The 461,373-nt window shown below is 51.2% G+C and carries 423 protein-coding genes, 8 tRNA genes, 4 pseudogenes and 1 riboswitch (2 of these 436 only partly in view); of the genes and pseudogenes, 179 read left to right on the top strand and 256 right to left on the bottom strand.

All coding sequences use genetic code 11. The features are described from left to right. The 6 genes from OGY15_RS09185 to trhP all read left to right on the top strand — a co-directional run. Positions 1-2,404 carry the 3' portion of an MdtB/MuxB family multidrug efflux RND transporter permease subunit gene (locus OGY15_RS09185; protein ID WP_210904581.1) on the top strand. The gene continues 719 nt to the left of window position 1, outside the view, so the window shows 2,404 of its 3,123 coding nt (coding positions 720-3,123); its start codon lies beyond the left edge, outside the window; it ends in the stop codon at positions 2,402-2,404. Further along, a complete protein-coding gene (gene mdtC / locus OGY15_RS09180; RefSeq protein WP_286538956.1) occupies positions 2,405-5,485 on the top strand; it encodes a multidrug efflux RND transporter permease subunit MdtC in 3,081 nt (1,026 codons plus the stop codon). Continuing rightward, positions 5,482-6,894 carry an MFS transporter gene (locus tag OGY15_RS09175; protein WP_187253374.1) on the top strand — a complete coding sequence of 471 codons (1,413 nt, stop codon included), beginning with the start codon at positions 5,482-5,484 and terminating at the stop codon, positions 6,892-6,894. The genes mdtC and OGY15_RS09175 overlap by 4 nt, the downstream gene beginning before the upstream one ends. Continuing rightward, positions 6,894-8,297 carry an envelope stress sensor histidine kinase BaeS gene (gene baeS / locus OGY15_RS09170; protein ID WP_187253375.1) on the top strand — a complete coding sequence of 468 codons (1,404 nt, stop codon included), beginning with the start codon at positions 6,894-6,896 and terminating at the stop codon, positions 8,295-8,297. Before OGY15_RS09175 ends, baeS begins: the two co-directional genes overlap by 1 nt. Next, positions 8,294-9,016, top strand: a complete 723-nt coding sequence (baeR, locus tag OGY15_RS09165; RefSeq protein WP_187258726.1) for an envelope stress response regulator BaeR — start codon at positions 8,294-8,296, stop codon at positions 9,014-9,016. The genes baeS and baeR overlap by 4 nt, the downstream gene beginning before the upstream one ends. 166 nt (positions 9,017-9,182) lie before the next feature. Continuing rightward, positions 9,183-10,544: a prephenate-dependent tRNA uridine(34) hydroxylase TrhP gene (trhP, locus tag OGY15_RS09160; RefSeq protein ID WP_151219777.1), complete on the top strand. Its 1,362-nt coding sequence runs from the start codon at positions 9,183-9,185 to the stop codon at positions 10,542-10,544. A 268-nt stretch (positions 10,545-10,812) separates the two neighbouring features. Here the strand turns inward: trhP and clpA are convergent, their stop codons facing one another. Together clpA and clpS are read right to left on the bottom strand one after the other, a co-directional pair. Beyond that, positions 10,813-13,089, bottom strand: a complete 2,277-nt coding sequence (gene clpA, locus OGY15_RS09155) for an ATP-dependent Clp protease ATP-binding subunit ClpA (protein ID WP_187253378.1) — start codon at positions 13,087-13,089, stop codon at positions 10,813-10,815. A 30-nt stretch (positions 13,090-13,119) separates the two neighbouring features. After that, a complete protein-coding gene (clpS, locus tag OGY15_RS09150) occupies positions 13,120-13,440 on the bottom strand; it encodes an ATP-dependent Clp protease adapter ClpS (protein ID WP_151219778.1) in 321 nt (106 codons plus the stop codon). A 323-nt stretch (positions 13,441-13,763) separates the two neighbouring features. On the opposite strand from clpS, the gene cspD reads away from it, so the two are divergent. After that, complete coding sequence (gene cspD, locus OGY15_RS09145; RefSeq protein ID WP_003036813.1) at positions 13,764-13,988, top strand: cold shock-like protein CspD; 225 nt, start codon at positions 13,764-13,766, stop codon at positions 13,986-13,988. A gap of 78 nt (positions 13,989-14,066) precedes the next feature. Here the strand turns inward: cspD and macB are convergent, their stop codons facing one another. Both macB and macA read right to left on the bottom strand, forming a co-directional pair. Further along, entirely contained in the window at positions 14,067-16,013 is a 1,947-nt protein-coding gene (gene macB, locus OGY15_RS09140; protein ID WP_151219779.1) for a macrolide ABC transporter ATP-binding protein/permease MacB, read from the bottom strand. Further along, on the bottom strand, positions 16,010-17,125 hold the full coding sequence (macA, locus tag OGY15_RS09135; protein ID WP_187253379.1) for a macrolide transporter subunit MacA: 1,116 nt from the start codon (positions 17,123-17,125) through the stop codon (positions 16,010-16,012). Before macA ends, macB begins: the two co-directional genes overlap by 4 nt. A 159-nt stretch (positions 17,126-17,284) precedes the next feature. On the opposite strand from macA, the gene OGY15_RS09130 reads away from it, so the two are divergent. Next, positions 17,285-18,232 carry a VirK/YbjX family protein gene (locus tag OGY15_RS09130; RefSeq protein ID WP_187253380.1) on the top strand — a complete coding sequence of 316 codons (948 nt, stop codon included), beginning with the start codon at positions 17,285-17,287 and terminating at the stop codon, positions 18,230-18,232. Here OGY15_RS09130 and OGY15_RS09125 read toward each other — a convergent pair. Continuing rightward, positions 18,229-19,887 carry an ATP-dependent endonuclease gene (locus OGY15_RS09125; protein ID WP_151224705.1) on the bottom strand — a complete coding sequence of 553 codons (1,659 nt, stop codon included), beginning with the start codon at positions 19,885-19,887 and terminating at the stop codon, positions 18,229-18,231. The genes OGY15_RS09130 and OGY15_RS09125 overlap by 4 nt on opposite strands. A gap of 369 nt (positions 19,888-20,256) precedes the next feature. Between OGY15_RS09125 and aqpZ the strand changes: the two genes are divergently transcribed. The 5 genes from aqpZ (at position 20,257) to OGY15_RS09100 (ending at position 26,604) form a co-directional block, all read left to right on the top strand. Further along, positions 20,257-20,952 (top strand): aquaporin Z, encoded by a 696-nt coding sequence (aqpZ, locus tag OGY15_RS09120; RefSeq protein WP_286538955.1) that lies wholly within the window; start codon positions 20,257-20,259, stop codon positions 20,950-20,952. A 144-nt stretch (positions 20,953-21,096) separates the two neighbouring features. Continuing rightward, on the top strand, positions 21,097-21,996 hold the full coding sequence (locus tag OGY15_RS09115; RefSeq protein WP_286538954.1) for a LysO family transporter: 900 nt from the start codon (positions 21,097-21,099) through the stop codon (positions 21,994-21,996). Positions 21,997-22,151: 155 nt separating this feature from the next. Beyond that, complete coding sequence (hcp, locus tag OGY15_RS09110; RefSeq protein WP_286538953.1) at positions 22,152-23,804, top strand: hydroxylamine reductase; 1,653 nt, start codon at positions 22,152-22,154, stop codon at positions 23,802-23,804. A 10-nt stretch (positions 23,805-23,814) separates the two neighbouring features. Beyond that, positions 23,815-24,783 (top strand): NADH oxidoreductase, encoded by a 969-nt coding sequence (gene hcr, locus OGY15_RS09105; RefSeq protein ID WP_187253383.1) that lies wholly within the window; start codon positions 23,815-23,817, stop codon positions 24,781-24,783. Between the two features lie 201 nt (positions 24,784-24,984). Next, positions 24,985-26,604, top strand: a complete 1,620-nt coding sequence (locus OGY15_RS09100) for an FAD-NAD(P)-binding protein (protein ID WP_286538952.1) — start codon at positions 24,985-24,987, stop codon at positions 26,602-26,604. A gap of 102 nt (positions 26,605-26,706) precedes the next feature. On the opposite strand, the pseudogene OGY15_RS09095 reads toward OGY15_RS09100, so the two are convergent. Further along, a pseudogene (locus OGY15_RS09095) lies at positions 26,707-26,880 on the bottom strand (DoxX family membrane protein); the annotation flags it as partial. Positions 26,881-27,033: 153 nt separating this feature from the next. Between OGY15_RS09095 and poxB the strand changes: the two are divergent. The 4 genes from poxB (at position 27,034) to OGY15_RS09075 (ending at position 32,461) form a co-directional block, all read left to right on the top strand. Continuing rightward, positions 27,034-28,752: a ubiquinone-dependent pyruvate dehydrogenase gene (poxB, locus tag OGY15_RS09090; RefSeq protein WP_151219788.1), complete on the top strand. Its 1,719-nt coding sequence runs from the start codon at positions 27,034-27,036 to the stop codon at positions 28,750-28,752. A gap of 155 nt (positions 28,753-28,907) precedes the next feature. After that, complete coding sequence (ltaE, locus tag OGY15_RS09085; protein WP_016150626.1) at positions 28,908-29,909, top strand: low-specificity L-threonine aldolase; 1,002 nt, start codon at positions 28,908-28,910, stop codon at positions 29,907-29,909. 10 nt (positions 29,910-29,919) lie between these two features. Continuing rightward, positions 29,920-31,350, top strand: coding sequence for an SDR family oxidoreductase (locus tag OGY15_RS09080; RefSeq protein ID WP_151219789.1), 1,431 nt, complete (start codon positions 29,920-29,922; stop codon positions 31,348-31,350). Between the two features lie 97 nt (positions 31,351-31,447). Then, complete coding sequence (locus tag OGY15_RS09075; protein ID WP_115643591.1) at positions 31,448-32,461, top strand: 3-beta-hydroxysteroid dehydrogenase; 1,014 nt, start codon at positions 31,448-31,450, stop codon at positions 32,459-32,461. On the opposite strand, the gene OGY15_RS09070 is transcribed toward OGY15_RS09075, so the two are convergent. Together OGY15_RS09070 and OGY15_RS09065 are read right to left on the bottom strand one after the other, a co-directional pair. After that, positions 32,458-33,288: an N-acetylmuramoyl-L-alanine amidase gene (locus OGY15_RS09070; RefSeq protein ID WP_187253388.1), complete on the bottom strand. Its 831-nt coding sequence runs from the start codon at positions 33,286-33,288 to the stop codon at positions 32,458-32,460. The genes OGY15_RS09075 and OGY15_RS09070 overlap by 4 nt on opposite strands. Next, entirely contained in the window at positions 33,285-33,608 is a 324-nt protein-coding gene (locus tag OGY15_RS09065) for a heavy metal-binding domain-containing protein (protein WP_001160725.1), read from the bottom strand. The genes OGY15_RS09070 and OGY15_RS09065 overlap by 4 nt, the downstream gene beginning before the upstream one ends. Before the next feature lie 126 nt (positions 33,609-33,734). Between OGY15_RS09065 and OGY15_RS09060 the strand changes: the two genes are divergently transcribed. The 7 genes from OGY15_RS09060 to yegS all read left to right on the top strand — a co-directional run bounded on the left by OGY15_RS09060 (position 33,735) and on the right by yegS (position 39,287). Beyond that, the gene (locus tag OGY15_RS09060; RefSeq protein WP_151219791.1) at positions 33,735-34,250 is read left to right on the top strand and encodes a lipoprotein; all 516 of its coding nucleotides are present in this window, start codon (positions 33,735-33,737) and stop codon (positions 34,248-34,250) included. Between the two features lie 226 nt (positions 34,251-34,476). Further along, entirely contained in the window at positions 34,477-35,205 is a 729-nt protein-coding gene (artP, locus tag OGY15_RS09055) for an arginine ABC transporter ATP-binding protein ArtP (protein ID WP_003027295.1), read from the top strand. Between the two features lie 16 nt (positions 35,206-35,221). After that, complete coding sequence (artI, locus tag OGY15_RS09050) at positions 35,222-35,953, top strand: arginine ABC transporter substrate-binding protein ArtI (protein WP_187253389.1); 732 nt, start codon at positions 35,222-35,224, stop codon at positions 35,951-35,953. Between the two features lie 6 nt (positions 35,954-35,959). Next, entirely contained in the window at positions 35,960-36,676 is a 717-nt protein-coding gene (gene artQ / locus OGY15_RS09045; RefSeq protein ID WP_016153668.1) for an arginine ABC transporter permease ArtQ, read from the top strand. Then, a complete protein-coding gene (artM, locus tag OGY15_RS09040) occupies positions 36,676-37,344 on the top strand; it encodes an arginine ABC transporter permease ArtM (protein WP_151219792.1) in 669 nt (222 codons plus the stop codon). The genes artQ and artM overlap by 1 nt, the downstream gene beginning before the upstream one ends. 180 nt (positions 37,345-37,524) lie before the next feature. Beyond that, positions 37,525-38,256: an arginine ABC transporter substrate-binding protein ArtJ gene (artJ, locus tag OGY15_RS09035; RefSeq protein WP_151219793.1), complete on the top strand. Its 732-nt coding sequence runs from the start codon at positions 37,525-37,527 to the stop codon at positions 38,254-38,256. Positions 38,257-38,387: 131 nt separating this feature from the next. Further along, positions 38,388-39,287, top strand: coding sequence for a lipid kinase YegS (gene yegS, locus OGY15_RS09030; RefSeq protein WP_151219794.1), 900 nt, complete (start codon positions 38,388-38,390; stop codon positions 39,285-39,287). Between the two features lie 22 nt (positions 39,288-39,309). Here yegS and fbaB read toward each other — a convergent pair whose 3' ends face one another. Next, positions 39,310-40,362 (bottom strand): class I fructose-bisphosphate aldolase, encoded by a 1,053-nt coding sequence (gene fbaB / locus OGY15_RS09025; RefSeq protein ID WP_016153672.1) that lies wholly within the window; start codon positions 40,360-40,362, stop codon positions 39,310-39,312. A gap of 252 nt (positions 40,363-40,614) precedes the next feature. On the opposite strand from fbaB, the gene OGY15_RS09020 reads away from it, so the two are divergent. From OGY15_RS09020 to OGY15_RS09010, 3 genes are read left to right on the top strand one after another with little or no spacing between them, the layout of a single operon-like run. Further along, positions 40,615-41,892 carry a nucleoside permease gene (locus OGY15_RS09020; RefSeq protein ID WP_187253390.1) on the top strand — a complete coding sequence of 426 codons (1,278 nt, stop codon included), beginning with the start codon at positions 40,615-40,617 and terminating at the stop codon, positions 41,890-41,892. Next, a complete protein-coding gene (locus OGY15_RS09015; RefSeq protein WP_252837756.1) occupies positions 41,889-42,893 on the top strand; it encodes an ADP-ribosylglycohydrolase family protein in 1,005 nt (334 codons plus the stop codon). Before OGY15_RS09020 ends, OGY15_RS09015 begins: the two co-directional genes overlap by 4 nt. Then, a complete protein-coding gene (locus OGY15_RS09010) occupies positions 42,890-43,855 on the top strand; it encodes a PfkB family carbohydrate kinase (RefSeq protein WP_151219796.1) in 966 nt (321 codons plus the stop codon). The genes OGY15_RS09015 and OGY15_RS09010 overlap by 4 nt, the downstream gene beginning before the upstream one ends. Here OGY15_RS09010 and OGY15_RS09005 read toward each other — a convergent pair. From OGY15_RS09005 to thiM, 3 genes are read right to left on the bottom strand one after another with little or no spacing between them, the layout of a single operon-like run. Further along, positions 43,829-44,575, bottom strand: coding sequence for a GntR family transcriptional regulator (locus OGY15_RS09005; protein WP_151219797.1), 747 nt, complete (start codon positions 44,573-44,575; stop codon positions 43,829-43,831). The genes OGY15_RS09010 and OGY15_RS09005 overlap by 27 nt on opposite strands. Before the next feature lie 40 nt (positions 44,576-44,615). After that, positions 44,616-45,416, bottom strand: a complete 801-nt coding sequence (gene thiD, locus OGY15_RS09000; RefSeq protein WP_187258714.1) for a bifunctional hydroxymethylpyrimidine kinase/phosphomethylpyrimidine kinase — start codon at positions 45,414-45,416, stop codon at positions 44,616-44,618. Continuing rightward, on the bottom strand, positions 45,413-46,201 hold the full coding sequence (gene thiM / locus OGY15_RS08995; RefSeq protein WP_286538951.1) for a hydroxyethylthiazole kinase: 789 nt from the start codon (positions 46,199-46,201) through the stop codon (positions 45,413-45,415). The genes thiD and thiM overlap by 4 nt, the downstream gene beginning before the upstream one ends. Positions 46,202-46,232: 31 nt before the next feature. Continuing rightward, positions 46,233-46,329: riboswitch (TPP riboswitch) on the bottom strand. 204 nt (positions 46,330-46,533) lie between these two features. Here thiM and OGY15_RS08990 point away from each other — a divergent pair. Further along, entirely contained in the window at positions 46,534-46,866 is a 333-nt protein-coding gene (locus tag OGY15_RS08990) for an RcnB family protein (protein ID WP_187253394.1), read from the top strand. A 55-nt stretch (positions 46,867-46,921) separates the two neighbouring features. Here OGY15_RS08990 and OGY15_RS08985 read toward each other — a convergent pair whose 3' ends face one another. The 6 genes from OGY15_RS08985 to apbC form a co-directional block, all read right to left on the bottom strand. After that, the gene (locus tag OGY15_RS08985) at positions 46,922-47,905 is read right to left on the bottom strand and encodes a fimbrial protein (protein ID WP_151219801.1); all 984 of its coding nucleotides are present in this window, start codon (positions 47,903-47,905) and stop codon (positions 46,922-46,924) included. Between the two features lie 11 nt (positions 47,906-47,916). After that, positions 47,917-50,406, bottom strand: a complete 2,490-nt coding sequence (locus OGY15_RS08980; protein WP_151219802.1) for a fimbrial biogenesis outer membrane usher protein — start codon at positions 50,404-50,406, stop codon at positions 47,917-47,919. 14 nt (positions 50,407-50,420) lie between these two features. Next, on the bottom strand, positions 50,421-51,101 hold the full coding sequence (locus OGY15_RS08975) for a fimbrial assembly chaperone (protein WP_286538950.1): 681 nt from the start codon (positions 51,099-51,101) through the stop codon (positions 50,421-50,423). 63 nt (positions 51,102-51,164) lie between these two features. Continuing rightward, complete coding sequence (gene yehD, locus OGY15_RS08970) at positions 51,165-51,695, bottom strand: fimbrial protein YehD (protein WP_151219803.1); 531 nt, start codon at positions 51,693-51,695, stop codon at positions 51,165-51,167. A gap of 282 nt (positions 51,696-51,977) precedes the next feature. Then, a complete protein-coding gene (locus tag OGY15_RS08965; RefSeq protein ID WP_151224717.1) occupies positions 51,978-52,253 on the bottom strand; it encodes a DUF2574 family protein in 276 nt (91 codons plus the stop codon). Positions 52,254-52,528: 275 nt separating this feature from the next. Then, complete coding sequence (gene apbC, locus OGY15_RS08960; RefSeq protein WP_048211189.1) at positions 52,529-53,638, bottom strand: iron-sulfur cluster carrier protein ApbC; 1,110 nt, start codon at positions 53,636-53,638, stop codon at positions 52,529-52,531. Positions 53,639-53,801: 163 nt separating this feature from the next. On the opposite strand from apbC, the gene metG reads away from it, so the two are divergent. Together metG and OGY15_RS08950 are read left to right on the top strand one after the other, a co-directional pair. Next, positions 53,802-55,835: a methionine--tRNA ligase gene (metG, locus tag OGY15_RS08955; RefSeq protein ID WP_286538949.1), complete on the top strand. Its 2,034-nt coding sequence runs from the start codon at positions 53,802-53,804 to the stop codon at positions 55,833-55,835. 162 nt (positions 55,836-55,997) lie between these two features. Next, positions 55,998-56,456 (top strand): YehR family lipoprotein, encoded by a 459-nt coding sequence (locus OGY15_RS08950; RefSeq protein WP_286538948.1) that lies wholly within the window; start codon positions 55,998-56,000, stop codon positions 56,454-56,456. A 42-nt stretch (positions 56,457-56,498) separates the two neighbouring features. On the opposite strand, the gene OGY15_RS08945 is transcribed toward OGY15_RS08950, so the two are convergent. From OGY15_RS08945 to OGY15_RS08935, 3 genes are read right to left on the bottom strand one after another with little or no spacing between them, the layout of a single operon-like run. Then, positions 56,499-56,969: a YehS family protein gene (locus OGY15_RS08945; protein ID WP_003027346.1), complete on the bottom strand. Its 471-nt coding sequence runs from the start codon at positions 56,967-56,969 to the stop codon at positions 56,499-56,501. Between the two features lie 46 nt (positions 56,970-57,015). Then, the gene (btsR, locus tag OGY15_RS08940; RefSeq protein WP_103770480.1) at positions 57,016-57,735 is read right to left on the bottom strand and encodes a two-component system response regulator BtsR; all 720 of its coding nucleotides are present in this window, start codon (positions 57,733-57,735) and stop codon (positions 57,016-57,018) included. Beyond that, positions 57,732-59,417: a sensor histidine kinase gene (locus OGY15_RS08935; protein ID WP_151219809.1), complete on the bottom strand. Its 1,686-nt coding sequence runs from the start codon at positions 59,415-59,417 to the stop codon at positions 57,732-57,734. Before OGY15_RS08935 ends, btsR begins: the two co-directional genes overlap by 4 nt. 225 nt (positions 59,418-59,642) lie before the next feature. Between OGY15_RS08935 and mlrA the strand changes: the two genes are divergently transcribed. Both mlrA and OGY15_RS08925 read left to right on the top strand, forming a co-directional pair. Beyond that, positions 59,643-60,374 (top strand): HTH-type transcriptional regulator MlrA, encoded by a 732-nt coding sequence (gene mlrA, locus OGY15_RS08930; protein ID WP_151219810.1) that lies wholly within the window; start codon positions 59,643-59,645, stop codon positions 60,372-60,374. 74 nt (positions 60,375-60,448) lie between these two features. Continuing rightward, the gene (locus OGY15_RS08925; protein WP_151219811.1) at positions 60,449-60,556 is read left to right on the top strand and encodes a protein YohO; all 108 of its coding nucleotides are present in this window, start codon (positions 60,449-60,451) and stop codon (positions 60,554-60,556) included. On the opposite strand, the gene OGY15_RS08920 is transcribed toward OGY15_RS08925, so the two are convergent. From OGY15_RS08920 to bglX, 5 genes are all read right to left on the bottom strand, one after another. After that, on the bottom strand, positions 60,537-61,268 hold the full coding sequence (locus tag OGY15_RS08920) for an ABC transporter permease (RefSeq protein WP_151219812.1): 732 nt from the start codon (positions 61,266-61,268) through the stop codon (positions 60,537-60,539). The two genes, OGY15_RS08925 and OGY15_RS08920, sit on opposite strands and share 20 nt — an antisense overlap. Further along, positions 61,252-62,199: an ABC transporter ATP-binding protein gene (locus tag OGY15_RS08915; RefSeq protein WP_252837761.1), complete on the bottom strand. Its 948-nt coding sequence runs from the start codon at positions 62,197-62,199 to the stop codon at positions 61,252-61,254. Before OGY15_RS08915 ends, OGY15_RS08920 begins: the two co-directional genes overlap by 17 nt. After that, positions 62,192-63,358, bottom strand: coding sequence for an ABC transporter permease (locus tag OGY15_RS08910; RefSeq protein ID WP_278237814.1), 1,167 nt, complete (start codon positions 63,356-63,358; stop codon positions 62,192-62,194). The genes OGY15_RS08915 and OGY15_RS08910 overlap by 8 nt, the downstream gene beginning before the upstream one ends. Before the next feature lie 15 nt (positions 63,359-63,373). Continuing rightward, positions 63,374-64,291 carry a glycine betaine ABC transporter substrate-binding protein OsmF gene (osmF, locus tag OGY15_RS08905; RefSeq protein ID WP_252837763.1) on the bottom strand — a complete coding sequence of 306 codons (918 nt, stop codon included), beginning with the start codon at positions 64,289-64,291 and terminating at the stop codon, positions 63,374-63,376. Between the two features lie 225 nt (positions 64,292-64,516). Next, positions 64,517-66,814 carry a beta-glucosidase BglX gene (gene bglX / locus OGY15_RS08900; protein WP_286538947.1) on the bottom strand — a complete coding sequence of 766 codons (2,298 nt, stop codon included), beginning with the start codon at positions 66,812-66,814 and terminating at the stop codon, positions 64,517-64,519. Positions 66,815-67,046: 232 nt separating this feature from the next. On the opposite strand from bglX, the gene dld reads away from it, so the two are divergent. Next, a complete protein-coding gene (gene dld / locus OGY15_RS08895; protein WP_286538946.1) occupies positions 67,047-68,756 on the top strand; it encodes a D-lactate dehydrogenase in 1,710 nt (569 codons plus the stop codon). A gap of 99 nt (positions 68,757-68,855) precedes the next feature. Here dld and pbpG read toward each other — a convergent pair whose 3' ends face one another. Both pbpG and OGY15_RS08885 read right to left on the bottom strand, forming a co-directional pair. Next, complete coding sequence (gene pbpG, locus OGY15_RS08890) at positions 68,856-69,803, bottom strand: D-alanyl-D-alanine endopeptidase (RefSeq protein ID WP_151219817.1); 948 nt, start codon at positions 69,801-69,803, stop codon at positions 68,856-68,858. A 180-nt stretch (positions 69,804-69,983) separates the two neighbouring features. Beyond that, on the bottom strand, positions 69,984-70,571 hold the full coding sequence (locus tag OGY15_RS08885; protein WP_151219818.1) for a Yip1 family protein: 588 nt from the start codon (positions 70,569-70,571) through the stop codon (positions 69,984-69,986). Between the two features lie 164 nt (positions 70,572-70,735). Here OGY15_RS08885 and OGY15_RS08880 point away from each other — a divergent pair, with 164 nt between their 5' ends. Next, a complete protein-coding gene (locus OGY15_RS08880) occupies positions 70,736-71,308 on the top strand; it encodes a DedA family protein (protein ID WP_151219819.1) in 573 nt (190 codons plus the stop codon). A gap of 24 nt (positions 71,309-71,332) precedes the next feature. Here OGY15_RS08880 and mdtQ read toward each other — a convergent pair whose 3' ends face one another. Continuing rightward, entirely contained in the window at positions 71,333-72,772 is a 1,440-nt protein-coding gene (mdtQ, locus tag OGY15_RS08875; RefSeq protein ID WP_286538945.1) for a multidrug resistance outer membrane protein MdtQ, read from the bottom strand. Between the two features lie 169 nt (positions 72,773-72,941). On the opposite strand from mdtQ, the gene OGY15_RS08870 reads away from it, so the two are divergent. Together OGY15_RS08870 and yohP are read left to right on the top strand one after the other, a co-directional pair. Further along, a complete protein-coding gene (locus OGY15_RS08870) occupies positions 72,942-73,676 on the top strand; it encodes a class I SAM-dependent methyltransferase (protein WP_151219820.1) in 735 nt (244 codons plus the stop codon). 66 nt (positions 73,677-73,742) lie between these two features. Continuing rightward, complete coding sequence (yohP, locus tag OGY15_RS24805) at positions 73,743-73,826, top strand: small membrane protein YohP (protein ID WP_087855921.1); 84 nt, start codon at positions 73,743-73,745, stop codon at positions 73,824-73,826. A gap of 33 nt (positions 73,827-73,859) precedes the next feature. On the opposite strand, the gene dusC is transcribed toward yohP, so the two are convergent. From dusC to mhbT, 6 genes are all read right to left on the bottom strand, one after another. After that, a complete protein-coding gene (gene dusC / locus OGY15_RS08865) occupies positions 73,860-74,810 on the bottom strand; it encodes a tRNA dihydrouridine(16) synthase DusC (protein ID WP_151219821.1) in 951 nt (316 codons plus the stop codon). Positions 74,811-74,871: 61 nt separating this feature from the next. Next, the gene (locus OGY15_RS08860; RefSeq protein WP_151219822.1) at positions 74,872-76,065 is read right to left on the bottom strand and encodes a 3-hydroxybenzoate 6-monooxygenase; all 1,194 of its coding nucleotides are present in this window, start codon (positions 76,063-76,065) and stop codon (positions 74,872-74,874) included. A 14-nt stretch (positions 76,066-76,079) separates the two neighbouring features. Continuing rightward, positions 76,080-76,724: a maleylacetoacetate isomerase gene (maiA, locus tag OGY15_RS08855; protein WP_187253407.1), complete on the bottom strand. Its 645-nt coding sequence runs from the start codon at positions 76,722-76,724 to the stop codon at positions 76,080-76,082. An 8-nt stretch (positions 76,725-76,732) separates the two neighbouring features. Further along, the gene (locus tag OGY15_RS08850; RefSeq protein ID WP_151219823.1) at positions 76,733-77,434 is read right to left on the bottom strand and encodes a fumarylacetoacetate hydrolase family protein; all 702 of its coding nucleotides are present in this window, start codon (positions 77,432-77,434) and stop codon (positions 76,733-76,735) included. Positions 77,435-77,449: 15 nt separating this feature from the next. Then, a complete protein-coding gene (gene gtdA / locus OGY15_RS08845; protein ID WP_151219824.1) occupies positions 77,450-78,487 on the bottom strand; it encodes a gentisate 1,2-dioxygenase in 1,038 nt (345 codons plus the stop codon). 11 nt (positions 78,488-78,498) lie between these two features. Continuing rightward, a complete protein-coding gene (mhbT, locus tag OGY15_RS08840) occupies positions 78,499-79,857 on the bottom strand; it encodes a 3-hydroxybenzoate transporter MhbT (RefSeq protein WP_286538944.1) in 1,359 nt (452 codons plus the stop codon). A 127-nt stretch (positions 79,858-79,984) separates the two neighbouring features. On the opposite strand from mhbT, the gene OGY15_RS08835 reads away from it, so the two are divergent. The 8 genes from OGY15_RS08835 (at position 79,985) to preA (ending at position 86,976) form a co-directional block, all read left to right on the top strand. Continuing rightward, the gene (locus tag OGY15_RS08835) at positions 79,985-80,893 is read left to right on the top strand and encodes a LysR substrate-binding domain-containing protein (protein ID WP_151219826.1); all 909 of its coding nucleotides are present in this window, start codon (positions 79,985-79,987) and stop codon (positions 80,891-80,893) included. Positions 80,894-81,024: 131 nt separating this feature from the next. After that, positions 81,025-81,423 carry a CidA/LrgA family protein gene (locus OGY15_RS08830; protein ID WP_016153711.1) on the top strand — a complete coding sequence of 133 codons (399 nt, stop codon included), beginning with the start codon at positions 81,025-81,027 and terminating at the stop codon, positions 81,421-81,423. Next, positions 81,420-82,115 carry a CidB/LrgB family autolysis modulator gene (locus tag OGY15_RS08825; protein ID WP_151219827.1) on the top strand — a complete coding sequence of 232 codons (696 nt, stop codon included), beginning with the start codon at positions 81,420-81,422 and terminating at the stop codon, positions 82,113-82,115. Before OGY15_RS08830 ends, OGY15_RS08825 begins: the two co-directional genes overlap by 4 nt. 148 nt (positions 82,116-82,263) lie before the next feature. Next, on the top strand, positions 82,264-83,148 hold the full coding sequence (cdd, locus tag OGY15_RS08820; RefSeq protein ID WP_187253409.1) for a cytidine deaminase: 885 nt from the start codon (positions 82,264-82,266) through the stop codon (positions 83,146-83,148). Positions 83,149-83,311: 163 nt separating this feature from the next. Next, a complete protein-coding gene (gene sanA, locus OGY15_RS08815) occupies positions 83,312-84,031 on the top strand; it encodes an outer membrane permeability protein SanA (RefSeq protein WP_286538943.1) in 720 nt (239 codons plus the stop codon). Between the two features lie 2 nt (positions 84,032-84,033). Next, the gene (locus OGY15_RS08810; protein WP_005129200.1) at positions 84,034-84,273 is read left to right on the top strand and encodes a DUF2542 family protein; all 240 of its coding nucleotides are present in this window, start codon (positions 84,034-84,036) and stop codon (positions 84,271-84,273) included. A gap of 232 nt (positions 84,274-84,505) precedes the next feature. Continuing rightward, the gene (locus OGY15_RS08805) at positions 84,506-85,747 is read left to right on the top strand and encodes an NAD(P)-dependent oxidoreductase (protein WP_210904564.1); all 1,242 of its coding nucleotides are present in this window, start codon (positions 84,506-84,508) and stop codon (positions 85,745-85,747) included. Further along, positions 85,741-86,976: an NAD-dependent dihydropyrimidine dehydrogenase subunit PreA gene (gene preA / locus OGY15_RS08800; RefSeq protein ID WP_210904563.1), complete on the top strand. Its 1,236-nt coding sequence runs from the start codon at positions 85,741-85,743 to the stop codon at positions 86,974-86,976. Before OGY15_RS08805 ends, preA begins: the two co-directional genes overlap by 7 nt. 57 nt (positions 86,977-87,033) lie before the next feature. Here the strand turns inward: preA and mglC are convergent, their stop codons facing one another. The 6 genes from mglC to folE form a co-directional block, all read right to left on the bottom strand. Continuing rightward, positions 87,034-88,044 (bottom strand): galactose/methyl galactoside ABC transporter permease MglC, encoded by a 1,011-nt coding sequence (gene mglC, locus OGY15_RS08795; RefSeq protein ID WP_003027393.1) that lies wholly within the window; start codon positions 88,042-88,044, stop codon positions 87,034-87,036. Positions 88,045-88,059: 15 nt separating this feature from the next. Beyond that, positions 88,060-89,580, bottom strand: a complete 1,521-nt coding sequence (gene mglA / locus OGY15_RS08790; RefSeq protein WP_005129207.1) for a galactose/methyl galactoside ABC transporter ATP-binding protein MglA — start codon at positions 89,578-89,580, stop codon at positions 88,060-88,062. A gap of 71 nt (positions 89,581-89,651) precedes the next feature. After that, positions 89,652-90,650 (bottom strand): galactose/glucose ABC transporter substrate-binding protein MglB, encoded by a 999-nt coding sequence (gene mglB, locus OGY15_RS08785; RefSeq protein ID WP_003027399.1) that lies wholly within the window; start codon positions 90,648-90,650, stop codon positions 89,652-89,654. A gap of 295 nt (positions 90,651-90,945) precedes the next feature. Then, on the bottom strand, positions 90,946-91,968 hold the full coding sequence (galS, locus tag OGY15_RS08780; protein ID WP_151219832.1) for an HTH-type transcriptional regulator GalS: 1,023 nt from the start codon (positions 91,966-91,968) through the stop codon (positions 90,946-90,948). A gap of 144 nt (positions 91,969-92,112) precedes the next feature. Then, entirely contained in the window at positions 92,113-93,270 is a 1,158-nt protein-coding gene (gene yeiB, locus OGY15_RS08775) for a DUF418 domain-containing protein YeiB (protein WP_151224729.1), read from the bottom strand. Positions 93,271-93,284: 14 nt separating this feature from the next. Next, the gene (folE, locus tag OGY15_RS08770) at positions 93,285-93,953 is read right to left on the bottom strand and encodes a GTP cyclohydrolase I FolE (protein WP_003027410.1); all 669 of its coding nucleotides are present in this window, start codon (positions 93,951-93,953) and stop codon (positions 93,285-93,287) included. A gap of 321 nt (positions 93,954-94,274) precedes the next feature. On the opposite strand from folE, the gene fghA reads away from it, so the two are divergent. Beyond that, a complete protein-coding gene (gene fghA, locus OGY15_RS08765; protein WP_151219834.1) occupies positions 94,275-95,111 on the top strand; it encodes an S-formylglutathione hydrolase in 837 nt (278 codons plus the stop codon). On the opposite strand, the gene OGY15_RS08760 is transcribed toward fghA, so the two are convergent. Beyond that, a complete protein-coding gene (locus OGY15_RS08760) occupies positions 95,112-95,501 on the bottom strand; it encodes a helix-turn-helix domain-containing protein (protein ID WP_151219835.1) in 390 nt (129 codons plus the stop codon). It lies immediately after the preceding gene. Continuing rightward, entirely contained in the window at positions 95,479-96,861 is a 1,383-nt protein-coding gene (locus OGY15_RS08755) for an L-serine ammonia-lyase (protein WP_151219836.1), read from the bottom strand. The genes OGY15_RS08760 and OGY15_RS08755 overlap by 23 nt, the downstream gene beginning before the upstream one ends. Before the next feature lie 215 nt (positions 96,862-97,076). Between OGY15_RS08755 and serB the strand changes: the two genes are divergently transcribed. The 3 genes from serB (at position 97,077) to OGY15_RS08740 (ending at position 101,642) form a co-directional block, all read left to right on the top strand. Next, the gene (gene serB / locus OGY15_RS08750) at positions 97,077-97,964 is read left to right on the top strand and encodes a phosphoserine phosphatase SerB (RefSeq protein WP_286538942.1); all 888 of its coding nucleotides are present in this window, start codon (positions 97,077-97,079) and stop codon (positions 97,962-97,964) included. A 30-nt stretch (positions 97,965-97,994) separates the two neighbouring features. Continuing rightward, complete coding sequence (locus OGY15_RS08745; RefSeq protein ID WP_286538941.1) at positions 97,995-99,317, top strand: MFS transporter; 1,323 nt, start codon at positions 97,995-97,997, stop codon at positions 99,315-99,317. 339 nt (positions 99,318-99,656) lie between these two features. After that, positions 99,657-101,642, top strand: coding sequence for a ligand-gated channel protein (locus OGY15_RS08740; protein ID WP_151219839.1), 1,986 nt, complete (start codon positions 99,657-99,659; stop codon positions 101,640-101,642). Between the two features lie 63 nt (positions 101,643-101,705). On the opposite strand, the gene lysP is transcribed toward OGY15_RS08740, so the two are convergent. Together lysP and yieE are read right to left on the bottom strand one after the other, a co-directional pair. Beyond that, the gene (lysP, locus tag OGY15_RS08735; RefSeq protein WP_003027419.1) at positions 101,706-103,175 is read right to left on the bottom strand and encodes a lysine-specific permease; all 1,470 of its coding nucleotides are present in this window, start codon (positions 103,173-103,175) and stop codon (positions 101,706-101,708) included. 195 nt (positions 103,176-103,370) lie between these two features. After that, positions 103,371-104,252: a DNA-binding transcriptional regulator YeiE gene (yieE, locus tag OGY15_RS08730; RefSeq protein ID WP_286538940.1), complete on the bottom strand. Its 882-nt coding sequence runs from the start codon at positions 104,250-104,252 to the stop codon at positions 103,371-103,373. 119 nt (positions 104,253-104,371) lie between these two features. Here yieE and OGY15_RS08725 point away from each other — a divergent pair, with 119 nt between their 5' ends. The 3 genes from OGY15_RS08725 to OGY15_RS08715 all read left to right on the top strand — a co-directional run bounded on the left by OGY15_RS08725 (position 104,372) and on the right by OGY15_RS08715 (position 107,435). Then, the gene (locus tag OGY15_RS08725) at positions 104,372-105,421 is read left to right on the top strand and encodes a YeiH family protein (RefSeq protein WP_151219841.1); all 1,050 of its coding nucleotides are present in this window, start codon (positions 104,372-104,374) and stop codon (positions 105,419-105,421) included. Positions 105,422-105,486: 65 nt separating this feature from the next. Then, complete coding sequence (nfo, locus tag OGY15_RS08720; RefSeq protein ID WP_151224731.1) at positions 105,487-106,344, top strand: deoxyribonuclease IV; 858 nt, start codon at positions 105,487-105,489, stop codon at positions 106,342-106,344. A gap of 2 nt (positions 106,345-106,346) precedes the next feature. After that, on the top strand, positions 106,347-107,435 hold the full coding sequence (locus OGY15_RS08715) for a sugar kinase (protein WP_151219843.1): 1,089 nt from the start codon (positions 106,347-106,349) through the stop codon (positions 107,433-107,435). 46 nt (positions 107,436-107,481) lie between these two features. Here OGY15_RS08715 and OGY15_RS08710 read toward each other — a convergent pair whose 3' ends face one another. From OGY15_RS08710 to hypT, 4 genes are all read right to left on the bottom strand, one after another. After that, positions 107,482-108,732 carry a NupC/NupG family nucleoside CNT transporter gene (locus OGY15_RS08710; protein WP_187258698.1) on the bottom strand — a complete coding sequence of 417 codons (1,251 nt, stop codon included), beginning with the start codon at positions 108,730-108,732 and terminating at the stop codon, positions 107,482-107,484. A 96-nt stretch (positions 108,733-108,828) separates the two neighbouring features. Further along, complete coding sequence (locus OGY15_RS08705; protein ID WP_187253415.1) at positions 108,829-109,764, bottom strand: pseudouridine-5'-phosphate glycosidase; 936 nt, start codon at positions 109,762-109,764, stop codon at positions 108,829-108,831. Further along, the gene (locus OGY15_RS08700; RefSeq protein WP_151224733.1) at positions 109,752-110,693 is read right to left on the bottom strand and encodes a pseudouridine kinase; all 942 of its coding nucleotides are present in this window, start codon (positions 110,691-110,693) and stop codon (positions 109,752-109,754) included. Before OGY15_RS08700 ends, OGY15_RS08705 begins: the two co-directional genes overlap by 13 nt. 301 nt (positions 110,694-110,994) lie before the next feature. Further along, positions 110,995-111,906 (bottom strand): hypochlorite stress DNA-binding transcriptional regulator HypT, encoded by a 912-nt coding sequence (gene hypT / locus OGY15_RS08695; protein WP_151219846.1) that lies wholly within the window; start codon positions 111,904-111,906, stop codon positions 110,995-110,997. A gap of 352 nt (positions 111,907-112,258) precedes the next feature. On the opposite strand from hypT, the gene cuyB reads away from it, so the two are divergent. Both cuyB and OGY15_RS08685 read left to right on the top strand, forming a co-directional pair. Then, complete coding sequence (cuyB, locus tag OGY15_RS08690) at positions 112,259-112,978, top strand: cysteate racemase (protein ID WP_187253416.1); 720 nt, start codon at positions 112,259-112,261, stop codon at positions 112,976-112,978. 76 nt (positions 112,979-113,054) lie between these two features. Beyond that, positions 113,055-114,353, top strand: a complete 1,299-nt coding sequence (locus OGY15_RS08685) for an anaerobic C4-dicarboxylate transporter (RefSeq protein WP_103770442.1) — start codon at positions 113,055-113,057, stop codon at positions 114,351-114,353. A gap of 82 nt (positions 114,354-114,435) precedes the next feature. Here OGY15_RS08685 and fruA read toward each other — a convergent pair whose 3' ends face one another. Genes fruA through fruB form a run of 3 tightly spaced genes read right to left on the bottom strand, consistent with a single transcriptional unit; the run spans position 114,436 to position 118,209 of the window. Next, positions 114,436-116,124 carry a PTS fructose transporter subunit IIBC gene (fruA, locus tag OGY15_RS08680; protein ID WP_151219849.1) on the bottom strand — a complete coding sequence of 563 codons (1,689 nt, stop codon included), beginning with the start codon at positions 116,122-116,124 and terminating at the stop codon, positions 114,436-114,438. Positions 116,125-116,140: 16 nt separating this feature from the next. After that, positions 116,141-117,079, bottom strand: a complete 939-nt coding sequence (gene fruK, locus OGY15_RS08675) for a 1-phosphofructokinase (RefSeq protein WP_151219850.1) — start codon at positions 117,077-117,079, stop codon at positions 116,141-116,143. Further along, positions 117,079-118,209 (bottom strand): fused PTS fructose transporter subunit IIA/HPr protein, encoded by a 1,131-nt coding sequence (gene fruB, locus OGY15_RS08670; RefSeq protein ID WP_151224734.1) that lies wholly within the window; start codon positions 118,207-118,209, stop codon positions 117,079-117,081. Before fruB ends, fruK begins: the two co-directional genes overlap by 1 nt. A gap of 368 nt (positions 118,210-118,577) precedes the next feature. Between fruB and setB the strand changes: the two genes are divergently transcribed. Beyond that, positions 118,578-119,759: a sugar efflux transporter SetB gene (gene setB, locus OGY15_RS08665; RefSeq protein ID WP_286538939.1), complete on the top strand. Its 1,182-nt coding sequence runs from the start codon at positions 118,578-118,580 to the stop codon at positions 119,757-119,759. On the opposite strand, the gene OGY15_RS08660 is transcribed toward setB, so the two are convergent. Further along, positions 119,756-120,010, bottom strand: coding sequence for a YkgJ family cysteine cluster protein (locus tag OGY15_RS08660; RefSeq protein WP_151219853.1), 255 nt, complete (start codon positions 120,008-120,010; stop codon positions 119,756-119,758). The genes setB and OGY15_RS08660 overlap by 4 nt on opposite strands. A gap of 158 nt (positions 120,011-120,168) precedes the next feature. Between OGY15_RS08660 and yeiP the strand changes: the two genes are divergently transcribed. Further along, a complete protein-coding gene (gene yeiP, locus OGY15_RS08655; protein ID WP_286538938.1) occupies positions 120,169-120,741 on the top strand; it encodes an elongation factor P-like protein YeiP in 573 nt (190 codons plus the stop codon). A gap of 54 nt (positions 120,742-120,795) precedes the next feature. Here the strand turns inward: yeiP and torD are convergent, their stop codons facing one another. The 3 genes from torD to torC are packed head-to-tail and all read right to left on the bottom strand — an operon-like array spanning position 120,796 to position 125,059. Next, positions 120,796-121,428 carry a molecular chaperone TorD gene (torD, locus tag OGY15_RS08650; protein ID WP_286538937.1) on the bottom strand — a complete coding sequence of 211 codons (633 nt, stop codon included), beginning with the start codon at positions 121,426-121,428 and terminating at the stop codon, positions 120,796-120,798. Beyond that, positions 121,418-123,916, bottom strand: coding sequence for a trimethylamine-N-oxide reductase TorA (torA, locus tag OGY15_RS08645; protein WP_286538936.1), 2,499 nt, complete (start codon positions 123,914-123,916; stop codon positions 121,418-121,420). Before torA ends, torD begins: the two co-directional genes overlap by 11 nt. 9 nt (positions 123,917-123,925) lie before the next feature. Next, positions 123,926-125,059 carry a pentaheme c-type cytochrome TorC gene (gene torC / locus OGY15_RS08640; protein ID WP_286538935.1) on the bottom strand — a complete coding sequence of 378 codons (1,134 nt, stop codon included), beginning with the start codon at positions 125,057-125,059 and terminating at the stop codon, positions 123,926-123,928. A gap of 164 nt (positions 125,060-125,223) precedes the next feature. On the opposite strand from torC, the gene pdxR reads away from it, so the two are divergent. Continuing rightward, positions 125,224-126,696, top strand: coding sequence for a MocR-like pyridoxine biosynthesis transcription factor PdxR (gene pdxR / locus OGY15_RS08635; protein WP_210904556.1), 1,473 nt, complete (start codon positions 125,224-125,226; stop codon positions 126,694-126,696). 45 nt (positions 126,697-126,741) lie between these two features. Here the strand turns inward: pdxR and uxuA are convergent, their stop codons facing one another. Next, the gene (gene uxuA, locus OGY15_RS08630) at positions 126,742-127,932 is read right to left on the bottom strand and encodes a mannonate dehydratase (RefSeq protein WP_187253422.1); all 1,191 of its coding nucleotides are present in this window, start codon (positions 127,930-127,932) and stop codon (positions 126,742-126,744) included. A 202-nt stretch (positions 127,933-128,134) separates the two neighbouring features. Between uxuA and OGY15_RS08625 the strand changes: the two genes are divergently transcribed. The 9 genes from OGY15_RS08625 (at position 128,135) to yejF (ending at position 139,795) form a co-directional block, all read left to right on the top strand. Further along, positions 128,135-129,601, top strand: a complete 1,467-nt coding sequence (locus OGY15_RS08625) for a mannitol dehydrogenase family protein (RefSeq protein WP_210904555.1) — start codon at positions 128,135-128,137, stop codon at positions 129,599-129,601. A gap of 119 nt (positions 129,602-129,720) precedes the next feature. Continuing rightward, positions 129,721-130,707, top strand: a complete 987-nt coding sequence (locus OGY15_RS08620; RefSeq protein WP_210904554.1) for a CobW family GTP-binding protein — start codon at positions 129,721-129,723, stop codon at positions 130,705-130,707. Positions 130,708-130,741: 34 nt separating this feature from the next. Beyond that, positions 130,742-131,455, top strand: a complete 714-nt coding sequence (locus OGY15_RS08615) for a phosphatase PAP2 family protein (protein WP_151219859.1) — start codon at positions 130,742-130,744, stop codon at positions 131,453-131,455. 413 nt (positions 131,456-131,868) lie between these two features. Next, complete coding sequence (gene mepS, locus OGY15_RS08610; RefSeq protein WP_003027474.1) at positions 131,869-132,438, top strand: bifunctional murein DD-endopeptidase/murein LD-carboxypeptidase; 570 nt, start codon at positions 131,869-131,871, stop codon at positions 132,436-132,438. A gap of 172 nt (positions 132,439-132,610) precedes the next feature. Next, a complete protein-coding gene (locus OGY15_RS08605) occupies positions 132,611-134,170 on the top strand; it encodes a cyclic di-GMP phosphodiesterase (RefSeq protein WP_286538934.1) in 1,560 nt (519 codons plus the stop codon). Positions 134,171-134,269: 99 nt separating this feature from the next. Next, positions 134,270-136,084 carry an extracellular solute-binding protein gene (locus OGY15_RS08600; protein ID WP_286538933.1) on the top strand — a complete coding sequence of 605 codons (1,815 nt, stop codon included), beginning with the start codon at positions 134,270-134,272 and terminating at the stop codon, positions 136,082-136,084. Next, positions 136,085-137,179, top strand: a complete 1,095-nt coding sequence (locus OGY15_RS08595) for a microcin C ABC transporter permease YejB (RefSeq protein ID WP_286538932.1) — start codon at positions 136,085-136,087, stop codon at positions 137,177-137,179. It abuts the gene before it with no gap. Beyond that, positions 137,179-138,204, top strand: a complete 1,026-nt coding sequence (locus tag OGY15_RS08590) for an ABC transporter permease (protein WP_151219862.1) — start codon at positions 137,179-137,181, stop codon at positions 138,202-138,204. Before OGY15_RS08595 ends, OGY15_RS08590 begins: the two co-directional genes overlap by 1 nt. 1 nt (position 138,205) lies before the next feature. Further along, positions 138,206-139,795 carry a microcin C ABC transporter ATP-binding protein YejF gene (yejF, locus tag OGY15_RS08585; protein WP_151219863.1) on the top strand — a complete coding sequence of 530 codons (1,590 nt, stop codon included), beginning with the start codon at positions 138,206-138,208 and terminating at the stop codon, positions 139,793-139,795. A gap of 3 nt (positions 139,796-139,798) precedes the next feature. Here the strand turns inward: yejF and OGY15_RS08580 are convergent, their stop codons facing one another. The 3 genes from OGY15_RS08580 to rsuA all read right to left on the bottom strand — a co-directional run bounded on the left by OGY15_RS08580 (position 139,799) and on the right by rsuA (position 142,390). Further along, on the bottom strand, positions 139,799-140,143 hold the full coding sequence (locus OGY15_RS08580) for a YejG family protein (RefSeq protein ID WP_087051313.1): 345 nt from the start codon (positions 140,141-140,143) through the stop codon (positions 139,799-139,801). A 333-nt stretch (positions 140,144-140,476) separates the two neighbouring features. After that, entirely contained in the window at positions 140,477-141,667 is a 1,191-nt protein-coding gene (locus OGY15_RS08575; RefSeq protein WP_151219864.1) for a Bcr/CflA family multidrug efflux MFS transporter, read from the bottom strand. A 15-nt stretch (positions 141,668-141,682) separates the two neighbouring features. After that, complete coding sequence (rsuA, locus tag OGY15_RS08570) at positions 141,683-142,390, bottom strand: 16S rRNA pseudouridine(516) synthase RsuA (RefSeq protein WP_151219865.1); 708 nt, start codon at positions 142,388-142,390, stop codon at positions 141,683-141,685. 150 nt (positions 142,391-142,540) lie between these two features. Between rsuA and radD the strand changes: the two genes are divergently transcribed. Both radD and rplY read left to right on the top strand, forming a co-directional pair. Next, complete coding sequence (gene radD / locus OGY15_RS08565; RefSeq protein WP_151219866.1) at positions 142,541-144,301, top strand: DNA repair helicase RadD; 1,761 nt, start codon at positions 142,541-142,543, stop codon at positions 144,299-144,301. A gap of 124 nt (positions 144,302-144,425) precedes the next feature. Next, positions 144,426-144,710 (top strand): 50S ribosomal protein L25, encoded by a 285-nt coding sequence (gene rplY, locus OGY15_RS08560; protein WP_006683755.1) that lies wholly within the window; start codon positions 144,426-144,428, stop codon positions 144,708-144,710. Between the two features lie 101 nt (positions 144,711-144,811). Here rplY and yejK read toward each other — a convergent pair whose 3' ends face one another. After that, complete coding sequence (gene yejK, locus OGY15_RS08555; RefSeq protein ID WP_151219867.1) at positions 144,812-145,819, bottom strand: nucleoid-associated protein YejK; 1,008 nt, start codon at positions 145,817-145,819, stop codon at positions 144,812-144,814. Positions 145,820-145,953: 134 nt separating this feature from the next. On the opposite strand from yejK, the gene OGY15_RS08550 reads away from it, so the two are divergent. The 4 genes from OGY15_RS08550 (at position 145,954) to narP (ending at position 148,969) form a co-directional block, all read left to right on the top strand. After that, on the top strand, positions 145,954-146,181 hold the full coding sequence (locus OGY15_RS08550) for a YejL family protein (protein ID WP_286538931.1): 228 nt from the start codon (positions 145,954-145,956) through the stop codon (positions 146,179-146,181). A gap of 31 nt (positions 146,182-146,212) precedes the next feature. Further along, positions 146,213-147,973: an LPS biosynthesis-modulating metalloenzyme YejM gene (gene yejM, locus OGY15_RS08545; RefSeq protein ID WP_151219868.1), complete on the top strand. Its 1,761-nt coding sequence runs from the start codon at positions 146,213-146,215 to the stop codon at positions 147,971-147,973. 74 nt (positions 147,974-148,047) lie between these two features. Further along, a tRNA-Pro gene (locus tag OGY15_RS08540) sits at positions 148,048-148,124 on the top strand. Positions 148,125-148,321: 197 nt separating this feature from the next. Then, entirely contained in the window at positions 148,322-148,969 is a 648-nt protein-coding gene (gene narP / locus OGY15_RS08535; protein ID WP_016153764.1) for a nitrate/nitrite response regulator protein NarP, read from the top strand. A gap of 101 nt (positions 148,970-149,070) precedes the next feature. Here narP and OGY15_RS08530 read toward each other — a convergent pair whose 3' ends face one another. The 15 genes from OGY15_RS08530 to napF all read right to left on the bottom strand — a co-directional run bounded on the left by OGY15_RS08530 (position 149,071) and on the right by napF (position 161,255). After that, complete coding sequence (locus tag OGY15_RS08530; RefSeq protein ID WP_151219869.1) at positions 149,071-150,120, bottom strand: cytochrome c-type biogenesis protein CcmH; 1,050 nt, start codon at positions 150,118-150,120, stop codon at positions 149,071-149,073. Beyond that, entirely contained in the window at positions 150,117-150,674 is a 558-nt protein-coding gene (dsbE, locus tag OGY15_RS08525) for a thiol:disulfide interchange protein DsbE (protein WP_151219870.1), read from the bottom strand. Before dsbE ends, OGY15_RS08530 begins: the two co-directional genes overlap by 4 nt. Continuing rightward, positions 150,671-152,626 (bottom strand): heme lyase CcmF/NrfE family subunit, encoded by a 1,956-nt coding sequence (locus OGY15_RS08520; RefSeq protein ID WP_187253428.1) that lies wholly within the window; start codon positions 152,624-152,626, stop codon positions 150,671-150,673. Before OGY15_RS08520 ends, dsbE begins: the two co-directional genes overlap by 4 nt. Further along, positions 152,623-153,102 (bottom strand): cytochrome c maturation protein CcmE, encoded by a 480-nt coding sequence (gene ccmE, locus OGY15_RS08515; RefSeq protein WP_016153767.1) that lies wholly within the window; start codon positions 153,100-153,102, stop codon positions 152,623-152,625. Before ccmE ends, OGY15_RS08520 begins: the two co-directional genes overlap by 4 nt. Continuing rightward, the gene (gene ccmD / locus OGY15_RS08510) at positions 153,099-153,311 is read right to left on the bottom strand and encodes a heme exporter protein CcmD (RefSeq protein WP_151219871.1); all 213 of its coding nucleotides are present in this window, start codon (positions 153,309-153,311) and stop codon (positions 153,099-153,101) included. The genes ccmE and ccmD overlap by 4 nt, the downstream gene beginning before the upstream one ends. Further along, positions 153,308-154,045, bottom strand: a complete 738-nt coding sequence (locus OGY15_RS08505) for a heme ABC transporter permease (RefSeq protein ID WP_151224740.1) — start codon at positions 154,043-154,045, stop codon at positions 153,308-153,310. The genes ccmD and OGY15_RS08505 overlap by 4 nt, the downstream gene beginning before the upstream one ends. 75 nt (positions 154,046-154,120) lie before the next feature. After that, complete coding sequence (ccmB, locus tag OGY15_RS08500; protein ID WP_151219873.1) at positions 154,121-154,780, bottom strand: heme exporter protein CcmB; 660 nt, start codon at positions 154,778-154,780, stop codon at positions 154,121-154,123. Beyond that, positions 154,777-155,397: a cytochrome c biogenesis heme-transporting ATPase CcmA gene (gene ccmA / locus OGY15_RS08495; protein WP_286538930.1), complete on the bottom strand. Its 621-nt coding sequence runs from the start codon at positions 155,395-155,397 to the stop codon at positions 154,777-154,779. The genes ccmB and ccmA overlap by 4 nt, the downstream gene beginning before the upstream one ends. 20 nt (positions 155,398-155,417) lie before the next feature. Continuing rightward, positions 155,418-156,020, bottom strand: a complete 603-nt coding sequence (gene napC, locus OGY15_RS08490) for a cytochrome c-type protein NapC (protein WP_003027548.1) — start codon at positions 156,018-156,020, stop codon at positions 155,418-155,420. Positions 156,021-156,029: 9 nt separating this feature from the next. Then, positions 156,030-156,479 (bottom strand): nitrate reductase cytochrome c-type subunit, encoded by a 450-nt coding sequence (napB, locus tag OGY15_RS08485; RefSeq protein WP_151219875.1) that lies wholly within the window; start codon positions 156,477-156,479, stop codon positions 156,030-156,032. Further along, entirely contained in the window at positions 156,476-157,339 is an 864-nt protein-coding gene (napH, locus tag OGY15_RS08480; RefSeq protein ID WP_151219876.1) for a quinol dehydrogenase ferredoxin subunit NapH, read from the bottom strand. Before napH ends, napB begins: the two co-directional genes overlap by 4 nt. After that, positions 157,326-158,021, bottom strand: coding sequence for a ferredoxin-type protein NapG (gene napG / locus OGY15_RS08475; protein WP_151219877.1), 696 nt, complete (start codon positions 158,019-158,021; stop codon positions 157,326-157,328). Before napG ends, napH begins: the two co-directional genes overlap by 14 nt. A gap of 6 nt (positions 158,022-158,027) precedes the next feature. Beyond that, positions 158,028-160,514: a nitrate reductase catalytic subunit NapA gene (napA, locus tag OGY15_RS08470; protein WP_151219878.1), complete on the bottom strand. Its 2,487-nt coding sequence runs from the start codon at positions 160,512-160,514 to the stop codon at positions 158,028-158,030. Then, positions 160,511-160,774 (bottom strand): chaperone NapD, encoded by a 264-nt coding sequence (napD, locus tag OGY15_RS08465; RefSeq protein WP_151219879.1) that lies wholly within the window; start codon positions 160,772-160,774, stop codon positions 160,511-160,513. Before napD ends, napA begins: the two co-directional genes overlap by 4 nt. Next, the gene (gene napF / locus OGY15_RS08460) at positions 160,764-161,255 is read right to left on the bottom strand and encodes a ferredoxin-type protein NapF (RefSeq protein WP_286538929.1); all 492 of its coding nucleotides are present in this window, start codon (positions 161,253-161,255) and stop codon (positions 160,764-160,766) included. Before napF ends, napD begins: the two co-directional genes overlap by 11 nt. A gap of 413 nt (positions 161,256-161,668) precedes the next feature. Here napF and eco point away from each other — a divergent pair, with 413 nt between their 5' ends. After that, entirely contained in the window at positions 161,669-162,166 is a 498-nt protein-coding gene (eco, locus tag OGY15_RS08455; RefSeq protein WP_286539097.1) for a serine protease inhibitor ecotin, read from the top strand. A gap of 47 nt (positions 162,167-162,213) precedes the next feature. Here eco and mqo read toward each other — a convergent pair whose 3' ends face one another. After that, positions 162,214-163,875, bottom strand: a complete 1,662-nt coding sequence (gene mqo, locus OGY15_RS08450) for a malate dehydrogenase (quinone) (RefSeq protein WP_151219881.1) — start codon at positions 163,873-163,875, stop codon at positions 162,214-162,216. Between the two features lie 276 nt (positions 163,876-164,151). Here mqo and OGY15_RS08445 point away from each other — a divergent pair, with 276 nt between their 5' ends. Then, a complete protein-coding gene (locus OGY15_RS08445; protein ID WP_286538928.1) occupies positions 164,152-165,399 on the top strand; it encodes a SulP family inorganic anion transporter in 1,248 nt (415 codons plus the stop codon). Here OGY15_RS08445 and mgtE read toward each other — a convergent pair. The 6 genes from mgtE to OGY15_RS08415 all read right to left on the bottom strand — a co-directional run bounded on the left by mgtE (position 165,362) and on the right by OGY15_RS08415 (position 172,700). Continuing rightward, complete coding sequence (gene mgtE / locus OGY15_RS08440; RefSeq protein ID WP_187253435.1) at positions 165,362-166,798, bottom strand: magnesium transporter; 1,437 nt, start codon at positions 166,796-166,798, stop codon at positions 165,362-165,364. The two genes, OGY15_RS08445 and mgtE, sit on opposite strands and share 38 nt — an antisense overlap. 105 nt (positions 166,799-166,903) lie before the next feature. Next, on the bottom strand, positions 166,904-168,547 hold the full coding sequence (locus tag OGY15_RS08435) for a multidrug ABC transporter permease/ATP-binding protein (protein ID WP_151224743.1): 1,644 nt from the start codon (positions 168,545-168,547) through the stop codon (positions 166,904-166,906). Positions 168,548-168,622: 75 nt separating this feature from the next. Continuing rightward, positions 168,623-169,273 carry a DNA oxidative demethylase AlkB gene (gene alkB / locus OGY15_RS08430; RefSeq protein ID WP_151219885.1) on the bottom strand — a complete coding sequence of 217 codons (651 nt, stop codon included), beginning with the start codon at positions 169,271-169,273 and terminating at the stop codon, positions 168,623-168,625. Then, a complete protein-coding gene (gene ada, locus OGY15_RS08425) occupies positions 169,273-170,337 on the bottom strand; it encodes a bifunctional DNA-binding transcriptional regulator/O6-methylguanine-DNA methyltransferase Ada (RefSeq protein ID WP_286538927.1) in 1,065 nt (354 codons plus the stop codon). Before ada ends, alkB begins: the two co-directional genes overlap by 1 nt. A gap of 79 nt (positions 170,338-170,416) precedes the next feature. Further along, on the bottom strand, positions 170,417-171,469 hold the full coding sequence (gene apbE / locus OGY15_RS08420; RefSeq protein ID WP_187253439.1) for an FAD:protein FMN transferase ApbE: 1,053 nt from the start codon (positions 171,467-171,469) through the stop codon (positions 170,417-170,419). A gap of 115 nt (positions 171,470-171,584) precedes the next feature. After that, positions 171,585-172,700, bottom strand: coding sequence for a porin OmpC (locus OGY15_RS08415; RefSeq protein WP_151219887.1), 1,116 nt, complete (start codon positions 172,698-172,700; stop codon positions 171,585-171,587). A 737-nt stretch (positions 172,701-173,437) separates the two neighbouring features. Between OGY15_RS08415 and rcsD the strand changes: the two genes are divergently transcribed. Both rcsD and rcsB read left to right on the top strand, forming a co-directional pair. Continuing rightward, the gene (gene rcsD / locus OGY15_RS08410) at positions 173,438-176,107 is read left to right on the top strand and encodes a phosphotransferase RcsD (RefSeq protein WP_286538926.1); all 2,670 of its coding nucleotides are present in this window, start codon (positions 173,438-173,440) and stop codon (positions 176,105-176,107) included. A 16-nt stretch (positions 176,108-176,123) separates the two neighbouring features. Next, positions 176,124-176,774, top strand: a complete 651-nt coding sequence (gene rcsB, locus OGY15_RS08405) for a response regulator transcription factor RcsB (protein ID WP_003027592.1) — start codon at positions 176,124-176,126, stop codon at positions 176,772-176,774. Between the two features lie 49 nt (positions 176,775-176,823). On the opposite strand, the gene rcsC is transcribed toward rcsB, so the two are convergent. Then, complete coding sequence (rcsC, locus tag OGY15_RS08400) at positions 176,824-179,670, bottom strand: two-component system sensor histidine kinase RcsC (protein WP_286538925.1); 2,847 nt, start codon at positions 179,668-179,670, stop codon at positions 176,824-176,826. Between the two features lie 168 nt (positions 179,671-179,838). On the opposite strand from rcsC, the gene atoS reads away from it, so the two are divergent. From atoS to OGY15_RS08370, 6 genes are all read left to right on the top strand, one after another. Then, on the top strand, positions 179,839-181,677 hold the full coding sequence (atoS, locus tag OGY15_RS08395) for a two-component system sensor histidine kinase AtoS (RefSeq protein WP_151219890.1): 1,839 nt from the start codon (positions 179,839-179,841) through the stop codon (positions 181,675-181,677). Further along, positions 181,674-183,059, top strand: a complete 1,386-nt coding sequence (gene atoC / locus OGY15_RS08390) for an acetoacetate metabolism transcriptional regulator AtoC (RefSeq protein ID WP_286538924.1) — start codon at positions 181,674-181,676, stop codon at positions 183,057-183,059. The genes atoS and atoC overlap by 4 nt, the downstream gene beginning before the upstream one ends. 198 nt (positions 183,060-183,257) lie before the next feature. Continuing rightward, entirely contained in the window at positions 183,258-183,917 is a 660-nt protein-coding gene (gene atoD, locus OGY15_RS08385; RefSeq protein WP_286538923.1) for an acetate CoA-transferase subunit alpha, read from the top strand. Between the two features lie 2 nt (positions 183,918-183,919). Further along, positions 183,920-184,570, top strand: a complete 651-nt coding sequence (locus OGY15_RS08380) for a 3-oxoacid CoA-transferase subunit B (protein ID WP_151219893.1) — start codon at positions 183,920-183,922, stop codon at positions 184,568-184,570. Then, entirely contained in the window at positions 184,567-185,889 is a 1,323-nt protein-coding gene (locus OGY15_RS08375) for a TIGR00366 family protein (RefSeq protein WP_187253443.1), read from the top strand. Before OGY15_RS08380 ends, OGY15_RS08375 begins: the two co-directional genes overlap by 4 nt. A gap of 30 nt (positions 185,890-185,919) precedes the next feature. After that, positions 185,920-187,104: an acetyl-CoA C-acetyltransferase gene (locus OGY15_RS08370; protein WP_286538922.1), complete on the top strand. Its 1,185-nt coding sequence runs from the start codon at positions 185,920-185,922 to the stop codon at positions 187,102-187,104. Between the two features lie 42 nt (positions 187,105-187,146). Here the strand turns inward: OGY15_RS08370 and gyrA are convergent, their stop codons facing one another. Further along, the gene (gene gyrA / locus OGY15_RS08365) at positions 187,147-189,783 is read right to left on the bottom strand and encodes a DNA topoisomerase (ATP-hydrolyzing) subunit A (protein ID WP_286538921.1); all 2,637 of its coding nucleotides are present in this window, start codon (positions 189,781-189,783) and stop codon (positions 187,147-187,149) included. 158 nt (positions 189,784-189,941) lie between these two features. Between gyrA and ubiG the strand changes: the two genes are divergently transcribed. From ubiG to yfaE, 4 genes are all read left to right on the top strand, one after another. Then, on the top strand, positions 189,942-190,670 hold the full coding sequence (ubiG, locus tag OGY15_RS08360) for a bifunctional 2-polyprenyl-6-hydroxyphenol methylase/3-demethylubiquinol 3-O-methyltransferase UbiG (RefSeq protein WP_151224749.1): 729 nt from the start codon (positions 189,942-189,944) through the stop codon (positions 190,668-190,670). 444 nt (positions 190,671-191,114) lie between these two features. Continuing rightward, the gene (gene nrdA / locus OGY15_RS08355; RefSeq protein ID WP_151219896.1) at positions 191,115-193,400 is read left to right on the top strand and encodes a class 1a ribonucleoside-diphosphate reductase subunit alpha; all 2,286 of its coding nucleotides are present in this window, start codon (positions 191,115-191,117) and stop codon (positions 193,398-193,400) included. 114 nt (positions 193,401-193,514) lie between these two features. Continuing rightward, positions 193,515-194,645, top strand: coding sequence for a class Ia ribonucleoside-diphosphate reductase subunit beta (gene nrdB / locus OGY15_RS08350; protein WP_151219897.1), 1,131 nt, complete (start codon positions 193,515-193,517; stop codon positions 194,643-194,645). After that, positions 194,645-194,899 (top strand): ferredoxin-like diferric-tyrosyl radical cofactor maintenance protein YfaE, encoded by a 255-nt coding sequence (gene yfaE, locus OGY15_RS08345; protein ID WP_016153800.1) that lies wholly within the window; start codon positions 194,645-194,647, stop codon positions 194,897-194,899. The genes nrdB and yfaE overlap by 1 nt, the downstream gene beginning before the upstream one ends. Positions 194,900-195,072: 173 nt before the next feature. Here the strand turns inward: yfaE and glpQ are convergent, their stop codons facing one another. Both glpQ and glpT read right to left on the bottom strand, forming a co-directional pair. Continuing rightward, positions 195,073-196,140, bottom strand: coding sequence for a glycerophosphodiester phosphodiesterase (gene glpQ, locus OGY15_RS08335; RefSeq protein ID WP_151219898.1), 1,068 nt, complete (start codon positions 196,138-196,140; stop codon positions 195,073-195,075). 3 nt (positions 196,141-196,143) lie between these two features. Further along, positions 196,144-197,502 carry a glycerol-3-phosphate transporter gene (gene glpT / locus OGY15_RS08330; RefSeq protein WP_151219899.1) on the bottom strand — a complete coding sequence of 453 codons (1,359 nt, stop codon included), beginning with the start codon at positions 197,500-197,502 and terminating at the stop codon, positions 196,144-196,146. A gap of 270 nt (positions 197,503-197,772) precedes the next feature. Between glpT and glpA the strand changes: the two genes are divergently transcribed. The 3 genes from glpA to glpC are packed head-to-tail and all read left to right on the top strand — an operon-like array spanning position 197,773 to position 201,837. Next, on the top strand, positions 197,773-199,401 hold the full coding sequence (gene glpA / locus OGY15_RS08325) for an anaerobic glycerol-3-phosphate dehydrogenase subunit A (protein ID WP_286538920.1): 1,629 nt from the start codon (positions 197,773-197,775) through the stop codon (positions 199,399-199,401). After that, on the top strand, positions 199,391-200,650 hold the full coding sequence (gene glpB / locus OGY15_RS08320; protein WP_286538919.1) for a glycerol-3-phosphate dehydrogenase subunit GlpB: 1,260 nt from the start codon (positions 199,391-199,393) through the stop codon (positions 200,648-200,650). Before glpA ends, glpB begins: the two co-directional genes overlap by 11 nt. After that, positions 200,647-201,837: an anaerobic glycerol-3-phosphate dehydrogenase subunit GlpC gene (gene glpC / locus OGY15_RS08315; RefSeq protein ID WP_151219902.1), complete on the top strand. Its 1,191-nt coding sequence runs from the start codon at positions 200,647-200,649 to the stop codon at positions 201,835-201,837. Before glpB ends, glpC begins: the two co-directional genes overlap by 4 nt. 43 nt (positions 201,838-201,880) lie before the next feature. Here glpC and yfaU read toward each other — a convergent pair whose 3' ends face one another. The 6 genes from yfaU to OGY15_RS08285 form a co-directional block, all read right to left on the bottom strand. Then, positions 201,881-202,684: a 2-keto-3-deoxy-L-rhamnonate aldolase gene (yfaU, locus tag OGY15_RS08310; RefSeq protein WP_187253447.1), complete on the bottom strand. Its 804-nt coding sequence runs from the start codon at positions 202,682-202,684 to the stop codon at positions 201,881-201,883. Between the two features lie 25 nt (positions 202,685-202,709). After that, a complete protein-coding gene (locus OGY15_RS08305; protein ID WP_187258673.1) occupies positions 202,710-203,999 on the bottom strand; it encodes an MFS transporter in 1,290 nt (429 codons plus the stop codon). Positions 204,000-204,055: 56 nt separating this feature from the next. Further along, complete coding sequence (gene rhmD, locus OGY15_RS08300; protein ID WP_210904541.1) at positions 204,056-205,261, bottom strand: L-rhamnonate dehydratase; 1,206 nt, start codon at positions 205,259-205,261, stop codon at positions 204,056-204,058. Positions 205,262-205,274: 13 nt separating this feature from the next. Then, positions 205,275-206,057, bottom strand: a complete 783-nt coding sequence (locus OGY15_RS08295; RefSeq protein ID WP_151219906.1) for an IclR family transcriptional regulator — start codon at positions 206,055-206,057, stop codon at positions 205,275-205,277. A 218-nt stretch (positions 206,058-206,275) separates the two neighbouring features. Beyond that, the gene (locus tag OGY15_RS08290) at positions 206,276-207,478 is read right to left on the bottom strand and encodes a nicotinamide mononucleotide deamidase-related protein YfaY (RefSeq protein WP_286538918.1); all 1,203 of its coding nucleotides are present in this window, start codon (positions 207,476-207,478) and stop codon (positions 206,276-206,278) included. Positions 207,479-207,557: 79 nt separating this feature from the next. Next, positions 207,558-208,100 (bottom strand): YfaZ family outer membrane protein, encoded by a 543-nt coding sequence (locus OGY15_RS08285; protein ID WP_151219908.1) that lies wholly within the window; start codon positions 208,098-208,100, stop codon positions 207,558-207,560. Positions 208,101-208,413: 313 nt separating this feature from the next. On the opposite strand from OGY15_RS08285, the gene nudI reads away from it, so the two are divergent. From nudI to arnF, 8 genes are all read left to right on the top strand, one after another. After that, entirely contained in the window at positions 208,414-208,839 is a 426-nt protein-coding gene (gene nudI / locus OGY15_RS08280) for a nucleoside triphosphatase NudI (protein ID WP_151219909.1), read from the top strand. Positions 208,840-209,123: 284 nt separating this feature from the next. After that, positions 209,124-210,263 carry a UDP-4-amino-4-deoxy-L-arabinose aminotransferase gene (gene arnB / locus OGY15_RS08275; protein WP_286538917.1) on the top strand — a complete coding sequence of 380 codons (1,140 nt, stop codon included), beginning with the start codon at positions 209,124-209,126 and terminating at the stop codon, positions 210,261-210,263. 2 nt (positions 210,264-210,265) lie between these two features. Then, on the top strand, positions 210,266-211,249 hold the full coding sequence (arnC, locus tag OGY15_RS08270) for an undecaprenyl-phosphate 4-deoxy-4-formamido-L-arabinose transferase (RefSeq protein WP_187253452.1): 984 nt from the start codon (positions 210,266-210,268) through the stop codon (positions 211,247-211,249). After that, positions 211,246-213,228, top strand: coding sequence for a bifunctional UDP-4-amino-4-deoxy-L-arabinose formyltransferase/UDP-glucuronic acid oxidase ArnA (gene arnA / locus OGY15_RS08265; protein ID WP_286538916.1), 1,983 nt, complete (start codon positions 211,246-211,248; stop codon positions 213,226-213,228). Before arnC ends, arnA begins: the two co-directional genes overlap by 4 nt. Further along, positions 213,225-214,127: a 4-deoxy-4-formamido-L-arabinose-phosphoundecaprenol deformylase gene (gene arnD, locus OGY15_RS08260; protein ID WP_151219911.1), complete on the top strand. Its 903-nt coding sequence runs from the start codon at positions 213,225-213,227 to the stop codon at positions 214,125-214,127. The genes arnA and arnD overlap by 4 nt, the downstream gene beginning before the upstream one ends. After that, on the top strand, positions 214,124-215,782 hold the full coding sequence (arnT, locus tag OGY15_RS08255) for a lipid IV(A) 4-amino-4-deoxy-L-arabinosyltransferase (protein WP_286538915.1): 1,659 nt from the start codon (positions 214,124-214,126) through the stop codon (positions 215,780-215,782). Before arnD ends, arnT begins: the two co-directional genes overlap by 4 nt. Then, entirely contained in the window at positions 215,779-216,114 is a 336-nt protein-coding gene (gene arnE / locus OGY15_RS08250) for a 4-amino-4-deoxy-L-arabinose-phosphoundecaprenol flippase subunit ArnE (RefSeq protein WP_151219913.1), read from the top strand. Before arnT ends, arnE begins: the two co-directional genes overlap by 4 nt. After that, positions 216,114-216,500 carry a 4-amino-4-deoxy-L-arabinose-phosphoundecaprenol flippase subunit ArnF gene (arnF, locus tag OGY15_RS08245; RefSeq protein ID WP_286538914.1) on the top strand — a complete coding sequence of 129 codons (387 nt, stop codon included), beginning with the start codon at positions 216,114-216,116 and terminating at the stop codon, positions 216,498-216,500. The genes arnE and arnF overlap by 1 nt, the downstream gene beginning before the upstream one ends. Here the strand turns inward: arnF and pmrD are convergent, their stop codons facing one another. The 9 genes from pmrD to OGY15_RS08200 all read right to left on the bottom strand — a co-directional run bounded on the left by pmrD (position 216,501) and on the right by OGY15_RS08200 (position 224,858). Beyond that, a complete protein-coding gene (pmrD, locus tag OGY15_RS08240) occupies positions 216,501-216,764 on the bottom strand; it encodes a signal transduction protein PmrD (RefSeq protein WP_151219915.1) in 264 nt (87 codons plus the stop codon). It lies immediately after the preceding gene. A gap of 95 nt (positions 216,765-216,859) precedes the next feature. Further along, positions 216,860-218,284, bottom strand: a complete 1,425-nt coding sequence (menE, locus tag OGY15_RS08235) for an o-succinylbenzoate--CoA ligase (protein ID WP_286538913.1) — start codon at positions 218,282-218,284, stop codon at positions 216,860-216,862. After that, the gene (menC, locus tag OGY15_RS08230; RefSeq protein WP_151224758.1) at positions 218,281-219,243 is read right to left on the bottom strand and encodes an o-succinylbenzoate synthase; all 963 of its coding nucleotides are present in this window, start codon (positions 219,241-219,243) and stop codon (positions 218,281-218,283) included. The genes menE and menC overlap by 4 nt, the downstream gene beginning before the upstream one ends. Then, entirely contained in the window at positions 219,243-220,100 is an 858-nt protein-coding gene (gene menB, locus OGY15_RS08225) for a 1,4-dihydroxy-2-naphthoyl-CoA synthase (RefSeq protein ID WP_003027671.1), read from the bottom strand. Before menB ends, menC begins: the two co-directional genes overlap by 1 nt. A gap of 14 nt (positions 220,101-220,114) precedes the next feature. Continuing rightward, positions 220,115-220,873 carry a 2-succinyl-6-hydroxy-2,4-cyclohexadiene-1-carboxylate synthase gene (menH, locus tag OGY15_RS08220; RefSeq protein ID WP_151219917.1) on the bottom strand — a complete coding sequence of 253 codons (759 nt, stop codon included), beginning with the start codon at positions 220,871-220,873 and terminating at the stop codon, positions 220,115-220,117. Continuing rightward, the gene (gene menD / locus OGY15_RS08215) at positions 220,870-222,540 is read right to left on the bottom strand and encodes a 2-succinyl-5-enolpyruvyl-6-hydroxy-3-cyclohexene-1-carboxylic-acid synthase (RefSeq protein ID WP_286538912.1); all 1,671 of its coding nucleotides are present in this window, start codon (positions 222,538-222,540) and stop codon (positions 220,870-220,872) included. Before menD ends, menH begins: the two co-directional genes overlap by 4 nt. Before the next feature lie 84 nt (positions 222,541-222,624). Beyond that, positions 222,625-223,923 (bottom strand): isochorismate synthase MenF, encoded by a 1,299-nt coding sequence (gene menF, locus OGY15_RS08210; protein ID WP_151219918.1) that lies wholly within the window; start codon positions 223,921-223,923, stop codon positions 222,625-222,627. Positions 223,924-224,027: 104 nt separating this feature from the next. Next, a complete protein-coding gene (gene elaB, locus OGY15_RS08205; RefSeq protein ID WP_003027683.1) occupies positions 224,028-224,333 on the bottom strand; it encodes a stress response protein ElaB in 306 nt (101 codons plus the stop codon). Between the two features lie 63 nt (positions 224,334-224,396). Continuing rightward, a complete protein-coding gene (locus OGY15_RS08200; protein WP_187253459.1) occupies positions 224,397-224,858 on the bottom strand; it encodes a GNAT family N-acetyltransferase in 462 nt (153 codons plus the stop codon). A gap of 67 nt (positions 224,859-224,925) precedes the next feature. On the opposite strand from OGY15_RS08200, the gene rbn reads away from it, so the two are divergent. Both rbn and OGY15_RS08190 read left to right on the top strand, forming a co-directional pair. Further along, positions 224,926-225,843, top strand: a complete 918-nt coding sequence (gene rbn, locus OGY15_RS08195) for a ribonuclease BN (protein ID WP_187258667.1) — start codon at positions 224,926-224,928, stop codon at positions 225,841-225,843. A gap of 64 nt (positions 225,844-225,907) precedes the next feature. Then, positions 225,908-226,912 (top strand): chemotaxis protein, encoded by a 1,005-nt coding sequence (locus OGY15_RS08190; RefSeq protein WP_151219921.1) that lies wholly within the window; start codon positions 225,908-225,910, stop codon positions 226,910-226,912. A gap of 59 nt (positions 226,913-226,971) precedes the next feature. On the opposite strand, the gene nuoN is transcribed toward OGY15_RS08190, so the two are convergent. From nuoN to lrhA, 14 genes are all read right to left on the bottom strand, one after another. After that, complete coding sequence (gene nuoN / locus OGY15_RS08185; RefSeq protein ID WP_048211072.1) at positions 226,972-228,429, bottom strand: NADH-quinone oxidoreductase subunit NuoN; 1,458 nt, start codon at positions 228,427-228,429, stop codon at positions 226,972-226,974. Between the two features lie 6 nt (positions 228,430-228,435). Further along, a complete protein-coding gene (nuoM, locus tag OGY15_RS08180; protein WP_003027692.1) occupies positions 228,436-229,965 on the bottom strand; it encodes an NADH-quinone oxidoreductase subunit M in 1,530 nt (509 codons plus the stop codon). A gap of 76 nt (positions 229,966-230,041) precedes the next feature. Further along, entirely contained in the window at positions 230,042-231,883 is a 1,842-nt protein-coding gene (nuoL, locus tag OGY15_RS08175) for an NADH-quinone oxidoreductase subunit L (protein ID WP_210904534.1), read from the bottom strand. Continuing rightward, complete coding sequence (gene nuoK / locus OGY15_RS08170; protein ID WP_000612644.1) at positions 231,880-232,182, bottom strand: NADH-quinone oxidoreductase subunit NuoK; 303 nt, start codon at positions 232,180-232,182, stop codon at positions 231,880-231,882. Before nuoK ends, nuoL begins: the two co-directional genes overlap by 4 nt. Further along, on the bottom strand, positions 232,179-232,733 hold the full coding sequence (gene nuoJ / locus OGY15_RS08165) for an NADH-quinone oxidoreductase subunit J (RefSeq protein ID WP_003028059.1): 555 nt from the start codon (positions 232,731-232,733) through the stop codon (positions 232,179-232,181). The genes nuoK and nuoJ overlap by 4 nt, the downstream gene beginning before the upstream one ends. Before the next feature lie 11 nt (positions 232,734-232,744). Further along, on the bottom strand, positions 232,745-233,287 hold the full coding sequence (nuoI, locus tag OGY15_RS08160) for an NADH-quinone oxidoreductase subunit NuoI (RefSeq protein WP_003028062.1): 543 nt from the start codon (positions 233,285-233,287) through the stop codon (positions 232,745-232,747). Positions 233,288-233,301: 14 nt separating this feature from the next. Beyond that, positions 233,302-234,279: an NADH-quinone oxidoreductase subunit NuoH gene (nuoH, locus tag OGY15_RS08155; RefSeq protein ID WP_003028063.1), complete on the bottom strand. Its 978-nt coding sequence runs from the start codon at positions 234,277-234,279 to the stop codon at positions 233,302-233,304. After that, a complete protein-coding gene (gene nuoG / locus OGY15_RS08150; protein WP_278237778.1) occupies positions 234,276-237,002 on the bottom strand; it encodes an NADH-quinone oxidoreductase subunit NuoG in 2,727 nt (908 codons plus the stop codon). The genes nuoH and nuoG overlap by 4 nt, the downstream gene beginning before the upstream one ends. Before the next feature lie 81 nt (positions 237,003-237,083). Further along, entirely contained in the window at positions 237,084-238,421 is a 1,338-nt protein-coding gene (nuoF, locus tag OGY15_RS08145) for an NADH-quinone oxidoreductase subunit NuoF (protein WP_187253461.1), read from the bottom strand. Further along, positions 238,418-238,918, bottom strand: a complete 501-nt coding sequence (nuoE, locus tag OGY15_RS08140; RefSeq protein ID WP_003028069.1) for an NADH-quinone oxidoreductase subunit NuoE — start codon at positions 238,916-238,918, stop codon at positions 238,418-238,420. Before nuoE ends, nuoF begins: the two co-directional genes overlap by 4 nt. Positions 238,919-238,920: 2 nt before the next feature. Further along, on the bottom strand, positions 238,921-240,723 hold the full coding sequence (gene nuoC / locus OGY15_RS08135; RefSeq protein WP_151219925.1) for an NADH-quinone oxidoreductase subunit C/D: 1,803 nt from the start codon (positions 240,721-240,723) through the stop codon (positions 238,921-238,923). Positions 240,724-240,808: 85 nt separating this feature from the next. Beyond that, a complete protein-coding gene (nuoB, locus tag OGY15_RS08130) occupies positions 240,809-241,471 on the bottom strand; it encodes an NADH-quinone oxidoreductase subunit NuoB (RefSeq protein WP_003028075.1) in 663 nt (220 codons plus the stop codon). A 15-nt stretch (positions 241,472-241,486) separates the two neighbouring features. Next, positions 241,487-241,930, bottom strand: coding sequence for an NADH-quinone oxidoreductase subunit NuoA (nuoA, locus tag OGY15_RS08125; RefSeq protein ID WP_003028077.1), 444 nt, complete (start codon positions 241,928-241,930; stop codon positions 241,487-241,489). A gap of 626 nt (positions 241,931-242,556) precedes the next feature. After that, positions 242,557-243,495 (bottom strand): transcriptional regulator LrhA, encoded by a 939-nt coding sequence (gene lrhA / locus OGY15_RS08120; RefSeq protein WP_151219927.1) that lies wholly within the window; start codon positions 243,493-243,495, stop codon positions 242,557-242,559. 928 nt (positions 243,496-244,423) lie between these two features. Here lrhA and alaA point away from each other — a divergent pair. Beyond that, entirely contained in the window at positions 244,424-245,641 is a 1,218-nt protein-coding gene (alaA, locus tag OGY15_RS08115; RefSeq protein WP_005129483.1) for an alanine transaminase AlaA, read from the top strand. A gap of 84 nt (positions 245,642-245,725) precedes the next feature. Beyond that, positions 245,726-246,325: a 5'-deoxynucleotidase gene (yfbR, locus tag OGY15_RS08110; RefSeq protein ID WP_151219928.1), complete on the top strand. Its 600-nt coding sequence runs from the start codon at positions 245,726-245,728 to the stop codon at positions 246,323-246,325. Positions 246,326-246,380: 55 nt separating this feature from the next. On the opposite strand, the gene OGY15_RS08105 is transcribed toward yfbR, so the two are convergent. The 4 genes from OGY15_RS08105 to yfbV all read right to left on the bottom strand — a co-directional run bounded on the left by OGY15_RS08105 (position 246,381) and on the right by yfbV (position 249,994). Next, positions 246,381-248,213: an SLC13 family permease gene (locus OGY15_RS08105; RefSeq protein ID WP_151219929.1), complete on the bottom strand. Its 1,833-nt coding sequence runs from the start codon at positions 248,211-248,213 to the stop codon at positions 246,381-246,383. A 77-nt stretch (positions 248,214-248,290) separates the two neighbouring features. Continuing rightward, positions 248,291-248,968, bottom strand: a complete 678-nt coding sequence (locus OGY15_RS08100) for a sugar phosphatase (RefSeq protein WP_151224804.1) — start codon at positions 248,966-248,968, stop codon at positions 248,291-248,293. Further along, positions 248,961-249,455 carry a YfbU family protein gene (locus tag OGY15_RS08095; protein WP_003028086.1) on the bottom strand — a complete coding sequence of 165 codons (495 nt, stop codon included), beginning with the start codon at positions 249,453-249,455 and terminating at the stop codon, positions 248,961-248,963. The genes OGY15_RS08100 and OGY15_RS08095 overlap by 8 nt, the downstream gene beginning before the upstream one ends. Positions 249,456-249,538: 83 nt before the next feature. Next, positions 249,539-249,994: a terminus macrodomain insulation protein YfbV gene (gene yfbV, locus OGY15_RS08090; protein ID WP_003028087.1), complete on the bottom strand. Its 456-nt coding sequence runs from the start codon at positions 249,992-249,994 to the stop codon at positions 249,539-249,541. Positions 249,995-250,333: 339 nt separating this feature from the next. Here yfbV and ackA point away from each other — a divergent pair, with 339 nt between their 5' ends. The 3 genes from ackA (at position 250,334) to yfcC (ending at position 255,474) form a co-directional block, all read left to right on the top strand. Beyond that, positions 250,334-251,536, top strand: coding sequence for an acetate kinase (gene ackA, locus OGY15_RS08085; protein WP_003028092.1), 1,203 nt, complete (start codon positions 250,334-250,336; stop codon positions 251,534-251,536). A 76-nt stretch (positions 251,537-251,612) separates the two neighbouring features. Further along, positions 251,613-253,754 (top strand): phosphate acetyltransferase, encoded by a 2,142-nt coding sequence (gene pta, locus OGY15_RS08080; protein WP_286538911.1) that lies wholly within the window; start codon positions 251,613-251,615, stop codon positions 253,752-253,754. Positions 253,755-253,953: 199 nt separating this feature from the next. Next, entirely contained in the window at positions 253,954-255,474 is a 1,521-nt protein-coding gene (yfcC, locus tag OGY15_RS08075) for a putative basic amino acid antiporter YfcC (RefSeq protein WP_286538910.1), read from the top strand. Between the two features lie 55 nt (positions 255,475-255,529). On the opposite strand, the gene yfcD is transcribed toward yfcC, so the two are convergent. From yfcD to yfcF, 3 genes are read right to left on the bottom strand one after another with little or no spacing between them, the layout of a single operon-like run. Beyond that, a complete protein-coding gene (gene yfcD, locus OGY15_RS08070) occupies positions 255,530-256,084 on the bottom strand; it encodes an NUDIX hydrolase YfcD (RefSeq protein WP_286538909.1) in 555 nt (184 codons plus the stop codon). A 56-nt stretch (positions 256,085-256,140) separates the two neighbouring features. Further along, positions 256,141-256,692: a phosphodiesterase gene (gene yfcE, locus OGY15_RS08065; RefSeq protein ID WP_151219931.1), complete on the bottom strand. Its 552-nt coding sequence runs from the start codon at positions 256,690-256,692 to the stop codon at positions 256,141-256,143. A gap of 55 nt (positions 256,693-256,747) precedes the next feature. Next, on the bottom strand, positions 256,748-257,392 hold the full coding sequence (gene yfcF, locus OGY15_RS08060) for a glutathione transferase (RefSeq protein ID WP_151224767.1): 645 nt from the start codon (positions 257,390-257,392) through the stop codon (positions 256,748-256,750). A gap of 134 nt (positions 257,393-257,526) precedes the next feature. Between yfcF and yfcG the strand changes: the two genes are divergently transcribed. From yfcG to OGY15_RS08040, 4 genes are all read left to right on the top strand, one after another. Beyond that, positions 257,527-258,162 (top strand): GSH-dependent disulfide bond oxidoreductase, encoded by a 636-nt coding sequence (gene yfcG / locus OGY15_RS08055; protein ID WP_286538908.1) that lies wholly within the window; start codon positions 257,527-257,529, stop codon positions 258,160-258,162. Positions 258,163-258,216: 54 nt separating this feature from the next. Beyond that, a complete protein-coding gene (gene folX / locus OGY15_RS08050; RefSeq protein ID WP_151219933.1) occupies positions 258,217-258,579 on the top strand; it encodes a dihydroneopterin triphosphate 2'-epimerase in 363 nt (120 codons plus the stop codon). 20 nt (positions 258,580-258,599) lie between these two features. Then, the gene (locus OGY15_RS08045) at positions 258,600-259,493 is read left to right on the top strand and encodes a TIGR01777 family oxidoreductase (RefSeq protein WP_151219934.1); all 894 of its coding nucleotides are present in this window, start codon (positions 258,600-258,602) and stop codon (positions 259,491-259,493) included. A gap of 71 nt (positions 259,494-259,564) precedes the next feature. Then, positions 259,565-260,080 carry a GNAT family N-acetyltransferase gene (locus OGY15_RS08040; RefSeq protein ID WP_151219935.1) on the top strand — a complete coding sequence of 172 codons (516 nt, stop codon included), beginning with the start codon at positions 259,565-259,567 and terminating at the stop codon, positions 260,078-260,080. Positions 260,081-260,114: 34 nt separating this feature from the next. On the opposite strand, the gene hisP is transcribed toward OGY15_RS08040, so the two are convergent. The 10 genes from hisP to dokD all read right to left on the bottom strand — a co-directional run bounded on the left by hisP (position 260,115) and on the right by dokD (position 270,696). Beyond that, positions 260,115-260,888 carry a histidine ABC transporter ATP-binding protein HisP gene (gene hisP / locus OGY15_RS08035; protein ID WP_061068225.1) on the bottom strand — a complete coding sequence of 258 codons (774 nt, stop codon included), beginning with the start codon at positions 260,886-260,888 and terminating at the stop codon, positions 260,115-260,117. 13 nt (positions 260,889-260,901) lie between these two features. Then, positions 260,902-261,609, bottom strand: a complete 708-nt coding sequence (gene hisM / locus OGY15_RS08030) for a histidine ABC transporter permease HisM (protein WP_003028116.1) — start codon at positions 261,607-261,609, stop codon at positions 260,902-260,904. After that, complete coding sequence (locus OGY15_RS08025) at positions 261,606-262,292, bottom strand: histidine ABC transporter permease HisQ (protein ID WP_016150709.1); 687 nt, start codon at positions 262,290-262,292, stop codon at positions 261,606-261,608. The genes hisM and OGY15_RS08025 overlap by 4 nt, the downstream gene beginning before the upstream one ends. 186 nt (positions 262,293-262,478) lie before the next feature. After that, a complete protein-coding gene (hisJ, locus tag OGY15_RS08020) occupies positions 262,479-263,261 on the bottom strand; it encodes a histidine ABC transporter substrate-binding protein HisJ (RefSeq protein ID WP_003028120.1) in 783 nt (260 codons plus the stop codon). 247 nt (positions 263,262-263,508) lie between these two features. Then, positions 263,509-264,291: a lysine/arginine/ornithine ABC transporter substrate-binding protein ArgT gene (gene argT, locus OGY15_RS08015; protein WP_187253466.1), complete on the bottom strand. Its 783-nt coding sequence runs from the start codon at positions 264,289-264,291 to the stop codon at positions 263,509-263,511. A gap of 287 nt (positions 264,292-264,578) precedes the next feature. After that, a complete protein-coding gene (locus OGY15_RS08010; RefSeq protein ID WP_151219936.1) occupies positions 264,579-265,148 on the bottom strand; it encodes a UbiX family flavin prenyltransferase in 570 nt (189 codons plus the stop codon). Further along, the gene (locus OGY15_RS08005; protein WP_210904528.1) at positions 265,145-266,611 is read right to left on the bottom strand and encodes an amino acid permease; all 1,467 of its coding nucleotides are present in this window, start codon (positions 266,609-266,611) and stop codon (positions 265,145-265,147) included. Before OGY15_RS08005 ends, OGY15_RS08010 begins: the two co-directional genes overlap by 4 nt. Positions 266,612-266,677: 66 nt before the next feature. Continuing rightward, on the bottom strand, positions 266,678-267,781 hold the full coding sequence (locus tag OGY15_RS08000) for an alanine/ornithine racemase family PLP-dependent enzyme (protein ID WP_151224770.1): 1,104 nt from the start codon (positions 267,779-267,781) through the stop codon (positions 266,678-266,680). 1 nt (position 267,782) lies between these two features. Further along, positions 267,783-269,204 carry an APC family permease gene (locus tag OGY15_RS07995; protein ID WP_151219937.1) on the bottom strand — a complete coding sequence of 474 codons (1,422 nt, stop codon included), beginning with the start codon at positions 269,202-269,204 and terminating at the stop codon, positions 267,783-267,785. A 94-nt stretch (positions 269,205-269,298) separates the two neighbouring features. Beyond that, on the bottom strand, positions 269,299-270,696 hold the full coding sequence (gene dokD, locus OGY15_RS07990; protein WP_187253468.1) for an ornithine/lysine decarboxylase DokD: 1,398 nt from the start codon (positions 270,694-270,696) through the stop codon (positions 269,299-269,301). A gap of 213 nt (positions 270,697-270,909) precedes the next feature. On the opposite strand from dokD, the gene OGY15_RS07985 reads away from it, so the two are divergent. After that, positions 270,910-272,337 (top strand): sigma-54 interaction domain-containing protein, encoded by a 1,428-nt coding sequence (locus tag OGY15_RS07985; protein WP_187253469.1) that lies wholly within the window; start codon positions 270,910-270,912, stop codon positions 272,335-272,337. 35 nt (positions 272,338-272,372) lie between these two features. Here the strand turns inward: OGY15_RS07985 and purF are convergent, their stop codons facing one another. The 9 genes from purF to pdxB form a co-directional block, all read right to left on the bottom strand. Further along, complete coding sequence (gene purF / locus OGY15_RS07980; RefSeq protein WP_005129677.1) at positions 272,373-273,890, bottom strand: amidophosphoribosyltransferase; 1,518 nt, start codon at positions 273,888-273,890, stop codon at positions 272,373-272,375. 33 nt (positions 273,891-273,923) lie between these two features. Further along, entirely contained in the window at positions 273,924-274,412 is a 489-nt protein-coding gene (gene cvpA, locus OGY15_RS07975; protein WP_005129678.1) for a colicin V production protein, read from the bottom strand. A gap of 220 nt (positions 274,413-274,632) precedes the next feature. Continuing rightward, positions 274,633-275,295 carry a cell division protein DedD gene (gene dedD / locus OGY15_RS07970; RefSeq protein ID WP_187253470.1) on the bottom strand — a complete coding sequence of 221 codons (663 nt, stop codon included), beginning with the start codon at positions 275,293-275,295 and terminating at the stop codon, positions 274,633-274,635. Beyond that, complete coding sequence (folC, locus tag OGY15_RS07965) at positions 275,285-276,553, bottom strand: bifunctional tetrahydrofolate synthase/dihydrofolate synthase (RefSeq protein ID WP_151219940.1); 1,269 nt, start codon at positions 276,551-276,553, stop codon at positions 275,285-275,287. Before folC ends, dedD begins: the two co-directional genes overlap by 11 nt. Before the next feature lie 192 nt (positions 276,554-276,745). Next, positions 276,746-277,660 (bottom strand): acetyl-CoA carboxylase, carboxyltransferase subunit beta, encoded by a 915-nt coding sequence (accD, locus tag OGY15_RS07960; protein WP_115601722.1) that lies wholly within the window; start codon positions 277,658-277,660, stop codon positions 276,746-276,748. A 149-nt stretch (positions 277,661-277,809) separates the two neighbouring features. Next, entirely contained in the window at positions 277,810-278,469 is a 660-nt protein-coding gene (locus tag OGY15_RS07955; protein ID WP_103770339.1) for a DedA family protein, read from the bottom strand. A 24-nt stretch (positions 278,470-278,493) separates the two neighbouring features. Next, a complete protein-coding gene (truA, locus tag OGY15_RS07950) occupies positions 278,494-279,306 on the bottom strand; it encodes a tRNA pseudouridine(38-40) synthase TruA (RefSeq protein ID WP_151219941.1) in 813 nt (270 codons plus the stop codon). Then, a complete protein-coding gene (locus OGY15_RS07945; RefSeq protein WP_187253472.1) occupies positions 279,306-280,319 on the bottom strand; it encodes an aspartate-semialdehyde dehydrogenase in 1,014 nt (337 codons plus the stop codon). Before OGY15_RS07945 ends, truA begins: the two co-directional genes overlap by 1 nt. Positions 280,320-280,386: 67 nt before the next feature. Then, positions 280,387-281,523 carry a 4-phosphoerythronate dehydrogenase PdxB gene (gene pdxB / locus OGY15_RS07940; RefSeq protein WP_187258656.1) on the bottom strand — a complete coding sequence of 379 codons (1,137 nt, stop codon included), beginning with the start codon at positions 281,521-281,523 and terminating at the stop codon, positions 280,387-280,389. A gap of 108 nt (positions 281,524-281,631) precedes the next feature. On the opposite strand from pdxB, the gene flk reads away from it, so the two are divergent. Next, positions 281,632-282,639, top strand: coding sequence for a flagella biosynthesis regulator Flk (gene flk / locus OGY15_RS07935; protein WP_286539093.1), 1,008 nt, complete (start codon positions 281,632-281,634; stop codon positions 282,637-282,639). On the opposite strand, the gene OGY15_RS07930 is transcribed toward flk, so the two are convergent. Together OGY15_RS07930 and fabB are read right to left on the bottom strand one after the other, a co-directional pair. Next, entirely contained in the window at positions 282,636-283,814 is a 1,179-nt protein-coding gene (locus OGY15_RS07930) for an MFS transporter (RefSeq protein ID WP_286538907.1), read from the bottom strand. The genes flk and OGY15_RS07930 overlap by 4 nt on opposite strands. Before the next feature lie 207 nt (positions 283,815-284,021). Continuing rightward, positions 284,022-285,242, bottom strand: a complete 1,221-nt coding sequence (gene fabB / locus OGY15_RS07925; protein ID WP_046670107.1) for a beta-ketoacyl-ACP synthase I — start codon at positions 285,240-285,242, stop codon at positions 284,022-284,024. Between the two features lie 159 nt (positions 285,243-285,401). On the opposite strand from fabB, the gene mnmC reads away from it, so the two are divergent. Beyond that, positions 285,402-287,402, top strand: coding sequence for a bifunctional tRNA (5-methylaminomethyl-2-thiouridine)(34)-methyltransferase MnmC2/FAD-dependent 5-carboxymethylaminomethyl-2-thiouridine(34) oxidoreductase MnmC1 (gene mnmC, locus OGY15_RS07920; RefSeq protein ID WP_278237772.1), 2,001 nt, complete (start codon positions 285,402-285,404; stop codon positions 287,400-287,402). A gap of 110 nt (positions 287,403-287,512) precedes the next feature. Here the strand turns inward: mnmC and OGY15_RS07915 are convergent, their stop codons facing one another. From OGY15_RS07915 to prmB, 6 genes are read right to left on the bottom strand one after another with little or no spacing between them, the layout of a single operon-like run. After that, complete coding sequence (locus OGY15_RS07915) at positions 287,513-287,791, bottom strand: YfcL family protein (RefSeq protein WP_252837793.1); 279 nt, start codon at positions 287,789-287,791, stop codon at positions 287,513-287,515. A gap of 32 nt (positions 287,792-287,823) precedes the next feature. Further along, positions 287,824-288,372 (bottom strand): elongation factor P hydroxylase, encoded by a 549-nt coding sequence (locus OGY15_RS07910; RefSeq protein WP_151219947.1) that lies wholly within the window; start codon positions 288,370-288,372, stop codon positions 287,824-287,826. Then, positions 288,372-289,181 carry a sulfite exporter TauE/SafE family protein gene (locus OGY15_RS07905; RefSeq protein ID WP_187253475.1) on the bottom strand — a complete coding sequence of 270 codons (810 nt, stop codon included), beginning with the start codon at positions 289,179-289,181 and terminating at the stop codon, positions 288,372-288,374. The genes OGY15_RS07910 and OGY15_RS07905 overlap by 1 nt, the downstream gene beginning before the upstream one ends. Further along, the gene (mepA, locus tag OGY15_RS07900; protein WP_151219948.1) at positions 289,181-290,005 is read right to left on the bottom strand and encodes a penicillin-insensitive murein endopeptidase; all 825 of its coding nucleotides are present in this window, start codon (positions 290,003-290,005) and stop codon (positions 289,181-289,183) included. The genes OGY15_RS07905 and mepA overlap by 1 nt, the downstream gene beginning before the upstream one ends. A 2-nt stretch (positions 290,006-290,007) precedes the next feature. Further along, positions 290,008-291,093, bottom strand: coding sequence for a chorismate synthase (gene aroC / locus OGY15_RS07895; RefSeq protein WP_043017081.1), 1,086 nt, complete (start codon positions 291,091-291,093; stop codon positions 290,008-290,010). A gap of 43 nt (positions 291,094-291,136) precedes the next feature. Beyond that, the gene (gene prmB, locus OGY15_RS07890) at positions 291,137-292,069 is read right to left on the bottom strand and encodes a 50S ribosomal protein L3 N(5)-glutamine methyltransferase (RefSeq protein WP_151219949.1); all 933 of its coding nucleotides are present in this window, start codon (positions 292,067-292,069) and stop codon (positions 291,137-291,139) included. A gap of 166 nt (positions 292,070-292,235) precedes the next feature. On the opposite strand from prmB, the gene smrB reads away from it, so the two are divergent. Beyond that, entirely contained in the window at positions 292,236-292,787 is a 552-nt protein-coding gene (smrB, locus tag OGY15_RS07885) for an endonuclease SmrB (protein WP_151219950.1), read from the top strand. 83 nt (positions 292,788-292,870) lie between these two features. On the opposite strand, the gene sixA is transcribed toward smrB, so the two are convergent. From sixA to OGY15_RS07865, 4 genes are all read right to left on the bottom strand, one after another. Continuing rightward, positions 292,871-293,356, bottom strand: a complete 486-nt coding sequence (sixA, locus tag OGY15_RS07880) for a phosphohistidine phosphatase SixA (RefSeq protein ID WP_286538906.1) — start codon at positions 293,354-293,356, stop codon at positions 292,871-292,873. Positions 293,357-293,564: 208 nt separating this feature from the next. Further along, positions 293,565-295,712, bottom strand: coding sequence for a fatty acid oxidation complex subunit alpha FadJ (gene fadJ, locus OGY15_RS07875; protein ID WP_286538905.1), 2,148 nt, complete (start codon positions 295,710-295,712; stop codon positions 293,565-293,567). Then, positions 295,712-297,022: an acetyl-CoA C-acyltransferase FadI gene (fadI, locus tag OGY15_RS07870; RefSeq protein WP_151219952.1), complete on the bottom strand. Its 1,311-nt coding sequence runs from the start codon at positions 297,020-297,022 to the stop codon at positions 295,712-295,714. The genes fadJ and fadI overlap by 1 nt, the downstream gene beginning before the upstream one ends. Positions 297,023-297,198: 176 nt before the next feature. Then, complete coding sequence (locus OGY15_RS07865) at positions 297,199-297,483, bottom strand: YfcZ/YiiS family protein (RefSeq protein ID WP_003834838.1); 285 nt, start codon at positions 297,481-297,483, stop codon at positions 297,199-297,201. Between the two features lie 371 nt (positions 297,484-297,854). Here OGY15_RS07865 and fadL point away from each other — a divergent pair, with 371 nt between their 5' ends. Further along, positions 297,855-299,135, top strand: a complete 1,281-nt coding sequence (gene fadL, locus OGY15_RS07860) for a long-chain fatty acid transporter FadL (protein WP_286538904.1) — start codon at positions 297,855-297,857, stop codon at positions 299,133-299,135. Between the two features lie 59 nt (positions 299,136-299,194). Here fadL and mlaA read toward each other — a convergent pair whose 3' ends face one another. Beyond that, positions 299,195-299,950 carry a phospholipid-binding lipoprotein MlaA gene (gene mlaA / locus OGY15_RS07855; RefSeq protein WP_151219954.1) on the bottom strand — a complete coding sequence of 252 codons (756 nt, stop codon included), beginning with the start codon at positions 299,948-299,950 and terminating at the stop codon, positions 299,195-299,197. A gap of 288 nt (positions 299,951-300,238) precedes the next feature. On the opposite strand from mlaA, the gene OGY15_RS07850 reads away from it, so the two are divergent. Continuing rightward, the gene (locus OGY15_RS07850) at positions 300,239-301,180 is read left to right on the top strand and encodes a formate/nitrite transporter family protein (RefSeq protein ID WP_286538903.1); all 942 of its coding nucleotides are present in this window, start codon (positions 300,239-300,241) and stop codon (positions 301,178-301,180) included. A gap of 75 nt (positions 301,181-301,255) precedes the next feature. After that, positions 301,256-301,327 (top strand) — tRNA-Arg (locus tag OGY15_RS07845). 44 nt (positions 301,328-301,371) lie between these two features. Here the strand turns inward: OGY15_RS07845 and OGY15_RS07840 are convergent. From OGY15_RS07840 to OGY15_RS07735, 22 genes are all read right to left on the bottom strand, one after another. Continuing rightward, positions 301,372-301,842, bottom strand: coding sequence for a transglycosylase SLT domain-containing protein (locus tag OGY15_RS07840; RefSeq protein ID WP_370608056.1), 471 nt, complete (start codon positions 301,840-301,842; stop codon positions 301,372-301,374). Between the two features lie 168 nt (positions 301,843-302,010). Then, complete coding sequence (locus tag OGY15_RS07835; RefSeq protein ID WP_187258651.1) at positions 302,011-302,709, bottom strand: CZB domain-containing protein; 699 nt, start codon at positions 302,707-302,709, stop codon at positions 302,011-302,013. A gap of 195 nt (positions 302,710-302,904) precedes the next feature. Then, positions 302,905-303,642, bottom strand: a complete 738-nt coding sequence (locus tag OGY15_RS07830; protein WP_286538902.1) for a CZB domain-containing protein — start codon at positions 303,640-303,642, stop codon at positions 302,905-302,907. A gap of 143 nt (positions 303,643-303,785) precedes the next feature. Beyond that, positions 303,786-305,624 (bottom strand): pilus assembly protein, encoded by a 1,839-nt coding sequence (locus tag OGY15_RS07825; protein WP_286538901.1) that lies wholly within the window; start codon positions 305,622-305,624, stop codon positions 303,786-303,788. Positions 305,625-305,641: 17 nt separating this feature from the next. Beyond that, positions 305,642-306,271, bottom strand: coding sequence for a tight adherence pilus pseudopilin TadF (tadF, locus tag OGY15_RS07820; RefSeq protein ID WP_278237767.1), 630 nt, complete (start codon positions 306,269-306,271; stop codon positions 305,642-305,644). Next, a complete protein-coding gene (locus OGY15_RS07815) occupies positions 306,246-306,728 on the bottom strand; it encodes a TadE/TadG family type IV pilus assembly protein (RefSeq protein WP_187258648.1) in 483 nt (160 codons plus the stop codon). The genes tadF and OGY15_RS07815 overlap by 26 nt, the downstream gene beginning before the upstream one ends. Positions 306,729-306,738: 10 nt before the next feature. Further along, positions 306,739-307,164 carry an A24 family peptidase gene (locus OGY15_RS07810; RefSeq protein WP_151219962.1) on the bottom strand — a complete coding sequence of 142 codons (426 nt, stop codon included), beginning with the start codon at positions 307,162-307,164 and terminating at the stop codon, positions 306,739-306,741. Further along, positions 307,161-307,619 (bottom strand): hypothetical protein, encoded by a 459-nt coding sequence (locus OGY15_RS07805; RefSeq protein WP_151219963.1) that lies wholly within the window; start codon positions 307,617-307,619, stop codon positions 307,161-307,163. The genes OGY15_RS07810 and OGY15_RS07805 overlap by 4 nt, the downstream gene beginning before the upstream one ends. Before the next feature lie 22 nt (positions 307,620-307,641). Further along, positions 307,642-308,193: a roadblock/LC7 domain-containing protein gene (locus tag OGY15_RS07800; protein WP_151224781.1), complete on the bottom strand. Its 552-nt coding sequence runs from the start codon at positions 308,191-308,193 to the stop codon at positions 307,642-307,644. A gap of 2 nt (positions 308,194-308,195) precedes the next feature. Next, positions 308,196-308,735 (bottom strand): GTP-binding protein, encoded by a 540-nt coding sequence (locus OGY15_RS07795; RefSeq protein WP_151224782.1) that lies wholly within the window; start codon positions 308,733-308,735, stop codon positions 308,196-308,198. 37 nt (positions 308,736-308,772) lie between these two features. Next, entirely contained in the window at positions 308,773-309,135 is a 363-nt protein-coding gene (locus OGY15_RS07790) for a hypothetical protein (RefSeq protein ID WP_151217495.1), read from the bottom strand. A 40-nt stretch (positions 309,136-309,175) separates the two neighbouring features. Beyond that, entirely contained in the window at positions 309,176-310,387 is a 1,212-nt protein-coding gene (locus OGY15_RS07785) for a tetratricopeptide repeat protein (protein ID WP_286538900.1), read from the bottom strand. Beyond that, positions 310,375-311,217 carry a type II secretion system F family protein gene (locus OGY15_RS07780; protein WP_210904520.1) on the bottom strand — a complete coding sequence of 281 codons (843 nt, stop codon included), beginning with the start codon at positions 311,215-311,217 and terminating at the stop codon, positions 310,375-310,377. Before OGY15_RS07780 ends, OGY15_RS07785 begins: the two co-directional genes overlap by 13 nt. A 19-nt stretch (positions 311,218-311,236) precedes the next feature. Beyond that, positions 311,237-312,094 carry a type II secretion system F family protein gene (locus OGY15_RS07775; RefSeq protein ID WP_286538899.1) on the bottom strand — a complete coding sequence of 286 codons (858 nt, stop codon included), beginning with the start codon at positions 312,092-312,094 and terminating at the stop codon, positions 311,237-311,239. A gap of 44 nt (positions 312,095-312,138) precedes the next feature. Next, positions 312,139-313,428 (bottom strand): TadA family conjugal transfer-associated ATPase, encoded by a 1,290-nt coding sequence (locus OGY15_RS07770; RefSeq protein WP_151224787.1) that lies wholly within the window; start codon positions 313,426-313,428, stop codon positions 312,139-312,141. A gap of 16 nt (positions 313,429-313,444) precedes the next feature. After that, entirely contained in the window at positions 313,445-314,593 is a 1,149-nt protein-coding gene (locus OGY15_RS07765) for a CpaE/TadZ family protein (protein ID WP_252837802.1), read from the bottom strand. Between the two features lie 11 nt (positions 314,594-314,604). Next, positions 314,605-316,035: a type II and III secretion system protein family protein gene (locus OGY15_RS07760; RefSeq protein WP_187253488.1), complete on the bottom strand. Its 1,431-nt coding sequence runs from the start codon at positions 316,033-316,035 to the stop codon at positions 314,605-314,607. 47 nt (positions 316,036-316,082) lie between these two features. Further along, positions 316,083-316,967, bottom strand: a complete 885-nt coding sequence (locus tag OGY15_RS07755; RefSeq protein WP_210904516.1) for a hypothetical protein — start codon at positions 316,965-316,967, stop codon at positions 316,083-316,085. Between the two features lie 96 nt (positions 316,968-317,063). Beyond that, positions 317,064-317,315 (bottom strand): Flp family type IVb pilin, encoded by a 252-nt coding sequence (locus OGY15_RS07750; RefSeq protein ID WP_151217512.1) that lies wholly within the window; start codon positions 317,313-317,315, stop codon positions 317,064-317,066. A 421-nt stretch (positions 317,316-317,736) separates the two neighbouring features. Further along, the gene (locus OGY15_RS07745; protein WP_187253491.1) at positions 317,737-318,033 is read right to left on the bottom strand and encodes a PapB/FocB family fimbrial expression transcriptional regulator; all 297 of its coding nucleotides are present in this window, start codon (positions 318,031-318,033) and stop codon (positions 317,737-317,739) included. A 56-nt stretch (positions 318,034-318,089) separates the two neighbouring features. After that, a complete protein-coding gene (locus tag OGY15_RS07740; protein WP_151217515.1) occupies positions 318,090-318,851 on the bottom strand; it encodes a response regulator in 762 nt (253 codons plus the stop codon). Between the two features lie 909 nt (positions 318,852-319,760). Further along, positions 319,761-320,390: an ECs1377 family protein gene (locus OGY15_RS07735; protein ID WP_286538898.1), complete on the bottom strand. Its 630-nt coding sequence runs from the start codon at positions 320,388-320,390 to the stop codon at positions 319,761-319,763. Between the two features lie 192 nt (positions 320,391-320,582). Between OGY15_RS07735 and OGY15_RS07730 the strand changes: the two are divergent. After that, positions 320,583-320,969, top strand: a pseudogene (locus tag OGY15_RS07730) (DUF1062 domain-containing protein); the annotation flags it as partial. A gap of 76 nt (positions 320,970-321,045) precedes the next feature. Here OGY15_RS07730 and OGY15_RS07725 read toward each other — a convergent pair. Continuing rightward, positions 321,046-322,944 (bottom strand): methyl-accepting chemotaxis protein, encoded by a 1,899-nt coding sequence (locus OGY15_RS07725; protein WP_286538897.1) that lies wholly within the window; start codon positions 322,942-322,944, stop codon positions 321,046-321,048. 519 nt (positions 322,945-323,463) lie between these two features. Here OGY15_RS07725 and OGY15_RS07720 point away from each other — a divergent pair. From OGY15_RS07720 to OGY15_RS07695, 6 genes are all read left to right on the top strand, one after another. After that, on the top strand, positions 323,464-323,718 hold the full coding sequence (locus OGY15_RS07720; RefSeq protein WP_151217521.1) for a YdgH/BhsA/McbA family protein: 255 nt from the start codon (positions 323,464-323,466) through the stop codon (positions 323,716-323,718). A 123-nt stretch (positions 323,719-323,841) separates the two neighbouring features. Then, complete coding sequence (locus tag OGY15_RS07715) at positions 323,842-324,435, top strand: Slp family lipoprotein (protein ID WP_151217523.1); 594 nt, start codon at positions 323,842-323,844, stop codon at positions 324,433-324,435. A gap of 530 nt (positions 324,436-324,965) precedes the next feature. Further along, positions 324,966-325,496, top strand: a complete 531-nt coding sequence (locus tag OGY15_RS07710; RefSeq protein ID WP_187253495.1) for a helix-turn-helix transcriptional regulator — start codon at positions 324,966-324,968, stop codon at positions 325,494-325,496. A 48-nt stretch (positions 325,497-325,544) separates the two neighbouring features. Continuing rightward, positions 325,545-325,934, top strand: coding sequence for a fluoride efflux transporter CrcB (gene crcB, locus OGY15_RS07705; RefSeq protein WP_088903225.1), 390 nt, complete (start codon positions 325,545-325,547; stop codon positions 325,932-325,934). Between the two features lie 36 nt (positions 325,935-325,970). Then, positions 325,971-327,125, top strand: coding sequence for an efflux RND transporter periplasmic adaptor subunit (locus OGY15_RS07700; RefSeq protein WP_353655350.1), 1,155 nt, complete (start codon positions 325,971-325,973; stop codon positions 327,123-327,125). 24 nt (positions 327,126-327,149) lie between these two features. Further along, a complete protein-coding gene (locus OGY15_RS07695) occupies positions 327,150-330,269 on the top strand; it encodes an efflux RND transporter permease subunit (RefSeq protein WP_286538896.1) in 3,120 nt (1,039 codons plus the stop codon). Positions 330,270-330,484: 215 nt separating this feature from the next. On the opposite strand, the gene OGY15_RS07690 is transcribed toward OGY15_RS07695, so the two are convergent. Beyond that, positions 330,485-331,054 carry an HdeD family acid-resistance protein gene (locus OGY15_RS07690; protein WP_187253498.1) on the bottom strand — a complete coding sequence of 190 codons (570 nt, stop codon included), beginning with the start codon at positions 331,052-331,054 and terminating at the stop codon, positions 330,485-330,487. 262 nt (positions 331,055-331,316) lie between these two features. Between OGY15_RS07690 and hdeA the strand changes: the two genes are divergently transcribed. The 12 genes from hdeA to OGY15_RS07630 all read left to right on the top strand — a co-directional run bounded on the left by hdeA (position 331,317) and on the right by OGY15_RS07630 (position 340,458). Further along, positions 331,317-331,631: an acid-activated periplasmic chaperone HdeA gene (hdeA, locus tag OGY15_RS07685; RefSeq protein WP_057102354.1), complete on the top strand. Its 315-nt coding sequence runs from the start codon at positions 331,317-331,319 to the stop codon at positions 331,629-331,631. Positions 331,632-331,740: 109 nt separating this feature from the next. Continuing rightward, entirely contained in the window at positions 331,741-332,031 is a 291-nt protein-coding gene (hdeB, locus tag OGY15_RS07680) for an acid-activated periplasmic chaperone HdeB (RefSeq protein ID WP_370619936.1), read from the top strand. Positions 332,032-332,126: 95 nt separating this feature from the next. Further along, positions 332,127-333,386: an ammonium transporter gene (locus OGY15_RS07675; RefSeq protein ID WP_151217531.1), complete on the top strand. Its 1,260-nt coding sequence runs from the start codon at positions 332,127-332,129 to the stop codon at positions 333,384-333,386. Between the two features lie 3 nt (positions 333,387-333,389). Next, positions 333,390-333,692, top strand: a complete 303-nt coding sequence (locus OGY15_RS07670; RefSeq protein WP_003845045.1) for an urease subunit gamma — start codon at positions 333,390-333,392, stop codon at positions 333,690-333,692. An 18-nt stretch (positions 333,693-333,710) separates the two neighbouring features. Continuing rightward, on the top strand, positions 333,711-334,139 hold the full coding sequence (locus OGY15_RS07665; RefSeq protein ID WP_151224796.1) for an urease subunit beta: 429 nt from the start codon (positions 333,711-333,713) through the stop codon (positions 334,137-334,139). 9 nt (positions 334,140-334,148) lie between these two features. Next, positions 334,149-335,867 carry an urease subunit alpha gene (locus OGY15_RS07660; protein WP_286538895.1) on the top strand — a complete coding sequence of 573 codons (1,719 nt, stop codon included), beginning with the start codon at positions 334,149-334,151 and terminating at the stop codon, positions 335,865-335,867. A gap of 13 nt (positions 335,868-335,880) precedes the next feature. Next, entirely contained in the window at positions 335,881-336,444 is a 564-nt protein-coding gene (locus tag OGY15_RS07655; RefSeq protein ID WP_151217538.1) for an urease accessory protein UreE, read from the top strand. Positions 336,445-336,463: 19 nt separating this feature from the next. Then, positions 336,464-337,165 carry an urease accessory protein UreF gene (locus OGY15_RS07650; protein WP_187253501.1) on the top strand — a complete coding sequence of 234 codons (702 nt, stop codon included), beginning with the start codon at positions 336,464-336,466 and terminating at the stop codon, positions 337,163-337,165. Between the two features lie 12 nt (positions 337,166-337,177). After that, complete coding sequence (ureG, locus tag OGY15_RS07645; RefSeq protein ID WP_151217540.1) at positions 337,178-337,837, top strand: urease accessory protein UreG; 660 nt, start codon at positions 337,178-337,180, stop codon at positions 337,835-337,837. Beyond that, positions 337,812-338,762 carry an urease accessory protein UreD gene (locus tag OGY15_RS07640; RefSeq protein WP_151217542.1) on the top strand — a complete coding sequence of 317 codons (951 nt, stop codon included), beginning with the start codon at positions 337,812-337,814 and terminating at the stop codon, positions 338,760-338,762. The genes ureG and OGY15_RS07640 overlap by 26 nt, the downstream gene beginning before the upstream one ends. Positions 338,763-338,796: 34 nt before the next feature. Next, positions 338,797-339,789 (top strand): urea transporter, encoded by a 993-nt coding sequence (yut, locus tag OGY15_RS07635; protein WP_286539090.1) that lies wholly within the window; start codon positions 338,797-338,799, stop codon positions 339,787-339,789. 18 nt (positions 339,790-339,807) lie between these two features. Then, the gene (locus OGY15_RS07630) at positions 339,808-340,458 is read left to right on the top strand and encodes an MgtC/SapB family protein (protein WP_151217543.1); all 651 of its coding nucleotides are present in this window, start codon (positions 339,808-339,810) and stop codon (positions 340,456-340,458) included. A 192-nt stretch (positions 340,459-340,650) separates the two neighbouring features. On the opposite strand, the gene OGY15_RS24670 is transcribed toward OGY15_RS07630, so the two are convergent. After that, positions 340,651-340,935, bottom strand: a complete 285-nt coding sequence (locus tag OGY15_RS24670) for a helix-turn-helix domain-containing protein (protein ID WP_353655349.1) — start codon at positions 340,933-340,935, stop codon at positions 340,651-340,653. Continuing rightward, complete coding sequence (locus OGY15_RS24800) at positions 340,913-341,179, bottom strand: hypothetical protein (RefSeq protein ID WP_502872284.1); 267 nt, start codon at positions 341,177-341,179, stop codon at positions 340,913-340,915. The genes OGY15_RS24670 and OGY15_RS24800 overlap by 23 nt, the downstream gene beginning before the upstream one ends. A gap of 112 nt (positions 341,180-341,291) precedes the next feature. On the opposite strand from OGY15_RS24800, the gene OGY15_RS07625 reads away from it, so the two are divergent. Together OGY15_RS07625 and OGY15_RS07620 are read left to right on the top strand one after the other, a co-directional pair. Then, a complete protein-coding gene (locus OGY15_RS07625) occupies positions 341,292-342,182 on the top strand; it encodes an AraC family transcriptional regulator (protein ID WP_187253505.1) in 891 nt (296 codons plus the stop codon). A 113-nt stretch (positions 342,183-342,295) separates the two neighbouring features. Then, positions 342,296-342,835: a DUF2058 domain-containing protein gene (locus OGY15_RS07620; protein ID WP_187253506.1), complete on the top strand. Its 540-nt coding sequence runs from the start codon at positions 342,296-342,298 to the stop codon at positions 342,833-342,835. 90 nt (positions 342,836-342,925) lie between these two features. Here the strand turns inward: OGY15_RS07620 and pgtA are convergent, their stop codons facing one another. Genes pgtA through pgtC form a run of 3 tightly spaced genes read right to left on the bottom strand, consistent with a single transcriptional unit; the run spans position 342,926 to position 347,368 of the window. Continuing rightward, positions 342,926-344,173 (bottom strand): two-component system response regulator PgtA, encoded by a 1,248-nt coding sequence (pgtA, locus tag OGY15_RS07615; protein WP_151224058.1) that lies wholly within the window; start codon positions 344,171-344,173, stop codon positions 342,926-342,928. Further along, entirely contained in the window at positions 344,163-346,157 is a 1,995-nt protein-coding gene (pgtB, locus tag OGY15_RS07610) for a two-component system sensor histidine kinase PgtB (protein WP_187258864.1), read from the bottom strand. The genes pgtA and pgtB overlap by 11 nt, the downstream gene beginning before the upstream one ends. Positions 346,158-346,168: 11 nt before the next feature. Beyond that, the gene (pgtC, locus tag OGY15_RS07605; RefSeq protein WP_286538894.1) at positions 346,169-347,368 is read right to left on the bottom strand and encodes a phosphoglycerate transport regulator PgtC; all 1,200 of its coding nucleotides are present in this window, start codon (positions 347,366-347,368) and stop codon (positions 346,169-346,171) included. 413 nt (positions 347,369-347,781) lie between these two features. On the opposite strand from pgtC, the gene pgtP reads away from it, so the two are divergent. Then, on the top strand, positions 347,782-349,173 hold the full coding sequence (gene pgtP / locus OGY15_RS07600) for a phosphoglycerate transporter PgtP (RefSeq protein WP_286538893.1): 1,392 nt from the start codon (positions 347,782-347,784) through the stop codon (positions 349,171-349,173). Between the two features lie 108 nt (positions 349,174-349,281). Here pgtP and OGY15_RS07595 read toward each other — a convergent pair whose 3' ends face one another. Beyond that, positions 349,282-349,524 (bottom strand): DUF2545 family protein, encoded by a 243-nt coding sequence (locus tag OGY15_RS07595; RefSeq protein ID WP_151217556.1) that lies wholly within the window; start codon positions 349,522-349,524, stop codon positions 349,282-349,284. Between the two features lie 437 nt (positions 349,525-349,961). Between OGY15_RS07595 and lpxP the strand changes: the two genes are divergently transcribed. Continuing rightward, a complete protein-coding gene (lpxP, locus tag OGY15_RS07590) occupies positions 349,962-350,882 on the top strand; it encodes a kdo(2)-lipid IV(A) palmitoleoyltransferase (protein WP_187253509.1) in 921 nt (306 codons plus the stop codon). A gap of 41 nt (positions 350,883-350,923) precedes the next feature. Here lpxP and OGY15_RS07585 read toward each other — a convergent pair whose 3' ends face one another. After that, on the bottom strand, positions 350,924-351,541 hold the full coding sequence (locus tag OGY15_RS07585) for a lysozyme inhibitor LprI family protein (RefSeq protein WP_151217558.1): 618 nt from the start codon (positions 351,539-351,541) through the stop codon (positions 350,924-350,926). 343 nt (positions 351,542-351,884) lie between these two features. On the opposite strand from OGY15_RS07585, the gene ypdK reads away from it, so the two are divergent. Further along, positions 351,885-351,956, top strand: a complete 72-nt coding sequence (gene ypdK, locus OGY15_RS07580) for a membrane protein YpdK (protein WP_010723117.1) — start codon at positions 351,885-351,887, stop codon at positions 351,954-351,956. A 65-nt stretch (positions 351,957-352,021) separates the two neighbouring features. Here ypdK and alaC read toward each other — a convergent pair whose 3' ends face one another. Continuing rightward, positions 352,022-353,260 carry an alanine transaminase gene (gene alaC, locus OGY15_RS07575; RefSeq protein ID WP_151217560.1) on the bottom strand — a complete coding sequence of 413 codons (1,239 nt, stop codon included), beginning with the start codon at positions 353,258-353,260 and terminating at the stop codon, positions 352,022-352,024. A gap of 387 nt (positions 353,261-353,647) precedes the next feature. On the opposite strand from alaC, the gene OGY15_RS07570 reads away from it, so the two are divergent. The 4 genes from OGY15_RS07570 to OGY15_RS07555 are packed head-to-tail and all read left to right on the top strand — an operon-like array spanning position 353,648 to position 357,212. Further along, entirely contained in the window at positions 353,648-355,345 is a 1,698-nt protein-coding gene (locus OGY15_RS07570) for a sensor histidine kinase (RefSeq protein ID WP_187258635.1), read from the top strand. Positions 355,346-355,359: 14 nt separating this feature from the next. Then, the gene (ypdB, locus tag OGY15_RS07565; protein WP_151217563.1) at positions 355,360-356,094 is read left to right on the top strand and encodes a two-component system response regulator YpdB; all 735 of its coding nucleotides are present in this window, start codon (positions 355,360-355,362) and stop codon (positions 356,092-356,094) included. 15 nt (positions 356,095-356,109) lie between these two features. After that, entirely contained in the window at positions 356,110-356,973 is an 864-nt protein-coding gene (locus OGY15_RS07560; protein ID WP_286538892.1) for an AraC family transcriptional regulator, read from the top strand. Positions 356,974-357,032: 59 nt separating this feature from the next. Beyond that, entirely contained in the window at positions 357,033-357,212 is a 180-nt protein-coding gene (locus OGY15_RS07555) for a hypothetical protein (RefSeq protein ID WP_151217566.1), read from the top strand. A gap of 43 nt (positions 357,213-357,255) precedes the next feature. Here the strand turns inward: OGY15_RS07555 and ptsP are convergent, their stop codons facing one another. From ptsP to glk, 6 genes are all read right to left on the bottom strand, one after another. Next, positions 357,256-359,751: a phosphoenolpyruvate--protein phosphotransferase gene (gene ptsP / locus OGY15_RS07550; RefSeq protein ID WP_286538891.1), complete on the bottom strand. Its 2,496-nt coding sequence runs from the start codon at positions 359,749-359,751 to the stop codon at positions 357,256-357,258. A 23-nt stretch (positions 359,752-359,774) separates the two neighbouring features. Beyond that, complete coding sequence (ypdE, locus tag OGY15_RS07545; protein ID WP_151217569.1) at positions 359,775-360,815, bottom strand: aminopeptidase; 1,041 nt, start codon at positions 360,813-360,815, stop codon at positions 359,775-359,777. Next, the gene (ypdF, locus tag OGY15_RS07540) at positions 360,815-361,900 is read right to left on the bottom strand and encodes an aminopeptidase (RefSeq protein ID WP_286538890.1); all 1,086 of its coding nucleotides are present in this window, start codon (positions 361,898-361,900) and stop codon (positions 360,815-360,817) included. The genes ypdE and ypdF overlap by 1 nt, the downstream gene beginning before the upstream one ends. A 17-nt stretch (positions 361,901-361,917) precedes the next feature. Beyond that, the gene (locus OGY15_RS07535) at positions 361,918-363,165 is read right to left on the bottom strand and encodes a PTS fructose transporter subunit IIC (protein ID WP_151217572.1); all 1,248 of its coding nucleotides are present in this window, start codon (positions 363,163-363,165) and stop codon (positions 361,918-361,920) included. Between the two features lie 20 nt (positions 363,166-363,185). Further along, positions 363,186-363,512, bottom strand: a complete 327-nt coding sequence (locus OGY15_RS07530) for a PTS fructose transporter subunit IIB (RefSeq protein ID WP_003028254.1) — start codon at positions 363,510-363,512, stop codon at positions 363,186-363,188. Between the two features lie 191 nt (positions 363,513-363,703). Then, positions 363,704-364,669 (bottom strand): glucokinase, encoded by a 966-nt coding sequence (gene glk / locus OGY15_RS07525; RefSeq protein WP_151217573.1) that lies wholly within the window; start codon positions 364,667-364,669, stop codon positions 363,704-363,706. Between the two features lie 204 nt (positions 364,670-364,873). Between glk and OGY15_RS07520 the strand changes: the two genes are divergently transcribed. After that, positions 364,874-366,109 carry an ion channel protein gene (locus OGY15_RS07520; RefSeq protein ID WP_286538889.1) on the top strand — a complete coding sequence of 412 codons (1,236 nt, stop codon included), beginning with the start codon at positions 364,874-364,876 and terminating at the stop codon, positions 366,107-366,109. Here the strand turns inward: OGY15_RS07520 and OGY15_RS07515 are convergent. Then, positions 366,110-367,761 (bottom strand): annotated as a pseudogene (locus OGY15_RS07515) (alpha-keto acid decarboxylase family protein). It abuts the gene before it with no gap. A 181-nt stretch (positions 367,762-367,942) separates the two neighbouring features. Between OGY15_RS07515 and mgrA the strand changes: the two are divergent. Together mgrA and ypeC are read left to right on the top strand one after the other, a co-directional pair. Then, complete coding sequence (gene mgrA, locus OGY15_RS07510; RefSeq protein WP_151217575.1) at positions 367,943-368,932, top strand: L-glyceraldehyde 3-phosphate reductase; 990 nt, start codon at positions 367,943-367,945, stop codon at positions 368,930-368,932. A 137-nt stretch (positions 368,933-369,069) separates the two neighbouring features. Continuing rightward, positions 369,070-369,396, top strand: a complete 327-nt coding sequence (gene ypeC / locus OGY15_RS07505; protein WP_137384261.1) for a DUF2502 domain-containing protein YpeC — start codon at positions 369,070-369,072, stop codon at positions 369,394-369,396. Between the two features lie 32 nt (positions 369,397-369,428). Here ypeC and OGY15_RS07500 read toward each other — a convergent pair whose 3' ends face one another. Further along, a complete protein-coding gene (locus tag OGY15_RS07500) occupies positions 369,429-370,739 on the bottom strand; it encodes an Nramp family divalent metal transporter (RefSeq protein WP_255587896.1) in 1,311 nt (436 codons plus the stop codon). A 272-nt stretch (positions 370,740-371,011) separates the two neighbouring features. Here OGY15_RS07500 and nupC point away from each other — a divergent pair, with 272 nt between their 5' ends. Continuing rightward, a complete protein-coding gene (gene nupC / locus OGY15_RS07495; protein ID WP_151217579.1) occupies positions 371,012-372,214 on the top strand; it encodes a nucleoside permease NupC in 1,203 nt (400 codons plus the stop codon). A 143-nt stretch (positions 372,215-372,357) separates the two neighbouring features. Here the strand turns inward: nupC and OGY15_RS07490 are convergent. Both OGY15_RS07490 and OGY15_RS07485 read right to left on the bottom strand, forming a co-directional pair. Continuing rightward, positions 372,358-372,433 (bottom strand) — tRNA-Ala (locus OGY15_RS07490). Between the two features lie 42 nt (positions 372,434-372,475). Beyond that, positions 372,476-372,551 (bottom strand) — tRNA-Ala (locus OGY15_RS07485). A 221-nt stretch (positions 372,552-372,772) separates the two neighbouring features. On the opposite strand from OGY15_RS07485, the gene OGY15_RS07480 reads away from it, so the two are divergent. Next, on the top strand, positions 372,773-373,135 hold the full coding sequence (locus OGY15_RS07480) for a YfeC-like transcriptional regulator (protein ID WP_006683575.1): 363 nt from the start codon (positions 372,773-372,775) through the stop codon (positions 373,133-373,135). Position 373,136: 1 nt separating this feature from the next. Beyond that, positions 373,137-373,529 (top strand): MerR family transcriptional regulator, encoded by a 393-nt coding sequence (locus OGY15_RS07475; protein ID WP_151217581.1) that lies wholly within the window; start codon positions 373,137-373,139, stop codon positions 373,527-373,529. Between the two features lie 58 nt (positions 373,530-373,587). Here OGY15_RS07475 and gltX read toward each other — a convergent pair whose 3' ends face one another. Continuing rightward, positions 373,588-375,003 (bottom strand): glutamate--tRNA ligase, encoded by a 1,416-nt coding sequence (gene gltX / locus OGY15_RS07470; RefSeq protein ID WP_286538888.1) that lies wholly within the window; start codon positions 375,001-375,003, stop codon positions 373,588-373,590. A gap of 258 nt (positions 375,004-375,261) precedes the next feature. Between gltX and OGY15_RS07465 the strand changes: the two genes are divergently transcribed. The 4 genes from OGY15_RS07465 (at position 375,262) to OGY15_RS07450 (ending at position 375,662) form a co-directional block, all read left to right on the top strand. Next, positions 375,262-375,337, top strand: a tRNA-Val gene (locus OGY15_RS07465). A gap of 46 nt (positions 375,338-375,383) precedes the next feature. Further along, a tRNA-Val gene (locus OGY15_RS07460) sits at positions 375,384-375,459 on the top strand. A 47-nt stretch (positions 375,460-375,506) separates the two neighbouring features. Beyond that, positions 375,507-375,582 (top strand) — tRNA-Val (locus OGY15_RS07455). 4 nt (positions 375,583-375,586) lie between these two features. Next, positions 375,587-375,662 (top strand) — tRNA-Lys (locus OGY15_RS07450). Between the two features lie 149 nt (positions 375,663-375,811). Here the strand turns inward: OGY15_RS07450 and OGY15_RS07445 are convergent. Genes OGY15_RS07445 through xapA form a run of 4 tightly spaced genes read right to left on the bottom strand, consistent with a single transcriptional unit; the run spans position 375,812 to position 379,110 of the window. Beyond that, entirely contained in the window at positions 375,812-376,696 is an 885-nt protein-coding gene (locus OGY15_RS07445) for a LysR family transcriptional regulator (protein WP_151224104.1), read from the bottom strand. Positions 376,697-376,747: 51 nt separating this feature from the next. Further along, positions 376,748-376,906, bottom strand: coding sequence for a XapX domain-containing protein (locus tag OGY15_RS07440; protein WP_003847305.1), 159 nt, complete (start codon positions 376,904-376,906; stop codon positions 376,748-376,750). A gap of 57 nt (positions 376,907-376,963) precedes the next feature. Then, positions 376,964-378,220: a nucleoside permease gene (locus tag OGY15_RS07435; protein ID WP_151217586.1), complete on the bottom strand. Its 1,257-nt coding sequence runs from the start codon at positions 378,218-378,220 to the stop codon at positions 376,964-376,966. Positions 378,221-378,276: 56 nt separating this feature from the next. Continuing rightward, a complete protein-coding gene (gene xapA / locus OGY15_RS07430; protein ID WP_151217587.1) occupies positions 378,277-379,110 on the bottom strand; it encodes a xanthosine phosphorylase in 834 nt (277 codons plus the stop codon). A gap of 253 nt (positions 379,111-379,363) precedes the next feature. Here xapA and OGY15_RS07425 point away from each other — a divergent pair, with 253 nt between their 5' ends. Then, positions 379,364-380,125, top strand: coding sequence for a nucleoside-specific channel-forming Tsx family protein (locus OGY15_RS07425; protein ID WP_151224063.1), 762 nt, complete (start codon positions 379,364-379,366; stop codon positions 380,123-380,125). 25 nt (positions 380,126-380,150) lie between these two features. On the opposite strand, the gene OGY15_RS07420 is transcribed toward OGY15_RS07425, so the two are convergent. Further along, on the bottom strand, positions 380,151-381,077 hold the full coding sequence (locus OGY15_RS07420; protein ID WP_151217589.1) for a LysR family transcriptional regulator: 927 nt from the start codon (positions 381,075-381,077) through the stop codon (positions 380,151-380,153). Between the two features lie 89 nt (positions 381,078-381,166). On the opposite strand from OGY15_RS07420, the gene OGY15_RS07415 reads away from it, so the two are divergent. After that, entirely contained in the window at positions 381,167-382,165 is a 999-nt protein-coding gene (locus OGY15_RS07415; protein ID WP_187253519.1) for a bile acid:sodium symporter family protein, read from the top strand. Here OGY15_RS07415 and OGY15_RS07410 read toward each other — a convergent pair. From OGY15_RS07410 to zipA, 3 genes are all read right to left on the bottom strand, one after another. Next, on the bottom strand, positions 382,162-382,380 hold the full coding sequence (locus OGY15_RS07410; RefSeq protein WP_003038102.1) for a DUF3820 family protein: 219 nt from the start codon (positions 382,378-382,380) through the stop codon (positions 382,162-382,164). The genes OGY15_RS07415 and OGY15_RS07410 overlap by 4 nt on opposite strands. A 1-nt stretch (position 382,381) precedes the next feature. After that, a complete protein-coding gene (gene ligA, locus OGY15_RS07405) occupies positions 382,382-384,397 on the bottom strand; it encodes an NAD-dependent DNA ligase LigA (protein WP_286538887.1) in 2,016 nt (671 codons plus the stop codon). Positions 384,398-384,468: 71 nt separating this feature from the next. Beyond that, positions 384,469-385,467, bottom strand: a complete 999-nt coding sequence (gene zipA, locus OGY15_RS07400; protein ID WP_151217595.1) for a cell division protein ZipA — start codon at positions 385,465-385,467, stop codon at positions 384,469-384,471. Between the two features lie 230 nt (positions 385,468-385,697). Between zipA and cysZ the strand changes: the two genes are divergently transcribed. From cysZ to crr, 5 genes are all read left to right on the top strand, one after another. Beyond that, a complete protein-coding gene (cysZ, locus tag OGY15_RS07395; protein ID WP_187253521.1) occupies positions 385,698-386,459 on the top strand; it encodes a sulfate transporter CysZ in 762 nt (253 codons plus the stop codon). Between the two features lie 163 nt (positions 386,460-386,622). Next, positions 386,623-387,594, top strand: coding sequence for a cysteine synthase A (cysK, locus tag OGY15_RS07390; protein WP_151217599.1), 972 nt, complete (start codon positions 386,623-386,625; stop codon positions 387,592-387,594). 383 nt (positions 387,595-387,977) lie between these two features. Further along, the gene (gene ptsH / locus OGY15_RS07385) at positions 387,978-388,235 is read left to right on the top strand and encodes a phosphocarrier protein Hpr (protein WP_003038086.1); all 258 of its coding nucleotides are present in this window, start codon (positions 387,978-387,980) and stop codon (positions 388,233-388,235) included. Positions 388,236-388,280: 45 nt separating this feature from the next. Continuing rightward, a complete protein-coding gene (gene ptsI, locus OGY15_RS07380) occupies positions 388,281-390,008 on the top strand; it encodes a phosphoenolpyruvate-protein phosphotransferase PtsI (RefSeq protein ID WP_003038080.1) in 1,728 nt (575 codons plus the stop codon). 40 nt (positions 390,009-390,048) lie between these two features. After that, complete coding sequence (gene crr, locus OGY15_RS07375; protein WP_000522253.1) at positions 390,049-390,558, top strand: PTS glucose transporter subunit IIA; 510 nt, start codon at positions 390,049-390,051, stop codon at positions 390,556-390,558. A 61-nt stretch (positions 390,559-390,619) separates the two neighbouring features. Here the strand turns inward: crr and OGY15_RS07370 are convergent, their stop codons facing one another. Further along, positions 390,620-390,859 carry a cytoplasmic protein gene (locus OGY15_RS07370; RefSeq protein ID WP_151217601.1) on the bottom strand — a complete coding sequence of 80 codons (240 nt, stop codon included), beginning with the start codon at positions 390,857-390,859 and terminating at the stop codon, positions 390,620-390,622. Then, entirely contained in the window at positions 390,856-391,722 is an 867-nt protein-coding gene (gene pdxK, locus OGY15_RS07365) for a pyridoxine/pyridoxal/pyridoxamine kinase (protein ID WP_210904500.1), read from the bottom strand. The genes OGY15_RS07370 and pdxK overlap by 4 nt, the downstream gene beginning before the upstream one ends. 82 nt (positions 391,723-391,804) lie before the next feature. On the opposite strand from pdxK, the gene ptsJ reads away from it, so the two are divergent. Then, positions 391,805-393,097, top strand: coding sequence for a MocR-like B6 salvage transcription factor PtsJ (ptsJ, locus tag OGY15_RS07360; RefSeq protein ID WP_286538886.1), 1,293 nt, complete (start codon positions 391,805-391,807; stop codon positions 393,095-393,097). Between the two features lie 13 nt (positions 393,098-393,110). Next, on the top strand, positions 393,111-393,845 hold the full coding sequence (locus OGY15_RS07355) for a type 1 glutamine amidotransferase (RefSeq protein WP_187253524.1): 735 nt from the start codon (positions 393,111-393,113) through the stop codon (positions 393,843-393,845). Positions 393,846-393,917: 72 nt separating this feature from the next. On the opposite strand, the gene cysM is transcribed toward OGY15_RS07355, so the two are convergent. From cysM to OGY15_RS07320, 7 genes are all read right to left on the bottom strand, one after another. Then, on the bottom strand, positions 393,918-394,829 hold the full coding sequence (gene cysM / locus OGY15_RS07350; RefSeq protein ID WP_151217608.1) for a cysteine synthase CysM: 912 nt from the start codon (positions 394,827-394,829) through the stop codon (positions 393,918-393,920). A gap of 67 nt (positions 394,830-394,896) precedes the next feature. After that, on the bottom strand, positions 394,897-395,994 hold the full coding sequence (cysA, locus tag OGY15_RS07345; protein WP_151217610.1) for a sulfate/thiosulfate ABC transporter ATP-binding protein CysA: 1,098 nt from the start codon (positions 395,992-395,994) through the stop codon (positions 394,897-394,899). Further along, positions 395,984-396,859, bottom strand: coding sequence for a sulfate/thiosulfate ABC transporter permease CysW (cysW, locus tag OGY15_RS07340; protein WP_086550289.1), 876 nt, complete (start codon positions 396,857-396,859; stop codon positions 395,984-395,986). Before cysW ends, cysA begins: the two co-directional genes overlap by 11 nt. Next, positions 396,859-397,692: a sulfate/thiosulfate ABC transporter permease CysT gene (gene cysT / locus OGY15_RS07335; protein WP_006683552.1), complete on the bottom strand. Its 834-nt coding sequence runs from the start codon at positions 397,690-397,692 to the stop codon at positions 396,859-396,861. The genes cysW and cysT overlap by 1 nt, the downstream gene beginning before the upstream one ends. Next, positions 397,693-398,709, bottom strand: coding sequence for a sulfate ABC transporter substrate-binding protein (cysP, locus tag OGY15_RS07330; protein ID WP_210904495.1), 1,017 nt, complete (start codon positions 398,707-398,709; stop codon positions 397,693-397,695). 157 nt (positions 398,710-398,866) lie between these two features. Then, complete coding sequence (ucpA, locus tag OGY15_RS07325) at positions 398,867-399,658, bottom strand: SDR family oxidoreductase UcpA (RefSeq protein ID WP_103771634.1); 792 nt, start codon at positions 399,656-399,658, stop codon at positions 398,867-398,869. 173 nt (positions 399,659-399,831) lie between these two features. Then, positions 399,832-400,488: a FadR/GntR family transcriptional regulator gene (locus OGY15_RS07320; RefSeq protein WP_151217613.1), complete on the bottom strand. Its 657-nt coding sequence runs from the start codon at positions 400,486-400,488 to the stop codon at positions 399,832-399,834. A 144-nt stretch (positions 400,489-400,632) separates the two neighbouring features. On the opposite strand from OGY15_RS07320, the gene OGY15_RS07315 reads away from it, so the two are divergent. Beyond that, entirely contained in the window at positions 400,633-401,949 is a 1,317-nt protein-coding gene (locus OGY15_RS07315) for an anaerobic C4-dicarboxylate transporter family protein (RefSeq protein ID WP_187253526.1), read from the top strand. A gap of 123 nt (positions 401,950-402,072) precedes the next feature. On the opposite strand, the gene OGY15_RS07310 is transcribed toward OGY15_RS07315, so the two are convergent. The 6 genes from OGY15_RS07310 to OGY15_RS07285 form a co-directional block, all read right to left on the bottom strand. Next, positions 402,073-403,389: an anaerobic C4-dicarboxylate transporter family protein gene (locus tag OGY15_RS07310; RefSeq protein WP_187258625.1), complete on the bottom strand. Its 1,317-nt coding sequence runs from the start codon at positions 403,387-403,389 to the stop codon at positions 402,073-402,075. Between the two features lie 62 nt (positions 403,390-403,451). Next, a complete protein-coding gene (argH, locus tag OGY15_RS07305; protein ID WP_187258624.1) occupies positions 403,452-404,828 on the bottom strand; it encodes an argininosuccinate lyase in 1,377 nt (458 codons plus the stop codon). A gap of 448 nt (positions 404,829-405,276) precedes the next feature. Continuing rightward, on the bottom strand, positions 405,277-406,176 hold the full coding sequence (gene yfeX, locus OGY15_RS07300) for a porphyrinogen peroxidase (protein WP_151217617.1): 900 nt from the start codon (positions 406,174-406,176) through the stop codon (positions 405,277-405,279). Positions 406,177-406,269: 93 nt separating this feature from the next. After that, on the bottom strand, positions 406,270-406,845 hold the full coding sequence (locus tag OGY15_RS07295; RefSeq protein ID WP_151217619.1) for an RpoE-regulated lipoprotein: 576 nt from the start codon (positions 406,843-406,845) through the stop codon (positions 406,270-406,272). A 59-nt stretch (positions 406,846-406,904) separates the two neighbouring features. Further along, on the bottom strand, positions 406,905-407,354 hold the full coding sequence (locus OGY15_RS07290) for a DUF2919 domain-containing protein (protein WP_187258623.1): 450 nt from the start codon (positions 407,352-407,354) through the stop codon (positions 406,905-406,907). Then, positions 407,341-407,766, bottom strand: coding sequence for a GNAT family acetyltransferase (locus OGY15_RS07285; protein ID WP_003038048.1), 426 nt, complete (start codon positions 407,764-407,766; stop codon positions 407,341-407,343). The genes OGY15_RS07290 and OGY15_RS07285 overlap by 14 nt, the downstream gene beginning before the upstream one ends. A 211-nt stretch (positions 407,767-407,977) precedes the next feature. Here OGY15_RS07285 and amiA point away from each other — a divergent pair, with 211 nt between their 5' ends. Both amiA and hemF read left to right on the top strand, forming a co-directional pair. Beyond that, the gene (amiA, locus tag OGY15_RS07280; RefSeq protein ID WP_005121924.1) at positions 407,978-408,847 is read left to right on the top strand and encodes an N-acetylmuramoyl-L-alanine amidase AmiA; all 870 of its coding nucleotides are present in this window, start codon (positions 407,978-407,980) and stop codon (positions 408,845-408,847) included. Between the two features lie 2 nt (positions 408,848-408,849). Further along, complete coding sequence (gene hemF / locus OGY15_RS07275; protein ID WP_286538885.1) at positions 408,850-409,749, top strand: oxygen-dependent coproporphyrinogen oxidase; 900 nt, start codon at positions 408,850-408,852, stop codon at positions 409,747-409,749. 88 nt (positions 409,750-409,837) lie between these two features. On the opposite strand, the gene eutR is transcribed toward hemF, so the two are convergent. From eutR to maeB, 18 genes are all read right to left on the bottom strand, one after another. Further along, positions 409,838-410,890: an HTH-type transcriptional regulator EutR gene (gene eutR, locus OGY15_RS07270; RefSeq protein ID WP_005121920.1), complete on the bottom strand. Its 1,053-nt coding sequence runs from the start codon at positions 410,888-410,890 to the stop codon at positions 409,838-409,840. Between the two features lie 48 nt (positions 410,891-410,938). Beyond that, the gene (gene eutK / locus OGY15_RS07265; protein WP_151217621.1) at positions 410,939-411,469 is read right to left on the bottom strand and encodes an ethanolamine utilization microcompartment protein EutK; all 531 of its coding nucleotides are present in this window, start codon (positions 411,467-411,469) and stop codon (positions 410,939-410,941) included. 11 nt (positions 411,470-411,480) lie between these two features. Further along, entirely contained in the window at positions 411,481-412,140 is a 660-nt protein-coding gene (gene eutL, locus OGY15_RS07260; protein WP_040233508.1) for an ethanolamine utilization microcompartment protein EutL, read from the bottom strand. A gap of 9 nt (positions 412,141-412,149) precedes the next feature. Next, the gene (eutC, locus tag OGY15_RS07255; protein WP_003038033.1) at positions 412,150-413,040 is read right to left on the bottom strand and encodes an ethanolamine ammonia-lyase subunit EutC; all 891 of its coding nucleotides are present in this window, start codon (positions 413,038-413,040) and stop codon (positions 412,150-412,152) included. A 20-nt stretch (positions 413,041-413,060) separates the two neighbouring features. Then, a complete protein-coding gene (eutB, locus tag OGY15_RS07250) occupies positions 413,061-414,422 on the bottom strand; it encodes an ethanolamine ammonia-lyase subunit alpha (protein ID WP_003038029.1) in 1,362 nt (453 codons plus the stop codon). An 11-nt stretch (positions 414,423-414,433) separates the two neighbouring features. Further along, a complete protein-coding gene (gene eutA / locus OGY15_RS07245) occupies positions 414,434-415,837 on the bottom strand; it encodes an ethanolamine ammonia-lyase reactivating factor EutA (RefSeq protein WP_151224069.1) in 1,404 nt (467 codons plus the stop codon). Beyond that, positions 415,834-417,066 carry an ethanolamine utilization protein EutH gene (gene eutH, locus OGY15_RS07240; protein WP_286538884.1) on the bottom strand — a complete coding sequence of 411 codons (1,233 nt, stop codon included), beginning with the start codon at positions 417,064-417,066 and terminating at the stop codon, positions 415,834-415,836. The genes eutA and eutH overlap by 4 nt, the downstream gene beginning before the upstream one ends. A 27-nt stretch (positions 417,067-417,093) precedes the next feature. Beyond that, positions 417,094-418,281, bottom strand: coding sequence for an ethanolamine utilization ethanol dehydrogenase EutG (gene eutG, locus OGY15_RS07235; protein ID WP_187253533.1), 1,188 nt, complete (start codon positions 418,279-418,281; stop codon positions 417,094-417,096). Continuing rightward, complete coding sequence (gene eutJ / locus OGY15_RS07230) at positions 418,271-419,110, bottom strand: ethanolamine utilization protein EutJ (RefSeq protein ID WP_151217623.1); 840 nt, start codon at positions 419,108-419,110, stop codon at positions 418,271-418,273. The genes eutG and eutJ overlap by 11 nt, the downstream gene beginning before the upstream one ends. A gap of 12 nt (positions 419,111-419,122) precedes the next feature. Further along, a complete protein-coding gene (locus OGY15_RS07225; RefSeq protein WP_005121910.1) occupies positions 419,123-420,526 on the bottom strand; it encodes an aldehyde dehydrogenase family protein in 1,404 nt (467 codons plus the stop codon). An 11-nt stretch (positions 420,527-420,537) separates the two neighbouring features. Further along, positions 420,538-420,825: an ethanolamine utilization microcompartment protein EutN gene (gene eutN / locus OGY15_RS07220; protein ID WP_005121909.1), complete on the bottom strand. Its 288-nt coding sequence runs from the start codon at positions 420,823-420,825 to the stop codon at positions 420,538-420,540. A 121-nt stretch (positions 420,826-420,946) separates the two neighbouring features. Next, on the bottom strand, positions 420,947-421,240 hold the full coding sequence (eutM, locus tag OGY15_RS07215) for an ethanolamine utilization microcompartment protein EutM (RefSeq protein WP_005121908.1): 294 nt from the start codon (positions 421,238-421,240) through the stop codon (positions 420,947-420,949). Between the two features lie 41 nt (positions 421,241-421,281). Next, on the bottom strand, positions 421,282-422,298 hold the full coding sequence (pta, locus tag OGY15_RS07210) for a phosphate acetyltransferase (RefSeq protein WP_286538883.1): 1,017 nt from the start codon (positions 422,296-422,298) through the stop codon (positions 421,282-421,284). Further along, a complete protein-coding gene (gene eutT / locus OGY15_RS07205; protein WP_005121906.1) occupies positions 422,295-423,098 on the bottom strand; it encodes an ethanolamine utilization cob(I)yrinic acid a,c-diamide adenosyltransferase EutT in 804 nt (267 codons plus the stop codon). Before eutT ends, pta (OGY15_RS07210) begins: the two co-directional genes overlap by 4 nt. 9 nt (positions 423,099-423,107) lie before the next feature. Beyond that, entirely contained in the window at positions 423,108-423,821 is a 714-nt protein-coding gene (eutQ, locus tag OGY15_RS07200) for an ethanolamine utilization acetate kinase EutQ (protein ID WP_151217624.1), read from the bottom strand. Beyond that, the gene (gene eutP, locus OGY15_RS07195) at positions 423,799-424,278 is read right to left on the bottom strand and encodes an ethanolamine utilization acetate kinase EutP (RefSeq protein WP_151217625.1); all 480 of its coding nucleotides are present in this window, start codon (positions 424,276-424,278) and stop codon (positions 423,799-423,801) included. The genes eutQ and eutP overlap by 23 nt, the downstream gene beginning before the upstream one ends. Positions 424,279-424,290: 12 nt before the next feature. Continuing rightward, positions 424,291-424,626, bottom strand: coding sequence for an ethanolamine utilization microcompartment protein EutS (eutS, locus tag OGY15_RS07190; protein ID WP_003037995.1), 336 nt, complete (start codon positions 424,624-424,626; stop codon positions 424,291-424,293). Between the two features lie 159 nt (positions 424,627-424,785). Continuing rightward, positions 424,786-427,065 (bottom strand): NADP-dependent oxaloacetate-decarboxylating malate dehydrogenase, encoded by a 2,280-nt coding sequence (gene maeB / locus OGY15_RS07185; RefSeq protein ID WP_286538882.1) that lies wholly within the window; start codon positions 427,063-427,065, stop codon positions 424,786-424,788. A 278-nt stretch (positions 427,066-427,343) separates the two neighbouring features. Here maeB and tkt point away from each other — a divergent pair, with 278 nt between their 5' ends. Beyond that, entirely contained in the window at positions 427,344-429,338 is a 1,995-nt protein-coding gene (gene tkt / locus OGY15_RS07180) for a transketolase (RefSeq protein WP_278238395.1), read from the top strand. Positions 429,339-429,434: 96 nt separating this feature from the next. On the opposite strand, the gene OGY15_RS07175 is transcribed toward tkt, so the two are convergent. Next, positions 429,435-430,157 (bottom strand): GntR family transcriptional regulator, encoded by a 723-nt coding sequence (locus tag OGY15_RS07175; RefSeq protein WP_151217627.1) that lies wholly within the window; start codon positions 430,155-430,157, stop codon positions 429,435-429,437. A gap of 199 nt (positions 430,158-430,356) precedes the next feature. Here OGY15_RS07175 and OGY15_RS07170 point away from each other — a divergent pair, with 199 nt between their 5' ends. The 5 genes and pseudogenes from OGY15_RS07170 (at position 430,357) to OGY15_RS07150 (ending at position 435,628) form a co-directional block, all read left to right on the top strand. Next, positions 430,357-430,665: a PTS sugar transporter subunit IIB gene (locus OGY15_RS07170; RefSeq protein ID WP_286538881.1), complete on the top strand. Its 309-nt coding sequence runs from the start codon at positions 430,357-430,359 to the stop codon at positions 430,663-430,665. A 99-nt stretch (positions 430,666-430,764) separates the two neighbouring features. Beyond that, positions 430,765-432,084: pseudogene (locus OGY15_RS07165) on the top strand (PTS sugar transporter subunit IIC). 35 nt (positions 432,085-432,119) lie between these two features. Further along, on the top strand, positions 432,120-432,431 hold the full coding sequence (locus tag OGY15_RS07160) for a PTS lactose/cellobiose transporter subunit IIA (protein WP_192464952.1): 312 nt from the start codon (positions 432,120-432,122) through the stop codon (positions 432,429-432,431). Positions 432,432-432,491: 60 nt separating this feature from the next. Next, positions 432,492-434,165 carry a carbohydrate porin gene (locus OGY15_RS07155; protein WP_286538880.1) on the top strand — a complete coding sequence of 558 codons (1,674 nt, stop codon included), beginning with the start codon at positions 432,492-432,494 and terminating at the stop codon, positions 434,163-434,165. 23 nt (positions 434,166-434,188) lie between these two features. Next, complete coding sequence (locus tag OGY15_RS07150; RefSeq protein ID WP_286538879.1) at positions 434,189-435,628, top strand: 6-phospho-beta-glucosidase; 1,440 nt, start codon at positions 434,189-434,191, stop codon at positions 435,626-435,628. A gap of 22 nt (positions 435,629-435,650) precedes the next feature. On the opposite strand, the gene OGY15_RS07145 is transcribed toward OGY15_RS07150, so the two are convergent. The 3 genes from OGY15_RS07145 to aegA all read right to left on the bottom strand — a co-directional run bounded on the left by OGY15_RS07145 (position 435,651) and on the right by aegA (position 439,439). Beyond that, positions 435,651-436,694 (bottom strand): DUF1176 domain-containing protein, encoded by a 1,044-nt coding sequence (locus OGY15_RS07145; protein WP_151217631.1) that lies wholly within the window; start codon positions 436,692-436,694, stop codon positions 435,651-435,653. Between the two features lie 122 nt (positions 436,695-436,816). After that, positions 436,817-437,392, bottom strand: coding sequence for a GDP-mannose pyrophosphatase NudK (gene nudK, locus OGY15_RS07140; RefSeq protein ID WP_151217632.1), 576 nt, complete (start codon positions 437,390-437,392; stop codon positions 436,817-436,819). A gap of 67 nt (positions 437,393-437,459) precedes the next feature. Continuing rightward, on the bottom strand, positions 437,460-439,439 hold the full coding sequence (aegA, locus tag OGY15_RS07135) for a formate-dependent uric acid utilization protein AegA (protein WP_151224072.1): 1,980 nt from the start codon (positions 439,437-439,439) through the stop codon (positions 437,460-437,462). A gap of 264 nt (positions 439,440-439,703) precedes the next feature. Between aegA and narQ the strand changes: the two genes are divergently transcribed. Next, positions 439,704-441,401, top strand: coding sequence for a nitrate/nitrite two-component system sensor histidine kinase NarQ (gene narQ, locus OGY15_RS07130; protein ID WP_151217634.1), 1,698 nt, complete (start codon positions 439,704-439,706; stop codon positions 441,399-441,401). A 172-nt stretch (positions 441,402-441,573) separates the two neighbouring features. Then, positions 441,574-444,687 (top strand): multidrug efflux RND transporter permease AcrD, encoded by a 3,114-nt coding sequence (acrD, locus tag OGY15_RS07125; protein WP_151217635.1) that lies wholly within the window; start codon positions 441,574-441,576, stop codon positions 444,685-444,687. A gap of 75 nt (positions 444,688-444,762) precedes the next feature. On the opposite strand, the gene ypfM is transcribed toward acrD, so the two are convergent. Next, the gene (gene ypfM, locus OGY15_RS07120) at positions 444,763-444,822 is read right to left on the bottom strand and encodes a protein YpfM (RefSeq protein WP_001386977.1); all 60 of its coding nucleotides are present in this window, start codon (positions 444,820-444,822) and stop codon (positions 444,763-444,765) included. A 387-nt stretch (positions 444,823-445,209) separates the two neighbouring features. Between ypfM and OGY15_RS07115 the strand changes: the two genes are divergently transcribed. From OGY15_RS07115 to OGY15_RS07105, 3 genes are read left to right on the top strand one after another with little or no spacing between them, the layout of a single operon-like run. Beyond that, on the top strand, positions 445,210-445,566 hold the full coding sequence (locus OGY15_RS07115; protein ID WP_286538878.1) for an ArsC family reductase: 357 nt from the start codon (positions 445,210-445,212) through the stop codon (positions 445,564-445,566). A gap of 3 nt (positions 445,567-445,569) precedes the next feature. Beyond that, positions 445,570-446,697: a succinyl-diaminopimelate desuccinylase gene (dapE, locus tag OGY15_RS07110; RefSeq protein WP_005121892.1), complete on the top strand. Its 1,128-nt coding sequence runs from the start codon at positions 445,570-445,572 to the stop codon at positions 446,695-446,697. 27 nt (positions 446,698-446,724) lie between these two features. Continuing rightward, positions 446,725-446,925, top strand: coding sequence for a membrane protein (locus OGY15_RS07105; RefSeq protein WP_003037974.1), 201 nt, complete (start codon positions 446,725-446,727; stop codon positions 446,923-446,925). 47 nt (positions 446,926-446,972) lie between these two features. On the opposite strand, the gene ypfH is transcribed toward OGY15_RS07105, so the two are convergent. The 6 genes from ypfH to dapA all read right to left on the bottom strand — a co-directional run bounded on the left by ypfH (position 446,973) and on the right by dapA (position 453,529). Beyond that, positions 446,973-447,671 (bottom strand): esterase, encoded by a 699-nt coding sequence (gene ypfH / locus OGY15_RS07100; protein ID WP_151217637.1) that lies wholly within the window; start codon positions 447,669-447,671, stop codon positions 446,973-446,975. A gap of 73 nt (positions 447,672-447,744) precedes the next feature. Then, the gene (locus tag OGY15_RS07095) at positions 447,745-449,760 is read right to left on the bottom strand and encodes a tRNA(Met) cytidine acetyltransferase TmcA (protein WP_286538877.1); all 2,016 of its coding nucleotides are present in this window, start codon (positions 449,758-449,760) and stop codon (positions 447,745-447,747) included. A gap of 15 nt (positions 449,761-449,775) precedes the next feature. Continuing rightward, entirely contained in the window at positions 449,776-450,642 is an 867-nt protein-coding gene (gene ypfJ, locus OGY15_RS07090) for a KPN_02809 family neutral zinc metallopeptidase (RefSeq protein ID WP_005121887.1), read from the bottom strand. 132 nt (positions 450,643-450,774) lie between these two features. Next, positions 450,775-451,488 (bottom strand): phosphoribosylaminoimidazolesuccinocarboxamide synthase, encoded by a 714-nt coding sequence (purC, locus tag OGY15_RS07085; RefSeq protein ID WP_003835086.1) that lies wholly within the window; start codon positions 451,486-451,488, stop codon positions 450,775-450,777. A gap of 111 nt (positions 451,489-451,599) precedes the next feature. Beyond that, positions 451,600-452,634, bottom strand: a complete 1,035-nt coding sequence (gene bamC, locus OGY15_RS07080; protein ID WP_151217639.1) for an outer membrane protein assembly factor BamC — start codon at positions 452,632-452,634, stop codon at positions 451,600-451,602. A gap of 16 nt (positions 452,635-452,650) precedes the next feature. After that, a complete protein-coding gene (gene dapA, locus OGY15_RS07075) occupies positions 452,651-453,529 on the bottom strand; it encodes a 4-hydroxy-tetrahydrodipicolinate synthase (RefSeq protein WP_006683510.1) in 879 nt (292 codons plus the stop codon). A 145-nt stretch (positions 453,530-453,674) separates the two neighbouring features. Between dapA and OGY15_RS07070 the strand changes: the two genes are divergently transcribed. Both OGY15_RS07070 and bcp read left to right on the top strand, forming a co-directional pair. Beyond that, on the top strand, positions 453,675-454,247 hold the full coding sequence (locus tag OGY15_RS07070) for a glycine cleavage system transcriptional repressor (protein ID WP_043017165.1): 573 nt from the start codon (positions 453,675-453,677) through the stop codon (positions 454,245-454,247). Further along, positions 454,247-454,717, top strand: coding sequence for a thioredoxin-dependent thiol peroxidase (gene bcp / locus OGY15_RS07065; RefSeq protein WP_286538876.1), 471 nt, complete (start codon positions 454,247-454,249; stop codon positions 454,715-454,717). The genes OGY15_RS07070 and bcp overlap by 1 nt, the downstream gene beginning before the upstream one ends. 86 nt (positions 454,718-454,803) lie before the next feature. Here bcp and iadA read toward each other — a convergent pair whose 3' ends face one another. The 4 genes from iadA to OGY15_RS07045 all read right to left on the bottom strand — a co-directional run bounded on the left by iadA (position 454,804) and on the right by OGY15_RS07045 (position 458,332). Beyond that, positions 454,804-455,967 (bottom strand): beta-aspartyl-peptidase, encoded by a 1,164-nt coding sequence (iadA, locus tag OGY15_RS07060; protein ID WP_151217642.1) that lies wholly within the window; start codon positions 455,965-455,967, stop codon positions 454,804-454,806. 11 nt (positions 455,968-455,978) lie between these two features. Beyond that, on the bottom strand, positions 455,979-456,440 hold the full coding sequence (locus OGY15_RS07055; protein WP_003037948.1) for a YjiG family protein: 462 nt from the start codon (positions 456,438-456,440) through the stop codon (positions 455,979-455,981). Position 456,441: 1 nt separating this feature from the next. Continuing rightward, complete coding sequence (locus OGY15_RS07050) at positions 456,442-457,101, bottom strand: nucleoside recognition domain-containing protein (RefSeq protein WP_286538875.1); 660 nt, start codon at positions 457,099-457,101, stop codon at positions 456,442-456,444. Between the two features lie 166 nt (positions 457,102-457,267). Then, a complete protein-coding gene (locus OGY15_RS07045; RefSeq protein ID WP_151217644.1) occupies positions 457,268-458,332 on the bottom strand; it encodes an AI-2E family transporter in 1,065 nt (354 codons plus the stop codon). A 226-nt stretch (positions 458,333-458,558) separates the two neighbouring features. Between OGY15_RS07045 and bepA the strand changes: the two genes are divergently transcribed. Next, entirely contained in the window at positions 458,559-460,022 is a 1,464-nt protein-coding gene (gene bepA / locus OGY15_RS07040) for a beta-barrel assembly-enhancing protease (protein ID WP_252837828.1), read from the top strand. A gap of 12 nt (positions 460,023-460,034) precedes the next feature. Next, a complete protein-coding gene (arsC, locus tag OGY15_RS07035; RefSeq protein ID WP_286538874.1) occupies positions 460,035-460,394 on the top strand; it encodes an arsenate reductase (glutaredoxin) in 360 nt (119 codons plus the stop codon). 34 nt (positions 460,395-460,428) lie between these two features. Here the strand turns inward: arsC and OGY15_RS07030 are convergent, their stop codons facing one another. After that, positions 460,429-461,130 carry a DnaA inactivator Hda gene (locus OGY15_RS07030; protein ID WP_211924219.1) on the bottom strand — a complete coding sequence of 234 codons (702 nt, stop codon included), beginning with the start codon at positions 461,128-461,130 and terminating at the stop codon, positions 460,429-460,431. 95 nt (positions 461,131-461,225) lie between these two features. Then, positions 461,226-461,373, bottom strand: the end of a protein-coding gene (gene uraA, locus OGY15_RS07025) for a uracil permease (RefSeq protein WP_003037932.1). 1,142 nt of this gene lie beyond the right edge of the window; only the last 148 of its 1,290 coding nucleotides appear in the window; the start codon falls outside the window, past its right edge; its stop codon occupies positions 461,226-461,228.

Genomic DNA, 461,373 nt, shown 5'->3' with positions numbered 1-461,373 from the left:
CAATGACCAGATGCAGTCCGCGGACGAATATCGTCAACTGATTGTGGCCTATAAAAATGGCGCGCCGGTGCGCCTGGGCGATGTCGCTACCGTCGAACAAGGGGCAGAAAATAGCTGGCTGGGCGCGTGGGCCAATAAGCAACAAGCGATTGTGATGAATGTGCAGCGCCAACCTGGGGCGAACATCATCTCCACGGCAGACAGTATCCGTCAAATGTTGCCGCAGCTCACCGAAAGTCTGCCCAAATCAGTCAATGTCAGCGTGCTTTCAGATCGTACAACCAATATTCGTGCCTCTGTTGCAGACACCCAGTTTGAGCTGATGCTGGCAATAGCACTGGTGGTGATGATTATCTACCTGTTTCTGCGCAATATTCCGGCGACGATTATTCCCGCCGTCGCCGTACCGCTATCGCTAGTCGGCACTTTCGCGGTGATGGTATTTCTTGATTTCTCCATCAACAACCTGACTTTAATGGCGCTCACCATCGCAACGGGCTTTGTGGTGGATGACGCTATCGTGGTTATTGAGAATATTTCACGCTACCTTGAAAAAGGCGAGAAACCGCTGACTGCCGCCCTGAAAGGTGCAGGCGAGATTGGTTTTACCATCATCTCGCTAACATTTTCGCTGATCGCCGTCCTGATTCCACTGTTGTTTATGGGTGATATCGTTGGCCGATTATTCCGTGAATTTGCCGTTACGCTGGCCGTGGCAATTCTGATTTCCGCCGTCGTCTCACTTACCCTCACGCCGATGATGTGCGCGCGTATGCTTAGTCAAGCCTCGTTGCGCAAGCAAAACCGCTTCTCCCGCGCCTCGGAGCGCATGTTCGATCGCGTCATTGCCGGGTACGGCCACTGGCTGGCAAAAGTACTAAACCACCCTTGGCTGACGCTGAGCGTGGCACTCGGCACGCTGGCACTGAGCGTCATGCTATGGGTTTTCATCCCAAAAGGTTTCTTCCCGATCCAGGACAACGGTATTATCCAGGGTACGCTACAGGCACCGCAGTCCAGTTCGTTTGCCAGCATGGCCCAGCGCCAGCAACAGGTTTCAGATGTCATCCTTAAAGATCCGGCGGTAGAGAGCCTGACCGCGTTTGTTGGCGTGGATGGTACGAATCCGGCATTAAACAGCGCGCGTTTGCAAATCAACCTTAAACCGCTGGATGAACGTGACGATCGCGTACAGAAAGTGATCGCCCGGTTACAGGACGCGGTTGACAGAGTCCCCGGCGTTGACCTCTACCTTCAGCCGACCCAGGACCTGACGATTGATACTCAGGTTAGCCGGACGCAATATCAGTTTACGCTGCAAGCAACTTCCCTGGATGCCCTCAGCACCTGGGTTCCACAACTGTTAGCAAAACTACAGCAGCTACCGCAACTGTCCGACGTCAGCAGCGACTGGCAGGATAAAGGACTGGTGGCGTATGTGAATGTCAATCGCGACAGCGCCAGCCGTTTAGGCATTAGCATGGCGGATGTCGATAATGCCCTGTATAACGCCTTCGGCCAGCGACTGATTTCAACCATTTACACCCAGGCCAACCAGTATCGCGTCGTGTTAGAACATGACACCAATAATACGCCAGGCATTGCCGCGCTGGACACTATCCGTCTGACCAGTAGTGACGGCGGCATGGTACCGCTCAGCGCGATCGCCAGCATTGAACAGCGTTTCGCCCCTCTGTCGATTAACCACCTCGATCAGTTCCCGGTCACCACCATCTCATTCAACGTGCCGGAAGATCATTCGCTGGGCGATGCGGTACAGGCAATTCTGGATGCAGAAAAAACGCTTAACCTGCCCGCGAATATTACCACCCAGTTCCAGGGCAGTACCCTCGCCTTCCAGGCCGCGTTGGGCAACACTATCTGGTTGATTGTGGCCGCGGTTGTGGCGATGTATATCGTGCTCGGCGTGTTGTACGAGAGCTTTATTCACCCGATTACCATTCTCTCCACGCTGCCTACAGCGGGTGTCGGAGCACTGCTGGCGTTAATGATTGCAGGCAGCGAACTGGACGTCATCGCGATCATCGGCATTATTTTGTTGATCGGTATCGTCAAGAAAAACGCCATCATGATGATCGACTTTGCCCTTGCTGCGGAGCGCGAACAGGGTATGGCGCCGCGCGATGCCATTTTCCAGGCGTGTTTACTGCGTTTTCGTCCAATCCTGATGACGACGCTGGCAGCGCTGCTCGGCGCGTTGCCGCTGATGTTAAGTACCGGTGTGGGCGCAGAGTTACGCCGCCCATTAGGGATTGGCATGGTTGGCGGGCTGCTGGTAAGTCAGGTGTTAACCCTGTTTACTACGCCGGTGATTTACCTGCTGTTTGACCGCCTGTCGCTGTACGTGAAAAACCGCTTCCCGCGCCAGGAAGAGGAAGCGTAAATGAAATTTTTCGCGCTTTTCATTCATCGTCCGGTGGCGACCATTCTCATTTCGGTGGCTATCACCCTGTGCGGTATTCTGGGTTTTCGACTGCTGCCGGTCGCTCCGCTGCCGCAGGTGGATTTTCCGGTGATAATGGTCAGCGCATCATTACCCGGTGCCTCCCCTGAAACAATGGCCTCCTCGGTCGCGACCCCGCTGGAGCGCTCGCTGGGGCGCATCGCAGGTGTGAACGAAATGACCTCAAGCAGTTCGCTTGGCAGTACGCGCATTATTCTCGAATTCAAATTCGACCGTGACATCAATGGTGCAGCGCGGGACGTTCAGGCCGCGATTAACGCGGCGCAAAGCCTGTTACCCAGCGGGATGCCAAGCCGACCAACGTACCGCAAAGCCAACCCTTCCGATGCGCCAATAATGATCCTGACGCTCACGTCAGACACTTACTCGCAGGGTGAACTGTACGATTTCGCATCGACCCAACTGGCACAAACCATCGCGCAAATCGACGGAGTGGGTGACGTGGACGTCGGCGGGAGTTCTCTGCCTGCCGTACGGGTCGGACTCAACCCGCAAGCGCTGTTTAACCAGGGGGTGTCACTGGACGACGTGCGTAGCGCGATCGACAACGCCAACGTGCGTAAGCCGCAGGGAGCAATCGAGAATGATACCCATCGCTGGCAGGTACAAACTAACGATGAGCTGAAAACCGCCGCCGAATACCAACCGATTATCATCCACTATAACAACGGCGCGGCGGTGCGGCTTGGTGACGTTGCGTCTGTAACCGACTCGGTACAGGACGTTCGTAACGCGGGGATGACCAACGCCAAACCCGCCATCCTGCTGATGATCCGCAAACTGCCGGAAGCCAATATTATTCAGACGGTAGACAGCATTCGCGCCAAATTACCGGAGTTACAAACACTAGTCCCGGCCGCCATCGACCTGCAAATTGCCCAGGACCGTTCGCCGACTATTCGCGCCTCACTGGAGGAAGTCGAACAGACGCTGATTATCTCTGTAGCACTGGTTATCCTGGTGGTCTTTGTTTTCCTGCGTTCCGGGCGCGCGACCCTGATCCCCGCAGTAGCGGTTCCGGTCTCGCTGATTGGTACCTTTGCCGCCATGTATCTGTGCGGATTCAGCCTGAATAACCTGTCGTTGATGGCGCTGACCATTGCGACGGGATTTGTCGTGGATGACGCCATCGTGGTACTGGAAAATATTGCTCGCCATCTGGAAGCGGGCATGAAGCCACTGCAGGCGGCATTACAGGGCACGCGCGAAGTGGGATTCACCGTGCTCTCTATGAGCCTGTCGCTGGTGGCGGTATTCCTGCCACTGCTGTTAATGGGGGGATTGCCTGGGCGCCTGCTGCGCGAATTTGCCGTCACGCTGTCGGTTGCCATCGGTATCTCGCTGCTGGTGTCACTCACATTAACGCCAATGATGTGCGGCTGGATGCTCAAATCCAGCGCCCCGCGTGAACAGTCGCGTAAACGGGGATTTGGTCGTGTGTTGGTAGCACTGCAGCAGAGTTACGGCACTTCGCTTAAATGGGTGTTGCGCCACACGCGAATGGTGGGTGTGGTGTTGCTCGGCACTATTGCGCTGAATATCTGGCTTTATATTTCCATTCCCAAAACCTTCTTCCCGGAGCAGGATACGGGCGTATTGATGGGAGGGATCCAGGCCGACCAGAGCATCTCTTTCCAGGCTATGCGCGGCAAACTGCAGGACTTTATGAAGATCATCCGCGACGACCCAGCAGTAAATAACGTCACTGGTTTTACAGGAGGTTCCCGGGTTAACAGTGGGATGATGTTTATTACCCTCAAGCCGCGCGATGAACGCCGCGAAACCGCTCAGCAGGTGATCGACCGCCTACGAGTGAAGTTGGCAAAAGAGCCGGGCGCGAATCTGTTTTTGATGGCAGTCCAGGATATTCGCGTCGGTGGACGCCAGGCCAACGCCAGCTATCAATACACATTGCTGTCCGACGATCTCGCAGCGCTTCGTGAGTGGGAACCGAAAATCCGTAAGGCGCTTGCCGCCCTGCCCCAACTGGCGGACGTCAATTCCGATCAGCAGGATAATGGTGCGGAGATGAACCTTTCCTACGATCGTGACACCATGTCGCGTCTGGGGATCGACGTCGCAGCCGCTAACAGCCTGTTGAACAACGCGTTTGGCCAACGGCAAATTTCGACTATTTATCAGCCGATGAACCAGTACAAAGTGGTGATGGAGGTCGATCGACGTTACACCCAGGACATTAGCGCGCTGGACAAAATGTTCGTCATCAACAATGACGGTAAGGCGATCCCGTTATCGTACTTTGCCAAATGGCAACCGGCGAATGCCCCGCTGTCGGTTAACCATCAGGGCTTATCTGCCGCCTCAACCGTGTCGTTTAACCTGCCGACAGGCTCTTCTTTATCTGAGGCGACAGAGGCCATCAACAGAACAATGACCCAACTCGGCGTTCCCTCCACGGTGCGCGGCAGCTTTGCCGGTACAGCACAAGTATTTCAGGACACCATGAAGTCACAGGTGATCCTGATCATCGCCGCTATCGCCACGGTCTACATCGTGCTGGGCATGTTGTATGAAAGCTATGTTCACCCTCTGACCATTCTCTCCACGCTACCTTCCGCTGGCGTTGGGGCTTTGCTGGCGCTGGAGCTGTTCAATGCCCCGTTCAGCCTAATCGCCCTGATAGGGATCATGCTATTAATTGGCATTGTGAAGAAAAACGCCATCATGATGGTCGATTTTGCGCTGGAAGCACAGAGAAACGGCAAGCTGCAGCCGGAGGAAGCCATTTTCCAGGCCTGCCTGTTGCGCTTTCGCCCAATCATGATGACCACGCTGGCAGCGTTGTTTGGCGCGCTGCCGCTGGTGTTATCCGCAGGAGATGGCTCTGAACTGCGCCAGCCGTTGGGGATAACCATAGTCGGCGGTCTGGTCGTGAGCCAACTCCTGACGCTGTATACCACGCCCGTGGTGTATCTCTTTTTCGACCGTCTGCGTCTGCGTTTTTCGCGTAAAAACAGCAAATCGGTAGCAGAGTTATGACAGAACTTCCCGACAGCACCCGCTGGCAGCTTTGGATTGTGGCATTCGGCTTTTTTATGCAATCGCTGGATACCACCATCGTTAATACCGCGCTTCCCTCGATGGCGGCAAGCCTCGGGGAAAGCCCGTTACATATGCATATGGTCATTGTGTCATATGTATTAACCGTTGCCGTCATGTTGCCCGCCAGCGGATGGCTGGCAGACAAAGTCGGCGTGCGTAATATCTTCTTCAGCGCCATCATTCTGTTTACACTTGGTTCGCTGTTTTGCGCCTGGTCGAGCACGCTCAACGAGCTGGTGATGGCACGCGTCTTACAAGGCGTTGGCGGTGCGATGATGGTGCCGGTCGGCAGGCTAACGGTGATGAAAATCGTCCCGCGCGAGCAATATATGGCGGCAATGACGTTTGTCACACTGCCCGGTCAGATTGGTCCATTACTGGGACCGGCATTAGGCGGTATTCTGGTTGAGTACGCCTCCTGGCACTGGATATTTTTGATTAACATTCCGGTAGGTATTGTCGGCGCGATAGCAACGTTGATGCTGATGCCCAACTACACCATGCAAACCCGACGCTTCGACCTCTCCGGATTCGCGATGCTGGCGGTCGGTATGGCAGTTCTGACGCTGGCGCTCGATGGTAGCAAAGGAACCGGCCTCTCCGGTATCACGCTGGCGGCGCTGGTTATCTGTGGGGTGTTGGCAATTACGCTGTATCTGAAACACGCTCATCGAAATCCCCGCGCGCTATTCAGCTTAAATTTGTTTCGCACATCGACCTTCTCACTAGGTCTGTTTGGTAGTTTTGCCGGACGCATCGGCAGCGGTATGCTGCCGTTTATGACGCCGGTGTTTTTACAGATTGGCCTCGGTTTTTCACCGTTTCATGCCGGGTTAATGATGATCCCGATGGTGCTGGGCAGTATGGGCATGAAGCGCATTGTGGTGCAGGTCGTTAACCGGTTTGGCTACCGTCGCGTACTGGTCGCTACTACGCTTGGCCTGTCGCTGGTCTGTGTGCTGTTGATGACCACCGCGCTACTCGGCTGGTATTACGCCCTGCCCTTCGTGCTGTTCTTACAGGGAATGGTCAACTCAACGCGCTTTTCATCCATGAACACCCTGACGCTAAAAGATCTGCCTGACGATCTCGCCAGCAGCGGCAACAGCCTGCTGTCGATGATCATGCAGCTGTCGATGAGTATCGGGGTAACTATCGCGGGTCTGCTGTTAGGCATGTTTGGCCAGCAACATATCACCGTTGACAGCAATAGTACGCATAACGTCTTTATGTATACCTGGCTGTGCATTGCACTCATTATTGCGCTGCCCGCTATCATTTTTTCCCGCGTGCCGAATGACACGCAAACCAACGCGGTGATTTCACGGCGCAAAAGGAGCACCTGATGAAGTTCTGGCGGCCCGGTATCACCGGCAAACTGTTTCTGGCGATTTTCGCCACCTGCATTGTGTTGCTGATCAGCATGCACTGGGCCGTACGCATAAGCTTCGAACGCGGTTTTATCGATTATATTAAGAACGGTAACGAACAGCGGCTGCAAATGCTCAGCGATGCGCTCGGCGAACAGTATGAGCAACATGGCAACTGGCGATTCTTGCGCAATAACGATCGGTTTGTTTTTCAGATCCTGCGTTCTTTTGAACACGACAATGACGATGATAAACCGGGTCCAGCCATGCCGCCACACGGCTGGCGTACGCAGTTTTGGGTTGTCGATCAAAATGCCCGCGTGCTGGTCGGCCCGCGGGCCCCGGTCCCCCGTGACGGTATGCGCCATCCCATCCGCGTTAACGGTAGCGAAGTGGGTGCCGTGATTGCCTCACCGGTGGAGCGCTTAACGCGTAATACGGATATCAATTTCGACAAGCAGCAAAGACGTTCCAGTTGGCTTATCGTCGCGCTCTCCACGATCCTGGCGGCGCTGGCAACGTTTACGCTGGCGCGCAGCCTGCTGGCACCGGTCAAACGGCTGGTGGAAGGCACACACAAACTGGCGGCTGGCGATTTCACCACTCGCGTTGCGCCGACCAGTACGGATGAGCTAGGTAAACTGGCGCTGGACTTTAACCAGCTCGCCAGTACGCTGGAAAAAAACCAGCAGATGCGCCGTGATTTTATGGCCGATATTTCTCACGAACTGCGCACGCCGTTGGCAGTATTGCGCGGTGAACTGGAGGCTATTCAGGATGGCGTACGCCAGTTTACGCCCGAGTCGGTGGCCTCTTTACAGGCTGAAGTCGGTACACTCACCAAGCTGGTTAACGATCTTCATCAGCTCTCCATGTCAGATGAGGGCGCTCTGGCCTATCAGAAAACATCGCTGGATCTTATCCCGTTACTGGAAGTGGCAAGCGGCGCATTTCGTGAACGCTTTGCCAGCCGTGGACTGACGATACAGCTTTCGCTCCCGGACAGTATGGCGGTTTTCGGTGACAGAGATCGTTTGATGCAGTTGTTCAACAATCTGCTGGAAAACAGCCTGCGCTACACCGACAGCGGCGGTGGACTGCACATCAGCGCCGAACAGCGTGAGCGTATGGTTTTATTAACCTTCGCTGATTCCGCTCCTGGCGTCAGTGACGACCAGTTGCAGAGGCTGTTCGAGCGATTTTATCGCACCGAAGGCTCGCGTAACCGCGCCAGCGGAGGTTCCGGACTGGGGCTGGCGATTTGCGTCAATATCGTACAGGCGCATAATGGTCTGATCCGCGCCGCCCATTCGCCTTTTGGCGGGGTTAGCATTACAGTAGAGTTTCCGCTGGAACGCGATTTACAGAGAGATGTATGACTGAGTTACCCATTGATGAAAACACGCCGCGTATTCTGATCGTGGAAGACGAGCCCAAGCTGGGGCAACTACTTATCGACTACCTGCGAGCGGCAGGCTACGCCCCTACGCTTATCAGCCACGGTGATTTGGTTCTGCCTTTTGTGCGGCAGACACCGCCCGATATGATCTTGTTAGATCTGATGCTGCCCGGTACCGACGGTCTGACTCTGTGTCGGGAGATTCGTCGTTTCTCGGAAATCCCCATCATGATGGTAACCGCCAAAATTGAAGAAATAGATCGCCTGTTGGGGCTGGAGATCGGTGCAGATGACTACATTTGCAAACCTTACAGCCCGCGCGAAGTTGTCGCTCGCGTGAAGACGATTCTGCGCCGTTGCAAACCGCAGCGCGAACTGCAACAAATGGATGCAGCCAGCCCGCTGATTGTCGATGAAGGTCGTTTTCAGGCGTCCTGGCGTGGGAAAATGCTCGACTTAACGCCCGCTGAATTCCGCTTACTCAAAACGCTGTCACATGAACCGGGAAAAGTCTTCTCCCGCGAACAGTTACTCAATCATCTCTACGACGATTACCGCGTGGTTACCGATCGCACTATCGACAGCCATATTAAGAACTTGCGACGCAAGCTGGAGTCGCTGGATGCGGAGCAGTCATTTATCCGCGCGGTCTATGGCGTAGGGTATCGTTGGGAAGCCGATGCGTGCCGAATTGTGTAATCAGAGATAGCCCAACCGATGTCAGATAAGGCGGAGCGACCACCAGGTACAATGACTTTACCTGCCCGCCCCTCAGCGCTACAATGCCCGCCCTTAATATGGGGGCACTCCCCTAACCGCCTCACCGAGTGTGGCGAGTCTGACCTGTCATCAGAACGAGAAAATTATGTTTAAACCGGAACTCCTTTCCCCGGCGGGAACGCTGAAAAACATGCGTTACGCTTTCGCCTATGGCGCAGACGCCGTGTATGCGGGCCAACCGCGTTATTCATTGCGCGTACGCAACAACGAATTCAACCACGAAAACCTGCAGCTCGGCATTAATGAAGCCCATGAACTGGGTAAAAAATTCTACGTGGTGGTGAACATTGCCCCCCACAACGCCAAGCTGAAAACCTTCATTCGTGATCTGAAACCGGTGGTGGAAATGGGGCCGGATGCCCTGATCATGTCAGACCCGGGGCTTATCATGCTGGTGCGCGAAAACTTCCCGGAGATGGACATTCACCTTTCAGTACAGGCTAACGCCGTAAACTGGGCAACGGTGAAGTTCTGGAAACAGATGGGGCTGACCCGCGTGATCCTCTCCCGCGAGCTATCGCTGGAAGAAATTGAAGAGATCCGCACCCAGGTGCCGGATATGGAGCTTGAGATCTTCGTGCACGGTGCGCTGTGCATGGCCTACTCCGGCCGTTGCCTGCTCTCTGGCTACATCAATAAGCGTGACCCGAACCAAGGCACCTGTACCAATGCCTGCCGCTGGGAATACAACGTGCAGGAAGGCAAAGAAGACGTGGTGGGCAATATCGTGCATAAATACGAGCCTATCCCGGTACAAAACGTTGAGCCGACGCTGGGGATTGGCGCGCCGACAGACAAAGTATTTATGATCGAAGAAGCCCAGCGTCCGGGTGAGTATATGACCGCGTTTGAAGACGAACACGGTACTTACATCATGAACTCGAAGGATTTGCGAGCTATTGCCCACGTTGAACGACTGACTCAAATGGGCGTGCATTCGCTGAAAATTGAAGGTCGCACCAAGTCCTATTACTACTGCGCGCGCACCGCACAGGTATATCGCAAAGCGATTGATGATGCCGCAGCCGGTAAACCGTTCGACCCGCAACTCCTGGAAACGCTGGAGGGTCTGGCACATCGTGGTTACACCGAAGGCTTCCTGCGCCGCCATACACATGACGACTATCAGAACTATGAATACGGCTTCTCCGTTTCCGAGCGCCAGCAGTTTGTCGGTGAATTCACTGGTGAACGTAAAGGTGAACTGGCGGCAGTACTGGTGAAAAACAAATTCACCGTCGGCGACAGCCTGGAGCTGATGACCCCACAAGGCAACATCAACTTTACTCTCGAGCAGATGGAAAACGCGAAAGGCGAAGCAATGCCGGTTGCACCGGGTGACGGCTACACCGTCTGGATGCCAGTACCGGAGGATATCGATCTGAATTATGCATTGTTGATGCGTAATTTTGCTGGTGAGTCCACACGCAACCCGCATGCTAAGTAGTTAATTACGGTTATTTTTCAGCGTACGGAAGATTCTTAGAAATCGATCACATACCGTTTCGTTCATTAAGGGTATTATCTCCTCCGCTGAAAAACATAACCCATAAATGCTAGCTGTACCAGGAACCACCTCCTTAGCCTGCGTAATCTCCCTTACGCAGGCTTATTTTTTGCCTGCCGTTTAAATTCTCCGAGTATCCCCAATTCAAATCACTACTTTCAGGCGAAAAAAAACCGGGCATTACGCCCGGCTCATCGGTGATTAGAAATTAATGTGCTGCTTCGGGCTTGTGCTTTTGTGCACTCTGGAAGCCATAGGTCAGCTCATTTTTCTCTTTATCCAGCGCAACGGTTACCTGACCGCCATCAACCAGCGAACCGAACAGCAATTCGTTAGCCAGTGGTTTTTTCAGGTTATCCTGGACCACACGCGTCATCGGACGTGCGCCCATTGCGCGGTCATAGCCCTTCTCAGCCAGCCAGTCTCGGGCTTCCTGACTCACTTCCAGAGAGACACCTTTCTGATCCAGCTGAACCTGAAGCTCGACGATAAACTTGTCAACAACCTGATGAATCACCTCAGTTGAGAGATGATCGAACCAGATAATGTTATCGAGACGGTTACGGAATTCCGGCGTAAACACTTTTTTGATTTCGCCCATCGCATCAGTACTGTTGTCCTGATGAATCAGCCCAATCGATTTACGCTCGGTTTCACGCACGCCTGCGTTAGTGGTCATGACCAGAACCACGTTGCGGAAATCCGCTTTACGCCCGTTATTGTCGGTCAGCGTACCGTTATCCATCACCTGCAACAGCAGATTAAAGACATCCGGGTGTGCTTTTTCAATCTCATCCAGCAGCAGTACCGCATGCGGATGCTTAATAACTGCATCTGTCAGCAAACCGCCCTGGTCGAAACCGACATAACCCGGAGGCGCACCAATCAGGCGGCTGACGGTGTGGCGCTCCATATACTCGGACATATCAAAACGCAGCAACTCAATGCCGAGTGCTTTGGACAGTTGTACCGTGACCTCCGTCTTACCGACGCCAGTCGGCCCGGCAAACAGGAACGACCCGACAGGTTTATGCTCGTGTCCCAGACCGGCACGGCTCATTTTGATCGCTTCCGTCAGTGCCTCAATGGCTTTGTCTTGTCCGAATACCAGCATTTTCAGGCGGTTGCCCAAAGTTTTCAGCGTATCACGATCGCTTTGCGAAACGCTCTTCTCCGGGATCCGCGCAATGCGGGCCACCACGGACTCGATATCCGCTACGTTGACGGTTTTCTTGCGTTTGCTAACCGGCACTAAACGCGCCCGCGCGCCCGCTTCGTCAATTACGTCAATTGCTTTATCCGGCAGATGACGATCGTTAATATATTTCACCGCCAGTTCGACCGCTGCACGCACCGCTTTGGCGGTGTAACGAACGTCATGGTGTGCTTCGTATTTCGGTTTCAGGCCGTTGATGATCTGCACGGTCTCTTCTACCGACGGCTCAGTGATATCGATTTTCTGGAAACGACGCGCTAACGCACGGTCCTTTTCAAAGATATTGCTGAACTCCTGATAGGTGGTTGAGCCTATCACGCGGATTTTGCCGCTGGAGAGCAACGGTTTGATCAGGTTAGCCGCATCCACCTGGCCGCCCGATGCCGCCCCCGCACCAATGATGGTGTGGATCTCATCAATAAACAGAATGCTGTTAGTATCCTGTTCCAGCTGTTTTAACAGCGCCTTAAAGCGTTTTTCAAAATCGCCGCGGTATTTGGTGCCTGCCAGCAGCGAACCGATATCCAGAGAGTAAAGGGTGCAATCAGCCATGACTTCTGGCACATCTCCCTGGACGATACGCCAGGCGAGACCTTCGGCAATGGCGGTTTTACCGACACCAGACTCTCCCACCAGCAACGGGTTGTTTTTTCTACGACGGCACAGGACCTGAATGGCGCGCTCCAGCTCTTTGTCCCGGCCAATGAGCGGATCAATTCCGCCCACACGGGCAAGCTGGTTAAGGTTAGTCGTGAAGTTCTCCATACGGTCCTCCCCGCCAGCTTGCTCTTCATTATTCGGCTGATTACCAGAGTCAGAAGACTGACTTGGTTCGTCTTTGCGCGTGCCATGAGAAATAAAATTCACCACATCAAGGCGACTCACTTCATGCTTACGCAGCAGATAAGCCGCCTGAGATTCCTGCTCGCTGAAGATGGCGACCAGCACATTCGCGCCAGTAACTTCATTGCGCCCGGAGGACTGAACATGGAAGACCGCACGTTGCAACACGCGCTGAAAACTCAACGTTGGCTGCGTGTCGCGCTCTTCTTCACTGGCAGGCAATACGGGTGTGGTTTGTTCAATGAAGGCTTCAAGTTCCTGACGGAGCGCCACCAGATCCACAGAACACGCTTCCAGCGCTTCGCGGGCCGACGGGTTACTGAGCAAAGCCAGTAACAAGTGCTCGACGGTCATAAACTCATGTCGGTGCTCGCGCGCTCTGGCGAAAGCCATGTTTAAACTGAGTTCCAGTTCTTGATTGAGCATAGGCACCTCCCCCAATATTTATGCCTGCATTCAGGCTTTTTCCAGCGTACACAGCAACGGATGCTCGTTCTCCCTCGCATACTTGTTCACCATCGCAACTTTGGTTTCAGCCACTTCGGCAGTGAATACGCCGCAAATCGCTTTACCTTGATAGTGAACTGCAAGCATCAGTTGCGTTGCACGTTCTACATCATAAGAAAAGAATTTTTGTAACACGTCAATAACAAACTCCATCGGAGTGTAATCATCATTGATTAATATCACTTTATACATAGATGGCGGTTTTAGCGCGTCACGCAATTTATCTTCCGCCAGCAGATCGAAATCCAGCCAGTCGTTCGTCTTACCCATGGTCAGTTGTCATCTTCAGTTACGGTTTCCGGCAGAAAATCTTGCCGCTGACCAGCAGCCTATGCGCACAATCAATCTACCTCAAGTATTAGATAACTATCATCTATTAGTGCCATTCGCGACATCTGTCACATAACCGACAATAGCGTTAACTGCTTCAAATTTTGATGCATTTTTACCCTATTCCGGCTGCCTGGCGCTTGACGCCCCGCCTGATTTCTCTAAATTGTAATTTCGAGAGTTGGCGAGGTTTTGAACAGCCCCCACTCCGCCACCGGTTCATTCCATCTTACTTATATAAGATTTACGAAGGATGTCGAAGTATGGAAACGGGTACTGTTAAGTGGTTCAACAACGCCAAAGGGTTTGGTTTCATCTGCCCCGAAGGCGGCGGCGAAGATATTTTCGCCCATTACTCCACCATTCAGATGGATGGTTACAGAACGCTAAAAGCCGGACAGTCTGTCCAGTTTGATGTCCACCAGGGGCCAAAAGGCAATCATGCCAGTGTCATCGTGCCTGTCATTGAAGCAGAAGCTGTCGCATAAATAACTCTTCTGTTTCATTGTGTACATCCTGCAGTCAAAATGCCAGCCCTTGCGGCTGGCATTTTTATCTCTGTGGCATTATTCCCGCGCCAGAGCATCTACTGGATCCAGCCGCGCGGCATTTCGCGCCGGAAGCCAGCCAAACAAAATCCCGGTCGCGGTCGAGCACAGGAACGCCGTCAACAAAGCTACGGGTGAGAAACCGATTTCCCAGCCGGGCAGGAATAGCTGAAGCGTAAAGGCGATCAGCATCGACAAGCTAATGCCCAACGCGCCGCCAACCAGACACACCAGCACCGCCTCAATTAAGAACTGTTGCAGCACGTCGCTGGCACGCGCGCCAACCGCCATACGAATGCCAATCTCGCGCGTTCGCTCGGTCACCGAAACCAGCATGATGTTCATCACGCCAATCCCACCGACGACCAGTGAAATCACAGCCACCAGTGTCAGGAAGAGTTGTAATGTACGTGTGGTCTTTTCGGCGGTTTTCAAGACACCGTCCATATTCCAGGTGAAGAAATCCTTTTTACCGTGACGCAACGTCAGCAGCCGGGTGAGCTGCTGCTCGGCCTGGGCACTATCATATCCATCCTTCACCCGCACGGTGATCGAGTTCAGCCACGACTGCCCCATAATTCGCCCGGACATAGTGCTGTAGGGCAGCCAGACCCGCAGGATCTTGCTGCTGCCGAACATCGACTGTTTCTCTTCTGCAACGCCAATGACCGTGGCCGGCATATTTCCCACCAGCACGACTTCGCCGACAACTTTCGCTTTATTGGGGAACAACTGGCGCCGGGTATTACTGTCGAGCACAACCACCTGAGCGCGCCCTGCCAGTTGCTCCGCGTTAAAAGTCGTTCCTTCGCTAAACGTCATGCCATAGACGTTGAAATAGTCGCCGCTAACGCCGTTCGCGCTGGCTGCCACGTCAATATTGCCATAACGGAGCCGCAGGTTCTTCGACACCGCTGGCGTAACCGAACTGACCCAGGGCTGTTTCTGTAATGCCGTTAAATCGTCATATTTCAGCGACTGTTGATATTGTGGATCGTCGTCGCCGAAATCTTTGCCAGGATAAATATCGATGGTGTTAGTGCCAATTGCGCGAATATCAGCCAGCACCAGTTGCTTCGCCGCATCGCCTACTACCACTATGGAGACCACGGAAGCAATACCGATGATGATGCCAAGCATGGTCAACAGCGTACGCATTTTATTCGCAGCCATTGCCAGCCAGGCCATGGTCAGCGCTTCACGAAAACCGCTGACAAACTGACTCCAGCCGGACGCCGTTTTCACTGGTGGTTCAGTTATATCGGCTCCGACAGCAGGCTTATGCGACGGTGGATTGCGCACAATTTCGCCGTCACGAATTTCAATGACGCGTTCGGCCTGTGCGGCAACCTGCGGATCGTGCGTGACGATAATCACCGTGTGCCCGCGATCGCGCAGCTGATGCAAAATCGCCATCACCTCTTCGCCAGAATGGCTATCCAGCGCGCCGGTAGGTTCGTCGGCGAGGATCACCTGCCCCCCGTTCATCAGCGCACGCGCAATACTGACTCGCTGCTGCTGTCCACCGGAAAGTTGAGAAGGCTGATAATCAACCCTGTCGCCCAGACCCAGTCGCTGGAGTAATTCCTGCGCACGCGCCAGACGCTGCTTACGTTCGGTGCCTGCGTAGACCGCAGGCACCTCAACGTTTTGCGCGGCGGTCAAATGTGACAGCAAATGATAACGCTGGAAGATAAACCCGAAATGCTCGCGACGCAGTTGCGCTAACGCATCGCTATCCAGCGTGGAGACATCGCGTCCTGCAACCCGATACGTACCGCTGGTGGGCTTGTCCAGACAGCCAAGAATGTTCATCAGCGTCGATTTGCCCGATCCCGATGCCCCGACAATCGCCACCATTTCCCCGGCCTGAATGCGCAAGGATACGTCCTTCAACACCTCGACCAGCCCTTCGCCGGACGGGTAGCTGCGGCGGATATTGCTTAGTTCAAGCAATGCCGTCATTTTGCAACTCCTGCGTTGCCCTCGCCGGTGATGACTTCATCCCCCTCTTCCAGCCCTTTCACGATCTCCACATCGGTGTCATTACGCGCACCGATAACCACTTCACGTTCGCGGGTTTCGCCATTACGCAGCAACCTGACGTTATAACGGTTATTACCAATAGGATCGCCCAGCGCCGACAGTGGGATCGTCAGAACATTTTTGATATCCGTGAGTTGAATATGAACCTGCGCAGTCATATCCAGACGCAGGATCCCTTTCGGGTTAGGAACTTCGAAGCGAGCATAGTAGAAGATCGCATCATTCACTTTCTCTGGCGTCGGAAGAACATCTTTGAGCGTACCTTCGTAGCGCGTCTGCGGATCGCCGAGGACGGTAAACCAGGCCTTTTGCCCGGCATGCAGATGAATCACATCCGCCTCGGAAACCTGCGCTTTCACCAGCATGGTGCTCATATCTGCCAGCGTCAAAATATTAGGCGCCTGTTGGGCGGCAATAACGGTTTGCCCCTGCAGAGTGGTAATTTGCGTTACTTCGCCAGCCATTGGCGCGACGATGCGGGTGTAGTCAAGGTTGGTTTTGGCGGTATCGAGAGAAGCCTGATTACGTTTAATCTGCGCGTCGATGGTACCGATTTGTGCCTGTTTCACCGCCATCTCGGTCGCTGCCGTATCGAGATCCTGCTGCGAGACCGCCTGGGTTTTTGCCAGCTGTTGCTGACGGGAAAGCGTCACCCGCGCCAGTTTCCACTCAGCTTCAGCCTGTAAACGCTGAGCACGTAATTCCATCAGCGTCGCTTCAACCTCTTTGATCTGGTTTTGCGCCTGTTCAGGATCGATAACACCGAGCAGCTGATCTTTTTTTACTTTATCACCGATCGCAACCGACAGCGTTTTTAACTGCCCACTGACCTGCGCCCCGACATCTACTTTACGCAACGCATCCAGTTTCCCGGTAGCCAGAACGCTTTGCTGCAGATCGCCCGGACGAACAATTAAGGTTTGATACTGAGGTAAAGGCGCATTGAGCGTTCTCCAAAGTGCAATTACTGCCACAATAATGATGATGGCGAAGAGAAAATAGCGCTTTTTGATTTTTCCCTTGAGCTTCATAAATGTCCTGGTTCCCCAATACGCCCACCAGAGTGGACTGATAAACATCAACACTAAATTAACAGGCGTTGAAAAGTGCAAAGAATAACAGAGTTATTGATGAATGGTTAAGATCCGCTGTGCTGAAATTAGTACTAAGGTATCAATCGGATTTTAATTATGAGTCAGCTAACTGAAGGCACTTTTCTTTCCACTAAACCCATTACCAGCTTTGGCCTTTTTTACCGGCTTAGTAGCGGTCATTTACGCCCCGCCCATTGCTGGGATAAAAGGAGCTTTCGTCGTAAGTTTATCTGGCGCTCATTGTTGATACCTCATCTTACTCAGGAATGGATGACAGAACTCGCCCAATGGCCGGATCTTGAAAACCTGCTATCCCGCCAACCCCGACTGCCGGTGCGTTTACATCGTCCTTACCTTGCCGCAAACTTCACCCGTAAAATGCGTTTAGACGCGGTGCGTTTTCATTATCATGTTATCCGCCACGCATTTTTACCCGCAGAATTTAACGCCTTATTAAGCAATGATGGCTTACAGCTGGCGCAAATTGAAGGCAAAGATGACGACGTATTTAACGTCACCATGATGATGTTGCCGGTACTGGATAAAGAGGGAGAAAGTACCATTCAGGTACAAAATGGCGACGGAGACGTACTGACTAAAATGACGTTTACGTTCTGCGAATATAATGGCAAAAGGACATTATTTATTGGCGGTGTGCAGGGCAATGCGCAACTTCCTCACGAAGCAATACAAAAAGCGACCAAGTCCTGTCACGGGATATTTCCAAAACGTATTGTGATGGAAGCCATTTGCCGGTTAGCAGAACGATTGAATATTGATAATGTTATGGCTGTCAGCAATGAACAGCATATCTTTCGCAGCCAACGCTACCACGATAAAAATAAGGTCATTCATTCCGACTACAACGCATTTTGGGAATCAGTTGGCGGCGAGTGCGACAATCTCGGTTACTACCATATTCCACGCACAATCGCGCGGAAAAGCGAGGCGGAAATTGCCAGTAAAAAACGCGCGGAATACCGCCGTCGCTATCAATTACTGGATGCAATACACGCCCAGCTATCCCAACTATTTCGCCACTAATCCGCTCTGCCGCGTGCCAGCCACAGCACGCGGGAAAACATTTTCCGCAGCAGCGTGGGCACCGCGTCAACGCCGCGCCTTCCGGCTTCCATCGCCACCTCAATGGCCAAATCCGGTTTTGATGAACGGTGAATCGCCTTCGAGATAATTTTGCGCATATTCATGGGCACGTTTTCCGGAATTTGCGCCACTCTGTGAAAGACGTCTGCAAACCCCTGGCGATACATAAAGTGTTCCATGTCCAGCGCGGGAAGCATGGTTAAATGATCGCGCTCTTCTTCTCTGTCGTTATTCAACAAACCGCGCACGGTAGCCGCATACTTTTTCCCGGCCTCATCACCGTCGACCAGCACATGCCACTCAATACCCATCCGACGGGCAAACTTCACCAGCGGCTTCAGGCCGGACTGGGCAAATTCAATAACTTTAATACCTTCCGCATCAAAATGGTGCCCGCACTGGCGAGCCAGTTCATTGATAACCCAGGTTTCCGTTTCACCTTCCACCAGCAGCCAACAGCGGGCAAACAATGACGATGCACGATTAAAACGAATATGAAAGGCAATACGCCGACCGTCTTCAGCGCTGATCCCACCCGGCCCCAGCCGCCAGGCGGCGACGCGAGAGGACTCACGCACCAGACGGACAACGTGTTCCACGGGCGTCAGGGACAGTAGTTCGCCGGAGTTAGTGGTTGCCACCCGCTGCAGAGGGAGTAGATTCAGCAGGTGCCAGGCGACCGACAGCATAATAGGATGTAAACGTGTTTCCGGGTCTTCAACCAGCAGTAAAGGCCGGGCGTCTTTATCCAGTCTCAGCGTTCCTTTAGCTTGCAACAGCGTTGAAAACAGTCCCAACAGGATCACCCGGTGTGTGCGTCCGCCAGGTTTATCAATCATACGGTTAATAATATCCAGATAGCGCCAGCTACGTTGTTCGTTATTGGAACGACGACGCATCAGCCGATAGCGTGCCTGGCCAGAACCCTGCTCAGAAAAGTAATGTTCCAGCAGTTGTACCATGGCCGATAGCCCCTGACGTATTTGCCCATCGGTCAGGTTTTGCGGTCGGGTAGCCAATTCGCGCGCCAGAAAATCCAGTTGCCGCGCTGTCACTTCGATTTCCGCTGAATCCGGCACCGTACCGTTGCGGATCCGTCGCATAAAACGGGCATCGCGCAAGCGCAATACCGGCATCAAACGTACGAGGTGTCGCGCCTGATCGTTAATATCGTCGAGGGTTAGCGGATGGCCCTCGCCGTCAAGAAAACTGCGTAACGTCAGAACACTACCGTCATCAGCACACTCACCTTCCAGACGATAGAAAATACGGTGATAGCCATCCTGGCACGGCGTCCAGCAGGCTTCCAGAGGACGATAGCGACGCACCCGATGACGGCCCGGCTGAGACTCACGAAACGTCAGGATAATATGCAAATGATGTTCCCGGCCCTGTATATCGCCCGGTGGGAACCAGAAATCTTCGCGGTCAAAGTGGTACAAATCAGTTTCCGGCGACAGCAACAAGGTTAAGGCATCCAGCAGACTGGACTTACCCCACGCGTTCTCACCAATCAGCACGTTGCTCTGCTCCAGCATCAGTGACAGACGGTTAATACCACGAAATCCAACAATCTCAACGCGTTCGAGAATCATATAGCCTCCGGAAATGCTAACTTTTTCCTTCAAGTTATCAGGAGTATAACGGCAAGCGGCGCTCAGGACACCCGATATCATCAGGAGGTTAATCGTAGGGCCCCATAATATAAGAATATTCTTCTTATGTTTTCCCTTGAATATTATTTCCGGACTCAATCATCGTCTTTTGTTAATTGAACTATGCTTCATTCATCCAATATTCAAAAAGGAATCACAACATATTGCCTTAAATCAAATTTTTTCATCAATTTAACTGGCGAAGGGGTGATGTTTTTTTCTAAAATATCCGCTCTTTCATCATCGTCCCTTTTAGCGATGAATTACCGGGCGAGAAACACGAACCCGGAACTTTTAATTGAGGTGGTTATGTTCAGGAAATTAGCAGCCGAATTCTTCGGTACGTTTTGGCTCGTCTTTGGTGGGTGCGGCAGTGCAGTTTTGGCAGCCGCATTCCCGGAGTTGGGTATTGGGTTTGTCGGTGTGGCATTGGCGTTTGGTCTGACCGTACTGACTATGGCATTCGCGTTAGGTCATATTTCTGGTGGACACTTTAACCCAGCGGTAACCTTCGGTTTATGGGCTGGCGGCCGATTCCCGGCAAAAGACGTTATTGGTTACGTTATTGCTCAGGTTGTTGGCGGTATTGTTGCCGCTGCGGCTCTGTATCTTATTGCCAGCGGTAAAGCGGGTTTTGATGCAACAACCAGTGGTTTTGCCTCGAACGGCTTTGGTGAACATTCTCCGGGCGGCTATTCCATGCTTTCTGCCGTAGTGATTGAAATTATTCTGACTGCTGGTTTCTTATTAGTGATCCACGGCGCGACCGATAAACATGCTCCGGCAGGTTTTGCCCCCATTGCAATTGGTCTGGCGTTAACCTTGATCCACTTGATCAGTATTCCGGTTACCAACACGTCGGTGAACCCGGCGCGTAGTACCGCTGTCGCCATCTTCCAGGGCGGCTGGGCATTACAACAATTGTGGTTCTTCTGGGTTATGCCGATTATCGGTGGGGCCCTCGGCGGTCTTATTTACCGCACTCTGCTGGAAAAACGCGATTAATCGCTAACAAAAAAGGCCTGGCGCAAGTCAGGTCTTTTTTATCCTCTCTATATTTCCTTTTATTTGCAACTTTACTCCCCTCTTTGCTTTGAGTAGTGTGTGCTGGCGCATTTCGTCTTACTTCTCAGCAAGGATCTGATTTTCATGTTTTCAGGGCTGTTAATCATTCTGGTTCCCCTTATTGTGGGCTACCTTATTCCGCTTCGGCACAGGGCTGCATTAAAACTCATCAATCGCCTGTTAAGCTGGATCGTTTACCTTATTCTCTTTTTTATGGGTATCAGTCTGGCGTTTCTGGATAATCTCGCCAGCAATCTGTTAGCCATTCTTCATTATTCTGCCGTCAGCGTGACGGTCATTTTGCTGTGTAATATTGCCGCACTGTTCTGGCTGGAGCGCTCGCTGCCCTGGCGACACAATCATAAGCAAGAAAAGCTACCTTCGCGAATCGCAATGGCGTTGGAGTCTCTCCAGCTGTGTGGCGTTGTCGTCGTGGGTTTCCTGCTCGGCCTCACCGGTATTTCCATTCTGCAGCACGCCACCGAAGCCAGCGAATATACGCTCATATTTTTACTGTTCCTCGTGGGTATTCAACTGCGCAACAGCGGCATGACCTTAAAGCAAATCGTGCTGAATCGCCGGGGGATGATTGTGGCGGTGGTCGTCGTTGCCAGTTCGATGTTGGCGGGGGTTATCAATGCGTTGATTCTCGACCTGCCGATGAAAACCGCGCTGGCGATGGCATCAGGTTTTGGTTGGTACTCCCTGTCCGGTATTGTGTTGACCGAATCGTTCGGACCGGTGATTGGTAGCGCCGCTTTCTTTAACGATCTGGGTCGAGAACTGATCGCTATTATGTTGATTCCAGGCCTGGTCGGTCGCAGCCGCTCTACCGCGTTAGGGCTATGTGGCGCGACATCAATGGATTTCACCCTGCCCGTATTACAACGTAGCGGCGGTCTGGAAATGGTTCCCGCAGCCATCGTTCACGGCTTTATCCTGAGTCTGTTAGTGCCTCTGTTGATGGCCTTTTTCTCCGCCTGATACACAGACAAATACCTCTCTGGCGGTAGTCAGCTACCGCCAAAATTGCGCTAAATCAATCTCCCTGCAAGTTGTAGCGGAAATCTCTTTTATCCCTGCGCGCACAGGCATAACCTAAAACATGTATATCAAATATAACTTTAAAAGGTGTGACCATGTTTTGTGTGCAATGTGAACAAACCATCCGTACTCCGGCAGGAAACGGCTGCTCTTACGCGCAGGGTATGTGCGGTAAAACGGCCGAAACCTCCGATTTGCAGGATCTGCTGATTGCTGCCCTACAAGGTCTGTCTGCATGGGCAGTTAAAGCACGTGAATACGGCATCATCGACCATGAGGTTGATAACTTTGCGCCGCGTGCATTCTTCTCCACGCTGACTAACGTAAACTTCGATTCCCCGCGTATTGTTGGCTACGCGCGTGAAGCCATCGCCATGCGTGAGGCGCTGAAAGCGCAATGCCTGAGCGTTGATGCCAGTGCGCACTGCGACAATCCAATGGCTGAGCTACAGCTGGCGAGCGATGATTTAGGCGACCTGCAACGTCAGGCGGCTGAATTTACCCCAAATAAAGATAAAGCAGCCATTGGCGAAAACATTCTCGGCCTGCGTCTGCTGTGCCTGTACGGCCTGAAAGGTGCCGCTGCCTATATGGAACATGCGCACGTTCTCGGCCAATACGACAATGCTATTTACGCGCAGTACCACAAAATCATGGCGTGGTTGGGTACCTGGCCTTCCGATATGAACGCTCTGCTGGAGTGCTCAATGGAAATCGGCCAGATGAACTTCAAAGTGATGAGCATCCTGGATGCTGGTGAAACCACGAAATATGGCCACCCGACCCCGACTCAGGTCAACGTTAAAGCAACCGAAGGTAAATGTATTCTGATCTCCGGCCACGACCTGAAAGATCTGTACAACCTGCTTGAGCAAACCGAAGGGACCGGCGTGAACGTCTATACCCACGGTGAAATGCTGCCGGCGCACGGCTACCCGGAACTGCGTAAGTTCAAACACCTGATCGGTAACTACGGCAGCGGCTGGCAGAATCAGCAGGTTGAATTCGCCCGCTTCCCAGGTCCAATCGTGATGACCTCTAACTGCATCATCGACCCAACCGTTGGCGCTTACGATGACCGTATCTGGACGCGTAGCATCGTCGGCTGGCCAGGTGTGAGCCACCTTGAGGGTGACGATTTCGGTCCGGTTATTGCTCAGGCGCAACAGATGGCTGGCTTCCCGTATAGCGAAATTCCGCACCTGATCACCGTTGGTTTCGGTCGCAAGACCCTGCTGGGTGCTGCTGATACGCTGATTGACCTGGTCAGCCGTGAAAAACTGCGTCATATCTTCCTGGTGGGCGGTTGTGACGGCGCACGCGGCGAACGTAACTACTTCACCGACTTCGCGACCAGCGTGCCAGATGACTGCCTAATCCTGACCCTGGCCTGTGGTAAATACCGTTTCAACAAACTGGATTTCGGTGATATTGAAGGTCTGCCACGTCTGGTGGATGCCGGTCAGTGTAACGATGCTTACTCTGCCATCATCCTGGCGGTAACCCTGGCTGAGAAACTGGGTTGTGGCGTGAACGATCTGCCGCTGTCTCTGGTGCTCTCCTGGTTCGAACAGAAAGCGATTGTTATTCTGCTGACCCTACTGTCGCTTGGCGTGAAAAATATCGTTACTGGCCCGACTGCACCTGGTTTCTTCACGCCAGACCTGCTGGCAGTGCTCAACGAGAAGTTTGGTCTGCGTTCCGTAACCACTGTTGAAGAAGACATGAAGCAACTGCTGAGCGCGTAAGGAGTAAAGAATGACAATGCCAACTCATCAGTGCCCATGGCGGATGCAGGTTCATCACATCCATCAGGAAACGCCGGATGTATGGACAATTTCGTTGCTGTGCCACGACTATTATCCGTACCGCGCCGGGCAGTATGCACTGGTCAGCGTACGTAATTCAGCGGACACGCTGCGTGCTTACACTCTTTCTTCGACGCCGGGCGTTAGCGAATATATTACGCTGACTATCCGCCGGATTGACGAGGGTGCAGGTTCACAGTGGCTGACCCGCGACGTGAAGCGCGGCGACTATATCTGGCTGTCCGATGCCATGGGTGAATTCACCTGTGAAGATAAAGCAGAAGACAAGTTCCTGATGCTGGCAGCCGGCTGCGGCGTTACGCCAATCATGTCAATGCGTCGCTGGTTGGCAAAATACCGCCCGCAGGTTGATGTGCAGGTGATCTTTAACGTTCGTTCGCCGCAGGATGTCATTTTTGCTGACGAATGGCGTGAATATCCGGTGACGATAGTCGCTGAAAACAACGCCACTCACGGCTTTGTTTCTGGTCGACTGACTACCGAACTGCTGCAAAGCGTGCCAGATCTGACTTCGCGTACGGTAATGACCTGCGGCCCGGCGCCGTATATGGATCTGGTCGAAAAAGAAGTGAAAGCGCTGGGCGTGACGCGCTTCTTTAAAGAGCAGTTCTTCACCCCAGTGGCAGAAGCTGCCACCAGTGGTCTGAAGTTCACCAAACTGCAGCCGGCGAAAGCGTTTTACGCGCCGGTGGGTAGCACGCTGCTGGAAGCACTGGAAAGCAATAAAGTCCCGGTTGTCGCTGCCTGTCGTGCGGGCGTTTGCGGCTGCTGCAAAACCAAAGTGGTTGACGGTAACTACACGGTCAGCAGCACCATGACGCTGACCGACGCGGAAATCGCTGAAGGGTATGTGCTGGCCTGCTCCTGTCATCCGCAGGGTGATTTAGTGCTGGCGTAATTCGCTGACCTCTGATGTACAAAAGGCTGCCAGGCTCAACCGGGTAGCCTTTTTTTTATGCTGACAGGCGCTGCAAAATTCCGATTTTTCCCCCGCTTCGACAAAATTTTTCCTTCATCCCACAATTTATCGACCACACTTACTCTGCACTGATTAAGCAATATTCCCGACTACCACGTCGAACTTTCTACAAGGACCCCCATGAAAAAAGTGGCCATCGTCGGCGTCGGTCCCACCGGAATCTATACGCTTCATGCCCTGGTGGAACGTGGTGAACCGCTGGAAATAGAGCTTTATGAGCAAGCTGAGGAAGCAGGCGTCGGCATGCCTTACAACAGCGACAACAACGCAGACTTCATGCTGGCAAATATAGCCAGCATTGAGATCCCACCGATTTATATCAGTTATCTGACGTGGCTACAGAATCAAAGTGATGACTATCTGGCGCAGTTTAGGATTGAACGGACGTCTCTGCATGAACGGCAATTTTTACCCCGCGTGATCCTCGGTGACTATTATCGCGATCGTTTATTCGCTATCGTCGAGAAAGCGCGAGGCTCAGGCTTCACGATTAGCATAAACGAATCAAGCGAAGTCACCGACCTGCGCGCAAACCCGAATGGCGTCTCGCTGTGGATCAATCATGCTTCACAGCCAGTCGAGGTGGATTTCGCCGCCATTGCCACCGGTCATCTGTGGCCTGAAACGGATGTACAGACGCGGAAGTTTTTCCCCTGTCCGTGGACCGGTCTGATGGATGTACAGATTAGCGCTTGCCGGGTGGGAATTCTTGGCACCTCGCTCAGCGCGATTGACGCGGCGATGGCCGTGGCCTGCCAACACGGAGCCTTCACTACCGGGGCTGATAACGCACTCCAGTTTATCTGTAAATCCGACAGCCAAAGCCTGAAGCTGACCCTGATGTCGCGCAGCGGCGTGCTGCCTGAAGCGGATTTTTACTGCCCTCTGCCCTATGAATCGTTGAATATCGCAACGCCAGAAGCAATTGAAGACGCCATTGCCCGTGGGCAAAAAGGATTACTGGACCGTATTTTCCGGATTATTGCGCAACAATTACAAGATGCCGCTCCACAGTGGAGTCGAGAGATAGCACTTGAGGAACTTAATGCCGATACATTCCCAGAGGCCTACTTTGCCGACAGGCTCGAGCACGATCCTTTTGAATGGGCGAAGCGCAACCTGATTGAAGTTGAACGCAACAAACAGGAACAGCGCACCGTTGCGTGGCGCTATACCCTGCTACGACTACACGAGGTTATCGAAGAGATCGTCCCACATCTTGATCCGCCTGATGAAAAACGCTTTAAGCGAGGACTGGCGCGCGTATTTATTGATAACTATGCGGCAATCCCTTCTGAATCAGTACGCCGACTGCTGGCGCTCCACGACGCCGGACTGATTGAGATCCTCACACTTGGTGCGGATTATGAGCGCACGAATGAACAGGAAATGACGGTAATTTATCACCACGGCCGACGCAGCGAATTTGATGTGTTTATTGACGCCCGAGGGCAGCGGGCATTGCAGAGCAAAGATATCCCTTTCCCAACGTTACGCGCTCAGTTGCTGGCCTGTGGCGATAAGATCCCGGATATCGGTGAAGATTACACGCTGCAAGCGCCAGAAAATGCCCGCAACCGCCTTGCCTTTGGCGGGTTGCCGTGGTTAATGCACGATCGTCCCTTTATTCAGGGTCTGGTGGTTAGCGCTGAGATAGGCGCCGCGATGGCAAAGGCACTGACGCAACGTGCGCAAAGGCGTCGGCACAATCTGTGGGACACTGGCGAGCTGGATGAGTAAATGGATTTAATGGCGAGGCGGGCAAAATGTTAACGCGTTGCTGCCTCAGTATTGACGCTCAGATAGCAAACTACCGCCAGGTCGAATTCCCGGCAATGGAAAAAAGCCCGGGAAACCTTTCGCTATCAGCATGCCGCTGATGCCATCAATACCCGCGAACAGTTTATGCAGCCCATGAAACAGCATCAGTCCACCGACAGCAAGGCGTAACAAAAACTTGCCAAAACCCGCATGATCCCGCATCCAGTTAACTGTATTTAATAGTTTTATAACCATTTGAATTTATTACTTGTTTCACTATGTGCAATTAACAAACTACAGTTAATACAGATTAAATGAAACCTGCCGGAAATAAGGGGTAATGAGAAGCATAACGATTATCTTCATCTAAACTTGTAACCGGTATCACATCAGAGGAGAAGGAAAACCATGAAACAAACGGTTGCCGCTTTTATTGCTAAAACACTCGAACAAGCTGGCGTAAAACGCATTTGGGGTGTAACGGGTGACTCACTCAATGGCCTTAGTGACAGCCTTAATCGTATGGGAACAATTGACTGGATGCCAACCCGTCATGAAGAGGTTGCGGCCTTCGCCGCGGGCGCTGAAGCACAGTTATCAGGCGAGCTGGCTGTCTGCGCAGGCTCGTGTGGACCCGGAAACTTGCACCTGATCAACGGCCTGTTTGATTGCCACCGCAACCACGTCCCGGTGCTGGCGATTGCCGCGCATATTCCATCCAGTGAAATAGGCAGCGGTTATTTTCAGGAGACCCACCCGCAAGAGTTGTTCCGTGAATGTAGCCACTATTGCGAGCTGGTGTCCAGCCCTGAGCAGATCCCCCAGGTGTTAGCTATAGCTATGCGTAAAGCGGTGCTCAACCGTGGCGTCTCCGTGGTGGTATTACCCGGCGACGTGGCGCTGAAGCCCGCCCCTGAAAGCGCCACCACGCACTGGTACCATGCGCCGCTCCCGGTAGTCACCCCGGAAGAGGAAGAGCTGAGAAAACTGGCGCAACTGCTGCGCTACTCCAGCAACATCGCCCTGATGTGCGGCAGCGGCTGCGCCGGTGCGCATAAAGAGTTGGTTGAGTTTGCGGCTAAGATCAAAGCCCCGATCGTGCACGCTCTGCGCGGGAAAGAGCATGTTGAGTACGACAACCCTTACGACGTGGGTATGACCGGGTTAATTGGCTTTTCATCCGGCTTCCATACCATGATGAATGCCGACACGCTGATTTTGCTCGGCACCCAGTTCCCCTATCGCCCGTTCTATCCCACCGACGCCAAGATTATTCAGATTGATATCAACCCTGCAAGCATTGGTGCGCACAGTAAAGTTGATATGGCGCTGGTAGGCGATATTAAATCCACCCTCCGCGCCCTGCTGCCTTTGGTGGAAGAAAAAACCGAGCGGCAGTTCCTGGATAAAGCGCTGGAACATTATCGCGAAGCACGCAAAGGGCTGGATGATTTAGCCAAACCCAGTGATAAAGCCATTCATCCGCAATATTTGGCACAACAAATCAGCCACTTCGCCGCTGACGACGCCATCTTCACTTGCGACGTGGGCACACCAACGGTTTGGGCGGCGCGCTATCTGAAAATGAACGGCAAACGCCGCCTGATCGGCTCCTTTAACCACGGGTCGATGGCCAATGCCATGCCGCAGGCACTCGGCGCACAAGCGACTGAACCGGGACGTCAGGTCATCGCCATGTGTGGTGACGGCGGCTTTAGCATGCTGATGGGCGATTTTCTGTCGGTGGTACAAATGAAATTGCCGGTGAAAATTATTGTCTTCAACAACAGCGTGCTGGGATTTGTAGCGATGGAGATGAAGGCTGGTGGTTATCTGACCGACGGCACCGAACTGCACGACACGAATTTCGCGCGGATTGCCGAGGCCTGTGGTATCACGGGCATTCGCGTGGAGAAATCTTCAGAGGTTGATGAGGCGCTGCAAAGGGCGATGTCAATTGACGGTCCGGTGCTGGTCGATGTGGTGGTGGCGAAAGAAGAGCTGGCGATCCCGCCGCAGATCAAGCTCGAACAAGCCAAAGGTTTTAGCCTGTATATGCTGCGCGCAATCATCAGCGGACGCGGTGATGAAGTGATCGAACTGGCGAAAACTAACTGGCTCAGGTAAAACATCCTTATTAAACCACACACAAAATCATTCATGATGCATCAAGGCGGCAAGCCCGAAAATCCCCAGGAGCATAGGAATACTATGTGACTGGGGTTTGAGGGTGCGGCCAACGGCGAGGCAGCTTGAAGGATGAAGTGTAATAAGGAGATACCATGATTGATTTACGCAGTGATACTGTCACCCGACCCAGTCGCGCCATGCTCGAAGAGATGATGGCCGCCCCGGTCGGGGACGACGTCTACGGTGATGACCCTACCGTCAATGCCCTCCAGCAATACGCAGCCGAGCTTTCTGGTAAAGAAGCCGCAATTTTCTTACCTACCGGCACTCAGGCGAACCTGGTGGCCCTGCTCAGCCATTGTCAGCGCGGCGAAGAGTATATCGCCGGTCAGGGCGCGCATAACTATCTCTACGAAGCGGGTGGCGCAGCGGTGCTCGGCAGCATTCAACCGCAACCCATCGATGCCGCGCCGGATGGCTCCCTGCCGCTGGACAAAGTGGCAGCAAAAATCAAAGCAGACGATATCCATTTTGCCCGCACCCGTCTGCTCAGTCTGGAAAACACACATAACGGCAAAGTGCTGCCGCGTGAGTATCTGAAAGAGGCCTGGGAATTCACCCGGGAGCGCAACCTTGCCCTGCACGTCGACGGCGCGCGTATTTTTAACGCCATCGTCGCCTATGGCTGTGAGCTTAAAGATGTCACACAATACTGCGACTCGTTCACCATTTGTCTTTCCAAAGGTCTGGGAACGCCGGTAGGCTCGCTGCTGGTCGGCAGCCACGAGTACATCAAGCGTGCCATTCGCTGGCGAAAAATGACCGGCGGCGGAATGCGCCAGGCTGGTATTCTGGCGGCGGCCGGGCTGTATGCGTTGAAAAATAACGTGGCGCGTTTGCAGGAAGACCATGACAACGCTGCCTGGATGGCTGAACAGCTGCGCGAAGCAGGTGCGGACGTCATGCGCCACGACACCAACATGCTGTTTGTTCGCGTTGGCGAAGAGCACGCTGCCGCGCTGGGCGAATACATGAAAGCACAAGGCGTGCTGATTAACGCCTCGCCGATTGTGCGCCTGGTGATGCATCTGGACGTATCGCGTGAACAACTTGCTGAAGTCGTCGCCCACTGGCGCGCTTTTTTAACCCAATAAGGAGATGGGCGTGCCGCAACGGATTTTGGTTCTTGGCGCCAGTGGCTACATTGGTCAGCATTTGGTACAGGCGCTCAGTCAGCAAGGGCATCAGGTGTTGGCTGCGGCACGTCGCATTGAACGACTGGAAAAGCAGCAACTGGCCAACGTCAGTTGCCATAAGGTCGATTTGAATTGGCCAGATAACCTCCCCCCGCTGCTGGCGGGTGTTGATACGGTTTATTACCTGGTCCATGGCATGGGTGAAGGCGGTGATTTTATCGCCCACGAACGTCAGGTGGCGATGAACGTCCGCGATGCACTGCGTAATACACCAATCAAACAGCTTATTTTCCTGAGCTCATTACAGGCTCCCCGGCATGAACAATCCGATCATCTGCGTGCGCGACAGATAACCGCAGATACTCTGCGTGAATCAGGCGTGCCAATGACGGAATTGCGTGCGGGCATTATCGTGGGGGCAGGTTCTGCTGCCTTTGAAGTGATGCGCGACATGGTCTACAATCTGCCGGTTCTCACTCCTCCACGTTGGGTGCGTTCGCGAACAACACCTATCGCGCTGGAGAATTTGATGTATTACCTGGTGGCGCTGTTGGATCATCCCACACAACATAACCGCGTACTCGAAGCCGCCGGACCGCAGGTGTTGAGCTATCAGGAACAGTTCGAACATTTTATGGCGGTCAGCGGAAAACATCGCCTGCTGATCCCCATTCCCTTTCCTACCCGCTGGATTTCGGTTTGGTTTTTAAACGTCATTACGTCGGTGCCGCCGACCACGGCAAAAGCACTGATCCAGGGCTTAAAACACGACCTGTTGGCCGATGACACCGAATTACGTGCGTTGATCCCGCAAAAGCTGATTGCCTTTGATGACGCAGTGCGCAGCACGTTGAAGGAAGAGGAAAAGCTGGTCAACTCCAGCGACTGGGGTTACGACGCGCAGGCGTTTGCCCGCTGGCGTCCTGAATATGGCTATTTCGCCAAACAGGCTGGCTTTAGCGTCGAAACCTCCGCCAGCAAAAAAGCGCTGTGGCAGGTCGTGAATCGACTTGGCGGCAAAGAAGGCTACTTCTTTGGCAATATTTTATGGAAAACGCGTGCGGCGTTAGATCTGTTGGTCGGCCATAAGCTCGCTAAAGGCCGACCGCAACACCCGCTGTTACAAGTTGGCGATACTGTCGATAGCTGGAAAGTTATCATTGTTGAACCCGAGAAACAGCTGACGCTGCTGTTTGGAATGAAAGCGCCAGGTTTGGGTCGCCTGAGCTTCACGCTGGAAGATAAAGGCGATCACCGACGCATTGATGTACGCGCCTGGTGGCATCCACACGGCATGCCAGGTCTCTTCTACTGGTTGTTGATGATTCCAGCCCATCTGTTTATTTTCAGAGGTATGGCGAAGCGTATTGCCAAACTTGCAGAACAAATCACAGACTAATGCGAAAAAGAGACTGTATTCTTTCATGTTTCCCATTGCATACAGACGTAATTCACGGAAGAATGCGCACGACGTTTTTTAAACACAGTGGATTGATATGAAGGTACTGGTTACCGGAGCCACCAGCGGCTTAGGCCGAAACGCGGTTGAGTTCTTATGTAGCAGAGGCGTCAGCGTCAGAGCGACCGGTCGCAACGAAGCGATGGGCAAGCTGCTGGAGAAAATGGGCGCAGAATTTGTGCATGCCGATTTGACCGAGCTGGTTTCCTCGCAGGCAAAAGTGATGCTTGCCGGCATTGACACGCTGTGGCACTGCTCCAGTTTTACCTCACCGTGGGGAACTCAGGAAGCCTTCGATCTGGCCAACGTCCGCGCAACTCGCCGGCTGGGCGAGTGGGCAGTGGCCTGGGGCGTTCGTAACTTCATTCATATCTCCTCGCCGTCGCTCTATTTTGATTATCACCACCATCGCGATATCAAAGAGGACTTTCGTCCCCACCGCTTCGCCAATGAATTTGCCCGCAGCAAAGCGGCTGGCGAAGACGTGATCGCGTTGCTGGCACAGGCCAACCCGCAGACCCGTTTTACGGTATTGCGTCCGCAAAGTCTGTTCGGACCTCACGATAAAGTATTCATTCCCCGTCTGGCCCATATGATGTACCACTATGGCAGCATCCTGTTGCCGCACGGCGGAAGTGCACTGGTGGATATGACCTACTACGAAAATGCGGTGCACGCGATGTGGCTGGCAAGTCAGCAAGCCTGCGATAAGCTGCCGTCAGGTCGCGCGTACAACATTACCAACGGCGAGCATCGCACTCTGCGCAGCATTGTGCAGAAGCTCATCGACGAGCTGAATATTGATTGTCGGATCCGCTCCGTTCCCTACCCGATGCTGGACATGATTGCCCGCAGCATGGAGCGTTTAGGCAATAAATCGGCAAAAGAGCCAAAACTGACGCATTACGGCGTCTCGAAGCTAAATTTTGATTTTACCCTGGATACTACCCGCGCTCAGGAAGAGTTGGGTTATCAGCCCATTGTGACGCTGGATGCAGGAATTGAACGTACCGCGGCCTGGTTACGTGACCACGGTAAGCTGCCGCGTTAGCCCTGCCCGTATTTCTCCAGTAACGCTTCGGCAATCGCCTGAGTTTCTGCATCCGCCACGCCGTTCCACAACGTCGGGCGGAAGTGCATCTGGAAGGCCATAATCACCCGCTGCTGTTCACGCGGCGTCATATCAGATTTTATCTCATAGCCGTAACGCGACAGCAGATCGAGCAAAGATTCGGTTGCTACCGGCGTGTGAGGCGCTCGCCCGGCAAGATAAAATGCCACACGCTGAGGGTCCGGCCACGCGCCAATGCCCTGTTCGGCCAGCACTTTCCATGGGAAAAGCGGTCCGGGATCGTCCTTTCGTTGCGGGGCGATGTCCGCATGGGCTACCACGTTCTGCGGTTTGATGTCGTAGCGGGCGATAATATCTTTCGCTAATGGGATCAGCGCCTGAATCTGCGCAGGCTCAAACGGCGCAAAATATTTTATCCCTGCCGATTTTTGCCAGCCGCGGTTTTCCAGCTCAATGCCAATTGAGGTATCGTTGATGCGCGTAGCGCCGCGCCAGAAGCTAATCCCCGCATGCCAGGCCAGATCTTGTTCGGGGACCAGTTGCCAGATGCGCGGTTTTCCGTGGTAGAGCGGCGGCACAGCCGGGATCAGATAGTGCGAACTGACGTTTTTATCCGTCAGCGTAGCCAGAGAAGAATCAAAATCATCCGCCGTGTAATGGATAACCAGCACTTTAATGCGCGGGTAAGCAGCCTGCGCCTGACGGCGGGTGTCTAACTGATACCCTTCTTTGTCGACAATGCCTTTTTCGCCAGCGCACCCCACCAGCAGCAGCGTAAATGCCAGTAGATACAGCAGACGCTTCATCGGCGGGTTTTCACCGCAGTGCCGCTGACGCTCACCATCAGCATACTGCCGTCTTTGCCCACGGTTTCGTAATCGATATCGATACCGACAACGGCATCAGCACCCAGCGCTTTAGCCTGTTCACCAAGCTCCTGAAAAGCAATTTCGCGCGCTTTTCGCAGCTCTTTTTCATACGCGCCGGAGCGACCGCCGACAATATCGCGGATGCCAGCAAAGAAATCGCGGAAGATATTCGCGCCTAGAATGGCTTCACCGGTAACAACACCGCAGTATTCCACGATGCTTTGCCCTTCCAGCGTAGGGGTAGTCGAAAACTGCATGTTTAATCTCCTTTTTGCGCTAAGAGCACGATCTCAAAAGCATTATCGAACCGATCCACTATCATTGAAAGGATATATTCTATCAACGTAGAACACTAATAGTAGAAAGCTAATAAGGAAATCATTATGCGCTACTCGAAACTCTCTCTGCTGGTCCCCTGTGCACTCCTTCTCAGCGCCTGTACTACCGTGACGCCGGTTTATAAAGATAACGGCGCACGTAGTGGTTCATGCGTAGAAGGTGGGCCAGACAGCGTGGCTCAACAATTCTATGATTACCGTATTCAGCATCGAAACAATGATCTTACCCCACTTCGTCCATACCTTAGTGACAACCTGGCTAAACTGCTGAACGATGCCAGTCGCGATAACGCGCATCGCGCTCTGTTTAACAGCGATCCGTTCTCCAGCCGCGCCACACTTCCGGACAGTGCCAGCGTCGCCAGCGCATCAACTATTCCGAATAGTGATGCACGCAACATCCCGCTACGCGTAGAACTTAAACAAGGCGATCAAAGCTGGCGTGATGAAGTGCTGATGATCCGTGAGGGCCAGTGCTGGGTCATTGATGATGTCCGCTATTTGGGCGGCAGCGTACACGCGCCAGCCGGGACGCTGCGCCAGTCTGTCGAAAACCGTTAATCGCCCCATTTACTCACCCAAATCATAACCCCCATTAATTGTCTGGCATTCTGCATAGAATGCCAGACAATTATTCTTGCCCGCTGGTAGCCCCGCTATTTTGTGCTATGTTTAGATAAGAATGCGGTTTGCATTTAACTTTTAACGCATAAATATTGCATAACTATTCTGTCAAAGGTAGTATCTGCGGCTTCAATAGCTATCAGACTGCCAGTATCGAGTGTCAATGAGTATTCAATTAAACGGCATTAACTGCTTCTACGGCGCACATCAGGCGCTGTTCGATATCACGCTGGATTGCCCTCAGGGTGAAACACTGGTGTTACTTGGCCCAAGTGGAGCCGGGAAAAGCTCGCTACTGCGCGTACTCAACCTGCTTGAGATGCCGCGCTCGGGCACGCTCTCTATTGCAGGTAACCGTTTCGACTTCACAAAAACCCCGTCAGATAAAGCCATTCGGGATCTGCGTCAAAACGTCGGCATGGTCTTTCAGCAATATAATCTTTGGCCGCATCTCACGGTGGTGCAGAACCTGATTGAAGCGCCCTGCCGCGTACTGGGTCTGACAAAAGAGCAAGCGATGGCGCGTGCCGAGAAACTGCTGGAACGTCTGCGCCTTAAGCCATACAGCGATCGCTATCCGCTGCATCTCTCCGGTGGTCAGCAACAGCGTGTCGCCATTGCCCGCGCGTTGATGATGGAACCGCAGGTGCTGCTGTTTGATGAGCCTACCGCAGCGCTTGATCCGGAAATTACCGCCCAAATCGTCAGCATCATTCGTGAACTGGCGGAAACCAATATTACTCAGGTGATCGTCACCCACGAAGTGGAAGTTGCTCGTAAAACGGCCAGCCGTGTGGTGTACATGGAAAACGGTCATATCGTCGAGTTTGGGGATGCGAGCTGCTTTGCCAACCCGCAAACCGAAGCGTTTAAAAACTATCTTTCTCACTAAGATTCGGGACAATACAATGAAAAAAGTTCTGATTGCCGCGCTAATCGCAAGTTTTAGCCTTTCCGCTACCGCAGCCCAAACCATTCGTTTCGCCACCGAAGCGTCTTATCCTCCGTTTGAATCGATCGATGCTAACAACAAGATCGTAGGGTTTGACGTTGATCTGGCGAATGCGCTGTGTAAAGAGATTGACGCTACCTGTACCTTCACCAATCAGGCCTTCGACAGCCTGATCCCGAGCCTGAAATTCCGCCGTTTTGACGCGGTAATGGCCGGCATGGACATCACGCCTGAACGTGAAAAACAGGTTTTGTTCACCACTCCGTATTACGACAACTCTGCGCTGTTTGTTGGCCAACAGGGTAAATACACCAGCATTGATCAGCTGAAAGGCAAAAAAGTTGGTGTTCAAAACGGTACTACGCACCAGAAATTCATCATGGATAAACATCCGGAAGTGACCACCGTGCCGTATGACAGCTACCAGAATGCCAAACTCGATCTGCAAAACGGGCGTATTGACGGCGTCTTTGGTGATACCGCTGTAGTGACTGAATGGCTGAAAGACAATCCAAAACTGGCCGCGGTTGGCGACAAAGTCACGGATAAAGATTACTTCGGCACCGGTCTGGGCATCGCTGTGCGCCAGGGCAATACCGAGCTGCAGCAGAAATTTAACGCTGCGCTGGAAAAAGTGAAAAAAGATGGGACTTACGAGACCATCTACAACAAATGGTTCCAGAAGTAATATTTGATGAATGAATTTTTTCCTTTAGCAAGCGCCGCCGGGATGACCGTCGGCCTTGCCGTTTGTGCGCTGATCATCGGCCTCGCGCTCGCCATGTTTTTTGCCGTCTGGGAGTCAGTAAAATGGCGCCCGGTGGCATGGACGGGTTCTGCCCTGGTCACCATCCTGCGCGGTCTGCCGGAAATTCTGGTGGTTCTGTTTATCTATTTCGGCTCCTCACAGCTGCTGCTGACGCTGGCCGATGGCTTTACGATCAATCTCGGTTTTGTACAAATCCCGGTGCAGATGCAGATCGAAAACTTCGACGTCAGTCCATTCCTGTGCGGTGTCATTGCACTGTCATTGCTGTATGCCGCTTACGCGTCGCAAACGCTGCGTGGCGCGCTCAAGGCCGTACCACTCGGGCAATGGGAGTCAGGTCAGGCGTTAGGTTTGTCTAAAGCTGCAATCTTCTTTCGTCTGGTGATGCCGCAGATGTGGCGTCACGCGCTGCCGGGACTGGGAAACCAGTGGCTGGTATTGCTGAAAGATACTGCGCTGGTCAGCCTTATCAGCGTCAACGATCTGATGCTGCAAACCAAGAGTATCGCCACGCGTACCCAGGAGCCATTTACCTGGTACATTGTGGCGGCGGCTATTTACCTGGTGATTACGCTGGTGAGTCAGTACATTCTCAAACGCATTGACCTGCGCGCGACACGTTTTGAGCGGAGACCGGGCTGATGCTTGAGTATTTACCTGAATTGTTAAAAGGGCTGCATACCAGTCTGACGCTGACGGTCGCCTCCATCGTAGTTGCTCTGGTGCTGGCGCTGATTTTCACTGTCATCCTGACGCTTAAGACGCCGATCGTGGTCTGGCTGGTTCGCGCCTATATCACGTTGTTTACCGGTACACCGCTGCTGGTGCAAATATTCCTGATCTACTACGGGCCAGGGCAGTTTCCGACGTTGCAGGAGTATCCGGTTCTATGGCATCTGCTCTCTGAACCGTGGCTGTGCGCTTTAATTGCCCTGTCGTTAAACAGTGCGGCCTATACCACCCAGCTGTTCTATGGCGCTATCCGTGCAATCCCGGAAGGCCAGTGGCAATCCTGCAGTGCGTTGGGGATGAGCAAGAAGGATACGCTGGCGATTCTGCTGCCGTACGCCTTTAAACGCGCCCTATCTTCGTATTCCAACGAAGTGGTGCTGGTGTTTAAAAGTACTTCACTGGCATACACCATCACGCTGATGGAAGTGATGGGCTATAGCCAGCTGCTGTACGGTCGTACTTATGACGTGATGGTTTTCGGCGCGGCTGGCGTGATTTATCTGATCGTTAACGGCTTGCTGACGCTGATGATGCGCTTAATTGAACGTAAAGCACTGGCGTTTGAACATCGTAATTAAGCGAAATAACTGCATAAACCTAAAAACACAAGACGGGCAAGTCTCACAACAGCCCGTCTTTTTTTACGCCAATAAAAATATTTAATCATTTTTATTGCATATAAATTCATTAAATGGCATTGTTAGTCCACGCCGCAGACACGGTAAATAATCATAAGATAGACAGACGGGAGTTCCACCATGAAAAAGTTAGTACTGGCTGCATTACTTGCTACTTTCGCCGCTGGCGCCTCAGCTGCTGATAAAATTAATTTCGGTGTATCAGCGACTTACCCGCCATTTGAGTCGCTGGACGCCAGCAATAAAATTGTCGGTTTTGACATCGACCTGGCAACGGCGCTGTGCAAACAAATGCAGGCTGACTGTACTTTCACCAATCACGCTTTCGACAGCCTGATTCCCGCGCTGAAATTTAAGAAATATGATGCGGTAATTTCCGGAATGGATATTACGCCTGAGCGTAGCAAGCAGGTTGCATTTACTCAGCCTTACTATGCCAACTCCGCGCTGGTGATTGCGAAAAAAGACACCTATAAAACCTTTGCCGACCTGAAAGGTAAACGCATCGGTATGGAAAACGGCACCACGCACCAGAAATACCTGCAGGACAAGCATCCTGAGGTGAAAACCGTGGCCTACGATAGCTATCAGAATGCGATTATCGACCTGAAAAATGGTCGTATTGATGGCGTATTTGGCGATACCGCCGTGGTTAACGAGTGGCTGAAAACCAATCCGCAGTTAGGCGTAGCCACTGACAAAGTGACCGACCCACAATACTTCGGAACAGGCCTTGGCATCGCGGTTCGCCCGGATAACAAAGCCCTGCTGGAAAAACTAAACAGCGCGCTGGCGGCCATCAAAGCGGACGGCACCTACCAGAAAATCAGCGATCAGTGGTTCCCCCAGTAACGTCTGTCCAATCTGAAAAGCCGCTCTCTGCGGCTTTTTTTATCTCTTTGCCTGCGCTTTCAGTCAGTTCTTACGCCATAAATGCATTCCTGGCATACACTTGTTAAAACGAAAAAAAGTGAGGCAAAAGGATGATAGCATTCCCTGCCAGTTTACTGATCCTCAATGGAAAAAGTGCTGATAATCTTCCCCTGCGTAACGCTATTACACAGTTGCGTGATGAGGGCGTGGAAATCCATGTTCGCGTTACCTGGGAAAAAGGTGACGCCCAACGCTACGTTGATGAAGCTCGTCAGTTGGGCGTTGAAACGGTGATTGCCGGCGGCGGCGACGGCACAATAAACGAAGTCTCGACGGCGCTTATCCAGTCGCAGGGCGGCAATATACCGGCGCTGGGTATTTTACCGTTGGGAACGGCAAATGACTTTGCCACCAGCGTAGGTATACCCGACGACATTGATAAGGCATTAAAGCTGGCTATCGCCGCAAATGCGACGGCGATCGATATGGTGCAGGTCAATGATAAAACCTGTTTTATCAACATGGCGACCGGCGGCTTCGGCACACGCATCACTACCGAGACACCAGAAAAACTCAAGGCTGCGTTGGGTGGCGTATCATACTTTATCCACGGATTAATGCGCATGGATACGCTCAAACCCGACGTCTGCGATATCCGTGGAGAAGATTTTCACTGGCAGGGTAAGGCGCTGGTGATTGGTATCGGTAATGGTCGTCAGGCTGGTGGTGGGCAACAGCTTTGCCCGACGGCGCTGATCAACGATGGTCTGCTGCAACTGCGCATTTTTACCGGCGAAGAACTGTTGCCAGGGCTACTTTCGGCGTTAACACAATCCGAAGACAACCCTAACATCATCGAGGGCGCATCATCATGGTTTGATATCCGCGCCCCACACGAAATTACCTTTAATCTCGATGGCGAACCGCTCAGCGGACAGGAGTTTCATATTGAAATCCTGCCCGCGGCGTTACGTTGCAGACTGCCGCCGGGTTGTCCACTGTTGCGCTAACACGACAACATCCCGGCTGGAATCAGGCGATAGTGACTTTGCTGTCCAGATAAACATCCTGCACGGCGTTAATCAGCTTAACGCCGTCGGCCATGGTTTTCTTGAATGCTTTGCGTCCAAGAATCAGCCCCATGCCGCCTGCTCGTTTGTTAATCACTGCCGTACGTACCGCATCACTGAGATCGGTTTCGCCGCCAGCCGCGCCGCCGGAGTTAATCAACCCGGCACGCCCCATATAGCAGTTCGCCAGTTGATAACGCACCAGGTCAATTGGGTTGTCGCTGGTCAGCTTACTGTAGACGCGATCGTCGGTGTAGCCAAAGTTAACCGCTTTATACCCGCCGTTGTTTTCCGCCATTTTCTGCTTAACAATATCCGCCCCAATAGTGGCCGCCAGATGGTTTGCCTGCCCGGTGAGATCGGCAGAAACATGGTAATCCACGCCGTCTTTCTTAAACGCTGAGTTACGCAGGTACGCCCACAGTACGGTGACCATCCCCAGCTCATGAGCACGCTCGAACGCGGCAGAAATCTCCTCAATCTGGCGACGGGACTCTTCTGAACCGAAATAGATGGTTGCCCCTACCGCTACCGCGCCCATATTGAACGCCTGTTCTACGCTGGCATACAGCGTCTGATCGAACGTATTAGGGTAGCTCAGCGTTTCGTTGTGGTTAATCTTCACGAGGAACGGAATGCGGTGCGCGTAGCGACGGGAAACAGAAGCCAGCACGCCATAGGTCGACGCCACACAGTTACACCCTGCTTCAATAGCCAGCTCCACAATATTCTTCGGATCAAAGTACAGCGGGTTAGCCGCAAATGATGCCCCAGCGGAGTGCTCCACGCCCTGGTCCACCGGTAGAATCGACAGATAACCTGTCCCGGCCAGTCGCCCCGTGTTATACAGCGTCTGCATATTACGCAGCACGGCTGGCGGACGGTTGTTATCCACCATCACGCGATCGACGTAATCATGTCCGGGCAGGTAAAGTTGGTCAGAAGGAATGGTCATACAACGATGCTGTAAAAGGTTGTCGGCGTCTTTGCCAAGCAACTGCGCAATATCAGTCATAGCTATGCTCCCGTAATTTCCGATTTGAAACCGGAATGTGGATTGTCCTGACCCGCTTTGTTGCGGGCAGCAATAAGCCTGGTACCGACTGCCCTTTTTTTCCATCTTTAGCGCACATTTCAGCAACTTCTGCTGGCTCGATTCAGGAGGAAATAATGTTAAGGCGGTCAAATTTAGACCACAAAGGTATTTTAAAGGTATTATAAAATGGTACTATCAATGCGTACCTTACCTGTCATGAAGGATTTAAAGATGAAAACTACAGTTAAGCTGTCGTTCATGATGTTTGTAGAGTGGTTTATCTGGGGCGCCTGGTTTGTACCGCTGTGGCTATGGCTGAGTAAAAGTGGCTTTAGCGCCGGGGAGATCGGCTGGTCTTACGCCTGTACCGCGATAGCCGCGATCCTGTCACCCATCCTGGTCGGCTCTGTCACTGACCGTTTTTTCTCCGCACAAAAAGTCCTTGCGGTGTTGATGTTCGTCGGCGCTGTTTTGATGTACTTCGCCGCACAACAAACCACCTTCGCCGGTTTTTTCCCGCTGTTACTTGCCTATTCGCTGACCTATATGCCGACGATTGCGCTGACCAACAGCATTGCTTTTGCCAACGTCCCGGACGTTGAACGTGATTTCCCGCGTATCCGCGTGATGGGCACCATTGGTTGGATTGCTTCAGGTTTAGCCTGCGGTTTCTTACCGCAAATGCTTGGCTATAGCGACATCTCACCCACCAATATTCCTCTGCTTATTACTGCCGGAAGCTCAGCACTGTTGGGCGTCTTTGCGTTCTTTTTGCCGGATACACCGCCGAAAAGCACCGGCAAAATGGATTTCAAAGTCATGTTGGGTCTGGATGCGCTGATCCTGCTGCGGGATAAGAACTTCCTCGTCTTTTTCTTTTGCTCTTTCCTGTTTGCGATGCCGCTGGCGTTCTATTACATCTTCGCCAACGGTTACCTGACGGAAGTCGGGATGAAAAACGCCACCGGTTGGATGACACTGGGCCAATTCTCTGAAATCTTCTTTATGCTGGCGCTGCCGTTTTTCACCAAACGCTTTGGCATTAAAAAGGTATTACTGCTTGGTCTTATTACTGCAGCTATCCGCTACGGATTTTTCGTTTACGGCGGCGCGGAAGAATATTTCACTTATGCCCTGCTATTTCTCGGCATTCTGCTTCATGGCGTCAGTTACGACTTCTACTATGTCACGGCCTACATCTATGTCGACAAAAAAGCGCCGGTACATATGCGCACCGCAGCGCAAGGGCTTATCACCCTCTGCTGTCAGGGATTCGGCAGCCTGCTCGGATACCGTCTGGGCGGCGTAATGATGGAAAAAATGTTTGCTTACAAGGAGCCAGTTAATGGTCTTACCTTTAACTGGGCCGGCATGTGGGGATTTGGCGCGATCATGATCGCCATTATTGCCGTGCTGTTTATGATTTTCTTTCGCGAATCAGATGGAGAAATCACCGCCATTACGGTGGATGATCGCGATGTAGCATTGAAACAAGGGGAAGTAAAATGAAAGCAGAACGTATTCTCGGAGCTCTTTATGGGCAGGCGTTAGGGGATGCGATGGGCATGCCATCGGAACTGTGGCCAAGAACCCGGGTTAAAGCCCATTTCGGTTGGATCGACAGTTTTTTGCCTGGTCCGGCTGAAAATAATGCCGCCTGCTACTTTAACCAGGCAGAGTTTACTGATGATACGTCTATGGCACTATGCCTGGCAGATGCCCTGCTTGAGTGCGATGGAGAGATTGTACCCGATGTTATTGGCCGCAATATTCTGGCCTGGGCAGAGCGTTTTGATGCCTTTAATAAAAACGTGCTCGGCCCGACCTCAAAAATTGCACTCAAAGCCATTCGCGACGGCAAACTTGTCGCCGAACTGGAGAATAATGGTGTGACCAACGGGGCGGCAATGCGCGTTTCACCGCTGGGTTGCCTGCTGCCCGCCCGCTGTCTTGATGCGTTTATTGATGATGTAGCATTGGCCTCCAGCCCGACGCATAAATCGGATCTGGCGGTGGCCGGTGCGGTCGTGGTCGCATGGGCGGTATCACGCGCCATTGATGGCGAAAAATGGTCAGAGATTGTCGACGCGCTGCCTGCCATTGCCCGGCATGCCCAGCAAAAAAGGATCACCACCTTTAGCGCCTCGCTCTCGGCACGCCTTGAGCTGGCACTGAAAATCGTCCGTAATGCCGACGGCATTGAGTCCGCCTGCGAGCAGCTGTATCAGGTGGTGGGAGCCGGAACCAGCACCATTGAATCCGTGCCTTGCGCCATCGCCATGGTCGAACTGGCGCAGACCGATCCCAACCGCTGCGCCATTCTGTGTGCGAATCTGGGGGGCGATACTGACACCATCGGGGCAATGGCAACCGCCATTTGTGGCGCGCTGCACGGCATAAACGCGATTAACCCGGCCCTGAAACATGAGCTCGATGCGGTAAATCAGCTGGACTTTATGCGCTACGCCAGCGGATTACTGCGACTGCGCGAGCAACGGGAGGCGCTATGAGCACCACGCGTCTGCAACAACTTCTCCCACAGTTACGCACACAGCGGCCGGTGACGGTGGTAGGCGCGGCGGTGATTGATGTCATTGCCGATGCGTATGCCCTTCCCTGGCGCGGATGTGACATTGAACTCAAACAGCAAGGGGTGAACGTTGGCGGCTGTGCGCTCAATATTGCCGTAGCGCTCAAACGTTTAGGTATCGACGCCAGTAATGCGTTACCGCTGGGTCAGGGGGTATGGGCCGATATTATCCGCAACCGGATGGCAAAAGAGGGACTGCAAAGTTTAATCGACAATGCTGAAGGCGATAACGGCTGGTGCCTGGCACTAGTGGAGCCTGATGGTGAACGTACCTTTATGTCCTTTAGCGGCGTTGAGAATCAATGGAATGCAGACTGGCTGGCGCAGCTTGATATCCCTCGCCACAGCCTGGTTTATCTTTCGGGCTATCAGTTAGCCTCTGGATGCGGTGAACTGCTGGTGCAGTGGCTGGAAGGTCTGGATGAAGTGATGCCATTTATCGATTTTGGACCACGTATAGGTGACATTTCCGAGGCCTTGATGACCCGCATTATGGCCTGCCGCCCGCTGGTATCACTTAATCGTCAGGAGGCGGAAATTGCCGCCGAGCGGTTTGCATTGAGTCAGGATGTAGAAGGTTTTGGCGCAGAGTGGGTACGACGTTTCGCCGCGCCGGTGGTGGTCCGTCACGATAAAGACGGTGCGTGGTATTTCAGCGCGCAGACATCCGGTTGCGTACCGGCATTTGCGACGACGGTTGTTGATACCATTGGTGCAGGTGACAGCCATGCTGGCGGCATGCTGGCCGGGCTGGCATCTGGCTGGACGCTGGCGGAAGCCGTACTGCTGGGTAACGCGGTAGCGTCCTGGGTAGTCGGGCATCGCGGCGGCGATTGCGCACCCTCGCGCGAGGCGCTACTCCTCGCACACAAAGACGTATAGATCGCTTCGACAGTAGCTGATGCTGTATTCAATGGGCCGTTGCTGTTGGTCAAGCGCTACCTGCTTGATCACCAGTACCGGCACTTTGCTGTCCATTTGGATATGTGCCTGAAACTCTGCGTCAGGCATTCGGGCGCTGACGCGTGAGCGCGTGCGCTGCGGGAAGATATGCTGGCTGCGAAAATAGTCATACAGTGAAACGCCGATGGCATCGACATCATGGATTAGATGGACAGGAACCCATGATTCTTCAATAGAAACCGCGTCTTCATCTACATAGCGAATGCGCTTGAGCAGAAAGACGTCACTCCCTACGGCAACCGCCAGATGCTGGGCCACCTCTTCCGGGCAGGGCACAATGCGCTTGTTGACCCACAACGTATCTGGTTTTTTACCGCGCAACACCACCTGCTGGGAAAAACCACGCGCCTCTTTGAGCGAATACTCGAAAATGTTGTTGATCTGTGTCCCATAACCACGGGCACGCGTCACTACGCCTTCTTCTTCCAGGGCCTGCATCGCCTTACGCACCGTAATTCGCGAAACGCCGGTCAACTGACTGAGATCGCGCTCGCCCGGCAGGATATTCCCATGCTCCAGAACCCCGCTGCGCACAGCGTTTTTCACCGTTTGGGCAAACTTCAGATACAGCGGTGTGTTATCAGCCGCTGAAATGCGCTCATTCAGTTGCGCGATAAGCTGGGTATGCGCTTGTTCCATTTATCTTTTCCTGCAGCCGTTTCTGCAGCCAGTATACCGATTACCACCACGCGTGGAAATGATGTACCGGACCTATTCCCTCGCCAACTTCCAGGGTGTCGGCTTGCGCCAGCGCAGCTGAAAGCCACAGCTTTGCCTCCTGTACTGTTTCTGCCCAGTTATCATGACGTGGGCGCAGCGCCGCCAGCGCCGCCGAGAGCGTACAACCGGTGCCATGAGTATTTTTGGTCATCACCCTTGGCGCGGTAAAACGCTGTTCACCCTCACGGGTAAAGAGCCAGTCCGGGCTTTGCACATCATCGAGATGTCCCCCTTTCATTAACACCGCCTCACAGCCCAGCGCCCGTAGCGCCCTTCCCTGCTCTAACATCTCCTGCTCAGTTTGCGCATGCGATGCCCCGAGAAGTGCCGCGGCTTCGGGTAAATTTGGTGTGATAATCGAGACCTGTGGCAGCAAACGGGTACGCAGCGTTTCTACCGCAGAAGGAGATAACAGCGGATCGCCGCTTTTCGCCAGCATCACCGTATCCAGCACCACATTTCGCACTCGATGACGACGCAAACGTTCGGCAACCGCTTCAACAATATCAGTCTCCGCCAGCATACCAATTTTGGTTGTGTCGATACGTACATCACTAAACACCGAGTCCAGTTGTGCAGCAACAAAGTCAGGTTCAATGCGATACACCGACTGCACCCCGCGCGTATTTTGTGCCACCAACGCGGTAATAACCGAGCAGCCGTAAGCGCCAAGCGCCGAGAAGGTTTTTAAATCGGCCTGAATACCTGCGCCACCGCTTGGATCGGTTCCTGCGATTGTTAATGCGTTAATCCGTTTCATGCTTGCTCCTGGGCGGTCAGGTTATAGAGGGCGTCGATAAATGCCGGAACAAAACTTCCCGGTCCGGTTGATTGTTCTGTAGCTATTTGTCCGGCCTGTTTCATCCAGCTGCAGGCTGAAGCGACGTTATCAAGTCTGTCACCACGCAAAGCACAACTGGCCGCAACAACCGCCGACAGCGCACATCCGGTACCCACCACTCGGGTCATCAACGGGTCACCGCCGTTCACGCAGACGGTACGCTGACCATCGGTAACGTAGTCAACTTCGCCGGTAACCACGACAACGGTCCCAACCTGACGTGCCAGCGCCTGCGCAGCCGGGAGGGCTACCGCTGGTGTATCAGTCGTGTCTACACCGCGCCCTCCACCGTTCATCCCCGCCAGCGCAAGGATTTCCGAGGCATTACCGCGAATAGCGGCGGGCTGTAGCGCCAGTAAATCCAGACAGAAGCGACGACGATACGCCAGTGCGCCTACGGCAACGGGATCGAGCGTCCAGGGAGTATTAGCCCGCAGCGCCTGTTCGACCGCCGCGCGCATGGCAATGGCGCGGCTCTCGGTCAGCGTACCCACGTTAATTAGCAGCGCACTGGCGATAGCCGCAAACTGGCTGGCTTCTTCAGGTTCGATCACCATCGCTGGTGATGCGCCAAGTGCGAGTAACGTATTGGCCGTAAAGCTTTGCACAACCTCGTTGGTCATACAGTGTGTGAGTGGGGAAAGCGTTCTAAATTGATGTAAGGTGTGGGCCGCAAGCGCGCGGCAGTGCAGGTCAGGCTGCATGGTTCAGCTCCTGCCCGCGCGAAGAAGGGACACGAGCAGTGTCAGACTTCCCTACGCTGGCATTATCCAGATCAGGTGGTACGGGTATTTCTCAGCCTTCACCAGGAAGGGCACCCCGAGTCGTTGAAACCGAAACATGTTACACCGGTTTCAGCGACAGGATACTGTCTGCACGCCATGTTGTAAATTGCGGGCCAACATTGCCGCATATCTGCACTTCATTTACACTTTTTACGAAATAACTGGAGTACTCACAAAATAGTGCTTGTCAGATATCCTGTAAGCCAGAAATGATACACGACTGATTTTGACGACCCGAATAAGTAGAGAGGATGGGTATGAAAAATAAAATGTTGCTGAGCGCACTTCTGCTTGCGAGCAGTGTCGTCTGGGCCGCACCGGCCACAAAAGCTGCCCCCACCGGAATTGATAAGTATGAGCTGAGCAGCTTTATTGCTGACTTCACCCATTTCAAACCCGGTGACAAGGTTCCACCACTGTATCTCACCGACGAATACACCATAAAGCAGTGGAATCTGCGCAACCTGCCCGCACCGACGGCAGGCACCCACTGGACCTACATGGGCGGCGCGTATGTGCTGGTCAATGATGCCGATGCTAAGATCATTAAAGCCTACGACGGCGAGATTTTTTATCATCGTTAATAGAATAAAAACACGTACTTTCAGCAAGAAAGTACGTGAAATAACCACCAATCAATCAGTCGTAAGATACCGCAAAGATCACTTTACTTTGTACCTCACCAGGCTGTAGTGATTCTCCTGTTACGCGAACATATTTCGCGGTGATGGGGAACGTGTAGCCACTTTTGATTTCAGTCAGTTTAGGTATTTTGTTCATCAGCGTATCCCCCAATTTCAACGGCGAGGTCGCACTGCCGTTGTAAATCTGGAAACCTACGCCCTTTGCACCACCCGTTAAAGTATTTATCAATATTGTCCCACTATCATTCCAGTCGCCACGCGCAACTTTAAAACTGACTGGATTGGTAGTGACGCCGTTGATACCTTCGCAACTCAGTGTGAGATCTGTAGAACCTGATTTAGTATTGTTTGCACTTAATATTTCTTTTAGCGTCGTATCCGGCATTTTTATCTCATATGTAGTTTTTGAGAAACGACAGGTTGTTGGTTTGTGCGTTACAGTGAAGTTCATATTCTGGGTAAAGGTTGAAGTATTCGACAACCGCTTTGTAGCCCAACAAAAAAGATAAGCTAACCAGTTTGCTGTGCAGTCATTTTCAGCAGTAATACTGACCGCTGAATCGCTCAAACTAAACGCATCGCCAGATACCGTCTGTTTTGCGGTACCTGAACTCAAATAACTTGCTGTAATGGTGAAATTCTTGGTATTTAGTGTTTCACCGGCACTTACAGTTGTTCGACCAATACTGACAGGAAAATCGTTACTCGTTAAATTAATACTAATTAATACCTTCTTACCGCTGCTCCCCTGGATAGCAACAATATAATCCTTGAGGGGTGTTGCATAATATAAACTATCGGTATTAGCAGTACATGTTATATTGCCACTGGCATTGAGATTTACTTTTGCTGTCGCCTTACCGGATGTCATATCCAGATTGATTGTCGATGTTCCCCCGTTTAATGACTGAAACGTACATCCCGCCTGTACCCCAAAGGATGACAATAGCAAAAATAGTAAATACAGATACTCTTTCATATTTCGCATCCTTATCGGCAAATATAGACTTCATTCTCATCAATCGCCTTATCGAAGGTAATCGTGCAGAATTGTCCCAGCTGTTTATTAACCGCGACGCGTACCGACGCAGGAATGTCGTTGGTGCGAATAAATAACCGACTGCCCTGGCCGACCAGACCAATGTTATTACCCGCACTATCTTCAACCTCATAGCCAAACGATAACGGAGAGCCGTCCGGACGCTGGGCAAGAAAATACCAGGGTTTACGCCTGTCAGTTTCATACTCCGCCAGTACAACCGCACCGCGATAAGGTACCGCACCTTTGCGGTTGCCAAGTAAGGCAACATCGCTGTGGCTGTCAGAAAGATCCAGCATCAGCATATTTTCGCGATACGGGGTCAGGCCGTCATAAACCGCGTAACCTTTGCTGTTCGTCGTTAAGTAACGCTGTCCCTGCACCGCCGCCCCCTGTAACCCCGGCGCTTTAACAATGGCGAAAGTATCGGAAAGCCGGGACGTCAGCGCCACACCGTCAGACCACACCACAACACCGCCCTGAATATTACCGCTGGCCTGTTGATACTTATTCGACTGGCTGTAGCTGCCGCCCACAGTCGCCATTGCCGCGCGCCAGACCATGCTACCGCCCGCCGTTGTCTCGTTCTCTTGTCGTTGGTGACTGAGGTTGGCGCCATAGCTGAATTGATCGCGATTACCCGCCACCCCGCTTAAGCTGGCGTTATTCGACTGATAACCATCATCATCAAACGTTGTTGAGTTAGAAACGAACAGATCGCGCCGAGGAGCGGAAATACCGTCCCCCCACGAAAACGGGATGGAAATGTACAGGTTAAAACGCTTATCCTCGTGATTATCCTGATCGTACGTTTGGCTAACGGCAAAGGTATAGCTAACTCGCTGCCACGTGTTCGAATAACTCAACTGATAATCTTTTCCCGTTCCACTACGTTGCCAGTAGTCACGCCACAAACCGCTGACGGCCAGAAATCCCCAATCAGCAGCCAGTGCCTGGTTGATGTTCAGAGAAAAACTGTTCTTACGGCCAAAGTCGTTCTGATAGTAGTCCGCAAGGTCATAAACATCATTTTCATCGCGGTGATAGTGATTTTTATTATTCGCCCACACGTAGTCATTAAAGCTACGATAATCCCGCGATGAATAACGATAAGCTGCCAGCGCAAACTGCGTGCTGGTCTGGGCGACATACTTGTTCCACGCAACCTGATAGCTCTGACCATCAAAAACATCACCATTATCCTGTTCGCTATGTGATCGCGTGGCATCTACCAATACCGAGCCAATAGGTGTATTCCAGCCGGTCCCGAGCACAAATGAAGAATAATTCTGCGACAGCATTGTACCGCCATAGACCGTTAGCAAATTGTTCATACCATACTGATAACTGCCCTGTAGGAAATCATACTGATTGCCAGCCCCCTCAATATGGCTACGCCCGGCAGCAAAATCATATTTTGATACGCCTGACTGCAGCATATTCGGCACAGATGAATAAGGCACCAGGTAATGGGATACTGAGCCGTCGGCCTCTTTCACGCTCACATCTAAATCCGCGCCGCCGCCAGCAAGTTGCAGATCATCAATAGCAAATGGGCCTGGTGGAACTTCTTTCTGATAAATAACAAAGCCGTTTTGTTCGATGGTTACCAACGCGTTGCTCTGGGCAATCCCATGTACTACTGGGGTAAAATTCTGTTTTGAGTTCGGTAACATTTGCATATCACGCCAGATACGCACACCGCGAAAACGTACCGCGTCAAAGATATCCGAACCGGTGTACATATCTCCGGTACGTAGCGTGCCAAGTATTTGCGGGATACCGCGCTCCATATATAACGTGTTACTTTTCCAATTACCGCTGTTCTCGTTGCCTTTTATATAGTTGGCATTTGAGTGCAACTGCCATCCAAGCAGGTTCAACCCGCTATTCAGGTTCACATAGCTACTTTTATCATCGCCGCCGTGTTTATAATTACTGTAATACTGGCTGGCGTAATAAGATGTATAAAAAGCGTTAACCCCGCGTTCCCAGGTTTCAGGCGACATATATCCTGACTCATGTTCAAGCACATACGCATGCGGCACGCTTAGATTCAGAATAAATTGCCCTATGTCATAACCGACACTGCCGCCCTGAACTGCCGCGCGCAGCGGTACACACTCTACAGTTTTATCTGCTTTAATCCCCTCAGTACGAATACCAATTTTCTGCAACTGCGCCCAGGGTAAGCATGCCGCATCCGGATCGGATTTAATATTAATATTATAATGACCCCGCCAATGATTATTTACATAAACATCCATTTCATACATTCCGGGCATTGGCTTATCGCCATCAATTTGATAGCGGGATATTTTTTCACCATTTAAACCACCGATCATAAAGTGGGTATCAAAGGTTTCTTCTTCAGCCCATGCAGATGATGAGGCCGTCAGCACCGACAGGATGGCCAGTGTAATCGAATTGATCTTTAACATAGCCAGTCCTTAAGCTATTTTTCAGTTTCTATTCTTTCACTCAAATAATTACCGTAATCGTCAATAAGTGTAACCTTGTAATCACTAACAACAGCGGTAGTACTTAACATTTTCTCTGACCACGGTGCTAACAGTAACGTCTCTTTATTAACTTTTGAACTACCTATCAATTCAGGAATAGTAATCCAGTTAGCAGAATTATTTTTAATTCTTATCCCACCACTAGCATGACTGACATTCAGATGGGTAAAACTTTTTTTATCGACACCAGAAACACCCTGTGGGCGATAAATAAATTTGATGCGGTTCTGCATAGCAAATTTAATTATATTTTTACCTTCTGATTCCGCTGAATTAGGAGGTATATCGAGCACATTAAGAAAAAAAAGGCTTTCACGATCTTTCGGTAACATATTTGCTAACTGCTTAATTTTCAGCTGCTGGCCGGAACCACCGCTAACCTTTGCTACTGGCGGAGTCATCACAAACGGTACCTGAATTTTCTCTGGCGGCAGGCTGGTATCACCATCGTCAATCCACGACTGAACCAGAGCACCACGACTGCCTTCGTTCATGATTTGCACGGTAATTTCTTTTTTCTGCGCCGGATAAATGACACGAGTGCCGTAAATATAAATACCTCCCCACGCCGGCATTACCGAGCCAGCAAAAAATAATATTAATAACTTTTTCATTATAATTATCCTTACTACAGCAAAAACCGGCGGCCACAGCCGCCGACAAACAGGATTGTAATCTTAATCAGTAACTACAGTCATCGTCAGCGAAGAGGCCACATCACCAGCGGTGACGTCAGTTGAACCCACTTTCGCGTAGCGTGCGCTAAAGTCCAGAACATATTTATTGTCTGCGGTTTTCGTTAAATTAATACTTGAATCAGGATTAACCTGTTTATCACCATAATAGACCGCAAAACCAGCACCATTATTTGATGCGGTATTTCGTGTAATGTGTTTATTATTACTGTCAAATTGCGAGCTGGAGAAAGTTATTTTCGGCGCTGCAGTACCAGTACATTCAACGGTTAAGGGAACGGTGGTTTTATTTGAGTATCCATCATAAACACCACCAGCGCTTAAGGTATTTAATCTGTCAGCACCAATTTGGTTCATACCAATGGTCGCCGTACTATCGCCCGTAAATTTACAGGTAGTTCCCACCACCTTACCAGTAATAATCAGTTCACCCTGATCGGTATCAGCAGCAAAAGCCCCTGCGCTCATAAATACAGCAGAAAGAACAGTAGCAGAAATGATTGAAGCTTTCATAATATCTTCCTTAATGAATTAATTTCTATTATTAAGAGGTGGTATTTCTTGAAATTAAATTCTCACAGGAAAAAAGTTACCGCAATGTAAACGCGTTGTTTTATTGACTTAACTCAAATTAATCATTGCAATATAATCACAACAAATAAGTGACAGTTTAAGTTATTATTAGAATTAATAACTTAATAGCATTAACTAGCTGGGGCGAGATTCTTCAAACAAATATAAAACTAGGCATCATTCTTCAAAACTATATCTAGCCATGAATAAAAAGAAACTTTTTTAATCATAGCTATTTAGCACGATCTGCCGCGAACTATCACCATGAACAATAACAATATCAGTCACCACGCCTCGCGCAGGCGAAGACGTCACATTGTTGATAGTTGAAAGATGAAGAGTTTCTCCACATCGTTGATGTATTTCATTATTTACAACATCAGTACTACAAGTCGGTTCGACTACCCTGCCGTCGATGGTTAAAGAGGCAGTATCGGAAGCAAAAACACTCATTCCATAAGTCAGAATTATAATTCCCATCAGCCAATGTTTTTTCATTTGATAGTAACTCCTGTGGTTAACATCAAATAACATGCAGATGGCCTGTTAAGTGACAGTATGGGCGAAATACACCGCTCAATCCAATCGGAATTGTAGATTGATGGGATTAGATTGATCAATTTAAATGATGCATTAAAGAGGATTATTCAGAAAAAGACATGAATTATACAGGCTGGATAAATATCAGGGTTCAACTTTTCACTAAATACATTCACCGCATCAATATATTATTGATACGGCGAATGGATTAAAAACCACGGCTACAGCTAAAATTACACTGCGCGGAAGGCGATCTCACCAGGGATAACTTCTCCCTGCCAGTAGAGCTGGGCAGCGACACGCCCTGCCAGGCTGCGGTAAATGGCAGTAAATTCGCTGTCAGGACGGCTGATGACCGTCGGCATACCACGATCGAGGTCCTCACGCAGGGAAATATGCAGCGGCATCTGTCCCAGCAGTTGAGTGTGATACTGCTCTGCCAGCTTCTGCGCCCCACCGGTGCCAAAGATTGGCTCGTGATGACCGCAGTTGCTGCAAATATGCATACTCATATTCTCAACAATACCCAGCACCGGTACTTCGACTTTTTCGAACATCACAATGCCTTTTTTGGCATCGATTAGTGCAATGTCCTGCGGAGTGGTCACCACAACAGCTCCCGTTACCGGAATGTTCTGCGCCAGCGTCAACTGGATGTCACCCGTACCCGGCGGCATATCCAGTACCAGGTAATCAAGATCCGGCCATAAGGTTTCCTGCAGCATCTGCAGCAACGCTTTGCTGGCCATCGGGCCACGCCACACCATGGCGTTATCGTCAGTGACCAGATAACCAATGGAGTTCGTCGCCAGACCGTGAGACATGATCGGCGCCATGTGCGTACCGTCAGGTGAGGTTGGACGCTGGTTTTCCGCGCCGAGCATTGTCGGAATTGACGGGCCATAAATATCGGCGTCCAGAATACCTACCTTCGCTCCTTCAGCAGCCAGCGCCAGCGCCAGGTTCACGGCGGTAGAGGATTTACCTACACCACCTTTACCCGAGCTGACTGCGATGATGTTTTTTACACCATTTATGCCCGGCTGGTTTTTCACGCGTTTTAACGTCGCGATGTTATGCGACAGTTTCCAGTCGATCGCTTTCGCACCGGTAATGCGCAGCAGGTCGGCACTACATTGCTCTTTTAAGTCCTCAAACGCGCTATGCCAGACGAACGGCATGACCAGCTCAACGTGCAACGTGTCATCCATCCAGGCGACGTGATGCAACGCTTTAAGCGTCGTCAGATTATGCTTCAGGGTTGAATGCTGAAAATTCGCCAGCGTCCCGGCAACCATGGCGCGCAGGGTCTCTGGTGATTTGGCCTGGGATTGTGCGTTCATCCCGACTCCTTTTTGTTGTTCTGAATATACAATAGTCACCGCTAGTTTACTCCAACGGCAACAATTATTCATTTACGGATAAATGCCCTTATCGCTTGGCGCAGTAATTACCATTTTGGTACTATCAAAGCCCTTTTCACTACAAAAGAAGTAATTGCCTACTATGACTCAAGTCGCGAAGAAAATTCTGGTAACGTGCGCGCTGCCGTACGCCAACGGCTCTATCCACCTCGGCCATATGCTGGAGCACATCCAGGCTGATGTCTGGGTCCGTTACCAGCGAATGCGCGGCCACCAGGTTAACTTCATCTGCGCAGACGACGCACACGGTACGCCAATCATGCTGAAAGCGCAGCAGCTTGGGGTCACGCCAGAGCAGATGATCGGTGAAATGAGTCAGGAGCATCAGACTGATTTTGCGGGTTTTGACATCAGCTATGACAACTACCACTCTACGCACAGCGAAGAGAACCGTGAATTGTCTGAGCTGATTTACACACGTCTGAAGGAGAACGGTTTTATTAAGAACCGTACTATCTCCCAGCTTTACGATCCAGAAAAAGGCATGTTCCTGCCGGATCGTTTCGTTAAAGGCACCTGCCCGAAATGTAAATCTCCGGATCAGTACGGCGATAACTGTGAAGTGTGCGGCGCAACCTACAGCCCTACCGAGCTTATCGAGCCGAAATCTGTGGTTTCTGGCGCGACGCCGGAAATGCGTGACTCCGAACACTTCTTCTTTGACCTGCCGTCATTCAGCGAAATGTTGCAGGCGTGGACGCGCAGCGGTGCGTTGCAGGAGCAAGTGGCGAACAAAATGCAGGAATGGTTCGAATCCGGCCTGCAGCAGTGGGATATTTCCCGCGATTCCCCGTACTTCGGTTTTGAAATCCCGAACGCGCCCGGCAAGTACTTCTACGTCTGGCTGGATGCGCCAATCGGCTATATGAGCTCGTTCAAAAACCTGTGCGACAAGCGCGGCGACACAACCAGCTTTGATGAGTACTGGAAGAAAGATTCCGACGCCGAGCTGTATCACTTCATCGGTAAGGATATCGTCTACTTCCACAGCCTGTTCTGGCCTGCCATGCTGGAAGGCAGTAACTTCCGTAAGCCGACTAACCTGTTCGTTCACGGGTATGTGACGGTAAACGGCGCGAAGATGTCTAAATCTCGCGGCACTTTCATTAAGGCCAGCACCTGGCTGAAGCACTTTGACGCCGACAGCCTGCGCTACTACTACACGGCGAAGCTTTCTTCACGTATTGATGATATCGACCTGAACCTGGAAGATTTTGTCCAGCGCGTCAACGCTGATATCGTCAACAAAGTGGTCAACCTGGCGTCCCGTAACGCGGGCTTTATCAGTAAGCGCTTTGACGGCGTGCTGGCGGCTGAACTGGCCGATCCTGCGCTGTATAAAACCTTTACAGACGCTGCAGTGGTGATTGGTGAAGCGTGGGAAAACCGTGAATTCGGTAAAGCAATCCGCGAAATCATGGCGCTGGCCGACGTAGCTAACCGCTACGTTGACGAACAGGCTCCGTGGGTCGTGGCTAAACAGGAAGGCCGTGACGCCGACCTGCAGGCAATTTGCTCCATGGGCATTAACCTGTTCCGCGTCCTGATGACCTGGCTGAAGCCAGTACTGCCGACGCTTGCTGAACGTGTCGAAGCATTCCTCAACAGCGAACTGACCTGGGATGGCATCGAACAACCGCTGCTCGGTCATAAAGTCAACACCTTTAAGGCGCTCTACAACCGCATCGACATGAAACAAGTTGAAGCGCTGGTTGAGGCGTCGAAAGAAGAAGTGAAAGCCGCTGCCGCACCGGTAACCGGCCCACTGGCGGATGATCCGATTCAGGAAACCATCACTTTTGACGATTTCGCCAAAGTTGATCTGCGCGTGGCGCTGATTGAAAACGCAGAGTTCGTGGAAGGTTCCGATAAACTGCTGCGCCTGACGCTGGATCTCGGCGGCGAGAAGCGCAACGTTTTCTCTGGTATTCGTTCTGCTTATCCGGATCCGCAGACCCTGATTGGGCGTCAGACCATTATGGTTGCCAACCTGGCTCCTCGTAAGATGCGCTTCGGCATTTCTGAAGGGATGGTGATGGCAGCAGGTCCTGGTGGGAAAGATATCTTCCTGTTAAGCCCGGATGAAGGTGCAAAACCAGGCCAACAGGTGAAGTAAGTTAGAAACAACAAGCGCTGCAACCGCAGCGCTTTTTTTATTGCATCAATTCTTCCCCTAATCTGAAATTCTCCCCTGCTCCATTTCCGGACTGCTCAGCCACTGCTATTCGCCTTATTCTATCTCTCACTGGTATTCAATATTCATAAAATGGAGTTTTACATGAAAGCGTTGCAAAAATTTGTTTCTCTCGCTGTTGCGTCGATTGTTGTTTTTTTCCTGGCGGGATGTGGTGATAAAGAAGAAACGAAAACATTCAATGCCAATCTTAACGGTTCTGATATCACCGTTTCTTACACGTATAAAGGTGATAAGGTCCTAAAGCAAATCTCTGAAAGTAAAATCAGCTATGCGTCAGTCGGTGCCAGCAATAAAGAAGAAGCAGCAATAGTATTCAACGCGTTAAGCACCAAATATCAAAACATTACTGGTATAGAAGAAAAACTTATCTATTCAGATACCTACGCGCAAGAAAATGTCACTATCGATATGGAAAAAGTTGATATAAAAGCGTTGCAGGCCATTTCAGGGATTAAACTATCTGAAAACGCCGATAAAAACATCAGCATGAAGCAAATGCAAACGGTAATGGAATCGGCGGGTTTTAAAGAAGTGAAGTAAAGCATCGGCGACCCGATTTTGATCGTGGTCGCCAGCGCTGCTTTACGCTTTCTTTTTATGCTCTCGCGACGTTAAACCACGCAGGAAATAACGCAGGAACTGATCGCCGCATTCGCGATAATTCTTATGGTCCGGTGCGCGCATCATAGCGGTAATTTCCGGCATCGACACACGGAATTTCTGCTCGGTCATAATCGCCAGAATATCATCGGTTTTCAGCGAAAAGGCGATACGCAGCTTTTTCAGCACCGTATTGTTATTAACACGACGCTCAAGCGCCAGTTCCGGCGCAGAATCATCTTTGCCGCGCAGATGATAAATCAGACCATTTAAAAAACCGGAAAGAATGATATCCGGGCAGCGAACAAACCCGTCTTCATCTTCTTTTGTCGTCCAGGTATCGAAATTTGCGGAGATGGATTCCATGTCAGCAAGCGCAAGAATACGCACCATGTCGTTATTGTTCGCTTTCAGGGTGTAGCGCAGGCTACGAAGAATATCGTTACTTAGCATAGAGCCTTCAACTGTCGGTGATGCAATGGCGCGCAGTGTATCAGTTTTACAGTCCAATCGCCTCTTTTAGACTTTTAAGATAACGACGACTTACCGGAACCGTCAGACCGTTACGTAAAATCAACTCGGCCTGGCCATTGTCTTCCAAGCGTATCTCCTGTAATTGCGCCATATTCACCAGGTATTGTCGATGACAGCGCAACAGCGGCGTGCGACTCTCCAGCGTCCTGAGTGTAAGCTCGGTAAAGCCTTCTTTGCCGTCGCTGCTGGTCACATACACGCCACTCATACGGCTGCTGATAAACGCCACGTCATCCATTTGCAGTAAATAAATTCGGCTGTGGCCGCTGCACGGAATAAATTTCAGCGCCTGTTGATTCTCTGGCAGTAGCGAAACATCCTGTTTCGTGCGTTCCTGACGCAAACGGCTCAGCGTTTTTTCCAGCCGCGCCTCTTCAATCGGCTTGAGAAGATAATCAAACGCGTGTTCTTCAAATGCTTTCACCGCATATTCATCAAAAGCGGTCAGGAAAACAATGTACGGGCGATGCTCGGGATCAAGCATGCCAACCATTTCCAGACCGCTGATACGCGGCATCTGAATATCAAGGAACAGGACATCCGGACGCAGTTTATGTACCGCGCCGATGGCTTCCACCGCATTCGAACATTCGCCGACAATCTCGATGTCGCTTTGCTCTTGCAACAGGATCCGCAGATTCTCCCGCGCTAACGGTTCGTCATCGACAATCAGCACTTTGATCATGCCAGTTCCTCCAGAGGAAGTCGTAAAGTGATTCGGGTAAAGCGGTCAGGTTCACACGCTACGCTGATGCCAAAATCATCGCCAAACCGCTCGCGCAGTCGTTTATCAACCAGACTCATACCCAATCCGCTGGCCTCAGACGTTGGCTGATACAACCCGGCATTATCTTCAATATCCAGCATCAGATACTGTCCTTCGCGACGGGCGGTAATCGACACTTCCCCGGTATCCAGCAGCTGAGAGGTACCGTGCTTGATAGCATTCTCCACAATAGGTTGTAGGGTAAAGGCGGGTAATTGCTGATACGAAAGCGCATCCGGCACCGTCAAAGTTACCTGCAGGCGCGACTGAAACCGTGCCTTTTCAATTTGCAAATAAGCGTTAACGTGTTCAATTTCATCGGCCAGCGTCACAATCTCCGATGGGCGTTTTAAGTTTTTGCGAAAGAACGTCGACAGATACTGCACCAGTTGGCTGGCCTGCTCGCTATCACGTCGGATCACGGCTTTAATCGTGTTGAGCGCATTAAACAGAAAATGGGGATTCACCTGCGCATGCAGTAGTTTGATTTCCGACTGCGTGAGCATCGCTTTTTGCCGCTCATACTGCCCGGCCAGTATCTGCGCCGAAAGCAGTTGGGCAATCCCTTCCCCCAACGTGCGGTTGATCGAGCTAAAGAGACGGTTTTTGGCCTCATACAATTTGATGGTCCCCATCACCCTCTGGTTCTCTCCCCGCAAAGGGATCACTAGCGTCGAGCCTAATTTGCATTGCGGATGCAAAGAGCAGCGATAAGGGACTTCATTGCCGTCGGCATAAACCACCTCTCCGGTTTCAATCGCCCTCTGAGTGTACGAGGAAGAGATAGGTTTACCCGGCAGATGATGGTCGTCACCGATACCGGTAAACGCCAGCAGCTTCTCGCGGTCGGTAATCGCCACGGCACCGATGTCCAGCTCTTCATACAGCACCTGAGCGACCTTCATGCTGTTAACCTCGTTGAAGCCCTGGCGCAAAATCCCTTCCGTTGAGGCGGCAACTTTGAGCGCGGTGGCGGAAAAAGCCGAAGTATATTTTTCAAACATCGCTCGTTTATCGAGCAAAATACGCATAAACAAGGCCGCGCCCACGGTATTCGTCACCATCATCGGCGCGGCGATATTGCTGACCAGTCGATAGGCATCATCAAACGGCCGGGCGATTAATAAGATGATCAACATCTGCACCAGTTCGGCGACAAAAGTTATGGCACCCGCCGTCAACGGGCTGAAGACTTTATCGGTACGGCCACGGCGGGTAAGCACGCTATGCACCAGCCCGCCAAGCAAACCTTCCACAATGGTCGAAATCATGCAGCTAAGTGCCGTCATTCCGCCCATCGAATAACGATGCAAACCGCCGGTCAGGCCAACTAAACCTCCGACCACCGGGCCGCCAAGCAACCCGCCCATTACAGCGCCAATAGCGCGAGTGTTCGCAATGGAGTCATCAATGTGCAGCCCGAAATAGGTGCCCAAAATGCAGAAAATGGAAAAGGTAACGTAGCAAAGCAGTTTGTGCGGCAACCGGATAGTCACCTGCATCAGCGGAATAAACAAACGCGTTTTGCTCATGAGCCACGCGATAACGAGAAACACGCACATCTGCTGAAGCAGCAGCAACACCAGATTAAACTCGTACATACCCGCCAACCACACATCACTTAAAAGCGCGTAACATACATGGGCTGCGCGTAACTTTCTTTGAAGTGTTGCAAAAAAAAAGGAATTTGTGAGAACGATCACTCGAAAGCGCGAGCATGACTACAAACCCACCCATTTATTGATCAAAAAACAGCCAAAACTACCTGGTTCGCAAAAGAGCGTCTAAAGTAAAACTGGGACCTCGCAAGCATAAGTGAGACAACGATGGCGCTTTACACAATAGGTGAAGTGGCTTTGCTTTGTGATATCAACCCTGTCACTTTACGCGCGTGGCAGAGGCGTTACGGATTACTGAAACCGCAGCGGACAGATGGCGGGCATCGCCTGTTCAACGACGCGGATATCGACCGGATCCGTGAGATAAAACGCTGGATCAACAATGGCGTTCAGGTCAGTAAGGTAAAAACGTTGCTCAGCAATGAAAATATTGATGTGCATAACGGCTGGCGCGAACAACAAGAGACGCTGTTGAGCTATTTGCAAAGTAGTAATCTGCACAGCCTCAGAATGTGGATCAAAGAGCGTGGTCAGGATTATCCCGCACAAACGCTCAACACCCATTTATTCATTCCGTTACGCCGACGTCTGCAATGTCAGCAGCCGATCCTCCAGGCGTTACTGGGGATCCTCGACGGCGTCCTCATTAATTACATCGCGATTTGTCTGGCTTCGGCACGCAAGAAACAGGGCAAAGATGCCCTGGTTGTCGGCTGGAATATTCATGATACCACCCGCTTATGGTTGGAGGGGTGGGTCGCCAGCCAGCAGGGATGGCGCGTTGACGTCCTCGCCCACTCACTGAACCAATTGCGACCAGAGCTGTTTGCAGGCCGCACCTTACTTATCTGGTGCGGCGAAAGCCAAACGCCCGCTCAGGAGCAACAGTTAAGCGAATGGCGCGCGTTAGGTCACGATATTTATCCACTCGGTATTTAGAGCCTACTGGGATAAGCTCTTAATATTTTATTAACAAAAGTGTACAATCCTTAGATTCACATAAGGAGTGCATAATGAACGCAGCTAAAATCGGTGTCATCACCCTCTTCCTGCTGATGGCCATCGGCGGTATCGGCGGTGTCATGCTGGCAGGTTACACATTCATTTTACGTGCAGGGTAAGGCAGCTCGCTAATCGTTCAAATCCGCGGTCGACAATTACCGCCGCCAGCGCGACCAGCAGCGCTCCCTGAATCACATAGGCGGTATTGAACCCGCTAAGCCCGATGATAATCGGCGTGCCCAGCGTATTTGCCCCGACGGTTGAAGCTATCGTTGCGGTGCCAATATTAATAATGACCGACGTGCGAATGCCCGCCAGAATAACCGGTGCCGCCAGCGGCAACTCCACTTTACGCAGCCGCTGCCCCTGACTCATGCCCATTCCACTGGCGATATCCATCACGCTGGAAGAAATGCCGCCAAGTCCCGCCAGAGTTGCCTGTAAGATCGGTAATACCCCATACAGGATCAGCGCAATAATTGCAGGCTCAGGACCAAACCCCATCACCGGTACGGCAATAGCCAGCACAGCGACCGGAGGAAATGTCTGCCCCACGGCGGCAATGGTTTCCACTATCGGCCTGAATTCCGTGCCCCAGGATCGGGTTACCGCAATACCCGCCCCAACGCCAATCAATACGGCGATAAGGCTTGAGATCCCCACCAGAGAAAAATGGGCCAGCGCCAACGCCATAAAACTTTCCTGCTGATACACGGGGCGCGGCAACGCAGGGAACAGCGAACTAAACAGGGCCTGACTGTGAGGCAACCCCACCAACAGGATCAGGAACACGACAATAAGCCATAGCAGCGGATCAGCAAGACGTTTCACGGGTCGGCGTCTCCGAAAGCAAATCGCGAAAATGAAGCGTACCGCAGGACAATCCCTGCGAGGTCACGACCGGCAATACGTCGCAGCCCCGCGCCACAAACACCGACAACGCATCACGAAGCGTCATTTCATCCACCAGCGGCTCGCCGTCCGAGTGTTCGCCGCGACGGATAAAATCACCTACCGTACGCAACGACAACAGCCGTACGCCCAGTTCACTGCGGCCAAAAAAAGTTTGCACGAAATCATTCGCTGGCGCGGTCAGCATCGACAGCGGTGTACCTTGCTGGACAACCTTTCCAGCATCCATCAGGACCAGATGCTCAGCCAGCCTTAGCGCCTCGTCGATATCATGCGTCACTAACACAATAGTACGCCCCAACAAACGGTGAATACGCGTCATCTCCTGCTGTAGCGCACCACGGGTGACAGGATCCAGCGCGCCAAAAGGCTCATCCATCAGTAGTACCTGCGGATCTGCCGCCAACGCGCGCGCAACCCCGACCCGTTGCTGCTGTCCGCCGGAAAGCTGATGCGGATAACGGTGACGCAAATTCGCCTCAAGGCCCAGCAGGGCCATCAGTTCATCTGTGCGGTCATCAATACGTGAGCGCGACCACTTTTGCAGCTGCGGTACGGTGGCGATGTTCTGCGCGACGGTCCAATGGGGAAACAAACCAATAGACTGAATCGCGTATCCCATGCGCCGCCTTAGCTCCAGCACCGGCAGGCTACGAATTTCTTCTCCGGCAAAACGGATCTGCCCACTGTCGTGCTCAACCAGTCGGTTAATCATCTTCAGCGTGGTGGACTTCCCCGAACCTGACGTACCGATTAACACCGAAAAGCTGCCCTCCCCTAACTGCAGGTTAAGGTCATCGACGGCTTTTTGCTGACCATAGATTTTACTGACGTGACGAAATTCAATCATTATTCGATACCTTTAGCAGCGCGAGCCCTAAATCAAACAGCGCATCAATCAACACTGCCAAGACAACAACCGGGATCACACCCAACAGCACTAAATCAACGGCGCTACTGAGCAATCCCTGAAAGACCAGGGTACCAAATCCCCCTGCGCCAATCAGCGCGGCTATCACGGCCATCCCCACCGTCTGGACCATCACCACGCGCAAACTGCGTAAGAAGACCGGCAGCGCCAGGGGAAATTGCACTGAGATAAACCGCTGACGCGTGCTCATCCCCATCGCCCGGGCGCTTTCCAGCACATCGCGCGGAACCTGATTCAGGCCAGCAACGACGCCACGAACCAGCGGTAACAGCGCATACAACACCAACGCAATAAGCGCAGGCGTCAGACCGGTTCCGGCAACACCGAGCGAGCCCAACACGGGAAAGTGCTTCACCAGCCCGGCCAGCGGCGCAATTAACAGGCCAAACAGCGCGACGGAGGGAATGGTCTGGATGATGTTCAGTAGTGCGAAAACTGGCCCCTGGCGGGCGACGGAAAAAGCACACCAGACGCCCAGCGGCACGCCAATAAGCAACGCGGGCACCACGGTTGCGAACAGAATCGTCAAATGTTGCGCCAGCGCATCGTTAAAGACGTCCTGACGGTTGGCATACTCTTTAAGCAGAGAAAGATCGTTAAGCGTGCCGGAGAACAAAAGCACCAGCGGCACAATGAATATTTGCGCATGCAGAACCCAACGCCACAGCGCCTTAGCGGTGATGCGACGAATAGCGTCACTGGCGGCCAGCAGCATCAGCCCCACGCCTAACCAGAACCCGCTGCCCAGGCTGGTTCTGGCCAGCGGACTACCCGTCTTCGCCAGATACGTTGCCGTTGTACCTGCGGTTACCAGCGCGGCAATCACCAACAGTTGGCAAACGATAAGCGCCAATATATTGCCGGACCTTCCCGGTACAACGCTCAACACACACAGCAGCAAACACGCCACCGCCAATCCCCATGTCGTGTAGGAGCTGATATCCCAGAGTTGACGACCTTCGCCGGACACCAGGCGATTGGGAGCATAGCTAATAAAAGGAAGCGCTGCCGCCGCGAAAGTAAGAAGCACCAGCAGCAACAGCACCCGATTGACTGAAAAATTCGACAAAACACCCACCCGCTGCAGACGCCGTTACTTAACCCATCCTTTTTGCTTCAGGTAATCTGCTGCGACTTTTTTCGCATCCAGTCCCTCCACGGCAATGCTGGCATTCAGCTGTTGCAACGTTTTTTCATCCAGGCTGGCAAATACCGGTTGCAGCCATTCTCCCATTTGCGGGTAGTCCTTCAGCACCGATTCACGCACGACGGGCGCTGGCGCATAAATGGGCTGGACGCCTTTTGGATCGCTCAATGTTTGCAAACCCAACGCCGCAACCGGACCATCGGTGCCATAGGCCATCGCCGCATTGACCCCTGAGGTCTGCTGCGCCGCTGCTTTAATCGTCACCGCGGTATCCCCTCCCGCCAGCGACAGCAGCTGATTCTGATTCAGTTTGAAATCATAGGCTTTTTCAAACGCAGGCAGCGCGTCAGCCCGCTCGATGAATTCCGCAGAGGCGGCAAGTTTGAACGTCCCTCCCTCTTTCAGGTAGCGGCCTAAATCAGCAAGGGACTCAAGTTTGTTCTTTTGCGCGACATCCTGACGTACCGCAATGGTCCAGGTGTTGTTGGCGGGTGCAGGCGTTAGCCAGACCAGTTTATTTTTCTCAGCGTCCAGCTTTTTCACTTTTTCATAACCAGCGCTGGCATTTTTCCACGCCGGATCATTTTCATCTTTAAAAAAGAATGCCCCATTGCCGGTGTATTCCGGATAAATATCCAGCTCACCAGAGGTAATTGCCCCACGCACCACCGGAGTAGTCCCCAGCTGCACTTTATTGACGGTTTTCACGCCATGGCTTTCGAGCACCTGCAAAATAATATTGCCGAGCAGCGCGCCTTCGGTATCTATTTTTGAACCGACCGTGACGGGTGACGCGGCCTGTAAGGGCATGCTCACCACCGCTAACAACGCCAGCGAACCCACCCAAACTTTTGAGATTATCATGCAGCTCTCCTCATTCTTTTACGGCTCCTTTCAGAGACTTGAGGAAAAAGCATAGTCGAAAAATCAGGCATTAACCTGGCAATTGGGTAATAACGCTGAGAGATATTCTCGGTAAGGCGATGATAAAATAAAAAAATCCGGCAAACCCAAAGTGAATTTGCCGGATGATCTGATTTTGCAGGCCCGATAAGTGTATCCATCAGGCATGATGCGTGGCGTTATTAATTACAGCAGTTCAAACTCGCCCTGCTTCACTCTGGCGGAATCCACGCCGATAAAGACGTTAAACTTGCCCGGTTCTGCATCGTATTGCATACGCTGATTCCAGAACTTCAGCGCTTCAATGTCGATCGGGAAGCTGACTGTCTGGGTTTCGCCCGGCTTAAGATTCACTTTCTCAAAACCTTTCAGCTGTTTTACCGGACGACTCATGGAGGCGGTCACGTCCTGTAAATACATCTGAATCACCGTCGCACCTTCGCGCTTCCCGGTGTTGGTCACCTGCACGCTGGCCGTCACGGTCCCGTCACGTTTCATCGTTGGAGAAGAAAGCTTCACATCAGAAACCGTGAACGTGGTGTAGCTCAGGCCATAGCCAAAGGGATACAACGAACCATTCGCTTCATCAAAGTAGCGCGATGTGTACTTGTTCGGCTTGTCCGCATTATACGGGCGTCCAGTATTAAGATGGCTGTAATAGACCGGGATCTGTCCGACAGAGCGCGGGAAAGACATCGGCAGCTTACCTGACGGGTTGTAATCGCCAAACAGCACATCGGCGATGGCGTTACCGCCTTCAGTCCCGGCAAACCAGGTTTCGAGGATCGCATCGGCCTGTTGATCTTCTTTAACCAACGCCAACGGACGTCCGTTCATCAGCACCAGAACCAGCGGTTTACCCGTTGCTTTGAGGGCGGCAATCAGGTCACGCTGACTCTGTGGAATAGTGATATCGGTGCGGCTGGAGGCTTCATGCGCCATGCCCTGCGCTTCGCCGACCACCGCAACCACCACGTCAGACTGCTTCGCGGCGTTCACGGCTTCATCGATCATCGCCTGCGGCGAGCGAGGATCAACCTTCACTGCCTCTTCATACAGGTTGAGGAAATCGACAATGCCTTTGTCGTTGGTGATATTCGCCCCTTTGGCGTACACCACTTTCCCCTGCTCGCCGAGGGCATTTTTAATTCCCGTCAGCACTGTTACTGACTGATCGGCAACACCGGCAGCGGACCAACTGCCCATAACATCACGCTTGCTATCGGCCAGCGGACCGACGACTGCTACGGTGGCGGATTTTTTCAGCGGCAAGGTTTCCAAACGGTTTTTCAGCAACACCAGGCTTTCACGCGCCACTTCACGCGCCTCTTTGCGATGCAAACGGCTTTCCGCGTTGGTGTCCTGCGGGTCAGACTCTTTAGCCCCCAGATGGCTGTACGGATCGTTAAACAGCCCCATATCATATTTTACGTTCAGCACATGACGCGCGGCGTCGTCCAGCTCCGCCATCGTCACTTTGCCTGACTTAATCAACCCCGGCAGGTATTTGCTGTAATACTCATCGCTCATACTCATGTTGATACCGGACTTGATCGCCACGCGCACCGCGTCCTCAGGATCGGCAGCAGCACCGTGCTTAATCAGTTCCTTAATCGCACCGTGATCGGAAACGGTGATGCCCTTAAAGCCCCACTCATCGCGCAGCACGTCTTTTAACAGCCAGGCATCCGACGTCGCCGGTGTACCGTTCAGCGAATTAAGACCCACCATTACCGCACCGCTACCGGCGTCCAGCCCGGCTTTGTACGGTGGCATATAATCATTGAACAGACGCTGCGGACTCATATCGACGGTGTTGTATTCCTTCCCACCTTCAACCGCGCCATATGCGGCGAAGTGCTTGACGCTGGTCATTACCGAATACCTGTCTGCCGGGCTTTTCCCCTGCATCGCTTCCACCATGGTTTTGCCCATCGTGGCGGTCAAATAGGTATCTTCACCAAACCCTTCCGAGGCGCGCCCCCAGCGAGGATCACGTGAGACATCGACCATCGGCGCCCAGGTCATATTCAGACCATCATCGGCAGCTTCATAGGCGGAAACCCGCCCCACGGTTCTGACCGCATCGAGATTAAAGGAGGATGCCAGACCGAGGCTTATCGGGAACACGGTACGCTGGCCGTGTAATACGTCGTAGGCAAAAAAGAGAGGAATTTTCAGGCGGCTAAGTTCCATCACCTGATCCTGCATTTTGCGGATATCCTGGCGCGTGACGGTGTTAAAAATTGCCCCAACCTGCCCGTCTTTGATCATCGCGCGGATGGCTTCTTTCGGGTTATCAGGCCCGACGCTTATCAAACGAAGTTGCCCAATTTTCTCATCCACGGTCATCTGCTTAAGTAAATCGGTAACGAAGGCATCCCGCGCTTCTGGCGTCAGTGGATGGTTACCAAACAGAGTGTCCGCCAACGCGGGCTGCAACGCCAGACTCACCGCGACACCTACAGAACATAGCCATTTCATGTTGATTCTCTCTTTATTTTTTCCCGACGGAGCAGCGAAAATATAACAAAAACCGCAGTTTGCCGTAAGACTAAACGGGAGTGATAAAGAAAGCTAAGGTTATTCTCCTAATTTTCAAAACCAGCGCAAATCATTAGAAGACGAACCAGAGACAATATGAATGAGAAAGCGTATTGTCATACAAAGCGCTATGCTTGTTCCTGATATTGAGTCCCACCACAAGGAGTGGAGAATGTCTTCCATTACAACCGATAATAAAGCTTTCCTTAATGAACTGACCCGTCTGGTGGGTCATTCTCACCTGCTTACTGAACCTGCTAAAACTGCCCGCTATCGCAAGGGATTCCGCTCCGGTCAGGGCGAAGCGCTCGCCGTTGTATTCCCGGGCTCGCTTTTAGAACTGTGGCGCGTCCTCAACGCTTGCGTCGCCGCAGATAAAATTGTCCTCATGCAGGCCGCCAATACCGGCCTGACCGAAGGATCTACGCCGAGCGGTAATGATTACGACCGCGAGATTGTCATTATCAGCACCCTGCGTCTGGATAAACTGCACGTCATCGGCAAAGGCGAACAGGTGCTGGCTTATCCCGGTACAACGCTGTATTCGCTGGAAAAGGCGCTCAAACCGTTTGGCCGTGAGCCGCATTCAGTGATCGGATCCTCCTGTATTGGCGCTTCGGTAATTGGCGGCATTTGCAACAACTCCGGCGGCTCGCTGGTACAACGCGGCCCGGCATACACCGAGATGTCGCTGTTTGCACGTATTGACGAACACGGCAAATTGCAGTTGGTCAACCATCTGGGTATCGAGCTGGGCCAGACCCCGGAGCAGATCCTGAGCAAACTTGATGACGAACGGATTAAAGATGACGATGTCCGCCACGACGGGCGACACGCGCACGATCACGACTACGTCACCCGCGTCAGAGATATTGAGGCGGACACGCCAGCCCGCTATAACGCCGACCCGGATCGCTTGTTTGAATCATCCGGTTGTGCAGGTAAGCTCGCGGTTTTCGCCGTGCGTCTGGACACCTTCGAGGCCGAAAAAAATCAGCAGGTCTTTTACATCGGCACCAATCAGCCTGAGGTGCTAACGGAAATTCGCCGTCATATTCTGGCAAAATTTGAGCATCTGCCGGTCGCTGGTGAATACATGCACCGCGACATTTACGATATCGCAGAGCAATACGGCAAAGATACGTTTCTGATGATCGACAAGCTCGGCACCGACAAAATGCCGTTCTTCTTCACCCTGAAAGGCCGCACCGATGCGATGCTGGAAAAAGTGAAAATTTTCCGTCCGCACTTTACCGATCGCGCCATGCAGAAGTTTGGCCATTTGTTCCCCAGCCACTTACCGGCACGCATGAAAAGCTGGCGCGATAAATACGAACATCACCTGCTGTTAAAAATGGCCGGTGGCGGCGTGGCTGAAGCACAAAACTGGCTCAGCGAGTATTTCAAAACCGCTGAAGGTGACTTCTTTGCCTGTACGCCGGAAGAAGGCAGCAAGGCATTTTTGCATCGTTTTGCGGCGGCTGGCGCGGCGATACGTTATCAGGCCGTGCATGCAGATGAAGTGGAAGATATTCTGGCGCTGGATATCGCGCTACGCCGTAACGACACCGAATGGTACGAGCATCTGCCGCCAGAGATCGACAGCCAGCTGGTGCACAAACTCTATTACGGTCACTTTATGTGTTACGTCTTCCATCAGGATTACATCGTGAAAAAAGGCGTGGATGCGCATGCGCTGAAAGAGCAGATGCTGGAACTCCTGCGCGAGCGCGGGGCGCAGTACCCGGCAGAGCATAACGTCGGGCATCTGTATCAGGCACCGGAAACCCTGACCCGTTTTTACCGTGAGAATGACCCGACCAACAGTATGAATCCGGGTATCGGTAAAACGAGTAAGCTGAAATACTGGAAAGAGTCGTAAACCGGGAAAAGATAAGCGCCCCCGGACATGTTGCCGGAGGCGCTTTGCTTGCCTGACCTACAGCAACATGAGTGCCATGTAGGCCAGATAGCGTCTTATTTAATCGTTTTGCGCGGTTTGCTCACCCGTCGCAGTACCTGCCGACGCCATCTGCGCCGCTTTTTGCTTTTTATAGCTCAGCGCCGCCGCCGGAACCGGCATTACCTTGCCCGTTTCGATCCAGGTACGTAAACGGCTGGCATCGGCAAAGTGGGTATATTTGCCAAAGGCATCCATCACCACCAGTGCAACCGGTTTGTTGTTAATCACCGTGCGCATCACCAGACAGTGGCCCGCCGCATTGGTAAACCCGGTTTTGGTTAACTGAATATTCCAGTTATCGCGGTATACCAGATGGTTGGTGTTACGAAACGGCAGCGTATACGCCGGGTTGGCAAATGTCGCCATATCTTCACGCGTCGTACTTAGCTGGCCAATCAGCGGATACTGTTTGCTGGCAATCAGCAGTTTGGTTAAATCACGGGCGGTCGAGACGTTATGGATCGATAACCCGGTGGGTTCCACAAAGCGTGTCTGGGTCATGCCCAGCGCTTTCGCTTTGGCATTCATGGCCTTGATAAACGCGTTATACCCGCCCGGGTAATGATGCGCCAGGCTCGCCGCCGCGCGGTTTTCTGATGACATCAGCGCCAGCAGCAGCATGTCTTTGCGGCTGATTTCACTGTTCAGTCGTACGCGAGAGTAAATGCCTTTCATCTCCGGCGTCTGGCTGATATCCACTTTCAGCTTTTCATTCAGCGGCAGTCGCGCGTCAAGCACCACCATCGCCGTCATTAATTTGGTAATCGACGCAATCGGACGCACCAGGTCCGGGTGGTTCGAATAGATAACTTTGTTGGTATTCAGATCAACAATCATCGCGCTACCGGACGCTATCTCTGGTTGAGAAGCCGCTGCGGTAGTTGCCGTTTTCGCCACGGCTTGGGGTGCAAAAGGAACAGCCAGCACCAGGGCAAGGCTTAATAATGAAACTCGGAATTTCAGCATGATGAGATTTCTGATAATGGTTTACGCACGTCACAACGCACACCGCCAGAGATTAAGTATTATCTCAAGCTAGCTCAGGCATCATAGCGATCCGGCAGGTTTGCCGCCACAGGAGAATCGTCTCGAAATGCTGCGTTGCTGACTTTTACGGCAACAACGCAGCGCAGACAGGTTTATCCGTCAGAATAACCGATAGCCATAACCCCACAGGATCACCGTAATAGCCAGCAGAACCTCCAGTACCAGTACACCAATCGCCAGCGTCGAGCTGGAAAAGCTTAACCCTTCCTCGCGGGTGATATTCAGGAATGTCGGAATGCCGAGATAAAGTAGATAACCGGTGTAAAACAGCGCGATAGTTCCGACCAATGCGCACAGCCAGACCAGCGGATAAAGTGCGACCAGTCCGCTTAAAAATAGCGGCGTCGCGACATATCCAGCAAAGACCATACAATGTGCCAGCGACGGACGTTGCGAGTAATTACGCGCCATCCACCAGATTACCCGGCCCATAACGGCGACGCCTGCCAGCATCACCCCGTAAAACAGAATTGCCATTGCAAATCCGGTCAACAGGGATAATTTCAGGACATTGCCATCGCCGAAACTCCAGCCAATTTGTGTGGTACCAATAAACGCGCAAATAACCGGGATTGCCGCCATCAGCAGTACATGATGGGTATAGTGATGCGAAACGCTTTCGTTTTCGCTGTTGATCACATGCATTTCACGATCGGGATGGGAAAACAGCCCCCAGACATGGTTCATACCGCCCCCTTCTTGCCAGCTCCGGACCTCAACAGTTCAAGTATAATTCAGCTTTGGATTAATTTTTGTACAACAACAAAAATGACGAACTGCTAATTCCACGCTTTTAAACCCAACGATGATTCACAGGGTGTATGCTTGATGTCAGGAGGTCATCCAGACGTATGGATATAAACAATCTTATTGCACATTACGGTTACGCCGCGTTGGTCATTGGCAGTTTGGCCGAAGGCGAAACCATTACCCTGCTGGGCGGCGTAGCGGCACATCAGGGGTTACTTAAATTTCCTTTGGTGGTTATCTCGGTGGCCCTGGGCGGGATGATTGGCGATCAATTGCTGTATCTGCTGGGGCGTCGTTACGGTGGCAAAATTTTGCGTCGTTTCTCAAAACATCGCGACAAAATCCGCCGGGCACAGAAAATGATCCAGCGCCGTCCCTATTTGTTCGTGATTGGTACCCGTTTTATGTACGGTTTTCGCGTGATCGGCCCATTGCTGATTGGCGCAAGTCATCTGCCGCCTAAAATTTTCCTGCCGTTGAATATTCTGGGAGCGCTGGCATGGGCGCTGATATTTACCACGCTGGGCTATGTGGGAGGAGAAGTCATCGCGCCGTGGCTACACAATCTCGACCAACACATTAAGCATTGGATATGGCTGGTTCTGGTAATTGCGCTGGTAGTGGGCGCTCGGTGGTGGTTAAAAAAACGCAGCAGCAAAAGTACAGCCCGGTAGGGTGATATTTACCGGGCCGGTGCGTTACGACGCGTGGTAACCGCCCCCCAACGCGCTGGTCAACTGGATGGAAGCATCCAGCCACTGTCCCTGTAAAATCAGAGCATTACAATGTTCGCGTAGTGCTGGGATCTTTGCCTGACTGACCAGGGAACCGGCAATAATTCCGGCATTAAAGCGCGCCTGCGCCAGCCCCTCTACGCGCTGCGCATCATGCTCAATCTGCTGCTGATGCTGATTCTTCTGCGCCAGGGTTGCCACTTGCGATACTGCACGCGCCACGTCATTCACCGCATCCACCACGGCTTTGTTGTAATTCGCCACCGTCAGGTTACTTTGCGCTTTCGTTATGTCGAGATTCGCGTTCAGCCTGCCGCTGTCAAAGATAGGCAGCGTCAGCCCGGCCGTTACGCCCAGTTGCTGCGCGGAATGACGGAAAAGATCACTCAGATGCAACGCATCCTGTTGTAAAAATGCCATCAGATTCACATCGGGATAAAACGCTGCTTTCGCGGCATCAATGCTGCTCAGGGATGATTCAATGTACCAGTGCGCCGCCTGTAAATCCGCTCGGCGAGCCAGCAACGAATAACCTAACCGGGGCGGGAGCTGACTTTCAACGGCGGGCAGCGTAGTTGAATGCAGCTTCAGGGCAGTGGACTGCGCGTTGGTTAGCGCGCTCAGCCGCGCTTCAATTACCTTCATTTTACCGCTGACATCGTTCAGCTGTTGTTCCGTCTTGCTGGAATCAATATCGGTTTCAACGCCTTCCACCGAAGACGTAATACCGTTTTGGTACAGCTGACGATCGACGGCAATGATATTCTTCTGCTCGGTTTCGATTTGCGTCAAAACGGTTTTCAGGGCTGCCTGCGTTTGCCATTCCCAGTACAGACGAGAGACGCCGCTCGCCAACAGTTGTCGGGTTTGTTCGCGCTCGGCTTCACGCGCCTTAACGACCCCAATACGCGCCGTCACTTCGGCCCTGTTTTTCCCCCACAGATCCAGATTCCAGCCTGCAGTTAATCCAAAGGTGCCGTTGGTGTACCACGGCCCTGTCGTCCCGGCAGCCGGATCGGTAAGCGCAAACGGCCCCATCAACCCTTCCGCGGACATTCTCTGACGTTCTACGTCCGCAGAGAAATCAATTTCCGGGCCATCCTGCGCCTCTACGGCCTTAGCCTGTGCCTCCGCCAGTTGAATACGTTGTTCCGCTACCTGCATATCTGGAGAATTTCGCAACGTGCTGTCAATCAACGCATTAAGCTGGGGATCGTGATATGCCTTCCACCATTGGCTGTCCGGCCAGCCATTTTTCAACGCAGCAGGCAATGTAGTATCGGCATTCGTTGCTGGGGTCTGCTGTGAAAGAGACTGGCGATCATCATGCATGGGCGCACAGCCTGACATAAAAATAAAAAGCGGCAACAATGCCGTAGTAATAAAAAGGGAATTACGATTCATGGAGAGATACTGGTAAGAAAAGATGTGCAGAGATTACGACGTGTCGCTATTGCTTTTTTAGTTACGCGTGGCAATACACCTTTGGCAATAAAAATATATAATCAGAAAAATATAGGCCAAACAAATAAGATAGATTAATTAATTTTAATAATTTATAGATGGAGATATCATGTCACAGAATATCTATGACAACCCCGAGTTCTTTGCCGGATATGCCACACTGGATCGTTCAGTAAAAGGACTCGACGGCGCGCCAGAATGGCCGACAATACAAGCGATGCTCCCCGCTCTGCAGGGAAAAAATATACTCGATTTGGGCTGCGGATATGGCTGGTTTTGCCGCTACGCGCGCGATAACCATGCAGCCAGCGTAGTGGGGCTGGATATTTCACAAAAGATGTTAACCCAGGCGCAGAGTATGACACAGGGTGATGGCATCATCTATCAGCGTGAAGATCTTGAAACGCTTACCCTGTCACCGAATTCCTTTGACCTGGTTTACAGCTCGCTTGCCTTGCACTATTTGCGCGATATAGAGCGATTATTAGTAACGATTTACCAGTCGTTAACACCGGGAGGTATGTTGGTTTTCTCTGCCGAGCATCCCATTTATACCGCGCCGCTTAATCAGGGCTGGATAAAAGACAAAACCGGGCAACAATCCTGGCCGGTCAATCATTATCAGCAGGAAGGTGAGCGCATCAGTAACTGGTTCGCGGATGGCGTCATAAAGCAGCACCGTAAGCTGGCGACCTGGATTAATGCGCTGATTGCCGCCGGATTCGAAATCGTCTGTGTCGATGAATGGGGGCCGTCTGCAGAACAGATTGCTGAAAACCCGGCGCTGGATGAAGAAAAAGAGCGGCCAATGGTGTTTCTGCTCAGCGCACGTAAACCTGGGTAAGGTCATTACAGGAAGATTTCAGATGCTTTCCTATACTTAACCTGAACTCACCAAAAAGGAACGCTGATGAAAATCTTATTGTGGATTATTTTAATTATTTTTCTGATTGGGTTATTGGTGGTAACTGGCGTGTTTAAGATGATTTTTTAAAGAAACAGGCCACTCCGGTGGCCGCTTAATTTGTTAATGCAATTTAGCTATATCAATGGCCTGAATCGCGCGGGCGATATCCGGGGAATTGTTTAGCGCGCGAATTTCCTGAAACAGCGCGGTTGCCTCTGAATATTCTTTGCGCAAATACCCTAACCATTGCTTAATCCGCGCCACGTGATACAGCCCGGTATCCCCCTGCTTTTCAAGACGGGTATATTTTTGCAATAGTGTTACGACATCAGGCCACGGCATACGCGGCTCGTTATACTTCACTACCCGGCTCAGGTTAGGAATATTTAATGCTCCCCGACCGATCATCACCGCATCGCAGCCGGTGATAGCCATGCAATCCTGAGCACTTTGCCAGTTCCAGATTTCGCCATTCGCGATAACCGGAATGGTAAGCCGCTGGCGAATCTCACCGATCGCCTGCCAGTTGATATGTTCGGCCTTGTAACCCTGCTCCTTGGTTCGGCCATGCACCGCCAGCTCGCTGGCGCCAGCCTGCTGGACGGCATCAGCAATTTCAAACTGTCGATCGCTGTTGTCCCAGCCCAGACGCACTTTCACCGTCACGGGCAGGTGATCAGGAACCGCCTCGCGCATGGCTTTTGCTCCGCGGTAAATAAGCTCAGGATCCTTCAGCAACGTTGCGCCACCGCCGCTGCCGTTGACCAGTTTTGACGGACAACCGCAGTTCAGATCGACACCGTATGATCCCAGTTCTACCGCACGCGCCGCATTCTCCGCCAGCCACTGCGGGTATTGCCCCAACAGCTGTATGCGAACCTGCGTACCGGATGACGTGCGGCTATTGTTATGCAGTTCCGGGCAGAGCCGATGGAATACTTTTGCCGGCAGGAGCTGATCCACCACGCGCACAAACTCGGTGATGCACAGATCGTAATCATTCACTTCAGTCAGCAGCTCGCGCACCAGTGAGTCGAGCACGCCTTCCATCGGCGCCAGTAAAACACGCATATCGTCACCCGTAAAAAAAGAGGCGCTATGGTAGCGCCTCCGTTCGGGAGATTAAAGAGGCTCAACGTGGCAGCAGGCAGTTATCTTCTTTCCAGCCGTATAGCCATTCCATTGCGCGATAAAATTCCGCCTGCGATTTGTCTTTCCATAACAGATTACGCACCTGACGCTCGACGCCTGCGGCGTGGTAAACACGCCCCATTTCGCGTGTTGACCAGACAATGCGTGCCGTGCGTGGAATACGCACCGACTCATACAAAGCAAAGGCATCAGCCGCATCACCGTCACACTGGTGTATCGCCCTACCGAGGGTGACGGCATCTTCCAGCGCCATACAGGCCCCCTGCGCCATATATTGCGCCACCGGATGCGCGGCGTCCCCTACCAGGGTAATTCGGTCACTACCCCATTTATCTACCGGTTCGCGGTCAGCGGTTGACCAGCGACGCCATGACGTTGGTTTATCCAGCATCTGACGCGGACGCGCATGGATCCCGGCAAAATAGGAGAGCACTTCCTCTTTACTGCCATCCTTCACGCCCCACTCTTCCTGCTGACGACTGTGGAAGGTCACCACCAGGTTGTATTGTTTACCGCCACGCAGTGGATAGTGCACCAGGTGACAATGCGGTCCGGCCCACAGCACCGGCGCGTTAATGCGCAAATCTTCCGGCATATCATCACAATCAATCACGGCACGATAAACGACGTGCCCGGTCACGCGTGGCGCATCGCCAATCAGATACTGACGAACAACCGACTTCACGCCGTCACAGCCCACCAGGATATCCGCCGTCCAGCTGTTGCCCTGCTCGTCAAAGACCGTTACGTCATCTTCTGTCTGGCGAATATCCACCACGTTAGTTGACGTGCGATACTCAACGTTGGGATGAACCAGCGCCGCTTCCCAGACGCTGGCGTGAATATCCACCCGATGGATAACCGCATAAGGACCGCCAAAGTGATCGCGAAACGCCTGCCCGGTTTCAATGCGTACCACCTCTTTGGCGTTTACCGCATCCATCATGGTGATGTGATCGGTAAAAACGGCACGCTGACGGGCGGCTTCCCCCACGCCGAGGCTATCCAGAGCAGAGAAGGCGTTCGGCCCGAGCTGAATACCCGCGCCAATTTCACCAATCTCGTGCGCTTTCTCCAGCAACATCACTTTAATGCCTTGACGGGCCAGCGATAGCGCGGTCGCCGCGCCGCCAATCCCACCACCCACGATAATTGCGCGTGTCACTTTAGCCATTGTCGTTCTCCTTATCAGGCTGGAATTTTGTCTTGTTGATTCTCAGGCGCGGCGGCGATAAACGCCGGAAGCTGGGTACAGGCATCATATACCGCCTGACAGCGCGGATATCCGCTCAGATCGCAACCCATCCGTAAGGCGTTTGCCCACTGCGGGATCAGACAGCAATCCGCCAGCGTCGGCGCGTCTCCCACGCAGAACGTCCCCGAGTGACTCTGGCGTAGCATCTGTTCCACCGCGCTTAACCCTTGCTGGATCCAGTGGGCATACCAGCGTTTTTTATCTTCTTCACTGACCTTTAGCTCTTCGCTCAGGTAGCGCAGCACCCGCATGTTATTCACGGGGTGGATATCACAGGCGATGGCATAAACAATTTCCAGCACCTTACTGCGCGCCGGGTAGTTAACAGGCAGCAGCGGCGACTGTGGAAAGTGATGATCCAGCCAGTCGGTTATCGCCAGCGACTGTCCGAGCGATTCGCCATCATCGGTGACCAACGTTGGCACCAGCCCCACCGGGTTCATCCGCCGGTAGGCCAGCGCGTTCTGCTGACCGATACGAATGTTGACACCCACCGTCTGGTAATCGAGCCCCTTCAGCGCCAGCGCAATACGCACGCGATATGACGCGGAGCTATTAAAGAAACTGTACAGCTTCATCATCCACCTCAGACAATCTTCACGGCGATGGGGGTTAAACCGTCTACGTTGCCGGTGATCACATCGCCTTTCACCACCGCACCCACGCCTTCCGGTGTACCGGTGTAAATCAGATCGCCCGGCTGCAGTTCGAAAAAGCCGGACAGATAGCTAATGGTTTCATTGACTGACCAGATGAGATGACGAATATCGCTCCGCTGATGATCATCGCCATTAACCTGCAACCAGATAGGCGCACTGTTAACATCCGCGCTTTCACTGGCTCTATGCAGCGGCGCGATAGGGGCAGAGAGATCAAACGCTTTGCCAATTTCCCACGGACGCCCCATCTGGCGCATTTCCATCTGCCTGTCGCGACGGGTCATATCCAGACCGGTGGCATAGCCCCAGATATACTCGTGCGCTTTTTCCAGCGGTATATCACTGCCCTTTTTACCGATCGCCACCACCAGCTCTATCTCATAGTGATAGTTATCGGTCTGCGCCGGGTATGGCAGCGCCAGGATTTGACCGGCTGCTACCGGGACCACCGCGTCGGCGGGTTTACAGAAGAAGAACGGCGGTTCGCGATCCGGGTCAAAACCCATTTCACGCGCATGAGCGGCATAGTTACGGCCCACACAGTAAACACGGTGCACAGGAAATAGTTCATCACTACCAACCACCGGAACGGTAACAGGCGCTTGCGGTTCGAATACGTATTGCGTCATTTTTTCTCTCCCAAATTAATAACGTGCTTCACGGAACAACCCCAGCGCTTCCTGAACCGGTCTGTCCGAAAAACTAAATAAAACGGTGTCTTCGCCGGTCTGGAACGACACGCCGTGCCAGGTTGGGACCACAAAGATATCTTTTGGCGAAAAATTGAAAGTCTCATTACCGATGGTGACTTGTCCGCGGCCTTCCACAACATGGTAGATAGTGCTGTCGGTGGTTCGAGCCATCCGCGAAGTAAAGCCCTTCGGCAACAGTTGCAGGAAGGTCCCCATTGAAGGCATGGGATAGCCGCCGGTTACCGGGTTGACGTAGCGCATCTTGTAGCCATCCCACTCGTCGGCATCGCCGAGGCGAGTCAGGTCATGCAGCGCTTCACGACTGCGATCGTAGCGATAATTAAAAATTGGCGATGAGTTACCTTTCTGATGACGCAGCGGCAACATATTGGCTGCATAGCGTGGTAAATAATCTCCTTCCTTGCGCGTGACCGGCTGCTGATCCTCCGGGTAGTCTTCCGCAAAGCCGCAGCCCAGCAGATTCACCAGCGGCAGATCCAGACCGTCCAGCCACACCACCGGTTCACTGCCCGGATTGCCGTGATCGTGCCAGCGCCACTGCGGCGTCAGAATAAAATCGCCTTCATGCATCTGGGTTCGCTCACCGTCTACGGCGGTAAATGCCCCTTTCCCTTCGACAATAAAACGCAGTGCAGACTGATTATGGCGGTGACTCGGCGCAACCTCGCCCGGCATGATTAACTGCAATCCGGCATACAGGGTTGGGGTGATTGAAGACTGACCGCGCAGCATGGGGTTTTCCAGCACCAGTACGCGCCGAATCGCCTCTTTCGCGCCAATCAGATCGCCGCTTTCCAGCAGTAACGGACGGATCTCCTGATAATTCCAGTACGCAGGCGCGCAGTTCGCGTTCGGCGTTGGCGGCACCAGACGGTGCAGCGACTCCCACAGTGGGGTCAGATTCTGCCCGGAAATATGCTGGTAAAACTGCTGACGGCTGTTCTTAACATCCTGATTCAGTTCAGACATAGGGATTCTCCTTATTCATTCACAACGCTTGCACGTGGCAGGGTATTTGAGGCAGAGGCCGACTGGCGGATAACAACCGTCAGTAGCGTAAGCATCACCGCACTGATGGCCGCCGGAACGGCAATGATGAAAAACAAATTATCGAAAGAGAAATTCATTGCCATCATCACGCCGCCGGAAAGCGAGCCGACAATCGCGCCGCAGCGGCCAATCGCATTAGACCAGCTGACGCCCGTGGCCCGGCTCTGTGTCGGATACAGCGTGGCGGTTAACGCATTGAGACCCACCTGCGATCCGCTGATCCCGATACCGGTGCCAAAAATGGCCAGCGCCATCAGCCACAGGCCGTTCTCGCTTAAGCCAATCATGACGATACACACCGCCCCCAGCGCATAGCTCACTGCCAGCACGCGGAAAGGATTGTATTTATCCATCAGTACCCCGAGCGCCAGCGCCCCGAGCGTGCCGCCAATCTGGAAGGCGGCGGTCACCCATGAGGCGTGCTGCAGGTCAATTCCACGATGGTTTAACAGCGTTGGCATCCAACTGGAGAGCAGATAAATAATCAGCAGGCTCATAAAGAACACTACCCATAACATCAGGGTAATGGGCAACTGTCGCCCGACGAACAGCTGGCGGATACTGCCTTTAGCAATTGCGGTGCCTTCGTTGAGATAAAAATGGGTATTGTCATAACGTTCCCGGGTGATGGCGCTAACGGTTCTGGCAATCACGTTAGGCGGCAACTGACGACGAACCTGCCAGCGCGGAGATTCCGGAAGTGCAAACAGCAGAGCGACAAACAGCATCAGCGGTAGAACGCCTCCCAGCACCAGAATGCCGTGCCAGCCAATAACCGGCACCAGTTGCGCACTCACAATCCCGCCCATCGCCGATCCCAGGGTAAATCCACAAAACATCATGGTCACCAGCGCGCCACGCCGCCGCGCTGGCAGGTATTCTGACGTCATGGTGATGGTATTCGGCATCGCACCGCCCAGACCTAATCCGGTAAGAAAGCGCAAAATAACCAGCGTTTGTAGATCGGGAGAAAAAGCCGAAATCAGGCTCAGGGCGCCGAACAGCGCCACGCAGAGTTCTATCACCCGTTTGCGGCCAAAACGGTCTGACAGCGGGCCGCAGAGCAGTGCGCCAGCGGTTAGTCCCAACAGACCTGCGCCAAACAACGGTGCCAGATCGCCGGCAGTCAGCTGCCAATGAGTCCGGATGTCTGGAGCGATGAAGCCGATAGCTGCGGTATCAAATCCGTCGAGCATGACGACCAAAAAACAGCAAATGATGACGCGCCATTGCGTCTTACCGACAGGAGCGGAATCGATCAGTGCTTGTAGATCACGTTGTTGAGTCATAGTGAATGCCTCAGTGCAGGTATAAGTAGATGTCTGTTTTGTTTTAGGTATGTTGCGACTTTGTATGTTTGGAGATGAAATGTACAATGGCTTTTCATGCAGAGGCATAACCTGGAGGTTATAGCAAATGGCTAACTGGGCGCAGAAACTTAAGTTGCATCACCTGCAAACGCTTATCGCACTGGGGGAACAGGGAAATTTGACTCACGTCGCCCGAATGATGAATATCACCCAGCCGGCGCTGTCAAAATGGTTATCACAGCTCGAAGATGAGATTGGCATCACGCTCTTTGAACGCCACAGTAAAGGCTTACGTCCCTCCGAAGGCGGCAAGCTGCTACTGCAGCACGCGCAACGCCTGATCAATGATATGGAACGTTCTCAGGTTGAAATCGCCCGTTTTAAACAGGGCGGTCTGGTAGGAAGTCTGAAGATCGGCTGCTCGCCAGTGGCGACCGACTGCGTCTCACAAGCGATACTGGGTTTGCTTAAAGAACTGCCGACCCTGCATCTTAATATTGAAGAGAAGGTGATGACCCCGCTGCTGCACGATCTGCTCGCGGGTTCGGTGGATGTGGTCGTCGGGCGCGTCGGGGGCCGGGCGCTACAACTGCCGCTCAATTATCAGGTGCTGTATACCGAGCCGGTTTGTTTCGTCGCCCGCCCTGACCATCCGCTGGCAAACTCTCCCCTGCTCACCTGGAATGATCTCGCTGACTGGCGCTGGATTGTCTGGCCGACAGGAACGCCCATTCGCATCAGCATTGACAACGCGCTGGTTGACAACGGTGTGATGCTGCCGGAAAACACGATTGAATCTGCATCAATGAACGTCAGCACCAACCTGCTGCAAAGTAGCGATATGATCTCTATTCTTTCTCTGCGTCTGGCGCAGCGTTATGCCACCCAGGGACAGCTGGCTATTCTGAATTTGCCGAAGATTGAACAAAAAGGCAGCGTGGGCGTATTCTGGCGCAACAATGAAACGCCCTCCACGGCCCTGAGTCGTTTTCTGTATTACCTGGCACAGGTTTAACGCGCTGATTTAGGGGCATCGCCTAATGTTCCCAATGTCTATTTCTCCTATGCTTAGAATTCATGATGTGATCGGTAGCACGTTTTAAAGTTTAATTGTATGATGAATCAGTCTCGTCAAGGGTTCCAATTATGAGCAAAGCACTGAATATTATCTGGCAATATTTGCGCGCATTCGTCCTGATTTATGCCTGCCTCTATGCAGGTATTTTTCTTGCATCGCTACTTCCTATCACCATTCCGGGCAGTATTATCGGCATGCTGATTCTGTTTGTCTTACTGGCTTTGCAGGTGTTACCGGCAAAATGGGTTAATCCCGGCTGCTACGTCCTGATTCGCTATATGGCCCTATTGTTTGTCCCAATTGGCGTAGGGATCATGCAGTACTTTGATCTGCTCCGCGCGCAATTTGGTCCGGTGGTGGTGTCCTGTACCATCAGTACGCTGGTCGTTTTCCTGGTGGTGAGCTGGAGTTCACATATTGTGCACGGTGAGCGCAAAATCGTTGGGCAAAAAGGGTCTAAAGAATGATGTCGTATATCTGGTGGTCGTTACCGCTTACCCTGGCGGTGTTTTTTGCCGCACGTAAGCTGGCAGCACGATTTAAAATGCCACTATTGAATCCGTTGCTGGTCGCCATGGTGGTGATTATTCCGATACTGATGTTGACCGGTATTCCCTACGATCACTATTTCAAAGGCAGCGAGGTGCTGAACGATTTGCTACAGCCTGCCGTGGTCGCACTGGCCTATCCGTTATACGAACAGTTGCACCAGATTCGCGCCCGCTGGAAATCAATCATTGCCATTTGTTTTGCGGGGAGCGTCGTGGCGATGGTGACAGGTACAACAATCGCCTTATTGATGGGCGCATCGCCGCAAATTGCCGCATCTATTATGCCGAAATCGGTCACTACGCCTATTGCTATGGCGGTGGGAGGCAGCATTGGCGGTATTCCGGCTATCAGCGCCGTATGCGTCATTTTTGTCGGTATCCTCGGGGCGGTGTTTGGTCATACATTGCTCAACGCCATGCGTATTCGTACTAAGGCCGCTCGTGGGCTGGCCATGGGTACCGCTTCGCACGCCCTGGGCACTGCACGCTGCGCAGAACTGGACTATCAGGAAGGCGCGTTTAGCTCACTGGCGCTGGTTATTTGCGGCATTATCACCTCGTTGGTTGCCCCATTCCTGTTCCCAATTATTCTGGCAGTGGTCGGTTAACCTTTACTTTTTGCTGATTTATTTGCGATGCGTTGCACATTTTTAATTTAAGTTTCATAAGTTGCACACACAATGGGATTTGGATCACATATAAAGCCGTAACAGGCCCGTAAACTACGATTCCATTACATTGTTATGAGGCATCGCCATGCATCCACGTTTTCAAACTGCTTTTGCCCAACTCGCGGATAACTTGCAAACAGCCCTGGCCCCTGTTCTGGCGGATGTGCACTTCCCCGCTATGCTGACTGCTGAACAGGTCTCTTTGCTGAAACGCGAATCGGGACTGGACGAAGACGCGCTGGCATTCGCTCTGCTGCCGCTGGCTGCGGCCTGCGCACGTACCCCGCTGTCCAACTTTAACGTCGGTGCAATCTCTCGCGGCATCAGCGGAACCTGGTACTTCGGTGGGAACATGGAGTTCCTGGGCGCAACAATGCAGCAAACCGTTCATGCCGAGCAGAGCGCTATTAGCCATGCCTGGTTACGTGGCGAAAAAGGACTCGCCGCGATTACCGTCAACTACACCCCTTGCGGGCACTGCCGTCAGTTTATGAACGAACTAAATAGCGGACTGGATTTACGTATTCATCTGCCGGGTCGTGCGCCACACGCGCTGCGCGATTACCTGCCAGATGCCTTCGGCCCGAAAGATCTGGAAATTAAAACGCTGCTAATGGACGATCAGGATCACGGCTTCGTGCTGCAGGGCGATGCGTTGACCCAGGCAGCAATCACCGCCGCCAACAGATGCCATATGCCGTACAGCAAATCCCCAAGCGGTGTTGCGCTGGAGTGTAAAGATGGCCAAATTTTTAGCGGCAGCTATGCTGAAAACGCCGCCTTCAACCCAACTCTTCCGCCGCTGCAGGGCGCGTTAAACCTGTTGAATCTCAACGGCTATGACTACCCGGATATCCAACGCGCCGTGCTGGCTGAAAAAGCCGATGCGCCATTGATTCAGTGGGATGCGACCTCCGCCACCCTGAAAGCGCTGGGCTGTAATAATATTGAGCGCGTTCTCCTGAGTTAATCGTCTCAATAACGCCAGTTCGTAGGCCAGATAAAGTGTTTACACCGTTATCCGGCAATATGCAGAATGTCTAAAATCCCCTCAATCAGATTGCTGTTTCTTGCGCTACGTCTTCGGGTACAGTAGCCTGATTGAAATTCCATCCAAATAACGAGTTTTCTGCATGTTAAAGCGCGTGTTTTACAGCCTGTTAGTCTTGTCTGGCTTGCTGCTGTTGACTGTGCTTGGACTCGACAGATGGATGAGCTGGAAGACTGCTCCCTACATTTACGACGAACTGCAGGATTTACCCTACCGCCAGGTAGGTGTGGTTCTGGGCACGGCGAAGTATTACCGCACCGGCGTCATCAATCAGTATTACCGCTACCGCATTCAGGGTGCATTGAACGCCTATAACAGCGGGAAGGTAAACTATCTGCTGCTGAGCGGCGACAACGCGCAGCAAAGCTACAACGAACCGATGACGATGCGTAAGGATCTGATTGCTACAGGCGTTGATCCGGCTGATATTGTGCTTGATTACGCCGGGTTCCGTACGCTCGACTCCATCGTGCGTACCCGCAAGGTATTTGATACCAACGATTTCATCATTATTACTCAGCGATTCCACTGTGAACGCGCCTTATTTATTGCGCTACATATGGGGATTCAGGCCCAGTGTTATGCGGTACCTTCGCCAAAAGATATGCTCACCGTGCGAGTACGTGAATTTGGTGCTCGTTTTGGCGCACTTGCTGATCTCTACATTTTCAAACGTGAACCGCGCTTTTTAGGCCCCCTGGTGCCAATTCCTACTATGCATCAGGTACCGGACGATGCACAGGGATATCCGGCGGTCACAGCCGAACAATTACTCGAATTACAAAAGAAACAAGGAAAATAAGCATGGATGTACAAACCCTTTTTGTCGTATTGGCCTTTCTGCTCATCCCTGTGTTTTGTTTCCGTGAAGCCTGGAAAGGCTGGCGTACTGGCGCGGTAGATAAAATTAAGAAGAATGCGCGTGAGCCGGTTTATGCCTACCGGAATGAAGCCCCATTACAGTTCTGGTCTTATGTATTGGTTTATGCCGGATGCGGATGTTTATCTTTCGGTATGGTTATTTATTTAGTCTTTTATCGCTAAAGAGATTACCGTTATATTAGCGCTTGAGAATAGCTAATATTATGATAATGGTTAACATTTCAATATAAGGGATTAATGCTGCGCGCCAGCATTTCCCTCAAACTATCTTCTATTTGTGAATCTTTTCACAGAATACTCTTCCTGCAGTGCTTAGCCTTAAGAATAGCTTTCTATTTTTATATTTTGTTATTAACAGCTTGCCTTAATTTACTCAAGCATTAAGGAATAAAATATGCCACAACAAAATTATCTGGATGAGCTCACGCCTGCTTTTACCCCATTATTAGCAATAAAAGAGGCTTCCCGCTGTTTATTATGTCACGATGCCCCCTGTAGTCAGGATTGCCCGGCGCAAACCGATCCCGGAAAATTTATTCGATCCATTTATTTCCGCAATTTTAAAGGCGCTGCCGAAACTATCCGGGAAAATAATGCGCTCGGTGCAGTATGCGCCAGGGTTTGCCCAACCGAAAAATTATGTCAGCGCGGATGTACACGTTCAGGTATTGATAAACCGATCGATATTGCACGTCTGCAGCGCTTTATTACCGATTTTGAACAGCAAACGGCAATGAAAATCTATCAGCCAGCGACAAAAAAGCTGGGCAAGGTTGCCGTCATCGGTGCGGGCCCGGCAGGGTTACAGGCCAGCGTAACGCTAAGTAATCTTGGTTATGACGTCACCATCTTCGAAAAACAGGCTCAGCCAGGTGGCTGGTTGCGCTATGGCATCCCTGAGTTTCGTCTGCCGCAATCGGTTTTGGATCTTGAAATTGCCCGTATCGTTGAAATGGGCGTGACCATCACGTGCAATTGCGAAGTCGGCAATGCCCTTTCCGTTGAGCAACTCAAAGCGAATTATCGCGCCGTACTGGTTACCGTGGGGATGTCTTACGGTTCAACGTTACCTCTGTTTGAGAGAGCGAATAACGTTGAAATTGCCGTCGATTTCCTGCAACGCGCCCGGCAAGCCAGCGGCGATATTACCGTCGCGCAAAGTGCATTAATCATCGGCGGTGGCGACGTGGCGATGGATGTCGCCAGTACCTTAAAGTTGCTGGGCTGTCCGTCAGTCACCTGTGTAGCGCGTGAAGAACTGGCTGATTTCCCGGCCAGCGACAAAGAATTCAACAGCACCCAGGCATTAGGGGTATCGATTATTGACGGTTTCACGCCTGTGGCGGTTAACGGAAATCGGGTTTCCTTTAAACACGTACGCTTGCCAGGTGAACTCTCGCTTGAAGCCGAGCACATTATTCTTGCCGTCGGCCAACACGCTCAGCTTGATAATTTTGCCGCGTTAAAGCCCCAGCACAATCTTATCGATACGCAAAACTACCAAACCACCGATCCTGTCCTGTTTGCTGCTGGTGATATTGTTGAGGGCGATAAAACGGTTGTTTACGCCGTGAAAACCGGTAAAGAAGCAGCTCAGGCCATTCATCACTATTTAGAGGGAGCTTGCTCATGTTAACGAAAGATCTTTCTATTACCTTTTGCGGCGTCAAATTCCCCAACCCATTCTGCCTCTCTTCCTCTCCGGTGGGCAATTGCTATGAAATGTGCGCCAAAGCCTATGAAAGTGGCTGGGGCGGTATTGTTTTTAAAACGATCGGGTTCTTTATTGCGAATGAGGTCTCTCCGCGCTTTGATCATCTCAGCAAAGAAGATACCGGCTTTATTGGCTTCAAAAACATGGAGCAAATTGCCGAGCATCCGCTGGAGGAGAATCTGGCCGCAATCCGCCGACTGAAACAGGACTATCCGAACAAGGTTCTGATTGCGTCGATCATGGGGGAAAATGAACAGCAATGGCAGGAACTGGCCCGCCTGGTTGAAGAGGCCGGTGCCGACATGATCGAGTGTAACTTCTCGTGCCCGCAAATGACCTCGCATGCTATGGGCAGCGATGTAGGACAAAGCCCTGAGCTGGTTGAAAAATATTGTCGGGCAGTGAAACGCGGATCGTCCCTGCCAATGCTGGCAAAAATGACGCCGAACATTGGTGATATGTGTGAGGTGGCGCTGGCGGCAAAACGTGGAGGTGCGGATGGTATTGCGACCATCAATACAGTTAAATCCATCACTAACATCGACCTGAACAGGAAAATCGGGATGCCGGTCGTCAACGGCAAATCCAGTATTTCCGGCTACTCCGGCAAGGCCGTTAAGCCTATCGCCCTGCGATTTATCCAACAACTGCGGATGCACCCTGAACTGCGGGATTTCCCAATTAGCGGCATCGGAGGAATTGAAACCTGGGAAGATGCAGCCGAGTTTTTACTGTTAGGCGCGGCCACGCTGCAGGTGACCACCGGGATCATGCAGTATGGATATCGGATTGTGGAGGACATGATCAGCGGATTGTCACATTACCTCGCCGATCAAGGGTTTGACTCACTGGAGGAGATGGTGGGTCTAGCCAATGCCAATATTATCCCCGCTGAGGAACTTGACCGTAGCTACATCGTCTATCCGAATATCCATCTGGATAAATGCGTTGGCTGCGGTCGCTGCTACATCTCCTGTTACGACGGTGGGCATCAGGCAATGGAATGGAACGAAGAAACCCGCACGCCGCACTGCAACACGGAAAAATGTGTCGGATGCTTGCTGTGCGGTCACGTTTGCCCGGTAGCCTGTATCGAACTGGGTGAGGTGAAATTTAAACCTGGTGAGAAAGCGCACGAGTTAACGTTGTAATACTGACAAAAAAGCCCGGTACAGATTGCGCTGTGCCGGGATTTTTGCGTTATACGATTACTTCTTACGCGCGTACTTCAGTGAGTCCAGCGCGACCGCGAAGATAATAATGCCGCCCTTGATAATATACTGCCAGTAAGGGTTCACACCAATGTAGGTCAGACCATAGTTGATAACGGTGAAGATAATCACACCGGTCACCACGCCAAACACGGTCCCTACCCCGCCGCTGAACGACACGCCGCCAACCACGCACGCGGCAATCGCATCCAGCTCATACATAAAGCCGAGGTTGTTGGTTGCCGAACCGATACGCCCGGCTTCGAGCAAACCACCAAACGCATAGAACACGCCAGACAACGCATAGATGATCAGCAGGTTCAGCGCAACGTTTACCCCGGACACTTTCGCCGCTTCCGGGTTTCCGCCGATAGCAAAAATATTCTTACCGAAGCGGGTTTTATTCCACAGCACCCATACAAAGGCCACGGCAATCAGCGCGTAGAAGGTGATGTAGGAGAGTCGGAAACTGCCCAGCGCAATAAAGCCCTGCGCAAAGGTTGAGAATCCGCTGTCGAAGCCAGAAATTGGCGATGCGCCGACGAAGTCGTAGTACAGGGAGTTGATCCCGTAAACGATAATCATCGTACCCAGGGTGGTAATAAACGGCGTCACGTTCAGATAAGCGATGATGATACCGTTCACCAGACCGATAATGGCGCCAATCACGCAGACAATCAGCACCACCACGATAATTGGCATCGTCGCCATTTCCGGGAACACCTTGTTGGCGTTCTCCATCGACTGCAGCAAGGTTGCCGCCACGACCGCCGCAAGGCCAACCTGACGTCCCGCAGACAGGTCGGTCCCCTGGGTAACAATCAGCCCTGCCACACCCAATGCGATAATAATACGCACCGAAGATTGCGTCAGAATATTACTCAGGTTCAGTAAGCTTAAGAAAGTGGGATCCTGGAAAATAATAATCGCCAGCAAAACCAAAAGAACAACGTAAATTCCGCCTTCTTTCAGATAAGTAAGAAAACTTTTCTTATTTAACGCACTCATGAGGAGCCCCTAATCTTAAAGGTGCAAAGACGCAAGACGGAGGATTTCGTTTTGCGTTGTCGTTTTAGTGTCAACAATCCCGGCAACGAGACCATTACTCATCACCAGGATACGATCTGTAATACCCAATAGCTCCGGCATTTCAGAGGAAATAATAATAATCCCCTTATCCTTTTTCGCGAGTTCGGCAATCAGCTGATAAATTTCAAATTTCGCGCCGACATCGATACCACGTGTAGGTTCATCCAGCATCAGAATTTCTGGCTGCGTTAATAGCCAACGGCCAATAACCACCTTTTGCTGATTACCACCAGACAGTGAACCGATTTGTGTACGATGGCCCGGCGTTTTCACCCTCATGGAGTCAATTACCCATTGGGTATCACTCTTCATGCGGGAATTATCCAGCAGACCGACTTTATTTTTATAGTTTTGGATATTGGAGATTAACGAGTTAAAACCAATATCCAGGTACGCGTAAATACCGGTTGAGCGGCGTTCTTCCGTGACCAGCGCAAAACCATGATTGATGGCCTCATTTGCGCTGTGGTTATTAATTTTTTTGCCATGTAGCGTAATTGTACCCGATGATTTCTCACGAATACCAAACAGCGTTTCAACGATATCAGTACGTTTAGCGCCGACCAGACCAGCAATCCCGAGAATTTCCCCTTTGTGCAAATCAAACGAGACATCACGAATTGACGGCTGACGCAGCGAGGTCAGGTTACGCACTTGCAGAATCACTTCACCGGGCTTGTTTTCTTTGTCCGGAAAACGTTGGTTCAGTGAACGCCCTACCATCATGGCGATGATCTTATCCATATCCAGCCCTTCCAGCGGCTGGGTCGCAATCCACTGGCCGTCGCGCAGCACGGTGATTTCATCACACAGTTGGAAAATTTCTTCCATTTTGTGAGAAATATAAACAATACCGCATCCACGTTCTTTCAGCTTACGGATGATGGTGAACAGATGATTAACTTCTTTCTCGGTTAACGATGACGTTGGTTCATCCATGATGACGATTTTGGCGTCATAGGAGAACGCTTTCGCAATTTCAATCATCTGCATTTGTGAAACGGATAATGTGCCGACGCGTGCGCGCGGATCGATATCAATATCCAGCTCATCAAATATCGCTTTGGTATCACGGTACATTTTTTCCTGATCGACAAACATACCTTTGGTGGGATAGCGTCCCAACCACATGTTGTCCATCACAGAACGTTGTAATACCAGGTTTAATTCCTGATGTACCATCGAAATACCATTCTCAAGCGCTTCTTTAGCAGAATGAAAATCGATTTCTTTACCCTGAAATAAAATACTACCGGAATCTTTTTGATAGATGCCGAAAAGACATTTCAATAATGTGGATTTCCCCGCACCATTCTCCCCCATTAAGGCGTGGATCGAATGTGGGCGGACTTTTAAATTGACATTATCAAGAGCCTTAACGCCGGGGAAGGACTTGTTGATGCCGGTCATTTCCAACAAGTATTCGCCTGACGACTGAGTATGTGTGCTGACCATAATTATACCTTGTTGGCCTTGCAGAGTGCGTTATTAAGGGCGCAATGATATTGCGCCCACAGACGGAGTATTTACTTATTGGTAAACTCTGCCAGATTATCTTTATCAACACCTACGTACGGAACACGAACAATTTTGTTCTCAATTTTCCAGTTGGTGCCATCAGCCGCACCTTTGCCATCAGCAAGGTTTTTCGCCAGATCAAAGGTAGCTTTCGCCTGGTTGTTAGCATCGTTCAGCACGGTACCGGCCATAGCACCAGATTTCACCAGCGCCAGTGCTTCAGGCAGGGCATCCACGCCAAATACCGGTACGCTGGTTTTGTTATGTGCCTTCAGCGCTTCAACTGCGCCCATTGCCATCGCATCGTTGTTGGCGATAACCACTTCGATTTTGTTCGCGTTCGGACCGGACATCCACGCATCCATCTTATCTTTCGCCTGAGCGGTATCCCACATTGCAGTATCTAACTGCAGTTGCTCAGTTTTAATGCCTTTGTCGTTCAGCTCTTTAATCACGTAAGTAGTACGTGCTTCAGCATCCGGGTGTCCCGGTTCGCCTTTCAGCAGAACAAACTGAATTTTGCCGTCTTTGTTCAGGTCCCAGTTCGGGTTAGCTGCCCAGTGTTTAGCAATCAAATCACCCTGAATAATACCGGACTCTTTAGAGTCAGTACCGACATAATACGCTTTGTCATAGCTGTCCAGCGCCTTGCGAGAAGGTTCTTTGTTGAAGAACACGATCGGTACGTTCTGCCCGCGTGCTTTTTCAATGACCGTGCCTGCCGCTGCCGGGTCAACCAGGTTAATCGCCAGTGCTTTAACGCCTTTTGCCAGCAGCACGTCGATCTGATCGTTTTGTTTGGACTGGTCGTTCTGCGAGTCGTTCATCAGCAGCTGTACATCTGGCGCCGCTTTGGCATCTTTTTCAATAGCCTTACGTACTACTGACATAAAGTTATCGTCATACTTATAGATAGTCACACCAATGCGGGTATCAGCAGCGTGCGCAGCCGCGCCGAATAACATGCTTGCCATTACAGCAGACAGGGTCAACACCTTCTTATTCATGGTATCTCCGGTTTTAATATGCAGGGTAGTACTTGAGATAAATGCTCGGCAGGCAGAACGTTACTGAAGTGTTACTGAACGCCGAAGCTCACTTTTAAAAATATTTCTTCCGTGTCTGGCAACGCTCCAAAAACAGGCTTTATTAGTTGTTTAAGGCAGCTATACCTCGATGAAAGTGATTATTCACCGTTACATAGTAGTTACAGCGCAACAAACAGTGTCATCATAGCTATCGCATTGTTAATATACTGTGAATTTACTCACATATTGAAAGCGGTTACATCGCGCTGAGTTATTAGTTAGTGATCGATGCCGCATTCTGCCGCAGCGCCACTGAATGGCGACGTACCAGCGTCGGCATAAAGCAATGCGTCGCCTGCGGATCTAACGTACCTGCCGCCCCTTGTAACGCGAGCTCCGTCGCCATTTTTGCCATTGAGGCAATGGGATAACGCACGGTGGTCAGTTGCGGATCGGTGTAACGTGCGATGGGAATATCATCGAAGCCAATGATTGAAAGGTGTAATGGAATAGCAATACCGTTATCTTTTAGCGCGGTCAGCGCGCCGGCAGCCATATTGTCGTTGTAGGCGAACACCGCCGTCAGTTGTAAATTGCGCCCCAGCAGTTCCACCATCGCAGATTCTCCGCCCTGCATATCGGGCGAACCGGTGCCGACCCAGCTTTCTGCCGCCACTATCCCCTGCTCATTCAGGGCGCTTAACCATCCCTCTTTACGCATGGCATCATCTTCAATGCGGTGGCTTGATGCCAGATACCCGATGCGTTGATGACCATTATTAAGCAACATGCGGGTCGCCATTTTGGCACCGCTGATGTTATCCAGGCAGACGCAACGATGGGCGTAACCCGGCACCAGGCGGTTGATCAGCACCATGCCAGGGATCTGATCCATAAACTCAGCCAGCTCCCGATCGCTCAGTGCTTTAGAGTGAACAATCAGTGCGTTACAGCGTTGACGAATCAACACTTCAATGGCGTGGCGTTCTTTTTCAGCCTCATGGTAGCTGTTGCCAATCAGGACGTACTTCTGATGCTGTTGGGCAACCATATCCACGGCTTTTACCAGCGCGCCAAAAAATGCGTCTGAAACATCCATGACCACAACGCCAATTGTGTCGCTCACCTGCGTCGCCAGCGCTTGCGCGTTGGCATTTGGTCGATAGCCCAACTGAGTGACCGCCTTCATTACCGCTTCACGCGTATCGGGACTCACCAGCGCGCTGTTATTCAGTACGCGGGAAACGGTCGCGACCGAAACGCCAGACTGCCGTGCCACATCACGGATGGTTACCATATTCACTGCCCTGTTTTAGATTGCGGTTAACCGCAGACACCCCAGGCTGGATATTTTGTCAGCACAATGAAATGGGCTGCGTGAGTGAGGTCACAGGAATGAAAGCGCTTACATCCATTTTGTTAACGAATGTGATCCAGATCGTTATCTGGATGTACGAGGCAATGACGTCCCCGCCGCACGCTGAGTTAATTGGCGCCACAACCACTCAACCGGGCCCTGCCGGTAAAAACGTAGCCATATGACGGAGAACAGCAGATTTACGGCCCAGACCGGAATGACGAAATACAGCAGCTCCAGCCGGTCAAATTTCATAAACAAGCCCGCCTGGTAAAACAGCGTGGTACAGATTAAGGTCTGTAACAGATAGTTGGTTAGCGCCATGCGCCCCACGCAGGCGATGGCAATGACCCATTTTAAGCGGCTAAGCTGCGGCCAGAAACCGAACATCAGCGCTGCGTAACCAAGGGTCTGCAACGGCGCGCCCAGCTCTCGCGGAGCTTGTAACAGGAAAGCACACCAGCGGTAGGCCCAGTCCAGTTGCCACTGAGCGATGATAGCAGGCAGGTTAATCGCCATCCCTGTAATGATCAGCAGCACGCCGGTACGTCTATAGTGCTGCAAACTATACTGTCCTTTTAGCCAGCCGCTGCGCATTAATGCTGCGCCGAGCAGCATCATCCCCGCCAGTTGCCAGCCGTACTGCGCACCCAACGCCAGCAAGCTATTGGACATCATATCCACGCGATTGCTGACTGCTTCCATTCCGCCGTTCACCTTCCAGTATTTTTCATACAGCAACGCTGAAGCATCCGGTGTCCAGGCGCGGCTGGTCTCACTCCCGGAGATCACGCCCAGCAGCAGCAGTACGCCAACGCCCACCAGATAAAGCAGCACGCCGGTATTAAATAAACTTTTTACCGACGGCGCATCACGGATCAACCGCCAACAAATCAGGCCGATTAAGCCATATGCCAGCAGAATATCGCCATCCCAGAAGAGTAAACCGTGAATAAAACCCAATAGCACCAGCAGCGTAAGCCGCGACTGGATCCAGCGTTTACCGCGTGGGAGCAGCATTTGCAGACCAGCACCGAACAGCAGCGCAAAAAGCGTGAGGAATTTTACCTGCGCAAAGAGATCGAGCAGCGCCCAGGTCCAGGCGTCGGATAAGGTGATGTTGCCATACCACGCGGGATTGAGGTATGCCGCCTTTGGCAGGCCAAAGGCGCTAATATTGAGAAGCAGGATACCCAGGATGGCGACGCCACGAATAAAATCCAGCGTGACATTACGCTCCATGGTCCCTGCCCCGATCAGTTGTGGTGGCGTACTGCGCGCAGGAATTCCTGACGCGTGTTCTGGCTGGACTTAAACAATCCGCCAAGAGACGTGGTCGTGGTCGCGCTGGTCGCATCACGAATGCCGCGCGCTTTCACACAGTAATGCACCGCATCAATCGACACTGCTACATTGTTCGTCCCGAGCAGCGTTTGCAGCGCAGTGAGAATTTGCTGAGTCAGGCGTTCCTGTACCTGCGGACGCTGAGCGAAGAACTGCACAATGCGGTTAATCTTCGACAGACCAATGACCGAATCTTTCGGGATGTACGCCACTGTCGCCTTGCCATCGATAGTGACAAAGTGGTGTTCGCAGGTGCTGGTCAGCGTGATATCGCGGACCGTGACCATCTCATCCACCTTCATTTTGTTTTCAATGACGGTGATTTTCGGGAAGTTGGCGTAATCGAGGCCGGAGAAAATCTCATCAACATACATTTTCGCAATGCGATGCGGAGTTTCCATCAAACTGTCATCGCTCAAATCAAGGTTGAGCAATTGCATAATCTCGGTCATATGACCTGAGATCAGACGTTTGCGCGTTTCGTTATCCATCTCTTGCACGGGCGGGCGCAGTGGTGTTTCAAGACCACGCGCCACCAGCGCTTCATGAACCAGGGCCGCTTCTTTACTGAGTGATGACATTTCTTCTTCTCCTGCAGGTGGGGCGCCTCTGCCCTGCATGGGGCAAAGTTTTTAGGCTGTGTCACAGCCAGAACATTGTGCGTGAGGCGGCGCACATAATCCAGTATTCACCGCGATAATTATTGAAATTGGCACAGCCTTTCAGCGTAGCAATTTCACTTACTGTTTAGCCCGGTGATATCGAGTGTTAATGTAAAGTTATATAGATGATGAAGTATGTTTGCTCAATGCGGAAGTGAAAGTTACTCACGGTGCAATGAATAATCTGTATTATGGTGAGTTCGCAAACACATTCAGGTTCAACACAACAAGGAGCCACGCATGGAAATGCTTGAAGAGCACCGCTGTTTTGAAGGTTGGCAGCAACGCTGGCGTCACGACTCCGCCACGCTAAATTGCGCTATGACCTTCAGTATTTTTCTTCCCCCACCCCGCGATAACGCCCCGCCTCCGGTGCTGTACTGGCTGTCAGGTTTGACCTGCAATGATGAAAACTTCACGACGAAAGCCGGGGCGCAACGCATCGCGGCTGAACTGGGTATAGTCCTGGTGATGCCGGACACCAGCCCGCGTGGCGAGCAGGTTGCCAACGATGAGGGTTACGATTTAGGTCAGGGAGCCGGTTTTTACCTTAATGCCACCCAGCAGCCGTGGGCAAGCCATTTTCGCATGTATGACTATCTGCGTGACGAACTGCCGGCACTGATTCAGTCTCAGTTTAACGTCAGCGATCGCTGCGCGATCAGCGGGCATTCTATGGGCGGTCACGGCGCATTAATTATGGCGCTGAAAAATCCCGGGAAATACACCAGTGTTTCCGCCTTTGCGCCGATCGTAAATCCTTGCCGCGTTCCTTGGGGCGAGAAGGCTTTTAGCGCTTATCTGGGTGAAGATAAATCGCAATGGGCTGAGTGGGACAGTTGCGCGTTAATGCTGGCCAGCAAGCCCGCAGATGCGATTCCAACGCTGATTGATCAGGGTGATAGCGATCAGTTTCTTGCCGATCAGTTGCAGCCCGCGGTACTGGCCGAAACAGCACGTCAAACCGCATGGCCAATGACCTTACGCATCCAGCCGGGTTACGATCACAGCTATTACTTTATTGCGTCGTTTATCGAGGATCACCTGCGATTCCACGCCCAGTATTTGCTGAAGTGATCACCAGTAAAGGGTATTTTCTATTGCCGCGCTGTAGCTCATCTCTTCTGACTGCGGCGCGGACGCTTTACGATTTAGATCGGCCGCCTGTTGGCGTACCTGTAATCGCCCCACGCTCTCACCGCCTTCATGACCTTCATTAAAATTACGCACTTCAGACTCGAATAAGATTGCATCCAGGTGATGCAACTTATTCAGTGCACGCAACAGAGAGATAAGCGTATCAAGATTCAATCCCCCACCTTTCTCAATTCGTTTAATGGTTGCAATCCCCACCTGAGCACTGTCGGCAAACTGCTGCTGGGTCAGGGCCAAGGAAATCCGCGTTTCCCGGATACGCGCGCATAATGACAAGATGATTTCATCATTATTCATGGTGTGATATTTCATGCCACTCTCTCCGTTTTCTGGGCTGAATTTTTCCCAGACAGCCATGATACGTTTCACGGTATTTCGCGCTCATGTCTTTACCCGTTTCATACATAGCTGCAATTACCTCATCGAGCGAAACGCATGGCTCACTGATGCGGCTTATCGCCATCGTTGCGGCGTTAATTGCTTTTACTGACGAAATCGCGTTGCGTTCGACACAGGGAATTTGTACCTGCCCGCCAACCGGATCGCAGGTAAGCCCCAAATGATGTTCCATGGCAATTTCTGCGGCGCTCAGCACCTGACCGACTGAGGCCCCCATCAGTTCTGCTAAGCCGGCTGCCGCCATCGAACTTGCCACGCCGATCTCCCCCTGACACCCGACCTCAGAACCTAAAATAGAGGCATTTTGTTTGAACAGTAACGCGATGGCGCCAGCGGTAAGAAAAAAGCGGGTAACCGATGCGTTATCCAGTTCACAGATAAACTTATCGTACCAACTAAGGACCGCCGGGATGATGCCGCTCGCGCCATTAGTCGGCGCGGTCACCACCCGCCCACCGGCGGCATTCTCCTCACTGACGGCAATCGCAAAGGCATTGACCCAGTTGAGGTTGGTGAGAAAGTCGTTAGCAGAGGGTCTCATTGCCAGTGATTTATGCAATGCGCAAGCTCTGCGCGGTACCTGATACGGCCCCGGCAACAGCCCCTCAGTATGCAGACCGCGATGGACTGCCTGCTGCATAATCGCCCAAACGTACGAAAAATAGTCATGCAACGCCGCCTGGGAATGCACCTGTAACTCATTTTTCATCATTAATGCCGCAACGGATAAACCATTGCGCTGACACAGATCCTGCAGTTGCGCCGCATGCTGAAAAGCAAAAGGATATACGTTTTCTTGCGCCGCTGTCTCGGGCGTCGACGCGCCGGGTTTACGAACCTGTCCGGCGCCGGTTGAAAACCATGTTTCTTCATACAACGTAAAATAATCATCCCGGGCGCGAAACGTCATCGCATAGGGATGACCGGCATGCGGTTGCTGATTAGCCAGAATCGTCACCGTCACGGCAACTGAAGGAGAGAGCAGCAAAATACCGTTCTGTTCAGCACGTTTAATGGCCTCCATTTGCTGACGTAAATCAACATCATCCGGCTGGTTACCCAACAGCCCCAGATAAAGAGCGATATCAACGTTATGACACTTGCGGCTTAATGAGAGCGCACCGTATAGCTCAACCTCGATTTCTCGCGTTAGCGGTAAGATCTCCTGTAGCTTTAATTGTGAAATGAAGTTAAACGCGGCACGCATTGGCCCTACTGTTCTTGAACTGGAAGGCCCAATGACGACTTTAAAAATATCAATACAACTTTCCATTTTAGACCCATCCTGTTAGTCAAAATAGAATATACCGCCAGTAGCAACAGACCGTGACGTGTATATCAAAAATGATACCTTTCAGACTTTGTTTATTTATTGGTATAAAAAACAATACTATTTTTTCTTTTTTTTAACATTCACATCTGTGATAAAGCAGGATTCAATCGCCACCCCCTACTATTACAATAACCTTAATTTACAGGAGTGACATAATGGCAATTATTTATTTTATTAGTGCAAAAGAACCTGAAAAACTGCAGGCATGGTTGCATGAAACGTTTCTAAATCGCGATACAAAAGAAAATCAGTGTACACTGGAACAATCACATATAACGCACATCAATAAATCATATTTTAAATTGTCAATACCAGATAAATCATTCACAAATGAAATATATAAAAAACTGCGAATCACGTCATTCGCTCAGCAGTTTGATTTTTTCATTAAACCGCAAATCATTCCAGCGAAAGGAATTATTGCATTCGATATGGACTCGACATTTATCGAAGAAGAAGGTGTCGATGAAATTGCGCGCGTGCTCGGCATCTCCGCACAGATAGCAGAGCTGACGAAGCAGGCGATGGAAGGAAAGCTGGATTTCAATAGCAGCTTTACCCGGCGCATCGGGATGTTAAAAGGAACCCATATCGATGTGATTAATGCCGTATGCGATCAAATGACCGCTTCTCCCGGCATTACCACTATTTTGCCCATTCTCAAACAGAAAGGATTTAAATCGGCGATCATTTCTGGTGGTTTAGACATTTTTACTCGCAGGTTACAGGAAAAATATCATCTGGATTATGTTTTTTCTAATACCGTTGAAATCAGGGACGGTAAACTGACAGATAATATCGCTGCGCCTATCATGAATGCAGATAATAAACAAAAAACATTGGAGCGACTCGCCAATACATTGCAGATACCGCAGCATAATATTATCACCTGCGGTGATGGCGCTAACGATATTCCCATGCTGACATATGCAGGCACGGGGATTGCTTGGAAAGCTAAACCGGCGGTCAGAGAGTTAATAACAAATCAAATTAACTTTCACGGATTCGAGTCACTTTTGTTCTTGATCGAAAATGGATTATAACCCACGAGCACTGCCTGAAGGGAAACTCATATGAGCTTAAAATCGTTTATATTCAGCCAGACTGATAAGCCGGTTGTAAAAGAAAAACAAGAGATTGACCATACTTACAAAAAATTCAGGATAGAGATCATTACCTCGGTTTTTATCTCTTACGCTGTCTTTTATTTAACGCGTAAAAACTTTTCAGCGGCCATGCCGGCAATGTTGTCTAATACCGCTCTGACCGCAGAAGATTTTGCCATCATGTCTTCACTGTTTTACATCCTGTATGGGTCAATGAAGTTTGTTGGCGGCATGCTGGTTGATAAAATCAATCCGAAAGCCATGACCGGCCCGGTGCTCATTGGCGTTGGGATCGTCAATATTCTTTTTGGTTTTTCCGACAGCGTCGCTGCGTTTTATGTGCTGTACAGCCTCAACGCCATTCTCCAGGGCACCAGTTTTCCGCCAATGGCAAAGATCATGGCATCCTGGTTTTCCAAAAATGAACGTGGGCGTTGGTGGGCGGTCGTTGAGGCGGCGCATAATATCGGCGGCAGTCTCGCCCCACTGTTGACCAGTTTTGCGATTGTCTGGAGCGGCAGCTGGAAAATGGGTTTTTATGTGCCGGGCGCGATCTCCCTGCTGATGGGGATTGTTGCACTCTTTACGATTAAAGACCGTCCCGGGACCTTAGGTTTGCCTAACGTTGGAGAATGGCGCAATGATCCGACAGAACTTGCCCAGGTTAAGGCCAGTCCAGTTAACCTCTCCTTTTGGCAGATTTTCGTTAAATATATCCTGATTAACCCGCTGGTATGGATTATTATCATCGGCGATATGTCTGTTTATATTGCCCGCACCATTCTCAACGACTGGCCGCAAATTTACTATTCGCAGGTACATGGCTGGAGCCTGATTAAGGCCAACTCCATTATCTCGTGGTTTGAAGGCGGTGGACTTGCCGGAGGACTACTGGCGGGTTACTTATCGGACTTTATGTTTAAAAGTAATCGCTGGATGACAGGACTAATATTCGCCTTAATGCTGTGCGTGTGTATTACCTTAATCCCAGTGGTACAGGATACTTCATATACCATTACGGCGATACTCTTCACCATAATGGGGTTCGCCCTGTACGGCCCGCATATGCTTTTTGCCGTCGGTTGTCTGGATGTTACTCATAAAGATGCAGCGGGATCGATAACCGGCTTCCGGGGATTATTTAGCTATGTCGGCGCGGCATTAGCAGGCGTACCGGTGATATTAGTGAAGAATAGCTGGGAGTGGTCTGGTGTTTATCTGTATGCCGTGATCGCCATCCTGTTAACAACCCTGTCACTGGCCTTACTCGCCAAATTCCATCGGCTATAAGCCAGCCAAAACAGGACAGCGGTGTTATAGCCGCTGTCCTTAAGTCAAAAACGTAAGCCATTCTTCAGCATCAAAAAGGTTTCCCCTCTTCATTCGTCTCGCTTTCATTACTTTTTCTCCTTTTTTCTCACTCCATTATCTTATTGATTAAAAAGCATTTCCCTCGAAATGAAATCAAACACAAATGATTTCTATTATCATTTGTGTTTACAAAAATTAATGATTTTGTACAATCACCCCGCTTCTTTACTGAAAAGAGTCCTTAAAAGACAAATACATACAATTGTCATGGCCTTTCACATGACGCGCAGTTTGATTCATTTAAATGGAATGATACAAATGACTATACCTCACGTTAAGGCTGTAGCTGCCGCAGTATGCGTCGCCAGTCTCCCATCACTCGGCCATGCCGCAGAACAAGACACCGTGGTAGTAACAGCTACCGGCTTTGAGCAGAAAATACAGGATGCTCCGGCGTCGATATCTGTTATTACCAAGCAGCAGATCGAAGATAAAGCCTATCGCGATGTCACCGATGCGCTAAAAGATGTCCCTGGCGTCGTCGTCACCGGCGGGGGGAGCAGCAGCGACATCAGTATTCGCGGTATGGCTTCGCAATACACGCTCTTCCTGGTCAACGGTAAACGCATCAGCACCCGCGGCACACGCCCGAACAGCGACAATTCAGGTATTGAGCAAGGTTGGCTGCCGCCGCTGGAATCCATCGAGCGTATTGAAGTCATCCGTGGCCCGATGTCGTCCCTGTATGGTTCCGATGCGATGGGCGGCGTCATTAACGTCATCACCAAGAAAGTCTCGAATACCAAAGCCTGGACCGGCTCTCTGCACGGCGACGCCACGTTCCAGGAGGACAGAGACTCCGGCGATATTTACCAGACCAACGCCTATGCGTCCGGGCCACTGATTGACGGATTACTTGGTGCGAAGGTGACCGGGTTATTCTCCCATCGGGCGGAAGATAAAATCCTCAATGGCTACAATGAACAGCGTATGCGTAACGGAGGGTTAACCCTGAACTTTACGCCAGATGATAAAAATGACGTCGACTTCGATTACGCTCGTGAATTGCAAGACCGCGACAGTACGCCGGGCAAATCTATGGCTGAGGAAAACTGCCGCAACGGAAGCTGTAAGCCCAACAGTAAAAGCGAAAGCAAGTATGTACACACGACCTATTCCTTAACCCACAGTGGTTATTACGACGACTTCAACTCCACCAGCTATGTCCAGCAGGAAGAGAGCGAAAACCCGGGTCGCCAGATGAAGTCTTACAACACGATTTTCAATAACCAGAATCAGGTCTTCCTCGGGGCGCACACCCTGACGTTAGGCGGGCAATACCGTTATGAGAAATTGCGTGATAACGGGAATCAGCTACAAGCTGCTGATGGGCTGAACAAACTGACCCGCTGGAGCTGGGCGTTGTTTGCTGAAGATGAATGGGCCGTTACCGATACCTTTACGTTGACCGGTGGTCTGCGTATGGATAAAGATGAAAACTACGGTGACAACTGGACGCCGCGCGGCTATGGCGTATGGCATCTGAGCGATCAATGGACCTTAAAAGGCGGCGTTTCGGCGGGCTACCGTGCGCCAGACCTGCGCCAGTCATCAGCAAACTGGGGACAGGTCACCGGCGGCGGACGTCTGAACGGAATCATTGTCGGCAATCCAGACCTGAAGCCGGAGAAAAGCCTCAGCGAAGAAATCGGCTTACTGTGGGATAACGGCGACAACCTCAACGCAGGCGTCACCCTGTTCAATACCGACTTCAAAAACAAAATCACCGAGGTGCGTCGCTGTAACAGCAGTTCCGACCCGGCCTGTACTATCGGCAATACCACTTATGACTTCGTCAGCGATCGCGTTAACGTCGATAAAGCTAATATGCGCGGCGTAGAATCCACCTTCGGCTGGAAAATAACCTCCGACGTCAACTGGACGGCGAACTACACCTACACGGAATCTGAGCAGAAAAGCGGTCAGTTCTCCGGCCAGCCATTGAACAAAATGCCAAAGCATATGTTCAACACCACGCTGGACTGGCAGGCCACGCAGGATCTCGGTTTCTGGAGCCGCCTGAATCTGCGCGGGAAAACGTCTGAATACCTGAGCCGTACTTCTATGGCGCAGGGCACGCCGTCCTATACCCAGGTCGATGTGGGTTTACGCTACTATGCCACCAAGGATCTGTTGATGACTGCCGGCGTGTATAACGTGCTGGATAAGCAAATCGATTACGATACCTACGACACCGTCCTCGATGGTCGTCGTTACACGGTTGGCCTGACTTACAGCTTCTAAGTCTGGCGCAATAAAAAACCCCGGCACTCACCATGCCGGGGTTTTGTTATGCTTTTTATACTGTTATTTCTTCACGCGGCCCGGGAATTTCATTTCGCTATAGCGAACAAAATGGGTTCCTTTCGTCAGCTTATAGCCAAACCAGATAATCAGGAACAGTGGGATACCGATATAGGTAGCCATCACGCCGCCCCAGTCAATGCTGTCTTTCAGGAACGCTTCGTAGTTCTGACCGAGGGTAATAATCAGGCACAGCACAAAGGCGAAGATCGGCCCCAGCGGGAAGAAGCCAGAACGATACGGCAGATCTTTCACATCATGACCTTGCAGCACATAACCGCGACGGAAGCGATAGTGGCTAATGGCGATCCCCAGCCAGGCGATAAAGCCCGTCATCCCGGAGGTATTCAGCAACCACAGGTATACGGTCTGGTTGCCAAACATCGAGGTCAGGAAGCACAGCCCCGCCACCACGGTGGTCGCATACAGCGCGTTACGCGGTACACCGCCACGGGACAGTTTGCCGAAAATACGTGGCGCTTTGCCGTCACATGCCAGGGTGTAAAGCATACGCGTGGAGGCATACATCCCGGAGTTACCCGCAGATAGCACTGCCGTCAGGATAACTGCGTTCATCACCGCCGCCGCAGACAGCAGACCCGCATGCTGGAATACCAGCGTGAACGGGCTAACGCTGATGTCTTTCACATCGTTACGCAGCAGGCTCGGATCGGTGTACGGAATGATCAGGCTGATAATCAAAATCGCGAACACATAGAACAGCAGGATTCGCCAGAACACCTGACGGACCGCACGTGGGATATTCTTCTCAGGATCTTCAGATTCGCCTGCCGCGATACCGATCAGCTCAGTTCCCTGGAAGGAGAAGCCAACGATCATCGCCACGCCAATCATCGCAGCAAAACCACCGGCAAACGGTGCATCACCGGTCGTCCAGTTGCTCCAGCCCACTGGCTGAGCGCCTTTGAAGATACCGAAAATCATCATCACGCCAACCACGATGAAGATAATGACGGTGGTCACTTTGATCAGTGAGAACCAGTATTCCGCCTCACCGAATCCGCGAACGGAAATGTAGTTCAGCAGGAAAATAACGCCGAGGAACAGCGCGCTCCAGATCCAGCCCGGCGTGTCCGGGAACCACCAGCTCATTACCAACTGTGCGGCCACCAGGTCAACGGCAATCGTTACTGCCCAGTTGTACCAGTAGTTCCACCCCAGCGCGAAACCAAAGCCTTCTTCTACATAGTTCTGACCGTAGGTGGAGAACGAGCCGGAAACCGGCATGTAGGCAGCCAGTTCACCGAGACTGGTCATCAGGAAGTACACCATCAGGCCAATCAGAATATAGGAAAACAGCGCGCCGCCAGGACCCGCCGCAGAAATGGTTGCACCAGATGCAACGAAAAGACCCGTACCGATGGAACCACCAATGGCGATCATCGTCAGGTGACGCGCCTTCAGTTCACGACGTAGCGTGGGCGCTTCTGTGGTTTTAGTTTCGGAAACCATGTGAAAATGCTATCCATCCAAAAAATGAGGCGCGATTGTAGCAGACGAAACGGCATTCTTCCGGCACAAATGCGCTGTTATAAGAGACCTTCATGACTGGCCGCGGATTATAAGTAAAGCAGAAAACAGAGGGTGCAAGGCGGTTAAAACGTAACCGCCATTATGCAAAAAGGAGTCATCACGACAGTGAACGTCTTATTCCCCCTGCTCTACCTGGTCGCTGTAGTGCAAAAAGCGCGTAATGGCATTGGAGATATGTTTTTGTCGATGATGAACACGCCATAGCGTGCGGACCAAATGCGGAAGCGGCACGGGAACTTCGCTCAGCGTTCCCGCCTGTAACTGCTCGGCAATGACCCGCCGCGACAAACAGCTGATCCCGAGACCATGGCGCACCGCATGCTTAATGGCCTCGGAGTTACCCAACTCCATTGCCATCTGAAATCTCGGTAAATGAGACAACAGCAGGTAATCCACCAGTTCACGCGTACCTGATCCTCGTTCACGCAGGATCCACGGCGAAGCAGCCAGCTGTTCCAGCGTAACGGGTCCCTTTGTCAGCGGTGACGACGGTACCGCGAACACTACCAGCTCGTCTTCAAGCCACGGTTCAGAGATTATTTCCGTACTATGACACGGCCCTTCAATCAGCCCGATATCTACCCGGAAATCCAGTACCGCATTGATCACATCCTGGCTGTTGCCCACGCTAAGCTCCAGCGGCAAATCGGGGAAATCATGCCGATAGCGGGCGATCATGGCAGGCAGAATATAGTTGCCAATGGTGCTACTGGCATAAACCCGAATGGCACCATTATCTTCGCGGAAAAGCTGTTCGATTTCGGTCGTTTGCTCGAGTAGTGCCAGCGCCCGTGGGTAGAGCAAGCGCCCGTGCTCGTTGACTACCAGTCGTTTGCCCACCCGGTCAAAGAGCTGTACGCCAAGCTGTCCTTCCAGATCGGTAAGCGCGGCACTCACCGCCGACTGCGACAATGCCAGCATGACAGACGCCTGGGTCGTTGAGCCGCTTTTTAATACCTCAGCAAACACTTCAAGTTGTCGCAGGGTGATATGCATAGTCGTTTTCCACCGGATATCCGTCACTTACCACTTATAGAGATTAATTATAAATATATAATCAATTTTATTTTTAAACCACTTCGCCGTACTCTTTTACCCAGATAAAGGAGAAGGATATGACAGAACTCACCTTGCAGACTCATCGTCGTACAGCGTGGCATTTTATTCCGGGGCTCGCCCTGAGTGCAGTTATCACTGGGGTCGCCTTATGGGGTGGATCCATTCCCGCCGTCGCAGGTGCCGGGTTCAGCGCCCTCACCCTAGCAATTTTACTGGGGATGGTTCTCGGCAATACCGTCTATCCGCACATCTGGAAAAGCTGTGACGGCGGAGTGCTGTTTGCTAAACAACATTTATTGCGTCTGGGGATTATCCTCTACGGGTTTCGCCTCACCTTCGCGCAAATTGCTGACGTTGGCGTCAGCGGTATCGTGATTGATGTGTTAACGCTAAGCAGTACCTTTATGATTGCCTGCTTCCTTGGGCAGAAAGTGTTTGGTCTGGACCGCCATACCAGTTGGCTGATTGGCGCGGGGAGCAGCATTTGTGGTGCCGCCGCCGTGCTGGCAACTGAACCGGTGGTGAAAGCGGAAGCCAGTAAGGTGACCGTCGCTGTCGCCACAGTGGTCATCTTCGGTACCATAGCTATCTTCCTGTATCCGGCGATGTACCCGCTACTGGCGCACTGGTTTAGCCCGGAAACCTACGGCATTTACATTGGTTCCACCATGCATGAAGTCGCTCAGGTTGTGGCTGCCGGTCACGCCATTAACCCGGATGCGGAAAACGCCGCGGTTATTGCCAAAATGCTGCGCGTCATGATGCTGGCACCGTTCCTTATCCTGTTGGCCGCTCGCGTTAAACAGCTTTCTCCGGCCACCGGTGGTGAGAAGAGCAAAATCACCATTCCGTGGTTTGCCATCCTGTTCATTGTGGTCGCGATTTTTAACTCGTTCCACTTTCTGCCGCAGTCGGTAGTGAATATGCTGGTAACACTGGATACCATTTTGCTGGCAATGGCGATGGCTGCACTGGGGCTGACCACTCACGTTAGCGCCCTGAAAAAAGCCGGCGCTAAACCATTACTGATGGCCCTGCTGCTGTTTGTCTGGCTGATTGTGGGCGGTGGCGCGATTAACCTCGCTATCCACGCACTGATGGCATAAACGAGCACGACTCCCCCCCATTAACCCGCTATACTCTCCCCTTTTGAGTATGGCGGGTTTAATTTATGAAATATATTGGAGCGCACGTAAGCGCCGCTGGCGGTCTGGCTAACGCCGCTATTCGAGCCGCAGAAATCGAAGCGACCGCATTCGCCCTGTTCACCAAGAATCAGCGTCAGTGGCGTGCCGCGCCGCTGACCACCGAAATCATTGATGGTTTCAAATCTGCCTGCGAGAAGTATCACTATACTTCCGCGCAAATCCTGCCTCACGACAGCTACCTGATAAATCTCGGGCATCCGGTCAGCGATGCGCTGGAAAAATCACGCGAGGCGTTTATCGATGAAATGCAGCGCTGCGAACAGCTTGGCCTATCCCTGTTGAACTTTCACCCGGGCAGCCATTTGATGCAGATCCCGGAAGATGAATGTCTGGCGCGCATTGCCGAATCCATCAACATCGCCCTCGCCCAGACCCAGGGCGTTACAGCGGTAATTGAAAATACCGCCGGACAGGGCAGCAACCTTGGCTTTAAGTTTGAGCACCTGGCCGCCATTATCGACGGCGTAGAAGATAAATCCCGTGTCGGCGTCTGTATTGATACCTGCCACGCCTTCGCGGCCGGTTACGATTTGCGTTCCGTTGAGGAATGCGAAAAGACGTTTGCGGAATTCGAACGTATTGTCGGCTTCAAATATCTGCGCGGTATGCACCTGAACGACGCAAAGAGCACGTTTGGCAGCCGCGTTGACCGTCACCACAGCTTGGGTGAAGGCAATATTGGCCACGACGCATTCCGATGGATTATGCAGGACAATCGTTTTGACGGCATTCCGCTGGTGCTGGAAACCATTAATCCAGATATCTGGGCAGAAGAGATTGCCTGGCTGAAAGCCCAGCAAACAGAAAAAGCGGTGGCCTAATCATGAACGACAGGGAAAAGCAGATCCTTAAGATCCTGCGCCGCAATCCGTTGATTCAGCAGAATGAAATCGCCGATATTTTGCAGATCAGCCGTTCACGCGTCGCTGCGCATATTATGGATTTAATGCGTAAAGGCATGATCAAAGGTAAAGGTTATATCCTTACCGAACAGGATTATTGCGTGGTTGTAGGGGCTATCAACATGGATATCCGGGGTGTTGCAGACATCCATTATCCTCAGGCAGCCTCTAACCCTGGTAGCATTCATTGCTCAGCGGGCGGTGTAGGACGTAACATCGCCCACAACCTGGCGCTGCTGGGGCGCGACGTACATTTAATTTCCGCTGTTGGCAGTGACTTCTATGGCGAAACATTGCTGGAACAAACGCGTCAGGCTGGTGTTAACGTTTCCAGCTGCATTCGTCTGCATGGACACAATACCTCAACCTACCTATCGATCGCTAATCAGCGGGAAGAGACCGTCCTGGCCATTAACGATACCCATATCCTGCAACAATTGACGCCGCAGTTGCTGAACAGTTCGCGAGATTTGATCCGCCATTCCGGTGTCGTACTGGCCGATTGCAATCTGACCGCCGAAGCCATTGAGTGGGTCTTTACTATTGCCGATGACATTCCGGTATTTATTGACACCGTTTCAGAGTTCAAAGCGGCAAAAATGAAGACCTGGTTTACGCGTATTCATACGCTTAAACCCACGCAGAAAGAGCTTGCGATTTTATGGGGCCAACCTATTCATACTGATGCGGATCGCGTACAGGCCGTCAATAGCCTGCATCAGCAAGGGGTAAAACGCATTTTTGTCTGCCTGGAAGATGAATCCGTTTTTTGCAGCGAAAAGGACGGCGAACAGTTTTTATTGACGCCGCCTGAGCATACGGTGGTAGACAGTTTTGGTGCCGATGACGCTTTTATGGCGGGATTACTGTACAGCTTTCTGGAAGGCAGTGAGTTTCGTGAAAGCGCGCGCTTTGCCATGGCCTGCGCGGCATTATCGCGGGCCAGCGTCAGTATCAACAACCCAACGCTCTCTGCGGATAACGCTCTGTATTTGCTGCAAACAGCTTGAATGTCTGCCGGATAGCGCTACGCTTATCCGGCCTACAAACTTTATTTTATGCCAGTCCGATAAAGAAACCGGCGATAGTGGCGCTCATCAGGTTCGACAGCGTTGCTGCTGCCAGCGCACGCATTCCAAGCTGCGCGATTTCCGGTGCACGCTGTGGCGCAATCGCCGAAAATGCCCCGACCACGACGCCAATCGAACCGAAGTTCGCGAAACCACACAGCGCAAACGAGATAATCGCGATGGTCTTCACGTCCAGCGTCCCGCCCGTTTGCAGATACGGCGAGAAGTTGAGATAAGCGACAAATTCGTTGATCGCCAGCTTCTGTCCAATCAAGCTACCTGCCAGCGTTGCATCACTCCAGTCCACGCCCATAATCCATGCCAGCGGGGCTAACACATAGCCAAAGATCCCTTCCAGAGTGGCATGCCCATAACCAAACCAACCACCAATTCCGCCGATAATACCGTTAATCAGCGCGATAATGGCGACAAATGCCATAACTACTGTCGCCACACCTGCGGCGATCTTCAGCCCGGTCATCGCCCCACTCGCCGCCGCCTCGATGATGCTTTTCGGTGGTGTTTCAGTAAATGACAGGTTTTCAAAGGTGACGCGAGATTCTTCCGTTGCCGGACTCAGCATACGCGCGAACAAAATACCGCCAGGGATTGCCATCAAGGATGCCGCCAACAAATAATCAATCGGGACGCCCATTCCGGCGTAACCAATCATCATTGAGCCAGCAATCGAGGCCATCCCGCTACAGATAGCGGTAAACAACTCATTGCGATTCAGGCGATCAATAAACGGTTTCACGATTGCCGGGATCTCGTTTTGCCCGAGGAAAATCGTGGTTACGGCGACAAATGACTCGATCTTACTGATATTCAGCGCCTTCTGGAAAATACCGCCGAGGATGCGGATCAACAGCCCCATCACGCCAATGTAGTAGAGCAGACTGATGAGTGCGGTCACAAAAATGATGGCCGGGAGCACCCGGAAGGCGAAAATAAACCCGGCCCCGTCAAACAGCACATCCATTTTTGGCCCAACCAGAGAGCCGAAGATAAATGCGCTACCTGCATCACTATATGACATCACCTTGTGCACGCCGAGCGCGGCCTGTTCAACCAGCCATTTTCCCGGCGGGAAATAGAGCATAATGCCGCCGATGGCTATTTGCAGTACCAGCGCAGCCCCAACAGTGCGCAGACTAATACGTTTTTTATTTACTGACAGCAGAAACGCGATGGCCAGTAATACCACCATACCCACAACACTTCTCATTATATCCATAATGAAATTCCCTTCATGCCAGGAAACCCAGCGTTATCGCCAGGTTTTGGTAGGTTTGATATTCGCGGGCGACCGCATTCTGCCCGGGAAATTCTGTCAGGCGAGGCGTTGATACTCCTTCGCAATTTCACAGGCCAGCACTGCGTTGTTGAACACCAGCTGAATATTTGATTTCAGACTGTCGCCGCCGGTCAGCTCCGCAACTCGCGCCAACAGGAACGGCGTACTTTCTTTACCCACGACGCCCTGCTCTTCCGCTTCTTTTACCGCCCGATCGATAGCCGCATTAATTTTCTCTTCGGCCATAGCAAACTGCTCCGGGATTGGATTGGCGACAACCAGGCCTCCATTGAGACCCGTTTGCCATTTCACCGCCATGGCGCGGGCAATCTCTTTCGCGCTGTCCAGACGGATACTGACTTCAAAAGGACTGGTACGACAGAAAAATGCCGGGAGCGATGTTGTCTGATAACCAATTAACGGTACGCCAAAGGTTTCTAAATATTCAGTCGTTAAACCGAGATCCAAAATAGATTTCGCCCCGGCACAAATTACCGTGACATTGGTATGTGCCAGTTCCTGTAGATCTGCGGAAATATCAAACGTATGTTCAGCACCACGATGAACGCCGCCAATTCCCCCGGTCGCAAATACTTTAATTCCGGCCAACGCGGCAATAATCATCGTAGAGGCAACGGTGGTGGCACCATTTTTCCCTGCCGCGACCACAAATGGCAAATCACGACGGCTGACTTTAGTAACATTATGTCCTTCTCGTCCAAGCAACTCAATTTCATCTTTACTTAAACCTACTTTCATTATTCCGCCGATAATGGCAATGGTCGCAGGAACAGCGCCGTGCTTACGAATAGTTTCTTCTACTTCAATCGCTGTCTGAGCATTCTGCGGAAATGGCATACCATGAGAAATAATGGTTGATTCAAGCGCAACAATCGGTTTTTTACTGTTTAATGCTTGCTGAACTTCTGGTGATATTTGTAATAATTCAGAGGAAAGAGTTAATTCAGACATTCTGTGTTCTCCACTATTAAGCTAACATTCGCAACAGACAAATCAGGGTTATTGGTATATTCACAGGCTAATGCCATTGATGAACACGCCTGCGCAAATCGGACAGAATCAATAAAGGGCATACCGTCTACCCAGCAGGAAGCCAGTCCAGCCATCATCGCATCGCCAGCCCCTGTAACATTAATGACGCGAGTTTTAATGGGGAGCGACCAACCGCAATTCCCCGTAATATCGCTGTAATAAACACCGTCGCCCCCCATGCTAAGCACCAGCCGGTTTAAGCCACGATCATGAAACCACGCAGCGACTTTTCCAACGTCATCGCGCCCGGAAAGCGCAATACCGCTAAGCGTTTCGGCTTCAAGGCGATTTGGTTTGAGGGTGTGAATTTTTGCAAGACGCCTGCGAATTTTCACACACTTCCAGGCCGATACCGGGTCAACAAACACCGGAACATCTCCGGCATTTTCCAGTACCCATGCCAGAGCGTCTTCATTGATATTGCAATCGGCGATAATGACTTTTGCCTGCCGAATAAAATCAAAATGCTGCGATAAAAATTCTGCTGAAATATGTTCTGTAATACTCATATCATTAATAGCAACTAACATTTCACCGGTGTTATCAAGCAACGATAAATAACTTGATGTATTTTCTCCGGGAACGATAAGACACTTATCAACATGTACTCCAGATTGATTGGTTTGTGCCAACAATGATTGACCATAAAAATCGTTACCAACCGCTGTTAGCAACCACGAATTTTTACCCAGCAGCGCGAGATTATGAGCAATATTGCGTCCTACGCCGCCGGGGGTGAATTTAATTTTACCTGGGTTAGAATCCGCATAATTTAGTGAAGCATGCGAATACCCAGCAACATCCATATTGGCTGAGCCAATCGTTACGATGTATTCCTTTTCACGCATAGCACGTCCCCTGGCAATTAACTTGCCACAAATGAGTTCGTTAAAAATAACCAACGCCACACATTAGGTTATTAGAGCACATGTTCATCATCAAACACGTGTTCATAGTAAGCGTGTTTTTGACAAAGTAAATCTATCCACAAGCTATAAAGTCGATAGATATGAACAGAATCACAATTTTTTATAGATACAGTTTATCAGGGAGAGAGGAAATGAGAGGTAGTACACAAATTGATCAAATTAAAAGGTATCCTTGGTCATAACCGGAGATTTTCAGACACGCCAGAGGAACTGGCGCGTATCAACTAAGCGAAACCAGATCCTCTGGCATATGGTTGTACAAAATCCGCCAAAAGTGCTCAGCCGTTTTATTCAGGCGAGTGTCCATCCGGTAAATATAGGCCTGAATAGGCACCATCAGTTCCGGTGTCTGCAGGCAAACCAGCCGCTTATCGCGCAGTTCGTTTACGATAGTCCACGCCGGTAACCAGGCGATACCATGCCCATCCAAGGCCATATTTTTCAATAACTCACTCATCGAAGACATAAACAGCGTTCGTGCTGAAATACCGCCTACTTCTGCCAAATGGCGGTTTACCAGTCTCCCCATGTAGGATGTGCTGGTATAGTTCAAAATTGGCGCCTGCGGCTGATAGAGATCAAACAACGGTTTTCCCTGCGCATCAGCCGCACAGACGGGATACAGCTCAGACTCAAAAACCTTCAAGCCGCAGAATGGTGACTGCATTAAGTCTTCATCCCGAAAAGAGATAATAAAATCACTTTTCCCCTCGCGCAGAGTATTCACCGCCTGAACAACATCGATAGCTTCGACGTGCCAGACAAATTCCTCACCCCAGGCTGCCATTGCGTGCACTAATCTGGGCAACATCGTCAGCGACAGAGAATGTGCCGCCGCAATTTTAATATTGGGTACCCCAAGCAAGTTGTGGCCACTTAGCTCATCCAGATTACATTCCAGCTGTTGCAGCAGGCTACGGGTTTGCGAATGGAATAGCTTGCCCTCCTCCGTGAGTTGCAGGGGGCTCGTTGTACGATCAAAAAGTAACACGCCTACGGCGGATTCGAGTGCTTTGATCCGTCGGCTAAATGCTGGTTGGGAAATGTTGCGTTCCTCAGCCGCCTGGGAAAAATGACGGCACGCTTCCAGCGTCAGAAAGTCATATAACCATTTTGTCTCAATATTTTTCATGCGTATCACACGGATTTTGAAATATGCCGATTAACCTGAAACATCATGCCTGAATATTTCCGCAGATGATATTCATCATCAACACCTGATGATTTGTTTTTTGCATCAAACGTTCGTTTTTAACATTAACAGGTTCCTTTGCTCAACGGCTACGACCGCTTAGCGGCGCTGGAACGTCAGGTCCCTGGCTAAATACTGGCCTACCGAGAATGCAAAAGAAACCGCAGCTATGCAGTTTTTGCATTGAACCCAACATTATTGCATTTCTCCTCGCGTCTCACTGCTGTTAAACATGATCAGCAGACACAATCCAGATCTGAATATTAATTATCGGTCAGTCGAGGTATATATCGTGAAAGGTTTAATTGGCGTACTGGGTGGTATGGGACCAGCTGCAACCGTCGATCTGTTTAATAAGTTTGTCACCTTTACCGTAGCACAACGTGACCAGGAACATATCCCATTAATTATTTCCTCTATTCCAGATATTCCTGACCGAACCGACGCGTTAATGCATCATGGTAATTCCCCACTCCCGGCAATGCGCGATTATATGCATAAACTTGAAGATGCTGGTGCCGAATGTATTGTGATCCCCTGTAATACCGCCCACTTTTGGTTTGACGAATTAAAAAAGTGCTGTCACACAGAGCTGCTGAGCATTGTTGAAACGACCATCAACGAGGTCAGGAACTGTGGAAAATCGCGTATCGGATTACTCGCTACCAACGCCACATTGTACATGGGTCTCTATCAAAAGGGCATAGAATCCCTTGGGTTAACCTGCGTCAGCCCTGACTCGGCCAGTCAGGAAAAGGTGATGGAAAGTATCTATTGCTTAAAAGCCGGTGAGGTTAAGCGGGCGCAAACGCTGATGAATGAACAGGCAGAAGCACTCTTCTCACGCGGCGCACAGGTCATCGTGCTGGGATGTACTGAAGTTCCCGTCATTCTTGCTGAGGCAGTCAAAATGTCACCCGAAAAATATATTGACTCAACCGGTTCGTTGGTTCGCGCCGGTATTAAATGGTACGAGAAACGTGTTGGAAAAAATCATCTTTTAGCGCAATGAAAATAAAATTCAGGTTAATTATCGCATCAAATAAACACTCACATTAATAACGAATCACTCTCTGGCGGAGGCCATTATGATTTGGCTGGAAATTATCGTAGTGTTGGGCGCAATATTTTTTGGTATCCGCCTCGGCGGTATTGGTATTGGTTTATGTGGTGGATTGGGGCTGGCTATTTTAACACTGGGATTTGGGTTACAAATTGGTTCGCCACCCGTTGACGTGATTCTCATTATTATGACGGTGGTAGTGGCTGCCTCTGCACTACAAGCCGCCGGTGGTATGGATTATCTGGTTCGTGTCGCCGGCAATTTTATGCGTCGCAACCCTAAATATATCAATATAATTGCGCCAATAATCACCTGGTCAATGACCATTATGGCGGGAACAGGATTCATTGTCTTTTCCACTTTACCGGTGATTGCCGAAGTTGCCAAAGAATCAGGTATCCGCCCTTCTCGTACCCTCGCAGGATCCGTCGTGGCCTCTCAGGTGGCAATATCCGGCTCGCCGATCAGTGCCGCAATGGCGGCTATGCTGACCATAATGGAAGGCAACGGTATCAGCTTTATCCAGGTCATGGCGGTGTGTCTGCCAGCCTCGTTTGTCGCCGCGATGGTCGCAGCGTTTATCGCTTCCCGTCAGGGATGTGAACTACAGGATGATGAAGTCTATCTGGAACGTCTGCAAAAAGGGTTGGTGCGTAAATACGAAGGGCAAAACAGCACTACGCCGGGTGCCAGACTGTCAGTAGCCCTGTTTATGTTGGCAACGGTCGTCATCGTTATTCTTGCCGCATGCCCTCAACTACGCCCCGGATTCGATGCAGGTAACCCAATGAATACAAGGGACATTATCATTATCTGCATGCTGGCTGCCGCGTGTCTGATGGTGGTGTTATGCAAAACATCAACTGACGCCATTGTCCTGACATCCACGTTCCGTGCGGGAATGAGTTCGTTGGCGGTGATTCTGGGGATTGTTACGCTGGGCACAACCTTCATTGACGCCCACTTAACAGGGATAAAGGATATCGCGGGCGACATTCTACGGGCTTATCCGATGCTGTTGGCACTGGTGCTGTTTGGTACCTGCGCGCTTCTCTATTCGCAGGGAGCCACCACGCCGCTGATTATCCCGCTTGCCGTTGCGCTCGGTGTACCCACCTGGGCGATTCTGGCTTCCTATGTGGCAGTCACCGGGGTATTTGTTCTACCCACGTATCCCACTTCGCTGGCAGCAATGGAGTTCGACACCACCGGGACAACGCGCGTGGGTAAGTATGTCTTAAACCATCCGTTTATGCTGCCAGGACTGGGGGGGATCATCGCAGGCGTTGCCTTTGGTTTTATCATCGCGCCAATGATTGCCTGAACCGTTTTACACCTCTCCGGGCGGCGGTTAATAGATAAAAAAAAGGGGCAGAGAAATCTCTGCCCCCGATATCAGCATTCAATCATGCCGCTTTTGCCACAACCTCTGCTTCCGGGCGTTTCAGTACCGCGTAGGAAAGCCCGGCTACCAGCGTACCGGCGATAATGGCCAGCAGGTATCCCAGTACCGGTGTAATTGCGCCAGGAATCAACAGCACGAACAGACCACCGTGCGGTGCCATCAGCTTCGCACCTACCGCCATCGAGATAGCACCGGTAATCGCGCCGCCCACGATACAGCAAGGCAGAACACGCATCGGGTCACGGGCAGCGAATGGGATAGCCCCTTCGGTGATAAAGCACAGGCCCAGCACCAGCGCTGCTTTACCGCCTTCCTGCTGCGCTTTGTCGAACTTACGACGCGCAACCAGCGTTGCCAGACCCAGCGCCAACGGAGGCACCATACCTGCCGCCATGATGGCAGCCATCGGCGCATAGGTTTGCGTACTGAGCAGACCCACACCGAAAGCATACGCCGCTTTGTTAACCGGACCGCCCATGTCGGTACACATCATGCCGCCAAGAATTGCCCCAAGCAGTACCGCATTCGCTGTGCCCATGGTTTGCAGCCAGTGGGTCAGACCTTCCAGAATACCGGCTACTGGTTTACCGATCAGGTAGATCATGGCCAGGCCCACCACCAGACTTGAAAGCAGCGGAATGATCAGGATCGGTTTCAGCGCTTCCATACTCTGTGGGAGTTTCAGCTTCGTACTGATGAGTTTTGCCACATAACCCGCAAGGAAACCGGCAATAATCCCGCCAATAAAGCCGGACCCCGTACTCACCGCCAGCATACCGCCGATAAGACCCGGCGTCAGACCCGGACGGTCAGCGATGGAAAACGCGATATAACCCGCCAGAACCGGCACCATCAACGCAAAGGCTGAACCACCGCCAATCTGCATCAATGCCGCCGCCAGCGTACCCTGCTCTTTAAATGCTTCAATGCCAAAAGCGAATGAGAGTGCAATACACAGACCGCCAGCAACCACCATCGGCAGCATATAGGACACGCCCGTCAGCAGGTGACGATATGCACCCGCACTCTCTTTCTTACCTTCGGTTGCTGAAGTCTGCGCTTTGCCGGTTGGCTGATACGGCGTTGCTTCTTCCAGCGCTTTGTCCAGCTCCTGCTTGGTTTTCTTCAGTGCGAGACCAGTAGACGTACGGTACATTGGTTTCCCGGCAAACTTCGCCAGATCAACTTCAATGTCAGCCGCCACAATCACCAGGTCCGCCTGAGCCACCTCTTCCGGCGTAATAGCATTGCCTGCGCCAACAGAACCACGGGTTTCAACCTTCACCCACCAGCCACGTTTTTTCGCTTCTGTTTCAATAGCTTCAGCAGCCATAAACGTATGCGCAACGCCGGTCGGACAAGCCGTCACCGCCACAACGCGTTTTGGACCACTACTGGTCACAGGCGCTGTTGCAACCGGAGCGCTGTATGGTTTTGCATGACCTTTTGCTTCGCTGAGGAACAGTTCAGGATGCGCAACTGCACGACCTATATCGCCCAGCCAGACTTTTTTGCCGTTCAGCGAACTGTCGGCAGGAAGCGTGTCGCCCAGAACAATTGCCAGTTCTGCATCATTCGGATTATCAATAATTTCAAGATGTGCTTTCTGCGCCGCCGCTCCAAGCAGGGTTTTCGCCATGTAAGCGCGAGCCTGGCCGAGATTAGCGTCAATAATCAGCAGCGTTTTCATTATGCCTCTCCTGCTGTCAGTTAAACGGTTTTAAGTCGACACGCGCCATCATTGCGGCCAACTGAGGACGATCGGTAATGCCCACATTGCTTTGGCTTACCGCCAGGGCGGCAACAGCTGTCGCCAGACGCAGGGTATGTTCGCTGGACTCACGCATCAGCAGCCCGTAAATCAGACCGCCAACCATTGAATCGCCCGCGCCTACGGTGCTAACCACGTCAACTGACGGTGGTTTAGCAATCCATTCACCTGAAGCGTTAACCCACAGCGCACCTTCTGCGCCAAGTGAAATCACCACGTGAGCAATCCCCTGCTCGCGCAGCGCATGCGCCGCTTCAATCACATCTTTCATTTCCGGTAGCTTACGGCCCGCCCAGATTTCCAGCTCCCGACGGTTTGGTTTCACCAGCCACGGTGCTGCTTTCAGACCCGCCACCAGCGCTTCACGACTACTATCAAAGATAATGCAAGGACACTGACTGCGCAGGCGAGTCATCCAGTCGGTGAAGGCTTCCGGGCTCACGCCAGTCGGCAAACTGCCGCTGACGCACACCATGTCGAACTGGCCCAGCCAGCTCAGGGAGTCATTCACAAACCGTTCCCAGTCAGCCGGGGTGACGTCAAAGCCGGAGAAATTGAAATCGGTCACTTCGCCGTCTTTTTCGGTCAGCTTGACGTTGATACGGGTACGCCCTTGTACAACCTGAAAACGGTTGGCAATGCCCAGCTCGCTAAACAACTGCTGGAAACCATCCTGGTTGTCTTTACCCAGGAAACCGCCTACCGTGACATCAATACCTAAATCTTTCAGAACTTTAGCGACGTTAATCCCTTTCCCTGCCGCGTGCAGACCGGTTGTTTTAACCAGGTTCACTTCACCGCGTTCAATTTCCGGGCAGAAACCCACCAGGTCGTATGCCGGGTTGAGGGTGATAGTAGCAACACGTCTGCTCATTACGCGCCCTCCCCAAGACCTGCCGCGATGGCTTCGCCAATCGCTTTCAGCGCCTGTTCAGCATCCTCGCCCTGGGCGGTAAAGCGCAGGTGATGTCCTTTCTTCACGCCTAATGCCACAACTTTCATCAGACTGCGTCCATTCGCCGGTTTGCCGGTTCCATCAAGATTTGTCACGGTAATTTCACTGTTAAATTGTTTGATCGTATTCACCAGCATGGTGCCCGGACGGGCGTGTAAGCCATGCTCATTGCGCACAATAAATTCGGCGCTCAGTACATCATCAGTTAAGGCGTCATCGCTGGTCAGCAGCGCCAGCAACGTTGCCGCATCGGCTTTCAACAAACGGTCAGCTTTATTATTCAGCAGCAGATCGCCAAGACGCTTCAGCACCGCAACCGGTTGATCGTCATTCATGGCGACAGTCACCAGCAGGGCCGCAGCTTCACCTTGTACATCAAACGCTGTCGCTACGCGGCTGACCGCAACGGCGCTACGCACGTTACCTTCAGCACAGTCATTCAGCCAGATACCCTGGCCGAGATTCATCGGATGCTCATTTATCGCTCTGGCGACAAAGGCGGTGTCAACCGCACCGACCTCTTTCAGCCGCGCCGCGTTGAGCGCCTGCAGCGTTACCAGCGAGTTGGCAACGACGTCCAGCGACAGCGTTTCGTTATCAAGCTTTAGCTGTTCGCTTTGCTTTTCACCCATCAGCAACGCGCGCAGCTCTTCCGCCGTGGTCGCAGATTTCAGCTGTTCAGCGACGGAGTCATCACTCAGTACGTGCGTCAGCTGACGCAGCAAACCGAGGTGCTCATCCGAGCTGGCGGCAATACCGATCGCCACATATGCAACCTGCCCCTCTCCCCAGGTCACACCCTGCGGAAACTGAAACACCTGCACGCCGGTTTTCAACACTTGATCGCGCGTGTCCGTCGTACCGTGAGGAATAGCAATACCGTTGCCGAGGAACGTGGACGTCTGTTGTTCACGCGCCAGCATGCCATTGACGTAGCCTTCCGCGACGTTACCCGCCTGCACTAAGGCTGCGGCAACCTGGCGAATAGCCTCTTCTTTATTCCCGGCCTGTTCGCCCGGGTGAATATCCTGAACAGATAACTGGAACATGGTTCTCCTCTCCCGCTGAATTGAAACGATTCAGCCAACATGAGAAAAATGGCGTCACCTGACTCCATCAGTTATGGCGAGATGACGCTGAAACGTTTCAAGAAGTCTTACTCTTTTTTCTGCAGCACACAAGTAAAGTTAACAAATTACTTGCTGAATTTAGAGATAACGCACATTTTCTCTTCGCCAGAGATCAAATTGCTGACGCAAAAACGGCGTCAGCTTGTCAAATTCAGCTACGTCAGCAAACTGCATTCTCTGACTGAAATGCTATTTTGATTTTTAATGCCGATTTTGATTTGGCTCCCTGTTTATTTTCTGACAAGCAGCGTAAACTCCGCGTCTCTTCACATCATTGATATCAAAACATGCATAACACCCCCGTAGCCGCCTCACCCCGGGCGTTTGATTTAACGTCTGCGGCGTTCCTGCTTGTCGCATTTCTGACGGGTATCGCCGGTGCGTTGCAGACGCCAACGCTTAGTCTTTTTCTGACGGATGAAGTCCATGCCCGTCCCGGCATGGTCGGGTTCTTTTTTACCGGTAGCGCCGTAATCGGCATTTTGGTGAGTCAGTTTCTGGCCGGACGTTCAGATAAAAAGGGCGATCGCAAAAACTTGATCGTATTTTGCTGCGTGCTGGGGATGCTGGCCTTCGTGCTTTTCGCCTGGAACCGTAACTATTTTATCTTGTTGTTTGTCGGGGTATTCCTCAGCAGCTTTGGTTCGACCGCCAACCCGCAAATGTTTGCCCTCGCTCGCGAGCATGCCGACCGTACGGGACGGGAAGCCGTCATGTTCAGTTCAATATTACGTGCGCAGGTTTCGCTGGCCTGGGTGATTGGCCCGCCGCTGGCCTACGCGCTGGCCATGGGGTTCAGCTTTACGGTCATGTACCTCAGTGCGGCAGTGGCATTTATTGTCTGCGGCATAATGGTCTGGTTGTTCTTACCCTCAATGAGTAAAAACGTGCCGCTCGCGACAGGCGCGGTGGAGGCCCCAAGGCGCAATCGACGCGATACACTGCTGTTGTTTGTTATATGCACATTAATGTGGGGAACCAATAGTCTCTATATCATTAATATGCCACTGTTTATTATCAACGAACTGCATCTGCCGGAAAAACTGGCGGGCATCATGATGGGAACCGCAGCAGGACTGGAGATCCCAACCATGCTGATTGCCGGATACTTCGCTAAGCGTTTAGGTAAACGCCTGTTGATGCGAATTGCCGTCGTCGCTGGATTTTTCTTTTATGCCGGTATGTTGTTGGCTCACTCTCCCGCGATATTGCTTGGCTTACAGCTGCTGAACGCAATTTACATCGGTATTCTCGGCGGGATTGGCATGCTCTATTTCCAGGACCTGATGCCGGGACAGGCGGGTTCAGCCACGACCCTTTATACGAATACTATTCGCGTGGGCTGGATTATTGCCGGTTCGCTGGCGGGTATTGCCGCAGAAATCTGGAACTATCACGCAGTGTTCTGGTTTGCGCTGGTGATGATAGTCGCCACCGTCGTGTGCCTGGCGCGCATAAAAGATGTTTAAGGTGCGGTCAGTGTTTCGAGCTCAATAAGATACACCATGGCCTGGTGCGTCGTCTGTCCGCACATTTCCGCACTGGGCTGTAAACCGGCGCACACTTTTGGTCGCAGCGGCGAGCCAAAAATTTTACAGCGCAGGGATTCATCAAGCTGAACACATGGCGTATTAGCGGGCTTGCCTTGTGGCATGCCGGGGATGGGGCTGGAGATTGAAGGTGCGGTGCAGCATGCACCACAATCCGGACGGCATTCCATACAAGTACTCTCTTAAGCGTAAACCATCGGATTGTGCGGGAAGCGCACAGTAACACCTTTTTTGCACCAACAAAAGCATGAATTCCGCTTGCCTGAATGCCCCAGCGCGAGTAGTTTTACGCGATATTTTAGACACCCCTCATTACAGGATTTTTTCGATGCCAAGAGCGAACGAAATTAAAAAAGGTATGGTACTGAATTACAACGGCAAACTGTTGATTGTAAAAGATATTGACATTCAGTCACCCACCGCACGCGGCGCTGCAACGCTGTACAAAATGCGTTTTTCTGATGTTCGTACCGGTCTGAAAGTTGAAGAGCGCTTCAAAGGCGATGATATTGTTGATACCGTCACCCTGAGCCGTCGTGGCGTTGATTTCTCCTACGTCGATGGCAACGAATACGTCTTTATGGATAAAGAAGACTATACCCCGTATACCTTCACCAAAGACCGGATTGAAGAAGAGCTGCTGTTCATGCCGGAAGGTGGAATGCCAGATATGCAGGTACTGACCTGGGACGGTCAGTTGTTGGCGCTTGAACTGCCGCAAACGGTAGACCTGGAGATCGTTGAAACGGCACCGGGCATTAAAGGCGCCTCAGCAAGTGCGCGTAACAAACCGGCGACCCTGAGCACCGGTCTGGTTATTCTTGTTCCTGAGTATCTGAGTGCGGGTGAGAAAATCCGAATTCATATCGAAGAACGTCGCTATATGGGTCGCGCGGATTAATTTTCTGCCGCTCATCGACGACAAGGGACAGCGCAGGCTGTCCCTTTGTCATTTTCAGCACTGACTGCTGAAATAAAAATCATCCATCAACAGCGTTTCCAGATACTGTTCATCCTCGCGCATAAAACGCACTATCAGATTAACCGCCTGAGGATAAAACCCCTCGTTATCCCGCACCAGACAAGCGTCGCGAAATAACGGTGCCCAGCACAGAATATGATGATGTAAAAAGTAATACTGTGTTGAGAACGGCTCCTCTTTAGCAACCATCCTCGCCATCAATGCCAGTTGTACGGCAATATGATCGGAAGGTTCATTTTCCCGCGCCGCCAGCCCTTGTTCGACCAACAGAACATTCATTTGCCGGCGTTCTGCTGCAGCTGTCGTGCGCGGATAGTGTCCTGCGTAGGGAGAAACACTCGCAGGCGGTGCCAGCAGAAACAGCGAGGCAAAATCTGCAGCCAGTTCCAACTGTCGGGAGTCCCGCCGCAAAGCCCGAGCCAGGCTACGCTCAAATTGTTTTACCTCGGCAGACAATCCGGGGATCGCCGCCAGTGATGCAATCCACGCCCGATGCTCGCCGCTTTCCAGACTGGTGAGCTGTTTTTCGTCCAGCTCACGAAATAACAATTGTGAAAACCATTGGTAGATCGCCGCACGTTGTAGATGAATTTGATTATGCTGCACTTGCCCCCTCCTCTTGCACCGTCTGCGGTCCACCAAATGCCGTCACCTGCGGAGCTTTCTGCTGATAACGTTCGACCTCCACCAGCACGGTATGCGCCGACGGCCCCTGAGCCAGTTGCGAAGTACCCATATCCGCGCTCAGTACGTTCGGATCACCATAGGTGCATAACGTTCCGGCTTTCCCCCCTTCCTGCGGGGAGTACCACGCCCCTTCATGAATGCGGATCACGCCTGGGGTAAAATCCGGACTGACCACCACACCAGCCAGCACCTGGCCACGAGCGTTAAAGACACGGGCGATATCACCGGCTTTTAAACCACGCGCGGCGGCGTCCTGTTCGCTGATGTAAAGCGGCTCTCTCCCGGCAACCGCGTAGGTGTTGCGAAACGCCTCGCTGGAGCACAACTGGGAGTGCAGACGTTTATCCGGGTGGCAGGATTGCAGATGCAGCGGGTATTTATCTGTTTTGCCGCTATAGGTACGCTCAAATGGCTCCATCCACACCGGATGCCCCGGACAGTCCTTGTAGGAGAAGCCTGCGATGGTTTTGCTGTAGATTTCAATCAAACCAGACGGCGTTCCCAACGGATTAAGATCAGGCTGGTCGCGAAACTCACCGTGACGCACCCACGGTTGCCCCGCCGGATACTCAATGTAGCCTTCCCCCTGCCAGAATGTAGTGAAGTCCGGTAAGGTGACGCCGAGCGACGCCCCCATCTTCACGCCTTCGTCATAAAGCGCCTGTATCCACTGCATTTCATCCCGGTTTTCACGGTACACCATTTCCTTATCAAAGCGCTTACACAACCCGGCAAAGATATCAAAGTCATGCCGCGCTTCGTATTGCGGTTTAACAATCTGATGCAGCGCCATCAACCCTTTATTCGAATGCGTACCAAACTGCTCAATATCGTTACGTTCAAAGCGGGTGGTCACAGGCAGGACGATATCGGCAAAACGGCACGACGCGGTCCATTGGTGATCTAACACCACCACGGTTTCCAGCTTTTTCCACGCGTCGATCATGCGGTTCCTGTCCTGCTGCGCATGGAAGGGATTGGCCGCACTGTAGATCGCCATTTTGATGTCAGGATACGTTAACGTCTCACCGTTGAAGGCAATCTTGTTGCCTGGCGCAAGCAGGCAATCAACGATACGTGAGGTGGGAATATGCTCAGAAGCACCGCGAAAATCCGCTTTGTACTTCGCCTCCGGCGGATTATTAATACTCCCCAGCCCGGTGAGCACTGGCCCGGTCGATGTCACCGTCCCACCGCCGTTATAGTGCCAGCCAAATCCGACCCCGCCGCCCGGCAAGCCAATTTGTCCAACCATGCTGGCCAGTACCACCAGCATCCACGGATACTGCTCGCCATGATGCATACGCTGTACGCACCAGCCCCCCATAAACTGTGTCCGTCCCTTGACCAGCAGGCGGGCGAAGTCACGGATCTGCTCCGCCGTCAGACCACAGATTTCGGCCGCCCATTCGGCATTTTTCGGCTGCTTGTCACTCTCCCCAAGCAGATAGGGCAAAAACTGTTCAAAACCCACGGTGTAATCGTTAATGAATGCCGTGTCATACAGTTTTTCTTCATACAGGGTATGCGCCAGCGCCAGCATTAACGCGACATCCGTTTGTGGTCGCAACGCCAGTTGTTCACAGCCAAGATAGTTTTGCGACTTGCTACGCACCGGATCAACGCTGACAACGCGCAGCTTACCCTGCGCAACCGCTTCTTTAATCTGCTGCCAATAGCCAAACGCGTCGTGATCGGGAACCAAAAACTCGATCTGTAGATTCTTGATCGGATCGCAGCCCCACAGCACAATGGTATTACTGCTCTGAATAACTAGCGGCAGTGACGTTTGCTGCTCATAAACCTCCAGCGACCCCATCACATGCGGCAAAATAACCTGTGCCGCTGCCGCAGAGTAGTCACCGACAGTTGTCACATAGCAACCATGCAGACCAAGTGCCCGATCCATTGCCCCGCCCGCTTTATGGTATTTGCCCACCATTTGCCAGTCGGCAAGCCCGGTAAATACGCCCGATGAGCCGTAGGTTTTTTGCACCCGCTCCAGCTCTTCGTAAAACAGATCCAGCGCCCGACTCCAGCTCACCCGTACAAAACGGTTATCTCCGCGCTGGCTGCGGTCAGACTTTTCCCGCTTGCGCAGCCAGTCCAGACGCACCATCGGGTAGCGTACCCGCGAAGGGTTATAGACCACCTCGCGCACCGCGTTCAGCATATCGCAGGGCCATTTGTCATGTTTGAACGGGCGTGTTTCTGTCCATTCGCCGTTGACCACTTTGGCTTCAAAAGCACCATAATGTGAACCGGACTGGATCCACTGCTCGGGGTTTTCTCCCGCGGCCCACACTTTTGATATCAGCGGATTGGGCGCCAGTGCGCTGGCAACGCCTACCGCCAGCATACCGCTCAGAAAACGGCGGCGGGACGAATTAACGTCATGAATATCCATACATTATCCTTAATTGTTATTAGGGTCGGACACATCGCTGGCGTGGGTCTGGAGATATTTCAACAACGTGCGTTCTTCCACCGGGTTAAGCCGGTAGTAGGTCGACATCGCTTTCAATCCGGCGATCCAGCCGTTGGCGGTATAGCGTGTGGTTGGGGGCGTGCTGTGACAGGCGCTACAAGTGGATTGCAGCATTTGATCCGAGTATTCCCAGATGGGATCCAGCGTGTTGATAAAGTCCTGCGCGGAGGTCCAGGCGGTGACGCTCACTTGTTGCCATTGCTGATGTGAGTCAGGATCGACCTGAGTTTGCAACACGTTTACGTTAGCCATCAGGGCGTCATCGAGCACAGCGGAGAAAACGCGCTTCCCCATATACTGGGTAATCACCCGCCCACGCCCTTTACTTTCACGCCAACCTGTTACTTCAAGTTGTAGGTTGTTGCCCTCTTTTTGCAGCACCTTGACCTCGGTGGCAGGAAACAAAAGCGCTTTACCTGCCGCGCTCCCTGCCGTAGCCGTCAGGGCTTTTTCGCTTAGCGAGAACAGCGTGCTCACCTCTGACAACGACGCCCCCTGATGCTGTAGCTGCTTATAGCGATCGCGAAAACCGCTGCTCATATCGGGTTTGTGATGAGCAATGCCTTTGTGGCAATCGATACAGTTACTGTTTTTTGCCGCCGCCGCGGTCATTTGCGCCGCCGCATTGGCTGATTGCTTGCCGTGATCCATCGCCTCGTAGCTGTGGCAAGATTTACACGCCGCTGAATTATTCGCGCTCATGCGTGCCCATTCCCTCTGGGCCAGCTCCGCCCGTTTTGCGGTAAATTTTTCTGGGGTATCAATCGAAGGGGAAATAAAGGTGTGATAGAGATCGTTTAAGGCCTGCGTTTTACGAACCAACGTTGGGACGATGCCAGGTGGAATATGACAATCCTTACACTCCGCACGCACGCCAGAAGCATTGCGAAAATGCACGCTGGTTTTATACTCCTCTCCTGCCGTACGCATTGAGTGACACGATAAACAAAACTCGGTCGTACTGGTGTAATGAACGCCTTGCCACGCTCCCCAAATAGCCAGGGCCATGACTACCGCTCCGGCGAATACACACCACAGTGCGCTTTTTCTTATCCACGACATGCTTGCCTCCATTTTTTAATAGCGACACGCTAAGGGATAATAAAAATCAAAAATAGAGACAGCGAAAGCAGATTATAGGAACAGCATCCACTCTATGAGGTGAGTCAAATAGTAAAGATCAGAAATTCGTAATATAGTGACCATCTGTAAATAAGGAATTTCTTATGCTAACACTGACGCTCAATAGAGAAAGCCGTACTCCACTGCAACTGCAGATATTTCAATTTTATTTCCAGGCCATTCAGCAAGGTGATTTGCTTTGTGGAGACAAACTCCCCTCTATTCGCGAGCAGGCTCAGGTATTGCACGTTGCTAAAATAACGGTAGTGATGGCCTATGACAAGCTGATGGCGGCTGGGTTAATTAAGAGCCGACACGGCATTGGCTATGAGGTGATATTCACCAGGCCTGTACGTGTAACCCCAGTGCATGCGCCCGTGACTCAGGGCTCCCCACCGGTAAAACCTAAAGCTGCCGGGGTCTCTACCGATGTTTACGCAGAACCCGGGCGGGAATGCTACTGCCGGATAGGCGTCCCCGACCCCAATGCTTTTCCCTGGGCAAGCTGGCGAAAATGGAATAATGCCCCGAGCGTGTTTAAAGAACAATTATTTACCCGATATCATTCACCAAACGGATTATTTTCACTGCGTGAGCAATTAGTCAGATACCTTAATTTAACTCGCGGCATTAATACCCGGGCAGAGAACATCATTATTACCAACGGGATTCAGGAAGGATTGTCGCTGCTTAGTCAAATATTTATTATTCATCATGCTGTCAGTCAGCAAAAAAAGTGCCACGTTGTGACCGAATCCCCTTGTTATTCTGGCGCATGGCATCTGTTTAATTATTATGGCGCAGATATTACGTCAATTGCGGTAGATAACCACGGACTGCAAACAGATAATTTACCCGAAGCGGAAACCCAGCTTTGCTATGTAACCCCAGCTCATCAATATCCGATGGGAAGCGTACTTTCGCTGGAGCGTCGTCAGTCGTTATTGACGTGGGCGCAGCGCGTCGGCGCTTATATCATTGAAGATGATTATGATGCTGTGTTTACCTATGGCGAGAATCCCCTCCCTGCGCTGAAAGCCATGGATTATCACAATCGGGTTATCTACATGGGAACATTTTCTAAAACGCTGGGACCGGGGGCACGTCTTGGCTATCTCATTTGCCCAGATGAACTGCTCCCGGCGGTACAGAATATGAAAGCGCTTAACAACAACGGGAGTCAGTGGTTATTACAGCAATTCTTAGCCGAATTAATGCAAAATCAGGTGTTTTATACGCACATCAGTAAACTGGCCTGCAGTTACGCCGCGCGCCTTATCTTGTTACGCGATGGCCTTTCCAGTCTGTTTTCGGCAGGGAAAATCGCTGGCGCAACGGCGGGTCTGCACCTCTCTTTACGCATTGACAGACACCCCGATACGATAGCGAGGCTGCAGCAGCGTTGCCTGCTGGCAGGGATCCGCTTTGACACGCTGCCGGATATAGAAAATGGGTCAGAAGCCGTGTGGCGTAAGGAAAACAGAGACGCAGTAATGTTTTTTGGCTTTGGCGGGTTGCAGATACAGCAGATCAATAAGGTGTTGTCGGTGCTGGAGCTGGCGCTAACACAGCCTTGATAAACAGCGGGGATTGTACCTGTGGCACAATCCCTGTTGTTAGCCTTACAGCAGATCGCGGAACTGCGTTTGTTTCAGCGCCAGCTCAACGCCGCGAACTTCCGCCAGTCCTTTCAGGCGGCCGATCGCAGAGTAGCCCGGATTGGTTTTCTTGTGCAGATCGTCAAGCATCTGGTGTCCATGATCAGGACGCATAGGGATAGGCCGCAAATCACCCGCTTTTTTACGTCGCTGCTCTTCGTTAAGGATGGCAGCCACCACCGATACCATATCCACATCGCCCTGCAGATGCGCACCTTCGTGGAAGGTTTTTGGGTTCTCTTCACGGCAGGTTGAGCGCAGGTGTGTAAAGTGGATGCGATCGCCAAAGGTTTCGATCATTTTCACCAGGTCATTATCAGCGCGTACGCCGTAAGAGCCGGTACACATAGTGAAACCGTTATTAATGCTGTCGACAGTTTCTTTCAGCCACTGCATATCTTCGATAGTCGAAACGATGCGCGGCAGGCCGAGGATCGGACGCGGCGGATCGTCAGGGTGCACGGCCAGGCGCACGCCGACTTCTTCTGCCACTGGCACAATCGCCCGCAGGAATACCGCCATGTTATCGCGCAGATCGTCTTTGCTGATGCCGTCATATTCGGCAAGGCGCGCACGGAACTGATCCAGCGTATAACCCTCCTCCGCACCCGGCAGGCCGGCAATGATGTTACGGGTCAGCTTTTCAATATCGGCATCGCTCATGGCATTGAAGTAGTCGAGCGCCTGACGTTGTTCTTCTTCGGTGTAATCCGCTTCAGCTCCCGGGCGTTGCAAAATGTGCAGTTCAAAGGCCGCAAAAGCAATCTGATCAAATCGCAGCGCTTTGGAGCCGTCGGGCAGCTGATATTCGAGGTCGGTACGCGTCCAGTCAAGGATCGGCATGAAGTTATAGCACACGGTATCGATGCCACAGGTCGCCAGATTACGGATACTCTGTTGATAGTTGGCAATCCACGTTTGATATTGACCTGAACGTGTTTTGATATCTTCGTGAACAGGAATACTTTCCACCACCGACCAGGTCAGGTCTTTTTCTGCCAGAATAGCCTGACGTTTTTGAATCTCTTCTACCGGCCACACTTCACCGTTGGGAATATGATGCAAGGCGGTCACAACACCCGTTGCGCCAGCCTGACGCACATCATCAAGTGATACTGGATCGTTAGGTCCGTACCAACGCCAGGTTTGTTCCATTGTTTCACCTCACAAGTTGTTATACCAAATCAAGCTAACTGAATGATGACTACCATACAGGCATCCCATAGATGATCAACAGATGGCCGGTCATTGATTGATCCAGCTCACATTCCCCTGATAAATGAGGCACACCAATTTAATTTGCTGTCATATAACTTTATACTGGCATTGTTAATTAATGGTTAATCAGGTGTATTTAATGAAAACTATTGCCTCAGCGCCACTGGCGGAAAATGTCATGATGCCGCAGTACGACCGCCAGCAATTAAAAACGCGGATTGTGCATTTTGGTTTCGGTGCTTTTCACCGCGCCCATCAGGCGTTATTGACCGACAGGGTGCTGAATGCGCAAGGCGGAGATTGGGGAATTTGCGAAATCAGCCTGTTTAGCGGCGCTCGGCTGATGCGTCAGCTGCGCGAACAGGATCATTTATTTACGGTGTTAGAAAAAGGGGCTAACGGCAACCAGCCGATTGTTATCGGCGCCGTCAACGAATGTCTGAACGCCACGCTGGATTCGCTGACAGCCATTATTGAAAAATTCTGCGAGCCTCAGGTGGCGATTGTCTCATTGACCATTACTGAAAAAGGCTACTGTATCGATCCGGCAACAGGTTCGCTGGATCTCTCTAATCCGCGTATTATTCACGATCTGCAGACACCGGCTGAACCGCACTCCGCGCCCGGAATTATTGTTGAAGCACTGCACCGTCGACGTGAACGTGGACTGCAACCGTTTACCGTCCTCTCCTGCGATAACATCCCGGACAATGGTCACGTAGTAAAGAACGCCGTGCTGGGAATGGCGAAAAAACGCTCACCTGAACTGGCGCAGTGGATCCTGGCGCATGTCAGTTTTCCGGGCACTATGGTGGACAGGATCGTTCCTGCCGCTACCGAAGCATCACTGGCTGAAATTACCCACGAACTGGGCGTGGCCGATCCTTGCGCAATCAGCTGCGAACCGTTTATCCAGTGGGTGATTGAAGACAACTTTGTCTCTGGCCGCCCACAATGGGAAGCAGCGGGTGTGCAGCTGGTCGAAAACGTCTTGCCATGGGAACAAATGAAACTGCGGATGCTGAACGGCAGTCATTCATTTCTCGCTTATCTCGGCTATCTGGCCGGATTCCAGCACATTAGCGAATGTATGCAGGACCGCGCATTTCGTGAAGCCGCTTACCGGCTGATGCTCAAGGAACAGGCCCCCACACTACAAATTACCGATGTGGATTTGGACCAATATGCACTAAGTCTGCTTGAGCGCTTTGCCAACCCGGCGCTGAAGCATAAAACCTGGCAAATCGCGATGGATGGTAGTCAGAAATTACCCCAGCGAATGCTGGAAGGGATCCGCGTACATTTAGCACGTCAAAGCGAGTGGCCGCTGCTGGCGCTCGGCGTCGCCGGCTGGATGCGTTACGTGAGCGGCGTGGATGACTCAGGCGCCGCAATTGATATTCGTGACCCGCTAAGTGAGAAGATTACCGCTCTGGTTAAACAGAGCACTGAATCAGAACGTGTCAGCGCCCTGCTTTCGCTGCGCGAAATTTTCGCTCCCGATCTCGTCCAGAATCCGCAGTTTGTCGCAGCGATTGAAAAAGCCTGGCAACGTATTACTCAATACGGAGCACATCAGGCTGTCATTACCACGTTAAATAATTAACGATTTCTGCCATTAAACCGGACGAAGTGCGTCTTCGTCCTCTCACCCCTTCTCTTTTTCGCCGTTTTTCGCCAGGATTGTTAAATGCCATTACGGTTATTTATGATTCTGGAGTAAATGTGACTAAAACCAATCTCATCACTGGTTTCCTTGGCAGTGGCAAAACCACCTCTATTCTTCATCTATTGGCGAACAAAAATCCCGCAGAGAAGTGGGCCGTGCTGGTCAATGAGTTTGGCGAAGTAGGCATCGATGGCGCGCTGCTGGCCGACAGCGGCGCACTGCTAAAAGAGATCCCCGGCGGCTGTATGTGCTGCGTTAACGGTCTGCCGATGCAGGTTGGCCTCAATACGCTGCTACGTCAGGGAAAACCTGACCGTCTGCTGATTGAACCCACTGGCCTCGGTCACCCAAAACAGATTTTGGATTTACTCACCGCACCGGTTTACGAACCGTGGATCGATCTGCGTGCGACCCTCTGTATTCTTGACCCGCGGCTGTTACTGGATGAAAAAAGCGTCGCCAATGACAATTTCCGCGACCAGTTGGCCGCCGCGGATATCATAGTGGCCAACAAAGCCGACCGCGCCACAGCGGAAAGCGAAAATGCCCTGCAAAGCTGGTGGCAACTCTACGGCGGCAATCGCCAGTTAGTTCACGCCGACCATGGGCAAATTGACGGTCAACTACTGGACTTGCCCCGACTAAACCTGGCGGAGCTTCCTGCAAGCGCTGAGCATACCCATAGTCATGCCGATAAAAAGGGGCTGGCGGCATTGAGTCTGCCTGCCCAACAGCGCTGGCGGCGCAGCCTGAACAGCGGACAGGGCCATCAGGCCTGCGGTTGGATTTTTGACGCTGACACAGTCTTCGATACCATCGGCCTGCTGGAATGGTCACGCCTTGCCCCCGTAGGGCGCGTGAAGGGGGTAATGCGTATTAAAGAAGGACTGGTACGCATTAACCGCCAGGGAGATGACTGGCATATTGAAACGCAAAATGTTGCGCCACCGGATAGCCGTATTGAACTTATTTCCGATACCGAGACCGACTGGAATGCGTTACAGGGCGCGTTGTTGAGACTTCGTTTAGATGGTGGCGCGTAAGGTTGCCTTCGTTTTATAGCAATGGTAAACGACGATGAAAACCCGATATCCTCTTATTCTCCTGCTTAATATTGCGGGTCTGGCGCTATTTCTGTCCTGGTATATTCCAACCGGGCATGGGGTCTGGTCCTCACTGGATACGGATGTTTTCCGCTTCTTTAATCAGAAGCTGGTGGAAAACCCGTTGTTTTTATGGATTGTTGCTATCACCAATAATCGGGCCTTTGATGGCTGCTCATTGCTGGCAATGGGCGCATTGATGCTGCACTTTTGGCTGAAAGAGGCGTCGGAAGGTCGCCGACGCATTGTGGCTATTGGCCTGGTAATGCTGCTCACCGCCGTGGTATTAAATCAATTGGGTCAGGCGCTAATTCCCGTTAAACGGGCCAGCCCTACTCTGATGCTGGATAATATTTATCGTGTCAGCGAGCTGCTGCATATTCCAACCAAAGATGCGTCCAGAGACAGTTTCCCCGGCGACCACGGTATGATGCTGCTTATTTTTTCCGCATTTATGCTGCGTTATTTCGGAAAAATCGCAGGCATAATCGGCCTTATTATCACTGTGGTTTTTGCCTTCCCGCGCGTAATGATTGGCGCTCACTGGCTCACCGATATCGTGGTCGGTTCCATGACGGTCGTCTTGATTGGACTTCCCTGGTGGTTAATGACGCCATTAAGCGACCGATTAGTCACGCTGTTCGTGAATTATCTGCCTGGTAAAAACAAACAATTTTCAAACAAATAACACAGAGTAATTAACATCATCAGGGATACTTCTGATTCCCTGATGATGCTTGCCGATATTTCATCATTCTGATTGTCATTCTCCTGTCACATTATTCATGTTGTAAATGAATGAGTTGCCTGTTTTTTCCTCTGATTGTTCTTATTTTATACAATGCCGTTTATTCACTTTCTGTATCAATTTTTCTTATAAGAAATCACGTAAAATCACTCGCAATGACCGGAGCGATCGGGTAATCTCGAACTCGTTTTGCCTCGCAGGGTAATTATTCTCTTTACGAATAAATTTGTGCGTTCTGCCACAGATTTGACCTTAAAGAATTGTCTCATCGTGCGATGGTAATTAGTCTCGTCACGTTTGGCATTTTTTATAACGATATTTATCGTTAAGGACTTCAAGGGAAAACAAACAAAATGGTCAAATCTCAACCGATTTTGAGATATATCTTGCGGGGCATACCCGCGATAGCAGTTGCGGTTCTGCTTTCTGCATGTAGCACAACGAACACCGCCAGGAATATGCATTCTGAGACGCATGCTGTGGGCAATGGAGATAACTCTTCACTGCAAGCCTCTCAGGATGAATTTGAAAATATGGTGCGTAATATTGATGTTAAATCACGTATTATGGACCAGTATGCTGACTGGAAAGGCGTGCGTTACCGCCTTGGCGGCAGCACTAAAAAAGGTATTGATTGTTCAAGCTTCGTACAGCGTACGTTTCGCGAACAATTTGGTTTAGAGCTTCCTCGCTCAACCTATGAACAACAGGAAACGGGTAAATCCGTTTCGCGCACTAATCTGCGCACAGGCGATCTGGTTCTGTTCCGTGCTGGCTCTACTGGCCGACACGTCGGTATTTATATCGGCAACAACCAGTTCGTACATGCCTCGACCAGCAGTGGCGTTATCATTTCCAGCATGAACGAACCTTACTGGAAAAAGCGTTACAACGAAGCTCGCCGGGTCCTGAGCCGCAGTTAATTTCGTTTGGCAGCTATCCCTTGGCTATCCTGATGAGACATATAAAAAAGCACTGCTACGGCGGTGCTTTTTTTTGCGTTGCTTTTGTGACTAAGAAAAATCTCACAACATGAATCATTTCAGGTTATATTCATACAGGACAAATGGTTACTTCAGGTAAACATAAGGAACTATGTTAAGACGCTCCTCTTCTTCCGAACGTAAACTCCTGCTCACCTGCGTTATAACGGGGATAGTCGTCGCGTTACTCGTCAGCTCACTGCAGTTTTTTATGTCATGGCATCAACGAAACGCAAAGTACGACACGCTAACGTCTAACATACAAAGTTATATAGAAAGTTTCTTCGTTGACCTTGAAACCACCACCAACACGCTACAGCCTCTGGTAAAAGACACCTGCTCGCAAGCTTCAGCTCAACTCACTTCCAGCGCTGCGTTTAGCCTGAATGTTCGGGCCTTTTTACTGGTAAAAGACGGTATCGCTTTCTGCTCTTCAGCAACCGGTCCAATGAATACTCCTCTTCAGCAGTTGGTTCCCGTTCTGGACATGACGAAAGATATCGATATGGATCTCCAGCCCGGTACGCCAATGATGCCGAATAAACCGGCAATACTCATTTGGTATCGCAATCATTCATTACAGAACAGCGGCGTTTTTGCCACTCTGAATGTTAACCTGGCCCCCTATCTTCTCTATAACGCCAGGCAAGATGATTTCAACGGCGTAGCACTCATCGTCGGGAAGACGGCTATCACCACGTTTTCCGAACAATTAATCCCTGCGTCCAAACTCCCTGCCATCCCATCCTATAATGCACGGTTGTCTACATTCCCGTTGGAGGTGCGTTTTTACGCGGATCGGTGGACGTATAAAGATGTGGGATACGCCATCATGCTCGGATGCTTGGCCGGGATCATGACCGCCCTCCTTCTCTGGTACTACATCTATGCCGTCCGTTTACGCCCGGGGAAAGATATCCTTAACGCCATCAAACACAATCAGTTTTATGTGGTGTACCAGCCCGTCGTAGAGGTGCAAACGCTGGAGGTGAAAGGTGTCGAGGTACTATTACGCTGGCATCACCCGACCACCGGTGAGATCCCTCCGGATGCCTTTATTCACTACGCAGAATCACAGAAAATGATTGTGCCGCTAACCCAGCACCTCTTTAAGCTGATAGCCCAGGACGCATCGATGCTACAAAAAGCATTGCCCGCGGGCGCAAAACTGGGGATCAATATCGCGCCAACGCACTTACACGGCGAGACGTTTAAAGAGGATATTCAACGCCTGTACACTTGTCTTCCCGCGCACTTTTTTCAACTGGTGCTGGAAATCACCGAGCGGGATATGCTGCATCAACACAAGGCAATCGAGCTATTTGAATGGTTGCATTCAGCAGGTTTTGAAATTGCCATTGATGATTTTGGCACAGGTCATAGCGCACTTATCTATCTGGAGCGCTTTACCGTTGACTACCTGAAAATCGATCGCGGCTTTATTAACGCCATTGGGACGGAAACCCTGACCTCTCCGGTTCTGGACGCCGTGTTGACACTCTCTAAACGTCTTAATATGCTGACAGTTGCTGAAGGGGTTGAAACACCTGAGCAAGCCCGTTGGCTGCGCGAGCGTGGAGTACATTTTTTCCAGGGATACTGGATTAGCCGACCATTAAAGCTTGCTGATTTCGTGCGTTGGATGGCGCAGCCCAATAAGCCGACGTGGTGATCGCAGTATGCGAATCATAGACTCTCACTCGCCGCCGCATCTCTTATCTCTCAGGCATGATGCCTGTCGGGTTGTGGCAGGAAAAGGAAATCGCTTTTAATGATCCCTCGCGTATTGCTGCTGTTTATCGCCCTCATCGGGTTTAGCGCCGAGGCGCAGTCCATCAAAGAAAGCTATGCTTTTGCCGTACTGGGTGAACCGAAGTACGCGTTCAACTTTAATCATTTTGATTACGTAAACCCTGCGGCCCCCAAAGGCGGGCAAATCACTCTCTCCGCCATCGGCACTTTTGATAACTTCAACCGCTATGCAATGCGCGGTAACCCCGGTGCGCGTACCGAAACCCTCTACGATACGCTGTTTACTACCTCTGACGATGAACCTGGCAGCTATTATCCACTCATCGCCGACAGCGCACGCTATGCTGACGACTATTCCTGGGTGGAAATCGCCATTAATCCACGAGCGCGTTTTCATGATGGTTCTCCCATTACTGCCAGCGATGTCGCATTCACCTTCCACAAATTTATGACCGAAGGCGTGCCGCAGTTTCGTCTGGTCTACAAGGGAACAACGGTAAAAGCCATCGCGCCATTAACCGTACGCATTGAATTAGCCAAACCGGGTAAAGAGGACATGCTCAGCCTGTTTTCATTACCCGTGATGCCAGAGAAGTACTGGAAAGATCATAAGCTCAGCGACCCCCTATCATCACCTCCGCTCGCCAGCGGTCCTTATCGCATCACGAAATGGAAAATGGGCCAGTATATTGTCTATTCGCGCGTCAAAGATTATTGGGCCGCTAATCTGCCCGTCAATCGCGGACGCTGGAACTTTGATACTATCCGCTACGACTACTACCTGGATGATAACGTCGCTTTTGAGGCGTTTAAGGCCGGGGCGTTTGACCTGCGTCTTGAGAACGATGCCAAAAACTGGGCGACGCGTTATACCGGGAAAAATTTCGCGAATCATTACATCATTAAAGATGAACAAAAAAATGAATCCGCCCAGGATACGCGCTGGCTGGCATTTAATATTCAGCGTCCGGTGTTCAGTGACCGACGGGTGCGGGAAGCCATCACCCTGGCCTTTGATTTTGAATGGATGAATAAAGCACTGTTCTATAACGCCTGGAGCCGGACCAACAGCTATTTTCAGAATACCGAATATGCTGCTACAAAATACCCCGATGCAGATGAACTGGTGATTCTCGCCCCTTTGAAAAAAGATCTCCCTCCTGAGGTCTTCAGCCAAATCTATCAGCCGCCAAAATCAAAAGGCGATGGCTACGATCGTGAGAACTTGTTGAAAGCCGATACCTTACTGGAACAAGCCGGATGGGTACTCAAGGGGCAGCAACGCGTAAACAGCGTCAGCGGTAAACCCCTGAGCTTTGAACTGTTGCTCCCGGCGGGTAGCAACAGTCAGTGGGTGTTGCCGTTCCAACACAACCTGCAACGCTTAGGCATTACGATGAACATCCGTCAGGTTGATAACTCGCAAATCACCAACCGCTTGCGCAGTCGCGACTATGACATGATGCCAAGGTTGTATCGCGCGATGCCATGGCCGAGTTCTGACCTGCAAATTCTGTGGGCTTCTGATTATATTGACTCCAGCTACAACGCTCCCGGCGTGCAAAGCCCGGTAATCGATAACCTGATTGGCCAAATCATTGCCGCGCAAGGTAATAAAGCCAAACTTATCCCACTCGGTCGGGCACTGGACAGGGTTTTAACCTGGAATTACTACATGTTGCCGATGTGGTTTATGGCAGAGGATCGTATCGCCTGGTGGGATAAATTTTCGTATCCGGCTATTCGCCCAATTTATACCATTGGCCTCGACAACTGGTGGTATGACGTCAACAAAGCGGCGAAACTGCCCGCTGCCAGACGGCAGGGAGAATAAATGGGCGCTTATCTGATTCGACGCCTGCTGCTGGTGATCCCAACGCTTTGGGCGATCATTACGATCAATTTTTTTATCGTGCAGATTGCCCCCGGCGGCCCAGTTGAGCAGGCCGTCGCCGCTATTGAGTTCGGGCAAAGCGGGGCATTACCTGGTGCGGGCAGTGAAGGCGTTCGCGCCAGCCACGCGCAAACCGGTGTTGGTAACATTAGCGACAGTAATTATCGCGGCGGTCGGGGTCTTGACCCAGAAGTCATCGCCGAAATCACTCGGCGTTACGGGTTCGATAAGCCCATTCATGAGCGCTATTTCAAAATGCTTTGGGACTATATTCGTTTCGATTTCGGCGACAGTTTGTTTCGTAGCGCCTCAGTGCTGACACTTATCAAAGACAGCCTGCCAGTTTCCGTTACGCTGGGTCTATGGAGTACGCTCATCATCTATCTGGTGTCGATACCGCTTGGGATCCGCAAAGCAGTTCATAACGGCAGCCGATTTGATGTCTGGAGCAGCGCATTTATTATTATTGGCTATGCCATACCGGCCTTTCTGTTTGCCATTTTGCTGATCGTCTTTTTTGCCGGGGGTAGCTACTACGACCTGTTCCCGCTGCGCGGCCTGGTTTCCGCCAATTTTGACTCCCTGCCCTGGTATCAGAAAGTGACCGACTACCTTTGGCATATTACCTTACCCGTGCTTGCAACGGTGGTTGGCGGTTTTGCCGCACTGACCATGCTGACCAAAAACTCATTTCTGGATGAGGTACGCAAACAGTATGTCGTCACCGCACGCGCCAAAGGGGTCAGCGAGAAGAATATTCTCTGGAAACATGTGTTTCGCAACGCCATGCTGCTGGTAATCGCGGGCTTCCCGGCGACGTTTATCAGTATGTTTTTTACCGGCTCGCTGCTGATTGAAGTGATGTTCTCGCTTAATGGTCTGGGGCTACTGGGATATGAATCCACCATATCACGCGACTATCCGGTCATGTTTGGCACGCTCTATATCTTCACCCTGATCGGCCTGCTGCTGAATATCCTCAGTGACATCAGCTATACGCTGGTCGATCCCCGTATTGATTTTGAGGGACGTTAATGTCGCGATTAAGCCCCGTCAATCAGGCCCGCTGGGCGCGTTTTCGCCATAACCGTCGCGGTTATTGGTCGCTGTGGATTTTTCTGGTGCTGTTCGGCCTTAGCCTGTGTTCAGAACTGATTGCCAATGATAAGCCGCTGCTGGTGCGCTACGACAACAGTTGGTATTTCCCCTTGTTCAAAAACTACAGTGAAAGCGACTTCGGCGGACCGCTGGCGACCCAGGCTGATTATCAGGATCCTTGGCTACAGCAGCGCCTGGAAGACCAGGGCTGGATCCTGTGGGCGCCAATACGCTTTGGTGCTACCAGCATTAACTTTGCCACCGATAAGCCCTTCCCTTCCCCGCCTTCGGCACAAAACTGGCTGGGAACGGATGCCAACGGCGGTGACGTGCTGGCGCGGATCCTGTACGGCACACGTATTTCTGTTCTGTTTGGTTTAATGCTAACTCTGTGCTCCAGCGTGATGGGGATAATGGCTGGCGCAATCCAGGGCTATTATGGCGGCAAGGTGGACCTGTGGGGGCAGCGCTTCATTGAAGTTTGGTCAGGTATGCCAACGCTGTTTCTGATCATTTTGTTGTCGAGCGTGGTCCAGCCTAACTTCTGGTGGCTGCTGGGCATAACGGTGCTGTTTGGCTGGATGAGCCTGGTGGGCGTGGTGCGCGCGGAGTTTTTACGCACCCGAAACTTTGATTACATTCGTGCCGCTCAGGCGCTCGGCGTGAGCGATCGCAGTATTATTCTGCGCCATATGCTACCCAATGCGATGGTTGCCTCTCTGACCTTTTTACCGTTTATTTTATGCGCCTCGATAACGACCCTGACCTCGCTGGATTTTCTTGGGTTTGGCTTACCGCTTGGCTCGCCATCGCTGGGAGAACTCCTGTTGCAGGGTAAAAACAACCTGCAGGCACCGTGGCTTGGCATTACCGCGTTCATCTCCGTTGCCCTGCTCTTATCGCTACTGATCTTTATTGGTGAAGCGGTACGCGACGCGTTCGATCCCAACAAGGCGATTTAAGATGACACAACCTCTGTTAGCTATTGACAATTTATCGGTAGGTTTTCGCCAACAGAACACCGTGCGCACCGTGGTCAACAGTCTGTCACTGCGCGTTGATGCCGGGCAAACGCTGGCACTGGTGGGTGAATCCGGCTCAGGTAAAAGCGTGACCGCGCTGTCTATTTTACGGTTGTTACCCTCCCCTCCGGTAGTCTACCTTTCCGGCGATATCCGTTTTCATGGCGAATCATTACTTCACGCCGATGAGCAAGTGCTTCGCGGCGTGCGGGGGAATAAGATCGCCATGATTTTCCAGGAACCAATGGTGTCACTAAACCCACTTCACAACCTGGAAAAACAGCTTTATGAAGTGCTGTCGCTGCATCGAGGAATGCGTCGGGAGGCCGCGCGTGCAGAAATACTGACCTGTCTTGATCGTGTCGGTATTCGTCAGGCGGCCAAACGACTCGCAGACTACCCGCACCAGCTGTCCGGCGGTGAACGCCAGCGCGTGATGATCGCCATGGCGCTGCTAACGCGACCGGAGCTGCTGATTGCCGATGAACCCACCACCGCGCTGGACGTTTCCGTCCAGGCGCAGATCCTGCAGCTGCTGCGGGAATTGCAGCGTGAGCTGAACATGGGATTGCTGTTCATTACCCATAACCTCAGCATTGTGAAAAAACTGGCCGATACCGTAGCAGTCATGCAAAACGGCCAGTGTGTTGAGCAAAATCATGCCGCACAGTTGCTCAGTGCGCCAACGCATCCCTATACGCAGAAATTGTTAAACAGCGAACCTTCCGGCGACCCGATACCTTTACCAGCCGGGCAAGCCCCGCTGCTGGAAGTGGAAAAACTGTGCGTCGCATTCCCCATCCGCAAAGGTATCCTGAAGCGTGTGGTGGACCACAACGTCGTGGTTAACAATATCAGTTTTTCTCTGCGACCCGGTGAAACGCTGGGGCTTGTCGGTGAGTCAGGGTCGGGGAAAAGCACTACCGGACTCGCGCTCCTGAGGTTAATCACCTCACAGGGAAGCATTGTGTTCGATGGTCAGGCGCTGCATACCTTAAATCGTCGCCAGCTGTTGCCGATCCGTCACCGCATACAGGTGGTCTTTCAGGATCCCAACTCCTCGCTGAACCCGCGCCTGAGCGTGCTACAGATTATTGAGGAGGGGTTGCGCGTTCATCAGCCTACCCTTTCAGCCGAACAGCGCGAAGCGCAGGTGAAGGCGGTAATGAAGGAAGTGGGACTGGATAGTGAAACGCGACATCGTTACCCGGCGGAGTTCTCTGGCGGCCAGCGTCAACGTATAGCTATTGCCAGGGCATTGATTCTCAAGCCCTCCCTGATCGTTCTGGATGAACCAACATCGTCGCTCGACAGAACCGTACAAGCGCAAATCCTGACGTTGTTAAAGTCTTTACAGGAAAAGCATCGGCTGGCTTATATCTTTATCAGCCATGATCTGCACGTCGTACGCGCGTTATGCCATCAGGTTATTGTGTTACGTCAGGGAGAGGTCGTGGAACAAGGGCAATGCGAGCACGTATTTAACGCGCCACAGCAGGCGTATACGCGTCAGCTACTTGCGCTAAGCTGACGCTCAAAACGGATTGTTGTTTGAAAATGGTTCTGCGATGGCCACGCCGAAATTTTTCAGTCTGCAGGTCGCGGCAAATTCATCCTGACGATTCACAAACAGACACGGCTCCCCTTCGCATTCCAGCACGGAACAAGGTACCTCAATGTCGCTGAGGGCTTGACTAAGTTTGTGCATGACTGACCATGCGCTGTCACCATCAGGGCTAAGCAATTTGAGAGCCACCAGGCTGTTTTCATTGCTCTGACCGTTGTGCGGAATCGGTTCAACCTTTGAACCTGCGAAACCCACCGACCAACGATAGCACTGCGGCAGACGATGAACGATTGAGAGTTGTAATGTCATCACTTTCTTTCCCTGGAAGTACAATCACTTCACAATTATTTTACATCAATATTAACACATTATTGACAATACGTCTTTAGACAGTTGGTAAACGTTTACACCCAGTCTTTACGACGCTTTCCGAACCCACTATTTAAATTTATTCAACGGTTCAGGCATGTTTCCGCGCTATATGTACTCGTTTCTGCGATCTAACTCAACCTTTTTAACTACAATGATGTGACTTTTTACATAAATTGATTTTACATAAAATAAACATACGCGGGGAAAATGATAGATTTGCGGTTGATGTACATCAACTCTGGAGGCCTTATGGCCCCCAGGTTGTGTAATAGATCACCGTTTTTTGGCGCGACTGGCGTAGAGATAGAAGAGAATTGAGCTGGTGGCGCAAAATGCTATCGACCATATCATTGGCCAGGCCGAGTTAAAGGTAGCCAGAGATAACAGCGCCCCAACGATAGCGCCAATGCCAAAGCGGAACGTCCCTGCCAGCGATGACGCCGTTCCCGCCATATGTGGAAATTCATCGAGAATCACCGCCATGGCGTTGGATGACACCATCGACACGCAGCCAACAAACGCCGCAACGCCTACCACCAGCGCCCAGAAGCCAACCCCGAACAATGCACTAAAGACCATCCAGCCTGCCATCACGAACTGGATCCACAGGCCAATACGGAACATATTCAATGCACCAACCCGCCGAACAAAGCGGCTGTTGATGATGGTCATCACGAACAGGAACACAATGTTCAGCGCGAAGTAATAGCCGAAATGCTGCGGTGAAACGTGGTTGATCTCAATGTAGACGAAGGGGCCGGCGCTCAGGAACGAGAACATCCCGGCAAAGCTGAACCCACTGGCCAGCATATAGCTCAGCACGCGTTTATGGCGAAACAGCGAGGCAAAGTTACCAATAGTGGTACGCAGGCGAAACGGCTGGCGACGCTCTACCGGCAAAGTCTCTTTGATCAGAGTAAGGATCATCACCGACGCCAGAATAGCGGCCACGGCGAGGATCCAAAAGATGTAGTGCCAGCTCAGCCATACCAGCACCCAGCCACCGATAATCGGCGCCATTAATGGCGCGATAGTCGTGACCAGCATGACGAATGACATCATGCGCGAAAACTCTTCTTTCGGATAGATATCACGCATCAGGGCGTTGATAACCACGCTCGCTGCTGCAGCAGCGAGGCCGTGGAAAAAACGCATCACGATCAGCTGATCGATGGTTTGCGCCAGTGCGCAGGCCACTGCCGCCGCCGCAAACACCAGCGTCCCGCCCAGAATCACTGGCTTGCGTCCAAGACTGTCTGCCATTGGACCATAGAACAGTTGACCCACTGCAAACCCCAGAATATAGGTACTGAGGGTCATCTGCGCGCTACCAGCTGGCACACCAAACTGTTCAGAGATAACAGGCAGCGCCGGAAGATACATATCAATCGACAACGGCATCAACATGGCTAGCAAGCCAAGGATAAAGACAATGGCAATTGACGAGTTCTGCCGGGTGGTCACATTTAGCTCCTGAAATTAACGCGGGGTTAAGTTAACGCTGGCAATTTCTTCTTCGGTCAAAGGACGATATTCACCCGGCGCCAGATCATCATCAAGCCTGATGTCACCAATCCGTTCACGGTGCAGTTCCACAACGTGGTTACCCACGGCGGCAAACATACGTTTAACCTGATGATAGCGCCCTTCGCTGATGGTCAAGCGCACCTGAGTTGGCGTAATGACTTCCAGCAAGGCTGGCTTGGTCAGGTCTTTCTCATTATGCAACTGTACACCATGGGCAAACTGTTCGGCGGTATCATCTGCCACTGGCGACTCCAGCGTCACCAGATAGGTTTTCTCGCAATGGTGACGCGGCGAAGTGATGCGATGCGACCACTGTCCGTCATCGGTCATCAGCACCAGTCCGGTGGTGTCGATATCAAGACGCCCTGCCGCATGCAGTTTGTAGGCCACCGGTTCATCAAGGAAATAGAGCACCGTCGGGTGATCCGGGTCATCCGTTGAGCATACATAACCCTGGGGCTTATTCAGCATAAAATAGCGTGGGCCATTTTGTTGAACCAGGGAATTACCGTCATATTCTACGTCGTGTTCTGGCAGCAGCTTAAAAGCGCTATTTCTGACGATTTCACCGTCGACGGTAACGCGGTTAGCACGGATCTCACGCCCGGCAATAGCGCGGCTGACGCCGAGTTGCTGAGCGATAAATTTATCAAGTCGCATGAGTGTGATTTTGCCTGTAAAAATACGAGAATCGGGTTTACGCCCGAAAAGTGGGACCGTTATCCGCCCAGTATAGCGGCGTTACACCATCCCTCAAGAGAAATGATTCATGGCATACTACTCCTTGTTATTGTTTATTTTAGTGAGCCCATGATTTTTACTCTTCGCCCGTACCAAAAAGAAGCTGTTGACGCCACGCTCAACCATTTTCGCCATCACCGCACGCCGGCGGTGATCGTCCTGCCAACCGGTGCGGGCAAAAGCCTGGTGATTGCCGAGTTGGCCCGCGTGGCGCGCGGTCGCGTACTGGTACTGGCGCACGTCAAAGAACTGGTCGCGCAAAACCACGCCAAATATTGCGCGCTGGGGCTGGAAGCCGATATTTTTGCCGCAGGTCTGAAGCGTAAAGAGAGCCACGGGAAAGTGGTATTTGGCAGCGTACAGTCGGTGGCACGTAATCTGGATGCCTTTCAGGGAGAATTCTCTCTGCTTATCGTCGATGAATGTCACCGTATTGGCGATGATGAAGAGAGTCAGTATCAGCAAATCCTCACTCACCTGACCAAAGTAAATCCCCACTTACGCCTGCTCGGGCTTACCGCCACACCTTTTCGTTTGGGCAAAGGCTGGATTTACCATTTTCATTATCACGGAATGGTGCGCGGCGATGAAAAAGCGCTGTTTCGCGACTGCATTTACGAATTACCACTGCGCTACATGATTAAACACGGTTATCTGACGCCACCAGAACGCCTTGACATGCCGGTCGTGCAATATGATTTCAGCCGCCTGCAGGCGCAGAGTAACGGCCTGTTTAGCGAAGCGGACCTGAATCAGGAACTGAAAAAACAGCAGCGAATAACGCCGCATATCATCAGCCAGATTGTCGAGTTTGCCCAGACGCGTAAAGGGGTGATGATTTTCGCCGCCACCGTTGAGCATGCCAAGGAAATTCTGGGTTTGCTACCTGCTGACGATGCCGCGCTAATCACCGGGGACACGCCTGGCGTTGAACGCGACGTGTTAATTGAAGAGTTCAAAGCCCAACACTTTCGCTATCTGGTGAATGTGTCGGTCCTGACCACCGGCTTCGATGCCCCGCACGTCGACCTTATCGCCATTCTGCGCCCGACCGAGTCAGTTAGCCTTTACCAACAAATTGTCGGCCGTGGGCTGCGCCTGGCGCCGGGTAAAACCGACTGTCTGATCCTCGATTACGCTGGCAACCCGCACGACCTGTACGCGCCGGAAGTCGGTGCGCCGAAAGGGAAAAGCGACAACGTTCCGGTACAGGTGTTCTGCCCTGCCTGCGGCTTTGCCAACACCTTCTGGGGCAAAACAACGGCCGACGGCACGCTGATTGAGCACTTTGGGCGCCGCTGTCAGGGATGGTTTGAAGATGATGATGGCCATCGCGAACAGTGCGATTTTCGTTTCCGTTTTAAAAACTGCCCACAGTGCAATGCGGAAAATGACATCGCCGCCCGCCGTTGCCGGGAGTGCGACACGGTGCTGGTTGACCCGGATGATATGTTGAAAGCCGCGCTCAGGCTTAAAGATGCGCTGGTTTTACGCTGCAGCGGGATGGCGCTACAAAATGGGCAGGATGAAAAAGGCGAATGGCTGAAAATAACCTATTACGATGAAGATGGCGCCGACGTCAGCGAACGCTTTCGCCTGCACACTCCCGCGCAGCGAACGGCCTTCGAACAACTGTTTATTCGCCCGCATACCCGAACGCCCGGCATTCCCTTACGCTGGATAACCGCCGCCGATATCCTCGCCCAGCAGGCGCTGTTACGTCATCCTGATTTCGTGGTGGCGCGCATGAAAGGTCAGTACTGGCAGGTACGTGAAAAGGTCTTCGATTATGAAGGACGCTTTCGTCGGGCACATGAATTACGCGGTTAATCGTACTTTTGATTGATGTGCCAGGCGTTTGAGTATAGAATCTCGCCCGCTTTTGCATACGCAAAGCAGATCACATACCTGTTGCTGGGTCGCCTGTAGCAGGAATTATTAAAGAGAGATTTAAATGTTTACTATCAACGCTGAAGTACGTAAAGAGCAGGGTAAGGGTGCGAGCCGCCGCCTGCGTGCCGCTAACAAGTTCCCGGCAATCATCTACGGTGGCGCAGAAGCCCCGATTGCTATCGAACTGGATCACGATGCAGTTATGAACATGCAAGCTAAAGCTGAATTCTACAGCGAAGTTCTGACCATCGTTGTTGACGGTAAAGAAGTTAAAGTTAAAGCTCAGGCTGTACAGCGTCATGCGTTCAAGCCGAAGCTGACTCACATCGACTTCGTTCGCGCGTAATCGCCTACAAGTTGAAAAAAAACCCCGCCTCGGCGGGGTTTTTTTATGGGGCTTATCGGTTGGCCGGATATGGCTTTACGCCGCCATCCGGCATTAACATTTTACTTCCCACCCGACGTGCGGCGCTGCAGCTGGTCGCGCAGGTTCGGTGGCGTACCTTTGATTGTCAAGGTGTCCGTCGCCGGATCCCAGAAAATACGTTCACCCAGTAACATGGCGTCGAAGTTAATAGTTAACCCACCGCCGCTGCCAGCAAATTTGGTTAACTGACGCAGCGTACTGCGATCCGCAGGGAAGCTCTCTTCCAGCTCGTAACCTTTATCAGCGGTAAATTCGCTGAAGCTAACTTCACTGACACCGGAAAGTTCTTTAGACAGCGACTCCAGCTCGATCTCTTCACCGGCTTGTAACTGCTCGTTGCAGTAGCTGTACACCTGCTGACGCACGTTCTGGCGTTCAGCTTTATCGAGCTGCGCCTCATTGGTAAAGTCATCGACAGCCTGCAGCAAACCACGGTTTTGCGCTTTGGCGTTCAGACCTTCGCTGGCACCGAGGAAATCCATAAAGAAATCGGCGACTTTGCGCCCTACCCGCCCTTTCAGGAACGTCAGATAGCGCGTGGACTCCGGGTTAGTTTCCCACTCGGTTAAATCAATGCGCGCCACGATATCCGCATGATTGATATCCAGATAGTGCGTCGGATTGATATCCAGATTTTCATTGACGCGCATGCTGCTTAAATTGTTCAGCACGGCGACCAACAGATACTCTACCGCCAGATATCGGTAATGGCAGAACAGGACAATGCCGCCGTCGGCAAAAGGATATTTCGCCAGCTCGTCCCGCAAGCGTCCGGTCGCGGCACGACTGAAAGCCAGAAAATCCTCTTCGCCCTGACGCTGTAAACGCAGCGTTTGCGCCAGTTCACTCTCTTCGCTAAACAGGCCATAGGCTTTATTCTTGGCGCTATATACCCGATGCAGCTCAGCCATCATCTCGACAACGGTCGCTGTCGGTTCCAGTAATGAATCGCGCAAGACCAGCTCAAGATTCTGCTCGTCACGTTTGATAAGCTGGTGCAGGGCAATCTGGTTGATATCCAGACTCATGATAAACTCTCCTTTTAGACCGGGCGGTATTCAACCACCTGCCGGGCAGTGACGCAATAGAAGATAAAAAAGCAGAAAAAAAACTGTCTGTACGGTAATATGTTGCCCTTTCATGAACAGACTGATTTCGATTTATGCCACAAATTTCCCGCTATAGTGACGAACACGTTGAACAACTGCTGAATGAGATGCTCAACGTACTGGAAAAACATAAGGCGCCGACCGATCTTTCCCTGATGATATTGGGAAATATGGTAACTAACCTTATCAATACAAGCATCGCACCGGCCCAGCGCCAGGCGATTGCCAACTCTTTTGCCCGCGCATTGCAGTCTTCGGTAAACGACGACCAAGCGCATTAAGAGCCTGCTCCGGGGAAACGAACAACAGTTTATGGTAACTCATCGTCAGCGCTACCGTGAGAAAGTCTCCCAGATGGTTAGCTGGGGGCACTGGTTTGCCTTGTTCAACATTCTGTTGGCCGTGGTACTCGGTAGCCGTTACCTGTTTGTCGCCGACTGGCCGACAACGCTTGCAGGTCGCATTTATTCCTATGTAAGCCTGGTCGGACATTTTAGTTTTCTGGTCTTTGCCGCCTATCTGTTGATTCTGTTTCCCCTGACGTTTATCGTCATGTCCCAGAGGCTGATGCGATTCTTGTCAGCGATTCTGGCGACGGCTGGCATGACGCTGTTGCTCATCGACAGCGAAGTTTTCACCCGCTTCCATCTGCACCTCAACCCGATCGTCTGGGAACTGGTCATCAACCCTGACCAGAATGAAGCTGCGCGTGACTGGCAACTGATGTTTATCAGTGTGCCAGTGATTCTGTTAATTGAAATGCTCTTTGCGACCTGGAGCTGGCAAAAGCTACGTAGCCTGACGCGTCGTCGCCATTTTGCCAAACCGTTAGCCGCATTTTTCTTCATTTGCTTTATCGCCTCGCACGTGGTGTATATCTGGGCGGATGCCAATTTCTATCGCCCGATTACCATGCAGCGCGCAAACCTGCCGCTCTCCTATCCGATGACGGCACGTAAGTTCCTGGAAAAACATGGTCTGCTGGATGCGCAAGAGTACCAGCGTCGCCTGATCGAGCAGGGGAATCCGGAAGCAGTATCCGTACAGTACCCGCTCAGCGAACTGCGCTATCGCGATATGGGCACCGGCCAGAACGTCCTGCTGATCACCGTCGACGGCCTGAACTATTCACGCTTTGAAAAGCAGATGCCTGCGCTGGCTGAATTCGCCGGGCAGAATATCTCCTTTACGCGTCACATGAGCACTGGCAACACCACGGATAACGGGATTTTTGGCCTGTTCTATGGTGTATCGCCAAGCTACATGGACGGCATTTTATCGACCCGAACGCCTGCGGCGTTGATTTCCGCGCTGAACCAGCAGGGTTATCAGTTAGGGCTATTCTCCTCGGACGGCTTTACCAGCCCGCTATATCGCCAGGCGCTGCTGTCAGATTTCTCCATGCCAAGCGTGCAAACGCAATCTGACGAACAAACCGCAAGCCAGTGGATTAACTGGCTGGGACGCTACGCGCAGGAAGATAACCGCTGGTTCTCGTGGGTCTCCTTTAACGGGACGAACCTTGATGACAGCAACCAGAAGAATTTTGCCAAACGTTATGCCAGCGCCGCTCAGGATGTGGATGCCAACATCAACCGCGTTATTAGCGCCCTGCGCGACTCAGGTAAACTGGATAACACGGTGGTGATTATTACCGCAGGTCGGGGCGTGCCGCTGACGCAGGAAGAGAACAACTTTGCCTGGTCACGCGGTCATCTGCAGGTTCCTCTGGTTATTCACTGGCCGGGAACGCCTGCCCAGCGCATCAATAGTCTGACCGATCATACAGACCTGATGACAACGCTAATGCAGCGCCTGTTGCACGTCAGTACACCTGCTAACGAATACTCACAGGGGCAGGATCTGTTCAATGCAACCCGCCGCCATTACTGGGTTACTGCCGCCGACGGCAGCACGATGGCCGTTACCACACCCGAGATGACGCTGGTGCTGAACAACAACGGTAATTATCAGACCTATAATTTACGCGGCGAGAAAATAAAAGATCAGAAACCGCAGCTAAGTCTGCTGTTACAGGTTCTGACGGATGAGAAGCGATTTATCGCTAACTGATTAATTATAAATCAGTTAGCGAGACATCCTCTTGCATTCGTAGCGGAAAGCAGTAGTATTAGCAGCCATAGCGTCGGCACGTAGCGCAGCCTGGTAGCGCACCGTCATGGGGTGTCGGGGGTCGGAGGTTCAAATCCTCTCGTGCCGACCAAAAATCCCCAAAAAAACCAACCCTCGGGTTGGTTTTTTTATGTCCATTATTCAGCATTCCCACCCTTTTCTGCACAGGTTTTACTACTTACCCATGCACAAATTGGGGTAAAATTTATCCTCTTATCAGCGCGATGAATCTGGACGATTGATGCGCTGAAAACAATAATGATACTAATAAAAACTCAGGAGAATAGTATGCCTGAAGCAACGCCTTTTCGGGTGCTGATTGTCGACGACCACCCACTGATGCGGCGGGGAATTAGTCAATTATTGCAACTTGATCCCGCCTTTAACGTAGTCGCGGAAGCGGGTGACGGTGCCAGTGCTATCGATCTGGCAAATCGCCTTGACCTTGATGTGATCCTGCTGGATCTCAATATGAAAGGGATGAGCGGGCTGGATACCCTGAATGCGCTGCGTCGGGACGGCGTCACCGCGCAAATTATTATTCTTACCGTTTCGGATGCCGCCAGCGATGTGTATGCCTTAATTGATGCCGGCGCGGATGGTTATTTACTTAAAGACAGCGATCCTGAAGTTCTGCTGGAGGCCATTCGCAGCGGCGCCAAAGGCGGTAAAGCCTTTAGTACCCGCGTTAGCGAATATTTGCGTGAGCGCGACCTGTTTGGTGCCCAGGAAGATCCATTCAGCATTCTCACCGAACGCGAACTGGATGTGTTACATGAACTGGCTCAGGGGCTGTCGAACAAACAGATTGCATCAGTGCTGAATATTTCTGAACAGACGGTGAAGGTGCATATTCGCAATCTGCTGCGCAAACTCAACGTGCGTTCTCGTGTAGCTGCCACCATCCTGTTTTTACAAACGCGCGGCATGCAGTAATCAGATATTGCCCGATGGCGCTACGCTTATCGGGCCTACAAGTCACGTGCATTAGTAGGCCGGATAAGACGCTTTGCGTCGCCATCCGGCATCTTCCAATCTTACTTCTCCTGCGGCGTTAGCTGTTCCATCGCCTGCTTAATGCTGCGTTCTATCACCGCCCGACGAGTATCGTTGGCGGGTAATAATTTCAGCATCATCTCCCACGCCGCAACCGCCTCGCCAAAGCGCTGCTGTTCAAAAGCGTTAAACGCGTACATGCTGAGAACCCGCACGTTGGCATGTTCGCCGCGTACCAACTGGCGTAGCAGCTCCCCTCCCCGACGGTTATCGTCAGGATCGGAAGAACGGGTCAGCGCTTCCGCATAGCCCAGCGCAGCATCGCTGTTTTTCGGATCCAGTCGATAAGCATTGGCATAGGCTTCAGTGGCCGTACTGGCGTTACCAAGTACCATGCCAATGCGCCCAAGCATGATCCAACCTTCAACGTTGGCAGGATCGGCTTGTAAGCGAGTGCGCAGACCCAGCGCCAGACGTGTCATATCTTCTTCATTGAGCGGATCAGCTTTTGGATCCAACGCCCGCTCCAGCAGCGCCGGAGCCTGAGCGGTGGCCTGTTGCCAGACCTGAACCTGCTTGTAGTTGCCGGTTTCGTAATAGCTCACTGCGCCAACCCCCAGCGCCACCACGATGCCAGGCACAAACAACCCGAATCCACCGCGCTTGCCATCCGGGATAACGTCGTCAGGAAACGCCTCCTGTTTCACCCGAACGCGTCGGCGGGTACGAGCGAAAATAATCCAGCCTCCCAGACCAATGGCTACCACCGGCATTACCCACAGCAGCACGGTAAGCGGCGTCAATGGCGGATCGTAAGTGACGAAGTTGCCGTAACGCGCCACCATGTAATCAACAATTTCTTTCTGGCTTTTTCCTTCCTGCATCAGTTCGTACACTTTCTGGCGCAGGTCAGTGGCAATCATTGAGTTAGAATCAGCAATGCTGTTGTTCTGACATTTAGGACAACGCAGTTGTTCGGTAAGCTGGCGGAACTGCTGCTCCTGCGCTTCGTCCTTAAACTGCATCACGTCAATAGTCGCCAGAGCGGATCCCGAGATAACCAGCATTAGCAGGCCCAGTAAAACTCTCATTGCGCAGCCTCCTTACTGTACTTATCCCACAACGGTTTGATCTCGCGTTCCCATACCCTGGCGTTTAAATCACCAGCATGGCGGTAGCGAATAATGCCTTTCCCGTCGATCAGAAACGTCTCCGGCGCGCCGTACACACCAAGATCCAGGCCAAGCATCCCATCGCCGTCAAACAGGCTCAGCGCATATGGATTGCCCAGCTCTTTCAGCCAGACAATAGCTTTCTGGCGATCGTCTTTATAGTTCAGACCCACCACCCGCACGCCCTGCGCAGACAGCTGATTCAGATACTGATGCTCTGCGCGACAGGTCGGACACCAGGTCGCCCAGACGTTCAGCAATACCGGTTTACCCTGCGTCAGCACATCGGCCTGATAATGCTGACCCGGATTTTCCAGCGATTCGAGGCGGAATGTTGGAACCGGTTTGCCAATCAGCGCCGATTCCAGATTCGTGGGGTCGTCCCCTTGCGCGTTGCGCGCTAACTGCCACAGCAGCGCCGCAGCAATAATGAGAAAAATAATAAACGGGATTAACAGTGCGTTGCGCTTCATACAGCCTCCGACGCATTTTTTTGCACCGCAGCGCGAGGACGCGTGCGCTGGCGATAGCGTGGATCAAACAGGCAGAACAACCCACCCAGCGCCATCAGCAATCCTCCGGCCCAAATCCAGCGAATAAACGGTTTATAATACAGACGTACAGCCCAGGCGCCGTTATCCAGTTCTTCGCCCAACGCAGCGTAAAGGTCACGTGTGAATCCGCCGTCAATTGCCGCTTCAGTCATCATCGAACTGGTGCTGTTATAGAAGCGTTTTTCCGCATGCAGCGTGGCTTCCGGTTTACCATCACGAGTGACGCCAATAATGGCAACGCCCCCCCGGTAGTTTGGTCCGGTAATATCTCTCACTTCGCGGAACGTAAACTGATAGTTATGGATACTGACGCTATCACCCGCCTTCATACGCACATCACGTTCAACGCTGTAGTTCTGGCTAAAGGCAATACCGACAATGGTGATCGCCAACCCTACGTGACCCAACACCATGCCCCAATAGCTTGGTGTTAACTTCGTTCCGCGGGAAATACGCAGGAACGCTTCGGCCATCGCCAGTACAAAAATCCAGCACGCCATCGCCAGGCCCACGACGGTCATCGCCGCAATGCGATCCTCAAACAGCCACGGCAGCAGCAGCGACAGGACAAGCGTGGTGACAAACGCGACAAGCAATAGTGTTTTCAGCTTACGCGGTCGGTCACGCCCCCAGCGCACTAATGGTCCAATCCCCAGCAACAGCGCGAACGGCGCCATTAGCCAGGTGAACATTGTGTTGAAGAACGGCTCGCCAATCGAAATACTGCCCAACCCAAGCTGTTTGTGCACCAGCGGCAGCAATGTGCCCAGTAGCACCACCAGCATGGCGGCAATCAGCAGAACGTTATTCCCCAGCAGCAGCGATTCACGTGACCACAGTGCGTTATTAACCCGCGAGCGAACCTTGTGACCGCGCACGGCAAACAGCAGCAGGGAGCCACCAATCACCAGCACCATGAAGGCCAGAATGAACATACCGCGCGACGGATCGGAAGCGAAGGCATGAACCGACACCAACACGCCAGAGCGCACAAGGAAAGTTCCTAACAGGCAAAGCGAGAAGGCGCAGATTGACAGCAGCAGCGTCCATGCTTTAAAGCTGGCGCGCTGTTCTGTCACCGACAACGAGTGCATCAGCGCCGTTCCCACCAGCCATGGCATAAACGAGGCGTTTTCGACCGGATCCCAGAACCACCAGCCGCCCCAACCCAGCTCGTAATAGGCCCAGGCAGAACCGAGCACAATGCCCAGCGTCAAAAAGACCCACGCCGCCAGCGTCCACGGACGCGAAAAACGGGCGAAGGTGCTGTCCAGTCGTCCACTCATCAACGCGGCAATGGCAAAAGCAAATGCCACGGAGAAACCGACATACCCCATGTACAGCAACGGCGGGTGGAAAATAAGCCCCGGATCCTGCAACAGCGGGTTCAGATCGCGCCCTTCAATAGGAAAGTTAGGCAGCGTGCGGGCAAACGGGTTGGAGGTAAACAGGATAAACAACAGGAAGCCGACGCTGACCATCCCCATCACCGCCAACACGCGGGCGACGATATCCAGCGGCATGCGCTGGCTGAACGCCGCGACGGCGAACGTCCAGCCACTCATCAGCAGCACCCACAGCAGCAGCGAGCCCTCATGCGCGCCCCACGTCGCCGCCACCCGATACCAGACCGGAAGCTGGGTATTGGAGTTGCTTGCGACGTAGGTGACGGTAAAGTCATTAACCACGAAGGCGTTGACCAGAATCAGGAACGCCCCCATCACACAGATAAATAACACCCAGGCAAAGGGCCGCGCGGAAGCCATCATCCGTACATCGCCGCGCGCTACGCCCCAAAGCGGATAGACCGACAGCAGTAATGCAACGCCAAGTGCAAGGCATAACAGCGCGTTGCCAATTTCAGGCATCATGACGTTTTATCCTTATAGACACTTTCCGGACGACGATGGTTTTCCTGCATCGCTTTTTCGACTTCCGGCGGGGTGTAGTTTTCATCATGTTTGGCCAGAACCTCTTTGGCCTGCACATGATTTCCCCCGTCCAGCTCGCCCTGAACGACGACGCCCTGCCCTTCACGGAACAGGTCCGGCAGAATACCTTCATAGGTTACATCCACCACACCTTCGGCGTCATAGATGCTGAAATTCACTTTCAATGACTGCGGATCGCGCTTTACGCTGCCGGGCATAACCATACCGCCCACGCGCAGGCGCTGACCGACTTCAGGCATCTGCTGGGTTTCACGCTTACCGTAGAGTATCTCTCCCGGCGTATAGAACAGATCGATATTGGAACGCAGCGCATAGAGCACCAGCGAAATGGTCAAAGCCAGACCAGCAAGCACCGCACAGGCTATCCATAGCCGATTTTTACGTCGAATATTCACGCCGCCTCCCGTTGCACTTGCGCCGCACGCATACGCGCTTCTCTCGCCCGCTGCTGCGCCACACCGCGTAAGATTGCGCGATGCTGTAATGCAGAATGCAGCACCAGCGCCACCAGAGGAATAAGGGTCATGGCGACAGCCAGCCAGACATACAAGGCGTAACCGCCCATCGCGAAAAAATCACTCCATGATGCAAATGCAGGGGTCATTGGCGGCCTCTTTTTAAGATCAGTTCGCTCACCCAGGGGCGGCGTTTTTCCATCATCAAAATCAGGTTACGCATGCGCATCAGCGCCAGCGTGACAAACAGTAACAGGTAGCCGACGATAGCCAGACGCAGCGGCGCGCGCATTGCCGGATCGATGCTCTGCTGCATGCGGGTTGACCCCTGATGCAGCGTATTCCACCACTCAACCGAGTAGTGAATTATCGGTAAGTTGACCACGCCAATCAGCACCAGAATGCCGGCAGCACGCCCCGCCAGGCGGCGGTCATCAAACGCATGCCACAGCGCAATGGCGCCAACGTAGAGAAACAGCAGTACCAGTTCAGAGGTGAGTCGGGCATCCCAAACCCACCAGGTTCCCCACATCGGTTTGCCCCATGCGGAACCCGTCACCAGCGCAATAAAGGTGAACACTGCACCAATGGGCGCCATCGCAGCCAACGCCAGATTGGCCATTTTCATCTGCCAGACCAGGCCGACAAACGCGGCAACAGCCATTGATGCGTAAATTCCCATCGACCATATTGCCGCCGGAACGTGCAGATAAATAATGCGATAGCTCTGCCCCTGCTGATAATCTGCAGGCGCGAAACCAAAGCCCCAGATCAAGCCTGTAATCAGTACCACCGCGCTGGCAATCGCCAGCCACGGAATAAACCAGCCACAGATCTGATAGAGCCGAGGGGGCATCGCCAATTGATGAAGTGTTTTCCACATAGTTCAGTCACCAGACTCCATAATTAATATCCGTTTTGCCTGAGCGTCTTGCCCGGCCTGCACATCTAATCTGCGCTATTGCACGCTTATCCGTAACGCCGCAGCCGTGGCAAACGGGCTTAGCGTGGCGCTGCCTACCAGCAACGCGCCCAAAATCGCCATGTACCCTTCAACCGGTAAGTGCATGGAAGCCGCATCCATCGCGGCGGTCGCAAAAATCAGTAAGGGGATGGTGAGCGGGAGAACCAGCACGCTCAACAACACACCGCCGCGCTTTAAACCTACCGTCAACCCCACGCCCGGTGCGCCGAGAAAGCCCAGCGTTGGCGTCCCAAGTAATAAGGTCAACGCCATAATTTTCCAGCCGTACATATCCATGCCCAGCAGCAGAGCGACTAACGGCGAGAGGATGAGCAAAGGCAAACCGGTCACAACCCAGTGCGCCATCACCTTCGCCAGAACTACTGCCGGCAGTGGCAGCGGCAGCAACATCAGTTGCTCAAGGCTGCCATCCTGTAAGTCATCACGAAACAACCGTTCCAGCGCCAGCAACGACGCCAGCAGTGCCGCAACCCAGATGATGCCCGGTGCAATACGCGCCAGCAGTTGCGGCTCCGGACCGATGCTCAAAGGGAACAACGTGATAACAATCAGGAAGAACCATAAAGGATTGGCGATTTCCGCACTATGACGAAACGCAACTTGCAGTTCTAAACGGAAGATTCGCCACATCATTGCGTTGTCCTCTCGCTGGTCAGCGCAATACGTCGCACTTTATCGGTTTCGGCATTGAGCGGTTGGTGGGTAGTGAGAATAACAATACCCCCCTGCTCCGTATGCTGCGCCATACGCTGAGTCAGTCGCTCAACGCCGTTCACATCAATGGCGGTAAAGGGCTCATCGAGGATCCACAACCGGGCGCGAGTCAGCCACAAACGGGCCAGCGCCACGCGCCGCTGTTGTCCGGCGGAGAGTTGGTTCACCGGAATATCTTCATATCCGGCAAGCCCCGCCTGCGCCAGCGCCGCCAGACACTGTGCGATGTCGCCGTCGTGGTGGAAGAAACGCAGGTTCTCCAACGCCGAAAGCCGGGTTTTTATCCCCGGCTGATGTCCGATCCACAACAATTGTTGGTGGTAGCTATCCCGCACATGATGCAGCGGTTGCTCTTGCCAGCAAACCTCCCCTGCATCGGGACGCGCCAGCCCGGTAAGCAACCGCAGAAGAGTGGTTTTCCCTGCGCCGTTGCTGCCGGTAATTTGTACCCATTCCCCTGCGTTGACGCGAAATGACAACTCACTGAAAAGTATTCTGTCATCCCGCTCGCAAAGTAATTCTCTGGCTTCAAGCATACCTGGTTATCTACATCCTGTTAAAAGCCCGGTTTGACTTCGCGCATATCAGGCAGTTTGTGCGCTATCCCTTTATGGCAGTCAATACAGGTTTGCCCGTCTTTCACGGCCTGGTCGTGCATTTTGGCCGCTACGCCTTTCTGGGCGGTTAAATCCATAAACTCGAAGTTGTGACAGTTTCGACACTCTTGCGAATTGTTATCTTTCATACGCCGCCACTCATTTTGCGCCATCGTTAAACGATGATCTTCAAATTTCTGCGGTGTATCTATTAACCCCAGTGCTTTCGCGTACAGCTCTTTACTGGCCTTGATCTTACGGATCATTTTTGGACCCCACTCGTGTGGGACATGGCAATCAGGGCAAGTCGCTCGCACACCACTACGGTTGTTGTAGTGTACGGTTTCCATGTATTCCTGGTACACCGTATTGCGCATTTCGTGACAGCTAATGCAGAACTCTTCTGTATTGGCCTTTTCCATACCGGTATTAAAGCCGCCCCAGAAAATAATGCCGCCCACAAAGCCGATTAACAACAGCGTGCCGAGCGCCAGACGGCTGGGGCGACGCCACCATTGCCAGACGCGCTTAATCCAGCCTGGTTTACGGTTAGAATTTTCCATAATGACCTCTTATTTCCCGTAACCTTTCGAGGGGGTGAAGGTATTTTCAACAATCGGCGCAGCGTCAGCCTGCGGAACGTGACATTGCAGACAGAAATAACGACGCGGCGCGACTTCAGCCAATACCTTGCCGTCGCTATCCATAAAGTGCGTAGGACTGACGCGCAGCGCACCGGTGGTGCGATAGCTTTCCACACCGTGGCATTGCAGGCAGCGGTTAGTGTTAGTCGTCACCTGATATCCTTCAACGCTGTGCGGAATCATCGGCGGCTGATTCACATAGTTCAGCGGCATACGCACTTGCTCTTTCGGCATGCGAATCGCCCCTTCCTGCGTTCCTGAGACTTCCGGTGACTGGCTCAGATCCACTCCATTTGCAGCCCAAACTGCCCCACTGACTAGCAAGGCCAGCGCGGCCATCCATTGACTCAGCGCTTTAATCAGGTCATGGCTTTTCATGATTTCGCTCCCGAACTCCATCGTGTTGTTATTGTAAAAACATCCTCAGAACAGACATCCACACAGCGACCGCAGGCCATGCAATCGCGACTGGTTACCTGCACCGGACTTTGCTCATCCAGCACCGGCGCACGTAGCACATGCGGTTCCGGGCAAACATGAAAACAATCCATACAGCGGTTACATCTGTTACGTTCTTTTGCTGAGACGGTTAATGCACCTTTACTTCCCACTACGCTATACAGCGCACCCAGTGGGCAGAGATGCCCGCACCAGCCGTGTTCAACGACCAGTAAATCAAATAAAAACAGCGCGAGGATCAGCAACGCTCCGCTACCGAATCCCATTACCAGGCTGCGTCCCAGCAGAGAAACCGGGTTTATCCACTCCCACAGCAGCGTACCAGTCAGCGCTGAACCGACCAGAATGACCACCAGCAGGACGTACCGTATATGGCGCGGTAGGGTCGCGGACTGATTCAAGTCAAACCTTCTGCGCAGCCAACTGGCTAAATCGGTAACCGGGTTCATTGGGCAAACCCAACTGCAAAACAGTCGCTTACCCGCCAGGGCATACAGCACCGTGATGATGATGGCGCCCGTTAACGCCACCGTCGCCGGCAGATGTCCGCTGGCCAGGCTTTGCAGGGTCATCAGTGGGTCGGTGAACGGAATGGAATCCAGCAACAGGCTGCTACTGTAATTGCCATGCAGGATCCACACGCCAAGCCACGGGCCGCTGAGGAACATCGCCAGGATCAAAAACTGACTCAGACGACGCAGCACCAGCCAGCGATGGCTCATCCACCATCCTTTTTTCGCCTGCGCTTCACGCCCGGCATCACGTTTACGATTTGCCATTGTTCCCCTCCAGCCAACCGAAGCGGTAATGGTGTCCTAACTCCCCTTTCGCCAGCGACAGCGGCAACACTTTTATTGCAGGCTGCTCCAGTACGCAGACTTTTTCGCATTTCCCGCAGCCGGTACAGGCATCGCTGTGCACGGTAGGAATAAACCGCGCGTGCTTGCCGGTACGCATGTTGCGGTCCAGCTCAAGGGTGATAGCCTCATCAATTTTCGGGCACTCGCGATAACAAACGTCACAGCGTAACCCCTGATAGTTGAGGCAGTTTTCGTGATCCAGCAGAACTGCCAGCCCCATACGTGAATCGTCTATGGATGCAATTTCCCTGTCCAACGCGCCGCTGGGGCAGACTTTGGCGCACGGAATGTCCTCACACATTTCGCAGGGAATCTCACGAGCGACAAAATACGGCGTACCCGCTGCCAGCCCGGAGGCCAGCGTCGCCAACTTCAACGTGTCATACGGGCAGGCCTGAACGCACTGTCCGCAGCGCACGCAGGCGCTGGCGAACGCCTCCTCGCTCAGTGCGCCGGGCGGGCGCAACCGCACGCCGGTTGCTCGTGCGGTTTGCTGTTGCAACCCCAGCGCCACGCCAACGACGGCCAGCCCACCCGCAGCACGAACCATATCGCGCAGAAAGCGGCGGCGGCCATTTTGGGGTTTAGCTGACCGGGACATAACGCGTTACACCTTCGCCAGTTTCACGGCGCACTTCTTGAAATCCGTCTCTTTGGAGAGCGGATCTGTCGCATCCAGCGTCAGGTTGTTCACCAGCTGTGCGGCATCGAAGAACGGCATGTACACCAGCCCCTGCGGCGGACGGTTACGACCGCGTGTTTCAACTATCGAAATCACTTCGCCACGACGGGAAACCACTTTGACTTTATCGCCACGGCGCAGGTCGCGCGCTTTTGCATCCAGCGGGTGGATAAACAGCACGGCTTCCGGGAAAGCGCGGTGCAGTTCAGGCACACGGCGTGTCATGCTGCCGGTATGCCAGTGTTCCAGCACACGTCCGGTAGACAGCCACAGGTCGTATTCTTTATCCGGCGCTTCAGCAGCAGGTTCAAACGGCAGCGCGAAGATGACCGCTTTGCCGTCCGGCTTACCGTAGAACTTGTAGCTTTCGCCCGCTTTTACATAAGGGTCGTTGCCCTCGCTGTAACGCCACTGGGTTTCTTTACCCTCAACGACCGGCCAGCGTAAGCCGCGCGCTTTGTGATAATCGTCAAATGGCGCAAGGTCGTGCCCATGACCGCGACCAAACCAGGCGTACTCTTCGAACAGTCCTTTTTGCAGATAGAAGCCCAGCTCACGGGACTCATCGTTGAGCTGATCGTCAGCCAGTTCAGCCACCGGGAATTTCGTCACTGCAGGCGTGGCAAACAGAACGTCATACAGCGTTTTGCCGCGGAGTTCCGGTTTCTGCGCCAGCAGCTCTTCCGGCCACACTTCTTCTGTTTTGAAGCGACGAGAGAACTGCACCAGTTGCCACAGATCCGATTTCGATTCGCCCGGCGCTTTAATCTGCTGACGCCAGAATTGTGTACGGCGTTCCGCGTTACCGTAGGCGCCTTCTTTTTCTACCCACATTGCGGTCGGCAGGATCAGGTCAGCAGACAGGGCGCTGACCGTCGGATACGGATCGGAGACAATGATGAAGTTGCGCGGATCGCGCCAGCCCGGCATACGTTCTTCGTTGATGTTCGGACCAGCCTGCATGTTGTTGGTACACATCGTCCAGTAGACATTGAGCTTGCCGTCTTTCAGCGCACGGTCTTGCGCCACGGCATGCAGGCCGACTTTCGCCGGAATTGTCCCCGCCGGTATATTCCAGTGCTTCTCGCAGATATCGCGGTGTTTTTCGTTCGTTACCACCATGTCCGCAGGCAAACGGTGAGAGAACGTACCGACTTCACGCGCAGTACCGCAGGCGGAAGGCTGGCCGGTCAACGAGAACGGACCACAGCCTGGCTGGGAGATTTTGCCGGTCAGCAGGTGCAGGTTGTAGACCAGGTTGTTGGCCCACACGCCGCGGGTATGCTGGTTGAAGCCCATCGTCCAGTAGGAGATGACTTTTTTCTTCGGATCGGCATACAGCTGAGCTAACTGTTCCAGTTGATCTTTCGGGACGCCGGTCATTTCGGCAGTTTTATCGAGTGTGTACTCGGCAACGAAAGCTTTGTAGTCCTCAAAGCTCATCGGTTCAGAGGCATCGGAACCCGGATTTTTCGCCGCTTTTTCCAGCGGATGGGTAGGACGCAGACCGTAGCCGATATCCGTTACGCCTTTACGCACGTTAACGTGCTTACTAAAGAAATCCTGATTTATCGCATTGTTTTGAATAATGTAGTTCGCGATGTAGTTGAGGATCACCAGATCGGTTTGCGGCGTGAAGACCATACCGTTGTCCGCCAGCTCAAAGCTGCGGTGCTGGAAGGTGGAAAGAACCGCGACGTTAACGTTAGGGTCGGACAAACGACGGTTGGTGATGCGCGACCACAGGATCGGATGCATTTCCGCCATATTCGCGCCCCACAGGACGAAAGCGTCAGCATGCTCGATATCGTCATAGCAGCCCATCGGCTCATCCATACCGAAGGTACGCATAAAGCCGACTACCGCTGACGCCATGCAGTGACGCGCGTTCGGGTCGATGTTATTGGAACGGAAACCCGCTTTGAACAATTTAGCCGCAGCATAACCTTCCCAAATCGTCCACTGACCAGAGCCGAACATACCGATAGACTCCGGGCCTTTCTCTTTCATGGACGTTTTGAATTTCTCTTCCATCACGTCAAAAGCCTGGTCCCAGCTAATCGGGGTGAACTCGCCCTCTTTGTGATACTTCCCGTCCTTCATGCGCAGCATCGGCTGCGTTAAACGGTCTTTTCCGTACATGATTTTCGGCAGGAAGTAACCTTTGATACAATTAAGCCCACGGTTAACCGGCGCATCCGGGTCGCCCTGGCATGCCACAACACGCCCTTGCTGCGTCCCGACCAATACGCCACAGCCCGTCCCGCAAAAACGGCACGGGGCTTTATCCCATTTGATGGCCTCTTGCTGACCGGCTACCGCACGGGCTACGCCCGGCACGCTTAACCCGGCAGCCGCCGCAGCGGCCGCAACGGCGTTAGCTTTCATAAAGCTACGACGACTGAGTTTCATGGTGTTTCCTCACCTTGCTCATCCTGCTGGTGATAAACCAGCGACACCGCCAGTACGCCCGCAACGTTGCGCACTGACTCAATAGTTTTCATTAACGTTTCGCTGTGTTCAGCTTCCACCACCACGATCAGTTGACCGCTTTCCATATCGCTGAGGGCAACTTCGCAACCGGGAAAGGAACGTAACTGTGTGGCGATATCATTGATATGCTGGCTTTTGGCCTGAACGACCAGGCTGCAGACCTGCCAGTTATTGTCCATGGTTGTACTCCGCGTTAATGGCTGATACCGGGCAGATAGCGACACATGCGCCACATCCGTTACAGTCCTGATTGTCGAGCTGCGGCTGATAAATGCCGGACAGCGTGGGACGAAAGGTTATGGCCATGGGTTCACAGCTATCCTGACAGCGATGACATTCAACGGACTGGTGTGCGAGACAGTTTTCCCCGATAGTAAAATTCAGATCCCATGCCCTGGTGTGGCGCGGAAGAAAAAGTGATTCGGGACAGGCTTCTGCGCAGGCATAACAAAAGCTGCACTCGCCGTGTTTGAAATTTACGCTCGGGTAACCACCCTGGCCTCGCTGCAGGATGTCGGTTTCACACGCCTGGATGCAGGCGTCACAACGGAGGCAATGGGCCAGAAAGTGGGAGTCTTCCTTGCTCCATGGCGGACGGATCCCCGCCTTGGCATTTCGCCAACTGCCTGTCAACATACCTCGACGGGATAAATCAACCATGACATTGTCCTTCCATAATGACGCTCTCCCTCGACGGGTTGAACGACATAAAAAACTGCACTATTTATGAGTAATTATTTTTAGCCGTAAGATATTTCAGGATGTGTTAGAGGAGCATACCCCAATCGGGGTAAATGCTGTTGCCGGATCAAAGGAGTGTTGAGTTGGCGGGGAAAAATGCGCTTTTGCTCACATTTCAATGAGTTATATAAACACATATATAACGAATTTCGCAAAAAGCTGAAAATCTCAACACTAGGATAACTCCTGGAATATATCGCTATAGAGACAGGTAAATACTATTTAATTCACCTTAAATATAAGTAAATACAGACTAATAGATTATGTAAATATGTTAACCTGATCCAGACTCGTTCATAAGACAGAAGAAAGGAAACACTGTGAACAATAAGATGAAGACAATTGTCCCTGCCGTACTTTTCGCCGCATTTGCCAGTACCTCTGCGTGGGCTGCCAGTAACGATACCAGCGCTCAGCCGCTGGAAAAAGTCGCCCCCTATCCTAAAGCGGAAAAGGGTATGAAACGCCAGGTTATCCAACTTACTCCTGAGAAAGATGAATCTACTCTCAAAGTAGAACTACTGATCGGACAAACACTGGAAGTTGACTGCAACCAACACCGCCTGGGCGGAGAACTGGACAGCAAAACGCTGGAAGGTTGGGGATATGACTACTATGTCTTTGACAAAGTTACGTCTCCGATCTCAACCATGATGGCTTGCCCGGACGGTAAGAAAGAGAAGAAATTCATCACCGCGTATCTGGGTGATGACGGTATGCTGCGTTACAACAGCAAGTTGCCGATTGTGGTCTACACCCCGGAAAACGTGGGCGTGAAATACCGCATCTGGAAAGCGGAAGATAAAATTCAGGACGCAGTCGCGCGATAAGTGAGAATATGCCGGATGGCGGCGTAGCGCCTCATCCGGCATTTTATTTACAGCGCGATATCCGCGACAGCTTTTTGCTCAGGCTGCTGTTGTGCCTGAGGTTTCAGCTGTGGTTTCGGCGCTTCGTCAGCGACCTGCGGCTTATCATACTTCAGCCCCAGAACGTCACTGGTGTACTGCAGCTCTTGTTCCGTAGCCTCAACATTACCGTTCAGCTTCGTGCCATAGGACGGAATAATGGTTTTCAGCTTCGCCTGCCACTCGGGACTGGCCACTTTATCTTTAAACACTTTTTCCATCAGATGCAGCATGATCGGCGCGGCGGTTGACGCCCCCGGAGAAGCCCCCAGCAGCGCAGCAATGGTGCCCTCTTTATCGCTGACCACTTCGGTACCCAGGCGCAGAACGCCGCCCTTCTCCGCATCACTTTTGATAATCTGCACACGCTGGCCTGCCTGCCATAAACGCCAGTCTTCTTTTTTCGCCTGCGGATAGTACTCTTGCAGCGCGGCAAAACGGTCATCGTCGCTGAGCATCACCTGGCTTAGCAGATATTTCACCAGATCGAAGTTATCCAGACCCACGTTAACCATCGGCATAAAGTTCGAAGTAGTCGTCGAGCTAAGCAGATCCCACAAGGAACCGTTTTTCAGGAACTTGGTGGAGAATGTTGCGAATGGCCCAAACAGCACCACACGTTTACCATCGAGGATACGAGTATCGATGTGCGGCACGGACATCGGCGGCGCACCAACGGAGGCCTGACCGTACACTTTCGCCAGATGGCGATTGACCACGTCCGGATTATCCGCAACCAGGAACTGCCCGCCCACCGGGAATCCGGCATAGCCTTTCGCTTCCGGAATGTCGGTTTCCTGCAACAGCTTCAGGGCAGCACCACCGGCACCGATAAAGACAAACTTCGCCTTAATATCGTGTTCCGCTTCGTTATTTTTCAGATCGGCGACCGTCACGGTCCAGCTATTGTCAGCATTACGCTTAAAGCCACGCACCTCGGTGCTTAGCTGCAACGCGAAGTTAGGTTTTTTCTGTAACGAGGCAATCAGCTGGCGCGTGATTTCGCCGTAGTTCACGTCAGTACCAATCTCGGTGCGCGTTGCCGCAACTTTTTGTTTTGGATCGCGACCTTCCATGACCAGCGGCGCCCACTCTTTAATCTGCGCGTGATCTTCAGAATAACGCATACCGCGGAATAACGTGCTCTGTTGCAGTGCAGCGTAACGGGCACGCAGGAAGTTGACGTTTTCGTCACCCCAGACAAAACTCATATGCGGAACGGTGGTGATAAATGAGCGAGGTTCATGCATTACGCCATTATTGACCTGATGAGCCCAAAACTGGCGGGAAATCTGGAAGGCTTCGTTAATTTCGACTGCCTTTTCAATGCTGATGCTACCGTCGGCCTTTTTCGGTGTGTAGTTCAGCTCCATCAGTGCCGAGTGGCCCGTTCCGGCGTTATTCCAGCCGTTCGAGCTTTCCTGCGCTACCCCGTCCAGTCGCTCAACCATGGTCATTGACCATTGCGGCTCCAGCTCCTGTAAATAGGTTCCCAGCGTGGCGCTCATGATGCCGCCGCCAATCAACAGCACGTCCGTTTCCTGCTCTTCCGCCGCTTTCGCTTTTGCCGCCATTGAGACAACATTCAGTCCTACGGCCATGGTGAAGAGCATGGCAGTCACTTTTTTCATAATGTTAATGCCTTACTTTTAGTATCGCTTTTTGCTTTTTATGCAGGTGAAAATCGAGCGGCATCAACGGTAACACTTAAGTAAAAATAATTAAATATTGTTTATAAATTATATTTAATTTTTAAAAATGTTATCAATACGTTGGCATTTTATAGGGTTATTGACAATCATTTCTGGAAACCGCCCCCTCAGACGGGCACTATGCTGCGCTTTGCTATTCACCGCACGGATGCCTGTCGGTCTGCTGTATCAGGCCATTTTGATCTCAGAGTAATTATGTCTGCATCTCACACCTCCTCTGCAACAGTGGCAGAACACACGACGCGCGGTGTGCTGCGCCAACCCCGTCTGCTGGTTCGCGAAACGCTGGCTGGTGTGGTCACCGCCCTGGCACTGATCCCGGAAGTGATCTCTTTTTCCGTTATTGCTGGCGTCGATCCGAAAGTCAGTCTGATCGCCTCGGTTGTATTGTGCCTGGCAATGTCATTTTTAGGTGGGCGTCCGGCAATGGTTACCGCCGCTGCAGGATCGGTTGCGCTGGTCATTGGCCCGATGGTGCATCAACACGGAGTGCAGTACATCCTGCCTGCGGTAGTGCTGGCCGGAATTATTCAGATCCTGTTTGGCGTGCTGGGCATGGCGCGCCTGATGCGTTTCATCCCTGGGGCCGTCATGACCGGGTTCGTCAACGCGCTGGGAATTTTGATTTTCTTTGCTCAGGTCCCGCATTTCTGGGGCAAAAGCCCGCTAATCTGGGGGCTGTTTATTCTGACCCTGCTGATTGTGCTGTGGGTTCCGCGTTTTATTAAAGCCATTCCCGCGCCGCTTATCGCCATCGTGCTGCTGACGGTGTTCACTGTCACCAGCGGGCAACTGTTGCCGACCGTCGGTGACGAAGGTTCAATGAGCGGCGGACTGCCGGGATTAACGCAGTTACTCGTACCGCTCAACCTGCAAACGCTGGCGATTATCTGGCCCTGTGCGCTAAGCATCGCTTTTGTTGGTTTGATGGAGTCGCTGTTAACCGCCCGCCTGGTGGATGACCTGACGGTTACGCCGTCGAATAAGAATCGCGAGAGCGCCGGGCTTGGGATCGCCAATATTCTGGCCGGATGTTATGGCGGCATTGCCGGGTGCGCGATGATTGGTCAAACCATCGTTAACGTCGAGATGGGCAAAGGACGCAGTCGCGTCTCGACGTTTGCCGCCGGGCTGGTCTTGCTGCTGTTGGTAACCGCGTTAAGCGAAGTGATGGCGAAAATACCCATGTCGGTGCTGGCGGGGATTATGGTGATTGTGGCGGTGAAAACCTTCAGCTGGCATAGCATTCAACCCACCACACTGGCGAAACTCCCTGTGACTGAAACGCTGGTGATGCTACTGACCGTCGCCGTGACGGTGTCGACCGGCAACCTGGCGATTGGCGTGGTTGCCGGCGTAATGGCAATGCTCATTCTGCCGCGTATCGTCAGAGGCAAACGCGCGGCTACATCAGAAACAGCGTTGCCAGACCGAGAAAAATAAAGAATCCCCCGGTATCGGTGATAGCCGTAATCATCACGCTCGAGCCGACCGCCGGGTCACGCCCGAGCTTCACCATCGTCATCGGAATGATGACCCCCATTAATGCTGCCATCAACAAATTAAGCATCATCGCCAGGGTCATCACGCCGCCGAGCGCCATGTCATCATACAGCCACCAGGTAATACCGCCCATAATTCCGCCCCATACGAGGCCATTAATCACCGCCACGCCCATTTCACGCAGGATCAAAAACGTCAGGTTCCCCGGTTGAATATTTTGTAGCGCCAGCGCACGAACGATCATGGTGATGGTTTGATTCCCGGTATTACCGCCAATTCCCGCCACAATTGGCATCAGTGAGGCCAGCGCCACCAGTTGCGAAATCGTGTGTTCAAAACCGTCGATCACCCGCGAGGCGATGAAGGCGGTACAGAGGTTAACGGCCAGCCACGCCCAACGCGTTTTTACCGCTTTGGTAACGGGCGCAAACACGTCCTCTCCGGCGCTTAAGCCCCCCATTCGACGCAAATCGGTATCAGTTTCTTCATAGACCACATCGACGATCTCATCGATGGTTAAGCGGCCCATCAGCTTGCCTGAAGGGTCAACGACCGCGGCACTGACCAGGTCGTCACGTTCGAAGGTACGTGCAGCGTTTTCAGCGATATCGTCCGGAGAAAAGGTGAGCGGGTCATCTTCCATCACCTCGCTGACTTTGCGTTGCACATCATTAAGCAGAATGCAGGTTAGCGTCAGTTCGCCAACCAGCACTTTATTGCGATCGGTCACGAAGAGTTTATCGGTGTTCTCCGGCATTTTGCCCAACCGTCGCAGGTAGCGTTGCACCACTTCCAGCGTCACGTCCGGACGCACGGTGATGACTTCGAACTCCATAATCGCGCCGACGCGATTCTTCTCGTAATGCATTACCTGGCGGACACGCGCCCGCTCTTCGGCCGGTAACGTCGCCAGCAGCCGTCCAGTGAGGTTACGCGGGAGATGCTGCACCAGATAAATCTGTTCGTCGATATCGAGATATTGCAGCGCGTCCAGTATTTCGCGGTCGCTCATCTCATCGATCAGGTCGTCCCAGACGTTTTCTGACGCCTCAAGCAAGACGTTACCACGCTTTTCACTTTCGACCAGTCGCCACAGGGCGTGACGCTCTTCTGAAGGTAATGCTTCGAGGGTATCGGCTAAATCGGGCGGCGGCAGATGGGCAACCAGCGCCCCTACCTCAGCAATATCGTCGGCTAACGTACCGACGTCATATTGCTCAGCCAGGGTAAGCTTGCCCAACAGTGTTGAAACAATGGCTTTATCAGTGGTCAGCAACCAGATAAGACGCGCACGCTCTTCATCACGCAGTCTGGCGCTATTTTTGTTTGTAACGGACATTAATCATAAATCCATGATATGAAATATCATTAATCATGATGCTGATTTATATAAATAACAACAAACAGCGCCGCCAGACGGATAAAAAACCGGCGGCACGTGAGATTATGCAGTGCGAGCCACAGCATCACGCGAGGCGGCATCACGCTCATCGCCCAGCAGTTCATTCAGCTGTCCATTACGCATTTCCAGCAGCCTGTCGGCATGAATAAAATAGTGATCGTCGTGGCTGATGGCGAAAATAGTTTTGCCCATTTCTTGCATCAAAGGTAACAGGACCTGATAGAACTCACGACGGAAATGGGGATCCTGATCCGCAGCCCATTCATCCAGCAAAATGATGTCTCGCTCCTCCGCCAGAGCCAGCAGCAGCGCCACGCGTTTCTTCTGCCCCTTCGACAGCTTCAGATTGAGGATGCGCCCCTCGCTCAGCTCCAGCTTGTGTCCCATTTTCAGATATTCCAGCCACTTCGCCACCAGCTGCGGATTGGCTTCTTTACCTTCCGGCCCCAGCAGTTTGTCGAATAGCCAGACGTCGGTAAATACGGCGGAGAACAGCTTGCGATAGTCTTCCGGCTTTTCAACGGCAACCGTTTTGCCATCAAGCAATATCTCGCCTGACTGCGGCTGGTAAAGCCCGGTCAGTAACATCGCCAGCGTAGACTTCCCGCTACCATTACCGCCAATAAGAAAGATCAGTTCACCGCGATGAATCGTCAGATTCACTGGTCCAACGGAGAAGGCGTTATCCTGATAGTGGAAAACCACGTTACGCAACTCCAGCGTTTGCCAGTTCGGAAACGCATTTGGTCGCGGGAATTCGGCCTTAAAGGGTGCCAGGTCGAACTTATTCAACTTGTTGAAGGCCACCTGCGCAGTGAGCAGCGTCGGTAGCGCGCCAACGGCAGAGAGCAGCGGCGTGCGCAGGAATAACAGCGTCAGAGAATAGGTCGCCGCCACGGCGGTATCCGCCCAGCCCAGACTGTTGGCCATCCAGAACACCAGGCCAATGGCGCCCAGCATCATAATGTTCGACCAGTTGACCGCGCTCAGGTGGAAAGTATCGGCACGAATAATATGGTGACGGTACTCTTTGGCATCCGGGACGTACATCTGATTAAAGATATGCTCGGCACGCTCACGGTTGAGCGTCAGCTCCTTGCGCCCTTCCAGTACCGTCTGATAATCGTTGTACAGTTTGTCTTCGGTTTCACGCAGGGTCGCCATGTGTTTATACACTCGCGCCACCAGCACAAATCCGCCCCAGATGGTGAGTGCCATCCAGATAGCCGTCACCAGCAACATTTTAGTCGACAACATCGCCAGATACGCCGCAGACCCGACGGTCAGGATAATCCCCTGCACCAGTTCAGGCAGGCGGACAAAGGCAATGGTGATGTTGCGGATGTCGCTGGTTAATCCGGCCAGCAGCGAGGCGCTGCCAAGTTGTTCGATGCGTTCGACGTGGGTATCAAGAATACGTTTGATAAATTCACTGCGCAGACGATAGACAAAGTGGTGGCCCAGCGTGGTGAGTGCCAACTGTGAACCGAGGGTGACGACCATCAGTAACAGCAGCAGGCCAAGAAACTCCGGTAGCACCATCAGCGTGGTGTCGACCGTTTCAATCAGACGCTGGTTGATAAACGCAATCAGCCCAATCCCCAACGCGGCGCTGGCGAGGCTGAGCGCCATGACGCTGATAAATGGCCAGCGATACTGCCGCCAGACAAGAAGTAAAAGTTCCATGCGAACAACCCGGGCAAGTAATAACAGCCCGCAGTTTAAACATCTCTTCGCTGACAGCAATAATAATTCTTATTTTTATTCTTTTTTACCTGCCTGGCGAAACGTCAGGTTATAGCGACAGTCTCCGGTCAACGGATGATACCCCGCCTTAAGCGGCTGGATCCCATGATAAAACAGCCGCGAATTGCCGCCCCATACCACCACATCACCATGTTCAAGCAACAAACGCTTTAAGGGGTCATTACGGCGCAAGCCGCCAAATTGAAAGATAGCCGGTAACCCCAGCGACACCGAGACAATCGGTGCCCGCAGATCAGACTCGTCTTTATCCTGATGTAATGACAGTTTTGACCCTGGCGTGTAACGGTTGATAAGGCAGGCATCGGGTTGAAAGTCAGCATAGCCCGCCGCCGTTGCCGCCTGTTGGCAAAGGTCAGCAAAGACGTCCGGTAGTGGCGGCCATTGTACGCCGGTTAACGGGTCGCAGGGTGAATACAAGTAGCCATGTTGATCCGTCGTCCAGCCCAGATGGCCGCAGTTGGTCATTGCCACCGACATCGTGTAGCCGCCCGGCGTCACCATCTGGCGAAATGGCGAGTGCCTGGCGACAGCGGCTATTGCTTGCAGTAAAGACGGTGTGCGGTCAAAAGCAAAACGTCGCAAAATAACCGCACCGGACGCCAGCGGTTCTTGCCAGGGTTTCGTATCCGCAAAGAGATCGAGCATTATGGTTCCTCGCGCGTCGTTTCACGCTGTAGTAACTGTGCCTTGCGCCCAATCCCCCACCGATAGCCCGAAAGCGCGCCATCGCCACGGATCACGCGGTGACACGGGATGACTATCGCCAGTTTATTGGCTCCACAAGCACTGGCCACTGCACGCACCGCTTTCGGTTTGCCGATGGCGTTGGCCAGTTGTTGGTAGCTGACTGTTTCACCACACGGAATTGCCCGCAGCGCCTGCCACACCTGCTGCTGAAATGCAGTTCCCCGGATATCCAGTGGTAACGATAGCGGCGTATCGCGCGAGTTGATCGCGGCGATCACTTCGCGCACACGCTGCTGAAACTCGGCATCTGCAGGTACGTCCTGAGCGGCGGGAAACAGCTCATGCAGATCCGCAGCCAATCTGGCATCATCATCGCCAAGCAAGATCGCACAGATCCCGCGTTCGCTTTCCGCCACCAGGCAACGGCCCAGGTCGCAATCTGCCAGGGTATAGCGCACAGAAACGTTGTCGCCACCTTTGCGAAACTGCTTTGCGGTCATGCCCAAAGTCTCATCCGCTTTGCGGTAGTAGCTGCTACTGTCGGGGAATCCGGCGTTGAGGATCGCCTGCGTTACCGGAACGCCTTTCGCCAGGGCATCACGCAGACGGCGAGCGCGCCAGGACTGCTGCCACGCTTTCGGGGTCATGCCCGTCGTGGCTTTGAACAAGCGATGGAAGTGATACGGGCTCATCGCCACCTGCCGCGACAGTTCCTCGAGCGTAAGTGGTAACTCTTGCTCCAGTAACTGGCAGGCATGGGCTATTTTCTCCATGCGATGCTGCTGCGCGCTGTCTTTATCCGGTTGGCAGCGTTTACAGGGGCGAAAACCCGCAGCCAGCGCCTGACGAGCATCGGCAAAGAAACGGACATTTTTGCGCAGTGCATGTTTTGCACGACAGGACGGACGGCAAAAAATGCCGGTAGTCTGAACGGCGAAAACAAACTGACCGTCGGCATCGACATCGCGATTCACGACGGACTGCCAGCGGTCATCATCAGTTATCTGTAAACGATTTTTCATTATGGACTCCTTTGTTAAGCATAGCGCTTAGCGTCAGTGTGTCCCCATAGCTGGATACAAAAACCTGCAATCTTGCTTTTTAATTATTTTCGCTGACCAGGAAGCTTTTAAACTGCGGCGACATCCAGGTTTTAAATCCCTCACCTTCTTTCATAATCATATAGACCGCAAGCCCTTCCCGACGCACTACCTCCTGGGCCTTTTCCGGACCGAGTACCATCAATCCGGTATCCCAGCCGTCAGCTTCCAGCGCGGTTGGCGCAATGACTGTCACGGACACCAGGTTGTGTTCAATCGGACGACCGGTTTGCGGATCGATAACATGGGAAAGACGCTTGCCATTCAGCTCATAATAGTTACGGTAGCTGCCGGAGGTACTAATGCCATGCCCGTTAATGTCGACAATTGCCTGTACCGCGTTTTCACGATCGGTCGGTTTCTGAATCGCGACTCGCCACGGATGCCCTTCTGCATTCATACCGCGGCTGTTGAGCGCACCGCCAACGGAAACCAGATAACGGGCGACCCCTTCCTGCTCCATCAAACGGGCCAGATGATCGGCGGCATAACCTTCACCGACGGTTGAGAGATCCACGTACAGCTCCGGCAGATCTTTCTGCAAGTAGTTCCGGTGTGCCTCATTAACAACCTTCAGATGTGAAAGTCCGGTTTGTGCTTTTGCGGCGTCAATTTGCGCCTGAGTGGGAATATGCAACGGTTGCTGATCCGGGCCAAACCCCCACAGATTAACCAACGGTCCTACGGTGATATCCATGGCCCCATCAGTTTTTGCGCCAATGCGTAACGCCAAGGTCACAATATCCGCCATCGCGTCATTAACCGGCCATGGTGACAAACTATTCGATAAGTTAAAGCGCATCAACGCAGAGTCGTTTTTATAGGTTGAGAGAAGCTGATCGTCAGCATCGAGCTGAGTCTGGATCTTCACCTGTAGTTCTGCAGCGCGTTTTGCATCGACGCCAACGGCACTGACCCGCCAGAAAGTGCCCATGGTTTTACCTTCCAGAACGGTGGCAGGTACTGTGGTCTGAGCAGGTTTCGGGGCTTCATCGCACCCGACAAAAAAAATCGTCACCGTCAGCAGCGCTGCGCGATAAAATTTCATTTCCATACGTAATTATCCTCATGCGAACGGGCGCAAGAGTACACCAAAAATCATTGTTTGTACGGCGGAAAAACGGCATTAAAAAAGGCCCCGCAGGGCCTTTGATAACAATAAATGCAGATTAGAACTGGTAAACCAGACCCAGCGCTACGATATCATCGGTACCGATACCTGCGTCACGGGTGAACTGATTGTCATCCAGCAGGTTGATTTTGTAATCAACATAGGTGGACATGTTTTTGTTGAAGTAGTAAGTCGCGCCAACATCAACATATTTCACGATGTCCTGGTCGCCATAGCCACGGCCCAGGTCTTTACCTTTGGACTGCAGGTAAGCCACGGACGGACGCAGACCGAAGTCGAACTGGTACTGAGCAACAGCTTCGAAGTTCTGTGCTTTGTTAGCCCAACCCAGGGAGCCTGCACGCGTTGCGTTGTAGGTCTGAGTGTACTGAGTTGCAAAGTAGAAGTTGTTGGCGTCGTATTTAATACCACCGGTATAGGTTTCAGCACGGTCGCCGGTACCGAAGTTCAAACGGTTCTGTTCGTCGGTACGTTTGGAACTGGTGACTGCAGTACCCAGAGAGAAGCCTTCGCCGATATCATAAGTGATAGATCCGCCAACGCCGTCGCCGTTTTGGCGCAGCGCGTCACGACCGTTGTTGGTTACGCCAGTGAAAGTTCTGCCGGTATCGTCTTCGCCACTCACGCTACCGTTTTTACCCTGGTACTGAATGGCAAAGTTCAGGCCATCAACCAGACCGAAGAAGTCGGTGTTACGGTAGGTCGCGAAGCCGTTACCACGCTGCTGCATGAAGTTGTCAGAACCGTAGGTGTCGCCGCCGAATTCCGGCAGAACGTCGGTCCAGGACGTTACGTCGTAAACTACGCCGTAGTTACGACCGTAGTCGAATGAACCCACGTCTGCGAATTTCAGACCAGCAAACGCCACACGGGTCCAGGCGTTGTTTTCATTTTCTGCGGAGTTACCCTGAATCTGGTATTCCCACTGGCCGTAACCGGTCAGTTGGTCGTTAACCTGGGTTTCGCCTTTGAAGCCGATACGCATATAGGTTTGGTCACCGTCAGCGCTTTTATCATCGGAGAAATAGTGCAGACCGTCGACTTTGCCGTACAGGTCTAATTTGTTGCCGTCTTTGTTATAAATTTCAGCCGCATTCGCTGCGCCTGCTACCAGCAGTGCTGGTACCAGGAGGGACAGTACTTTAACTTTCATGTTATTAACCCTCTGTTATATGCCTTTATTGCTTTTTTATGCCACTGCATACTGATTAAGGTGATTAACCAGTCGGCAACTTCATTCTCCGCAAAAACACAGAATAATCCAACACGAATATGATACTAATACTTTAAAGATGTTTCATTTGTCCACATACATGTTTCTAGATGTTAATAGCCGGGAACTTTTTTAATTCAAAAATAGCGCAGAATAAGCACAAATAATCAAGAATTATTAATTTATTCATATAAAACATGCAATTACATTATAAAAACCTATAGCACTGAATGACAAAACAAAATCTTCACTCGCAACTAAAATAGACCCGCTATCATCATTAACTTTATTTATTACCGTCATTCATTTATGAATGTCTGTTTACCCCTATTTCAACCGAATGCTTCGCGTTCGGTTTTTTTTTACCCTTCTTTACACAAAACTTACCATTCTGTGCTACTAATGCAAAACTATAACGACTATTAACTATCTCATCGCAACGTGTACAGATATAAGATTGATAAATAATTTCTTGTTATTTAATGCTAAACGTATGCATTCCGTACAAATATATGTACCGACCGTTATCCACTGTACACCTTTGCAGCGTAATGGCTGCAACGATATGAAGCGTAAAAAATACGGGCTATGCAGTATGGTGTAAGTGTGGCAATTCATACATTACCCTTTATACTGCCCCTTCATCTTTCGCGTCGTTTAACAGGTCATAAACACGAATGAGTCAGTCTGACACAACGGTTTCTACCCGATTCTCCCTGCTACCGGGAAGTATTACCCGTTTCTTCTTATTACTGATCGTTGTGCTGTTAGTGATGATGGGCGTGATGGTTCAGAGCGCCGTCAATACCTGGTTAAAGGATAAGAGTTATCAGATTGTCGATATCACCCATGCGATTCATAAAAGAGTCGATACCTGGCGATACGTGACCTGGCAAATCTATGACAATATTGCCGCCGCGACCAGTTCGTCCGGTGCAGAAGGGCTGCAGGAAACGCGCCTGAAACAAGACGTCTATTATCTTGAGAAACCCCGCAGAAAGACCGAGGCGCTGATTTTCGGTTCTCATGACAGTTCGACACTGGAGATGACCCAGCGCATCTCCACCTATCTCGATACGCTGTGGGGCGCGGAAAATGTTCCGTGGTCAATGTATTACCTGAATGGTCAGGACAATAGCCTGATCCTTATCTCAACGTTGCCGCTAAAAGATCTCACCTCCGGTTTTAAAGAATCGACCATCGGTAATATTGTCGATTCACGACGTGCGGAAATGCTGCAACAAGCCAATGCGTTGGATGAACGTGAAAGCTTCTCTTCACTGCGCCGTCTGGCCTGGCAAAACGGGCATTACTTCACGCTACGCACGACCTTTAATCAGCCTGGACATCTGGCAACGGTCGTCGCTTTTGACCTGCCGATTAATGACTTGATCCCACCCGGCATGCAACTTGACAGTTTCCATCTGGAACCTGACGCCGCCTCCACGACCGAACACCTGAATGAAAAAGAGTCGCCTGACAGCGTCAGTATTAATTTCAACAACAGTAAAATTGAGATCTCTTCGGCGTTAAATTCAACGGGTATGCGGCTAGTGTGGCAAGTACCGTTTGGCTCATTGCTGGTCGACACGCTGCAAAGTATTCTGCTACCGCTGTTACTGAACATTGCGTTGCTGGCCCTGGCACTGTTTGGCTATACCACCTTTCGCCACCTCCCCGCCCGTTCCACCGAAGTGGCGCCAAACCTTACGGCAAATAATGAACTGCGTGTTCTGCGCGCCATCAATGAAGAGATTGTGTCTTTGCTCCCGCTGGGCTTGCTGGTACACGATCAGGAAGCAAACCGCACGGTTATCAGCAATAAAATTGCCGACCACCTGCTGCCGCATTTAAATCTGCAAAATATTACCAGTATGGCGGAACAGCATCAGGGAGTCATTCAGGCCACCATCAACAATGAGCTGTATGAAATCAGACTATTCCGCAGCCAGATCTCATCGAGAACGCAGATCTTTATCATTCGTGACCAGGACCGCGAAGTGCTGGTGAATAAGAAGCTGAAGCAGGCGCAACGACTGTATGAAAAAAACCAGCAGGCCCGCGCGGCCTTTATGCAGAATATTGGCAGCGCGCTGAAAGATCCGGCTAAAACACTGGCAGCTAATGCCGCCGCGCTCGATACCCCTGACAGCCAGAAACTGGCAAATCAGGCAGACGTGCTGGTGCGTATGATAGACGAAATCCAGTTGGCCAACTTGCTGGAAAGCGACGACTGGAAGGGTGAATCGACGCTGTTTTCTATACAGGCGTTAATTGATGACGTGGTTCCGGAGCTTCTGCCAGCCATTAAACGTAAAGGGCTGCAGCTATTGATTAAAAATCACCTTAGCGCGCAGGATGAACGCCGTGGCGACCGGGATGCTCTGCGCCGTATTTTGCTGTTACTGATCCAATATGCGGTAACCACCACGCAAATTGGCAAAATCACGCTGGAAGTCGACCAGGATGAGTCGGAAGCTGAGCGCCTGACCTTCCGTATTCTGGATACCGGGGAAGGCGTCACGCTGAATGAAGTAGATAACCTGCATTTCCCGTTCATCAATGATACGCAAGGCGATCGGTATGGCAAAGCCAATCCGCTAACGTTCTGGTTATGCGATCAGCTCGCCCGCAAGTTGGGTGGACATCTGAATATTAAAGCGCGGGAAGAACTTGGAACACGTTATATAGTCCATGTTAAAATGCCCCTTCACGATCAGCATACTGAAAGTGAAGAACATTTGTTAGATGACGTCTGCGTAATGGTTGATGTCACCTCTAATGACGTACGCAGCATTGTATTGCGCCAGCTGGAGAACTGGGGTGCAACGTGCATCACGCCCGATGAGCGGTTGAATAGTCAAGAATATGATCTCTTTTTAACGGATAATCCGTCTAATCTTACTGCCTCAGGCCTTCTTTTAAGCGATGATGAGTCTGGCGTGCGAAAAATTGGCCCTGGTCAGCTGCGCGTCAACTTTAATATGAGCAATGCTATGCAGGAAGCTGTCCTCGAGCTGATAGAAGAGCAACTGGCACAAGAAGAACTCCAGGATCTTCCCCCTGGCGGAGATGAAAACGTCGAACTTCATGCCAGCGGCTACTATGCACTCTTTGTTGACACAGTACCGGATGATGTTAAGAGGTTGTATACTGAGGCAGCAACCAGTGATTTCGCTGCGTTAGCCCAAACGGCCCATCGCCTGAAAGGCGTGTTTGCCATGCTTAATCTGGTACCCGGCAAGCAGTTATGTGAAGCGCTGGAACATCTTATCCAAGAGAAAGATGCTCCAGGTATAGAAAAATACATCAGCGACATTGACAATTACGTCAAGAGCTTGCTGTAGCAAGGTAGCCCACTACATGAACACTATGAACGTAATTATTGCCGATGACCATCCGATTGTACTGTTCGGTATTCGTAAATCACTTGAACAAATCGAGTGGGTAAACGTTGTCGGCGAATTTGAAGACTCCACTGCACTGATCAACAATTTGCCTAAGTTAGATGCTCATGTGTTGATTACCGACCTCTCTATGCCGGGAGATAAATACGGTGATGGGATCACGTTAATTAAGTATATCAAGCGCCATTTCCCGAGCCTGTCGATTATCGTTCTGACCATGAATAATAACCCGGCTATCCTGAGCGCGGTACTGGATCTCGATATTGAAGGGATTGTTCTGAAGCAAGGCGCGCCAACCGATCTGCCGAAAGCGCTTGCCGCGCTGCAAAAGGGTAAGAAATTCACCCCGGAAAGCGTTTCTCGCCTGCTGGAAAAAATCAGCGCCAGCGGCTACGGCGACAAACGTCTGTCACCGAAAGAGAGCGAAGTTCTGCGTCTGTTTGCCGAAGGTTTCCTGGTCACCGAAATCGCGAAAAAACTCAACCGCAGTATTAAAACCATCAGCAGCCAGAAAAAGTCGGCAATGATGAAGCTCGGTGTGGAAAACGATATCGCCCTGTTGAATTACCTCTCCTCTGTCACGTTGAGCCCGTCAGACAAAGAGTAATTCTCTGTATCCAAAAAAGCCTGATGTGCATAACGCCATCAGGCTTTTTTTATCCCCGCGTCTTTCTCACTCTTTCCGCGTAAACCGTCAGCGTTTGCTTTAATACATCTAATGTCACTGGCTTAGACAAACAGCTATCCATACCTGATTCCAGGCAACGCTGCTTCTCTTCGGCCAGCGCGTTTGCCGTCACCCCGACAACCGGCAGCGTCAACCCTAACTGACGGATACGCTGCGTCAGGCGATAACCATCCATATTTGGCATGTTGACGTCGCTCAACACAATGTCGATATGGTTTTTGCTCAGCACATTAAGCGCGTCCACCCCGTCATTCGCCGTTTTACACTGATATCCCAACGATCCCAACTGATCGGCCAGTAAACGCCGATTAATAGGATGATCGTCGACCACCAGGATCATCATGTCATCGTTGGTCGCCCCCACTTTATCCGGGACTGGCAGCGCCGTGGAAAGCTCTTCACTGCTCAGCTCAACGCTGTAAATATGCGCCAGCAGCGCAGGCAGTTCATGCGGTGATGCCACGCTGTGTACCCACTCCCCCGGCACTCTTTCCAGCGGAATACCGATATGACGGCGGCAGAAAATTACCGCAGCCCGTCCCTGCCACTCCTGGTCCAGCACATCGTCGGCAATCAGCAGGTCATCTGCATCCGGTTGCTGCCCTTCATAACGCAGCACCGTCATCCCGTTACGTGTCAGACTGGATTCAACAAACTGATACAGCGACGCGTTGCGCACCGCCAGCCAGCAACGTTTGCCGACAAGCCCATCGATACCTTTGTTCAGCGGATACTGCGCGCCATACAGCGGAATACGCAGCATAAACTGGCTACCCATTCCCGGTTCTGAATCGACGGAAATATCCCCATCCATCATGCTGATCAGTTTTTCACAGATAGCCAAACCGAGCCCGGTTCCCTGGAAATTACGCTGAACGCCAGTACCTACCTGGAAGAAAGGATCAAATAGCCGGACGACTTCCTTGGCTGGGATCCCGACCCCGGTATCACGTACGCGAATACTGAGATAGTCGCCGTTACATTGCACGTGGAGCACAATGCAGCCGGTATCGGTAAACTTGATAGCATTACTCAGCAGATTAGAAATCACCTGCTGTAAACGCATCGGATCGCCATTAAGCGCAACCGGGACATTCGGGTCGATAAAGCAGTACAACCCCAGTTGTTTGCGAACCACCAGCGGCAGATAGTTAGCCGTAATATGATTCATTACTTCACGCGGTGAAAACTCGCGCGGTTCAATTTTCAACTGTTCAGATTCAATTTTCGAGAAATCGAGAATATCGCTAATAATCTTCAACAGCAGGCTGGAAGAGTTGTTCATCGCCGTCACCAGGCGATCCACTCCGTTGGGTAACTCTTTGGTTTGCAACAAATCAAGGTTACCAATTATACCGTACAATGGCGTGCGTAGCTCGTGGCTCACGGTCGCAAGGAACATCGATTTGGACTGGCTCGCCTGCTCCGCCGCTTGCGCCATCTCCTGCAATGACTCTTCCATTTTAACGCGCGCGCTGACGTCAACCAGCACGCAAATTGCCACGTTTTCATTACGATAGCGCGAGTGTACAAAGCTGATTTGCAGATTGGTATTGTTGCTGGTCAGCACATCAACAAAATTGACCTGCTGACCGCAGATAATTTGTGTTAACCGTTGCCGGTCTTCATGGGTCAGCATATTGAGATAGGTATGCGCCAGCTCATTACTCAGGATATTAATGCCATCCATCGTGCGCAGAATACAAATGCCAACCGGCGCGGAAGCCACGATTTTACGGTTAAACTGCTCGTGCTCTTCCAGCCGCTGAGCATCGCTTTCCGCAGGAATAAAAATGCGCCGCTCATACATGCGCGTGAGCATAAATAACGCCGCGCCAACCAGCACATTCAGCAGGATAGCATTCAGGATCATCATGCGGATTCGCTCCAGCACCAGGTCGACCGGCACGGAATACACAATGCTCAGCGCTGACGGCGGCAGATTTTTCTTCAGCACCAGTTCGTGAAAACCCGACGTATAGCCAAACCAGGAACGCTCCTGCATCCAGCGAGGTTCAGCCTTAATATTACTCTCGGGACCGGTAAGCGAAATTAGCGCATGACCATTTTCATCAAGAATTGTCACTCCCATTGGTAAACTGCCCGGCGTGAAAAAGTTCTCCATGCGAATAGGCTGTTCCACACCCAATAGCGCCTGCAGTCGGTTGGCAAGATATACCGGCGTCAGCGCATAGAAATAGCCGACTCCTGGCCGCGGCCCCTGGCTAATCCAGAACAGGTTGTTACCGTTTTCGTCCTGCGGCGCATTGCGATACTTAATAATGCGCTCATGCAGCGCCTTCAGCGCCCCGTCACGTTCAACCGGCGTATCACGCAGGCCGAAATTAGCCATACAAAGGTTGTCGCTGCCAATCAGAAACACGCGGTTCAAATCATTGGCCGCGGAAAAGTTGTCACGCCAGTAGCGCATAAACCACGCCAGTGATTCCAGCGAACCTCGCCAGGTATTGCCCATCACCGAGCAGTCAGAGTCGGCAAACAGCGGCTCAAAGTTTGGCACGACGGTTTTATCATCCCGCGCCCGCAACGACATCACGCCGTTTTCCGCCGTTAAGCGATTCTCCGCGATATATTTCAGTTCTTTAATCACATCAGAGGTGCGCTGAATGTAACGTTGCGCCTGATCGGAGCTGAGATTAAGCTCCTGGTGAATCTCAGACTCTCTCTGGTGCAACGCATTCACGATGTAGAAAACGGAGGCAAACGCGATTAGACACCAAATCAGGAGCGCCAACGCCCTGAACAGATAGCGAGAGACTTTTAGCGTTGAATGAACGGAAGCAAGGTATTTCAAAGGGGCGAAGCTCCGCCTCAGGGCATTAATAGAGTGTCGTTAAGGTAGCGGTAAATGTCCGGCGTCGCAATGCCCTCTCTTTACGGGAATATGAAACACCGCTCTGAAACCATTGTCTTAACCCGTGATAATCATCGTTTGCCTGAAAAATACTGCACGGATGTCAGAATGCGCGACCTGAGATGGCTGGCTCGTCGGTTATACCCACGGCGATTACGCAACCAAATGATCATGATGGCAATTCTGATGGTCATCATTCCGACGATATCTATAGGTTATATCGTAGAAACTGAAGGCCGTTCAGCAGTCTTATCTGAAAAAGAGAAAAAACTGTCATCGGTGATAACCCTGCTAAACGATGCGTTAGGCGACAGCTTCAGTCACTACCCAAATCTGCCGCGTGAAGCGCGTATTCGCGCACTTAATCATGAGTTAGCCCCCGTCACCGAACGGATTACGCAGGCGTTTCCCGGCATTGGTGCTGGGTATTATAACAAAGAACTGGATGCCATTATCACTTACGCCCCCTCTGCGCTCTACCAAAGCAACGTAGGTATTACTATCACCGAAGATCATCCCGGACGCGAAGTGATGAGTAGCAACTTGCCTGTGGTCTATTCAGGACGACAGGTACGCGGCGATATACTCAACTCCATGATCCCCATAGAGCGCCAGGGTAAGGTTATTGGCTATATCTGGGCCAATGAGCTAACTGAAGATATCCGCCAGCAGGCCTGGAAAATGGATGTCAGGATTATTGCTGTCCTGGTTGCCGGCCTTATCTGTAGCCTGCTACTCATCGTACACTTTTCACGCCGCCTCAGTGCGAATATTGACATTATCACCGATGGACTCTCAACGCTGGCACAAAAAACGCCCGCCAGATTGCCTGAACTCCCCGGTGAGTTGGGACAAATCAGCCATAGCGTCAATGCGCTGGCGCAAACGCTACGAGAAACCAAAACCCTTAACGATCTGATTATTGAAAATGCTGCCGATGGAGTGATCGCCATCGACAGGCAGGGTGACGTCACCACCATGAACCCTGCGGCAGAGCAGATAACCGGCTATACGCTGCATGAGCTGGTTGGACAGTCCTACGCGACGCTCTTTGCCAACACACAATTTTATAGTCCGGTACTGGACACTCTTGAACACGGCACAGAACATGTAGCCCAGGAGATTAGCTTTCCGGGACGTGAACGCACCATTGAAATCAGCGTCACCACGAGCAGGATCCATAACGCCCACGGCGAGCTGATTGGCGCACTGGTTATTTTCTCCGATTTAACCGCGCGTAAAGAGGCCCAGCGTCGGCTGGCGCAAACCGAAAGGCTTGCCACCTTAGGTGAACTGATGGCCGGAGTCGCGCATGAAGTGCGAAATCCGCTGACCGCAATTCGTGGCTACGTCCAAATCATCCGCCAGCAAACCTCTCTACCGGAGCATCAAGAATATTTATCTGTTGTGCTAAATGAAATTGATTCCATTAATAAAGTTATTCAACAGCTGTTAGATTTCTCACGTCCCCGACAAAGCCAATGGCAACAGATTCAGCTCAATGCGCTAATTGAAGAAACGCTAATCCTGGTGCAAACCGCTGGCCTTCAGGCTCGGATCGCCTTTACCACGGAATTAGATCCCAGACTGCCGCCAATCGTCGCCGATCGCGAACTTCTCAAACAGGTGATCCTCAATATTTTAATCAATGCGGTACAGGCTATAGCTGCGCGTGGCGAGATTCGCATTCGCACCTGGCAATACTCGGCCTCGCAACAGGCCGTGACGATTGAAGATAATGGCAACGGGATCGATCTCGCCATCCAGAAGAAAATATTCGATCCCTTTTTTACTACAAAAGCATCAGGCACCGGCCTTGGACTGGCGCTGAGCCAGCGCATCATTAACGCGCATCAAGGGGATATCCGCGTCACCAGCCAGCCAGGCTGCGGGGCGATATTCACCCTAATTTTACCTCTTAACCCGCAGGGAAATCCGTCAGAATGAAAACGACCTACCGTATTCTCATCGTAGATGATGAAGAAAATGTTCGCCGTATGCTTGCCACCGCATTTTCCCTGCAGGGACATGAAACGCATGACGCCAGCGACGGGAAAGCCGCCCTGAGCCTGTTTAGCGAAATTAAGCCCGACGTGGTGCTGATGGACATTCGCATGCCGGAGATGGATGGCATCGACGCGCTGAAAGTCATGCGCACGCAGCAACCACGCATCCCCGTCATTTTGATGACCGCCTATGCCGAAGTAGAAACTGCAGTAGAAGCTCTACGTAGCGGCGCATTCGACTACGTGATTAAGCCCTTTGATCTCGACGAGCTAAGCATGGTGATTCAACGCGCGTTGCAATTGCAGGAAATGAAACAGGAAATCCGTAATCTGCATAAAGCGTTGAGCACCAGTTGGCAGTGGGGGCATATTCTGACCAACAGCCCACGAATGATGGATATCTGTAAAGACACGGCGAAAATCGCCCTCTCACAAGCAAATGTCCTGATAAGCGGTGAAAGTGGTACAGGAAAAGAGCTGATCGCGCGCGCCATTCACTACAACAGCACACGCGCCAACGGCCCGTTTATTAAAGTTAACTGCGCGGCTCTGCCTGAGTCGCTGCTGGAAAGCGAGCTATTTGGTCACGAAAAAGGTGCGTTTACCGGGGCACAGACGTTGCGCCAGGGGTTGTTCGAACGCGCTCATCAGGGAACGTTATTGCTTGATGAAATTGGTGAGATGCCGCTGGTGCTGCAGGCTAAACTGCTGCGTATTTTGCAGGAGAGAGAGTTTGAACGCATCGGCGGACACCAGACCATTCGCGTTGATATTCGCATCGTCGCTGCCACCAACCGCTGTCTGCAAACGATGGTGAAAGAAGGAACATTTCGCGAAGACCTGTTTTACCGGCTCAACGTTATCCATTTGACTTTGCCTCCCTTACGCGAGCGTCGTGAAGATATTGCCTTATTAGCAAACCATTTTTTACAAAAATTTAGCTCTGAAAATCAGCGAGATATTATTGAGATCGACTCAACGGCGCTGTCGCTCCTCACCGCCTGGCCCTGGCCGGGTAATATTCGCGAACTGTCAAACGTCATCGAACGCGCAGTCGTAATGAATACCGGCGCAGTGATCTTTGCCGACGATCTCCCCGACCCGTTCCGCAACCTGGTTAGCGCTACGACAGAGACAAAACCGACTTATTCCGGGGAACGCAATCTGAAAGAAGAGATTAAGCGTGAGGAAAAACGCATTATCCTTGAAGTCCTCGATAGTCAGGACGGCAATCGCACCCGCACGGCGTTGATGCTGGGCATTAGCCGCCGCGCTCTGATGTATAAATTACAAGAGTACGACATCGATCCATCCGGTTCCTGATACGTAAATTTGCTATGCAGAATTTTGCACACTGCGCAAAACTCTGCATAGTTTCTCCATCCTTCCTTCAAAAACACAAGATAAATAACCGCATAATTTCAATAGGTTAATTAATTTCACTTCACCTTTTTCATTCTGGCACCCTGCTTGCAATTCCCTAAGCGTACCCAAAATGGAGTATGCAAAAAGGGAAACATAATGAAAACAAAACTGATTACCTTACAAGACGCTGCGGGCTTCTTTCGTGACGGCATGACCATCATGGTCGGTGGTTTTATGGGGGTTGGCACACCACCTCGTCTGGTTGAAGCCCTGCTTGAATCCGGCGTCAGAGATCTGACGCTAATCGCTAACGATACCGCCTTTGTCGATACCGGTATCGGCCCCCTGATCGTCAATGGGCGGGTAAGCAAAGTGATCGCTTCGCACATTGGTACCAACCCGGAAACGGGTCGCCGCATGATCGCCGGCGAGATGGACGTTCAACTGGTTCCGCAAGGTACCCTGATCGAGCAAATCCGCTGCGGCGGCGCGGGTCTTGGCGGTTTTCTGACGCCCACTGGCGTCGGCACCATCGTGGAAGATGGCAAACAGACCATGACGCTCGAAGGTAAAACCTGGCTGCTTGAACGTCCATTGCGCGCCGATTTAGCGCTTATTCGTGCCCACCGCGCTGACATGCTTGGCAACCTCACCTACCAGCTCAGCGCCCGTAACTTTAACCCGTTGATTGCCCTTGCCGCTGACATCACGCTGGTTGAACCGGATGAAATGGTGGAAACAGGTGAGCTGCAGCCTGACCAGATTGTTACCCCGGGCGCCATTATCGACCATATCGTCATTCCACAGGAGAGCTAATCATGGATGCTAAACAACGTATTGCGCGCCGTGTGGCGCAAGAGCTTCGCGATGGCGATATCGTCAACTTAGGTATCGGCCTGCCAACCATGGTAGCCAATTACTTGCCCGCTGATATTCACATTACTCTGCAATCCGAGAACGGTTTTCTGGGACTGGGCCCGGTGACCGCCGCGCATCCTGACCTGGTTAACGCGGGCGGCCAACCGTGCGGTATTTTGCCGGGCGCGGCGATGTTTGATAGCGCGATGTCATTTGCGCTTATTCGCGGCGGTCACGTTGATGCTTGCGTGCTTGGCGGGTTGCAGGTCGATGAGCAGGCCAACCTCGCCAACTGGGTGGTTCCCGGAAAAATGGTGCCCGGCATGGGTGGCGCGATGGATCTGGTGACCGGTGCGCGTAAAGTCATTATCGCCATGGAACATTGCGCGAAAGACGGCTCTGCGAAAATCCTGCGCCAATGCACCATGCCGCTTACTGCGCAACATGCTGTGCACATGCTGGTCACTGAGCTTGCCGTATTTCGCTTTATTGACGGCAAAATGTGGCTGACTGAAATCGTCGAAGGTTGCGACATCGCTACGCTGCGTGAAAAAACCGAAGCCCATTTTGATATTGCCGACGATCTTCGCATCCAGCGAGGTGACGCATGATTGGCCGCATCGCTCGCTTTATGACACGGGTGGTCAGCCGCTGGCTGCCCGACCCGCTCATTTTCGCCATGTTATTAACGTTGCTGACTTTTGGCATCGCATTATGGTTAACGCCTCAGACGCCCATCAGCATGGTGAAATTCTGGGGGGACGGTTTTTGGAACCTGCTGGCGTTTGGTATGCAGATGGCGCTGATCATCGTAACCGGCCATGCATTAGCCAGTTCCGGGCCGGTGAAAAGCCTGCTGCGTACGGCGGCATCCGCCGCCAAAACCCCTGCTCAGGGCGTAATGTTGGTCACTTTTTTTGGTTCGGTGGCCTGCGTTATTAACTGGGGATTTGGTCTGGTGGTCGGGGCGATGTTTGCCCGCGAAGTCGCCCGTCGGGTACCGGGTTCCGATTATCCGTTACTGATTGCTTGCGCTTATATTGGGTTCTTGACCTGGGGTGGTGGTTTCTCCGGCTCAATGCCTTTGCTGGCGGCAACGCCTGGCAACCCGGTCGAGCACATAGCGGGGCTGATTCCTGTCGCGGATACCTTGTTCACCGGTTTCAATATCTTCATCACCGTGGCACTGATTGTGGTGATGCCGTTCATCACACGCATGATGACGCCAAAACCTTCAGATGTGGTGAGCATCGATCCGAAACTGTTACTGGAAGAGGCTGATTTTCAGAAGAAACTGCCGCCAGATGCGCCGCCATCTGAAAAACTGGAAGAGAGCCGCATTCTGGCACTGATTATCGGCGCATTAGGGATTACCTATCTGGGCATCTACTTTGCCGAGAAGGGTTTCAACATCACCATCAATACCGTCAACCTGATGTTTATGATTGCCGGTTTACTGCTGCACAAAACACCGATGGCCTATATGCGCGCGGTCAGCGCTGCCGCACGGAGCACAGCCGGTATTCTGGTGCAATTCCCCTTCTACGCGGGCATTCAGCTGATGATGGAGCACTCCGGTCTCGGTGGGCTCATTACCGAGTTTTTCATCAACGTTGCCAACAAAGATACCTTCCCGCTGATGACCTTCTTCAGTTCAGCACTGATTAACTTCGCCGTGCCATCCGGCGGTGGCCATTGGGTTATTCAGGGACCGTTCGTTATGCCTGCTGCTCAAGCGCTGGGTGCCGATCTTGGCAAATCTGTCATGGCCATCGCCTACGGTGAGCAATGGATGAACATGGCACAACCGTTCTGGGCACTCCCTGCTCTGGCCATCGCCGGATTGGGGGTACGCGACATCATGGGGTACTGCATCACCGCCCTGCTCTTCTCCGGCATCATTTTTGTTATTGGATTGACCTTGTTCTGACGGCAACCTCTTATTTAAAGGAACTGAAAAATGAAAAACTGTGTCATCGTCAGCGCGGCTCGTACCGCAATCGGCAGTTTTAACGGCGCACTGGCAACTACGGGAGCCGTCGAGCTTGGAGCAACCGTCATTAGAGCCGCTCTTGAGCGCGCTCACCTTGACCCACTGCGCGTGGACGAGGTGATTATGGGCAACGTGTTGCAGTCAGGGCTCGGCCAAAACCCGGCGCGTCAGGCATTATTAAAAAGCGGCTTGTCCGACACCGTTTGCGGCTTTACCGTCAACAAAGTGTGCGGCTCTGGCCTGAAAAGCGTGGCACTTGCCGCCCAGGCAATCAAAGCGGGACAAGCCCAGGCGATCGTCGCGGGGGGTATGGAAAATATGAGCCTGGCTCCCTACCTGTTAGACGCGAAAGCCCGTTGGGGATATCGCCTCGGTGACGGGCAATTGTCTGACGTCATTCTGCGCGATGGCCTGATCTGCGCCGAGCATGGTTACCATATGGGGATCACTGCAGAAAATGTCGCCAAAGAGTATGGTATCAGCCGCGAAATGCAGGATGAGCTGGCTCTGCAATCACAGCGTAAAGCCGTTTCCGCAATTGAATCTGGCGCATTTCAGGCTGAAATCGTGCCCGTGAGCGTGTCATCACGGAAGAAAACCATCATTTTTGATCGTGATGAATTCCCCAAAGCTGACTCGACGGCAGAAGGTCTCGCCGCGTTGCGGCCAGCCTTCGATAAAACAGGAACAGTTACCGCAGGTAACGCCTCAGGGATCAACGACGGCGCGGCGGCATTAGTGGTAATGGAAGAGTCTGCGGCACTGGCGGCTGGGCTAAAACCGCTGGCGCGGATCAAAGCCTGGGCCAGCGGCGGCGTGGCACCGGCTATGATGGGAATGGGGCCGGTTCCAGCCACACAAAAAACGTTACAGCTGAGCGGACTGCAACTGTCCGATATCGATCTTATTGAAGCCAACGAAGCCTTTGCCGCGCAGTTTCTTGCCGTCGGCAAAACGCTGGGGTTCGATCCGCAAAAGGTTAACGTCAACGGCGGGGCAATTGCGCTAGGACATCCCATTGGTGCCAGCGGTGCGCGAATTCTGGTGACGCTGCTGCATGCGCTACAGGCACGAGATCAAACGCTTGGACTTGCCACGCTGTGCATTGGCGGCGGTCAAGGAATCGCGATGATTGTGGAACGAATGAACTAACAAAAGGGCCGGATTTCTCCGGCCCTTTTTATAACGTTTTAATTACTCTTCAGCGTCGTCCGCCGCATCGTCATCGCTTTCCGCTTCAGGTGCGATATCATCGTCCCCTTCAGCAGCGCTGCCGTCGATGGAGTCGAGCTCTTCATCATCAACCGGCTCAGCAACGCGTTGCAGACCCACAACGTTTTCATCTTCCGCAGTACGGATGAGGATCACGCCCTGAGTGTTACGCCCTACCACGCTGATTTCCGACACGCGTGTACGCACCAGCGTACCTGCATCGGTGATCATCATGATCTGGTCGGTATCCTCAACCTGCACTGCGCCCACAACGGAACCGTTGCGCTCGGTGACTTTGATGGAGATAACGCCCTGGGTCGCACGAGACTTGGTCGGATATTCTTCCGCCGCCGTACGTTTGCCGTAGCCGTTCTGGGTCACGGTCAGGATAGCGCCTTCACCGCGCGGAACGATCAGCGAGACAACGCTATCGCTTTCCGCCAGTTTGATACCGCGTACGCCGGTCGCGGTACGCCCCATCGCACGAACGGCATCTTCTTTAAAGCGCACCACTTTACCGGCAGCAGAGAACAGCATGACTTCGTCGGAGCCAGACGTCAGATCAACGCCAATCAGTTCATCGCCTTCGTTCAGGTTAACCGCAATGATACCGGCTGAACGCGGACGGCTGAACTCGGTCAGCGCCGTTTTCTTCACGGTACCGCTGGCAGTTGCCATGAAGACGTTTACGCCCTCTTCGTACTCACGTACCGGCAGAATCGCGGTAATACGCTCGTTAGCTTCCAGCGGCAGCAGGTTGACGATTGGACGTCCACGCGCGCCACGACTGGCTTCTGGCAACTGATAAACCTTCATCCAGTACAAACGACCGCGGCTGGAGAAGCAGAGGATTGTGTCATGGGTGTTGGCCACCAGCAGGCGGTCAATAAAGTCTTCTTCTTTAATTCGTGCTGCAGATTTGCCTTTACCCCCACGACGCTGTGCTTCGTAGTCGGTTAACGGCTGATATTTCACGTAGCCCTGATGAGACAAGGTCACGACAACATCTTCCTGGCTAATCAGATCTTCGATGTTGATGTCAGCGCTGTTCGCGGTGATTTCGGTACGACGCGCGTCACCGAACTGTTCACGAATCAGCTCCATCTCTTCACGGATGACTTCCATCAGACGATCGGCACTGCCCAGAATATGCAGCAGTTCAGCGATCTGCTCCAGCAGCTCTTTGTATTCGTCGAGCAGTTTTTCGTGCTCAAGGCCGGTCAGTTTCTGCAAACGCAGATCCAGAATGGCCTGAGCCTGCTGTTCAGTCAGGTAGTACTGACCGTCACGCACACCAAATTCTGGCTCCAGCCACTCAGGACGCGCGGCGTCATCACCGGCACGTTCCAGCATGGCAGAAACGTTGCCCAGCTCCCACGAACGCGCGACCAGCGCGGCTTTCGCTTCTGCCGGGGTTGGCGCACGGCGGATCAGCTCGATGATCGGATCGATGTTCGCCAGCGCAATCGCCAGCGCTTCAAGGATGTGGGCACGGTCGCGGGCTTTACGCAGTTCAAAGATAGTACGGCGAGTTACGACTTCACGGCGGTGACGTACAAACGCAGCAATAATATCTTTCAGGTTCATGATCTTCGGCTGGCCATGGTGCAATGCAACCATGTTGATACCAAAGGAAACCTGCAGTTGGGTCTGGGAGTAAAGGTTGTTCAGAACCACTTCCCCGACCGCGTCGCGTTTGACTTCAATCACGATGCGCATACCGTCTTTGTCAGACTCATCACGCAGCGCGCTGATACCCTCAACGCGTTTGTCTTTTACCAGCTCAGCGATTTTCTCGATCAGGCGCGCTTTGTTCACCTGATACGGAATTTCATGAACGATGATGGTTTCACGGCCTGTTTTGGCATCCACTTCGACTTCCGCACGGGCGCGAATGTACACTTTGCCACGACCGGTACGGTAGGCTTCTTCAATACCACGACGACCGTTGATGATCGCGGCGGTCGGGAAGTCCGGACCCGGAATATGTTCCATCAGCCCTTCAATGCTGATGTCTTCATCGTCAATGTATGCCAGACAGCCGTTGATCACTTCCGTCAGGTTGTGCGGCGGAATGTTGGTGGCCATACCTACCGCGATACCGGACGAACCGTTCACCAGCAGGTTAGGAATTTTGGTCGGCATGACATCAGGAATTTGTTCGGTGCCGTCGTAGTTATCGACGAAATCAACCGTTTCTTTTTCCAGGTCAGCCATCAGCTCATGGGCGATTTTCGACATACGGATTTCCGTATAACGCATCGCCGCTGCGGAGTCGCCATCGACAGAACCAAAGTTACCCTGACCATCTACCAGCATGTAACGCAAGGAGAATGGCTGCGCCATACGAACAATGGTGTTGTAAACGGCGATATCACCATGAGGGTGGTATTTACCGATTACGTCACCAACGACACGGGCAGATTTTTTATAGGCTTTATTCCAGTCGTTGCCCAATACGTTCATGGCGTAAAGTACGCGACGGTGAACCGGCTTCAGGCCATCTCGGACGTCTGGCAGCGCACGGCCAACAATGACCGACATCGCATAATCCAGATAGGAGCTCTTCAGCTCTTCCTCAATGTTGACCGGTGTAATTTCTCTCGCAAGGTCGCTCATCTAACCGCTATCCCTCTACTGTATCCCGGATTCAAAGGTCGCAAATTATAACACATACGTGAAGATTCAGGTAAATGGATTCCCCCTGACAGAGGCTTTATTCATCCTGTCAGGCTGATATACTCATTTGCATCGCAAATTTAGGAGTAGAAGCCCCAATGAATGCCGAAAAACCCCCGGTTACTCACAACGTTGACCATGAAGAAATTGCCAAATTTGAAGCAGTCGCGTCGCGCTGGTGGGATCTTGAGGGTGAATTTAAGCCACTACACCGTATAAACCCACTGCGCCTGGGCTACATTACTGAACGCTCAGGCGGCCTGTTTGGTAAAAAAGTACTCGACGTCGGCTGCGGCGGCGGCATTCTGGCGGAAAGCATGGCGCGCGAAGGCGCAACCGTCACCGGGCTGGACATGGGCTTTGAACCGTTACAGGTAGCAAAACTGCATGCCTTAGAAAGCGGCATCCAGGTGGAGTACATACAAGAAACTGTCGAAGAACATGCGGATAAGCATGCGCATCAGTATGACGTTGTGACCTGCATGGAAATGCTGGAGCACGTACCGGACCCGCAGTCGGTGGTCAGAGCCTGCGCCAGACTGGTTAAACCAGGCGGCGAAGTGTTTTTCTCCACGCTTAACCGCAACGGCAAATCCTGGCTGATGGCGGTGGTCGGCGCGGAATATATTCTACGGATGGTGCCGAAAGGCACGCATGATGTGAAAAAATTTATTAAGCCTGCTGAACTGTTAGAGTGGGTTGACCAGACCGTGCTGAAAGAGCGTCATATGACTGGCCTGCACTACAACCCCATCACCAACACCTTCAAACTCGGCCCGGGCGTAGATGTGAACTATATGGTGCATACCACCGCCAGGATTGATTAAGCGCTTCAGTAGGCCGGATCAGGCGTTCAACGCCGCCATCCGGCATGCTAATGGGAACAATGCCTGATGGCGCTTCGCTTATCAGGCCTACCAATCCTGAGTAGTACCGACACAGCAATTTTTGCGCCAGATCATAAGAACTTTCCTTACCTTAGATGAAGAAATCAGCACTCGATCAAAATTTCTATTTTTTTTCTCAATTATTGACATCCCCGCCAGGCCTTATAAGACGCGCACTTAGCGATTCTTACCCTTTTGCAACCTCAATTTAACCTCAAAATCAACTCTTGTGCTGAAAAGAATCCCTACTAGAATACTCACCATATAGCGTCTATTTTATCAAACAACCCCTACATATAGTATTTATCCACAGACTTAGTCACAACATGACTTTGTGGATAATATGGGGGATATTTTTTCTTTCACGGACAGGTAAAAAACCACATGAATCAGAGTCTGCTGGTGACAAAGCGTGATGGTAGTACAGAGCGCATCAATCTCGACAAAATCCACCGAGTTCTGGATTGGGCGGCAGAAGGACTGAATAACGTATCGATTTCTCAGGTCGAGCTACGCTCCCACATTCAGTTTTATGACGGTATCAAGACCTCCGATATCCATGAAACAATCATCAAAGCTGCCGCCGACCTGATCTCCAGTGAAGCGCCGGATTATCAATATCTGGCTGCTCGCCTGGCGATTTTCCATCTGCGCAAAAAAGCCTACGGCGAGTTTGAGCCGCCGAAACTGTTCGACCATGTGGTGAAAATGGTTGAAATGGGCAAATACGACAATCATCTGCTGGAAGACTATACGGAAGAAGAGTTCAAGCAGATGGACTCGTTTATCGTTCACGACCGTGACATGACCTTCTCCTACGCTGCCGTGAAGCAGCTGGAAGGTAAATACCTGGTGCAAAACCGTGTTACCGGTGAGATTTATGAAAGCGCGCAGTTCCTTTACATTCTGGTCGCGGCCTGCCTGTTCTCCAACTATCCACGCGAAACGCGTCTGCAATATGTAAAGCGTTTTTACGACGCCGTTTCTACGTTTAAAATTTCGCTGCCGACGCCGATTATGTCCGGCGTACGTACCCCTACCCGTCAGTTCAGCTCCTGCGTACTGATCGAGTGTGGCGACAGCCTGGATTCTATCAACGCCACCTCCAGCGCGATTGTGAAATACGTTTCCCAGCGTGCCGGTATCGGCATTAACGCCGGTCGTATTCGCGCGCTGGGCAGCCCGATTCGCGGCGGTGAAGCCTTCCACACCGGCTGTATCCCGTTCTATAAGCACTTCCAGACGGCGGTGAAATCCTGCTCCCAGGGCGGCGTACGCGGCGGTGCTGCGACCCTGTTCTACCCAATGTGGCATCTGGAAGTTGAAAGCCTGCTGGTGCTGAAAAACAACCGCGGCGTCGAAGGCAACCGCGTGCGTCACATGGACTACGGTGTACAGATCAACAAACTGATGTACACCCGTCTACTGAAAGGCGGCGACATCACGCTGTTCAGTCCGTCCGACGTTCCGGGGCTGTATGATGCGTTCTTCGCCGATCAGGACGAATTCGAACGTCTGTATACCCAATATGAAAACGACGATAGCATCCGCAAACAGCGCGTGAAAGCGGTTGAGCTGTTCTCACTGATGATGCAGGAACGTGCCTCTACCGGCCGTATTTACATTCAGAATGTGGATCACTGCAACACTCACAGCCCCTTCGATCCGGTTGTTGCCCCGGTGCGCCAGTCCAACCTGTGCCTGGAAATCGCTCTGCCGACCAAACCGCTGACCGACGTTAACGACGAAAACGGTGAAATCGCGCTGTGTACGCTATCCGCCTTCAACCTGGGTGCAATCAAAGATCTGAGCGAGCTGGAAGAGCTGGCCGTACTGGCGGTACGTGCGCTGGATGCATTGCTCGACTACCAGGATTATCCGATTCCAGCCGCCAAACGCGGCGCAATGGGCCGTCGTACGCTGGGTATTGGCGTGATCAACTACGCCTACTGGCTGGCGAAAAACGGTAAGCGTTATTCTGACGGCAGCGCGAATAACCTGACTCACAAGACCTTTGAAGCTATTCAGTATTACCTGCTGAAAGCGTCTAACGAGCTGGCAAAAGAGCAAGGCGCGTGCCCGTGGTTTAACGAAACGACCTACTCACAGGGTATTCTGCCGATCGATACCTATAAAAAAGATCTCGATGCGATCGCCAACGAGCCGCTGCATCTGGACTGGGAACAACTGCGTGAATCCATCAAGACGCACGGCCTGCGTAACTCCACGCTGTCTGCCCTGATGCCATCGGAAACCTCTTCGCAGATTTCCAACGCCACCAACGGCATTGAACCACCGCGCGGCTACGTGAGTATCAAAGCGTCGAAAGACGGTATTCTGCGCCAGGTCGTACCGGACTACGAACACCTGCACGACGCGTATGAACTGCTGTGGGAAATGCCGAACAATGACGGCTATCTGCAGTTGGTAGGCATCATGCAGAAATTTATCGATCAGTCGATTTCTGCCAACACCAACTACGATCCATCGCGCTTCCCATCCGGAAAAGTCCCGATGCAGCAGTTGCTGAAAGACCTGCTCACCGCCTACAAATTTGGTGTCAAGACGCTGTATTATCAGAACACCCGCGATGGTGCAGAAGATTCTCAGGACGATCTGGCGCCGTCTATTCAGGATGACGGTTGCGAAAGCGGCGCATGTAAGATCTGATATTGTGATGCCGGATGGCGGTGTAAAAGCCTTATCCGGCCTACAAAAGCATCGGTGTTGTAGGCCGGATTAGCGCGGCGCTATCCGGCATAAAACTCCAAACAGGACACATCAATGGCATACACCACTTTTTCACAGACGAAAAATAACCAACTTCTGGAACCGATGTTCTTCGGCCAGCCGGTGAACGTCGCCCGCTACGATCAGCAAAAATATGACATCTTCGAAAAGTTGATCGAAAAGCAGCTCTCTTTCTTCTGGCGTCCGGAAGAGGTCGATGTTTCTCGCGATCGCATCGACTTCCAGGCACTGCCGGAACATGAAAAACATATCTTCATCAGCAACCTGAAGTATCAGACGCTGCTGGACTCCATTCAGGGACGCAGCCCGAACGTGGCGCTGCTGCCGTTAATCTCGATCCCTGAGCTGGAAACCTGGGTAGAAACGTGGGCGTTTTCTGAAACGATCCACTCGCGTTCCTACACCCACATCATTCGTAACATCGTGAACGATCCGGCGGTAGTGTTTGACGATATTGTCACTAACGAACAGATCCAGAAACGCGCCGAAGGTATTTCCAGCTACTACGACGAGTTGATCGAGATGACCAGCTACTGGCACTTGCTCGGCGAAGGCACGCATACCGTGAATGGTAAAACGGTTGTCGTAAATCTGCGTGAACTGAAGAAAAAGCTATATCTGTGCCTGATGAGCGTTAACGCGCTGGAAGCGATTCGTTTTTACGTCAGCTTTGCCTGCTCTTTCGCGTTTGCAGAACGTGAACTGATGGAAGGTAACGCCAAAATCATTCGCCTGATTGCCCGCGATGAAGCCCTGCATCTGACCGGTACCCAGCATATGCTGAACTTGCTGCGCAGCGGTGTGGACGATCCGGAAATGGCGGAAATCGCCGAAGAGTGCAAACAAGAGTGCTACGACCTGTTTGTACAGGCCGCGCTGCAGGAAAAAGAGTGGGCGGATTATCTGTTCCGTGACGGCTCAATGATCGGCCTGAACAAAGACATTCTGTGCCAGTACGTCGAGTACATCACCAACATCCGTATGCAGGCTGTCGGACTCGATCTGCCTTTCCAGACCCGCTCCAACCCGATCCCGTGGATCAACACCTGGCTGGTGTCTGATAACGTGCAGGTCGCACCGCAGGAAGTAGAAGTCAGCTCTTATCTGGTCGGCCAGATCGATTCGGAAGTCGATACCGACGACCTGAGTAATTTCCAGCTCTGATGGGCCGCGTTACTTTGCGCATATCTGGCACACAACTGCTGTGCCAGGATGAACATCCTTCCCTGCTTGCCGCGCTTGAATCGCACAATGTTGAAGTTGAATACCAATGTCGCGCTGGTTATTGCGGCTCCTGCCGTACCCGCCTGGTGGCGGGACAGGTCGACTGGATTGCCGAACCTCTGGCCTTCATTCAACCGGGTGAAATTTTGCCCTGTTGTTGCCGGGCAAAAGGCGATATTGAAATAGAGCTGTAACGCAAGGCGAGGTAAAAATTGTTACTGGCAAAAGAGCCGCCGATGAACGGCAGCTCTTTATTTCTCCTGCAGGCATGTAGGGAAACGTTGACAGCAGACGGCCTTATCTAGCAGTTAATAACGTTTCGTCCAATAAGGCCTGTGACCGGAGGTGCATCACAGGCCTTATGCCATTACTCTTTATTCAGGAATTTCACTGCTTTGTCGGGGAAGTCGGTGAACAGCCCGTCAACGCCCGCCTTGTTATACAGAATGTCATACAGTTGGTTTACGTCAGTGGTGTAATCCGGCAACTGATCGGCACGAACGGTATACGGATGCACCACCATCTTGTTCTGATGCGCATCCTGTACCATGCCAGTTAATGAGATATTGCCTTTCTTCGACTTCTCATCAACCAGCATATGGTAGTCCGGCCCAATGCCATCCGCATACTGTGCAACCTGCTTCATGGCACCCGGTTTAAACATCCAGTCGTAGTTGTAATTAACCCAACTGCCGTCCGGCTTTTTCTCCTGAGTTTCATTCCAGTCTGTATATGCAATTAACTGTACCAGATTGAGATCCATCCCCATCTTCGGTTCCAGTTCATTCTTAATACGTTTTAACTCTGCGACATCAAAACACTGCAGATAAACCTTGTCGTTCTTGTTGGTGTATCCGTACTTTTTCAGTACTTCCAGCGTCTTAGCCGCAATGTCCTTCCCTTCCTGATGATGGAACCACGGCGCTTTCATTTCCGGGTAAATGCCGATATTTTTACCGGTTGAATGATTTAATCCCTGAACGAACTCAATCTCTTCTTCGAAAGTGTGCACACGGAAATCAGATTTACCCATCGGGAAACGCCCTGGGTAGGTCTGGACCTTTTTGCCATTTTCGATATCAAAGCCTTCGGTAAATTTCAGCGATTTAATCTCATCCAGCGTAAAGTCGATAGCGTAGTAACGCCCATCTTTACGCGCACGATCCGGGAAACGCTCGGCAACATCGGTGACACGGTCAAGATAGTGGTCATGCAGGACGACCAGATGGTCGTCTTTGGTCATCACCAAATCCTGCTCCAGGTAATCCGCTCCCTGAGCATAGGCCATCGCTTTCGCAGGTAACGTATGCTCTGGCAGATAACCACTGGCACCACGGTGCGCAATCACAATTTTATCTGCGGCAACTGCCGCGCTGCTCACAACCATACCTGCCAGCATCAGCGCCACGCTGAGACTTTTCAATGCGGTTTTCATCTATTAGCCCCCGTTACGCTTGAGCTGCATCTCTTCGTGGTGGCGTTTTTCGCCAATCATGACGACTACCAGCAGAATAACCGCCAGCACGCTACCGCCAATCATCACCATAAAGCCGCCGTCCCAACCGAAGAAGTCAACGGTGTAGCCGACAATGGCGCTCGCGGCCACAGAACCGCCGAGATAACCGAACAGACCGGTAAAGCCAGCCGCCGTCCCCGCCGCTTTTTTCGGCGCCAGTTCCAGCGCGTGCAGACCAATCAACATGACCGGGCCATAGATCAGGAAGCCGATGATGATCATACAAGCCATATCCACGTTCGGGTTGCCTGCCGGGTTCATCCAGTAGACGATGGTCGCAATCGTCACCAGCGTCATAAAGAACACGCCAGTCGCACCACGGTTTCCACGGAAGACTTTATCCGACATCCAGCCACACAGCAGCGTGCCAGGAATCCCCGCATATTCATACAGGAAGTACGCCCAGGATGATTTATCCAGTGCGAAATGTTTCACTTCTTTCAGGTAGGTTGGTGACCAGTCCAGGATGCCGTAGCGCAGCAGATAAACAAACACGTTAGCGATAGCGATGTACCACAACAGTTTGTTCGGCAGTACGTATTGCATGAAGATCTGCTTCGCAGTCAGCTCTTCTTCCGCTTTCTCGTTGTAATCATCCGGGTAGTCGTTCTTGTACTCTTCGATAGGCGGCAGGCCACAGGACTGCGGCGTATCACGCATCATAGCAAAAGCAAACAGCGCGACGACGATCGCACCGAAAGCAGGCATGTACAGCGCCGCTTTCCAGTCATTGAACCAGGCCATACCGAGCAGGAACAACAGAGGAGGCAGACCGCCGCCCACGTTGTGCGCACAGTTCCAGACGGAAACAATGCTCCCACGCTCTTTCTGCGACCACCAGTGCACCATGGTACGACCACACGGCGGCCACCCCATCCCCTGGAACCATCCGCAGAGGAACAGCAGCACAAACATAATCGCAATGCTCGATGTCGCCCACGGCACAAAGCCCATAAACAACATCACTGCCGCAGCCAGTATCAGACCCGCTGGCAGGAAAACGCGCGGATTCGAGCGATCCGAAACGGACCCCATGATGAATTTCGAAAATCCGTAAGCAATGGAGATACCGGACAACGCAAAACCCAGATCGCCACGCGAGAACCCCTGCTCAACCAGATACGGCATCGCAAGGGCAAAGTTCTTACGTACCAGATAGTACGCGGCATAACCAAAGAAAATCCCCAGAAAAATCTGCCAACGTAATCGACGATATGTCGGGTCGATCTCCGCTGCAGGCAAACGCGCCGTGTGTGACGCTGGTTTAAAAATACTCAACATAGTGTAGCCTCCGTGGCCGTCTCTCATTCGAAGTAAACACTGCAGTTCGTCATTACTACCCTACCGCTCCCAGTGTGGCCGCGATGTTAAGGAAAGATACATAACAAAAATGTGAAACGCAGCACATATTGTTACAGATTTATGACAAATGTTCATAAAGGCGCACGAAATCACGTTTCATTTTCGAATAATGAGCGATTATGCGCGAAATCAAACAATCCATGTTTTTTATGTGGCTAAATGATAAAAAACGAACTGTGAGGAAAAACAATGAAAACTCGCGACTCGCAAACAAGTGACGTGATTATCATTGGTGGAGGAGCAACAGGTGCAGGGATCGCACGCGATTGTGCGCTGCGCGGGTTGCGCGTCATCTTAGTGGAGCGCCACGATATCGCCACAGGTGCGACCGGACGTAATCACGGCCTGCTGCACAGCGGTGCGCGTTATGCCGTCACCGACGCTGAATCTGCCCGTGAGTGCATCAGCGAAAACCAAATCCTGAAACGTATCGCCCGCCATTGCGTTGAGCCGACGGACGGTCTGTTTATTACCCTGCCGGAAGATGAACTCTCCTTTCAGGCAACCTTTATTCGCGCCTGTGAAGAGGCCGGTATCCGCGCCGAAGCGATCGACCCTAAACAGGCGCGCATTATCGAACCTTCAGTCAATCCACAGCTGATTGGTGCAGTAAAAGTACCGGACGGCACAGTCGATCCTTTCCGCTTAACCGCTGCCAATATGCTGGATGCGCGCGAGCATGGTGCGGTTATCTTGACAGCGCATGAAGTGACAGGACTGATTCGCGAAGGCGCGACGGTGTGCGGCGTTAACGTGCGCAATCATCTGACGGGTGAGATGCAGTCTCTGCATGCGCCAGTTGTAGTGAACGCTGCCGGGATCTGGGGTCAGCGCATTGCGGAATATGCCGATCTGAGTATCCGTATGTTCCCGGCGAAAGGTTCGCTGCTGATTATGGATCATCGGATTAACCAGCATGTCATCAACCGCTGTCGTAAACCCTCTGACGCCGATATTCTGGTGCCAGGCGATACCATCTCATTGATCGGTACCACCTCACAGCACATTGATTACGACGATATCGACAGCAACCGCGTTACCGCAGAAGAAGTCGACATTCTGCTGCGTGAAGGCGAGAAACTGGCGCCGATTATGGCGAAAACGCGCATTTTACGCGCCTACTCCGGCGTGCGTCCGCTGGTGGCAAGTGACGACGATCCGACCGGTCGTAACGTCAGCCGTGGGATTGTCCTGTTCGATCACGCACAGCGTGACGGACTGGAGGGGTTTATCACCATTACCGGCGGCAAACTGATGACCTACCGCCTGATGGCGGAGTGTGCTACAGATGCCGTTTGCCGCAAGCTGGGTAATACCCAACCTTGCACAACGGCAGCCACCGCGTTACCTGGCTCACAGGAATCTACCGAGCATACGCTTAAACGCGTCATTTCGTTACCAGCACCACTGCGCGGATCGGCGGTCTATCGTCATGGCGATCGTACCCCGGCGTGGCTAAGCGAAGGTCGCCAACACCGCAGCCTGGTTTGTGAATGTGAAGCGGTCACCGCGGGCGAAGTGCAATACGCCGTCGAAAATTTAACCGTCAACAGCCTGCTGGATTTGCGTCGCCGTACCCGTGTAGGAATGGGGACCTGCCAGGGCGAATTGTGTGCCTGCCGCGCCGCAGGTTTGCTGCAACGTTTTAATGTCACCACCGCTGCACAATCTATTACCCAGCTTTCCGATTTCCTCAACGAACGCTGGAAAGGCGTGCAACCTATTGCCTGGGGAGATGCGCTGCGCGAAAGCGAATTCACGCGCTGGGTCTATCAGGGATTGTGCGGTCTGGAAAAGGAGCACCAGGATGAAATTTGATTCCGTCATTATCGGCGGCGGCCTGGCCGGCCTGCTGTGCGGCCTGCAACTGCAAAAAAGCGGTTTGCGCTGCACGATCGTCACTCGCGGCCAAAGCGCCCTGCATTTTTCCTCCGGCTCACTGGATTTGCTCAGCAACTTGCCCGATGGCCAACCCGTGACCGACATAGAAGCGGGTCTGAATACGCTGCGCACTCAGGCACCCGCGCATCCATATAGCATCATCGGCACGAACAATGTCCTGGACCTGGCCCAGCAGGCGCAAAATCTGCTGGAAGATTGCGGCACGCATTTGCAGGGCAAGGTACTTCAGTCACATCAACGCGTAACCCCGTTGGGAACCCTGCGCTCAACCTGGTTAAGCTCACCAGAAGTTCCGGTCTGGCCACTGTCCGCAGATCGTATCTGCGTTGTGGGTATTAGCGGTTTACTGGATTTTCAGGCGCATCTCGCCGCAGCCTCACTGCGCCAACGCAATCTCAGCGTCGAAACGGCAGAAATCGATCTCCCTGAGCTGGATGTCCTGCGTGATAACCCGACCGAGTTTCGCGCCGTCAACATTGCGCGTCTGCTGGATAACGACGATAAATGGTCGCTACTCTATGACGCACTGCTGCCAATAGCAAAAACCTGCGACATGATAATCATGCCAGCCTGCTTCGGTCTGGCAGATGAGCGGCTCTGGCAGTGGCTGAATGAACGCCTTCCCTGCTCGCTGTCGCTGTTACCGACCCTACCACCTTCGGTACTGGGCATGCGTTTGCACAACAAATTACAGCGCCAGTTTGTGCGTCAGGGCGGCGTCTGGATGCCAGGCGATGAAGTGAAAAAAATAACCTGTCAGGATGGCGTAGTCAGCGAAATCTGGACCCGTAACCATGCCGATATTCCCTTGCGACCACGTTTTGCCGTGCTCGCCAGCGGCAGTTTCTTCAGCAGCGGACTGGTCGCCACCCGAGAGGCTATCTACGAACCGATCCTCGGACTGGATGTGCAGCAAACTGCCACCCGCGCCGAATGGTATCAACGTGATGTCTTCGACCCACAGCCATGGCAACAGTTTGGCGTCACAACCGATACCGCCCTACGCCCGTCACTGGCGGGAAAAACGATAGATAATATGTATGCCATCGGCTCCGTTCTTGGCGGATTCGATCCCATCGCCCAGGGTTGCGGAGGCGGCGTGTGCGCAGTAAGCGCCTTACATGCCGCACATCATATTGCGAAACGTGCAGGAGGTGAGCAATGAGCGACACACGTTTTGAAAGTTGTATCAAATGTACGGTGTGCACCACCGCCTGCCCGGTTAGTCGCGTCAATCCAAACTACCCTGGCCCTAAACAGGCTGGCCCGGACGGAGAACGTCTGCGTCTGAAAGATGGCGCGTTATATGACGATGCGCTGAAATACTGTATCAACTGTAAGCGCTGCGAAGTGGCTTGTCCGTCAGATGTGAAAATTGGCGATATCATCCAACGCGCACGCGCCAAATACGACACGACGCGTCCGTCTATACGTAACTTTGTCTTAAGCCATACCGATTTAATGGGTAGCGTATCCACACCCTTCGCCCCGATAGTGAACACGGCTACGTCACTGAAACCGGTACGCCAGCTGCTGGATTACGCGCTAAAAATCGATCATCGCCGTACGCTACCGAAATACTCTTTTGGCACCTTCCGCCGCTGGTATCGCAGCGTTGCCGCCCAGCAAGCGCAGTATCAGGATCAGGTCGCCTTTTTCCACGGCTGTTTTGTAAATTACAACCATCCGCAGCTCGGTAAAGATCTGATCAAGGTGCTCAACGCCATGGGAACCGGCGTTCAACTGCTGAGCAAAGAGAAGTGCTGCGGCGTACCGCTGATTGCCAACGGCTTTACCGATAAAGCACGTAAACAGGCGGTGAGCAACGTGGCCTCTCTCCGGGAAGCGATTGACGGCAAAGGCATTCCAGTGATCGCCACTTCATCAACCTGCACCTTTGCGCTACGCGATGAATATCCGGAAGTGCTGGACGTCGATAACGCAGGCCTACGCGAACACATTGAGCTGGCAACCCGCTGGCTGTGGCGCAAGCTGGATGAAGGCAAAACGCTACCGCTGAAAACACTGCCGCTGAAAGTGGTCTACCACACGCCATGCCACATGGAGAAAATGGGCTGGACACTCTACACGTTGGAACTGCTGCGAAAAATTCCGGGGCTGGAGCTGACGGTGCTGGATTCTCAATGCTGCGGGATTGCCGGGACTTACGGCTTTAAAAAGGAAAACTACCCGACTTCACAGTCTATTGGCGCACCGTTATTCCGTCAGATTGAAGAAAGCGGCGCGGATATCGTCGTCACCGACTGCGAAACCTGTAAATGGCAGATTGAGATGTCGACAAGCCTTCGTTGTGAGCATCCCATTACCCTGTTAGCAAAAGCGCTAAGTTAAGCGCTGTATCAGGCCCGATAGCCTTACACCATCGGGCCTGATATTAGTAACTGCTTTTTAACGTTTGTGCAGTCTTCTCCGGCTTAAATATTGCCAACCGGCGATCCAGCGCTTCGGTATAAAGCATGGTATCAACGCCTACAGCGACAAAGTTCGCGCCCCAGTGCAGACATTTTTGCGCCATTGCCGGGTCAACCGCGAGGAATCCTGCGGCTTTACCGGCTGCGCGGATACGGCGAATGCACTGCTCAATGATCCGCTGCACCTCCGGGTGTCCGGCGTTATCCGGATAGCCCAGTGATGCAGAAAGATCCGCCGGACCAATAAAGACACCGTCAATACCTTCAACGTCCAGAATCGCATCCAGATTATCCAGGGCTGCTTTACTCTCGACCTGCACCAGCAGACAGAGTGATTCATTGGCCCGTTCCATATACTTGTCGATACGCCCCCAGCGCGCCGCTCGCGCCACGCTGGCACCAACGCCACGCTCGCCGAGCGGAGGATAACGAGTGGCGGAAACCACCTGACGCGCCTGCTCTGCACTGTCGACCATTGGGATCAGCAGCGTCTGCGCACCAATATCCAGTACCTGCTTAATCAACGCTTTACTGCCCTCAACGGGACGTACCACCGGTTGACTGGAATAAGGCGCAATCGCCTGGAGTTGGTGGTAGAGATCTTGCACCGTATTCGGCGCATGTTCACCATCAATCAATAACCAGTCATAGCCTGATGTAGCGGCAATCTCCGCCATATAGGAGGTGGTCGAACTGAGCCACAGGCCAACCTGGACCTCTCCTCTCAACAATCCTTCTTTGAAAGAGTTTGATAACAATGCGTTCATAACGATCCTTACAACGTAGATAAGATTAATGATGCGCAGCGCCGGTTTGTGAAACCGAACGGTTCACACTCAGCGTAAAGATGATAAGCGAGCCAATAATCGCGACGCCCGCCAGGACCAGCAGTCCTGCCGCATCGCTGGCAAACAACGTTTCGGCTTTGACGCGCAAAATAGGAGCAATAAACCCGCCTACAGCACCAAACAGGTTGACGAAACCAATCCCTGCCGCCAGCGCTGTGCCGGAAAGAAGTTGCGTTGGCATCGTCCAGAACACCGGCTGTACGGCGATGAAACCGACCGCCGCGACGCAGAGCGCCACGATCGCCAGTATTGGTGAAACCAGCCCGGACAGGCCAATGCCAATCCCGGCCGCCAGCAGCGTAAGCGCAGCAACGTTACGTCGGTCGCCAGTGCGATCGGAGTAGCGGGGAATAAGCCAGGTGCCAAACAGCGCCGCGACCCACGGTATCGCCGTCACGACTGAAGCCGTAAAGCCAACTTTTGTCCCTAACAATGCCGCAACCTGAGTGGGCAAGAAGAAGATCAAGCCATACACTGCGACCTGAATCGTCAGATAGATAATCGCCAGTTGCCAGACACGACCATTACGCAGTGCATCCGACAGTCGCGACGTCACCTTTTTCTCCTCTTCACTCGCCAGTTGGCTAATGAGCGCAGCCTTTTCCTCAGCGCTCAGGAAACGCGCCTGCTGCGGCGTGTCGTCAAGCCAGAAGAAGGTGAAAACCCCTGCGCCTACCGCCAATAAACCTTCGATAACAAACATCCAAAACCACCCCGGATGTCCCATAAAACCGTGCATCTCAAGCAGCGCGCCAGACAGCGGCGATCCCAGGGTTAATGCCAGCGGCGCCCCCATGTAGAACAGGCCCATAATGCTGGCGCGATTGCGCTGGGGGAACCACTGCGATGTCAGGTAAATCATACCGGGGAAGAAGCCCGCCTCTGCCGCACCCAGCAGAGTACGGATAATCAGAAACTTCGCTTCCGTATCCGCCCATGCCATCGCCGCAGAGAGAAATCCCCACAGCAACGTGGTGGTACCAATCCAGGTTCTGGCGCCAAATTTACGCATCAACAAGTTGGCAGGAACGCCCAGAAAGGCGTAAACCACAAAGAAAATTCCTGCTCCCAATGCATAAGCTTCATTGCTCAGGCCGGTATCAATCTGATAGGTCTCTTTGGCAAACCCGATGTTCGAGCGGTCAAGAAACGCCAGCACATACAGCGCCAGCATAAAGGGAATCAAACGGGCACGGTTTTTCTTCACCACACCGTCAAGTAACGTGGTACTCATAGCAAAATCCTCAAAAAAATGAGGGCGTTGCCGTGAAAAAGGCAACGCACAGGTCATTAGTGGCTATAAGGGCGCTTCAGATTGCAGTCGCGGTTAAGCTCGACGCCAAATCCCGGTTTATCCAGCACTGACTTATGAATGCGGCCATTGACGGGCACGGGTTCGTCAAGAAGGATAGGATCAAACTGCGGACGCATCGTTGAGCAATCCGGGCTGGTCATCAGGAATTCGCTGAACGGGGTGTTGGTGAACGTGATCACCGCATGGTGTGAGTAAACTGATGAGCCATGTGGCACCACCAGTTGGCCACGCGATTTCGCAATAGCGGCAATTTCTACTAACGTGGTTAACCCACCGCACCAGCCTACATCCGGCTGCATAATATCGATGCCAGTTTCAGACAGCGTGCGGAAGGATTGCAGCGTTCCGTGATGTTCACCGCTGGTGACCATCATCCCCGCCGGAGCGTTGCGTTTCAGTTCGCGATAGCCTTCATACTGTTGCGGAGGCAGACACTCTTCGATCCACTTCAGATTGTGTGGCGCACAGGCATGAGCCAGTTTGGTGGCATAGTTCACGTCCTGACTCATCCAGCAGTCGAGCATCAGCCAGAAATCAGGACCGCATTTCTCGCGCATATCGGCAACCATTGCCGAATCTTTGCGGATCCCGGTATCCCCGTCGTGCGGTCCCCAGTGGGTTGGCATTTTACCGCCAATAAAACCCATCTCCTTCGCCAGATCCGGACGCGCGCCCGTCGCGTAGAATTGAATTTCGTCTCGTACCGCACCACCCAGCAACTTATAGACCGGTAACCCCACCACTTTGCCAAACAGATCCCACAACGCCAGATCTACGCACGAGATGGTGTTCATTACCAGACCACCAGAGCCGGAGTAATACATTGTTGCACCGAGCATCTGGTCATGAATGAGTTTGATATCGCTAACGCATTTACCTTCGATAAAACGATTGAGATGCTTTTCCACAATAAAGCAGCCCATCTCCCCTGCCGTCGAAACGGCAAAACCGGTCTGCCCGTTCTCAGCCTCTACTTCAACAATCAACGTTCCTAACACGTTGATGCCAAAAGACTGACGTGATTGCTCGTATTCACGATATTTACTCATTGGCGTGGCGATATGATCGTCAATCCAGTGGTTAGCGCCCTGATCGTGATAATCACCACCGCCTGCGCCTTTATCTGCTGTAGCGCCACCGGTAAACCAGGCACGGACATGTTTAATTTTAGGTAGGGTCATGATGTTCTCCTTTTTATGAAGCGAGTGAGTCGAAGGGACTTTTCCATCCCAGCAGGCGCGAAATATCCCTGGCGCAGGCAATTGCTTTCCCGGCCAGATAGTCACGATTCTCTTCGTTAATTTGCAGACGCGTGCCGACCACCGAAATTGCTGCGGTCAGTTCATTGTTAGCGTTAAAAACAGGCGCTGCGACGCAGCGAACATCGGGGTAATCTTCGCCATTATCAAAGCTCCATCCACGCTGACGAATACGCTCAAGCTCGTCATTCAACTGCTGTGGTCTGGTGATAGTGGTTGGCGTTGCCTGTTCCCATATCAGTTGTTCAATAATGGCTTTACGTACGGCGGCAGGTTGCCAGGCTAGCAGACACTTGCCGATCCCAGAGCGATAGAGCGAAAGACTTTTCCCCTCGTGGGAGCGCACGCTAATAGTGGATGACGACTCCACTTTCAGGATGTAATACGCGCTTTCGTGGTCAATGATCCCCAGATGGCAAAGTAACCCGGTCTCATCCATCAGTTGTGTCAACCGTGGACGCGCCAGTTCACGTAAATCCATCTTACTCAGAGCGTGCCCCGACAGCTCAACCAACTTGGTCCACAGGCAGTAATTCTCCTGATGATCAATGCTGATAAAACGCTGACGTTTAAGTTCGTTGAGTAACAGGTAAGCGGTACTTTTTGGTATACCCAGCGTCTCTATGATCGTAGCAGCACTGCATGGGCCGATACGCGCAATGAGATTGAGAATTTCGATCGCCCTGGTGAGCGCGGGAACTTTACTTGATTCCAACATACTGGACTCCAGTCTGAGATACTGGAATCAGTGTGGTAGGTTAAAGTGGTTAAAATTGTGAAGCGCATCAAATCCTCTCGTTCTTCCAGTAGGCTGGAGAAAAATCGAGTACAACTGTGAACTAACGCACAGATTTTTTTGTTGGGAGTACAACAGGTTGGACTGATAATGGGAAGGCCAGGGCACCTTCCCATAACAAAAAGAAGAGAGAGAATAAATCAGGCAGGCAGCGTCAGGGATTCCACCACGTCGATCCAGCCATGTTCGTTGGCAATATCCTGTCCGTTAAGCCAACGGCGCAGCATATTCAGTGCCATCATCGCGCACACTTCCTGGTGAATCGCCAAGCTGTAGCGATTAGCATTCAGCCGGACGCGTAAGGCATGCGTTCCATCAGGTGTTGCCAGCGCAAAGTTAATATGTTCGTTTTCGAACGCGGATATCGCCAGTGCCAGCCCCGCATAATGGTTGCCGCGTCGCTCGGTTACCCAGTGCGTTGTTTGCGCCAGCGTTTCTTCCTGGGGCGGAACCACTTCGCTCGCGAGCAGCGGAGCATTTGCGCGCGAAAGCTGCAGCGCCACCAGACCACTGGTGAATTGTTCGCTCAGCGTCAGGCTGTATTGCCGTTCCTGTAACGTGCGGGCAATTTGCGCAGGCAAGCCTTCCGTACCTTCGAAAATCATGTTTTGCCCGGCAACCTTTTTCACCTCAGGCCACAGCGCCAGCATCGCTTCACGTTGGGAATCCGGACCGGTCAGTTTCAGCTCAATAATCGGCATCGACGAGCGATATCCCATTGTTACGCCCGGTGGCAAAGTCAGCAGATCCAGGCTTTGTGCCAACTCGCTTTCAGAGCGGCCAAAGGTGGTTAATCGCAGGCATAGCGGGGGTTGAGACAGTGAAAAGCGCTCACGCAAACGCGGCAGGATCTCATGCTCAACCATGACTTTAAATTCTGATGGTACGCCCGGCGTAAAGAACATCAGGCAGCGGTTAAGCCTCAGGGCAAACCCGCATGCAGTACCTACTGGATTATTGATAAACTCCGCGCTAGCGGGAAGCTCAGCCTGTTTGCGGTTGCTTGGTGCCATCACGCGGCCGCGTTCACGGAAATAACGTTCCATCTCGGCGAGCCAGGCTTCATGCAACACCAGCCCTTCGCCTTTTGCCGTTGCCGCCGCCAGCGCGCTCAAATCATCGCTGGTCGGCCCCAGACCGCCGTTAACGATCAGTACGTCGGCGTGTTCGCTACGCTCACGCAAAACGGCGACCAAATCGTCAAGATTGTCACCTACTGTGTTGCGACGTGTTAACGGTAAACCCTGATGAAAGAAAAAATCGGCCAGCCAGGCGGCATTGGTGTCGACAATTTGTCCGTGCAACACCTCATCCCCGGTGGATAGCATCTCCACGTTTAACATCGTGTTCTCCTGATTTTATGATGAAAACACTATAACGCATGGAGGGGGGAAGGCGCGACTGAACGCCGCGCCGGAAAAATCAGAAACTCGCGTTAACCCCAACGTACGGGCCATCAGCAATCGCGTTATCACGGTTGCCGTCTTTGCCAGCAAGGTTCAGGTAGCGATAACCGGCTTCAATACTCAGCGGACGCATAATGGTCAGACGTGCACCGGCATTAGCCTCTTCATAGCTGTCGATACCGCTGGAAAGCGAATCGGGAGAATAATAATACTCGCCAAACAGGCGGATGCTGTCGCCAATCGGCCACTGTAAACCACCACCGACCGCCGCCGCGTAACCCTCATCACCATCATTCGGGTTAGTATAAATGCCTTTCCCACCCACCGTTGCCAACAGCGGACCGAGTGGAACATTCAAACCTAACCCCAGACCAGCTGCATCGCCGTCGTCATCGTTATGCATCCAGTTACCACTGACGGCCAGCCCCGTAGTCTCGGTGCCCATACCGAACCCAAGGTTGGTGTAATCTTCGCCAGCCTGGCCACTAATGCTAATTGCGCTCGCCGACGCAGAAACAAACAGCATGCCGGCAAAACCCAACATTAAACTTTTTTTCATTTTCTATCCTTTCAAGCAAAAATCAAAACATAGCCCCAAAACCGAGGGATTGTACTGCCAGATGGCGAGGAATCAATGAACTAAAAAAGCGATGCACTGCCATATTGTAACTAAATACTACTTAATGAGACGAGATAATGTTAAATTTTTGTATAAAACGTATCGTTGTGTACCCCTGAATGCCATTTTCAACAACTATCAATTTTTCCCCGGTCACACGGACTTAATCGTCGATGAAGCGTTTTTTCTCCAGCCAGCAAAAGGTAAGATAGGTGAATGATGGAATTATCAATCCCCTGGAAGGACTTGACCTATGCGCCAAAGAACAATTGTTTGCCCCTTAATTCAAAACGATGGCTGCTATTTACTGTGTAAAATGGCAGATGACCGCGGCGTGTTTCCCGGTCAGTGGGCGCTTTCTGGTGGTGGCGTTGAGCCGGGTGAGCGCATCGAAGAGGCTTTGCGTCGGGAAGTGAGGGAGGAGCTGGGTGAACAACTGGTATTATCAGAAATTACTCCGTGGACCTTCAGCGATGATATTCGCACCAAAACCTATGCCGATGGCAGTCGGGAAGAGATTTATATGATTTATCTCATCTTCGATTGCGTGGCAGCTAATCGTGAAGTGAACATTAACGAAGAGTTTCAAGATTTCGCGTGGGTTAAAGCGGAAGATCTTGGTACCTACGACTTAAATATCGCCACGCGAAAAACGTTAACCTTGAAAGGACTACTGTAAGTCTAACGAGTTTAAACGTAATATAAACAATGTTCACAATAGCGGTATTGTTTTCAGCATTCAGCACAGAAGCCAATGCCGCCACGTTGTATAAAAATATTTTATATTCAAACAAATAAATCACCTCCCTCTAGTCTTTATCTTGACATCCCAAACCTTAAACTCTTAAGGATAAATTAACCTTTGGCCATTAACCTTTGTAGCCTGATGAAATAATTAACGACGCCCCTGTTTAGTCCTAAAAATAAAACTTCGGTAGCGTTAAATGGCTTGAAGGAATAATGATGCCTGACTTTTTGCCTTTCTCTCGCCCGGCAATGGGTGCTGAAGAGCTTGCAGCCGTGAAAACAGTGCTGGACTCTGGATGGATAACCACTGGCCCGAAGAATCAACAGCTGGAAGAAGCCTTCTGCCAGTTGACAGGAAATCAACACGCCGTCGCTGTCTGTTCCGCCACGGCAGGTATGCATATCACGCTAATGGCGCTGAACATAGGTGCAGGCGATGAGGTCATTACGCCGTCAATGACGTGGGTTTCTACCCTCAACATGATTGTCCTGCTGGGTGCGACCCCCGTGATGATCGATGTCGACCGCGATACGCTGATGGTCACACCAGAGCAAATTGAAGCCGCTATCACGCCACGCACCAAGGCCATTATTCCGGTACATTACGCTGGCGCTCCAGCCGACCTTGACGCGATTTATGCGATTGGCGAGCGGTATGGTATTCCGGTCATAGAAGATGCAGCCCATGCCGTAGGAACGCAGTATAAAGGCCGCCATGTCGGCGCGCGCGGCACGGCAATCTTCTCATTTCACGCCATCAAAAATATCACCTGCGCAGAAGGTGGGCTGATTGTTACTGACGATAGTCAGCTTGCTCAGCGGCTTCGCAGTCTGAAGTTTCACGGTCTGGGCGTTGATGCTTACGATCGACAAACCTATGGCCGGGCGCCGCAGGCCGAAGTGCTTGCGCCAGGCTACAAATACAACCTTACCGATATCAATGCTGCCATCGCGCTGGTACAGCTGAATAAACTACAACAGCTGAACTCACGGCGGGCGCAAATTGCCCATGAATATCAACAGGCGCTAGCCGATACGCCATTTCAACCGCTGAGCCTGCCTCAGTGGTCGCATGTTCATGCCTGGCATCTGTTCATCATTCGCGTTGACGAAGCGCGCTGTGGCCTGAGCAGAGATGCTCTGATGGAAGCACTGAAGGCTAAAGATATCGGCACTGGTCTGCATTTTCGTGCAGCCCACACGCAAAAATACTACCGCGAACGCTTCACTACCCTTTCGCTCCCAAATACAGAATGGAATAGCGCACGCATCTGCTCGCTGCCGTTATTCCCCGATATGACCGCCGCTGACACCCAGCGGGTCATAACGGCACTTCGCGAGATTGCAGGACAATAAATATGTTTGAAGCAGCACCGATCAAAAAAGTCTCGGTGGTCATTCCCGTTTTTAATGAACAGGAAAGCCTGCCTGAACTAATCAGACGTACCAGCGCCGCCTGCGAAAAGTTGGGCAAGGACTATGAAATCCTGCTGATCGATGACGGCAGCAGTGACAATTCCGCTCAGTTGATGATGAACGCCTCCCAGGCACCAAACAGCCATATTGTTTCTATTTTGCTGAATCGCAATTACGGGCAACACTCGGCGATTATGGCCGGTTTTAGCCATGTCACTGGCGACTTGATCATCACACTGGATGCCGATTTGCAGAACCCGCCGGAGGAGATCCCACGGCTGGTCGCCACCGCAGATGAGGGGTTCGATGTGGTAGGAACGGTACGTCAGAATCGTCAGGACAGCGTATTTCGTAAGACCGCCTCACGCATGATCAACCATCTGATTCAGCGCACCACCGGTAAAGCGATGGGTGACTACGGTTGTATGTTACGCGCCTATCGCCGTCACATCGTCGATGCCATGCTGCATTGCCAGGAGCGCAGCACTTTTATCCCGATTCTGGCCAATATTTTTGCCCGTCGCGCTACGGAAATCCCGGTACACCATGCAGAACGTGAATTTGGTGACTCCAAATACAGCTTCATGCGTCTGATCAACCTGATGTATGACCTGGTGACCTGTCTGACCACAACGCCGCTTCGTATGTTGAGCCTGTTGGGCAGCGTAATTGCAGCCACGGGCTTTACCATATCCGTTCTGCTTGTTGTTCTGCGCCTGACGCTCGGTCCGCAGTGGGCTGCAGAAGGGGTATTCATGCTGTTTGCCGTTCTGTTTACCTTTATCGGCGCACAGTTTATTGGCATGGGTTTACTCGGGGAATATATCGGTCGCATCTATAACGATGTCCGTGCCCGCCCCCGCTATTTTGTTCAACACGTTATACGCCCACAAACCACGCAGTCAACCGAGGAAAACCACGCATGAAAGCCGTCGTATTTGCCTATCACGATATGGGATGTCAGGGTGTCCAGGCCTTGTTGGATGCAGGTTATGAAATCGCTGCAATTTTTACGCACACCGATAACCCAGGTGAAAAAGCGTTTTTTGGATCTGTTTCCCGCCTCGCCGCCAGCGCTGGTATTCCGGTTTACGCCCCGGACGAGGTCAACCATCCCTTATGGATTGAGCGCATCAGCCAACTGGCACCGGATGTTATTTTCTCGTTCTACTATCGTCATTTGCTGAGTGACGAGATCCTCAGCCTTGCCCCTAAGGGTGCATTTAATCTGCACGGCTCGCTGCTGCCGAAATATCGCGGTCGCGCGCCGCTGAACTGGGTATTGGTCAATGGCGAAACCGAAACCGGCGTCACGCTTCATCGGATGGTCAAACGTGCGGATGCAGGTGCCATTATCGCCCAGCAACGGGTTGCTATTTCGCCGGATGATGTGGCATTAACGCTGCACCATAAATTATGCCAGGCTGCGCGTCAGTTACTGGAACAAACACTACCCGCAATTAAAACGGGAGATTATGCAGAACGTCCCCAACAGGAAGAAGAAGCGACCTGTTTTGGTCGCCGTGCGCCAGAAGATAGCTTCCTCGACTGGAACAAGCCAGCTGCAGAGTTGCATAACCAGGTACGCGCCGTCAGCGATCCTTGGCCGGGCGCGTTTAGCTATGTTGGTACGCAAAAATTCACCGTTTGGTCGTCACGCGTTTGCACAAATGACCTCGCTGCCCAACCAGGAACCGTCATCTCCATTTCGCCTTTGCTGATCGCCTGTGTCGATGGCGCACTGGAAATTATCACCGGACAAGCTGGCGATGGTATTGCCATGCAGGGATCACAGCTGGCGCAGGTTCTGGGTCTGGTGCCGGGTTCCCGCCTGAACAGCCAGTCAGTTACCACCACTAAACGCCGTACTCGCGTGCTGATCCTTGGCGTCAATGGCTTCATTGGTAACCATCTGACTGAACGCCTGTTACAAGAAGACAATTACGAAGTGTATGGACTTGACATTGGCAGCGACGCCATTAGTCGTTTTCTGCAGCACCCGCGATTCCACTTCGTCGAGGGTGACATCAGCATTCACTCCGAATGGATTGAATATCATGTGAAAAAATGCGACGTCGTACTACCGCTGGTAGCAATCGCCACACCAATCGAATATACCCGCAACCCGCTGCGCGTGTTTGAGCTCGATTTTGAAGAGAACCTGAAAATCATTCGCTACTGTGTGAAATACCGTAAGCGCATCATTTTCCCGTCAACATCTGAAGTCTACGGCATGTGTACCGACAAAGTCTTCGATGAGGACAGCTCGAATCTGATCGTCGGCCCGGTGAATAAACCACGCTGGATCTACTCCGTTTCCAAGCAGTTACTGGACCGCGTAATCTGGGCATACGGCGAAAAAGAGGGATTGCGCTTCACCCTGTTCCGTCCATTTAACTGGATGGGGCCGCGTCTGGACAGCCTTAACGCCGCACGTATCGGCAGCTCACGCGCCATTACCCAACTTATTCTCAATCTGGTGGAAGGTTCACCGATTAAGCTGATTGAAGGCGGCAAGCAAAAACGCTGCTTTACTGATATTCGCGATGGTATTGAAGCTCTGTACCGCATCATTGAAAACGAAGACGGACGCTGTAACGGCGAAATTATCAACATCGGTAACCCGGAGAACGAAGCCAGTATTCAGGAATTGGCAGAAATGCTGCTTACCTGTTTTGAAAAACATCCATTACGCAACCACTTCCCGCCGTTTGCCGGTTTCCGTAACGTCGAAAGCAGCAGCTACTATGGTAAAGGTTATCAGGACGTTGAGCATCGTAAGCCCAACATTCGTAATGCAAAACGCTGCCTGAACTGGGAGCCCACCATTGAGATGCAGGAAACAGTAGAAGAGACGCTGGACTTCTTCTTACGCAGTGTGGATATCACGGAACACACATCATGACCAAAGTAGGCTTGCGCATTGATGTCGATACGTTCAGGGGGACGCGCGAAGGCGTGCCCCGCCTGTTGGAGACATTGAACCGACATAACATTCGGGCAAGTTTTTTCTTTAGCGTTGGACCGGACAACATGGGACGCCATCTCTGGCGTCTTGTGAAGCCGAAATTTCTGTGGAAGATGCTGCGCTCAAACGCAGCATCACTCTACGGCTGGGATATATTGCTCGCGGGAACCGCGTGGCCGGGAAAAGAGATCGGCCAGGCCAATGCGGCAATCATCGCGCAAACCGCCCTGATTCATGAAACCGGTTTGCATGCCTGGGATCATCATGCCTGGCAGGCGCGTAGCGGAACCTGGAATGATAAACAGCTGATTGATGATATTTCACGAGGCATCACCGCTCTTGAAACCATCATCGGACAACCTGTTACCTGTTCTGCCGTTGCCGGATGGCGTGCCGACAACCGCGTCGTCGACGCAAAAGAAACGTTCCATCTGCGCTATAACAGCGACTGTCGGGGAACGTCGTTATTTCGTCCTGTACTGGCCTCAGGGAAAGCAGGTACACCACAAATTCCCGTCACGTTACCAACATGGGATGAAGTGGTTGGTCAGGAGGTCCAGGCGGTGGACTTCAACGCTTATATTCTCTCCCACATCCAGATGAGCAGAGGAACTCCGGTGTATACCATTCATGCGGAAGTTGAAGGCATCGCTTTTCATCAGAATTTTGACGAGCTGCTGACTCGAGCCGCCGACATGGGGATTACATTTTGCCCGCTCGGCGATCTGTTACCTGACGATGTCAGTTCGCTGCCAACAGGGCAGATCGTACGTGGAAAAATACCCGGCAGAGAGGGATGGCTCGGCTGCCAACAATCGGTGAGTGCAACACAATGAAACCTGCTGCCCGCTACACTCTGGCCTTTATCGCGTTTATTGCGCTGTATTTCATTCTCCCCATTAACAGCCGCCTGCTCTGGCAACCTGATGAAACGCGCTATGCCGAAATCAGCCGGGAAATGCTGACGTCCGGCGACTGGATCGTGCCGCATTTTTTAGGACTCCGTTACTTCGAAAAACCCATTGCCGGATACTGGTTAAACAGCATCGGGCAATGGGTGTTTGGCACCAATAATTTTGGCGTCAGAGCGGGGGCCATTTTTGCCACCCTGCTGACGGCACTACTGGTTGCCTGGCTTGCCATGCGGTTATGGCAGGATAAGCGGACCGCCGTACTCTCTTCAGTAATCTTTTTAACGTTTTTCTCGGTTTACAGCATCGGCACCTACGCGGTACTTGATCCCATCATTGCTCTCTGGCTAATGGCTGGCATGTGCTGCTTTTGGGAGGGGATGCAGGCCACCACCCGAACGCGCAAAATTATCGCCTTTTTGTTGCTAGGGTTAACCTGCGGCATGGGCGTGATGACCAAGGGCTTCCTGGCGCTAGCTGTTCCTGTGCTCAGCGTACTGCCGTGGGTTTTCATGCAAAAGCGTTGGAAAGACCTCATTATCTACGGTCTGCTGGCAGTGGTCGGCTGCGTCATGATTGTGCTGCCGTGGGGAATAGCGATTGCCCAGCGTGAGCCGGATTTCTGGCATTACTTCTTCTGGGTTGAACATATTCAACGCTTCGCGCAGGATGATGCCCAACACAAGGCCCCCATCTGGTACTACATTCCGGTATTTGTGGTTGGTGCACTACCATGGCTCGGACTGCTCCCCGGCGCGCTGCGTACGGGCTGGCGTGAACGGGATGTTCCGCGCAGCGCACTGTACCTGTTAAGCTGGATTATTATGCCAATCCTGTTTTTCAGCATCGCCAAAGGAAAACTTCCGACCTATATTCTTTCCTGCTTCGCGCCGCTGGCGATATTAACGGCGCGTTTCGGCCTGCAGGCCGCAGAAAAAGGCTCAGCCGCGCTGCGCGTGAATAGTTGGATCAACGTGCTGTTCGGTGTGATCGGTATTGTTGCCACATTTATTGTGTCCACATTGGGTCCGTTAAAGACGCCGGTCTGGTCGTATATCGAAACGTATAAGGTGTTTTGCGCGTGGGGCATTTTTATCACCTGGGCACTGTTCGGCTGGTATACGCTAAATAACAGCGAGAAGAACTGGAAATTTGCCGCGCTGTGCCCGCTGGGACTCGCGCTGCTGTTTGGCTTCTCAGTCCCTGACCGGGTGATGGAGTCTAAACAACCGCAGTTTTTTGTCGAGATGACCAAAGAGTCGCTGGAGTCGAGCCGTTACATTCTCGCCGACAACGTTGGTGTTGCCGCAGGGCTGGCCTGGAGCCTGAAGCGTGACGACATCATGATGTACAGCCAAACGGGCGAGTTAAAATATGGCCTCAACTACCCGGATGCGCAGGGGCGCTTTGTCAGTCGGGAAGACTTTGCCGGCTGGTTAGCGCAACATCGTCAGCAAGGAAATATTACGCTCGTGCTCACAATTGATAAGGATGAAGATATTAATCAATTTGCCATCCCTCCCGCTGACTACATTGATAATCAGGGGCGTTTGGTTCTGATTCAGTATCGGCCTAAATGATCTGGATAGCCTTAGTTCTCGCCAGTCTGCTCAGCGTCTGCGGTCAGTTATGCCAGAAGCAGGCGACCCGCCCCGTCTCCGTTCGTGTGCGGAAACGCCATGTTACGCAATGGATAGGGCTTGCTCTGGCAAGCCTCGGTCTGGCCATGCTGCTGTGGCTGGCGGTACTGCAGAATATTCCTGTCGGTATCGCCTATCCCATGCTAAGTCTTAACTTTGTATGGGTGACACTGGCCGCATGGAAAATCTGGCGCGAACCAGTCACAACGCGTCACTGGCTGGGGGTTGGGCTAATCATCACCGGCATCTTTATTCTTGGGAGTGCGGTGTAATGGGCCTATTTTGGGGATTATGTAGCGTGATTATCACTTCAGTCGCCCAGTTGAGCCTCGGCTTTGCGATGGATAATCTGCCGCCAATGCTGCAACCGCTGGCATTCATCTCTGCCGTATTTTCTCTTAGCATCGGCGCGTTTTCCCTGTATGCCGGGCTGGCAGGCTATTTACTATCGGTTATTTGCTGGCATAAAGCCCTGCACCAGCTTGCGCTCAGCAAGGCCTATGCCCTGCTCAGCCTGAGCTATGTGTTAGTGTGGGTTGCATCCATGATCCTGCCCGGCTGGCAGGGATCATTTTCAGTAAAGGCGCTCGCTGGAGTGCTATGCATCATGGCAGGGCTAATGACGATTTTTCTGCCTTCACGCAAGTGTCAGCACTAATTATTTATCTTCGGACTGTCGTAACAGGCGTTCCCATTCGTCACAAATATACTGTCTGGCATCAATGATTTTAATCATTCGGGCCTTATCGCGATTAATACAATATTGGGCATCTTTCAGCGGTGAAAGGAGGTCTCCGGGCTTAAGCGACTCGGTAGATTGCGCCTCGGCCAGCATCTTCAGCGAACCGCCGCTATCGCAAAGTACGATATAAAGCCTCCTTGCTTTTTTGAGACAGCAAGACTTCTTCACATGCCATTCCATAACGCACCTTTTGTTAATAAATTTCACATCAGGTTACACTTTAGCTGATAAACAAAACGACAATAGCGACGGAATGGCAAAAATGAGAAATGTAATTAATGTTTTCTTAATGTTAACGACGAAGCACCTACCCAATCCGACAGTGCGCGACGGGAGATTTTAATCCCTCCGGCTTTGAGTTCGGGTGGTAATGTCAGCCAGCACACCGGTTGTTGAAAGCGGGCCAACTTATCTTTAACCCACTCAGCCAGATTGGTATCACCTGCGCTGGCGTCATATTCAACGACTGCTACCGGACGATGCCCAAACTCTTTATCTTCTATCGGCACAATAAAAGCTTGCAGAACATGCGGATGCGCTGCAATCACGCGTTCCACTTCTTCCGGCTGGATGCCTTCCCCACCGCTAAAGAACAGATTGTCCATACGACCGACAATCGTTAACTTGCCGTCCATTAACACACCGCGATCGCGGGTGGCAAACCAGCCTTCCGCGTTCACTAATGGAATAAGCTGCCCATTACGCCAGTAACCTTGCGCCATGCTGGCGGCTCGCAACCAGACTTCGTCGTTAACGATCCTGACTTCCCGCCCCGGTAAAGCAGAGCCCACATCCGCCCGGCCATCCGCTTCTTTCGCACAGACCGTAGAAGCAAACTCCGTCAGGCCGTAACCGCACCAGCAACGAATCCCCTGTTTGCGCGCTTGTTCGGTCAATTCCACAGGAATTGCCGCGCCACCTAATAGTACAGCTTTAAGCGATACCGGCGTGTTGTTGACCAGCAAGCGCCACAGCTGTGTGGGAACCAGTGAAGCGTGGGTACATCCAACCAGCATTTGCTCAAGCGGCTGCTTGTCGCGCACGGTCATTCGTGCCCCGGCAAACAACCAGCGCCACAAAATACCTTGGCCGGAAACATGAAACAGCGGCAGCGAGAGCAGCCAGTCATCTTCAGCGCCAAACGGCATTAATGACAGCACACCCTGAGCGCTCGCCAGATGTGCCTGACAGGTATGAACTGCCGCTTTTGGTAATCCGGTAGAACCAGAGGTTAACGTCATCGTGCTCAAACGTTCGGGTAACCACGCGGCGGCATGCTTGCCCGGCAATACCTGCATTTGCAACGGATTGAGTCCCTGAAGTGCGTGAGTGGACTCCAGATCCAGCGCAAAACGCAGCGTTAACTCGGGGACCAGCGCATCAAGCAGCGGCTGAGGCAACTGTGGGTTCACAGGTAAAACCCGCGCCCCACACTGCAACAGTGCCAGCCAGGTCAACAATGCTCGCGGATGATTCCAGGCGCGAAGCAGAACACCATCGCCCTCTTCCACGCCCTGAGCGGCAAAGCCGCAGGCCAGATGGTCGACACGTGTACAGAGGTCGTCCCAGCTTAATACTTCATCATTGAGTCGTAGGGCTGGCATATGCGCACGAATCTGTCGCCAGTGGCGCCAAGGCCAGTTTCCGGGGTGTAACAGGCCCGATATGCTTACGCTATCGGGCATTTCCCACTGGGTCATAGCAGGCGTTCCAGCGCATCAACGTTGATACACGGCAACGCGCTGCCCGGCCAGGTGCGTACCTGCTGGCATTGCATCAGACTCAGGGTATCCAGACCCGGAATGGTCTGCGGTGTCAGCCAGGCGGCAATTCTCGCCAGTTGGGTTAAGCCGAGACTCGACTCGATCGACGAACTAATAACCGCGGTGAGACCAAGTGCATGCGCCGCTGCAACCTGTTCGCGCACTTTATCGAGACTGCCCGTCAGCGTAGGTTTGATAACCACAGCCTTAACGCCCTCTTCGGCTTCGAAGGTGAAATCCGCTTCACGCAGACTTTCATCCCAGGCGATAGCAATGCCGGTTTCTCGCGCGAAAGCACGGGAGTCGTCGCGGGTTTTACATGGCTCTTCGAGGAAGGCAATGCGCCCGCGATACTCAGGATTGACATATTTCGCAAACTGCTGAGCTTTTAACGGCGTCCAGGCGCGGTTGGCGTCAAGACGCAAATGCAGCTCCGGAATCGCCTCAAGCAGCAGGTTGGCAACCATGCCGTCGCGAACAGCTTCATACAGTCCGACCTTGATCTTCGCCACTTTCTCACCCGGCATATCCGCCAGTTGCAGGACCAGATCGTCAGGATCGCCCGTACACAGCGGCGCAGCACGGTAGTCCGCCGCCTCCGGCAGAGTACCTGCCAGTTCGGCCAGCGCACAGCTTGCGCCAAAGGCGACCGAAGGCAGTTGCGGCAAGGAAGCATTGCCCTGTAGCCAACCGTTGACCCAGGCCAGCAGCTCAGTTTGCGCCTCTGCCCAGCTTTCCTGACTGAAGCCCGGCAGTGGGGAGATCTCTCCCCACCCTTCGCGCTCGCCGTCACGAAGACAAACGTACAGCCCGTCACGCGTTTTTAACCGCCTGTCGCGCAGAATCACCCCCGCGTCCATGGGGATCTGCCAGCGGTATACCTGCGCGCTACGCATTACGGATTCCGTTTGAATTTGCTGAAATCAGGCTGACGTTTCTGGTTAAAGGCATTGCGGCCTTCCTGACCTTCTTCCGTCATGTAGAACAGCATCGTGGCGTTACCCGCCAACTCCTGCAGACCCGCCTGACCATCGCAGTCGGCGTTCAGCGCAGCTTTCAGGCAGCGCAGCGCCATTGGACTGTTTTGCAGCATCTCGCGACACCAGCGTACAGTCTCTTTTTCCAGATCCGCCAGCGGAACGACAGTGTTTACCAGGCCCATATCCAGCGCTTGTTTTGCATCGTACTGACGGCACAGGAACCAGATTTCACGTGCTTTTTTCTGACCGACGATGCGCGCCATGTAGGAAGCGCCCCAACCGCCGTCGAATGAACCGACTTTCGGTCCGGTCTGACCAAAGATTGCGTTTTCAGCGGCAATGGTCAGGTCGCACATCATGTGCAGCACATGGCCGCCGCCGATGGAAAAACCTGCAACCATCGCCACGACCGGTTTCGGACAGGTACGAATCTGGCGCTGGAAGTCCAGCACGTTCAGGTGATGCACCCCGGAGTCATCCTGGTATCCGCCATAATCGCCACGTACTTTCTGATCGCCGCCAGCGCAGAACGCTTTATCGCCCGCACCGGTCAGAATAATCACGCCGATGTTGTCATCATAGCGGGCATCCGCCAGCGCCTGGATCATCTCTTTCACGGTGACAGGACGGAAGGCATTACGTACCTGTGGACGATTAATGGTGATTTTTGCGATACCGTCGGTGGATTTCTCGTAGAGAATGTCGGTGTAGCCTTCAGAGCAATCGTGCCATTCTACCGGTGCGTAAAGCATTGTTTCATCAGGATAGATCATAAAATGTCCTATAGTCAGCGACGCAGAATCTGAGCCAGACAGTCCACCACGCCAGCGGGATTGTCCCGATGGGCGTTGTGCCCGGCATTACGAATCACATGGTTTGGTACTGACATTTCCGTCGCCAGAGCGCGGAATTTATCGTCACGTTCACCACATAAATAATAAAACGGAAATGTGCGCGTAGTGAGTTGCGCACGTAAATCAGGTTGTACTGCAAGCGAGGTGGCCTCCAGCATTGCCGCCAGTGTTTGCCCGTTATTCTGGCTACGCAGTTCGACCAGCGCCTCTCTTTGCACGACATTCAGCGAGGAAAAAACCGGCTGTTGATACCAGTCATTAAACACCTCGCACAGCGGCTCAGTGCGAAAACGCGCAGCCCAGCGGCTATCTGAGAGACGACGCTGGGCGCGTTCATCTTCGCTTTGCAGCCCTGGATGCCCACCTTCAACTACCAGACCACACAGTCCGGACAACGCCTGACAGGCCGTCATCATCGCGACCCTGCCACCAAGAGAGTATCCCACCAGCCAGTAGTTAAGTATGTTGTAACTAAATAAAGTATTACGCAGCAGTTCGCTGACGTCATCAAATCCGCTTACGCTGATGTCAGCGGACCCACCATGTCCCGGCAGGTCGATATACAGCCGCGAATAATTTCCAAATGCTTCGCCAACCGTCTGCCATTCCCGACAATCACCGGAAAAACCGTGCAGGAAAACCAGCCAGGGAGATCCCGTCTGGCCCTCGTTCGCCTGCGCGTGCAGGATCATAGATGGCTTACCTGCGCCAGCAGTTGCTGCAAGGTTTGCGCCCCGTCAGTTTCGTTTACCACCAGCTCAATCACCGTTGCCGCCGGAGTACGCCAGGCGTCATTCAACGCACTCTCCAGTTGCTCCCAGTTTTCCGGACGCTGGTATTTAAGGTCAAACATGGCGGCAGCATGCTCAAAATGCACGTTCTGCGGCATCAGATAAAACCGTTCGCGTTCGTTTGCTGGCGTCGGCAGTAGGGAAAAAATTTGTCCGCCGTTATTATTGACCACGATCAGGACAAACGGCGCGGAAACCTGACGCAATAACGCCAGCGCATTGAGGTCATACAAAGCAGATAAATCGCCGACGATACCCAGCGTCGATTTCGCGCTGGCGCGCTGTACGCCGGCTGCAGTTGACAGCAGGCCGTCAATGCCGCTCGCGCCACGATTGCTATAGACCGGGTAACCAGCCGGAAGCTGCGACAGCGCATCAATCAGGCGCACCACCAGGCTGTTGCCCACGAACAGCTGCCCCTGTTCCGGCAAATAGTCGCGAATACGATGGGCCAATTGCGCTTCACCAAACGCGTCACGACGGGCCTCTACCGCCTGCCAGGCCAGTTGCGCCAGGCGTGGGATCTCCACACACCAGGGCTGGCGTTTCTCCGCCGGATGCAGTTCCAGCCAGTTACCAACCTTCGCGACCAGCCTGCGCCCACGATGGTGAGCCGGATCGAGACGACCTTCGATATTATCAATAATCCAGTATTCCTGCGGATCACAGCTGGCCTGCCATTGCAGGAGTCGTTTTCCGGTCAGGCTGCTGCCAAGCTGCACCACAATCTGCGCCTGCTGTAATTCAGCCACCGCTTTCGCATTCCCGAGCCACAGGTCGGCGCACGGCAACGGCTGTCCGGTTTGCGACAGAACATCGCCAATCAACGGCCAGCCTAGCATCTGCGCCCATTGCGCGACTTTCTTACCTTCTTCCGCGCTCATGCGTCCCGCAATCACGACGCCGCGTTTTTGCCGCCAGAAAAACCAGTCACGCTGTTTGTCGCTCTCCAGCCGACGCGCTTCACGCAGCCAGGGCTTATCATCCTGCCACCAGTCGCCAAGGCGCTGCTGCCAGGCGATCCCCGTTTCGTCCATGTCGCCATACAGCGGCTCCGCAAACGGGCAATTGATATGCACCGCCCCGCTGTGCAGCGCAGCTAAAGCGTTATCAATGGTGGATACCAGCCAGCTTGCCGGAATATCTTGAGTCGGGCGCGGTAAAGAGAGCGTCTGCGACGGATGCGAAGCAAACATACCGGTCTGACGGATTGCCTGGTTAGCGCCACAGTCGATAAGTTCAGGAGGTCGGTCAGCCGTGAGCAAAATCAGTTTTTCACCGGTCAGGCCCGCTTCAATCAATGCGGGATACAGGTTCGCCACCGCCGTACCGGACGTGACAATCACGGCGACAGGCTGGCGACTCACTTTTGCCAGACCTAAGGCCAGATGCCCAAGACCACGCTCATCAAAATGAGTATGGTGGATAAAAGCGGAGTTTTCCGCGGCCGCCAGCGTCAGCGGTGTAGAACGAGAGCCAGGGGCAATACAGACATGCCTGACGCCGTGGCGAGTGAGTGCTTCAAGAATGACCGCCGCCCAGCGTCGGTTAAATGCGCTTACTGACATGAGATTGTCCGGTATCAATATTGCGACACAGTATAAAGAATCGAATAAATGGATTTTTGATATGAGTCGGTAATGTGTGACTCATTAGGCTTCCATCTGTAATAAAGTACGTAAACCCGCCGCTTTGTTGTCTATTTCTTGCCATTCCTGCTCAGGATCTGAGCCATGCACGATCCCTGCCCCGGCATACAGGCGTACCACGTTTGCGCTAATTTTTGCCGAACGTAATGACACGCAAAACTCACTTTGCCGCAGTGAAAGATAACCCGCAGAACCGGCATACCACTCGCGCTCAAAGGGTTCATTATGTTGGATAAAGTCTCGCGCCAGTTCACGCGGGATCCCTGCGACTGCCGCCGTGGGCTGGAGCTGCATCAGGCAAAGCGTATCGTCGGCCTGATTCAGTTCCGTCCAGATACAGCGGCGCAGATGCTGCACTTTGCGCAGTCTGAGCACCTGCGGCGGCAGCACGTCGAGAGTTTGCGTACAACCTTGCAGACGCTGGCAAATATCTTCGACCACCAACATATTCTCGCGTTGATTTTTATCATCTTTCATTAACCATTCGCCCAACTGCCAGGCCCGATGATCCTCAGGGTGGTTGGCAACGGTTCCGGCCAGAGCTTCAGTACGCAGAGCCTTGTCACGCCGCCGATACAGACGTTCAGGGGAAGATCCAAGAAAAGCGGAATCGGCGGAGAATGCCATAAAGAAATGGTAGCAGTTCAGGTTTAAGCGACGGCTGGATGCCATCATGGCCGCGGCATTAACCGACTGAGAAAACTGTAAGTCGGTCGCTCGCGCCAGCACGACCTTATCGAGTTCTTCCCTATTGATCGTTTGCGTGGCGAGTTTTATCAGTTTTGTCCAGCCCGCTTTGTCCGGCCAGTTCTGCTCGCCGGTCAAACTGAGACGCAATGCAGGTAGCGGCTTAACATTGGCGAGCGATAAGATAAACGCCACTGCCTGCGCGGCGTCGTCACGCAGCGATACGTCGCTGTAAAGATGTAGGCGTAAGCTCGCTACCCCGGCACAACGTCGCCATTCCAGTCGCGGCAGCAGCAAATTGCCGCGCTGGGGCTCAAAGGCATTCAGACCCCAGATACGCAGGTCGGGATGATTATCATGCTGGTGTAAAAAATGCTGAGCTGATTCCAGCGAGGAAAATGCGGCGACGGCTCCCAGTACGGCGGCCTCTTCGTCGCCGTTACGCTGCTGCCAGTAAAACTGGGGCCAGACGGGTTGACTGGCCAACCATCCTAAAGCGTCAAACGCATCATTCAGTGGGAAAGGTATGTCGTAAATACGAATTCCAGGTGCGGCTGGTATCTCTTGCGACAAATGACGCATCAGACTTTCCAGCGCAGTAGTGATTGAATGCACGCGGACCTCTCCCTGTTAAAAACCTCACATTATACGGGGTACTGAACAGAAAAAGCAGTACCCCCAGTTAGGGAGTACGTATAAATGCGCTGACGGAATGGAATTTATCGCCGTGCTAACAATAATCCCATCACTAAACCGACCGTTGCGCCAACGCCGATTCCGCGCCAGGGCTTTTCGTGCACATAGTCATCCGCCCGGCAAACGGCTTTTTTGGCGCGGTAATAGTAACTGTCAGAAGCGTGGCTGACGCGATTTCTCACTTCTTCTAACGCCCGCTCTGCCCGCGCTTTTAACTCCAGGTACTTTTGATCGGCTGGATCGCCCGAAGAACGCAACACTTCCTCCAGCGTTTCACTCAATAATTCCAGATCGTCATCGATGCGTGATTCATAAGAATGAAAAGACATTTTATTCTCCCTTTCTATTGACGTACCCGCTAACTATAGACAATCAGACGTATTTGCGCCTGTTTACGCGCGATGCGCTTCCCGCGCCATACCAATGTGTGGAATACCGTCTTCGTCATAGACATCCGTCACCGGAACAAAGCCAAAGCGCGCATAGAAAGATTGCAAATGCGCCTGCGCCCCCAGATACAGCGCCATGTGCGGCCAGTGTTGCGTACAGGATGCCAGCGTCTGAGTCATCAGTTGTTGCCCCAGTTTTTCACCACGCAGCGCTTCGCTTACAATCACCCGTCCAATCACCACCGGCTCCAGCTCGTCATCGCTTTTCAGAATCCTCGCATACGCCACCAGCTCATCGTTATGCCAACCCAAAATGTGCCGATTCTCCCCCATCAGGTCATCACCATCCACATCCTGGTATGGACACTGTTGCTCAACAACAAACACCGCACAGCGAAGCTGGAGAATCGCGTACAACTGCTGTGTATTCAGCTTTGCATGGTGGAGATCTTGCCAGTGAATCATCGTCTGCCCCTTTGTTGTGATAACCTGAACACCCTGCCTTATTGATGGCGAAAAGTGTAACGCGAAAATGGAATTACTATTTTTAGGCACGTCTGCGGGAGTCCCCACGCGCTCACGCAATGTAACGGCAATTTTACTGAATCTGCAACACCCGACACAGGCGGGGCTGTGGCTTTTCGATTGTGGTGAAGGTACGCAGCATCAAATGCTCACCACGCCATTTAATCCGGGAAAACTCGATCGTATTTTTATCAGCCATCTGCACGGCGATCACTTGTTTGGTTTACCGGGGCTGCTGTGCAGTCGTTCAATGGCTGGGAACGTCCAACCGCTAACGCTCTACGGACCCAAAGGGTTGCGGGAGTTTACCGAAACCGTTTTACGTCTGAGCGGCTCCTGGACCGATTATCCGCTGGAAATTGTGGAAATCACCGCAGGTGAGATTGTCGATGACGGCCTGCGTAAAGTCACGGCGTATCCCCTGGAGCATCCTCTGGAGTGTTACGGTTTTCGTGTTGAAGAACACGACAAACCCGGTGCGCTTAATGCCAGCGCCCTGAAGGCGGCAGGCGTTAAATCGGGCCCGTGGTTTCAGGATTTGAAAGCCGGGAAAACCATCGTACTGGAAGATGGTCGCACAATTAACGGTACCGATTTCCTCTCCCCGGCAACCCGAGGAAAATCCGTGGCTATTTTCGGCGATACCGGACCTTGCGCATCCGCCATTGCCCTGGCGCGAGGTGTGGATGTAATGGTGCATGAAACCACCCTGGACGCCTCAATGGAGGAAAAAGCCAACAGCCGTGGGCACAGTTCGACTCGACAAGCCGCACAGCTGGCTTTGGAAGCCGGAGTGGGACGCCTGATCATGACCCACGTTAGCTCACGCTATGATGAAAAAGGCTGTCAGCGTTTGCTTGAAGAGTGCAAAGCGATTTTTCCAGACACGGAACTGGCTCACGATTTCGCCATTTTCACCGTTTAGTGCTCCATTTTTCCGCCTCAGTGCCGATAACAGTGGAAAGGCTGGCTTTCACACTGAGGACAGGATGAACAATTTCCAGAAAGATATTGATGACAGGACAAACCTAACCCTGTCTAACCGTTTTGAACTGCTGCTGTTTCGCCTTGGCAAATCCGTTGAGGAGCAGAAATCAGAGCTGTTTGGCATCAACGTATTCAAACTGCGTGAAATCGTACCGATGCCAACCTTTACGCGTCCGGCAGGCATGAAGGCGCCACTTTTGGGGATGGTTAATATTCGCGATCAGGTCATCCCGGTGATTGACCTGCCTGCCGTCGCAGGCTGTAAGCCAGAGACCGGACTCAACATTCTGTTGATCACGGAATATGCCCGTAGCGTCCAGGCGTTTGCGGTGGAGTCAGTGGAAAACATCATGCGTCTGGACTGGCAACAGGTGCATACCGCCGAGAAAGCCGTCAATGGTCGCTACATTACCAGTATCGCCTGCTTGGACGACAATAAAGAAACCAACAACCTGGCGCTGGTACTCGATGTTGAGCAAATCCTGTACGACATCGTACCATCGAACCACGATCTGCGCGCAACAGAGCTGAAAACCAATAAGTTCAACATTACGCCGGGTGCGGTGGCGATAGTGGCAGATGACTCAAAAGTGGCTCGCGCGATGCTGGAGAAAGGGCTTAACGCCATGGAGATCCCACACCTGATGCATGTGACGGGCCAGGATGCGTGGGAAAAAATTCAGCAGCTAACTGAAGAAGCGGAAGCAGAAGGCAAGCCAATTAGCGAGAAAATTGCTCTGGTGCTCACCGATCTGGAAATGCCGGAGATGGATGGTTTTACGCTTACCCGTAAGATAAAAACCGACGAACGCCTGAAGAAGATCCCTGTCGTTATTCACTCCTCGCTTTCCGGTAGCGCTAATGAAGATCACGTCCGCCGAGTGAAAGCCGATGGCTACGTGGCCAAATTCGAAGTCAATGAGCTTTCTTCAGTAATCCAGGAAGTGATGGATCGCGCGGCACACAATCTTGAGGGACCGTTGGTGAGCAGACAGCTTTTGAATTAAATATTTTTCACGCATAAAAAAACCCGCCAAGGCGGGTTTTTTCGTTATTGCATGTAGCCTTACATCAGCGGAGCCGCTAACTGCACGATGCTGATCAGCGGTTGCGGGTAGATACCCAGCACCAGTACCAGCAGGGCAGAAATCAGCACCACAATACCGCCCGCGCTGTACTGCCAGTTGGATGGCGCATCGCGGTTCAACTGCTGTGGTGCGCTCAGATACAGGCTTACGGCAACGCGCAGGTAGTAGTACAAACCAATCGCGGAACCGACAACCACGGCAGCAACCAGCCACCACAGGTTAGCCTGCACACCGACCGCCAGTACGTAGAACTTACCGATAAAGCCCAGCGTCATCGGGATACCTGCCAGAGAAAGCATCATCACCGTCATCACTGCTGCGAGGATCGGACGATGCCAGAACAGGCCACGGTAGGAGAACAGAGAATCGGCATCCGGACCACGATACGGGCTGGACATCAGGCTGACCACACCGAACGCACCGAGGCTGCTGAACAGGTAACCGGCCAGATAAACGCCAACGGCTTCCATCGACATCTCGCCGCTCTGCAGGGCAATCAGCGCCACTAACAGATAACCGAGGTGAGAGATAGAAGAGTAACCAAGCAGACGTTTGATATTGGTCTGACTCAGCGCCATCAGGTTACCAAAGATGATGGAAGCAAAGGCAATCACGCCCAGAACGATACGTACCGCTTCGCTATCACCGACCGGTGCGTACAGGAACAAACGCATTACCACGCCGAAGATAGCGATTTTGCTCGCCGTCGCCAGGAAGGTGGAAACCGGAGCCGGAGCGCCCTGGTAGACGTCTGGCGTCCACAGATGGAACGGAACCAGCGAAAGTTTGAAACCGAGGCCAACAATCATCAGACCGAAGCCCGCCAGCAGCAGCGGTTCGCTCAGCATGCCATCGCCGAGGCTCTTACCGAGCGCGACAAACGACAGATTGCCAGACTGCGCGTACACCAGCGCCATACCGAACAACAGGAAGGAAGAGGCTGCGGCAGACAGAATGGTGTATTTGATACTGGCTTCCAGCGAACGTTTCTGACGGAACGCATAGCCAACCAGACCAAACAGCGGCAGAGAAATAAGCTCAATACCAAGGAACAGCGCCGCCAGATGGTTAGCGTTAGCCAGCAGAATACCGCCGAGCGCCGCAATCAGTACCAGCAGGTAGAACTCTTCCCGGTTGTCGTCGTAGCCTTCCAGCCACGGGTAAGCGAAGGTACAGGTGGCAAGACTCGCCAACAGCACCAACCCGGTGTAGAGCATGGCGAAACCGTCAACCCGCATCAGCGGGGTGACGTCCATGGCGCCCGCCTGGCCAACAAACCAGAGCGAAACCAGCGCGGCGTTAAGCCCAATGACCGATAACGTGGCATTGAGGAAGTGATTGCGTCGCCACGCAATGGAGAGCATCACAACCACCACCGTCAAGCCGACGATCAGCAGCGGTAGCAGCGCAATCAGGTGTTGTGGAGTTATTGTCATGGCGATTTACGGCCTTGTAGTAGTAACGGAATTAACAAACCACTGCTGGATGTTGCTCATCGCAGAATGCGAGGTATCCAGAATCGGCTGCGGATAGAAGCCAAGCAGTACCAGAAGCACGACCAGCAACAGGATGATAAACAGCTCACGCAGCGACATCCCTGGCAGTTCAACACTGGCAATCTGGCTCTTCGCCTTACCGAAGTAAGCGCGATGCAGCATCGCCAGCGAGTAAACGGAGGCAAACACCAGACCAAAGGTTGAGATCACGGTAATAACCGGAACCACCTGGTAGCTGCCGAAAAGAATCATAAATTCGCCAACGAAGTTACCTGTACCCGGCATACCCAGCGTACACACTGCGAAGAACATTGACAGCGCAGGCAACCATTTCATTTTGCCCCACAGGCCGCCCATCATACGCATATCACGCGTGTGCAGACGTTCGTACAGTTGACCACACAGGATGAACAGGCCGGCTGCGGACAGACCATGCGCAATCATCTGAATAACCGCCCCCTGGTACGCCAGCTGGCTGCCGGTGTAGATAGCAATCAGCACGAAGCCCATGTGCGATACGGAAGTGTAGGCAATCAGACGTTTGATATCGTACTGATTAAAGGCCATCCACGCGCCGTAGAAGATACCGATAACGCCCAGCCACATGGCGATAGGCGCAAACTCCGCCGACGCGTTCGGGAACAGCGGCAGAGAGAAGCGCAGCAGACCGTAGGCCGCGGTTTTCAGCAGAATCCCCGCCAGGTCAACAGAACCTGCGGTCGGTGCCTGGGAGTGCGCATCCGGCAACCAACCGTGCAACGGAACTACCGGCATTTTCACCGCGAAGGCGATGAAGAAGCCCAGCATCAACAGATATTCCACGCCGTGGGACATAGGGGTGTTCAGCAGCTCTTCATAGTTGAAGGTCCACACGCCAGTCGCTTTGTAGTGCACAAACACCAGCGCCAGGATGGCAATCAACATCACCAGACCACTCGCCTGGGTATAAATGAAGAACTTGGTTGCCGCCGTGATACGCGTTTTACCGTCAGAGGCTTTATGCCCCCACAGCGCGATCAGGAAGTACATCGGCACCAACATCATTTCCCAGAAGAAGAAGAACAGGAACATGTCGATGGCAAGGAATACGCCGATTACGCCGCCTAAGATCCACATCAGGTTCAGGTGGAAGAAGCCCTGATATTTTTCGATTTCATTCCAGGAGCAAAGTACCGCCAGAACACCGAGCAGACCGGTTAGCACCACCATCAGCAACGACAAACCGTCGATAGCAAGATGAATAGAGATGCCAAAACGTGGGATCCACGGCAGGACAAACTCAGACTGCCACTGCGGAATGCCAGCGGATTGCGTCAGTGAATAGCCGCCCTGCAACCACAGTTGCAGGCCAAGCGCCAGCGTCAGTCCCATGGTAATCAGCGCGATCCAGCGCGGCACCTTCACGCCAAAGCGTTCGGTCTGCCAGCACAGGAAGCCACCGATAAAGGGAATCAATATTAGCCAGGGTAGTAACATGGCGATTTTTATTCCTTTTTAAGGCCCCTAACAGAGGCCTGATTTTCAACGAATTTGGATAAAATTCACTTTACGATCAACGCAGTACCATCAACAGTGCCAGCACAACAACGGCGCCGATGCTCATTGATGCCACATACCAACGCAGATAGCCGTTCTCGCTGAGCAGCAGGCCTTTACCTGCAAAGCGAGACAGGATCGCCGGAATGTTCATCATTGAGTTCAGCGGATCGCGTTTCAGCAGCCATGCCACGCCAAGGAACGGCTTGACGAACACTTTGTCGTACAGCCAGTCGAAGCCCCAGGCGTTATACCACCAGGTACCCAGCAAACGGCCCGGCGCACTGTTGGCAATCGACGTCACCAGCGTGCGTTTACCCAGCCACAGCCATGCTGCGATCAGGATGCCCGCAATCGCGACGATACCGGAGGTAATTTCCAGCGTCATAACGCGCCCATGCTCAAGCTCGGTCGTCGCAGGCAGTACACCATGAAGCGGCGGCACAATCAGCGCGCCAACGAAGGTGGACAGGATCATCAGCACAATCAGCGGCAGATGATGGGTAATCCCCTTCCCGGCGTGAGCGTGAATTTGTTCTTTTCCGTGGAACACGATGAAAATCATACGGAAGGTATACAGAGAGGTCATGAACGCACCGACCAGACCTGCCACCATCAGATTGATATGACCGTTCGCCATCGCACCGGCCAGAATCTCATCCTTACTAAAGAAGCCTGCGGTAATCAGCGGTAGAGCCGAAAGCGCCGCGCCACCGACCAGGAAGCAGGCGTACACCAGCGGAATAGACTTACGCAGGCCGCCCATCTTGAAGATGTTCTGTTCGTGGTGGCAGGCCAGAATAACCGAGCCGGATGCCAGGAACAGCAGCGCTTTAAAGAAGGCGTGCGTCATCAGGTGGAAAATCGCCGCATCCCATGCCTGAACCCCAAGCGCCAGGAACATGTAGCCAATCTGGCTCATGGTGGAGTAAGCGAGAACGCGTTTGATGTCGGTCTGTACCAGCGCAGCAAAACCCGCCAGCACCAGCGTGATAGCACCGATAATCCCCACCAGATGCAGGATTTCCGGGGTCATCAGGAACAGGCCGTGCGTACGTGCAATCAGGTAGACACCAGCGGTAACCATCGTTGCGGCGTGGATCAGCGCGGAGACAGGCGTTGGACCCGCCATCGCGTCGGCCAGCCATGTTTGCAACGGCAGCTGCGCAGATTTACCGACCGCACCGCCCAGCAGCATCAGGGTCGCCCACATCAGCATGTTGTTGCCGTCTGCAAAGTGCGCAGGTGCCAGCTCCACCATCTCGCGGAAGTTAAGCGTACCCAGCTCGTTGTAGAGAATGAACAGCGCGAAGGCGAGGAACACGTCACCGACACGGGTCACCACGAAGGCTTTCATAGCCGCTGCGCCATTCTTCGGATCGGAGTAATAGAAACCGATCAGTAAGTAAGAGCACAGGCCCACACCTTCCCAGCCCAGGTACATCAGCAGCAGGTTATCCGCCAGTACCAGTACCACCATGCTGGCGATAAACAGGTTGGTGTAGGCGAAGAAACGGGAGTACCCCTCTTCCCCGCGCATATACCAGGAGGCGAACATGTGGATCAGGAAGCCGACGCCGGTTACCACCGAAAGCATGGTCAGCGACAGACCGTCCAGCACCAGGTTAAAACCGATGTTGAAATCACCGACCGACATCCACGTCCACAGCGGCTGGCTGTAGACCTGCTGGCCATTAGCAAAGAAATCAACGCCAACAAACGCAGTGACCAGCGCCGCCAGGCCAATCGACCCAACGCCCACAGTCGCGGAGAGATTTTCTGACCAACGACCGCGAGAGAACGCCAGTAATACAAAGCCAATAAATGGCAGAATAATGGTTAAGGCAAGCATGTTCATCCACGCATCTCACTTACTGAATCAATGTTCAGGTTCTGGCGACGGCGATGAAGTTGCAGCAACAGCGCAAGTCCAATGCTCGCTTCCGCAGCCGCAAGGCTGATGGCGAGAATGTACATCACCTGACCATCGGTCTGGCCCCAGTAGCTTCCGGCGACCACAAAGGCCAGCGCGGAGGCGTTAATCATGATTTCCAACCCGATCAGCATAAACAGCAGATTGCGGCGGATAACCAGACCGGTCAAACCCAGGACGAATAAAATCGCAGCGAGGATCAGTCCATGTTGTAAGGGGATCATGCGTGCTCCTCCGTTTTTCTTTTCGCGCGGTCATCGGTGCGATTGCTCAGCACTTCACCTGAACGCTCTTCGCGCCCCACGTGGAAGGCCACAACCAGACCCGCCAGCAGCAGCATCGAAGCCAGTTCGACCGCCAGTACATACGGTCCGAACAGGGAAATCCCGACTGCCTTCGCGCTAATTGGCGTCCCGTCGATGCCCTGATCGTTAACGCCCAGAATGGCGTAAACAATGACCACCAGCATGATGGCCGACAGAATCGCTGGTCCAATCCACACTTGAGGTTTCAGCCACTGGCGTTCCTGTTCAATTTCAGAACCACCGAGGTTGAGCATCATTACCACGAATACGAACAGCACCATGATGGCGCCCGCGTAGACGATAATTTCCAACGCACCCGCGAAGTAAGCGCCTAACGAGAAGAACACCCCAGAAATCGCCAGCAGCGAAATAATCAGATACAGCAGTGCGTGTACCGGATTGGTGTGGGTGATCACCCGCAAGGTTGCGAGAATGGCTATCAGGCCACAGATATAAAAAGCGAACTCCATTGCCCCTCTCCTTACGGTAACAGGCTCTTGACGTCGATAGGCTTGGCTTCGTTCTCAGCTTCGCCCTTATCTTTGCCGTCGATTGCCATACCTGCCATCCGGTAGAAGTTATATTCCGGGTATTTGCCCGGACCGGAGATCAGCAGATCCTCTTTCTCGTAAACCAGGTCCTGGCGCTTGTACTCACCCAGCTCGAAATCTGGAGTCAGCTGAATAGCCGTTGTCGGACAGGCTTCTTCACACAGGCCGCAGAATATGCAGCGTGAGAAGTTAATGCGGAAAAACTCCGGATACCAGCGGCCATCTTTGGTCTCTGCTTTTTGCAAAGAAATACAGCCTACCGGACACGCTACCGCACACAGGTTACAGGCAACGCAACGCTCTTCACCGTCTGGGTCACGGGTCAGAACGATACGGCCACGGAAACGGGGCGGTAGATAGACCGGCTCTTCCGGGTACATCTGCGTTTCGCGTTTCGCGAACGCATGCAGGCCGATCATCCAGATACTGCGTACCTGGGTGCCGAAACCTACGAACAATTCTTTTAAGGTCATGGTCTTTGTGTCCCTTATTGCGCCTGCCAGAGAATGACAGCCGCCGTTACCAGCAAGTTGACGAGCGTCAGCGGCAGACAAACTTTCCAGCCGAAGGACATTACCTGGTCATAACGAGGACGCGGTAACGACGCACGAATCAAAATGAACATCATCATGAAGAACGCGGTTTTCAGCGCGAACCAGACGAATGGCGGTAAGAACGGGCCATGCCAGCCACCGAAGAACAGGGTAACCATCAACGCAGAAATGGTGACAATACCGATGTACTCACCCACGAAGAACAGACCGAATTTCATACCGGAATATTCAATGTGGTAACCATCTGCCAGTTCCTGCTCGGCTTCTGGCTGGTCAAACGGGTGACGGTGACACACCGCCACACCCGCGATGGCAAAGGTGACAAAACCAAAGAACTGCGGAATTACGTTCCAGATATCAGCCTGGTTGTTGACAATGTCGGTCATGTTAAATGAACCGGCCTGTGCCACCACGCCCATCAGGGAAAGTCCGAGAAACACTTCGTAGCTCAGCGTCTGCGCAGACGCACGCATCGCACCGAGCAGCGAGTATTTGTTGTTGCTCGACCAACCGGCGAACAGCACCGCGTATACCGCGAGGCCTGCCATCATCAGGAAGAACAGGATCCCGATGTTCAGGTCGGCAACCACCCAGTTCGGACTCACCGGCACAATGGCGAAGGCCAGCAGCAGCGAAGTGAAAGCGATCATCGGAGCCAGGGTAAAGATGACGCGATCCGAGAATTTCGGGATCCAGTCTTCTTTAAAGAACATCTTGATCATGTCCGCAACCAGCTGGAGCGAACCACCCCAGCCAACACGGTTCGGTCCGTAACGGTTCTGGAACAGACCCAGCAGACGACGTTCGCCAAAGCTCATGAATGCCCCGCAGGTGACCACCACCAGCAGGATCACCACAGCTTTGAGAATGCTCAGCAGGATCTCAATCAGATCGGGTGTAATCCAACTCATTGTTGTGCCTCCTGCAGATCCTCAAGACGCGCACCTGCCAGAACTGGTGCGATGCCCGGCATACCCATCGGCAAACCAACCTGCCCTGCCGTTAATCCTTCAGCGATTTCAACCGGCAGCGTGACCGTAATACCATCGTAGCTGAAAGAAACGCGCGTACCGGCATTGACACCTAACTTCGCGGCATCTGCCGGGTTGAGTTTAATGTACGGCTGCGGCATACGGGTCTGGAAGACCGGCGCACGCTGGGACATTTCGTCACTACCAAACAGGTGATAGTAAGGCGCGATACGCCACTGACCTTCCTGAGCCTGGAAGCTCGCCGGAACGGTCGTGAAATAATCCATACTCCCCGCGGAAGCTTCGATCAGACGCACACCCGGATCGCCATGGCGCAGTTTACCGCCCACTTCATCCTGGAACTTGTTCCACGCCTGTGGGGAGTTCCAGCCTGGAGCCCAGGCAAACGGAATTTGTGAACGCGGCGCAGACGGCTGGTTGTTCCCTTCCATAGAGAAAGCGAACATGGTGTCTTTGTCCTGCGGCTGACGCGGTTCGTGTACGCTGATGTTGGCGCGCATTGCGGTACGCCCACTGTAGCGGTGCGGTTCACGCGCCAGTTTCTGTCCACGGATACGGAAGCTTGCGTCCGGTGCGGCATCTTTAATACCCGCCAGTTGCGGCAACTTCTCAACGACCGCGTCGATAACGTGGTCGAGCTGCGTCCAGTCCACTTCACGGCTCTGCACGGTGCTGTGCAGCGAGTGCAGCCAGCGCCAGCTTTCCAGCATTACGGTGTTGCTGTCGTAGTAGGATGGGTCATAAACCTGGAAGAAGCGCTGGGCGCGGCCTTCGTTGTTAATCACCGTACCATCGCTTTCGGCGAAGCTTGCGGCGGAAAGCACCAGATGGGCGTTTTCCATAATCGCGGTGCGCTGATGGTCAACAACCAGTACCAGCGGCGCTTTCGCCAGCGCGGCATCAACGCGGGCGGCTGAAGCATGGCGATGCAGGTCATTTTCCAGCACCACAACGGCGTCAGCGCGACCTGTTTCCAGCTCGGTCAGCGCATCGTCAAGAGAACCACCCCCCATCATGCCGAGGCCCATGCTGTTAACCGAGCGAGCAATCATGGTGATGCCGACGTCTGCGCCACGGCCTTTCAGCGCCTTCGCCACGTTGGCTGCAGCCTGAATCACTTCGGCGCTACCTGCGTTGGTACCGGAAATAATCAGTGGTTTCTTCGCCCCGGCCAATGCCTGAACGATAACGTCAATTTTGTTCTGCAGGTCACGGTCGATACCGTCAACCGCCGGAGCGTTGTTATCCAGCGCGTGGGCGATAGCGAAACCTAAACGCGCCTGATCTTCAACCGGCGCACGGTAGGTCCATGCCGCGATGTCGTCCAGACGGGTGTTATCGACGTTGGTAACGAACAGCGGGTGCTTGGCGCGCTGGCCGATGTTAAGGATGGCCGCGATCTGCCAGTCAGCCACTTTTTGTGCCGCCGCCATTTCGCGAGCTTTCCCTTTCACCGCCTGACGCACCGCCAGCGCAACGCGCGCACCAGTCTGGGTCACATCTTCACCCAGCACCAGGACTGCATCGTAAGACTCGATTTCGCGCAGTGCCGGCGTATGAATGCCGCCGTCACGCAGCACGCTCAGTGCCAGTTGCAGACGCTCCAGCTCACCCTGAGCAATACCGGTATAGAAGTTATCCGCACCGACCAGCTCACGCAGCGCGAAGTTACTCTCAACACTGGCGCGCGGAGAGCCGATACCGATCACTTTATTCGACTGACGCAGAATGTCAGCCGCGCCCTGCATCGCCTGTTCGGCGTTGAGGGTGATCAGGTCATCGCCACGGCGCTGTACTGGCTGACGCGGACGGTCTTTCAGGTTCACGTAACCATAACCGAAACGACCACGGTCACAGAGGAAGTAGTGGTTAACGGTACCGTTGTAGCGGTTTTCGATACGGCGCAGTTCGCCATAACGCTCACCCGGGCTGGTGTTACAACCAATGGAACACTGCTGGCAGATGCTCGGCGCAAACTGCATATCCCATTTACGGTTATAACGCTCGGAGTGCGTTTTGTCGGTAAACACGCCGGTCGGGCAAATTTCTACCAGGTTACCGGAGAATTCGCTTTCAAGCGTACCGTCTTCCGGACGACCAAAGTAGACGTTGTCATGTGCGCCATACACGCCCAGATCCGTGCCATCAGCATAATCTTTGTAGTAACGCACGCAGCGATAGCAGGCGATGCAGCGGTTCATTTCGTGAGAGATGAACGGCCCCAAATCCTGGTTGCGGTGTGTACGCTTCGTGAAGCGGTAACGACGGAAGCTATGACCAGTCATGACGGTCATATCCTGAAGGTGGCAATTACCGCCCTCTTCGCAGACCGGGCAGTCGTGCGGGTGGTTGGTCATCAACCACTCGACGACGCTTTCGCGAAACTGCTTCGCTTCTTCGTCATCAATTGAAATAAAGGTGCCTTCGGTGGCAGGTGTCATACAAGACATCACCAGGCGACCACGCGTATCTTCCGCGTTCTGATATTGCTTCACCGCACACTGGCGGCAAGCACCGACGCTTCCCAGCGCCGGGTGCCAGCAAAAGTACGGAATATCAAGGCCAAGAGATAGACAAGCTTCCAGCAGGTTGTCCGCTCCGTTGACCTCATATTCTTTGCCGTCTACATGAATCGTAGCCATAGTCAGCATGCTTCCAGTTGGCTTAGTCAGAGACTAAGCGTTAATCGAATTACTTATCGCGATGCAGGGGTAAGCCTGTAATCACCAGCGCTCTTTCAGCAGGTTCGGCTGAATACCACCAATAGCGTGGGTATTGCTGAAGGTCTGCTTGATGCCAGCTTCGAATTCTTCGCGGAAATATTTAATGGCGCTCTGTAGCGGTTCCACCGCCCCCGGTGCGTGTGCACAGAAGGTTTTACCCGGGCCGAGGAAACGACACAGTTGCTCAAGTGTCTCGATATCCCCAGGCTGGCCTTCGCCACGCTCCAGCGCGCGCAGAATTTTCACACTCCACGGCAGACCATCACGGCACGGCGTACACCAGCCACAGGACTCGCGGGCAAAGAACTCTTCCAGGTTACGCACCAGCCCAACCATACCAATCTCGTGGTCGACGGCCATCGCCAGCGCAGTACCCAGACGGCTACCCGCTTTACCGATGCTTTCGAATTCCATCGGCAGGTCGAGGTGTGCTTCAGTCAGGAAGTCAGTCCCCGCACCGCCAGGCTGCCAGGCTTTGAACTTCAGGCCATCGCGCATACCGCCCGCGTAATCTTCGAGGATCTCACGCGCGGTAGTGCCGAACGGCAGCTCCCACAGTCCCGGATTCTTCACGCGACCAGAGAAGCCCATCAGCTTGGTGCCAGCATCTTTGCTCTTCGAAATGTTCTGGTACCACTCCACGCCGTTTGCGAGGATAGCCGGTACGTTACACAGGGTTTCGACGTTGTTAACGCAGGTCGGTTTACCCCATGCACCAGAGCTTGCCGGGAACGGCGGCTTGGAACGCGGGTTAGCACGACGACCTTCGAGGGAGTTAATCAGCGCGGTTTCTTCACCACAGATGTAACGCCCTGCCCCGGTGTGCACAAACAGTTCGAAATCGAAGCCAGTGCCCATAATGTTTTTGCCAAGCAGACCGGCTTCGGTCGCTTCAGCAATCGCGCGGCGCAGATGCACGGCCGCTTCGATATATTCCCCGCGCAGGAAGATGTAACCGCGGTACGCTTTCAGCGCAAACGCGGAGATCAGCATGCCTTCCACCAGCAAGTGCGGTAGCTGTTCCATCAACAGGCGGTCTTTATAGGTGCCCGGCTCCATTTCATCGGCGTTACACAGCAGGTAACGGATGTTCATGGATTCGTCTTTCGGCATCAGGCTCCACTTCAGACCGGTGGAAAAGCCCGCGCCGCCACGCCCTTTCAGGCCAGCGTCTTTTACCTGATTAACGATTTCATCCGGTGACAGCCCGGTCAGGGCCTTACGCGCACCTTCGTAGCCATTTTTGCTACGGTATTCGTCCAGCCATACCGGCTGTTTGTCATCACGCAGACGCCAGGTCAGCGGATGCGTTTCGGGAGTACGGATAATGTTTTTCATTTATACCGCTCCAGCAGTTCGGGAATGCCTTCCGGGGTCAGGTGAGCATGAGTATCTTCATCGATCATCATGTTCGGCCCCTTGTCGCAGTTCCCCAGGCAACAGGTTGGCAGCAGCGTAAAACGACCGTCAAAGGTCGTCTGCCCCGGCTTGATGTTGAGTTTTTTCTCAAGCGCAGCCTGGATCCCCTGGTAACCATTGATATGGCACACGACGCTGTCGCAATAGCGGATCACGTGGCGACCGACCGGCTGGCGGAAGATCTGGCTGTAGAACGTGGCAACACCTTCTACGTCGCTGGCCGGGATACCCAGCACATCAGCGATCGCATAGATCGCCCCATCCGGCACCCAGCCACGCTGCTTCTGAACGATTTTCAGCGCTTCAATGGACGCCGCACGCGGGTCTTCGTAGTGGTGCTTCTCGTGCTCAATCGCTTCACGCTCAGCCGCACTCAGCTCAAAAGCCTCGGTTTGTGGTTGTTGATTCTCGTGCATAATTAGCGGTCCACATCTGACATAACAAAATCGATACTACCCAGATGGACGATCAGGTCGGACACCAGGCTGCCACGTACCGCTACCGGGATCTGCTGCAGGTGCGCATAGCTCGGGGTACGGATACGGGTACGATAACTCATGGTGCTGCCATCGCTGGTCAGGTAGTAACTGTTGATACCCTTGGTCGCTTCCACCATCTGGAAGGACTCGTTTGCCGGCATAACCGGTCCCCACGAAACCTGCAGGAAGTGGGTGATCAGGGTTTCGATATGTTGCAGCGTGCGCTCTTTCGGCGGCGGCGTGGTCAGCGGATGATCCGCTTTAAACGGGCCTTCCGGCATGTTGTTGAGGCACTGCTCAAGGATGCGCAGACTCTGGCGGAGCTCTTCAACTTTCAGCATCACGCGGGTATAGCAGTCGGACACGCCGCCGCCAACCGGAACTTCAAAGTCAAAGTTCTCATAACCAGAGTACGGACGTGATTTACGCACGTCGAAATCAATACCAGTCGCACGCAGCGCAGCACCGGTACAACCCCAGTCCAGCGCTTCTTTTTTACCGTATGCGGCAACACCCTGAGAACGGCCTTTCAGGATGGTGTTGCGCAGTGCGGCTTTCTCGTAAGAATCCAGACGTTTTGGCATCCAGTCGAGGAAGTCACGCAGCAGTTTGTCCCACCCGCGCGGCAGATCGTGTGCTACGCCACCGATACGGAACCAGGCCGGGTGCATACGGAAACCGGTGATCGCTTCCACTACGTCGTAGATTTTCTGACGGTCGGTAAAGGCGAAGAATACCGGAGTCATTGCGCCGACGTCCTGAATGAACGTGGAGATGTACAGCAGGTGGCTGTTTATGCGGAACAGTTCGGAAAGCATAACGCGAATCACGTTCACGCGATCCGGTACGGTAATGCCCGCCAGTTTCTCAACCGCCAGCACGTACGGCATTTCGTTAACGCAGCCGCCGAGGTACTCAATACGGTCGGTGTACGGGATGTAACTGTGCCAGGACTGACGTTCGCCCATCTTTTCAGCACCACGGTGGTGGTAGCCGATGTCAGGTACGCAGTCGACGATTTCTTCGCCATCAAGCTGCAGCACAATACGGAACGCACCGTGAGAAGACGGGTGGTTAGGACCGAGGTTGAGGAACATGAAGTCCTCGTTTTCGGTGCTACGCTTCATGCCCCAGTCTTCTGGTTTGAAGGTCAGCGCTTCCATTTCCAGATCCTGTTTGGCTTTAGTCAGCTCAAACGGATCGAATTCGGTCGCACGCGCCGGGTAGTCTTTACGCAGCGGATGACCTTCCCAGGTATGTGGCATCAGCAGACGCGTCAGGTGCGGGTGACCTTCGATGTCGATGCCAAACATTTCCCAGGTTTCACGCTCATACCAGTTGGCATTCGGGAATAGTTTGGTGAAAGTCGGTACGCGCAGATCGTTTTCAGACAAAGCCACCTTGAGCATGATATCGCGATTGCGTTCAATGGAGATCAGGTGATAGAAAACAGAAAAATCCGCGGCGGGTAACCCTTCGCGGTGCGTACGCAGACGTTCGTCCATGCCGTGTAAGTCAAACAGCATGACGTAAGGTTTCGGCAGTCTCTTTAAGAAATCGCCAACTTCCAGTAATTGTTCACGCTTGACCCAAACAACGGGTACCCCGGTGCGAGTCGCCTGAACGGTAAAGGCATCCGGCCCAAAACGGTTGCGCAGTTCGCCAATGACCGGGTCATCAAGGTGATCCCGTGTTTGCCATACGGCGTCTTGCGCGGTTAAGTCGGTCATATTGTTCACCATTGCAAATGGTCCGTGGTGGTCGGCAGTGCTTCGCGCTATTTATGTAGTGGTAAGCGAAGGAAGTGCTGCTGCCGACAGGCGCAAATTAAATCTCGTCTGGTGTACGAAGATTCGTTACAGCAATACGTTCGCCGCGTTTACGCTCGCGTTCTGACTGCATATTGGCGCGATAAACGCCCTGATCGCCAACCACCCAAGAGAGCGGGCGGCGTTCTTTGCCAATGGAATCTTGCAACAGCATCAGAGCCTGCATATACGCTTCCGGGCGCGGCGGGCATCCCGGGATGTACACATCGACCGGAATGAATTTATCAACGCCCTGCACCACAGAATAGATGTCGTACATACCGCCAGAGTTAGCGCAGGCGCCCATGGAAATAACCCATTTAGGTTCCAGCATCTGATCATAGAGACGCTGAATTACTGGCGCCATTTTGGTAAAGCAGGTTCCGGCTACGACCATCAGGTCAGCCTGACGCGGCGATGCACGCAAAACTTCAGCACCAAAACGGGCCACATCGTGCACGGCGGTAAACGAGGTCACCATCTCAACGTAGCAGCAGGAAAGGCCAAAGTTATATGGCCAAATTGAGTTTTTACGGCCCCAGTTAACCATGTCATGCAGCTTGCCCATGAACACGTTTTTGTTAACTTCCTGCTCCAGGGGGTCGGTTACGATCTCCTGTTTTTGCAGGGGGTAACGGTCGTTCTCACCGTTAGGATCTATGCGGGTGAGCGTATAATCCATCTTAATGCCTCGCGGTTAGCGTTGACGATTAGCGATACTGTTCGTTTCCGGGTTCATACGCTCGCGGCGTGAACGCGCGGGCGTCCAGTCCAGCGCGCCAATACGCACCAGATAAACCAGACCTGCCAGTAACACAAAAATAAAAATTGCAGCTTCCACAAAGCCAATCCAGCCGCTTTCACGGATAGAAGTTGACCATGCGAACAGATACAGCGCTTCAACGTCGAAGATAACGAAGAACATGGCTACCAGATAAAACTTGGCAGACAGGCGCAAGCGGGCGGTGCCGACCGAGTCGATACCTGATTCAAACGGCACGTTTTTAGATCTCGCGCGCGCGCGACCACCTAAAAACCAGCCGCCGACGAGCATCAGGCAGCACAGGCCAATGGCAACAATAAGAAAGATAGCGAATGCCCAGTGATGAGCGATGATTTCAGTGGATGTTGACATACTCATTGCTTACTCATCAAAAGTAGCGCCAAATTCTCTGCTCTTTTCGGCAGATGAACGCCACATCGATTCATGGGGAGGAATAAAAAAAACCTTACAATCACTGTGAAAAATCATTTTAGACAGCTAATTGATAGGGTTTTTTACTCCTTTCTATAACCTTTTGTCAACTTTAACAAAAGTTTCCTCACATTATTTTACACTACTCCAACTTCATTAACATAAAGTGCTCTTTAGACCCATTTAGATCGTATCATCGGTCATTTTTAATGTTGTTGAATCGTGTCCGTAGTGAAGTAAAAAAATGATACCCGTCTATTTTGACAGGAATTCACACAGATGCCTCCCCCTAAATGGGAGTATTTTCTTGATCTGTGACACGCTTTTGTTAATTCACCATAAAAAACAGCAACAATTTCTCTAGTTTTTTAACATAGAAACAATTAGTAACGCGGTTGTTTATTTTTCACCCTCCCATCAGGCTGTTTTTTTACTCGCTGATTTTGTTAAGTTTTAGTATAGCAAATGACCTAAATCGGCAATATTTGCATATAAAAAGAGCCACTGGATGTTTTTTCATCATCAGTGGCTCTTTTTCACACTTACATTTTAAACTGTTTTTTTGTGACGCATTACTCAAAGTCGCCTTCAACAATCATCGAGTCATCTCCCCCTTCAGGGGTAAACTGATTGTATTGCCAAGGATTTTGATATGTTTGCATCGATTTAAAAATAACGTCTGCTAACTCATTTTGCACGCTCGGGTCGCTGCATAACAGATACTCAGTGTCAGGCAATGGCGGTAATCCGTCCGCTACACCCAGTACACGTAGATCCGGACTCATCATTTCAACAGGCCGCGCAGTAACACCGAGCCCTGCTTTTACCGCCGCACGAACTGCAGGCAACGTAGAAGCAACATAAGCCAAACGCCACGGGATCTGCGCAGCATTCAATGTTGCCAACACGATATCGCGAAACGGGCTCGGATCGTCAAGCAAAACCAACGGTACCGGCTCACCTTTTTGCAGGATATATTCAGCTGCGCAGTACCAGTGCGTCGGGGAGGTGCGTAGATTCAGGCACTCAAAATCTCCTGGACGATTGGTGGTCACCACCAGGTCCACTTCCTGCGACTTCAGCATATCCACCATATAAGCGTTACGTTTGACTCTCACATCAAGCGCAAGCTTCGGATAAACCGAACTTATACGGTTAAGCAGAAAAGGCAGTATGGTATCGGCGGATTCATCAGAAGCACCGATAGTTAACACTCCCTGAAGATTGTTAAACATTAATGATGAGCATGCCTCATCATTAAAACGCAGTATTTTTCTGGCGTAACCCAATAGCTGGATACCATGTTCAGTCAGCAATTTGTTGCGTCCATGGCGCGCGAACAACTCTTTCCCCACGAGCTGTTCAAGACGCTGCATTTGCTGACTCACCGCAGACTGAGTTCGACATACCGCAGCTGCCGCAGCCGCGAAGGTATTCAGATCGGCAACAGCAACAAAGGTTCTCAGCAGATCGAGGTCGAGGTTAATGATCGGACGATTTGCATTTATCATAGTTTTTCACTTACTCGCGGGTCATACCGGGTTAATGCTGTGCATTTAGAATCAAACAACTCCATTTGTAATGTGCCTCCCTTGCGGTTTCGCTTAGTGTAACCAAGTGAAAATAAGGATGTATTTGGTTAAACAAACGAAACAATGCTCTTTCTGAGCTATTTTAATACCCGTGATATTCATTCGGAATATAGCAACGAGAAAGAATCGTATTTTTAGCTGCCGGATGATTCAGGCTAATGGGAAACATGTAAATTTTGTAAATATAAAAAATGGTTAACGAACAATAATTTACACATTAAAAACAAATTTTTCAGTATGTTAGAAACAACCAACAAACATTTGAATTATCTTAAAAATCTTACTACACACCATTTGATGGGAGTTATCTTAACCTAAAACCACTATATTTATAAGTGTTATCGCGAATAATTCCGGGCAAATTGGTGCCATGTCAGAACAGCGGTTTTCGTATTATTATCCCATTCAATTTGATACTGTTTAAATATTAAATAATAATTAATTAAGAACCTCTCAATTCATTAATTATGCTTAACAATGAGTTCACACCGCATCACGTCGGGATCACACCGATAACAGAATTCTGAGACAAAACCTCAGTATTTTCGAATTACGTCAGACAGTTTAGATATCGACTACCTATTGTTTTACAGCATCAACTTTTTTTGACCAGACAAACGACCACACCATCACCACCAAAGCAAAACATAAAACCATAACAACAACAAGATACAGATTATCACTCCACAATAACTTCATTATTTAGTCGTTAAAAGTTAATTACACCCCCGATGCTTTTCAAAATCTTCTCCTGGAGACCCTTCAAAACTTACCGGTGTGGGAGTACATTGTGCTGGCTGACTTCCACGGCAGGGAGTGGCATTCACAGCTAAAAAGGTCAACGTTCATGTCCCCCATTGAAAAATCCAGCAAATTAGAAAACGTCTGTTATGACATTCGCGGCCCGGTTCTGAAGGAAGCAAAGCGTCTGGAAGAAGAAGGTAATAAAGTTCTGAAACTGAACATCGGCAACCCCGCACCATTCGGGTTTGAAGCGCCAGATGAAATTCTGGTGGATGTGATCCGCAATTTGCCAACTGCGCAAGGGTATTGCGATTCAAAAGGCCTTTATTCTGCCCGCAAAGCGATCATGCAGCATTACCAGGCTCGTGGGATGCGTGATGTCACCGTGGAAGATATTTATATCGGTAACGGCGTTTCTGAATTGATTGTGCAGGCCATGCAGGCTCTGTTGAACAGTGGGGACGAAATGCTGGTTCCTGCTCCTGATTATCCGCTGTGGACGGCGGCGGTATCGCTCTCCGGCGGTAATGCCGTACACTATCTGTGTGACGAATCGTCAGATTGGTTCCCGGATCTGGATGATATCCGCGCCAAAATTACGCCGCGTACACGTGGGATCGTCATAATCAACCCAAACAACCCAACCGGTGCTGTTTATTCTAAAGAGCTGCTGATGGAGATTGTTGAGATTGCTCGCCAGAACAACCTCATCATCTTTGCAGATGAGATTTACGACAAAATTCTCTACGACGACGCAGAACATCACTCCATCGCCGCTATGGCTCCGGACCTGCTGACCATCACCTTCAACGGTCTGTCAAAAACCTACCGCGTTGCGGGGTTCCGTCAGGGCTGGATGGTGCTTAACGGACCGAAGAAACATGCCAAAGGCTATATCGAAGGCCTTGAAATGCTGGCTTCAATGCGTCTGTGTGCCAACGTCCCTGCGCAACATGCCATTCAGACCGCGCTGGGAGGATACCAGAGCATCAGCGAATTTATTATGCCTGGCGGTCGTCTGTATGAACAACGCAACCGTGCCTGGGAACTGCTCAATGACATTCCCGGCGTCTCCTGTGTGAAACCGCGCGGTGCGCTGTATATGTTCCCGAAAATCGACGCTAAGCGCTTCAATATTCATGACGACCAGAAGATGGTGCTGGACTTCCTGTTACAGGAAAAAGTACTGCTGGTTCAGGGGACGGCGTTCAACTGGCCGTGGCCGGATCATTTCCGTATCGTCACACTGCCGCGTATTGACGATATTGAGATGTCGCTGAGTAAATTTGAGCGTTTCTTGTCAGGATATCACCAGCTGTAATAACAGAGAGTGCTACCGAGATTTGCATCCGGTAGCACTCTCTGCGCAAAATACCTTTACTGAAGTCACTGAGTAAGGGTCGTTATGAAGCAGAGCCATTTTTTTGCCCACCTCTCCCGTCTGAAGCTCATTAACCGCTGGCCGCTAATGCGCAATGTGCGCACCGAAAACGTGTCTGAACACAGCCTGCAAGTTGCCATGGTTGCTCATGCGCTGGCCGCGATCAAAAACCGCAAATTTGGTGGTCAGGTTAATGCTGAGCGTATTGCCCTGCTGGCGATGTATCACGATGCATCAGAGGTGCTGACCGGCGATCTCCCTACCCCGGTGAAATATTTCAACTCGCAGATTGCTCAGGAATATAAAGCGATAGAGAAAATTGCCCAGCAAAAGCTGGTCGATATGGTTCCCGATGAGCTGCGCGATATTTTTGCCCCGTTAATTGACGAACACGCATACAGCGAAGATGAAAAATCGATCGTCAAGCAGGCTGACGCCCTGTGCGCATACCTGAAGTGTCTGGAAGAACTCTCCGCCGGTAACAACGAATTTCTGCTGGCCAAAACACGGCTGGAAAAAACGCTGGAGTCGCGACGCAGTGAGGAGATGGACTACTTTATGGATGTATTTGTCCCGAGTTTTCATCTTTCATTAGATGAAATCAGCCAGGATTCACCATTGTAAGTTTGCGGCGACGTTGCCTTATCCGGCCTACACAGGCAACGTCGCCGGGGAAGCATTAAAACGGAAACAGCATCGGGATCATCACCACACACACCGCCATTACAATGATGGTAAACGGTACGCCGATCTTCACGAAGTCGCTAAAGCTGTAGTTGCCCGGTCCCAGCACGAGCGTGTTAACCGGTGAAGACACCGGCGTCATAAAGGCTGCGGAAGCTGCCATCGCAATCGCCATCGCGAAAGGATATGGTGAAACCCCCATCGACTTCGCCGCCGCTAACGCAATCGGCGCCATCAACACCGCGGTCGCGGTATTGGAGATAAATAACCCGATGGTTGCACACAGCACGAACAGGCAGCCCAGCATCATGTATGGGCCATATCCACCGCCGACATCCATCAGGCCTTTCACTACCAAATCGACGCCGCCGGTTTTTTGTAAAGCCAGCGCGAAAGGCATCATCCCGACGATCAAAATAATACTTGGCCAGTGAATCGCCTTGTAGGCACTTTCGGCATCGATACAGCGAAATTTCCCCATCAGCAGACAAGCAATGATCGCAGCAACCGTATTGGGAATTTCATCAGTGAGCATCAGAGCGACCATCAGCACCAGGCAGAAAATCGCATGCGGCGCCTGGCTGTGCGCCGGAGAAGCTTCACTGACTTCCGCGGGCATATTCAGCACCACAAAATCGCGCCCTTTTTGGCCCAGAAGAGTAATGAGTTTCCAGTTGCCCACCACTAATATGATGTCGCCCATTAGCAGCGGCTCATCCACCACCGCGCCGGCCAATGCAGCACCATCACGTTTCAGCCCAACGACATTCAGGCCGTAACGTGTACGAAAAGCAATTTCTCGTACCGTTTTGCCAATCAATTCCGATTCAGGGATCAGCGAAATTTCTGCCATTCCCACATCAAGCGCCTGCTCGGAGAAGTATTCACCGCGCAGCACCATCGGCTCCAAAAACTGTTCACTGCAAAATTCACGCAAGTCGACATCGGCCGCAGACATATCAATCAGCAATACGTCACGGGCGCGAAACTCAGAAACCCCGTTTACGTCAACGATCACACGACGAAAACGCCGCCAGCGTTCAACGCCAATCACGTTTGCCCCGTAGCGCTCACGCAGCTTCAGGTCGTCCAGACGCTGGCCGATCATCGGAGAACCTGGGCGAATCGCCAGGCGACGCGCGCGCCCGGTCAGGCGATATTCTTTAATCAGATCGCGAAACGTCCGACGCTTCCAGCCGTCTCCCGACGGCCCGGAATCTTCCCCCTTGAGCATAAAGCGCATCAGCAGCATATAAATTATGCCGAGTACCAGAACAACCAGCCCCAGTGGGGTAACGCTAAAAAAACTGAAACCGTTGAGTCCTTCACGTAACAGTTCACTGTTTACGACCAGGTTGGGCGGCGTCGCCACCAGCGTCATCATGCCGCTTATTAATCCGGCAAAGCTCAGCGGCATCATCAGGCGTGAAGGGGAAATTTCCATGCGCATGGAAACGCTTAACACCACCGGAATAAAGATGGCGACTACGCCGGTGGAGCTCATAAATGCTCCAAGCCCGGCAACGGTAATCATCAACAACACCAGCATTTTGACTTCGCTGCTGCCGGCCACTTTCACCAGCCAGGCTCCCATTACCGTCGCCACCCCGGTACGCACCAGGCCGTCGCCGATAATGAATAAAGCCGCTATCAAAATAACGTTAGGATCGCTGAATCCGGAAAAAGCTTCTGTGATGCTCAATGTTCCACTCAGAACAAAGGCAATAATGACCAGCAAAGCGATCGCGTCCATACGCACTCTGCCAGTTGCAAACAAAACGACGGCAATCGCCAGCAATGAGAGAACCCATATCAATTCACCGTTCACAACATATCCTTGTTAAATGAGAGGGATGAGTCGATTCTGCCATAAAAAAGCCCCAACAATCTGGGGCTAAATCATGATCAGGTATTTCTTACAACGACCACATTTCCGTTAGGTTGTTTGGTCACAGAAATATGTTCCAGACTGGTCAGAGAAAAATCGACCTCATCCAGACGCGGCGTGTCCGCAGGCGCATTGACCGCGATCACATGACACCCAGCCGTCAGTCCTGAAAGCACCCCGGCGGGCGCATCTTCCACTACCGCGCACTCCTGCGGCGCAAGCCCCAGAAGCTGTGCGCCTAACAGATAAGCGTCTGGCTCTGGTTTCCCTCTTTTTACCCGTTCGGCGGTGACAAACACTTCAGGCGCAGGAAGCCCCGCGACACGATGGCGCGCTCGTGCGACTGGCATAGAACCGGAGGTCACAATCGCCCATGGAATACCCGCTTTATTGAGGTGATTGAGCAACTCAACCGCCCCCGGCAGCGCGGTGATCCCAGCGGTTTCTGTCGCTTCGATCTGCTCCAGGCGGGTGAACTCCGCAGCGATCTCTGCCTCAGATTTGCCCACCATAAAGTGTCGCAGAGAGGTAATGGCCTGCTTGCCATGAATAAAACCGAGCACTTCAGCATGATCGAGGCCAAAACGATCGGCCCAATTGCACCACGCGCGTTCTACTGCGGGTAAGGAATCGACCAGCGTTCCATCCAGATCAAACAGAAAACCTTTGCACTGCACGCTCGCCCCCTCAGGCATTAATGATTTGGTTAATTTCATTCGCGCTCAAATGATACTGGCGCGGGCAAGAGTGCCAGACGTTCAACATACGCTGATATTTTTCCCACATCGGGGTCTGAGCGTTGAAGCCATGCGTCCCCGCATCAAAGTGGGTATAGCGACCTTCCACATTCACCATAAAGCGAACGTATCCGAGAAAACGGGCTTCCGTTGCGGCGTCAAAACCGAGGAAGGTCACGCGGCGCTCATCAATGGCCTGTGCATCCTTAAGATTAGTCCAGGACACATGTAATGCGTGATACATCTCCATAATATCGATAATCGTACGACAGGTTTCTTCCGTCAGCTCACCAAACTCACGATCCAGCTCGCGCATCTGCAAGCCGTAACCGCGTTCAATAATCGTCTGCAAACGACGATAACGCTCGGCGTTAGTGGGATCGAGCATAGTCATCATTTTGTACTGATTAGACAAAATCAGACGTTGAGCGTTGGTCATTTCCATTTGGGACTCCTGTATCACTACTACTGCGATGAAAAAAAAGAAGGCATCTTGTGCCTTCTTTTATATGCGTAATCAGGGGTCAATTACAAATCATCGAGGAAAGTTTTATCCAGTTGTTTGAAGGCGCGCTTAAGCGTGTCAGCCAGCGCCTGATAATCAGGCTTTCCTTCGACCGGAGAGAGCGCCTGCCCGGCTTCCTGCAATTTACCCCGAACTTCGTAGAACCAGTTGAGTATTGAAGGCGGCAGCGGCGTCACGGAACGTTTACCCAGCCACCACATGCCCTGCATCGGCAGGCTAAGCGCAAACAGCGCGGTCGCAACGGCCGGTCCCAACTGCCCCCCTAGCGCAATTTGCCAGCATAAGGTGAAGACGGCAATAGGCGGCATAAAACGGATTGCGTAACGCGTCATACGGATCACGCGGTTCTCTACAAACACGGGCGCGAGGCGCTTTTCCATTGGCCACGTCTTTGCGTAGTGCTGCCCCCGGCGAAACAAGCTAAAAAAATTGACGGAACGATTATCCGGTGTCGACATGGCGGTTACCTCAACTTCACATATAAAAATTAAAAAATTTGTGCAAAACAACAACTACAATGGACATCGTTCAAAACATTTTGTCTTTGATACCCACATTCAGGTATCCTGTGCCGGCCTGTAAGGCCATTAGTCCAAAATCATTGAGTCGTCAAATTGACACATAGTATGCCATTGGCTGAAAAATACGCAAAATGACATAGACTCAAAGGTATTTATTCCATCGTGCCCAAAAAGACTATGGCGCATGATGTTAATCATAAACGTCGGTGTCATCATGCGCTACGCTCTATGACTCCCTGACGTTTTTTTAGCCACGTATCATAAATAGGTACTTCCATGTCGAGTAAGTTAGTACTGGTTCTGAACTGCGGTAGCTCCTCACTGAAATTTGCCATCATCGATGCAGTAAACGGTGAAGAATACCTTTCTGGTTTAGCCGAATGTTTCCATCTCCCAGAAGCACGTATCAAATGGAAAATGGATGGCGGTAAACAAGAAGCGGCTTTAGGTGCAGGCGCCGCTCACAGTGAAGCGCTGAATTTTATCGTTAATACTATTCTGGCACAAAAACCAGAACTGTCCGCTCAGCTGACTGCAATTGGTCACCGTGTTGTTCACGGCGGCGAAAAATACACCGGCTCTGTGGTTATCGACGATTCCGTTATTCAGGGTATCAAAGATGCAGCCTCTTTTGCACCGCTGCATAACCCTGCACACCTGATCGGTATTGCTGAAGCGCTGAAATCCTTCCCGAATCTGAAAGACAAAAACGTGGCCGTATTCGACACCGCGTTCCACCAGACTATGCCGGAAGAATCTTACCTCTACGCCCTGCCGTACAGCCTGTACAAAGAACACGGCGTTCGTCGTTACGGCGCGCACGGTACCAGCCACTTCTTCGTCACTCAGGAAGCGGCAAAAGTGCTGAACAAACCAGTTGATGAGCTGAACATCATCACTTGCCACCTGGGCAACGGCGGTTCTGTATCTGCTATCCGTAACGGTAAATGTGTTGATACCTCCATGGGTCTGACCCCGCTGGAAGGTCTGGTGATGGGTACGCGTTCCGGTGACATTGACCCGGCGATCATCTTCCACCTGCACGACACACTGGGCATGAGCGTTGACCAGATCAACAAAATGCTGACCAAAGAGTCCGGCCTGCTGGGTCTGACCGAAGTCACCAGCGACTGCCGTTATGTTGAAGATAACTACGCGACTAAAGAAGACGCTAAACGTGCAATGGACGTTTACTGCCACCGTCTGGCGAAATACATCGGTTCTTACACTGCGCTGATGGATGGTCGTCTGGACGCTGTTGTCTTCACTGGTGGTATCGGTGAAAACGCCGCGATGGTTCGTGAACTGTCTCTGGGCAAACTGGGCGTTCTGGGCTTTGAAGTTGACCATGAACGTAACCTGGCCGCACGTTTCGGCAAATCTGGGTTCATCAACAAAGAAGGTACCCGTCCTGCGGTGGTTATCCCAACCAACGAAGAACTGGTTATCGCGCAAGACGCGAGCCGTCTGACCGCCTGATTTCACACCGCCAGCCTAGCTGGCGGTGCTGTTTTGTAACCCGCCTGAAACGGGCGGTAACGAAAGAGGATAAACCGTGTCCCGTATTATTATGCTGATCCCAACCGGAACCAGCGTCGGTCTGACCAGCGTCAGTCTTGGCGTGATCCGCGCAATGGAACGCAAAGGCGTTCGTCTGAGCGTCTTCAAGCCGATCGCTCAACCGCGTGCCGGTGGCGATGCGCCAGACCAGACTACCAGCATCGTCCGTGCTAATTCTTCTCTGCCAGCCGCTGAGCCGCTGAAGATGAGCCACGTTGAATCTCTGCTCTCCAGCAATCAGAAAGATGTGCTGATGGAAGAGATCATCGCGAACTACCACGCGAACACTAAAGACGCTGAAGTTGTCCTGGTTGAAGGCCTGGTCCCAACCCGTAAACATCAGTTCGCGCAGTCTCTGAACTACGAAATCGCGAAAACGCTGAATGCAGAAATCGTCTTCGTTATGTCTCAGGGTACCGATACTCCGGAACAGCTGAACGAGCGTATTGAACTGACTCGCAGCAGCTTCGGCGGCGCGAAAAACACCAACATCACCGGCGTAATCGTGAACAAACTGAACGCACCGGTTGATGAACAGGGCCGTACTCGCCCGGATCTGTCTGAGATTTTCGACGACTCTTCCAAAGCGAAAGTGATCAAAGTTGATCCGGCTAAACTGCAGGAATCCAGCCCGCTGCCAGTTCTGGGCGCGGTGCCATGGAGCTTTGATCTGATCGCCACTCGTGCAATCGATATGGCGCGTCACCTGAACGCCACCATTGTGAACGAAGGCGATATCAACACCCGTCGCGTGAAGTCTGTGACCTTCTGCGCACGCAGCATTCCGCACATGCTCGAGCACTTCCGCGCAGGTTCTCTGCTGGTGACTTCCGCTGACCGTCCGGACGTGCTGGTTGCTGCATGCCTGGCAGCGATGAACGGCGTAGAAATTGGTGCTCTGCTGCTGACCGGCGGCTACGAAATGGACGCGCGTATTACTAAACTGTGCGAACGTGCATTCGAAACCGGCCTGCCGGTATTCATGGTAAACACCAACACCTGGCAGACCTCTCTGAGCCTGCAGAGCTTCAACCTGGAAGTTCCGGTTGACGATCACGAGCGCATCGAAAAAGTTCAGGAATACGTTGCTAACTACATCAACGCTGACTGGATTGAATCTCTGACCGCAACGTCTGAGCGCAGCCGTCGTCTGTCACCACCAGCGTTCCGTTATCAGTTGACCGAGCTGGCGCGTAAAGCGGGCAAACGCGTCGTTCTGCCAGAAGGCGACGAACCGCGTACCGTTAAAGCGGCGGCTATCTGTGCTGAACGTGGTATCGCAACCTGCGTACTGTTGAGTAACCCCGATGAGATCACCCGCGTTGCGGCCTCTCAGGGCATTGAACTGGGCGCTGGCGTAGAAATCGTTGATCCGGATGTAGTTCGCGAAAGCTACGTTGCTCGCCTGGTCGAATTGCGTAAAAACAAAGGCATGACCGAAACCGTTGCCCGCGAACAGCTGGAAGACAACGTAGTTCTCGGTACCCTGATGCTGGAACAAGACGACGTTGACGGCCTGGTTTCTGGTGCCGTTCACACCACCGCGAATACCATTCGTCCGCCGCTGCAGCTGATCAAAACTGCACCGGGTAGCTCACTGGTATCTTCCGTATTCTTCATGTTGCTGCCGGATCAGGTTTACGTCTACGGCGACTGCGCGATCAACCCGGATCCAACCGCAGAACAGCTGGCAGAAATCGCTATTCAGTCCGCTGAATCCGCGATTGCCTTCGGTATCGAACCGCGCGTTGCGATGCTCTCCTACTCCACCGGTACCTCTGGTGCAGGTAGCGACGTAGAGAAAGTTCGTGAAGCGACTCGTCTGGCGCAGGAAAAACGTCCTGACCTGATGATCGACGGTCCGCTGCAGTACGATGCCGCAGTTATGGCTGACGTAGCAAAATCCAAAGCGCCGGACTCTCCGGTTGCTGGTCGCGCTACCGTGTTCATCTTCCCGGATCTGAACACCGGTAACACTACCTACAAAGCGGTACAGCGTTCTGCCGACCTGATCTCCATCGGGCCGATGCTGCAGGGTATGCGTAAACCGGTGAACGACCTGTCTCGTGGCGCGCTGGTAGACGATATCGTCTACACCATCGCTCTGACCGCGATCCAGTCTTCCCAGCAGCAGTAATCTGCCATGCGTGCCGGATGCCTTATCCGGTACACATCCTGCTTATCAAACCGGAAATAGCTGATATTTCCGGTTTTTTTATATCTGATTTCCCGTTGGCCTGGTCTGAATGATTTACCAGGATGCGCTGCATCAATGAATAACTATTCTTCTGTTTGCATACTTACCCTCTTTTGCATTGCAACAGGGATAGTCTTTCATGTCAGCAGTAACAGAAACACGGCCAGCTAAAAAGTGGGCGATGCCCGACACGCTGGTGATTATTTTTTTCGTCGCCATTTTGACCAGTCTGGCGACATGGGTAGTTCCCGTCGGGATGTTCGACAGCCAGGAAGTGCAGTATCAGGTTGATGGGCAAACCAAGACTCGCAAGGTCGTTGATCCCCATTCATTCCGCATTCTGACCAATGAAGCCGGTGAAGAGCAGTATCACCCGGTTAAATTCTTTACTACCGGTGATGAAAGTCCTGGCCTGATGAACTTCCCGTTTGAAGGGTTAACCTCCGGTTCTAAATTCGGCACCGCTGTTGGCATCATCATGTTTATGCTGGTTATCGGTGGCGCGTTTGGCATCGTGATGCGCACCGGAACTATCGATAACGGCATCCTGGCGCTCATCCGCCATACCCGAGGGAACGAGGTCTTGTTTATCCCGGTGCTGTTTATTCTCTTCTCTTTAGGTGGCGCAGTGTTTGGTATGGGAGAAGAGGCCGTCGCCTTTGCGATAATTATCGCGCCGCTGATGGTACGCTTGGGTTACGACAGTATCACCACCGTGCTGGTAACCTATATTGCCACCCAAATCGGTTTTGCCAGTTCCTGGATGAACCCGTTCTGCGTGGTGGTCGCGCAGGGCATTGCGGGCGTCCCGGTGCTTTCTGGCTCAGGTTTGCGTATCGTGGTATGGGTCATTGCCACGATGATTGGTCTGACCTTCACGCTGGCCTACGCGGCGCGCATCAAAAAGAATCCGCTGCTGTCGCGCGTTCATGAATCAGACCGTTTCTTCCGCGAACAGCAGGATGAGGTCATTGAGCGCCGCTTCACGCTCGGCGACTGGCTGGTGCTGATGGTGCTGACGGGCGTGATCGTGTGGGTCATTTGGGGTGTTATCGTCCACGCATGGTTTATTCCTGAGATTGCCAGCCAGTTCTTCACCATGGGTCTGGTGATTGGCATTATTGGCGTCGTCTTTCGGCTGAACGGCATGACGGTCAACATAATGGCATCCTCATTTACTGAGGGTGCGCGCATGATGATTGCTCCTGCCCTGCTGGTCGGTTTTGCCAAAGGGATATTACTGTTGGTAGGCAATGGTGAAGCGGGCGATGCCAGCGTGCTGAATACCCTGCTGCACAGCATCGCCAACGGTATTAGCGGTCTGGATAACGCCATTGCGGCGTGGTTTATGCTGCTGTTCCAGGCAGTGTTTAATTTCTTCGTCACTTCCGGCTCCGGGCAGGCTGCGTTGACCATGCCGCTGCTGGCACCATTGGGTGATCTGGTTGGCGTAAACCGTCAGGTCACCGTTCTGGCATTCCAGTTTGGTGACGGATTCAGTCATATTATCTATCCTACGTCGGCATCACTGATGGCAACGTTAGGCGTTTGTCGGGTGGATTTTCGTAACTGGCTGAAAGTAGGCGCCACGCTGTTAGGACTGCTGTTTATTATGTCCAGCGTGGTGGTGATAGGCGCGCAGATAATGGGTTACCATTAAAAAAGATTGCCCGGCCTACACGATTTCTAGACGCTGTAGGCCGGATGAGCCGATTCTATTCAGCTTCTTCCTGATTTTCGGCTTTCGCCCCTTCATTCTTGGCGTTGCGGGTCATCCACAGCGCCAAGGCTTTCAGTGAGTCCGGCGTAAATTCATCGCAGCGCGCGGTGATTTCTTCCGGCGTCAGCCAGCAAACTTCACTGACCTCTTCTTCCTGAAGCGCAAACGGTCCATGGGAAACACAGCTAAACAGCCCGCCCCATACGCGACAGTTCTGGTCTTCAAAATAAAACTGCCCATGCCCGGCAAACGGTACGCCCGCAATCCCCAGTTCCTCTTCCGCTTCACGGCGCGCTGAGTCCAGTAACTGTTCGTCAGCCTGCACAACGCCGCCAGCGGTAGCATCCAGCATACCGGGCAAAAAATCTTTTGTCTCAGTACGACGCTGAACCAGAATTTTGCCCATACCATCGTGCACGACGATATATGTCGCACGATGACGTAAGCGCTGCGCCCGCATTTGTTCCCGGCTGGATTGTGCGATGACTTCGTTGTCTTCATTCACAATATCCACCCATTCCGTACTTGCCAAACGACGCTGTTCCACCATCAGGAAACCTTCTTTTTTCTTGCGCTCTTACGGCGCGTTTATGTTTGTGGGGTAAATTACGGATTAATCTCGACCTGTGCAATAATACTTTGATCATTGAGTGCCATTACGCTGAGAACATTATCATCCAGAATCCCGTAACTTGCCGCAAAGTCCCCTTTCGGGATGCTTACCGAGCCAGGATTGAAGTGATAAATGTCTCCTTGTCGCTCAGCGACGGGCAGATGAGTATGTCCATAAACCAGCACATCTCCCACGTTTAGCGCAGGCATATTTTGCGGACCAAAAAGATGTCCGTGTGTCAAAAATAATCGCTGGTTTTCTGTCAGAATTTGCTGCCACGGCGCGGTCATCGGAAAATGCAGGAGCATCTGATCCACTTCGCTGTCGCAATTGCCACGTACCGCGATAATCTGCGCTGCCAGCTCGTTCAACCGCTCGGCAACCTGCGCGGGCGCATAGCCTTGCGGTAGTGCATTGCGCGGCCCGTGGTTTAAAACATCACCCAATATCACCAGCCATTGCGCACCGCTCGCGGCAAACCGTTCGAGTACGCGTTCCGTGGCTGGCAACGAACCATGAATGTCCGATGCGAACATCAGTTTCATCACTCACCCCTCGTTGAAAAGTACCTTGTAATGATACTGGATTACGACCCGTTTTTCAGCAGGAACGCTTCGCTGAAAGCGCGATAAAACGCTGGATTGAAGCGCGCTGCCACTGGAAGGCGGCGTATTCTGCAAGCGCTTCTGGAACCTCATCACCGTTAAGGACCAGACGATTAAGCATTAGCGCTAAATCGCAGTCGGCGATACACCATTCACCAAATAAATTCTGTTTGCCATGGCTTAGCAAACTGCTCGCCGTAGCGAACAATTTCTCCGCGCAGGCTTTTCCCGCGTCACTCAACGGCGCTTTCTTCACGCCAGCAAAAACCACATCCGTAGAGCGTTCTTCACGGATAGGCATCAGATCGCTGCGGATCCACGCCTGAACCTGGCGAGCCCGCGCGCGTTTTTGTACATCATGCGGGTAAATACGCTCCCACTGCGGCGGCGCAAAGCTATCTTCCAGAAATTCAGTAATCGCTGATGATTCACTCAGCTCGAAACCGTCGATTTCAAGAACCGGTACGCGGCGCGTCAACGCATACCCTTGCCATGAAGGTTGCAAGTGTTCGCCGTTGTTGAGATCAACCGTTTTCAGCGTAAAAGGCAGTCCTTTCTCTTGCAGAGCGACATAAACAGACAGCACGTAAGGGGAGAAAAAATTGGCATCTGACCACAGCGTAATTGCAGATTTGCTCATAATGTCCTCTGAAGTGTATTGGCTTGCTTTCAAAATATAGAGTCTTTCTCTCGCTGTCACTTGATGAAAACTCACGTACGCCAACAAGCTCTATACTTGTTATGACCCGGTTCATGACAAAACGGACGCTGAAAATGATCGATCTCTATTACACCCCATCGCCAAACGGTCACAAAATCACGCTGTTTCTTGAAGAGGCACAACTGCAATACCGTTTGATTCATGTCGATATCAGCAAAGGCAATCAGTTTCGCCCTGATTTCTTGCAGATCTCGCCGAACAATAAAATCCCGGCCATTATCGACAGTGCCCCGATGGACGGCGGAAAGCCCATCAGCTTGTTTGAGTCCGGAGAAATTTTACTCTATCTGGCGGAGAAGAGCGGTAAGCTGCTGAGTGGTGAATTACGTGAACGTCACACTACGCTGCAGTGGCTGTTCTGGCAGGTCAGCGGCCTGGGACCTATGTTGGGTCAAAATCATCATTTTAGCCATTACGCCCCACAAACCATTCCCTACGCCATTGAAAGATTTCAGATTGAAACTCAGCGCCTGTACAACGTGATGAATAAACGACTGGAAACGTCCCCCTGGCTAGGAGGCGATCACTACAGTATTGCCGACATTGCCTGCTGGCCGTGGATCCACGCCCATCAGCGTCAGCGCATCGACCTCGACAACTACCCGGCGGTCAATAACTGGCATGAACGCATTCGTACGCGTCCTGCGACTGAGCGCGCCATGCAGCACGCACAAATCGAGAAGCAATGACGCAATTCGGTTCTCGTGTATCATGCAAAGGTTCATACATGGAGGAAACCTGCAATGTCACAACCTGACGCTATTATTCGTATAAAAAACCTTCGTCTGCGCACCTTTATCGGCATCAAAGAAGAGGAGATCCTGAATCGCCAGGATATTGTCATCAACGTTGCCATTCACTATCCGGCAGACAACGCCCGTACCAGCGAAGATATCAACGACGCGCTGAATTATCGCACTATCACCAAGAGCATCATTGCCCACGTGGAGGGTAACCGCTTCTCATTGTTAGAAAAATTAACTCAAGATGTGCTCGATATCGCACGCGAACATCACTGGGTCACTTATGCTGAAGTGGAGATCGATAAACTTCATGCATTGCGTTACGCCGACTCAGTTTCCATGACGCTGAGCTGGCAGCGCTAAAACATAACCCGGGAGGCGACATGCAGATTCTGATTACCGGCGGTACTGGCCTGATTGGGCGTCATCTGATCCCCCGCCTGCTGGAGTTGGGGCATCAGATAACCGTAGTAACCCGTTCTCCTGATAAGGCGCGTCAGATTTTCGACTCCCGGGTTAGGCTGTCCAAAGGGTTAGAAGAGCGGCAAAATCTCAATGATATTGATGCCGTCATTAACCTTGCCGGAGAGCCGATTGCCGACAAGCGCTGGAGTGCGCAACAAAAGGAGCGTCTGTGCCAGAGTCGCTGGGGGATTACGCAGAAACTGGTCGATTTAATTAATGCCAGCGAGACGCCGCCCGAGGTGCTCATCTCCGGTTCCGCCACCGGTTACTACGGCGATTTGGGCGAGGTTGTGGTCACGGAAGAAGAGCCGCCGCACAACGAATTTACCCATAAGCTATGCGCCCGCTGGGAACAAATTGCCAGCACAGCACAAAGCGACAAAACCCGCGTGTGTATGCTGCGTACCGGCGTGGTGTTGGCCTCTGCTGGCGGCATTCTGGGGAAAATGGTCCCGCCATTTCGTCTTGGCTTAGGCGGCCCTATAGGTAACGGACGCCAGTATATGGCCTGGATCCATATTGATGATATGGTCAATGGCATTATCTGGCTGCTGGATAACGACCTGCGCGGCCCCTTCAATATGGTTTCACCCTACCCGGTCCACAATGAGCAGTTTGCCCACGCGCTGGGACATGCCCTGAATCGCCCTGCCATTCTACGCGTTCCCGCCAGCGTAATGCGGCTGCTGATGGGCGAGTCTTCAGTGCTGGTCCTCGGCGGGCAGCGAGCATTACCCAAACGCCTGGAAGCCTCCGGTTTTGCATTTCGCTGGTACGATTTAGAAGAAGCGCTGGCGGATGTGATCCGATAATCCCGAAGCCCTATTCATGGTCGCCGTTGTGGTGGTAAGGTTATAGACCAGAATTCCGCAATGGCGACGTTATGGCGATAATATCGACTCCCCGACTTACCCTCTCCTTATTTAAATTTTCTGACTGGTCATTTTTCCAGAGATTACGTGAATGCCCAGAAGTCATGCGTTATATGGGCGACATTGCCCCGGCGAAAGACACACGTCTGTTATTCGCCAGACGTCTGGCTGCACAGCATACTTTCGTCATCCGCGAACATAACAACTCAACGCCTCTTGGCGATATTGGCCTGCAGATCAGTCATTTATACCCACACGAGGCCGACCTCGGCTACGCCATCTTGCCCGAAGCTCAGGGAAAAGGGATTGCCAGCGAAGCCGTGACGGCGGTGTGCCAGTACGCTTTCGAGCACACGGCCGTCACGGCGATAAACGCTTACGCACTCGCGGAAAATAAGGGTTCTGTTCGTATACTGGAAAAAACGGGCTTTGTGCGTACGCAGGTACTGGAAAAGGCGTATGAGATTGATGGCATCGCCTACGACGACTGGGTTTATCGCCTGGAGCGCGATGCGTTTAAGCTGTAGTGCCCGGAAAGCGTAACGCCTCCGGGCAGCTCACTTATTTCAGCGAGCCCTTGAGAAACTGCTGCAAACGCGGGCTTTGCGGATTACCGAATACCTGCTCTGGGTCGCCCTCCTCCTCAATTTTCCCCTGATGCAGGAAAATCACGTGCGTGGAGACATGCCGAGCGAATCCCATTTCGTGGGTCACGACCACCATGGTTTTACCCTCTTCGGCCAGCTGTTGCATAATGCGCAGCACTTCACCTACAAGCTCTGGGTCAAGCGCCGACGTAGGTTCATCAAATAGCAACACTTCCGGTTCCATCGCCAACGCCCGTGCAATGGAGACGCGCTGCTGCTGTCCGCCAGACAGGTGCACCGGATATTTGCCCTGCGCGCGCTCATCAATGCCCACTTTAGCCAGATACTTCACTGCTCGTTCGCGGGCTTCTTGTTTGCTCAGCCCCAACACCTGGATCGGCGCTTCCATCACGTTTTCCAGCACCGTCATGTGGCTCCACAGATTGAAGTGCTGAAAAACCATCGTCAGTCGCGTACGCAGCAGGCGCAGCTGATTTTTGTCCGCAACCTTGAGCTGGCCATCTTTGTCACGCACCAACCCAATGTTCTGACCACTGACCACAATCGTCCCGGCACTTGGCTTCTCAAGAAAGTTAATGCAGCGCAGGAAGGTACTTTTACCGGAACCTGACGAACCAATAATACTGATAACATCACCCGCATTGGCCTGCAGCGATACCCCTTTCAGCACTTCATGTTCGCCGTAGTGCTTATGTAAATCGATAACGTTTAATTTATTTTCAGACATCGTGTTACTCGAATCATTTAGAGGATACATGCTGCAACCAGCGTTTTTCCGCTTTACGGAACAGACTGATCAGGACATACGAAATAATCAAATACAGTACAGCAGCAATACCGAAGGCGGTAAACGGCTGATACGTTGCCGAGTTGATATCACGGGCGATCTTCAACAAATCAGGCACCGTGGCGGTAAATGCCAGCGCCGTGGAGTGCAGCATTAGAATCACTTCATTGCTGTATGCCGGCAGCGCAATACGCAGTGCGGAAGGTAAAATAATGCAGCGATACAGTTTAAACGACGAGAAACCGTAAGCCCGCGCGGCTTCAATCTCACCATGGGGTACAGAACGAATAGCCCCGGCGAAAATCTCTGTGGTGTAGGCACAGGTATTCAGCGTCAATGCCAGCACGGTACAATTCAGCCCACTGCGGAAAAACGCGTTAAGGAAGTCCGTTCCTTTGACGATCTCCAGCGTATACATCCCGGAATAAAACACCAGCAGTTGAACGTACAGCGGCGTGCCACGAAAAATATAGGTGAACAGCCAGATGGGAAACTGGATAAATTTATTACTGGAAACGCGACCAATCGCCAAAAACAGCGCCAGAATCCCGCCCATCACCACCGACGAAATCAGAAGCCAGAGAGTGATAGCAACGCCAGTGTAACGATATCCATCAGTCCACAGCAGGGACTTCCAGTATTCCTGAATAATCTCAATCACAGGTCAGCCCTCTTCACACCCACGGAATAGCGGCGCTCAAGGTACAGCAGCACACCATTAGATACCGTGGTAAACACCAGATAGATGACCCCGCACACCACGGCAAAATAGAACGGCTCCCAGGTACTTTTCCCGGCAAGCTGAGTGGCTTTCACTACGTCCTCAAGTCCGAGCAACGACACCAGAGCCGTGGCCTTAAGAATGACCTGCCAGTTGTTGCCAATCCCCGGTAAGGCATAACGCATCATCGCCGGGAACATAATGCGGCGAAAGATTTGTGAGCTGGTAAAACCGAATGCCGTCGCGGCTTCGATATGGCCTTTTGGCACGGCCATAAATGCGCCACGAAATGTTTCGGTAAAATAGGCGCCGTAGATAAACCCGAGCGTAATAATACCCGCGACCATTGGATCGATATCAATCTGGCCGATACCGATTGCATCGGTTATGGTATTCAGCGCAATTTGTAACCCGTAGAAGATGAGCAGCATTAAGACAAGATCGGGCACTCCGCGGATAAGCGTTGTGTACCCTTCGAAAATAAGCCCCATTGCCCGGCTTTGCGACAGCTTAGCTCCCGCGCCGACAAGACCTATCAGAACCGCCAGTACCACCGAGCTGAGTGCCAGCTCAAGCGTAACAATTGCGCCCTGTAAAATAACACCTGAAAAGCCATACAACATGCTGCCTGTCCTGTCGTGTGTGGTGGAGTAATAAGCCTCTTTTGATTTCAGACTAACCGTTAAATGCCGGATGGCGGCTTTGCCTTATCCGGCCTACAAAATTACCGTAGGCCGGATAATCGCAGCGCCATCAGGCGTAAATTCAACGCGTCAAAAATCTACGGGCTTTATCAGCACCTGCGGTGATTAACCGCCGTAAACATCAAAATCGAAGTATTTTTTTGCCAGTTTCTCGTAAGTCCCGTCAGCGCGCATTTCAGCAAAGGCTTTGTTCAGTGCTTCGCGCAGCTCGTTATCGTCTTTGCGCAGCCCCATACCGGTACCCACGCCGAATAACTTCTCGTCTTTCACAGACGGGCCGCCGAATTTGTAATCTTTACCGACCGGCTGTTTCAGGAAGCCTTCGCTGGCCGCGACTTCATCCTGGAATGCGGCGTCAATACGCCCTGCTGTCAGGTCAGAATAGATATTGTCTTGTCCCTGATAGGAGACAATTTCAATGCCTTTTGGCGCCCAGTGTTCGTTGCCGAACGTTTCCTGAGTTGTGCCCTGCAGCACGCCAACACGTTTACCTTTCAACGATTCAATGGTCGGCTGAATAGCAGAATCTTTAGCGACAACCAGACGCGAGTCGGCTGCATAAAGCTTGTCGGTAAAGGCGATTTCCTGCTGACGTTTTTCAGTAATGGAAAGCGAGGACATGATCGCATCGATTTTCTTCGCTTTTAGCGAAGGGATCAGCGCGTCCAGCGGGTTTTCCACGAAGGTACATTGTGTATTGATACGTTTGCAAAGCTCTTTTGCCAGATCGATATCAAAACCGACTAATTCACCCTGCGCATTTTTCGATTCGAACGGCGCATAAGTCGGATCCGTACCGATACGAATTTTTTGCGGAATGGCGGCAAATGCTGCGGTAGCACTGGAGAAAGCCAGAACCAGAGAAAGAGACAACACCAGTTTTTTCATAACTATCCTCAACAGACTGTCTTTTATAGGGGATCTTTACAGGACCAGGTGCAGTTATCGTGCCATTAATCAGGCCGACAAGGCAAAGCATTCTGCCCTGTCGGCGGTATTTATTTGCATGAAAAGCGCTTAAGTATGCACTCATGCTTATTATGTCAGCGACAACAGCACCAAAACAGTGCACTGAATGTATTATGCACCGCAATAGTTACCCGCAATGGTGCAGTCAATTCCCCGCTGCGACGTATTAATCGCCGTAGACATTAAAGTTAAAATACTTACTCGCCATTTTGTCGTAAGTGCCGTCTTTGCGCAGTTCACCCAGCGCTTTATCAAAAGCAGCTTTCAGCTCGGTGTCATCTTTGCGCAAACCAATCCCGGTTCCGTCGCCAAAGTATTTTTTATCTTTCACCGAAGGACCTGCAAAGTCGTAGCCCTTACCGGCAGGCTGCTTCAGGAAGCCTTCGCTGGCCGCGACTTCATCCTGCAGCGCTGCGTCAAGACGCCCCGCCGTCAGGTCAGAATAGATGAGGTCCTGGTTCGCATAGGCCACCACATCCACGCCTTTGCTACGCCAGTTGTCATTGGCATAGGCTTCCTGAGTAGAGCCTTGTAGCACACCAACGTGTTTACCCTTAAGGGAATCCAGAGTCGGTTTAATCGGAGAACCTTTCGCGGCGATCAGACGTGAGTCTGCTGCGTAAAGCTTGTCGGAGAACGCAATCTCTTGCTGACGTTTCTCGGTGATAGAAAGCGAGGAGATAATGGCATCAATTTTTTTCGCTTTCAGCGACGGAATTAGCGCATCAAAGTCGCTGGCAACCCAGGTACATTTGATCTGCATGCGCTTACACATCTCATTTCCCAGATCGATATCAAAGCCGACAAAGTCGCCTTTAGCATCCTTAGAGGAAAAAGGTGCGTACGTCGTATCTGTACCAATACGAACCGTCTGCGGAAGTGCTGCGTGGCTGGCCGCGGTGGCACAGAGTCCCACCAGCAAAGACAAAGCAAGAACCGTCTTCTTCATACATAACCCTCAGGTGGCGTAATTTTATTATGTTTTACGTTGTGTTGTGTGTTTGCAGACTTTTTCATGCAGGTCTTATGCCATTTTGGCGTCGATGAGGATATTCGACGTTAAATATGTTAATAAAACGTTGCAATAATGTCCTGATTTTGAAGATAGCAGGTCTGACGGTTGAACCGCAGCGTTTCGTTGGGTTTTAGCGAATTAAATGTTGAGGATATGATCGCGGTTACAAAATTGCCCTGAAACAGGGCAATGGATGTTTCTTTGCACGCGAATAGAACGGATTACGCCCCTTGCCAGCGGGTGAACAGATCCTGCGCAAGGGAGATATCAAACTGGTCAAGTACGCGATTAACCGTTTGATTAATCACATCATCGAGCGTTTGCGGGCGATGATAGAATGCCGGGACAGGCGGCATAATCACCGCGCCAATTTCTGCCGCCTGGGTCATCAGCCGCAGATGCCCCAAATGTAGAGGCGTTTCACGCACGCACAGTACCAGCGGACGACGTTCTTTCAACACCACATCTGCCGCACGGGTAAGCAACCCATCGGTGTAGCTGTGGACGATGCCGGAAAGCGTTTTAATTGAACACGGCAGGATAACCATTCCAGCGGTCTGAAAAGAGCCGGAGGAGATGCTGGCGGCAATATCTCGCGAATCATGAGTCACATTCGCCAGCGCCTGCACGTCGCGCACGGAGAGGTCCGTTTCCAGCGCCAGCGTCTGCCGGGCAGCGGCGCTCATAACCAAATGGGTTTCCACATCGGTAACGTCACGCAAAACCTGCAGCAAGCGCACGCCGTAAATTGCCCCGCTTGCGCCACTAATCCCTACAATGAGTCGTTTCATTTTACTTTTCCATCACTTGATGGGCTAACTGTGCCGTATTTCTTTACCGCAGACAACCTGGAATCACTCTCCTCTTCAGTCCGCAAAGCAGGTTTTAGCGCATACCATGAAACCAGAATACAAACCATAAAAGCCAGTTCTACCAGCATGATCACGCCCCCTTTTTCACTGAACCAGGTTCCCACCATAATGGCAACATTTGTAACAATAACAAACCTGGCCATCCAGGGAAAAAACGGTGAACGATAGCGCAGTAAATCAGGGGAATACTTCCCGTCATTCACAGCCTTGCGAAACTGATACTGACACCAGCCAATAGTAATCCACGCCAGACAACCCACCTGCCCGGTACTGGCAATCAACAAAATATAGAATTTCTGTGCAGGAATATAGCGAGTCAGCATCGATACCAGAGCCAGCATTACTGTTATCAGAATAGCGTAAACAGGCACACCGCTGGCGTTAGTCCTGGCGAAAAAACGGGGGGCGAAACGGTCGCCCGACATTGACCATAACATGCGTGAACTGGCATAGATTGCGGAATTCGCCGCTGACACAGCAGCAGAGAATATGACTAGCGTCATCAGGACATCTGCGCCAGGCATACCGACATGTGAGAATACCCACACGAAGGGGCTGGTTCCATCGGGTATCTTTCCCTGCGGATAAACCAACGCCAGAACAGCAATCGCCAGACCGTAAAACAGAATAATACGCAGACCGATTCCAAGAATCACCTTGGGTAAGACACTATGCGGCGACTCCGTTTCGCCTGCCGCGTTTCCAACCAGCTCAACGCCCTGGAACGAATAGATGACGATTGTCATGCAGACCAGAATTTGCTCCCATCCGTGGGGAAACCACAATCCTCCACTTTTTAACGTTGGATGCCAGTTCGTGTCTCCTGACAGCGAGAAGATCATTACCCCACCCGCCGCGATAAAAAGCACTATCGCGAAAACTTTAATCGCAGATAACCAGTATTCACATTCGCCGAAACTTTTCGCCGAACAGAGATTGATCAGCGTTAACACGACAAGAATGATAAGACAGAAGAAGTGGATAGGGATAACGGGGAAAAATTGATGGGCAATGAAGCCCGCAGCAGTCAGATCCGCCGCCAGGGAAAACACCCAACTCAGCCAATATAACCAGCCAATGGTATAGCTCCAGATAGGATTGGGCATGAACATCAACGCATAATGCTGAAATGAGCCTGAGTGGGGAAATGCGCAGGACAGTTCGCCAAGGCACATCATAGTTGCCAGCATAATCGCACCAGCGAACAGATAAGCCAACAATGTTCCAGCTGGTCCAACGCTATTCAGCGGTTCGGCTATGCCGATAAACAAACCTGTACCGATTGTCCCGCCGAGCGACATCATCAGCAAATGACGCTTTTTGAGGTTTCGTCGTAATCCATTTTCAGGTTCGACGGGGGGTAGCGCTTGCAGGGTACTCATGGTCACTCCCTGTCTCAGAAAGGGTCAGAGACGCCGCCACATATGCACTACTGTGGCGGCAGTGGCTTAACGAATAAACCGCGTGGCAACGCCCTTCGTCTGACAGGCCATCAGAAGCCCTGTGTAGTCGAGTTCAAAGCGGATGATATCCCCGACTTTCAGCGGCTGCTCGCATGCTTCAATATCCACCAGCGTATGATCGCTGGTTTGTCCCAGAATGGTGATATTGTCATCGCAAGGCACACAGTTATCGGAAGGGACATCCTGTCGACCAAATGCCAACAACGCCCGCAAACGCGTGCCATGATCGACAAAGGTTTTTGTTTGCAGGAAGGCGTCTACGCCAAGTTCTCCAACGGGTATTGTTGGCTTGCTGTTCAGCTCAATAATCTCTGCCTCAAGGACATACATGTCGGAACAGGCTTTTTCCACCGGTTTTGTAGAGTGATGAAATTCATTCAGATACTTCATCTCGACATATTCAATGCCGAACTCATGTAGCCCCCCAATACGCAGGTGGTTTAACCCCTTAGGCCAAATACCTTTATCCAGTAAATGGTAGCTGGTGCAATTACCGGCAGAGAGTCGGCGAACTGCCACACCGCTGTCCTGCTCGACTCGTGCGGCCAGTGCCAGAAAATCTTCACCATTTTTCACTGTCGGCAAGACCGTGCCATAGCAGTTGAAGTTGGTTCCCAGGCCATACAGTTCCAGGCAAGGCAATTCCTGAATGAGCCGGATGGTGCTGAGAATGTGTGAATACTCGGTGAACCAGATACCTTCGCGTAAATCCCCCATATCCACCATCAGCAACACCTGATGCGTTTTCCCCTGGCGTTGGGCTTCCTGAGATAGCGCCCGCAGGATGATGGGTTCGCTGTTCAGACTGATATCGGCATAACGGATAACATCTTCAATCTCACTCAGGCAAGGACTGCGGAGCAGACAGGTTGTACAGCCGATTTCACGGATTTTTTTCAGGTTATAGGTCCGCGATTCTGCAATCACCTTAATGCCGCCATCAAATACCGCCTGTGCGGTTTCAATACAGCCATCAAAAACTTTATTGACGGCCATGACCTCAATCCCACTGCTGGCTAACAGCGCTTTTTCCGTTCGGGCATTTTCTTCCAGCTTGCGTAAATTGATTTCCAGGATTGGCATATACATTTTATTTTCCTCCTGCCACGCTCAGACGAGCGTTACGTTTCTGGGCCCGGTGATAGATACATTCAGCAACGATGACGGCCAGCAACGCGCCACCCACGATCTTGCCGGCGTACTGGAAATATCCTCCCATATCAATTTGTGAAGGCGGGATAAACAGTAATGCGACAGCAAAAGCAATAGAGATAAATCCAAGTGCAGGCAGGACGGCAGGTAAGACTTTTCCAGGGATTTTGAAGCTTCTGGGCGTATCCGGTTGCGTCTGACGCAAACGCCAGAATGCCGGGAACATCACCAGATAAGGAATGAAATAGGTGATGGTCGTCAATGCAGTCAGCATCCAGTATGCCGCGGCGACGCTCGGGGAGATAAAGGTTGAGAAACACAATACCGTAACGATTATTGCCTGAACAATCAGCGCAAAGGCTGGCGTTTTCCAGACTGGATGCAACCGGGCAATTTTATCCCCTAACAAATTATCCTCACGCGAGGCTTCCTGAAGCATGTAGATAGGACCTACCAGCCAGGAGTTGATCTGGCCTAATGCACCAAAGAACATGCAGATTGCCATTACCGGGATCAGCCAGGGCATATGTAACGTATCCGCCGCGGCATGCATTGCCTGCATCACACCCGCCACAATATCGGTTTTTCCCGCGGGTAACAGTGTGTTCAGCGCCCAGGTACCAACCATGTAAATCCCAACAATAACGGCTGCAGAAACCGCCATCGCGCGCGGGAAATCACGTTGCGGATTGCGCGTACGTCCGGCAATCATTGGCGCGACTTCCAGCCCGGCGAAAGCAAACATCATGCTCGACAGAAAGACGATAGTATCCCAATGGCTCAGATCAGGAACCCAGTTCGCCGCCGTCGCATAATCGGTTTGCATCTTATGCCCGGTCGCCAACCACACAATAGCCAGGATAATCAAAATGGCGGATGGGATGAACACGCCGCACCAGGCGCTGACGCTATTGATAATTTTGGTCCACTCCATGCCGCGAATATTCATTAACGTCAGCAACCAAAAAATCACCGCCGAACCAATACCAATAAAGGCCTTATTCTCCGCGAGGCCCCCGCCTATCATGTACCCCAACGCCGTAAAACCGAACTGAAGCATCAAGGGAAAAAACAACACGCAGGAAAAGAGGAAGCACACCACCACTATCCACGCGATACGTTTCCCAAACGCCTCTTTGATCCAGACGAATATCCCGCCATCTTTCGGCCATCCGGTCGACAGTTCACCGCACACCATCGCCAGAGGAAAGAACAGACAGAATGCGGCGATCACCCACAGCAACATTGCTGAAGCGCCGTAGGGCGCGACATTGGGTATTTGCCGCAAACTCAGAATGGCAATGACATTCATAAAGACAATATCTTTGATGCCAAGTAAGCCAGAACTATTGTTACTCATGGCCATCTCCTGTTATGCACTCAGGGGCATCACTGCCCTCTTCGAATCACCTGACTCACGGACTCCAGCCGCTGCCGGAGTCCCAAAATGAGATTTAATAAATGTCGTACTTGACCATATCTTCGTAACTGTCTTCCCGACGGATTAAGCGGTCTTTACCCTCTTTGTCTATCATCACAACAGCTGAGCGTGGGCGGTTGTTATACACGGTTTGGCTTTCGATGGTATAAGCGCCCGCATCCAGAAACGCGACGATATCGCCGATTTGCGTGTTCTGCGGCATCAGGAACTCTTCCCCCTTCACGCCCATATGGAAATAGTCACCGCCATCACACAGCGGTCCGGCGAGTTTGATCCACGCATCGTGAGCATCGGTCATTCTGGAGACGTTGTAGACGTAGAAGAACCAGTCAAAATGCTGGCTGTCTGACAGCACGCTGTATCCAGCATCAACAAATTTCCATTCAACATGACATTCCACATTGCCGTTCAGGTCGTAGTTCGTTTTACGTTTTTCACAGGCAACTTCGGTTAACAGGACCGCAGCCGAGCCGGTCACTTTACGCCCAGGCTCAATGCAGATCTCCACATCCGTACGCCATTTATGAACTTCACGAATAACCGCATCAGCAAAGTCCTGCGCCGTTATCCCGGCATACATGTTGTCTTTCAGCGGATCACCATTCTCTTCATCATATTTGTAGGGCACAGGGATACCGCCGCCTACGTTGATAAGATCAAATTTAATGCCCAGAACCTCTTCCAGGCGTCGGGATTCATCCACCAGCACTTTTGTCGCTTTGGCAAACGGTTCCGACTCCGGCACCTGGTCGCCCACATGCATGTGCAATCCGCGCAGATGGACATAAGGCATTTCCAAAATCCGCCGACAGGTTTCTTCCGCTTGCTCCAGATCCAGCCCCGATTTAGCGTGAAAAGCCGTCACCAGCTCTGCATGTGTCGCAGAAGGAACGTTGGGTTCCACGCGCACGCAGACATTGGCAACTTTCTTCAATTTACGGGAGATCGCGTCGATATGATCCAGTTCATATAGGCTGTCGACGTTGATCAGGTACAGATCGTTGGCAATGGCATATTCCAGATCTGCAGGTTTTTTCACTACGCCGTTAAAAACGATCTGATCGCCACGAAAGCCAATTTCCAGGCATTTACGCACTTCATACTGCGAATTTGCCTCTGCACAAATTCCTGCGTCACGAATGGCCTGAAGAACGCCCATTACTGAACAGGTTTTAGAAGCAAAAAAAGTTTTAGTGTTTTTGTGGGCAGCGAACGCCTGCTGAATTTCGTTGATATTACGAATGATCTCTGACTCAGAGAACACATAGAACGGGGTAGGATACTTGCGTGCTAACGCATCCAGATCCACGCCTTCAAAACACAAGTGCCCCTCTTTTTGCTGGAAACGGCGATCGTTCTTTATCAGCTGCTCACGTAACTGGTTGTAGTTTTGAATAATCGAATCAGTCATAACATCCTCTGCTTATTTTCATCACAAGAATCCACATTCATTTGATGGATATATAGCAACAGGCATGCCATGTTTTTATTTATTAAAAATCAATACGTTATAAATAATAGCGAATTATATTTTTTGTCACTTAGCATGTTATTCATCAAAACGACGAAAATTCGTCATCTCTATAATGATGCAGTGAAAAACAGGAAAAGAAGGAATCCGGCTATGGCTTCGACCAACAAAGAGCTGGCTGCAGCACTTAAAATATTCTCCCGCTTCTTCGACCTCATCCACCAACCCCTGGCGGTGATCAATGAACGTGGCGAGTATGTCTACTACAACCAGGAAAGCGCGGATCTGGATGGATATAGCATTGAGCAGGCATTAGGAAAACATATGCTGGACGTCTATCCGAGCATGAAAGAGACGCAAAGCACCATGCTTTCATCATTGAAGAAGGGCGTGGAATATATTGGACACTACCAGATTTACTATAACGCACGCGGCCAGGCGGTAGATTATCAACATACCACCGCCCCGCTCTGGTCAAGCGATGGCAGTATGATTGGCGTGATTGAAATTGGCAGGAATATGTCCGGCGTCAGGCGGCTGCAGGAGCAGGTTGTTGAACTAAACCATCTGCTCTATGCCGATCGCCATGAAAAACACCACGCAATCATTACTGAGAATGCGGAAATGCTGCACAACATTGCGAAGGCAAAACGTCTGGCAGCCAGCAATATTCCAGTGACTATCGTTGGCGAAACAGGAACCGGTAAAGAGCTTTTTTCTCGTCTCATCCATCAATGTAGTAAACGCGCTGACAAACCTTTTATTGCCCTGAACTGCGGCGCACTCCCGCCGACGCTCATCGAAAGTACACTTTTTGGTACTGTCCGCGGTGCGTACACCGGAGCAGAAAATAGTCAGGGGTATCTGGAACTGGCCAACGGAGGAACGCTCTTTCTGGATGAACTAAACGCGATGCCCATTGAGATGCAAAGTAAGCTCCTGCGTTTTCTCCAGGATAAAACGTTCTGGCGGCTGGGCGGTCAACAGCAGATCCATTCTGATGTACGTATCGTTGCGGCAATGAATGAAACGCCCGCACGGCTGATTCAAACAGGTAAGCTACGCGCAGATCTGTTTTATCGTCTGAATGTGGGTATGCTCACCCTTCCGCCTTTACGCAAACGTCCGGAAGATATTGCGCTACTGGCTAATTATTTCATCGATAAATACCGTAATGATGTGCCGCAAGATATACATGGTCTGAGCGAAGCCGCACGTATTGCCTTGTTACATCATACCTGGCCCGGCAATGTCAGGATGCTGGAAAATGCCATCGTGCGCAGCATGATTATGCAAGAAAACGACGGAATGCTAAAAAAAATTGTCTTTGAAGAGGAAGAATTAAGCTTAGGGGTTACGGATATCCCAACCGTTGTCAGCCGCCCAGTACGCGCGGAGTCTGAGGGAGATGGCTCCCTTGATGTACAGGTAGCCAGGTTCGAAAAAAGCCTGATTGAAACGGCACTAAATACCTGTCAGGGAAATATTGCCGCTGCGGCACGCAGTCTCAATATTTCTCGAACGACGCTGCAATACAAGGTACAGAAATACGCTATTCGCTTCGGCGTAGTTAGTGACTGATGAAAGCCAGCGACATTTTGCCGCTGGCGATATCATTAACCTTCGTTGTGCATCTCAAGGTTTTCCGCTTCGTTCTGACGCAAAATCGCTTTGGCGTCGTCGTTACGCAGGGAGTCGAGGAAATCGAGATATTGCTGGTCGACATCTTTGGTGACGTACACACCGTTAAACACTGAACATTCAAACTGCTGAATATCCGGGTTCTCAGCGCGAACGGCTTCAATCAGATCGTTCAGATCCTGGAAGATAAGACCATCTGCGCCAATTATTTGGCGAATCTCGTCCACTTCGCGACCATGTGCAATCAGCTCCGTCGCCGTAGGCATATCAATACCATAAACGTTCGGGAAGCGAATTTCCGGGGCAGCAGAGGCCAGATACACCTTCTTCGCTCCGGCTTCACGCGCCATCTCGATAATCTGTTCAGAGGTGGTACCGCGTACAATAGAGTCATCCACCAGCAGCACGTTTTTATCACGGAATTCCGCACGGTTGGCGTTCAGCTTACGGCGCACGGATTTACGGCGCAGCTGCTGGCCCGGCATGATAAAGGTACGGCCCACGTAGCGGTTTTTCACAAAACCCTGACGGTACGGCTTACCGAGAATGCGGGCAATTTCCAGCGCGATATCGCACGAGGTTTCCGGAATCGGGATCACTACGTCGATGTCCAGATCTTCCCACTCACGAGCAATTTTTTCGCCAAGCTTGGTACCCATGTTTACACGGGCGCTGTAGACGGAAATCTTGTCGATAAAAGAGTCAGGACGTGCAAAGTAAACATACTCGAACAGGCACGGATTGCTGACTGGGTTATCCGCACACTGCCGGGTAAACAGCTGACCTTTTTCGGTGATATAGACCGCTTCGCCAGGAGCTACGTCACGCAGGAATTCAAAGCCCAGCGTATCCAGTGCTACGCTCTCGGAGGCCACCATGTACTCGGTACGACCATCGCCAATATCACGTTTACCCAGCACCAGCGGACGGATGCCGTTCGGATCGCGGAAGGCAACCATACCGTGACCGATAATCATCGCCACGCAGGCATAGGCACCGCGGATCTGGCGGTTGGTTGCCGCAATAGCGGCAAAAATATTATCGGCTTCCAGCGGGTAGTGGCGGAAGTTATCCAGCTCACTGGCGAAAATATTCAGCAGAATTTCTGAATCTGAAGTGGTATTGATGTGGCGGCGCTTTTCTTCAAACAGCTTTTTACGCAGCTCATGCGCGTTGGTCAGGTTGCCATTGTGGGCAAGCGTGATGCCATACGGTGAGTTGACATAGAAAGGTTGAGCCTCGGAGGCGCTGGAGCTGCCAGCCGTTGGGTAACGCACATGACCGATGCCCATGTTGCCCTGCAAACGCTGCATGTGGCGCGCTTCAAAAATGTCGCTCACCATTCCGTTAGCTTTACGCAAGCGGAAGCAGTTGTTGGCATCAATGGTGATGATGCCAGCGGCATCCTGGCCACGATGCTGGAGCACCGTTAACGCGTCATAAATCGACTGGTTTACCGGCATAACACCGGCGATACCGACAATACCGCACATACGTCTTTTCCTCGTTCAGCAACAACCCAAAGTTTATACTTTGGGCAAGAAACTTGACGAGCTTTGCAGATAGTCAAAGAACCATCTGATGATGAAACTGAACTGCGGGATCAGCTGCGACTTACTCCAGTCTTCACTTTTCGACAGACCGGTAAACGTATCGAGAAAGAACAAGATGGCGGCGACAATCAGCGCTCCGCGCAGAGCACCGAAGCAGATCCCCAACACTCTGTCGGTTCCCGACAGACCTGTTTTCTCTACCAGTTGGCCTATCACAAAGTTAACGATAGCGCCGACGATAAGTGTCGCGATGAACAGTATCGCGATAGCAATCCCATTTCGAACCAGTTCGTCTTCAAAGCCCGTAAACCAGACAGACAGGTAAGTGTAGTAATGGCTGGCGACAAAGAAAGCACAACCCCAAGTCACCAACGATAATGCTTCACGAACAAAGCCACGGATCAGGCTAACCAGACAGGAAAAACCAATCACCGCGATAATGGCGTAATCAATCCAGACCATATGTGTCCCACGATTTTACGCCCTGTCGTCCTGTTCGGGGCGCATTCTAACAGAAAAAGAAAACGTTTGCGTAGGGATTTCCTTTCCACGCGTAAATAAAAATGGCGCTGAAAAAATCTTCAACGCCATACCGTTTTATGCCTCTTCGGGCACTGCCGGATAGCGGTGAAAACACCGTATCCGGCCAGAATAAGAGCTGCGCCGTAAATAGCGCAATCCCTTAATTAGGGGTGTACCCCATCACGACGCCACTCAGACCAGAGAGCTTCTGCAGCTCGCCCAGCGAGCTCTTCAGCTTATCTTTGGAGGCGTCCGGCCCGACGAGAATGCGGGTTATTTTACCCTGCACCGGCGTTGACGGGGAAGTATATACCCGGAAGCCCGCGCCACGAAGTTTACCCACGATCTCATTGACCTTATCCGCATTTTTCAGCGCCCCGAGCTGTACGACGTACGCCTTGCCGGTTGGCGCTGGCGGTTCTTCAGCGGCCGGTTTAGGTGCTGGGGCCGGTGCAGGCGTCGGAGCGACGGCAACAGGCTGCGGCTTCGGTTTAGGCTTCGGCTGCTCTACGGGCGCAGGGACAGGATCCAACTCTGCGCTGTTGGCCGTCGTCAAACGTGAAGGATCTAAGGATGGCGCGGCAGCATCACCCGCACGCACCTCTTCTGCCGCCCCTTCCGGCGGCTGGGTCGGCAGCGCCTGCGTTGCCGCAGGCATCATGTCTGGTTCATCGCGATCGCCGGGTTTCGGCACCAGAGGGATCGCCGCAAACTCATCCTGATAATGCTTTTTCTGCCCGTCAAGCAACCCGGGGAGCACAATCACTCCCAGCGCGACCAGCACAATTGTGCCGACTAATCGATTCTGAAACTTACTCGCCACCGCTTCTCCCCACGTCTATTACTTCCATGACATGTGCGACAGTGTGAAACGATCCACACACCAACACGGTATCTTCAGGCTTCGCCTCAGCCAGTGCCGCAGACCATGCCTGCGCCACGCTGTCATAGGCGTTGCCTTTGCCCAGATGCTCCAGCAATTGTTCTGCCGTTGCGCCACGCGGCCCTTCCAGGGGCGCACAGTACCAAACGTCAACCACGCTTTTTAACCAGGCTAACGTACCGGCAATGTCTTTATCATGTAGCATACCGATAACCGCAAGTACACGCCCGCTTTTCACTAACTTTTTCAGACGTCCGGTCAGATATTCCGCCGCATGCGGGTTATGGGCAACATCGAAAATCACTCGCGGCGACTCGCTCACAATCTGGAAGCGTCCGGGCAAAATCGCGTGTTTGATGCCGTCACGAATGGCCTGCTCGCTGACTTTTAGCCCGCTTGCGCGCAGCGCGGCCAGTGCGGTAGCAGCGTTAGGTTGGGGAACCTGTGGCAACGGCAGATGCGCCAACGTTCCGTGATTATCCGTAAACGACCAGTCGTTCTCAGTTACCGCATAGCGCCAGTCCACGCTGCAGCGTTGCAAAATTGCCCCGCACTCTTGCGCGACATCCGCGATGGTGTAAGGCATTTCCGGTTCGCCAACGATAGCCGGTTTCTCTGCGCGGAAAATTCCCGCTTTCTCACGACCAATGCTTTCACGATCCGGGCCCAGCCAGTCGGTATGATCAAGCGCAATACTAGTGATCACAGCCACATCAGCATCAACGATATTGGTGGCATCAAGACGCCCGCCCAGCCCCACTTCCAGAATAACGACATCCAATTGCGCCTGTTTAAACAACCAGAGCGCTGATAGCGTACCGTATTCAAAGTAGGTCAGAGAAATGTCGCCACGCGCGTCTTCGATCTCAGCAAACGATGCGGTATGCGCTGATTCCGACAGTTCACGCCCCTGCACGCGCACGCGTTCCGTGTAGCGCACCAGATGCGGCGAACTGTAGACCCCGACTTTATAGCCTGCTGCGGTCAGCACAGATTCCAGCGTACGACAGGTCGTGCCTTTTCCGTTGGTTCCTGCCACCGTAAACACAAATGGCGCGGGTTTCAACACACCCAGTTTGCGCGCCACCTGGCTTACACGCTCAAGGCCCAGATCGATGGTTTTACTGTGCAGGTTTTCCAGATAAGAAAGCCACGACGCCAGGGGCGACGCGGCTTGAGGAATACGTTTATTGTCCATGATGCCTGTAATTTTATTACGTAGAAAAAAGCAAAAGGCAGCGCCAGTTGGCCCTGCCCTTTTTTACTCGTCGTCCTTCAAGCTGCAGGTGTATTGGCTGCTCTCGCTCACCCGAATCACTTGCCAGCGCAAGCTCATCGGGGTTCACTCTCTTGCCGCCTTCCTGCAACTCGAAATCCATAGAGTAAGTTATCAGGCCTCTGATTCCTGATCGGGTACCGGAGGTACCACCTCGCCTTCACGCGGCTCATCCGGATTCGGCGCAGGAAGATTCATCAGCTTCGCCAGAATGCTTGCCAGTTTCAGGCGCATTTCCGGACGGCGGACAATCATATCGATAGCGCCTTTTTCAATCAGGAACTCGCTGCGCTGGAATCCCGGCGGCAGTTTCTCACGTACGGTTTGCTCGATAACACGCGGACCCGCAAAACCAATCAGTGCTTTCGGTTCGGCAATATTGAGATCGCCCAGCATTGCGAAGCTTGCGGAAACACCGCCCATCGTTGGGTCGGTCAGTACAGAAATATACGGTAAACCGCGTTCCTGCATTTTCGCCAGCGCGGCAGAGGTTTTTGCCATCTGCATCAGAGACATCAGTGCTTCCTGCATACGCGCCCCGCCAGAAGCGGAGAAGCAGATCAGCGGACAGTTATCTTCCAGCGCCTGTTCGACGGCACGGACAAAACGCGCGCCGACCACAGAGCCCATGGAGCCGCCCATAAACGCGAACTCGAATGCCGCAGCAACGACCGGCATACCATGCAGCGTGCCTTTCATTACCACCAGCGCATCTTTCTCGCCGGTTTCTTTCTGCGCAGAGGCCAGTCTGTCTTTGTACTTTTTGGAGTCACGAAACTTCAGCACATCTTTCGGCTCAAGTTCGCTACCCAGTTCCACAAGAGAACCTTCATCTAACAGGCTATGCAGGCGATTGCGCGCCGACATGCGCATATGATGGTCACACTTCGGACAGACCTCAAGATTACGTTCCAGCTCAGCACGGTATAAAACCTGACCGCAGCTATCACACTTGGTCCACACCCCTTCAGGAATGCTTGCCTTGCGGGTGGGAGTAATGTTGCTTTTAATTCGTTCAATCCAGCTCATTGGTGACCTTTCTGCCTGAACCCTAGTCAGCTTTGTTATAAGGGGCGCATAATGCCATTTTTGCCCCTAACAGACCATGAATGTTGCACATTAAAACATAACAGCCCGAAACTTTGGATAAAAAAGTGGTCGAACCGCTGAGTTACTTTCTATTTTGCAGCCCGTGACGCAGCACGCTTATGGCGAATCACTTCAATTACGCCCGGCAATACGGAAAGGACAATAATCGCCACAATCAGTAATTTCAGGTTTTCCTGAACGATCGGCAGATCGCCGAACAGATAACCTGCATAGGTAAACAGCAAGACCCACAGCAGCGCGCCTGCGACGTTATACATCGCAAAATGACGGTAGGACATGTGCCCCATACCGGCAACAAACGGCGCAAATGTCCGTACGATGGGTACGAAACGCGCAAGAATAATGGTTTTACCACCATGACGCTCATAGAACGCATGGGTTTTATCCAAATAGCTGCGACGGAAAATTTTGGAGTTCGGGTTGCTAAATAGTTTTTCACCGAACAACCGGCCAATCGTGTAGTTCACCGCATCGCCCACGATCGCCGCCACAATCATCAATACCACCATCAGATGAACATTAAGATCGTTAGTTGGCAGCGCAGAAAGCGCACCAGCAACAAACAGCAGCGAGTCTCCCGGCAGGAACGGCGTCACCACCAGCCCGGTTTCACAGAACAGGATCAGAAACAGAATCGCGTATACCCAGATACCGTATTCCGCGACCAGCTCCGCCAGGTGCACATCAATGTGCAGGATAAAATCAATAAGAAAGTAAATCAGGTCCATAGTTTTGCCTTTATACGACTCAAATTAGTCCGCCAGAAATAGCGGGCCCATAGGCGGTTTTGGCAGGTCGAACCGTTCCGGGTAATCTACTGCAACCAGATACAGTCCTTCCGCTTTCGCCGTTGCCGCTGCCAGCGTTCTGTCCTTCGCCGCTAACAGTTCTGCTATCCAGCTCTCCGGCTGGTTGTGGGCACCTACTTCCATCAGGCTGCCGACAATATTCCTGACCATATGATGTACAAAGGCATTCGCTTTAATATCCACCACCACATATGCACCGAAACGTTCGACGTTAATGTGCATCACGTTACGCCACGGTGTGCGCGACTGGCACTGTACCGCACGGAACGAGGTAAAATCATTTTCGCCAATCAGACACTGGGCTGCACGATGCATACGCTCAGCGTCCAGCGGTTCATAATAATGGGTTACCCCTTTACCCAAAACCGCAGGGCGCAACCGATGATTGTAGATGATGTAGCGATAACGGCGAGCCGTAGCGCTAAATCTGGCATGAAAATCATCAGGTACAGCTTTCACCCAGCGCACGGCGATGTCACCAGGTAAATTCGCATTTACCCCCAGTGTCCAGGCCGCATCTTTACGCTGAGCAGTGGTTTCAAAATGCACAACCTGCCCAGTGCCATGAACGCCCGCATCCGTGCGACCTGCACAAAAAACATTAATACGTTCATTCGCCACCTGAGAGAGCGCTTTTTCCAGTTTTTCCTGAACACTACGCACTTCGTTCTGGCGCTGCCAGCCATAATATTTGCTGCCGTCGTACTCAATGCCCAGCGCAATTTTATGGGTTGACGGCTGTTGCAGGTCAGACATTAGTACAGGTACTCCTGCACCAGTTTTTCCGCAATTTTCACCGCCATCAACGCACCGCCAAAGCGTACGTTGTCTGCCACAGACCAAAACTGAACCTGCTCCGGCATGCCGTAATCGTTATGCACGCAACCAATGGAAAGGTGCGGAGTACCTGACGCGTCGCCAACCTGGGTCGGGAAATCGGTCTCTTCCGACAACACCACATCTTCGCCGCGTGAAAACGCATCACGAGCTTCTTCCGCCGCCAATGGACGCAGGGCTTCAAAATTCACCATCTGCGCATGGCCATAAAACACCGGGGACTGCACGATGCTGGCGGAGATCAGCAGACCGTCGTCTTGCATAATTTTGCGCACTTCATCAACGATACGACGCTCTTCCCGCACGCTGCCTTCGCGATCGGGCAGCAGCGGCAGCATATTGAACGCCAGCTGACGACCAAAGAAATCATCTTCGTCAATCGGAATGCCATTAAGCAGTTTCGCGCTTTGTCCGGCCAGCGCGTCTACGGCTTTTTTACCGTGAGCGGAAGCCGAAATAATGTTGGTCACCGTAATCCGTGACAGCCCGCCGTCATCAATCAGCGGCTTCAGCGCAGACAGCAACTGGCTGGTCAGGCTGTCAGGGACCGCAATCACATTCCGGTTGCGATAATCCGCCAGCACGAACGGATTAACGTCCGGAACCACCAGCGGAACGTCCGGCTCGAGCGCAAACAGGCCACTGCTGTCGATAACCAGACAACCTGCATTGGTTGCTTCTTCCACCCATGCGGCAGTGGCTTCAACGCCTGCAACAAAAAATGCCAGTTGCGCCTGCGTCCAGTCAAAGTCGGCAACATCCTGAACAATGACCGATTTACCGTTAAAACGCAGATGCTCACCGGCGCTTTCATTACGCGCCAGCGCATAAATTTCACCGACCGGGAACTGGCGTTCAGCCAGCGTATCGAGCAGGGCTTCGCCTACGGCGCCCGTTGCGCCCAGAATGGCAATATTCCAGCCTTCAGACATGGTGATTTACTCCAGAAATACGTAAGCGTCCCTGTCGCATTATTCGACAGGGAGCATTAAGAAGACATTAATGTGCCGGGTGATGAACGGCGTTAAAACCCAGCTTACACAACAAGGCAGCAGCGGTTGCGTCGTCACACATCACATACAAAGACGACCATTCACGGCGCTCAAGATAATTTTTGCGCAGTTTATCAAATTCACCCGGAATTCCAGCGACTTTACGCAGCGGCGCATCATCGCGGCGCACATCATACACTAAATGCGCCAGCCTTTTCAGCGTTGGCTGATCTAACGGACCATGCAGGGTGATACGACCAAACTCCGGCGCAGGTAACAGGGTATTAAGCGCAATGTGCTGTTCGTGTCCAATAAACTTGCTATAAGCCTCAAAGACCTGCGTGGTGCCTCGCGCTTTTCCTTCCAGGGTATATCCAGCAATGTGCGCGGTGCCGATATCAGCTTTTTCAAGCAATGCCACGTTGAGATCCGGCTCCCCTTCCCAAACATCAAGCACGACACTCAACAACTGCCCGGCATTCAATCGGTTCAGCAATGCCGTATTGTCGATCACCGGCCCACGACAGGCATTGATCAGGATGGTACCCGGCTTCAGTCGGCTAATCAGTGCGTCATCAGCGAGATGCAGCGTTTTGTAGGGTCCGTCTTTGAACAGCGGCGTATGGAAAGTCAGCACATCGGCTTGCTCTACCAGTTCGTCCAGCGAGCGGAAATCGCCCTCGTCACCGCGATCGGCTCGCGGCGGATCGCACAGCAACGTGCGGATCCCCAGCGCTTCCAGGCGCGCCTGCAAACGCCCGCCCACGTTGCCCACCCCCACAATACCCACGGTACGATCGCGTAACGCGAAACCGTCGCGCTCCGCCAGCATCAGCAACGCTGAAAAAACATATTCTACGACCGCTATCGCGTTACAACCGGGCGCGGCGGAAAAACCGATCCCAGACTGCGCAAGCCAGGCGTCATCCACATGATCTGTGCCTGCGGTTGCTGTGCCGACAAATTTAATCGGTTTTCCGCTAAGCAGTGATTCATTTACTTTCGTCACCGAGCGCACCATTAAGGCATCCGCATCATCCAGTTCGGCAACGGGAATCGGACGGCCAGGAACCGCTTTGACCTCCCCCAAACGACTGAACAGTTCGCGGGCATAGGGCATATTTTCATCAACGAGAATTTTCACGTCTTTCGCACCTGTTTGAGAACGAGAGTTAACCGGGCAAGTGTGCCATAATCTCGCCGCCAGGCATACTGCGAGACCTGGTCAGGACAGATTTAAGGAACAGAGATGATGCAGCCCATTTCAGGTACGCCCGCCCGTCCTCCCGGCGAAGGTCAAAATGCCCCTTCCGCTGCGGGTGAACAACCGTTATCCACGCAACAACGTACCGTGCTGGAACGATTAATCACCCGTTTGATTTCGCTCACCCAGCAGCAAAACGCCGAGGTGTGGGCAGGAATGAAGCACGATCTGGGCGTTAAAAGTGACACGCCATTGCAGTCACGCCACTTTCCTGCCGCGGAGCAAAACCTGAACCAGCGACTGGAGGTTGCTCAGCAAAATCATGCCAATCGTCAGGCGCTGTCACAGCTCACGGAATTACTTGGTCAGGGAAATAACCGCCAGGCGGTGAGTGATTTTATCCGTCAGCAGTTTGGGCAAACGGCGCTCAGCCAGCTCACGCCAGAGCAGTTAAAGAACGTGCTCACGCTATTGCAGCAGGGGCAGCTTTCAATACCGCAGCCGCAGCAGCGCCCGGCCACCGACCGACCGCTATTACCCGCAGAGCACAATACGCTGAACCAGTTGGTGACTAAACTGGCGGCGGCTACCGGGGAATCCGGCAAGATGATCTGGCAGTCGATGCTGGAGTTGTCTGGCGTAAAAAGCGGTGAGCTGATCCCCGCCAAACAATTTACGCATCTGGTGACCTGGTTACAGGCGCGCCAGACGCTCAGCCTGCAAAGTGCCCCGACGCTACAAACGCTCCAGGCGGCGCTGAAGCTGCCATTAGAGCCGAATGAGCTGACAGCAATAAAAGAGTACGCGCAGCAGACGTATCAGATCCAACCACAATCGATTCTGACCACGGTGCAGGTGCAGGACTTGCTCAATCAAATCTTCCTGCGCCGCGTGGAACGCGAACGCGAACGCGAGCTCAGCGATCCGCGTTATCCGCAGCCCATTTACAGCCCGTTCGCGCCGATGGTTGAAACAGTTAAATCACTGTCGGCGCGACCGGGACTGCTATTTGTTGCGCTGATGATCGCATTAGCTATTTTCTGGCTGGTCGCTTAACTTTTGCGCAGCGTCAGCAGCGTCACCACAATCCCCACCACGGCAGATATCGCCCCGGCAAGGAATACCGAAGGATAACCGTACGCGGTAGCCAGAACCCCGGCGACCGGGCCGCTTACGCCGTAGGAGATATCCTGAAATGCGGCGTAACCGCCCAGCGCCGTACCGCGAACCTGTGCGGGCACTCGCTTCACCACCTCGACGCCCAATGCCGGGAAAATAAGCGAACATCCGGCCCCGGTTAATGCTGCTCCAAGTAGTGCACCCCAGGCTGTTGGGGCCTGCCACAGCAGAATCAGTCCTGCGGTTTCCACCAGCAAAGAGACAACGGCAACCTTCACGCCGCCGAACCGGTCCGGCATCCAACCAAACAGAATGCGCATCAGCACAAACGCCCCGCCAAACGCGGTCAGGGTAAACCCCGCCATCGTCCAGCCGTTGCTGACAAAATAGAGTGAAATAAATGTACCGATTACCGCAAAGCCCACGCCCTGCAGCGCCAGGCCCAGGCCCGGTTTCCAGATAAGCCCTACCACGCTCCATAACGAAGGGCGTTCTCCTGCATGTGCAGGCACTTTACGCACGGTGCCGTTGAATACCCATGCCAGCAGCGGTAATACCATCGTGGTTCCCGCCAGCGCCGCGAAGCCAAAGTGGCTGTGGATCAACAGGCCCAACGGTGCACCGGCGGCCAGCGCGCCGTAAATCGCCATTCCGTTCCATGACATCACCTTACCGGAGCGTGTTGGGCCGACTAGCCCCAGCCCCCAGGTCAGCGTTCCGGTGAGCAGTTGGCTTTCGCCAAAACCGAGGATCAAACGACCGACGATTAGCAACGCAAATTTTACGGGAACAGAAACGGGCAATAGCGCGGCTAACAGCCACGCCGCACCCGCCAGCCCACAGGCAAACATCCCCTGCAGCGCCGAGCGTTTGGCACCATATTGATCGGCTAACCGCCCGGCGTAGCCGCGTGTTAATACCGTCGCCAGAAACTGTACGCCGACGGCGATGCCGACCATGGTATTGCCATAGCCCAGTTCCTGGTGCACAAACAGAGGAATGACGGGCAAAGGTAAACCGACCGTCATATAGGTCAGGAAAACCGCAAAAGCGATGCGAAACAGCGAAAAGTTCGCCGAAGGTGTTTTTTCTTGTTGGGTTACAGCAGTCATGCGTTACTCCAAAATGCAGAGTAAGGCGAGGAATGTCCACGCCCCCTCTACCTGACTATCAGGATTAAGGTGCGTTGGATAACGTTAAACGCTTACGCATTATCAAGAGGATAATGTTGAAGCTGGAGTCTGCCTGTAAACCAGAGCGGTTGTCAACGATATAAAAAAGGGAGCCATCAGGCTCCCCTTTTGCATAATCTTTCAGTCTTACGCTTTCAGTTTACGCATAACCAGCGTAGCGTTGGTGCCGCCAAAGCCGAAGCTGTTGGACATCACGGTGGTCAGCGCCTGCTCGGTCGGTTTGGTCACGATGTTCAGACCTGCCGCCTGCTCGTCCAGCTCTTCAATGTTGATGCTTGGCGCAATAAAGCCGTGTTCCAGCATCAGCAGAGAGTAGATAGCTTCCTGTACACCAGCCGCGCCCAGTGAGTGACCGGTCATCGCTTTGGTCGCAGAAATTGCCGGGCTGTTGTCGCCAAACACTTCACGAATTGCGCCCAGCTCTTTCACGTCGCCTACCGGAGTAGAGGTACCGTGGGAGTTCAGGTAGTCGATCGGCGTATCTACGCCGTGCATCGCCATCTGCATGCAACGTACTGCGCCTTCGCCAGACGGAGCAACCATGTCTGCGCCATCGGACGTTGCGCCGTAACCGACGATTTCCGCATAGATGTGCGCGCCACGAGCCAGAGCGTGTTCCAGCTCTTCGACCACGACCATACCGCCGCCGCCTGCAATAACGAAACCATCACGGTGTGCGTCATAGGTACGGGAAGCTTTAGATGGGTCGTCGTTATATTTGGTAGACAGCGCGCCCATTGCGTCGAATTCACACGCCATTTCCCAGCACAGCTCTTCGCCGCCGCCAGCAAAAACGATGTCCTGTTTGCCCAGCTGAATTTGTTCTACTGCGTTGCCGATGCAGTGCGCAGATGTCGCACAGGCAGAGCTGATGGAGTAGTTAACACCGTGGATTTTGAACGGTGTAGCGAGGCAGGCAGAAACGCCTGAAGCCATCGCTTTAGTGACCACATACGGGCCAACCGCTTTCAGGCCACGCGGGCTACGCATTGCGTCAGCGCCGAACACCTGGAAACGCGGGGAACCGCCGCCGGAACCTGCAATCAGGCCAACGCGCGGATTGTTCTGGTAATCTTCTGCAGCCAGGCCGGCATCAGCCACTGCCTGCTCCATTGAAAGGAATGCATAGATGGATGCGTCGCTCATGAAGCGCACTACTTTGCGGTCAATGAGGCCAGTGGTATCCAGTTTTACGTTGCCCCAAACGTGGCTACGCATGCCGGAGTCCTTCAGCTCCTGAGAGAAAGTGATCCCTGAACGTCCTTCACGCAGAGATGCCAGGACTTCCTGCTGGTTATTACCGATGCTGGAAACGATGCCCAAGCCAGTAATCACTGCACGTTTCATTCAATACCTCTGTAAGTCGCACTATTTTGAAGTTTCGAGTGGCACAATAGCGTACACTTGTACGCCGAACAAGTCCGATCAGCCATTTTATGTGGAAATTTGCGCAGCCAGGCACTCATCGCTAAGATCGGGACACAGCCTGCCAGACGAGTAACTTACGTGAAACAATACGCTATACAACCTGCCAACCTTGAATTCAACGCTGAGGGTACACCTGTTTCCCGAGATTTTGACGATGTCTATTTTTCTAATGACAACGGGCTGGAAGAGACACGTTACGTCTTTCTCGGCGGTAACCATCTCGCCCAGCGATTCCCTGTGCATTCACGTCCCCTCTTCGTGGTGGCCGAAAGCGGGTTTGGCACCGGACTTAACTTCCTCACGCTCTGGCAGGCATTTGCCGAATTCCGTGATACCCACCCTGACGCTACCCTGGAAAGATTACATTTCATTAGTTTTGAAAAATTTCCGCTGACCCGTGAAGATCTCACCACAGCCCACCAACACTGGCCAGAACTTGCCCCATGGGCCACGGCGCTGCAAGAACAATGGCCGCTGCCGCTGGCGGGGTGTCATCGTCTGCTACTTGATGATGGGCGCGTCACGCTGGATCTGTGGTTTGGCGATATTAACGAATTAACCAGCAAGCTGGATGACTCTCTGAATCAAAAAGTGGACGCCTGGTTTCTGGACGGTTTCGCACCGGCAAAAAATCCGGATATGTGGACGCCGACGCTGTTTAACGCGATGGCCCGACTGGCGCGTCCCGGCGGCACGCTGGCGACTTTCACCTCGGCAGGATTCGTACGTCGCGGGTTACAGGAAGCCGGATTTACGATGCAAAAATGCAAAGGTTTTGGTCGCAAACGTGAAATGCTTTGTGGCGTAATGGAACAAACTCAGGCGCGGCCTTCTTCAGCCCCCTGGTTTGCACGTACGGGAACAGAGAAGCGCGAAGCCGCCATTATTGGCGGAGGAATAGCCAGTGCATTGCTGTCGCTGGCCTTATTGCGTCGCGGTTGGCAGGTCACGCTCTATTGCGCGGACGATAAACCTGCCGGGGGCGCATCCGGTAATCGCCAGGGCGCACTCTATCCGTTACTCAGCAAGCAAGACGCGGCTATTAATCTCTTTTTCCCCACCGCGTTTACCTTCGCCCGTCGACTGTATGACACCCTTCCCGTTGAGTTTGCGCATGACTGGTGCGGCGTAACGCAACTCGCATGGGATGAGAAAAGTCAGCAAAAAATCGCTCAGATGCTGTCCCTTGAACTGCCCGAACCGCTCGCCGTCGGCGTGAACGCGAAGCAGGTGTTGCAAACTACGGGCGTGGAAACCGAATGCGGTGGGATTCAGTATCCAGCCGGAGGATGGCTGTGCCCGGCGCAGTTGACCACCGCCGTACTGGACTACGCTTCAACTCTGGGATTACGCGCCCGTTATCAACACACGTTGACCTCTCTGACACGCCAGACGTCAGGCTGGCAACTACAGTTTTCTAACGGTGAAATCGCCACTCACGCAGCCGTCGTTCTGGCTAACGGTCACCGCATTAACAGCGTTGAGCAGACGCAAGCTCTACCCGTGTACTCCGTAGGCGGTCAGGTGAGTCATATTCCCACCACGCCAGCACTTTCAGCGCTACGCCAGGTGTTGTGCTATGACGGCTACCTCACGCCGCACAACCCGCAAAACCAGCAGCACTGCATTGGCGCCAGCTATCATCGAGGAAGTGAAGAGACAGCCTTTCGCGAGGACGATCAGCAGCAAAACCGTCAACGCTTAGTCGACTGCTTCCCCAACGCTGCGTGGGCAAAAGAGGTAAACGTTAGTGATAATGCCGCCCGCTGTGGGGTGCGCTGCGCCACGCGCGATCACATACCGATGGTCGGCAACGTCGCGGACTATAACGCCACGCTCAGCCAGTACGCCACGCTTGCTGAAGATAAAGAGCATGCCGTAAGCGCACCGGTGTATTCCGATTTATTTATGCTGGGCGCGCTGGGCTCGCGCGGACTGTGTTCTGCGCCGTTGTGTGCGGAAATTCTGGCTTCGCAAATGAGCGATGAACCTATTCCCATGGATGCCAGCACCCTGGCGGCGCTGAATCCTAATCGTCTGTGGGTCAGGAAGTTATTAAAGGGAAAAGCGGTGAAATAAAACTCACTATTGCCTGATGGCGCTACGCTTATCAGGCCTAAAGACTATGCTTCACTCTGCCAGGCCGGATAAGACGCCTGAGCGTCGCCATCCGGCACACGCAACTGCAATTATTGTTTTGTCGCTTTCTGGAACAGAGTGTCCCACATTTCTTTCACTAACGCCTGGTCACGCGGCGAGAGTTCACCTGCACTGATGGCTTTTTCCAGGCTGCTGGTCACATTGGCGTACAATGCCTCAGCGGAATGGTCCTCGCCAGCGCCCAGTTCGGCCACGGCCAGCGTCAGGTGTCCACGCAAATAACCACTGGCAAACAACTCATCATCGCTGGCGTGCTCTACCATATCGTCGATTAATACCAGAATGCGTGATTCAAACTCCGCGATCATCTTCTTTCCTCATTGTAAACGTGGCAGCGGCTTCAGTTTAGCGCTTCGGGCCACGGGAATTGTTCCGCCTTAAGTTCAGGCGTGTGATAATAATTCTGTAACGCGTTGATGAAGCGCGCCGGGCGTTCAGGGATCCCCTTCTCCAGGTACTCCATCACCTGAGCATGAACACGGCGCTGGAATAGGACGCGATCCGGTTCAAAGTCCCCTTCCAGGTTGTCGCAACTGACGTTAAACGGGTAGCCCGCCGCCACGCAAAACAACCAGTCAAACGCCTGCGGCTTCACTTCCACATCTTCAAACTGACATTGCGTCTTCGCGTCGCGTCCGTCAGGGCAGTACCAGTAACCGAAGTCAACCAGCTCACGACGCGCCTTTCCCGCGATGCACCAGTGTGAAATTTCGTGTAACGCACTGGCATAATAACCATGCGCAAAAACGATACGGTGATACGGCAATTCCGCATCTGCAGGAAGATAGATCGGTTCATCGTCGCCTTTAATCAGACGGGTATTAAATTCATCGGCAAAGCAGCCGTTAAAAATCTCAATTAACTGTTCGTAGTGATGGGTATTATTCATTAGTTCATCCCCAGCCAGTGGAGAATCTCCTGTCCATGATTATCATAAAGTAGCTTGGCGCTCATCACGGCGGAGACAATGACGATCATCGGCCGAATGAGTTTTTGTCCTTTGCTGAGCACCAGCCGTGAGCCCATCCGTGCGCCAATAAACTGGCCAATAAGCATCACAAAGCCCGTCGCCCAAATCACTTTGCCGCCCAGGGCAAATAACAGCAGCCCACCGATATTCGAGGTGGCATTTAATACTTTGGCGTGGGCCGTCGATTTCGCAAGGTTGTAGCCGCACAGCATGACAAAGGCCAGCGCGTAGAACGACCCCGCCGCCGGACCAAAAAAGCCATCGTAAAAACCGACACAGCCTCCGGCCACCAGCGCGAAAGGCAAACCATGCAATCGACGCTGTCGGTCCTCTTCCCCCACTTTCGGCATTAACAGAAAATAGAGGCCAATACAGATAACCAGAACCGGCAGGATCTGGCGCAGAATATCTGACTGCACATGCTGAACCAATAGCGCGCCGCTCATTGATCCGACAAACGTCATGAAGATATTGAGTTTCTGATCCGCCAGGTTAACCACACCCCGGCGAATAAAATAAAGGGAAGAAGAGATAGACCCGCCACAGGCCTGCAATTTGTTGGTGGCCAGAGCTTGCGCGGGCGGCATCCCGGCCGCCATCAATGCCGGAATGGTGAGTAAACCACCGCCTCCGGCCAGAGAATCAATAAAACCTGCCAACATCGCCACAAAAAAAAGCACACCTAACAGCAGTGGCGACACCATAAACAGAGAGACAAAATGATCCATTAGAGTACATGCTCGTCCAGTAGCGCCTGGCAGGAAGGCGGCAACGGCGGCGGTGTCTTCTTCTCAGGCTTGGTGGTTCCAGGTTTCGGAGGTTCGAACCAGCTTTGCAGCTCCGCGCCGCAGCCGTCACCCGGTGGCGGTAACGGTTGATCTTCGCACTCAAGACTGTCGGCAGGACAACGTAACCGGACGTGCATATGCGCACGGTGCTGGAACCACGGTCGCACTTTACGCAACCAGTCCCTGTCGGTCCCTGCATCCAGACAAAGTTGCTGCTTAATCGCCGGATTCACGAAAATACGCGTAACTTCATTATCTCTTGCAGCCAGCCTGATCAGGCTGAAAATCTCCGGCTTCCACAGGGACGGCACAACGCGTTTACCATCCTGCGAGACCAGATCTAACGCCTGAGGCCGCAGCAGCTGTGACTGGGTCCAGCGCGTTTTCGGCAGTTGCAGGAAAATATCCACATCCAGTCCCGTCTGGTGGCTGGCGTGACCGCCATTGAATCGCCCACCGGCCGGCATGCCCATATCACCGATTAACACCGTGCCCAGCCCCAGATTATTGGCCTGATTACTCAAACGCTGGATAAACATCACCAGATCCGGATGACCAAAGTAACGGCGCTGATCGGTGCGCATCACCTGATAGTGTTCTGACTGTACAGGCAGCGTATCTGCGCCAACAATACAGCCATTGGAAAACGCGCCGATCGACTGCGCGCTGCCTGCAATCGGATGGGTAATTTTCTGCCATGGCGTTGCCGCCAGACAGGCGGTACTGACAAACAGAGCCAGCGCCGCAAGTGCCGTTTTTTTCATTTTTACCAGCGTGGAATATCGGTCTTCACATCCGCATTTTGCGCCCTCTGACGCAACAAGTGATCCATCAACACGATCGCCAGCATTGCTTCAGCGATCGGCACTGCGCGGATCCCAACACACGGATCGTGACGACCTTTAGTGATCATGTCGACTTCTTCACCAAAGCGATTAATGGTGCGTCCAGGAACGGTAATACTGGACGTCGGTTTCAGTGCCATATGAGCAATGATTTGTTGCCCACTGCTGATCCCGCCCAGAATGCCGCCCGCATGGTTGCTCTGGAAACCCTCTTTGGTGATTTCATCGCGGTTCTGACTGCCGCGCAGTGCAACAACGTCAAATCCGTCGCCAATCTCAACGCCCTTAACGGCGTTAATACTCATCAGCGCATGGGCGATGTCCGCATCCAGACGGTCGAATACAGGTTCGCCAAGACCCGCAGGTACGCCGCTTGCAACAACGGTCACTTTCGCACCGATGGAGTCGCCCTCTTTCTTCAGTCCGCGCATCAGTTCGTCCAGCGCGTCGAGTTTATCCGGGTCCGGACAAAAGAACGGGTTAAGTTCCACCTGAGACCAGTCTTTGATCTCCAGCGGAATATCGCCCATCTGCGTCAGACAGCCGCGAATTTCAACGCCGAATTTTTCTGCCAGATACTTTTTGGCAATCGCTCCGGCCGCCACGCGCATCGCCGTTTCACGTGCGGATGAACGCCCACCGCCACGGTAGTCGCGCAAACCATATTTCTGTTCATAGGTATAGTCGGCATGACCCGGACGGAAAACATCTTTGATCGCGCCGTAATCCTGTGAACGTTGATCGGTATTTTCAATCAGCAAGCCAATGCTGGTGCCGGTGGTAACGCCCTCGAACACGCCGGAGAGGATTTTCACCTGATCCGGCTCACGGCGCTGCGTAGTGTAACGCGAAGTACCTGGACGACGTCTGTCGAGATCGTGCTGCAGGTCAGCTTCTGTCAGAGAAATGCCCGGCGGAACACCATCGACAATACAACCGAGCGCCAGCCCGTGTGATTCGCCGAAGGTGGTTACGCGAAAGAGTTGCCCAATTGTGTTTCCTGCCATCACGGCTCCGTTATGCGTGTTGTGTATGTGCGTGCGCGTGTAATTAGTCTTTATAAATGCTGAAGTGCTCACGAGCAGCAACTAACTGCTCTTTGGTCAGCATGAATACGCCGTCACCGCCGTTGTCGAACTCCAGCCAGGTGAACGGTACATCCGGATATTGCTCTATCAGATGTACCATGCTGTTTCCGACTTCACAAATCAGAATACCGTTATCTGACAGGTAGTCCGGGGCGTTACCCAGAATGCGGCGGGTAAGTTTCAGCCCATCGCTACCGGACGCCAGTCCCAATTCAGGTTCATGGCGGTATTCGTTTGGCAGATCGGACATATCTTCTGCATCGACATACGGTGGATTGGTCACTATCAGGTCATACTGAACCTTCAGCAGATCGCGGAACAGATCGGAACGGATCGGCGTTACGTGATGGATCAGGCCGTGCTCTTCAATATTTTGCTCAGTCACCGCCAGCGCATCAGTGGAAATGTCCACGGCATCGACTTCGGCTTCCGGGAAGGCATAGGCGCAGGCAATGGCAATACAGCCGCTGCCGGTACACATATCGAGGATATGCTGGGGCTGCTCATTAATCAGGCCAGCAAAGCGGTTATTGATAAGCTCGCCGATCGGTGAACGTGGAACCAGCACACGTTCATCAACATAAAATTCATGCCCGCAGAACCAGGCTTTGTTGGTGAGATAAGCCACCGGAATGCGCTCGTTGACGCGGCGAATCACGCGCTCAACAATACGATGGCGCTCGCTGGAGGTCAGACGCGCAGTGCGCATATCTTCTGGAATATCCAGCGGCAAATAAAGCGACGGCAGCACCAGCTGTACGGCCTCGTCCCATGGGTTATCCGTGCCATGGCCATACCAGATATTCGCCGCGCTAAAACGGCTGACCGCCCAACGCAACATGTCCTGAATGGTATGCAGTTCACTCACGGCTTCATCGACGAAAATTTTATCCACGTATTTCTCCAGGGCATGCTCGTATTAATTTCGGCGGCTAGTTTGCCACGAAGGCGGCGATAAATCAGCATTCACGCGGAGCCTGAGCGCGAAAATTGCGTTTTAAGCGATCGGATGCCTGCCGAGTCGGGTTAAACTAAGGGAAAATAAAAGATGAGATGCTCGAATGAAAAAGAAAACATCGCTCAGCGAGGAGGATCAGACGCTGTTTCGCCAGCTGATGACCGGCACGCGTAAAATTAAACAGGACACCATTGTTCACCGGCCTCCACGTAAAAAAATGACCGAGGTTCCGGTTAAAAAGCTGCTGCAGGAGCAGGCGGATGCCAGCCACTATTTCTCAGACGAGTTTCAGCCACTGTTGAATACGGACGGCCCGGTAAGATATCTGCGTGCCGACGTCAGCCATTTCGAACTGAAGAAAATGCGCCGTGGCGATTACTCCCCGGAGCTGTTTCTCGATCTGCACGGGCTGACCCAGCAGCAGGCGAAACAGGAGTTAGGCGCGCTGATTGCCGCCTGCCGTCGTGAGCATGTGTTTTGCGCCTGCGTGATGCACGGCCACGGAAAGCATATTCTTAAGCAGCAAACGCCGCTCTGGCTGGCACAGCATCCGCATGTGATGGCCTTTCATCAGGCGCCAAAAGAGTACGGTGGTGACGCCGCGCTGTTGGTGCTGATTGAAGTGGAAGAGTGGCTGCCGCCCGAACTTCCCTGATGCAGGCAAACAGAAAGAGCCGCGTTTGCGGCTCTTTAATTTTCCGGATAGCGGCTGTGCGCCTTGTCAGAATCCAATCTTTATTAAATTGCTTTTGCCATTTTCAGGTTACACGGGCTCATCTGCCAGTTGAATGTCCCCTTCCCGCTCTCATCAAGCGTAACGCTGGCAATCGCTGATGTGGTAAACATCGGTGGAGTTTCGCCAGGGCACAGCTCAGATACCAGGTATCCCACTAAAGGCAAGTGAGAGATAACCAGCGCCGTGGCGATACCCTCATTGGCCAGAGCCTGTAAATAGGCGCTGACCAGACCGACATCGCCGCACGGAGTCAGCTCCGGCAAAACCTCCACACCGGTTGGAAGGTTCATACATTCCCCCACCACATCCAGCGTTTGTTCGGCTCGTAGGAACGGGCTCACCAGAACACGTTCGATATCCACTTTTTGACCTTTCAGCCAGTTCGCCATCAGGCGAGATTCGTCACAACCACTGGAGGTTAAGGGACGAACCGAATCACTGGCGGCATCGAGGGCCGCGTCGCCGTGACGCATGATAAAAACTTGCATATTGCACCGCTTTTGTTAACCAGAATCACCAATACCTTTATTCACAGCCCCTATTGGCTGTGATAACGATATGGTGGCCGGCATTGTGCCTTATCCATTCACCGAATGAAACGCTGTTTTTTACCTCAACGGCGTAAGTATAGTCAATCTCTGTTTACATTTTGAGCGCGAGCCATACATTCAGTGCGGATTCATCCTACCTTTGACCTCATGAATTCAGGTCAGTTTCCCCAATATTCCAGAATTTTTCACTGTGTGCCGCCATCTGCAATAACTGTTCACACGGCGCAAACCGCGAGCCGTATTGCGTGGTCAGCCGTTGCAGAGTCGCAACCACTTCTCCCGCGCCGAGTGAATCCATATACCGGAACGGGCCGCCGAGGAATGGCGGAAAACCAATACCAAATACAGCGCCGATGTCGCCATCACGTGCGCTACGGACTATCTTCTCGTCGAAACAGCGTGCTGCTTCGTTAAGCATTAACATGACGCACCGCTCTGCAATCTGCACGGCGGTCAGTCGGCCCTGGCTCTGGACGCCAATAAGCGTATAAATTGCAGGGTCGACCTGTTTTTTGCTTTTACGCCCTTTCGCACCATAAAGATAGAAACCTCGACCATTTTTTCTACCTTTGCGATCGTCATTCAAAATTGAAGCAACAACATTTGCAGGCGCGCTAAAGCGTTCTCCATAGGCGGCTTCAAGCACTGGTATAATTTTAGTGCCCGTATCAATTCCGACCTCATCCAAAAGTTGGATTGGCCCGACCGGAAAACCAAACTTAACCAGCGCGGCGTCGATGGTTTCAACCCGCTCACCTTCGGTCAACAGGCGAATCGCTTCGTTAATGTAAGGCGCTAAAATGCGGTTAACATAAAACCCGGCTTTATCTCTGACCACTATCGGCGTTTTACCCTGTTTTTTCGCCAATTTAACGGTGGTTGCAATCGTCTGATCAGACGTTGTGGCATGTGGGATCACCTCGACCAACGGCATTTTTTCCACCGGACTAAAAAAGTGCAAACCAATCACTTGTTCAGGTCTGGCAGCGTTCGCCGCAATATCACCAATTGGTAAAGACGAGGTGTTAGACGCAAAAATGGTGTGAGACGCGCAATTTTGCTCAACTTCCGCCACCATCTGTTGTTTTAACGCCAGATCTTCAAACACGGCTTCAATAACCAGGTCACGATGCGCAAAGCCGCGGTAATCGGTCGATCCCGAAATCAGTGCCAGTTGTTTATCACGCTCGCTGGCTTTGATATGACGGCGACGAACCTTCGTTTCAAGCTGATCCCAGCTGTACTTCAGTGCGTGGTTGATTCCCTTAGCGTTTATATCTTTAATACGTACTGGCAAGCCCCCTTTACAGGCCGTCACATAGGCAATACCGCCCCCCATCAGACCGCCGCCCAAAATGCCAACGCTGTTCAGCGGACCAGGCTTCGCATCGCTTCCCGGATCCTTTTTCACGTCAGTGTTGGCAAAAAAGATGTGCCGCAATGCCTGCGACTGAGATGTCATCGCCAGTTCGCCAAATGCACGAGCTTCTGCGTCATAGCCGCTACTGCTACCTTGCGCCAAACCGGTTTCAATCACCTCAAGGATTCGCTCCGTCGCTGGGTAGTTGCCATGCGTTTTTTGCGCCGTCTTTTTACTGACCATACGGAACAAAAGCGCGCGCCCCAGCGGGCCCGCTAACACACGCTCACGCACTGGCAACGCTCGATGTGCGGGACTGTCTTTTTTGGCCAGTTCTACAGCCGCTTCCAGTAAAATAGTCTGCGGCACAACTTCGTCCACCAGCCCTACTTTCAGCGCCTGTTTAGCGCGTAATTGCTTTCCTGTGAGGATCATATCCAACGCGGTACTGACGCCAATCAGGCGCGGTAACCGCTGCGTACCACCGGAACCGGGTAGCAGACCAAGCTGTACTTCCGGTAACCCCAGAACGGTTTTAGTATCATCGGTACAAATACGGTTGCGGCACGCCAGCGCCATCTCCAGGCCACCGCCAAGGCAGGCTCCGTGAATAGCGGCGATAACCGGGATCGGCAACGCATTAATTTCCGCCATAATCTGCTGTCCCTGACGCGCCAGGGTTTCAGCTTCCTGCGCACTGCGGCAGTTGCCGATCATGTTAATATCCGCCCCGGCGATAAAATTATCCGGTTTCGCCGAAATAAACACCACGCCGCGCAATGCTTTGTTATCACGAATTTGTTTCAGAATAGCCCGCACCTGAGAGGCAAACTCCGCCTTCAGGGTATTCATCTTCTCGCCGGGTACATCAATGGTGACAACAGCAACGTTATCCAGACGTACGTTTAGTGTAAAAGCCGATGTCATTTCCATTATTCCGCCTCCAGAACCATTGCCGCGCCCAGACCACCTGCCGCACAGGCAGTCACTAAACCGAAACCACCGCCACGACGTCGTAACTCATGAAGGGTTTGGGTGATCATGCGCGCCCCGGTGGCGGCAAAGGGGTGTCCATAGGCAATAGAGCCGCCCAACACGTTAAATTTGCTGTCATCGACCTCGCCAGTGGCGTGCGCTCTGCCCAGCACTTCGCGGGCAAAACGTTCGCTGCCCAGCAGTTGAAGATTCGCCAGCGTTTGTGCGGCAAAGGCTTCATGCATATCGATCAGAGTTAAATCGGCCATCGTCAGACCCGCTCTCTCCAGGGCAAGCGGCGTTGACCACGCCGGTCCCAGCAGCATGTCCTGCCAGACATCGATGGCGGTGAAGGCAAAACTACGCAGGTATCCCAGCGGCACCAGCCCCAGTTCTTTCGCGCGTGACTCTGTCATCATAATCACGGCGGCGGCGCCATCCGTTAGTGGGGTGCTGTTCGCCGCAGTAACGGTGCCGTGTTTTCGGTCAAATGCCGGACGCAGTTTGGCGTAATCAGCCAACGTAGAGTTACCACGAATATTGTTATCTTCTGAAAAAGGATCTTTGAAAGGTGGCGCGTAGGTGGTCATCACCTCATCTGTCAGTTTACCTTCAGCCCATGCCTGAGCGGCGCGCTGATGAGAACGGTGCGCGAGGGCATCCTGTTGCTCTCGCGTAATACCATAAGTTTTGGCCATTTGCTCGGCCGTATCCCCCATGCGTAAACCGGTGGAATATTCGGCGACAGCTGGCGGTACGGGCATCAGGTCACGTAAGCGCAGTCGGGAGAAAAGTTTAAGACGCTGACCGGTAGTGCGCGCTTTATTGACATCCACCAGCACCCGCGCCAGCTTTTTACTGACACCAATAGGCAGAACTGACGAGGAGTCCGCACCACCGGCAATTCCTGCGCGAATAGTTCCTGCCATCAGGCTTTCCGCAACATTCGCCACCGCCTGGAAACTTGTAGCACAGGCCCGGCTTACACTGTAGGCATCCGTGTGCACATTCATCCCGGTTCCCAGTACGATTTCACGAGCGATATTCGGCGCTTCAGGCATTTGCACCACCTGACCAAAAACCAGTTGCTCAATCACATCTGCAGGAATTTCGCTACGCGCCAGCAGTTCGCCAACGACCATTTTCCCCAAATCTACGGCGGGAATGCCATGAAACGCAGTTGCCTGGCGGGCAAACGGCGTACGCAATCCGCTTACAATGGCGATGCGATCGCCCTGGCGGGTAACCAGCGGTAAAGCCTGACTCATAACACTCCCCTGTAAAAATAAAAAATAAGTGGTCTGACCTGATCACAGTCTTAACCAATTTTTTACATTTAGCCAAGCAGGGAGAAAAGAAAGTGGGAGCTAAGACACAGTGAATAATCACTGACAGTGACAAAAAAGCCCTTGCTACCGGGTAGCAAGGGCTTTTACAGAAGGGATTAACGCAGGCCCAGCTGGAAGATCAATGTTTCAGCTTCACAGGCAAAAACAAAGTCGATATCCAGACGCACACCTTCTGATTCTTCAGTAAAGGTCGAGGTGATTTGGCAAGGCTCAGATTCCACGCCACGTGCCTTCTCAGTCAGAGCGGCCAGCGTTTCTTCTGCCTCTGCGCGATTCGCGAACACACGGCTGTATGACGCGGTGCAATCGGAGTTGTCCATGATGGTACCAACATCCATACAGCAGCAAACCGGGGTTTCATCAGCACTGCATTTACTCATTGTAGATTTCCTCTGTATTCGCACCTGAGGTGCCAGATAAACGATGGGGATATTTTACGCTCCCATTATTCGCCTCTCCAGTCGTTAATTGTATGAAATGCGATAAGTGACCGAAATCACACTTAAAAATGATCTAAAACAAAAATCACCCAAACAGGTGAGTGCGTATACCCGCAATTTTGCCAGCTGGATCGCGTTTCAGAGATCAGAATTGAAAATATTTATAAACATACTTGCAACATTTCAGCTGGTCAGACCTATACTCTCGGCACTGGTCTGATTTCTAAGTCGTACCTCAGACCCTACACTTCGCGCTCCTGTTACGGTATGTAACATTGTTTGTATAAAAATAAATCTATGAGGTTATGGTCATGAGCCAGAAAACCCTGTTTACAAAGTCTGCTCTCGCAGTCGCAGTGGCAATTATCTCCACACAGGCCTGGTCTGCAGGCTTTCAGTTAAACGAATTTTCTTCCTCTGGCCTTGGCCGGGCATATTCGGGTGAAGGCGCTATTGCAGATGATGCAGGCAACGCCAGTCGCAACCCGGCGCTGATTATGATGTTCGATCGCCCTACTTTTTCTGCGGGTGCGGTGTATATCGATCCAGACGTTAATATTTCCGGTAAATCGCCATACACCGGACGCAGCACCGATGCGGACAACATCGCGCCTACGGCGTGGGTTCCTAATGCTCACTTCGTGATGCCTATCAACGAACAGTTTGGTTGGGGGGCGTCTGTCACGTCAAACTATGGCCTGGCAACTGAATTTAACGATAGTTACATCGTCGGCGAATACGGCGGGAAGACCGATCTTAAAACGGTCAACCTGAACCTGAGTGGTGCTTACCGTCTGAATGATAGCTGGAGCTTTGGTGTCGGTTTTAATGCCGTCTATGCCGATGCAAAAATCGAGCGTTATTCCGGCGAACAAACGGCTGCATTGCCGAAAGTCAGCCAGAAAATCGCCAGCCTGAAAGGTGATGAATGGGGTTATGGCTGGAACGCCTGTATTTTGTACGAGCTGGATAAAAATAACCGCTACGGTTTAACGTATCGTTCCGAAGTCAAAATCGACTTCGATGGCGATTACAAGAGCGGCATCCGCACCCAGGCAAACGTGTTACCTGGTGCAGGCACGGCGTTCCCTTGGGGAACAACCAATGCCACCGTCCCGGGTTCTTTGACGCTTAACCTGCCGGAAATGTGGGAACTGTCGGGTTACAACCGCATCGCTCCACAGTGGGCTATTCACTACAGCATGGCTTACACCAGCTGGAGTCAGTTCCAGGAGCTGAAAGCAACCGGCACCAACGGGAAGACGCTGTTCTATAAAGAAGAAGGCTTCAAAGATTCTTACCGCATCGCGCTGGGTACCACTTACTACATGGATAAAAGCTGGGCCTTCCGTACCGGTATTGCCTATGACGATAGCCCGGTTCCTGCAAGCAAGCGTTCCATATCCATTCCGGACCAGGATCGTCTGTGGCTGAGTGCGGGTACGACTTACGCATTCAATGATGACGCGTCTATTGACGTTGGCGTTTCTTATATGCACGGCCAGAAAGTGACCGTAAAAGAAGGCCCATATACTTTCGATTCTGAAGGTAAAGCCTGGCTGTTCGGTACCAACTTCAACTACGCATTCTGATTTTCTTCAGATATAAAAAAGGTGAGCTTTTTAGCTCACCTTTTTCTTTTCATCTTTCCTTACTCGGAATCGATCTCTTTTAATTCATCCTGAATTGCTTGCGCGTTCGGATTTTCTTCTGGTTTGAGTTTCCCGCCGTTCGCAATAAAGTCATGACGCTGGAAGTAAGCTTCACGCACCATAATGTAAGGATCGGAAGACTGACGCAGCAGACCGTCGGAATCAAGCAACTGCGCGCGGGTTTCAATACCTTCAACCGTCCACTTACCTATCGACAACGGCCAGGTGAGCCAGGAGAGTACTGGATACAGCGTATCCACCATATCACCACCATCATCACGTAGCGTAAAGCTGCCGTAGAACGGAAGCTGCATATACGGTCCGTAACCCACGTCATAGTGGCCTAACGTACTACCAAAACGGTGTGGCTCAACGCGTTGCAACTTCGGATTTGCCATACCCGCCACATCGATAAATCCGCCCATACCTAACAGGGTGTTGAGGAAGAAACGGGTAAAATGGACCATCCCTTGATAAGGGTCACCTTGCAGGAAGTAGTTGACCATCACGGCCGGTTCTTCAAGGTTGCCAGTAAAGTTGCTCAAACCGTTACGTGCCGGCTGCGGAACATAATCACGCCATGCTACTGCTACCGGTCGAACAACATAGGGATCCAATACATTAAAGTTGAAGTTGTACATGGTGCGGTTGAACCCTTCAAATGGGTCCGAACGCCCTTGTTGTTCATTACCGGAGCTCGCACACCCCACCAACAGTGTGGTTCCCAGCGCAAGCGCCGACAGGCGAAGCTTCATAAGTGTCTCCCTGTGTATTATGGCTATCGCTGATTGCCATCCATGACGGAACAATGACGTATCCGCCTGTTTAGATGTGAGCGATTGTAACAGCACGTCAAACGATGTCTATATACCCGGTCTTACTGATTTGATCATAGCCTGGTAATGCACACCGCGCGGTGTTGCTATTTTAACTAAGCCGATAAAAACAAACGTTACCATTTTTGCTATCTCAGACTTTCTCCCGCTGATTTTCGCATAAAAGCCGCTACGCTTTAGCAATACGTGCTAATTCAGGATTCGGTTATGAATGACATTGAAAAAGAAAAAATTGATCGACACAGCGACGAACTTCAGGTCGAAAGTGATGAAAAGTTAGAAGGTAAAAAGATTGAGGTCGATGAGGACCGACTCCCCTCCCGCGCCATGGCGATCCATGAACATATCCGCCAGGATGGGGAGAAAGAGATGGAACGCGACGCAATGGCTCTACTGTGGTCAGCCATCGCTGCCGGACTGTCAATGGGAGCCTCGCTACTGGCTAAGGGGATTTTTCATGTGCAGCTTGAAGATGTGCCTGGAGGATTTTTACTGGAAAATCTTGGTTATACCTTCGGCTTTATTATTGTCATCATGGCCCGCCAACAGCTCTTTACCGAAAATACCGTCACCGCCGTGCTCCCGGTTATGCAAAACCCTACCCTTGGAAATTTTGGTCTGTTGATGCGCCTGTGGAGCGTGGTGCTGCTGGGTAATATCATTGGCACCGGGGTCGCTGCATGGGCGTTTGAACATATGCCGATTTTTGATGAAGAGACTCGCGATGCTTTTGTCAAAATCGGCATGGATGTGATGAAAAATACGCCAATGGAGATGTTTTCCAACGCCATCATTTCTGGCTGGTTGATTGCCACGATGGTATGGATGTTTCCTGCCGCCGGTGCAGCAAAAATTGTGGTTATTATTCTAATGACCTGGCTGATTGCGCTGGGGGATACCACGCACATCGTCGTCGGCTCAGTGGAAATTCTCTATCTGGTCTTTAACGGCACGCTGCACTGGAGTGATTTCCTCTGGCCCTTTGCGCTACCCACACTCGCAGGGAATATCTGCGGCGGGACGTTTATCTTCGCGCTGATGAGCCACGCACAGATCCGTAATGATATGAGCAACAAGCGCAAGGAAGAAGCCAGATTGCAAGCAAAGCGGGATGAGCAAGAGCAGAAAAACCAAAAAAAACAGGCCTGAATGGTGACTGTTTGAGCAGTTGGGCGGCCCGAGGCTTACCGTCGTGGGTAAAAAACGCTATACTCGTGCCGCTTCGTCCCCTTAGTTAAATGGATATAACGAGCCCCTCCTAAGGGCTAGTTGCAGGTTCGATTCCTGCAGGGGACACTTATCACTAACTTGTCGGTTTCGATGACACAGCAAAGTATCCCTTAATGACGTCTTTGCTTAAGCTTTTTGTATATACTTTGCACGCTTAAAGCGTATTGTTTTCTCTTTAAGTTTTGTTGCTCATTAATTTTGAAGCCAGCATTATAAGCGCCTACAGCCTGCCATGAGTATCCCCAGCGTTTGAAAGCTATGGAAAGATAGTAAGCACCCGTATAAATATTTAAACAACTGTTATGATAGAGTTTTTGAGGTGTAATACCAAACGTTGCTAAATGAGAGAAATTTTGTGAGTGAATTTGCATCATTCCTACGGCATACTCGGTTGATGATACAATATTCATGGCTTTGCCCCGCCAGGAGGACTCCCTGAAAGCAATAGCACGTAATAAATCGGGATCTATTCGATAATACCTACCAGCACGATCAAAACAATCCCGAGACAAAGCAGGGAGAGAAATCAGCAGCGAACCTATAAAAAAAGTTATTATCATCCCTGAAAAACCACGGCTCATTTTTACTCCTTTTTACTAGCAAATTGACTTAGATTAGAGCTGCTAAGCACGATAACTCCTTGAACATATTGACGTTACATATTGGAGGTCACAATAATTTATAATCGAACTCTACGGTAAATTTATTAAACTCAGTTCAATTGGCCGAAAGTTAACGTAAGGCAAACGTTATGGCTGCGGATACAATAAACTTGTGCATTCATCAAGGCGATCCAGCGCAGTAATGAGTTGTTGGCTAGCCTCTTCTACATCATGCAATACTCGTTTCAGTTCTTCAGGGGTAAACGTTTTAAGCTTGCGTCTGAAAAGATTATTACTGGTCTCATGAACAAGGTGATGACAGGCGTCGAGTTCCCGAAAACCAGGCAACGTACGAAAACGACGGAGACCTTCGCCATGTATCCATAGCCCTAAGGTGCACTCTCGCTCATCAGAAACAATATTATTATGTTGCTCTGTCAACAAAGCGATATACAACCTGTCACGCCATTGATAGTGCTGTACTTTAAGAAGTGCAAATAATAACTTGTCCGCCGCAAGAGCCAACCCCGACGCAACACGACTTAGATTCTCCTGAGTAAAACCCGTTTGTTGGTACTGCTCACGTGCCAGCTTTAATAACTGGCTATGTTCAGTTTTGTAATTATCTTGCTGGGTATCTTTAGCAAGATGATTAACAAGGCGATACTGACGGTTTAGGACAAGAGTAAGTGACTGAGATTCTTCCCTACAGTGCGATGCCGAATGCAACATACTTTCGCGTAAGCGAAAACTCTTCTCCGATGTATAATGCACATGGGCAAATTTTGTTACAGCACTGGAGCGAATATGATCGAGGACAATGTCACGTAGTTCAGATGTAAACATGGAAAAATCCTTCATATACTTCACTGAAAGCCTTTTCACTACCAGAAACTGGATAATAAATCCCTTTAAAAAATTACAATAAATTTATTTGTACAGCATGTATCATGCCAGCAACAAATCGGAAGTTAAAAACTGATTACCATTTCATAGAAATAACAGGCGCTGCGAACAACGCCCTTAACTCAATCAACAGTATTAAATACTGTCAAAGAAATGGACGATTTGTTCCTGTACAAGTGCAGACCTTTTCTGGAAATTCCCCGTCAACTCGCATTTCGCAGCGTCAACACCTTCAGCGATATACATATCAACAACTTCCTGCACACAACAATGGAAATCATGATGCAATTTCATTAGTTCCTGAAATTCAGACATACTGCCATATTGGTTTTGACCAACTGTATGCAGCCACTGTCCTAACTCACACCTATCATCCATCCCAAGTTCATTAAGATTGGTAACAGTATCGGTGCCATTGATTATTGCAATTAACTTATCACGCCAGCGACAATGCGCATCCAATGCCGACTTAACATTAAAACCATGATTTTGAATGTCGCCATCTGTATACATTATGGAGATTAGGTTAGCCTCAACATCAGAGATATTACGTTTAAGCAAAGCAAGATTTGCACGCTCACGGCTTGCTACCAGGTAAATGAAGATATCTTTCATCCCTCGGCAAGGATACAACAGTTGATATTCGTCATCAGTCGTAATGAGTATATCCAGCACATCATCGTTAACTTCTAATAGTTTGATTGTTTTAAGCTCTGCTCGCATCACCCGTATAGAACAGTCGATAAGCGCATCACCATCTTTTAATAAACCGACAGAAGCCAGTTTCATCCCACTATTCATATCAACAAATGCAACATAACTAACTGAACTATCAGGGCGCAATTGTTCTAAAACATTGTCAAATTTGTTCATAAATTCAGGCTCCTTTATAACACTTTTTGATGATGCAATTTCTTGTTTGATAAATATTCGACTCAAAAATTTTAAAATCATTATAATTGCCGTAAGCAGCCCTCAATTTATATACCCATAAACAAAAGATGCCGCTTAAATTATTAAGGCACGATCATGTCTGATTTATTGATGAATTTTAAACCACCCGGTTCATTACTAAATATACTGGTTATCGCATCCTTCAGAGCAGAGTAGTCAGTAGCAACAAAGGCGCCATCTTCTCCAACGCAGTTCTTCTTCCAATCATATATTATTGAACTAGTTTGAAAGTCATTTACAATTGAGACAAAATAGATTTTAACTTCTTTAGTATTTTTTGAGTTGTTTTTTACACCATCCATTATTTTTTGGCATACTGCAGGCGTTCGAAATTTAAAGGCAACAGTTTGCTGCTCACCATATTCCTCACCATCTGTTACAACAATTATAATTTTCCGCGGGTTTTCTCCCTTAGCCACCTCTCGGGCAGAATAAAGCAGTCCAGCAACTATATCTGTACCAGCACCATCCATTGGCCACATTGACTGAAACTTATCAATCTCTGATTTATCAGATGATAACCCTATAACATATGCATTTTGTCTCACTTCACTTAAGTATCTAGAATAATAATTATCCGAACGCCCATAGGGGTACCCTTGAGGGATACTTTTATCTGGCCCCCATGCAGGAATTACGCCTGCAAAATTAAATCCCGTCAAGCATATTTGTTTAAAGGGATTACCCATGTCAAAACTGGAAAAAGGTCTCTCAAATTTATTATCCTTTTTCTCATCGAATAAAAAAGACTCATCTACAGTACCAGCGTAATCAATAGTTGTATCATTGGCAAAAGATTGACTTTTCATATCATTTATCAAAGGATGGAAATAGTCTTGCATTATCTGACTATAATTTTGTATTTCAATATAATTAGATGATGAGACAGCACTTACTTCTTTAATAGCTTCACAAGATAATGGATTAGAGTGTAGTTTCCCTGAGGATACAGAACTATCATATGATGTGTTAGATGTGCAAAATTTTTTGTAATTGACTCCTGCTGCATTGATATAATTAGAATAATATTCATAACGTTTAAGATCAAGATAGCTTCTGATAACGTCTTCTCGATCTGGACCAGATGTATTATTCCCAGAAGAAGTCCAGTCTGTTTTTTTATTAGCCCAGAAAGCATGATCAATATCATACTTGTTTTTAAACTTATAGGGGGTAGCACATCCTATACGATCACCGCCAGCCTCATTTTTTTCTTCCAGTTTGACCGGTATCCCAATATCAAAGGGAACAATAGCAATTTTTGACTTTGACTTTTCATTAGCAATTTGGGATGACAAATCATTAACTACGTCCCGTAAAACCTGAATTCGTAACTTTCCATCGGGTGTCCGTCCAAGCATAGAACCAGAAAAATCGACTGCGAAAGCGATATCGCTCTCAATATTTACCTCACCGATTGTTTTACGCACAATGCCATTGTTTTCATCAGCAATGATAGGTACATCTTTATTAAATCCAGGCAATGCCCTGCTGATTCCATCAATGATGGGGTGTGCAATTATTTTTGCAGTAGCCACATATTCAATAGAGTTAACTTTTGTTGAATCATCCGGATCAACATCAATATTAGCTGAGACAGCAAGCGTTGATTCGTCGAGTTCTTTGCTCGGAATATAATAATTAATATAACTTTTCACCAATTCTTTACCTTCAATTTTTTCAGGTTCAGTGGTGAGGTTGGAATTTGTGGAAGCTACCGCAAAACTTCCCTGAGATAAGGCATCTGCAAGACGTGCTCTTTTAATCAAAAAGCGTGAACCATCAATGCCTAAGGAAAAAGTTGCAATCAGCACAGGAAGAATGATAGCAAACATTATTGAGACACCTGCGTTACCACCCCGGATAAAGCGGCGAATATGAAACTTATTATACATTTTCATCACTATCACCTGTATGCTTATCTTGGAATAACAATGTTACTAACTGAAATAGTGTCTGCAATAATGCCAGTACTGGACAACGCATTCAAAAACAGACTATTTCTTCCTTTTGTACATAATGTGACCTGATATAGCGGGGCCCACTTTCCTTTATCTTCAGTTTCCTGCATCCACGGTGACATCTTGTAAACCTCAGCACTATTAATATCAAATGCCCCTTTACAATTTTGTTGCGCCACCGCGCCACTATTGGCAGCCTCATAAATATCTCTCGACTTCGTGGCATCTAAAATTTTGCCCGTTTTTGTGGAGGTATCAGAGAAATGAACCGTTTGCACCCTGACGCTGACAGTGCCCTTTAAAGCATCGGAACCAAGTAATAAGTCCACCGTTTTTTGAATATTTTTCACATCTTCAGACTCAACAACAAGGTTATTGGCATATAACGTACTGCGTTCTCTCAACATGGATGACATAGAATTACTTAATCTGGCAAGTTTACTTTCAGCTGAGAAATGAAAAGTAAAATCAATCAGCATAAGACCCAGTAAAACGATGATGGGAAATACAAAAGCAAACTCAACTGTGGCGCTTGCCTGGCTCTTCTGCCAAAAAAAACGCTTATACTCTGTTGGGCTCTTGTACATAAACTATATTCCGTTCAAATATTGATGAGAAAAAACCAGTGCCAAAAAAAAAGAAAACGGGATGATAATTATATTTAAATGAATATACTGACAAAAAATGGTCTGTAGTAGTCGCCCCCGTAATACAACTATCACTTAGCAAGTCAGGTATATTTTTACAATGCTTAACGGTTACGGATATTTCGCTTCCACTGTAGAGCAAAGGCCAATTGCGTGCACTTGTTTTTATATTTTGTTCGAATGCTTCTGAATGATTAGTTACAGTACTATCCAACGAGATATATCGTCCAGATTCAGCAAGCACTACATCTAAAGCCGATGTCAAATACATAACACGACACAACTCTATGATAAATAATATAGACACAAGGAATGGAATAATGACTAATGACAGCTCAACGGCGATCGCGCCGTCTTCACCTTTAATTTTTTTTATCATGCGCATTAAGGTGTGCAATCAAGCCTCCTTAAAAGGTTAATAAGTTCATGAAGTAGCCACAACCTATTGCTATGCCATAAGGTAGCGTTTTATATTTTCCGTACAAGCGCGGAGTAATTAGCATCAGGATAGCCATCACTCCACCAATAACAGAGGTCAATAAGAGGAATGCAGGTAAATTCACCCCGGGAATTGATAGTGATAAAGCAAAACATAGTTTTGCATCACCTGCCCCCCATATATTAAACACACTTAAGACAAATCCAACTATCAGAATTAGAGATGCTGATACATAAGATACATTAATATCTGAAAACACATTCAAAAATAGACTAACAGCAATGATAATCAACGGCACGCTGTTATATATTTTCCTGACCTTGATATCAGTATAAATACCATACAGTATTGTGCATATAATGATTGAATATCCAATGCCTGTAATCACCATCATTTCCTACCTTTACGGGGAAATCTTTTAACATTTTTTCTCCCCATAACTTTTGGCTTTTCCATAATAATAGATACAGATTTTTCAGGAAGTTCATCAAACGAGGTCGACATCGGTATATTGAGTATATTCATGTATTTTATAACAGACTCAACAATCATAGTCATACGATCGCAAAGAACAGGCGAATGACCAATAAAGTTTGATGCAATATCAGACTTTACTAATAAAAATGCAAACTCAATCAATTGGTCAGTTTGTGCTGTAGTATATCCCTTTTGAGTTCCTATTTTCTGCCATGTGCTTAGATTATCAGAAACTAAAGAAATATAAGTCTGTATTTGGTCCTGAATTAATTCATTACGATTATCAAGCACAGGTTTTAACGGAATATATTCGGAGATAATATCTGCGGCGACTAATTCCATTGAGAGCCTGAAAACTAATACACTATTCATTTATTAAATCCTTAACTATCCGTTATTGAATCAACTCTTTAACTTCATCAACTAATTTTTGCATCATCCAAAGAGCCTGGCCCAAAGAATCAATCTCACCTGAAACGGCCATCAGAACAACATCCAGTTGATTACCAGAGATAAGATAGATAAATACCGAGCGTTTACCATTATTCAGATATAGATACTGATATCCTGGGGCACCAATCTCTCTTAATATTGCTGAACCTATAGATTGCAGAGAACTCGACATAGCTGAGACTTTTCGAATAATCTCTTCACCGCCCTGATCAAGCACAGAAGATATTTCAAAACCATCTACTGTTGAAAGCACGAGGTTCTGTATATCTGGGAATTTACTTACATAATTATTCAATGTCTTATCAATCTGTTCTTTAAGAGCAGAATCTACAAAACTTTTGTCGTTATCACTTATCTTCTCTTGCTTTTCATCAAGAGGTTGAAGAACGACCTCAGGCTCTATTATTTGCTCAGGATGGCCTTCTACACTTGCACTTTTATCCTTATCTGAGCTAACTGTAAACTTCAATGGAAAAGGAAGTCCATTCTTCATAACTACCTCCTGATTTGCTTTAATAACACACTTAATACTGATACAACGGCATCTTTATTTCTGGCATCTATCCAGAGTATTGGGGACAAAATATTTTCCTTTTGGATAGCCTCTTTTAATTTCGATAATGCCTCAAGATTCAGCAAATCACTTTTTACAACAGCAATAACTGTAGGAAGCATAATCCGCTCACAGTCAGAACTCGTAGCGGTTGTATAATAATGAATATCCTCAATAGCGAATTTATCAGTTGCATCTATCATTAAAATAAGACCAGAGCAACCTTGCTGTAGAATTTCCCATGAAAAGGAGAATCTGGATTGCCCAGGAACACCATATAAACGCAATCGGCACTGACCAGCACGATCTTCCACAAGTAGATCCCCATAATCCAGGCCCACTGTCGTTTCTTTTTTTTCGTCAGAGGCCATAAATGACATGGCCACATCCGTTGAAACGACATTAATCTGGCTTGCAGAATTTATGGCCGTTGTTTTTGCCGAACCACTACGGCCTATAAATAAAACTTTATAATCATCCATATCTTTTATATTCAGTATAGGGTACGTGAAGCGAGTATTAAATTGATTCTACAGAAGATTCAACATCCATAACCTTACGACGTGCTAATGCCAGGTTACTTTCGCGTTTGTCTAACACAAGATAAATAAATACAGATTCAACTTTCTGTAAAGGACGCAAAATGTGGTATTGTTTTTCCAGCGTAATAAGAATATCCTCAATCGTTTCATTCAAACCAAGGAGTTTGATTGTTTTGAGCTTCGCCTTCAACACATCGGTATTGCCTGCTGCTGCGATCTCAATATCAATACCTGTGCCCACATGACCTAAGATCATTCCATTACGCGTATCAACTACGGCAGCGCAAACTGCGCCATCAAGTTCCATTAGATTTTCAAGTGAATCACTTAACTTACTCATAAACAACTCCTACTTTGGTTTAACTACGCCTCAATAAGGCTTAGAAAATAATATCTAATACTAATCGATTACTAGATATGGATGATTTTGGTGAAATATAAGCCCTAACCTGTTTCACGACGCGCTTGGCATTAAATGTCAGATATAAGTCGTCACCGCGCTGCTGTATTGAAACATCATTTAATGACTTAGTGTATTTTTTAATATTACGAGTTAAATCGGCCATTTTTTTGTTTGTTTTTATATTTTTCAAAACAAACTCAACATGATTATCACGCCCACCAGTTACTTTCTCTCCCTTAATAAAGGAAGATGAAATAAACACCAGACGAACAAATTTACCATGTTCACCTATCACAATATTCTCCACCTGACCAGGGCCATCTGGTGATACGGCAACTTCTCGTGGAGCAATATTTTTATTTTCAGTTAGCACCTTAGTGTTATCTTCGCTCGCATTCAACAAACTTGAATTATTCTTTTTTGGTTGTTCGATAACACCTTGTGCTGAAACTTTCACACCGACGTCTGGCGACTTGCGTTCAGGAATCGTAGTCATAATACCATCAAGATCGGCAATTAAGCGTTGAGATGAGCCCTCCAGATTATTTTGCCGGATTAGCATATCTGCTGTGCTATAGTCGTTAAGCTTAACAAGTGTAAAAATCAGATTATGAACAATTTTTGGCGAATTATAACCTCTGGAATACAGGGGCATTAAATAAGATCTCGCGAGATTGTAATCCTTTTCTACAATAGCGATCATTGCCAGGTTATTATTTACAATATCCTCAGCAACAAACAAATTTCTTGCTTTTTCAAAACTTTCCTTCGCGTTTTCTAAATCGCCTAAATGTGCAAGGATTACACCTTTGAGGTTATAAGCCTCTCCCATTTTAGGATTTATTTTTATCGCTTCATCTATTTGCCTTAATGCGATCTCATCATGGCCAAGAGTGCTATTATTTTGTGCCGACAATAGCAAAGACTCATCCGTAGGAGAAGAACTTACCAACTCTTTAAGACAATTCTGCGAGGATTCATAATCTTCAATTTTGTTATAAACTTCACAGAGTTTCAGTCTAACTTCAGGTGTGTCATTCTTGCTAAGCTGTTCGCGATAAAATGCGATAAGTCCTTTATAGTTATTAACTTTTGTTAAGATAAATTCTCGTTCTTTATTATCAAGGTTGGTTTGTGAACTACACCCTACGAGTAACAAAGAAATTACTAAAACGCTTAACTTCCCCATATTGCCATCATCCTGATAAATCCGGGACCTGCTACGATCGCAAGTATCGGAAACATAATAAATAAAATCATCGGAGCCGCCATTTTAGCGGATAAACTAGCAACCTTTTCTTCAACGGATAAAAGCTGCATCTCTCGCATCTCCTTAGATAACTCAACAAGCACGGTACTGATTGATGCCCCATAAGTGATACTTTGTTGCAACGTGGTACAAAACATTCGTACCTCGGCGCTGGGAACTTCCTCATACAATTGGTCAAGCGCACTAACTATGCCACTCACCTCAATTTTAATAGCAGTTCTTTCTAATAAACTTGCGATATCGCTATTAATAAATTGGATGTTTTTCGAAATGTAAATTAAAGCATTCTCTATGGTCATTCCAGATTGAACACAGATAGACATAATATCTATAACATAAGGTAAATCGACATTTATTTTCTTTGTCTTTTTTTTCATTACATAATTCTTTATTCTTGGAGGAATAAGAATCACTAATACTAATGCCACACCAATAATTATAGCCTGTGTTTGTTTATCATATTTAAGTATACCAAGCGCACCGAGAATAAAAATAAGTAACGAAAAAGCAATCACTATACCGAATTTCAAAAAAATATTAGAATCTAAAAAATCAAAAAAAGTCACTGTCTTACTTGTTTTACGATAAATTTTTTCAATATTTGAAACTAACTCTTCATTTTTGGCGACGATATTACCCTGTCTTCCCAGTACAGAGGAAATTTTCTTTGTTTTTTTGTTTTTAGTCAACAAATACAAAAAAGCAAAAAATAAAGATACCACAAAAAAATACAGGACATATAAGGACATTTGTTATGTCTCCATAGTTTTAAACAGCTTTATTCATCATATTCCATATGATCGCAAGTCCAAGACAAACGCTTCCAACAGCATAATACAAAATATATTTCCCTGACTCATGATTTATTAATATATCAAAATTCTCAGGACTTAAAAAATTCAGGACAAAGATAAAACCGACAGGGATCATAGCCAATACTTTTACTGACATTCTGGCTTCAGACGTCATCGTCAGCTTCTTGCGGTCGGTAATTTTTGCATCCGATATCTGTTTAGCTAAACGAGTCATTACTTCCCTGACCTGGCCTCCCCCATTAATGTTTATCATTACAGCGAGAATGAAGAAATAATACTCACGATAGGGTAAACGTTCATATGAATCCATTAACACAGTATTGACATCCTCACCAATACTAAGTCTGCGAGATACAATCTTAAGCTCAGGGCCGACTACTTCACCACTTAACTTATTACCACACTGGGTAATCCCTACCACTATTGAATTTCCAGAGCTAATAGAGCTATTGATGATATTCAGCGCCTCCGAAAATTCAATTTCAAATAATGCCCTTTGTTTTTTTTGACTTGATTTGTAATGAACATAATTCAGCATTATGAGTAAGAGTAAGGACGCGATGATGATATTAAACTTTAAATAAACAAAGTTAATATAAACACCTGCCAAAAACAACCCGATAAACAAGAAAGCATCTTTTGGCTTCATGTTACGGTACGTTGATTTCACGCTTCTGACGTCCCCCGTTATAGCTTGCTTTAAGCGTTCAAACAGCTGGCTATTCCAGCTATTTTTTTTGGTGGTAATATGGAAACGTTGTTGACCGCCATCCAGTTTTTTTACTTTTTTGTAATAAATGAGCACCGCCATAAAATTCACAGTACCAAGAACTACAAGTATAATAAAAAAAAGTGTCATTGAATCTGACTCCCAAATAATTCGTTCAAGGCATCAGTCATACCATAGATAACACCCTGACGGTAAACGACAGATCGTTTCAAAAGACCATTAAACTTATAAACCCCCTGAATCCTACCATTCGCATCTCTTTGAGATGAAGCTTCGAATGTGAATATATCCTGGATAATAATATTTTCCCCCTCCATCCCCATTACCTCAGATATATTCATAACCTTTCGCGAGCCATCCGGCATACGTGAAACCTGAATAATCAGATGTATCGCCGATGAAATATTTCTCCTGATAGCCATCAACGGCAAGGACGCACTTGCCATCATCACCATACTTTCCAGACGTGCTATGGCATCGCGCGGCGAGTTGGCGTGTAGAGTTGACATTGAACCATCGTGACCGGTGTTCATCGCCTGCAGCATCTCGAATGCCTCCTCACCACGACATTCGCCGACAATAATACGGTCGGGCCGCATACGGAGCGAGTTTATAACCAGTGAACGCATTGGGATCATCCCCTGCTGCTCCGCGCCGGCCATACGCGTTTCCATACGTACCACATGTGGTTTAATCAGACGGAGTTCAGCCGCATCTTCCAGAGTGATGATACGTTCTGTTTCACCAATATATTGCGATAATGCGTTCAGCAACGTTGTTTTTCCGGAACCGGTACCGCCGGATATAATAATATTGACTTTGCAACTGGCAGCAATAACCAGGAAGTTGGCCATCATTTCATCCATACTTCCATAGTTAATTAAGTCACCTAACGTTTTTTTGCCTTTACCAAATTTACGAATTGAAATCGATGTGCCATCAAGAGTAATTGGCGCAATAACAACGTTTAAACGACTACCATCAGGTAAACGGGCATCAACCAGTGGCTGCGAGTCATCAACGCGACGCCCAACCTTAGAAACCAGGCGCCGGGCAATCTCTGTCAACTGCTGGTTACTGAGAAAAAACGTACCAACCTTTTCCAGTCGCCCGCTGCGTTCGACAAATATCTGTTCTGGTCCATTAACGAGAATATCGCTAACGGAATCATCTTCCATTAAATCTCGTAATGGTCCATAGCCAGAAATTTCATCAGCCACGAGTTTAATGAGTTCCAGCCGAAGTTGAGTAGATAAATATTGACCTATCTCAGCAGATACCCGCTGTAAAATATCACTTATCTCTGTTTCCAGTGCTGTTCTATCATCCTTTATCGCATCAATACGATCCAGGTCCAGTTTCTTAAGAATATTTTCCCTAAATATTCTTAATGATGATAGTTCATTAGGTCCCATTTAGCCTCTACAACCTCTATTTTTTACTAAATCGATTGATAATACTGGACAAATTAAATGTTTTTTTATTTTGTTTAATTTCTATTTTTTCACGTCCCAGGATCGCTGCCGATAATTGAAGCGCACGCTGCGAGAAAATATCATTCTCTTTCCGACTTTGATAATAGGGGAGTATTGTACAAATCTCTTTACCCAAATAATCCACAATATCTTCATTAGAGAATTTTTGCTTGTTATCAGCAACATTATACTCATTAATGCTAATGATGATTTTTCGTTTTATAACATCATTCTTTTGTCGCTCAAACCTTGCATACTCATCCAGCACTCTTTTGGCTGTTCTGAAAGATGAAAAATTTCGGCCAAGAACTAAAACGATAGTATTCGAATTTTTAAATATTAACTCTAAATTTTCTGCGGAAATTGCACAAGCGTTATGGTCAAACAAAGCGATATTAAAGTGATTGAATACTGGGTCGCTATAATTTAATGTCTCATTTACTGATTCCATTTTTATCGAGCGATTATCAGAGATTTTTTGCACTTTACTATCTGAAGCATCAATTTCATTACCTGAGATTAAGTCGAAATCTTTACTACCAGTAGCCCCCTGAATCAAAAGACAAGGCGCAGTTGTGAAATTATTCAGTGACATCAAAACTTCGTTGCTGATAGTAGAGGTACCGCATCCCCCTTTACATCCCAGAATACTTATACGTAGCGTCGACTTATCGGCGCTTTGTACCTGAGATTTTAAGATAACATTTGGTAATTCATTAACTTGCGTATTGATGTAAAGATATTTACTGCCACTTTTTTCTAAGGTTTTGGCAAATGCAATGGAATCAGTATTACCGATCAGTACATAATAAACATCATAAGGAACAATCAAAGACGTTACTTCATTAATCACATTAATGTCGTTTTCATCTTCAATATCCAGGATCATCCAACCTGCATCTTTGGTATCCTGATCGTCAAGATATTCATTAACTGCAACTTCCTTTTGCACAATGCTGCTTATATTGTGCATCATCAGCACATTTTTAACATCGAGCTGGATCTTTTGATTCCGTGAAACTAAAACCACCTTGCTTCTGTCAAGAACCACCCGATTACTGTCTTCTTTAGTTTCTGTATCCGTTGTTGTGCTAAACAGTCTCATATTAAATCCCCTTATTTAGCAAAGCCAACTTGATCAAGAAACTGAGCGGTATCCGTATTTAATCGATCGCTGCGCGTTTTTTCATCAACGCCAGTGTTAAAGAACAATCTGGTTGATGACGTTTTATTAAACTTAGGTAACGCTATTTTTTCACCAGATGACATAGGCTTCACCAAATTAACCGTTGCGAATACGACTAATTCTGTCTTGCTGCGCTCACTTCCAGCACGACGACCTAATGCCCCCAAAACCGGGATGTCACCAATGAAAGGTACCTTGGTTAAAGTTTCAAGATCGGATTCATTCAACAAACCACCAATTGCAAAACTATCCCCGTCACCTAATTCAATCGTTGAATTCGATTTACGCGTTTTCAGCGTTGGAATTTGGTAGGTATTGTAAGCATATGTACCCGTTACGCTACTAACTTCGTTAGAGATAAAAAGCTTAATTTTATTTTTTCTCTCAACCTTAGCAGCAATGTTAAGACGAATACCGTATTCTTTGTAAGTGACTGTTGTCGCATCACGATCCTGCATCAGGATCGGAATTTCCCCACCGACGAGAAAGTTAGCTGATTCTCCTGATAAAACAGTCAGGTTTGGTTGTGCAAGTACTCTGGCAATTTTATCATTATGCACTGCATTAATAAGAGTACTGATATTTCTGGCATCAAACCCGTTTTTGAAACCTAACAGATTGAACGTTCCTGCTGAGTTTGCCGTCGTCCCCCCGCCCATCATGCTGTCGAGAGTTAAACTACTCCATTCGATTCCCAGGTTATCGGTAAATTCTTTTGTCACCTCTACCACAGTCAATTTTACGTTGACCTGATTCGATGATGGCAGTTCGATACGATTAATAATATTGTCATAGGTTTTGTAGCTGGCAAAAGGAATCTTGTCACTTTTAACCATCATATTACTGCCACCAACACCGTTGCTACTGGTATCGTCTGCCTCAACTTTTTTCTCTTCTGCAGATGTCCCGACTAAACTTCCAACCAGTTGATATACACCATCTTTGATTTCTTCACTTGGTGCAGTACCTGATAAGATATAAGAAGCCTTGCCACCATTATCGTTAAAACGCTTAATGATAACATTACTACCCGGATATTCCTGTCTGATACGCTGGGAAAGCTCCGGTAATAATGGATCAACACCGAGACTGACGTTATAAATAACCTTCGAATTAGCGCCGTATACCGATATTTCAGCGGTACCTACCTTTTTACCATACAACACCACAGCCTTATTACTGATAACCTTATAGTCAGCAATCTCGGGCGATGAAATAAAAACAGTTTTAATAGGCTCACTGGTTTTAATCTGCTTTGACATGCCCGGCTTTATATACATTTGTTCTGCAAGGCTTATTGAACTTATAAAGACAGTTGAGAACAATACACTTACTTGCCATAAAAAAGTGGTCAGACGCATTAGATTATCCTTTTTCAATTTACAGAACTATCACATCGATTAAGCGCTTATCCGCGTAATTCAGTTACACCATCTCGGGCAGGACCATCGCTCAGGCCCGGTGCAGGATAATTGCCTTCAGGTAAGTAAGGAGCATCATCAGCCCAATTACTTTCTTGTAACAGCAACAAATTATCCAGTGTCAGTTCTTGTTGATCTTTATCACTCGCCGGGAATAAGACTAATTTAGTTCCTGTTTCTAACCCTTTCAGGATCTTCACATCATCGTTGTTCAGCTCAACGATTACCTGACTACCTTCGGCAATCGTATAAATGCCGTCTTTCTCTTTGCGTTTTGCTTTATTAATAGCAAGGACTCGTTTATTAGAAATAACTTTTTTTAAGCTACGACCAGTAACGGACGTGGGAGGTGAAACGATACTTTCCTTCATATCCCGACTAATTTCTCGACCATATATCAAATAGATATCTACGCCAGTTCCGGTTTTCACATTGTCGAGAAGATAATTTTCATTACTCTGTAAGGTAAATGTATAGACAACATTTCCAGGCAACAAGAAAAGCTCAAAGTATTCTGTCGTACCGGGTTTGGCAACATCATTAAGCGTAATCATCGTATCTTTACTGAGATCCGACTTCAACGCCCAACCAGTGATATTTTCCAGTCCTTCGATCGCTTTTTTCTCTGCAGCGGTGACTTCGCTTTCCTTTTTCCTTATCGCGTTAATGCGATAATCGTCAGTGGTTAAAATTTTACCACGAGTTAAATCTTTAATAACCTCGACGCGTTTAACTTCAATCGTTGGCTCTTCTGGCTTAGCTTGAGTTAATGGCTGGACCTCCGTGTCCGGCGCATTATTACTGAAAATAAAAATACCGACAATACCGACTAAAATCATCAAAATATAGATAATGACGAGTTTCCGCTTCATTCTAATCCCTTAATACTTAAATAATTAAAACCTTTCTAAAAAAGAAAGTTTAGTCAAATATTCTCAGTGTTCTTAAAATCTACTTATGCAAAAATTTTACGGAGTTGCTCCGCCACCATTTATCATTGATGTAATTTTTGTCTGAAGTGTAGTAAACGTAGTGTTTAACATCTCCCGCACAGGTCCACTTGAACCGAAGATAAACAGGACCACTGCAGCTACACCTGCCACCACAATTGCATACTCAACAGCGGTTACGCCTTCTTCTTTTTTGAAAAAGTCTTTTACGCTATTTTTTATGTATACTTCGGCACCACAATATGCCTTAAGTAAGGTATTATTTAACATATTTTTCTTCCTTTGAAAGAAATTTAAAAAACCAGTAAGAGCTTGCCCTTCTGACGTTTACTGTAATCAGTCTCAGGCAACTGAGACTCTTTCCTACATTACCGCTTTCCCCTACAACCTTTTTTTAACAACGAAGCGATTTGCCATCTGCTTTTGATTGATATTGGGTTAAGAAGTATCCTTTGCTCACTATTGCCGTGTAAGTTACCTGCTGAATTTTTATAACATTTTTTCTTTTCATAGCTACCGCACGGATTTTGTATTTCACAGAATCCAATAACTTACTTTCTGAATAAAAGGTACAATCGCCCCTGGCAAAAATGCCTTTTAAATACACTTAATAATTGAGGCTAAATAAAAATTTAACTTTACTAACAGTTTTAATACAGCCATCCCTATCAAATTAATGACTTCTGTCCTGTTATCCCGAACTGCATTCGAGTTCATCCTGTACATACGGGTAAATTCGTAACACAATCTGGTTTACGTCCTGCAGCCTGCGGTATTTCACCGACAAATGACTCTGAGATACACCGTTGCGTTCACATGCTTCCCGCCGCGACAGCCCATTAACCAGTACTTCTTCCAGCGCCAGCACCATTCGTGGATTACTGATGCTGCACAACACCATCAGCAATCGCAAATGACGAATATCCACCATCCCTGGTTGTAAATTACCTGGAATGGAATAACGCCTCTGATAATATTCATTACGCATCAGCATCCCCATAATCTTCTAACCCTGCTTCCCATTCTTTGATGAATTACTGGTGACTACGCGACAACTCTCATCTGGCATGTCATCGGGCGGTCTGAAGGTACCGGCCCCTCTTTCAAAGATAATGAGGCGATAAAGTCCCGCGGATGACCGGAAATTCTCAGTTCTTGTATAATCCGACTGCGATAGTGATATACCAATTTGTCGCTGCGGTTCAGACGCTTCCCCACCTCTTGTGCGGAGATCCCTCGTGACAACCATTCAGTTGCAACCTGCGCGCAGAGCCCTGAACCAATTCTTTCTGTCAGACGCCCGCACAACCATCGTTCCACGTGATTAAGGAGTATTGCATCACTCATTCGTCCCGGACATTCTGTCGAACAGGCCGCGGAGCTATATGTGCCCGCAAATTGCAGATCTGTCATGCAAGAACCGATCAACGCCCCCGGATATCCCGCCAATAGGCTGTCGTATTCACGTAGCCAAATATTGCCAAACCAAGAGGCTACCGCCCGGTCAGAGAATAATATTCGTGACTGTGTGATAACCACCGGCAATGCCGGATGCAAGCGACGAATATGGCATAGCAGACCGACATAATCCCTGGCAGGGATATCCAGAACAATAATATCGGGAACTTCAGTGCTTTTCGTACTTAAACGAGAAAATAAAGTTCTAAGATCTCCTGTAGTCTCTACATAAATTTCTTTTCCGCAAGCAGAATGCCCGCACAAATATTTCAATGCGATTGTTTTTGCCCACTCCGTGGAATAAACAATTGCACGTTGCAGAGCTTTTGATGTTTTCTCAGCACACATCCCAGGCAACCTCCTGTTGTCATGTACAAAAATACTGACAGGCCAGTTCTTTGTTACAAATATTCTTAAACAAATACTTAATGGGTAAAAACCAATAAAATCGATCGATAAGATCTTGAAAACTAATCAATACTACAAAACATTAGTCATACACTCAAATACAAAACTTTAAATAATTGATGTTTCTATTTTTTTGTTTTTTGTCAAAAGCCATACAATTCATGTAATTAAGAATAATAATTACAATTTTTATATAATTTATATAAAATAAATAAAAAACCATTATTACAGCAAGTTAAATTATGTACTTCCCCTTCCTGTAAATCGAAGCTTAAGATATTACGCTTAGGATTAATTAATCAAACTTATGTATTAGCAATCGCATACATTTCGTTAATGTCTTAACTTTGACTTTTTTCAGACAATTTCAAACAGCATGGCCGTTCAATGAAGTGAGATTTCATCCAGGTCATCCGATGAGATACTTAAAATTAAGGAAAAAATTGTTACAAGCTAGAGAAAATTGCAGAGATCCCTGCAAGGTTTGAGTTGATAGCGGACTCAGTACACTATAGATGTCGCCTGTTCGCACACCTCGACTCTTACATAGCGTGTAGCCAACCAACATCAGGGTGGGACGGTTTGATGAATTACGACATCGCCTATTACTATGTCCAAAAAGTAAAACGGTGCGTCATCGCAGGGTTAGCAGTAGTGCGTAGATCCAGTAAAGCAAGGCAATTTTGCCCTCAGATCACAATGACACTCATAGCCTGCATACATTAATATCATTATTTATCATATATTTAATATGCTTTTGAGATGAGCCATAACTTTTAATGTCTATACCTAAGTACTCTGCAGCCCCCCTGGAAAGGGTCTGTCAGACAAGTCGCTCATGTTCATTCATTAATTAGCCAGGCGATAAAACGGCACGTTTCTCACGGTTGCAGTCAGGTTATCGGACACACTCTTCTGTCCTGTAGCTATCCGCATCCCTGCTTTTCTTAGCCTCAGTACATCAGCAGCAATACGTTGGCTGCCAAACCAGAAGAGTCCATCCAGAGCAGTGACATCAAGACCCGATTCCAGCGCCAGCTTCAGACGTTCACGCGGTGCTTTCACTACTTTAGCAATCTGCTGATACGGCGCTTCGTTTAAGCCTGTGGGATCAATGCGCCGGATACGATGCGAGAGACGGTATTGGAATTCATTCGGTATTCCGCCAAGGCTCGCTTTCAGACTGTATACGCAGCCAAAGCGTTTGCCGTTAAAGAGGACGTTTTTCTGGCTAAGCTGTAGCTCATCACGCACGCTGGCGATCAGTTGCGGGGTGCGGAGTAGCAACAAGCGAAAGGGCAGCTCAAAGCTGGTCACATAGTCCACATTCAATAAAGCAATACGCAGACGCTCTTCCGAACCTGCCTTCATTTCCCGACATTCAGCAATAACATCAGCCCACTGACCGGTAAGACGAGAACTCTCAGCAGCCTCAGTAAAGCTGTACTTTTCAGTCTGATAATCAATACGTTCGGTCACACGGAATTCCTTTCTGGTCAAATATCGGTAAGGGTTGCTCACTTTACCAGCGACAGAATGCAACCGGAAGCCTGCTGGTAGAAGTCACCAGAGTGCCCGGCATCCGCAGTGACTTCAACCGTGACAACATAATGAATATTGATTGAACTCATATACTTAAAGGCTGCCACACTGGTAATCTCGCAAGATTCATTGTTTCATCGATTTATCACCAACGATGCCAGTACGGTTCACTATTTTGCCAATGATAAAGCGACCCTGAGCCGTAACAAGGCTGAACTTGCAGGTAAACCTGATTTTCGTATTCAGGAACAGTGGCAGGTCAGCATCAAAACCGGCCAGAAAGTCACCGTAACCATCAGACTTTCCCACTCTTTTCAGATTAGTGTGCTATCGATCTTGAAGCGCCAGCTTTTACTCAGCACCGCGGAGATAAAGAAACTGATAGATGAAGGCCATATTAGTGGTATTACGATGAAAGAACTCAAATCCCGAAAACGAATGACAGGATATTTGGATTTTCAGCTGTCAGCAGTCACATTATATGCTCGGCGAAAAGTTGTTCTGGGCCAACGTTAACAGTATGAAGCTCACAATAAGATTGTGAGATTTAACCGGCCCGGGATGTTGTCTGGGTCGGTTAAACGGTGTCATGTCAAACCACAAAACGGTTAACTAAATCCTTCATAGTCACCGACAGATTGTCCAGGCGCTGGCTGTCGCTCGCGGCCTGAGAAACCAACGCCGCGTTTTGCTGCGTGACCTGCTCCATAGGCCGTAATGCCAGGTTTATCTGGGATACTCCTTGCGACTGTTCCGTCGCCACGCGAGCAATATCCGCAATATATTGCTTCATACTGGTGGTATTGTCTGCCGCAGCTTCCAGCGCGGTAGCTGATGCCGTAACCCGCTCAACGCCCTCACTGATTTTGACCATATTTTGCGCAACGAGCTCGCGGATCTGGTTAGCTTCTTTGGCGCAACGCTGCGAAAGATTCCGCACCTCACTGGCCACGACCGCAAATCCCCTCCCCATCTCTCCTGCGCGAGCAGCTTCCACTGCGGCATTCAGCGCCAGCAAGTTGGTCTGAAACGAAATATCGTCAATTGACGTCACAATATTCGAGATTTTCTCACTGGAAGCGCGAATATCTCCCATACTTTGATTTGCCGCGCTGGCGACGTAACTGGCCTGCCGAACCTCTTTTTCCAACCTGACTGTCAGATGCTCTGCGTCCCGGGCATTATCCGCCGTTTGCGTTATCGAGGTAGATAGTTGTTCCATGCTGGCTACAGCCTGTACGATTGATGCAGCCTGTTCATCTGTACGATGGGCAAGATCCTGATTACCCGCCGTAATACTGCTGCTGGCATCAGACAAAACTACGGAGCCTTGTTTAATCTCCTGGACTATATGCTGAATACTTTCCAGCATCGTGTTGTAGGCGCGATTAAGTGACGAAAGCTCATCTTTCCCCGGGGTCGACAGTCGTTGAGTCAGATCGCCGTTCATGCCCGCAATCTTGCGTAGCGTTTCACTGAATTGACGATGCATATTGATTGCGATTGCCCCAGCGAACGTCAGTGATGCCAGTAATGCTAACATGCTGACAACCATATACGTTTGCCAGTTTTTTCGTGCGTCCTGTGCAAGTTTTTCCGCATTCGCCAACAGAAGATTCGCCGTGACATTTTCTATCTGCCGCATCACTTCAATACGCTGGGTTTGTACCTTAAACCAGACGGTAGGATCGACATCAAATCCACCATTCACTGCATGGTTAAACGCGGTTTCGCGCAATGAGAGCGCTTTTGACGCTTCTGGTGACTGCAGGCGGCTTTGCAACATGGTCGCCTGTTCAGGTGTGCTCAGGCGTAACGATTGTGCCAACCAGACATTCTGTTTACTGACGACATCACTGAGTTGATGTAACTGCCCTACGGCAAAATGACCGGAAGAAAAGATATTTGACAACAACGCGCGTTCAATACCTGCTTGTTCTTTTAAATTCAGCAAGTTGTAGTAGGCGGCAAATGCGTTCGCCATCTCGCCTGAATCCGTCAACTGCCCCAGTCGGCCCACAAAACTCAACACATCAGCAATGACATTAGTATAAAACGTAACCACATCGGATGCCGGAAGACCTAATTGCGTGACGTTTTCCCGGATGGTGGCTAGGGATAGAATGTTTTTCTTAAACGTGGCAACAGAAGCAGCGACATCCCCTTCAGGCAAAGCAGTATCGGACAGTGTACGCACAAAGACCTCGATCTCGCGATCGGTTAAAGCCCGCTGTACGTTTAATTCATCTTTAAACGTCTTCCCTTTAGCCCCCAGAAATCCGACGCTCATTCCGCGTTCTTTTTGCAATTCATGCACCACATTTCCAGCACTTCGTGCAAGCGCTGTTAGCTGGGCAATATTCTCCATCTGTCGTTCTGTTTCTATACGCGCCAATATTCCCGAACCTGCAAACCAACATAACGCCAATAACAGTGGTTGTAGCGCGATAATTAACTTCATTTTCATCGGCATTCGATAAACCCACCACATGTCACATCCCTCCATTAACCATATTTTCATCATGGTTATCGGCATCAAACAGCCTCTCTTTAAAATCCCCTATGAGGCAAGTGATTGTTTTTAGGCCTAATATTCACCAGCATACCTCTATTGGACTATATTGATCAGAATTAATGTTTGATTTATGTGGATAATGCAAAATTATATATCAGCATTGAGAGTAATATAGATTATTATTTTATTCTTGTTGCGCGGTTATCCGTTCGATACAGGCACAGACATCCGGTTTATCTCGTGTTCCCTTAACCAATGATCAAAAGAGCAGTAATTTAATTGATGCAATACACAATACACTTTGCAAAGTGCTATTATCATTCTGCATTAAGATTATTATATTAAATATTCAACTAGAGAAAAATACATTCAAATCAACTAATTATTAGCATAATGAATTACTATTGGCAAATCCGAACAACATTTATATTGAATTAAAAAATAAGTTATCTAACATAATTATTGCTTATCACTAATCTATAAGAGAATAAACTTATGAAAAAACTCAGTATTATTGCACTGTTAGGTTCAGCATTAGCATTTTCAGCATATGCCGCTGAACAAATCTCACCAGAACAAGCCAGCAAATATACAAAAATAGGAGAACTTAGCGTAACTGAAGACGGCTTTACAATGACAGATGACGGGCTCAGCAAAAAGGTGGATGAAAAGGGTGGCAAATACTATGTAATTACCTCAATTGAAGGGCAATCGGAACACAAAACGATCAATGCTGATATTTATAAATAAACCATAATAGAAATAAGTCATTACCAATTTGCACCGCCATGATTACTTGACCCTCCCTAAACAGGAGAGTCAAGTAATTGCATGTAATTATTGTTTTTCGTTGAATTTATTTAAGGAGATAATATGCCCAGAATTTATATCTCTGGAAAACTGACGTATATCGCCTTCTGCGCGATGACACTCTTGCTATCAGGCTGTACCTCCATTCCTTCATCAATTAAAGGTAATGGCCAACCAGACCTGCAGAAAGATTTTCTAAAACTGAAGCAAACTCCCAATCTCTATGTAGGACAGCAAGCGCGACTGGGTGGACTGGTTATCAATGTCGTTAACCAACCGCATGAAACGTTGCTCGAAATAGCGGTACTACCGCTTAATTATAATGCGAAACCAGAAATCGGGACACCATATCAAGGACGATTATTAGCCCGGAGTTCAACTTTTCTCGACCCTGTTAATTTCCGCAATCACTATGTTACCGTTTTGGGTAACCTGACCGGGAGCCGTTCTGGTCGGGTCGGTAATTCCAGTTACCCATTTGTTACAATGAATATTCTTGGGTATCAGGTATGGCAGGAAGAAACACGTATTATGCCAGCACCGGGTTTTGATTACGGTATTGGACCCGTTTGGCCTGCCGACTGGAATGGTATGATGTATCCTGGCTGGGGATGGTACGATCCGCCGCTGCAAGTGGAAAAGACGCTATCTCCTTAAGTTTCGGTACCTCCCCCTTCATAACCTCGTCTCCATTCAATGCCTGGATGGCCCACGTTTCCGGGCATTATCAGTAATCATCCATTAATTATCTTGTTAAAGATGAATAAAAAAAGCTGGCGAATCCATCGCCAGCAAAAGTCTGTAAAGGAGTCTCGAGTTTGTCACCAATACAAGTGACATAGTAATCCTAATACTCTGGCAGATACACAACAAGTTACTCTTATATAAATTAATCCTGGATAAGATAAAACATAATATCTCATAGTAATACCTAAGGAGTATTTGTAACACCAGGATTATTCTTATACTAAAAACAAAAAACTATATATTTTTCAGGATTAAGAATTTTACTTAGGATTATTATATAGGTACATCTCTGGATAAATCATAAAAATAGATTATGTTTATATTATTATCTAAGCATAACACGGGATAATTACCCCTACACATCAAACTCGATCACCAATGTTAAAACTCTGTTTTCTACAAACATTATAACTAGACATCTGCACCAAAGGAGCATTTTTATGATTTTCATTATCACAAAGGATTTTTTCCTTTTCCAGGGTGTTTTTAACCTACAGGAAAAGGAAAAAACCATCAAAATCAATCAACTTTCAGACATTAACTTTAATGATCTGGATCACGATGTAAAAATCATTATTGACACTTATCATAATAATATTATTGATGAAACTACGGTCAAGCTACTCAATGACATCAATGTTGAAAGGATCATCATCCTGGCTCCCTTTCACATTAGCAAATTAAAAAGCCAGTCGCCTTTACTGTTCGTAAGCAGAAAAGAGCAGATATTAAATTTACTCTCCCTCATCATAGATGAAAAAATTTCATATCAAAAACCTAACGTGGCACTCTCGCACAACCAACTTAAACTTGTCAACTCCATAATTAACCAACATAACATACATGAAATCACTCAGTCCCTGAACATTTCAGAGCAAACAATGCGCATTCAAAAATTTAATATCATGCTCAAGCTAAAACTTAGAAGAATAAGCGATCTTGTTACCCTGAAGATATCACCTTATTTTTAGCATACAAGTGATTGACATTCAAAAACATCCATTAGAAAAGAAGGTTTTATGCTCGCATCTTTAATTGCCATTATGGTTGGTGGTGGTGTCGGTAGTGCTTTACGTTGGGGCATTTCCCAGCGATTGAATGCACTATTCCCTTTATTACCCCCCGGAACGCTCGTTTCAAATATAATTGCCGGATTCATTATTGGATTTGCTACAGTTTTTTTTACCCGACTAACATCATTTTCTCCGGCAGTGAAGCTGATGGTCACCACAGGGCTATGTGGTGGTTTATCGACATTCTCTACTTTTTCAGAGGAGGTATTTTCGCATTTGCAAAATGAAGATTACATTTGGGCCGGTACTGAAATTGCGGTTCACGTGCTGTTCTCCTTACTCGCCGTGTATACCGGCTTCTTAATTGCGTCATTTATTACCTATTGGTACCGATGAACCGTAAACCTTCGTAACGTATATGTGAGGGATATAATGCAGATAAAAAGAAAATTTGCGGTAATTGGCCTGGTTAATATTCTATTCGTTGTGGGGTGTGATGATAGTAAGAATGCCCCGCCACATACCGTAATACCGGATGTCGGTATTATTACGCTTAAAGAAGAATCCGTGAATATCACCAGTAAATTACCCGGGCGAATTGTACCTTATGAAGTTGCTGAGATACGTCCGCAGGTTGGGGGGATTATTCTCAGCCGTCAGTTTAAAGAAGGCAGCACGGTTAATGCCGGAGAACCGCTGTACCAGATTGACCCTGCCCCTTTACTGGTAGAACTGGATCGGGCGAAGGGAAGTCTGGCTAAGGCTCAATCAGCAGCAGATAACAGCCGCTTAACGTTGAATCGTTTTACGTCACTGCTTAAATCACATTATATCAGCCAACAAGACTACGACGAGGCCCAGACTAACGCGAAGGAAGCGCAGGCAAACCTGCAAGTGGCGAAAGCGGCGGTTGAAAGTGCCAGAATCAACCTGAACTATGCCAGCGTCACCTCGCCGCTGAGTGGATTAAGCGGCAAATCAACTGTCACCATCGGCGCACTTGTCACCGCCAATCAGGGGCAAGCACTGGTCACAGTTCAACGTCTTGATCCTATATACGTGGATGTTACCCAGTCCGCCAATGATTTTCTCCGGCTAAAAACAGACATGGAGCAAGGCATAATAGAGCAAAGCCAGGGCCAGGCAACGGCCATATTAGAGTTTGATAACGGTAAGCAATATGCTCACACAGGGAAATTACAGTTTTCCGACCTCACAGTGGATGAAACAACGGGGTCTGTTACGCTCAGAGCAATTTTTCCTAATCCAGATAACACGCTATTACCTGGCATGTACGTTACTGCTGTGCTCAGTGAGGGTATCCAGCGCAATGTATTGTTGGTTCCACAAGAAGCGGTAACTCGCAATGCCAGCGGCAAAGCCACAACGCTTATTCTTGATCCGGAAAACATCGTCCAGTCGCGTGAAATTATTGCCACTAAAGCAATAGGAGATAAGTGGCTGGTAACTTCCGGTTTGCACCCTGGCGATAGGGTCATTATTTCTGGGCTCCAACAGATTCGGCCTGGCATTAAAGCTCATGCTCTCCCCTCCCCTTTAGATTCAAATCCCCCTTTACCTCAGTAAGGCCGGGTAACAGGAGTTTTTTCTATGGCTAATTTTTTTATTGAGCGCCCGGTCTTCGCCTGGGTTCTTGCTATTATCATGATGTTAAGCGGCGTCATTGCTATTACTCAGTTGCCCATTGCTCAATACCCCAACATTGCCCCACCAGCGGTAACTATCAGCGCATCATACCCAGGAGCCGATGCACAGACTGTACAAAACTCGGTGACGCAGATTATTGAACAGAATATGAATGGTCTGGATGGATTAATGTATATGTCCTCAACCAGCGACGCCTCTGGCAATGCCGCCCTGACCCTCACGTTCGAGTCGGGGACCAACCCGGATATCGCTCAGGTACAGGTGCAGAATAAATTACAGTTGGCGATGCCGTCATTACCGCAGCAAGTACAACAGCAAGGCATTAGTGTTGATAAAGCCAGCAGCAATATTTTACTGGTTGCCGCATTTATTTCAGAGGATGGGGCGCTTAACCAGTACGATATTGCCGACTATGTTGCGTCCAATATCAAAGATCCGCTTAGCAGAATCGCAGGGGTGGGCAGCATTCAACTATTTGGTTCACAGCATGCCATGCGAATTTGGCTTGATCCGGTCAAACTCAACCAATATCAGCTTGTCCCTCAGGATGTCATTCAGAAAGTCAAAATACAGAATAATCAAATATCGGGAGGACAGTTAGGCGGCGCACCGCAGGCAAATAACCAGCAGTTGAATGCTTCAATTATCGTCCAGACCCGATTACAAAATACACAGGAGTTTGGAAATATTCTACTGAAAGTTCAACAAGATGGCTCACACGTTACATTGAACGACGTTGCTCACATTGAACTGGGTGCTGAAAGTTATGGCACTGTAGCAAAATACAATGGGAACCCTGCAGCAGGGATTGCGATTAAGTTGGCCACAGGTGCCAATGCCCTGGATACCGCAAAGTTAGTCAAAGAGGAAATAGCCCGGCTTTCGCCCTGGTTCCCGCCAGGTCTCAAAACCGTCTATCCCTATGACACAACGCCCTTCATTAAGATATCCATACAAGAAGTCGTTAAAACGCTGGTTGAGGCCATTGTTTTAGTTTTCATTGTTATGTATTTATTCTTACAAAATTTTCGGGCAACACTTATTCCAACAATAGCAGTCCCGGTTGTCATACTAGGCACATTTGCCGTTCTCTCCGTTGCTGGCTTTACCATCAATACTCTGACAATGTTTGGCCTTGTCCTGGCCATTGGTCTGCTCGTTGATGATGCTATTGTGGTGGTGGAAAATGTTGAGCGCGTGATTGCAGAGGAACACCTTTCCCCCAAAGAAGCTACGCATAAATCAATGTCACAAATACAAGGGGCGCTGTTGGGGATTGTGCTGGTCCTGTCGGCTGTATTTGTACCGATGGCGTTACTCGGCGGTTCTACCGGAGAGATATACCGGCAATTCTCAGTAACGATTGTCGCCGCCATGGCGCTTTCTTTATTAACCGCATTATCGTTAACGCCCGCATTATGTGCCACGCTGCTCAAACCAGCGCATCATGATACCTCCCATTCTGCACCTCGTTTTTTCACACTGTTTAACCAGCACTTTGAGCGTTTTACCCAGCATTACAGCGACAGTACGCGCAAGATTCTGCGAGTCACTTCTCGATATATGATTCTGTATTTACTGATCATTATTGCCATGGCGCTACTGTTTCTACGCATTCCGACCTCATTTTTACCTGAGGAGGATCAGGGCGTTTTGCTGACCATGGCCCAACTGCCGCCGGGTGCTACGCTGGTTAAAACTAATAAAGTACTTGAAGACGTCAGCCACTATTACCTGACACAAGAAAAAAGTAATGTGGAATCAGTCTTTACTGTCAGCGGTTTTGGATTTAGCGGGCAAGGTCAGAACAACGGGTTGGCCTTTGTAAGCCTGAAACCCTGGTCTGAACGCACGGCAAGTGCCGATGGTATTAATGCGATCATTCAACGTGCCACCAGAGGTCTGGCTACAATAAATCAGGCTATTGTTTATCCCTTCAATTTACCCGCCGTCCCGGAACTTGGCACGGCCTCAGGTTTTGATCTGGAACTTATAGATAAAGCCAACCTGGGTCACCAAAAGCTCACTCAGGCAAGAAATCAGCTCCTCGGTATGGCAAAACAGCATCCCGAACAGGTGGTCGGCGTTCGCCCCAATGGACTGGAAGATACGCCCATGTTTCGGGTGCATGTCAATGCGGCAAAAGCAGAATCTATGGGCGTATCTCTCAACGATATAAATCAGACGATCTCAACCGCTTTTGGTAGCAGCTACGTTAACGACTTCCTGGATAATGGACGCGTCAAAAAGGTCTTCGTACAGGCAGCCATTCCTTATCGCATGCTTCCGGAAAGTATTGATAGCTGGTATGTCCGTAACGCTTCTGGGGACATGGTACCGTTTAGCGCATTTGCCTATACAGATTGGACTTATGGTTCACCGCGTCTTGAACGCTATAACGGCTCTCCTTCAATGGAGATTCTTGGCGAAGCCGCACCGGGAAAAAGCACCGGAGATGCCATGGCATTTATGGTCTCACTCATCGAAAAACTGCCAGCTGGCATCGGATATGACTGGACAGGAATGTCGTACCAGGAGCGTTTATCCACCGACCAGGCCCCTATGCTGTACCTTATTTCAATCGTCGTTGTTTTTCTGTGTCTGGCAGCGCTCTATGAAAGCTGGTCAATTCCCTTTGCCGTAATGCTGGTTGTTCCACTTGGCGTTGTTGGCGCCTTATCAGCGACCTGGTTGCGTGGGTTATCCAACGATGTCTATTTTCAGGTCGGTCTACTGACAACAATTGGGTTATCGGCTAAAAACGCGATTTTGATTGTAGAATTTGCCGTTGAAATTATGCAAAAACAGGGTAAAAGCGATATTGAAGCGACATTAGACGCAGCCAGAATGCGCTTAAGACCGATTCTGATGACCTCTTTGGCATTCATTCTTGGTGTGCTTCCATTAGTCATTAGCAACGGCGCGGGTTCAGGCGCACAAAACGCAGTAGGCACAGGCGTGATGGGCGGAATGATTGCCGCAACGGTCCTGGCGATATTCTTTGTTCCCGTATTCTTTATTGTTGTACATCGCTTTTTTACAAAAATAGCGATAAGAAAATAAACAATGTTAGTTAGGATTTATTTATTAAAAATACGTACTGGAGGTTTTGCAACATATCGCAAGAGTGTTTACGATAATACCGGTATCAGTGCAGACTGATCCCCTGAGAAAACATTTGGTATGCTTCCGATTTTAACTGCCCGCAAGGGCAGTTTTTTTTATGTAATGACCCCACTACCAGTGGCCAGATAATAGTAACAGCTAACTACTCAGTTTCAGGTTTTACGAAATTGATTAGCAATATATGCGCAACTAATACCGCTCAGCATAAGTTCAATTCCCGTCACCATTGATACCATATAAATTGATGCCTGTGGAGTGGCAGTAATAAAACACCATGCGATAAAGAGATCCAATATACCGATAACTCCCTGTAACCATACCTTTTTCTCTTTTCTGTGCTTAAAAAAGGTAGTCAGTCGGATAACCCCACCAAAACAAAATAAACATGCCAAAAAAGTTGCAATTGCAAAAACACCTAATTCGGGTGCAGTAATAAAAAAATACCCCATCAAAAAATATGCAATACTGACGACTACCCCAGAAACAACTGGCCAAAAATTATGCACCCTGTTTTTAAACATACCCACTGCTAACGCTACACCACTGCACATCAAAATCCCGCCGACAATGATACTGAGCACGCCTCCAGACACATAAGGGAAAAGGATAAAAAGCACCCCACCCAAGAACATCAGGCATGCCAAGAACTTAAGAAACCGCCGCTGTTTGACCAGCACATCATCGTCAAGCTTAGATAGAATATCTCGTGTTACATTTAACATTTGCTTCTCCTGTAAGTCAGAGTACTACTGACAACATTAATTTATTCTAAATATCATCAATAAATACTACGTCATTAATAATATAGTCCGATGATTTCTTCTTAAACGCCTTACAACTATCTAATAACAAAAGAAAATATTGAACATATTAAAAACCCCATTCAATTCAAAATATGACATCCAGGCTGTTCCAGGATATATATTTAATGTCGCAATCAGACTTTTCACCCATAGATATTAATTGATACACGAGGTACGTTAGATGAATAAAACATTAAGCATGATCGTTGGGTCCCTACTCATGATCCCTGCTCTGGGTCAGGCGGCAGAAAATCACAAACCCGTCAGTCAATGGACGTGTGAAGATTTTCTTGCCACAGATACCACATTCCAACCCACAGTGGTGGGCTTTGCCGAAGCGTTGAATAAAAAGGACAAACCAGAAGACGCGGTACTGGATGTTAAAGGGGTTGAAACAGTGACCCCTGCACTGGTGCAGGCATGTATGCAGGATAAAAAAGCCAATTTTAAGAAAAAAGCTGACAGTGAGTGGGACAAAATCAAAAAAGATCTGTAATTAAACCAACACCAGTAATTTTTTTATTGATATCACTGAAGCGAGAACTGTACCCCAACAGTTCCCGCTTCAGTAAATTAATTGTATTAAAGACACCATGAGGTTATATATGAAACGCGCACTTATCACACTTACTCCCCTGTTATCCTTATTTATGCTAAACGTCCCTGTTACGCATGCGGCAGACAACAGTCCTGATAAAATGACCTGTCAGGAGTTTATCAATCTGAATCCTAAGGCCATGCTTCCAGTTGCATGGTGGATGCTCAATGAAGAAACGGTTTATAAGGGTGGTGATTCTGTTTCTCTGAATGAAACAGACCTTACCAGCATCCCGCAAGTCATTGAATATTGTAAACACAACCCACAATCAAAATTATATTCATTCAAAGACAAGTAATTATCCATTAATAAATTAAGTAGTAATTTATCTTTCGTATGGAAAATAGCCAAGTTACATCTTTTTATAAACCTTAAGCAAGGGGCACAGGGTATATGGGAATATTACCTGTACAATTTCAAATACTGGATCCAGCGAATACAGCATTTATGCTGTTATGCACCAGTCTGGTCATGTTAATGACACCGGGGCTTGCTTTTTTTTACGGTGGTTTAGTCCAGCGTAAAGGCATACTTACCATTATGTTTCAGAGTTTTGTCTCTATGAGCTGGGTAGCCATATTATGGTTTGCCGTGGGTTATTCCCTGGCCTTCGGTCCCAGCCTCAATGGCATTATTGGCAATCCGCTTCACTATGCGTTTTTACAAAATATCAATGCGAACACGCTGTTCACCGGCAATGATGCAGGGATCCCCATCCTGGTACATTTTGTTTACCAAATGATGTTTGCCATTATCACTCCGGCTCTAATCACTGGCGCATTTGTCGGACGGGTGAAATTCAAGGCGTACCTGATTTTTATTACCCTTTGGACATTATTCGTTTACTGCCCGTTTGTGCATATGGTCTGGAGTCCGCAGGGCGTGATGGCTAAATGGGGAGTGGTTGATTTTGCCGGTGGTATTGTCGTCCACGCGACAGCAGGTTTCGCTGCGCTTGCTTCCGCTTTATACGTCGGGCGTCGAGTCATTCAGCCTGATGGTAGCCACAACATTCCTTATATTGCTCTGGGTGCGGGGTTACTGTGGTTTGGCTGGTATGGCTTTAATGCAGGCTCTGAATTACAGGTTAACACAATTACTGTCTCTGCGTTTGTTACCACCGACATTGCTGCTGCTTTTGCCGGTGCGACATGGCTATTCATTGAGAAAATGCATACCGGTAAACCAAAGTTTGTTGGCTTCCTGACAGGAGCCGTCGCAGGCCTCGCCACCATAACTCCTGCTGCAGGGTATGTTTCAATTCAATCCGCCGCATTAATTGGTGTTGTTGCCGGTTTTGTCTGCTACTACTGCGCACTGTTCGTTAAAAAGTATGTCGATGATGCGTTGGACGTTTTTGGCGTACATGGTATGGGAGGAATTACTGGCTCAATCCTGCTTGGTGTTTTCGCATCACAGGCATGGAATAGCAAAGGACCTTCAGGTTTGCTTGAAGGTGGTGGCATTTTGCAAGTTGCAAAACAACTCGCCGCTGTACTTATTACCAGCATATGGTCTTTTATTTTTACCCTTCTGATTTTATGGATAATTAACAAATTTACCCCGGTACGAATTTCAACCAATGACGCCCGCCAATCTCCTGATTATTCAGCATTTGGCGAAGATGCCTATACCCCTTCAGGTAAGGAGTAATTTATGAAACTTAGCCCCAGAGAAATAGAGAAAATAATGATTTACTCACTTGCCAGCGTGGCTCAAAGTCGGAAAGAAAAAGGAATTAAACTTAATTATCCGGAAGCCGTTTCTATTATTGCGTCAACGGCCATGGAAAGTGCCAGAGAAGGAAATGATCTGGAAACGGTCATGAATAAATCTAGAGATGTTTTGACTAAAGATGACGTCATGGAGGGCGTCGCTGACCTTATCCCACAAATACAGGTTGAAGCTATTTTCACCGATGGCAGCAGACTGGTAACCGTGCACGATCCTATTCGTTAAGAGCAGGAGAAATAGACTATGTCGCAGAACAAAGAAACAGAAAATGTACCCTATGGTGGCTACCTTTTAGATGCCTCCCCTATTTCATTTAATACAGAAAAACCTGTAACCAAAGTACGTGTCAAAAATACAGGGGATCGGCCGGTGCAGGTAGGATCACACTTCCATTTCTTCGAAGTTAATAAAGAACTGGAGTTTGATCGTGAAAGCGCACTGGGTAAACGCTTAAATATTACTGCCACAACAGCGATACGCTTTGAACCCGGTGATGAGATAGAAATAGAACTTATTCCCTATAGCGGTGATAACGATATTTTTGGTTTTAATAACCTTGTTGACATGACCGGTAAACAACTCGCTGAAGTGATCAACGATCCAATAAAGTTAAAAGCACTCATTGATAACGCCCGGCAAGCCGGTTTCAAAATGTCTAACAATCCTAGCTGAGGACCTTTTATGCCAACAATATCCAGAAAGGAATATGCCAGTCTGTTTGGTCCAACGACCGGTGATAAAATTCGTTTAGGTGAAACTGATTTATATATTGAAATCGAACAAGATCTACGTGGTTATGGTGATGAAGCGGTATATGGCGGTGGAAAATCGTTACGCGATGGTATGGGGGCTAATAATCAGTGTTCCCGCGACCAGGGCGTTCTCGATCTGGTCATTACCAATGTCACGATAGTGGATGCCAAACTTGGGGTTATTAAAGCAGATGTTGGTATTAAGGATGGATTAATATCGGGTATTGGTAAAAGCGGTAACCCTGCAATCATGTCTGGTATCACGCCAGGGATGACGGTCGGGCTTAGTACCGATGCCATTTCAGGTGAGCATTTGATTCTGACTGCGGCAGGTATCGACTCCCATATTCATCTGATCTCTCCCCAGCAAGCTTATGCCGCATTGTCTAACGGTATCACCACCTTTTTCGGCGGAGGAATTGGACCGACTGATGGCACTAATGGCACTACAGTGACCGCTGGGCCTAAGAATATGCGCGCCATGCTACGGGCATGGGAAGGTATTCCAGTCAATATTGGCCTGCTGGGCAAAGGCAATGCCTACAGTAAAGCCCCACTCGAAGAGCAAATTATTGCCGGTGCCGTTGGGCTAAAAGTGCATGAGGACTGGGGTGCCACGCCTAACTCGCTCCGCCACGCCTTGCGCACCGCAGATGATATGGATATTCAGGTCTCCGTACACACTGACAGCCTCAATGAAGCCGGATATGTTGAGAATACGATTGCAGCCTTTGAAGGAAGGACAATTCACACCTTTCATACAGAAGGCGCTGGCGGTGGTCATGCCCCGGATATTATCAAGGTCGCAAGCCAACCAAACGTCCTGCCGAGCTCGACCAATCCAACATTACCGTTTGGCATTAACAGCCAGGCAGAACTGTTCGATATGATTATGGTATGCCATAACCTGAATCCTAACGTTGCTGCCGATGTTTCATTTGCAGAAAGCCGCGTTCGTCCTGAGACGATTGCAGCAGAAAACATTCTTCATGATATGGGCGTTATATCCATGTTCTCCAGCGATTCTCAGGCAATGGGTCGCGTGGGAGAAAACTGGTTGCGCCTGGTGCAAACTGCGCATGCGATGAAAGTCGCACGCGGGAAATTACCGGAAGACAATCCGAACAATGACAATTTCCGCGTTCTACGATACGTTGCCAAAATTACGATTAACCCAGCTATTACACAAGGTGTTAGCCATATTCTTGGTTCTGTTGAAGTGAGTAAAATGGCTGACCTTGTACTCTGGGAACCTCAATTTTTTGGGGCCAAACCGAAACTTATTATTAAAGGGGGAATGATTAACTGGTCTTTAATGGGTGATCCTAACGCTTCTCTGCCTACTCCTCAGCCCGTTTTTTATCGTCCAATGTTTGGTGCCATGGGAAAAACGTTGCAGGATACCTGCATTACCTTCGTATCGCAGGCAGCCCTTGAGGATGGCGTTAAAGAAAAGGCCGGACTTGAGAGACAGGTGGTTGCAGTTAATAACTGTCGTAGCATTAGCAAACATGACCTTATCAGAAATAATGCAACCCCACATATTGATGTGAACCCAGAAACATTTGCCGTAAAAGTTGATGGTGTGCATGCAACCTGCCAGCCTATTCAAACTGCCGTTATGAATCAAAAATATTTCTTTGGTTAAAAGGAAAGCTGTTATGTATTTAATCGAAAAAACCCTCGGAAATATAAATTCCTGCGGCGAACCTGATCTATCCACTGAAGGTATCAACCATGATGTGCTGATACTGGAGCAATGGGAAGCACAAAAAAGCCGTTGCCGTAAAAAAAGTCAACTCGGCTACGATATTGGTTTATCGCTTGATCGTCATATCCGTCTTAATGATGGTGATATTCTTTTATATGATAAAACCAATCGATATTTACTTACGGTAAAAATACAGCTACGACGCGTGATGGTTGTCGATCTAGGATTGTTTGGCGTGGAGAAAATCACCGACCTTCTGACTCGAGCGTTTGAACTAGGTCACGCCTTAGGAAATCAGCACTGGAAAGCTGTTATAAAAGGATACTGTGTTTTTATTCCTATTGTTGTAGCCGACAAAATGTTGGCTTCAGTCATGAAATCTCATGGTTACATTGAAGGGCAATACTATTTTACGGAAGGTGAAAAAGTCATCCCGCTCTTAACGCCGTCTGAATCCCGACTTCTTTTTGGTGGCGCGGAAGAAGCACATACGCATGTACACATTGACCACTAACGTAATGAGGTTGCCGATCATGCAAGAGAGTTCACATAGGTTACTTAATATCGCTCGGATACTGCAATTTGGCGATTCAGTTCTTCCTGTTGGGGCATTTACCTTTTCCTGTGGAGTTGAATCTGCCATTTCTTGCGGTATTGTCTACGATCGGCAAACCCTCAAACAATATGTTTGTACCGCCTTATTGCAGGCCGCTAAGTGCGATGCTGTCGCACAAATACAAACCCTGCGCGCCTGCCGCAGTAACAGGTTAAATGATCTTATCTCAATTGATAAGGATGTGATCAGTAGAAAACTATCACCAGAATCCCGAGTGATGACCCAAAGAATGGGGAAAAAATTAACTGAGCTTTCGACAGCTATTTACCATGATCCGGTATTTAACTGGTGGCTTGAGCAAATTCGCCAGGGAACGGTTATTGGCACCTACCCTGTTTCCCATGGGCTACTCATGAGCCATTTGGATCTTGATGAAGATGCGATGCTGGCCATGCATTTTTATGGCGTAGCAATGACTATTCTCAGTGCCGCGCAAAGACTGATGCGGATCACGCATCTGGATAGCCAAAAAATTCTGGCCGAAGTCACGTCACTTTTTCCTGATTACGCTGAAATGGCGCTCAACACCCGACCGGAAGAAATGTCTTCTTTTTCTCCGGTGATCGACATTCTGGCTGCTGTTCATGTCGATGCCCATGTACGTTTATTTATGAATTAACTGAGGTTAGAAATGAAAAAAATTACCCGAATTGGCATTGGTGGTCCCGTAGGTTCAGGAAAAACGGCCATTATTGAGGTTATTACTCCTGTTCTTATTCGTCGGGGATATAAACCTCTGATTGTGACCAATGATGTTGTCACAACGGAGGATGCAAAGCAGGTTAAAAGAACACTAAAAGGAATATTAGCAGAAGAAAAAATCATTGGCGTTGAAACTGGGGCATGTCCACACACTGCTGTGCGCGAAGATCCCAGTATGAATATTGCTGCTGTGGAAGAAATGGAAGATAAATTCCCGGATAGCGATTTAATTATGATTGAAAGCGGTGGCGATAACCTTACCCTCACTTTCAGTCCTGCATTGGCTGATTTTTATATTTATGTCATTGACGTAGCTGAAGGTGAAAAAATCCCACGTAAAAATGGCCCAGGCCTGGTTCAGGCTGATATTTTAATCATCAATAAAATTGATCTAGCGCCCTATGTAGGTGCCAGTCTGGAAGTAATGGAAGCGGATACCCGTTATGTCAGAAACAATCGCCCTTATATTTTAACTAACTGTAAAACAGGCGAAGGTATTGAGCAGCTTGTGGACATGATTGAACGCGATTTTTTATTTGGTCACACTATTGAAGGAAAACAAGATGACGCATTCACAGAATATAAATGACCAGGTAGAGAAGAGCCGGAAACGTTGGGACACGCAAATCCCCATAGAGTATCGTCAGGAGCCGGAGCAAATGCCCAGTGGGGCAATCGGTAAAGATGGTTTTTTGTACCTGGGTTTTACGCGTACCGGGAGAAAAAGCATTCTTCATCGTATGGAAAAGCGAACCCCATTATTTGCGCAAAAGGCATTGTATCATGATGAGGCACTGCCGGATCTTCCCTGCGTGACCATGATATCAACTTCAGGCTGTGTGCTGCAGGGGGATCGCATGGTGTTATCCATCAACGTGGGTGAAAATGCTTTCGCCAGCGTAAACACTCAATCAGCAACCAAAGTACACTCGATGGATAAAAACTATGGAGCGCAGATTCAATTCATCCAACTACACGATAACTCCTATCTGGAATACCTACCCGATCCTTTAATCCTACATCGCAATGCAAGATTTGTTAACGATACCGTCATCGATTATAAAAGAAACGCAACACTTATTTATTCCGAAGTCATTATACCGGGACGTCGTTACCATCATGAAAACGAGCTAAATGGTTTTGATTATTATTCCTCAACAGTATCTGCAAAAGATGAGTCTGGAAATATTGTTTTCAAAGAACAGATTGTGCTGAAACCCAAGGAGCATCCCATGACTGAACTCGGGGTAATGGGAGGTTTTCAAATTATCGGCACTATTTTTATATTAACTCCAGTAGAAAACATATCATCCATTCAGGCGGCCTTCAAAGCTTATTATGGCAAAGATTGTTGCTACGGAATGTCAACACTTCCCGCCGAATCCGGCCTTATATTTAAGATATTAGCTAATGACAGTAGTATTATTAAAAAACATATCCGTAAAGTGTGGGCTATGACCAGAAAAGTCGTTCTGAATGCAGAGTTACCGCCCCCATTTATCTGGAAACAATAATACCTCCTTATTACTTTTACGCTGGTAAATAATGATGATAACACACTCAATCCCAGTATTATGGAAAAATAATATTGATAAGCACTACATTCTCAAAATTATTGATATATCATTACGTGGTTGTGCTCAGGTAATGTTTCAAAACAATCCCATCACTGGGTTATTGTTTTTTATTGCTATATTTATCGCTGCTTATAGCAATAATAATCCATTGGCTGCATGGGGGTGCGTAATTGGAACTGTCCTGGCTTCAATTACGGGAGCCATAACTCATGATGTAAAAGGTTGGCGGGATGGCCTCTATAGTTATAATGGCTGTCTGGTCGGCATTGCTATTCCTGTGTTTATCACCGTAACGCCGTTAATGTGGTTCTGCCTGATCGTTGGTAGTGTCGTATCAGTTATTGCTACGGTTTGCATTGCCGATATTTTAAAAACGTGGAAAGTTGCTGCGTTAACAGCGCCGTTTGTGCTAACAACATGGGTCATTCTACTGGCCAGCTATGCATTTCATAATATCTATGGTTCGGGTTTACCCTCCCCAGAGTTATCCCAACATTATATCCCAACAACGCCTGGCGATTACTCTCTTAGCTTTTTTATCGACGGCACCCTACATGGGATATCACAGGTATTTTTGTTTCCAGGGATTCTTGCTAGTTTATTCTTCATTGCAGGTCTGGCAGTAGAATCTGTTGTATGCGCCTGCTATGCCATCGTCGGCTCTCTAATCGCGACACTGCTTGCGTATTATCTGGGTGCTAATGCTCATGACATTTCTACAGGACTGTATGCCTTTAGTGCCGTGTTGACATCAGTTGCCCTGGGTACAGTATTTAATCAACCTGGCTGGCGAGTATTTATTTATACTATCTCAGGTATCATTTTTACAGTTTTTATTCAGGCTGCCATGAATGTGCTTTTAATGCCTTTTGGTATACCGACATTAACCATGCCATTTGTTATTTCATCATGGTTATTCCTGGTGCCGAATAAAGAATTTATGCCAGAGCATCGTCACTCCTGAATCAATGAGAGAATCATTATGACTGAAGAATTTCTTTTCCGACTTATATTAGCCAGTCTGCTCGGCGGCGTAATTGGTCTGGAGCGTCAAATTCGCGCTAAAGAAGCAGGTGTACGCACACATATCTTGATTGGTATTGGCAGTGCCATGTTCATGATCGTTTCTAAATACGGTTTCTATGATGTTATTGAACATACCCATATAGGATTAGATCCCAGCAGAATCGCAGCTCAGGTTGTCACTGGCGTAGGATTTCTCGGTGCGGGGAATATTCTGGTACAAAAACAAACCATCAGAGGATTAACAACAGCTGCGGATGTGTGGGTCACCGCAGCAATAGGTTTGGTTATCGGCAGTGGAATGTATGAAGTTGGCATCATAGGTACGATTATGGCGCTCATTGTGCTGGAGTTTTTCCGTCAGCTTACCTACCGCTTTTTAAATCGCCATCTACAACTACGTATGCGTATTGCAGCCGGGACTGCGCAAGTTGTTCTGACCTCGCTTAATGAACAGGGATATCGCATCCAACTGCGTTCGCTGGCTAATGATACATCCGACTCTCATGTTCTCACGGCAAACATTGAGTATACGGACGCAACCTCGGTGAATCAGATTCTTTCTTCACTTAAAGAAAACCCTGCTATTAAAGAGGTTTCTGTCGTATAGCTACTATTCAGATATTAATTATATTAAATGCGATAGTAACATTATTTATCATTAATTATTTCTACATCGAAAATAGGATTTAACTATTAAACTAAGAGCTACATATTTTGAAGACTGTGTTATATAATATTTGCCCTCCTCTGCACTTTAACAACTTAATTCTGGTCTTGAACAATGACCTACGATACCTTTTCACAATAGATAACATGAAATCTTATGTCGTACTAAGTCACTCATTTTTCTGAGTTTAAGCAACAACATTATATTATACTTATGGCAATTATAGGTCTTCAATGAGATGTGCATTCGCTCAGCAATTGAAGAACATGACTTTTGCTGCAGAATATAAGTAAGAATCTGATGCTGTCGGCGAGAAAGCGATAATTCCGGAGTGATAGCATTATTTTCATTGCAATTTAGCAAAGTAATGAAGCCACTCAGCGAAACGTTTCGATTAACAAAAAACGGGGATATCACCGAAGCACCGTTTGATTCTAAACGGTGAAAGTATATAAATTTTTGAAGGCTTAATTTTCTCTAATTGATACGCTAATCGAGTATGGAAAATATTGTTATTTAATGTATCAATGATCACTTTCGCATTATGATTTTCTAAAGCGCATAGCTCATGTGCATGCTGGACATGAATGATCACATCATTTTTAAAAAGATGGTAAATAGCCTGTAACAACATAATATCTTTAGTAAAGATCAAAAACACTATCCTCTCCTGCAATGTGTATTTTAATTAACAAATATTATAGTCACCAATGGCAACTATCTATACGCCATCGTTTCAAAATCAGTCTATTAATGACAATATTGGGGAAAACATGAATACTTCTGGCTGGCTTCTTAAGGGTGGAGAAGCAAAAACATCCGTCTTCCACCTCGGCAGGTATTGTAGCGAATGGAAAGCATCAACATACTCCTATGGTGAACCGAGTTTTCATATCGTCCTGAGCGGGGAGTGCTGGCTGGATTTACTTAACCAACAACCACGTATCAAACTGGAAAAGGGAGATATTCTCTTCTTTTTTAATAATTTTCCTTTTTTTCTGGCCTCATCTCCTGATACAAGTCTTGATGATTTACCACGTAAACAGATGAGTAAGATTGAAGAATCATCTTCAGAATCCACCGATCTGCTTTGTGGTTTCATCCAACCCAGATCTATCGCTAGCCAATTGCTATTTGCCTTACTTCCGGACATTTTTGTGATCAAACAAAAAGACGACGTCAGCAATAAAATACACACTCTCTTTGAGTTACTACTGACTGAAGTAAACGCATCTGCCGATGAAAATAATTGCATTATTGCGCACCTGACCGATGCTATATTGCATTATGTCATTAGCGAATCCTCTTCCTTATATGATATTGACGTAAACCTCTTGAATGCGGCAAATGATGAAGCCTTAGCCAAATTAATCATTGCAATAATAGACAACCCACAGTATTCATGGTCGCTGGATGATATGGCTCGCTTCACCTATATGTCGCGTTCGACATTTATTCGCCGTATATTGAAAGCGACAAGCTACACACCGAACCAGGTATTAAGCAAATTAAGGATTTATGTATCATTAAACCTGCTCAGAAGAGGTATAAAAAATGAGGTCATTTACAGCAGAGTAGGATATGAATCATTATCTGGATTCTATCAGGCATTTAAACGTGTTATGGGGACAGCACCAGGAGACTATCTCTCATCTGGTAAATAAACTACCCACGGAGTGAATCCGTGGGCTATCTGGAGAACGCTTCCCCATTCTGGCATCCCGTCGAACGTTAAGGTTATAATCCTTACAACGATTTTATTGGATTAGAAGCGACAATGACAAAACTTACCCTACAAGAACAGATGCTTAAAGCAGGTCTGGTCAGCAGCAAAAAAATGGCCAAAGTGCAAAGAACGGCGAAGAAGTCACGCGTTCAGGCTCGTGAAGCCAGAGAAGCGGTTGAAGAGAATAAAAAAGCGCAAATTGAGCGCGACAAACAGCTCAGTGAGCAGCAGAAGCAAGCCGTTCAATCTAAAGAGTATAAAGCGCAGATCAAGCAACTGATTGAGATGAACAAAATCACCATTACCAGTGGCGATATTGGGTACAACTTCACTGATAATAATCTGATCAAAAAAGTCTATGTTGATAAAGTGACGCAGTCTCAGCTGATTAAAGGCCGTCTGGCCATAGCCCGACTGACGGCGGAAAACGGCAGCGAGAGCGAATACGCCATCATTCCGGCTGTCGTTGCCGACAAGATTGCACAGCGTGACGCAAGCTATATTGTTTTAAATTGCGAGCTGAGTCAGGAAGCGAAGGACGAAGACGATCCATATGCTGATTTCGTCATCCCTGATGATTTAATGTGGTAAGAAAAAAACAGATATTCGTTATGTATTTCGGTGAACGCCAACGCCGCCACCGAAATACTATCGACGTCACTTATCCCCTGACACTGTCGACTAAAACTTGTAGTGCTCTTTGCTCAGCCCGTATTTTCTCATGCGTAAATACAGTTTTTTACGCGGGATTTGTAAATACTCCGCTACTTCATTAATTCGCCCCTGGTGAATATTCAGCGCTTCAGTAATGATCTGTCGCTCGTACTCTTCAACCCGACGATCGAGCGGTGTCGGTTCCAGCAAATGCAATTGCGGATTCGCGGTTTCAGCCAGCGGAAGTAGCCCAACGGCAAAAAGTTCAGCGGCATTCGCCAGTTCCCGGACATTACTTAACCACACGCGACGCCGCATGCCTTTCAATAAATCGCCTTCAACGTCGGGCACGGGATGGTTCAGGCGCAGACAGGCTTTCTGCAGATAGTGACGAAACAGCGGCTCAATATCATCCGGTCGCTGAGACAGCGGCAGGCAACCAATCTGTGTCATCGCGAAACAGTAATAAAGTTCAGCCGCAATTTGATTGGTTGCTGCCAGTTCCACCAACGATGCGCCGCCAATGCCTATCAGACGAAACGGGCGCCGCTCCAGGCTTTGCAAGTGCACCAGATGGTGCTGCTGTTCGCTCGTCAGGCACTCAATATGGCTGAGAACCAGCGTTCCTCCTTGCGCCTGTGCAATAAGGTCATTGAGTTGTCCCGTATTCCCGGGCGTCAGTTCACCGCGGATGAACGGTCCCTCCGCGCTACGTCCAAACTGATGCAAATAACGGGCTCCGGTCATGCGCCCCGTTCCCGGCTCGCCATAAAACCAGACGGCGATATCCGTTTCCGCCAGTTGCTGCAGGCGCCGACGATACTGATTAACCCAGTCACTGTAACCGAGCAATTCCACCTGGAGCTTTTGTTGGCAATAATGGCGACGAGCAATCACGGATTTTCTCTGACGCAGCGCATCATCAACCAGCGACAGCAGTTTGCCGGGATCGACCGGCTTTTGCAGAAAGTCCCATGCGCCTTTCTTTACGGCTTCCACCGCCATCGGAACGTCGCCATGCCCGGTAATAAGCAGGATTGGCAGCTGATTATCATCCTGATGGAACAGCGTCATCAGATCGATCCCATTGCACCCGGGCATACATACATCACTCAGAACAATCCCCGGCCAGTCAGCCTGCAGCCAGTTTCGGGCATCAAAAGGATTACTGCATGCGTAGACACGATACCCCTCCTGTTCAAGCAACAGCGTGTAAGCGTCGAGAACATCGGCATCATCATCAATCAACAGAACAGAATATTCATCACTCAACATCGTTTACATCCGTCAGATTAAATTGCAGAACGACGCAGGCATTACGCCCCAGTGTCGACGCAAGGCGCAGCTCGCCATTCATTTGCCCCATTAACGATACACAAATCGATAAGCCGATACCGAGACCCACATCCTTACTGGTAGTAAACGGCTTTAACAGCGATGGCAATAATGCCTCAGGCCAGCCGGGACCGTTATCACTGACAAAGACGCACAATCGGCTACCCTCAGCCTGCCAGTAGACCTCTATTTGTGCGGCAGTTGGGCAGGCGTCCAGCGCATTTGCCAGTACGTTTACCAGCACCTGCTGAATACGCACTTCATCACCTGTCACCCATACGCTGTGGTCGGGAAGCGTCAGCGTACCCTGCTGCGGCTTATGTCGCATGGCCAACAGTTCCCAGGCAGCGCTGAATGTTTGTCGGAGATCGACCGGATGCAAAGGTGCGCCCGGTTCGGCCCGACGAGCAAACTGACGCAGTGAGCGGATAATGGCGTCAATACGGGTAACCAGCCCCTCAGCTTTGGTTAATGTACTTCTGGCCTGAACGGATTGCCCTTGTTCAATTGCCCTTCCCGCCGTAAACAGGTACATCGACAGCGCGTTCAGCGGTTGGTTAATCTCGTGTGCCAGCGTGGTCATGGTCTGGCCAACCACCGCCAATTTTGCCGTCTGGATCAGTTCATCCTGCGTTGCCCGGAGATCGGACTCAATCTCCTTGCGCTCTGCCACCTCCAGCTCAAGCTGATTTTTCTGCGCACTCAACTGACCCAGAGTATGGCGCAGCAATCTTGCGATACGCCCCAGCTCATCGCGCCCATAAACCGGGATAGTGGCATCCGTTCTGCCAAGGCCAATTTGCACCACAGCCTGGTTGAGCGCGGTAAAACGCTTCACCAGACGTGAACGAATAAAATAGTGGTTAAGCCCCCAGGCAAGAAGTAGCGCCAGCAGCGTCGCCAGTAGAATAAGTCCCCCGCTGACACGAACAATTTGTTCCAGCCGTTGGTTAAACATCTGCATTTGCTGATGGCTGCTTCCCAACTGCGCCTCAAGCAGCGTTCGAAAGCGCCCGAGCGTTGCTTCTCGGACACGGTTGGCATCAACGAGCGCTTTTTGTGCGGCGACATAATCACGCATCGTATCGGGCATTTTATTTTTCATCATCCCGATTTCCAGCAGCTCATCAATGGTTTGCCGCAAGGTGATTGTGCTGGGCCAGTCATCGAGGGTACGGATATTTTCATCCGCCGTTTTCTTCAGATTCTCCAGATAGCGGATGTGATTCTCCACCAACATGCCGTCGTCACTACCCGACTTCAGTTCATTGAGCCTGTCGCGTAAATCATCCACGATCTGATTTTCAATTCTTGCCAGGGTGTAGACTTGTTGCTGCTCGTTTTGCACCTCTCTGGCACGCTTGAGATACAGCGCCGCATCGCCGTTTTTGGCCTCGATTTGATCCAGCAACGTTCCCTGCTGCCAGGTAAAATCCTGCACCAGCGAATTCAGCTCGGTAGTAAAATCATCGTGGAGCCAGTCGATACGCGCAGAGAGTTCGCTGACTTTTTCGCGTACGAGAAACATGTTGTAGAGCACCCGGTCCAGCTCCGCCATCAGCGCCCGACTATCTTGCAACATCACCGCCAGCTGCTGCTGTTCTGTCGACTGAAGCCCGCGGCTCAACCCTTCAATTTTGTCCAGGTGTGCAATAATTTGATTGCGCAGTTGCAATCTCACCGTCGTGTTGGGGGCTAACAGAAACTCATTCAGTTGATCCACAACCAGGTTCAGATTCCCTTCAATCAAAAAAGCAGAATGCACTCGTGGGAAGTAATCATCGAGCGAATAGCGTATCTGCGAGCTCTGCTCATGCCAGGAGTACAAACTGACGCAACTTACGCTCAGCGTCAGTAGTGCGCCCATCAGAAACGCGCCTCGCAGGCTGCTGCTGATGCTGAGCTGACGCAGGCGCTGCAGTATCGAGCCACCTTTCATTTTAACTCTTCCAGTTTGGATATCGCCTGACGCTGATTGTTAAGAAACCAGAGCTGCCACTCCATCATCTGCTGTTCGGCCACGCTTTTATTGTCAAATTGCGCCAGCCAGGCCTCATCTTCACTACTTCTGGCGTCTATCGGGACGCTGGTCAGCAGTGCTCTTATTTCAGGTAGCGGCCGTTTCAGGCGCGCTTCCGCACTGTATAGCGCCCGCCAGGCATCCTTCAGCTGTGCGAGTCGAAAACTGATGGCAGTATCAAACATCCTCTGCACCAGTTGTTGCCGCTTCAGGATCAGTCGGTAATTAAGCGCAGGCTGGTTCATCAAAATAGCCTGCTGAGCGGCACGTGGATTATCTGGCGCGAGCTGCGTGACCGGATATTTACCCGTGTTAGCATCCGCAAGGATCCGTTGTCCTTCCGGGCTTAACAGATAGCGAATAAACCGACGCGCTTCATTGCCGTGCTGGCTATTCTTAAGAACGGCAACATAGGTCGGCGACACCGCCGAGCGAGGAAAATAGGTAAAAGCCAGGTGCGGATCGTTAAGCAACAGGTTGGCATAGTTATCAATGACCGGCCCCGCAACGCCTAAACCGCTCTTAATTTTATCGGCCACGCCAAAACTGCGTGATGAAATCGTTACAAGATTACCGGCGCTGGCCAACAACGTCGCCCAGCCCTCTTCCCACCCTTTTTGCTGCAACAACGACTCAACCATCAGATGATTGGTATCGGAACGCGACGGGCTACTCATCAGCAGCGCGTTCTGATATTTAGGCTGCGTTAAATCTCCCCAGTCGGCAGGAGGCGACAGATGCCTTGCCGCCAGCGCAGAACGATTTATCAACAGGCCAAAACCAGATATCGCCACAGCCACGGAGGTCGAACGAATCGAATCAGGCACCAGCCGCTGACTTTCCGGCAATACATTATCGAAAGATGCCAGCTTCTGATGCTCCTGAAGATGCTGCAACAGCATGGGCGATGAGGTCAAAATCAGATCGACGTTTTCCGCATTCGCATTATCCAGCAGTTGTTCCAGCGAACTGCTGGTCCGGTTTAGCGTGCGAATCATCACTGACCCCGGCTCCGTTTGCCAGCGCTGGATAATCCAGGCTGTTGCCCCTGGGGAAAAGGTTGTCGCCATCACCAGCTCTTTACTCTGGCCCAGACAGCTCGCTGACAGTGACATAAAACAAAGCGAGATCGCCCAAAAATGCCCCCATCCTAAAAGTCTGTTTGTGATCCCGTTCATAAATACCAACATGTGCAAAAAATAATATTGAGACAAAATTTACCCGTTTATCACGACAGGGGAAGAATAAGGTTATTCTCAGAATAACCAAACAGAAAGTAGCAACATGCGTAAAGATTACCCGAAAATGCAGCCTGAATTTGTTAATATCCGCACACACCGATGATAAAAACGACTATAAAAGAATGATCTTTAAAATTCATTATTAAAAAAGAGTCAAAATAAGCCATGCCGTGCATAAATTGTGTCAATAGTGACACATATCATCAACTTGAGTTTCTTTGCCGTCTATTCCACTCTTCCCAGCGAAAAACCCTGATATTCACATCAATAAAAATTTAGGTGATGATATGTTTTCAATATTTAAGGCAGGGACAGCGGCAAATAAAGTCCCGGCGGAGAAAGTCCAGGAAACTTATGGCCGATACCGCATTCAGGCATTACTCAGCGTATTTCTTGGCTATCTTGCGTACTATATTGTGCGCAATAACTTTACCCTCTCGACTCCGTACCTGAAGGAACATCTGGATCTCAGCGCCACGCAGATCGGTTTACTCAGCAGCTGTATGCTGATTGCCTATGGGATCAGTAAAGGTGTTATGAGCAGTCTGGCGGACAAGGCCAGCCCGAAAGTGTTCATGGCATGCGGCCTGATACTGTGTGCTATCGTCAACGTAGGCCTGGGATTCAGTACCGGGTTCTGGATTTTTGCCGCTCTGGTCGTTTTCAACGGTTTGTTCCAGGGGATGGGCGTTGGCCCCTCATTTATTACCATCGCTAACTGGTTTCCACGTAAAGAGCGTGGACGTGTCGGCGCATTCTGGAATATCTCACACAACGTTGGCGGTGGTATTGTCGCCCCGATTGTGGGTGCTGCCTTTGCCATTTTGGGAAGTGAACACTGGCAAAGCGCCAGCTATATTGTCCCGGCCGGTGTTGCCGTACTGTTTGCTTTTATTGTGCTGATGCTGGGGAAAGGTTCACCGCGCCAGGAAGGCTTACCGGCTCTGGAACAAATGATGCCAGAAGAAAAAGTCGTATTAAATTCCCGACACGCTGACCAGGCGCCAGAAAATATGAGCGCCTTCCAGATCTTCTGTACTTATGTATTGCGGAATAAAAATGCCTGGTATGTTTCACTGGTAGACGTCTTTGTCTATATGGTGCGTTTTGGCATGATTAGCTGGCTGCCAATTTATTTATTAACCGAAAAACATTTCTCCAAAGAGCAAATGAGCATAGCGTTTCTGTTTTTCGAATGGGCGGCAATTCCTTCCACATTACTGGCGGGCTGGCTCACCGATAAACTGTTTAAAGGCCGTCGCATGCCGCTGGCTATGATTTGTATGGCGCTGATTTTTGTCTGCCTGATCGGCTATTGGAAAAGCGAGTCGCTGCTGATGGTCACAATTTTTGCCGCTATCGTGGGTTGCCTGATTTATGTTCCGCAGTTCCTCGCTTCCGTTCAGACGATGGAAATCGTGCCCAGCTTCGCAGTAGGCTCTGCGGTAGGACTACGCGGATTTATGAGTTACATTTTTGGCGCATCACTGGGGACCAGCCTGTTTGGTGTCATGGTCGACAAAATGGGATGGCATGGTGGCTTCTATCTGCTGATGGGTGGGATTGTCTGCTGCATCCTGTTCTGCTACCTCTCTCATCGTGGCGCTCTGGAGCTCGAACAACAACGAAAAAATGCTCAGCAAGAGGAAGCATCACTGCAGTTGGCCGATGCCCGCTAATCAATTTCAGTCTCGCAAAAAAGTGCCAGCGATGCTGGCACTTCAATAAATTCAGATAAAGAATAAATATCTCAACGTGATATTTATTGCTAATCGTAACATTCAAAATTATTGCTTACCGTAACCCACCATGAAGCGAATAATCAAACCGCATGCAGGAGCAATAAAAAGAAATAATCCGGTTACCATTTCGTTACCATTGGTCAACCGCATAGTTAAAATGTAAATTAATGCCGCAAGGATGGCCATGCCGAGGAAAGCGCTGATCGACGCCGCAGCGCCCATAACCTGCCAGATATAACAACTGACGCCCAAAATGCTTAGTACAAGAAAGATCCAGAAATAGAGCATAGCGATACCTCCTGTCTGCCGTAAACTTAACGTAAGTCCTTACGCTTCCTTAACTTTATATTCTAAGACAAGTCCCATTTCTGCGCAATTTAAGCAACATCTTAGTTACAAAATCATTGACCTGCGCACTATTCAACTGTCTGAAAGATTTTTTTATCTGCATAAAAACAACGAATTATAAATAGGTTAATTTTTACGCTTAATCGCCGTAAAAACATTTACGAATCTTGAGTAATTATTTCTGGCTGACATTAATCTTCGGGTGTACATTGTGCGTCCGATCATTCATGCCCCCTCGTGGTTTTGTCCTGACTCAGTTTTACACTCTTTACAGGAACCAATGTCGTTCATGGCGGCCTAACGATCAGTATCAGAGAGTAACGCTGTAGACAAAGAATCTTCGCGATACATTTATTCCGTATCAACAACAGGTGCTTATGTTCCCCCAATGTAAATTTTCACGCGCGTTTTTGCATCCGCGCTATTGGCTCACGTGGTTTGGTGTCGGCGTGCTCTGGTTACTGGTGCAACTTCCTTATCCAATATTATGTTTTCTTGGTACTCGTACAGGAACGCTGGCGCGACCATTTTTAAAACGTCGCGAATCTATTGCCCATAAAAATCTTGAGCTCTGCTTTCCCAATCTGTCGCAGGAAGAGAGAGACAAACTGGTTGACGAAAATTTTCGCTCACTCGGCATGGCGCTTCTTGAAACGGGTATGGCCTGGTTCTGGTCAGACCGCAGGGTTCGCAAATGGTTTGATGTAGAAGGATTAGACAACCTGAAACGTGCGCAGAGGCACAACCGTGGCGTGATGGTGGTCGGCGTACACTTTATGTCTCTCGAGCTGGGCGGTCGTGTTATGGGGCTTTGCCAACCGATGATGGCAACCTATCGCCCGCACAACAATAAGTTGATGGAGTGGATCCAAACCCGCGGTCGTATGCGCTCGAACAAGGCCATGATCGGCAGAAATAATCTGCGCGGTATTGTCGGTGCATTGAAAAAAGGAGAAGCCGTATGGTTTGCTCCCGATCAGGACTACGGCCGTAAAGGAAGCTCATTTGCTCCCTTCTTTGCCGTCAAAGATGTGGCAACCACCAACGGTACCTACGTGCTGTCGCGTTTGTCGGGTGCAGCGATGCTGACCGTAACCATGGTGAGAAAAGCAGATAACTCTGGTTATCGCCTGTTCATCACGCCTGAAATGGAAGGTTACCCGGCTGATGAGTGCCAGGCAGCGGCCTATATGAACAAAATTATCGAAAAAGAGATCATGCGCGCCCCCGAACAGTATCTCTGGATCCACCGTCGCTTCAAAACGCGCCCGATGGGTGAAGCCTCGTTGTATATCTGAAAAGAAAGGCCGCAAGGCCTTTCTTTTTTTCTCCAGCTGAATTACTTCACGCCCCACTTATTGTGGAGTTCAGTCATTCGTTCGTTATAGCTTCGGGCAATGCAGGCTGGCTCATTATCCTTCTCCTTCCAGCATTCGTTGCGTCCTTTGATCCAACCGCGCTGCTCTGCTTTTAACATCGGATCATTGTTCGATTTAGCCAGTGCCTGTTTAAAAATTTCGTTCAATTTCAGGTCCATTGCAGAGAGCGATGGGCTCTGGCAAATAATATCTTCCGCACTTCCCTTTTGAACAGCAGAGCAGGAGTAAGACGGACCAGCGTTGGTCGATTTTTTCGCTGGAGAATAATCAATATTGTCCTCCGGCAGGCAAACCCCGTGCTGACGATTAGGTCCAGTCCATGATACATCCGGATTTCCGTCATCGTTGCGGGAGATAGAAACGGTATTCTTACCACTTGTCGCCTCCCAATAGTTTTCATTGAAAGCCTTCACCGTCGCCTTCGCGCCATCAATCCAGACATTACCTTTACCATCACTATTCACACCACCAATACTTGCGCAGCTGAAATTGAACGCCAGCGGCGAGGCCGCCATCGACGTCAACGGCGTAAGAGCGAGTGCTAACATCATTAACCTGGTCATTTTTAACCTTTTCATTATTAAATTCCGCGAAAAATTAACCGCATTAACATCATGGCGATATGAGAATTATCCGAGTAAGCATTCCGTCGCTCAATAGCAATTTATTACCGAAAGAAATTAAACTGTCGCCGAATCACGACACTTGTAAGTTATTAAAATTAAATAAAAAAATGCCTCTTGTCTCACCTCATTTTTAGGCGTACATTAGCGCCGTCTGGAGCATTAAAGCTCAGAATTCTGAGGTGATGCAGCCAAGCAAACGAGGGGAATTCTTCATTTCGTTTATGCGTGCATCAGCTCTCTGTCAGGTAAGCATATGTTCATTCAGACGTACCTCAGGTACGCGGAGAGATGAAAAGTGAAATATTTCTTTATGGGCATTTCTTTTATGGTCATCGTTTGGGCCGGTACTTTCGCCCTGATGATCTAAATATAAAGACGCAGCAAAAAAACAGGAGCCCTCAGGCTCCTGTTTGCTTTTGGAGAAACGTGTTGTTAATCGGTACTTTCGGTGGTCGATTTCGCACTGGCTGGCAGCAAACCATCCGCGCGAAACATTGCTTTGATGCCACGAATGGCCTGGCGAGTACGGTCGCGGTTCTCAATAAGCGCAAAACGTACATGCGTATCGCCATAGTCACCAAACCCAATCCCCGGCGAAACGCATACCTTCGCTTCATTCAGCAGTTTCTTGGCAAATTCAAGTGACCCCATCCCGGCGTATTGCTCAGGAATTTTCGCCCACACGTACATTGAGGCCTTGGGCATCTCAACCATCCAGCCCGCTTCATGCAGCCCTTTGACCAGGACATCACGACGACGTTTATATTGCTCTGCAATATCTCGCACGCACTGCTGATCGCCTTCCAGCGCGGCGATGGCCGCAACTTGCAACGGTGTAAAGGTTCCGTAATCGTGATAGCTCTTAATTCGCGCCAGCGCGTTTACCAGCGTTTTGTTACCTACCATAAATCCGATACGCCAGCCCGCCATATTGTAGCTTTTCGACAGGGTAAAAAATTCAACAGCGACATCGCGAGCCCCCGGTACCTGCATAATTGAGGGTGCTTTCCAGCCGTCGTAGACGATATCGGCATAGGCCAGATCATGAACCACCAGCACGTCATAGCGTTTAGCCAGAGCCACAACTTTTTCGAAGAATTCCAGCTCGACGCACTGCGCAGTCGGGTTCGACGGGAAACCTAAGATCATCATCTTCGGTTTCGGATAGCTTTCGCGAATCGCGCGCTCCAGCTCATTAAAGAAATCGACGCCTTCGACCAGCGGCACAGATCGTACCTGCGCGCCAGCAATCACCGCGCCATAAATATGGATCGGATAGCTCGGGTTCGGGACAAGAACAGTATCGCCGTGATCCAGCGTGGCCAGCATCAGGTGCGCCAGACCTTCTTTGGAACCAATCGTCACAATTGCTTCAGATTCAGGATCAATCTCAACGTCATAGCGTTCATGATACCAGCGGGAAATCGCCCGACGCAGACGCGGTATGCCTCGCGAGGTGGAATAACCGTGCGTATCCGGGCGCTGCGCCACGGTACAGAGTTTTTCGACAATGTGAGGAGGCGTGGCCCCATCCGGGTTCCCCATGCTGAAATCGATAATATCTTCGCCGCGCCGACGCGCAGCCATCTTCAGTTCAGCAGTAATGTTAAAAACGTAAGGGGGAAGGCGATCAATACGCGTAAAGCGACGTTCAGGGCGGGTGTCAGCCATAATATCCTCAGATTAACGTTAGCGCCCGGACCGTCCGAGCGACGCTGCCACAATGGTGGCACGTTTAGAAAATAGCCTGAATAATTTCCTTCTGTCGAGAGGCAAACCAAAATATTTTTAATTGACACAAAAGAGGAACAACCAGTAAAAATGAGGAAATAACCATTTTCACACCTCGCTTAAAATTACCTTCATTTAACATTTTGTTGTTAATTACATTACTTTGAGCGCAGCGCTGACAGGACAGGTATTGTAAATACAACAATCACGCAACAATCCCCTTTTAATATTATGGTTTTTCCTCATTAGATACATGCTGCGTGGACGCTGGTCATCCTGGCCCAGGTTACCTATCATAGAGGTTTAACCCTTGCGCAAGAGTCATCCGTGCACGAAATATTCAATATGCTGCTGGCGGTATTTGACCGGGCAGCACTGATGCTGTTTTGTCTGTTTTTCCTGATTCGTATCCGCCTGTTTCGCGAACTGTTGCACAAATCAGCCCACTCTCCGAAAGAGCTACTCGCTGTTACCGCGATTTTCTCAATGTTTGCCCTGTTCAGTACCTGGTCCGGCGTACCGGTTGAAGGCTCGCTGGTTAACGTGCGTATTATCGCGGTCATGTCAGGGGGAATTCTGTTTGGTCCATGGGTCGGTATCATTACGGGCCTCATCGCGGGCACTCACCGCTACCTGATCGACATCGGCGGCGTCACCGCCCTGCCCTGCTTTATCACCAGTATTCTGGCTGGCTGTATTGCAGGGTGGATCAACCGTAAGATCCCGAAAACGCAGCACTGGCGCGCGGGCATTTTAGGCGGAATGCTGTGCGAATCCCTGACGATGATCCTCGTCGTCGCCTGGGCCCCCTCTACAGCACTGGGACTGGATATTGTCTCGAAAATCGGCATCCCAATGATCCTGGGCAGCGTCTGCATTGGCTTTATCGTCATGCTGGTGCAAAGCGTGGAAGGTGAGAAAGAAGCCAGCGCCGCGAAGCAGGCCAAACTGGCGTTGGATATTGCCAACAAAACCTTACCGCTTTTTCGGCAGGTTAACAGCGAGTCGCTCCGCCAGGTGTGCGAAATTATTCGCCATGACATCCATGCGGACGCCGTCGCAATTACCAATACCCAGCACGTTCTGGCCTACGTTGGCGTGGGGGAACTTAACTACCGCGATAACGATGATTTCGTCAGTCCGACCACGCAGCAGGCGATCAATTACGGAAAAATCATCATTAAAAACAATGATGAAGCGCATCGCACGCCGGAAATACACTCCATGCTGGTTATCCCGCTTTGGGAGAAAGGTGTTGTCACCGGTACGCTAAAAATCTACTACTGTCACGCCCACCAGATAACCTCCTCGCTGCAGGAAATGGCCATCGGCCTGTCGCAAATTATCTCGACGCAGCTTGAAGTTTCCCGGGCGGAACAGCTACGCGAAATGGCAAATAAGGCAGAGCTACGCGCACTACAAAGTAAAATAAATCCCCATTTCCTGTTTAACGCCCTGAACGCGATTTCATCCTCGGTACGGCTTAACCCAGACACCGCACGCCAGCTCATTTTTAATTTGTCGCGTTATCTTCGCTACAATATCGAATTAAAAGACGATGAGCAGATCGACATCAAAAAAGAGCTGTATCAAATCAAAGATTACATCGCCATCGAACAGGCACGTTTTGGCGACAAACTCACGGTTATTTATGATATCGATGAAGAGGTAAGCTGTTATATTCCCAGCCTGCTGATTCAGCCGCTGGTAGAAAACGCTATCGTCCATGGGATTCAGCCCTGCAAAGGGAAAGGCGTGGTTACCATCAGCGTTGCAGAGTGCGGCAATCGGGTTCGTATTGCTGTGCGGGATACCGGCCACGGTATCGATCCAAAAGTGATTGAACGGGTCGAATCCAATGAAATGCCGGGCAATAAAATTGGTCTGCTGAATGTGCATCATCGCGTTAAGCTACTCTACGGTGAAGGCTTACATATCCGCCGTCTGGAACCAGGCACTGAGATTGCCTTTTATGTGCCGAATCAGCATTCGCCCGCAGCCGCACCGGCTACATTATTGCTTTAACCAGGAGTGAAGTCGTGAAAGTCATCATTGTCGAAGATGAATTCCTGGCCCAACAGGAACTGAGCTGGCTGATAAAAGAGCACAGCCAGATGGAGATTGTCGGCACATTTGACGACGGTCTGGACGTGCTGAAATATCTCCAGCACAACCGCGTGGACGCCATTTTTCTGGATATCAATATTCCCTCGCTGGATGGCGTACTGTTGGCGCAAAATATCAGTCAGTTCGCGCACAAGCCTTTTATTGTCTTTATTACCGCGTGGAAAGAGCACGCCGTCGAAGCCTTTGAACTGGAAGCCTTCGACTACATTCTGAAGCCGTATCAGGAATCACGCATCGTCGGGATGTTGCAAAAACTGCAAGCCGCCTGGCAGCAACAGCAAACGGGAACCTTGCCCGCCAGTCCGGTGGCCCGCGAGAACGACACGATCAATCTCATCAAAGATGAGCGGATCATCGTCACTCCGATCAACGACATCTACTACGCAGAAGCCCATGAAAAGATGACGTTTGTCTACACCCGACGTGAATCATACGTAATGCCGATGAACATCACCGAATTTTGCAGTAAATTGCCCGCCTCGCATTTCTTTCGCTGCCACCGCTCGTTTTGCGTGAATCTGAATAAAATCCGCGAGATTGAACCCTGGTTTAACAACACCTACATTTTGCGCTTAAAAGATCTGGAATTTGAAATCCCGGTTAGTCGGAGTAAAGTGAAAGAGTTCAGACAGTTAATGCATTTATAGCGCAGAGAAAGAGCGATGAAAGAGCCAGGCCTACCCGCAGACCAACAGTTTTTCGCCGATCTGTTCAGTGGCCTGGTATTAAACCCACAGCGCCTGGGGCGCGTATGGTTCGCGACCCAGCCCACTACGCTACCAGGTGGTAGTTTATGTATTGATCTTCCGCGCCTCGATATCGTTTTACGTGGCGAATACAGCAACCGACTGGAAAAAAAGCAATACAGTCTGCCAGAAGGCGACATGCTGTTTATCCCGGCGAAAGCGGCGAATCAGCCTGGCAGCGATAAGCCCGTGATGCTGCTGAGCCTGGTTTTTTCTCCGGCCTGGCTGGGGCTCTCATTTTACGATAACCGAACCGCATCGCTGTTGCGCCCGCTACGCCGGATTGAGTTACCGCATCCGCAGCGCGGTGAAGGCGAGGCGATGCTAACTGCATTAACCCATTTAAGCCGCTCTCCTCAGGCTCAGGATATCATTCAACCGCTGGTGCTTAGCCTGCTGCATCTGTGTCGTAGCGTGGTGAATACGCGCCCTGAAACTGAGCGTCCACGCACTGAATTTCTCTATCACAGTATGTGTAATTGGGTACAGGATAACTATGCCCAACCGCTGACCCGGGAAAGTGTGGCCCAATTTTTCAATATCACTCCCAATCACCTGTCAAAAGTGTTTGCCCAGCACGGCACTATGGGATTTGTCGAGTATCTGCGGTGGGTCAGAATGGCGAAGGCACGCATCATATTACAGAAATACCATCTGTCGATTAGCGAAGTCGCACAACGGTGTGGATATCAGGACAGTGATTATTTCTGCCGCCTGTTCCGGCGTCAGTTTGGTCTGACGCCGGGTGAGTATGGCGCACGTTTTCAATCTGCACGTTGATTGAGACAGCATCAACGGGTTTAATACCCCGCAGACTTAATCAATAAAGTGAATATGCAATGAAAAACAGACGTGCACTCTCCCTGATGTGTTATCAGATGCTGGAATCAGGTACGGATCGTCGGACCGTGAAAAGAGCTCTCACCTCTCATCGTGTAAAGGGTCGCGAAGCGGTAGTGCTGCTCTGCAAACAAGAGATGACGTTGTTGAGGGCCGGGAAACTACCGTTCTCTGATTGATAATTTCCCTTTCTGACCCTCTTATCCACTCTTGCTGTCAAACTTAAAACGTCAGTTCCGCCTCCAGCAGCGCCAGAATACTGTCAGCATTTTCAGCGGCAAACAGCGACTGGCGGAACTGCTTGTTCACAAGCTTGCGCGCCAACTGTGAGAAGACCTTCACGTGATTAATGCCTTCATCGGCACCCAGCGTCAGCATGATCACCAGTTCCACGTCACCCATCTCAGACTGCCAGTCAACGGGTTGCAAAAGTCGGGCAATGCTGATGCTGGAGTGGCGGATCCACTGAGATTTTGTGTGCGGGATAGCCACGCCAAAACCGACGGCGGTGGTGACGATCTCTTCGCGCTGCCAGACATCCTCTTCCAGCTCAAACGGATATTCAGTTCGCCCATTAACGCCAAGATTGCCGCACAGAAACTGAATCACCTGCTCTTTGTTGGTCAGTGGCTCACCAACGAAAATATTCTCCAGCGCCAGCAGCGGACGCACATCTTTCTGCGGTGCAAACTGGTTGAGCAGATCTTCTATCTCCTGAGCGCTACGGCGCTCACAGGCCTGCATGGCGAGTTCACGGCATGCGTGGCTGTCCAGTTGACGAAGCTGGCTTTTCACCGCCGGAATGCGTGGACTGCTCATGCTCAGCTCGTCGAGCCCTAAGCCCAGCAGCAGGGGTAAATAGCGTCCTTCCCCGCCCAGTTCCCCACAAATACCCACCCATTTACCGCGCTCGTGCGCCACGCGGATAATCTGCTGTAACATACGCAGGAACGAGGGCGTAATCGGGTTGTACAGCGGCGAAACGCGCGGGTTATTACGATCGACAGCGTACAGGTACTGGGTCATATCGTTTGAACCAATACTGAAGAAATCCACCTCATCGCAGAAATGGTCGATGATGTAACACACCGATGGCACTTCAACCATAATCCCCAGCGGGATGGTTGAGGCATGGCGTAAACCGTCGGTTTTCAGCTCAACCATAGCTTTCTGCAGTTCGTTTTTTACCCATAAAATCTGGTCGAGACTGTGTACCATCGGGATCATCAGTTGTGCATTACCGAAGGTCGCCGCACGTAAAATAGCGCGTAACTGCGTGCGAAACAGTCCAGCAAACTCCGGATAAATCCGCACCGCACGGTAGCCCAGGAACGGATTCTCTTCTTGCGGAATATTGAGATAGCGAATGTTCTTATCACCGCCAATATCCATGGTGCGAAAGATAACCGGCTTGTCGCCCGCGGCCAATAAGACCTGCTGGTAGGCTTCAAACTGTTCCTGCTCATCAGGCGCGCTGTCGCGGTCCATAAACAGCATTTCAGTCCGAAACAGACCAATCCCTTCCGCGCCATTAGCAAATGCTCCCGGCGCTTCCAACGCGGTACCAATATTCGCCGCAACGTCAATACGCTGATTATCTTTGGTCAGCGCGGATTGGGCAGCATCAAGCGCCTGGCGTCGCTGGCATTCATCAGCGAGCCTCTGCGCAATCGCGTAATAGCCGCGAACCGCCTCGTCCGGATTGATGGACATCACCCCACAACGCGCATCCAGTACTGCCTGCTGTCCTGCATAGCGGCTGATAGCCTCCAGCGGCAAGCCGCTAAGCACTGGAATAGCCGACGCACGGGCGAGGATCAGGGTATGCGAGGTGCGCCCTGTTTTCTCGAGGATCATGCCAGAAAGATGTTGCAAATTAAGGCTTAAAAACTGGCTGGGCGTCAAATCCTCAGCAACCAGAATTGTCGGTTTATTTAGCACCAGCGCATTACGCGGTCGTCTTTCAGGCCAGGTGATGTGCAGCAACTGTTCGCTGATATCACGGATATCGCTGACGCGCTCGCGCAGATAATCGCTACCGGAGGCCGACAGCCTGGCGCATACCTGCTCCATATTGACGATAATCGCCGCGCCTAGCCCCAGATGCTGCTCCAGCATTAAGCGGCGAATGTTCCCGGCAAACTCGTCGTCCTGAATCAGCGACAGATGCGCGCTAAGGATGGTTTTACTCTCACCATCGCGCTCGCGCAGCTGCTGATTGAGCTGTTCGGCTAGCGTCGCCAGACTGTGCTCAAGTCGGGTATTGTCTTCAGCACTCGCCGCTATCACGCGATAGCTTTCCAGATTATTGCTCTGCCAAAGCGTGAGCGTCCCCGCCCCCACGCCCCCTGCCAGCACAGTACCATAAAGAAGGTCTGGATTTAGGCGAATCAACGAACGCGGCAACGGATGCGCCGCCAGTTCCGCCTGCGTCGGCTGAACGCTGTCGCTGTCAATAAACCGATTCTGGAGATACTCCTCCAGCGCTCGCCGGGCCTGTTCTTCATCGCGACCAGTGATGGCCAGGCTACAGCTGTCGTTAAACAGCGTCCCGGTGCCAATCAGCGCCAGCGAACTTTTCGCATCCGCCCTCACATTCTGGCGATGGTTAATAAATATCACCTCACTTTGCCACTGGTTGCACTGCTCTTTCAGCTCCCATGCAGGGCGCGCATGCAGGCCGTTGGGTAACGGGCAAAGAAATTGAATCGTAAGCATAACAACTCCTGATTAGCGCGAAATCAGCATCTGAAATCCGTCAGATGAGCCACGGTTTCGCACGTAAGATGTGAAATAAGAGCCGATAACAATTGCTGCGTCTGAATGATGTCATGACAGTCGGCAATCGATGCAGCGCAGTGCCCATGCCGCGTGGCGGGTCCCATAACAACCGTTGGGATCCCCGTGCCGCTGACGTGCACCGCCCCGCCGTCAGTACCGCCGTTACTGAACATATCGATTTGCAGGGAAATGCCCGCGTCAGCGGCCACACTTTCAACCCAAGCCGTCAGTTTTGGTGGCGCAATCAGCGATTTATCGCTTAACACCAGCATCGGACCTTTGCCGAGCTGCCGATGGTTGGCCGTACCATAATCAAAGTTTTTGCCCCAGCAGGCGGTATCCAACACGATCGCCACATCCGGTGCGACCGCGCGTGCTGCCGTTTGTCCGCCGCGCAATCCCACTTCTTCACTGGAACTGGCTACCAGCCAAACCTCACAAGGGAGAGTGGCGTGATGCCATTCACGCAGTAGCGCCACCAGCAAATAGCACCCAAGCCGGTCATCAAAGGCTTTGCCCATCACTCGTTGGTGCGGCAAAACCTGAAAGGTTGTGTCGAATGTGACGCGATCGCCGGGGCGTACGCCAGCCTGGAGTACCTCATCATAAGATCGCGCGCCAATATCTACCCGCAGCGCGCTCACATCATTGCCGCTACGCTCGCCGTCAAGCAGACCGGGGATTTTGCTCTCTTCGCGGGTGGTGATCCGCACCGGCTGCAGTTGTCTGGCCGCCATGCGCACATTTCCCACCGGTAAGACATCAATCGCCCCTTCGCTGGAAATACTGCGCACGATAAATCCCACTTCATCCATGTGCGCGCAGATCATTACCTTCGGCCCCGCTGATTCATTCAGACGGATCAGTACCGATCCCAGACCATCAAAGCGCACTTCTTTGTGCAGGCGATCCGCCTCCTCAAGCAAGATCTGTCGCACTTCCTGTTCTGAAGAAGCGATCGCATCCGCCTCGCTCAGCGCTTTCAGTAGCGATAAGTCCATTACGCCTCTCCCGTGTGTAACAATGTTTTCGCCATGGTGTAGAGCGCCTCACCGCCGTCTGGCGTCACCAGCACGACATCCTCAATACGCACACCTCCCTGCCCCGGCAGATAAATACCCGGTTCAACTGTGAGCAGCATGCCAGCCGCCAGAGGGGTCATGTCAGAGGGAGAAAAGCGCGGGTTTTCATGCACCTCAATGCCGATAGCGTGTCCGGTATTGTGGCCAAAATTATCGCCGTAGCCTGCTTGAGCAATCACCTGACGGGCAGCTTCGTCCACTTCATGACAGCGCCGACCCGGTCGAATTGCCACCACCGCCGCACGATGCGCCGCCAGTACAATCTGATAGACGGAAAACAAAGGACTCTCTTCCGCTGGCTGGCTGGCATCTGGGATGCGAAAGGTTCGCGTCATATCCGAACAATAGCCCTGATACTGCGCACCAAAATCCAGCGTGATGAACTCACCTGCCTCGACACGCTTATCACTGGCTTTACCGTGCGGCAGTGCGCCGCGCCAGCCGCTGGCAACAATGGTGTCAAAAGAGGCTTTATCTGCGCCGAGCGTACGCATATACCACTCCAGTTCAGCGGCGATTTCACGTTCGCTGAGACCGGGTTGAATAAAGCGGCGAATATGTTCAACGCTAAGATCTGCAATTCGGCAGGCCTCGCGAATGCTGGCTATTTCCTGCGCCGTTTTTATCTGCCGAAGCACATCCGGTACGGCGCTCACCAGTCGGGCGTGCAGTTTACCCGACCACGCGCTCGCCGTTTCCCAGCTTACCTGCTCACCTTCGAACCCCACCGTCTGCAGCTTTTCGTCCGCAATGATGTGATTCACCCGCGAATATAGCGTGTGCGTTCCATCGAGTAGATGGATCTGATAGCCCTGAGTACGCGTAGCGACATCAGTGTAGTAACGGGCATCGACCAGAATATGCGCGCTTTTATGGCTGATAAACACAAACCCAGAACTGCTGGAGATCCCTATATGCGGCTGTTTATTCTGCCGAGAGGACAGCAGCATCGCGTCGAGATGTTGCGCCGTTAGCCAGTCACGCAGTGAGGCAAGTAAGCTCATGGTCACAATCCTTTTAATCAGAGGCTTTCAATCAGCAATTTGCCTTTGCGATACATCATGTTACGCAGGAACACCACCATCAATGCCGTAATCACCGCGCCTAACAGGATCCCCGCCATATAGACGCCGAGGTTAGTCACCAGCGGCCATGCCCAGATAGCCGATTCCGGGAACCACTGCACCGCCCCCAGCCAGACGGCAGTCGTCGATCCGACAATAGCACCCACCATATAGGAAGGAATTGCCGTGATGGGGCTTTCCAACGCAAACGGGATCGCCCCTTCGCTGATACCCATAAACGCGAGGAACATCGCCGTTTTTCCCTGCGGGTAGAGCTGTGCGCTGAACAAACGTTTACCGGTTAAGCGACGGTCAATAAGCGTGGCCAGCCCGAGACCAATTGGAGGGATCACAATCGCAATAGAACGCGCGGTTACCGGCAGAACGTGATCGGTGGTAAAGCTAAAAGCGACGAATCCTGCAGCCTTATTGATAGGACCGCCGAGGTCAATCGCCGTTGCTGCGGAAATCCCCATTGCATACATCAGCGTGCCTCTCTCTCCGGCCGCCGTCAGCAGAGTACGAATTCCGCCGTTGATCCAGCCGCCAAACGGCGTTATCACGTAATACATCGCCAGCATGACGAAAATGGCGGAAAGAATGGGCAGTAAAAAGGTGGTTTTGAACGCCAGCAGGAAATCAGGCAACTGGATTTTTTGGTTCATCCACTTCACCAGATACCCGGCAACAATCGAGATAATCAGCGCGCCAATAAAAGTTGACGGAACAGGAGCACTGGTTGCCCATTGCAGCGTCGCTGGGTCAAAATTCAGTACTTGCGTGGGCTGGGTGGACATCAGACCACCGATGAACCCCGCGGGAAATGCCAGCTTGCCACCGATTGAGTTGGCGACGAACGCGGCAAACATCGGGATAGCAAAGCCAAACAGCACGCCGCCAAAAGATTGCGACAACCAGGCAAATTTCAGTAATGCGAGATTGAAACCGGTGAATTTTCCGCTGTTCAACGCATCCATGATGCCAGTGTCAGCAGGTATATCGAGCCAGCTATAGGCGATCAGCTGTGAGAAGGCGAGAATGACCCCGCCCATAATTAACGTCGGCACCATGCGTGAAATACCCGACATCACATGTTGCGGAAGTTCGCCCCAGAAGCTATTGCGGGAGGCCGGTGGATTTTTTATTGCCGCTGCGGCACCAGATGCGCCAGGCACAACGGTTGCACTGCGTTTTTTAATGGCCATACGTGATTCCCTGTCGATAATTATTGTTGTTCAGCGGCAACCATCTCTTCGATCTCTTTAATGATGCCGGCTGCATTTTTTATCGCGTCCTGTAACGTAATTTCATAGACGTCACGCGACTCAAAACGCTCGTTGTCTTCAGGGGTGACGGCGACGGAGTGAATGATTAACGTCGCCTCTGCGATATCCTGCGCCGTCAAACGGTTTTGAATTCCATCCGCGCCCTGGGTTTCAATTTTTACTTCATAACCCGCTTCAACCGCCGCTTCTTCCAGCGCCTGAGCCGCCATAAAGGTATGGGCCAGACCCATCGGGCATGCACAAACAGCAATCAGTTTTTTGCTCATATTCATTTCCTCGTAATAGTTAACGAGTGAAATTATGGTCCGGGAAAAGGAACGATCGTTACCAGAGAAATAATGCTTTTACTGGACAAATAATCCCGCAATCAGGAAGTGTGACGAAGGTCGGAAAGGCGGGCGGCAGGCATAAAAAAGCCGCGTAAATAACGCGGCTTTGCAGGTTTTTTGCGAAGCAATTATAAAATATGTCCCAGTGCCTGGCGCAGATGTGCGCCGGAACCCAGCAGGCCCGGGTTATCATGCACAATCAGATATACTGGGATGTCCTGGACGTAGGCTTTAAAACGGCCTTTATCTTCAAAACCACCGCGGAAGCCTGAAGCCTTAAAGAAGTCGAGGAAGCGCGGGACGATACCGCCAGCGATGTATACGCCGCCAAATGTCCCCAGCGTTAACGCCAAATCGCCGCCAAAACGCCCCATGATGACGCAAAACAGTGACAGCGCCCGACGACAGTCGATACAGGAGTCAGCCAGCGCACGTTCAGTGATATCCTTCGGCTGTAGATTTTCCGGCAGCCGCCCGTCAGACTTAACGATAGCGCGATACAGATTCACCAAACCCGGTCCGGACAACACGCGTTCCGCGGAAACATGACCAATTTCGGCGCGCAGAACTTCAAGGATAATCCCTTCTTCTTCGCTGTTAGGCGCAAAATCTACATGACCGCCTTCGCCGGGCAGGCTCACCCAACGTTTATCCACGTGCACCAGATGCGCCACGCCGAGTCCGGTTCCGGCACCATAGACCGCAATCGGTTTACCTTCGACAGGTTCCGCGCCGCCAAATTGGATCAAATGCTCTTTTTTCAGCATCGGAATCGCCATCGATACAGCGGTGAAATCATTGATAATTTCCAGATGGCTGAAGCCCAGATTTTTTTTCATCTCAGCAATAGAGAATGCCCAGGTATGATTGGTCATTGCCACCCAGTCGCCGGTGATCGGACAGGCAATGGCAATGCAGCCATCTTCAACGCTGACGCTATGCTCATCCAGGTACACGCGCACCACGGCCTCAAGGCTTGGGTAATCCAGCCCGGAATAGGTTTTTGCCTGCGAAATCTCGCCGCTGGCAATATCGCACAGAGCAAGACGCGCGTTGGTGCCACCAACGTCACCTACTAAAGCATATTTTGTCATTCTTCTACTGCTCCGCTAAAGTCAAAATAAATCTTTGCCACACTGTAAATTCATGGGGGCATAACAACAACGGTCTAAAAGCTGATGCCCGTGGAAAATCGATCCAGATCACACAATTACTTTATCGTTTCAGCACCATTTGCAGCGATGCCGTCAGGCTGGCTGTGCAAACTATGTCTATGACTCTGTTTTAAGGAATAGAAAATGCTCCATCCGCGAGCCAGAACGATGCTGTTACTATCAACTCCGGCGCTCATCATTGGCATAGCGTCCAGCCTGGTGTTGATCGTTGTGATGAAAGTGGCTTCTGTTTTACAGCTTTTTTTATGGGAGCGTTTGCCCGCTGGAATCGGAATCGCCCATGACTCTCCGCTGTGGATTATCGGAATGCTCACGCTGATCGGATTGATGGTTGGCGTTGTCATCCGCTACAGCCACGGCCATGCAGGTCCGGATCCGGCTTGTGAACCATTAATTGGTATGCCGGCCCCAACGTCAGCAATACCGGGTCTGCTGGCCGCGCTCATCCTTGGCCTCGCGGGTGGCGTCAGTCTGGGACCGGAACACCCCATCATGACGGTGAATATCGCACTGGCAGTGGCGCTCGGCAGCCGCATGTTTCCCCGCATTGCGAAACTGGACTGGACCATTCTCGCCTCTGCCGGCACCATCGGGGCGCTATTTGGCACCCCCGTTGCCGCCGCGCTGGTGTTTTCACAAACGCTGAATAGCTCGAACGATGTTCCCTTGTGGGATCGCCTGTTTGCGCCGTTAATGGCCGCGGCGGCGGGCTCGCTGACCACCAGCCTGTTTTTTCACCCTCATTTTTCACTGCCCATCGCGCACTACACGCAGATGCACTTGATCGACATTCTCAGCGGTGCGGTCGTGGCCGCCATCGCTATTGCTGCCGGAATGGTAGCCGTCTGGTGTCTGCCGCGTTTGCATCATGTAATGCATCGATTAAAGCACCCGGTGCTGATCCTTGGGGTTGGCGGCTTTATCCTCGGTATTTTGGGCGTTATCGGTGGGCCACTTACCTTATTTAAGGGGCTGGATGAAATGCAGCAAATGGCTTTTAGTCAGACGCTGGGCACATCGGATTATTTCATGCTCGCCATCATTAAGCTGGCGGCGTTGGTGGTGGCTGCAGCGAGTGGTTTTCGCGGCGGGCGAATTTTCCCGGCAGTGTTCGTTGGCGTCGCGCTGGGGCTGATGCTGCACGCCCACGTTGAAGCGGTACCGGCGGCTATCACGGTTTCCTGCGCGATTCTCGGGCTCGTGCTGGTCGTCACCCGTGACGCCTGGCTCAGCCTGTTTATGGCAGCAGTGGTCGTGCCAGACACGACCCTGCTACCGCTGCTGTGCATTGTCATGCTGCCCGCCTGGCTGCTGCTGGCGGGCAAGCCGATGATGATAGCCAGCCGTCCTGATCAATAGCTATCCCCCGTTACGCGTTTCCAGCGCACGGGTCACCGTGCGCAATAACTCAGGAAGATCGGCTTTCGGAAGCACCACCTCAATTAACGACAATCGTTGCGGGCGCCACAACCGGGCCAGCACTTCTTCCAGTTGTACAGCCTGCGTCACTCGCCAGCATTCCGCCTGACATTCACGACTAAACGCCTGCGGCACCTGCGTCCAGCTCCAGGCGGCGATATCGTTATAACGCTGAGTTGCCCCATGTATGGCCCGCTCCACGGTGTAACCATCATTATTAAGCAGCAAAATAACGGGAGACTGCCCATCTCTTAGCATAGAACCCAGTTCCTGAATGGTGAGCTGCGCCGCGCCGTCGCCAATAATCAGGACCACTCGGCGCTCCGGACAGGCGGTTTGCGCGCCGAATGCAGCCGGGAGCGCATAGCCGATCGATCCCCACAAAGGCTGAACGAGCACCTCCGCGCCGCCGGGTAGCGAGAGCGCAGCCGCGCCAAAGGCTGCGGTTCCCTGGTCAACAATGATAATGTCATTAGGCGCCAGATACTGCTGCACCGTATGCCAGAAGTTTTCCTGCGTCAGAGGTCCCTTCTCAACCAGAGTGCGCGTAACTGGCGGACGTTCTGGCGGCAGTGAAAACGACATTTCCAGACACAGCTCCCGCAATGTGGTGACCGCCTGCTCCATCGGGATGTTAAACCAGCTGGTTCCAATCCGTGAGGCATGAGGCTGAACCTCAATGGTGCGCTCCTGCGGTAGCTGTTGCGTAAACCCGGCGGTCAGGGTGTCGACAAATTGTGTGCCGACACAAAATATCGTGTCGGCATCCTCGATAGCCAGACGAACATAATCGCTACTGGCACCAGCACTGTACGTGCCAACAAACGCCGGATGACGTTCATCGAACAGCCCTTTGCCCATCAACAGCGTGGCATGGGCCATCGGCGTCTCCGCCATCCAGCGTTGTAAAACCGGCTGCAGCCCAAAACGTAGCGCGAGAAAGTCCGCGAGCAGCGCGACACGCGGGCTGTCCAGCAATCGTTCACGGGCATGGTAGCGAAACGCCTCTGCCACGCTGCTTTCCGGTTCGCTCAAAGGAACAGTCAGAATGTCATCCGGCGGCGTCGCGGGCTGTTTTGCCACATCAGCAGGTAACATCAGATAGCCCGGTCTGCGTTCGATAAGCATTGTTCGCAGCACGCGGTCAATTTCATAGCAGGCGTTTTGTTCATCCAGTACCGCGCTCGCCGTCGTCACCGCCTGTTGCATACGATAAAAATGTTGAAAGTCACCATCACCCAGCGTGTGATGCATCAGCTCCCCGCGGCGCTNGCGCCGCGACAGGGTGCCCCAACAATATGCAAAACAGGAACATATTCCGCATAACTTCCTGCGATACCGTTAATCGCACTTAACTCGCCCACGCCAAACGTGGTGAGCAGCGCCCCCACCCCAGACACCCGCGCATAGCCATCCGCAGCATAAGCCGCATTCAACTCATTCGCACACCCGACCCAACGTACGCTGGGATGTTCAATCACATGGTCAAGAAACTGCAAATTATAATCGCCAGGCACACCAAAGAGATGGCCGACGCCACAGCCTGCCAGTCTGTCCAGCAGGTAATCAGCAACGGAATACGGGGTTTGCATGACAGCTATCCTTCTGACGGTAACCTCATGTTGAGTATCGAAGAACTGGGTTAGCTGTCCAGGAAAGTCGCGGTGAAGGGGGTGGAAAGCAGGATGTACAGTTTTCACCCAAAATTTCATTGCGACACGCCTGGTGTAAACGTATACATTGATTCTCTTATGTTATCCGACAGGAGGCTACATGGCTTATCAGGCTGATGAAAATCGTTACCAGACAATGGAGTACCGCCGTTGCGGGCACAGCGGCCTTAAACTGCCGATTGTCTCGCTGGGTTTGTGGCACAATTTTGGTGATACCACGCAGGTCGAGAATAGCCGGGCGTTGTTACAGCGCGCATTCGACCTTGGGATCAGCCATTTTGATCTGGCAAATAACTATGGTCCGCCGCCGGGTTCAGCGGAACGAAATTTTGGCCGCATCCTGCAGGAAGATTTTTTACCATGGCGAGATGAGCTAATCATCTCCACCAAAGCGGGCTACACCATGTGGGAAGGGCCTTACGGGGACTGGGGTTCACGCAAATACCTGATAGCCAGCCTCGACCAAAGCCTGAAGCGACTGGGACTGGAATATGTCGATATCTTTTACCACCATCGCCCCGACCCTGAAACGCCGCTCCGGGAAACCATGCGTGCGCTGGATCATATCGTTCGTCAGGGTAAAGCGTTGTACGTCGGGTTGTCTAATTACCCGGCAGACCTTGCCAGGCAGGCGATTGAAATACTCGACGATTTAGGTACGCCATGTCTTATCCATCAGCCCAAATACTCCATGTTTGAACGTTGGGTCGAAGATGGCCTGCTGTCGCTGTTGCAGGAAAAAGGCGTCGGCAGTATCGCCTTTTCACCGCTGGCAGGCGGGCAGTTAACCGACCGCTACCTGAACGGTATTCCTGCTGATTCTCGTGCGGCAAGCGGCAGTCGTTTCCTGAACCCGGATCAGATTACGCCAGAGAAACTGGAGAAGGTGCGGGCGCTGAATGTGATTGCAGAGCGACGCGGACAAAAGCTTTCTCAGATGGCGCTCGCGTGGGTGCTACGGGATGACAACGTCACATCTGTGCTGATTGGTGCCAGTAAACCGGCGCAAATTGAAGATGCTGTCGGTATGCTGGCCAATCGTCACTTTACGCCCGAAGAGTGCACGGAGATTGATGCCATCCTGAGTTGATTGAAATAAAGACACATTTATTAACAAAAAGTGCTCTCACTTACGATTTAGGAGTTAAGCCGATGAAACGGGGCTTTACTGCCCCGTAATATTGTATTAACAGGCCGGCTACGGCTCGATCGTGAAGGAGAGAAAACATGTTCAGGTCACTGATTCTGGCGGCAGTCTTATTGGCTTTTACACCGCTGGCCGCGAACGCTGGCGAAATCACCCTGCTGCCATCGATCAAATTACAAATTGGCGATCGCGATAATTATGGTAACTACTGGGATGGCGGACGCTGGCGCGACCGGGATTACTGGCACCATAACTATGAGTGGCGCAAAAATCGCTGGTGGCGTCATGACAATGGCTATCATCGCGGTTGGGATAAACGCAAAGCTTATGAGCGCGGCTATCGTGAAGGCTGGAACGATCGCGATGACCATCGTGGGCGTGGACGCGGTCACGGGCACCGACATTAATGTAACAAAAGGGCCTGCAAGCCCTTTTGTTTTTACAAACCGAGCGCGGTTCCCACCAGCAGCCAGATATTGAGTGCCACCACCAGTACCACAATCACCCAGCCCAGCTGTTTCACCCACCGGCGGTTAACTAAATCGCCCATCAGTTGACTGTCGCTGGTAAAGATCAACAGTGGCACCAGCGCCAGCGCAATACCGAAACTGAGCAATACCTGGCTCATTACCAGAATACGCGTCGGATCCAATCCCATCAGAATCACAATAAATGATGGCATCATGGTAACAGTCCGGCGAACCCATAACGGAATGTGAAAGCGGATAAACCCTTGCATCACCACCTGCCCCGCCAGCGTACCGACCACAGTGGAAGAGAGCCCTGCGGCCACCAGACTTAAACCGAACACCGTCGCCGCAGCGTGACTTAACAGCGGTTCAAGGGTCAGATACGCCTGATCCAGGTCGGCAATACCGGTATGTCCACTAAAGTGAAACGCGGCTGCAGCCGTCGCCATCATCGCCAGGTTGACAAATCCAGCAATCGTCATGGCGATGGCCACATCCCATTTTGTGGCTGCATAGCGCTGTTGTCGCGTTCCACCGTGCAGATGCTGGGTTAAGGAAGAGTGCAGATAAATAACGTGCGGCATAATTGTCGCGCCCAGCACGCCAGCGGCGAGGAATACCGCCTCAGAATTAGGCAGACTGGGAATAATCATCCCTTTACTAAGCTGCGCAAAGTTCGGTTGGGAAAAAACCAGCTCCACAATATAAGCAGCAGCCACAAACAGCAGCAGGCCGCCAATCACTTTTTCCAGCGGCTTCTGTCCGCGACGCTGCAGCATCAGAATTAAGAACGTCGCGATACCGGTGAGCACGGCCCCTTGCAATAACGAAACGCCGAGGATCAGCTTGAAGCCAATTGCCGCGCCAATAAATTCAGCAAGGTCTGTCGCCATGGCGATAATTTCAGCCTGCACCCAGTAGAACCACACCACCGGGCGGGGATAGTGATCGCGAATTTGCTCCGCCAGGTTTTTACCCGTGGCAATACCCAGTTTTGCCGACAGCACCTGAATCAGCATCGCCATCAGGTTTGCCCATACCACTACCCACAGCAGTTTATAACCAAAGCTGGCCCCAGCCTGGATATTGGTAGCAAAGTTACCTGGATCGATATAGCCGATCGCCGCGATGAACGCAGGTCCCATTAATGCGAGCTTCAACTTGCGCGTAGCCCGTCCACTGCTACTCTCAACGCGATCGTTAGTCATTTTTAATGCCTCAGAAACATAGCCTTTGCTATATTTCAAGCTACGCCTATTGAGAATGATTATCAAATTCATTTTAATGGGTGAAGTTGATTTCTCTGATAGTGTTGGTCTATGGATCGATAAGGATTCTGGAAAAAACGGCAAGATGTTTAATTATTGTTATAGATTAGCACAATGACATAACTTTTCACTTAGATACCAAGCATAACGGAAGTGTATCACCGATCACTAATTTTGAATCTCGTCACAGGTCCTTACTATAGTGTGTGTTTGATCTCGTTTTCTTTATGGTTGTTACATAGAATGTGCACGAAAACTAAACCTGCCTCATATTTGGAGCAAATATGGACCGCGTCCTTCATTTTGTATTGGCATTGGCCGTTGTTGCGATCCTTGCGCTGCTGGTAAGCAGTGACCGTAAAAAGATTCGCATTCGTTATGTTATTCAACTGCTTGTTATTGAAGTGTTACTGGCGTGGTTCTTCCTGAACTCCAACGTCGGCCTGGGCTTCGTAAAAGGCTTCTCCGAAATGTTCGAAAAACTGCTCGGTTTTGCCAACGAGGGGACGAACTTCGTCTTCGGTAGCATGAATGATCAAGGCCTGGCATTCTTCTTCCTGAAAGTACTGTGCCCTATCGTCTTTATCTCCGCCCTGATCGGTATCCTTCAGCATATCCGTGTGCTGCCGGTTATCATCCGCGCAATTGGTTACCTGCTTTCCAAAGTGAACGGTATGGGCAAGCTGGAATCCTTCAACGCCGTCAGCTCTCTGATCCTGGGTCAGTCTGAGAACTTTATCGCCTATAAAGATATTCTCGGCAAAATGTCTCGCAACCGTATGTACACCATGGCTGCAACGGCGATGTCTACCGTTTCCATGTCTATCGTCGGCGCGTACATGACCATGCTGGAGCCGAAGTACGTTGTTGCGGCGCTGGTACTGAACATGTTCAGCACCTTTATCGTGTTGTCGCTGATCAACCCTTACCGTGTTGATGCCAGCGAAGAAAACATCCAGATGTCTAACCTGCACGAAGGTCAGAGCTTCTTCGAAATGCTGGGTGAATACATTCTGGCGGGTTTCAAAGTGGCAATTATCGTTGCGGCGATGCTGATTGGTTTCATCGCGCTGATCGCTGCCCTGAACGCCCTGTTTGCCACCGTAACCGGCTGGTTTGGCTACAGCATCTCCTTCCAGGGCATCCTGGGTTACATCTTCTATCCGGTTGCATGGGTAATGGGTGTGCCGTCCAGCGAAGCGCTGCAGGTAGGTAGTATCATGGCGACAAAACTGGTTTCTAACGAATTCGTTGCAATGATGGATCTGCAGAAAATCGCCGCTACGCTCTCTCCACGCGCTGAAGGCATCATCTCTGTGTTCCTGGTTTCCTTCGCTAACTTCTCTTCTATCGGTATTATCGCCGGTGCGATTAAAGGTCTGAACGAAGAGCAAGGTAACGTGGTTTCCCGCTTTGGTCTGAAGCTGGTATACGGTTCTACGCTGGTGAGCGTACTGTCTGCATCTATCGCAGCACTGGTGCTGTAAGCGTAAGACAACGTCGTAGTGATAAGGCCGGGGAATTTCCCCGGCTTTTTTATGCCTGCTATTCAGCAAACCGGAGATACCAGGTAAAAACCGACAGGATACAGAAACAAAAAACCCCCGCTTTTCAGCGAGGGTTTAAATTTTGGTGGAGCTAAGCGGGATCGAACCGCTGACCTCTTGCATGCCATGCAAGCGCTCTCCCAGCTGAGCTATAGCCCCACGATGCTTTTACGTATATGCCAAATTTATTGGGATAAAATTTGGTGGAGCTAAGCGGGATCGAACCGCTGACCTCTTGCATGCCATGCAAGCGCTCTCCCAGCTGAGCTATAGCCCCATTACGTAAAGCTTGTCGAGTTGACGGGCGGCATCATATGAATTCCCTTCGCGTGTGTCAACGGCAAAATTAACTCATAGAATTCAATCGCTGAAAAAGCAGTCAAATGAAGAACATTGCGTAACAACTCGCATTCAGTAGTTAAACGCGTCACGGTTTCTACTAAAATGGTGCTATAAAATGAGCCACTAATTAACCCCACGACTATTCAGGGAATCGTTATGTTCAAGGAACGGATGACGCCAGAAGAGCTAGCTAATCTGACCGGATACAGCCGACAAACCATCAATAAATGGGTGCGCAAGGAAGGCTGGGCTACATCACCTAAACCTGGCGTTCAGGGCGGTAAAGCCCGACTGGTTCACGTCACCGAACAAGTTCGCGAATACATTCGCAGCGCTGAGCGTTCAGCCGAAGGCTTATCAGACAATTTATCGTTATCCGGTGATACCTCTATTGAGGCGCTACTGATTAGGCTCGCCAAAGAAATGACGCCGTCAGAACAGAAAATGTTTACGTCACTGATCCTGCGTGAAGGCATTACGGGTTTACTACAACGCTTAGGGATCCGCGAAAACAAATAATATGAAAAATTTACGCAGCAAAATGACGACCGAAGAACTGGCTGAATGTCTCGGGGTTGCCAAACAAACCGTCAATCGCTGGATCAGAGAACAAAACTGGACCACCGAAAAGTTTCCCGGCGTTAAAGGTGGTCGTGCAAGACTGATTCATATCGACTCCAACGTCCGCACGTTTCTGCTCAATATTCCGGCTTTTCGCAAAGTACCTGACGTTTATCAGGCTGAAGAACCGCTGGCAGAATACACTCACGTTATGCGTAGTCACGCCTGTCGGCAGATAATCAGCGCACTGGACAACATGTCGCCAACGGAACAAGAAAAGTTATGGCAGTTTATCTCACGTGAGGGTATTCGCAATTTTCTTGCCAGATTAGGGATTGATGAGTCTGAATAACAGGCAAAAAAAACGGCAGGATGCGCTCCTGCCGTTGTGTTTCATCGTTCAGTCGGTCTTACTGCTGGCTTTCACGCTCAGCAATAAACGCCAGCGCTTTATTAATGCGCTCAATACTGCGGGATTTACCAATCGCATGCACCGTGACGTCTAACGCCGGGGACTGACCCGCACCGGTAACGGCTACGCGCAGCGGCATCCCGACTTTACCCATCCCCACTTCCAGCTCATCAGAGGTTGCCTGAATCGCGTGGTGCACGTTTTCTGCCGTCCAATCGCTAATCGCAGCCAGCTTGTCGCGAACCACTTCCAGCGGCTGACGCGCTACAGGACGCAGGTGCTTCTTCGCAGCATCAGCATCAAACTCAGCAAAGTCTTCGTAGAAATAGCGGCAACTCTGTGCCATCTCTTTCAGCGTTTTGCAGCGCTCACCGAGCAGTTTAACCAGCTCTGACAGCTGCGGCCCCACGCGAGTATCAATATTTTCCTGCTCAATGTGCCATTGTAGATGTGTCGCCACATATTCTGGCGCCAGCGCATTAATATAGTGATGGTTCAACCACTGCAGTTTTTCGGTATTGAACGCGCTCGCAGATTTGCTCACCGCCCCCAGGGAGAACAGTTTGATCATCTCTTCACGGGTGAAGATTTCCTGATCGCCGCTGGACCAGCCCAGACGCACCAGATAGTTCAGCAGCGCTTCCGGCAGATAACCGTCGTCGCGATACTGCATGACGCTGACTGCACCGTGACGTTTGGATAGTTTTTTACCGTCGTCGCCGTTAATCATCGACACGTGTGCGTAAACCGGCACCGGTGCGTTCAGCGCTTTCAGGATGTTAATCTGACGCGGGGTGTTGTTGATATGGTCTTCACCACGAATAACGTGGGTGATTTCCATATCCCAGTCGTCAACCACCACGCAGAAGTTGTAGGTCGGGGAACCGTCGGTACGGCGGATGATCAGATCGTCCAGCTCCTGGTTGCTGAATTCGATCGGCCCACGGATCTGGTCGTCAAAAATAACGGAACCATCCTGCGGGTTGGCAAAACGCACCACGCAAGGCTCATCCGCGTCGTGATGTTCATGCCCATGACGGCAGCGGCCGTCGTAACGCGGTTTCTCGCCATTCGCCATCTGCTCTTCACGCAGCGCGTCCAGGCGTTCTTTGGAGCAGTAGCATTTATACGCGGTACCCGCTTCCAGCATCTCATCAATAACCGCGTTGTAACGATCAAAACGTTTGGTCTGGAAGTATGGGCCTTCATCCCATTCCAGATTCAGCCAGTTCATGCCATCCATAATGGCTTCAATAGCTTCCGGAGTGGAGCGTTCGAGATCGGTGTCTTCAATACGCAGCACAAACTCACCGCCATGGTTGCGTGCAAAAAGCCAGGAATAAAGAGCAGTACGCGCACCGCCGACGTGCAGGTAGCCTGTCGGGCTTGGCGCGAAGCGAGTTTTGATTTTCATGAAATGGCCTTACGTTTATAAAGATGCCGACAACCGGCAAATCCAGGGAAGATTATCAGGCTCGTATTCTATCACCGTGGTCTGATTCCTCAATGGTGTTCAGGTTGGAACATCACGCTTTGCCATTTTCGTATACAAATCATGCGACATGGATTGTTTTGCGATCGTTTTGTTTAAATTTACGACGAACGAACAATTTCTTTAGAAAATGCGTTGACTCATTTTCAACTCTCCCTATAATGCGACTCCACACAGCGGGGGTGATTAGCTCAGCTGGGAGAGCACCTCCCTTACAAGGAGGGGGTCGGCGGTTCGAACCCGTCATCACCCACCAACTACTTTATGTAGTCTCCGCCGTGTAGAGTAAGAAATTGAGAAGTGGGTGATTAGCTCAGCTGGGAGAGCACCTCCCTTACAAGGAGGGGGTCGGCGGTTCGATCCCGTCATCACCCACCACTTTCTCGCCAGCTGGATTTCTTACGATAAAATTGAAGTACCGAAGTGGGTGATTAGCTCAGCTGGGAGAGCACCTCCCTTACAAGGAGGGGGTCGGCGGTTCGATCCCGTCATCACCCACCACTTCGGGTCGTTAGCTCAGTTGGTAGAGCAGTTGACTTTTAATCAATTGGTCGCAGGTTCGAATCCTGCACGACCCACCAATGTAAAAAGGCGCCCTAAAGGCGCCTTTTTGCTATCTGCGATTTTTAAGATTCGAACCTGCAGCAGGTTCGGTGTTGAGCGCAGCGAAACAACGGAGCCGTTTACGGTGACGGCCCGAAGGGCGAGCAAGCGAGTCATCCTGCACTGCTTACCCGACCAAAGCATCAATCAACTTCGTTAACGCTGGCGTGGCCTGATGCTGTTCATAGACAATATACAAATCAGCCGGAATACGTTCCTCTAATGGCCGGAATACCACGCCAGGCCAGCTCATTTGTGCATAACCATCAGCCATTAACGTAATCCCGACTCCCATACTGATCATTGCCAGCACTGTCTGGGGCTCAACAACCTCACGAATAATCATTGGCGAGAAGCCCGCCTGCTGACATACACGTTGCAAAAATCCCCAATCGGAATGTACGGACGGCAGCGTGACAAAATATTCGTTGCGCAGCGCCGCCAGAGGAACAGAATCCCTGGAGGCCAGAATGTGATCTTCCGGTACTGCAACCATGAATGAAGATTCATGCAGACGTAAGCTGGTAAAACCAACCGTTGGTTCAATTGCCATACGCCATATCCCTGCATCGAGCTCCCGACGCTCTAATAACGCCATTTGCATACCTGGCGATTTTTCGCGAAACAGTACTTCAACATTGGGATTTGCTTTCAAAAAATAGTGCATTGCGGGACGCATTCTTCCCCACAGTGCCGTACCAACCACACCCAATTCAATACGCCCCGCTTCGCCGCGACCAATCTGCTCCACTCTCGCCATAGCCTGATTTACATTGGCTAACAAACGACGCGACTCCTCCATCAGAATTTTCCCGGCATGAGTTAACGCAACGCTGCGAGAATGGCGAATAAATAACAAGGTACCAAGTTGCTGTTCAAGTTCTTTGATATGAATACTCAGAGGGGGTTGTGACATATTTAACCGGGCAGCAGCCCGGCCAAAATGCAACTCTTCTGCAACAGCGAGAAAATAACGCAATAACTTCAGATCGATTCGGTGAGCTCGTTCCATCACTGTTACACTCCAGGAATAAGGGATAACGTCTGGAATCTACCACATTGCTTAGTAAAAAATAGATTTAACGACAAGATACCCAATATACATAAACACAATAGATAAAACCCCGGGTAAAACATTTGGTGCAGGAATAGGTATTCGGCATAAAGTAAATAATGCCCCAATGCCAAACCCAATGCCTGAGGATAGAATGATTTCTTTCACGTGAAATCCTTGTTTGTGAAATGAGCTGGCGAGCATCCCCTCGCCAGTTAAATAATTTTAATGAGCCAATGATTTAGTCGACAATTTTTCTGGATGATGTTGATATTTAAAGAACAACGCAAAAACAATTGCCAGTGCCAAAGCATAAGCAGCAAACACCAACCAGATAGTTTGCCAATCCTTGACGCCATCGACAGAAAAATAGTCCACCGCCATCCCGCTCAGGATTGAACCCACCCACGCGCCAATGCCATTTACCATCGTCATAAACAGCCCCTGGGCGCTGGCGCGAATCCTTGAATCAACTTCCTGCTCGACAAATACCGAGCCGGAGATGTTGAAGAAATCAAACGCACAACCGTAAACGATCATCGACATTAGCAGCAGCACAAAGCCAAACGGAGACGGATCGCCAAAGGCAAAGAAGCCAAAGCGCAGCGTCCACGCCAGCATACTCATCAGCATCACTGTTTTAATGCCAAAGCGTTTCAGGAAGAATGGAATAGTGAGGATAAAACCCACTTCCGCCATCTGCGAAACTGACAGCAAAATGGAGGGATATTTCACCACAAAGCTGTTGGCAAACTCAGGGTTACGGGCAAAATCATGCAGGAACGGATTGCCAAAGACGTTGGTGATTTGCAGCACCGCCCCCAGCATCATGGCAAACAAAAAGAAAATTGCCATGCGCGGATTTTTAAACAGCACAAACGCATCCAGCCCCAGTTTACTGGCAAGCGTGGCGGACGCTTTTTTCTCCGCAACCGGTATTTTTGGCAACGTCAGCGCATACAGAGCCAGCAGCAGCGATGCGCCTGAAGCGATATACAGCTGCGCGCTGCTCAGCTCCAGTCCCATTAAGCTGACCGTCCACATCGCAACAATAAAACCTATCGTGCCAAACACACGAATTGGCGGGAACGCAGTGACCGGATCCTGACCCGATTGTGCAAGGCATGAATATGAGACGCTGTTCGATAGCGCAATTGTCGGCATATACGCCATCGCATTAACCAACATTACCCAGAACATGGTCTGTGGATCGGTAACGGTTGTGGCGTACAGCAACACGCCAGCACACACCAGGTGGCACAGCATATAAGCGCGCTCGGCACGCAGCCACTTATCGGCGATGATCCCCATAATTCCCGGCATAATAATCGCGGCAAGCCCTTTCGAGCTGTAGACCATACCCACATTCGCGCCGGTAAAATCCAGGGTGTTAATCATGTAAGAACCCAGGGTAACCAGCCAGCTACCCCAGATAAAATATTGCAAAAACGACATGATTTTTAAGCGGGACGTAATACCCATTTTTTATTCCTTGCCGTGAGGTAAGGCTCCCAAAAGGAGCCTTTGTTATTGTGTGTTTAGGCTAATTTGCGTAAAAAACCGCAAATCAGATTAATAAAGTTCTGACGGGACAGCTCAGCCGCAGCCAGCGTCTGAGCATGGGACAGTTTTACATCTCCTAACCCTTCCGCCAGATTGGTGATCGCAGAGACGGCAACGACCTTGAGACCACAATGACGTGCGGTAATAACTTCCGGCACCACTGACATTCCGACCACATCGCCGCCAATAATCTGCATCATGCGTATTTCTGCCGCAGTTTCGAAGTTCGGACCCGGATAAGAAACAAATACGCCTTCGGTGAGGGGGAATCCCTCCTCTGCCGCAACGACCTGAAGAATGGCGCGGTAATCTGCATCGTAAGCATTTGCCAGCGAGAAAAAGCGATCGCCAAAACGCTCATCATTCGCTCCAACCATCGGCGTACCCGGCATAGTGTTAATGTGATCGCACAACGCCACCAGACTTCCTGGGCCAACTTCAGGACGCAGTGATCCTGCCGCATTTGTACAGAACAATACTTCACAACCCAGCAATTTCAGGGTGCGAATGGCGTCAGTCATAACCGTCATACCCCGGCCTTCATAAAAATGCCCACGCCCTTTCATACAAGCAACAGGAACACCCGCCAGATGACCGAGTACCAGTTCTCCAGCATGACCGTGAACGGTACTCACAGGAAAACCGGGAAGTTTTTCATAGGAGATGGCGACCGCATTCTCAATTTGCTCCGCCAGCGCACCCAGGCCAGAACCCAAAATAAACGCGATTCGCGGGGTAAATTCCGGTGCATATGCACGAATAATATCAACACAATACTCAGGATTATGAGAAAAAAGAGCGTGAGACATAAGTATCCTTGTTCTATCGGTTTAAATTTGACTCCTTTTTATAACGACCTTCGACCTGTGCTGACCAATACACTTTTCACGTGCTATCAATAGTCATTTGATATCGATGGATTTAGATCGCTTCTGTATTAATAAAGAGGCAAAACAGTATTGGTAGTTATCTACTCTTTATCTTAACAATATGCTGTTTATATTTTTATAAATCACTTTTTTAATTAACCTGTTAATAACTATTGGCATAGGGAAATATGCTATGAAAAAATTCTTTACTCTGACACTCTCATCTTTACTCATTATTCCCGCACTATCCCATGCGGAATATAAAAGTGGATTTGCCGATATCGGCCTGCATTATCTCGACTGGACATCAGAGACTACAGAAAAAACCAGTAAAAAATCACACAAAGATGACTTTGGGTATCTGGAGCTTGAAGGCGGAGCGAACTTTAGCTGGGGAGAAATGTACGGCTTCTTCGATTGGGAGAATTTCTACAATGGCCGTCACGCTAAACCCGGCAGCGAACAGCGTTACACTTTCAAAAATACCAACCGTATCTATCTTGGTGATACAGGGTTAAACCTCTATCTCCATGCTTACGGAACTTATGGTTCGCCGAATCGTGCTAACTTCCATGATGATATGTTTCTCTATGGGTTAGGTTATAATTTCACAGGCAATGGGTATTGGTTTAAGCCCTTCTTTGCCAAACGTTATACCGATCAGACATATTATACTGGGGATAATGGTTATGTAATAGGCTGGGTGGCCGGATATAGCTTCTCGCTCGGCAGCGAGAAATTCAGCGTAACGAACTGGAACGAATACGAATTTGACCGCAATGAAACCTACGCGGCAGGTAATGGCGGTAAGGACGGAATCAACGGCGCAGTCGCTTTCTGGTGGAATGCGACGCCGCATCTTACCGCAGGTATTCAGTATCGTTACGCAGATAATAAACTGGGAGAATCATTCCTGCAGGATGGTATTATTTATTCTCTTAAATACTTGTTCTAACACATTAACCCAGTCGGACAGATAATTAAATCTGATACAGCGGATCGCGGGCACGACCGGCGGTTAATGCACTGGCCTGCATACGCACCACATCCCACAGCGCCTGAGCCGCGGTTGATAAAGAGCGGTTTTTACGTCGAGCCAGCATCAGCTGCCGTTCAACAACCGGCGTCAGGCGCTTAACCTGCAGATGACTCCCCTGCGGTAAGGGGAGCGCCAGCGCGGGCAGCACGCTGATGCCAATCCCCGCTTCAACCATTGGGAACAGCGTGGCGGGATGACCAATCTCCTGAACAATATTGGCATCAATGGAGAAATGGGCCAGCGCCGCATCGATCAGCGGTCGACTGCCGGAAGCGTAATCCTGTAACACCAGACGTTCGTGGTACAAATCCTGCCAGTTTACCCACTCACGTTGGGCCAACGGATGATCCTGGCGACACAGCAGCAGGAACGGTTCGGACAGTACGGCTTCACATTGCAGATCGGTCACTGCCCCGGGATCAATCACAATACCAAAATCTACTTCTCCCTGGCGAATACTCTCCAGTACCCACTGCTGTGGCCGGTCATGCAGCACAAAATCGATTGCCGGATAAAGCTGATTGCTCTGGGCAATACACTGCGGAATAAGGTGAGCAGAGATTGTCTGGCTGGCGGCAACCCGTACTGTACCGGTTAACTGCGTTCCCACCTGACCGGCTTCGCGCAGCGTGCTGTGCAGCTCATCCAGAATACGTTCCAGCCGCGTCGCCAGCTGGTGTCCGGCTTCCGTCAGCACCACTTCCCGCGTCGTTCTGTCCAATAAGCGCACCCCCGTCTGAGCTTCAAGCTCTTTAACGCTATGGCTGACCGCCGACTGGCTTAAGCCAATAATATCCCCCGCCCGGCTAAAACTTTTGGCCTGGGCAACGGTGACAAAGATACGCAACTGACGCAGAGAGTAATTCATCTATTCGATTCATATATGGATGCAATAAATCAATTTTATTTCTCAAACGGAAAAACGCAAAATGTTGCTACCGAATTTCAGGAGTCTTTATGAAACTTTTTCGTATTCTTGATCCGTTCACGATAACGCTGATTACCGTCGTTTTGCTGGCGTCGTTTTTCCCGGCCGAAGGTGGCTTTGTGCCTTTCTTTGAAGGCTTGACCACCGCCGCCATTGCCCTGCTGTTTTTTATGCACGGGGCCAAGCTCTCTCGTGAGGCAATTATTGCCGGCGGTAGCCACTGGCGCTTGCATCTGTGGGTAATGTGCAGCACGTTTGTTGTTTTCCCGGTGCTGGGCGTTCTGTTCGCCTGGTGGGCCCCCGTCAACGTTGATCCGATGCTTTACACCGGATTCCTGTATCTGTGTATTTTGCCAGCCACGGTGCAATCGGCTATCGCCTTTACCTCAATGGCAGGTGGTAACGTTGCCGCCGCCGTGTGTTCAGCTTCGGCCTCCAGCTTACTGGGTATTTTTCTTTCGCCACTGCTGGTAGGCCTGGTCATGAATATGCATGGCGCAGAAGGCAGCCTGGAACAGGTAGGGAAAATCATGCTGCAGCTGCTGCTGCCGTTCGTGCTGGGTCATCTCTCGCGACCGTGGATTGGCAACTGGGTGTCACAGCATAAAAAATGGATTGCAAAAACGGATCAATCTTCCATTTTACTGGTGGTTTACTCCGCCTTCAGTGAAGCCGTGGTTAATGGGATCTGGCACAAAGTAGGGGTGGGATCACTGCTGTTTATCGTGGTTGTCAGCATCATATTGCTGGCCATCGTGATTGCTATTAACGTCTTTGTTGCGCGCAAATGCGGTTTCAGCAAAGCCGATGAAATCACGATTGTATTCTGTGGATCGAAGAAAAGTCTGGCGAATGGGATCCCCATGGCAAACATCCTGTTCCCGACGTCGGTGATCGGTATGATGGTATTGCCATTGATGATTTTCCACCAAATTCAGCTGATGGTGTGCGCCGTGCTGGCGCGTCGCTACAAACAACAGACGGACGCGCTGCAGGCGCAGCAGAAGAGCCGCGCCGCGAAGGCCTAAAGTGGGCGTTTCAGGGGCTGAACCAGCTGCGTCAGCCCCTCAGTTTTAATCAGCAGCGTGATTTGCATCAGCTCCCCAAGTTTGCCCGGCGGAAATTCATCCTTGCGGGCAAACCACAGCAGATACTCTTCCGGGACATCAATCAGCCGACGCCCTTTATATTTGCCAAAGGGCATGACGGTATTGGCGATCTCTACCAGCTGCTCTTTTTCCATCTCAAGCACCCAGCAAGCGGATCATTTCAGCTTCGTCGATCACTGCAATGCCCAACTCCTGCGCTTTTGCCAGCTTCGAACCCGCCGCTTCCCCAGCTATCACCAGATCGGTTTTCTTCGACACGCTCCCCGCCACTTTTGCGCCCAGCTCGGTGAGTCGAGCTTTGGCATCATCGCGCGACATAAGGCTCAGGCTCCCGGTCAGCACAATCGTTTTGCCGGCAAACGGGCTGTCGATTTCTTCAGCGTTGATAACCACCGGCGCAGGCCAGTGGATCCCTTGCGCCAGAAGTTGCACTATCACCTCACGGTTGCTTTCTTCGGCGAAGAAATTAAACACGTGCGTCGCTACCACGATGCCGACATCCGGCACTTTTTGCAGCTCTTCAATAGAGGCCGCTTCCAACGCCTCAAGCGTGCCGAAATATGCCGCCAGACCTGCAGCTGTAGCTTCGCCGACTTCACGAATACCCAGCGCATAGAGGAAACGAGCAAATGTGGTCTCTTTCGCTTTTTCCAGCGCATTCACTACGTTTTGCGCCGACTTCGGCCCCATTCGATCAAGACCGGTCAGCTTACCGGCGGTCAACGTGAAGAGATCCGCAGGCGTGTGGACATACTCTTTCTCGACCAGTTGATCGATAATTTTGTCGCCCATGCCGTCAACGTCCAACGCCCGGCGAGAAACGAAGTGTTTCAACGATTCCTTACGCTGCGCCCCGCAGATTAAACCTCCGGTACAACGAGTAACTGCTTCGCCTTCCACCCGTTCAACATCAGAGTGACAAACCGGACAATGGGTTGGAAACTCGATTTCGCGCGTATCTTCCGGACGCTCGGAAAGTACGACATTCACCACCTGCGGGATGACATCGCCCGCACGGCGAATAACGACTTTGTCGCCAATACGCAAACCCAGCCGTTCTATTTCGTCAGCGTTATGCAACGTTGCGTTACTGACCAGCACCCCGGCCACCTGCACTGGCTCAAGGCGGGCAACGGGCGTAATTGCCCCTGTACGTCCAACCTGAAACTCAACATCGCGGACAAAGGTCATCTGCTCCTGAGCCGGGAACTTAAAGGCCACCGCCCAGCGCGGCGCGCGGGCAACAAAACCCAGTTGTTCCTGCAAGGCCATGGAGTTGACTTTGATCACCACGCCGTCAATATCGAATCCCAGCGTCGGTCGGTCTTCTTCAACCTTATGATAGTAAGCAAGTACTTCCTCCGGAGAGTCGCAAAGCGCCACTCTGTCGCTCACCGGCAGTCCCCACGCTTTAAATTGCAGCAGACGACCCAGATGGGTATCAGGCAGCTCACCGCCTTCCAGTACGCCAACGCCATAGCAGAAGAAAGTAAGCGGTCGCTTCGCTGTAATACGTGGATCGAGCTGACGCAATGACCCAGCCGCCGCGTTACGTGGGTTAGCAAACACTTTGTTACCAGTGCGGCGGGCTTCGTCGTTAATTTTTTCAAATCCGGCCTGCGGCAGGAACACCTCACCGCGCACTTCCAGACGTGTCGGAATGTTATCGCCGTGCAGTTTTAACGGGATCGCGCGGATGGTACGCACGTTTGAGGTGATGTCTTCCCCGATGGTGCCATCGCCGCGCGTTGCGGCGCTAACCAGTACGCCGTTTTCGTAGAGAATACTCACCGCCAGCCCGTCAAGCTTCAGCTCACAGCACCAGGTCAGCTTATCCGTACGCTTTAGCCGATCCTGTACGCGCTTGTTAAAGGCGAGAAAACTCTCTTCATCAAATACGTTATCCAGCGACAGCATGGGCACTTCATGGCGAATCTGGCTGAACGCCGTTAACGGAGCGGCACCAACGCGTTGTGTTGGCGAGTCGGGTGTAATAAGGTCCGGATGCTGCGCTTCCAGCTCGCGGAGTTCGCGCAGCAGACGATCGTATTCCGCATCGGGAATTTCCGGCGCGTCCATCACATGGTAGAGATACTCATGATGGCGAAGCGTGGTTCGCAGTTCAGTCAGTTGTTGTTCGATTGATTCCATATCGCACCATCAATGATAAAAAACCCCCGACAGGCGGGGGTTTAGCAAGGAGATGTCACGCCAGAGGAAAATCAGGCGCGAGATTCTTTAACTTCGCGGATGCGGTCCTGATACTCGCGCAGTTTCTGCGGCGTCATCATGCGACGTTGATCGTCGAGCACCACACCGCCAACTTCATCGGCAATGTGCTGTGCTGACTGCAGCATCAGCTTAAAGTTTTGCAGCTCGTCCCCATAGGACGGAACCTGCATAAAAATAGTTACGCCAGGAGTACTGAAGTCGCCTGTCATTTCGGGGTCAAATGTCCCCGGGTTAACCATATTAGCAAGGCTAAACAGCGACGGACCGCTGCCATCCGGACTCAAATGACGATGAAAAATATTCATATCGCCAAATTTAAAACCGGCCTGCTGAATGCTATTGAGCAGCACTTCTCCGTTGAGTTCGCTGCCATGATGAGCCGCAACGTTCATAATGATGACCGTCTCTTTAGGCTGCGGTTTTTCAGCAACAGGCGCTTCTTCAACGACCGGCTCAGGCTGCGGCTGATGTTCAACGACAGGCTCTGCTGGCTGGAAGGTCTGCGGCGCTGGCTGCACGGACTGCTGGACCTGAGGCGCAACGGGCTGATGCTGCATCGGCTGCTGGACAGGTTGCTGCGGAACAGGCTGATGTTGCACCGGCTGCTGCGGTTGCACAGGCTGCGGCTGTTGAACATGCGGCGGCGGTACCGGCGCTTGCGCAGGCTGCTGCGCGGGTTGACGCGGCTGAGCAGACGCATAAGGCGGCTGGTACTGGTGTTGCGGCGACTGAGGAGGAACACCATGTTCCTGCGCATTACCGGGAGCATGATTCACACGATGAACGCGAACTTCGCCCACGCCTTCGTCTTCCTCGACGTTGTCGTCGAACGAATCCTCGTCTTCACGTTTAGACTTCATGCGTTTCAGTGGGCGATCGCGGAATATAGAAGACCGCTCTTTACGGCTAGTCCAAAAACCATGTACCAGTAAAGCGATTATGGCGATCGCGCCAACAATGATTAATATCAGACGCAAATCCTGCATCATTATATTCTCTGTTGTTCTAACACCTTGCCACCACGGCAAACATTTACTCACTAAGAGTATTTGTCGATTACGCCAAGTGCAAGTGTACTCTTGGCTTTCACAGCATAAAGATGAACAAAATTGTGCTTTTTGCTGTTTTTTCGAACATTTCCGAACAGCTTAACGCTCAACAACCCGGTAAGATACGCAAAGTTTACCAGAGCTTTTATAACAAGGAGTATGTCCTGACCATGGTTTCATCATCTGCAGTTGTACCTCGCAGCGGCCTTTATTACTTTTCCCAGGGATGGAAGCTCATCACCCAACCGGGTATTCGTCGTTTTGTTATTCTGCCTTTACTGGTGAATATCCTGCTGATGGGCGGCGCATTCTGGTGGTTATTTACTCAACTCGGTAGCTGGATCCCCGCGCTGATGAGCCACGTCCCTGACTGGCTACAGTGGCTCAGCTATTTACTGTGGCCGATTGTAACCCTCTCCGTACTGTTGGTGTTCGGTTACCTGTTCTCCACCCTTGCCAACTGGATTGCTGCGCCGTTTAACGGCCTGCTGGCGGAACAGCTGGAAGCGCGCTTGACGGGCGCAACGCCTCCCGATACAGGCGTTCTCGGCATCATGAAAGACCTTCCGCGCATTATGAAACGTGAATGGCAAAAGCTGGCATGGTATCTCCCGCGCGCTTTCGTGTTGCTGATCCTCTATTTTATTCCGGGCATTGGGCAGACCGTCGCTCCGGTACTGTGGTTCCTGTTCAGCGCATGGATGCTGGCTATTCAATACTGCGATTATCCATTTGATAACCACAAAGTTCCTTTTAAGGAAATGCGCGTCGCGCTGCGCACGCGTAAGGTGACCAATATGCAGTTTGGTGCGTTGACCAGCCTGTTCACCATGATTCCGGTACTCAATCTGTTCATCATGCCGGTGGCAGTTTGTGGTGCCACGGCGATGTGGGTAGACTGCTATCGTGATAAGCATGCGTTATGGAAGTAATGCAAAAATGTGTAAAAGCGGGCTGGCTTATGCCCGCTCTTATTCCATACTGCAAAGCATTATTTCTCATCAGCATATAGATATGCGAATTCCTTACTTCCCCATACATTCTCAACAGGTATGCTGAAGCGGTATCCCAATTTCATACAGTTAAGGACAGGCCATGAGTAAGATTTTTGAAGATAACTCGCTGACTATCGGTCATACGCCGCTGGTTCGACTGAACCGTATCGGTAACGGACGCATTCTGGCGAAGGTGGAATCACGTAACCCCAGCTTTAGCGTCAAATGCCGTATCGGTGCCAATATGATTTGGGATGCCGAAAAACGTGGTGTACTGAAACCTGGCGTTGAACTGGTAGAGCCAACCAGCGGCAACACAGGGATAGCACTGGCCTACGTTGCTGCCGCCCGTGGCTACAAACTGACCTTGACCATGCCGGAAACAATGAGCATTGAGCGCCGCAAGCTGTTGAAGGCTCTGGGTGCGAATCTGGTCCTGACTGAAGGCGCAAAAGGGATGAAGGGCGCAATCCAGAAAGCTGAAGAAATTGTCGCCAGCGATCCGGAAAAATTCCTGCTGCTGCAGCAGTTCAGCAACCCGGCGAACCCGGAAATCCACGAAAAAACCACCGGCCCGGAAATCTGGGAAGATACCGATGGTCAGGTTGATGTCTTTATTTCCGGTGTAGGTACCGGTGGTACGCTGACTGGCGTAAGCCGTTACATTAAAGGCACCAAAGGTAAAACGGATCTGATCACCGTCGCGGTAGAGCCGACCGACTCCCCGGTTATCGCCCAGGCGCTGGCGGGTGAGGAGCTGAAACCGGGTCCACATAAAATCCAGGGAATTGGCGCGGGCTTCATTCCAGGCAACCTCGATCTGAAGCTTATTGATAAAGTCGTCGCCATCACCAATGATGAGGCAATCTCTACTGCGCGTCGCCTGATGGAAGAAGAAGGTATTTTGGCGGGCATCTCTTCTGGTGCAGCCGTTGCTGCCGCGCTTAAGCTGCAGGAAGATGAAACCTTTACCAATAAGAATATAGTGGTTATTCTACCGTCATCGGGTGAGCGTTATCTGAGCACTGCACTGTTTGCCGATCTCTTCACAGAGAAAGAACTGCAACAGTAATGCCAGCATGTTAAAAACGCGTAAAAAAGCACCCTTTTGGGTGCTTTTTTGTGGTCTGCTTCAAAGTTTCAACTCGCCTGGCATTGATTCAACCCTCCAGAACTGGTATTTAACCAAGCTAATTATTTTGATGCGCGAAATTAATCGTTACAGGAAAAGCGCTAGCTGAATCGATTTTATGATTTGGTTCAACTCTTCCTTTCGCGGCATAATGTTTAATGACGAACGAAACGTCAGCGGCAAGAAGTTGCCAGCAACGGATTGCACCGAACTCCTTTTGTGTCGCGTCCAGTTTACGCCGATGCTAACAATACAGGCTAAAGTTGAACCGCCAGGCTAGACTTTAGTTCCACAACACTAAACCTATAAGTTGGGGAAATATAATGTTCCAGCAAGAAGTTACCATTACCGCTCCGAACGGTCTGCATACTCGCCCTGCTGCTCAGTTTGTTAAAGAAGCAAAAGGCTTTACTTCTGATATTACTGTGACTTCCAACGGCAAAAGCGCTAGCGCCAAAAGCCTGTTTAAACTGCAGACTCTGGGCCTGACTCAGGGTACCGTTGTTACCCTGTCCGCAGAAGGTGAAGACGAGCAGAAAGCAGTTGAGCATCTGGTTAAACTGATGGCTGAACTCGAGTAAGTTCAACGAGTTCTTTTAAATATCAGTCACAAGTAAGGTAGGGTTATGATTTCAGGCATTTTAGCATCCCCGGGTATCGCTTTCGGTAAAGCATTGCTGCTGAAAGAAGACGAGATCGTCATTGACCGGAAAAAAATTTCTGCCGACAAGGTTGATCAGGAAGTTGAACGTTTTCTGAGCGGTCGTGCCAAGGCATCTGCGCAACTGGAAGCGATCAAAACCAAAGCTGGTGAAACGTTCGGTGAAGAAAAAGAAGCCATCTTTGAAGGGCATATCATGCTGCTCGAAGATGAGGAGCTGGAGCAGGAAATCATAGCCCTGATTAAAGATAAGCACATGACGGCTGATGCAGCTGCGCATGAAGTTATCGAAGGACAGGCCACTGCCCTGGAAGAGCTGGATGATGAATACCTGAAAGAACGTGCGGCCGACGTACGTGACATCGGTAAACGCCTGCTGCGTAACATTCTGGGTCTGGCAATTATCGACCTCAGCGCTATTCAGGAAGAAGTCATCCTGGTAGCCGCAGACCTGACCCCGTCAGAAACCGCACAGCTGAACCTGAACAAGGTGCTGGGTTTCATTACTGACGCGGGTGGACGGACTTCCCATACCTCTATCATGGCGCGTTCTCTGGAACTGCCTGCCATCGTCGGTACGGGTAGCGTCACCTCTCAGGTTAAAAACGACGACTATCTGATTCTGGATGCCGTAAACAACCAGGTTTACGTCAATCCGACCAACGACGTTATTGAACAACTGCGCGCCGTTCAGGAGCAGGTTGCGACCGAGAAAGCGGAACTCGCTAAGCTGAAAGATCTCCCCGCTATCACGCTGGACGGACATCAGGTTGAAGTCTGCGCCAACATCGGTACCGTTCGTGACGTTGAAGGCGCTGAGCGTAATGGCGCCGAAGGTGTGGGTCTGTACCGCACCGAATTCCTGTTCATGGACCGTGAATCGCTGCCGACTGAAGAAGAACAGTTTGCTGCGTATAAAGCCGTAGCTGAAGCCTGTGGCTCTCAGGCGGTCATCGTCCGTACCATGGACATCGGCGGTGATAAAGAGCTGCCGTATATGAACTTCCCGAAAGAAGAGAACCCGTTCCTGGGCTGGCGTGCCGTACGTATCGCCATGGATCGTAAAGAGATCCTGCGTGACCAGGTTCGCGCTATCTTGCGCGCCTCTGCTTTCGGCAAACTGCGCATCATGTTCCCTATGATCATCTCTGTTGAAGAAGTGCGCGCACTGCGCAAAGAGATCGAAATCTACAAACAGGAACTGCGCGACGAAGGTAAAGCATTTGACGAAAGCATTGAGATTGGCGTGATGGTGGAAACACCGGCTGCGGCAACAATTGCACGTCATTTAGCCAAAGAAGTTGATTTCTTTAGTATCGGCACCAATGATTTAACGCAGTACACCCTGGCAGTTGACCGTGGTAATGATATGATTTCACACCTTTACCAACCGATGTCGCCATCTGTGCTGACGCTGATCAAGCAAGTTATTGATGCTTCTCATGCTGAAGGCAAATGGACTGGCATGTGTGGTGAGCTTGCAGGCGACGAACGTGCTACACTTCTGTTGCTGGGGATGGGTCTGGACGAATTCTCTATGAGCGCCATTTCTATCCCGCGCATTAAGAAGATTATCCGTAACACGAACTTCGAAGATGCGAAGGTGTTAGCAGAGCAGGCTCTTGCTCAACCGACAACGGACGAGTTAATGACGCTGGTTAACAAGTTCATTGAAGAAAAAACAATCTGCTAATCCACGAGATGCGGCCCAATTTACTGCTTAGGAGAAGATCATGGGTTTGTTCGATAAACTGAAATCTCTGGTTTCTGATGATAAGAAAGACACCGGAACTATTGAGATTGTTGCTCCGCTCTCTGGCGAGATCGTCAACATCGAAGACGTGCCGGATGTAGTTTTTGCTGAAAAAATCGTTGGTGATGGCATTGCTATCAAACCAACCGGTAACAAAATGGTTGCCCCTGTAGACGGCACCATCGGCAAAATCTTTGAAACCAACCACGCTTTCTCTATCGAATCCGACAGCGGCATTGAGCTGTTTGTTCACTTCGGTATTGATACCGTTGAACTGAAAGGCGAAGGCTTTAAGCGTATCGCTGAAGAAGGTCAGCGCGTGAAAGTGGGCGACCCGGTTATTGAATTCGATCTGCCGCTGCTGGAAGAAAAAGCCAAGTCGACCCTGACTCCGGTTGTTATCTCCAACATGGACGAAATCAAAGAACTGATCAAACTGTCCGGTAGCGTGACCGTGGGTGAAACCCCGGTTATCCGCATCAAGAAATAATTCTTGCCGCAGAGAAGAATGGCGCCGATTGGCGCCATTTTTTTATACACCTCATCCGCCATTAAATGTGTGTGGTCATCGGTCGATAATACGCCTCACGCATCAGGATTTTCATGCCCTCCGGCCCGCTCTCCAGCATCCGTCGTTCCGAATCCGCCACTAACAGCTCACAGTCGTAACCACCCGCAATACCGAACATAGCCCGCGCCACGCAGATATCTTCCAGCGCCGTTATCCCGCTGGTATCAAAATGTCCAACCATACGCCCATTCTGGCGAACCACCAGCCGGTAACTCTTCATCGCGCCTCCCCTGACGGTGGCAAAATTAACTCATCACAACCGCACTGGTGCGTCCACGTCATCACGTCCAGCACACGCTGTGCAGCATCGTGCGTCGCAGTTGTCAGCCTTTTACCCAATACAATACCGCTCACCAGTTCAGCACAAAACAGATCGCCAGTCCCCTTCAGATCTGTTTTCACCCGCGGATGTGCGAGCACCTCAACCGTTTCAGCCGTTACCACCGCAACGTTGATAATCTCTTCGGTATTCCCCGGCGCACTGGTAATCACCACCCATTTCAGCGTTTCGGTAAGCAGAGATTGCGCCGCCGTTATGGCTTCATCAAGCGTACTACATGGTTTTCCACTCAGTATTTGCAGCTCAAACACATTCGGCGTCAACCCCTGAGCCAGCGGCAGCAGGTGCTGACGGTAGGCCTGCGGAATTTCGGCTTTTACGTACATGCCGCTGTCCGTATCGCCCATCACCGGGTCGACCAATACGCACAGTCCTGGATGCGTAATCTGTAACGTTTTCAGCCACTTTGCTAACAGAGCGATTTGCTCTGCGCTACCCATATAGCCCGTGGTCACCGCCTTCAGCTCGCGTAAGGCATCGCGCTCATTTAAGGCGCGGAGATACCCGCTAAACCAGTCGGTCGGAATAATACCGCCGTAAAAGGTTTCATAATGCGGGGTATTGCTGAACAGCACCGTTGGGACTGCCGTCACGCGTAATCCCTGCGCTTTAATGGCCGGAACGGCGATGCTGTTGCCTACGCTGCCATACACCACCTGTGACTGGACGGCGACGATATCGGTCTGAAGCGCCCGATGCTTGTCGTCGAAGAGCACTGACTGAATATCACTCCCCTGCTCCATAAATCTCTCCTCTCGCTGGACAGCGGGCTTACGCCTCACTATTATCGTCATATGCTAAAATTCATTTTGTCATAGGTCAATAATGATCGACGGAAAAACCGCTAACGAAATTTTTGACAGTATTCGTCAACATGTCGCTACAGGCACGTTGGCAGCAGGAGAAACATTGCCGCCAGTGCGTGAACTGGCAACAGCATTGAACGTTAACCGTAATACTGTCGCGGCGGCTTATAAACGCCTTGTCGCCTCCGGACTGGCGCAGAGCCTTGGACGCAATGGCACGGTGATCAAAGAAATTTCTACCCCCGTTGCGCTGGAAGGTGGCAATCCGGATACCGCGCTTGTCGATCTTTCCGGCAGTAATCCAGCGCCTTCGCGTCTTCCAGACCTTAGCCGTTATTTCGTGAAAATAAATAAGAATCCGCGTTTATACGGCGATGCCGCCGTATCCCCCGATCTTAAGGCGTGGGCCACGCAATGGATGCAGGAAGCAGTCCCAGGCAAGGGAGAAATCGATATCACCAGCGGCGCTATTGACGCCATTGAACGTCTGCTGTGCGCACATTTACTGCCTGGTGATAGCGTTGTCGTAGAAGATCCATGCTTTTTGAGCAGCATTAACATGCTGCGTTATGCCGGATTCTCAGCAAACCCTGTCAACGTTGACCACGAAGGCATGCAACCAGACATGCTGGAAACTGCGCTACAGAAAGGCGCACGGGCGGTGATTCTGACGCCGCGCGCTCATAACCCGACGGGATGCAGCCTGAGCGCATCCCGCGCGGCGCAATTGCAGGAAATCCTGGCCCGTTATCCGCAGACGCTGGTAATCGTCGACGACCACTTTGCGCTGCTGTCCGCTTGCCGTTGGTATCCAGTGATTGCGAAAGAAACCACCCACTGGGCTGTTGTCCGTTCGATGTCTAAAACGTTAGGCCCGGATTTACGTCTGGCCATTGTGGCCAGCGATCCGCTCACTTCCGGGAAACTGCGTTTGAGGCTCAACTCCGGCAGTCAGTGGGTCAGCCATTTGCTTCAGGATTTAGTCTGCGCTTGTCTTAGTGACAAGGATTACCAGCATACGCTGGCACAAACCCAGCAATTTTACGCCGCCCAGCAGCAAAAGCTGACGGCCGCCCTACTGCAACATGGCATTGCGCTGCCGGTCGGGGATGGTCTCAATCTGTGGCTGCCGCTGGAAGATAACAGCCAGGCGACCGCTTTTGCGCTGGCAAAATCCGGTTGGCTGGTACGCGAAGGCGAAGTATTTGGCGTTAATACCCCTGCGCACGGCCTGCGCATTACGCTGTCAACATTATCAGACAGCGACATTGATAAGCTGGCGAGTGATATCCATCAGGCGCTAAAGCGCTAACAGGAGAGAAAAAGTGCGAGTTCATTTTGTTATTCATGAGTCCTTTGAATCTGCTGGCGCGTATCTGCCGTGGGCCGAATCACGCGGCTATACCATCACCTGGTCGCACGTTTACGCCGGAGAAAAGGTTCCCGCTAACGCCGATGGCTTCGATATGCTGGTGTTATTTGGCGGTCCGCAGTCACCCCGGACCACGCTTGCAGAGTGTCCATACTTTGACGCTCTGGCCGAGCAGCATCTGATCAACCAGGCGATTGCGGCACGTAAAATCGTGGTGGGGATCTGTTTGGGGTCGCAGTTAATCGGCGAAGCGCTGGGCGCGAAAGTATGCCAGAGCCCGGAAAAAGAGATTGGTCACTACCCGATCGCCCTGACCGAAGCAGGCCAACAGCATCCGTTGTTCAGCCATTTTGGTTCACCGCTTACCGTCGGTCACTGGCACAACGATATGCCGGGATTAACCGACCAGGCGACAATTCTCGCCACAAGCGTTGGCTGCCCGCGACAAATCGTACAATACGGTAATTTCGTCTATGGTTTTCAGTGTCATATGGAATTTACCGCCGAAGCGGTCGAAGGATTAATTCAGCACTCAGAGCAAGAGCTGGCCGAAGCCAAAGGGAAGCGTTTCATCCGCTCTGCTGAAGAGATGCGCGCATGGGATTACCAACAGATGAATGAAAAGCTGTGGCAATTACTTGATAAGCTTGTGGAAAAACGCAACGATGGATCATCTCAGGCTGGATAAAACACGCAACAGCTTATCCAGCCATCGTGCCAGGCGGTTGCCTGATGGCGCTACGCTTATCAGGCCTACCAGTTAAATCCCCAACCCCTGGTTGAAGTGCTCTTCACCAAACACGCCGGTCGAAAGATAGCGATCGCCGCGATCGCAGATGATCGCCACCACCACAGCTCCCGGCGTCGCACGCGCCACGCGTAGCGCACCGGCCACCGCGCCGCCAGAGCTGACACCGCAGAAAATGCCTTCGCGAACGGCCAGTTCACGCATGGTGTTTTCCGCATCGTTCTGATGAATATCCAGCACTTCATCCACCAGCGAGGCGTTAAAAATGCCCGGCATATACTCCGCTGGCCAGCGGCGGATTCCCGGAATACTGCTGCCCTCTTCCGGCTGCAGACCCACGATAGTAACCGGTTTTTCCTGCTCGCGCAGAAAACGCGACACACCGGTTATGGTGCCGGTGGTCCCCATGCTGGAGACGAAATGAGTGATACGTCCTGACGTCTGCTGCCAGATTTCGGGTCCGGTCGTGGTGTAATGCGCATACGGGTTATCAGGATTATTAAACTGATCGAGCAGTTTACCTTCGCCACGCTGCGCCATCTCAAGGGCTAAATCGCGCGCTCCTTCCATCCCCTGCTCTTTGGTCACCAGAACCAGTTCAGCGCCGTAGGCTCGCATCGCCGCACGGCGCTCCTGACTCATGTTGTCTGGCATCAGAAGCTTCATACGATAGCCTTTCAGCGCGGCGATCATCGCCAGCGCAATGCCGGTGTTGCCGCTGGTGGCCTCAATTAGCACGTCGCCAGGCTTAATTTCTCCACGCTTTTCCGCTTCGACGATCATCGACAACGCGGCGCGGTCTTTCACCGAACCCGCGGGATTATTGCCTTCCAGCTTGACCCAAATTTCACTACCGTTATCCGGCGTCAGACGTTGTAATTTCACCAGAGGCGTATTGCCAATTGTTTGTTCTAATGTGTTCACGTTTTAAGCTCGTAAAAAAGCCCGGGGGCGCAGCGCTTACCGGGCGATAAACATACTTTTTAACCTATCAGGCACTTTGCGCCAGAGCAAGTTCCTCTTCACGCGTTTCAATGCGCTGGTCGCCGTTATACAGACGTGCATTTTGCAGCCCAACAAACAGGCGCTCGCCGCGACTCGGGGAATCATCCCCCTGCATGACCACCGTCAGTGGTTCGTTATACCACCCCAACGGTTGCACAACTAATTGGGTGTAGTGACCTTTCGGACTGGCTTCCAGCACCTGAACCGGCAGCGGTGAATCAAGACTGGTACGGCGGCTGACGTCGACTTCCCACGGACGCAGGAACAGATCCACCGGTCCCTGATAGCCTGGCGTATAGCCCAGCGGCCAGCGGTGTGCGCCGACGTGGAATTGTCCACCGCGAATCGTCCCCTGCAGGCGGTTAACCTCGCCCATAAACTCCAGCACAAAACGGGTAGCCGGTTCGCGCCATACCAGATCGGGCGCATCAGCCTGTTCGATATGGCCCTGGCTCATCACCACCACGCGGTCTGCAACTTCGGTCGCTTCCTCCTGATCGTGAGTAACAAACACGCTGGTGAACTTCAGCTCTTCATGCAACTGACGCAGCCAGCGACGCAGCTCTTTACGTACCTGAGCATCGAGCGCGCCAAACGGCTCGTCGAGCAGCAGGATCTGCGGCTCTACCGCCAGCGCACGCGCCAACGCCACACGCTGTTTTTGCCCGCCGGAAAGCTGCGCCGGGAAACGGTCAGCCAGATGAGCCAATTGAACCATCTCCAGCAGTTGGGTAACTTTTGCTTTGATAGCCGCCGCATTCGGACGCTCACGCCGTGGCAGAACCGTCAGGCCAAAAGCGATGTTGTCGAAAACGCTCATATGGCGAAACAGCGCATAATGCTGGAACACGAATCCCACCTTACGGTCGCGGGCATGCAGACGACTGACGTCAGTACCGTGAAAACGGATATGCCCGCTGGACTGATGCTCCAGCCCGGCAATGATGCGTAGCAGCGTGGTTTTACCCGAGCCGGATGGCCCCAGAAGCGCGACCATCTGACCCGAAGGAATATCCAGCGAGATATCGTTCAGCACCTGGGTGCGACCAAAAGACTTCTTAATATTGGCAATCTCAATGCTCATGATTTTCCTCCTGCTGCGCGCGTTTCTCCTGGTTTTCCAGGCGCCATTGCAACATGCTCTTCAAAAACAGGGTAATAATCGCCATCAGCGTTAATAACGCCGCAGCGGTAAAAGAGCCGACGGTGTTGTAGTCCTGCTCCAGTAATTCAATCTGTAGCGGCAGGGACAAGGTTTCGCCGCGAATCGAGCCGGAAACCACCGATACCGCACCAAACTCACCAATCGCACGGGCGTTGGTCAGCACCACGCCGTACAGCAACGCCCAACGAATATTCGGCAACGTCACGCGGCGGAACATCTGCCAACCGGACGCGCCAAGCAGAACCGCCGCTTCGTCTTCATTGCTGCCCTGGCTTAACATCACCGGCACCAATTCACGCACCACAAACGGACAGGTGACGAATACTGTGACCAGCACCATTCCCGGCCAGGCAAACATAATTTGCAGATTGTGTTCATCCAGCCATCCCCCCAGCGGACCGTTAGAGCCGTAAAACAGCAGATACACCAGGCCGGCGACCACTGGTGAGACGGCAAACGGAATATCCAGTAAGGTCAGCAATAGCTGACGTCCAGGGAAGTTAAAACGGGTCACCAGCCACGCCAGCAACACGCCAAACACCAGGTTCACTGGTACAGCAATCAGCGCAATCAGCACCGTCAGCCAGATAGCGTGCAGCATGTCCGGGTCGGCCAGATTCTGTAATACCGGCATTAATCCCTTGCTGAACGCCTGCACGAAGATGTAAATCATCGGCACCAGCAAAATAAACGCTGACACCAGCATGCCAGTCCCGATCAGAAACCATTTCCCCCAGTTGATGCGGGGTGCGCCATAGTGTTTCAATTGAGTAATGTCTGCCATCAGTGACCTACCACGCGTCGACCAAAGCGACTTTGCAGGGTGTTAATCGAAAACAGCAGCAGCAATGACGCCCCGAGGATCACAGAGGCAATCGCGCTGGCGGCCGGGTAGTCAAACTCCTGTAACCGAACAAAAATCATCAGCGAGGTCACTTCCGTTTTCCATGCGATGTTCCCAGCGATAAAGATAACCGCGCCAAACTCACCGAGGCTGCGGGTAAACGAAAGCGCAACGCCCGCCACCAGCGCAGGAGACAGCTCCGGCAGCACCACTTTACGAAAGCTCTGCCAGCGCGTGGCACCGAGCGTTTCTGCGGCTTCTTCATATTCCGGGCCTAACTCTTCCAGCACAGGCTGCACGGTTCGCACCACAAACGGAATGCTGGTAAACGCCATCGCCACCGCGATACCGAGCCAGGTGTAGGTCACCTTGATATCAAACTTCGCCAGCCACTCACCGTAGAAACCGTTGACCGAAAACAACGACGCCAGCGTCAGACCTGCTACCGCCGTTGGCAACGCAAACGGCAGATCCATCAACGCATCCAGCAGCGTACGGCCCGGAAAGCGATAGCGGGTCAAGATCCACGCCATCAGCAAGCCAAACACGCCGTTGAAAATCGATGCCACAAATGCCGACAGCAGCGTCACTTTATAAGCCGCTACCACCTGCGGGTTGGTAATTACATCCCAGTATTGTGCCCAGCTCATTTGCGCCAATTGCATCACCAGCGCGCTAAGCGGCAGCAGCAATATCAGGCAGACAAAAAGTAAGCTGGTGCCCAGGCTTAAGGTGAAGCCAGGCAGCACGCGTCGGGAAGAAACAGCAAACATTTACTTACGCCCCGCCGCCAACAGTTTGTCCAGTTCACCGCCGCTGACAAAGTGCGTTTTCATGACCTCAGGCCATGAACCAAACTTGTCTTCCACGCGGAAAAGTTCGGTCTGCGGGAATTTATCTTGCTGTTTGTCCATCACCTGCGGGTTATTCACGCGGTAATAGAAATCGGTAATGATGGTTTGCGCCTGTGGGCTGTACAACCAGTTCAGGTACGCTTTCGCCGCTTTTTCAGTCCCGTTGGCCTGCACGTTTTTATCTACCCAGGCTACCGGAAATTCGGCGAGGATATTGGTTTTCGGGATAACGACTTCGAAACCCTGCGCTTCATACTGTTTACGAATGTTGTTCACTTCTGATTCGAAGCTGATCAGCACATCGCCCAATCCGCGCTCTGCAAAAGTGGTGGTAGCACCGCGACCGCCGGTATCAAACACTTCGACGTTTTTCAGAAACTGGGTCATGAACTGTTCGGTTTTGGCTTTATCGCCACCGTCCGCTTTATCCGCAGCGCCCCACGCCGCAAGATAGGTATAGCGCGCGTTACCGGAGGTTTTGGGGTTCGGGAAAATCAGTTTCACATCAGAACGCACAAGGTCATTCCAGTCATGAATGTTTTTCGGGTTCCCCTTACGCACCAGGAAACCCATGGTGGAATAGAACGGCGAGCTGTTATTCGGCAGACGACTTTGCCAGTCGGCGGGGATCAGTTTGCCTTTGTCATGCAGGATCTGCACATCGGTGACCTGGTTATAGGTCACCACATCGGCTTTCAGCCCTTGCAGAATCGCCAACGCTTGTTTTGATGACCCGGCATGTGATTGTTTAATCGTCAGTTTATCACCGCCATTATCCTTCGCCCATTGCTGTTCAAACGATGGATTAAGGGCGGCAAAAAGCTCACGTGAAACATCATATGAACTGTTCAGCAGTTCCGTTGCCTGCGCCTGCCCCACCAGCAATAGCATTGCAGCCAGCGTCAGGGTTCTTTTTTTCAGTAAGTTAACGGCCATTGCGCACCCTTATAAATTTAATGACTTTCTATTTGCCATCATATTTATAACCAGCGCTAAAGGAGTAACGGTTTTATATACCGTTTGATGATTTGAAAGTTGAAAAGAGAATAAGAGGTACCTCCTCCCCTGCACATGGGGAGGAGACCGGCATCAATCAGACGCCGACGCTAACGCTCTCAGGCAGGGTGCTGCCGCCATCAATCACGTTTTGCGTGCCAGTTAAGTAACTGGACTCATCCGACGCCAGAAACGCCGCCAGTTCACCGACTTCGAGCGGGCAGGCCAAACGGCGCATCGGGATCGCTTTCGCCATTTCGACTAATACGGATTCAGGATCTTCCGGGTTAGATTGACGCGCGATATTCTCTGCCATCGGCGTACGAACGTAGCCCGGGCAAATAGCATTAACGCGAATACCGGACTGCGCGTATTCCACCGCCAGGGATTTGGTCAAACCGATGATCGCGGCTTTCGACAGCGCATAGGCCGTCTCACCCGGATCGGCAACCATATCGCCAGTCACTGATGACATCATTACGATACGCCCATCTTTGCGCGCAATCATCTCCGGCAGAACGGCTTTCGTCACGTTCCAGACACCTTTAATGTTGATATCAATGTGGAAATCGCGATCTTCATCGCTCATATCAAGGAAGTTGCCGAGGCGACAAACCCCCGCATTGTTGACCAGAATATCGATTTTGCCTTCAATCTTCTTCGCGCGTTTCACCGCGGCGGTAACAGAAGCAAAATCTCTGACGTCAGCGTGAACCGCCGTACAACGGTGGCCGCGTCCAGCCAGTTCATCCGCCAGTTTTTCAATCTCATCGGAGATATCCAGCAGGATTAAGTTCGCGCCATGGCGGGCAAACGTTCTGGCAATCCCTTCGCCAATACCCTGAGATGCGCCCGTAATCAATGCTGTTTTGCCCGTGAGTTTTCCCATTTCAATATTCTCCTTTTGAATATGAAGCCTTCGCTTCATTCACGCAGAAGATACAGCAATAACAAATTAGTGCTGAGGAATAGCTCACTAAATCAGGTTAATCTCAGGTAAAAAAATCCCCGACGGTGCGGGGACTCAACAACATTCACGATCTGAACAGATGAACAGAGGACCTACAGCCTTTTTTCCAGCAAATGTGCTCTCATCAACTCAGATGCCATCTGTGCATCCCCTTTTTTGATATGAAGCAGTATTTCTCTCTGTTTTGTCGCCGTATCAAGAAAATACTGACGATCGTTAGCAGGTAGCGACTCCCTGGTTTTCTCGAAATAAGTAATCAAAACATCAGAGAAAACCTGAAGCACCCGGTTACCACTCGCCTGAAGCAACAGTAAATGAAAATCCCTGTCGTGACGATCGGCCACCAGCGGGTTATCAGCATTTTCTTCGATGAGCCTTAACTCACTCTCCAGTTTAGAGAGCATTGCCGGGAAAATTCTGCGCGTTGCCAGAGGGATAATCGCACACTCAATCAGGATCCTTGCCTCTGTAAATTCTGTGATATCAAACCCGGACAAATCAAACTGCATTAGCAACTGGTTATTTATGTTGTGCTGTTCCAAATTTTTCAAGACGCTGCCACGACGGGGAGAGCGTTCAAGCATTCCCATCTGAACCAGTGTGCTGAGCGCCTGACGAACTTTATATCTTGATGTATTAAATCGAACAGCAAGTTCAGTCTCAGTTTCAATGCGACCATCTGCATCACGGTTAGCATCATCAAGCAGATAATTTTTAATACTTTCAAATAGTTCGTTTTTGTTATCCATAAACACTCTCTGATTAAAGAGCAACAAAACTCATGAGTATAAATAATCTAATAAGTTAGATTGCTTAATATACTGTTATGGTAAGATTATAGCCCCTATTATTCAAATTATATCAAGCTATTTGTTAATAAAAAGGAATTAATTATGGTGTTATTCGTAACTCAGTTTGCGATAGTGCTTATATGTATCGGTATAGGTGGGCGTTTTGGCGGGATTGGCCTGGGGGCTGCAGGCGGGTTAGGACTCGCTATCCTGACTTTTGGTTTTGGACTCCCGCCCGACTCACCTCCTATAACTGTTATTTCTATTATCCTTGCTGTTATCACTTGTATCACAATTCTCCAGGCTGCTGGCGGGCTTGATTTATTCGTTACGATGGCTGAACGGATCCTCAGAAAGTGGCCGGGCGCTATCACTTTTCTCGGACCAGCAGTCGCTTACCTTTTCACTGCAATCTGCGGAACTGGATATGTTGCCTTTTCCGTTTATCCAGTAATTGCAGAAATTGCAGCAGATGCGAGGGTACGGCCAGAAAGAGCTATGTCGATGTCAGTCATCGCTGCCAATTTTGGGCTCATTGCCAGCCCAGTCAGTGCGGTCGTGACAGGGACAATTGCAGTTCTTGCTGGATTACATGTCTCTGCTTTAGATATCTTGTTAGTCACCATTCCCGGAACTTTCCTTGGCTGTCTTGTCGGCTGCCTGTTCGTCTTTAAAAGAGGTCACGAGCTTAGCAGCGATCCGGAATTCCAACGCAGAGTTGCTGAAGGTGAGTTCGAGTCGATAAAAGCTGAAGAGCGAGCAGCCAGCATAGTGACTAAAGAGGCCAAGAGAGGATTACTGATTTTTCTTATCGGGATCATCCTGGTCGTGCTTATGGGTTCAATTCCTGAACTACGTCCTGAATGGAATAACGGCACAGGGATGGAGCGTATGAGTATCCCAACCACGCTGCAAATAGTTATGCTGACAACAGCATGTATTATTATGATGGTGTGTCGAATTTCTCCTTCAAAACTTGATTCAGGTTCTGTTTTCAAAGCCGGCCTTGTGGGTGTTGTCGCCATATTTGGTCTGTCATGGATGATGAACTCCTTTTTTGAAGCATGGCACGAATTATTTAACACGGCTTTCCACGATTTTCAGAATCCAGTATTGTTCGGCATTATTGTTTTTGGGCTTTCTGCCGTAATTTATAGCCCAGCGGCAACTGCTGTAGCATTACTCCCCGCAGGCGTGTTAATGGGATATCCGGCAGAAACTTTGGTCGCCCTGCTCCCACTAACCTGTGGATCATTCATTATTCCGGGGGGAGCACAGATTGGCTGTGTGGCGTTTGATCGTACTGGGACAACTCGAATTGGCAAGTATGTGGTTAATCACAGCTATATGCTACCCGGCCTTGTTACCGTTGTCGCATCAACGCTTTTTTGCTTCCTTTTTTCCAGTATGCTGATGTAGCGCGGTAGAGTAATTAAATAGAGCTAATAACTACTTGTTTTGGCATCCCCCTTGATTCAGTTCAGAGAGGATGCCATTACGTCCTTCTCAATATTACTACTGTCATTTCCCACAGAATGCGCTCTACAGGACAACCTGAGCAATTAAGTAGGCAAAAATTACCTGAGAGATAACCATCACAAAACCCGGACGAATGTAGCTATGATTGACAACAAAACGTCCAATCTTTGTCGTGCCTGTTCGGTCAAATGCAACGCAACCGATTTGATTGGCGCCCGGTATAATAAAATCACCACAGGTACAGGCAAAAATGGCGATAAGATACGGTGCTGGTATTCCCAGGGTAACACCTAGTGGCATGATGGCGGCAACCGTCGCCGCAGGGCTCATAATGACCAGAGAGAACAAGAACACAACCACACCAAAAAGCATCGGTGCGCCATTTACCATACCACCAAAGACCTTAATCAATTCTGGCTGATAAGCATCAAAAAACGTTGCCGTCATCCATGAAACGCCAAGTATTGCAACCACCCCCATTAAACCAGCACGGAATACTGAGCCACTGTTCAAGGTACTACTTGGTACTTTACTGACAATCATAATAAACAAAGCAGCTGTCAGCATAATCATTTGAATAACCATCGGGGTTGACAGTCTTTTTCCATCCCAGGAAGGGAGTAACCCGGTAAAAGAACCTAAAATTAGAACCAGCACCACCCCAATCGCAAAGATAACGACCCCTTTTTTTGCGCCCGCTGAAGCAACATATTCTTTTTTCTGCGCAGTATGCATGAACTCATATTCACCAGCGGCAACACGCCTCTGAAACTCAGGATCATCCTCCAGCTCTTTTCCTCGTTTGTAAACTGAAAAGCTGGTAACAATGGCAGCCATAAAAAATGAAGGAAGAGCAATAGCCAGTATTTGTCCAAGGCTAATTCCAGCATATTCATGCAGAATAGCCAGCATCCCCGCTGTTGCTGCACTCATCGGGCTGGCGGCAACCGCGACACTAGCCGCTATAACTGTTGCTGATAACGCTCGCTCCGGGCGGACCTTAGCTTCAGCGGCAACCTCAGCGACGACCGGATACAAAGAGAATGCAACGTAAGTGGTCCCGCAGAATAACGTAAATATTGAAGTCAGTATTGGAGCAACAAAAGTAATAGCTTGTGGCTTTTTACGGAGTAATTTTTCAGCCACGCGCACAAGATAATCAAGTCCACCAGCAGCCTGTAATACACTGACTGCGCCAATAACACAAATAATAATTAACATTGCAGTAATAGATGGTGTGGAGGGCTTAAGTCCAAAACCCAGAACTAATATTGCAACACCAAGTCCGCCCCCAGCACCAAGTCCCATTCCGCCATAACGCCCGCCGATACCAATACAAGCGAGCACAATAAACAATTGTAAAAAAAACAAAGCATCCATTTTTTCACCTCAAAGCCCTCCCGGATATTGCATCCGGGAGATATTAATTATTATGCTTAGGATTAGTTCAGATATGATTTAGCAATTTCGATCTGTTTTTTAACGGCATCCGTTCCTGTTCCGCCATAAGACATCCTTGCTTTAATACAAGCTTCCAGAGATATATTCTCATAAATATCATTTTCAATTTTATTATCAAATGAATGAAATTCATCCATTGTAAGCTCTTCCAGCATTTTTCTATGTTTTATACAGTAATTAACAGCACTACCGACAATATGGTGAGCTTCCCTGAAAGGAATTCCTTTACGAACCAGGTAATCAGCCATATCGGTCGCATTTGAGAAGCCTCTTGCCGCCGCGTTGCGAGTATTCTCAGAAAGAATAACCATTTTATCGAGCATCGGCGCCATAATTTTTAGACTGGTTTGCAAAGTATCCATGGAATCATAGACCTGCTCTTTATCCTCACTCATATCAGTATTATAGGCGAGAGGGATCCCTTTCATAATGGTCAGCATCGCCATTAAATTTCCGTACATCCGACCGCCTTTACCGCGCATTTTTTCAGCCACATCAGGATTTTTCTTCTGTGGCATGATGCTGGAGCCAGTACAGAAATCATCAGAAAGCTCAATAAATTTAAAGTCCTGACTTGAGAATAAAACCAATTCTTCTGACAAACGGGTAAGATGCATAAAGCACATAGCGGCTGCAGCAGTGAATTCAACCATATGGTCACGATCGCTGACAGAATCAATACTATTCTCAGTCGGCTTATCAAAGCCAAGCTGTTGAGCAGTGAAATCACGATCAATAGGGAAAGTCGTACCTGCAAGAGCTGCTGAACCTAAAGGACATTCTCCCATGCGTTGATAAAGGTCTTCAAAACGAGTCCAGTCACGACGTAACATCCAATAATATGCCATGATCCAGTGTGATAAAAGAATAGGCTGACCGGTCTGTAAATGAGTATAGCCCGGCATAATCGCATTAATATTATTTTCAGCTTTATTAATAATAATTTTTTGCAGATGAACAATATCCTGCTGAATCTCACGAATAGTTGATCTCATATGCATTTTAGAATCGACAGTCGTCTGGTCATTACGACTTCGACCTGTATGTAGTTTCCCACCTACAGGACCAATTATTTCGGTCATACGTCTTTCGATTGCCATATGAATATCTTCATCAACAGTGTCAAAAACGAACTGCCCTTCTTCAATTTCTTTACCTACTTGCCTTAACCCGCCAATAATTGCATTCGCTTCATCCTGTGCAATAATCCCCTGACGGCCCAACATAGTTGCGTGGACAATACTCCCTTGAATATCAAAAGGACAGAGGCGTTGTTCCAGCATAATTGTCGCGTTATATGATTCGACCAGCTTATTTGTAGGCATATCAAAACGCCCACCCCATAATTTTGTAGACATAAAACCTCCAATGCACTTTTGTTGCCAAATGGTTAAGAATAAATTCCGTTATTTTTCGCTCATTTTCAGATTACAAGACCATCATTTTAATTGTCAACAAATGAAGGCATTAAATCAATTTATGATGAAATTAATTACACTTATAAGACGTTTTATTTTTATGAATAGAGTAAAAGAATCAGATCTTCGTCACATTTAAGCCGTGATTTAATTCAGATATATTTAGATTTTTTAAAGTAACTATCCGGAACTTATTAATTCAAAAGGGTAGTGTTTAATATCGGTGCTTTAAACAACTAACTGACAGGTAAACAACACTGAACCTGGAATGGGATTTTTTACGATGAGCGTCAATGCGGATGCATCATCTGCATGGCAGACGTTGTGGGGTTCAACAGGTAACTATTTTGTGAAAGATGGCGGCGTAACCGCCATCAGGAATCAAAAATTACAGCGCCATCAGTCGATCCAGGGATGGAGCAAAGTAATAGCCGCCAGTCACCGGTTTGGTGAAACGCAGCATCGCGTCGCGCTTACCGTCTGTATCGCCAAACATGCTCAGCAGCTGCTGCTCAATGTTGTGCAGACGGGCGCAGTATGCGCAGAAATAGAGACCGTGCGTACCGCTGGCGGTGCCGTATGGCAGGCTCTGGCGCACAATTTTCAGCCCTTTACCGTCTTCTTTGAGATCGACGCGGCTCAGGTGAGAGGTAGCCGGGCGCTCGTCGCCGTCGATCTCTTCGTTGGCTTCCTTGGTACGGCCAATCATCATTTCCTGGTCGTGAATGCTCATGCGGTTAAGCTGCTTCAGGTTATGTTCCCAACGCTGCACAAACACATAGCTGCCGCCAGCATCCACGCCATCTTTAATCACTGCGACATCACGACGTGTTTCTTCGCCTGCCGGGTTTTCAGTGCCGTCAACAAAGCCGCTGAGATCGCGCTCCTCAACCCAACGGAAACCGTGGATCTCTTCTTTAACCTCAATGCAATCGCCAAATGCTTCCATTGCCGCCTGCGCGACAGAAAAATTTACGTCATGGCGCAAAGAGAGAATATGGATCAACACATCATATTGGGTCGCCGGCGCCAGACCTTTACCGTAAGGGATAAAGTCTTTTAACTCTTCTGCGCCAACGCCGCCACTCAGTGTACGCCAGGTGTTGTTGCCAAAAGCGACAACCGCGCCCAGATGCGCATCCGGGAACGTAGCTTCAAAGGTTGCCAGCTTATCGGCGAAGATTTTGCTGGCCGCACGCAGGACCTCAACGTCGCCTTTAACATTGGCTTCAATCCAAATCGCCGCACGGCAATGTTCTGGCAAAATGCCACTCTGAACCTGAGACATTGTTCCTCCTGAAAAAAAGATGCCACGACATCGTGGCATTGATTGGCGCTATTCTACCTGTTTTTTTAGTAAGCCGATTTGTTCAGACGCAAATTAACGCTGCCAGATAATTTTGCTTACTTTCCATGCTTTCAGCGTGTCGTCAGACGGCATTAAGCCTTCAGGCCCGCTCCACTCGCCGGAAAAGACATAGCTAATATGCTGACTTCCTTCAGCTTTACATTCAACGCCCGCGCTATCATCGCCGGTTGCTTTCTGACAATGACCAAAGGCTTTAGTGTAAAGCTCGCTAAACGGTGTACCGATTTTGACACCCGCAGAAGACGAAATATCGCTGTCTAATACATCAATACGGTTGATGGTTCCCTGGGTGCCATTGATAACCATCGCGAGCTTGTCATCTTTCATCGCTTCATAGAAACGCACCACATTCCCGTTATCGGTCTTCATTCCGCTGCGCAGACGGTATTCCCCGTCCAGCGCATCAGCAATGGATTTTTCATCCAGCGGTGTCGCGCCCGTTAACGCTCCGACGCCCTGCTCAGTGACCTGCGTTGAAGAACCAAACCAGTTCCACGGATTGGCGGCAGACCAGTTTACTGACGACAACGTTGAACACCCGGTCAGTAGTAGCGGCATCGCGCATAAAGTCAAACGCAGTGATTTCATTTCACTTCCTTCCTTATTTATCAACGTTGCTTGGAGTCCGCTTTCGCCAAAAAGTGCCGTTATTCTTTCTCGAGGGAAAAACAGGCGCGCAAACGTTGATTGGTTAACAGCCAGATCAGCGCGACAATATCCGCCACCAGCAGCGCCAGCCCGACGCCGTTGACCGGATCGCCTCCCAGCCACATCACCGGCTGCCAGCACAACAGCACCAGTTGAGCGAGGATCAGTAATCCGCGCAGCCAGCGCCATATCACAGGAAACGCAAAACGCCTGCCGCTGACTAAAAACGCCAGTACCGCCGGAACGCCGGGAAGTAACCCCAGCCAGAACGCATCATGATCGGGATAAAACAAATTCAGTAATGTATTGCCCTGCTCACGGGAAGAGCCAGCAATGACAAATAGTACCCAGGTGCGTGCCTGCAGCAGCAATACGCACCAGAAGAGAAAAGGCAGGCGCAGACGCCCATGGCTGTCATAGTCGGCCGGATGAAACTCAGTACTCTTCATCTTCGATCAAGCGCTTGCCCAGATTGAGTACATCCGCATGTTCATAGCCCAGACGTTCATACATGCCCTGCACGACATCATTATCGTCACGCACCATGATTTGAATCTTGGGGCAACCGCGGGCAATAAGCTTTTTCTCCAGTCGGTTAAGCAGCGCATTAGCGATGCCGCGACCGCGAAACTCAGGGTGCACGCCAAGATAATAAGCCGAACCGCGATGCCCGTCGTAGCCGCCCATCACCGTACCAACTACCTCGCCGTTCACTTCAGCGACCAGAAACAGGCTGACGTCATGATTGACCTTACGCTCAATGTCCATTTCCGGATCGTTCCATGGACGCAGCAAATCACAGCGCTCCCAGAGGGTGATCACCTCTTCGAAATCTTCCTGGCGAAAAACGCGTATTTCCATGGTATTGGTTACCTTTTCAGGACGTTAAAAAGCGATTATGGCGCGAACGGCTGATTTAGCCAATATCTGACGCGAAGCGGCGGAAAAAATGGCATAATACGGAATTGTCACGTATTGAAATGAAAAGTAAAACAATTCTTATCCCGATCCGTCGCAACGGACAACGCGATACGATATAACGTTTAGAACCTTTTTTTACAACTCAGGCCGTATGAGCACTTTTAAACCACTAAAAACACTCACATCGCGCCGCCAGGTGTTGAAAGCCGGGCTGGCCGCCCTGACGCTGTCAGGCATGTCGCAAGCCATCGCTAAAGAAGAGGCGCTTAAGACCAGCAATGGACACAGCAAACCGAAAGCGAAAAAAGCCGGCGCTAAGCGCGTAGTTGTCCTCGATCCGGGTCACGGCGGGATTGATACCGGCGCAATTGGTCGCAACGGTTCAAAGGAGAAGCACGTGGTACTGGCGATTGCCAAAAACGTGCGCTCGATTCTACGTAACCAGGGGATTGATGCGCGCCTGACCCGCTCCGGCGATACGTTTATTCCGCTGTACGATCGCGTCGAGATCGCCCACAAGCATGGTGCCGATCTGTTCATGTCGATCCACGCCGACGGTTTTACCAATCCGAGCGCCGCAGGTGCGTCGGTCTTTGCGCTGTCTAATCGCGGCGCCAGTAGCGCCATGGCGAAATATCTGTCCGACCGTGAAAACCGGGCCGATGAAGTGGCTGGAAAAAAGACCACCGATAAAGACCATTTGCTGCAGCAGGTATTGTTCGATCTGGTGCAAACCGACACCATTAAAAACAGCCTGACCTTAGGGTCGCATATTCTCAAGAAGATTAAGCCGGTACACCGGCTGCACAGTCGTAGCACTGAACAGGCCGCCTTCGTGGTGCTAAAATCCCCCTCAATTCCGTCGGTACTGGTCGAAACCTCGTTCATTACCAACCCGGAAGAAGAGCGACTGCTGGGCACGACGGCGTTTCGTCAAAAAATCGCTACCGCTATCGCCAATGGCATCATCAGCTATTTCCACTGGTTTGATAACCAGAAAGCACACTCGAAGAAACGTTAATCATGAAGCCCGATGCACAGCGCGTAAAACAGTTCCTGCTCAGCCTGCAGGATGATATTTGTCAGCAGTTATCTGCCGTAGATGGTGCCGGATTCGTTGAAGATAATTGGCAGCGCGAAGCGGGCGGCGGCGGGCGCAGCCGGGTACTGCGTAACGGCGGTATTTTTGAGCAAGCGGGCGTCAACTTCTCCCACGTCCATGGCGATGCAATGCCAGCATCGGCTACCGCCCATCGCCCGGAGCTTGCCGGTCGCAGCTTTGAGGCCATGGGCGTATCGCTGGTGGTGCATCCACAGAATCCTTACATTCCGACCAGCCATGCCAACGTACGGTTTTTTATCGCGGAAAAACCGGGCGCCGACCCGGTGTGGTGGTTTGGCGGCGGCTTTGACTTAACGCCCTACTACGGCTTTGATGAGGATGCAGTTCATTGGCACCGCACGGCGCGGGATCTGTGCCAGCCGTTCGGCGATGACGTTTATCCACGTTACAAGAAGTGGTGCGATGACTACTTCTTTCTCAAACATCGCAACGAACAGCGCGGCATTGGCGGACTTTTTTTCGATGATTTGAATACGCCGAATTTCGATCGCAGCTTCGCCTTTATGCAGGCTGTTGGAAAGGGTTATACCGAGGCGTATTTGCCCATCGTCGAGCGCCGCAAAGCAATGAGCTGGGGCGAGCGTGAACGCAATTTTCAGCTTTATCGTCGCGGACGCTATGTGGAATTTAACCTGGTGTGGGATCGCGGCACATTGTTCGGTCTGCAGACCGGCGGGCGGACGGAATCCATTCTAATGTCGATGCCGCCGCTGGTGCGTTGGGAATATGACTACCATCCGGAAGCGAACAGCCCGGAAGCCGCCCTTAGCGAGTTTATTCAGGTGCGTGACTGGGTGTAATGGCCTGATGGCGCCAGGCTTCTCAGGCCAACAACAGCGCCGCCTCCCAGACCGGATAAGACGCAAGGCATCCGGCATAATAATTTCATCACGCCCACTGGCGCATACGCTGATGCAGCGTCAGCGACGGTTTCTCCGCAAACAGTTGCTGGTAGTCGGTGGCGAACTGCCCTAAATGCCAGAATCCCCACTGCATGGCGGCGTCTTTCACCGTGGTACTTTGTGACCACGGGCTTATCAGCTCGCGACGCACGGCGTTCAGGCGAATGCGTTTTAACCAGGCATTCGGCCCAATACCGAGGATTGCGTGAAAGGCGTTTTGCAACGTCCGGCGACTGACGTGCAGCTGGTTACACAGGTCGAGCACGGTCAGCGGTTCCGACATATTTTCCAGCACGTATTCGCGCGCCCGCGACAGCAAGCGGCGATAGCTCTGATGGCTGATGCTCTCAGCCGTGATTATCGGTTGCGCTTCTTCCAGCATCGTGCCCATTGCCAGCAGCAGGTTATCGCCCAACACTTTACGCACCGCAGGCTGATGGAGATTCGCCGGATTTTCGCTGAACGTTGCCAGCGCCTGCTGTACAAAGCCCCAAAGCGCGGCTTTGTGTTGTTCTTTCACCTCCAGTGCCGACTGGTTGCGCAGCATATGCAGCACCCTTTCCGGGTTATGCAGGAAGTTAGCCTGACGGGCAATCGCCTCTTCTGAAATGACGACACCCAAAATGGTGTAATCATCCGGCGTACTCAGTTCAAACTCTGTCCCACCTGGACGAGTAGCGATTTCAGCACTGCCCAGACACTGGGTGCCGATAAATCCCTGTTCGCCGCGAGTGGCCGGAATACCAAACCAGAATGAGTTCGGCCAGACAAGACACGACTGACGCAGCGCCAGACCGGTGTATTCACGGAACACCTGAATATCGTCGAGCAGGATTTCCGTGAACTCGCCATGAAATTTTCCCGGATGCAATTGGTCGTAGATCTGCTGCCAGGCGGTAATCGTCAGCGCATGCTCATACACATCCGTTGTTCGCCGCTGGTGAACGTTGTCCACCTCCACTTTCGGCGTAAGTTTAACGTCTTCGGGTAATGCTTCATGATAAAGATGGTGCAGGTTAGCAGTACGGGTCTTTTTCATGATCTTTTAAGCCGGAAGCTTCAACGAAGCCCCCGGCCCTCCGACAGGTTAATTTTTTAAGCGATAGCGACTACTGCGTTTACGCAACGCTCCGTCAGAAAAGAGCTGTTCAAGCGCCTTTCTGGCTTCATCAAGTGACCAGCCAAAGTGCGCAGCCACTTCCCCTGCCGTCATTCCTTGACGGACCGATGCCAACAGCGTCAGAAGCTGCGCAGAGGATTCAGAAGCCACCGGGGCACCCTGCGTCTTCTCTGCTTTTACATCTGCTTTCACTTCTGACTTCTGTTCTGGTTTCTTCGGCTGGCGCGTAAAACCGCCGATCAGCCACTGGGTGTCATCTTCTGGCCGCCCTATCTCCTTGCGACTGACAACACGTCCTGTACGCGCTGCGGCTGCGCTTCCGGCGTCCAGCGCTGCACGACACGCGGCCAGATCGCCTTCCACAACCAGAGTCAGCCTGCCAGGATCCAGCACCTGGTGACTGAGCAGACGCACGTTCGCGGCTTTCAGCATGGCATCCGCCGCGTCTACGGCAGCCACCATGCCATCCACTTCCAGTAATCCCAGTGCATTGATCATTGCAACCTCTCTTACGCGCGCTGAACAGGATTACGAGCAATATCCAGAACAGCATCAGCAAAAGCGTTACAGGCAGCTTTACAGGCGGCCTGGCTACCGGTTAAAAATGCCGCTGAGTAGTTGGTTTCTGACGGTGGCGGCACATAGGTGACAATCTGTACATCGGCAGATTTGAGCGCCGCATCAATACCAAATGTTGCTTCCAGCGGCGGTGCAACCAGATACGCCATCGGATCGCCAAGTCGGCATCCTGCGGTCGCCGAGAGATACGAACCGGTACGCGAAACCACGTGCGCGAGGAAAGCGGTATCTTCTGCGTCATTGGCCCACTGGAACGCCGCGCCACTTTCAATATTGGCGACCATCGCATCCAGACCGGCGCGAACTTCTGCCGGGTTAGGTCCACCGAGCATGATCAGCACTTCGCCCGAGGTTGGAGAGGGACTGTGCGCCGCACCGGCATACAGCGAGCGGCCATAAACCACTTCCACCATCGCCTGTTTTGTCGCTTCGTCTGCGGCAATATACGCCACGTCATCAGAATCTGCTGTGATGAGTCCGAGACTACGTATATGTGGCGGTAATTTAAGTTCACGGGCAAAACCGTCATTTACCGAGGCAATCACGCGCATTGCGGTGACTGAAGGTCTAATCAAATCTAATGCGGGCATGATGCCTCCTTAACGGGTCATATTGATGCCGGACGCTTTTTGCTCCAGCATGCGTTTGGCCAAATCTACAATCACCGCCGCCGCTTCAACCGGTGGCGTACCGCCCTGGTGAATATTCGAGATACAGGTACGGTCGGCTTCAACGGTCGTCGCCACGCGCGGCGAATAGACGGCATAGCAAGAAAGACTTTCCGACTGGCCGAGGCCCGGACGTTCACCTACCAGCAGAATCACCGCTTTCGCGCCGAGCAGTTCGCCGATCTGATCTTCGATTTTCACGCGACCATAGCGAACGAAGAACGGGGTTCCGACCTTCAGTCCGGCCTGTTTTAAGCCTGACAACAGCGGTGGGAGAATCTCTTCGTAGTTGGCGGTGATGGCGTCAGTAGACAGGCCATCAGAAATAATCACCTGCACATCCGGATTCATTACACACTGTGATTTCAGTGCTTCAATGGCTTCCGCACTCAGACGACGTCCCATGTCCGGGCGCGTCAGATACAGGTTTTTGTCGCTGATTTCCGAGCGCACTTCCAGTAGTCCCTGGGCTTTTACCCACTCTTCCGGCACTTCTTTCAATACCGTATCTTTCGAACGCGAGTGGTCAGCCAGGAAGCGCAGCAGCGCCTGGGTACGCGGACGAGGACCGGCGCGCCCGGTACATACACGTGCAGCGGTGCTACGGCGCAGTTCGGTCAATACCTCTGCCCGATGCGGATTCTCAACGCCAATCCACGCTTTCGCTTCGGCTGAGCCTAAGTCCATCGCACAGCTTTCACCGGTCGGCGCGGCGCACTGCGTAGTGCTGCATTTCACTTCCGCTGATGGCGCTTGAACCTGCGGCTCCCCCATTGACGCCATTACACTGCGTACAATTTCTTCAATCTGTTTTTGATCCATCGTGTGTCATCCCCGCGTCATCAGAAGAACAGTGACGGATCGCCCGCCCGTTTGGTCAGGCGACCGTTTGCCATAATGCCCATGGTTTCCAGCCAGCGTTCAAACTCCGGCGACGGACGCAGGTTCAGCAACTGGCGCACGGTCGCGGTATCGTGGAATGCGGTGGTCTGATAGTTGAGCATGATGTCGTCGCCGAGCGGCATGCCCATGATGTAGTTGCAGCCAGCGGTGGCGAGCAGAATCATCAGGTTTTCGTTGAGGTTCTGGTCAGCATCCGCGTGGTTGGTGTAGCAGCAGTCACAGCCCATTGAGATGCCGCTCAGCTTGCCCATAAAGTGATCTTCTAAGCCCGCGCGAATAATCTGGCGGTCGTTGTAGAGATACTCCGGCCCGATAAAGCCCACCACGGTGTTCACGAGGAACGGATCGTAGTGACGCGCCAGCCCGTAGTTACGCGCTTCCATCGTCACCTGATCGGCGCCGAAGTTAGCGCCCGCAGAGAGCGCGGAGCCTTGTCCTGTTTCGAAGTACAGGCAGTTTTCCCCGGCTATGCGGTTAAATTCCGCGCCCACTGCACGCGCCTCATCCAGCATCGCCAGCTCAACGCCAAATTCTTTTAAGCCTTTCTCACTGCCGCAGATACTCTGGAAAATCAACCCACCCGGCGCGCCACGACGAATCGCTTCGATCTGGGTGGTAACGTGTGCCAGTACGCAGCCCTGAGTTGGAATATTAAACTTGTCGATAACGCCATACACGGTATCGAGCACACGGCTTAAGTTTTCCACGTCATCCGTTACCGGGTTGACGCCAATTACCGCATCGCCCGCACCAAAGGACAGCCCTTCGTAGATTTGTGCGGCAATACTCTGCACATCATCACGGGTGTCGTTAGGCTGTAAACGGCAACTGAAGGTGCCCGGCAGACCGATGGTAGTGTTGGCCTTTTTGATCACCGGCATTTTCTTACCGCCGTAGATCAGGTCCGCGTTAGAGCAGATTTTTGCTACCGCGGCGACCACTTCCGACGTTAACCCTTTGCGCGTAAACGCAATGTCATCCACGGAGGTTTCATCGCTCAGCACATACTCGCGCAGCTCGCTGATACTCCAGTTCTTGATGCGGTTATAGGCCGTTTCGTTGACGTCATCCTGAATAAGACGCGTCACGCAGTCCTCTTCATAGGAAATCACCGGGTTGTTGCGAATATCCGCTACCGTCATTTCCGACAGCACCTGCTTGGCCGCCACGCGCTCTTGCGAACTGGTTGCTGCCACACCTGCCAGCACATCCCCCGAACGCAGTTCGTTGGCTTTTGCCAGCACCTCTTTAACATCCTTAAACTGATAAACATTGCCGAACAATGTGGTCTTTAGTTTCATAAGTCGTTCCCTCAGGAAGGAAATGCGAGTGATTTCACCGTCACCGGCACAACCGATCCGCCAAAAAGAGGCGTACCAATGTCGATATAGTCCCCCGCCCGGACAACCACCTCATCGATGACCGCCAGCGGGTGTTGCTGTAACTGTGGGCGTAAAAGCATGCCCAGGGCTTTACCAAAATCCTGCTCGGCTACCACCAGCAGGGGATGCGGATTCGGATAGCGCGCGACAAAGGCCAGCAGCGCATCAATCACCGTTAACAGCGCGGCGTAGCGCACCGGTAGCGAACCGGGCAGCGCCAGCACGTAGGCGTCCGTTTGCGGGTCCAGATCGAGCTGCATTAGCGCCTGTTGCCAGGCGGCCACCAGATCAGCCTCATCAACCGGAATCGCCACTGGCAGATTGCGCAGCGGAAGCGCCACACCCTCCAGCCAGATAGTGCTGCCCGAAAGCGACAGCGTATGCGCCCCGGCGCCAATCACCGTGGCGCGCACGGTTTGCGCCGGAAACTGCACGTTCATCTCACGCAGGCGCGGATGTTCATGCAGCGCCGTTGCTAACAGCGGCCCAATGTCGGAAAAACAGAACGGATCGGCAGGTTGGTTGCGGTAGCACTCGCCCACCCCACCGGACAACGTAATCACTTCAGGTTTCACGCCAACCGGTAACAGACCGGTTTGCATCAGCGCCTGCGCCAGCGGTGACAGCGTGCCGTCAATCACCTCCACAATCAGCGCAGCCATCCGCCGGGCCACCAGAACAAGCTGCGCCGCATTGAGGGTTCGGGCATCAGTGCCTGGACCAAATACGTCATCAACAATCATCTGTCCTGGCTGATGCGCATGCACCACGCGCCCTTGACCGTCTGTTTCCAGTAGCCGTCCGCCGACGTTCAGGCAGGCCGAGCCGCTGACTTTTCCCGCGTCGAACAAGACGTAGTTCGACGTACCGCCGCCGATGTCGATATTCAGTACGCGGCACAATTTCTGTTCGGACAGGGTTTGCGCTCCCGCGCCGTGACCGGCAATCACCGATTCCAGATGTGGACCAGCGCTTGCCACCACGAAGTCACCCAGCGACTGGGAGAGCGTCATCACCGCAGGTCGTGCATTGCGGGTTTTGGCGCTTTCCCCGGTAATGATGATCGCACCGGAATCGACGGTCTCTGGGGCAATCCCCGCCGCCTGATACTGGGCGAGGATCAGAGCTTTCAGTTCGGCCTCTTTCAACCCACCCTGCTTATCAACGGGTGTAAAGAACACCGGGCTTTGCCAGCTAATTTCGCGTTTGATGAATTCGTAACGCGGCACCTGCGACACTGCCGCACGATTGACCAGCTCAAGGCGCGAGAAAATTACCTGAGTGGTGGTGGTGCCGATATCGATACCGACGCTGAGTAGCTGGCGGGTATTCACGATTGCGCCTCCGGATTGGTTTCTGCTGGAGCCGGAACATCTTCGTCTTTCGGTACTAACAGCATAGCCACGCCAATCGCCGTCACGCCGCCGACCAGCTTGCCGACAATCATCGGGAAGATCATGGCGTTCATGTTGGCAGCGGCGAAGCCTAAGTGGTCACCCAGGGCGAAGGCCGCAGAGACTGCAAAGGCGCAGTTGATCACTTTGCCGCGGGTATCCATGTTTTTCATCATGCCGAACATCGGGATGTTGTTGGCAAGCGTTGCTACCATACCCGCAGCCGCAATATTATTAACTTTCAACAGGTTGCCAACGCTCATCAGCGGTTTTTCAAACCAGCGGGTCAGCAGCAGCACCATCGGGTAGGCGCCCAGCAGCACACAGGAGATAGAACCGATAACTTCGATGGCGCGCATCACTTCACCCGGCTTATCGCCCGGTGCCATGAAAATAGGATCAAGACCCGGGATTAGCTCCCAGCCGAGCAGGAACTTGATGACTGCCGCCGCCAGACCGAGGGTGATCAGCGCTACCAGGAACTTGGCGAAGATCTGGAAGCCGTTGATCATTTTTTCCGGGATGAATTTCAGTCCCAGCGCCACCAGCACGGCCACGATCAGCACCGGGATCATGTTCATCAGGATCAGTGCAAAGGTGAACTCCACTGGCTGACCGTTTATTTCCACACCGGAGTACATCGCAACCAAACCACCCGCAATACAGCCAATCGGAATGGTGACGATACCGGCCAGCACGCCCAGCGCCAGATAACGACGGTCAGACGGTTCAATAATTCCCAGCGCAACCGGAATGGAGAAGACCAGTGTCGGTCCCATCATCGCGCCGAGAATCAGGCCAGAGTACAACCATGCCGCCACGTCGCCGCCCGCCAGTTCTTTCGCCAGGAAGAAGCCGCCCATATCGCACGCCAGCAGCGTTCCGGCAAACATCGACGGGTTCGCGCCCAGCATTTCGTACAGCGGAATGATTACCGGTCCGAGCACATGCGCCAGTACCGGCGCCAGCGCGGTCATACCGACCATCGCCAGGCCCAGCGCGCCCATTGCCATAAAGCCTTCTTCGAACTGACCGCCCGATCCCTCAATGCTCTTACCAAACTTACCGAGGAAGCGCGCCGAACCGCCGAACTGAGACAGGATCCTGTCCACGGCAGCAATCAGCATAAAGAACATCATGATGTACATGATGATTTCGTTAATTCCCATAGCCTTCACTCCCTGTCATATGTGTATTTATTGTGCCGCCGCATACAACGCGATAATGTCGGCCTGCGTGGCGGTGCGTGGATTACTGCGAATACAAATATCCTCCAGCGCAGCGTTTGCCCATGCGCTGTAATGCTCGGGCTTTGCCCCAACGTCAGAGAGTCGTTTGGTCTGGCCCACTTCGCTAATCAGCTCGCTGACGGCGTTGATGGCATCACGATCGTCCGACTTCTTGTTGGTTAACGCCCGTCCGATGTGGCTGAAACGCTCACGGCACACCATGCGGTTGAACCCCATTACCGTGGGCAGCAGCATGGCGTTAGCTTGTCCGTGCGGGATGTGCAGCGCAGCGCCCGGCTGGTGTGCCATCGCGTGACACAGGCCCAGTCCCGCGCTGGAAAACGCCATTCCCGCCATGCAGGACGCCAGTAACATGCTTTCCCGCGCCGCCAGATCATGGCCGTATCCCACCGCTTTCGGCAGCGATTTACCAATCATCGCAATCGCGCCAATCGCCAGGCTGTCGGTAAACGGCGTCGCGTTTAGCGCGCTATACGCTTCAACGGCATGGGTCAGCGCGTCAATGCCAGTCATTGCCGTCACGTGCGCAGGAACGCCTTCCGTTACCGCGGCATCCAGAATGGCGACGTCTGGCATAAGGGTTGCGTGGGCCAGCACTTTTTTAAGTCCGGTGGCGGCATCAATAATCACCGTAACGTTGGTGGTTTCTGACCCGGTCCCGGCGGTGGTTGGCACGGCAATCAGCGGTAGACGCGGGCGCAGTACACTGTGCTCCGTCATGTCAGCTAGCGTTTGCGTCGGGTTGGTCACCAGCAGCGCCACTGCTTTAGCGGCATCCAGCACAGAGCCGCCACCAAAGGCCACCACGCCATCGCACTTCGATTCACGCAATTGCGCGACCGCCGCGCAGACGTCCGTGATGCACGGTTCGCCGACCGGACATGGCCACAGCGTCATTGCCACGCCTTTCATCGCCAGGCTACGTTCCAGAGCGGCGGTCATCCCCGCCTCATGCAGGAAGCTGTCAACCATGACGAACATATGCGTCAGTCCGCGCGTTTGCGCTTCCTGTCCGCAGGTACTGAGCGCTCCCAGTCCGCATAATGTGACCGGTGGAACGCTGAACGTTTTTACGCGTTGCAGATTCAGTGCATCGAATGCCTGAAAGAGCGCGGTCTGCAATTCAGCTTGCATAGATTCCTTCCGCTTTTACTTTTCCGCTATTGGCAATCGCCAGCGGGGTCATAAACAGACTGTGCTGCGGTAAATGCACCTGCAGCTCCGGGAAACGCTTACGAAACAGCTCATCAACCCCCGGCTGCATACAGGACCCACCGGCCAGCCATAAATCCGTAATCCCTTGTCCGGCAATATGATGGGCGACAATTTCCGCCATCTTTTCGTAAACCGGCTTAACCACCGGCCAGATTTCTTTGCCGTTGCTGCGTTTGAACTGCTCGGCTTCTTCCAGTTGAATACGACGGTTCCCGGCGAGCGTCAGGGAAATGTGGTGCCCACCGGTCGCTTCGTCAGCGGAGTAAGTCACTTTGCCCTGTTTCACAATGGCGATACCGGTCGTTCCACCGCCGATATCGACGACTCCGGCGTTATCAAGCGCCAGCAAATCTGCCACGGCGGTCGGCTCATCCAGCACATGGCTCACCTCAAGCCCGGCGGACTCCAGCACGTTGATGGAGATACGCGGGTCAGTGCCAGGCGGGAATGAGGTAGCCGCATGAGTAAAGCGGCAACCCAGTTGTTGTTCGAGCGTATCGAGATGGCGACGAACAATGGTCACAGCACCGAAGAAATCCCAGACGATGCCATCGCGCACGACGTCGGCCCAGTCCAGACAAACCGCAACCGGCTGCCCTTCGTTGTCGACAACCATCGACACCACATCACAGGTTCCCAAATCAACGCCCAACCACAGCGGTGAATCGCTTGCGGCAGGCGTCTGGTTACACAGCGATGCCGCTTTTTGCAGTCTGGGTGTGAGCCACAGTTGTTCGTCATGCGCCATCTTTTTCACTCCTTATACGATGCGAAACGCATCCACCAGCACACAGCGACGCAGGCGTACAAAAGTGCGCGCACTGGTAACCCCTTCCCCGGTTGGCGTGGTAATGGTCATGGTCGTCCAGCCTTCGCCACCAAGTCCAAGGCCGGCAATGCATGGTCCGTTCTTGACGAAAATGCTGGTGTCGATGGCGTTAGCCATACGGTTCATATTGTCGATGTTGCGTGAGTGCATCGCCGCCGTATGGTGACAACCACCTTCGAGCGTAACGGCCAGCGCAATGGCTTCGTCAACGTTAGCTACCCGCACCACCGGCAGCACCGGCATCATCAGTTCAGTCACAGCAAACGGATGCGTGGCGGAGGTTTCGACGAACAACAAGCGGGTTTGCTCCGGAACGTTCAGGCCGATCGCCGCTGCGATTTTTGCCGCGTCGCGCCCGACCCAGTCACGGCTGACCGTGCCTTTACCGCGCTCATCGACATTTTTCAGTAGTACCGGTTGTAGCTGTTCAGCCTGGGCGGTTGTCAGTTTGACCGCGTGCTGGCCTTCCATCAGACGCATCAGTTCATCAGCAACGCTATCCACGACGATCAACACTTTTTCATCGGCACAGATAATGTTGTTATCAAACGATGCGCCTTTGACGATGGACTGCGCGGCGCGAGTCAGATCGGCCGTTTCATCCACCACCACCGGCGGGTTACCGGCACCTGCGGCAATCAGACGCTTGTTGGTATGCTTACGCGCAGACTCCACCACCGCTTCCCCACCGGTAACGACCAGCAGTCCGATGCCCGGGTACTTGAACAGACGCTGTGCGGTTTCGATATCCGGATTAGCAACGGTTACCAGCAGGTTAGCCGGACCACCCGCGGCGACTACCGCCTGGTTAAGCAGGCCGATCGCGCGCTGAGAAACGCCTTTTGCTGCCGGATGCGGCGCAAAGACGACGCTGTTACCCGCGGCAATCAGGCTGATGGCGTTGTTAATGACGGTCGCCGCCGGGTTGGTGGACGGCGTTACCGAAGCCACCACGCCCCACGGTGCGTTTTCAATCAGCGTCAGGCCGTTATCGCCGGTCAATACCTGTGGAGACAGGCATTCCACGCCTGGGGTGCCACGAGCCTGCGCCACGTTTTTGGCAAATTTATCTTCAACGCGTCCCATGCCGGTTTCACTGACGGCAAATTCCGCTAATTCTCTGGCGTGTTTTTCGCCCGCTTCACGAATGGCGTGAATGGCCAGTTGGCGCATAGCGACGCTTTTCAGCCCCTGCTGAGCCACTTTTGCTGCCGCTACTGCGTCATCCAGGGAGGCAAAGACGCCCATTTCTTGAACGGCACTGACGGGCTGACTGCTGTCTTTCATTTTCAGCAGCACCGCTTTCACGACCTGTTCAATATCCTGTTGATTCATGATTTTCTGCCTTATTTGTGAAATACCACTTTCCCACCTGCCACCACTTCATCGACGATGCCAATCACGCACAGATCGACAGGCGATGAGTCGTTATGGTGCGCCTGGCGGGCTGAGCTTCCACTGACCAGCAGCACCCACTCTCCGGTTCCCGCCCCGATGCTGTCTATCGCAACAGCGCACTGCCCGTCGGGATTTCCCTGGGCATCAATCATTTCCACCATCAGCAACTTGTCGTGCGCGAGCCCCTGATGGCGAACGGTACAAACAATTTGTCCTGTGACGATTGCCAGTTTCATACCCGCCTCCGTGGCATATTTCAGGTAAAACCTCCCCCTACCCTCCGCAGAAGGTAATGTGAAAAGGAGAGAGGGTGACGCCAGCTTTCTCTCAACGATCCAGTGGCGTCACTTGGACGACTTACATATCGTTGCTGTCGCCTTTGAAGCTGATCGGGAACACTTCTTCCAGATCGCCATGCGGACGCGGGATAACGTGCACAGAAACCAGTTCACCGATACGCTGCGCGGCAGCAGCACCAGCATCCGTAGCCGCTTTGCAGGCTGCCACATCACCACGAACCATGGCAGTACACAGGCCGCCACCGATCTGCTTCACGCCAACCAGTTTCACGCGCGCCGCCTTAACCATTGCGTCAGAAGCCTCAATCAGTGCAACCAGGCCCCGGGTTTCAATCATTCCTAATGCTTCCATTATGCTTTCCTCTTAATCAAAGGGGTCCAGAACGGGACCGTTCATTCAACCAGTGTTTGCGAGACGCTTTCACGGCTCACGTCAGTCTGGCGCGGCACAGCTGCCACTAACGCCAGTTCGATAATTTCCTGTACGCTACAGCCACGAGAGAGGTCATGAAGCGGTGCTGCAAGGCCCTGAATCAATGGACCAACGGCACGATACCCTCCCAAACGCTGGGCGATTTTATAACCAATATTGCCTGCCTCCAGCGATGGAAAAACCATCACATTGGCATTGCCCTTTAACGGACTGGCGGGCGCTTTTTGCGCGGCGACATCCGGCACAAAAGCGGCATCAAATTGCAGTTCCCCATCCACGGTAAGCTGTGGGGCACGCTCACGAACGATCTCCGTAGCCTGCTGCACGTTAGCAACATTGGGATGACGAGCACTGCCGTTGCTGGAAAACGACAGCATGGCCACGCGCGGCTCTTCACCCGTGATCGCCTTCCAGGTTTCAGCGCTGGCGATGGCGATGTCCGCCAACTGTGCAGCGGTGGGCTGCGGCACAACGCTACAGTCTGCAAATCCTAATGACGGCCCGAGATACTGCGGCAGCATCAGGAAAATTGACGACAGCGTTTTGCAGCCAGGCTGTAATCCAATAATGCGCAATCCTGCACGCAGCACGTTTGCCGTTGACGACAAGTTGCCTGCAATACACACATCGGCTTTACCGGCACTGACCATCGCGGCGGCAAACATCAGTGGATCGTTGAGCTTCTCGCGCGCATCCGGCGGCGTTTTTTCGCCCGCGCGGGCTAGCCAACGCAGGGCAAACTCTTCACGGATCTTTACATTGCTTTGTGGATCAATAACCTGAATACCATCCATAGCTACGCGATGGCTGAGCGCAAACTGGCGTAGCGCAAACGGGCTGGCGACGAGAATGGGGCGTGCCAGACCGTGCTGGTGCAGGTAATTGGCGGCTTTCAGCACCCGTACATCCAGCGCATCCGGGAACACCACCCGAGCGGGCGTTTGTTTGGCGAGTTGGCGAGCACGTTCAATGATCATGACTTCTCCCCCAGTCGCTGTTGGATTTGGCTGACGCTTAGCGGATGCTTCGCCACGCTCAGAATCATCATTACGTAAACCGTACTGGAAAGACGGTTGAGCGCCTGCAGAATGTCCGGTCGCAAGACTTCAAAACTGCGGGTGATAAATACCTGAGCGGCCACCGTTTCCGTTTCGCGGACTTTAGTGCGCAGCAGATTAAGCAACGCGCAATCACGTCCGTGGCTGGCTTCAGGCACCAGATGATCGTGGTCCAGGTAACGCAGCGGCTGATGCGAAAGGCGGTGTAAATCTTCGTCGCTTAAACCAACAATGGCTTGTGCGGCCAGCGGTTCATCCACAGCATCAGCCCGCATAATATTGCCCAGGCGCGAGCGAATATCCGCCAGCCACGGCTGCCACGGCTCCGCCAGTTCAATTTGCAACCACACGGCCAGACCAATGGTGCTGTCCAGCGCGGCGCGAAATCCAAGCCTCGGGTCACTTTTGGCGACCATTTTGTCCGCCGTCAGATGCGTCAGCGTGTCAGGTTTCTTCGCCACCGGTTGATGACACAGTTCACAGGTCGCCTGCGGATGTGTATCGCTGCTGGTTAAACCATGTACCGGCTGCGGCTGCTGTTCCTCGTCGTCAACAAACAAGCTTCCCTGCTCGTCGATATACTTAATGCGCAGACGACGGCTTTCCAGCAATTCCCGGGCAGACGGCGTCAGGCGAGCATCAGCGGGGAGATGAATTTCAGCCCCTTCGCTGAGCGTATGATTCGCTCTGAGCCATGCTTCGGTAATGAAATCCTTCATACATCCGCCTTAGCAGGACTGCCAGTTCGCAGGCCAGGCCACATACAGGAACTTCACTGTTGATGGCGTACCAAATTCGATGCTGGAGCCTTTCGGGATAAACATCACGTCCCCGGCTTTGGCAATCATGGTTTCGCCTTCATGACGAACGTGCAGCTCGCCTTCCAGAATCATGTCGATTTCGTCGTAGTTCAGCGTCCATGGGAAAAATGCGTTATCCCACTGCATAAAGCCGGCGGCCATACTGCTGCCGTCCTGGTCGGTCACCAGATCGGTTAAACCGACGCAGTGCGGCTGCGCGCCATCAAAACGACCAAACTTCACGCTGCTGCCGTCGATGACTTTCACACCGCCTTTGCCAGTCACCGATTTAAAACTCGGCTGCATTCCGCCCTGTTCCAGCGACTGCTTTTCCTTCATCACTTTGTCCATCAGTTGGGCGACCAGGCTTTCGGTAAACTGCCCTTCTGGCAATTGCGCAATGATGGTTTCACGAATGCGCTGGCTTTCCGTTTTGCCGTCCTCCACCGCAGCAGGCGCTGCGGTTGTGGCCGACATAGTGGCCGGAGCGGATTCATCGCATTCAGTGATAGTGACGCCGAGCAGCGCCGCAACTTCGCGCGCCTCCGGGGTGATGATACTGGCGCGCAGAACAACAGACATTTCCTGTTCGCCGCGTGCGTGGGCCGCACGAATATCGTTAGCTGTGATGAGTTTTTTCACCTGCCCTTTCCTCCTTTTGGCTGAGCTCAGTCAGATAATCCACCAGGTGCTGCACACTGCTTGGGTCGTGGCAATTGAGCTCAAAAATTGGCTCCTGAAACCCCATCCCACGAAGTAGTTGTCGCGTTGCGGCGACGTCGGCATCCGGCACATCCGTTTTGCTGATAACGGCTATTTGTCGTTTACTGGCGCCGATATCCAACAGCCCGGCAGGTAAGCGACTTTCTTTATCATTTGCCGCATGTATATAAATCAACGTATCGACATCCTGCAGCGTGGTAATTAAGGCGTGATACCAGCGCGGATGGCTAAAATATTCTCCTGGCGTATCGATATCGCCGTTTTCATTAAACTCCACGGCCTGTGTTTTTCTGGCGAGGGAATAATTCCCTTGTAGCGCGTTAAAGAGCGTTGTTTTCCCTGCCCCCACCGTACCGACAAACGCAATACGTTTCATCGCCGCCTCTGATTAACTTTTTGTCAGATTGCACAAAGTGAAATTTAATAATCGCCCGAGGCCGCTTACCGTCTGTAATAACGCTTCTTCTACCGCGCCTACTGAGCCGTAGATCACCAGCGCGCCGCTGAATCTATCGAGAAAGCCGATGTGTACATCCGCCGCTTTCATCGCTAAGTCACCTGCAATCATCGCGGTTTCGCCTGGCGTCAACGTCATGATGCCGATAGCGCCCGCTTCGGGAACGCCGATCTTTTTCGCTAGTTCCTCACCGGGGTGCGCAATGAGATGCGCCAGCGTGACCTGTTTCCCCGGCACAAACTCCTGAATAATGCGTTCTTTTTCCATTGCTCACCGCCTCCGCTAAAACTGCCCTCATCGTGGCAATTTTTTGTCAGAGTAAATAACAAAATTCGGCAACCAGGTTTAAAAGGTGAAGTGGATCACTAAGAAAGAGGAAATAAAAAGGCGCGGGAGAAACCCGCGCCGGAATTAATTAAAGTGAAATTACAGCGGCTGCGTTTGCGCTTCTACGACCGCCAGCGCCACCATATTTACGATACGACGAACAGAAGCAATCGGTGTTAATACGTGAACCGGTTTCGCTACGCCCATCAGTACCGGGCCGACCGTTACGCCTTCTGAACTTGAAACTCGTAGTAAGTTGTAACTAATACGCGCGGCTTCCATATTCGGCATGACCAGAATATTGGCGGAGCCTTTCAGCGGGCTGTCCGGCATCCGGTCATTACGAATACTTTCCACCAGCGCGGCGTCACCGTGCATTTCACCGTCAATCATCAGTTCTGGCGCATGAGCCTTAATCAGCGCCAGCGCCTCACGCATTTTGCTGGCCGACGGGCAGTCAGATGAACCAAAATTGGAGTGCGACAGCAGTGCCACCTTCGGCTCGATGCCAAAGCGACGCACGGTTTCTGCCGCCATCACAGCGATCTCTGCCAGTTGCTCCGGCGTAGGATCGTCATTGACGTAGGTATCGGCGATAAAGGTGTTACCGCTTGGCAGCAGCAGGGCGTTCATTGCCCCAGCCGTATGTACGCCATCACGGTAACCAAATACCGCATTTACCACGCTGAAGTGCTCGTGGTAGTCGCCGATTGTGCCGCAGATCATCGCATCCGCTTCACCGCGCTGCACCATGATCGCGCCGATCACCGTGGTATTAGCAATCACCGCCCGCTGCGCCTGCTCCTGAGTGATCCCACGACGCTTCATGATCTGATAATACTCACTCCAGTACTCTTTAAAACGCGGATCGGATTCATTGTTGACGATCTCAAAATCAACGCCCGCTTTGATCTGCAGACCCAGTTTCTGGATGCGCATTTCGATCACGCTCGGACGACCAATCAGGATCGGCTTCGCCAGACCTAAAGTGATCAATTCTTGAGTGGCGTGCAGCACTCGCGCCTCTTCCCCTTCCGTCAACACCACGCGCTTCGGCGCTTTGCGTGCCAGCGAGAAAATCGGCTTCATAAACAGGTTGGTTTTGTAGACGAATTCGGTCAGCTTATCGATATAAGCGTCAAAGTCGCCAATCGGGCGCGTTGCCACACCGGAGTCCATCGCCGCCTTCGCGACCGCAGGGGCGATTTTGACGATCAGACGTGGGTCGAACGGCTTAGGAATAATGTATTCCGGGCCAAAGCTCAGGTCCTGATCGCCATAGGCAGAAGCCACCACTTCGCTCTGCTCGGCGTGCGCCAGCTCAGCAATGGCGTGTACCGCGGCCAGTTTCATCTCTTCGTTGATAGCAGTAGCGCCGACATCCAGCGCGCCGCGGAAGATGAACGGGAAGCACAGAACGTTGTTAACCTGGTTCGGGTAGTCGGAACGACCGGTGCAAATGATGGCGTCGGAACGCACCTCTTTTGCCAGCGGCGGCAGGATTTCCGGTTCCGGGTTCGCCAGCGCCAGAATCATTGGCGCACGCGCCATCTTCTTGACCATTTCCTGCGTCAGCACTTTCGGGCCGGAACAGCCAAGGAAAATGTCTGCGCCATCAATCACGTCGTCCAACGTGCGCTTACCGTCATCCACCACCGCGTAAGCCGCTTTGGTTTCCGCCATGTTCGGTTCGCGGTCTTTGTAAATCACGCCCTTGGAGTCGCAAACCACAATGTTGTGTTTCTGCATCCCCAGCGCCACCAGCAGGTTCATACAGGCAATCGCTGCCGCACCTGCGCCGGACACCACCATGCGCACATCAGAGATATTTTTCTCAACCACCCGCAGACCGTTAAGAATGGCGGCGGTACTGATGATTGCCGTGCCGTGCTGATCGTCGTGGAAGACCGGAATATTCATGCGCTCACGCAGCTTTTGCTCAATGTAGAAGCATTCTGGCGCTTTAATATCTTCGAGGTTAATGCCGCCAAACGTGGGCTCCAGGGCCGCGACCACGTTGATAAATTTATCCGGATCGAGTTCATCTACTTCGATGTCGAACACGTCAATCCCGGCGAATTTCTTAAACAGAACGCCTTTACCTTCCATCACCGGCTTGCCAGCCAGCGCGCCAATGTTGCCCAGCCCCAGCACCGCCGTACCGTTAGAGATAACCGCAACCAGGTTGCCGCGCGCGGTGTATTTGTAGGCCGCCAGCGGGTCCTTTTCAATTTCCAGACACGGTGCTGCAACACCGGGTGAATAGGCCAGCGCAAGATCACGTTGAGTGGCAAGCGGTTTGGTCGGAGAAACCTGAATTTTGCCTGGTACTGGAAATTCGTGGAAATCGAGGGCGCTTTGTTTTAACTGGTCATCCATCTTGTTGTTCCTTTCACGTATCGATCAAAAAAGTGTCGCAGGTACCCTTCTATTGAGCCGCACATTATCACCTCTGTCAGCGGCGCAAACTTTGAAGGTCCCCAAACTCTCACTACTCAAAGAAAGAATTTGTTATCAATTTATAACAACCATGTTACCTGCTTAAGCCAGCAATACCATGCCTGTCTGCTATGCTTTTTGCTGACAACGCCTGCAAATTCTCCAAAAGTGTGAATTAACACACGCTCTAACGCTTTACTTTTCAAGGAGTATTTCCTATGACCCGTAAAGATCTTGCCAATGCCATTCGTGCGCTAAGTATGGATGCCGTACAAAAAGCTAACTCAGGCCACCCCGGCGCGCCAATGGGTATGGCTGATATCGCCGAAGTACTGTGGAATGATTTCCTCCGCCATAATCCAAGCGATCCTCACTGGTACGATCGCGATCGGTTTATTTTGTCCAACGGCCACGCCTCAATGCTGCTTTACAGTCTGCTGCATCTTTCCGGCTATGACCTGCCGCTGGAAGAATTAAAAAACTTCCGCCAGCTGCATTCAAAAACTCCCGGCCACCCGGAGCTTGGCTACACGCCGGGCGTGGAAACCACCACCGGGCCGCTGGGCCAGGGTTTAGCCAACGCTGTCGGAATGGCGATTGCCGAACGCACGCTGGCGGCGCAGTTTAACCAGCCGGATCATAAGATTGTCGACCATTTCACCTGGGTTTTTATGGGCGACGGCTGCCTGATGGAGGGGATTTCTCACGAAGTCTGTTCGCTGGCGGGCACGCTGGGACTTGGTAAACTCATCGGCTTTTACGATCACAACGGCATCTCAATTGATGGCGAAACCGACGGCTGGTTTACCGACGATACTGCGAAACGCTTCGAGGCCTACCACTGGCATGTGATACACGATATTGACGGTCACGATCCTGAAGCGGTGAAAAAAGCGATTCAGCAAGCGCAAAGCGTTACCGACAAGCCGTCGCTGATTATCTGCCGCACGGTGATTGGTTTTGGATCACCGAATAAAGCAGGGAAAGAGGAAGCGCACGGTGCGCCGTTAGGTGAAGAAGAAGTGGCGCTGGCCCGACAGAAATTAGGTTGGCATCATCCTGCTTTTGAGGTCCCCAAAGAGATTTATCGGGCGTGGGACGCGCGAGAGAAAGGCGAAAAAGCGCAACAGGACTGGAATGAGAAATTCGCGGCGTATCGACAAGCGCATCCGGAACTGGCGGCAGAGTTTACCCGGCGGATGAGCGGAGAACTGCCGGAAGCATGGGAAGAAACAACCCAGAAATATATTACCGACCTGCAAGCCAACCCGGCCAAAATAGCCACCCGTAAGGCCTCGCAAAATACCCTGAACGCCTACGGACCGATGCTGCCCGAACTGCTTGGCGGCTCAGCGGATCTTGCGCCCAGCAACCTGACCATCTGGAAAGGCTCCACTTCTCTTAAGGAGGATCATGCAGGAAACTACATCCACTATGGCGTGCGTGAATTTGGTATGACCGCGATTGCCAACGGTATCGCGCACCACGGTGGCTTCGTACCATACACCGCAACGTTCCTGATGTTTGTTGAATATGCCCGTAATGCCGCACGCATGGCGGCGCTGATGAAAGCCCGACAAATCATGGTTTATACCCACGACTCGATTGGTCTGGGGGAAGATGGTCCCACACATCAGGCCGTCGAACAGCTCGCCAGCCTGCGACTGACGCCGAATTTCAGCACCTGGCGACCGTGCGATCAGGTTGAGGCAGCAGTGGGTTGGAAGCTGGCAGTCGAGCGTCATAACGGCCCTACGGCGCTGATCCTTTCCAGGCAGAATCTGGTGCAGGTTGAACGCACGCCTGAGCAAGTGCAGCAGATTGCCCGCGGCGGCTATGTGCTGAAAGATAGCGGCGGTAAGCCGGATGTTATCCTGATTGCTACCGGTTCAGAAATGGAAATCACGCTGCTGGCTGCGGAAAAACTGACCGGCGAAGGCCGTAACGTACGGGTAGTTTCTCTACCTTCAACCGATATCTTCGACGCCCAGGATGAGACGTACCGGGAGTCGGTCCTGCCGGCAAACGTCAGCGCACGCGTGGCGGTAGAAGCCGGTATTGCCGACTACTGGTACAAATATGTTGGGCTGAAAGGGGCGATTGTTGGTATGACGGGCTATGGGGAGTCGGCGCCGGCAGACAAGCTGTTCCCGTTCTTCGGCTTTACGGTGGACAACATCGTAGAGAAAGCGCATAAGGTGCTGACAAAATAACAATTCATCCGTCTTAACCCGCATACGAGGGACATTACGTCCCTCATTAAAGTGACCAACAAAATAGCCTTTATTCTGGCATGCAGACATCGTTTTTCATTTTAAGTCTTGGCATGCTTTCTGGCGTGGTAAAAAATATTTCACCTGAAACTCAAATATATTTGAATGCAATATAGAATAATCAATTGGTTGGTAATTTTCATCAACTGCCTGCGTTTGAATTCTCAATATTGGATCTTTGGTACTGGTATGAAGAATACTGGCTATTTCCGCCGTTGGAAATACCGGAGAAAACGTTTCAAACGTGCCAATTATTTTAATATTACATTCTTTTTCTATATACGTAAATTTGGAATTCCTCATATGTGAAATGGTTAATTGCGGGAAGCGACTCACTGAAAGCCAGGTTTCCTCTAATTGCGCTGGTTTATTATCAATCACCCGCAGTCGTTTTATATAATATACTGATTCACTTTGCTCCATATTTAATTCTTTAGCAATACGTCCTGAGGCTACCTGTAGTTCAAACTTCATAATCTGGCTAACAACCTCTTTACCACTGTTATATGCAATCTCACTAAAACTGTTCATGTGATGTACATGTGCGACAAAAATCTTCTTCTTCACATAGGTACCGGAACCGTGCTTACGTTCAATTACCCCCTCACTCTCTAAGAGATTCAGCGCTTTTCGTAAGGTATTGCGTGAAACATTAAAACGCTGTGCCAATTCGACTTCTGACGGCAATAAATCACCCACATTATATAAATATCCATTAATGATATCTTTCAGCATTTTTGCAATATTCTGGAATACCACTTTAGCACCTCTTTGCATTCATAAAAAACAATTGGTTACGTTATATGAAAACGAAAAAATGGAAAGTTGTTCATTTTTTCTAATCAAACTGAACCTATTTATCGATATCGACTGTGACCAATGTAACAAAAAACACCCCAAGGATTAAATAATATTAAAACGTAGTCATTCAGATTTAATATAACAATTGAGGATTTATATGAAAAATATATTATTGGTTTGTGCCGCGGGAATGTCGACCAGCATGTTAGTAAAGAGAATGATTGAACATGCCATAACTATCAATGCTGATTTTAATATTAATGCTCTGGCTATTGCGGAAGCCAAAGGACGGATCAAAAACAATGAAGCCGATGTTGTCTTATTAGGTCCACAGATTCGTTTTCAGAAATCTGAAATTGAAGAGGTTGCACAAGGAAAAATCCCTGTCGCGGTTATTGATATGAAAGATTACGGATCAATGAATGGCAAAGCAGTTCTGGAGTTTGCACTGAAACTTCTCAAGTAACCAACGCACTGCATAGTATATTCCTGCTCCTGAGAATAACCAACTCAGGAACCAAAAGACCTATCCAAAATAAATACCTAACAATTACAGGTGACCGTAATGGGATTAATGAATACCTTTGAGCGAGGGATGGAACGTTTTCTTGTTCCAATAGCAATAAAATTAAATTCACAAAAGCACGTTGCTGCTGTTAGAGATGGGTTTGTCTATACCTTTCCAATTATAATGGCAAGTTCATTAATTGTATTAATAAATTTTGCGATCTTATCACCCGATGGCTTTATCGCCGGACTGCTGCATCTTAGCAGCATATTCCCGAACCTGGAAAAGGCTCAAGCCATCTTTACCCCAGTAATGAATGGCTCCGTGAATATCATGTCCATCATGATTGCGTTTCTCGTCGCCAGAAACATGGCAATCAGCTACGAACAGGATGAGCTTCTGTGTGGATTAACAGCTATTGGCGCGTTTTTCATTGTTTATACTCCCTATCAGATGATCGATAACCAGGCATTTCTGACAACCAAATTTTTAGGTGCACAAGGCCTGTTTGTTGCAGTCATCGTGGCGTTATTGACCAGTGAAATTTTTTGTCGGATGGCAAGAAATCCCAAGATAACCATCACCATGCCAGCAGCGGTTCCACCTGCAGTTGCACGATCGTTCAAAGTGTTATTACCCATTTTCTTTGTGATGATCTTTTTTTCAGCACTGAATTTTTTACTCTCCCTTATCTCTCCCAATGGGCTCAACGATCTGATCTATACGTTAATTCAGGCTCCTCTCAAGCATATGGGGACGAACATCTTCGCTGTCATCGTTCTGGGCGCCGTCGGAAATTTTCTGTGGGTTCTCGGGATCCATGGCCCTAATACAACATCAGCTATTCGTGAAACGGTTTTTTCCGAAGCAAACCTGGAAAACCTTTCCTAGGCCGCCCAGCACGGCGCAACCTGGGATGCCCCCTACCCGGTAACCTGGACATCAATCAACGATGCATTTGCAAACTGCGGTGGCTCAGGTATGACCTTAGGGTTATTACTGGCGATCTTTATTGCTTCACGTCGCGCTGAATATAGAGATCTGGCCAAGATGTCTTTTATACCCGGTATTTTCAATATTAATGAACCGGTCATGTTTGGCTTACCTATTGTATTGAACCCAATAATGATGGTGCCTTTCATTCTGGTGCCGATTGTTAACTCGCTGATTGGCTATTTCTTTGTCACGATGAAAATCATTCCCCCGGTTGCCTATGCCGTGCCGTGGACCACCCCAGGCCCCCTCATCGCATTTCTTGGAACAGGTGGTAACTGGTTGGCTTTACTCGTGGGCTTGCTCTGCCTCGGCGTTGCAACATTGATCTATTTACCCTTCGTTATTGCTTCCAATAAAGTGAATGCTACCACAGCTGAATAACCATCAGATTATCAAATAAAAACCAGGAGTTATTTATGTTTGCCAATGAAGAAACAGTAATGGAATTATTGATTCATGCCGGACAAGCTCGTTCCGACGCAATGGAGTCGCTGAAGTATGCGCGTGAAAAAAATTGGGATGCTGTAACGCAATTGCTGAAAAGCTCAGAAGAAGCAAGCCTTCAGGCTCATAAAATACAAACGGCTTTAATCAGCCAGGATGAAGGCTGCGGAAAAATAAATGTCAATTTAATTCTCGTACACGCACAGGATCATTTGATGAATGCGATACTTTGCCAGGACTTAGTCAAAGAAATAATAGCATTAAGGAAAGAGCTTTTTTCCTGATTTACTTTCCTTCAGCAACCAGTTAGAGGAAGGTATTTTAGCTTATCAAGGATACTCTATATGCAATTAAATAAATACAAAACCAATATTTTATATGTATTGGCATGCCTCGCTTTATACCCTGCTAGCGCACTGGCAAATAAATTAACTATTGAACAAAGGCTGGAACTTCTTGAAACAGAGCTGACAGAAAACAAGAATGAACTGCAAAAAACAAAAGAAGAATTGGGGCATTACAAATCAAAGGTTGCATCTTTGCAGCACAGTATAATAGCAAATGGTTACCGCAAGGCAGCTATTTCTGAACCATCAAAATCATCCCCCGTCGCCGATAACATAGCGAATGAAAATGGCGAACTCACCCAATCCGCGGAGAATGCTACGGTTAAAGGTAGTCAGCAGATAGCCGTTATTGACAGCAACGGTGAACAGACCACCATTGAAAGCGTCACGCTTAAAGATATCAGCAAGTACATTAAGGATGATATCGGTTTTAGTTACCAGGGATATTTTCGCTCCGGATGGGGGACGGGTAATGACGGTTCGCCGGAAACTTATGCAGCCGGATCGTTGGGCCGTTTTGGTAACGAAATGAGCGGTTGGTTCGATCTGACATTAAATCAACGCGTTTATAATCAGGATGGTAAAACGGCTAATGCGATTGTCACCTACGATGGTAACGTTGGTGAACAATACAACGACGCATGGTTTGGCGACAGTGATAATGAAAATATCATGCAATTCAGTGATATTTATCTGACAACTCGTGGTTTTTTACCTTTTGCACCTGACGCTGATTTTTGGGTGGGCAAGCATAAATTACCTCAGTATGAAATTCAGATGCTTGACTGGAAAACATTAACTGCGGATGTCGCCGCTGGAGTGGGTATTGAAAATTGGGCATTAGGGCCAGGCATGCTCGATGTTTCCTTAAGCCGCGATGATGTTGATGTCTATTCCCGCGATTTTGAACATACCACTCAAATGAATACCAATTCTGTCGATCTGCGCTACAGGAATATACCTTTATGGAATAATGGAATGTTATCGCTGATGGCCAAATACTCTTCACCTAATAAAACCAATCAACAGGAAAACAATGAAAATGACGGTAGCTACTTTGAAATGAAAGATAGCTGGATGTTGACATCAATACTTCGTCAAAACATGGAGCGTGATGCGTTTAACGAATTTACTCTGCAAATTGCTAACAACTCTTATGCCAGTAGTTTCGCCAGTTTCTCCGATGCAAGCAATACTATGTCTCATGGTCGTTACTACTATGGCGATCATACCGACGGTATTGCCTGGCGTTTGATTTCCCAGGGAGAAATGTATCTCGGTGACAATATCATTATGGCCAATGCTTTGGTCTATTCTCATGGGGAAGATGTATACAGTTATGAAAGCGGCGCACACAGTGATTTCGATAGTATTCGTACGGTTATTCGTCCAGCATGGATCTGGAATACCTGGAATCAAACTGGCGTAGAATTAGGCTGGTTTAAACAACGTAATAAAACTCAACAAGGTATTACCCTTGATGAATCAGCATATAAAACGACCCTTTACCATGCCTTTAAAGTTGGAACCAGTATTTTAGGCTCAAGACCTGAAATTCGTTTCTATGGCACATATATTAATATTTTGGACAATGAACTCTCTAACTTTAATTTTGATGATAAAAGTAAAGATGAATTTATGGCCGGTGTGCAAGCCGAAGTCTGGTGGTAATAATTTAATTAAGGAGAAATATTATGTCTGGTTTTAAAAGTGATTTCCTTTGGGGGGGCGCCGTGGCCGCACATCAACTTGAAGGGGGCTGGAATGAAGGCGGAAAAGGAATCAGTATTGCCGATGTTATGACTGCAGGGGCATATGGCGTTCCACGCGAAGTGACCGCAGGGGTAATGGAGGGACGAAACTACCCAAACCATCAAGCTGTTGATTTTTATCATCGGTACAAAGATGATATTAAACTATTTGCTGAAATGGGATTCAAATGTTTTCGCACATCCATCGCCTGGTCCCGAATCTACCCTCTCGGTGACGAAATTGAACCGAATGAAGCTGGATTACAGTTCTATGATGATATGTTTGATGAATGCCTGAAATACAATATCGAACCGGTTATTACTTTGTCTCATTTCGAAATGCCATACCATCTTGTCACTGAATATGGTGGCTGGCGTAATCGTAAAATGATCGAATTTTTTACCCGCTTTGCCAAAACAGTTTTTACTCGCTATCGGTCCAAAGTAAAATACTGGATGACGTTTAACGAGATAAATAATCAGGTTAATTTTCATGAAAGCCTTTGTCCGTTTACTAATTCCGGGGTTCTTTATTCTGATGATGAGAATGAATACGTTCGTGAAAAAATAATGTATCAGGCCGTACATTATGAACTGGTTGCCAGCGCAATGGCCGTAGATGCCGGGCACATTATTAATCCTGATTTTAAAATTGGTTGTATGATTGCGATGTGCCCGATTTATCCTCTCACCTGTGCGCCAGCAGACATGATGATGTCCATTAAGGCAATGCATCGCCGTTACTGGTTCACCGATGTTCATGTGCGCGGCCATTACCCGCAACATATGGTTAATTATTTCGCCAAAAAAATTTTTTCCCTCGACATAACTGAGAGTGATCTTGAGATTCTGCAGCATGGTTGCGTAGATTATATTGGTTTCAGCTACTATATGTCTTTCGTCACCCAATCCACAGATGATAACCCAGATTTTAATTACGTTGAGCCGCACCATTTAGTTAAAAACCCTTATATTCAGACATCTGACTGGGGATGGCAAATCGATGCCCAAGGGCTACGATATTCACTTAACTGGTTCTGGGATCATTACCAGTTACCGATGTTTATTGTAGAAAATGGTTTTGGCGCAATTGACACACTGAAAAATGACAAAACCGTAGACGATCAGTATCGTATTGATTATCTCACGGCACACGTCAGTGAAATGAAAAAAGCCGTGGTTGATGATGGCGTCGATTTAATCGGCTATACGCCATGGGGATGCATTGATCTGGTTTCTGCTGGTACCGGAGAAATGAAGAAACGCTACGGAATGATTTATGTAGACAAAGATAATTCCGGCAGGGGTTCACTGGAGCGTTATCGTAAAAACTCTTTTTACTGGTATAAAGAAGTTATTGCTCATAACGGTAATAATCTTTAATTATTTCTGCCATATCAACACATCACCGCGTGATCCACAGCGTGGGCCAGGCATCTGGCCCATGCCAGTTATCGCAGCTTGGCTCCTGGGCATAACGCACCAGACGAAAACGCTGACCGTCGTAGCGCCAGCGAGTCTGGATCCCGCAATCTGCCATCCCTCGCCCTTTGGCGAGAGTTACCAGCTCCCGCGATTTCTCGTCAAACGTAGCGTTGGTCAGCTCCATATCGCGACTTTCTGCATCCGTTTTAAAAGGCAGACTTAGCCGTACCGCACGTGAAGTCAATGGCGTAGTACGTGAAACCACCCACGCCAGATCGATAGTGTTATACGCCCCGGCCTCACAGCCGATCATCATCAGCGCTTTATCATCCGTTAAGGCCGTCACGCGTATCTCGCGACGCAGCGGATCGATCGAGCAGCGAATACCGTTGATCCGCCAGTTACCGTAGTCCAACAGTTCACTGCGCTCTTGCTGCGTGAGAGGCGTTGGTGTTGGGTTAATGACAGCCACGCCTTTTAAAGCGGGAGCCGGTGGTACGCTGAGCGGTGGCTCGTCGCCTTTTTCGATCCATGCGGTTTCGTTACCGACCCGTTTTTGCTGGGCGTCGATAAACAGCAGCGCGGCTTTTAGCCCGACCAGTGACAAGGTTTGTGCGCCTTTTTGCAGGGTTATCGCCTTCGCGTCCTGGACGGTTTGTAAAAATGCGCTGATGGTGGCCGGATCATCGGTCATCAGCTGCCAGGGGGTAATACGCCAGCGTTCGCCGCGAAGCGAGAGCGGTGCGCCATCCAACAGCAGACGTGGCGCAATATCGCTCTCTTTGATATTGGAAGACTCCAGTCCACCCAATTCAATACGCAACACAGCGTCGGTATGTGCCCCAGCGCTACGGCTTAAAGTCATGACCAGGCCGTGATGTTCTCCGGTATTGCGCGCCACGCAAAAGTTTTGGTTATTGCACGTTACCTGCCAGTCAGAAAACGCCTGTTGCGCAGGCGCTGCCCACAGCAAACTGACGGGTAACAACCCGAGCAGGAAAAGTAAAATAACGCGATAGCGCATGAACGGTACAACCCCGAAGTCAAAACACACAGCCTAAGCGGTATCTTCCTTGCGCGACTGATGTGGCTCAATAAGAATCGTCGGATTGGCCGAAAATTTGTAAAGAAATATAAATACCGGTATTAGTCCATGAGATGCGACGACTGCAAATAATTCAGTAATAGCACCGTTTTACCGTCACGGATCTCACCCGTTTTAATCATTTCCAGCGCCTGTGTAAACGGCAGCTCCAGAACCTCGATATCTTCATCCTCCACACCGCCGCCCGCGTTTGCCCGCTGGTTGTCGCTGTATTGGGCGATGAAAAAGTGGATTATCTCCGTCACGCCCCCCGGCGACATGTACAGTTCGAACAGCTTACGCACTTCACCTACTTCAAAACCGGTCTCTTCAATGGCCTCTTTGCGAATGCACGCCTCCGGTTCGTCGTTATCCAGAAGCCCGGCGCAGGCTTCAATCAGGTGACCATCTTCGTTACCATTGACCCAGGTAGCAACGCGAAACTGGCGAATTAACACCACCGTTTTCTTCTCCGGGTTATACAGCAGGATAGTGGCACCGTTGCCGCGATCGTAAACCTCGCGTTTATGACGAATCACCTCACCGTTGCTACGGGTCAGATCATAGGTGATGTTGCGCAGGATGAAGTAGTTATCGGAAAGGACTTTGTCTTTGATGAGGGTGATTTTTTGCGACATACCGGCTCCACGACGAAAAGTGAGAAATAATACTACGCCGTGAAACCGGGTTTGTCTTGAGCTCAGGCTAGTGAGATTTGGCTGATTTTACGCCCAGCCAGTCAACGATCCCCTGTGCAGCATGTCGCCCTTCCGCCATCGCCGTCACCACCAGATCCGCACCGCGAACCGCATCGCCACCGGCAAAGATTTTCGGGTTACTGGTTTGATAACGGTATGCGCTTTCAACATCGGCGGCAATGCGCCCCCAGCTATCGACCTTAACACCATGCTTCTCAAGCCACGGCATACCGTGCGGATGAAAACCAAACGCCATAATCACCGCATCTGCGGGCATAACAAATTCACTCCCGGCGATGGGGACCGGGCGACGCCGCCCCTGTGCATCAGGCTCGCCAAGCTGGGTACGTAAGAAACGCACGCCGCTGACGCGACCGTCGGCATGCAATACCAGCTCCACCGGCTGGACGTTAAATTCAAAGAATGCCCCCTCTTCCCGGGCATTCTTCACCTCTTTTTTCGAACCCGGCATGTTGGCTTCATCACGACGATAGGCGCAGGTCACCTGGCTTGCACCGTGGCGCAGCGCGGTACGTACACAGTCCATGGCCGTATCGCCTCCGCCGAGAACAACCACGTTCAACCCGGCGGTGTCGATAAACGGCTCTTCAGGCAACTCATCCAGCCCCATCACCTGTTTGGTGTTGGCAATCAGGAATGGCAGTGCGTCATACACGCCAGGCGCGTCTTCATTCGGCAGATCCGCCTTCATCGAGCGATAAGTCCCGACCCCCACAAACACGGCATCGTAATCCTCGAGTAACGTGGCCAGCGTAACGTCCTTGCCGACCTCACAATTCAGTTCGAAATGAATACCCATGGCGCTGAAGATTTCGCGGCGGCGCGTCAGCAGCGATTTGTCCAGTTTGAAGGCCGGAATACCGAACGTCAGCAAACCGCCGATTTCAGGGTGGCGATCGTACACGGTGGTGTTGATACCGCTGCGCGCCAGCACATCTGCGCAGGCTAGACCCGCAGGGCCCGCACCGATGATGGCAACACGCTTGTCCACTTTCTGCACGTGGCTTATGTCTGGTCGCCATCCTTTGCTCAACGCCCGATCGGAGATGTAACGCTCAATATTACCGATAGTCACCGCGCCATGCTCGTTACGTACGGTACAGGCGCCTTCACAGAGCCGATCCTGCGGGCACACGCGCCCTGTCACTTCCGGTAAGCAGTTGGTCTGGTGAGAAAGTTCAACCGCCGCGTCGATGTTCCCGGCTTTGACCAGCTCAATCCACTGCGGAATATGGTTATGCAACGGACAAGTCCATTCGCAAATACTGTGGTCGCCGCACTTCAGGCAGCGGGACGCTTCCCGCTCCGCCTGTACTGTGCGAAACGGCAGATAGATCTCTTCAAAACTTGTTTTACGCGCTTCAATCGGTAGTTTATCCGGTTCGCCACGCGCAGGCGTAGCCTGCATTTGCTCACGTTTGGTAATGACATGTGGAACAAAATCGGTAGCGCTGGCATGCCAGGGCTGGCTTTCCAGACTGGCGGTACGCAACCTGCGCGCTTTTGACAGACCGGTCAGCGAATTCTCCGTCACCAGCTGTAACGCCTGCGCCGGACAGTTTTCTACGCAGGCGGGTCCCTGTTCACGCTCCTGACACAAATCGCATTTGTGCGCGGTCGCTTTGACCTTTCCTTTAGCGACGGGCGTGAGTACGATCTGCATGGTGCCGAAAGGACAGGCCACAACGCACGATTTACAGCCAATACACTTTTGCGGGTTAACCTGGACGCTGTCATTTTCATGGCTGATTGCCCCGTTCGGGCAACTTCGGGCGCAGGGCGCATCTTCACAGTGATGGCAGGTTACCGCACTGCGCTGCTTCTGATGCTTGATGACGGTAATTCGGGGCTGAAAATGCCGTTGGCTCAGGACATGCTGCTCGCCGTTGTGAGCCATGACGCAGGCGACCTCACAGGCATGGCATCCCAGGCACTGCTGGCTATTGACCATAACAAAACGATTCATGGCTTCCTTCTTTTTTGGTTGCAAAAACCTTATTCTTTATATGAGTGTTGTTATTAACCGACACGGAAGGAAGCGGCAATGTTCATTTGCCCAGGAAGCGCAACTATTTATCCAGAACCTGTGGCAGATCAATTTATTTCATCGCATATGAAATTGTGTTTCAGTTACTATTCAGTTTCATGGCGTTTTTATTAACATTTATCAAATACACCGCATCGTTCAGGCTGTTTTAAGGCGCGACGTGTATTGTGTGGGGATGCACAAGTGACGGTAAAGCGTCCGGTCTCGGCCAGTCTGGCTAAAGCTTTTTTCTACATCGTGTTGCTGTCGATTCTCTCAACGGGTATTGCGCTGCTCACGCTGACCAGCAGCTTACGGGATGCTGAGGCCATCAACGTTGCGGGCTCATTGCGCATGCAAAGTTACCGTCTGGGTTACGATCTGCAAAGCCAAAGCCCGCAGCTCAACGCTCACCGCCAACTTTTCCAGCAGGCGTTAAACTCACCCGCATTACAAAATCTGAACGCATGGTATGTTCCGCAAGCGGTAAAAAGCCGCTATGGGCATCTGCACGCCAACTGGCTGGAAATGAACGCCCGTCTGATCGATGGCGATTTAAAATGGTACCAGGCCAATATCAATAGCTATGTCGATCAAATCGATCTCTTCGTGCTGGCGTTGCAGCATTATGCCGAACGCAAAGTGATGTTAGTTTTCGGTATTTCACTGGCAGGCGGAATCGGCATATTCACTCTCGTCTTCTTTACCTTGCGGCGCATTCGCCAGCAGGTGGTACGCCCACTCAATAAGCTGGTGATGGCCAGCCAGCACATTGAACACGGTCAGTTTGATATCCCGTCGCTGGATACCGGTTTGCCCAACGAACTGGGGTTGCTGGGCAAGACCTTTAGCCAGATGTCGAGTGAGTTACATAAGCTTTACCGCTCACTGGAAGCCTCCGTTGCGGAGAAAACGCACGATCTCCACGAAGCTAATCGTCGCCTGGAAGTGCTGTATCAGTGTTCTCAGGCGCTGAATACCAGCCAGATTGACGTGTACTGCTTCCGCCACATTTTACAGATTGTCCGTGAGCATGACGCCGCGTATTTCCTGGAACTGACCGTCGGCGATAACTGGCGTATCAGCGAAGGGACGAAAAGCCCCGATCTCCCGATGCAGATCCTGCCGGTCACGATGCAGGAGACCGTTTATGGTGAACTGCACTGGCAAAGCCCAAACGTGAATGCTTCCATCCCGCTGCTCAATAGCGTTTCCTCAATGCTGGGACGCGGGTTGTACTTCAATCAGGCGCAAAAACATTTTCAGCAGCTGTTGTTAATGGAGGAGCGGGCGACGATTGCGCGCGAGCTGCACGACTCGCTGGCGCAGGTGCTCTCTTATTTACGCATTCAGCTCACGTTGCTGAAGCGCTCGATCCCGGAAGATAACGCCCCGGCGCAAAGTATTATGGCCGATTTTTCTCAGGCGCTGAACGATGCCTATCGTCAGTTACGCGAACTGCTCACCACCTTCCGCCTGACCTTACAGCAGGCCGATCTGCCCTCAGCATTACATGAAATGCTGGAGACGCTGCAAAATCAGACCTCGGCTAAACTGACGCTCGATTGCCGACTACCTACGTTGGCGCTAGACGCGCAAATGCAGGTGCATCTGCTGCAGATCATCCGTGAAGCGGTGCTGAACGCGATTAAGCATGCCAGCGCCACCGAAATTGCCGTCAGTTGTGTCACCGCGCCGGATGGCAACCACACGGTTTATATACGCGATAACGGCATCGGCATAGGTGAACCGCACGAGCCTTCAGGACACTACGGGTTAAATATTATGCGTGAGCGGGCAGAAAGGCTGAGCGGCACGTTGACCTTCTCACAACCCTCTGGCGGGGGAACGCTGGTGAGCATCAGTTTTCGTTCGGCAGAATCCGACGGTGGACTAACGTAAAAAAACGAACAGCGTCGTCGGGCCTGACGGCGTTGGCACGAAAGGTACGCCGTAAACAGGCATGATAATTTACATTATCTTCTTTTTTTCTCCACGTTTGACCCGTACCTTGCCGCTAAAGTGAAGCAAGTCATACCTATAACGATACGCAGAAACACGAGGTCCCCTTTTAATGGCGAATTTTTTCATCGATCGCCCCATTTTTGCCTGGGTGTTAGCTATCCTGTTGTGCCTGACAGGAGCCCTGGCTATTTTTTCGCTGCCCGTTGAGCAATATCCCGATCTGGCGCCCCCCAACGTGCGGATTACCGCGAACTATCCAGGTGCCTCTGCGCAAACGCTGGAAAATACCGTAACCCAGGTTATCGAGCAGAACATGACCGGCCTCGACAATCTGATGTACATGTCGTCACAAAGCAGCGGGACAGGCCAGGCGTCAGTTACGCTGAGCTTCGTCGCCGGAACCGATCCTGATGAGGCCGTCCAGCAGGTGCAAAACCAGTTGCAATCGGCAATGCGTAAGCTGCCGCAGGCGGTACAGGATCAGGGGGTCACGGTACGAAAAACCGGGGACACCAATATTCTGACCATCGCCTTCGTCTCCACCGATGGCTCAATGGATAAGCAGGATATCGCCGACTACGTCGCCAGTAATATTCAGGACCCGCTCAGCCGCATCAACGGCGTGGGCGATATAGACGCCTACGGCTCACAATATTCCATGCGGATCTGGCTCGACCCAGCCAAACTAAACAGCTTCCAGATGACTGCCAAAGATGTGACCAACGCTATCGAGTCACAAAATGCGCAGATTGCCGTCGGACAACTTGGCGGCACGCCTTCGGTGGACAAGCAGGCGCTAAATGCGACGATTAACGCCCAGTCCCTGCTGCAAACGCCAGATGAATTCCGTGCGATTACACTTCGTGTCAACCAGGACGGATCTGAAGTTAAACTGGGTGACGTAGCAACAGTTGAAATGGGTGCAGAAAAGTATGACTACCTCAGCCGCTTTAACGGCAACCCAGCTTCTGGTCTGGGGGTAAAACTGGCCTCCGGGGCCAATGAAATGGCAACGGCAGAGCTGGTGCTTAACCGCCTTGACGAACTATCACAGTATTTTCCGCACGGGCTGGAATACAAGGTGGCGTATGAAACCACCTCTTTTGTTAAAGCCTCAATTATCGACGTGGTGAAAACGCTGCTGGAAGCGATTGCGCTGGTATTTCTCGTGATGTACCTGTTCCTGCAAAACTTCCGTGCCACGCTTATACCGACCATCGCCGTTCCGGTAGTGTTAATGGGCACTTTCTCCGTGCTTTACGCCTTTGGCTACAGCGTTAACACCTTGACGATGTTTGCCATGGTGCTGGCGATCGGACTGCTGGTCGATGACGCCATTGTGGTGGTGGAAAACGTCGAGCGTATTATGAGTGAGGAAGGACTCACGCCGCGTCAGGCAACGCGGAAATCGATGGGGCAAATTCAGGGCGCGCTGGTCGGCATCGCTATGGTACTGTCGGCGGTGTTCATCCCGATGGCCTTCTTTGGTGGTACTACCGGGGCTATTTACCGCCAGTTCTCGATTACCATCGTCTCCGCGATGGTGCTGTCCGTTCTGGTGGCGATGATCCTCACCCCCGCCCTGTGTGCCACCTTGCTCAAACCACTGCATAAGGGCGAACATCACGGACAAACGGGTTTCTTTGGCTGGTTTAACCGGATGTTTAATCGCAACGCCGAGCGCTACGAAAAGGGTGTCGCCAAAATTTTGCACCGTAGCCTGCGCTGGATCCTGATCTACGGCCTGCTGCTCGGCGGCATGGTCTTCCTGTTCCTGCGTCTGCCCACCTCCTTCCTGCCGCTGGAAGATCGCGGCATGTTTACTACCTCGATACAGTTGCCCAGCGGCTCCACACAGCAGCAAACGTTGAAAGTGGTTGAGGAAGTAGAGAAGTATTACTTCACCCATGAGAAAGACAACATTATGTCGGTCTTTTCCACGGTTGGTTCCGGCCCGGGCGGGAACGGTCAAAACGTAGCGCGTATGTTTGTCCGTTTAAAAGACTGGGATGAGCGCGACGCCATCACCGGAACCTCTTTCGCCATTATCGAACGTGCGACCAAAGCCTTTAATAAGATTAAAGAGGCCCGCGTCTTCGCCAGCAGTCCTCCGGCGATTAGCGGCCTCGGAAGCTCTGCCGGTTTCGATATGGAGCTGCAGGATCACGCTGGTGCCGGTCATGACGCGTTAATGGCCGCACGCGACAAGTTGATTGAACTGGCCGGGAAAGACGCGTCCCTGACCCGCGTTCGTCACAACGGTCTGGACGACAGCCCGCAGCTGCAAATTGATATCGATCAGCGCAAAGCCCAGGCGTTGGGCGTTTCCATTGACGATATCAACGACACAATGCAAACAGCCTGGGGCTCCAGTTACGTTAATGACTTCATGGACCGGGGCCGCGTGAAGAAGGTCTACGTGCAGGCGGCGGCAAAATATCGCATGCTCCCGGACGACATCAACCTATGGTACGTACGCAACAATAGCGGCGGCATGGTGCCTTTCTCGGCCTTTGCCACGTCACGTTGGGAAACCGGTTCACCGCGTCTGGAACGCTATAACGGCTACTCCGCCGTCGAGATCGTCGGTGAAGCCGCGCCCGGCGTCAGCACCGGTACAGCGATGGACATCATGGAATCGCTGGTCCATCAGTTACCAACCGGATTCGGCCTCGAATGGACGGCAATGTCCTATCAGGAACGACTGTCGGGCTCTCAGGCTCCAGCCCTGTACGCTATTTCTCTGTTGGTGGTATTCCTGTGTCTGGCTGCCCTGTACGAAAGCTGGTCGGTTCCCTTCTCCGTCATGCTGGTTGTGCCTCTGGGGGTAATTGGCGCGCTACTCGCCACCTGGATGCGCGGCCTGGAAAACGATGTGTACTTTCAGGTCGGGTTACTCACCGTTATCGGGCTTTCGGCAAAGAATGCGATATTGATTGTTGAATTCGCCAATGAGATGAACGAGAAAGGACACGATCTGCTCGACGCCACGCTGCATGCCTGCCGCCAGCGCTTGCGTCCAATTCTGATGACGTCGCTGGCGTTTATCTTCGGAGTCTTGCCGATGACCATTAGCAGCGGCGCAGGTTCCGGCGGCCAACATGCGGTGGGGACTGGCGTAATGGGTGGGATGATTTCAGCCACGATCCTGGCGATTTACTTCGTGCCCCTGTTCTTTGTACTGGTGCGCAGACGCTTCCCGTTGAAACCGCGCCCGGAATAATCGGACACAAAAAAGGCGACTTACGTTGAGTCGCCTTTTTTTATCCCTTGCAGGATATGAATTTCTTCCAGAAAATTATTTACGAAGCATCACTTCGATAAAGTCTTTCCAGTTCCCCAGTTCACGTTCAATCATAACAACCTCTCTTATTATTATGAGCATTCTACAAAAACATCATCATCAAAAGAAGATCATTTAACCGATGGTTGTGATTACATCCTCCCGTGTTTGGGGTTATGTATTCACTATGCGCCATACCCATAAATTTTATGTGACTTAATGCAATATTTTGAAATATTCATACACTATCTACTACTTTGCCAATTCTGATGGAAAAACAGACTGATGCAAACAGATAAATTCTGAATTGTGGTTCAGTACAGATTATTGGAACTTTCAGGAATTATTATTAACCATTGCTCAACAATGTTATATTTTTCTATAACGCCTGAATGACAATATGTATTATCTGCATTCATCAGCACAAGAATAGATATTCAAAATTAGTTAATAAGGATTCAAATGATCACCCTCTACGGTATTAAGAATTGCGACACAATTAAAAAAGCCAGACGCTGGCTGGAAGAAAATGAGGTCGACTACCGCTTTCATGATTATCGCGTCGATGGTCTGGACAACGCGCTATTACACACTTTTATCAGCGAGTTAGGTTGGGAGGCACTGCTCAATACGCGTGGCACGACCTGGCGTAAACTGGATGAATCCACTCGCAGTCAAATCACCGATGCGGCTTCCGCCGCCGAGTTGATGATTGAAATGCCAGCAATTATCAAACGCCCATTGCTCTGCGCGCCGGGTAAGCCTATGCTGCTTGGTTTCAGTGAATCCAGTTATACTCTGTTTTTTAATGAGGTGTAATCTATGTCGTGCCCGGTTATTGAGCTGACACAGCAGCTTATTCGCCGTCCTTCTCTGAGCCCGGATGATGCCGGGTGCCAGGCGTTAATGATTGAACGTCTGCGCGCGGTAGGTTTTACCGTTGAGCGTATGGATTTTGGTGACACACAGAATTTTTGGGCATGGCGCGGTACAGGTGAAACCCTGGCGTTTGCCGGTCATACTGACGTAGTGCCTGCCGGCGATGTCGATCGCTGGATCAATCCGCCGTTCGAGCCGACCATTCGCGATGGCATGTTATTCGGGCGTGGCGCTGCCGATATGAAAGGCTCACTGGCGGCAATGGTCGTGGCCGCAGAGCGTTTTGTCGCCCAGCATCCAAACCATCAGGGTCGTCTGGCGTTTTTGATAACTTCAGACGAAGAAGCCAGCGCCAAAAACGGCACCGTGAAGGTGGTTGAAGCGCTGATGGCACGTAACGAACGACTGGATTATTGCCTGGTCGGCGAACCGTCCAGCACCGAAATCGTTGGCGACGTGGTGAAGAATGGACGTCGTGGTTCACTGACCTGCAACCTGACCATTCACGGCGTGCAAGGCCACGTAGCCTACCCTCATCTGGCCGATAACCCGGTACACCGCGCAGCACCAATGCTCAACGAACTGGTGGCAATTGAGTGGGACCAGGGGAACGAATTTTTCCCGGCGACCAGCATGCAGATTGCCAATATTCAGGCAGGTACCGGCAGCAACAACGTTATCCCCGGCGAACTGTTTATTCAGTTCAACTTCCGTTTCAGCACAGAACTGACCGATGAAATGATTAAAGCACGGGTTCACGCGCTGCTGGAAAAACATCAGCTGCGTTATACCGTCGACTGGTGGCTTTCCGGTCAGCCGTTCCTGACCGAACGCGGTAAACTGGTGGATGCAGTAGTGAACGCTATTGAGCACTATAATGAGATTAAACCGCAGTTACTGACTACAGGCGGGACGTCCGACGGGCGCTTTATTGCCCGCATGGGGGCACAGGTAGTCGAACTTGGGCCGGTCAACGCCACTATTCATAAAATAAATGAATGTGTTAATGCCGCCGACCTGCAACTGCTTGCCCGTATGTATCAACGTATCATGGAGCAACTCGTCGCCTGATGAGTACTCCCGCAAGAGGAAAAATGCATGGACTGGCTAGCTAAATATTGGTGGATTTTAGTGTTAGTGTTTCTGGTAGGCGTGCTACTTAACGTGATTAAAGATCTCAAGCGCGTCGATCCAAAGAAATATCTGGCCAACAAGCCGGAGCTTCCCCCGCATCGCGACTTTAACGATAAATGGGACGACGATGACGATTGGCCGAACAAGGATCAACCGAAAAAATAAACCAACACAGGCCGGAGGAGACTTCATATCGCCATCCGGCCTACGGATTAAATCATCTCAATCACATCATCATCATGAGGCTTACCGCCGCTCAGCGCTTCATCAAAGTAATGCTTCGGTACGGTAAAACGCAGATGATCGAGTGCAAACTGCATGCTGCGTTCATCAATGGCATGCCCCAGGTTTTCGACGATATCCAGTGTCACATCTCCACCCGCAGCAATTAATGCCTCTTGCGCAGCAACGGCGTGAGATAACTCAATCACCCGATCTTCACCGCCGTGAATCAAATGCACCGTCGTCGCGGTGGTTGCCGTCTCTGGCAAAGTAGCATAGCGACCATTGAAGGCAATGACCCGCGACGCCAGCCCCGGCTCGGCTTTGATGCTCTCAAGCGACATAATCGAACCCTGAGAAAAACCAATCAGCGCGGTAGCCTGCGGTGAAACGCCGCTTTGCTTCTGCCAGTAACGAACGGTTTCGATAAATACCGGCATAATCGCGTCAATACGCGCCTGGCGGTTATCTTCCGTTACGCCCTGTACCGAAAACCACTGACGTCCGGAAGTCGTACCGTAAGGCTCTGCCCCGCCAATACTGACAATTAGCGCATCCGGAAACAGCGGCGCAAACCAGGAGCCAATTTCGCCCATGGCAACCGGGTTATCGCCGACGCCATGAAACAGCAGCAATAGCTGTTGAGCGGGTTTATCGGGACTTTGAACAACAAAATGGTCATGTTTCATGGCGATCTCCTTAACTGATGAGAATCATTCTACGCCGCTTAACCGCAATGACCATGCCAGGAAATTGAAGATGTTAGTGAAAAAATTGCCATTGCATAATGCGATTATGTAGCCGCTGTGCACGCTCAGCATCCAGCTGATTTAAGGCCTGTGCCGCTTCAGCGCGCTGAACGACCAGCAGCGCTTTACGGCCTGAGACCTTCAGTTGTTGGCACAATTCGGCGTCGCTGCGTTGAGCCTGTATACGTCCGCGCAATGCCGGAAGGGGTAACTCGCTGTGCTCAAGCAGACGACTCAGACAGCCCAGTGATGTCAATAGTGGTCGATGCGCGAAGGCAAACCCAGCCAGCTCATCCCAGTCATCCTCATTAAGCGTAGTCTCTTTCAGCGGAGTAAGCGGGATGTGCTCATCGTTCCACTGCGCCAGGATTTCCGCATCCCGACGCAAACGCTGATGCTCTCGCCCGGCAAGGCGCCTGCCCGCTTCGCTGATGGGCAGCAACGCCATGGCGGTATAACAACCGCTGCTGGCTTCGCGATGGTTCCCCATCCGCACCAGCACAAAACCACAGCGCTGCCAGAAACCCCATAGTTCAGCCGTATAACCAAAACTGACGGACAGATAGTCACACTGCGTGCAATAGTGCCGAGCCTGCATAATCAGCTGTTGCCCAATACCTTCTCTTTGGCGCGCAGGATGAACCGCGATTCGACTGACCCGCCGCCCGACAAGCGTCGCCGCTAAGGGGTCACTACCGTGCGCCGCCAGCGACTGCGCAACCAGATTGCCTCTGGGTCTGCGATATCCGGCCCAGACGGCCTGGCTTAATTCTGCGGATAATCCCCCTTCATCGACCAGCCAGACGGCTCCCGCCACCGAATCAGCAGCCGAAGCCTGCAGAAAATGCTGCCCCGGCGCGTCCATCATGCGTCGCAGGTCCAGCGGTGAGGTACGATAATGCGCCCCGGAAAGCAGCTGATATACCGCCAGCGGCAGCGCCGGTTGAAAACGCCATGATTGCTGCTCAAATGTCGAGTAGTGCAACTCCCCCGATGGAACATGCGTGAAGTTATCATCGTCAAACACCAGTGCATCGCTGACGATTTTCTCCAGGGGGCATCCCTGCGCCCAGCGCACGGGCTGCTGCAACTCATAGCGTCGCAGATTGGGAAAGCGGGCGCAGAATTTGAGCAAAAAGCCCCTGCCGGTCCCCTCGTAGCCCTGTACCGTAGTGGTTAACAGCGTTCGGGGAAAACGCGCCACCAGTTGTTGCAGCAGCGGCGCGGGGATCGCAGCAGCTTCATCCACGATCAGCCAGTCTGCACGTGCTGTACTGCTTAACAGCGCATCTGGTGCCATAAAGCGATAACGCTCTGCGGCAAATTGCGCCAGCACGTCTGTTGCTGCTTTCGCGGGCGCGGTAACGATCGCCGTCCCGTTTATGCGTGATATCAGCTGTCCTGCCAGCGCGGACTTACCCCGACCACGCGCAGCTGTGATGGCCACCACGCCGGAAGACATATCCAACAAGTGCGTTAAAATCATCGCCTGTTCAGGCTGTGGTTCACCGGTTGCCGCGTGCCAGTCGACACGAGCAGGAAAGTGCGGACACAAAGCGGGCTGATGTTGCTGCCAATGCAGAGCCTGCCCGTCACGGGAAATCACTCTTTTGAGGTGTTCAATAAAGTGCGGTGTTGGGACGGGTTCTGCGCAGTCGCTCCAGCGCAGTGAGTCCGCATCAGGATGCGTGTGCCAGGTATGCCACGGTAGAGTCAGCAACACCAGCCAGCTCCCGGCGATCAGCGTACCGCTTAAGGCGGCAAATGCTGCAGCGTCAAATCCCTGCCCGGCGTCGAAAACAGCATGACGAAACTCACGCCCCAGTAACGTTTGCAGCGCCTGTGGCGTACAGTTTGGTTCAGCAGGGGCATTCGCCCCTACCCACAACCAGTCGCCGGGTAATATGTCGCGTAGCGATAACGCCTGCCCCTGACACCAGTTTTCCTCGCCACTGATAATCAGCAGACGACGGATCCCCTCACGAGCCATCTGTTCGGTTAACGCGCTCAGCGCTGTGTTATCAGACATCCCTGCCCCAGTATCTTAAATGCCTTTACCAAACGTATTACATTGTCCCGGATCGCCGCTGTCAAAGCCGCGCTTAAACCAGGTAAAACGCTGTTCGGAAGTACCGTGGGTAAAGCTGTCCGGCACAACGCGCCCTTGCCCTTGCTGCTGCAGGCGATCGTCGCCAATGGCCTGAGCGGCGTTCAGCGCCTCTTCCAGGTCGCCGGACTCCAGCACGCCCTGCTGCTGCATGCTGTGGCCCCAGACGCCAGCAAAGCAGTCCGCCTGCAATTCCATACGTACGGAAAGACGGTTCACCTCAGCTTGTGAGGCGTTCTGCTGCATCTGGCGAACTTTCGGTTCAATACCCAGCAGTTTCTGTACGTGGTGGCCCACTTCATGCGCGATAACATAGCCCTGGGCAAAATCACCATCGGCGCCCAGCTTGTTTTTCATATCGTCATAGAATGAGAGGTCGATATACACCGTACCATCCGCCGGGCAATAAAATGGCCCCATTACGGACTGGCCCGCGCCACAACCGGTCCGCGTCGCTCCGCGATACATGACCAGCTTTGGCTGTTGGTAGGTCCGCCCCATTTTTTCAAACTGCTGCCCCCAAGTATCTTCCGTGGTGGCCAGAATCACCGAGGTGAATTTTGCCGCTTCATCATCATTGGGGCTGATGGAGTGTGATGATTGCTGTTGGGATACAGGTTGGCCGGTCATTAATCCGGTAAGATCCACGCCATAATAACCTGCGACAAGCACCACAATCAGCAGGATGATACCGCCTTTACCACTGGGTAAACGAAAACCTGGTCCGCCCATAGAGGGGCCGCCGCCAGAGCTGTTTCGTCTGTCTTCCACATTGTCACTTTCACGACGCCCTTGCCAGCGCATAATCACCTCAACTTTTTTATTCATTATGATGATGATGATCGTAGGCGGTTCGGAACAGGATTACCATAAGAAACAGTAATCAAAATCGGCGGGATTGATGAGCCGGAGAGCGATCGCCGGCTCAGGGGAGGATTAGTCTAACTTCACACCCAGACGATGCGCGACGGCTTCATAGGCTTCGATCAGGCCGCCAAGGCTCTGGCGGAAGCGATCTTTGTCCATTTTATCCAGCGTTTCTTTGTCCCACAGACGGCTACCGTCCGGTGAGAATTCATCGCCCAGGACCACTTCGCCTTTATACAAACCAAACTCAAGTTTGAAGTCGACCAGAATCAGACCTGCATCATCAAACATCTTTTTCAGCACGTCGTTGGCTTTGTAGGTCAGCTCTTTCATACGCGCCAGATTCTCTTTGCTCACCCAACCAAAGGTTTCGCAATAGGAATCGTTAATCATTGGATCGTGCATAGCATCGTTTTTCAGGAACAGATCAAACAGCGGTGGATTCAGTTCAATACCTTCCTCAACGCCTAAACGCTTAACCAGTGAGCCTGCCGCGCGGTTACGTACCACACATTCAACCGGTACCATCTCCAGTTTTTTCACCAGACATTCGGTATCAGAAAGCAGTCGCTCCATCTGGGTAGGAATGCCCGCTTCTTGCAGTTTAGTCATAATGAAATGGTTGAACTTGTTGTTCACCATGCCTTTACGGTCAAACTGTTCAATGCGCGCGCCATCCCCTGCTGACGTATCATTGCGGAATTCGAGCACCAACAGGTCCGGGTTTTCCGTGCTGTATACGGTCTTCGCTTTACCACGATACAACTCAGCTTGCTTTTGCATCTTTATTACTCCTGGGTGTGAATTAACGATAAATATTGCGTTTTTCTGCCGACGCACACGTTTGCGTATCATATCAGAAAAAAAGGGCTGGATAACTCCAGCCCTTCATTTTTACTTACTGAACGCTGCCTGGAAGACTGCGACCAGCGCGTCGTTCTGGCTTTGCGTCAGGGTATGCCCCTTCGGATCGATAAACTGCAAGCTACTACGGTTGTCTAAATCACCGACCTGCAGTTTATAGTCGCCGGATACCAACCCCGGATCGCTTGCGCCCAGCTCCTGCCAGCTGCTATCAGACAGTGGTTTGTAGGTCACGGCGATGCTGCCCTGAGAACGGGTGCTGTCGGTCACTTTCATCCCCACTTTCTCAAGCGCTGCCGGCAGACGCTGCCACACCACGTTGAACGGTCCGCGTACCACCAGCATAGGTAAACCGGTGTCATCGGCGGCGCTCTGAACATCCATGGTGGCTGCAGAGCGGTTCTGCGCAGCATTCGCGGCGTCGTTGGCGTTCTTGTCCAGACCAGCAGAGATAACGTTCATCATCTCAGCGCTGTAACGCTGCATTGATGCCGCATCGGCAACGGGTTTGCCCGCCTGCTCAAGGTTAATCAGTTTCACCGTTACCGCTTGCTGATAGCCCTGCGGTTTAACCGAGATTTGATAACGCCCACGGTACTGCTCGTCTTCATCCAGACGGTTCCAGTCGACCCAGTCGGTGGTTAACGTCTGGCTGGCATCATCTCGTTTGGCGATTGTGTAGTTTTTAGACTGAATGACACTCACAACCTGCGGCCACAGCGTGTTACCACGACCATTTTCAACCAGCAACGTTGAGGTATCGCCTGCGATTTGCGTGCGAGCACCGGTGACTAACGCTAACGGCTGAGCCGGTGGACGAATATCCAGTGCCTTACCCACGGCACCGCTGCCGTTGGTTACCGGGATATTATAATCACCCGACATCACCGGCAGAATCATTCCAGCTGGAGCATGAAGCTCAGCAAGCGGTGTGGCCTCCAGATAGGATTCATCACCGCTCACCTGGCGCTTATAACGCGAGTCAGAACTACAGGCCGCGAGCAACATAACAAGCGAAACACCCGCAACCTTGGCCAGGCGCGACTTTTGTACTGAGTAAGCCATCAAATCTCCCTAAACTTTACAGCAAACCGGCATGCTTAAGCGCCGCTTTGACGATTTCACGAGCATTGTCCGTGATTGGCGTCATCGGCAGACGCAGCGTATCGGTCGCCACAAGTCCCAACTCCTTACATGCCCATTTCACGGGGATAGGATTGGGTTCGACAAATAGTTTGTTGTGTAACGGCATCAGACGCTGGTTAATCACCCGTGCTTCAGCAAAATGACCAGCCGCCGCCAGTTTGCACATTTCAGCCATATCGCGCGCCGCAACGTTAGACGTTACGGAAATCACGCCATGACCACCGAGCTGCATGAAATCCAGTCCGGTCGCGTCATCACCGCTAAGCAGAATAAAGTCGTCTGAAACCAGCTCTTTGATCTGGTGAACACGACTTAAGTTCCCCGTGGCCTCTTTAATAGCGATAATATTTTTTACTTTCGCCAGACGACCTACGGTTTCCGGCAGCATATCGCAGCCGGTACGGGACGGCACATTATACAGAATTTGCGGCAGGTCAGTATGTTCAGCGATGGCTTTGAAATGCTGGAACAAACCTTCCTGGGTTGGGCGGTTGTAGTAAGGCGTCACCGTCAGGCAGCCGACAACTCCGCTGTCGTTGAAACGCTGCGTCAGACTAATGGCTTCCGCGGTCGCATTGGCGCCGGTTCCGGCAATGACCGGAATACGCCCGTCAGCCAGCTCCAGGGTCATCATCACCACATCGCCATGTTCATCATGACTCAGGGTGGCCGACTCACCAGTGGTGCCAACCGAAACGATCGCCGAGGTGCCGCTGGCGACATGATAATCAATCAGTTTTTTCAGGCTCGACCGGCAGACTTTACCTTTCTCATCCATCGGCGTAACAAGCGCGACAATACTTCCCGTGAACATGGGCCATCCTCTGTGCAAACAAGTGTCTCAATGGTACGTTTGGTACGGCAATAAAAGCAAGCGACCAGAGCCGTTCTGATTGTTGTATGCATGTTTTTTTTATGCTTTCCTTATGATTACCTCACCGCTCAAAGGAAGAACAGGTTTGACTTCGTCATCGCAACACTATCTGGTCATTACTGCGCTGGGTGCCGACCGCCCGGGAATTGTGAACACCATCACTCGTCATGTCAGCAGTTGCGGCTGTAATATCGAAGACAGCCGACTGGCCATGCTGGGTGACGAGTTCACGTTTATCATGCTGTTGTCTGGCACCTGGAATGCCATCACCCTGATTGAATCAACCTTGCCGTTGAAAGGCGCAGAGCTGGATTTACTGATTGTGATGAAACGCACGACCGCGCGTCCCCGTCCGGCAATGCCCGCCACGGTATGGGTGCAGGTCGATGTTCCCGATTCTCCGCATTTAATTGAACGCTTCACCGCCCTGTTCGACAGCCACCAAATGAATATTGCAGAACTGGTGTCACGCACACAACCGGCGGAAAACGGAAAGGCGGCGCAGTTGTTTATTCAAATTACCGCACATAGTCCTGCGTCACATGATGCGGCAAATATTGAAGATGCCTTTAAAGCACTCTGTACAGAACTCAATGCGCAAGGCAGTATTAACGTCGTCAATTACTCACAGCATGATGAACAGGATGGAGTTAAGTAATGAACCCACTGAAAGCCGGTGATATCGCACCGAAATTTAGCTTGCCGGATCAAGACGGAGAACAAGTAAATTTAACCGACTTCCAGGGACAGCGTGTTCTGGTTTATTTTTACCCGAAAGCCATGACACCCGGCTGTACCGTCCAGGCCTGCGGCCTGCGCGATAACATGGATGAGTTAAAAAAAGCAGGCGTTGAAGTGCTGGGAATCAGCACCGATAAATCGGAGAAACTTTCCCGTTTTGCGGAAAAAGAAGTCCTTAACTTCACGCTTCTGTCCGACGAAGATCATCAGGTTTGCGAGCAGTTCGGCGTCTGGGGTGAGAAGTCATTTATGGGCAAAACCTACGATGGCATCCATCGCATCAGTTTCCTGATTGATGCCGAAGGCAAAATTGATCACGTGTTCGATGACTTCAAAACCAGCAATCACCACGACGTGGTACTGAACTGGCTGAAAGAGAACGCCTGATTTACGTTTTACCGATCCAGGTCTGATGGCGACACTACGCGTCTTATCAGGCCTGGATCCGCCCCCCCATAGGCCGGAAAAAGCGTTTATTCAAACGTCCCTTTTACGCAGGCTTTCTTCTCTCTGACCACGACTTTTCCCTTCGCCCACAGGTGATTAACCTCCAGCGCATCGTTAAGCACCAGAATGTCTGCATCGCATCCCGCCGCCAGACGCCCCTTATGTTCGAGACCCAAAAATTCTGCGACCGTACGCGTCAGCGGACACAGCGCCTGTTCCAGCGGGACGGCATGCACCTTCACTAACTGACGCACCGTTTCAGCCAGAGATTCAAACCCTGCGACACCAATGCCGGTGAGATTACCCAACGCATCAAATTCCGGCTGACTACCGTTGCCGTCCGAACTCAGGGTAATGCGTGACAGCGGTACATTCTGGCGCAGCGCCGTGGCAATGGCCATGGCCGGATCGACAGGCTCATCAATGCTGCTGGTAATATCGATAAATCCGCCCTGGCGGGCATACTCTAACGCCGCCTGGAACAACGGTTCCGCACGGTTAACGTGTGTCGGCAACAGCCTGGTGATCGGAACATCACAGCACTCGAGGATGTCGTACAACGGCTCCAGCATGCGCGGGCTGTCACCCATGTGGAAAACACTGATCCCCGGCTTGCGCCCTAACAATCCGCCAACGCGTGACTGCGCCGCCATGTTCGCCAGCGCCGAGGTGTCCGGGGCGGAGGAACGATGATCAGAAACCGCGCATTTCACGCCAATGACTTTATCGATCAGCGCCACGTCGCGATCGATACTGCCGGTGATGGTCGGCGATGGCAGAGAATAGGCCCCGGTCAGCATCCATGCGCTGATACCTTCCAACTCCAGCGCGCGGGTTTTCGCCAGCAGCGATTCCGGGTGACGGGTGATGCCATCGGTACCCAGCAATCCCACCACCGAAGTGACGCCAGCTTCCACCAGTCGTGACAAGCGCACTTCCGGCGTACGCGTGTGCGGCCCCGCTTCCCCGCCGCCGCCAATCAGGTGGACGTGCTGATCAATAAACCCCGGGCACACAATCGCACCATCAAGATGGATGCACTTGCAACCGGGAAAGTCTTCAGGAGAAATCGACGGCGCGATGGCAACAATTTTAGTACCAGAGACCAGAATATCCTGGCGTCCTAAATCTTCCGGCGCGTACACATGTCCCTGCAGGAACAACGTCAAATTAAGAATTGAACAGTTCATAACCTTCCTTGTCAGGCAATTACCTGCATAACCCAAATAGAGAGCAGCGCATTAATGACGCATACCGCAATAATCAGTGGATAATAACGAGGATGGACCCCCGCAGTCCCCAGACAGCGTCCCACATTTTGCACCGGATTGCCCATCAGGTAGATAGCCGGTAGCAATACAGTCGCATCATGTCCCGAAAGCGTACCAGCGACAACCAGACTGGCGCAAACGCCGACACCGCCTCCCATACTCATCACCGCCGCCAGCAGCACGGTGGCAGATTCCCCCGGTAACCCCCACAGCGCCATAACCGGTTCGCACACCCGCCCGACAATCTCGAGCAACCCCGTCACCTTCAACGCCTGAATAATCACAAACGCCATCACCACGTTTGGTAACAGGCTGGTAGTTGCAATAGTAAACCCGCGCCGTGCGCCATCGATAAACATATCCATGACGTTTTTACGTACCTGCGTTGTCATCTCAGACCTCCCGCTGCAGACGGCGATTTTCAAGCTGCGCGATCCACAGACGCAGCAGATTCGCTCCCACAAATTTGAAGACAAGGATCACCGCCAGCGGCGTAATCACCGGCACGGTCACCATGGTAAACAGCGCGGCACCCGAGGAAAAATAGTTGGTAATACACGCGCTGCCGCTGGTTTGCCAGCAGGCAAAAATAGCGCGTTCCTGTTCAGTAATAATTCCCTCTTCCGCCATCTCTTTGGTCATCCCTGCCGCAGCATCGGTATTTTGCAAATTCGCAATCAGCGCCAGCGAGCAAATACCAGGAATACCGAGTAACGGGCGCAGGGCAGGCGTCATTAACTGTTGCGCCGCGCGCAAACCGCCCAGCCCTTCAGTGACGGAGATTATGCCGAGAGAAAGAATGACGGAAGGTGCCAGCTCAAGTGCGAATAAGAAGCCGTCTTTTGCTCCCATTCCCCCTGCTCCGCGAAAAGAGACTGCCGTATCGCCTGCGGCATTGATCTGCCCAAACGCGCCATTGAGGATGGTGAAGTCAAAGACTCGCCACCATTCGGTACTTTTCGCAAACATGCCGGAAAAAAGCACAATTGTAATAAAAAAAGCGAGATAACCGCCCCATCCCACTTTTTGCTGCGTGTGTGTGTTATGACCCATGTTGTTCTCCTGTTGGTCTTATTCCTTGCGTGACGAAAAGACATCACGTTGGTCAAGTTAAAGGCAAACAAGGAGAAAAACGACACCAGAGGAGATTATTCAGAAAGAGTGGATAGAGGTCAGACAAGTTCAGGTCCGGCGACGTTGCGCCGCCGGAACTTGCCGATTAGGGTTCGTCAACGGCCTGACCATCCGGCCAGGCATGCATTACCGCTTTGATTAACGTCGCCAGTGGGATCGCAAAGAATACGCCCCAAAAGCCCCACAGGCCGCCGAATATCACGACTGAGAGAATAATGACCAGCGGATGCAAATTTACCGCTTCAGAGAACAGCACCGGCACCAGCAAATTACCGTCCAGCGCCTGGATAATCAGGTACACGGCAAAACAGCTCCAGAACTCGGTACCAAGCCCGAACTGGAACAACGCCACACCGACCACCGGAATCGTCACCACAAAAGCACCGATATACGGGATCAGCACGGAAAATCCGACCAGCACCGCCAGCAGCAGCGAATAGTTGAGGCCAAACATCAGGAAGCCGAGCCAGGTCGCCACGCCGACCACCACCATTTCCAACACCTTGCCGCGGATATAGTTGGTGATTTGCTGGTTCATCTCTTTCCACACCTGCCCCGCCAGCCCGCGATTACGCGGCAGCACCCGGCGCACGGCGTTCAGCATTTGTCCTTTATCTTTGATCAGGAAGAACACCATCAACGGGACAAGCACCAGATAGACCGCCAGCGTTAGTAAACCGACCAGTGAAGCCAGCGAATATTTCACCACCGAATCGCCCATGGTGAGCATTCGCGAGCGCATATTCTCCGCCATCGCATCAATAATGCCCGCATCCATCAACGCCGGATAACGCCGCGGCAAGGTAGCGGCAAAATCAGACAGTTTATTGAGCATGCCGGGCATATCGCGGATCAGGTAGATCCCCTGCTGCCACGCAACGGGCATCACCACAAACGCCATCAGCAGCAAAATACCGACAAACAGAATAAGTACAATCGATGTCGCCCAACGTCGTGAACAACCAATATGCTCCAGCCGCACCGTTGGCCACTCAAGCAGATACGCCAGCACTATGGCGACCAGTAGCGGCGCCAGAAGACCGCTAAAGAAGAACAGGATGCCAAAACCGGCAACCAGAATAATCAGCAGGGCAATGGCTTCGGGGTCGCTAAAGCGGCGACGATACCATTGCATCAACATTTCGAGCATAAAACCCTTCCATGAACCCAATAGCGGGATTGCGATCCCGAATTGTATCGAAATGTCACAAAAAAGACTTCGCTTTTTATGGCTGATTACGCAAAGTGAAAAGACATTTTTCCTGGGTGTTCATCGTCAGGTTTCGCAGTTACACTCCCTAAGCTTGCGGAGTGTGAACGATACTTCACGGCATTGGTCAAATGGCTATCTCAAAAAAGAATACAGGACAGAGGTTATGTTCAGGCAGTTGAAAAAAAACCTGGTTGCTACCCTCATTGCCGCACTGACTATCGGTCAGGTCGCGCCCGCATTTGCAGACACCGCGGACACCCTGCCTGATATGGGAACCTCGGCAGGGAGTACGCTTTCCATAGGACAGGAAATGCAGATGGGCGATTATTACGTACGCCAGCTGCGCGGTAGTGCGCCATTAATTAACGATCCGTTGCTGACCCAATACATTAATTCTCTGGGTATGCGTCTGGTCTCGCACGCCGACTCGGTAAAAACGCCCTTCACCTTCTTTTTGATTAACAACGATGAAATCAACGCCTTTGCTTTCTTTGGCGGCAACGTTGTCCTGCACTCCGCACTATTCCGCTATTCCGATAACGAAAGCCAGTTAGCATCGGTCATGGCGCACGAAATCTCCCATGTCACTCAGCGCCACCTGGCACGTGCAATGGAAGATCAGAAACGCAGCGCGCCGTTAACGTGGGTTGGAGCGTTAGGTTCAATTTTATTGGCGATGGCCAGCCCGCAGGCGGGTATGGCTGCGCTGACCGGTACGCTGGCAGGTACACGTCAGGGTATGATTAGCTTTACGCAACAAAATGAACAGGAAGCAGACCGTATCGGTATTCAGGTACTGCAACGTTCGGGCTTTGATCCCCAGGCCATGCCAACGTTCCTCGAAAAACTGCTCGATCAGGCCCGTTACTCTTCGCGTCCGCCGGAAATTTTGCTGACTCACCCCCTGCCTGAAAGCCGTCTGGCGGATGCCCGTAACCGCGCCAACCAGATGCGTCCGGTTGTCGTCCAATCATCGGAAGATTTTTATCTTGCTAAGGCGCGAACATTGGGCATGTACAACTCGGGTCGTAACCAGTTGACCGATGACCTGCTGAGTAACTGGTCGAAAGGCAACGTACGTGAACAACGTGCCGCCCAGTATGGGCGTGCATTGCAGGCGATGGAAGCCAGCAAATATGACGAGGCGCGTAAAGCGCTGCAACCGCTGCTGGCGGCGGATGCAAACAATGCCTGGTATCTCGACCTGGCAACGGATATCGATCTCGGCCAGAAGAAAACCAGCGACGCCATTAACCGGCTGAAAAACGCCCGTGACCTGCGAACCAACCCGGTACTGCAGCTTAACCTGGCGAATGCGTATCTACAGGGCGGACAAGCCAAAGAAGCGGCAACCATCCTGAATCGCTATACATTTAACCATAAGGATGACCCTAACGGTTGGGATCTGTTAGCGCAAACGGAAGCTAGCCTGAACAACCGCGATCAGGAGCTGGCGGCGCGCGCGGAAGGGTATGCCCTCGCCGGACGTCTGGATCAGGCGATTTCGATGCTCAGCAGCGCAAGTTCCCAGGTGAAACTGGGCAGTCAACAACAGGCCAGATACGATGCCCGTATCGACCAGCTACGCCAGCTGCAAGAACGCTTTAAACCGTACACCAAGATGTAACAGGAAAGAAAAATGTCCGACGCGATTAAAATCTACCATAACCCACACTGCTCCAAGAGCCGTGAAACACTGGAATTACTGAAGTCCAACGGCGTGGATCCGGAAGTGGTGCTATATCTGGAAACCCCGGCTGACCCCGCGACCCTGCGTGAACTTCTGCAGATGCTGGGCATGTCCAGCGCGCGTGAGCTGATGCGCCAGAAAGAAGATCTCTATAAGTCACTTAACCTGGCGGACAAAAACCTGAGTGAAGATGCGCTGATTCAGGCAATGGTAGAAAACCCGAAACTGATGGAGCGCCCCATTGTGGTTGCCAAAGGCCAGGCACGAATTGGACGTCCCCCGGAGCAGGTACTGGAAATCGTCGGTTAACCTGAAACCTGCCGCAGTCTTTTGGCTGCGGCGCTTACAGCTTCAGTATCTCTTTTACGAACGGAATGGTCAGCTTACGCTGGGCGGTGATTGATGCATGATCAAGTTGATCCAACGTCATAAACAGCGTACGCATTTCCCGATCCAAACGCTTAAGCAGAAAGCGTCCCACATCTTCCGGCAGTTCAAACCCACGTAGCCTGGCGCGTAATTGCAACGCCTGCAGTTTATCTTCATCAGAAAGCGGCTGTAGCTTATAGATTTGCCCCCAGTCCAGGCGCGAAGCGAGATCTGGCAGCCCCAAATTGAGCTGCCTTGGCGGGCGATCACCGGTGATCAGCAGCCGAGTTTTCCCCGACTCCAGGATGCGATTGTAGAGATCGAAGATCGCCATTTCCCATAGCGAATCGCCGGCCACGCATTCGATGTTGTCGATGCAGACCAGCGACAAATGCTCCATACCGTCAAGCACCTCGGGGACGAACCAGGTGCGCTTATCAAGCGGCACATAGCCTACCGCATCGCCCCGCGCAGACAGTTCCGCACAGGCTGCATGCAGCAAATGGCTACGGCCAGCGCCTTCACGCGACCAAAGATAAATATACCCGCTATGTTCCTGACGCAGCACATTTTGCAGTGCAGCCAGTAAAGAGGAGTTATCCCCCGGCCAGAAACTTGCGAAAGTTTCGTCGTCAGGCAGATAAAGTGGCAAAGAGAGCTGTGCCGGTGTGTTCAGAGATACCTCAACCCAGGATTTCATAAAATCGCGTTGAGTTTAACACAGAAATGCGTCGCGATAGAACCGGGCAGCGTCGCCGCCCGGTCAAAGGTTTACTGTTGCTCAGTGTCGGCATCTTTGGCGTCAAGCACCACTTCTTCCGGACGCAGCAGGCTGATAACTTTGAAAATCAGGCTCAGACAGACACCCACAATAGTCGCCAGCGCCATGCCTTTCAGCTCAGCAGCACCGATGTGAACT

Origin of the sequence: Citrobacter sp. Cu231, assembly GCF_030332265.1 — a bacterium.
Classification (GTDB): domain Bacteria; phylum Pseudomonadota; class Gammaproteobacteria; order Enterobacterales; family Enterobacteriaceae; genus Citrobacter; species Citrobacter meridianamericanus.
This window is presented reverse-complemented; position numbering and strand designations above follow the sequence as displayed.

Coding starts and splice junctions, on each gene's coding strand:
- mdtC (WP_286538956.1), top strand. CDS start 2,405: ATGAAATTTTTCGCGCTTTTCATTCATCGTCCGGTGGCGACCATTCTC.
- OGY15_RS09175 (WP_187253374.1), top strand. CDS start 5,482: ATGACAGAACTTCCCGACAGCACCCGCTGGCAGCTTTGGATTGTGGCA.
- baeS (WP_187253375.1), top strand. CDS start 6,894: ATGAAGTTCTGGCGGCCCGGTATCACCGGCAAACTGTTTCTGGCGATT.
- baeR (WP_187258726.1), top strand. CDS start 8,294: ATGACTGAGTTACCCATTGATGAAAACACGCCGCGTATTCTGATCGTG.
- trhP (WP_151219777.1), top strand. CDS start 9,183: ATGTTTAAACCGGAACTCCTTTCCCCGGCGGGAACGCTGAAAAACATG.
- clpA (WP_187253378.1), bottom strand. CDS start 13,089: ATGCTCAATCAAGAACTGGAACTCAGTTTAAACATGGCTTTCGCCAGA.
- clpS (WP_151219778.1), bottom strand. CDS start 13,440: ATGGGTAAGACGAACGACTGGCTGGATTTCGATCTGCTGGCGGAAGAT.
- cspD (WP_003036813.1), top strand. CDS start 13,764: ATGGAAACGGGTACTGTTAAGTGGTTCAACAACGCCAAAGGGTTTGGT.
- macB (WP_151219779.1), bottom strand. CDS start 16,013: ATGACGGCATTGCTTGAACTAAGCAATATCCGCCGCAGCTACCCGTCC.
- macA (WP_187253379.1), bottom strand. CDS start 17,125: ATGAAGCTCAAGGGAAAAATCAAAAAGCGCTATTTTCTCTTCGCCATC.
- OGY15_RS09130 (WP_187253380.1), top strand. CDS start 17,285: ATGAGTCAGCTAACTGAAGGCACTTTTCTTTCCACTAAACCCATTACC.
- OGY15_RS09125 (WP_151224705.1), bottom strand. CDS start 19,887: ATGATTCTCGAACGCGTTGAGATTGTTGGATTTCGTGGTATTAACCGT.
- aqpZ (WP_286538955.1), top strand. CDS start 20,257: ATGTTCAGGAAATTAGCAGCCGAATTCTTCGGTACGTTTTGGCTCGTC.
- OGY15_RS09115 (WP_286538954.1), top strand. CDS start 21,097: ATGTTTTCAGGGCTGTTAATCATTCTGGTTCCCCTTATTGTGGGCTAC.
- hcp (WP_286538953.1), top strand. CDS start 22,152: ATGTTTTGTGTGCAATGTGAACAAACCATCCGTACTCCGGCAGGAAAC.
- hcr (WP_187253383.1), top strand. CDS start 23,815: ATGACAATGCCAACTCATCAGTGCCCATGGCGGATGCAGGTTCATCAC.
- OGY15_RS09100 (WP_286538952.1), top strand. CDS start 24,985: ATGAAAAAAGTGGCCATCGTCGGCGTCGGTCCCACCGGAATCTATACG.
- poxB (WP_151219788.1), top strand. CDS start 27,034: ATGAAACAAACGGTTGCCGCTTTTATTGCTAAAACACTCGAACAAGCT.
- ltaE (WP_016150626.1), top strand. CDS start 28,908: ATGATTGATTTACGCAGTGATACTGTCACCCGACCCAGTCGCGCCATG.
- OGY15_RS09075 (WP_115643591.1), top strand. CDS start 31,448: ATGAAGGTACTGGTTACCGGAGCCACCAGCGGCTTAGGCCGAAACGCG.
- OGY15_RS09070 (WP_187253388.1), bottom strand. CDS start 33,288: ATGAAGCGTCTGCTGTATCTACTGGCATTTACGCTGCTGCTGGTGGGG.
- OGY15_RS09065 (WP_001160725.1), bottom strand. CDS start 33,608: ATGCAGTTTTCGACTACCCCTACGCTGGAAGGGCAAAGCATCGTGGAA.
- OGY15_RS09060 (WP_151219791.1), top strand. CDS start 33,735: ATGCGCTACTCGAAACTCTCTCTGCTGGTCCCCTGTGCACTCCTTCTC.
- artP (WP_003027295.1), top strand. CDS start 34,477: ATGAGTATTCAATTAAACGGCATTAACTGCTTCTACGGCGCACATCAG.
- artI (WP_187253389.1), top strand. CDS start 35,222: ATGAAAAAAGTTCTGATTGCCGCGCTAATCGCAAGTTTTAGCCTTTCC.
- artQ (WP_016153668.1), top strand. CDS start 35,960: ATGAATGAATTTTTTCCTTTAGCAAGCGCCGCCGGGATGACCGTCGGC.
- artM (WP_151219792.1), top strand. CDS start 36,676: ATGCTTGAGTATTTACCTGAATTGTTAAAAGGGCTGCATACCAGTCTG.
- artJ (WP_151219793.1), top strand. CDS start 37,525: ATGAAAAAGTTAGTACTGGCTGCATTACTTGCTACTTTCGCCGCTGGC.
- yegS (WP_151219794.1), top strand. CDS start 38,388: ATGATAGCATTCCCTGCCAGTTTACTGATCCTCAATGGAAAAAGTGCT.
- fbaB (WP_016153672.1), bottom strand. CDS start 40,362: ATGACTGATATTGCGCAGTTGCTTGGCAAAGACGCCGACAACCTTTTA.
- OGY15_RS09020 (WP_187253390.1), top strand. CDS start 40,615: ATGAAAACTACAGTTAAGCTGTCGTTCATGATGTTTGTAGAGTGGTTT.
- OGY15_RS09015 (WP_252837756.1), top strand. CDS start 41,889: ATGAAAGCAGAACGTATTCTCGGAGCTCTTTATGGGCAGGCGTTAGGG.
- OGY15_RS09010 (WP_151219796.1), top strand. CDS start 42,890: ATGAGCACCACGCGTCTGCAACAACTTCTCCCACAGTTACGCACACAG.
- OGY15_RS09005 (WP_151219797.1), bottom strand. CDS start 44,575: ATGGAACAAGCGCATACCCAGCTTATCGCGCAACTGAATGAGCGCATT.
- thiD (WP_187258714.1), bottom strand. CDS start 45,416: ATGAAACGGATTAACGCATTAACAATCGCAGGAACCGATCCAAGCGGT.
- thiM (WP_286538951.1), bottom strand. CDS start 46,201: ATGCAGCCTGACCTGCACTGCCGCGCGCTTGCGGCCCACACCTTACAT.
- OGY15_RS08990 (WP_187253394.1), top strand. CDS start 46,534: ATGGGTATGAAAAATAAAATGTTGCTGAGCGCACTTCTGCTTGCGAGC.
- OGY15_RS08985 (WP_151219801.1), bottom strand. CDS start 47,905: ATGAAAGAGTATCTGTATTTACTATTTTTGCTATTGTCATCCTTTGGG.
- OGY15_RS08980 (WP_151219802.1), bottom strand. CDS start 50,406: ATGTTAAAGATCAATTCGATTACACTGGCCATCCTGTCGGTGCTGACG.
- OGY15_RS08975 (WP_286538950.1), bottom strand. CDS start 51,101: ATGAAAAAGTTATTAATATTATTTTTTGCTGGCTCGGTAATGCCGGCG.
- yehD (WP_151219803.1), bottom strand. CDS start 51,695: ATGAAAGCTTCAATCATTTCTGCTACTGTTCTTTCTGCTGTATTTATG.
- OGY15_RS08965 (WP_151224717.1), bottom strand. CDS start 52,253: ATGAAAAAACATTGGCTGATGGGAATTATAATTCTGACTTATGGAATG.
- apbC (WP_048211189.1), bottom strand. CDS start 53,638: ATGAACGCACAATCCCAGGCCAAATCACCAGAGACCCTGCGCGCCATG.
- metG (WP_286538949.1), top strand. CDS start 53,802: ATGACTCAAGTCGCGAAGAAAATTCTGGTAACGTGCGCGCTGCCGTAC.
- OGY15_RS08950 (WP_286538948.1), top strand. CDS start 55,998: ATGAAAGCGTTGCAAAAATTTGTTTCTCTCGCTGTTGCGTCGATTGTT.
- OGY15_RS08945 (WP_003027346.1), bottom strand. CDS start 56,969: ATGCTAAGTAACGATATTCTTCGTAGCCTGCGCTACACCCTGAAAGCG.
- btsR (WP_103770480.1), bottom strand. CDS start 57,735: ATGATCAAAGTGCTGATTGTCGATGACGAACCGTTAGCGCGGGAGAAT.
- OGY15_RS08935 (WP_151219809.1), bottom strand. CDS start 59,417: ATGTACGAGTTTAATCTGGTGTTGCTGCTGCTTCAGCAGATGTGCGTG.
- mlrA (WP_151219810.1), top strand. CDS start 59,643: ATGGCGCTTTACACAATAGGTGAAGTGGCTTTGCTTTGTGATATCAAC.
- OGY15_RS08925 (WP_151219811.1), top strand. CDS start 60,449: ATGAACGCAGCTAAAATCGGTGTCATCACCCTCTTCCTGCTGATGGCC.
- OGY15_RS08915 (WP_252837761.1), bottom strand. CDS start 62,199: ATGATTGAATTTCGTCACGTCAGTAAAATCTATGGTCAGCAAAAAGCC.
- osmF (WP_252837763.1), bottom strand. CDS start 64,291: ATGATAATCTCAAAAGTTTGGGTGGGTTCGCTGGCGTTGTTAGCGGTG.
- bglX (WP_286538947.1), bottom strand. CDS start 66,814: ATGAAATGGCTATGTTCTGTAGGTGTCGCGGTGAGTCTGGCGTTGCAG.
- dld (WP_286538946.1), top strand. CDS start 67,047: ATGTCTTCCATTACAACCGATAATAAAGCTTTCCTTAATGAACTGACC.
- pbpG (WP_151219817.1), bottom strand. CDS start 69,803: ATGCTGAAATTCCGAGTTTCATTATTAAGCCTTGCCCTGGTGCTGGCT.
- OGY15_RS08885 (WP_151219818.1), bottom strand. CDS start 70,571: ATGAACCATGTCTGGGGGCTGTTTTCCCATCCCGATCGTGAAATGCAT.
- OGY15_RS08880 (WP_151219819.1), top strand. CDS start 70,736: ATGGATATAAACAATCTTATTGCACATTACGGTTACGCCGCGTTGGTC.
- mdtQ (WP_286538945.1), bottom strand. CDS start 72,772: ATGAATCGTAATTCCCTTTTTATTACTACGGCATTGTTGCCGCTTTTT.
- OGY15_RS08870 (WP_151219820.1), top strand. CDS start 72,942: ATGTCACAGAATATCTATGACAACCCCGAGTTCTTTGCCGGATATGCC.
- yohP (WP_087855921.1), top strand. CDS start 73,743: ATGAAAATCTTATTGTGGATTATTTTAATTATTTTTCTGATTGGGTTA.
- dusC (WP_151219821.1), bottom strand. CDS start 74,810: ATGCGTGTTTTACTGGCGCCGATGGAAGGCGTGCTCGACTCACTGGTG.
- OGY15_RS08860 (WP_151219822.1), bottom strand. CDS start 76,065: ATGGCTAAAGTGACACGCGCAATTATCGTGGGTGGTGGGATTGGCGGC.
- maiA (WP_187253407.1), bottom strand. CDS start 76,724: ATGAAGCTGTACAGTTTCTTTAATAGCTCCGCGTCATATCGCGTGCGT.
- OGY15_RS08850 (WP_151219823.1), bottom strand. CDS start 77,434: ATGACGCAATACGTATTCGAACCGCAAGCGCCTGTTACCGTTCCGGTG.
- gtdA (WP_151219824.1), bottom strand. CDS start 78,487: ATGTCTGAACTGAATCAGGATGTTAAGAACAGCCGTCAGCAGTTTTAC.
- mhbT (WP_286538944.1), bottom strand. CDS start 79,857: ATGACTCAACAACGTGATCTACAAGCACTGATCGATTCCGCTCCTGTC.
- OGY15_RS08835 (WP_151219826.1), top strand. CDS start 79,985: ATGGCTAACTGGGCGCAGAAACTTAAGTTGCATCACCTGCAAACGCTT.
- OGY15_RS08830 (WP_016153711.1), top strand. CDS start 81,025: ATGAGCAAAGCACTGAATATTATCTGGCAATATTTGCGCGCATTCGTC.
- OGY15_RS08825 (WP_151219827.1), top strand. CDS start 81,420: ATGATGTCGTATATCTGGTGGTCGTTACCGCTTACCCTGGCGGTGTTT.
- cdd (WP_187253409.1), top strand. CDS start 82,264: ATGCATCCACGTTTTCAAACTGCTTTTGCCCAACTCGCGGATAACTTG.
- sanA (WP_286538943.1), top strand. CDS start 83,312: ATGTTAAAGCGCGTGTTTTACAGCCTGTTAGTCTTGTCTGGCTTGCTG.
- OGY15_RS08810 (WP_005129200.1), top strand. CDS start 84,034: ATGGATGTACAAACCCTTTTTGTCGTATTGGCCTTTCTGCTCATCCCT.
- OGY15_RS08805 (WP_210904564.1), top strand. CDS start 84,506: ATGCCACAACAAAATTATCTGGATGAGCTCACGCCTGCTTTTACCCCA.
- preA (WP_210904563.1), top strand. CDS start 85,741: ATGTTAACGAAAGATCTTTCTATTACCTTTTGCGGCGTCAAATTCCCC.
- mglC (WP_003027393.1), bottom strand. CDS start 88,044: ATGAGTGCGTTAAATAAGAAAAGTTTTCTTACTTATCTGAAAGAAGGC.
- mglA (WP_005129207.1), bottom strand. CDS start 89,580: ATGGTCAGCACACATACTCAGTCGTCAGGCGAATACTTGTTGGAAATG.
- mglB (WP_003027399.1), bottom strand. CDS start 90,650: ATGAATAAGAAGGTGTTGACCCTGTCTGCTGTAATGGCAAGCATGTTA.
- galS (WP_151219832.1), bottom strand. CDS start 91,968: ATGGTAACCATCCGTGATGTGGCACGGCAGTCTGGCGTTTCGGTCGCG.
- yeiB (WP_151224729.1), bottom strand. CDS start 93,270: ATGGAGCGTAATGTCACGCTGGATTTTATTCGTGGCGTCGCCATCCTG.
- folE (WP_003027410.1), bottom strand. CDS start 93,953: ATGTCATCACTCAGTAAAGAAGCGGCCCTGGTTCATGAAGCGCTGGTG.
- fghA (WP_151219834.1), top strand. CDS start 94,275: ATGGAAATGCTTGAAGAGCACCGCTGTTTTGAAGGTTGGCAGCAACGC.
- OGY15_RS08760 (WP_151219835.1), bottom strand. CDS start 95,501: ATGAAATATCACACCATGAATAATGATGAAATCATCTTGTCATTATGC.
- OGY15_RS08755 (WP_151219836.1), bottom strand. CDS start 96,861: ATGGAAAGTTGTATTGATATTTTTAAAGTCGTCATTGGGCCTTCCAGT.
- serB (WP_286538942.1), top strand. CDS start 97,077: ATGGCAATTATTTATTTTATTAGTGCAAAAGAACCTGAAAAACTGCAG.
- OGY15_RS08745 (WP_286538941.1), top strand. CDS start 97,995: ATGAGCTTAAAATCGTTTATATTCAGCCAGACTGATAAGCCGGTTGTA.
- OGY15_RS08740 (WP_151219839.1), top strand. CDS start 99,657: ATGACTATACCTCACGTTAAGGCTGTAGCTGCCGCAGTATGCGTCGCC.
- lysP (WP_003027419.1), bottom strand. CDS start 103,175: ATGGTTTCCGAAACTAAAACCACAGAAGCGCCCACGCTACGTCGTGAA.
- yieE (WP_286538940.1), bottom strand. CDS start 104,252: ATGCATATCACCCTGCGACAACTTGAAGTGTTTGCTGAGGTATTAAAA.
- OGY15_RS08725 (WP_151219841.1), top strand. CDS start 104,372: ATGACAGAACTCACCTTGCAGACTCATCGTCGTACAGCGTGGCATTTT.
- nfo (WP_151224731.1), top strand. CDS start 105,487: ATGAAATATATTGGAGCGCACGTAAGCGCCGCTGGCGGTCTGGCTAAC.
- OGY15_RS08715 (WP_151219843.1), top strand. CDS start 106,347: ATGAACGACAGGGAAAAGCAGATCCTTAAGATCCTGCGCCGCAATCCG.
- OGY15_RS08710 (WP_187258698.1), bottom strand. CDS start 108,732: ATGGATATAATGAGAAGTGTTGTGGGTATGGTGGTATTACTGGCCATC.
- OGY15_RS08705 (WP_187253415.1), bottom strand. CDS start 109,764: ATGTCTGAATTAACTCTTTCCTCTGAATTATTACAAATATCACCAGAA.
- OGY15_RS08700 (WP_151224733.1), bottom strand. CDS start 110,693: ATGCGTGAAAAGGAATACATCGTAACGATTGGCTCAGCCAATATGGAT.
- hypT (WP_151219846.1), bottom strand. CDS start 111,906: ATGAAAAATATTGAGACAAAATGGTTATATGACTTTCTGACGCTGGAA.
- OGY15_RS08685 (WP_103770442.1), top strand. CDS start 113,055: ATGATTTGGCTGGAAATTATCGTAGTGTTGGGCGCAATATTTTTTGGT.
- fruA (WP_151219849.1), bottom strand. CDS start 116,124: ATGAAAACGCTGCTGATTATTGACGCTAATCTCGGCCAGGCTCGCGCT.
- fruK (WP_151219850.1), bottom strand. CDS start 117,079: ATGAGCAGACGTGTTGCTACTATCACCCTCAACCCGGCATACGACCTG.
- fruB (WP_151224734.1), bottom strand. CDS start 118,209: ATGTTCCAGTTATCTGTTCAGGATATTCACCCGGGCGAACAGGCCGGG.
- setB (WP_286538939.1), top strand. CDS start 118,578: ATGCATAACACCCCCGTAGCCGCCTCACCCCGGGCGTTTGATTTAACG.
- OGY15_RS08660 (WP_151219853.1), bottom strand. CDS start 120,010: ATGGAATGCCGTCCGGATTGTGGTGCATGCTGCACCGCACCTTCAATC.
- yeiP (WP_286538938.1), top strand. CDS start 120,169: ATGCCAAGAGCGAACGAAATTAAAAAAGGTATGGTACTGAATTACAAC.
- torA (WP_286538936.1), bottom strand. CDS start 123,916: ATGGATATTCATGACGTTAATTCGTCCCGCCGCCGTTTTCTGAGCGGT.
- torC (WP_286538935.1), bottom strand. CDS start 125,059: ATGTCGTGGATAAGAAAAAGCGCACTGTGGTGTGTATTCGCCGGAGCG.
- pdxR (WP_210904556.1), top strand. CDS start 125,224: ATGCTAACACTGACGCTCAATAGAGAAAGCCGTACTCCACTGCAACTG.
- uxuA (WP_187253422.1), bottom strand. CDS start 127,932: ATGGAACAAACCTGGCGTTGGTACGGACCTAACGATCCAGTATCACTT.
- OGY15_RS08625 (WP_210904555.1), top strand. CDS start 128,135: ATGAAAACTATTGCCTCAGCGCCACTGGCGGAAAATGTCATGATGCCG.
- OGY15_RS08615 (WP_151219859.1), top strand. CDS start 130,742: ATGAAAACCCGATATCCTCTTATTCTCCTGCTTAATATTGCGGGTCTG.
- mepS (WP_003027474.1), top strand. CDS start 131,869: ATGGTCAAATCTCAACCGATTTTGAGATATATCTTGCGGGGCATACCC.
- OGY15_RS08605 (WP_286538934.1), top strand. CDS start 132,611: ATGTTAAGACGCTCCTCTTCTTCCGAACGTAAACTCCTGCTCACCTGC.
- OGY15_RS08600 (WP_286538933.1), top strand. CDS start 134,270: ATGATCCCTCGCGTATTGCTGCTGTTTATCGCCCTCATCGGGTTTAGC.
- OGY15_RS08595 (WP_286538932.1), top strand. CDS start 136,085: ATGGGCGCTTATCTGATTCGACGCCTGCTGCTGGTGATCCCAACGCTT.
- OGY15_RS08590 (WP_151219862.1), top strand. CDS start 137,179: ATGTCGCGATTAAGCCCCGTCAATCAGGCCCGCTGGGCGCGTTTTCGC.
- yejF (WP_151219863.1), top strand. CDS start 138,206: ATGACACAACCTCTGTTAGCTATTGACAATTTATCGGTAGGTTTTCGC.
- rsuA (WP_151219865.1), bottom strand. CDS start 142,390: ATGCGACTTGATAAATTTATCGCTCAGCAACTCGGCGTCAGCCGCGCT.
- radD (WP_151219866.1), top strand. CDS start 142,541: ATGATTTTTACTCTTCGCCCGTACCAAAAAGAAGCTGTTGACGCCACG.
- rplY (WP_006683755.1), top strand. CDS start 144,426: ATGTTTACTATCAACGCTGAAGTACGTAAAGAGCAGGGTAAGGGTGCG.
- yejK (WP_151219867.1), bottom strand. CDS start 145,819: ATGAGTCTGGATATCAACCAGATTGCCCTGCACCAGCTTATCAAACGT.
- OGY15_RS08550 (WP_286538931.1), top strand. CDS start 145,954: ATGCCACAAATTTCCCGCTATAGTGACGAACACGTTGAACAACTGCTG.
- yejM (WP_151219868.1), top strand. CDS start 146,213: ATGGTAACTCATCGTCAGCGCTACCGTGAGAAAGTCTCCCAGATGGTT.
- narP (WP_016153764.1), top strand. CDS start 148,322: ATGCCTGAAGCAACGCCTTTTCGGGTGCTGATTGTCGACGACCACCCA.
- OGY15_RS08530 (WP_151219869.1), bottom strand. CDS start 150,120: ATGAGAGTTTTACTGGGCCTGCTAATGCTGGTTATCTCGGGATCCGCT.
- dsbE (WP_151219870.1), bottom strand. CDS start 150,674: ATGAAGCGCAACGCACTGTTAATCCCGTTTATTATTTTTCTCATTATT.
- OGY15_RS08520 (WP_187253428.1), bottom strand. CDS start 152,626: ATGATGCCTGAAATTGGCAACGCGCTGTTATGCCTTGCACTTGGCGTT.
- ccmD (WP_151219871.1), bottom strand. CDS start 153,311: ATGACCCCTGCATTTGCATCATGGAGTGATTTTTTCGCGATGGGCGGT.
- OGY15_RS08505 (WP_151224740.1), bottom strand. CDS start 154,045: ATGTGGAAAACACTTCATCAATTGGCGATGCCCCCTCGGCTCTATCAG.
- ccmB (WP_151219873.1), bottom strand. CDS start 154,780: ATGATGTGGCGAATCTTCCGTTTAGAACTGCAAGTTGCGTTTCGTCAT.
- ccmA (WP_286538930.1), bottom strand. CDS start 155,397: ATGCTTGAAGCCAGAGAATTACTTTGCGAGCGGGATGACAGAATACTT.
- napC (WP_003027548.1), bottom strand. CDS start 156,020: ATGGAAAATTCTAACCGTAAACCAGGCTGGATTAAGCGCGTCTGGCAA.
- napB (WP_151219875.1), bottom strand. CDS start 156,479: ATGAAAAGCCATGACCTGATTAAAGCGCTGAGTCAATGGATGGCCGCG.
- napH (WP_151219876.1), bottom strand. CDS start 157,339: ATGGCAAATCGTAAACGTGATGCCGGGCGTGAAGCGCAGGCGAAAAAA.
- napG (WP_151219877.1), bottom strand. CDS start 158,021: ATGTCCCGGTCAGCTAAACCCCAAAATGGCCGCCGCCGCTTTCTGCGC.
- napA (WP_151219878.1), bottom strand. CDS start 160,514: ATGAAACTCAGTCGTCGTAGCTTTATGAAAGCTAACGCCGTTGCGGCC.
- napD (WP_151219879.1), bottom strand. CDS start 160,774: ATGGACAATAACTGGCAGGTCTGCAGCCTGGTCGTTCAGGCCAAAAGC.
- napF (WP_286538929.1), bottom strand. CDS start 161,255: ATGGTTGATTTATCCCGTCGAGGTATGTTGACAGGCAGTTGGCGAAAT.
- eco (WP_286539097.1), top strand. CDS start 161,669: ATGAAGACAATTGTCCCTGCCGTACTTTTCGCCGCATTTGCCAGTACC.
- mqo (WP_151219881.1), bottom strand. CDS start 163,875: ATGAAAAAAGTGACTGCCATGCTCTTCACCATGGCCGTAGGACTGAAT.
- OGY15_RS08445 (WP_286538928.1), top strand. CDS start 164,152: ATGTCTGCATCTCACACCTCCTCTGCAACAGTGGCAGAACACACGACG.
- mgtE (WP_187253435.1), bottom strand. CDS start 166,798: ATGTCCGTTACAAACAAAAATAGCGCCAGACTGCGTGATGAAGAGCGT.
- OGY15_RS08435 (WP_151224743.1), bottom strand. CDS start 168,547: ATGGAACTTTTACTTCTTGTCTGGCGGCAGTATCGCTGGCCATTTATC.
- alkB (WP_151219885.1), bottom strand. CDS start 169,273: ATGCTCGATCTCTTTGCGGATACGAAACCCTGGCAAGAACCGCTGGCG.
- ada (WP_286538927.1), bottom strand. CDS start 170,337: ATGAAAAATCGTTTACAGATAACTGATGATGACCGCTGGCAGTCCGTC.
- apbE (WP_187253439.1), bottom strand. CDS start 171,469: ATGGAAATGAAATTTTATCGCGCAGCGCTGCTGACGGTGACGATTTTT.
- OGY15_RS08415 (WP_151219887.1), bottom strand. CDS start 172,700: ATGAAAGTTAAAGTACTGTCCCTCCTGGTACCAGCACTGCTGGTAGCA.
- rcsD (WP_286538926.1), top strand. CDS start 173,438: ATGAGTCAGTCTGACACAACGGTTTCTACCCGATTCTCCCTGCTACCG.
- rcsB (WP_003027592.1), top strand. CDS start 176,124: ATGAACACTATGAACGTAATTATTGCCGATGACCATCCGATTGTACTG.
- atoS (WP_151219890.1), top strand. CDS start 179,839: ATGCGCGACCTGAGATGGCTGGCTCGTCGGTTATACCCACGGCGATTA.
- atoC (WP_286538924.1), top strand. CDS start 181,674: ATGAAAACGACCTACCGTATTCTCATCGTAGATGATGAAGAAAATGTT.
- atoD (WP_286538923.1), top strand. CDS start 183,258: ATGAAAACAAAACTGATTACCTTACAAGACGCTGCGGGCTTCTTTCGT.
- OGY15_RS08380 (WP_151219893.1), top strand. CDS start 183,920: ATGGATGCTAAACAACGTATTGCGCGCCGTGTGGCGCAAGAGCTTCGC.
- OGY15_RS08375 (WP_187253443.1), top strand. CDS start 184,567: ATGATTGGCCGCATCGCTCGCTTTATGACACGGGTGGTCAGCCGCTGG.
- OGY15_RS08370 (WP_286538922.1), top strand. CDS start 185,920: ATGAAAAACTGTGTCATCGTCAGCGCGGCTCGTACCGCAATCGGCAGT.
- gyrA (WP_286538921.1), bottom strand. CDS start 189,783: ATGAGCGACCTTGCGAGAGAAATTACACCGGTCAACATTGAGGAAGAG.
- ubiG (WP_151224749.1), top strand. CDS start 189,942: ATGAATGCCGAAAAACCCCCGGTTACTCACAACGTTGACCATGAAGAA.
- nrdA (WP_151219896.1), top strand. CDS start 191,115: ATGAATCAGAGTCTGCTGGTGACAAAGCGTGATGGTAGTACAGAGCGC.
- nrdB (WP_151219897.1), top strand. CDS start 193,515: ATGGCATACACCACTTTTTCACAGACGAAAAATAACCAACTTCTGGAA.
- yfaE (WP_016153800.1), top strand. CDS start 194,645: ATGGGCCGCGTTACTTTGCGCATATCTGGCACACAACTGCTGTGCCAG.
- glpQ (WP_151219898.1), bottom strand. CDS start 196,140: ATGAAAACCGCATTGAAAAGTCTCAGCGTGGCGCTGATGCTGGCAGGT.
- glpT (WP_151219899.1), bottom strand. CDS start 197,502: ATGTTGAGTATTTTTAAACCAGCGTCACACACGGCGCGTTTGCCTGCA.
- glpA (WP_286538920.1), top strand. CDS start 197,773: ATGAAAACTCGCGACTCGCAAACAAGTGACGTGATTATCATTGGTGGA.
- glpB (WP_286538919.1), top strand. CDS start 199,391: ATGAAATTTGATTCCGTCATTATCGGCGGCGGCCTGGCCGGCCTGCTG.
- glpC (WP_151219902.1), top strand. CDS start 200,647: ATGAGCGACACACGTTTTGAAAGTTGTATCAAATGTACGGTGTGCACC.
- yfaU (WP_187253447.1), bottom strand. CDS start 202,684: ATGAACGCATTGTTATCAAACTCTTTCAAAGAAGGATTGTTGAGAGGA.
- OGY15_RS08305 (WP_187258673.1), bottom strand. CDS start 203,999: ATGAGTACCACGTTACTTGACGGTGTGGTGAAGAAAAACCGTGCCCGT.
- rhmD (WP_210904541.1), bottom strand. CDS start 205,261: ATGACCCTACCTAAAATTAAACATGTCCGTGCCTGGTTTACCGGTGGC.
- OGY15_RS08295 (WP_151219906.1), bottom strand. CDS start 206,057: ATGTTGGAATCAAGTAAAGTTCCCGCGCTCACCAGGGCGATCGAAATT.
- OGY15_RS08290 (WP_286538918.1), bottom strand. CDS start 207,478: ATGTTAAACGTGGAGATGCTATCCACCGGGGATGAGGTGTTGCACGGA.
- OGY15_RS08285 (WP_151219908.1), bottom strand. CDS start 208,100: ATGAAAAAAAGTTTAATGTTGGGTTTTGCCGGCATGCTGTTTGTTTCT.
- nudI (WP_151219909.1), top strand. CDS start 208,414: ATGCGCCAAAGAACAATTGTTTGCCCCTTAATTCAAAACGATGGCTGC.
- arnB (WP_286538917.1), top strand. CDS start 209,124: ATGCCTGACTTTTTGCCTTTCTCTCGCCCGGCAATGGGTGCTGAAGAG.
- arnC (WP_187253452.1), top strand. CDS start 210,266: ATGTTTGAAGCAGCACCGATCAAAAAAGTCTCGGTGGTCATTCCCGTT.
- arnA (WP_286538916.1), top strand. CDS start 211,246: ATGAAAGCCGTCGTATTTGCCTATCACGATATGGGATGTCAGGGTGTC.
- arnD (WP_151219911.1), top strand. CDS start 213,225: ATGACCAAAGTAGGCTTGCGCATTGATGTCGATACGTTCAGGGGGACG.
- arnT (WP_286538915.1), top strand. CDS start 214,124: ATGAAACCTGCTGCCCGCTACACTCTGGCCTTTATCGCGTTTATTGCG.
- arnE (WP_151219913.1), top strand. CDS start 215,779: ATGATCTGGATAGCCTTAGTTCTCGCCAGTCTGCTCAGCGTCTGCGGT.
- arnF (WP_286538914.1), top strand. CDS start 216,114: ATGGGCCTATTTTGGGGATTATGTAGCGTGATTATCACTTCAGTCGCC.
- pmrD (WP_151219915.1), bottom strand. CDS start 216,764: ATGGAATGGCATGTGAAGAAGTCTTGCTGTCTCAAAAAAGCAAGGAGG.
- menE (WP_286538913.1), bottom strand. CDS start 218,284: ATGACCCAGTGGGAAATGCCCGATAGCGTAAGCATATCGGGCCTGTTA.
- menC (WP_151224758.1), bottom strand. CDS start 219,243: ATGCGTAGCGCGCAGGTATACCGCTGGCAGATCCCCATGGACGCGGGG.
- menB (WP_003027671.1), bottom strand. CDS start 220,100: ATGATCTATCCTGATGAAACAATGCTTTACGCACCGGTAGAATGGCAC.
- menH (WP_151219917.1), bottom strand. CDS start 220,873: ATGATCCTGCACGCGCAGGCGAACGAGGGCCAGACGGGATCTCCCTGG.
- menD (WP_286538912.1), bottom strand. CDS start 222,540: ATGTCAGTAAGCGCATTTAACCGACGCTGGGCGGCGGTCATTCTTGAA.
- elaB (WP_003027683.1), bottom strand. CDS start 224,333: ATGTCTTTTCATTCTTATGAATCACGCATCGATGACGATCTGGAATTA.
- OGY15_RS08200 (WP_187253459.1), bottom strand. CDS start 224,858: ATGATTCACTGGCAAGATCTCCACCATGCAAAGCTGAATACACAGCAG.
- rbn (WP_187258667.1), top strand. CDS start 224,926: ATGGAATTACTATTTTTAGGCACGTCTGCGGGAGTCCCCACGCGCTCA.
- OGY15_RS08190 (WP_151219921.1), top strand. CDS start 225,908: ATGAACAATTTCCAGAAAGATATTGATGACAGGACAAACCTAACCCTG.
- nuoN (WP_048211072.1), bottom strand. CDS start 228,429: ATGACAATAACTCCACAACACCTGATTGCGCTGCTACCGCTGCTGATC.
- nuoM (WP_003027692.1), bottom strand. CDS start 229,965: ATGTTACTACCCTGGCTAATATTGATTCCCTTTATCGGTGGCTTCCTG.
- nuoL (WP_210904534.1), bottom strand. CDS start 231,883: ATGAACATGCTTGCCTTAACCATTATTCTGCCATTTATTGGCTTTGTA.
- nuoK (WP_000612644.1), bottom strand. CDS start 232,182: ATGATCCCCTTACAACATGGACTGATCCTCGCTGCGATTTTATTCGTC.
- nuoJ (WP_003028059.1), bottom strand. CDS start 232,733: ATGGAGTTCGCTTTTTATATCTGTGGCCTGATAGCCATTCTCGCAACC.
- nuoI (WP_003028062.1), bottom strand. CDS start 233,287: ATGACCTTAAAAGAATTGTTCGTAGGTTTCGGCACCCAGGTACGCAGT.
- nuoH (WP_003028063.1), bottom strand. CDS start 234,279: ATGAGTTGGATTACACCCGATCTGATTGAGATCCTGCTGAGCATTCTC.
- nuoG (WP_278237778.1), bottom strand. CDS start 237,002: ATGGCTACGATTCATGTAGACGGCAAAGAATATGAGGTCAACGGAGCG.
- nuoF (WP_187253461.1), bottom strand. CDS start 238,421: ATGAAAAACATTATCCGTACTCCCGAAACGCATCCGCTGACCTGGCGT.
- nuoE (WP_003028069.1), bottom strand. CDS start 238,918: ATGCACGAGAATCAACAACCACAAACCGAGGCTTTTGAGCTGAGTGCG.
- nuoC (WP_151219925.1), bottom strand. CDS start 240,723: ATGGTGAACAATATGACCGACTTAACCGCGCAAGACGCCGTATGGCAA.
- nuoB (WP_003028075.1), bottom strand. CDS start 241,471: ATGGATTATACGCTCACCCGCATAGATCCTAACGGTGAGAACGACCGT.
- nuoA (WP_003028077.1), bottom strand. CDS start 241,930: ATGAGTATGTCAACATCCACTGAAATCATCGCTCATCACTGGGCATTC.
- lrhA (WP_151219927.1), bottom strand. CDS start 243,495: ATGATAAATGCAAATCGTCCGATCATTAACCTCGACCTCGATCTGCTG.
- alaA (WP_005129483.1), top strand. CDS start 244,424: ATGTCCCCCATTGAAAAATCCAGCAAATTAGAAAACGTCTGTTATGAC.
- yfbR (WP_151219928.1), top strand. CDS start 245,726: ATGAAGCAGAGCCATTTTTTTGCCCACCTCTCCCGTCTGAAGCTCATT.
- OGY15_RS08100 (WP_151224804.1), bottom strand. CDS start 248,968: ATGCCTGAGGGGGCGAGCGTGCAGTGCAAAGGTTTTCTGTTTGATCTG.
- OGY15_RS08095 (WP_003028086.1), bottom strand. CDS start 249,455: ATGGAAATGACCAACGCTCAACGTCTGATTTTGTCTAATCAGTACAAA.
- yfbV (WP_003028087.1), bottom strand. CDS start 249,994: ATGTCGACACCGGATAATCGTTCCGTCAATTTTTTTAGCTTGTTTCGC.
- ackA (WP_003028092.1), top strand. CDS start 250,334: ATGTCGAGTAAGTTAGTACTGGTTCTGAACTGCGGTAGCTCCTCACTG.
- yfcC (WP_286538910.1), top strand. CDS start 253,954: ATGTCAGCAGTAACAGAAACACGGCCAGCTAAAAAGTGGGCGATGCCC.
- yfcD (WP_286538909.1), bottom strand. CDS start 256,084: ATGGTGGAACAGCGTCGTTTGGCAAGTACGGAATGGGTGGATATTGTG.
- yfcE (WP_151219931.1), bottom strand. CDS start 256,692: ATGAAACTGATGTTCGCATCGGACATTCATGGTTCGTTGCCAGCCACG.
- yfcF (WP_151224767.1), bottom strand. CDS start 257,392: ATGAGCAAATCTGCAATTACGCTGTGGTCAGATGCCAATTTTTTCTCC.
- yfcG (WP_286538908.1), top strand. CDS start 257,527: ATGATCGATCTCTATTACACCCCATCGCCAAACGGTCACAAAATCACG.
- folX (WP_151219933.1), top strand. CDS start 258,217: ATGTCACAACCTGACGCTATTATTCGTATAAAAAACCTTCGTCTGCGC.
- OGY15_RS08045 (WP_151219934.1), top strand. CDS start 258,600: ATGCAGATTCTGATTACCGGCGGTACTGGCCTGATTGGGCGTCATCTG.
- OGY15_RS08040 (WP_151219935.1), top strand. CDS start 259,565: ATGGCGATAATATCGACTCCCCGACTTACCCTCTCCTTATTTAAATTT.
- hisP (WP_061068225.1), bottom strand. CDS start 260,888: ATGTCTGAAAATAAATTAAACGTTATCGATTTACATAAGCACTACGGC.
- OGY15_RS08025 (WP_016150709.1), bottom strand. CDS start 262,292: ATGTTGTATGGCTTTTCAGGTGTTATTTTACAGGGCGCAATTGTTACG.
- hisJ (WP_003028120.1), bottom strand. CDS start 263,261: ATGAAAAAACTGGTGTTGTCTCTTTCTCTGGTTCTGGCTTTCTCCAGT.
- argT (WP_187253466.1), bottom strand. CDS start 264,291: ATGAAGAAGACGGTTCTTGCTTTGTCTTTGCTGGTGGGACTCTGTGCC.
- OGY15_RS08010 (WP_151219936.1), bottom strand. CDS start 265,148: ATGAAACGACTCATTGTAGGGATTAGTGGCGCAAGCGGGGCAATTTAC.
- OGY15_RS08005 (WP_210904528.1), bottom strand. CDS start 266,611: ATGAGTACCCTGCAAGCGCTACCCCCCGTCGAACCTGAAAATGGATTA.
- OGY15_RS08000 (WP_151224770.1), bottom strand. CDS start 267,781: ATGTATATGCCAATCCTGGAAATCAATTTACGCAAGCTGGAAGAAAAT.
- OGY15_RS07995 (WP_151219937.1), bottom strand. CDS start 269,204: ATGAGTAACAATAGTTCTGGCTTACTTGGCATCAAAGATATTGTCTTT.
- dokD (WP_187253468.1), bottom strand. CDS start 270,696: ATGACTGATTCGATTATTCAAAACTACAACCAGTTACGTGAGCAGCTG.
- OGY15_RS07985 (WP_187253469.1), top strand. CDS start 270,910: ATGGCTTCGACCAACAAAGAGCTGGCTGCAGCACTTAAAATATTCTCC.
- purF (WP_005129677.1), bottom strand. CDS start 273,890: ATGTGCGGTATTGTCGGTATCGCCGGTGTTATGCCGGTAAACCAGTCG.
- cvpA (WP_005129678.1), bottom strand. CDS start 274,412: ATGGTCTGGATTGATTACGCCATTATCGCGGTGATTGGTTTTTCCTGT.
- folC (WP_151219940.1), bottom strand. CDS start 276,553: ATGGACAATAAACGTATTCCTCAAGCCGCGTCGCCCCTGGCGTCGTGG.
- accD (WP_115601722.1), bottom strand. CDS start 277,660: ATGAGCTGGATTGAACGAATTAAAAGCAACATTACTCCCACCCGCAAG.
- OGY15_RS07955 (WP_103770339.1), bottom strand. CDS start 278,469: ATGGACCTGATTTACTTTCTTATTGATTTTATCCTGCACATTGATGTG.
- truA (WP_151219941.1), bottom strand. CDS start 279,306: ATGTCTGACCTGCAACAGCCGTCAACCCATAAAATTGCGCTGGGCATT.
- OGY15_RS07945 (WP_187253472.1), bottom strand. CDS start 280,319: ATGTCTGAAGGCTGGAATATTGCCATTCTGGGCGCAACGGGCGCCGTA.
- flk (WP_286539093.1), top strand. CDS start 281,632: ATGCAGCCCATTTCAGGTACGCCCGCCCGTCCTCCCGGCGAAGGTCAA.
- OGY15_RS07930 (WP_286538907.1), bottom strand. CDS start 283,814: ATGACTGCTGTAACCCAACAAGAAAAAACACCTTCGGCGAACTTTTCG.
- fabB (WP_046670107.1), bottom strand. CDS start 285,242: ATGAAACGTGCAGTGATTACTGGCTTGGGCATCGTTTCCAGCATCGGT.
- OGY15_RS07915 (WP_252837793.1), bottom strand. CDS start 287,791: ATGATCGCGGAGTTTGAATCACGCATTCTGGTATTAATCGACGATATG.
- OGY15_RS07910 (WP_151219947.1), bottom strand. CDS start 288,372: ATGAATAATACCCATCACTACGAACAGTTAATTGAGATTTTTAACGGC.
- OGY15_RS07905 (WP_187253475.1), bottom strand. CDS start 289,181: ATGGATCATTTTGTCTCTCTGTTTATGGTGTCGCCACTGCTGTTAGGT.
- mepA (WP_151219948.1), bottom strand. CDS start 290,005: ATGAAAAAAACGGCACTTGCGGCGCTGGCTCTGTTTGTCAGTACCGCC.
- aroC (WP_043017081.1), bottom strand. CDS start 291,093: ATGGCAGGAAACACAATTGGGCAACTCTTTCGCGTAACCACCTTCGGC.
- smrB (WP_151219950.1), top strand. CDS start 292,236: ATGAAAAAGAAAACATCGCTCAGCGAGGAGGATCAGACGCTGTTTCGC.
- sixA (WP_286538906.1), bottom strand. CDS start 293,356: ATGCAAGTTTTTATCATGCGTCACGGCGACGCGGCCCTCGATGCCGCC.
- fadJ (WP_286538905.1), bottom strand. CDS start 295,712: ATGGAAATGACATCGGCTTTTACACTAAACGTACGTCTGGATAACGTT.
- fadI (WP_151219952.1), bottom strand. CDS start 297,022: ATGAGTCAGGCTTTACCGCTGGTTACCCGCCAGGGCGATCGCATCGCC.
- OGY15_RS07865 (WP_003834838.1), bottom strand. CDS start 297,483: ATGAGTAAATGCAGTGCTGATGAAACCCCGGTTTGCTGCTGTATGGAT.
- fadL (WP_286538904.1), top strand. CDS start 297,855: ATGAGCCAGAAAACCCTGTTTACAAAGTCTGCTCTCGCAGTCGCAGTG.
- mlaA (WP_151219954.1), bottom strand. CDS start 299,950: ATGAAGCTTCGCCTGTCGGCGCTTGCGCTGGGAACCACACTGTTGGTG.
- OGY15_RS07850 (WP_286538903.1), top strand. CDS start 300,239: ATGAATGACATTGAAAAAGAAAAAATTGATCGACACAGCGACGAACTT.
- OGY15_RS07840 (WP_370608056.1), bottom strand. CDS start 301,842: ATGAGCCGTGGTTTTTCAGGGATGATAATAACTTTTTTTATAGGTTCG.
- OGY15_RS07835 (WP_187258651.1), bottom strand. CDS start 302,709: ATGTTTACATCTGAACTACGTGACATTGTCCTCGATCATATTCGCTCC.
- OGY15_RS07830 (WP_286538902.1), bottom strand. CDS start 303,642: ATGAACAAATTTGACAATGTTTTAGAACAATTGCGCCCTGATAGTTCA.
- OGY15_RS07825 (WP_286538901.1), bottom strand. CDS start 305,624: ATGAAAATGTATAATAAGTTTCATATTCGCCGCTTTATCCGGGGTGGT.
- tadF (WP_278237767.1), bottom strand. CDS start 306,271: ATGTACAAGAGCCCAACAGAGTATAAGCGTTTTTTTTGGCAGAAGAGC.
- OGY15_RS07810 (WP_151219962.1), bottom strand. CDS start 307,164: ATGATGGTGATTACAGGCATTGGATATTCAATCATTATATGCACAATA.
- OGY15_RS07805 (WP_151219963.1), bottom strand. CDS start 307,619: ATGAATAGTGTATTAGTTTTCAGGCTCTCAATGGAATTAGTCGCCGCA.
- OGY15_RS07800 (WP_151224781.1), bottom strand. CDS start 308,193: ATGAAGAATGGACTTCCTTTTCCATTGAAGTTTACAGTTAGCTCAGAT.
- OGY15_RS07795 (WP_151224782.1), bottom strand. CDS start 308,735: ATGGATGATTATAAAGTTTTATTTATAGGCCGTAGTGGTTCGGCAAAA.
- OGY15_RS07790 (WP_151217495.1), bottom strand. CDS start 309,135: ATGAGTAAGTTAAGTGATTCACTTGAAAATCTAATGGAACTTGATGGC.
- OGY15_RS07785 (WP_286538900.1), bottom strand. CDS start 310,387: ATGGGGAAGTTAAGCGTTTTAGTAATTTCTTTGTTACTCGTAGGGTGT.
- OGY15_RS07780 (WP_210904520.1), bottom strand. CDS start 311,217: ATGTCCTTATATGTCCTGTATTTTTTTGTGGTATCTTTATTTTTTGCT.
- OGY15_RS07775 (WP_286538899.1), bottom strand. CDS start 312,094: ATGGCGGTGCTCATTTATTACAAAAAAGTAAAAAAACTGGATGGCGGT.
- OGY15_RS07770 (WP_151224787.1), bottom strand. CDS start 313,428: ATGGGACCTAATGAACTATCATCATTAAGAATATTTAGGGAAAATATT.
- OGY15_RS07765 (WP_252837802.1), bottom strand. CDS start 314,593: ATGAGACTGTTTAGCACAACAACGGATACAGAAACTAAAGAAGACAGT.
- OGY15_RS07760 (WP_187253488.1), bottom strand. CDS start 316,035: ATGCGTCTGACCACTTTTTTATGGCAAGTAAGTGTATTGTTCTCAACT.
- OGY15_RS07755 (WP_210904516.1), bottom strand. CDS start 316,967: ATGAAGCGGAAACTCGTCATTATCTATATTTTGATGATTTTAGTCGGT.
- OGY15_RS07750 (WP_151217512.1), bottom strand. CDS start 317,315: ATGTTAAATAATACCTTACTTAAGGCATATTGTGGTGCCGAAGTATAC.
- OGY15_RS07745 (WP_187253491.1), bottom strand. CDS start 318,033: ATGCGTAATGAATATTATCAGAGGCGTTATTCCATTCCAGGTAATTTA.
- OGY15_RS07740 (WP_151217515.1), bottom strand. CDS start 318,851: ATGTGTGCTGAGAAAACATCAAAAGCTCTGCAACGTGCAATTGTTTAT.
- OGY15_RS07725 (WP_286538897.1), bottom strand. CDS start 322,944: ATGTGGTGGGTTTATCGAATGCCGATGAAAATGAAGTTAATTATCGCG.
- OGY15_RS07720 (WP_151217521.1), top strand. CDS start 323,464: ATGAAAAAACTCAGTATTATTGCACTGTTAGGTTCAGCATTAGCATTT.
- OGY15_RS07715 (WP_151217523.1), top strand. CDS start 323,842: ATGCCCAGAATTTATATCTCTGGAAAACTGACGTATATCGCCTTCTGC.
- OGY15_RS07710 (WP_187253495.1), top strand. CDS start 324,966: ATGATTTTCATTATCACAAAGGATTTTTTCCTTTTCCAGGGTGTTTTT.
- crcB (WP_088903225.1), top strand. CDS start 325,545: ATGCTCGCATCTTTAATTGCCATTATGGTTGGTGGTGGTGTCGGTAGT.
- OGY15_RS07700 (WP_353655350.1), top strand. CDS start 325,971: ATGCAGATAAAAAGAAAATTTGCGGTAATTGGCCTGGTTAATATTCTA.
- OGY15_RS07695 (WP_286538896.1), top strand. CDS start 327,150: ATGGCTAATTTTTTTATTGAGCGCCCGGTCTTCGCCTGGGTTCTTGCT.
- OGY15_RS07690 (WP_187253498.1), bottom strand. CDS start 331,054: ATGTTAAATGTAACACGAGATATTCTATCTAAGCTTGACGATGATGTG.
- hdeA (WP_057102354.1), top strand. CDS start 331,317: ATGAATAAAACATTAAGCATGATCGTTGGGTCCCTACTCATGATCCCT.
- hdeB (WP_370619936.1), top strand. CDS start 331,741: ATGAAACGCGCACTTATCACACTTACTCCCCTGTTATCCTTATTTATG.
- OGY15_RS07675 (WP_151217531.1), top strand. CDS start 332,127: ATGGGAATATTACCTGTACAATTTCAAATACTGGATCCAGCGAATACA.
- OGY15_RS07670 (WP_003845045.1), top strand. CDS start 333,390: ATGAAACTTAGCCCCAGAGAAATAGAGAAAATAATGATTTACTCACTT.
- OGY15_RS07665 (WP_151224796.1), top strand. CDS start 333,711: ATGTCGCAGAACAAAGAAACAGAAAATGTACCCTATGGTGGCTACCTT.
- OGY15_RS07660 (WP_286538895.1), top strand. CDS start 334,149: ATGCCAACAATATCCAGAAAGGAATATGCCAGTCTGTTTGGTCCAACG.
- OGY15_RS07655 (WP_151217538.1), top strand. CDS start 335,881: ATGTATTTAATCGAAAAAACCCTCGGAAATATAAATTCCTGCGGCGAA.
- OGY15_RS07650 (WP_187253501.1), top strand. CDS start 336,464: ATGCAAGAGAGTTCACATAGGTTACTTAATATCGCTCGGATACTGCAA.
- ureG (WP_151217540.1), top strand. CDS start 337,178: ATGAAAAAAATTACCCGAATTGGCATTGGTGGTCCCGTAGGTTCAGGA.
- OGY15_RS07640 (WP_151217542.1), top strand. CDS start 337,812: ATGACGCATTCACAGAATATAAATGACCAGGTAGAGAAGAGCCGGAAA.
- yut (WP_286539090.1), top strand. CDS start 338,797: ATGATAACACACTCAATCCCAGTATTATGGAAAAATAATATTGATAAG.
- OGY15_RS07630 (WP_151217543.1), top strand. CDS start 339,808: ATGACTGAAGAATTTCTTTTCCGACTTATATTAGCCAGTCTGCTCGGC.
- OGY15_RS07625 (WP_187253505.1), top strand. CDS start 341,292: ATGAATACTTCTGGCTGGCTTCTTAAGGGTGGAGAAGCAAAAACATCC.
- OGY15_RS07620 (WP_187253506.1), top strand. CDS start 342,296: ATGACAAAACTTACCCTACAAGAACAGATGCTTAAAGCAGGTCTGGTC.
- pgtA (WP_151224058.1), bottom strand. CDS start 344,173: ATGTTGAGTGATGAATATTCTGTTCTGTTGATTGATGATGATGCCGAT.
- pgtC (WP_286538894.1), bottom strand. CDS start 347,368: ATGTCACTGTCAGCGAGCTGTCTGGGCCAGAGTAAAGAGCTGGTGATG.
- pgtP (WP_286538893.1), top strand. CDS start 347,782: ATGTTTTCAATATTTAAGGCAGGGACAGCGGCAAATAAAGTCCCGGCG.
- OGY15_RS07595 (WP_151217556.1), bottom strand. CDS start 349,524: ATGCTCTATTTCTGGATCTTTCTTGTACTAAGCATTTTGGGCGTCAGT.
- lpxP (WP_187253509.1), top strand. CDS start 349,962: ATGTTCCCCCAATGTAAATTTTCACGCGCGTTTTTGCATCCGCGCTAT.
- OGY15_RS07585 (WP_151217558.1), bottom strand. CDS start 351,541: ATGAAAAGGTTAAAAATGACCAGGTTAATGATGTTAGCACTCGCTCTT.
- alaC (WP_151217560.1), bottom strand. CDS start 353,260: ATGGCTGACACCCGCCCTGAACGTCGCTTTACGCGTATTGATCGCCTT.
- OGY15_RS07560 (WP_286538892.1), top strand. CDS start 356,110: ATGAAAGAGCCAGGCCTACCCGCAGACCAACAGTTTTTCGCCGATCTG.
- OGY15_RS07555 (WP_151217566.1), top strand. CDS start 357,033: ATGAAAAACAGACGTGCACTCTCCCTGATGTGTTATCAGATGCTGGAA.
- ptsP (WP_286538891.1), bottom strand. CDS start 359,751: ATGCTTACGATTCAATTTCTTTGCCCGTTACCCAACGGCCTGCATGCG.
- ypdE (WP_151217569.1), bottom strand. CDS start 360,815: ATGGACTTATCGCTACTGAAAGCGCTGAGCGAGGCGGATGCGATCGCT.
- ypdF (WP_286538890.1), bottom strand. CDS start 361,900: ATGAGCTTACTTGCCTCACTGCGTGACTGGCTAACGGCGCAACATCTC.
- OGY15_RS07535 (WP_151217572.1), bottom strand. CDS start 363,165: ATGGCCATTAAAAAACGCAGTGCAACCGTTGTGCCTGGCGCATCTGGT.
- OGY15_RS07530 (WP_003028254.1), bottom strand. CDS start 363,512: ATGAGCAAAAAACTGATTGCTGTTTGTGCATGCCCGATGGGTCTGGCC.
- glk (WP_151217573.1), bottom strand. CDS start 364,669: ATGACAAAATATGCTTTAGTAGGTGACGTTGGTGGCACCAACGCGCGT.
- OGY15_RS07520 (WP_286538889.1), top strand. CDS start 364,874: ATGCTCCATCCGCGAGCCAGAACGATGCTGTTACTATCAACTCCGGCG.
- mgrA (WP_151217575.1), top strand. CDS start 367,943: ATGGCTTATCAGGCTGATGAAAATCGTTACCAGACAATGGAGTACCGC.
- ypeC (WP_137384261.1), top strand. CDS start 369,070: ATGTTCAGGTCACTGATTCTGGCGGCAGTCTTATTGGCTTTTACACCG.
- OGY15_RS07500 (WP_255587896.1), bottom strand. CDS start 370,739: ATGAATTTGATAATCATTCTCAATAGGCGTAGCTTGAAATATAGCAAA.
- nupC (WP_151217579.1), top strand. CDS start 371,012: ATGGACCGCGTCCTTCATTTTGTATTGGCATTGGCCGTTGTTGCGATC.
- OGY15_RS07480 (WP_006683575.1), top strand. CDS start 372,773: ATGTTCAAGGAACGGATGACGCCAGAAGAGCTAGCTAATCTGACCGGA.
- OGY15_RS07475 (WP_151217581.1), top strand. CDS start 373,137: ATGAAAAATTTACGCAGCAAAATGACGACCGAAGAACTGGCTGAATGT.
- gltX (WP_286538888.1), bottom strand. CDS start 375,003: ATGAAAATCAAAACTCGCTTCGCGCCAAGCCCGACAGGCTACCTGCAC.
- OGY15_RS07445 (WP_151224104.1), bottom strand. CDS start 376,696: ATGGAACGAGCTCACCGAATCGATCTGAAGTTATTGCGTTATTTTCTC.
- OGY15_RS07435 (WP_151217586.1), bottom strand. CDS start 378,220: ATGGGTATTACGTCCCGCTTAAAAATCATGTCGTTTTTGCAATATTTT.
- xapA (WP_151217587.1), bottom strand. CDS start 379,110: ATGTCTCACGCTCTTTTTTCTCATAATCCTGAGTATTGTGTTGATATT.
- OGY15_RS07425 (WP_151224063.1), top strand. CDS start 379,364: ATGAAAAAATTCTTTACTCTGACACTCTCATCTTTACTCATTATTCCC.
- OGY15_RS07420 (WP_151217589.1), bottom strand. CDS start 381,077: ATGAATTACTCTCTGCGTCAGTTGCGTATCTTTGTCACCGTTGCCCAG.
- OGY15_RS07415 (WP_187253519.1), top strand. CDS start 381,167: ATGAAACTTTTTCGTATTCTTGATCCGTTCACGATAACGCTGATTACC.
- OGY15_RS07410 (WP_003038102.1), bottom strand. CDS start 382,380: ATGGAAAAAGAGCAGCTGGTAGAGATCGCCAATACCGTCATGCCCTTT.
- ligA (WP_286538887.1), bottom strand. CDS start 384,397: ATGGAATCAATCGAACAACAACTGACTGAACTGCGAACCACGCTTCGC.
- zipA (WP_151217595.1), bottom strand. CDS start 385,467: ATGATGCAGGATTTGCGTCTGATATTAATCATTGTTGGCGCGATCGCC.
- cysZ (WP_187253521.1), top strand. CDS start 385,698: ATGGTTTCATCATCTGCAGTTGTACCTCGCAGCGGCCTTTATTACTTT.
- cysK (WP_151217599.1), top strand. CDS start 386,623: ATGAGTAAGATTTTTGAAGATAACTCGCTGACTATCGGTCATACGCCG.
- ptsH (WP_003038086.1), top strand. CDS start 387,978: ATGTTCCAGCAAGAAGTTACCATTACCGCTCCGAACGGTCTGCATACT.
- ptsI (WP_003038080.1), top strand. CDS start 388,281: ATGATTTCAGGCATTTTAGCATCCCCGGGTATCGCTTTCGGTAAAGCA.
- crr (WP_000522253.1), top strand. CDS start 390,049: ATGGGTTTGTTCGATAAACTGAAATCTCTGGTTTCTGATGATAAGAAA.
- OGY15_RS07370 (WP_151217601.1), bottom strand. CDS start 390,859: ATGAAGAGTTACCGGCTGGTGGTTCGCCAGAATGGGCGTATGGTTGGA.
- pdxK (WP_210904500.1), bottom strand. CDS start 391,722: ATGGAGCAGGGGAGTGATATTCAGTCAGTGCTCTTCGACGACAAGCAT.
- ptsJ (WP_286538886.1), top strand. CDS start 391,805: ATGATCGACGGAAAAACCGCTAACGAAATTTTTGACAGTATTCGTCAA.
- cysA (WP_151217610.1), bottom strand. CDS start 395,994: ATGAGCATTGAGATTGCCAATATTAAGAAGTCTTTTGGTCGCACCCAG.
- cysW (WP_086550289.1), bottom strand. CDS start 396,859: ATGGCAGACATTACTCAATTGAAACACTATGGCGCACCCCGCATCAAC.
- cysT (WP_006683552.1), bottom strand. CDS start 397,692: ATGTTTGCTGTTTCTTCCCGACGCGTGCTGCCTGGCTTCACCTTAAGC.
- cysP (WP_210904495.1), bottom strand. CDS start 398,709: ATGGCCGTTAACTTACTGAAAAAAAGAACCCTGACGCTGGCTGCAATG.
- ucpA (WP_103771634.1), bottom strand. CDS start 399,658: ATGGGAAAACTCACGGGCAAAACAGCATTGATTACGGGCGCATCTCAG.
- OGY15_RS07320 (WP_151217613.1), bottom strand. CDS start 400,488: ATGGATAACAAAAACGAACTATTTGAAAGTATTAAAAATTATCTGCTT.
- OGY15_RS07315 (WP_187253526.1), top strand. CDS start 400,633: ATGGTGTTATTCGTAACTCAGTTTGCGATAGTGCTTATATGTATCGGT.
- OGY15_RS07310 (WP_187258625.1), bottom strand. CDS start 403,389: ATGGATGCTTTGTTTTTTTTACAATTGTTTATTGTGCTCGCTTGTATT.
- argH (WP_187258624.1), bottom strand. CDS start 404,828: ATGTCTACAAAATTATGGGGTGGGCGTTTTGATATGCCTACAAATAAG.
- yfeX (WP_151217617.1), bottom strand. CDS start 406,176: ATGTCTCAGGTTCAGAGTGGCATTTTGCCAGAACATTGCCGTGCGGCG.
- OGY15_RS07295 (WP_151217619.1), bottom strand. CDS start 406,845: ATGAAATCACTGCGTTTGACTTTATGCGCGATGCCGCTACTACTGACC.
- OGY15_RS07290 (WP_187258623.1), bottom strand. CDS start 407,354: ATGAAGAGTACTGAGTTTCATCCGGCCGACTATGACAGCCATGGGCGT.
- OGY15_RS07285 (WP_003038048.1), bottom strand. CDS start 407,766: ATGGAAATACGCGTTTTTCGCCAGGAAGATTTCGAAGAGGTGATCACC.
- amiA (WP_005121924.1), top strand. CDS start 407,978: ATGAGCACTTTTAAACCACTAAAAACACTCACATCGCGCCGCCAGGTG.
- hemF (WP_286538885.1), top strand. CDS start 408,850: ATGAAGCCCGATGCACAGCGCGTAAAACAGTTCCTGCTCAGCCTGCAG.
- eutR (WP_005121920.1), bottom strand. CDS start 410,890: ATGAAAAAGACCCGTACTGCTAACCTGCACCATCTTTATCATGAAGCA.
- eutK (WP_151217621.1), bottom strand. CDS start 411,469: ATGATCAATGCACTGGGATTACTGGAAGTGGATGGCATGGTGGCTGCC.
- eutL (WP_040233508.1), bottom strand. CDS start 412,140: ATGCCCGCATTAGATTTGATTAGACCTTCAGTCACCGCAATGCGCGTG.
- eutC (WP_003038033.1), bottom strand. CDS start 413,040: ATGGATCAAAAACAGATTGAAGAAATTGTACGCAGTGTAATGGCGTCA.
- eutB (WP_003038029.1), bottom strand. CDS start 414,422: ATGAAACTAAAGACCACATTGTTCGGCAATGTTTATCAGTTTAAGGAT.
- eutH (WP_286538884.1), bottom strand. CDS start 417,066: ATGGGAATTAACGAAATCATCATGTACATCATGATGTTCTTTATGCTG.
- eutG (WP_187253533.1), bottom strand. CDS start 418,281: ATGCAAGCTGAATTGCAGACCGCGCTCTTTCAGGCATTCGATGCACTG.
- eutJ (WP_151217623.1), bottom strand. CDS start 419,110: ATGGCGCATGACGAACAACTGTGGCTCACACCCAGACTGCAAAAAGCG.
- OGY15_RS07225 (WP_005121910.1), bottom strand. CDS start 420,526: ATGAATCAACAGGATATTGAACAGGTCGTGAAAGCGGTGCTGCTGAAA.
- eutN (WP_005121909.1), bottom strand. CDS start 420,825: ATGAAACTGGCAATCGTCACAGGACAAATTGTTTGTACCGTTCGCCAT.
- eutM (WP_005121908.1), bottom strand. CDS start 421,240: ATGGAAGCATTAGGAATGATTGAAACCCGGGGCCTGGTTGCACTGATT.
- pta (WP_286538883.1), bottom strand. CDS start 422,298: ATGATCATTGAACGTGCTCGCCAACTCGCCAAACAAACGCCCGCTCGG.
- eutT (WP_005121906.1), bottom strand. CDS start 423,098: ATGAAGGATTTCATTACCGAAGCATGGCTCAGAGCGAATCATACGCTC.
- eutP (WP_151217625.1), bottom strand. CDS start 424,278: ATGAAACGTATTGCGTTTGTCGGTACGGTGGGGGCAGGGAAAACAACG.
- eutS (WP_003037995.1), bottom strand. CDS start 424,626: ATGGAAAAAGAACGCATTATTCAGGAGTTTGTGCCGGGGAAACAGGTC.
- maeB (WP_286538882.1), bottom strand. CDS start 427,065: ATGGATGACCAGTTAAAACAAAGCGCCCTCGATTTCCACGAATTTCCA.
- tkt (WP_278238395.1), top strand. CDS start 427,344: ATGACCCGTAAAGATCTTGCCAATGCCATTCGTGCGCTAAGTATGGAT.
- OGY15_RS07170 (WP_286538881.1), top strand. CDS start 430,357: ATGAAAAATATATTATTGGTTTGTGCCGCGGGAATGTCGACCAGCATG.
- OGY15_RS07160 (WP_192464952.1), top strand. CDS start 432,120: ATGTTTGCCAATGAAGAAACAGTAATGGAATTATTGATTCATGCCGGA.
- OGY15_RS07155 (WP_286538880.1), top strand. CDS start 432,492: ATGCAATTAAATAAATACAAAACCAATATTTTATATGTATTGGCATGC.
- OGY15_RS07150 (WP_286538879.1), top strand. CDS start 434,189: ATGTCTGGTTTTAAAAGTGATTTCCTTTGGGGGGGCGCCGTGGCCGCA.
- OGY15_RS07145 (WP_151217631.1), bottom strand. CDS start 436,694: ATGCGCTATCGCGTTATTTTACTTTTCCTGCTCGGGTTGTTACCCGTC.
- nudK (WP_151217632.1), bottom strand. CDS start 437,392: ATGTCGCAAAAAATCACCCTCATCAAAGACAAAGTCCTTTCCGATAAC.
- aegA (WP_151224072.1), bottom strand. CDS start 439,439: ATGAATCGTTTTGTTATGGTCAATAGCCAGCAGTGCCTGGGATGCCAT.
- acrD (WP_151217635.1), top strand. CDS start 441,574: ATGGCGAATTTTTTCATCGATCGCCCCATTTTTGCCTGGGTGTTAGCT.
- OGY15_RS07115 (WP_286538878.1), top strand. CDS start 445,210: ATGATCACCCTCTACGGTATTAAGAATTGCGACACAATTAAAAAAGCC.
- dapE (WP_005121892.1), top strand. CDS start 445,570: ATGTCGTGCCCGGTTATTGAGCTGACACAGCAGCTTATTCGCCGTCCT.
- OGY15_RS07105 (WP_003037974.1), top strand. CDS start 446,725: ATGGACTGGCTAGCTAAATATTGGTGGATTTTAGTGTTAGTGTTTCTG.
- ypfH (WP_151217637.1), bottom strand. CDS start 447,671: ATGAAACATGACCATTTTGTTGTTCAAAGTCCCGATAAACCCGCTCAA.
- OGY15_RS07095 (WP_286538877.1), bottom strand. CDS start 449,760: ATGTCTGATAACACAGCGCTGAGCGCGTTAACCGAACAGATGGCTCGT.
- ypfJ (WP_005121887.1), bottom strand. CDS start 450,642: ATGCGCTGGCAAGGGCGTCGTGAAAGTGACAATGTGGAAGACAGACGA.
- purC (WP_003835086.1), bottom strand. CDS start 451,488: ATGCAAAAGCAAGCTGAGTTGTATCGTGGTAAAGCGAAGACCGTATAC.
- bamC (WP_151217639.1), bottom strand. CDS start 452,634: ATGGCTTACTCAGTACAAAAGTCGCGCCTGGCCAAGGTTGCGGGTGTT.
- dapA (WP_006683510.1), bottom strand. CDS start 453,529: ATGTTCACGGGAAGTATTGTCGCGCTTGTTACGCCGATGGATGAGAAA.
- bcp (WP_286538876.1), top strand. CDS start 454,247: ATGAACCCACTGAAAGCCGGTGATATCGCACCGAAATTTAGCTTGCCG.
- iadA (WP_151217642.1), bottom strand. CDS start 455,967: ATGAACTGTTCAATTCTTAATTTGACGTTGTTCCTGCAGGGACATGTG.
- OGY15_RS07055 (WP_003037948.1), bottom strand. CDS start 456,440: ATGACAACGCAGGTACGTAAAAACGTCATGGATATGTTTATCGATGGC.
- OGY15_RS07050 (WP_286538875.1), bottom strand. CDS start 457,101: ATGGGTCATAACACACACACGCAGCAAAAAGTGGGATGGGGCGGTTAT.
- OGY15_RS07045 (WP_151217644.1), bottom strand. CDS start 458,332: ATGCTCGAAATGTTGATGCAATGGTATCGTCGCCGCTTTAGCGACCCC.
- bepA (WP_252837828.1), top strand. CDS start 458,559: ATGTTCAGGCAGTTGAAAAAAAACCTGGTTGCTACCCTCATTGCCGCA.
- arsC (WP_286538874.1), top strand. CDS start 460,035: ATGTCCGACGCGATTAAAATCTACCATAACCCACACTGCTCCAAGAGC.